This window comes from Caproicibacter fermentans (assembly GCF_014303955.1).
In the GTDB taxonomy this organism is placed as follows: Bacteria; Bacillota; Clostridia; order Oscillospirales; family Acutalibacteraceae; genus Caproicibacter; species Caproicibacter fermentans.
In genome coordinates, this window is record NZ_CP060286.1 from 2,177,720 (window position 1) to 2,635,440 (window position 457,721).

General features: G+C 54.2%; 455 protein-coding genes, 7 tRNA genes, 3 rRNA genes, 8 pseudogenes and 2 riboswitches (1 of these 475 cut by a window edge). Of the genes and pseudogenes, 254 read left to right on the forward strand and 219 right to left on the reverse strand.

The genetic code is table 11. From position 1 onward, the window contains the following. Nucleotides 1–136: the 5' portion of a LacI family DNA-binding transcriptional regulator gene (locus HCR03_RS10715; RefSeq protein ID WP_187034210.1), read on the reverse strand. Its footprint begins 860 nt before the window's first position; the window shows 136 of its 996 coding nt (coding positions 1–136); the start codon lies at nt 134–136; its stop codon lies off the left edge, out of view. 160 nt (nt 137–296) lie between these two features. After that, complete coding sequence (locus HCR03_RS10720; protein ID WP_175391683.1) at nt 297–1,409, reverse strand: uridine kinase family protein; 1,113 nt, start codon at nt 1,407–1,409, stop codon at nt 297–299. A gap of 132 nt (nt 1,410–1,541) precedes the next feature. Between HCR03_RS10720 and HCR03_RS10725 the strand changes: the two genes are divergently transcribed. Next, on the forward strand, nt 1,542–2,510 hold the full coding sequence (locus HCR03_RS10725) for an FkbM family methyltransferase (protein ID WP_228724946.1): 969 nt from the start codon (nt 1,542–1,544) through the stop codon (nt 2,508–2,510). Nucleotides 2,511–2,674: 164 nt separating this feature from the next. On the opposite strand, the gene HCR03_RS10730 is transcribed toward HCR03_RS10725, so the two are convergent. From HCR03_RS10730 to HCR03_RS10790, 14 genes are all read right to left on the reverse strand, one after another. After that, complete coding sequence (locus tag HCR03_RS10730) at nt 2,675–3,766, reverse strand: GH25 family lysozyme (RefSeq protein ID WP_187034211.1); 1,092 nt, start codon at nt 3,764–3,766, stop codon at nt 2,675–2,677. A gap of 168 nt (nt 3,767–3,934) precedes the next feature. After that, on the reverse strand, nt 3,935–4,375 hold the full coding sequence (locus HCR03_RS10735; protein ID WP_187034212.1) for a GNAT family N-acetyltransferase: 441 nt from the start codon (nt 4,373–4,375) through the stop codon (nt 3,935–3,937). A 22-nt stretch (nt 4,376–4,397) separates the two neighbouring features. Next, nucleotides 4,398–5,309, reverse strand: coding sequence for an MFS transporter (locus tag HCR03_RS10740; RefSeq protein ID WP_330600998.1), 912 nt, complete (start codon nt 5,307–5,309; stop codon nt 4,398–4,400). Next, complete coding sequence (locus HCR03_RS20315) at nt 5,287–5,691, reverse strand: MFS transporter (RefSeq protein ID WP_330600999.1); 405 nt, start codon at nt 5,689–5,691, stop codon at nt 5,287–5,289. The genes HCR03_RS10740 and HCR03_RS20315 overlap by 23 nt, the downstream gene beginning before the upstream one ends. Before the next feature lie 186 nt (nt 5,692–5,877). Next, a complete protein-coding gene (locus tag HCR03_RS10745; RefSeq protein WP_187034213.1) occupies nt 5,878–7,389 on the reverse strand; it encodes an AAA family ATPase in 1,512 nt (503 codons plus the stop codon). Further along, a complete protein-coding gene (locus tag HCR03_RS10750) occupies nt 7,379–8,746 on the reverse strand; it encodes a vWA domain-containing protein (protein WP_228724947.1) in 1,368 nt (455 codons plus the stop codon). Before HCR03_RS10750 ends, HCR03_RS10745 begins: the two co-directional genes overlap by 11 nt. 24 nt (nt 8,747–8,770) lie before the next feature. Further along, nucleotides 8,771–9,736 (reverse strand): leucine-rich repeat protein, encoded by a 966-nt coding sequence (locus HCR03_RS10755; protein ID WP_187034214.1) that lies wholly within the window; start codon nt 9,734–9,736, stop codon nt 8,771–8,773. 1 nt (nt 9,737) lies between these two features. Beyond that, entirely contained in the window at nt 9,738–10,757 is a 1,020-nt protein-coding gene (locus HCR03_RS10760) for a M42 family metallopeptidase (RefSeq protein ID WP_187034215.1), read from the reverse strand. 137 nt (nt 10,758–10,894) lie between these two features. After that, entirely contained in the window at nt 10,895–12,004 is a 1,110-nt protein-coding gene (locus HCR03_RS10765; RefSeq protein WP_083210022.1) for a GGDEF domain-containing protein, read from the reverse strand. A gap of 309 nt (nt 12,005–12,313) precedes the next feature. Further along, on the reverse strand, nt 12,314–13,195 hold the full coding sequence (lsrF, locus tag HCR03_RS10770) for a 3-hydroxy-5-phosphonooxypentane-2,4-dione thiolase (RefSeq protein WP_066644560.1): 882 nt from the start codon (nt 13,193–13,195) through the stop codon (nt 12,314–12,316). Nucleotides 13,196–13,280: 85 nt separating this feature from the next. Next, nucleotides 13,281–14,414 carry a substrate-binding domain-containing protein gene (locus HCR03_RS10775; RefSeq protein WP_066644543.1) on the reverse strand — a complete coding sequence of 378 codons (1,134 nt, stop codon included), beginning with the start codon at nt 14,412–14,414 and terminating at the stop codon, nt 13,281–13,283. 62 nt (nt 14,415–14,476) lie between these two features. Beyond that, entirely contained in the window at nt 14,477–15,517 is a 1,041-nt protein-coding gene (locus HCR03_RS10780) for an ABC transporter permease (RefSeq protein WP_066644541.1), read from the reverse strand. Continuing rightward, nucleotides 15,514–16,524: an ABC transporter permease gene (locus HCR03_RS10785; protein ID WP_187034216.1), complete on the reverse strand. Its 1,011-nt coding sequence runs from the start codon at nt 16,522–16,524 to the stop codon at nt 15,514–15,516. Before HCR03_RS10785 ends, HCR03_RS10780 begins: the two co-directional genes overlap by 4 nt. Then, nucleotides 16,521–18,059 carry a sugar ABC transporter ATP-binding protein gene (locus HCR03_RS10790; RefSeq protein ID WP_066644536.1) on the reverse strand — a complete coding sequence of 513 codons (1,539 nt, stop codon included), beginning with the start codon at nt 18,057–18,059 and terminating at the stop codon, nt 16,521–16,523. The genes HCR03_RS10785 and HCR03_RS10790 overlap by 4 nt, the downstream gene beginning before the upstream one ends. A 424-nt stretch (nt 18,060–18,483) precedes the next feature. Between HCR03_RS10790 and HCR03_RS10795 the strand changes: the two genes are divergently transcribed. The 6 genes from HCR03_RS10795 (at nt 18,484) to HCR03_RS10820 (ending at nt 23,442) form a co-directional block, all read left to right on the forward strand. Next, a complete protein-coding gene (locus HCR03_RS10795; protein WP_066644531.1) occupies nt 18,484–19,407 on the forward strand; it encodes a sugar-binding transcriptional regulator in 924 nt (307 codons plus the stop codon). A gap of 37 nt (nt 19,408–19,444) precedes the next feature. Continuing rightward, the gene (lsrK, locus tag HCR03_RS10800; RefSeq protein WP_187034217.1) at nt 19,445–21,010 is read left to right on the forward strand and encodes an autoinducer-2 kinase; all 1,566 of its coding nucleotides are present in this window, start codon (nt 19,445–19,447) and stop codon (nt 21,008–21,010) included. Nucleotides 21,011–21,029: 19 nt separating this feature from the next. Further along, a complete protein-coding gene (locus tag HCR03_RS10805) occupies nt 21,030–21,380 on the forward strand; it encodes a cupin domain-containing protein (protein ID WP_066644529.1) in 351 nt (116 codons plus the stop codon). A gap of 19 nt (nt 21,381–21,399) precedes the next feature. Then, nucleotides 21,400–21,894: an ureidoglycolate lyase gene (locus HCR03_RS10810; protein WP_156991307.1), complete on the forward strand. Its 495-nt coding sequence runs from the start codon at nt 21,400–21,402 to the stop codon at nt 21,892–21,894. Nucleotides 21,895–22,277: 383 nt separating this feature from the next. Next, nucleotides 22,278–22,742: a LytTR family DNA-binding domain-containing protein gene (locus HCR03_RS10815; RefSeq protein WP_066644526.1), complete on the forward strand. Its 465-nt coding sequence runs from the start codon at nt 22,278–22,280 to the stop codon at nt 22,740–22,742. Next, on the forward strand, nt 22,732–23,442 hold the full coding sequence (locus HCR03_RS10820) for a LiaF transmembrane domain-containing protein (protein WP_187034218.1): 711 nt from the start codon (nt 22,732–22,734) through the stop codon (nt 23,440–23,442). Before HCR03_RS10815 ends, HCR03_RS10820 begins: the two co-directional genes overlap by 11 nt. 67 nt (nt 23,443–23,509) lie before the next feature. Here the strand turns inward: HCR03_RS10820 and HCR03_RS20580 are convergent, their stop codons facing one another. The 3 genes and pseudogenes from HCR03_RS20580 to HCR03_RS10830 form a co-directional block, all read right to left on the reverse strand. Then, nucleotides 23,510–24,025, reverse strand: a complete 516-nt coding sequence (locus HCR03_RS20580; protein WP_407926869.1) for an ATP-binding cassette domain-containing protein — start codon at nt 24,023–24,025, stop codon at nt 23,510–23,512. Continuing rightward, a pseudogene (locus HCR03_RS10825) lies at nt 23,970–25,340 on the reverse strand (ABC transporter transmembrane domain-containing protein); the annotation flags it as partial. The pseudogene HCR03_RS10825 and the gene HCR03_RS20580, both read right to left, overlap by 56 nt. Beyond that, entirely contained in the window at nt 25,340–27,154 is a 1,815-nt protein-coding gene (locus HCR03_RS10830; RefSeq protein ID WP_187034219.1) for an ABC transporter ATP-binding protein, read from the reverse strand. The gene HCR03_RS10830 and the pseudogene HCR03_RS10825, both read right to left, overlap by 1 nt. A gap of 789 nt (nt 27,155–27,943) precedes the next feature. Here HCR03_RS10830 and HCR03_RS10835 point away from each other — a divergent pair. Together HCR03_RS10835 and HCR03_RS10840 are read left to right on the forward strand one after the other, a co-directional pair. Next, the gene (locus tag HCR03_RS10835) at nt 27,944–29,203 is read left to right on the forward strand and encodes an ArsB/NhaD family transporter (protein WP_066644631.1); all 1,260 of its coding nucleotides are present in this window, start codon (nt 27,944–27,946) and stop codon (nt 29,201–29,203) included. Nucleotides 29,204–29,225: 22 nt separating this feature from the next. Beyond that, a complete protein-coding gene (locus tag HCR03_RS10840; protein WP_066644504.1) occupies nt 29,226–29,675 on the forward strand; it encodes a hypothetical protein in 450 nt (149 codons plus the stop codon). 95 nt (nt 29,676–29,770) lie between these two features. Here HCR03_RS10840 and HCR03_RS10845 read toward each other — a convergent pair whose 3' ends face one another. From HCR03_RS10845 to HCR03_RS10865, 5 genes are all read right to left on the reverse strand, one after another. Further along, nucleotides 29,771–31,366, reverse strand: coding sequence for a DUF6056 family protein (locus HCR03_RS10845; RefSeq protein ID WP_187034220.1), 1,596 nt, complete (start codon nt 31,364–31,366; stop codon nt 29,771–29,773). A gap of 156 nt (nt 31,367–31,522) precedes the next feature. Continuing rightward, nucleotides 31,523–32,749, reverse strand: a complete 1,227-nt coding sequence (locus HCR03_RS10850) for an MFS transporter (RefSeq protein ID WP_187034221.1) — start codon at nt 32,747–32,749, stop codon at nt 31,523–31,525. A gap of 102 nt (nt 32,750–32,851) precedes the next feature. After that, nucleotides 32,852–34,069 carry a methyltransferase domain-containing protein gene (locus HCR03_RS10855; RefSeq protein ID WP_187034222.1) on the reverse strand — a complete coding sequence of 406 codons (1,218 nt, stop codon included), beginning with the start codon at nt 34,067–34,069 and terminating at the stop codon, nt 32,852–32,854. 295 nt (nt 34,070–34,364) lie between these two features. Beyond that, on the reverse strand, nt 34,365–34,814 hold the full coding sequence (locus tag HCR03_RS10860; RefSeq protein WP_066644497.1) for a DUF2798 domain-containing protein: 450 nt from the start codon (nt 34,812–34,814) through the stop codon (nt 34,365–34,367). 27 nt (nt 34,815–34,841) lie between these two features. Then, nucleotides 34,842–35,801, reverse strand: a complete 960-nt coding sequence (locus HCR03_RS10865; RefSeq protein ID WP_156991313.1) for an NmrA family NAD(P)-binding protein — start codon at nt 35,799–35,801, stop codon at nt 34,842–34,844. Nucleotides 35,802–35,930: 129 nt separating this feature from the next. On the opposite strand from HCR03_RS10865, the gene HCR03_RS10870 reads away from it, so the two are divergent. Then, the gene (locus HCR03_RS10870) at nt 35,931–36,827 is read left to right on the forward strand and encodes a LysR family transcriptional regulator (protein WP_066644493.1); all 897 of its coding nucleotides are present in this window, start codon (nt 35,931–35,933) and stop codon (nt 36,825–36,827) included. Nucleotides 36,828–36,921: 94 nt separating this feature from the next. Here the strand turns inward: HCR03_RS10870 and HCR03_RS10875 are convergent, their stop codons facing one another. Continuing rightward, the gene (locus tag HCR03_RS10875) at nt 36,922–37,947 is read right to left on the reverse strand and encodes a LacI family DNA-binding transcriptional regulator (protein ID WP_156991314.1); all 1,026 of its coding nucleotides are present in this window, start codon (nt 37,945–37,947) and stop codon (nt 36,922–36,924) included. 199 nt (nt 37,948–38,146) lie between these two features. On the opposite strand from HCR03_RS10875, the gene HCR03_RS10880 reads away from it, so the two are divergent. The 4 genes from HCR03_RS10880 (at nt 38,147) to HCR03_RS10895 (ending at nt 43,001) form a co-directional block, all read left to right on the forward strand. Then, nucleotides 38,147–39,415, forward strand: a complete 1,269-nt coding sequence (locus HCR03_RS10880; protein WP_066644488.1) for an extracellular solute-binding protein — start codon at nt 38,147–38,149, stop codon at nt 39,413–39,415. Nucleotides 39,416–39,503: 88 nt separating this feature from the next. Beyond that, nucleotides 39,504–40,391, forward strand: coding sequence for a carbohydrate ABC transporter permease (locus HCR03_RS10885; protein WP_066644486.1), 888 nt, complete (start codon nt 39,504–39,506; stop codon nt 40,389–40,391). After that, on the forward strand, nt 40,388–41,233 hold the full coding sequence (locus HCR03_RS10890; RefSeq protein WP_187034223.1) for a sugar ABC transporter permease: 846 nt from the start codon (nt 40,388–40,390) through the stop codon (nt 41,231–41,233). Before HCR03_RS10885 ends, HCR03_RS10890 begins: the two co-directional genes overlap by 4 nt. A 16-nt stretch (nt 41,234–41,249) precedes the next feature. Further along, on the forward strand, nt 41,250–43,001 hold the full coding sequence (locus HCR03_RS10895; RefSeq protein WP_187034224.1) for a glycoside hydrolase family 13 protein: 1,752 nt from the start codon (nt 41,250–41,252) through the stop codon (nt 42,999–43,001). Nucleotides 43,002–43,550: 549 nt separating this feature from the next. Here the strand turns inward: HCR03_RS10895 and HCR03_RS20585 are convergent. Beyond that, nucleotides 43,551–43,700, reverse strand: a complete 150-nt coding sequence (locus HCR03_RS20585) for an SEC-C metal-binding domain-containing protein (protein WP_228725200.1) — start codon at nt 43,698–43,700, stop codon at nt 43,551–43,553. 203 nt (nt 43,701–43,903) lie between these two features. Between HCR03_RS20585 and HCR03_RS10905 the strand changes: the two genes are divergently transcribed. The 3 genes and pseudogenes from HCR03_RS10905 (at nt 43,904) to HCR03_RS10915 (ending at nt 46,774) form a co-directional block, all read left to right on the forward strand. After that, nucleotides 43,904–44,788: a LysR family transcriptional regulator gene (locus HCR03_RS10905; protein ID WP_187034225.1), complete on the forward strand. Its 885-nt coding sequence runs from the start codon at nt 43,904–43,906 to the stop codon at nt 44,786–44,788. A gap of 309 nt (nt 44,789–45,097) precedes the next feature. After that, nucleotides 45,098–45,301, forward strand: a complete 204-nt coding sequence (locus HCR03_RS10910; RefSeq protein WP_156991316.1) for a hypothetical protein — start codon at nt 45,098–45,100, stop codon at nt 45,299–45,301. Nucleotides 45,302–45,466: 165 nt separating this feature from the next. Next, a pseudogene (locus HCR03_RS10915) lies at nt 45,467–46,774 on the forward strand (CynX/NimT family MFS transporter). Nucleotides 46,775–46,849: 75 nt separating this feature from the next. On the opposite strand, the gene HCR03_RS10920 reads toward HCR03_RS10915, so the two are convergent. The 16 genes from HCR03_RS10920 to HCR03_RS10995 form a co-directional block, all read right to left on the reverse strand. Then, a complete protein-coding gene (locus HCR03_RS10920; RefSeq protein ID WP_156991318.1) occupies nt 46,850–47,353 on the reverse strand; it encodes a DUF4417 domain-containing protein in 504 nt (167 codons plus the stop codon). A 126-nt stretch (nt 47,354–47,479) separates the two neighbouring features. Then, nucleotides 47,480–48,010, reverse strand: a complete 531-nt coding sequence (locus HCR03_RS10925) for a GNAT family N-acetyltransferase (RefSeq protein ID WP_187034226.1) — start codon at nt 48,008–48,010, stop codon at nt 47,480–47,482. Nucleotides 48,011–48,178: 168 nt separating this feature from the next. Continuing rightward, the gene (locus HCR03_RS10930) at nt 48,179–48,478 is read right to left on the reverse strand and encodes a barstar family protein (protein WP_187034227.1); all 300 of its coding nucleotides are present in this window, start codon (nt 48,476–48,478) and stop codon (nt 48,179–48,181) included. A gap of 192 nt (nt 48,479–48,670) precedes the next feature. Further along, nucleotides 48,671–49,060 (reverse strand): minor capsid protein, encoded by a 390-nt coding sequence (locus HCR03_RS10935; protein WP_228724949.1) that lies wholly within the window; start codon nt 49,058–49,060, stop codon nt 48,671–48,673. Between the two features lie 275 nt (nt 49,061–49,335). After that, nucleotides 49,336–49,641: a hypothetical protein gene (locus tag HCR03_RS10940; protein ID WP_187034228.1), complete on the reverse strand. Its 306-nt coding sequence runs from the start codon at nt 49,639–49,641 to the stop codon at nt 49,336–49,338. Between the two features lie 56 nt (nt 49,642–49,697). After that, nucleotides 49,698–50,663, reverse strand: a complete 966-nt coding sequence (locus HCR03_RS10945; RefSeq protein WP_187034229.1) for an alpha/beta fold hydrolase — start codon at nt 50,661–50,663, stop codon at nt 49,698–49,700. Nucleotides 50,664–50,915: 252 nt separating this feature from the next. Next, the gene (locus HCR03_RS10950; protein ID WP_066648536.1) at nt 50,916–51,368 is read right to left on the reverse strand and encodes a GNAT family N-acetyltransferase; all 453 of its coding nucleotides are present in this window, start codon (nt 51,366–51,368) and stop codon (nt 50,916–50,918) included. 122 nt (nt 51,369–51,490) lie between these two features. Beyond that, nucleotides 51,491–51,575 (reverse strand) — tRNA-Leu (locus HCR03_RS10955). A gap of 63 nt (nt 51,576–51,638) precedes the next feature. Continuing rightward, nucleotides 51,639–52,907, reverse strand: coding sequence for a methionine gamma-lyase family protein (locus tag HCR03_RS10960; RefSeq protein ID WP_187034230.1), 1,269 nt, complete (start codon nt 52,905–52,907; stop codon nt 51,639–51,641). Then, nucleotides 52,891–53,088, reverse strand: a complete 198-nt coding sequence (locus HCR03_RS10965) for a hypothetical protein (RefSeq protein WP_187034231.1) — start codon at nt 53,086–53,088, stop codon at nt 52,891–52,893. The genes HCR03_RS10960 and HCR03_RS10965 overlap by 17 nt, the downstream gene beginning before the upstream one ends. A 9-nt stretch (nt 53,089–53,097) precedes the next feature. After that, nucleotides 53,098–53,829, reverse strand: coding sequence for a GNAT family N-acetyltransferase (locus HCR03_RS10970; protein ID WP_187034232.1), 732 nt, complete (start codon nt 53,827–53,829; stop codon nt 53,098–53,100). Beyond that, complete coding sequence (locus HCR03_RS10975; RefSeq protein WP_187034233.1) at nt 53,826–54,857, reverse strand: M42 family metallopeptidase; 1,032 nt, start codon at nt 54,855–54,857, stop codon at nt 53,826–53,828. The genes HCR03_RS10970 and HCR03_RS10975 overlap by 4 nt, the downstream gene beginning before the upstream one ends. After that, nucleotides 54,857–55,873, reverse strand: coding sequence for a M20/M25/M40 family metallo-hydrolase (locus tag HCR03_RS10980; protein WP_156990461.1), 1,017 nt, complete (start codon nt 55,871–55,873; stop codon nt 54,857–54,859). Before HCR03_RS10980 ends, HCR03_RS10975 begins: the two co-directional genes overlap by 1 nt. A gap of 26 nt (nt 55,874–55,899) precedes the next feature. Then, nucleotides 55,900–57,288 (reverse strand): UDP-N-acetylmuramoyl-L-alanine--D-glutamate ligase, encoded by a 1,389-nt coding sequence (murD, locus tag HCR03_RS10985; RefSeq protein WP_187034234.1) that lies wholly within the window; start codon nt 57,286–57,288, stop codon nt 55,900–55,902. A gap of 35 nt (nt 57,289–57,323) precedes the next feature. Further along, the gene (locus HCR03_RS10990) at nt 57,324–57,476 is read right to left on the reverse strand and encodes a hypothetical protein (RefSeq protein WP_187034235.1); all 153 of its coding nucleotides are present in this window, start codon (nt 57,474–57,476) and stop codon (nt 57,324–57,326) included. Nucleotides 57,477–57,524: 48 nt separating this feature from the next. Further along, entirely contained in the window at nt 57,525–58,379 is an 855-nt protein-coding gene (locus tag HCR03_RS10995; protein WP_156990458.1) for an EAL domain-containing protein, read from the reverse strand. Between the two features lie 585 nt (nt 58,380–58,964). Here HCR03_RS10995 and HCR03_RS11000 point away from each other — a divergent pair. After that, a complete protein-coding gene (locus HCR03_RS11000) occupies nt 58,965–60,239 on the forward strand; it encodes a PepSY1/2 domain-containing protein (RefSeq protein ID WP_066645826.1) in 1,275 nt (424 codons plus the stop codon). 626 nt (nt 60,240–60,865) lie between these two features. Beyond that, nucleotides 60,866–61,414, forward strand: coding sequence for a hypothetical protein (locus tag HCR03_RS11005; protein WP_156990457.1), 549 nt, complete (start codon nt 60,866–60,868; stop codon nt 61,412–61,414). Between the two features lie 149 nt (nt 61,415–61,563). Here HCR03_RS11005 and argF read toward each other — a convergent pair whose 3' ends face one another. The 8 genes and pseudogenes from argF to HCR03_RS11045 form a co-directional block, all read right to left on the reverse strand. Then, nucleotides 61,564–62,466, reverse strand: coding sequence for an ornithine carbamoyltransferase (gene argF, locus HCR03_RS11010; protein WP_187034236.1), 903 nt, complete (start codon nt 62,464–62,466; stop codon nt 61,564–61,566). A 22-nt stretch (nt 62,467–62,488) separates the two neighbouring features. Further along, nucleotides 62,489–63,670 (reverse strand): aspartate aminotransferase family protein, encoded by a 1,182-nt coding sequence (locus HCR03_RS11015; protein WP_187034237.1) that lies wholly within the window; start codon nt 63,668–63,670, stop codon nt 62,489–62,491. Between the two features lie 17 nt (nt 63,671–63,687). Beyond that, nucleotides 63,688–64,545: an acetylglutamate kinase gene (gene argB, locus HCR03_RS11020; protein ID WP_187034238.1), complete on the reverse strand. Its 858-nt coding sequence runs from the start codon at nt 64,543–64,545 to the stop codon at nt 63,688–63,690. A gap of 201 nt (nt 64,546–64,746) precedes the next feature. Beyond that, the gene (gene argJ, locus HCR03_RS11025; protein ID WP_066645816.1) at nt 64,747–65,970 is read right to left on the reverse strand and encodes a bifunctional glutamate N-acetyltransferase/amino-acid acetyltransferase ArgJ; all 1,224 of its coding nucleotides are present in this window, start codon (nt 65,968–65,970) and stop codon (nt 64,747–64,749) included. An 87-nt stretch (nt 65,971–66,057) separates the two neighbouring features. Then, nucleotides 66,058–66,330, reverse strand: coding sequence for a hypothetical protein (locus HCR03_RS11030; RefSeq protein WP_139104080.1), 273 nt, complete (start codon nt 66,328–66,330; stop codon nt 66,058–66,060). A gap of 693 nt (nt 66,331–67,023) precedes the next feature. Continuing rightward, on the reverse strand, nt 67,024–68,058 hold the full coding sequence (argC, locus tag HCR03_RS11035; protein ID WP_066645811.1) for an N-acetyl-gamma-glutamyl-phosphate reductase: 1,035 nt from the start codon (nt 68,056–68,058) through the stop codon (nt 67,024–67,026). Further along, nucleotides 68,051–69,436: an argininosuccinate lyase gene (gene argH, locus HCR03_RS11040; RefSeq protein ID WP_187034239.1), complete on the reverse strand. Its 1,386-nt coding sequence runs from the start codon at nt 69,434–69,436 to the stop codon at nt 68,051–68,053. Before argH ends, argC begins: the two co-directional genes overlap by 8 nt. 120 nt (nt 69,437–69,556) lie before the next feature. Then, a pseudogene (locus tag HCR03_RS11045) lies at nt 69,557–70,778 on the reverse strand (argininosuccinate synthase). A 284-nt stretch (nt 70,779–71,062) separates the two neighbouring features. On the opposite strand from HCR03_RS11045, the pseudogene HCR03_RS11050 reads away from it, so the two are divergent. Continuing rightward, a pseudogene (locus HCR03_RS11050) lies at nt 71,063–71,567 on the forward strand (flavin reductase family protein). 29 nt (nt 71,568–71,596) lie between these two features. Next, the gene (locus tag HCR03_RS11055) at nt 71,597–72,988 is read left to right on the forward strand and encodes a hypothetical protein (protein ID WP_187034240.1); all 1,392 of its coding nucleotides are present in this window, start codon (nt 71,597–71,599) and stop codon (nt 72,986–72,988) included. Between the two features lie 61 nt (nt 72,989–73,049). On the opposite strand, the gene HCR03_RS11060 is transcribed toward HCR03_RS11055, so the two are convergent. Both HCR03_RS11060 and HCR03_RS11065 read right to left on the reverse strand, forming a co-directional pair. Next, complete coding sequence (locus tag HCR03_RS11060) at nt 73,050–74,171, reverse strand: leucine-rich repeat domain-containing protein (protein WP_187034241.1); 1,122 nt, start codon at nt 74,169–74,171, stop codon at nt 73,050–73,052. Then, complete coding sequence (locus HCR03_RS11065) at nt 74,134–74,322, reverse strand: hypothetical protein (RefSeq protein ID WP_187034242.1); 189 nt, start codon at nt 74,320–74,322, stop codon at nt 74,134–74,136. The genes HCR03_RS11060 and HCR03_RS11065 overlap by 38 nt, the downstream gene beginning before the upstream one ends. Nucleotides 74,323–74,642: 320 nt before the next feature. Here HCR03_RS11065 and HCR03_RS11070 point away from each other — a divergent pair, with 320 nt between their 5' ends. From HCR03_RS11070 to HCR03_RS11085, 4 genes are all read left to right on the forward strand, one after another. Continuing rightward, nucleotides 74,643–75,167, forward strand: coding sequence for a hypothetical protein (locus HCR03_RS11070; protein ID WP_187034243.1), 525 nt, complete (start codon nt 74,643–74,645; stop codon nt 75,165–75,167). A gap of 132 nt (nt 75,168–75,299) precedes the next feature. Then, entirely contained in the window at nt 75,300–75,716 is a 417-nt protein-coding gene (locus tag HCR03_RS11075) for a YjdF family protein (RefSeq protein ID WP_187034244.1), read from the forward strand. 91 nt (nt 75,717–75,807) lie between these two features. Continuing rightward, nucleotides 75,808–76,344: an RNA polymerase sigma factor gene (locus HCR03_RS11080; protein ID WP_187034245.1), complete on the forward strand. Its 537-nt coding sequence runs from the start codon at nt 75,808–75,810 to the stop codon at nt 76,342–76,344. Then, nucleotides 76,286–77,845 carry a DUF4179 domain-containing protein gene (locus tag HCR03_RS11085; protein ID WP_187034246.1) on the forward strand — a complete coding sequence of 520 codons (1,560 nt, stop codon included), beginning with the start codon at nt 76,286–76,288 and terminating at the stop codon, nt 77,843–77,845. The genes HCR03_RS11080 and HCR03_RS11085 overlap by 59 nt, the downstream gene beginning before the upstream one ends. A 79-nt stretch (nt 77,846–77,924) precedes the next feature. Here HCR03_RS11085 and HCR03_RS11090 read toward each other — a convergent pair whose 3' ends face one another. From HCR03_RS11090 to HCR03_RS11160, 15 genes are all read right to left on the reverse strand, one after another. Continuing rightward, complete coding sequence (locus HCR03_RS11090) at nt 77,925–80,012, reverse strand: methyl-accepting chemotaxis protein (protein ID WP_187034247.1); 2,088 nt, start codon at nt 80,010–80,012, stop codon at nt 77,925–77,927. A 461-nt stretch (nt 80,013–80,473) separates the two neighbouring features. Continuing rightward, nucleotides 80,474–81,718 carry a GTPase HflX gene (gene hflX / locus HCR03_RS11095; RefSeq protein ID WP_066645786.1) on the reverse strand — a complete coding sequence of 415 codons (1,245 nt, stop codon included), beginning with the start codon at nt 81,716–81,718 and terminating at the stop codon, nt 80,474–80,476. A gap of 148 nt (nt 81,719–81,866) precedes the next feature. Next, nucleotides 81,867–82,340 carry a hypothetical protein gene (locus tag HCR03_RS11100; protein WP_066645784.1) on the reverse strand — a complete coding sequence of 158 codons (474 nt, stop codon included), beginning with the start codon at nt 82,338–82,340 and terminating at the stop codon, nt 81,867–81,869. An 11-nt stretch (nt 82,341–82,351) separates the two neighbouring features. Beyond that, nucleotides 82,352–83,374, reverse strand: a complete 1,023-nt coding sequence (locus HCR03_RS11105; protein WP_156990445.1) for a baseplate J/gp47 family protein — start codon at nt 83,372–83,374, stop codon at nt 82,352–82,354. 29 nt (nt 83,375–83,403) lie between these two features. After that, nucleotides 83,404–83,742 carry a hypothetical protein gene (locus HCR03_RS11110; protein WP_066645782.1) on the reverse strand — a complete coding sequence of 113 codons (339 nt, stop codon included), beginning with the start codon at nt 83,740–83,742 and terminating at the stop codon, nt 83,404–83,406. Next, nucleotides 83,732–84,076, reverse strand: a complete 345-nt coding sequence (locus tag HCR03_RS11115; protein ID WP_066645780.1) for a hypothetical protein — start codon at nt 84,074–84,076, stop codon at nt 83,732–83,734. Before HCR03_RS11115 ends, HCR03_RS11110 begins: the two co-directional genes overlap by 11 nt. A gap of 3 nt (nt 84,077–84,079) precedes the next feature. After that, nucleotides 84,080–84,970, reverse strand: a complete 891-nt coding sequence (locus HCR03_RS11120; protein ID WP_187034248.1) for a hypothetical protein — start codon at nt 84,968–84,970, stop codon at nt 84,080–84,082. Further along, complete coding sequence (locus tag HCR03_RS11125) at nt 84,967–85,494, reverse strand: LysM peptidoglycan-binding domain-containing protein (RefSeq protein ID WP_187034249.1); 528 nt, start codon at nt 85,492–85,494, stop codon at nt 84,967–84,969. The genes HCR03_RS11120 and HCR03_RS11125 overlap by 4 nt, the downstream gene beginning before the upstream one ends. A gap of 87 nt (nt 85,495–85,581) precedes the next feature. Next, the gene (locus tag HCR03_RS11130; RefSeq protein WP_187034250.1) at nt 85,582–86,271 is read right to left on the reverse strand and encodes a hypothetical protein; all 690 of its coding nucleotides are present in this window, start codon (nt 86,269–86,271) and stop codon (nt 85,582–85,584) included. Beyond that, entirely contained in the window at nt 86,241–86,606 is a 366-nt protein-coding gene (locus tag HCR03_RS11135) for a hypothetical protein (protein WP_187034251.1), read from the reverse strand. Before HCR03_RS11135 ends, HCR03_RS11130 begins: the two co-directional genes overlap by 31 nt. Before the next feature lie 3 nt (nt 86,607–86,609). Continuing rightward, nucleotides 86,610–87,620 (reverse strand): phage major capsid protein, encoded by a 1,011-nt coding sequence (locus HCR03_RS11140; RefSeq protein WP_187034252.1) that lies wholly within the window; start codon nt 87,618–87,620, stop codon nt 86,610–86,612. 14 nt (nt 87,621–87,634) lie between these two features. Further along, nucleotides 87,635–87,979: a hypothetical protein gene (locus tag HCR03_RS11145; RefSeq protein ID WP_187034253.1), complete on the reverse strand. Its 345-nt coding sequence runs from the start codon at nt 87,977–87,979 to the stop codon at nt 87,635–87,637. 15 nt (nt 87,980–87,994) lie between these two features. Continuing rightward, entirely contained in the window at nt 87,995–88,849 is an 855-nt protein-coding gene (locus HCR03_RS11150; RefSeq protein ID WP_228724950.1) for a hypothetical protein, read from the reverse strand. Between the two features lie 289 nt (nt 88,850–89,138). Then, nucleotides 89,139–91,568 carry a PBSX family phage terminase large subunit gene (locus HCR03_RS20320; protein ID WP_207727246.1) on the reverse strand — a complete coding sequence of 810 codons (2,430 nt, stop codon included), beginning with the start codon at nt 91,566–91,568 and terminating at the stop codon, nt 89,139–89,141. Further along, entirely contained in the window at nt 91,558–91,875 is a 318-nt protein-coding gene (locus HCR03_RS11160; RefSeq protein WP_066645765.1) for an RNA-binding protein, read from the reverse strand. Before HCR03_RS11160 ends, HCR03_RS20320 begins: the two co-directional genes overlap by 11 nt. 146 nt (nt 91,876–92,021) lie before the next feature. On the opposite strand from HCR03_RS11160, the gene HCR03_RS11165 reads away from it, so the two are divergent. The 5 genes from HCR03_RS11165 (at nt 92,022) to HCR03_RS11185 (ending at nt 95,586) form a co-directional block, all read left to right on the forward strand. Further along, a complete protein-coding gene (locus HCR03_RS11165) occupies nt 92,022–92,399 on the forward strand; it encodes a GntR family transcriptional regulator (protein ID WP_066645763.1) in 378 nt (125 codons plus the stop codon). Nucleotides 92,400–92,411: 12 nt separating this feature from the next. Further along, nucleotides 92,412–93,272, forward strand: a complete 861-nt coding sequence (locus tag HCR03_RS11170) for an ABC transporter ATP-binding protein (RefSeq protein WP_066645757.1) — start codon at nt 92,412–92,414, stop codon at nt 93,270–93,272. Then, nucleotides 93,269–93,889: an ABC-2 transporter permease gene (locus HCR03_RS11175; RefSeq protein ID WP_187034254.1), complete on the forward strand. Its 621-nt coding sequence runs from the start codon at nt 93,269–93,271 to the stop codon at nt 93,887–93,889. The genes HCR03_RS11170 and HCR03_RS11175 overlap by 4 nt, the downstream gene beginning before the upstream one ends. A gap of 4 nt (nt 93,890–93,893) precedes the next feature. Continuing rightward, entirely contained in the window at nt 93,894–94,562 is a 669-nt protein-coding gene (locus HCR03_RS11180; RefSeq protein WP_187034255.1) for an ABC-2 transporter permease, read from the forward strand. A 151-nt stretch (nt 94,563–94,713) separates the two neighbouring features. Then, nucleotides 94,714–95,586, forward strand: a complete 873-nt coding sequence (locus HCR03_RS11185; protein ID WP_156990435.1) for a DegV family protein — start codon at nt 94,714–94,716, stop codon at nt 95,584–95,586. 76 nt (nt 95,587–95,662) lie between these two features. Here the strand turns inward: HCR03_RS11185 and HCR03_RS11190 are convergent, their stop codons facing one another. Further along, nucleotides 95,663–96,376 (reverse strand): peroxiredoxin, encoded by a 714-nt coding sequence (locus tag HCR03_RS11190; RefSeq protein WP_228725201.1) that lies wholly within the window; start codon nt 96,374–96,376, stop codon nt 95,663–95,665. Nucleotides 96,377–96,527: 151 nt separating this feature from the next. On the opposite strand from HCR03_RS11190, the gene HCR03_RS11195 reads away from it, so the two are divergent. Then, a complete protein-coding gene (locus HCR03_RS11195) occupies nt 96,528–96,830 on the forward strand; it encodes a DUF3892 domain-containing protein (RefSeq protein WP_187034256.1) in 303 nt (100 codons plus the stop codon). Between the two features lie 209 nt (nt 96,831–97,039). Then, nucleotides 97,040–97,645 (forward strand): TrkA C-terminal domain-containing protein, encoded by a 606-nt coding sequence (locus HCR03_RS11200; RefSeq protein ID WP_187034257.1) that lies wholly within the window; start codon nt 97,040–97,042, stop codon nt 97,643–97,645. 254 nt (nt 97,646–97,899) lie between these two features. On the opposite strand, the gene HCR03_RS11205 is transcribed toward HCR03_RS11200, so the two are convergent. After that, the gene (locus HCR03_RS11205; protein ID WP_187034258.1) at nt 97,900–99,132 is read right to left on the reverse strand and encodes an IS110 family RNA-guided transposase; all 1,233 of its coding nucleotides are present in this window, start codon (nt 99,130–99,132) and stop codon (nt 97,900–97,902) included. A gap of 354 nt (nt 99,133–99,486) precedes the next feature. On the opposite strand from HCR03_RS11205, the gene HCR03_RS11210 reads away from it, so the two are divergent. The 16 genes from HCR03_RS11210 (at nt 99,487) to HCR03_RS11285 (ending at nt 113,843) form a co-directional block, all read left to right on the forward strand. Next, nucleotides 99,487–100,038: an RNA polymerase sigma factor gene (locus HCR03_RS11210; RefSeq protein WP_187034259.1), complete on the forward strand. Its 552-nt coding sequence runs from the start codon at nt 99,487–99,489 to the stop codon at nt 100,036–100,038. Then, on the forward strand, nt 100,028–100,759 hold the full coding sequence (locus tag HCR03_RS11215; RefSeq protein ID WP_187034260.1) for a DUF4367 domain-containing protein: 732 nt from the start codon (nt 100,028–100,030) through the stop codon (nt 100,757–100,759). The genes HCR03_RS11210 and HCR03_RS11215 overlap by 11 nt, the downstream gene beginning before the upstream one ends. 125 nt (nt 100,760–100,884) lie before the next feature. After that, nucleotides 100,885–101,313 (forward strand): hypothetical protein, encoded by a 429-nt coding sequence (locus HCR03_RS11220; protein WP_187034261.1) that lies wholly within the window; start codon nt 100,885–100,887, stop codon nt 101,311–101,313. A gap of 360 nt (nt 101,314–101,673) precedes the next feature. Next, nucleotides 101,674–102,789 carry a cysteine peptidase family C39 domain-containing protein gene (locus HCR03_RS11225; protein ID WP_187034262.1) on the forward strand — a complete coding sequence of 372 codons (1,116 nt, stop codon included), beginning with the start codon at nt 101,674–101,676 and terminating at the stop codon, nt 102,787–102,789. Between the two features lie 198 nt (nt 102,790–102,987). After that, complete coding sequence (locus HCR03_RS11230; protein WP_187034263.1) at nt 102,988–103,590, forward strand: hypothetical protein; 603 nt, start codon at nt 102,988–102,990, stop codon at nt 103,588–103,590. 556 nt (nt 103,591–104,146) lie between these two features. Continuing rightward, nucleotides 104,147–104,695, forward strand: a complete 549-nt coding sequence (locus tag HCR03_RS11235; protein WP_187034264.1) for a C39 family peptidase — start codon at nt 104,147–104,149, stop codon at nt 104,693–104,695. A gap of 205 nt (nt 104,696–104,900) precedes the next feature. Beyond that, a complete protein-coding gene (locus tag HCR03_RS11240; protein ID WP_187034265.1) occupies nt 104,901–106,136 on the forward strand; it encodes a hypothetical protein in 1,236 nt (411 codons plus the stop codon). Between the two features lie 398 nt (nt 106,137–106,534). After that, a complete protein-coding gene (locus tag HCR03_RS11245; protein ID WP_187034266.1) occupies nt 106,535–106,756 on the forward strand; it encodes a hypothetical protein in 222 nt (73 codons plus the stop codon). 358 nt (nt 106,757–107,114) lie between these two features. Next, nucleotides 107,115–107,813 (forward strand): hypothetical protein, encoded by a 699-nt coding sequence (locus tag HCR03_RS11250; protein ID WP_187034267.1) that lies wholly within the window; start codon nt 107,115–107,117, stop codon nt 107,811–107,813. Nucleotides 107,814–107,870: 57 nt separating this feature from the next. Next, nucleotides 107,871–108,710 (forward strand): hypothetical protein, encoded by an 840-nt coding sequence (locus HCR03_RS11255; protein WP_139104074.1) that lies wholly within the window; start codon nt 107,871–107,873, stop codon nt 108,708–108,710. Between the two features lie 619 nt (nt 108,711–109,329). Beyond that, nucleotides 109,330–109,971 (forward strand): hypothetical protein, encoded by a 642-nt coding sequence (locus HCR03_RS11260; RefSeq protein WP_187034268.1) that lies wholly within the window; start codon nt 109,330–109,332, stop codon nt 109,969–109,971. Between the two features lie 332 nt (nt 109,972–110,303). Beyond that, on the forward strand, nt 110,304–110,711 hold the full coding sequence (locus HCR03_RS11265) for a hypothetical protein (protein WP_066645743.1): 408 nt from the start codon (nt 110,304–110,306) through the stop codon (nt 110,709–110,711). Between the two features lie 71 nt (nt 110,712–110,782). Then, nucleotides 110,783–111,907, forward strand: coding sequence for an ABC transporter permease (locus HCR03_RS11270; RefSeq protein ID WP_187034269.1), 1,125 nt, complete (start codon nt 110,783–110,785; stop codon nt 111,905–111,907). A gap of 2 nt (nt 111,908–111,909) precedes the next feature. Then, nucleotides 111,910–112,635, forward strand: coding sequence for a hypothetical protein (locus HCR03_RS11275; protein ID WP_187034270.1), 726 nt, complete (start codon nt 111,910–111,912; stop codon nt 112,633–112,635). Nucleotides 112,636–112,770: 135 nt separating this feature from the next. Beyond that, on the forward strand, nt 112,771–113,163 hold the full coding sequence (locus HCR03_RS11280) for a hypothetical protein (RefSeq protein WP_187034271.1): 393 nt from the start codon (nt 112,771–112,773) through the stop codon (nt 113,161–113,163). After that, complete coding sequence (locus HCR03_RS11285) at nt 113,160–113,843, forward strand: ABC transporter ATP-binding protein (protein ID WP_066645735.1); 684 nt, start codon at nt 113,160–113,162, stop codon at nt 113,841–113,843. Before HCR03_RS11280 ends, HCR03_RS11285 begins: the two co-directional genes overlap by 4 nt. Nucleotides 113,844–114,310: 467 nt before the next feature. Here HCR03_RS11285 and HCR03_RS20590 read toward each other — a convergent pair. The 6 genes and pseudogenes from HCR03_RS20590 to HCR03_RS11310 form a co-directional block, all read right to left on the reverse strand. Further along, nucleotides 114,311–114,604, reverse strand: a pseudogene (locus HCR03_RS20590) (transposase); the annotation flags it as partial. A 47-nt stretch (nt 114,605–114,651) separates the two neighbouring features. Next, complete coding sequence (locus tag HCR03_RS11295) at nt 114,652–115,023, reverse strand: DDE-type integrase/transposase/recombinase (RefSeq protein ID WP_187034272.1); 372 nt, start codon at nt 115,021–115,023, stop codon at nt 114,652–114,654. Further along, nucleotides 115,020–115,514, reverse strand: coding sequence for an IS3 family transposase (locus HCR03_RS11300; protein ID WP_228724953.1), 495 nt, complete (start codon nt 115,512–115,514; stop codon nt 115,020–115,022). The genes HCR03_RS11295 and HCR03_RS11300 overlap by 4 nt, the downstream gene beginning before the upstream one ends. Nucleotides 115,515–115,525: 11 nt before the next feature. Next, a complete protein-coding gene (locus tag HCR03_RS11305; RefSeq protein WP_187034273.1) occupies nt 115,526–115,813 on the reverse strand; it encodes a transposase in 288 nt (95 codons plus the stop codon). Continuing rightward, complete coding sequence (locus HCR03_RS20595; protein WP_407926804.1) at nt 115,800–115,958, reverse strand: hypothetical protein; 159 nt, start codon at nt 115,956–115,958, stop codon at nt 115,800–115,802. Before HCR03_RS20595 ends, HCR03_RS11305 begins: the two co-directional genes overlap by 14 nt. A gap of 81 nt (nt 115,959–116,039) precedes the next feature. Continuing rightward, nucleotides 116,040–116,834 carry an IS110 family transposase gene (locus HCR03_RS11310; RefSeq protein ID WP_228724954.1) on the reverse strand — a complete coding sequence of 265 codons (795 nt, stop codon included), beginning with the start codon at nt 116,832–116,834 and terminating at the stop codon, nt 116,040–116,042. A gap of 578 nt (nt 116,835–117,412) precedes the next feature. On the opposite strand from HCR03_RS11310, the gene HCR03_RS11315 reads away from it, so the two are divergent. From HCR03_RS11315 to HCR03_RS11385, 15 genes are all read left to right on the forward strand, one after another. Continuing rightward, nucleotides 117,413–117,874, forward strand: a complete 462-nt coding sequence (locus HCR03_RS11315) for a hypothetical protein (protein WP_187034274.1) — start codon at nt 117,413–117,415, stop codon at nt 117,872–117,874. Nucleotides 117,875–117,996: 122 nt separating this feature from the next. Continuing rightward, nucleotides 117,997–118,434, forward strand: a complete 438-nt coding sequence (locus HCR03_RS11320) for a hypothetical protein (RefSeq protein ID WP_187034275.1) — start codon at nt 117,997–117,999, stop codon at nt 118,432–118,434. A gap of 293 nt (nt 118,435–118,727) precedes the next feature. After that, nucleotides 118,728–119,735: an ABC transporter permease gene (locus tag HCR03_RS11325; protein ID WP_187034276.1), complete on the forward strand. Its 1,008-nt coding sequence runs from the start codon at nt 118,728–118,730 to the stop codon at nt 119,733–119,735. Nucleotides 119,736–119,737: 2 nt separating this feature from the next. After that, nucleotides 119,738–121,024, forward strand: a complete 1,287-nt coding sequence (locus HCR03_RS11330; RefSeq protein ID WP_187034277.1) for a hypothetical protein — start codon at nt 119,738–119,740, stop codon at nt 121,022–121,024. 20 nt (nt 121,025–121,044) lie between these two features. Next, nucleotides 121,045–121,704 carry an ABC transporter ATP-binding protein gene (locus HCR03_RS11335; protein WP_187034278.1) on the forward strand — a complete coding sequence of 220 codons (660 nt, stop codon included), beginning with the start codon at nt 121,045–121,047 and terminating at the stop codon, nt 121,702–121,704. Nucleotides 121,705–121,901: 197 nt separating this feature from the next. Then, nucleotides 121,902–122,992 (forward strand): IS3 family transposase gene (locus HCR03_RS11340; protein WP_407926805.1). Its coding sequence is split into 2 segments (ribosomal slippage): nt 121,902–122,160 and nt 122,160–122,992, totalling 1,092 coding nucleotides; the frame shifts between segments, so codons are not numbered across the junction. Between the two features lie 216 nt (nt 122,993–123,208). Beyond that, nucleotides 123,209–123,706 (forward strand): hypothetical protein, encoded by a 498-nt coding sequence (locus HCR03_RS11345; RefSeq protein WP_187034280.1) that lies wholly within the window; start codon nt 123,209–123,211, stop codon nt 123,704–123,706. An 82-nt stretch (nt 123,707–123,788) separates the two neighbouring features. After that, entirely contained in the window at nt 123,789–124,127 is a 339-nt protein-coding gene (locus tag HCR03_RS11350) for a hypothetical protein (RefSeq protein WP_187034281.1), read from the forward strand. A 210-nt stretch (nt 124,128–124,337) separates the two neighbouring features. Beyond that, nucleotides 124,338–124,646, forward strand: a complete 309-nt coding sequence (locus HCR03_RS11355; RefSeq protein WP_187034282.1) for a hypothetical protein — start codon at nt 124,338–124,340, stop codon at nt 124,644–124,646. Nucleotides 124,647–124,946: 300 nt separating this feature from the next. Beyond that, nucleotides 124,947–125,528, forward strand: coding sequence for a hypothetical protein (locus HCR03_RS11360; RefSeq protein WP_187034283.1), 582 nt, complete (start codon nt 124,947–124,949; stop codon nt 125,526–125,528). Between the two features lie 198 nt (nt 125,529–125,726). Further along, the gene (locus HCR03_RS11365; RefSeq protein ID WP_156990373.1) at nt 125,727–125,885 is read left to right on the forward strand and encodes a hypothetical protein; all 159 of its coding nucleotides are present in this window, start codon (nt 125,727–125,729) and stop codon (nt 125,883–125,885) included. 308 nt (nt 125,886–126,193) lie between these two features. Next, nucleotides 126,194–127,201, forward strand: coding sequence for a 4-hydroxy-tetrahydrodipicolinate reductase (dapB, locus tag HCR03_RS11370; RefSeq protein ID WP_187034284.1), 1,008 nt, complete (start codon nt 126,194–126,196; stop codon nt 127,199–127,201). A gap of 63 nt (nt 127,202–127,264) precedes the next feature. Continuing rightward, the gene (locus tag HCR03_RS20600; RefSeq protein WP_407926806.1) at nt 127,265–127,357 is read left to right on the forward strand and encodes a hypothetical protein; all 93 of its coding nucleotides are present in this window, start codon (nt 127,265–127,267) and stop codon (nt 127,355–127,357) included. A 148-nt stretch (nt 127,358–127,505) separates the two neighbouring features. Further along, nucleotides 127,506–128,855, forward strand: coding sequence for a hypothetical protein (locus HCR03_RS11380; RefSeq protein WP_187034285.1), 1,350 nt, complete (start codon nt 127,506–127,508; stop codon nt 128,853–128,855). Further along, nucleotides 128,852–129,574: a flavodoxin family protein gene (locus tag HCR03_RS11385; protein ID WP_187034286.1), complete on the forward strand. Its 723-nt coding sequence runs from the start codon at nt 128,852–128,854 to the stop codon at nt 129,572–129,574. The genes HCR03_RS11380 and HCR03_RS11385 overlap by 4 nt, the downstream gene beginning before the upstream one ends. Here HCR03_RS11385 and HCR03_RS11390 read toward each other — a convergent pair. The 3 genes from HCR03_RS11390 to HCR03_RS11400 all read right to left on the reverse strand — a co-directional run bounded on the left by HCR03_RS11390 (nt 129,571) and on the right by HCR03_RS11400 (nt 131,079). Then, nucleotides 129,571–129,858 carry a hypothetical protein gene (locus HCR03_RS11390; RefSeq protein ID WP_187034287.1) on the reverse strand — a complete coding sequence of 96 codons (288 nt, stop codon included), beginning with the start codon at nt 129,856–129,858 and terminating at the stop codon, nt 129,571–129,573. The genes HCR03_RS11385 and HCR03_RS11390 overlap by 4 nt on opposite strands. 170 nt (nt 129,859–130,028) lie before the next feature. After that, the gene (locus tag HCR03_RS11395) at nt 130,029–130,499 is read right to left on the reverse strand and encodes a hypothetical protein (RefSeq protein ID WP_187034288.1); all 471 of its coding nucleotides are present in this window, start codon (nt 130,497–130,499) and stop codon (nt 130,029–130,031) included. A gap of 25 nt (nt 130,500–130,524) precedes the next feature. Beyond that, on the reverse strand, nt 130,525–131,079 hold the full coding sequence (locus HCR03_RS11400) for a hypothetical protein (RefSeq protein ID WP_187034289.1): 555 nt from the start codon (nt 131,077–131,079) through the stop codon (nt 130,525–130,527). A gap of 217 nt (nt 131,080–131,296) precedes the next feature. Here HCR03_RS11400 and HCR03_RS11405 point away from each other — a divergent pair, with 217 nt between their 5' ends. The 6 genes from HCR03_RS11405 (at nt 131,297) to HCR03_RS11430 (ending at nt 135,471) form a co-directional block, all read left to right on the forward strand. Next, nucleotides 131,297–131,716 carry a GtrA family protein gene (locus HCR03_RS11405; RefSeq protein WP_066645715.1) on the forward strand — a complete coding sequence of 140 codons (420 nt, stop codon included), beginning with the start codon at nt 131,297–131,299 and terminating at the stop codon, nt 131,714–131,716. A gap of 45 nt (nt 131,717–131,761) precedes the next feature. Then, the gene (locus HCR03_RS11410) at nt 131,762–133,138 is read left to right on the forward strand and encodes a glycine--tRNA ligase (RefSeq protein WP_187034290.1); all 1,377 of its coding nucleotides are present in this window, start codon (nt 131,762–131,764) and stop codon (nt 133,136–133,138) included. A 105-nt stretch (nt 133,139–133,243) separates the two neighbouring features. After that, the gene (locus tag HCR03_RS11415) at nt 133,244–133,435 is read left to right on the forward strand and encodes a 4Fe-4S dicluster domain-containing protein (protein ID WP_267459246.1); all 192 of its coding nucleotides are present in this window, start codon (nt 133,244–133,246) and stop codon (nt 133,433–133,435) included. Between the two features lie 168 nt (nt 133,436–133,603). Next, nucleotides 133,604–134,386 (forward strand): hypothetical protein, encoded by a 783-nt coding sequence (locus tag HCR03_RS11420; protein WP_139104071.1) that lies wholly within the window; start codon nt 133,604–133,606, stop codon nt 134,384–134,386. A 10-nt stretch (nt 134,387–134,396) separates the two neighbouring features. After that, complete coding sequence (locus HCR03_RS11425) at nt 134,397–134,714, forward strand: hypothetical protein (protein WP_066645705.1); 318 nt, start codon at nt 134,397–134,399, stop codon at nt 134,712–134,714. 217 nt (nt 134,715–134,931) lie between these two features. Beyond that, nucleotides 134,932–135,471: a hypothetical protein gene (locus HCR03_RS11430; RefSeq protein ID WP_083210089.1), complete on the forward strand. Its 540-nt coding sequence runs from the start codon at nt 134,932–134,934 to the stop codon at nt 135,469–135,471. Nucleotides 135,472–135,570: 99 nt separating this feature from the next. On the opposite strand, the gene HCR03_RS11435 is transcribed toward HCR03_RS11430, so the two are convergent. The 3 genes from HCR03_RS11435 to HCR03_RS11445 all read right to left on the reverse strand — a co-directional run bounded on the left by HCR03_RS11435 (nt 135,571) and on the right by HCR03_RS11445 (nt 141,739). Next, the gene (locus HCR03_RS11435; RefSeq protein ID WP_066645872.1) at nt 135,571–135,957 is read right to left on the reverse strand and encodes an MmcQ/YjbR family DNA-binding protein; all 387 of its coding nucleotides are present in this window, start codon (nt 135,955–135,957) and stop codon (nt 135,571–135,573) included. Nucleotides 135,958–137,451: 1,494 nt separating this feature from the next. Then, nucleotides 137,452–139,323 (reverse strand): glycoside hydrolase family 13 protein, encoded by a 1,872-nt coding sequence (locus HCR03_RS11440; protein ID WP_187034291.1) that lies wholly within the window; start codon nt 139,321–139,323, stop codon nt 137,452–137,454. Then, nucleotides 139,316–141,739 (reverse strand): glycogen/starch/alpha-glucan phosphorylase, encoded by a 2,424-nt coding sequence (locus HCR03_RS11445; RefSeq protein WP_187034292.1) that lies wholly within the window; start codon nt 141,737–141,739, stop codon nt 139,316–139,318. Before HCR03_RS11445 ends, HCR03_RS11440 begins: the two co-directional genes overlap by 8 nt. A 370-nt stretch (nt 141,740–142,109) precedes the next feature. Here HCR03_RS11445 and zapA point away from each other — a divergent pair, with 370 nt between their 5' ends. From zapA to HCR03_RS11480, 7 genes are all read left to right on the forward strand, one after another. After that, entirely contained in the window at nt 142,110–142,628 is a 519-nt protein-coding gene (gene zapA, locus HCR03_RS11450) for a cell division protein ZapA (RefSeq protein ID WP_066645698.1), read from the forward strand. Then, the gene (locus tag HCR03_RS11455; protein ID WP_228724955.1) at nt 142,618–144,708 is read left to right on the forward strand and encodes a peptidase U32 family protein; all 2,091 of its coding nucleotides are present in this window, start codon (nt 142,618–142,620) and stop codon (nt 144,706–144,708) included. Before zapA ends, HCR03_RS11455 begins: the two co-directional genes overlap by 11 nt. Beyond that, nucleotides 144,705–145,148, forward strand: a complete 444-nt coding sequence (dut, locus tag HCR03_RS11460; protein WP_187034293.1) for a dUTP diphosphatase — start codon at nt 144,705–144,707, stop codon at nt 145,146–145,148. Before HCR03_RS11455 ends, dut begins: the two co-directional genes overlap by 4 nt. Nucleotides 145,149–145,175: 27 nt before the next feature. Next, nucleotides 145,176–145,433 carry a DUF4321 domain-containing protein gene (locus HCR03_RS11465; protein ID WP_187034294.1) on the forward strand — a complete coding sequence of 86 codons (258 nt, stop codon included), beginning with the start codon at nt 145,176–145,178 and terminating at the stop codon, nt 145,431–145,433. Nucleotides 145,434–145,469: 36 nt separating this feature from the next. Then, the gene (locus tag HCR03_RS11470; RefSeq protein ID WP_187034295.1) at nt 145,470–146,033 is read left to right on the forward strand and encodes a Maf family protein; all 564 of its coding nucleotides are present in this window, start codon (nt 145,470–145,472) and stop codon (nt 146,031–146,033) included. 124 nt (nt 146,034–146,157) lie between these two features. Then, nucleotides 146,158–147,174 (forward strand): rod shape-determining protein, encoded by a 1,017-nt coding sequence (locus HCR03_RS11475; RefSeq protein ID WP_066645693.1) that lies wholly within the window; start codon nt 146,158–146,160, stop codon nt 147,172–147,174. A 147-nt stretch (nt 147,175–147,321) separates the two neighbouring features. Then, the gene (locus HCR03_RS11480; RefSeq protein ID WP_187034296.1) at nt 147,322–147,897 is read left to right on the forward strand and encodes a hypothetical protein; all 576 of its coding nucleotides are present in this window, start codon (nt 147,322–147,324) and stop codon (nt 147,895–147,897) included. 296 nt (nt 147,898–148,193) lie between these two features. Here HCR03_RS11480 and HCR03_RS11485 read toward each other — a convergent pair whose 3' ends face one another. The 3 genes from HCR03_RS11485 to HCR03_RS11495 are packed head-to-tail and all read right to left on the reverse strand — an operon-like array spanning nt 148,194 to nt 150,101. Then, on the reverse strand, nt 148,194–148,961 hold the full coding sequence (locus tag HCR03_RS11485) for a class I SAM-dependent methyltransferase (RefSeq protein ID WP_187034297.1): 768 nt from the start codon (nt 148,959–148,961) through the stop codon (nt 148,194–148,196). A gap of 30 nt (nt 148,962–148,991) precedes the next feature. Beyond that, nucleotides 148,992–149,729, reverse strand: coding sequence for an AAA family ATPase (locus HCR03_RS11490; protein WP_187034298.1), 738 nt, complete (start codon nt 149,727–149,729; stop codon nt 148,992–148,994). A 24-nt stretch (nt 149,730–149,753) separates the two neighbouring features. Beyond that, on the reverse strand, nt 149,754–150,101 hold the full coding sequence (locus HCR03_RS11495) for a GIY-YIG nuclease family protein (protein ID WP_156990363.1): 348 nt from the start codon (nt 150,099–150,101) through the stop codon (nt 149,754–149,756). A gap of 233 nt (nt 150,102–150,334) precedes the next feature. Between HCR03_RS11495 and HCR03_RS11500 the strand changes: the two genes are divergently transcribed. Both HCR03_RS11500 and abc-f read left to right on the forward strand, forming a co-directional pair. Then, nucleotides 150,335–150,646, forward strand: a complete 312-nt coding sequence (locus tag HCR03_RS11500; RefSeq protein ID WP_156990362.1) for a hypothetical protein — start codon at nt 150,335–150,337, stop codon at nt 150,644–150,646. Nucleotides 150,647–150,961: 315 nt separating this feature from the next. Continuing rightward, nucleotides 150,962–152,440, forward strand: coding sequence for a ribosomal protection-like ABC-F family protein (abc-f, locus tag HCR03_RS11505; RefSeq protein WP_187034299.1), 1,479 nt, complete (start codon nt 150,962–150,964; stop codon nt 152,438–152,440). A 59-nt stretch (nt 152,441–152,499) separates the two neighbouring features. On the opposite strand, the gene HCR03_RS11510 is transcribed toward abc-f, so the two are convergent. Continuing rightward, nucleotides 152,500–153,252 (reverse strand): DUF2087 domain-containing protein, encoded by a 753-nt coding sequence (locus HCR03_RS11510; RefSeq protein ID WP_187034300.1) that lies wholly within the window; start codon nt 153,250–153,252, stop codon nt 152,500–152,502. A 132-nt stretch (nt 153,253–153,384) separates the two neighbouring features. Here HCR03_RS11510 and HCR03_RS20145 point away from each other — a divergent pair, with 132 nt between their 5' ends. Further along, nucleotides 153,385–153,945, forward strand: coding sequence for an MFS transporter (locus HCR03_RS20145; protein WP_187034301.1), 561 nt, complete (start codon nt 153,385–153,387; stop codon nt 153,943–153,945). Continuing rightward, complete coding sequence (locus HCR03_RS20150; RefSeq protein ID WP_187034302.1) at nt 153,882–154,628, forward strand: MFS transporter; 747 nt, start codon at nt 153,882–153,884, stop codon at nt 154,626–154,628. Before HCR03_RS20145 ends, HCR03_RS20150 begins: the two co-directional genes overlap by 64 nt. Here the strand turns inward: HCR03_RS20150 and HCR03_RS11525 are convergent. Continuing rightward, nucleotides 154,625–155,032 (reverse strand): carboxymuconolactone decarboxylase family protein, encoded by a 408-nt coding sequence (locus HCR03_RS11525; protein WP_066645675.1) that lies wholly within the window; start codon nt 155,030–155,032, stop codon nt 154,625–154,627. The two genes, HCR03_RS20150 and HCR03_RS11525, sit on opposite strands and share 4 nt — an antisense overlap. A gap of 85 nt (nt 155,033–155,117) precedes the next feature. On the opposite strand from HCR03_RS11525, the gene HCR03_RS11530 reads away from it, so the two are divergent. After that, complete coding sequence (locus HCR03_RS11530) at nt 155,118–155,486, forward strand: MerR family transcriptional regulator (protein WP_066645674.1); 369 nt, start codon at nt 155,118–155,120, stop codon at nt 155,484–155,486. A 22-nt stretch (nt 155,487–155,508) separates the two neighbouring features. Here the strand turns inward: HCR03_RS11530 and HCR03_RS11535 are convergent, their stop codons facing one another. Then, a complete protein-coding gene (locus tag HCR03_RS11535; protein WP_187034303.1) occupies nt 155,509–156,708 on the reverse strand; it encodes an MFS transporter in 1,200 nt (399 codons plus the stop codon). A gap of 240 nt (nt 156,709–156,948) precedes the next feature. Here HCR03_RS11535 and HCR03_RS11540 point away from each other — a divergent pair, with 240 nt between their 5' ends. Then, a complete protein-coding gene (locus tag HCR03_RS11540; RefSeq protein WP_187034304.1) occupies nt 156,949–157,884 on the forward strand; it encodes a DUF4349 domain-containing protein in 936 nt (311 codons plus the stop codon). Here HCR03_RS11540 and HCR03_RS11545 read toward each other — a convergent pair. The 30 genes and pseudogenes from HCR03_RS11545 to rlmB form a co-directional block, all read right to left on the reverse strand. Continuing rightward, nucleotides 157,871–158,038, reverse strand: a complete 168-nt coding sequence (locus tag HCR03_RS11545) for a hypothetical protein (protein ID WP_156990356.1) — start codon at nt 158,036–158,038, stop codon at nt 157,871–157,873. The two genes, HCR03_RS11540 and HCR03_RS11545, sit on opposite strands and share 14 nt — an antisense overlap. 149 nt (nt 158,039–158,187) lie before the next feature. Beyond that, on the reverse strand, nt 158,188–159,219 hold the full coding sequence (locus tag HCR03_RS11550) for an ABC transporter substrate-binding protein (protein ID WP_187034305.1): 1,032 nt from the start codon (nt 159,217–159,219) through the stop codon (nt 158,188–158,190). Nucleotides 159,220–159,244: 25 nt separating this feature from the next. Beyond that, a complete protein-coding gene (locus tag HCR03_RS11555; RefSeq protein WP_187034306.1) occupies nt 159,245–160,132 on the reverse strand; it encodes an ABC transporter permease in 888 nt (295 codons plus the stop codon). Nucleotides 160,133–160,149: 17 nt separating this feature from the next. Beyond that, complete coding sequence (locus tag HCR03_RS11560) at nt 160,150–160,938, reverse strand: ABC transporter ATP-binding protein (RefSeq protein WP_187034307.1); 789 nt, start codon at nt 160,936–160,938, stop codon at nt 160,150–160,152. An 85-nt stretch (nt 160,939–161,023) separates the two neighbouring features. Then, nucleotides 161,024–161,392: a Na-translocating system protein MpsC family protein gene (locus tag HCR03_RS11565; protein WP_187034308.1), complete on the reverse strand. Its 369-nt coding sequence runs from the start codon at nt 161,390–161,392 to the stop codon at nt 161,024–161,026. Nucleotides 161,393–161,587: 195 nt separating this feature from the next. Then, entirely contained in the window at nt 161,588–162,874 is a 1,287-nt protein-coding gene (locus HCR03_RS11570) for an FAD-dependent oxidoreductase (protein ID WP_187034309.1), read from the reverse strand. Between the two features lie 248 nt (nt 162,875–163,122). After that, nucleotides 163,123–164,850: a S1C family serine protease gene (locus HCR03_RS11575; RefSeq protein WP_156990353.1), complete on the reverse strand. Its 1,728-nt coding sequence runs from the start codon at nt 164,848–164,850 to the stop codon at nt 163,123–163,125. Between the two features lie 12 nt (nt 164,851–164,862). After that, nucleotides 164,863–166,377: a sensor histidine kinase gene (locus HCR03_RS11580; protein ID WP_066645660.1), complete on the reverse strand. Its 1,515-nt coding sequence runs from the start codon at nt 166,375–166,377 to the stop codon at nt 164,863–164,865. Between the two features lie 27 nt (nt 166,378–166,404). Then, the gene (locus tag HCR03_RS11585; RefSeq protein WP_066645658.1) at nt 166,405–167,094 is read right to left on the reverse strand and encodes a response regulator transcription factor; all 690 of its coding nucleotides are present in this window, start codon (nt 167,092–167,094) and stop codon (nt 166,405–166,407) included. A gap of 188 nt (nt 167,095–167,282) precedes the next feature. Continuing rightward, entirely contained in the window at nt 167,283–167,993 is a 711-nt protein-coding gene (locus HCR03_RS11590; RefSeq protein WP_187034310.1) for a hypothetical protein, read from the reverse strand. A 6-nt stretch (nt 167,994–167,999) separates the two neighbouring features. Further along, on the reverse strand, nt 168,000–169,508 hold the full coding sequence (gene lysS, locus HCR03_RS11595; RefSeq protein WP_407926807.1) for a lysine--tRNA ligase: 1,509 nt from the start codon (nt 169,506–169,508) through the stop codon (nt 168,000–168,002). 128 nt (nt 169,509–169,636) lie between these two features. Beyond that, nucleotides 169,637–170,122 (reverse strand): transcription elongation factor GreA, encoded by a 486-nt coding sequence (gene greA / locus HCR03_RS11600; protein WP_066645652.1) that lies wholly within the window; start codon nt 170,120–170,122, stop codon nt 169,637–169,639. Between the two features lie 113 nt (nt 170,123–170,235). Next, nucleotides 170,236–171,546 (reverse strand): S41 family peptidase, encoded by a 1,311-nt coding sequence (locus tag HCR03_RS11605; RefSeq protein WP_187034312.1) that lies wholly within the window; start codon nt 171,544–171,546, stop codon nt 170,236–170,238. A gap of 19 nt (nt 171,547–171,565) precedes the next feature. Then, a complete protein-coding gene (locus HCR03_RS19815; RefSeq protein ID WP_228724956.1) occupies nt 171,566–172,768 on the reverse strand; it encodes a murein hydrolase activator EnvC family protein in 1,203 nt (400 codons plus the stop codon). Continuing rightward, a complete protein-coding gene (gene ftsX / locus HCR03_RS11615) occupies nt 172,758–173,669 on the reverse strand; it encodes a permease-like cell division protein FtsX (protein WP_066645644.1) in 912 nt (303 codons plus the stop codon). Before ftsX ends, HCR03_RS19815 begins: the two co-directional genes overlap by 11 nt. Beyond that, nucleotides 173,662–174,345 (reverse strand): cell division ATP-binding protein FtsE, encoded by a 684-nt coding sequence (gene ftsE, locus HCR03_RS11620; RefSeq protein WP_066645639.1) that lies wholly within the window; start codon nt 174,343–174,345, stop codon nt 173,662–173,664. Before ftsE ends, ftsX begins: the two co-directional genes overlap by 8 nt. Nucleotides 174,346–174,509: 164 nt before the next feature. Then, on the reverse strand, nt 174,510–175,595 hold the full coding sequence (locus tag HCR03_RS11625) for a PucR family transcriptional regulator (protein ID WP_066645637.1): 1,086 nt from the start codon (nt 175,593–175,595) through the stop codon (nt 174,510–174,512). 229 nt (nt 175,596–175,824) lie between these two features. Beyond that, entirely contained in the window at nt 175,825–176,937 is a 1,113-nt protein-coding gene (locus HCR03_RS11630; RefSeq protein WP_066645635.1) for an ABC transporter ATP-binding protein, read from the reverse strand. Between the two features lie 232 nt (nt 176,938–177,169). Next, nucleotides 177,170–177,898, reverse strand: a complete 729-nt coding sequence (locus HCR03_RS11635; protein WP_187034313.1) for a pseudouridine synthase — start codon at nt 177,896–177,898, stop codon at nt 177,170–177,172. 1,615 nt (nt 177,899–179,513) lie between these two features. Then, nucleotides 179,514–180,143 (reverse strand): DUF4830 domain-containing protein, encoded by a 630-nt coding sequence (locus tag HCR03_RS11640; protein WP_066645630.1) that lies wholly within the window; start codon nt 180,141–180,143, stop codon nt 179,514–179,516. Nucleotides 180,144–180,241: 98 nt separating this feature from the next. Further along, on the reverse strand, nt 180,242–182,314 hold the full coding sequence (locus HCR03_RS11645; protein WP_187034315.1) for an elongation factor G: 2,073 nt from the start codon (nt 182,312–182,314) through the stop codon (nt 180,242–180,244). Nucleotides 182,315–182,524: 210 nt separating this feature from the next. Beyond that, nucleotides 182,525–182,662, reverse strand: coding sequence for a hypothetical protein (locus HCR03_RS20155; protein WP_267459177.1), 138 nt, complete (start codon nt 182,660–182,662; stop codon nt 182,525–182,527). Between the two features lie 3 nt (nt 182,663–182,665). After that, nucleotides 182,666–182,833 (reverse strand): annotated as a pseudogene (locus HCR03_RS20325) (S41 family peptidase); the annotation flags it as partial. Then, nucleotides 182,814–183,440, reverse strand: coding sequence for an NADPH-dependent FMN reductase family protein (locus tag HCR03_RS11655; RefSeq protein WP_187034317.1), 627 nt, complete (start codon nt 183,438–183,440; stop codon nt 182,814–182,816). The pseudogene HCR03_RS20325 and the gene HCR03_RS11655, both read right to left, overlap by 20 nt. Then, nucleotides 183,437–183,937 carry a flavodoxin family protein gene (locus tag HCR03_RS11660; RefSeq protein WP_066645622.1) on the reverse strand — a complete coding sequence of 167 codons (501 nt, stop codon included), beginning with the start codon at nt 183,935–183,937 and terminating at the stop codon, nt 183,437–183,439. Before HCR03_RS11660 ends, HCR03_RS11655 begins: the two co-directional genes overlap by 4 nt. Continuing rightward, nucleotides 183,934–184,446, reverse strand: coding sequence for a hypothetical protein (locus HCR03_RS11665; protein ID WP_187034320.1), 513 nt, complete (start codon nt 184,444–184,446; stop codon nt 183,934–183,936). Before HCR03_RS11665 ends, HCR03_RS11660 begins: the two co-directional genes overlap by 4 nt. Continuing rightward, nucleotides 184,430–184,606 (reverse strand): TetR family transcriptional regulator, encoded by a 177-nt coding sequence (locus HCR03_RS11670; RefSeq protein WP_187034322.1) that lies wholly within the window; start codon nt 184,604–184,606, stop codon nt 184,430–184,432. Before HCR03_RS11670 ends, HCR03_RS11665 begins: the two co-directional genes overlap by 17 nt. Before the next feature lie 740 nt (nt 184,607–185,346). Next, nucleotides 185,347–185,781 (reverse strand): hypothetical protein, encoded by a 435-nt coding sequence (locus HCR03_RS11675; protein ID WP_187034324.1) that lies wholly within the window; start codon nt 185,779–185,781, stop codon nt 185,347–185,349. Between the two features lie 515 nt (nt 185,782–186,296). Next, nucleotides 186,297–189,323, reverse strand: a complete 3,027-nt coding sequence (locus tag HCR03_RS11680; protein WP_187034326.1) for a hypothetical protein — start codon at nt 189,321–189,323, stop codon at nt 186,297–186,299. 18 nt (nt 189,324–189,341) lie between these two features. Next, nucleotides 189,342–190,112, reverse strand: coding sequence for a 23S rRNA (guanosine(2251)-2'-O)-methyltransferase RlmB (rlmB, locus tag HCR03_RS11685; protein WP_228724957.1), 771 nt, complete (start codon nt 190,110–190,112; stop codon nt 189,342–189,344). A 399-nt stretch (nt 190,113–190,511) separates the two neighbouring features. Between rlmB and HCR03_RS11690 the strand changes: the two genes are divergently transcribed. The 6 genes from HCR03_RS11690 (at nt 190,512) to HCR03_RS11715 (ending at nt 196,961) form a co-directional block, all read left to right on the forward strand. Further along, on the forward strand, nt 190,512–191,279 hold the full coding sequence (locus HCR03_RS11690) for a DNA-3-methyladenine glycosylase family protein (RefSeq protein WP_187034330.1): 768 nt from the start codon (nt 190,512–190,514) through the stop codon (nt 191,277–191,279). A gap of 105 nt (nt 191,280–191,384) precedes the next feature. Further along, a complete protein-coding gene (fba, locus tag HCR03_RS11695) occupies nt 191,385–192,323 on the forward strand; it encodes a class II fructose-1,6-bisphosphate aldolase (RefSeq protein ID WP_066645604.1) in 939 nt (312 codons plus the stop codon). A gap of 293 nt (nt 192,324–192,616) precedes the next feature. Further along, nucleotides 192,617–193,891: a nickel-dependent lactate racemase gene (gene larA, locus HCR03_RS11700; protein ID WP_187034332.1), complete on the forward strand. Its 1,275-nt coding sequence runs from the start codon at nt 192,617–192,619 to the stop codon at nt 193,889–193,891. 39 nt (nt 193,892–193,930) lie between these two features. Then, complete coding sequence (locus tag HCR03_RS11705) at nt 193,931–194,245, forward strand: UxaA family hydrolase (protein ID WP_066645602.1); 315 nt, start codon at nt 193,931–193,933, stop codon at nt 194,243–194,245. Next, nucleotides 194,242–195,405 carry a UxaA family hydrolase gene (locus tag HCR03_RS11710; RefSeq protein ID WP_187034334.1) on the forward strand — a complete coding sequence of 388 codons (1,164 nt, stop codon included), beginning with the start codon at nt 194,242–194,244 and terminating at the stop codon, nt 195,403–195,405. The genes HCR03_RS11705 and HCR03_RS11710 overlap by 4 nt, the downstream gene beginning before the upstream one ends. 152 nt (nt 195,406–195,557) lie before the next feature. Beyond that, entirely contained in the window at nt 195,558–196,961 is a 1,404-nt protein-coding gene (locus HCR03_RS11715; RefSeq protein WP_066645600.1) for a GntP family permease, read from the forward strand. Nucleotides 196,962–197,041: 80 nt separating this feature from the next. On the opposite strand, the gene HCR03_RS11720 is transcribed toward HCR03_RS11715, so the two are convergent. The 7 genes and pseudogenes from HCR03_RS11720 to HCR03_RS11750 form a co-directional block, all read right to left on the reverse strand. Then, nucleotides 197,042–197,746, reverse strand: coding sequence for a GntR family transcriptional regulator (locus tag HCR03_RS11720; RefSeq protein WP_187034336.1), 705 nt, complete (start codon nt 197,744–197,746; stop codon nt 197,042–197,044). Between the two features lie 365 nt (nt 197,747–198,111). Beyond that, complete coding sequence (locus HCR03_RS11725; protein ID WP_187034337.1) at nt 198,112–198,456, reverse strand: DUF4358 domain-containing protein; 345 nt, start codon at nt 198,454–198,456, stop codon at nt 198,112–198,114. Nucleotides 198,457–198,591: 135 nt separating this feature from the next. Continuing rightward, nucleotides 198,592–199,497: a GDSL-type esterase/lipase family protein gene (locus HCR03_RS11730; protein ID WP_066645596.1), complete on the reverse strand. Its 906-nt coding sequence runs from the start codon at nt 199,495–199,497 to the stop codon at nt 198,592–198,594. A gap of 146 nt (nt 199,498–199,643) precedes the next feature. Then, nucleotides 199,644–200,342 (reverse strand): GNAT family N-acetyltransferase, encoded by a 699-nt coding sequence (locus tag HCR03_RS11735; protein ID WP_187034339.1) that lies wholly within the window; start codon nt 200,340–200,342, stop codon nt 199,644–199,646. A gap of 119 nt (nt 200,343–200,461) precedes the next feature. Next, nucleotides 200,462–201,473, reverse strand: a pseudogene (locus HCR03_RS11740) (GGGtGRT protein). A 23-nt stretch (nt 201,474–201,496) separates the two neighbouring features. Beyond that, a complete protein-coding gene (locus HCR03_RS11745) occupies nt 201,497–202,189 on the reverse strand; it encodes an iron-sulfur cluster assembly scaffold protein (RefSeq protein WP_066645591.1) in 693 nt (230 codons plus the stop codon). 172 nt (nt 202,190–202,361) lie between these two features. Next, the gene (locus HCR03_RS11750) at nt 202,362–202,949 is read right to left on the reverse strand and encodes a hypothetical protein (protein WP_187034341.1); all 588 of its coding nucleotides are present in this window, start codon (nt 202,947–202,949) and stop codon (nt 202,362–202,364) included. A 236-nt stretch (nt 202,950–203,185) separates the two neighbouring features. Between HCR03_RS11750 and pta the strand changes: the two genes are divergently transcribed. Together pta and HCR03_RS11760 are read left to right on the forward strand one after the other, a co-directional pair. Next, nucleotides 203,186–204,178 (forward strand): phosphate acetyltransferase, encoded by a 993-nt coding sequence (pta, locus tag HCR03_RS11755; protein ID WP_267459178.1) that lies wholly within the window; start codon nt 203,186–203,188, stop codon nt 204,176–204,178. Nucleotides 204,179–204,269: 91 nt separating this feature from the next. Beyond that, complete coding sequence (locus HCR03_RS11760) at nt 204,270–204,671, forward strand: C-GCAxxG-C-C family (seleno)protein (protein ID WP_066645585.1); 402 nt, start codon at nt 204,270–204,272, stop codon at nt 204,669–204,671. Nucleotides 204,672–204,792: 121 nt separating this feature from the next. On the opposite strand, the gene HCR03_RS11765 is transcribed toward HCR03_RS11760, so the two are convergent. Beyond that, nucleotides 204,793–205,101, reverse strand: coding sequence for an MGMT family protein (locus tag HCR03_RS11765; RefSeq protein WP_066645583.1), 309 nt, complete (start codon nt 205,099–205,101; stop codon nt 204,793–204,795). Nucleotides 205,102–205,129: 28 nt separating this feature from the next. Further along, a complete protein-coding gene (locus HCR03_RS11770; RefSeq protein WP_066645861.1) occupies nt 205,130–206,059 on the reverse strand; it encodes a dipeptidase in 930 nt (309 codons plus the stop codon). A 146-nt stretch (nt 206,060–206,205) separates the two neighbouring features. On the opposite strand from HCR03_RS11770, the gene HCR03_RS11775 reads away from it, so the two are divergent. The 4 genes from HCR03_RS11775 (at nt 206,206) to HCR03_RS11790 (ending at nt 208,371) form a co-directional block, all read left to right on the forward strand. Continuing rightward, nucleotides 206,206–206,282: transfer RNA gene (locus tag HCR03_RS11775), tRNA-Arg, on the forward strand. 254 nt (nt 206,283–206,536) lie between these two features. Continuing rightward, nucleotides 206,537–207,163, forward strand: coding sequence for a potassium channel family protein (locus HCR03_RS11780; RefSeq protein ID WP_187034344.1), 627 nt, complete (start codon nt 206,537–206,539; stop codon nt 207,161–207,163). Between the two features lie 17 nt (nt 207,164–207,180). After that, on the forward strand, nt 207,181–207,843 hold the full coding sequence (locus tag HCR03_RS11785) for a potassium channel family protein (RefSeq protein ID WP_066645576.1): 663 nt from the start codon (nt 207,181–207,183) through the stop codon (nt 207,841–207,843). Between the two features lie 30 nt (nt 207,844–207,873). Then, nucleotides 207,874–208,371, forward strand: coding sequence for an HD domain-containing protein (locus HCR03_RS11790; protein ID WP_187034346.1), 498 nt, complete (start codon nt 207,874–207,876; stop codon nt 208,369–208,371). Nucleotides 208,372–208,427: 56 nt separating this feature from the next. On the opposite strand, the gene HCR03_RS11795 is transcribed toward HCR03_RS11790, so the two are convergent. From HCR03_RS11795 to HCR03_RS11830, 8 genes are all read right to left on the reverse strand, one after another. After that, nucleotides 208,428–209,003, reverse strand: a complete 576-nt coding sequence (locus HCR03_RS11795) for a class I SAM-dependent methyltransferase (RefSeq protein WP_187034348.1) — start codon at nt 209,001–209,003, stop codon at nt 208,428–208,430. A gap of 106 nt (nt 209,004–209,109) precedes the next feature. Continuing rightward, on the reverse strand, nt 209,110–209,778 hold the full coding sequence (locus tag HCR03_RS11800) for an HAD family hydrolase (RefSeq protein ID WP_187034350.1): 669 nt from the start codon (nt 209,776–209,778) through the stop codon (nt 209,110–209,112). 99 nt (nt 209,779–209,877) lie between these two features. Next, nucleotides 209,878–211,308 (reverse strand): alanine/glycine:cation symporter family protein, encoded by a 1,431-nt coding sequence (locus HCR03_RS11805; RefSeq protein WP_066645860.1) that lies wholly within the window; start codon nt 211,306–211,308, stop codon nt 209,878–209,880. A gap of 342 nt (nt 211,309–211,650) precedes the next feature. Continuing rightward, the gene (locus HCR03_RS11810; RefSeq protein ID WP_066645570.1) at nt 211,651–213,552 is read right to left on the reverse strand and encodes an NAD(+) synthase; all 1,902 of its coding nucleotides are present in this window, start codon (nt 213,550–213,552) and stop codon (nt 211,651–211,653) included. Then, nucleotides 213,545–214,672 carry a lysylphosphatidylglycerol synthase transmembrane domain-containing protein gene (locus HCR03_RS11815; RefSeq protein ID WP_066645568.1) on the reverse strand — a complete coding sequence of 376 codons (1,128 nt, stop codon included), beginning with the start codon at nt 214,670–214,672 and terminating at the stop codon, nt 213,545–213,547. The genes HCR03_RS11810 and HCR03_RS11815 overlap by 8 nt, the downstream gene beginning before the upstream one ends. Nucleotides 214,673–214,706: 34 nt before the next feature. Continuing rightward, a complete protein-coding gene (locus HCR03_RS11820) occupies nt 214,707–215,687 on the reverse strand; it encodes a glycosyltransferase (RefSeq protein ID WP_066645567.1) in 981 nt (326 codons plus the stop codon). Beyond that, entirely contained in the window at nt 215,680–215,868 is a 189-nt protein-coding gene (locus HCR03_RS11825) for a hypothetical protein (RefSeq protein ID WP_066645565.1), read from the reverse strand. Before HCR03_RS11825 ends, HCR03_RS11820 begins: the two co-directional genes overlap by 8 nt. Beyond that, the gene (locus tag HCR03_RS11830) at nt 215,865–217,502 is read right to left on the reverse strand and encodes a VanW family protein (protein WP_187034353.1); all 1,638 of its coding nucleotides are present in this window, start codon (nt 217,500–217,502) and stop codon (nt 215,865–215,867) included. Before HCR03_RS11830 ends, HCR03_RS11825 begins: the two co-directional genes overlap by 4 nt. A gap of 199 nt (nt 217,503–217,701) precedes the next feature. Between HCR03_RS11830 and HCR03_RS19820 the strand changes: the two genes are divergently transcribed. Both HCR03_RS19820 and HCR03_RS19825 read left to right on the forward strand, forming a co-directional pair. Continuing rightward, nucleotides 217,702–218,184, forward strand: coding sequence for an MGDG synthase family glycosyltransferase (locus tag HCR03_RS19820; protein ID WP_267459179.1), 483 nt, complete (start codon nt 217,702–217,704; stop codon nt 218,182–218,184). Next, nucleotides 218,144–218,824 carry a glycosyltransferase gene (locus HCR03_RS19825; RefSeq protein ID WP_267459180.1) on the forward strand — a complete coding sequence of 227 codons (681 nt, stop codon included), beginning with the start codon at nt 218,144–218,146 and terminating at the stop codon, nt 218,822–218,824. The genes HCR03_RS19820 and HCR03_RS19825 overlap by 41 nt, the downstream gene beginning before the upstream one ends. Before the next feature lie 75 nt (nt 218,825–218,899). Here HCR03_RS19825 and HCR03_RS11840 read toward each other — a convergent pair whose 3' ends face one another. Both HCR03_RS11840 and HCR03_RS11845 read right to left on the reverse strand, forming a co-directional pair. Next, a complete protein-coding gene (locus tag HCR03_RS11840; RefSeq protein ID WP_066645563.1) occupies nt 218,900–219,355 on the reverse strand; it encodes a hypothetical protein in 456 nt (151 codons plus the stop codon). 159 nt (nt 219,356–219,514) lie between these two features. After that, the gene (locus HCR03_RS11845; RefSeq protein WP_066645562.1) at nt 219,515–220,243 is read right to left on the reverse strand and encodes a DUF975 family protein; all 729 of its coding nucleotides are present in this window, start codon (nt 220,241–220,243) and stop codon (nt 219,515–219,517) included. Nucleotides 220,244–220,525: 282 nt separating this feature from the next. Between HCR03_RS11845 and HCR03_RS11850 the strand changes: the two genes are divergently transcribed. From HCR03_RS11850 to HCR03_RS11860, 3 genes are all read left to right on the forward strand, one after another. After that, complete coding sequence (locus HCR03_RS11850; protein ID WP_187034355.1) at nt 220,526–221,728, forward strand: quaternary amine ABC transporter ATP-binding protein; 1,203 nt, start codon at nt 220,526–220,528, stop codon at nt 221,726–221,728. Next, on the forward strand, nt 221,721–222,563 hold the full coding sequence (locus HCR03_RS11855; RefSeq protein ID WP_187034357.1) for an ABC transporter permease: 843 nt from the start codon (nt 221,721–221,723) through the stop codon (nt 222,561–222,563). The genes HCR03_RS11850 and HCR03_RS11855 overlap by 8 nt, the downstream gene beginning before the upstream one ends. Nucleotides 222,564–222,630: 67 nt before the next feature. Beyond that, nucleotides 222,631–223,539: a glycine betaine ABC transporter substrate-binding protein gene (locus tag HCR03_RS11860; RefSeq protein ID WP_066645559.1), complete on the forward strand. Its 909-nt coding sequence runs from the start codon at nt 222,631–222,633 to the stop codon at nt 223,537–223,539. A gap of 96 nt (nt 223,540–223,635) precedes the next feature. Here HCR03_RS11860 and HCR03_RS11865 read toward each other — a convergent pair whose 3' ends face one another. From HCR03_RS11865 to HCR03_RS11875, 3 genes are all read right to left on the reverse strand, one after another. Then, nucleotides 223,636–224,208, reverse strand: a complete 573-nt coding sequence (locus tag HCR03_RS11865) for an energy-coupled thiamine transporter ThiT (protein ID WP_066645558.1) — start codon at nt 224,206–224,208, stop codon at nt 223,636–223,638. Nucleotides 224,209–224,273: 65 nt separating this feature from the next. Beyond that, nucleotides 224,274–224,385: riboswitch (TPP riboswitch) on the reverse strand. A 24-nt stretch (nt 224,386–224,409) separates the two neighbouring features. Continuing rightward, nucleotides 224,410–225,069 carry an HAD hydrolase-like protein gene (locus HCR03_RS11870; protein WP_066645556.1) on the reverse strand — a complete coding sequence of 220 codons (660 nt, stop codon included), beginning with the start codon at nt 225,067–225,069 and terminating at the stop codon, nt 224,410–224,412. After that, the gene (locus HCR03_RS11875) at nt 225,066–225,458 is read right to left on the reverse strand and encodes a thioesterase family protein (RefSeq protein ID WP_083210080.1); all 393 of its coding nucleotides are present in this window, start codon (nt 225,456–225,458) and stop codon (nt 225,066–225,068) included. Before HCR03_RS11875 ends, HCR03_RS11870 begins: the two co-directional genes overlap by 4 nt. Before the next feature lie 174 nt (nt 225,459–225,632). Between HCR03_RS11875 and HCR03_RS11880 the strand changes: the two genes are divergently transcribed. Further along, nucleotides 225,633–226,415: a DUF1624 domain-containing protein gene (locus HCR03_RS11880; RefSeq protein WP_187034359.1), complete on the forward strand. Its 783-nt coding sequence runs from the start codon at nt 225,633–225,635 to the stop codon at nt 226,413–226,415. 9 nt (nt 226,416–226,424) lie between these two features. On the opposite strand, the gene HCR03_RS11885 is transcribed toward HCR03_RS11880, so the two are convergent. Further along, nucleotides 226,425–226,811 (reverse strand): VOC family protein, encoded by a 387-nt coding sequence (locus HCR03_RS11885; RefSeq protein WP_066645552.1) that lies wholly within the window; start codon nt 226,809–226,811, stop codon nt 226,425–226,427. A gap of 114 nt (nt 226,812–226,925) precedes the next feature. On the opposite strand from HCR03_RS11885, the gene HCR03_RS11890 reads away from it, so the two are divergent. The 3 genes from HCR03_RS11890 (at nt 226,926) to HCR03_RS11900 (ending at nt 231,404) form a co-directional block, all read left to right on the forward strand. After that, nucleotides 226,926–229,079 (forward strand): Tex family protein, encoded by a 2,154-nt coding sequence (locus HCR03_RS11890; protein WP_187034361.1) that lies wholly within the window; start codon nt 226,926–226,928, stop codon nt 229,077–229,079. Nucleotides 229,080–229,281: 202 nt separating this feature from the next. Further along, on the forward strand, nt 229,282–230,376 hold the full coding sequence (gene ychF / locus HCR03_RS11895) for a redox-regulated ATPase YchF (RefSeq protein ID WP_156990330.1): 1,095 nt from the start codon (nt 229,282–229,284) through the stop codon (nt 230,374–230,376). A gap of 179 nt (nt 230,377–230,555) precedes the next feature. Beyond that, nucleotides 230,556–231,404 carry a deoxyribonuclease IV gene (locus HCR03_RS11900; protein WP_187034363.1) on the forward strand — a complete coding sequence of 283 codons (849 nt, stop codon included), beginning with the start codon at nt 230,556–230,558 and terminating at the stop codon, nt 231,402–231,404. A gap of 86 nt (nt 231,405–231,490) precedes the next feature. Here the strand turns inward: HCR03_RS11900 and HCR03_RS11905 are convergent, their stop codons facing one another. Further along, complete coding sequence (locus HCR03_RS11905; RefSeq protein WP_187034365.1) at nt 231,491–232,159, reverse strand: hypothetical protein; 669 nt, start codon at nt 232,157–232,159, stop codon at nt 231,491–231,493. A 213-nt stretch (nt 232,160–232,372) separates the two neighbouring features. On the opposite strand from HCR03_RS11905, the gene HCR03_RS11910 reads away from it, so the two are divergent. The 8 genes from HCR03_RS11910 to HCR03_RS11945 all read left to right on the forward strand — a co-directional run bounded on the left by HCR03_RS11910 (nt 232,373) and on the right by HCR03_RS11945 (nt 238,677). Then, on the forward strand, nt 232,373–232,789 hold the full coding sequence (locus HCR03_RS11910) for a DUF2089 domain-containing protein (RefSeq protein WP_228724958.1): 417 nt from the start codon (nt 232,373–232,375) through the stop codon (nt 232,787–232,789). After that, the gene (locus HCR03_RS11915; protein ID WP_187034367.1) at nt 232,776–233,222 is read left to right on the forward strand and encodes an SHOCT-like domain-containing protein; all 447 of its coding nucleotides are present in this window, start codon (nt 232,776–232,778) and stop codon (nt 233,220–233,222) included. The genes HCR03_RS11910 and HCR03_RS11915 overlap by 14 nt, the downstream gene beginning before the upstream one ends. Continuing rightward, nucleotides 233,212–233,532, forward strand: a complete 321-nt coding sequence (locus HCR03_RS11920; protein ID WP_187034369.1) for a hypothetical protein — start codon at nt 233,212–233,214, stop codon at nt 233,530–233,532. The genes HCR03_RS11915 and HCR03_RS11920 overlap by 11 nt, the downstream gene beginning before the upstream one ends. Continuing rightward, the gene (locus HCR03_RS11925) at nt 233,517–233,951 is read left to right on the forward strand and encodes a phage holin family protein (protein WP_156990327.1); all 435 of its coding nucleotides are present in this window, start codon (nt 233,517–233,519) and stop codon (nt 233,949–233,951) included. Before HCR03_RS11920 ends, HCR03_RS11925 begins: the two co-directional genes overlap by 16 nt. 313 nt (nt 233,952–234,264) lie before the next feature. Next, nucleotides 234,265–235,551 carry an MFS transporter gene (locus HCR03_RS11930; protein ID WP_156990326.1) on the forward strand — a complete coding sequence of 429 codons (1,287 nt, stop codon included), beginning with the start codon at nt 234,265–234,267 and terminating at the stop codon, nt 235,549–235,551. An 82-nt stretch (nt 235,552–235,633) separates the two neighbouring features. Further along, nucleotides 235,634–236,359: a TVP38/TMEM64 family protein gene (locus HCR03_RS11935; RefSeq protein WP_187034371.1), complete on the forward strand. Its 726-nt coding sequence runs from the start codon at nt 235,634–235,636 to the stop codon at nt 236,357–236,359. Between the two features lie 90 nt (nt 236,360–236,449). Further along, nucleotides 236,450–237,022, forward strand: coding sequence for a TetR/AcrR family transcriptional regulator (locus HCR03_RS11940; RefSeq protein ID WP_066645535.1), 573 nt, complete (start codon nt 236,450–236,452; stop codon nt 237,020–237,022). A 314-nt stretch (nt 237,023–237,336) separates the two neighbouring features. After that, nucleotides 237,337–238,677 (forward strand): MATE family efflux transporter, encoded by a 1,341-nt coding sequence (locus tag HCR03_RS11945; RefSeq protein WP_187034373.1) that lies wholly within the window; start codon nt 237,337–237,339, stop codon nt 238,675–238,677. Here the strand turns inward: HCR03_RS11945 and HCR03_RS11950 are convergent. From HCR03_RS11950 to HCR03_RS11960, 3 genes are all read right to left on the reverse strand, one after another. Beyond that, nucleotides 238,674–239,066: a hypothetical protein gene (locus tag HCR03_RS11950; RefSeq protein ID WP_187034375.1), complete on the reverse strand. Its 393-nt coding sequence runs from the start codon at nt 239,064–239,066 to the stop codon at nt 238,674–238,676. The two genes, HCR03_RS11945 and HCR03_RS11950, sit on opposite strands and share 4 nt — an antisense overlap. Nucleotides 239,067–239,150: 84 nt before the next feature. Further along, complete coding sequence (locus HCR03_RS11955) at nt 239,151–239,459, reverse strand: hypothetical protein (protein ID WP_187034377.1); 309 nt, start codon at nt 239,457–239,459, stop codon at nt 239,151–239,153. A 36-nt stretch (nt 239,460–239,495) separates the two neighbouring features. Continuing rightward, nucleotides 239,496–239,816 carry a hypothetical protein gene (locus HCR03_RS11960; protein WP_187034379.1) on the reverse strand — a complete coding sequence of 107 codons (321 nt, stop codon included), beginning with the start codon at nt 239,814–239,816 and terminating at the stop codon, nt 239,496–239,498. Nucleotides 239,817–240,506: 690 nt separating this feature from the next. On the opposite strand from HCR03_RS11960, the gene ilvB reads away from it, so the two are divergent. The 6 genes from ilvB (at nt 240,507) to rbr (ending at nt 247,367) form a co-directional block, all read left to right on the forward strand. Further along, a complete protein-coding gene (gene ilvB / locus HCR03_RS11965) occupies nt 240,507–242,135 on the forward strand; it encodes a biosynthetic-type acetolactate synthase large subunit (protein WP_187034381.1) in 1,629 nt (542 codons plus the stop codon). A gap of 15 nt (nt 242,136–242,150) precedes the next feature. Then, a complete protein-coding gene (ilvN, locus tag HCR03_RS11970) occupies nt 242,151–242,654 on the forward strand; it encodes an acetolactate synthase small subunit (protein ID WP_187034383.1) in 504 nt (167 codons plus the stop codon). Between the two features lie 51 nt (nt 242,655–242,705). After that, on the forward strand, nt 242,706–243,707 hold the full coding sequence (gene ilvC, locus HCR03_RS11975; protein WP_066645510.1) for a ketol-acid reductoisomerase: 1,002 nt from the start codon (nt 242,706–242,708) through the stop codon (nt 243,705–243,707). 2,017 nt (nt 243,708–245,724) lie between these two features. Further along, nucleotides 245,725–246,504 carry an alpha/beta fold hydrolase gene (locus tag HCR03_RS11980; RefSeq protein WP_187034385.1) on the forward strand — a complete coding sequence of 260 codons (780 nt, stop codon included), beginning with the start codon at nt 245,725–245,727 and terminating at the stop codon, nt 246,502–246,504. Beyond that, nucleotides 246,501–246,734 carry a hypothetical protein gene (locus HCR03_RS11985; RefSeq protein ID WP_187034387.1) on the forward strand — a complete coding sequence of 78 codons (234 nt, stop codon included), beginning with the start codon at nt 246,501–246,503 and terminating at the stop codon, nt 246,732–246,734. Before HCR03_RS11980 ends, HCR03_RS11985 begins: the two co-directional genes overlap by 4 nt. A gap of 93 nt (nt 246,735–246,827) precedes the next feature. Then, nucleotides 246,828–247,367, forward strand: coding sequence for a rubrerythrin (gene rbr, locus HCR03_RS11990; protein ID WP_156990315.1), 540 nt, complete (start codon nt 246,828–246,830; stop codon nt 247,365–247,367). Between the two features lie 179 nt (nt 247,368–247,546). Here the strand turns inward: rbr and HCR03_RS11995 are convergent, their stop codons facing one another. After that, entirely contained in the window at nt 247,547–248,233 is a 687-nt protein-coding gene (locus tag HCR03_RS11995; RefSeq protein ID WP_187034389.1) for a DUF6179 domain-containing protein, read from the reverse strand. After that, nucleotides 248,223–248,705, reverse strand: a complete 483-nt coding sequence (locus tag HCR03_RS12000) for a DUF6323 family protein (protein ID WP_187034391.1) — start codon at nt 248,703–248,705, stop codon at nt 248,223–248,225. Before HCR03_RS12000 ends, HCR03_RS11995 begins: the two co-directional genes overlap by 11 nt. Before the next feature lie 343 nt (nt 248,706–249,048). On the opposite strand from HCR03_RS12000, the gene HCR03_RS12005 reads away from it, so the two are divergent. Together HCR03_RS12005 and HCR03_RS12010 are read left to right on the forward strand one after the other, a co-directional pair. After that, the gene (locus HCR03_RS12005; RefSeq protein ID WP_187034393.1) at nt 249,049–250,197 is read left to right on the forward strand and encodes a hypothetical protein; all 1,149 of its coding nucleotides are present in this window, start codon (nt 249,049–249,051) and stop codon (nt 250,195–250,197) included. Nucleotides 250,198–250,222: 25 nt separating this feature from the next. Next, nucleotides 250,223–251,101, forward strand: coding sequence for a hypothetical protein (locus HCR03_RS12010; RefSeq protein WP_187034395.1), 879 nt, complete (start codon nt 250,223–250,225; stop codon nt 251,099–251,101). Nucleotides 251,102–251,172: 71 nt separating this feature from the next. Here HCR03_RS12010 and HCR03_RS12015 read toward each other — a convergent pair whose 3' ends face one another. The 6 genes from HCR03_RS12015 to HCR03_RS12040 form a co-directional block, all read right to left on the reverse strand. Then, nucleotides 251,173–251,535 carry a VOC family protein gene (locus HCR03_RS12015; protein ID WP_187034397.1) on the reverse strand — a complete coding sequence of 121 codons (363 nt, stop codon included), beginning with the start codon at nt 251,533–251,535 and terminating at the stop codon, nt 251,173–251,175. Nucleotides 251,536–251,823: 288 nt separating this feature from the next. After that, nucleotides 251,824–253,302 carry a DUF4340 domain-containing protein gene (locus HCR03_RS12020; protein ID WP_187034399.1) on the reverse strand — a complete coding sequence of 493 codons (1,479 nt, stop codon included), beginning with the start codon at nt 253,300–253,302 and terminating at the stop codon, nt 251,824–251,826. Between the two features lie 2 nt (nt 253,303–253,304). Next, nucleotides 253,305–253,910: a hypothetical protein gene (locus HCR03_RS12025; RefSeq protein ID WP_187034401.1), complete on the reverse strand. Its 606-nt coding sequence runs from the start codon at nt 253,908–253,910 to the stop codon at nt 253,305–253,307. After that, nucleotides 253,828–255,024: a Gldg family protein gene (locus HCR03_RS12030; RefSeq protein WP_187034403.1), complete on the reverse strand. Its 1,197-nt coding sequence runs from the start codon at nt 255,022–255,024 to the stop codon at nt 253,828–253,830. The genes HCR03_RS12025 and HCR03_RS12030 overlap by 83 nt, the downstream gene beginning before the upstream one ends. A gap of 14 nt (nt 255,025–255,038) precedes the next feature. Beyond that, a complete protein-coding gene (locus HCR03_RS12035) occupies nt 255,039–255,746 on the reverse strand; it encodes an ABC transporter permease (protein WP_066645485.1) in 708 nt (235 codons plus the stop codon). Then, the gene (locus HCR03_RS12040; RefSeq protein ID WP_066645483.1) at nt 255,743–256,714 is read right to left on the reverse strand and encodes an ABC transporter ATP-binding protein; all 972 of its coding nucleotides are present in this window, start codon (nt 256,712–256,714) and stop codon (nt 255,743–255,745) included. The genes HCR03_RS12035 and HCR03_RS12040 overlap by 4 nt, the downstream gene beginning before the upstream one ends. Nucleotides 256,715–256,973: 259 nt before the next feature. On the opposite strand from HCR03_RS12040, the gene HCR03_RS12045 reads away from it, so the two are divergent. Next, entirely contained in the window at nt 256,974–258,248 is a 1,275-nt protein-coding gene (locus tag HCR03_RS12045) for a DUF1015 domain-containing protein (protein WP_187034405.1), read from the forward strand. 28 nt (nt 258,249–258,276) lie between these two features. Here the strand turns inward: HCR03_RS12045 and HCR03_RS12050 are convergent, their stop codons facing one another. The 13 genes from HCR03_RS12050 to dnaA all read right to left on the reverse strand — a co-directional run bounded on the left by HCR03_RS12050 (nt 258,277) and on the right by dnaA (nt 270,773). Then, nucleotides 258,277–258,606, reverse strand: a complete 330-nt coding sequence (locus HCR03_RS12050) for a hypothetical protein (protein WP_066645479.1) — start codon at nt 258,604–258,606, stop codon at nt 258,277–258,279. A 200-nt stretch (nt 258,607–258,806) separates the two neighbouring features. Further along, a complete protein-coding gene (locus tag HCR03_RS12055) occupies nt 258,807–259,352 on the reverse strand; it encodes an NUDIX hydrolase (protein WP_187034407.1) in 546 nt (181 codons plus the stop codon). 173 nt (nt 259,353–259,525) lie between these two features. Continuing rightward, nucleotides 259,526–260,170 carry a lysozyme inhibitor LprI family protein gene (locus HCR03_RS12060; protein ID WP_187034409.1) on the reverse strand — a complete coding sequence of 215 codons (645 nt, stop codon included), beginning with the start codon at nt 260,168–260,170 and terminating at the stop codon, nt 259,526–259,528. Between the two features lie 16 nt (nt 260,171–260,186). After that, nucleotides 260,187–262,712 carry a DNA gyrase subunit A gene (gyrA, locus tag HCR03_RS12065; RefSeq protein ID WP_066645475.1) on the reverse strand — a complete coding sequence of 842 codons (2,526 nt, stop codon included), beginning with the start codon at nt 262,710–262,712 and terminating at the stop codon, nt 260,187–260,189. A gap of 67 nt (nt 262,713–262,779) precedes the next feature. Then, complete coding sequence (locus HCR03_RS12070; protein WP_156990305.1) at nt 262,780–263,436, reverse strand: hypothetical protein; 657 nt, start codon at nt 263,434–263,436, stop codon at nt 262,780–262,782. Between the two features lie 133 nt (nt 263,437–263,569). Then, a complete protein-coding gene (gyrB, locus tag HCR03_RS12075; protein WP_156990304.1) occupies nt 263,570–265,510 on the reverse strand; it encodes a DNA topoisomerase (ATP-hydrolyzing) subunit B in 1,941 nt (646 codons plus the stop codon). 126 nt (nt 265,511–265,636) lie between these two features. After that, nucleotides 265,637–265,975: a hypothetical protein gene (locus HCR03_RS12080; protein ID WP_066645471.1), complete on the reverse strand. Its 339-nt coding sequence runs from the start codon at nt 265,973–265,975 to the stop codon at nt 265,637–265,639. 16 nt (nt 265,976–265,991) lie between these two features. Further along, on the reverse strand, nt 265,992–266,390 hold the full coding sequence (locus HCR03_RS12085; protein WP_066645469.1) for a TFIIB-type zinc ribbon-containing protein: 399 nt from the start codon (nt 266,388–266,390) through the stop codon (nt 265,992–265,994). 13 nt (nt 266,391–266,403) lie between these two features. Continuing rightward, a complete protein-coding gene (gene remB / locus HCR03_RS12090; RefSeq protein WP_066645467.1) occupies nt 266,404–266,673 on the reverse strand; it encodes an extracellular matrix regulator RemB in 270 nt (89 codons plus the stop codon). Nucleotides 266,674–266,740: 67 nt separating this feature from the next. Next, complete coding sequence (recF, locus tag HCR03_RS12095) at nt 266,741–267,811, reverse strand: DNA replication/repair protein RecF (protein WP_228725207.1); 1,071 nt, start codon at nt 267,809–267,811, stop codon at nt 266,741–266,743. Between the two features lie 2 nt (nt 267,812–267,813). Continuing rightward, a complete protein-coding gene (locus HCR03_RS12100) occupies nt 267,814–268,032 on the reverse strand; it encodes an RNA-binding S4 domain-containing protein (RefSeq protein WP_066645463.1) in 219 nt (72 codons plus the stop codon). Nucleotides 268,033–268,043: 11 nt separating this feature from the next. Continuing rightward, on the reverse strand, nt 268,044–269,153 hold the full coding sequence (gene dnaN, locus HCR03_RS12105) for a DNA polymerase III subunit beta (protein ID WP_066645461.1): 1,110 nt from the start codon (nt 269,151–269,153) through the stop codon (nt 268,044–268,046). A 306-nt stretch (nt 269,154–269,459) separates the two neighbouring features. Next, nucleotides 269,460–270,773 (reverse strand): chromosomal replication initiator protein DnaA, encoded by a 1,314-nt coding sequence (gene dnaA, locus HCR03_RS12110; protein WP_187038110.1) that lies wholly within the window; start codon nt 270,771–270,773, stop codon nt 269,460–269,462. A gap of 352 nt (nt 270,774–271,125) precedes the next feature. Between dnaA and rpmH the strand changes: the two are divergent. The 9 genes and pseudogenes from rpmH to HCR03_RS12155 all read left to right on the forward strand — a co-directional run bounded on the left by rpmH (nt 271,126) and on the right by HCR03_RS12155 (nt 279,697). Then, nucleotides 271,126–271,261, forward strand: a pseudogene (rpmH, locus tag HCR03_RS12115) (50S ribosomal protein L34). 131 nt (nt 271,262–271,392) lie between these two features. Continuing rightward, complete coding sequence (gene rnpA / locus HCR03_RS12120) at nt 271,393–271,728, forward strand: ribonuclease P protein component (RefSeq protein WP_066645457.1); 336 nt, start codon at nt 271,393–271,395, stop codon at nt 271,726–271,728. Continuing rightward, nucleotides 271,725–271,985: a membrane protein insertion efficiency factor YidD gene (gene yidD / locus HCR03_RS12125; RefSeq protein ID WP_066645453.1), complete on the forward strand. Its 261-nt coding sequence runs from the start codon at nt 271,725–271,727 to the stop codon at nt 271,983–271,985. The genes rnpA and yidD overlap by 4 nt, the downstream gene beginning before the upstream one ends. Before the next feature lie 138 nt (nt 271,986–272,123). Then, complete coding sequence (locus HCR03_RS12130) at nt 272,124–273,125, forward strand: YidC/Oxa1 family membrane protein insertase (RefSeq protein WP_066645451.1); 1,002 nt, start codon at nt 272,124–272,126, stop codon at nt 273,123–273,125. A gap of 40 nt (nt 273,126–273,165) precedes the next feature. Then, nucleotides 273,166–273,975 carry an RNA-binding cell elongation regulator Jag/EloR gene (gene jag, locus HCR03_RS12135; RefSeq protein WP_066645449.1) on the forward strand — a complete coding sequence of 270 codons (810 nt, stop codon included), beginning with the start codon at nt 273,166–273,168 and terminating at the stop codon, nt 273,973–273,975. Between the two features lie 56 nt (nt 273,976–274,031). Then, nucleotides 274,032–275,420: a tRNA uridine-5-carboxymethylaminomethyl(34) synthesis GTPase MnmE gene (gene mnmE / locus HCR03_RS12140; RefSeq protein ID WP_187034412.1), complete on the forward strand. Its 1,389-nt coding sequence runs from the start codon at nt 274,032–274,034 to the stop codon at nt 275,418–275,420. 399 nt (nt 275,421–275,819) lie between these two features. Next, nucleotides 275,820–277,700, forward strand: a complete 1,881-nt coding sequence (mnmG, locus tag HCR03_RS12145) for a tRNA uridine-5-carboxymethylaminomethyl(34) synthesis enzyme MnmG (RefSeq protein WP_187034413.1) — start codon at nt 275,820–275,822, stop codon at nt 277,698–277,700. After that, entirely contained in the window at nt 277,697–278,410 is a 714-nt protein-coding gene (rsmG, locus tag HCR03_RS12150) for a 16S rRNA (guanine(527)-N(7))-methyltransferase RsmG (protein ID WP_187034415.1), read from the forward strand. Before mnmG ends, rsmG begins: the two co-directional genes overlap by 4 nt. A 471-nt stretch (nt 278,411–278,881) precedes the next feature. Beyond that, on the forward strand, nt 278,882–279,697 hold the full coding sequence (locus HCR03_RS12155) for a ParB/RepB/Spo0J family partition protein (RefSeq protein WP_066645440.1): 816 nt from the start codon (nt 278,882–278,884) through the stop codon (nt 279,695–279,697). A gap of 281 nt (nt 279,698–279,978) precedes the next feature. On the opposite strand, the gene HCR03_RS20605 is transcribed toward HCR03_RS12155, so the two are convergent. Next, nucleotides 279,979–280,077 carry an inorganic diphosphatase gene (locus HCR03_RS20605; RefSeq protein ID WP_407926870.1) on the reverse strand — a complete coding sequence of 33 codons (99 nt, stop codon included), beginning with the start codon at nt 280,075–280,077 and terminating at the stop codon, nt 279,979–279,981. A gap of 259 nt (nt 280,078–280,336) precedes the next feature. Here HCR03_RS20605 and HCR03_RS12160 point away from each other — a divergent pair, with 259 nt between their 5' ends. The 8 genes from HCR03_RS12160 to HCR03_RS12195 all read left to right on the forward strand — a co-directional run bounded on the left by HCR03_RS12160 (nt 280,337) and on the right by HCR03_RS12195 (nt 285,413). Further along, the gene (locus HCR03_RS12160) at nt 280,337–281,101 is read left to right on the forward strand and encodes a ParA family protein (RefSeq protein WP_066645848.1); all 765 of its coding nucleotides are present in this window, start codon (nt 280,337–280,339) and stop codon (nt 281,099–281,101) included. Between the two features lie 64 nt (nt 281,102–281,165). Continuing rightward, nucleotides 281,166–282,014 (forward strand): ParB/RepB/Spo0J family partition protein, encoded by an 849-nt coding sequence (locus tag HCR03_RS12165; RefSeq protein ID WP_187034417.1) that lies wholly within the window; start codon nt 281,166–281,168, stop codon nt 282,012–282,014. Nucleotides 282,015–282,046: 32 nt separating this feature from the next. Beyond that, nucleotides 282,047–283,327 carry a serine--tRNA ligase gene (gene serS, locus HCR03_RS12170; protein ID WP_187034419.1) on the forward strand — a complete coding sequence of 427 codons (1,281 nt, stop codon included), beginning with the start codon at nt 282,047–282,049 and terminating at the stop codon, nt 283,325–283,327. Next, nucleotides 283,324–284,055 carry an acyl-[acyl-carrier-protein] thioesterase gene (locus HCR03_RS12175; RefSeq protein WP_156990296.1) on the forward strand — a complete coding sequence of 244 codons (732 nt, stop codon included), beginning with the start codon at nt 283,324–283,326 and terminating at the stop codon, nt 284,053–284,055. The genes serS and HCR03_RS12175 overlap by 4 nt, the downstream gene beginning before the upstream one ends. Before the next feature lie 116 nt (nt 284,056–284,171). After that, nucleotides 284,172–284,248 (forward strand) — tRNA-Met (locus tag HCR03_RS12180). 7 nt (nt 284,249–284,255) lie between these two features. Next, nucleotides 284,256–284,330 (forward strand) — tRNA-Glu (locus HCR03_RS12185). 7 nt (nt 284,331–284,337) lie between these two features. Continuing rightward, nucleotides 284,338–284,414 (forward strand) — tRNA-Val (locus HCR03_RS12190). Nucleotides 284,415–284,714: 300 nt separating this feature from the next. Beyond that, a complete protein-coding gene (locus HCR03_RS12195) occupies nt 284,715–285,413 on the forward strand; it encodes a class I SAM-dependent methyltransferase (RefSeq protein ID WP_187034421.1) in 699 nt (232 codons plus the stop codon). 504 nt (nt 285,414–285,917) lie between these two features. Here the strand turns inward: HCR03_RS12195 and HCR03_RS12200 are convergent. Continuing rightward, nucleotides 285,918–286,541 (reverse strand): GNAT family N-acetyltransferase, encoded by a 624-nt coding sequence (locus tag HCR03_RS12200; protein ID WP_066645429.1) that lies wholly within the window; start codon nt 286,539–286,541, stop codon nt 285,918–285,920. A gap of 348 nt (nt 286,542–286,889) precedes the next feature. On the opposite strand from HCR03_RS12200, the gene HCR03_RS12205 reads away from it, so the two are divergent. The 3 genes from HCR03_RS12205 (at nt 286,890) to HCR03_RS12215 (ending at nt 288,962) form a co-directional block, all read left to right on the forward strand. Beyond that, nucleotides 286,890–287,432: a CDP-alcohol phosphatidyltransferase family protein gene (locus HCR03_RS12205; RefSeq protein ID WP_187034423.1), complete on the forward strand. Its 543-nt coding sequence runs from the start codon at nt 286,890–286,892 to the stop codon at nt 287,430–287,432. Nucleotides 287,433–287,587: 155 nt separating this feature from the next. Further along, on the forward strand, nt 287,588–288,169 hold the full coding sequence (locus HCR03_RS12210) for a hypothetical protein (protein ID WP_187034425.1): 582 nt from the start codon (nt 287,588–287,590) through the stop codon (nt 288,167–288,169). A gap of 346 nt (nt 288,170–288,515) precedes the next feature. Next, nucleotides 288,516–288,962 carry a hypothetical protein gene (locus tag HCR03_RS12215; RefSeq protein WP_083210074.1) on the forward strand — a complete coding sequence of 149 codons (447 nt, stop codon included), beginning with the start codon at nt 288,516–288,518 and terminating at the stop codon, nt 288,960–288,962. Nucleotides 288,963–289,361: 399 nt separating this feature from the next. On the opposite strand, the gene HCR03_RS12220 is transcribed toward HCR03_RS12215, so the two are convergent. Beyond that, nucleotides 289,362–289,628, reverse strand: coding sequence for a hypothetical protein (locus tag HCR03_RS12220; RefSeq protein WP_187034427.1), 267 nt, complete (start codon nt 289,626–289,628; stop codon nt 289,362–289,364). Nucleotides 289,629–289,689: 61 nt separating this feature from the next. Then, nucleotides 289,690–291,978, reverse strand: coding sequence for a leucine-rich repeat domain-containing protein (locus tag HCR03_RS12225; RefSeq protein WP_187034429.1), 2,289 nt, complete (start codon nt 291,976–291,978; stop codon nt 289,690–289,692). Between the two features lie 731 nt (nt 291,979–292,709). Between HCR03_RS12225 and HCR03_RS12230 the strand changes: the two genes are divergently transcribed. Together HCR03_RS12230 and HCR03_RS12235 are read left to right on the forward strand one after the other, a co-directional pair. Continuing rightward, nucleotides 292,710–293,903: an EpsG family protein gene (locus HCR03_RS12230; protein ID WP_166525096.1), complete on the forward strand. Its 1,194-nt coding sequence runs from the start codon at nt 292,710–292,712 to the stop codon at nt 293,901–293,903. A gap of 82 nt (nt 293,904–293,985) precedes the next feature. Further along, on the forward strand, nt 293,986–295,089 hold the full coding sequence (locus HCR03_RS12235; protein WP_187034431.1) for a glycosyltransferase: 1,104 nt from the start codon (nt 293,986–293,988) through the stop codon (nt 295,087–295,089). 258 nt (nt 295,090–295,347) lie between these two features. On the opposite strand, the gene HCR03_RS12240 is transcribed toward HCR03_RS12235, so the two are convergent. The 5 genes from HCR03_RS12240 to HCR03_RS12260 all read right to left on the reverse strand — a co-directional run bounded on the left by HCR03_RS12240 (nt 295,348) and on the right by HCR03_RS12260 (nt 302,161). Beyond that, the gene (locus HCR03_RS12240) at nt 295,348–296,097 is read right to left on the reverse strand and encodes a nucleotidyltransferase domain-containing protein (RefSeq protein ID WP_187034433.1); all 750 of its coding nucleotides are present in this window, start codon (nt 296,095–296,097) and stop codon (nt 295,348–295,350) included. A gap of 102 nt (nt 296,098–296,199) precedes the next feature. Next, a complete protein-coding gene (locus tag HCR03_RS12245; protein WP_187034435.1) occupies nt 296,200–298,572 on the reverse strand; it encodes a glycoside hydrolase family 31 protein in 2,373 nt (790 codons plus the stop codon). A gap of 23 nt (nt 298,573–298,595) precedes the next feature. Continuing rightward, on the reverse strand, nt 298,596–299,477 hold the full coding sequence (locus HCR03_RS12250) for a carbohydrate ABC transporter permease (RefSeq protein ID WP_066646223.1): 882 nt from the start codon (nt 299,475–299,477) through the stop codon (nt 298,596–298,598). Nucleotides 299,478–299,494: 17 nt separating this feature from the next. After that, the gene (locus tag HCR03_RS12255) at nt 299,495–300,385 is read right to left on the reverse strand and encodes an ABC transporter permease (RefSeq protein WP_066646221.1); all 891 of its coding nucleotides are present in this window, start codon (nt 300,383–300,385) and stop codon (nt 299,495–299,497) included. Between the two features lie 66 nt (nt 300,386–300,451). Continuing rightward, entirely contained in the window at nt 300,452–302,161 is a 1,710-nt protein-coding gene (locus tag HCR03_RS12260) for a type 2 periplasmic-binding domain-containing protein (protein ID WP_187034437.1), read from the reverse strand. A gap of 269 nt (nt 302,162–302,430) precedes the next feature. On the opposite strand from HCR03_RS12260, the gene HCR03_RS12265 reads away from it, so the two are divergent. Then, nucleotides 302,431–303,450 (forward strand): LacI family DNA-binding transcriptional regulator, encoded by a 1,020-nt coding sequence (locus HCR03_RS12265; RefSeq protein ID WP_066646215.1) that lies wholly within the window; start codon nt 302,431–302,433, stop codon nt 303,448–303,450. A gap of 22 nt (nt 303,451–303,472) precedes the next feature. Next, the gene (locus HCR03_RS12270; protein ID WP_187034439.1) at nt 303,473–305,230 is read left to right on the forward strand and encodes a glycoside hydrolase family 13 protein; all 1,758 of its coding nucleotides are present in this window, start codon (nt 303,473–303,475) and stop codon (nt 305,228–305,230) included. 215 nt (nt 305,231–305,445) lie between these two features. On the opposite strand, the gene rbsD is transcribed toward HCR03_RS12270, so the two are convergent. Next, nucleotides 305,446–305,841, reverse strand: a complete 396-nt coding sequence (rbsD, locus tag HCR03_RS12275; protein ID WP_066646212.1) for a D-ribose pyranase — start codon at nt 305,839–305,841, stop codon at nt 305,446–305,448. Nucleotides 305,842–306,137: 296 nt separating this feature from the next. Between rbsD and HCR03_RS12280 the strand changes: the two genes are divergently transcribed. From HCR03_RS12280 to HCR03_RS12300, 6 genes are all read left to right on the forward strand, one after another. Further along, complete coding sequence (locus HCR03_RS12280; protein ID WP_187034441.1) at nt 306,138–307,175, forward strand: LacI family DNA-binding transcriptional regulator; 1,038 nt, start codon at nt 306,138–306,140, stop codon at nt 307,173–307,175. 27 nt (nt 307,176–307,202) lie between these two features. Further along, nucleotides 307,203–308,099: a ribokinase gene (locus HCR03_RS12285; RefSeq protein WP_187034443.1), complete on the forward strand. Its 897-nt coding sequence runs from the start codon at nt 307,203–307,205 to the stop codon at nt 308,097–308,099. A gap of 126 nt (nt 308,100–308,225) precedes the next feature. Next, a complete protein-coding gene (locus tag HCR03_RS12290) occupies nt 308,226–309,263 on the forward strand; it encodes a sugar ABC transporter ATP-binding protein (RefSeq protein ID WP_407926809.1) in 1,038 nt (345 codons plus the stop codon). Then, a complete protein-coding gene (locus HCR03_RS20610; protein ID WP_407926810.1) occupies nt 309,244–309,648 on the forward strand; it encodes an ATP-binding cassette domain-containing protein in 405 nt (134 codons plus the stop codon). Before HCR03_RS12290 ends, HCR03_RS20610 begins: the two co-directional genes overlap by 20 nt. Beyond that, nucleotides 309,645–310,595, forward strand: coding sequence for an ABC transporter permease (locus tag HCR03_RS12295; protein WP_066646206.1), 951 nt, complete (start codon nt 309,645–309,647; stop codon nt 310,593–310,595). The genes HCR03_RS20610 and HCR03_RS12295 overlap by 4 nt, the downstream gene beginning before the upstream one ends. 40 nt (nt 310,596–310,635) lie before the next feature. Beyond that, the gene (locus HCR03_RS12300; RefSeq protein WP_187034445.1) at nt 310,636–311,565 is read left to right on the forward strand and encodes a substrate-binding domain-containing protein; all 930 of its coding nucleotides are present in this window, start codon (nt 310,636–310,638) and stop codon (nt 311,563–311,565) included. A 721-nt stretch (nt 311,566–312,286) separates the two neighbouring features. On the opposite strand, the gene HCR03_RS12305 is transcribed toward HCR03_RS12300, so the two are convergent. Genes HCR03_RS12305 through HCR03_RS12315 form a run of 3 tightly spaced genes read right to left on the reverse strand, consistent with a single transcriptional unit; the run spans nt 312,287 to nt 314,524 of the window. Then, nucleotides 312,287–312,976, reverse strand: coding sequence for a radical SAM protein (locus HCR03_RS12305; RefSeq protein WP_187034448.1), 690 nt, complete (start codon nt 312,974–312,976; stop codon nt 312,287–312,289). Next, nucleotides 312,963–313,538, reverse strand: a complete 576-nt coding sequence (locus HCR03_RS12310) for an ECF transporter S component (protein WP_066646198.1) — start codon at nt 313,536–313,538, stop codon at nt 312,963–312,965. The genes HCR03_RS12305 and HCR03_RS12310 overlap by 14 nt, the downstream gene beginning before the upstream one ends. Further along, a complete protein-coding gene (locus HCR03_RS12315; protein WP_187034450.1) occupies nt 313,535–314,524 on the reverse strand; it encodes a nucleoside hydrolase in 990 nt (329 codons plus the stop codon). Before HCR03_RS12315 ends, HCR03_RS12310 begins: the two co-directional genes overlap by 4 nt. 146 nt (nt 314,525–314,670) lie before the next feature. Then, nucleotides 314,671–314,715: riboswitch (PreQ1 riboswitch) on the reverse strand. A 375-nt stretch (nt 314,716–315,090) separates the two neighbouring features. Between HCR03_RS12315 and HCR03_RS12320 the strand changes: the two genes are divergently transcribed. The 3 genes from HCR03_RS12320 (at nt 315,091) to HCR03_RS12330 (ending at nt 318,137) form a co-directional block, all read left to right on the forward strand. Beyond that, entirely contained in the window at nt 315,091–315,843 is a 753-nt protein-coding gene (locus HCR03_RS12320; protein WP_187034452.1) for a nucleoside phosphorylase, read from the forward strand. Nucleotides 315,844–315,975: 132 nt separating this feature from the next. Next, nucleotides 315,976–317,334 (forward strand): MATE family efflux transporter, encoded by a 1,359-nt coding sequence (locus HCR03_RS12325; RefSeq protein WP_187034454.1) that lies wholly within the window; start codon nt 315,976–315,978, stop codon nt 317,332–317,334. 209 nt (nt 317,335–317,543) lie between these two features. After that, nucleotides 317,544–318,137 (forward strand): GNAT family N-acetyltransferase, encoded by a 594-nt coding sequence (locus HCR03_RS12330; RefSeq protein WP_156990268.1) that lies wholly within the window; start codon nt 317,544–317,546, stop codon nt 318,135–318,137. 312 nt (nt 318,138–318,449) lie between these two features. Here the strand turns inward: HCR03_RS12330 and sleB are convergent, their stop codons facing one another. Next, complete coding sequence (gene sleB, locus HCR03_RS12335) at nt 318,450–319,082, reverse strand: spore cortex-lytic enzyme (protein WP_083210122.1); 633 nt, start codon at nt 319,080–319,082, stop codon at nt 318,450–318,452. Nucleotides 319,083–319,560: 478 nt separating this feature from the next. Between sleB and HCR03_RS12340 the strand changes: the two genes are divergently transcribed. The 26 genes from HCR03_RS12340 (at nt 319,561) to HCR03_RS12465 (ending at nt 342,232) form a co-directional block, all read left to right on the forward strand. Beyond that, a 16S ribosomal RNA gene (locus tag HCR03_RS12340) occupies nt 319,561–321,080 on the forward strand. Between the two features lie 316 nt (nt 321,081–321,396). Beyond that, nucleotides 321,397–321,472 (forward strand) — tRNA-Ala (locus HCR03_RS12345). A 144-nt stretch (nt 321,473–321,616) separates the two neighbouring features. Then, nucleotides 321,617–321,693: transfer RNA gene (locus tag HCR03_RS12350), tRNA-Ile, on the forward strand. Between the two features lie 15 nt (nt 321,694–321,708). Continuing rightward, on the forward strand, nt 321,709–321,945 hold the full coding sequence (locus HCR03_RS12355) for a hypothetical protein (RefSeq protein ID WP_066649249.1): 237 nt from the start codon (nt 321,709–321,711) through the stop codon (nt 321,943–321,945). Between the two features lie 191 nt (nt 321,946–322,136). Beyond that, a 23S ribosomal RNA gene (locus tag HCR03_RS12360) occupies nt 322,137–325,155 on the forward strand. Together the 16S and 23S rRNA genes with 2 tRNA genes alongside form the textbook arrangement of a ribosomal RNA operon. A gap of 409 nt (nt 325,156–325,564) precedes the next feature. After that, entirely contained in the window at nt 325,565–326,260 is a 696-nt protein-coding gene (locus tag HCR03_RS12365; RefSeq protein WP_066647071.1) for a non-canonical purine NTP pyrophosphatase, read from the forward strand. Between the two features lie 495 nt (nt 326,261–326,755). Beyond that, nucleotides 326,756–327,208: a zinc ribbon domain-containing protein gene (locus HCR03_RS12370; protein WP_156990999.1), complete on the forward strand. Its 453-nt coding sequence runs from the start codon at nt 326,756–326,758 to the stop codon at nt 327,206–327,208. A gap of 42 nt (nt 327,209–327,250) precedes the next feature. Beyond that, nucleotides 327,251–327,985 (forward strand): ABC transporter ATP-binding protein, encoded by a 735-nt coding sequence (locus HCR03_RS12375; protein ID WP_066647067.1) that lies wholly within the window; start codon nt 327,251–327,253, stop codon nt 327,983–327,985. After that, nucleotides 327,957–329,552, forward strand: a complete 1,596-nt coding sequence (locus tag HCR03_RS12380; RefSeq protein ID WP_187034456.1) for a putative ABC exporter domain-containing protein — start codon at nt 327,957–327,959, stop codon at nt 329,550–329,552. Before HCR03_RS12375 ends, HCR03_RS12380 begins: the two co-directional genes overlap by 29 nt. A gap of 154 nt (nt 329,553–329,706) precedes the next feature. Further along, nucleotides 329,707–329,822, forward strand: a 5S ribosomal RNA gene (gene rrf / locus HCR03_RS12385). A gap of 127 nt (nt 329,823–329,949) precedes the next feature. Next, nucleotides 329,950–330,816 (forward strand): AraC family transcriptional regulator, encoded by an 867-nt coding sequence (locus HCR03_RS12390; protein ID WP_187034458.1) that lies wholly within the window; start codon nt 329,950–329,952, stop codon nt 330,814–330,816. Between the two features lie 216 nt (nt 330,817–331,032). Further along, on the forward strand, nt 331,033–332,046 hold the full coding sequence (gene aroF, locus HCR03_RS12395) for a 3-deoxy-7-phosphoheptulonate synthase (RefSeq protein WP_187034460.1): 1,014 nt from the start codon (nt 331,033–331,035) through the stop codon (nt 332,044–332,046). 199 nt (nt 332,047–332,245) lie between these two features. Continuing rightward, nucleotides 332,246–332,797 (forward strand): biotin transporter BioY, encoded by a 552-nt coding sequence (locus tag HCR03_RS12400; RefSeq protein WP_066647056.1) that lies wholly within the window; start codon nt 332,246–332,248, stop codon nt 332,795–332,797. Then, nucleotides 332,794–333,201: a DUF1284 domain-containing protein gene (locus HCR03_RS12405; RefSeq protein WP_187034462.1), complete on the forward strand. Its 408-nt coding sequence runs from the start codon at nt 332,794–332,796 to the stop codon at nt 333,199–333,201. Before HCR03_RS12400 ends, HCR03_RS12405 begins: the two co-directional genes overlap by 4 nt. Nucleotides 333,202–333,556: 355 nt before the next feature. Next, nucleotides 333,557–333,985, forward strand: a complete 429-nt coding sequence (gene rplM / locus HCR03_RS12410; RefSeq protein WP_066647137.1) for a 50S ribosomal protein L13 — start codon at nt 333,557–333,559, stop codon at nt 333,983–333,985. Nucleotides 333,986–334,000: 15 nt separating this feature from the next. Next, complete coding sequence (gene rpsI / locus HCR03_RS12415) at nt 334,001–334,402, forward strand: 30S ribosomal protein S9 (protein WP_066647051.1); 402 nt, start codon at nt 334,001–334,003, stop codon at nt 334,400–334,402. A 135-nt stretch (nt 334,403–334,537) separates the two neighbouring features. Further along, nucleotides 334,538–335,011: a GNAT family N-acetyltransferase gene (locus HCR03_RS12420; RefSeq protein ID WP_187034464.1), complete on the forward strand. Its 474-nt coding sequence runs from the start codon at nt 334,538–334,540 to the stop codon at nt 335,009–335,011. 523 nt (nt 335,012–335,534) lie between these two features. Further along, the gene (locus HCR03_RS12425) at nt 335,535–336,992 is read left to right on the forward strand and encodes a 3D domain-containing protein (protein WP_187034466.1); all 1,458 of its coding nucleotides are present in this window, start codon (nt 335,535–335,537) and stop codon (nt 336,990–336,992) included. Nucleotides 336,993–337,124: 132 nt separating this feature from the next. Beyond that, nucleotides 337,125–337,394: a hypothetical protein gene (locus tag HCR03_RS12430; RefSeq protein WP_066647047.1), complete on the forward strand. Its 270-nt coding sequence runs from the start codon at nt 337,125–337,127 to the stop codon at nt 337,392–337,394. Nucleotides 337,395–337,594: 200 nt separating this feature from the next. Continuing rightward, complete coding sequence (gene rpe, locus HCR03_RS12435; protein ID WP_187034468.1) at nt 337,595–338,245, forward strand: ribulose-phosphate 3-epimerase; 651 nt, start codon at nt 337,595–337,597, stop codon at nt 338,243–338,245. A gap of 15 nt (nt 338,246–338,260) precedes the next feature. Next, nucleotides 338,261–339,283: a 4Fe-4S dicluster domain-containing protein gene (locus tag HCR03_RS12440; protein WP_066647042.1), complete on the forward strand. Its 1,023-nt coding sequence runs from the start codon at nt 338,261–338,263 to the stop codon at nt 339,281–339,283. Next, nucleotides 339,280–340,251 carry an RnfABCDGE type electron transport complex subunit D gene (locus HCR03_RS12445; protein ID WP_187034470.1) on the forward strand — a complete coding sequence of 324 codons (972 nt, stop codon included), beginning with the start codon at nt 339,280–339,282 and terminating at the stop codon, nt 340,249–340,251. The genes HCR03_RS12440 and HCR03_RS12445 overlap by 4 nt, the downstream gene beginning before the upstream one ends. Continuing rightward, nucleotides 340,248–340,889: an Rnf-Nqr domain containing protein gene (locus tag HCR03_RS12450; RefSeq protein ID WP_156991007.1), complete on the forward strand. Its 642-nt coding sequence runs from the start codon at nt 340,248–340,250 to the stop codon at nt 340,887–340,889. The genes HCR03_RS12445 and HCR03_RS12450 overlap by 4 nt, the downstream gene beginning before the upstream one ends. After that, nucleotides 340,889–341,479, forward strand: coding sequence for an Rnf-Nqr domain containing protein (locus HCR03_RS12455; protein ID WP_187034472.1), 591 nt, complete (start codon nt 340,889–340,891; stop codon nt 341,477–341,479). Before HCR03_RS12450 ends, HCR03_RS12455 begins: the two co-directional genes overlap by 1 nt. Nucleotides 341,480–341,481: 2 nt before the next feature. Beyond that, entirely contained in the window at nt 341,482–341,925 is a 444-nt protein-coding gene (locus HCR03_RS12460) for an NUDIX hydrolase (RefSeq protein ID WP_187034474.1), read from the forward strand. Nucleotides 341,926–341,941: 16 nt separating this feature from the next. Further along, complete coding sequence (locus HCR03_RS12465) at nt 341,942–342,232, forward strand: hypothetical protein (RefSeq protein WP_187034476.1); 291 nt, start codon at nt 341,942–341,944, stop codon at nt 342,230–342,232. 470 nt (nt 342,233–342,702) lie between these two features. Here the strand turns inward: HCR03_RS12465 and HCR03_RS12470 are convergent, their stop codons facing one another. Further along, a complete protein-coding gene (locus HCR03_RS12470; protein ID WP_156991010.1) occupies nt 342,703–343,146 on the reverse strand; it encodes a hypothetical protein in 444 nt (147 codons plus the stop codon). Between the two features lie 220 nt (nt 343,147–343,366). Here HCR03_RS12470 and HCR03_RS12475 point away from each other — a divergent pair, with 220 nt between their 5' ends. The 12 genes from HCR03_RS12475 (at nt 343,367) to HCR03_RS12530 (ending at nt 354,836) form a co-directional block, all read left to right on the forward strand. Beyond that, the gene (locus tag HCR03_RS12475; protein ID WP_066647018.1) at nt 343,367–343,903 is read left to right on the forward strand and encodes a stage V sporulation T C-terminal domain-containing protein; all 537 of its coding nucleotides are present in this window, start codon (nt 343,367–343,369) and stop codon (nt 343,901–343,903) included. Nucleotides 343,904–344,030: 127 nt separating this feature from the next. Further along, nucleotides 344,031–344,534 carry a ribosome maturation factor RimP gene (locus HCR03_RS12480; RefSeq protein ID WP_066647015.1) on the forward strand — a complete coding sequence of 168 codons (504 nt, stop codon included), beginning with the start codon at nt 344,031–344,033 and terminating at the stop codon, nt 344,532–344,534. Further along, nucleotides 344,531–345,616, forward strand: a complete 1,086-nt coding sequence (gene nusA, locus HCR03_RS12485; RefSeq protein WP_066647013.1) for a transcription termination factor NusA — start codon at nt 344,531–344,533, stop codon at nt 345,614–345,616. Before HCR03_RS12480 ends, nusA begins: the two co-directional genes overlap by 4 nt. A 29-nt stretch (nt 345,617–345,645) precedes the next feature. Further along, nucleotides 345,646–345,915: an RNase P modulator RnpM gene (gene rnpM / locus HCR03_RS12490; RefSeq protein WP_187034478.1), complete on the forward strand. Its 270-nt coding sequence runs from the start codon at nt 345,646–345,648 to the stop codon at nt 345,913–345,915. Continuing rightward, nucleotides 345,908–346,213 (forward strand): L7Ae/L30e/S12e/Gadd45 family ribosomal protein, encoded by a 306-nt coding sequence (locus tag HCR03_RS12495; RefSeq protein WP_066647009.1) that lies wholly within the window; start codon nt 345,908–345,910, stop codon nt 346,211–346,213. Before rnpM ends, HCR03_RS12495 begins: the two co-directional genes overlap by 8 nt. Before the next feature lie 15 nt (nt 346,214–346,228). Beyond that, nucleotides 346,229–348,811 carry a translation initiation factor IF-2 gene (infB, locus tag HCR03_RS12500; RefSeq protein WP_066647007.1) on the forward strand — a complete coding sequence of 861 codons (2,583 nt, stop codon included), beginning with the start codon at nt 346,229–346,231 and terminating at the stop codon, nt 348,809–348,811. Nucleotides 348,812–348,868: 57 nt separating this feature from the next. Next, complete coding sequence (rbfA, locus tag HCR03_RS12505) at nt 348,869–349,228, forward strand: 30S ribosome-binding factor RbfA (protein WP_187034480.1); 360 nt, start codon at nt 348,869–348,871, stop codon at nt 349,226–349,228. Then, a complete protein-coding gene (locus HCR03_RS12510; protein WP_187034482.1) occupies nt 349,215–350,171 on the forward strand; it encodes a DHH family phosphoesterase in 957 nt (318 codons plus the stop codon). Before rbfA ends, HCR03_RS12510 begins: the two co-directional genes overlap by 14 nt. Continuing rightward, entirely contained in the window at nt 350,168–351,067 is a 900-nt protein-coding gene (gene truB / locus HCR03_RS12515) for a tRNA pseudouridine(55) synthase TruB (RefSeq protein ID WP_066647000.1), read from the forward strand. Before HCR03_RS12510 ends, truB begins: the two co-directional genes overlap by 4 nt. Nucleotides 351,068–351,098: 31 nt before the next feature. Then, nucleotides 351,099–352,028 carry a riboflavin biosynthesis protein RibF gene (ribF, locus tag HCR03_RS12520; RefSeq protein WP_187034484.1) on the forward strand — a complete coding sequence of 310 codons (930 nt, stop codon included), beginning with the start codon at nt 351,099–351,101 and terminating at the stop codon, nt 352,026–352,028. Nucleotides 352,029–352,175: 147 nt separating this feature from the next. Then, nucleotides 352,176–352,439: a 30S ribosomal protein S15 gene (rpsO, locus tag HCR03_RS12525; RefSeq protein WP_066647119.1), complete on the forward strand. Its 264-nt coding sequence runs from the start codon at nt 352,176–352,178 to the stop codon at nt 352,437–352,439. 189 nt (nt 352,440–352,628) lie between these two features. Next, entirely contained in the window at nt 352,629–354,836 is a 2,208-nt protein-coding gene (locus HCR03_RS12530) for a polyribonucleotide nucleotidyltransferase (RefSeq protein WP_083210154.1), read from the forward strand. A 44-nt stretch (nt 354,837–354,880) separates the two neighbouring features. Here the strand turns inward: HCR03_RS12530 and HCR03_RS12535 are convergent, their stop codons facing one another. Further along, nucleotides 354,881–355,195: a helix-turn-helix domain-containing protein gene (locus HCR03_RS12535; protein WP_066646992.1), complete on the reverse strand. Its 315-nt coding sequence runs from the start codon at nt 355,193–355,195 to the stop codon at nt 354,881–354,883. A gap of 226 nt (nt 355,196–355,421) precedes the next feature. Between HCR03_RS12535 and proB the strand changes: the two genes are divergently transcribed. From proB to HCR03_RS12550, 3 genes are read left to right on the forward strand one after another with little or no spacing between them, the layout of a single operon-like run. Continuing rightward, on the forward strand, nt 355,422–356,222 hold the full coding sequence (gene proB / locus HCR03_RS12540) for a glutamate 5-kinase (protein WP_066646990.1): 801 nt from the start codon (nt 355,422–355,424) through the stop codon (nt 356,220–356,222). 47 nt (nt 356,223–356,269) lie between these two features. After that, nucleotides 356,270–357,514 carry a glutamate-5-semialdehyde dehydrogenase gene (locus HCR03_RS12545; protein ID WP_187034486.1) on the forward strand — a complete coding sequence of 415 codons (1,245 nt, stop codon included), beginning with the start codon at nt 356,270–356,272 and terminating at the stop codon, nt 357,512–357,514. Between the two features lie 17 nt (nt 357,515–357,531). Beyond that, nucleotides 357,532–358,485, forward strand: a complete 954-nt coding sequence (locus HCR03_RS12550) for a hypothetical protein (RefSeq protein ID WP_187034488.1) — start codon at nt 357,532–357,534, stop codon at nt 358,483–358,485. Nucleotides 358,486–358,557: 72 nt separating this feature from the next. Here HCR03_RS12550 and HCR03_RS12555 read toward each other — a convergent pair whose 3' ends face one another. Genes HCR03_RS12555 through HCR03_RS12565 form a run of 3 tightly spaced genes read right to left on the reverse strand, consistent with a single transcriptional unit; the run spans nt 358,558 to nt 359,483 of the window. Then, on the reverse strand, nt 358,558–358,935 hold the full coding sequence (locus HCR03_RS12555; protein WP_066646981.1) for a hypothetical protein: 378 nt from the start codon (nt 358,933–358,935) through the stop codon (nt 358,558–358,560). 8 nt (nt 358,936–358,943) lie between these two features. Continuing rightward, nucleotides 358,944–359,312, reverse strand: a complete 369-nt coding sequence (locus HCR03_RS12560; protein ID WP_066646977.1) for a hypothetical protein — start codon at nt 359,310–359,312, stop codon at nt 358,944–358,946. Next, on the reverse strand, nt 359,313–359,483 hold the full coding sequence (locus tag HCR03_RS12565; RefSeq protein WP_156991014.1) for a hypothetical protein: 171 nt from the start codon (nt 359,481–359,483) through the stop codon (nt 359,313–359,315). Nucleotides 359,484–359,562: 79 nt separating this feature from the next. Here HCR03_RS12565 and HCR03_RS12570 point away from each other — a divergent pair, with 79 nt between their 5' ends. The 4 genes from HCR03_RS12570 (at nt 359,563) to HCR03_RS12585 (ending at nt 362,827) form a co-directional block, all read left to right on the forward strand. Then, complete coding sequence (locus HCR03_RS12570) at nt 359,563–360,027, forward strand: metallophosphoesterase family protein (RefSeq protein ID WP_066646974.1); 465 nt, start codon at nt 359,563–359,565, stop codon at nt 360,025–360,027. Nucleotides 360,028–360,079: 52 nt separating this feature from the next. Then, nucleotides 360,080–361,762, forward strand: a complete 1,683-nt coding sequence (locus HCR03_RS12575) for a phospho-sugar mutase (RefSeq protein WP_187034490.1) — start codon at nt 360,080–360,082, stop codon at nt 361,760–361,762. A 224-nt stretch (nt 361,763–361,986) separates the two neighbouring features. Continuing rightward, nucleotides 361,987–362,208 (forward strand): DUF1648 domain-containing protein, encoded by a 222-nt coding sequence (locus HCR03_RS12580; protein ID WP_187034492.1) that lies wholly within the window; start codon nt 361,987–361,989, stop codon nt 362,206–362,208. Nucleotides 362,209–362,302: 94 nt separating this feature from the next. Beyond that, nucleotides 362,303–362,827, forward strand: a complete 525-nt coding sequence (locus tag HCR03_RS12585) for a hypothetical protein (RefSeq protein ID WP_156991015.1) — start codon at nt 362,303–362,305, stop codon at nt 362,825–362,827. A 61-nt stretch (nt 362,828–362,888) separates the two neighbouring features. On the opposite strand, the gene secA is transcribed toward HCR03_RS12585, so the two are convergent. From secA to HCR03_RS12620, 7 genes are all read right to left on the reverse strand, one after another. Next, entirely contained in the window at nt 362,889–365,639 is a 2,751-nt protein-coding gene (gene secA, locus HCR03_RS12590; protein ID WP_066646947.1) for a preprotein translocase subunit SecA, read from the reverse strand. 176 nt (nt 365,640–365,815) lie between these two features. Next, nucleotides 365,816–366,934, reverse strand: coding sequence for a GerAB/ArcD/ProY family transporter (locus tag HCR03_RS12595; RefSeq protein WP_187034494.1), 1,119 nt, complete (start codon nt 366,932–366,934; stop codon nt 365,816–365,818). Nucleotides 366,935–366,982: 48 nt separating this feature from the next. Further along, nucleotides 366,983–368,128 (reverse strand): GerAB/ArcD/ProY family transporter, encoded by a 1,146-nt coding sequence (locus tag HCR03_RS12600; RefSeq protein ID WP_187034496.1) that lies wholly within the window; start codon nt 368,126–368,128, stop codon nt 366,983–366,985. Between the two features lie 91 nt (nt 368,129–368,219). Then, nucleotides 368,220–368,357: a hypothetical protein gene (locus HCR03_RS12605; RefSeq protein ID WP_156991017.1), complete on the reverse strand. Its 138-nt coding sequence runs from the start codon at nt 368,355–368,357 to the stop codon at nt 368,220–368,222. A 10-nt stretch (nt 368,358–368,367) separates the two neighbouring features. After that, on the reverse strand, nt 368,368–368,580 hold the full coding sequence (locus HCR03_RS12610) for a hypothetical protein (protein WP_187034498.1): 213 nt from the start codon (nt 368,578–368,580) through the stop codon (nt 368,368–368,370). A gap of 1 nt (nt 368,581) precedes the next feature. Further along, entirely contained in the window at nt 368,582–369,736 is a 1,155-nt protein-coding gene (locus tag HCR03_RS12615; protein ID WP_187034500.1) for a Ger(x)C family spore germination protein, read from the reverse strand. Further along, nucleotides 369,733–371,241, reverse strand: coding sequence for a spore germination protein (locus HCR03_RS12620; RefSeq protein ID WP_187034502.1), 1,509 nt, complete (start codon nt 371,239–371,241; stop codon nt 369,733–369,735). Before HCR03_RS12620 ends, HCR03_RS12615 begins: the two co-directional genes overlap by 4 nt. Before the next feature lie 205 nt (nt 371,242–371,446). Between HCR03_RS12620 and HCR03_RS19835 the strand changes: the two genes are divergently transcribed. From HCR03_RS19835 to HCR03_RS12645, 6 genes are all read left to right on the forward strand, one after another. After that, complete coding sequence (locus HCR03_RS19835) at nt 371,447–371,773, forward strand: galactokinase family protein (protein WP_228724959.1); 327 nt, start codon at nt 371,447–371,449, stop codon at nt 371,771–371,773. Then, the gene (locus HCR03_RS12625) at nt 371,710–372,729 is read left to right on the forward strand and encodes a galactokinase (RefSeq protein ID WP_228724960.1); all 1,020 of its coding nucleotides are present in this window, start codon (nt 371,710–371,712) and stop codon (nt 372,727–372,729) included. Before HCR03_RS19835 ends, HCR03_RS12625 begins: the two co-directional genes overlap by 64 nt. 28 nt (nt 372,730–372,757) lie before the next feature. Beyond that, complete coding sequence (galT, locus tag HCR03_RS12630; RefSeq protein WP_330601001.1) at nt 372,758–373,714, forward strand: galactose-1-phosphate uridylyltransferase; 957 nt, start codon at nt 372,758–372,760, stop codon at nt 373,712–373,714. Between the two features lie 19 nt (nt 373,715–373,733). Then, nucleotides 373,734–374,732: a UDP-glucose 4-epimerase GalE gene (gene galE, locus HCR03_RS12635; RefSeq protein ID WP_187034504.1), complete on the forward strand. Its 999-nt coding sequence runs from the start codon at nt 373,734–373,736 to the stop codon at nt 374,730–374,732. Nucleotides 374,733–374,806: 74 nt separating this feature from the next. Further along, nucleotides 374,807–375,367, forward strand: a complete 561-nt coding sequence (locus HCR03_RS12640; RefSeq protein ID WP_228724961.1) for a GNAT family N-acetyltransferase — start codon at nt 374,807–374,809, stop codon at nt 375,365–375,367. 74 nt (nt 375,368–375,441) lie between these two features. Further along, entirely contained in the window at nt 375,442–376,077 is a 636-nt protein-coding gene (locus HCR03_RS12645; protein WP_187038112.1) for a sugar O-acetyltransferase, read from the forward strand. Here the strand turns inward: HCR03_RS12645 and HCR03_RS12650 are convergent. From HCR03_RS12650 to HCR03_RS12660, 3 genes are all read right to left on the reverse strand, one after another. Next, entirely contained in the window at nt 376,074–377,009 is a 936-nt protein-coding gene (locus tag HCR03_RS12650; protein ID WP_187034506.1) for a cation diffusion facilitator family transporter, read from the reverse strand. The genes HCR03_RS12645 and HCR03_RS12650 overlap by 4 nt on opposite strands. A gap of 98 nt (nt 377,010–377,107) precedes the next feature. Further along, nucleotides 377,108–378,184 (reverse strand): tRNA 2-thiouridine(34) synthase MnmA, encoded by a 1,077-nt coding sequence (gene mnmA, locus HCR03_RS12655; protein WP_187034508.1) that lies wholly within the window; start codon nt 378,182–378,184, stop codon nt 377,108–377,110. Beyond that, nucleotides 378,185–378,616, reverse strand: a complete 432-nt coding sequence (locus tag HCR03_RS12660) for a hypothetical protein (protein ID WP_156991023.1) — start codon at nt 378,614–378,616, stop codon at nt 378,185–378,187. A gap of 154 nt (nt 378,617–378,770) precedes the next feature. Here HCR03_RS12660 and HCR03_RS12665 point away from each other — a divergent pair, with 154 nt between their 5' ends. From HCR03_RS12665 to HCR03_RS12675, 3 genes are all read left to right on the forward strand, one after another. After that, nucleotides 378,771–379,424: a CpXC domain-containing protein gene (locus HCR03_RS12665; protein WP_187034510.1), complete on the forward strand. Its 654-nt coding sequence runs from the start codon at nt 378,771–378,773 to the stop codon at nt 379,422–379,424. Nucleotides 379,425–379,448: 24 nt separating this feature from the next. Then, nucleotides 379,449–381,314: an asparagine synthase (glutamine-hydrolyzing) gene (gene asnB, locus HCR03_RS12670; protein ID WP_066646911.1), complete on the forward strand. Its 1,866-nt coding sequence runs from the start codon at nt 379,449–379,451 to the stop codon at nt 381,312–381,314. 107 nt (nt 381,315–381,421) lie between these two features. Further along, a complete protein-coding gene (locus HCR03_RS12675; protein WP_066646907.1) occupies nt 381,422–382,195 on the forward strand; it encodes an SDR family NAD(P)-dependent oxidoreductase in 774 nt (257 codons plus the stop codon). 207 nt (nt 382,196–382,402) lie between these two features. Here HCR03_RS12675 and HCR03_RS12680 read toward each other — a convergent pair whose 3' ends face one another. Continuing rightward, nucleotides 382,403–383,194: an HAD-IIB family hydrolase gene (locus tag HCR03_RS12680; protein WP_187034512.1), complete on the reverse strand. Its 792-nt coding sequence runs from the start codon at nt 383,192–383,194 to the stop codon at nt 382,403–382,405. Between the two features lie 63 nt (nt 383,195–383,257). Here HCR03_RS12680 and spoVAE point away from each other — a divergent pair, with 63 nt between their 5' ends. Further along, nucleotides 383,258–383,614: a stage V sporulation protein AE gene (gene spoVAE, locus HCR03_RS12685; protein WP_066646893.1), complete on the forward strand. Its 357-nt coding sequence runs from the start codon at nt 383,258–383,260 to the stop codon at nt 383,612–383,614. A gap of 256 nt (nt 383,615–383,870) precedes the next feature. Here the strand turns inward: spoVAE and HCR03_RS12690 are convergent, their stop codons facing one another. Together HCR03_RS12690 and rpsT are read right to left on the reverse strand one after the other, a co-directional pair. Next, complete coding sequence (locus HCR03_RS12690; protein WP_156991025.1) at nt 383,871–384,023, reverse strand: hypothetical protein; 153 nt, start codon at nt 384,021–384,023, stop codon at nt 383,871–383,873. Between the two features lie 155 nt (nt 384,024–384,178). Beyond that, nucleotides 384,179–384,442 (reverse strand): 30S ribosomal protein S20, encoded by a 264-nt coding sequence (rpsT, locus tag HCR03_RS12695; RefSeq protein WP_066646890.1) that lies wholly within the window; start codon nt 384,440–384,442, stop codon nt 384,179–384,181. 92 nt (nt 384,443–384,534) lie between these two features. Here rpsT and gpr point away from each other — a divergent pair, with 92 nt between their 5' ends. The 5 genes from gpr (at nt 384,535) to HCR03_RS12720 (ending at nt 389,032) form a co-directional block, all read left to right on the forward strand. Next, nucleotides 384,535–385,347 carry a GPR endopeptidase gene (gene gpr / locus HCR03_RS12700; protein ID WP_187034514.1) on the forward strand — a complete coding sequence of 271 codons (813 nt, stop codon included), beginning with the start codon at nt 384,535–384,537 and terminating at the stop codon, nt 385,345–385,347. Between the two features lie 214 nt (nt 385,348–385,561). After that, on the forward strand, nt 385,562–386,632 hold the full coding sequence (gene spoIIP, locus HCR03_RS12705) for a stage II sporulation protein P (protein WP_228724962.1): 1,071 nt from the start codon (nt 385,562–385,564) through the stop codon (nt 386,630–386,632). A 664-nt stretch (nt 386,633–387,296) separates the two neighbouring features. After that, complete coding sequence (locus tag HCR03_RS12710) at nt 387,297–387,506, forward strand: hypothetical protein (protein ID WP_187034516.1); 210 nt, start codon at nt 387,297–387,299, stop codon at nt 387,504–387,506. A gap of 37 nt (nt 387,507–387,543) precedes the next feature. Then, nucleotides 387,544–388,170 carry a hypothetical protein gene (locus HCR03_RS12715; protein ID WP_066646884.1) on the forward strand — a complete coding sequence of 209 codons (627 nt, stop codon included), beginning with the start codon at nt 387,544–387,546 and terminating at the stop codon, nt 388,168–388,170. A gap of 91 nt (nt 388,171–388,261) precedes the next feature. After that, complete coding sequence (locus HCR03_RS12720) at nt 388,262–389,032, forward strand: methyltransferase domain-containing protein (protein ID WP_187034518.1); 771 nt, start codon at nt 388,262–388,264, stop codon at nt 389,030–389,032. Between the two features lie 55 nt (nt 389,033–389,087). On the opposite strand, the gene HCR03_RS12725 is transcribed toward HCR03_RS12720, so the two are convergent. Together HCR03_RS12725 and HCR03_RS12730 are read right to left on the reverse strand one after the other, a co-directional pair. Next, on the reverse strand, nt 389,088–390,308 hold the full coding sequence (locus tag HCR03_RS12725; protein WP_187034520.1) for an MFS transporter: 1,221 nt from the start codon (nt 390,306–390,308) through the stop codon (nt 389,088–389,090). Nucleotides 390,309–390,382: 74 nt separating this feature from the next. After that, on the reverse strand, nt 390,383–390,823 hold the full coding sequence (locus HCR03_RS12730; protein ID WP_066646876.1) for a MarR family winged helix-turn-helix transcriptional regulator: 441 nt from the start codon (nt 390,821–390,823) through the stop codon (nt 390,383–390,385). A gap of 698 nt (nt 390,824–391,521) precedes the next feature. Between HCR03_RS12730 and lepA the strand changes: the two genes are divergently transcribed. The 11 genes from lepA (at nt 391,522) to HCR03_RS12785 (ending at nt 404,508) form a co-directional block, all read left to right on the forward strand. Then, nucleotides 391,522–393,330 carry a translation elongation factor 4 gene (gene lepA, locus HCR03_RS12735; RefSeq protein WP_066646873.1) on the forward strand — a complete coding sequence of 603 codons (1,809 nt, stop codon included), beginning with the start codon at nt 391,522–391,524 and terminating at the stop codon, nt 393,328–393,330. 165 nt (nt 393,331–393,495) lie between these two features. Beyond that, a complete protein-coding gene (gene hemW / locus HCR03_RS12740; protein WP_187034522.1) occupies nt 393,496–394,602 on the forward strand; it encodes a radical SAM family heme chaperone HemW in 1,107 nt (368 codons plus the stop codon). A gap of 758 nt (nt 394,603–395,360) precedes the next feature. Beyond that, on the forward strand, nt 395,361–396,392 hold the full coding sequence (gene hrcA, locus HCR03_RS12745) for a heat-inducible transcriptional repressor HrcA (RefSeq protein ID WP_066646869.1): 1,032 nt from the start codon (nt 395,361–395,363) through the stop codon (nt 396,390–396,392). A gap of 17 nt (nt 396,393–396,409) precedes the next feature. Further along, nucleotides 396,410–397,000, forward strand: coding sequence for a nucleotide exchange factor GrpE (grpE, locus tag HCR03_RS12750; protein WP_066646867.1), 591 nt, complete (start codon nt 396,410–396,412; stop codon nt 396,998–397,000). Nucleotides 397,001–397,060: 60 nt separating this feature from the next. Then, a complete protein-coding gene (gene dnaK / locus HCR03_RS12755) occupies nt 397,061–398,920 on the forward strand; it encodes a molecular chaperone DnaK (RefSeq protein WP_066646865.1) in 1,860 nt (619 codons plus the stop codon). A gap of 126 nt (nt 398,921–399,046) precedes the next feature. Then, a complete protein-coding gene (dnaJ, locus tag HCR03_RS12760; RefSeq protein WP_187034524.1) occupies nt 399,047–400,207 on the forward strand; it encodes a molecular chaperone DnaJ in 1,161 nt (386 codons plus the stop codon). Nucleotides 400,208–400,461: 254 nt separating this feature from the next. Next, on the forward strand, nt 400,462–401,448 hold the full coding sequence (locus HCR03_RS12765) for a C39 family peptidase (protein WP_187034526.1): 987 nt from the start codon (nt 400,462–400,464) through the stop codon (nt 401,446–401,448). A 138-nt stretch (nt 401,449–401,586) separates the two neighbouring features. Further along, nucleotides 401,587–402,387, forward strand: coding sequence for a phosphopantothenoylcysteine decarboxylase domain-containing protein (locus tag HCR03_RS12770; RefSeq protein WP_187034528.1), 801 nt, complete (start codon nt 401,587–401,589; stop codon nt 402,385–402,387). Beyond that, nucleotides 402,384–402,938 carry a phosphopantothenoylcysteine decarboxylase gene (locus HCR03_RS12775; protein ID WP_187034530.1) on the forward strand — a complete coding sequence of 185 codons (555 nt, stop codon included), beginning with the start codon at nt 402,384–402,386 and terminating at the stop codon, nt 402,936–402,938. The genes HCR03_RS12770 and HCR03_RS12775 overlap by 4 nt, the downstream gene beginning before the upstream one ends. Further along, nucleotides 402,935–403,897 (forward strand): P1 family peptidase, encoded by a 963-nt coding sequence (locus tag HCR03_RS12780; protein ID WP_156991034.1) that lies wholly within the window; start codon nt 402,935–402,937, stop codon nt 403,895–403,897. Before HCR03_RS12775 ends, HCR03_RS12780 begins: the two co-directional genes overlap by 4 nt. A 56-nt stretch (nt 403,898–403,953) precedes the next feature. Beyond that, nucleotides 403,954–404,508, forward strand: coding sequence for a hypothetical protein (locus HCR03_RS12785; RefSeq protein ID WP_187034532.1), 555 nt, complete (start codon nt 403,954–403,956; stop codon nt 404,506–404,508). An 87-nt stretch (nt 404,509–404,595) separates the two neighbouring features. Here HCR03_RS12785 and HCR03_RS12790 read toward each other — a convergent pair whose 3' ends face one another. Beyond that, nucleotides 404,596–405,015 (reverse strand): GNAT family N-acetyltransferase, encoded by a 420-nt coding sequence (locus HCR03_RS12790; protein WP_187034534.1) that lies wholly within the window; start codon nt 405,013–405,015, stop codon nt 404,596–404,598. 186 nt (nt 405,016–405,201) lie between these two features. Here HCR03_RS12790 and HCR03_RS12795 point away from each other — a divergent pair, with 186 nt between their 5' ends. From HCR03_RS12795 to pstA, 4 genes are all read left to right on the forward strand, one after another. After that, complete coding sequence (locus tag HCR03_RS12795) at nt 405,202–406,152, forward strand: phosphate ABC transporter substrate-binding protein (protein WP_207727248.1); 951 nt, start codon at nt 405,202–405,204, stop codon at nt 406,150–406,152. Between the two features lie 99 nt (nt 406,153–406,251). Beyond that, complete coding sequence (locus tag HCR03_RS20330; RefSeq protein ID WP_330601004.1) at nt 406,252–406,503, forward strand: hypothetical protein; 252 nt, start codon at nt 406,252–406,254, stop codon at nt 406,501–406,503. Then, nucleotides 406,500–407,135: a phosphate ABC transporter permease subunit PstC gene (gene pstC, locus HCR03_RS12800; RefSeq protein WP_330601186.1), complete on the forward strand. Its 636-nt coding sequence runs from the start codon at nt 406,500–406,502 to the stop codon at nt 407,133–407,135. Before HCR03_RS20330 ends, pstC begins: the two co-directional genes overlap by 4 nt. Then, a complete protein-coding gene (gene pstA / locus HCR03_RS12805; RefSeq protein ID WP_187034538.1) occupies nt 407,132–408,019 on the forward strand; it encodes a phosphate ABC transporter permease PstA in 888 nt (295 codons plus the stop codon). Before pstC ends, pstA begins: the two co-directional genes overlap by 4 nt. A 2-nt stretch (nt 408,020–408,021) precedes the next feature. On the opposite strand, the gene HCR03_RS12810 is transcribed toward pstA, so the two are convergent. From HCR03_RS12810 to HCR03_RS20165, 5 genes are all read right to left on the reverse strand, one after another. Further along, complete coding sequence (locus HCR03_RS12810; protein ID WP_233452829.1) at nt 408,022–408,363, reverse strand: GNAT family N-acetyltransferase; 342 nt, start codon at nt 408,361–408,363, stop codon at nt 408,022–408,024. Nucleotides 408,364–408,656: 293 nt separating this feature from the next. Beyond that, nucleotides 408,657–409,448: an ABC transporter permease gene (locus HCR03_RS12815; RefSeq protein WP_066646827.1), complete on the reverse strand. Its 792-nt coding sequence runs from the start codon at nt 409,446–409,448 to the stop codon at nt 408,657–408,659. Continuing rightward, nucleotides 409,445–410,389 carry an ABC transporter permease gene (locus tag HCR03_RS12820; RefSeq protein WP_066646824.1) on the reverse strand — a complete coding sequence of 315 codons (945 nt, stop codon included), beginning with the start codon at nt 410,387–410,389 and terminating at the stop codon, nt 409,445–409,447. The genes HCR03_RS12815 and HCR03_RS12820 overlap by 4 nt, the downstream gene beginning before the upstream one ends. Nucleotides 410,390–410,494: 105 nt before the next feature. Then, entirely contained in the window at nt 410,495–411,502 is a 1,008-nt protein-coding gene (locus HCR03_RS12825) for an ABC transporter substrate-binding protein (protein WP_267459181.1), read from the reverse strand. Next, nucleotides 411,444–412,061: an ABC transporter substrate-binding protein gene (locus tag HCR03_RS20165; RefSeq protein ID WP_267459182.1), complete on the reverse strand. Its 618-nt coding sequence runs from the start codon at nt 412,059–412,061 to the stop codon at nt 411,444–411,446. The genes HCR03_RS12825 and HCR03_RS20165 overlap by 59 nt, the downstream gene beginning before the upstream one ends. Nucleotides 412,062–412,632: 571 nt before the next feature. On the opposite strand from HCR03_RS20165, the gene HCR03_RS12830 reads away from it, so the two are divergent. The 5 genes from HCR03_RS12830 to HCR03_RS12850 are packed head-to-tail and all read left to right on the forward strand — an operon-like array spanning nt 412,633 to nt 417,616. Then, nucleotides 412,633–413,772: a cysteine desulfurase family protein gene (locus HCR03_RS12830; RefSeq protein WP_187034540.1), complete on the forward strand. Its 1,140-nt coding sequence runs from the start codon at nt 412,633–412,635 to the stop codon at nt 413,770–413,772. Between the two features lie 13 nt (nt 413,773–413,785). After that, nucleotides 413,786–414,964 carry a tRNA uracil 4-sulfurtransferase ThiI gene (thiI, locus tag HCR03_RS12835; protein WP_066646816.1) on the forward strand — a complete coding sequence of 393 codons (1,179 nt, stop codon included), beginning with the start codon at nt 413,786–413,788 and terminating at the stop codon, nt 414,962–414,964. 16 nt (nt 414,965–414,980) lie between these two features. Beyond that, entirely contained in the window at nt 414,981–416,264 is a 1,284-nt protein-coding gene (locus HCR03_RS12840; RefSeq protein WP_066646814.1) for a competence/damage-inducible protein A, read from the forward strand. Nucleotides 416,265–416,287: 23 nt separating this feature from the next. Beyond that, the gene (locus HCR03_RS12845) at nt 416,288–416,803 is read left to right on the forward strand and encodes a hypothetical protein (RefSeq protein WP_187034542.1); all 516 of its coding nucleotides are present in this window, start codon (nt 416,288–416,290) and stop codon (nt 416,801–416,803) included. A 33-nt stretch (nt 416,804–416,836) separates the two neighbouring features. Continuing rightward, the gene (locus HCR03_RS12850; protein ID WP_187034545.1) at nt 416,837–417,616 is read left to right on the forward strand and encodes a GNAT family N-acetyltransferase; all 780 of its coding nucleotides are present in this window, start codon (nt 416,837–416,839) and stop codon (nt 417,614–417,616) included. A 108-nt stretch (nt 417,617–417,724) separates the two neighbouring features. Here the strand turns inward: HCR03_RS12850 and HCR03_RS12855 are convergent, their stop codons facing one another. Further along, nucleotides 417,725–419,128 (reverse strand): S1C family serine protease, encoded by a 1,404-nt coding sequence (locus HCR03_RS12855; RefSeq protein WP_156991046.1) that lies wholly within the window; start codon nt 419,126–419,128, stop codon nt 417,725–417,727. A gap of 192 nt (nt 419,129–419,320) precedes the next feature. Here HCR03_RS12855 and HCR03_RS12860 point away from each other — a divergent pair, with 192 nt between their 5' ends. The 3 genes from HCR03_RS12860 to HCR03_RS12870 all read left to right on the forward strand — a co-directional run bounded on the left by HCR03_RS12860 (nt 419,321) and on the right by HCR03_RS12870 (nt 421,102). Beyond that, nucleotides 419,321–419,626: a hypothetical protein gene (locus HCR03_RS12860; protein ID WP_066646807.1), complete on the forward strand. Its 306-nt coding sequence runs from the start codon at nt 419,321–419,323 to the stop codon at nt 419,624–419,626. A gap of 433 nt (nt 419,627–420,059) precedes the next feature. Then, on the forward strand, nt 420,060–420,569 hold the full coding sequence (locus HCR03_RS12865; RefSeq protein ID WP_187034547.1) for a hypothetical protein: 510 nt from the start codon (nt 420,060–420,062) through the stop codon (nt 420,567–420,569). A 104-nt stretch (nt 420,570–420,673) separates the two neighbouring features. Beyond that, entirely contained in the window at nt 420,674–421,102 is a 429-nt protein-coding gene (locus tag HCR03_RS12870) for a CBS domain-containing protein (protein ID WP_066647106.1), read from the forward strand. Between the two features lie 75 nt (nt 421,103–421,177). On the opposite strand, the gene nifJ is transcribed toward HCR03_RS12870, so the two are convergent. Further along, a complete protein-coding gene (nifJ, locus tag HCR03_RS12875) occupies nt 421,178–424,741 on the reverse strand; it encodes a pyruvate:ferredoxin (flavodoxin) oxidoreductase (RefSeq protein ID WP_156991048.1) in 3,564 nt (1,187 codons plus the stop codon). Nucleotides 424,742–425,080: 339 nt separating this feature from the next. Here nifJ and HCR03_RS12880 point away from each other — a divergent pair, with 339 nt between their 5' ends. From HCR03_RS12880 to HCR03_RS12890, 3 genes are all read left to right on the forward strand, one after another. Further along, nucleotides 425,081–426,487: a hemolysin family protein gene (locus HCR03_RS12880; protein ID WP_187034549.1), complete on the forward strand. Its 1,407-nt coding sequence runs from the start codon at nt 425,081–425,083 to the stop codon at nt 426,485–426,487. 150 nt (nt 426,488–426,637) lie between these two features. Continuing rightward, nucleotides 426,638–427,153 carry a QueT transporter family protein gene (locus HCR03_RS12885; RefSeq protein ID WP_187034551.1) on the forward strand — a complete coding sequence of 172 codons (516 nt, stop codon included), beginning with the start codon at nt 426,638–426,640 and terminating at the stop codon, nt 427,151–427,153. A gap of 27 nt (nt 427,154–427,180) precedes the next feature. Then, on the forward strand, nt 427,181–428,566 hold the full coding sequence (locus HCR03_RS12890) for a TrkH family potassium uptake protein (protein ID WP_066646796.1): 1,386 nt from the start codon (nt 427,181–427,183) through the stop codon (nt 428,564–428,566). A gap of 214 nt (nt 428,567–428,780) precedes the next feature. On the opposite strand, the gene HCR03_RS12895 is transcribed toward HCR03_RS12890, so the two are convergent. The 7 genes from HCR03_RS12895 to HCR03_RS12925 form a co-directional block, all read right to left on the reverse strand. After that, a complete protein-coding gene (locus HCR03_RS12895) occupies nt 428,781–429,746 on the reverse strand; it encodes a D-2-hydroxyacid dehydrogenase (RefSeq protein WP_187034553.1) in 966 nt (321 codons plus the stop codon). Nucleotides 429,747–429,804: 58 nt separating this feature from the next. Continuing rightward, nucleotides 429,805–430,584, reverse strand: coding sequence for an enoyl-CoA hydratase/isomerase family protein (locus HCR03_RS12900; RefSeq protein WP_187034555.1), 780 nt, complete (start codon nt 430,582–430,584; stop codon nt 429,805–429,807). Nucleotides 430,585–430,593: 9 nt separating this feature from the next. Continuing rightward, nucleotides 430,594–431,763, reverse strand: a complete 1,170-nt coding sequence (locus tag HCR03_RS12905) for a YkvI family membrane protein (protein ID WP_187034557.1) — start codon at nt 431,761–431,763, stop codon at nt 430,594–430,596. A 341-nt stretch (nt 431,764–432,104) separates the two neighbouring features. After that, complete coding sequence (locus HCR03_RS12910; RefSeq protein WP_187034559.1) at nt 432,105–433,013, reverse strand: hydroxymethylglutaryl-CoA lyase; 909 nt, start codon at nt 433,011–433,013, stop codon at nt 432,105–432,107. A gap of 12 nt (nt 433,014–433,025) precedes the next feature. Then, a complete protein-coding gene (locus tag HCR03_RS12915; RefSeq protein WP_187034561.1) occupies nt 433,026–434,219 on the reverse strand; it encodes a CaiB/BaiF CoA transferase family protein in 1,194 nt (397 codons plus the stop codon). A 241-nt stretch (nt 434,220–434,460) separates the two neighbouring features. Then, the gene (locus HCR03_RS12920) at nt 434,461–437,616 is read right to left on the reverse strand and encodes a sigma 54-interacting transcriptional regulator (RefSeq protein ID WP_187034563.1); all 3,156 of its coding nucleotides are present in this window, start codon (nt 437,614–437,616) and stop codon (nt 434,461–434,463) included. Nucleotides 437,617–437,884: 268 nt separating this feature from the next. Beyond that, a complete protein-coding gene (locus HCR03_RS12925) occupies nt 437,885–438,553 on the reverse strand; it encodes a Crp/Fnr family transcriptional regulator (RefSeq protein ID WP_187034565.1) in 669 nt (222 codons plus the stop codon). 168 nt (nt 438,554–438,721) lie between these two features. Between HCR03_RS12925 and HCR03_RS12930 the strand changes: the two genes are divergently transcribed. From HCR03_RS12930 to HCR03_RS12965, 8 genes are all read left to right on the forward strand, one after another. Then, a complete protein-coding gene (locus HCR03_RS12930; RefSeq protein ID WP_187034567.1) occupies nt 438,722–439,222 on the forward strand; it encodes a YbhB/YbcL family Raf kinase inhibitor-like protein in 501 nt (166 codons plus the stop codon). Nucleotides 439,223–439,293: 71 nt separating this feature from the next. Continuing rightward, nucleotides 439,294–440,505, forward strand: coding sequence for a CaiB/BaiF CoA transferase family protein (locus HCR03_RS12935; RefSeq protein WP_187034569.1), 1,212 nt, complete (start codon nt 439,294–439,296; stop codon nt 440,503–440,505). An 11-nt stretch (nt 440,506–440,516) separates the two neighbouring features. Beyond that, nucleotides 440,517–441,440: a hydroxymethylglutaryl-CoA lyase gene (locus HCR03_RS12940; protein ID WP_187034571.1), complete on the forward strand. Its 924-nt coding sequence runs from the start codon at nt 440,517–440,519 to the stop codon at nt 441,438–441,440. Nucleotides 441,441–441,460: 20 nt separating this feature from the next. Next, on the forward strand, nt 441,461–441,952 hold the full coding sequence (locus tag HCR03_RS12945; protein WP_187034573.1) for a transporter permease: 492 nt from the start codon (nt 441,461–441,463) through the stop codon (nt 441,950–441,952). Beyond that, nucleotides 441,894–442,739 (forward strand): SLC13 family permease, encoded by an 846-nt coding sequence (locus HCR03_RS12950; RefSeq protein WP_187034575.1) that lies wholly within the window; start codon nt 441,894–441,896, stop codon nt 442,737–442,739. Before HCR03_RS12945 ends, HCR03_RS12950 begins: the two co-directional genes overlap by 59 nt. 26 nt (nt 442,740–442,765) lie before the next feature. Next, nucleotides 442,766–444,022, forward strand: a complete 1,257-nt coding sequence (locus HCR03_RS12955; RefSeq protein WP_187034577.1) for a 3-isopropylmalate dehydratase large subunit — start codon at nt 442,766–442,768, stop codon at nt 444,020–444,022. Between the two features lie 28 nt (nt 444,023–444,050). After that, a complete protein-coding gene (locus tag HCR03_RS12960) occupies nt 444,051–444,533 on the forward strand; it encodes a LeuD/DmdB family oxidoreductase small subunit (protein WP_228724963.1) in 483 nt (160 codons plus the stop codon). 55 nt (nt 444,534–444,588) lie between these two features. Next, nucleotides 444,589–445,755: a 2-methylaconitate cis-trans isomerase PrpF family protein gene (locus HCR03_RS12965; RefSeq protein WP_187034581.1), complete on the forward strand. Its 1,167-nt coding sequence runs from the start codon at nt 444,589–444,591 to the stop codon at nt 445,753–445,755. Between the two features lie 601 nt (nt 445,756–446,356). On the opposite strand, the gene HCR03_RS12970 is transcribed toward HCR03_RS12965, so the two are convergent. Together HCR03_RS12970 and HCR03_RS12975 are read right to left on the reverse strand one after the other, a co-directional pair. Beyond that, nucleotides 446,357–446,863, reverse strand: coding sequence for a DUF1700 domain-containing protein (locus HCR03_RS12970; RefSeq protein WP_066646792.1), 507 nt, complete (start codon nt 446,861–446,863; stop codon nt 446,357–446,359). After that, complete coding sequence (locus HCR03_RS12975) at nt 446,860–447,147, reverse strand: PadR family transcriptional regulator (protein WP_156991051.1); 288 nt, start codon at nt 447,145–447,147, stop codon at nt 446,860–446,862. Before HCR03_RS12975 ends, HCR03_RS12970 begins: the two co-directional genes overlap by 4 nt. Nucleotides 447,148–447,392: 245 nt before the next feature. On the opposite strand from HCR03_RS12975, the gene spoVAC reads away from it, so the two are divergent. Then, on the forward strand, nt 447,393–447,806 hold the full coding sequence (gene spoVAC / locus HCR03_RS12980; protein WP_083210153.1) for a stage V sporulation protein AC: 414 nt from the start codon (nt 447,393–447,395) through the stop codon (nt 447,804–447,806). A gap of 15 nt (nt 447,807–447,821) precedes the next feature. Continuing rightward, complete coding sequence (spoVAD, locus tag HCR03_RS12985) at nt 447,822–448,844, forward strand: stage V sporulation protein AD (protein WP_066646785.1); 1,023 nt, start codon at nt 447,822–447,824, stop codon at nt 448,842–448,844. Between the two features lie 70 nt (nt 448,845–448,914). On the opposite strand, the gene HCR03_RS12990 is transcribed toward spoVAD, so the two are convergent. Then, nucleotides 448,915–450,435, reverse strand: coding sequence for a phosphohexomutase domain-containing protein (locus HCR03_RS12990; protein ID WP_066647100.1), 1,521 nt, complete (start codon nt 450,433–450,435; stop codon nt 448,915–448,917). Between the two features lie 98 nt (nt 450,436–450,533). Here HCR03_RS12990 and HCR03_RS12995 point away from each other — a divergent pair, with 98 nt between their 5' ends. Continuing rightward, a complete protein-coding gene (locus tag HCR03_RS12995; RefSeq protein ID WP_187034584.1) occupies nt 450,534–451,220 on the forward strand; it encodes an ABC transporter ATP-binding protein in 687 nt (228 codons plus the stop codon). 75 nt (nt 451,221–451,295) lie between these two features. Then, a complete protein-coding gene (locus HCR03_RS13000; protein WP_066646781.1) occupies nt 451,296–451,559 on the forward strand; it encodes a hypothetical protein in 264 nt (87 codons plus the stop codon). Nucleotides 451,560–451,941: 382 nt separating this feature from the next. Here the strand turns inward: HCR03_RS13000 and HCR03_RS13005 are convergent, their stop codons facing one another. Next, nucleotides 451,942–453,003: an InlB B-repeat-containing protein gene (locus HCR03_RS13005; protein WP_187034586.1), complete on the reverse strand. Its 1,062-nt coding sequence runs from the start codon at nt 453,001–453,003 to the stop codon at nt 451,942–451,944. 179 nt (nt 453,004–453,182) lie between these two features. On the opposite strand from HCR03_RS13005, the gene HCR03_RS13010 reads away from it, so the two are divergent. After that, nucleotides 453,183–454,025, forward strand: a complete 843-nt coding sequence (locus tag HCR03_RS13010) for a DegV family protein (protein WP_066646776.1) — start codon at nt 453,183–453,185, stop codon at nt 454,023–454,025. Between the two features lie 30 nt (nt 454,026–454,055). Then, nucleotides 454,056–455,087, forward strand: a complete 1,032-nt coding sequence (locus tag HCR03_RS13015; protein WP_187034588.1) for a GNAT family N-acetyltransferase — start codon at nt 454,056–454,058, stop codon at nt 455,085–455,087. Nucleotides 455,088–455,147: 60 nt separating this feature from the next. Here the strand turns inward: HCR03_RS13015 and dusB are convergent, their stop codons facing one another. Continuing rightward, complete coding sequence (gene dusB, locus HCR03_RS13020; RefSeq protein ID WP_187034590.1) at nt 455,148–456,131, reverse strand: tRNA dihydrouridine synthase DusB; 984 nt, start codon at nt 456,129–456,131, stop codon at nt 455,148–455,150. Between the two features lie 250 nt (nt 456,132–456,381). On the opposite strand from dusB, the gene HCR03_RS13025 reads away from it, so the two are divergent. Continuing rightward, complete coding sequence (locus HCR03_RS13025; RefSeq protein ID WP_187034592.1) at nt 456,382–457,026, forward strand: hypothetical protein; 645 nt, start codon at nt 456,382–456,384, stop codon at nt 457,024–457,026. Nucleotides 457,027–457,721 lie beyond the last annotated feature (695 nt).

The following is a 457,721-nucleotide window of genomic DNA, read 5'->3' on the forward strand; positions in this document are numbered from 1 at the left end:
CATACCCCATCTTCAGAGCGGTGTTCAGAATCAGCTGCCTGGTTTTGTCGCTGACGTCGCTGGCTCCGCTCAGCCCTTTCGAGACAGTGCTGACGGACAGGTTCAGCTCGTTCGCGATATCCTTGATAGTAGCCACTGCGTTTTCACATCCGATTTTTAATTTTACGAAATTTTCGAAACTAATCTTATTTTATCACAGGCCGGCGCCTCTGTCAATCTGCACCGAAAAAATCACCGTTTCTCAGAGGCGCGTCCTCCCGACACAGATTTGAAAACATGCGGTTCTTCTCCTCCCGTCAGGCAAAATCCTCAAATCCGGATGTATCCAAAGCCAGATCGCAGAAATCGCCGATTTTCATTTCTTCCAGATACCGTTCCTCGGCCGGAATCCACTTTTCGAGAAAATCATGCAGCCTTTTTCCGTCGCCCCGAAGAAAGATCCTTCTCTGCTGCACATTCGGCAGACAGGTCAGAAAGACGCGATAATCGAAAAAGTTCCTGAAGTCCGGGTGAAGGCAATAGCTCCCCTCAACAACCGCGAGGGGCTTCGGCTCCGCCTCCACCGGCGGCAGCATCGCCCCTTTTTGACAGGAATAGGGGCAATAGACGACTTTTCGCCCTTCGCGCAGCGGCTGCAGAACCTCTTTCAGAAGGCGCTCGCGGTCAATGTTTCCTCCGGGCTGTTTCATCCAGTCCGCATCGCGGCGCTCCTGCGGAACATAGAAGTCGTCGATATGAAACACATTGCAGCCGAACACCTCCCGGAGAAGGCCGGCCAGATAAGACTTTCCGCTTCCGCACCTTCCGTCCAGCGCAAGAAGAACGGGCCGCCGCGCATTAACATTGTGGGAAGCGGTCAGCTTCATGACGGCCCTGAAAACCGGCAGATAAGCATAATAGGCAGCCTTTGCGACCCGGTAATGCGGAGAGTAGTATTTCTGATATTCCGGGCTGTGACCGATCGGTTCGCACCCGGAGGAAACGTACCGCGAGAGAAAAGCGTCCATCTCCTCCCCGCCGACGGTGAGCTGCCCTTTCGCGGCCATATTCCTGAGCAGGCTCAGTTTTTTCTGAAACCGCATCCGGTTTCCTTCGTATGTTCTCGCCGTCGCGGATTGCATCCGGTTCAGCAGGGGGAGGAATTCCTCCGTTTGCTGGCCGGGCTCTAGGAAAACCCGGCAAAGTTCGTTTCCGATCGGTTCCATCCGAGGCCCTCGGCCTGTGTTCCCCTTTGGTGCCGGCAGGGAAAAAAATTCTTCCTTCAGCCGGTCCAGACTTTGTCCCGGATCCTTTAAAAAGTGGGAACACCCGAATTCATTCTGATACAGGAGCTTTACATAATCAGCGGGCTTCATATGAGGATACGCCCTGCTGTGCCACAGGATTACTTCGGTTAGCTCCTCTTCCATAATATCCCTCCAAGAGTCATTCTAATTTATTATAGCATAGGCGCGGGGGCATGTCGACCTGACCGTAAATACTTGTCACTAAAATAACAGCCGCCGCATAGAATGGCATACCTATTTTCGGGAGGAATCACAATGTCGAAAACAAATGGGAAAACGGATACCCAGGTTGACCGGGAGTTTAAAGCTCTGGCGGACTTTCTCAGCCCTTTCAACGAAAAAGAAGTACAGGACGCAGTGGAAAGGAACCTGGCGTTCTTTAAGCAGAATGACGAACGAAACTACCAGGCGGCCATCGCTTATTACAATAAGTATAAGCTCTGGGGACTTTACGCCCCGCAGTACGGTATCCGCGAGCTGGCGGAAAACCGGGCGCAGGCGCTGAACGGCCACATGGAGGACTTCGAGTGGCTTTATCAACGACTCGGCGATTACCGTTCCCGCGTGATCCTGACCAATATTCTGTATTACTGGCTGATGTCGAAATACCCTCGCATCGCGCAGATTCAGGACCATACGTTTCCGCAGTACTTCGACCTCGACCTGGTCCGCTGCGATAAAAACGAGGTGTTCGTGGACATCGGCGCCTACACCGGCGACACCGTTCTCAGTTATATCAGAACCTTCGGAGAGGATTGCTACAAACGAATTTACTGTTACGAAATTCTGCCCGCGGACATAGATCTGATCAAAAAAAACGTGGAGCAGAACAAGCTGAAAAACGTTGAGATCAGAAATAAAGGAGCCGCCGACAAGCCCGGTACGCTTTATTTGAACAGACCGTCGGATTCCGTTTCCTCCATCGCGCAGCTTGTGGAAACAGGCGACATAGAAGTTCCGACCGTTGCCATTGACGACGACATCAAAGAGCCGGTCACGTTCATCAAAATGGATATCGAGGGGGCGGAAGAACAGGCCCTCCTGGGCTGCCGCCGGCAGATTGCGGACCATCACCCGAAGCTGGCCCTCAGCGTCTATCACAATCACAAGGATCTATGGAAGCTGGCGAAAATGATCGAGGGATATGACCCCAGCTACCGTTTTTATCTGCGTTATTACGGGAACGCCCTGCTGCCGACCGAATATCTTCTTTACGCCGTCTGAGGAAAAAACTCTGGCAATAAAAAACGCGCCCGCCGTTTTCCGGCGATGGCGCGGTTTTTTGATTTCAAAGGCTCAAACGACCGTCACGACGCAGCGGCGCACGGGCTTTTCGCCTGAAACGGTTGAATACAGAGAAGTGGCGCCGGCGCCCGCCGCCGTAATCTTCACATACCAGCACCCCCGGCGTTTTTCCGGGATACGACCTTTACCGCCGCGGAATTGCCGCTGGAAAAGGCCGGAAGCCCGGAAATGCCGTTCGGCGTAAACTTGAAGGTATAGCTTTTTCCCTTTTGCAGGGTAATCGCGGACGGGCTGTCGGAAAGCAGCGAGATATCCCGGGCCTGCGGCGCGGGATTCGGATAATCACGGTAGGAATAATCCAAGTCCACCTGGGTGGAAACACCCGGCACGGTGCCGGTATGGGAGTACTGCCAGACGGTATAATTCCCGCTGTAGCGCGGCGCGCTCACGTCCACATGGGCGACCCATTTATCGTAAGGCGCAAGCACGGAGCCGGTCAGCTTGTTGCTGAGCATATCGGCATAGCTGTACACACCGGCCCGATACCCGGCGTCCGCGACCGTCTTGCAGAACGCCGCGGCGATGGCAGATACCTGCTCCGCAGGCAATGCGTACTGCGAGTCTTCCTCAATATCCAGGAACAGCGGATAATCAAGCGTTTTTCCGTTCAGAATACTCAGGCACACGTTTGCTTCCTTGACCGCGTCCGCCTCGTCGAGGGCATAGCTGCGGTAGTAAACGCCGACCTTAAGCCCGGCCGCCTTAGCCCCGTCGTAATTCGCTTCAAAGGCGGTATCCGCCTGCGAAAGCTCGTCGCCGTACCCGGCGCGCAGAATTGCAAAGCCGACACCGCTGTTTTTCACTGTGTTCCAGTCGACCGTCTCCTGTTTCTGGGAAACGTCGATTCCCTTCACGCCGACCCGAACCGTACAGCTTACGCTGCGGCCGTCTCCCGTTGTCGCCGTGACCAGAGCGGCTCCGGGTCCTGCCGCTTTTACCGTACCGTGCTCAACCGAAGCGACGGCGGGGTTATTCGTATTCCAAAGCATCCCGTAGGTAACATCCGCGCCCCGGAACGACACGGTCAGCTGAGCGCTGTCCCCCACGGCAAGGTTCATGCCCGACGCGCTGATTGCCGGAAGCATCACGTTCGCCGCCGACGCGGCGGAAGCCGGGATTGCGGCGGACAGTGCCAGCACCAGCGTTATAAGCAGGGAAATCCATTTTTTCTTCATGTTATCATCTCTGTTTCTGATTTTTCATTCGCACCCATTATACGCGCGGAGGAACTCACTGTCAATATCATCCAGCTTAGCAAAAGTCCTACTTGGAATTTGCTTTCCGCTTGTACCCGCTTCCCCATTTCAGCATTGCGTCCAGCACGGGCTTCAAACTGTAGCCCGTTATTCCTCCCGAATCATCTGGCAGTAAGGCAAATCCTCGAACCCAAGCCTGCGGTACAGGGAAATCGCCTTTTGGTTCGCGGGCTCCGCTTCCAGCCGCACCCGTTTCACATCCGGCGGCAAATGCTCTTTCAAATAAGCGAAAAATTCATGTCCCAGCCCGCAGCCGCGGAATTCCGGCTTGACATACAGCTCCTCAATCCAAACGACCATGCCGCCCGCCTCCTGCGAAAAGGTTTTGGCAAGCAGCGCGTAACCCGCCGTCTGGTTCCCGTACTCCAGAAAATAGGCCTCCGCGTACTCCCGCGAACGCATCAGCTCCTGAAACGCGGCTTCAAAATGCCGCCGGGGTATTTTGTGGCAGACCGCGTCGGAAGAGTAAAAATCCTCCGCCATTTCGAGATAGGCCTCCCGGTCGTCTTCCCTGATTTTTCTTACCATACCGGCGTTTTTCCCCCATTCATTATTTTTCCCGAAGGCTTCTCAGATTCCGGTTCCGATACCAGCATACGCTCAGTAAAAACCCGAGAACCCCGGTGCACAGAAACATGACCGCCATTCCGCTGCCGCCGCCGGAGCCCACAAGCCTTTGAAGCGCAGTGGCAAGCGGCGCGCGGCTTTTCAAAAAGGGCTCGAATCCGTAATCGGCCAACGCTCCCCCCAGCAGCGTTCCCAGCGGGATGGTACCGAACTGAACGGCATTTCTGACCGCGAAAACCCGCCCCTGAATTTCCTCCGGCACCGTGTGATATAAAATGACATTCTGGCCCGCCGCGACAAACGGAATAGGAACGCTCGCGGCAAGCGCCGCGACAATCCAAACCGGCACCGTCCGCCCCAGTCCCATCAGGACGTCGCCGAACAGGAAAGAAAACGCGGCGGAAAAATAGATCAGGCGGATTTTATTTTCGGGCAATTTTACAAAGGAGACAATCAGTCCCCCAAGGACACCGCCAAACCCAATCAATCCGCTGACAACGCCCAGTGTCATTTCGTTCTGCCCGCTTCTCGAAAGGATCATGGCAGGCAGGATGTTTTCATATGTAATGTTGGAAAAGAAATTCATGACCGCCATGCTGAAAATAAGCGAAAGCAGACCCCTGCGGCTAACCAGAAAACGAAACCCCTCCCGGCAGTCCGTTAAGAGGTGCCGCCGTTCGGTCTGCTCGCGATGTGCCCGGTGCTCCGGAATTCGGATCCGGAACAGAAGAACCGAAAAGGCAAAGAAAAAAGTCAGCAGGTCAAACGCAAGCACTCCCGCAAGGCCAAAGAACGAACTGGCGAACGCAGCCAGCGTGGGCGTCGCAACGGTAATCATGGATTTTGAAAACGAATTCATTCCGCTGACTTTTTCATACTGTTCCCGGGGAACCAAGCCTCCCAACCGCGACAGCCGTCGCCGGAAGCTGAAACGCGTTCATCGCCCCGGTAACCGCGTTGACCAGATAAATCTGCCAGATTTCAAATTTGCCCGTGAAAAATAAAGCCAGCACGGTCAGAGAACACAGCGACGCGATCGAATCCGTCCAGAGGAGAATTGGTTTCTTCCTGTGCCGGTCGGTGAATGCCCCCGCGAATAAACTGACGGCGACATACGGCAAATAGGAAAAGAAGGTTAACAGCGACACGGTCATCGCGGATTGCGTCCGTGCATAAGCCCACAAAATCAACGCGAATCCGGTCATGGAGCTGCCCAGCTCCGATATGGATTGACTGAGCCAGAACAGCAAAAATGTTCGATCCTGATTTTTTTTCACTCGGTTCCATCCTTTTCAGTAATCTTTATATACCAAAAAGTACAAAACCCGACGCGGACGATCCTGTAATTGCGCTCTGTACCGGCATCGCCCTTTGTCAGACCTTGTACAGAGTGAAAGCATTCATCATAAGAAACGGCGCACGCCGCATGGTTCTCACCCCCGATTTTTCGGCAATTCCCCCGTTCAGGTGGAAAGGCCGTCGATTTCCGTTAAGATTTCCCGTCTTTTGTCGCCGAGCAGCAGTTTGCGGTTCCAGCGGTCATACGGCTCGCTGCCGTTTTCCAGAATAAATTTAGAGCTGTAAAACCCGACCGTCAGCTCCGTGACAAACACGACCATCTCCTGGCTTTCGCCGAACGCCACCGCCATAAAATCAAACGCGCGGTGCAGCATGGCGGAGACCCGGTCGATTTCCATACTTCTGCGCCCCGTTTGCTCCGCAAACCTCTCTTTGACGAATGCGAACGCGGCTTCCGGCGTTTCAGGTTCTGCGGTGATCAGCTCCCGCGCGTATTGTTCCAGCAGGCGGACGCAGCCGTATTCCGCCGCTTCCTCATCCCGCCCGGTCTGCCCGTTTTCCCTTCGCCGGTTCAGCGAATCCTCCGCTTCCCGCGCAAGCTGCCGGAGCGCGGTCCCCGGCTCGGCGGCCTGATCCTCCAACTGCTTCTTCCATTCCTTCAACCGGCCGAAGACCGCTTCCGTCAGCCGGTCGGTCAGGAACGCCTCGCGGAATTTTTCATTCAGGCGGCTCAGCAGCAGCCCGATCACGCTCAGCTTTTCGTCAAACTGCGCCTTTTGCAGCATCGCGACCGCGCGCTCCGAAATGTTCCCGTTCAGTATTTCATCGACACGGTAATCTTCCCGGTATTTCTTGTAAAGCTCATAATAGTTGGCGAAGTCCTTGGCGGCCGCCGGGTTTTGGATATACTGCAAGACAAGGTCCTGTCCGACTTCAAGCCCGAGGCTTTCGCACATCTTCATCATTTCGGAAAGGTCTTCCCATCCGCGCGCCGTCGCGAACGCGACTCCGTCGGGCGTCGTTTCAATCCGGTAGAAATTTTCTTTGCGGATTTCCAGATAGGACAGGATGGCCCCGTGAACCGACTGGCGGTAAGCGTACTCCTTCCAGACGGAAAAGTCCGGTTCCACATCGATTTTCCGCACCCGGTCCAGCGTTACAATGTCAAATTCCCGCGCGGAGCGGTTGTATTCCGGCGGATTCCCCGCGGCGACGATGATCCAGCCCCGCGGCACCTTCTGGTTGCCGAACGTCTTCCCCTGCAAAAACTGCAGCATGGTGGGGGCCAGCGTTTCGGAAACGCAGTTGATCTCGTCGATGAACAGGATGCCCTCCTGGATGCCCGTCCGCTCCATTTTGTCATAGACGGAAGCGATGATTTCGCTCATGGTGTATTCCGTGACGGAGTACTCCCTGCCGCCATAGGATTTTTTCTGAATGAACGGCAGTCCGACGGCGCTCTGCCGCGTATGGTGCGTAATGGTGTAGGCGACCAGCGCCACCCCGCATTCCCGCGCGACCTGCTCGATGATCTGTGTTTTGCCGACGCCGGGAGGCCCCATTAACAGCACCGGACGCTGACGAACCGGCTCAATGCGGTAATTGCCGTTTTCATCCCGCTGCAGGTACGCCCTGACGGTATTCTGAATCTCTTCTTTCGCCTGTTTAATATTCATAGTGGGGCAAATCCTCCCAGTCCTCGTCTTGGTTTTCCTCCGCCGCGCCCGTTCCCTTCTCCAGATCGCCCGGCTCCAGAATCAGCTTCATCGCCCACGGCGGCACGTCGGCGTCGGTGAAGTCCTCCCGCAGAAAGACAAACGCGGCGTCATAAGGCGGCCGCTGCTTCGGGAAGACGCCCCGGCCGTCGGTAAAATAGATGAGGCCTTTCAAACAGCGGAACTCCTTTTGCCGCAGCAGCTCGTCCACATAGCGGAAAACCGGACGGAAATCGGTGCCGCCGCTGCCGATCAGCTCGAAATGCTCCATGTAGCCGCGCAGTTCCTCTTCATTTGTGATTTTACGGTCGGAGCGGACGGTTTCATCGCACTGGATGATATGGATATTGATCTTTCTGAAAAAGCTCTCCGTATCTTTTAAGATCGAATAGGTCTGTTCCAGAAACGAACGCACCAGCGCGCCGGAGCAGGACATCGAGGTGTCGACCGCAATGACGAACTCCTCGACTTTTCGGGTTTCGCGCGTTTCCTGCGGTTCTATCAGCGGCAGATTGCCGTAAAGGCGCATCCCGTAGGAATAGAAGCCCGGGTCGAAGGAATCCGGGTCCAGCCGCAGCTCTTCCCTCAGCACGGCGAATTTCTGAAGAAAGCGGCGGTAATCGTACCGTTCCCGGTTTTCCACCCGAACCTGCGAAAGCAGGGCTTTTGCGTGCTCGGCGGGGTCCTGCGCAAGCGTTTCCATGGCGGTCTGCATCTTCCTGCTGATGTCTTCCCATTTCTGCCGGGGATTCGGCGCGCCGGCGGGCGGGCGCTTTCCCGGGTCCGGCCAGAAGGAGTGGTCGTCGATTTGGAATTCCCGTTCCAACTGGACGCGCGCGTCGTCGGTCAGGCGCATTTTCAGCAGCATTTCATAGATTTTTTCCGCGGTTGGGACTTGGAACGTTTCCCGCATCGTACCGTAAAAATTCCTCCGGAACCAGGAGGGCGGCTGCCGCACGCAGCGCTGCGAAATGCCGTCCAGAACGGATTCCATCGCGATGTCGCAGGAAAGGTCCCACAGTCCGCGGTCCTGCCCCGGCTTTTTCCAAAGGTGGCGGAACACACAGTGCAGCACCTGATGCAGATACACACGGTTGACCAGAACCGGATTGCGGCGGTAACTGTAAAACAGACGGTCCGGGTCGTAAAACAGGCTCGTTCCGTCCGTTCCCATAAACCGCGCGCCGGGCGTCATTTGATAGGAAAGCGCGCTGAGCGCGACGTCAAAAAAGCGCATTTGAAGATACAGCTCCGTCCGCGACGCCGTCAGAATCTGTCCGCCGATTTTCTGCACCCGCTCCAATGTTTCGTTTTCCACCTGCGACCCTCCTTTCCAAAAGCCCTACAGGTCAAACGTCTTTTTCTTCGCGGCAAACCGCGCGTGCCGTTCCTGAAGCAAAACGCTGAGGCACCGCGCCCGTTCCAGCCGCGCGGCTTCCTCGGCCGCGCGGCCGATGCTTTCCGCTGTGAAAGCTCCGCGCTCCGCCAGGAAAGAAAGGCCCTCCGGGTCGTCGTCGCGGATAAGGAGACTTGCGGCGTCCTCCGCTTTTTCCTTCAGAAAGGCAAGGTACCGTCCCTTCGCGGCCGCCGTCAGGCGGACCGGACGGTGGAGCCTTTCCAAAGCGATTCTCAGCAGCGTTTCCGGGTCGGTCTCGCTCCGGGCAATCGGAAACTGGGCGTCGTAGCTTTCCGCGTCGAGTATGTCCTCCCGAAAGCACTGCCGGTAGCGAAAGCCCGCCCCGTGGATAAAATGCTCAAAGATGCGCGCGGGGCCGTTTTCGACGGACTCTTCGTAGTATTCCGGGAAAATCCAGACGGAATCGCCCTCTTTGGAGCGGAACACGGCGCGCACCTCCTGTTGGATATCTTCCAGAAGGCCGGGCAGACAGGTCGGTGCGGCCGAAGGAGCCGCAATCAGAATTTCTTTGAGGCCCCGGCAGTTCATAAAAGCCCCGTTGCCGACCAGCGCCGGCCCCGCGCAAAGGCCGACGCGCGAAAGACCGACGCAGTTATAAAACGCGTATTCCCCGATGGACCGGATTCCGGGCGGCAGCAAAAGTTCCCGCAGGGATTCCCCTCCCAGACACCGCTCGCGGCCGGGCGCCTCCGGTTCGCCGTCCGTGGCTTCCAGAAGCTTCGTCCCCGCGGGCAGGTGCGCCTGCGCGGCCTCATTGGAGGAAAACGCGTAAGGAGCGATCCCTGTCACCGGCAGTCCGCCGATTTTCTCCGGAATACGGACGTTGCTTCCGGTTCCGGTGCAGGAAAGGATGGAAGCGCCTCCCGGCACGGGGTAATACCGTATTTTCATGTCAGTCCTTTCCGAGGTAACGCTCCAGCAGCTTCAGCGTGTTCTTCACGCCGTCGGAATGGGACCGCTCGTACCCGTGGGAAGCATAGACCCCGGCCCCGATCAATCCGTGCTTCAGGTCGTAGCCCGCCGCAAGCGCGGCGTCCGCGTCGGAGCCGTAAAAGGGATAAATATCCACGGCATAGTCAAGTTTTTCCCGCTCCGCGCAACGAACCAGCTCCGTCGTAACCTCGTAATCGTACGGCCCGCGGGAATCCTTGGCGCAGATGCTGACCATGCGCTCGGTGCAGGCAAGACCCTTTCCCACGCAGCCCATGTCGACGCTGATGATTTCCTTCGCGTCGGCGGGCAGGGCGCCGCAGGCCCCGTGGCCCACTTCCTCATAAACCGTGATAAAGGCGTAAACCTTCCGGTTCAGGATAAGCTTTTTTTCGCTGATTCGCTTCGCAAGGCCCAGAAGGATCGCGACGGACAGCTTGTCGTCGAGAAAACGGCTTTTGATATATCCGCTTTTGGTCACCACCGTGCGCGGGTCGAAGCAGACGAAATCGCCGGTATGGATTCCGAGCGCCTCGGTGTCCTTTTTCTCCCTTACATCCTCGTCCACCACGACCTCCATATCCTCAAAGGTTCTGCTTTGCTCGGAAAATTTGCCGTTGACGTGAACGGACGGGTCGTTCATCTGGAGGGTTCCCTCATAGGTCTTTCCGCCGCGCGTGCGGATGCGGCAGGTTTCGGTTTCACAGTTGTTCGCGTTCAGGCCGCCGATGTTTGTGATGCGCAGTCTGCCGTTTTTCTTCACCTCCGCAACCATGCCGCCGAGCGTATCGATATGCGCCGAAAGAATCACCGGATTCCCCTCGCCGCCCAGGCCGCACACAACGCACCCCTTGTTGGTCAGGTACGGCTTGAAGCCAAGCTTTTCAAACTGCTCCATCGTGTACCGGGTCACGTCGTTGGTAAATCCGCTCGGGCTGTCGATCGCAGTCAGTTGTTTTAACTGGTCCAGAATATATTTCATCTCATCGCTCCCTGATTTTTATTCATTTTCCTACTGATTCTGTACGAGATTCTTTTGCTTATTTTTCCCCAGATTTGCAATCAGCCTGTTAACGGAGAACGGCTTTCCGTGCGCCGGAAAAATCCGCAGCGCACGGTTCAGTCTTCCTGCCGAACCTCCTGAAAAACCTCGACCCGGTTTTTGCCCTTGTCTTTCGCGGCGTACAGGGCTGTGTCCGCATGGTTGAAAAGCTCTTCCGAAGTCCATCCGATTTTCCACGCCGCCAGCCCGATGCTGACGGTAATGGGTTCCCGGGTAAACTCATAGGTCAGTTTTTCAAATTCGAGCCTGATTTTCTCCAGAAAGAGGCCGGCTTCGTCCGCCGCGTCGCCCGTAAAAATCACCGCGAATTCCTCGCCGCCGAACCTTGCCGTAAAGCGGTTCGAATCCACGTTTTGTTTCATCAGTTCCGCAATCGCATGAATCACGCTGTCGCCGTTTAAATGGCCGAACGTGTCGTTGACCTTTTTGAAATCGTCGATGTCCATCACCGCCAGAGCAATCTTATCCCCTGTTTCGGCAGAGGATCTTACCATGCAGTCCAGCGTATTCATAAAGATCGTGTTGCCGTAAAGGCCGGTTTTCTGGTCCCTGTTCAGCTGGTCCTGCATTTTCAGCTGGCTGAGGTAGCTCCGCGCGAGGATCCCGCTTTTCTCCTCCTGAAACTCTATGATGACGTTGCAGACTTTTTTGCACAGAAAAACTATGACAAAAGCGATGATGGCCTCCTCCGCAAAAAAATGATCCATGCCGAATTCGGGCGGAGAAAACCTTCTGAAAATCAGCGAAACCGTCAAAAACAAATAGCAGACTCGGCTGACGCGGTTGGTCAGCTTTTGATCGCTGTAAATCACCGTCGTAAAAATAGGGATGCCGAAAATGCCGAACGTGATGGAAAAAATATAATGAACGCTTGCCGCGACCATGCAGATAAACGCCAGCTGAACCGGCGGGATATAGTTCACCAGCCCGGAATCCGGCCTTCGCTTCAAAAGCAGATATCCCGATAGAATCGCACCCGTATTCGCGGCGGCCGGAATCAGAAGATAACGGAACAGATACCTTCTCATTGACGGCAGGGTCAGGCCGTTTTCCCGGATGATAAAGTACATGAAGAACTCCACCAGAATCATGATGCACGCGATCATGATATTGGCGCGAAACAGCAGCACTCTCCAGTTTCGATATGTTTTTTCAAAATGCTCCACGTTTTCAATACCTTTTTATGAAGTTCCCGACCGGATTTCCGCACGCGATCGATCTGGAAAAATCCTCGGCACAGAGTTTTCGAAACATCCGCAAATACCGCGCGGCGTTTCCACTATTATATTCCCATACTGGACCAATTACAACCAGATAAACTCAATTCGGACAAAGCCGCCTGAAATGCTGCCGAACGCCAAAGCTCACCCGGTCTCACCGGCGCCGCCGTCGCTTTCGGTACACGAACAGAGGCACGCCCAAAAGCAAAAACTTTTGAGCGTGCCTGCCGACGGTCTTTTTCGATTTTGATCCGGTTATCCGTGAATCGCGTCCTGATAGAATTCATAAGCCTCTTTGTCGTTGAAGCCCTCGTGGACAACCTTGCGGATGGCCTCGGCCATCTCAACGGGATGTTCGCTCTGGAAAATGTTGCGTCCCATATCAAGGCCGCGTGCGCCGCCGCTGATGGCTTTGTACGCCAGGGTCAGCGCCTCGTTTTCGGGCAGCTTTTTTCCGCCCGCCACAACAAGGGGAACCGGGCATCCGGCCACAACTTCTTCAAACTTTTCACAATAATAGGTCTTGATGATATTGGCGCCCATTTCCGCCAGAATGCGGGTAGCCAGCTTAAAAAACCGGTCCGTGCGCTCCATCTGCTTGCCGACGGCGACAACGCCCATCGTCGGAATGCTGTGGCGCAGGCCCGCGTTGATCATCTGCGAGAGATTGTCGATGCTGGAAAGCTGCCCGTCGGCGCCGATGAAGGTCTGCACCGCCATGCAGTCCGCGTTCATTCGGACCGCGTCCTCAAGATCGACCGCGTTCACTTCATGCGAAAGGTCGTCGTTCAGCATGGAGGAACCGGAGGTGACGCGCAGCGCGATCGCCTTGCCGCATTCGGGCGGCACGCAGGAACGCAGCGCGCCGCGGGTTCCCATTAAAACGTCTACGTGGGACATCAGCTTCGGAATCACCAGGTCCAAACGCTCCAGCCCCGCGGTTGATCCCATGAAATAGCCGTGGTCAAAGGCAAACATGACCGTGTTGCCCGTTTTGGGGTCGAAAATATTGGATAAGCGCTTTTTCATACCCCAGTCAAGATTGTTCGCACCCTTAACATGAAAACTGCCTTGATTTGCAAAAGGAACATCTACGGAATAATCCTTCGCAACCTTGAGTCCTTCCTTGTCAGCCATAATTTCAGATCTCCTTTTTTGTTTAGTTGTATTACTGATTCTCTGTAAACGATCTTCTTTTACAGCAAGGTCAGTTCACAGTCAATCAGAAGTTGTATTTGTCTACGTTGGAAGCATTGAAAACAACGCGCTCCGGAAGCAGGACGACGCCGTTGTTGGTATCGGTCGTTTTTGCTCCGGGAACCAGACTGTCGTTCGGCATAACCTCAACTTCGCCGATGCTCGGGATGTTGATCTTGTCGCCGACCTTCACCGTGTTGCCCGCCGCAAGGTACGCCGCCAGGTAGCAGCCCATCGCGCCCTGGATGCCGCAGTCCCACAGACCCCACTGCTCGATGACGTTCGCCTTGCAGTAGTCGCGGATGGAGTTCGGGGAAGCAAAGCCGGTAATTGTGATGTCTTTTTTGGTCAGGCCCGCGTTCTGAGCCGCTTTGCACTGGCCCGGCAATGCCGTTGAGTCGTTGCAGACGATCAGATCGATGTCCTTGTGGGCTTCCAGAATGGACGCGCCGACGGAAACAGCCTTTTCAGCGTCCTGCTCGGAATAGTAGTTGTCGGGAGCCACATTGACCCAGTTCGGATATTTTTCTTTGATATACTTTTCGCCCGCGGCCTGCCAGGAGTTCTGATCCGCCACGGTCGCCTGTGAGTAATGCCAGCAGTATTTGATTGCGTCTTTGGAAACGTCTTTGCCGCGCTTTGTCAGCGAATCGGCGCTCATGTCAACCAGCATTTTGCCGAGGATGTCCGGCGTTCCCTGGGAAACCATCAGCGCGCGGGCGTCCGTGGAGACGTCGGAATCCCATGTGACGACCGTCATGCCCGCGTCCTTCGCTTTTTTCAAAGCGGAGTCAAGGCCGGTCGCGTCGACGGAAGAGATGCAGATTGCGTCCGCGCCGCTGGCGATCGCATTGTTGACCACCTGTACCTCGTCCGCAACCGCGGCGTTCGGGCTGCCCTGGTAATCAACCGTGAAGCCCCACTGTTTGGAATATTCCTGTGCGCCGGCATTGGCGGATTCAAAGAACGCGTTGCCGGTCAGCTTCGGGATAAAAACGACTGTTTTTCCTTTCACGGATTTGTCTCCCGCGGCCGCGGACGCCCCCGAAGACGCCTTTGACTCCGCGGCGGAACCGGACGAGCCGCCGTTGCCGCCGCAGCCGGCAAGGGACGTTGCCATGATCGATGCTGCAAGTGCAAGTGCAAGAACCTTTTTCATTACAATAACCTCCTACAAAATTTTGTATTAATATGGCTTTTTACACCAAAAGCCGCTTGAAATTAATGCGCCGCGGTCTTCCCCCATCCGCGGGGCATCACGCCGTTCATGAAACGAACCACTTTCGAGTTGCCCGCCAGCGAACGGGCCGTAATCACGATCAGGAGCAGAAGCCCGACGGGGATGTCGAGGTACTGCGTGTTGATCTTAAAGCAAAGCGGAAGGCCGAAGCGGAGGATTCCGATGACCAGCGCCGCAAGCGCGGTGCCGATTACGTTGCCCTTGCCGCCCGTGCTGAGCGTGCCGCCCAGAACAACCGCCGTAATAATCTGAAGAGTAAAGGTTGCGCCGATATCGCTTTTCGCGGTGTCAAGATAAGAGGTAAGAACGATTCCCGCGATTGCCGCGCTGATTCCGGAAAGCACGTAGGTGCTCATGATCACAAGCCGGCTGTTGATGCCGGAATACTCCGCGGCCCGCGGATTGACTCCCACCAGAAAAACCTTTCTGCCGTACTTTGTTTTATGCAGCAGCAGGTAGGCAATCACCGTCAGAACCGCAAAGATGATGACCTGCTCCGGAATCACGCCGAACAGCTTGAACTGAGAAATCTGTCTGAATGAGTCCGGAAATCCGCTGATTCCTTTATAGCTTTCTGTCGCCGACAGTTTGGCAACGAGGAGAGCCAGCCCCGAATAAAGGAAGCCGCCGCCCAGCGTCACAACCATCGGCTGAACATTGCAGTAAGCCACGAAAAACCCGGAAAGCGCGCCGCACAGGGCGGCCGCGATGACGGCGATCAGGCAGGCGGCCCAGATGTTGAGGCCTCCGTCCTGCCAGACGACGCCGACAATAATGGAGGTAAACCCGACGATCGCGCCGGCCTGAATGTCGATTCCGCCCGTGATCATCACGAACGTAACGAACAGAGAGATAATGCAGATGGAAATAATGTCGTTGACACTGCCCAGCAATATATTAGGATTTAAAAATTTGCTGTTTTTAGCCCCGAAGATGACAAATTCCAGGAAAAGGATCATCAGCAGAGCGAATTCCCAGCTTTTCACGCCCCGTTTCAGGCTTTCCAAAGGTGAATTTTTCATTTCTGATCGTCTCCTTTCTTGGACTGCGCCCGGGCCGCCAGGCGCATATGACGGTTTTTGACCGCGGCGCGGTTTTGAGAGACCGCGTCCACCACCACGATCACGATCAGGAGAATTCCTGTAATGGTATTGTCGTAATCGGAAGAAAAGCCCAGGAACACCAGGATACGGCTGACGGAGGACATGATGACCGCGCCGATGGAAGCCCCGATCAGGCTGCCGAGGCCGCCGGTCAGGCTGATCCCGCCCAGCACACAGGCGGCGATTGCCTTCATTTCATATCCGTTGCCCGCGGTCGGTGTGATAAAACCGATGCGGGAGGAGTAGAGGATGCCCGCGACCGCCGAAAACACACCGCAGAGAACATAAGAGACAAATTTCGTGTTCACGGTCGGAATTCCGATCAGCGTCGCGCCCGCGGCGTTGTCGCCGACGGCGATGAAATACTTGCCCCGCCGTGTCTTTGTCAGAATGTAATGAGCCAGGATGACAAACGCCAGCACGACGGCATAGAATGCAGTCAGGTCGCCCACAAGCTTGGCTTTGGAAAGCATCGTGAAGGGCGCCGGCAGGTTTTCCACCCATGCGCCGCCGGTATAGACGTAAATCATTCCGCGGAACAGTCCCATGGTGCCGAGCGTAAAGATCAGCGACGGGATGTTCAGAACCGCCACGCCAAAGCCGTTGATGACGCCGGTCACGACGCCCACCATGACCCCGGCGAGGAATGCGGCGGCCCAGCTGCTTCCGTTGCGCAGAAGCGTGGAGGTCACCGCGGCGGAAAGGCCGAGGATCGCGCCGATGGAAACATCGATTTCCCCGGTCAGGATGACAAACGCGATGCCGACCGCGAGAAGCGTAAAGACGACGCTGTCGTTAAAACAGTTCAAAAGGCTGGTCGGGGACAGAAACGAGCTGTTTACCATTCCGACTCCCGCGAATAGCGCGATGAGAAACAGAAAACTGGTCATTTCCCGTATTTTCAGGATTTTTTTTACGGTGTTCATACTTCCGCCTTCCTTCCTCCGGTCACGCCAAAGGCGGCGGCCATCAAATTATCCTGGTTGATTTCCTTCTTGTTGAATTCCAGATTGATGTGCCCCTGATAGACCGCTACGGCACGGTCGGCCAATTCAATAATCTCTTCTATGTCGGATGAGATCAGCATAATTGCGACGCCCTGTTCCTTCAGCTGATGAATGATCGTATAGACGTCTCCGCGGGCCGCCGCGTCGATGCCGCGGGTGGGCTCATCCAGAATAATCAGCTTGGGCTGCGTGGAAAGCGCCCGGGCAATCACGATCTTCTGCTGGTTTCCGCCCGAAAGGCTGCCTGTCAGCTGATCCTGCCCCGTGATTTTGATTCTGAAATCGTCGACGTATTTCCGGGTCAGTTCATATTCCGCCTTCCCGTTCAGGAACATTTTTCCCATGGAAGAATCGGAAAGCATCGCCGAGGTCGTATTCGCGGCAATGTCGCTGATTTTAAACAGTCCCAAAAGGTGGCGGTCCTCCGGCACATAATTGATGCCGGCCTCCAGAACCTTTTTGGTCGGCAGTCCCGTGATGTCGCGCCCGTCCAGGATGGCGCTTCCGCCAAGGACCTTATCCATGCCGAAAATGGTGGTGGCCAGTTCGGTTCTTCCGGCTCCGACCACTCCCGCGACGCCCAGAATTTCACCCGGATAGATTTCCAGGTTAATATTGCTGAAACCATAGCCGGAAAAAGACTTCAGTTCGAAAACAGGCTTCAGCTTTTGGTAATCGAGTTCGGCGCGCTCAGCGGTCTGCCGTTTTTCGTTCTGCTCCGCCATGTTCGGCGGCAGCAGGCCCTTTACCAGCATTTCGCGCGTAAAGTCGCCGACCGGCCCGTTCAGGGTAATCACCCCGTCGCACATAATGGCGACATGGGTCGCGATGTCGAACACTTCCGTCAGGCGGTGCGTGATGTAAATAATTCCGATTCCCCTGGCCTTTAAGGTTGCGATGCACTTAAAAAGGCTTTCCACCTCGTCAAAGGTCAGCGCGCTGGTCGGCTCGTCAAAGATGAGCACGCGGGAATTGCGGAGCAGCCCGCGCAGAATTTCGACCAGAGTCTGTTCGGCGATGGACAGGCTGTTCGCCTTGCGGTTCAGGTCCAGGTCCCAGCCGATCTCCTTCATCTGGTTCACCAGCCTTACGTGAAGGTCGGCCGCTTTTTCACGAAAGCCCGCGATGATGTTTTCCTCAACGGTCATGTTCGGAAAAAGCATCGGCTCCTGCGGAATCATATAAATTCCCTTGCTAAGCGCGACGGACGGCTTTGTAAGGTTTACCTTTTCGCCATCGACGTAAATTTCCCCGCGGTCGGGCTGATGGATCCCCATGATAATTTTCATCAGGGTGCTTTTTCCGGCGCCGTTGCCGCCGATCAGCGCAACCACCTCGCCGGAATTGACATTCAGATCAATGCCCTTCAATACATTGTTAAGCCCAAATGCTTTGTGAATCCCGCGGACAGAAATAATTGCTTGATCAGAAAATTTTTTTTGGGATTCTGCCATTTTTCCCCCTCCATCCACAGAAAATGCAGATTACTATGTAAATCTGGCTTCCTGTAATAGTAGACAAATGTTTGAGCGATTGATTTTTATCTTGTCCTCATCATACGATATTTTAAAACAAATGTCAACACTTTTCATTTTTGTATTCCGTAAATTTTAGTATTGTTTTTGTTTTAACCGGCTGTTCGTCGCTGTATTCAACAACTTATTCCTGATAATATCACATATTTATTATGATTTACACCAAAATTGCGGAGCCTTTTCAGAAATTGAGATTGACACCAATTCGGAATAATGCTATACTGTTTATCGCAACAAAAGTTTAATTAAGATACATTTGTTAAACCTGGGTAACTTTGCTCTTGCTTTCAATGTTTTATTCTGTATCATATAAGGTAAAGTATTCTTTTGGAGATGAAAACATATGGACTATGAGGAAATCCTGGCGGTCAAGACCGCGTGGTATTACTATATGGAAAATATGACGCAGCAGCAGATCTCTGAAAAGCTGGGCGTTTCCCGCATCCGGGTCATGAAAATCCTGGAAAAGGCAAAAAAGGACGGCATAATTCAGTTCAAGATTCGTCAGGACGGCGAACAGCACATGCAGGTTGAGCGCCAGCTTGCCGACAAGTGGGGCCTGAAAGACACGTTCGTGGTGCCGACCCCGCACATGGGTGAAAATCTGAACGAAACGATTGCAAAGGCCGCCGCGATGTATATCAGCCACCGGATCTCTGAAAACTGCTTTATCAATATGGGGTACGGCGATACGCTCAGCAAGATTCTGAATCACCTTGCCACCATGAACGAATTCACGGTTTCCGTCGTTTCCCTGACGGGCGGCGTCAGCTACTATCTTCCCAATGCGCAGTCGCACACCTTCAATGCCAAGCTTTACCTGATTCCGACCCCGCTGCTCGTTTCCTCGAAAGAGATGGTGTCGGCCATGCGGGAAGAACCGTCCGTCAGGGAAATTTTCCGCATGGTCCGGCTGGCTTCCATGACGCTGGTCGGCATCGGAGGAATGGGGGACGACGCGACCGTTTTGGAAAACGGAATCCTCAGTAAAAACGATTTTCTGTATCTGTCCATGAAAGGCGCCGTCGGGGATGTTCTGAGCCATTTCATCGACAAGGACGGCGTCCCCGTCCAGACCCATGTGGAAGACCGGCTGATCAGCACTTCCCTGAAAACGCTCCGGGAGCTCGACAACGTGGTGGGGGTCGCCGCGGGAGCGTCCAAGGTGGACGCGATTCGCGCGGCGCTGCGCGGAAAATACATCGATATTCTCATCACGGACGAAGAAACCGCGTTGCGGCTGATTGAAGAAGATAATTCTGTATAAAATAATCATAATAAGTATCAAAGGGGAGAGAGGCAATATGTCGCAGAAATATTTGCTGGCTGTGGACGCGGGCACGGGAAGCGTCCGAGCCGTGCTTTTTGATCTGAAGGGAAACCAGCTGAACTGCGCGCAGCACGAATGGGAACACAGGGAAGATCCCCGGTACCCCGGCAGCATGGATTTCGACTGGGGCTACAACTGGACTTTGGCCAGGGACTGCATCAAAGAGGTCCTCGCTCAGTCGAAGATCGAACCGGCCGAAATCGCGGCGATTTCAACCACCTGCATGCGCGAGGGCATCATCCTTTACGACGCAGAAGGAAAGGAAATCTGGGCCTGTGCGAACGTGGACGCCCGCAGCACGGAAGAAGTGGAGGAGCTGATCCGCAAGGATCCTCAGCTTGAAAGGGAACTCTACGCGGAATCCGGCCAGTCGTTCGCTCTGGACGCCCTTCCGCGCCTGCTGTGGATTAAAAATAAAATGCCTGAAATTTATCAGAAGGCCGCCGTGCTGGGCATGTTTAACGACTGGCTGATTGATAAACTGACCGGCGTGCTCGCGATCGAGCCCAGCAACGGAAGCACGACAGGTATTTTCGACCTGAAGAAAAGGTCGTGGGATCCCTCCATCGCGGAAAGATGCGGTCTGCGCACCGATATTTTTCCGCCCGTTCAGGAATGCGGCAGCGTTGCCGGCAAAGTTTCTGAACAAGCCGCCGCCGAAACCGGTCTGACCGCCGGAACGCCCGTCGTGGTCGGCGGGGGCGACGCGCAGCTGGGCTGCGTGGGCGTCGGGGTCGTCGGCCCGAACCAGGCGGCGATTTTTGGCGGCAGCTTCTGGCAGTATGAGTTCAACACGGCAGAGGCAAAGACAGACCCCGACTGCCGGGTCAGGGTAAACTGCCACGCAGTGCCGGGCCTATGGCAGTACGAGGCGCTGGCGTTCAAGCCCGGCCTCGTCATGCGTTGGTTCCGCGACGGTTTCTGCCAGCTTGAAAAACAGCAGGCGGAAGAAACCGGGAAGGACCCTTATTTCCTGATGGATCAGGAAGCCAAAAAAATCCCGGCGGGATGCTACGGCATGCTCTGCGCCTTTTCCGACGTCATGAACTTTATCCGCTGGAAGCACGCCGCCCCCACATTTACCAATTTTGAGCTCGATCCCGACAAGTTCAACCGCTACACCTTTTACAAGGCGATTCTGGAAAACACCGCGATGGTGACGAAAGGGCACCTCGACCTGGTCCGGGAGTCCACCGGAAACATGCCGCGGGAGGTCGTTTTCGCCGGGGGCGCGTCCAAAAGCCCCGTCTGGTGTCAGATTCTCGCCGACGTGCTTGGCCTTCCGGTCCGGGTACCCGTTGTCAAGGAAGCGACCGCGCTCGGGGCGGCGATTCTTGCGGGCTTCGGCGTTGGAATTTACGGCAGCATCCAGGAGGCGGCCGGCGAGCTGGTTCAGTGGGACAAAATCTATCGGCCCGATCCGAAAAATCACGAAATCTACGAGCGAATCTATCCTGACTGGAGAAAAGTGTACGCCGCGCAGCTGGAGCTGAGCAATCAGAATCTGACCAAGAGCATGTGGAGCGCACCCGGTCTTTAAAATACTGGAGGAAATGATCATGTACATTGTTGACGAGAAAGACAAAGAATACCGTTTCGGCGACAGCGGCCCCAAATACCTGATGAAAGGTCCCCGAATGAACCTAGCAATCGTTCAGTTTCAGCCAAAGCAGGATTTTAAAGCCCACTTTCACCGCATTATGGAAGAAAATTTTTATATTCTGGAAGGCGAGGTCGACATTGTCGTCGACGGCGTCGTAAACCATATGAAACCCGGCCAGTTCATCCATATTGAGCCCAACGAGGTGCACTACTGCATCAACAGCTACGATCAACCGGTCAGGATGGTTTCCACCCTCGCGCCGTTCCAGGAAATCGACAAAGTGGAAATCGACAATTATACCTATTGACAGGCACGGAGGTCTTATCATGAAAACGATTCATGCAGAACCCATTACCGCGGAGAACTGGGCTCCGTACGGTTACCTTGCGGACATCGCGAACCCGGACGGAGCCTACGCTTTGGGCGGGGAGCCGGTCGCGTTTCACCGGGACATGGCGCTGGCGCCCATGGCGAGCGCCGCTCCCGCGGCATTCGGCTCGCTGAAGGTCGGCAAGCGGCCGATGGTGATTGAGGATGTGGAATACCATTCCTTTACGGTTGAAGTCATGATGCCGATGGACGACGACATGGTACTTTACGCCGGTCCCGCCAACGGCGGGACGCCGGAACCGGAAAAGCTGAAAGCTTTCGTTGTTCCGGCGGGTACGCTGGTCGTGTTCCGCGCCGGCGTCTGGCACGGCGCGCCGTACCCCGTCGGGCGCGACGCCACCGTGCTGATCTGCCTGCCGGAGCGCACTTACCTGAACGATACCAAAAAGATTCTTCTGGAACAGGCGGACAAAATCGCCGTGGAAATTTAAATGCCGTAACAAAAGCACCGAGCGCGGATGATGGTCCGCGCTCGGTGCTTTTGTTACCGCGCAATTTTCAGGCGGCAACGGTTTCTTTTGGAGAAACGAGATCCCTGTTGCGTCGCGGACGCCGTCCCCGAAAAAATCGCCGTGTTTTTCAGGGCGTTTCCGGAATAGAATCCTTTTGCGCAGAACAGACAGGCTCCTTTCCCGGCCGTTTAAGCGGCTTCGCCGACCCGCCTCCGCGCTGCGCATATCCGTGGTTCCGCTCGGCCAAGGAACCTCTTGCCGGCAAAAGCGCACCGGTTACCCTCAAAAACGCGACCGGACGGCCGATTTCTCTTTTCATCCCGCTTCAAAACCGTTATACTGGTTGCATAAGGGGTGGTACCATGAAGGTTCGGATCGAAGTGGCCGACAATCTGAAGGAAGACGAAGTACTGATCCGCTGCGGCCGCGTGGATGAGTCGATCCGGAAGATTCACCAGTTTATTCTGGAGCAGTCGCAGTCGGGGCCGAAAATCACCTTTTACAAGCAGAATCAGGAGTACTACTTTCCTCTGGAGGACGTCCTGTTTTTTGAAACGGAGGGCGACCGCGTTTACGCTCATACGGCAGACGACGCGTATTTCATCAAATACCGTCTGTACGAGCTGGAGCAGATGCTCCCCCGCAGCTTCGTGCGGGCCGCAAAATCAACCATTGTCAATATCCGGCGGATTTATTCCATCACGCGGAACCTCACCTCCTCCAGCCTGGTTCAGTTTTCAAACAGCCATAAACAAATCTACGCGTCGCGGTTTTATTACAGGGAACTGCGGCAGCGCCTGAACGAAAGGGGAAACTATGAAGCATAGAAATTGGTTCTGGGGCATTTTCTTTCTGGCGTCGGCGATTTTTGTCATCGCAAGCCAGATCGGCGCGTTTGTTCAAATCGGATTCTGGAGCCTTGCGGCGACCGTCATGCTCGCCGCGGTTCTCATCAGCAGTTTAACGGACCTGAACTGGTTCGGAATGTTCATTTCGCTTGCGCTGCTTTATCTGATCTATCAGCAGCCTCTTCATCTGGTTGCATTTTCTTTCTGGCAGCTTCTTCTGGCGGCTTTGTTCGCCTCCATCGGGTTCAGCATGATTTTCCATCCGCACCATCATTACTGGTGCCGGTATCATCACGGCTGGGACGGGGATTCTTGCACCCGTTCGGAGGAAAACATCGACGGCAACGAGATCCTTGTGAAAACAAGCTTCAGCGAATCCTGCAAATACCTGCATTCCGACAGTTTAAAAAGCGCGAATCTGTCCTCGTCGTTCGGCAAGCTGAGCGTGTACTTCGACCAGGTTCAGCTCAGCCCGGAGGGCGCTGAAATCCGTATTAACGAAAGCTTTGGCGAAATGGTTCTTTATCTTCACAGGAACTGGCGCATCATCGACCACGTCCACGCGGCGTTCGGCGCGGTAAACAGCGACAGGAACGACGTACCGGCCGAGCCGGGCGCGCCCGCCGTCACGCTGACCGGCAGCGTTTCGTTCGGAAACCTGAGCATCCGTTACGTGTAAAGGCTTTCCGCACAACGGCCCGGCTGTGAAATCACAGCCGGGCCGTTCGGATTGTACTGAGGTCCGTTTATTCCGCCTTCAGCAACCCCATCGCCGACTCTTCCGCGAACTGGCGGCTGTACAGCGTGTGGTAATACCCCTTCATCCGAAGGAGCTCCTCGTGCCGGCCCCTCTCGATGATTTTGCCGTCCTTCACGACCAGAATCAGGTCGGCGTGCCGGATCGTCGAAAGGCGGTGCGCGATGACAAAGGAGGTGCGCCCCTGCAGCAAATGAGAAATCGCCGCCTGAATCAGTTGCTCGGTTCTGGTGTCGATCGAAGAGGTCGCCTCGTCCAGAACAAATATCGCGGGGTCCGCGAGAACGGCCCGCGCAAACGAAATCAGCTGCTTTTCCCCGGTGGAAAGGCGGTCCCCCCCCCTCGCCGACGACGCTGTCAAACCCGTCTTCCAGCTTTTCCACCACCTTGTCGGCGCTGACGGCCTCGGCGGCGCGCAGCACTTCCTCGTCGGTGGCGTCCAGCCTGCCGTAGCGGATGTTTTCCCTGACCGTGCCTGAAAACAAATGGGGGCTCTGCAGCACATAGCCGATGTTGCTGTGCAGCCAAAGCTGGCTGCGCTCCCGGTAATCGCGCCCGTCGATCAGGATCTTTCCCGCGGTCGGTTCAAAAAAGCGGCATGCCAGATTCACCAGCGTGCTTTTGCCCGCGCCCGTTTCCCCGACGATCGCGACCGTGGTGCCCGCGGGAATCGTCAGGCTGAAATGGCTGAGCACATCCTCGTTCCCGTCCGGATACCGGAAGCTGACGTCCCTGAATTCGATATTTCCCTCGATGGGCTCCCAGTTTTCCGTGCGCGGATGAAACAAATCCCCGTATTTTTCGGTAACCTGAGGCGATTCGACGATTTCGGGCTTTTGGTCCAGCAGTCCGGTGACGCGCTCGATATTCGTCTGCACCGAAATCAGTTCCGAAAAATTGCCCGCAAGGTGCTGAATCGGCTCAAAGATTCCAACGGCATACGCGGTAAAGGCGGAGAGCGTGCCGAGCAGCATCGCGTTTTGCAGCACCAGATTCCCGCCGCGGTCCAGCACCAGGGCCGTCGCGACCGAGCTGAGCAGAAGCGCCAGCGAAATATACACCGCGCCGAGGCGCGCGGCGCGGATGGAGGAAACCTTCATCTCCCGGGTAATTCCCGTAAAATCCCGGTCGTTCTTTTCTTCAATCACCAGGGTCTTTGAGGTTTTCGCACCCATGATGCCTTCGTTGAACGCGCCGGTGATGCGGGAATTCGTCTTACGCACCAATCGGTTCCAGTACAGGATTCGGTTCTGAAAATACCAGGTCAGCAGCACGATGGCCGGGACGACCAGAATGACGATCAGCGCCAGCCTGACATTCAGCACCAGCATGGCGCCGAAAACGCCCAGAACGTAGACGGACGCCCACAGCATGTCGAAGACATTCCACGCCACCAGGTCGGAAATTCGGTTGGTGTCGCTCATGACGCGCGTCAGGATATAGCCGACCGGCGTAACGTTATAGTAGGAAAACGAAAGGGTCTGCAGATGGACGAAGCACGCCCGTTTCAGGTCGCGGCCAAGATGCATGTCGATCCGCATGGAGCCGCGGGTGAACAGAATCACGCTGACTGTCTGCAGCGTAATCGTGACCGCGTAGACAAGGGCGAACAGCGGCAGCCCGTTGATCGTGCGCGCTTCGATAAAATGGTCGATGGCATACCGCTGAAACAGCGGCAGCAGGATATCCACCAGGGCGCAGAAAAGGTTCAGCGCGCAGACCATGATGACGGTTTTGCGGTAGGGCTTTAAATAGGGAAGGATTTTTTTCCAGATTTTCAGGTCAAAGGCGTTGCTGTACTCCTGTTCGTCATAACCCATTATACGACCTCCTGTTCCAGCAGCGACCGGTCGCCGCTGCTCATCTGAATATCATGGATTTTTTTATAGATTCCGTTTTTGCGCAGCAGCTCCTCATGGGTGCCGATTTCCTCCACGGCGCCGTCCTCCAGCACCAGAATTTGATCCGCCTGCATCAGCGTCGTAATCCGATGGGAAATCAGGATGACCGTCGAATTCCCCAGATTCGCTTTCAGGGCCTCGCGGATTTGCTCGTCCGTTTCGGTATCCACGGCGGAAAGGGAATCGTCGAACACCATAATGGGCGCCTGCTGCATCAGCATGCGCGCAATCGCCACGCGCTGCTTCTGCCCGCCCGAAAGCGTGACTCCGCGTTCCCCCACAATGGTTTCGTACCCGCTGCCGAAGCCGTCGATCGCGCTGTCGACGCAGGCGATCCGCGCCGCGCCGCGCACCTCTTCCAGCGAGGCGCCGGGTCGGGTCGCCCGGATGTTTTCCTCAATGGTGCGGGAAAACAGAAACGGTTCCTGCAGCACGATACCGATATTCCTGCGCAGCCACGAGCGCTGAATTTTGGAAATGTCCGTTCCTCCCACCGTGATGCTGCCGCACTCCAGCGGAAGATCGTACAGCCGGTCGAGCAGATGCATCAGCGTCGACTTTCCGCTGCCCGTTCCGCCCAGAATGGCAAACGTGCTGCCTGCGGGAATCGTAAAATCGACATCCTTTAAAACGGGCTTCTGCCCTTCATAGCAGTAGTTGATATGGTGGAACGCGATGTCCCCGTTCATGGGCGGACGCAGAGCGTTTGCGTCTTCTTCCTCTTCCTCCGCGGCCAGGATGTCCGCCACGCGGTTAACGGAAACGCCCGCCTTGCTCATTTCGGACAGAATTCTGCCGAGCCCCCGGACGGGCCAGATCAGCGTGGTGTTGTAAGATACGAACGCCAGAAATTCACCCAGCGTAATCCGGCCGTTGACCGATTCCATAACACCGGCCACGATTACACAGAGGATTTGAAGGCCGGTGATCAGGTCGCCGAGCCCCCAGTAGGTGCTCAGCAGTCCGCCCAGCCGGATCCAGAGATTCGCGAAGCGGTCGTTGCGTTCGTCGAAGCGGTCGATTTCGTAGCGCTCCCGGCCGAACGCGCGCACCACGCGGACTCCCGTTAAATTCTCCTGTACCGTGGACGACAGCTCCCCCTCGGCTTCATCCGCTTTGCGGAACCGCTTAGCGATTTTCGAATAGAAAATGCAGGAGTACATCAGCACCAGCGGAATAAAGGCCAGGGCCACAAGCGAAATCGTCACGTTCATGGAAAACATGATCGAGATGGAAAGGATCACCAGAAACGCGGTGCGAAACACCTCAAGCATCTGATTGCTGACGAAATTGCGGATCACGTCCACGTCCGACGTGCAGCGCTGAATGATTTCCCCCGTCTGGTGCTGGTTGTGCCAGCTGTACGGCAGGCGCTGGATATGGAGAAAAAGCCGGTCCCTCAGGCGTTTGATAAAGGATTCCGATCCGTTTGCCACCCCGGTGCGGCTTAAGTAATTGCAGACGCCCGATAAAACCGCGACCGCAAGAATAACAGCCGCGAACAGCAGCAGGCTCCGCGCCGGGTTTTCACGGGCACGGGCGGAATTCAAAATACCCGTGAGTAATCCGGGAAGATCCTCGGTTTGTTCTCCCGTAACAAAATCGACCGCAACTCTCACAACCTGCGGAATCAGCGAATTCAGCGTTGTGTTCAGGATGCTGAAAACCAAAGCGACGGCAAAAAAGCCGACGCTTTTTCTTAAATAATGCCAGACAAGCGCTTTGCTCTTCATACTCTTCTCCTTCAATAAAATCCCTTATGGGCAAAATAAAAAAGCACCTCTGCTCGTCAGAGATGCTTTAACCGCCATATTTACGCCGTTCTTTACAGAAAAGCGCAAAAATCCCATCGTAAACGGGGGACAGGCAAAAACACTTCTGACAAAAGGCCGAAACGGACCTTACGCGCAAAATTAACTGCGGTTAACTCTCTCATTTTGCCTGCCTCCTTTCATCATCTAAAATTACAACGCACCTAGTATAACCCATATTTTTCTATCTGTCAATTCCTATTTGACTGCAGCCGCTTTTCTGATCTCAAGGCCCAAGACCCGGGGAACCAAGAGACGGCTTTTTTACATTTTGACGGTTCGTTAAACATTTATCAATTTTACCAAAAATAAAATTTATTCGGGCGTATAATAATGCGATAGTTACGAATGTTCTGAAAAGCCTTTACAAACCCATTTTGTATTGTTATGATGGTCACACTAAGGTCAGGTTAACAGAAAATCGCTCTGAACATGAAGATTTTTAGATGGCAGATGAAGGTGTGTTCTGAATCAATCGGGAACTTTTCGCTCTAAAAGTATTCACTGCGTACTTCATTCGGTTTGAGATAAAAACAGACGGCAGAGGCCGCGGCACTGTTCAGCCTGCGATTCAGCTCTATGCCATCGGAGTCTTCTCCTCTTTGGGAGAGCCCGATGTTTTTTTATGCCTTCCCCGCTGTTCCGGAGAGCTGTTGGAACGATTCCGGGTAAATTATCAAATCAATGGAATAAGGAGTCTTGTCTATGCAAATGATTGCCTCTCTCACGATTTTTGTAATTGTCATGGCACTGGTGATGAGTGAAAAGGTAAATCGAACGATCGCTGCTCTGGTTGGCGCAAGCCTCATTCTGGTTTTAAAAATTATGACGTTCAGCGAAGCTCTGAATTATATAGATTTTAATACTCTGGGCGTTCTGGTCGGCATGATGATCATTGTGGGAATCGTGAAGAACACGGGGATTTTTGAATATCTCGCCATTTTCGCCTCCAAAAAAGTGAAAGGCGATCCCTGGAAAATCATCCTCAGCCTGAGCGCGATTACGGCCGTTATTTCGGGGATTCTGGATAATGTGACGACCGTACTGCTGATTGTGCCGATGACGTTCGTCATTACGGACACCCTCGAGCTGGACCCGATTCCCTTTTTGATTCCGGAAATCATTTCGTCCAACCTGGGCGGCACGGCGACTTTGATCGGCGACCCGCCGAATATCATGATCGGCAGCGCCGCCGGGCTGGGCTTTGTAAACTTTATCGCAAATCTGGGACCCATCGTCGTCATTATTTTCGCCGTCACCTTCTTTATCCTGTATTTTCTGTTTCACAAGCAGCTTGTCATCAGCGAGGAAAAGAAGCAGGAAATCCTTCATTTTAACGAAAAGAAATCGATTAAAAACAGCTCGCTTCTGAAAAAGTCCTTGTTCGTCCTCGGGCTGGTGATTCTGGGATTTTTCTTTCACGAGCAGCTGGGCTACCCCTCCGCTCTGGTCGCGCTGAGCGGCGCGGCGCTTCTCTTGCTGCTGAGCGGAGAAAACGTCGACGAAGTGTTTTTGAACATTGAATGGCCGACGCTGTTCTTCTTCGGGGGACTGTTCGTGCTCGTCGGGTCTTTGGAAAAGGTCGGCGTCATCAACGAGCTGGCAACCGTCATTGTCCATGCGACCAAAAACAATCTGCTTCTGACCGGAATCATCATCGTCTGGTTTTCCGCACTGGCTTCTTCCATGCTGGACAACATCCCCTTCGTGGCGACGCTGATTCCTCTCATCAAGGCCATGGGGACCCACGGGATGCACATCATGCCGCTTTGGTGGGCGGTTTCCCTCGGCGCGTGCCTTGGCGGCAACGGAACCCTCATCGGCGCCTCCGCAAACGTGATCGTCGCGGGGCTTGCGGAAAAGCACGGATACAAGCTGACTTTTTCCCGGTACCTGAAATACGGGTTCCCCCTGATGATCGTATCCATTATTTTATCGACCATCTATCTTATTGTATTTTATCTGATATAATAGAGTCGGGGGGTGTTTATCCATGAATAATATGTCTGCAAATCAGGAAGAAATCGACATGATGTTGACGCAGATGGGGGCCGACGTGACGAGCCTGCATGGAATCATCAGTTTTATTCGTTTCAATTTGGATCAGACGGAACTGTTCTACGTGTACAACATCAACGCGAAAAACCAGTATTTTCTTCAAATGGTGAAACCCTATCCCGCGGCCGCGGGCGTTTTTTCGAAATCCAAGGCAGTGGTCCAGTACATTAAAAACGACATCAGACAGTTTAGAAACGCGAGCAACAGCAACGTGTTCCAGGAGTTTATCGCCGTAAACCAGAATCTTTACGACTCGATTCAATCGATTAAGGACGTTTTTATGACCTATAACGTGCCGAAAGACAAAATGCTGGAGATCAAGGAAAAGGCCGGTGAGATTTCCGCCGTGCTCGACGAGATCAAAAGCACAAGCTCCGTTCTTTGACGCGCTCCGCTGTCATTCTCCAAAGCCTTTCATAAAAAAGCAGATTTCCCCGCCTTTCGCGGCGGGGAAATCTGCTTTTTAGCGCCCGGGCCTCGTCACTTCAGTTCGTAAACCGCCGCCCCGCGCCCGGCCTCCGCTTTCGTATATTGGATTTTCACGGAGTCCGGAAGTCCATAGTATTTGCGGATCGCTGTTTCATAGCTGCGGGGCCTTTTGTCCGGCTTAAAAATATACGTCACGTTGCAGAACGTCCAGTCAAACCGATTGTAATCGATCAGCACGGTGCTCCGTTCGCCCTGCCGCGCTTCCAACATCTGCCGCTCAATGTCCGCCGCCGCCGTGCCGTTGATCACGGCGCCGCGCGCGATGCAGGCAAACGAAACGATTCCGATCAGAACCAAAGCGCCCTGCAAAAGGCTCGCCCGGCGAACGGCGCCGCCGTAATCCCACAGAACGCAGAAGATCATCAAAAGCGCGAGCGCGTACAAAGGCATCCTTGCCCGGCCGCTGCTGGCTGTCGCCACCGCCGGAATCGCCTGGGACGCCCACATCCCCACATACAGGACCGGCAGATAAGCGCGGCTTCCCCCTCCGCCGGGGTCTTTCTCCTGTGCGAACATCAGCAGCACCGCGAAAATCAGCAGAAGATACAGGATCCAGTAACAGATCAGCGCGGCCTCCGCCGTCTGCTGAAAACGGCTGCGCTGCGGTTCCTCCGCCGGCAGGGTCAGCATCGGAAAACGCATGCTCCAGCTCAGCGGCGTCAGCAGCGCGCCGAAACAAAGATAAAGCTGAAGGAACGCGCCGAGCTTCCCGTGGCCGGACCGGCGGGAAAGCAGAAAAACCGCTGTAAGGCCCATCGCAATCAGCCAGGGCCATTCCTCGTTCACGAGCGGGACGAAATAGCTCATGAAATTATGAAGAAAAGCCGCCTTTTCGCTTTGCTCTCCGTTTTCCTGCTCCATGCGGAAATAGGCTCCCGGCGCCGTCAGCATGAAAACCAGCGCCCCGGCGCACAGCGCCGTCAGGACTCCAAAATAGACCAGCTCTTTTTTCGTCCGGTCCTTTTTCAGATAACAAAGCGCCGCAACGCACATCCCCAGCAGCATCGTTGTGACCTGCTCGTGCAGCAGGGCGGCGGCAACAAAGCATACGGGCGATATCCAGTGAAAAGCTTTCGGCAGGCTCCGTCCGCGCAGACTGTTGTAAAAAGGGAGAAAGCCCACCAGCATCAGCAGAAACGGATAGATGTAATTGGCTGAGCCGTCCAGCCAGAGGAAAGCGTCGGAAAAGAGCCGGGACGACATGGGCAGAAGTCCGGGAAACACCGCGCACACGCAGGCAAGCAGCGCGCTTCGCCGGTCCGCGCTTCCCGGCCGGAGGGTCCCCCTGACGTAATAAAAAAAGGCGAGCGAAATTCCGGTCGCCGCCAGCGCGGTCGTCACCTGCCAGACGCGCATGCCCGCCATCAGGAACAAGCCGGCAAGCAGATTCCCCATTCTGGCCCCGCCGTAAGTATAGTAGTCCAGATACTCGTTCCAGATTCTGGGGAAACTTCCGCCGTTTACGCTGAACCGGTAGTCGTCTCCCTGTAAAAAAGTATAGGAGTAAATCACCAGCCAAAAGACAAGCGACATCAGAAAGGGCGCGTAAATCAGAAAACGCCCCGAGTTCTTTTGTCCTTCGTTCATCTTGAATCTCCTTCTCGGGTTTGGTAATTATTTACAGAATGATTCTGCCCCGCCTTTCCCGAGGATATTCCAAAATGAAAAATCCCCCGCTGCCTTTGCGGCAGCGGGGAACGGCGATTCTTGATGAATTTGCGCGATTCAGAGCAAAGGACCTTCTTATTTCCGATTCACCGCGGAATAGAGGACAAACAGCAGGATTCCTCCGCAGAAGGGCAGGAAATATGCCGGGAAAATTTCCATCATGACTCCCGACAAAATATAACCGGCCGGGGTAGCTATTTTAACCGCGCTGATGCTGAGGCTGAGGGAACGCCCTCTGAGTTCCTCCGGCACCCGGGTCTGAAAATGATTGATGAACGGAATATCGATCAGGGAGACGGCAAAGCCGGAGCAGGCCAGCACAAAGGCATAATAAGGAATCAGCAAAACCGGAGCGGCGTGGTCACTGAAAACCGGGAGGGCTCCGAGCAAAACCAGGCAAAGGGCACAGAAAGCTCCGGAAATCCTCATCAGTTTTCCGTACGACATCATACCGGTGATCTTTCTGACCAGCAGGGCGCCGACAATCATGCCGACAGGCGAAAAACACTGAACCAGTCCGAATGCTTTCGGGGACAGGTGAAAAACATTGTTTAGGATGTATGGAACGGGTACGGAATAGCACAACGCAAGAAAGAAATTGACTGTTACGAAATTTCGCAGGGAGCTTTTGATCCAATCCGATTTCTTTATGTAATCGAATCCCGCCGCGAGCTCCCGCTTGAAATCGAATCCGGAGTTTTGAGGCGTAAGGTGATTGTAAAGACGGAAATCGATCAGGCACTCGGTAACGGTTGAAAGGAAAAAGGCGATTCCGTTTAACAGGACAAAGTACCGTATCTCCATCGCGGCATAAAGAACGCCCCCCAAACCGGGGCTGACAATGCCTGCGGCAGAGTCGACAATTTTCCCGATTGAATTGACAGTTAAAACATGGGGTCCCGAAACAAGATTCGGGACGGCGGAGTCCATGCAGACATTATAGAGCGTCTGAGAGACGGCAAGCAGCAGGGTTGCGGTGTAAATGTCAAAAAGCGTAAGGCCGTTTCCGGCGGCAAAAAACAACCCGGCAAACAGAAGCCCTTGGAAAGCGTCGGTCAGGACCACAATAATTTTTTTATTGAACCGGTCCGCAAGGACTCCCGCAAACGGACCGATCAGGACAGCCGGCAGGATCTGCAGCGAAAGCGTAACCGCGAACGACAGACCGGACCCCGTCATTTTCAGGACATACAGTCCCATTGCGAACGTATAGACGGAAGACATCAGAACAGACGTGCTTCGCCCCAGAAAGAACATCACAAAATTAAACCGTTCGTGTTTTTGAATCCAAGCCGATCTCACAACAGCGCCCCCTCTTATGCGCTCATTGTAAGACGTGGTGCCGACTCGGCGTCAAGCACCCCGGGACGCCGATTGCTGCGGCAAAAATACAAAAAGGTCGGGTCAACCCAACCTTTTTCCAGCAAAACCGTATGTCAGAACCTTTTCCCCGTTTTGAAAGTAATTTTCATAAATTCCGCCTTTGGCAACGACGTCCGATAGATAATCCGACTGCTTCAAAAACCCCAGTTCCTCAATTTTCCTGCCGACCGGGCCAACTCGAAAGTTCTCCCGGCAGTCCACCGGGACCAGGCTGTCTGAGCTGAAATTCCGGAAGATGATATAGGAGCCGAACAGAGCGGCGTCTTTTTTAAAGTATCGTTCCATGGAATTTAAAAGGAATTCGCTGTGGTCAAAACCATAATTGCTGCTTCCCGCGAAGTCACAGATAAGATCCGCGGAGTGTTCCGCCAGAGGAAGCTCTAGAAAATCACAGCAAATGAAGAAAATTTCCTTTTTCTTCTCCGCATTTTCCAGAATCTTTTTGAGCGAAAGCAGGCCGCCCCTGTTGCAGTCAACGGCGATGTACACCGTGTTTTCCGGCAGGTCATCATAAATCCGTCTTAATAGAAAACCGCTTCCGCTGCCCAGTTCCAAAACAACTTTTTCCGAAAGGCCTTTAAAATCAATCTTCTGAACCGTCCACTCCAGGGTTTTATAAACATGATTCAGATATGCAGCGTCAGTATGCCGGATGTAGGACAAGGGCTCAGGAACCCGGTCTTCGCAGACGGCCTTATCGGGATTTACGAAAAGGATGCCGTCCTGAATCGAGTATTCAACTCCGCAGTTGCATTTAAGCGTTCCTGACAGGATCATATTGTCCTCTACGGCGGCTTCTTTCAACAGGAGGGGGCCGCCGCAGCGGTGGCAGCAAAGAAGGCGCAGCCAATTCAGGCTGATTCCCATTGGGAATGGCTTTGCTTCGCGTTTCCCGTCCAATTTATGAAGCTCGTCTTCCAAACAGGATTTTTCCCTGTTAAGAGCCTCTATTTGCATCTTTACCTTTTCATGCTTGTCTTTAAAAATGTTTTGATAGAATTCCTCCCGCTGAAAAGAGGTCATTTTTCCAAGATGCTTCACGATGAAAATATCTTTAATCTCCAGAAGAGTAAATCCAAGTGACTTGAAATACAGGATTTCTTCAAAATCCTTCTGGCATTGCAGGTCGAATTGGTATTGCTTCCCGATTTTTTGCGGGATCAGTAATTCAAGGTCTATATAATGCCGGATTGTGTCGATACTGACCCGGTTGTGTCTTGCAAACGCGCCAATTTTCACACCGCATCACTCCCTAACCGTTGTCCCATAAGCTAGATTCATTATAATGCCTCCGCGCGGGCTTTACAACTCAGATTACGCCAATAATATACCCGTCAAGTGAAGTCATCCGAATCCCCCCGACAATTCAAAACCAATCTTGCAGGAAGCGAAGGGCTTTTCAGCCAGCACGGGGCGCGACAGGCCTGAGGCGCGCCCCTGCTTCAAACAGCATGTAAAAAAGCCCCGAAAAGCCGGCGTTTCCACCGCTTTTCGGGCTTTTACTTCCGGACCTGTCCCGTCAAAAGTGCCCCGATTATTTTACTCCGGTCATGGCATTGCAAATCCTGACGGCTGCCGGCGTGAGTACGATCGAAGTCAGCAGGGAAGCAAGAAAGGCCAGCGGCACGCTGCCCAGCCAAGCCATCAGGAACGGCGGTTTGAAACCGACGTTGATCAGCGCAAACGTGAGAGACAGCACGACCGCCATCATCAGGCAGACCGGTATGTTTGAAATGACAATGTACTTGAATTTGCCGGGGCTGGAATGAAACGTTTTTTCCGCCAGCTTCGCTCCGAACGGCGCTGCGGGGATAATGAGTCCCGCGACGAATGCGACGGCCAGGGCTTCCAAAGACGAGATCAGAATTGCCGCCGGGGGGAATGCGCCCGTGTTTGCGTAAATCATAACGGTCGATACGACAATCCCGTTAAACAGCGACATCCAGAAATTCATAACAATCCCATAATGCTTTGGGGAGATCATAATTCGATTTCTCCTTTTTTCTATCAACTATCTTAACTGGCGTATATTCGTAAGCTTTTCTTTCCAAACATAGCTGTACGTATCAAGCAAATCCGGAATCTCCAGCGGCTTTCTTCCGGTCAGCTTTTCCACGTCGTGGGAAACCACTCCCATCTGTCCATTGGCGATTCCTTTTTCATTTGTGACCATATCCATTGTGCAGAAGGGAACCGGCGACCGGGAATAGTCTCCGTCCGTTGTGGCGGGGATATGAAGCGCTTCCAGGTAGTTCCGGAATTCTTCATCGTCCATGGGGACGAACTTAAAGTCGATCCCTGATTTTTCCGCAATCATTCTGCAGATGTCCCTCTGGCTCACGGGGGTCAGGCTCGTCAGATCATAATCCTGATTGCGGCCGCCTTTGCCCAGCAGCAGCGCGGCCGCACAGCGTGCGCTGTCGTCCTTTGCGATATACGTTGCCTTGCCGTCGCGCGCGTTCGTCCCCCAGACATTATTGCTCAGCATGGCAAGGATAACGGATACCGTAAGATAATTTTCCATATAAAGGTTGTTCCGCATGATGTTGTACTCGACGCCGCTCTCCTTTAAATAGGCCTCCGTCGGCCTGTGGTCCTCCAGCACATACTGATGGTATCCCTCGCGGTTGGCGCCGAAAAAAGAGGTGTAGGTAATATGCTGAACCCCGGCCTCTTTGCAGGCGTCGATTACATTTTTATGCTGCTGCACGCGTTTGGGCCCGTTGATGATGCTGGAGACAAAATAGATCCTGTCGCCGCCCCGGAACGCGTTTACCATGCCTTCCTTATCGTCGTAATTTGCCTGCCGGATGGTGATGCCCTGCTTTTCCCAAGCCTCTTTTTTCTCCGGGCGCAGACGGTTCAAATCCGGGCAGGTGAAGATCAGCTGTTCCCCCGGAACTTCCTTCATTACGTTTTGGGCAACTCTTCCCGCCAGTTGACCGTCACAGCCTGTTACAATGTATCGCATTTTAGTTCCTCCTTACGGAATCATGTTTAACGGCTCTATTCTGACAAAATTTTAACATTATCTTTTGAGAAAGTGAAATAGAAATATGCTATACTATATACAGAAATCGAATTACAGGGGGGAGCTTTTTTGGATATTAAGCAGTTGGAATGCTTTGTAAACCTCTCGGAAACCCTGAATTTCTCCGCTACCGCGCAGGCCATGTTCATCTCTCAGCCGACCGTAAGCAATCAGATCAAGCAGTTGGAAGAGGAGATTGGATTTGAGCTGTTCAAACGGACCAAAAGAGAAGTGGAGTTAACCAAAGCCGGCGCTTCTTTCTATGAGGACATCAGGGATGTGATCGCCCAGATCCACCAGAGCATCGTCAAAGCGAAAAACTATGCGGAAAAATATGACTCCACCTATGTGGTTGCGTATGAAAGCAACTTTCTCGCAATAAGCTTTCTTTCGCAGATCGTCGCGCGGTTTAATGCCAAACACCCCAATATTCTGCTGGACCTTAAGATGACGGATTTCACGAGGAAAAACATGCTGTTCCTTGAAAAAAGAGTCGATTTTCTCTTTACCGTCAGGGACAATGTGATCGATCTTCCCAATACACAGTATCATGAGCTGTATCGCGGAAAATATGTATGCGTTGTTTCCGAGGACTGCGCCCTTTCCCAAAAGAAGAAAATCGCATACCGCGACCTGGAAACTTATAATTTAATCCTGCTCAATCCGATCCAGAGCCCCGAGGAAATGATTCAAATGGAAAAAAGAATCATGGAGGAATGCCGGTCTTCGCCGGTCTTATACACGGACAATCAGCTGAGCGGCTGCACCATGGCAAAATGCGGACTTGGGGTTGCGATTATGCCGGACTTTATCTGCATTCCGGATCCCACTCTTTGCGTCATTCCATTAGAAACTGAAGACTTCGTCCCCTATGGGATCGTATGGCATAAAGACGACAAACGGAAAGAAACCGACGATTTGATTCAGGCGGCAATAGACGTCTATCGCAGTAGCAGGACAGAATAAGTTTGCTTTTTCAATAAATCGAACTGCCGCCGGCTTTTGAACCGGCGGCAGTTCGATTAGAAGGGCTGCTTTTGATGAGCCATGATCTACCGATCTATTGCTTCTTCGCCCCTTGTGTGGAGCTTCTTACGATCAAAACGGGCAAGGTGGTATAAGTCTGCATCTGAAGCTCAGGATTTTTGATTTTTCTCAGGAGAAGAGAAGCCGCCTGCATGCCCATATCGTGAACATTGACATCGACGACGGTTGGCATGGGATCCATGATTTCTGAAAACGGATAATTGTCAAAGCAAACCAGCGCGATATCGTCCGGAATTTTCAAACGGTGCCGGTGAATGGATTTGATCACGCCGAACGCGACCGCGTTGTCCTGACAAATGACGGCGTTCGGCCGGGCGGCGCAAGCGAAAAGTTCATTGGCAAGGGTAAAGCCGCTGTTGCTGGAAGAATCGCCGTATTTTACAAACTCAGGAGACACCTCCAGCCCTTTTTCGTTCATGACAGAAAGGAAGCCGTTGAAACGCTGTAAAAAGATTTTGTCTTCCCGCGCGCCTCCGACGAATGCGATTCTGCGACGGCCGCATTGGCAAAGATGTTCGGCCGCGATCTGTCCCGAAAGAAAATGATTCGTGTCAATCCAGCAGGCCTGGCTCTCAAAATCCGGCTTGCCGATAATGATATGCGGAAATCCTGATTTTACCAGAAGCGCGGTCATGCTTTTTGTTGTCGCGGAGCCATGAACGACTAAACCGTCCGCGATTTTCTGCGCGATCATGCGTTCGACCGTCTGCGTGGCCCGGTCCGCCTGCTGAATCCCGACCAGGCTTAAATTGTACTCTTTTTGCGCCAGCGTTTCCTGCACGCCGCACAGAATGTCGAACATATGCGGGTTGGTAAACGCAATCTGCGGCTCCAGCTTTGTCAGAAACGCAATGTTGCGCGTCGTCTTTTTTGCGAAATTGCGGGCCTGCAGGTTTGGGCAATAGTGCAGGCGCTCCATCACTTCCCGTACATGCCGGGCGGTTTTTTCAGGGATTGTGGGCGAATGATTTATTATTTTTGAAACGGTGGACGGGGAAACATTCGCCTCGCGCGCAACGTCTTTTATGGTAATCGACATTTCAATGCACCTCACAATAAGGAAAACGGTTTACTAATATATTAAACCGTTTTCCCAAAAAAATCAAGTGAATCGCACAAAAAGTATTGATAATTTTGATAAATATCATTATAATTGACTTGTCAGAGGGAAACAAGCCGTTATCGATCGTTAAACTTTAAGAAAACGGTTTCCTAATACTGAACATGGAGGGATTCTTATGAAAACGCGAACCAAATTTACGGCACTCCTGCTGGCGGCCTGTACAATGGGATCAGCGCTGACAGGCTGTCAGGGAAGCACGGGAGCGGCGTCTTCCAGCGCGCAGTCTGCAAACGCGGCCGTCTCTTCCGCCAATTCCCAAAAGCCTGTGTCAATTACGGTTTGGCACGAAGCAGAAGACGGAATCGTAAAGCCGCTGAAAACCGAGCTCGACAAACTGTCGCCTAATATCACCGTAACATTTCAACGGAAGCAGAATATGAGCGACGCGCTGAAACTGTCGGGCAACGACCCGTCAAGCGCGCCGGATCTGTATTTGATGGCGCATGACAAAACCGGCACTTTTGCCCAGATGGGGATTCTGGCGCCCGTCACAGACTTTATTTCGGAAAGCGAACTGAGCGATTTGATTCCCATGACGGTAAAAGCCGGAACCTATCAGGACAAAATTTATCAGCTCCCCGTTTATTTTGAGACGCAGATGCTGATCTATAATAAAGCTCTGATGAAAAAGGTTCCCACGACAACGGACGATTGGCTAAGCTATATGAAAGCGAACACGGATACGAAAAAAGGCACCTACGCGCTGGTTGAGCAGCACAGCACCGCTTATTACGCGGCGGCGTGGATGCATTCGTTCGGAGCGACCATCATTGACGGGGAGGGAAAACCGGAACTCAACAGTCAGGCAATGAAAGACGCCCTTACATACCATAAGCGGTTCGTTGCCTATGAGCCGACCGACGGCGAGTACAACACGGACACAACGCTGTTTCTCTCCGGCAAAGCGCAGGCGATCATTCAAGGGCCCTGGCTGATTCCGAGCATCAAGAGCGCCGGCATCGATTACGGCGTTGCTCCGCTGCCAACCGTAAATTCCACCGGCAAGCCGCTGATGCCCTATTCCGGAGTGGAGGGCATGTACGTTTTGAAAAATGCTGAGAGCGCCAAAAAAGACGCCGTCGCCGCCGTTCTGCGCCAGCTTTTAAAGCCGGAGGCCGGTATTGCCCTTGCCGAGGCCGCCGACGAGGCCCCGGCTAATTCCAAGTGCTACGACGATGCCGCGGTCAGCGAAAACGCGAGTCTGATGGATATGAAAAACACGGCTCAAACCGCTGTTCCGATGCAGAATGTCCCTCAGATGGACGTCATGTGGACCGTAACCGAAAACGCTCTTTCCGCAATCAACAAAAACAATCAAGAAATTGCCGCCCAGCTTGAAGACGCGCAGAAAAAAGCGATCGAGGGCATCGCGGCAATGCAATAAACGTATGATTCTGTGCTGAAAGAAGGCGGTGCCCGTTGGAATTTTAAAATGGGCGCCGCCCTTTATCCTAAAACAGTTGGTGAATGAAATGAACAAAAAGTCGCGGCCTTGGTTTTATTCCTTTCCGGCGCTTGCCGTAATCAGCCTGATCATCTTGTTTCCAATCCTGTATACCGGCTATTTGTCTTTTACCAATATGAATATCTACCATTGGTTTAACCCCGGAATAATCGGGTTTGAAAATTACAGAAAGGCATTATTTGTTTTTGACAGCGGCTTCTTACCCGCACTGCTGCGAACAATTCTCTGGACGGTCCTGAATATGGCGATCCAGGTTGCCGTCTCCTTCCTGATTTCCGTTCTTTTGAACAGCGAGGGCTTGGTCCTGAAAAACTTTTATAAAACTCTGCTGATGTTTCCGTGGGCGATGCCGGCATATGTCTCCATCCTTCTCTGGCGCCTTGGAATCTTCAATTCTCAGTTCGGATTGCTGAATCATTGGCTGAGTCTTTTGAAAATCGAGCCCGTAAATTGGCTGAACGGTAATCTCAGCGCTTTTCTCTGCTGCATGGTTGTCAATCTGTGGATGGCGTTCCCTTTTATGATCCTGACAATGGACGGCGCCATACAAAGCATCGATAAATCGTACTATGAAAGCGCGGTTTTGGAAGGGGCCGGCACATTTACCAAGATGACGAAAATCACATATCCGATGATACGCCCCATCATCATGCCGGCGGTGATCCTGACAACCTTTGTCACCTTCAAACAGTTTGACACGGTTTACCTGATGACGCAGCAGGTCGGTTCGAAAACCGGAGCGGACATTCACACGGTCATTACATACGCCTATGAGAAAGCGTTCATTACAAGCAACTACGGATACAGTGCGGCCATTTCCATTCTTATTTTCATTATTATCATCGCACTTACCGTGATCTCTAAAAAATACATTCGGGAGGGCGGCGCGCAATGATTCAGAATCCCCGAAAAAGGCTGATACGTTTAGCGTTTACCAACCTGTTCTTCATCTTCCTCTGCATTGCAGGGTTAATTCCGATTCTATACGCCCTCTCCGTTTCCTTCAACTCGTCCAACAGTGTGTTTGCCACCGGTTTCTCGCTCATTCCGTCCGATTTTACATTGGATCATTATAAGAATGTGATTTTCAGCCAGCCCTTTTTACTCTGGCTGAAGAACACGATGCTGCTTGCATTTTTCACGGTCATAATCTCGTTGGCGGTTGCCGTCCCGGCGGCTTACGCTTTTTCCCGGTTTCGCTTTCGAGGCCGAAAAACCACGATATACCTTTTGCTGCTGCTGAATGCCTTCCCCTCCATCCTGTCCATGCTTGCGCTGTACCGGCTGCTGCATTCGATGGGACTGATCAATACGTATACGGGTCTAATTATTGTTTACACCGGCGGCATGACGATTTTCAGCCTATGGAATATGAAGGGCTATTTTGACACAATCTCGATTGATATTGAACATGCGGCCCAAATTGACGGCGCCAATGATTTTCAAATCATCTGCAGAATCGTTTTGCCGCTCGCAAAACCCACGATTATTGTAACGGCGGTTCTTGTCCTCATCAATGTCTGGAATGATTATATTTTCGCGATTAACTTTCTTTCAGCAGCCGGCAAATACACCCTGGCAGCCGGGCTGTACACGCTGCAGGCAACGGAGCAAACCCGCAACTGGCCGTTATTTTCCGCGGCATCCCTTTTGGCTTCGCTTCCAATTTTAATTATTTTTTTCATCATTCAAAAGCAAATGAAATCAGGTCTTACTTCCGGCGGAGTGAAGGAATAGGAAAGGGGCACTGCTTTTGTTAAAAGAAGCAATTTTACATATACCGGATTCAAATTACGCTTTTACTGCGGATGGAAAGACCGTTGTCATCCGCCTGAGAACCAAAAAAGGCGATGTAGTGCGATGTACTCTTTGTTATGGGGACCGGGTCTGTCCGGAGGAGCCCGCTCCGGTAAAAGCAAAGCCGATGCGCCTCATAGGTTCGGATAGCCTGTTTGACTATTACGAGTGCAAATTGACCGCCTGCTGCACGAGGATATTCTATTACTTTACATTGGAAGACAAGGGGGAAACGACTTATTATTACTCAAATGAATTCCATGTAAGCCCCAAGTGCGGCCGAACCGAATACTATCAATTCGCTTATGTCCGCCGGGAAGACGCGGTCCATGTTCCCTCCTGGGTAAATTCAGCAATTATTTATCAAATATTTCCGGATAGTTTTGCTACCGAAAGACGGCATATCAGTGGAAAGGGGCTGCGGAAAACCGATAAAACCGGCTCCGTCTGCATCTCAAGGAACGGCGGAACTTTAAAAGGAATCATTGAAAACCTTGACTATCTTGTTACACTTGGCGCGAACTGCATTTATCTGAATCCCATTTTTTCAGCTTCTTCCTATCACAAATATGACACCACCGATTATTTTTCAATAGACCCCTGTTTTGGAACGGAGGAGGACCTGAAGCTCTTAGTGTCGGAATGCCATAAAAATAAGATACGGGTGATCCTGGACGGAGTATTCAATCACTGCGGTTCCCATTTCTTCGCGTTTCAGGATGTTTTGGCAAACGGCAGAGCATCCCGGTACGCCGACTGGTTTTACCGCCTGGAGTTCCCCGTTCGCTATGAAACTCCTCCGAATTATGAAGCATTCGCTTACGTTCGCGAAATGCCAAAGCTTAACACCGGCAATCCTGAAGTAGCAGAGTATCTCTGTCGTGTGGGGAAATACTGGATTCAAACAGCAGATATCGACGGATGGCGTCTGGATGTCGCAAACGAGATTAACCACGGTTTCTGGCGCCGGTTCCGGGAAACGATCAAGGCTGTAAAACCGGATGCGTTTTTAGTTGGGGAAATATGGGAAGACGCCTCCCAATGGCTCCAGGGAGATCAATTTGACTCGTCGATGAATTATGGCTTTTCTGTTCTCTGCAGAGATTTTTTCGCAAATCGGAGTATTACGACAGAAGAATTCGATCAAAAGCTCCACGCGATGTTATTTCGATATAAGACGCCGATCGCCTATGCTCAGATGAATTTATTGGACAGCCACGATGTACCCAGATTTTTATCCGTCTGCAACGGCAATGTAAAAAAGCTGCGGCTTGCGCTGTTTTTTATGATGACCTTCCTCGGAGTTCCCTCCATCCTCTATGGGGACGAAGCTGAAATCGACGGCGTCACGGAAGAGGATTATCGCAAACCGATGCCCTGGGAAAACCAGCCGGAAAAAGGCAAGCTGTTTCAATTTATTCAAAAGCTGATTATGATTCGGAAGCAACATGAAGCAATGACTTGCGGGGAATTTAGAACTGTTCCGGTAAACGAACCTGAAGTGTATGCTTTTTTCCGCAAGACCGGAAAGGAAAAACTGCTGATCGTTCTAAATAACAGCGACACGGAAAAGACGGTGAGGATTCCTTTTGAGGCGCCTGAAACGATCCGCCGGCTTTTCCCCGATCCGAAGACCAAAGATCAGTGGAAGGGGGGCGAATTTCTTAGCTTAGACGCGATGGAGGGGAAAATCCTTCAAATACAATAAGCGGAGAAAAGGCCACACGTCTGACATAACCCTTGTTGCCGCAAAAGCCAGAAGAGCCGACACTTTGTTTGGCTTTTCTGGCTTTTTGCGTTGGTCTGATCAAAAGATCTATACTGCTGCTGCGCTGAGGAGAAACCTCTACGCTGTTTGCTCGAATTTTTAATAAGACAATGTCCCGATAAAAACCATATATCTGATTTCACCCCCGCCAGTTTGTTTGGACGGGTGGTTCAATATCCGGATTTTCATGTACCGAATATATTTTATCACGATGGTCCCTGCATGTAAAACAGGTTTTCAAATCCAACATCGCCATCTTTTAACTGTCGACCGGCAATTCCATCGAAACCTACAGCACATCTATTCCTTTAAGGCGATCCCTCTATTTATTTTAGCTCAAAGAAAGCATAAACCCGAACGCTTCACCGATCAAAGTGAACGTTCGGGTTATGTGCGTTTGGTGCGGGTGTTTCGACGGATGAATGCCAAACTCTTCCGGCTAACTGCGGTTACTGCTTTCCCGGTTACCTTCAATTTGTTGTTTTGTCTTCAGTAATTTTCGGCGCGGCACTTCATACCTTTTAAACGGTAAGTCTCGGCTTGTTCATCAATAAGAGTATGACATTTTTTATATTTTCCACCGCTACCATACCAGCAGAGATCATTTCTTCCAAGTTTGTAGACATTTTTTCTCCTTATGTTTCAGATTCGAATAGAACAGTATTTTGTCAGTGTAGCCATTGATTTTCACCTGAATTCTGTCACCTTTTTAACGAGAAGAAATGAATAAATACTAGATGCACTTGATTGACTCTATTATACCTGCTATTATTAATAAATAAAAATATATAATTATATATATTTCAATAATAATAAATATATTAATAAGAGGGAGAATTTATATGGACTTGCTGCAAATTAAATACTTTCAGACTGTGGCCCGTATGCAGCATATGACAAGAGCCGCTGGTGTTCTGCAGATTGCGCAGCCTGCCCTTAGTGCAACGATAGCAAAGCTGGAGGAGGACCTCGGCGTCCCTTTATTTAACCGGACAGGCCGTAATATTGTTCTAAATAAATATGGGAAAGCGTTTTTGAAACGAGCAGACAGGGTTTTAAAAGAAGTTGAGGAAGGGCGCCGGGAAATCTCTGATTTGTCTGGGAGTGAAATGGGGTTCGTGTCTTTTGCGTCCACATCTATGAATCAAGAATTTAGTAACTTTATAGGAGACTTTGCACGACTTCATCCAAAAGTAAATTTTCATATCACGCAGTTAGGTGACGATAAAGTAAAGCTGCATCTTTTGGAAACTGACGAGATTGATTTTGCCTTTCTTAATACCATTACCGAGCATCCCAATATATCCACCGTTAATTTGGCAGAGGAAAACATCTTTTTGGCAGTGTCACCATCTCACCATCTTGCCAATCACCGGACGGTTTCTTTTCAGGAAATGAAGGGGGAAGCCTTTATCGGATTAAAAGCCAATTTCAGCCAGAGGGAGTTTTGTGATGAACTGTGCAAAAAGAATGGGTTTGTACCCAATATCATCTGTGAGTGCAGTGAATCAACGGCGGCGATCAATTTAGTCGCAGCTGGACTGGGAGTATCTTTTTTACCATGTTCTGATGACGAAAAAAAAGAACTGCCGGTCTCTCTGCTGGAGATAGAAGGGACAGATTTTAAAAACATTCTACGGCTCGCTTGGAAAGAACAGCGATATTTTTCGAAAGCTGCGGAGCGTTTTCGCGAGTGTGTAATTCAACGTTTTCAAAAAAACGTATAGATCTTTGAAAAAGGGTGTACCAGACAATAGGTGCGCCCCCTCTTTTTATAACACTATTGATACAATATTGCTTATGAGTATATATATAATAATATATTTTTAATTATTGAATCTAAGGCTTATACTGTAAGCAGCAAAGGAGTAGAAGAGTTTTTCAAACTTTGTTTGTATAAATCTGTTTTTCAGAGTTCAGAGCGTACAAACTTTTTTATTGCCCCTTGGTTAGCATGCGCTAACCAAGGGGGGGCGCAAATACACACTATTGCATGACACGAAGATGATTTGCTTCAAGAATTGAAGGGAGATAATATGAAAGATGAAAGAAATAAGCAGTGGAGAGAGTATGATGAAGAGGGATACGAAGCCTTAGCAAAATATCTTCTAGCATATCTCCGGTCCTGCTTACCTTATTGCTGTGGTTGGATGCCGTATTATTACGAATATGAACCAAGAAAACATATGGGTGAACCTCGTTTCAGCAAACATTCAGATAAAACAAAGGACAAGAAATAAAAATCAGATTGCCGTTTCAGTCTGAGCGGTTGATTTATTCAAGCGGGAATTCACGGACACGGTTAAATTTATTGACCCTGGTGACCAGGTCCCGGATATCGCGGCCGGTTGTGGCTATCAACAAGTGGCTGTGTCAATAAATACTGATTAGACAAGGAGAAATTCATGGACCAATTAAATAAATCTCAAGAGGAAAATGTCTCTTTACCGCCATCGAAATCTGCACCTTTCATGCTGATAATCGGAATTATATTTATTGCCGCAAATTTACGCTCCCCCCTGACGGCGGTTGGCCCAGTGGCTGATCAAATTCGTGGCAGCTTGCATATTTCAAATACATTAACAGGCATGATAACAACCTTTCCATTAATCGCTTTTGCGGCATTTTCACCTTTTGTGCCAAAATTAGCGCGACAGTTTGGAGCGAAGTTGGTGCTGCTTTGGTCACTTGGTTTTCTGACGTTTGGCATTGTATTGCGCTCATTGTTTGGAGAACGTGGTCTGTTTTTTGGAACAGCTATTATTGGCTTATCCATTTCTGTCGGCAATGTGCTGATGCCCAGCCTGATCAAACGTGATTTTCCAAAACAAATCGGTACAATGACGGGCATCTATAATGGTTCCATGACCCTTTTTGGAGCAATAGCATCCGGTGCTAGCATCCCAATTTCAACAAAAGCAGGATTGGGATGAGAGGGTTCGTTAAGTATTTGGGCTGTACTTGGTTTTCTATCTTTTATCCTCTGGATACCTCAAGTCATACAGAAAAAGCGAAAAACGACCGCTTATGAAGGAACAGTCAACAGTGCCAGTAAAACAAAATTCAAAGACTGCTATCAAGAAAAGAACGAAATGAAGAACGCTCAGGGATCGTCCAGTAACAAGGTCAACTTATGGAAATCCCCTTTGGCATGGCAGGTAACGCTATATATGGGACTTCAATCCGTGGAGCTCTATTGCATGTATGCATGGCTGCCGGACATTTTAGTCCATCAGGGTATGGATTCAGGCAAAGCAGGATGGATGCTCTCCCTTTTTCAGCTTGCGTCTCTCCCCGTTGCATTTTTTGGTTCAGTTCTTGCAGGACGTAAAGCTAATCAACGCCCGGTGGTTATCGTTGCCTCTCTATGTGTTTTGTCGGGACTATTGGGGATGTTTTTTGGAGCGACGGGGCTTACATTTCTCTGGATGATTCTTATGGGCAGCGGTTGCACGCTTACTTTTAGTTTATCTCTGATCTTTTTTAGTTTCCGTACAAAAAATGCAGATGAAGCGGCGAGACTTTCTGGCATGGCACAGTCGGTTGGTTACCTGCTCGCTTCTTTTGGACCCACACTCTTGGGGTTCCTGCATGATGCGACTAACAACTGGACATTGCCGCTTGCGGTTCTGATTGGAGCTGCCGGTATGTGCTTGTTGGCCGGGCTAGGCGCATCGCGTGATCTGCAGATCACTTCCACTGTCGGACATTGAAACATCTTCAGGAGAAGATTATGTAAAAGCCATCTATGATTTATTTGAATAATGTTATTATAATTCTTATCATTCTCATTTACAATATATCCGCTTTTGATAATGAGATTGCTTCCTACCGGAAGGAGTTCTTCTCCGCAGATGTATTTTGCGTATTTGGATGGTATGTATAGGTTCATTCATATGCTTCCACGAGCTTAGTTCATAGTCGACAAACGCAATGTCGCCCTGCATCTCCGGGAACGGTTCGTTATAACAGATCATTTTTTCCGGTTCAATGCGGTGCAGCATCTCATTGTAGCCCTTGGGGAAAAACTCCTTCTGGTTCTGACGGTTGTCGTGTTCAGATCCCATATAGGTTGACACCGCGACCGTGGAGCCCTTCTCGATTCCATCAAAGCAAAATTCAAATGTATTTTCGTTCCCCCAACTGACGGTTGGAACGACTCGGATTCCTTTCGACGCAAAATAGGCACCACACCAACGGTTTCGGAATGTATTGGTAAGCTGCAGAACCGGTGCCATTTCAATATACATACTAAAATCGGGAGAAAGCACCGCACGGTAGCACGTAGCCACTTAAGAACCCTTTCAACGCCTGTAAAAAAAGCAACATGCAGATTCGAAACCTTACATGTTGCTTCTTGGATGTTTCATTTGCCCATTTTAGATGCAGACTTATAATCACATATACACATTTTGTAATTATTGCAGCAATTTCTCATATAATTTAAAGTGATTTAATCCATAATTTCCAAGTCCCAAATCGACAGTGTCTATATACTCAAAACCACATTTTTCATACAACTTGATAGCTGGTACGTTATTTTCATAAACATCAAGCCGGATAGATTTAGCATGTTCAGCCATACAATATTGAGCTGAAAAATCCATCAAGCTCGTACCAATCCCGTTTTTTAGATAATCAGGGTGAACAACAAAAGTATATACCACAAAAATTCTGGAGTAATCGGAATCAATTTTCCATCTAGCCTTACTATACGCAGGTTCTGGTTCATGGCTTAGTATAATAGAACCCACTATTTTCCCTGCAATTTTCGCAACATAAAGATTGTCGTTTGTAACACCGTTTACTGCATTTTCACGAATTGGATACACACCTTTTATCCAGCCTGGATAATTAATACTGCCTGCCAGAAAGTCATTCAAATCGTCATAAAGTTGTGCAAGTTGGTCAATATCAAATTCTGTTCCCTTTTCAATAACAATATCCATTTAAAGTCCTTTATCCTATAAGTAATATAAATAGCTTGCATCAAGTATATCATAAAAATCACCATAATAGAAGGTAGGAAAATCCATGTGCAGGTTCGAAACCCTTTACACATGGATTGTAACTGTGTCATTTGCTCAATTTAGAGCAGATCTCAAAACCTTTAGCAGTCAGTTGATGATTTCAAAGTCAAAATTCCATCCATACTTTTTGTGATCATCTTTATTTCTCTGTAAAATTTCGTGCATTTTTTCAATATGCCAATTGAATTCTTTTGATAAGGTATGCTCTCCAAGAATTTTGATCTTGTCGGCATCACATTCGGTCTGAAGCAAATCCCAAAAAGCGTCCCAATTTTCACCGTACCAGTCCGGAAAATCAAACGCTTTCCTGATTCTCTGGTGTAGCTCTCCTAAAGATTTGCAGCCGGTTAGATCCAAAGTAGTAATCTTTTTTTCCTTCCATTTCAAGCCCTCCCTATATTACCTCAATAAACGTTTCATAATGGTCATACGTTACAAAGACAAACCGTCATTTGACCAAAGCAAACGGTGCCCATTGCGCTTTCCGCTGTAGTAATTGATATCTGCTTCCTGCCGGATACGACCGGAGGCCTGTGGTAAATGTCCATTATCATTGCAATAAATCCCCCTTGTAAACATTTAGCCTAGTGCGAATTTAGAAGGAGCCTTTCCCGGTCTCCAGCCCAAACTGGTTAAATCCTTTTCTGAAATATAATAATCCGGAAATTTTTTCATATTCTTAATCCACCAGTCGGCGCCGTTTTCGCTATCTTTCGTAGCCTCTCCTGCGAAAACCGCTTCCATGTTTTGAACTTCACAGCGACAGTTTGGATGGACGGGCGGTTCTATATCCGGTATTTCATTTACCGAATATATTTTACCATGATGATCCCTACATGTAAAACATGTTTTGGAATCCAGTTGTGCAATCCAATGTCTCATCTTGTACTCTGAATGGTTGGCGGTTGAAAAGTATATACATTTTTCTTCACGAGATAGAACAAATCCAGCCATTTTCTTTACATACACGCGAACGTCCTCCTTTAAGTGATAAGCATTACATTCTTTCACTTAACCGGAGAAAACAGGCAAAAGCTGCCCCTTAGAGGGCAACTTTTAAAGAATTTATTAAAAATCTGCCGCAGCGTTGGATGCGGCCGCATGAAAAACCTTTTCAAAATTGGTAAAAAACAAAAAAACAACATGCAGGTTCGATACCTTACATGTTGCTTTTTCATTGGTGCGGGTGATTCGACGGCTGAATGAATCATCAAAAGCTCTATTTCCTGGACAAACGCTTCGCATTATTTGAGAGAGTGATAGGCCTTCTTATAATCCTCATAAGAAAAATCACGAATCAAATTTTCAAGCTCAAACCCAAATTCATCGTTATAAAATTGTAAAAATGATTTTGCAGCCTGATAGCCCACATCAACATCGTCTACCTCTCTCCCCTTAGCGGTTTTGGCAAAACAGTCGCAAAAATCGTCGTAAGCGGCCGGGTCCGCAGATATTGAGTCTTTGAATAAAAATGGATTTAGGTCGCCTAGTAACGAGCCAACAGAATCAGAAGGATGGGCTGAATAATAAGCGTCGATCACATAGAACATGGATAAATAAGCATTTAATAATCTTCCTGTATAGTTTCCACGATAAGGTGAAACAATTATATCTTGTCAGATAAACTTACTTGATTTTGCAAAACATCAACGCGTAAAATATTGCACATTTTTTCAGGCTCTTCAAAGCAAGGGCTGTGTGCGGAATTTTCAAATGTGTAGAAACCTTTTATGGGAGCCTTTAGCGCCGTTGCAAAATCCTTTGCTACTACATAAGATGCTTGATAGTCGTGCCTGCCTTGGAAAATATATACGGGCACCTGCAAGCATGGTACCTGCTCTGTTAAATCCGTTTTAATCATACAATCACACAAATATTTTAGTGAAAAACTGCTACCTTTTGCGAATTTAATCTTTTCACTTAAAGTATACCCCTTATATCTAAGCACTATTGCAACAAAATCAAACATTGATGCCATGCTTCGCATAACACCGATACCAAGCTTATTCATACCTTCACTCCGCGCTCCGGCAAGATATTTTATACTGATGTCGCCACCAGCTTCAATTGGGAATTCTCTTAATCGTCGTATCATTTTTTTGTCGTTTGACTTCTCAAATTGCTCAAGCATATATGTATACGCCAAACGTTCTGAACGATCTTGTTGTACTACTTGTCCAATGCCTATATAAGCATGAAAAAACTCAGGTTGTTGCTTAACTGTGATAGCACCCAGCAAAGAACCCCATGAATGTCCCATGATATATATTTTTTCTTTTCCAAAGCGATTGCGTAAATAATTCGTCACCTCAATCGTGTCCGAAACCATCTGTTCAAGTGTCATTTCTTTCGGAGTGATTTTACGGTTATATGATATTCCGCTACCTCTTTGTTCCCACCAGCAAACAGTAAATAGCTTTTCTAAGCCAGTCGGGTATTTTTCAGCAAATGCAATTTCGGGTGCGCCAGGTCCTCCATGTATATATAGCAACACAGGGTTTTCAGTATTTTCGCTCTGCAAAAACATGCATTGCTTTGACCCATTGATTTCTATGAAGAACTTTTCATTCATTTTATTACCTCGCAAATTATAAATTATCCGCAGTTCAAAACTACCCGATAAATTTTTGCTTATTTATGCAAGTACCAGCAAAATTATAGCAGACAAAGATGCAAAAGGAAATACACGCAAACAAAAACAGACTGACATATCATCAGCCTGCTTTTGTCGTTATGACCACTCGAGGGTCATTTGTAGTGGAAAAATGTTGCAAATAAAATTTTTACAGTTAGTATAATCTCCAATTAAGTTACATACTGAAAATTACAGTATTTTCTCCATGCAGACGGAATCTGGCATATCTTTGTATTGCCCGAAATTTTTAATTTTAAAATAACCAATGGCCCTGTATAATTTCATTGCGGCAATCAATGGCTCGCCGGACTCCAGTACAAATTTTTTATAGCCTTGTTTCTTTGCGCTTTGCTCCAACAATTCCATCAACTTTTTTGAAATATCTTTTCCGCGATATTCTTCCCTAATGAATACGCGTTTTACCTCTGCCGTTTCAACATCATAATGCTTAAAACTTGCACAACCTATAGGTTTATCCCCGTCGTAAACTATAACAACATCGTGAATATCATCTAATTGATTATATGGAATATATTGCAAACGGTTTTCTTCTCCGCCAACCAATTTATTCAAAAATTCATCCAGTTCATGGCACAATAAAATAAAGTCTGGTTCAGACCCATTTGTATATTTATATCTCATATAGAAATTTCTCCTCAAGTTTCTGTTTGTCTAATGAAATAATAAACTCTGGATCCATAATACCATGCTTTTCCACATAACAAAAGACATACCTCCCCCTTGGCGAAAGATATGTCTTTTGTTGGTGCGGGTGACAGGACTTGAACCTGCACATCTTGCGACACAAGAACCTAAATCTTGCGTGTCTGCCAATTCCACCACACCCGCATACTGCCCGGCACATTTACCGGGCTATCGTATTATAGCAGAGATTCGGCGTTTTGGCAATCTCTATTCCTTTAAAACGCCCTGCTCCAGCATCGACTGGGCTGCCAGCATCGCCCCCAGGCGCCCGCTGTGGTAATTCAAACCGCCCTGCATCCACGCCGCATAGGGCTCGCGCAGCGGAGCGTCGGCGGAAAGCTCGATCGAAGCCCCCAGCGTAAACGCGCCGGCGGCCATAATTACCTTGCAGTCGTAACCGGGCATATCCCACGGCTCCGGCACAACAAACGAGTCGACCGGCGCGCCTTTCTGCACTCCCCGGCAAAACGCCACCAGCGCCGTTTCGTTTTCAAGCAGCAGCGTCTGGATAATATCCGCGCGCGGTTCATCATAATTCGGAGAAACTTTGTACCCCAACTGACGGAACAGCGCCGCGGTGAATACCGCCGTCTTGAGCGCTTCCCCTGTCACGTGCGGCGCGTGAAACGCACCCATAAACAACTCGCGGTTGTTGCCCAGCGTCGCGCCGATTTCACGCCCCGTGCCCGGCGTCGTCAGGCGATAGGCACACATTTCCACAAGCCCCTTTTTCCCGGCGATGTATCCGCCGGTCGGCGCGACGCCGCCGCCCGGATTCTTGATGAGCGAACCCGCCATCAGGTCCGCCCCGCGCGAAACCGGCTCCGTCCGCTGCACAAATTCGCCGTAGCAGTTGTCGACCATCACGATGCAGTCCGGCGCCTTCCGCTTGACCATCCTTGCGATTTTCTCGATCTCTTCCACAAAAAGCGACGGCCGCAGGCTGTACCCGCGCGAGCGCTGCAGATAGACCATCCGCAGCCCCGGCTGTACCCGGCGCTCGATTTCTTCGTAGTCCGGCTTTCCCGAAGGAGTCATATCAACCTGCTCATAGCGGATCCCGAACTCTTTAAGCGACCCGATTCCGTTACCCGTCAGGCCAATCACGGATCGGAGCGTGTCGTACGGAATTCCCGTCACGCTCAGCATGGTGTCGCCGGGGCGCAGAACCCCGAACAAAGCGACCGTCAGGGCATGGGTTCCGCTGACAAAGTTGTGCCGCACCAGCGCGTCCTCCGCCCCCATCGCGTCCGCAAACACGCGGTCAAGCGCGTCGCGGCCCCGGTCGCCGTAGCCGTATCCGGTGGAAGCCGCAAAATGGCTTTCGCTCACGCCGTTTTTGATAAACGCCGCCAGCATCCTCTGCTGATTATACTCTGTGTTTTTTTCAACTACTTCCATCTGCGGGCGAACCATGTCTTCCGCGCGCTCCGCCGCGTCCAGAATTTTCTGATCAATTTTAAAAAAAGGATACAAACGATCGACTCCTATTCCTGTTCAAACGGATTCTTATGTATTTTCGTCCGTCGGCGAACGCCCTCTCCGCCCGCGGACGACAGAACCGGCTTTCCCTCGCGGTCCGTTCCGTATCGACAAGTATTTTCACAACGTCCAGCGTTCCCTGAGAATAGACCGCTTCAAAGCGTTTCTCTTTCATTTTGTCCTCCTAAAACCGGATTTGAGCCCATCTGCCGTCCGGTACAAAGCCCATGGAACGGTAAAACTCTTCATTCTCGCCGTCCGCCCGCAGGAGATAGACCGCCTCGCGGTTCAGCAGCGCCGTCAGCGCGGCGACCGCACAGCGTCCCAGTCCTTTGCGGCGATCATCCGGCAGCACGGCCACGGCGGATAAGACCGCGGCACGCTCCGTCATGGAGGAGCACAGGGCGCACGCCGCCAGCCTTCCTTCGGTATGGATTCCGACGGATACCGCCGCCCCATGCCGCGTCCGGTAGGACATATCCATGTAAAACGATTCGAATTCCGGAGGAACAAACGTCTCGCTTTTCGCCTCGCACAGCAGAGCGTAGATTTCGCGCAGACCGGGGTTTTGCTCCGCGTCCGTGTGAAACGGACTTTCCGCCGCACCGCTCAGACGCATGATTTCGCCGCGGCCGGAGACGGGCAGCCCCAGATGCCCGGCGGCTTCTTCCGGGCAGGAGACGGTTTTTGCATCCAGCATGCGCAGAAACCCGGTCAGCTCCTCCCAGTCGGCTTCACGGCTTTCCAAAACAACCGCGTCGTCCAGCTTTGCCAGCGAAGAGCCGCCGTCCTGAACCCAGAACCGGGCGAACGGTTCCCCCGCGCCGTAAACCTGAGCCATCGAGCGGATTCTGACACCGAACGGGTTGTTCTCCGAAGCGATGATGTCATTTTTAGATTCTATGAGTTTTATCATACTGAGTCTGTTTCAGCGATCCTTTCAGCCAAAACGGCAAGCAGCTTTTTCGCCTCGGCATAGTCGTCCTGAGAGATGACCCCGACCGGGGAATGCAGGTACCGGCACGGCAGCGAGACCGCGGCCGTTCGGACGCCGGAACGCGAGGAAAAAATCGCGCCCGCGTTGTTGCCCCCGGCAACGGCGCGCTTGGGCTGGCACTTGATTTTCGCGCTTTTCGCCGCTTCAAAAGCCAGATTGTAATACTTCCGGTCGTACACGGTCCGCCGGTCCATAAACGAAAGCACCGGGCCTTCGCCCACGCAGCATACGTCTTTCTCGCGGTCGACTCCCGCCACATCGGCCGCCGTGGTGCATTCCACGGCAATGGCCGCCTGCGGGTTCACCGCGAACGCGGCTGTTTTCGCACCGTTCAGGCCCACTTCCTCCTGAACGGAAAACACAAACGTCGTGTCGTACGGGAGGCCGTCCTTCATCAGCTCGATCAGCAGCGCGCAGCCGGCACGGTCGTCCAGCGCCTTGCTTTTCACCATGCCGTGCGACAGGTCAAACACCGAGTCAAACACAACCGCATCGCCGGGGCGGACGCATTGTTGCGCTTCGGCGCGGCTGCCCGCGCCGATGTCGAGATACAAATCCTTCATCGGGACGCTTTTCCCTTTTTCGTCCTCTTCCAGAAGATGAATCGGCTTCGCGCCGACCACTCCCGGGATTTTTTCCTCAATCCAGACGGTCTTGCCCGGCAGGACGCGGCGGTCGATTCCGCCGACGGACGCAAATTTCAGCAGTCCGCCGTCCGTGATATCCGTGACGATCAGCCCGACCTCATCCATATGCGCGTCGAGCATCAGGCTGGTTTTCGGCCGTTTTAATCCTTTTTTCACCGCGATGATGTTCCCGAGCGGCGTCAGCTCCACCGAATCGGCAACGGGTTCGATTTCCCGTAAAATGATTTTCCTCACCGCGTCCTCGCGCCCGGAAATCCCGTGCGCCCCGCAAAGCTCGCGAAGCAGTTCAAACCGGCCCATCAGCCCACCTCCCGCAGATACGCGGCGATCAGCTGCGCCGTGTTTTCAATGTCTTTAAGGTCGATGACCTCCGCCGGGGTGTGCATGTACCGCAGCGGCACCGAAATGAGCGCGGTCGGCACGCCGGACCCCGTCGTCGCGATTTCGTCGGAGTTGGTGCCGGTTCCGCCGCCCATGATTTCACGCGTCCACGGCATCTTTTTCTCTTCCGCAAGCCCGATCAGCCTGTCCGTCATGCTTCTGCTGAGCACCGGCGCGATTCCGATCATCGGACCGCCGCCGAGCGAACCGAGGTTCACATCCGGAACCCCCGGCTGTTTGGCAAAGCTGACGTCGACCGCGATGGCCTGCGTCGGCCGCGCCGCGAACGCCCCCGTTTTCGCACCCGCCCCTCCGGTCTCCTCCTGCGCGCTGAACAGAACCGTTACTTTGCAGTTCAGCTTTTCCTGTTTCAAAATCTGCGCGCAGCGGCAGAAGACCGCAACGCCGGCGCGGTTGTCCAGCCCCGCCGCGGAGACGCGCGTCCCCAGCAGGCGCTTCGGATTCGTGCGAAACAGGACGCGGTCGCCGGGACGCACCAGCTTTTCCGCCTCGTCGTGCGAAAGACCGACGTCCACAGCCATTTTATCAACCGGCTCGACCTTGTCCTCTCCGCCCTCCTGTAAATGCGGGGGCGTGCAGCAGACGACGCCGCAGAGCGTTTCCGCGCCGTAAACCGTGACCGCCCCGCCGGGCAGCACGCGCGCGTCGGTCCCGCCGCAGCGTCCAATCTTCAAAAAACCGTTTTCGTCGATTCCGGTAACGATCAGTCCGATTTGATCCAGATGCGCGTCGAGAAGGACATGCTCCCGCGCATCCGGATTGCCAAACTCCGCCGTCAGATTTCCCATCCGGTCCGTTTGCACCTTAGCCAGACCGGAGAGCTCCGCCGCCGCGGCCTCGGCCGCGGGCGACTCCCCGCCCGGGGTGCCCGGGGCGGAACAAAGGCGGAAGATAAGCTGTTCCAATTCCTCCAAAAAAATTCCCTCCTGGTTTTTCATTTCTATTTCAGCGCGTTGACAATTTCGCGGAAGCGTTCGCCGCGCGTTTCATAATTCGGGAACATGCCGAAGCTGGCGCAGGCCGGGGAAAGGGAGACGACGTCACCGCTCACGGCTTCCCTGCGGCAGAGGTCCACCGCTTCCTCCAGCGACTGCGCGTGGAAAATCTTCAGATTTTCCGGTTTGTAGTTCGGCGAAGAGACAACCGACTGTTCGATCTTGTCCGCCGTCTGGCCGATGAGCACCAGCGTTTTGACCTTGTCCGCGATGACGGGCCCCAGCGGGTCGAACGGAATATTCTTGTCGTAGCCTCCGGCGATGAGCAGAATACGCCTGTCGAACAGCGAAAGCGCCCCGCTGATCGTGCGGCTCGGCGTCGTGCCGATGGAATCGTTAAAGTACTGCACTCCCTCGAATTCCCGCACCAGCTCATTGCGGTGCTCGACGCCGGCAAAGCTTTTCGCGACCCCGACGATCTCGTCGATTTTCGCGTATCCCCAGACGGCGCAGATTGCGGCCAGATAATTTTCAATGTTGTGTTTTCCCGGAATGCGGATGTCGGAAGCGTGCATGACGCGCGTTTTCTCCGGGCCGCTGACAAAATAAATCTGCCCGTTTTTGTCCATATAAGCGCCGTGCTCCACCGGATGCCTGCGGCTGAACAGCAGGCACTGCCCGCGCACGTCCCTCGCGAAAGAGGCGGTCACCTCATTGTCCGCGTTCAAAACCGCGCGCCCGAACGCATTCTGATGCAGAATGATGTTCCTTTTGGCGTCGATATACTCCTGCATATCCTTGTGCACGTCGAGATGGTTCGGCGTCACGTTCGTTACAACCGCCACATCCGGGCTGCGCCGCATCGAAATCAGCTGGAAGCTGGAAAGCTCCGCGACCGCGGCGTCCTCCGGGCCGACCTGCTCCACGCGGGGCAGCAGCGGTTCGCCGATATTTCCGCCGAGGTGAACTTTTTTTCCGGCGCTTTCCAGAATTTTTGAAATCACGGTCGTCGTGGTGGTCTTGCCGTCGCTGCCGGTCACGGCAAAAATCCTGCACGGACAGGTTTCAAAAAACATCTCCATTTCGGAGGTAACGGCAGCTCCCCGCGCGCGGGCCGCGTCCAGCTCCGGAAGAGTATAGCGCATCGCGGGCGTGCGGAAAATAATTTCCTCGTCAAGATTCCTGAGGTAGTCCTCGCCGCACCGCAGCTCCACCCCCGCGCTTTTCAGCTGCTCGGCGGCTTCCCCCAGCTTTTCCTCCGGCCGTTTGTCGCGCGCCGTGACGGCGGCGCCCTTTTTCGCGAACGAAACCGCCAGCGGAAGGTTGCTGCCCCCGATGCCGCAGAACGCGACGCTCTTCCCCTTTATCATCTGATAAAATTTCTGAATATCCATTTTTATGATTCCTCTTCTTCCGTGTATTGGGTCTTTTAATTGTCCTTATTATACTTGCCGATGTTGGAAATATCAAGGGAAAACGGGCGACGGCGGGGAAAAACCGCCGGTTTTTCCCCGCCGTCGCCCGCCGCGTTCCGCCCTCGGGAATCCGGCCGCCGAAGCGCCCCGCCCCGGAAGCAAATCATAAAGAAAGCCGTCCCCTTTGACAGGGACGGCCGGTTTTTCGTTGATTTTCAGTAAGACACGGCGCATCGGCCGAAATAATCCGCGGCGCGGCTGACCGGCATCGGCTTCGCGTAGCGGAAGCCCTGAATTTTGTCGCAGCCGCACTGGCGGGCAAACCGGTCGTGCTCCTCGGTCTCCACGCCCTCCGCGGTCACGATGAGATTGATGTTGCGGAACGTGCGGGTCAGTTCGCGAATCATGATATTGCAGCGGCGGTTTTTCATCGAATCCCAGATCAGGCTCTTGTCGATCTTGACCACGTCGAACGGCAGGTCGATCACGTTTGTAATATTGGAATACCCGGTGCCGAAATCGTCCAGCGCAAACTGGATGCCGGAGCGGTTCAGCTCGCGGATCTTCTCGGCAATCAGCGTGTAGTTGCTGATGAGGATGCTTTCCGTGATTTCAAACAGAATCCGGTTGGGCGAAATGCCGCTTCCGCGGATGATCTTTTTCAGGCGCGGCACCGCGTCCTCCCCCATCAGCTGCACGACGGACAGATTGACGGAAACGGTGTCGATATTGATCCTGCACGCCAGCAGGTACCGGATGTATTCGCACACGCGCTCCAGAACCATGCAGCCGATTTCTATGATCTGCCCGGTTTCCTCGGCAACCGGGATAAACCGGTCGGGGGGAATATAGACTCCGTCCGGCCCCTTCAGCCTTAAAAGCGCCTCCGCCTCCGTAAAATTTCCGTCGCAGATGCTGTACAGAGGCTGATAGTATATTTCGAACATGTTTTTTTCGATCGCAATGTTCAGCCATTCTTCCATCCGGCGCTGTTCTTCGCGGTCAAAGCCTGTCCAAAAAGAGGATCCGGACCGGCCGGCCGGCGACTGACTTTCTTCTGAATTCGGCATCAGAATCACTTCCCAATGATTTTTTCCGGGCCTTGTTCCAATGAAAATCGACGGAGCTTCCGACGCAAAACATCTGCGTGCCTAAAGCGCGGCACGGTTTCAGGCGCCTGTTCCGCGCCGCTGGATTTTTGAATTAAGATTGTCCAAATACCCCGTTTGCCCCCCCTGCGCTTTCAACGCCGCCGGAAGCGGTTCAACCGAAATGCCGCGGCTTTGGCTCATGATTCCGCTTTTTCGCTTCCTTTGTGCGGTGAAACCGCCGAAATCCGCCGAAAACGTGATTTTTCCGCGAATTCATCCATATCCTTCCGAAGAGCACGGTCATCCTGTATAAAACGCTACCTTAATCCCTGTGATTTTTATCATAATTAACAATGCTATTATAATCCAGCACTCTTGGAAAGTACAGTGCTAAAAACAAAAATTTTCATATTCAGAAACAATTACAAGGATTTTGAAATGAGTCCGACCGAAATTATCGGATTTGACGAAAGCACGTTCCGGGCCCGAAAGTTTTACCGTCCGGTTATAAAATACGTATATTTGAGGGCTTTCGGTCTGAAAATATGATTCAGGGGTGAAAATATGAAAAAAAGACGGATTGCTACGCTGGCCATTGTCCTGACGATCATTCTTTCCCTGGGCGGAGCCACGGTTTACGGATATACCCAGGCGGAGCGTTACAAAAGGGATCTGCAGTACGGATATACGCGTTCGCTGAGCGATCTGCGCGACTGTGTCGACAATATTCAGATTACCTTGAACAAAGCGGTGTATGCGAACACGGCCACGGAGCAGAACGGCCTCGCGGCAAAGCTGATGAGGGAATCCAGCATGGCGAAAGCGGCGATTTCCGTGCTTCCGCTGACGGAAAATTCCGTTGACAACGTGAGTAAATTTATCACCCAGGTCGGCGATTTTTCCATGAGCCTCTCCAGGAAAATATCGCAAGGGGATGCCATCAGCGATACCGAATACAAGTCCATGCAGAATCTGGAGTCCTACGCGAAAAAGCTCCAGAAAGATCTTCAGGACGTTGACCCGGATTTCAGTTCCACGGACTTCAACGATTCCCTGAAAAACACGGAACAGGATTTTTCGAATTTCCCGTCCATGATTTACGACGGCCCGTTTTCCGACCATATCGGCCAGATGAAGCCAAAGCTGACCGAGGGAAAGAAAACCATCCCGCAGGGCAACGCGCAGAATCTCGCCGCGGCTTTTATCGGTCTGAAGCAGTCGGAGCTGACCCATACGCAGGATACGGAAGGAAATATGCCGACCTATAACTTTACTGCGAAAGACGGAGCGATCCGCATCTCCGTAACCAAGGCGGGCGGTTATATCTCCGAAATGGCGAACACGCGCTCGGTCGGCGGGAAAAAGCTCGACTACAAGGCGGCCTCCGAAAAAGCCCGCGCCTTTCTGGACGGCAGGGGAATCCAGAACATGAAAGAGACTTATTACGTCATGAACGACGGCATCTGCATGATCAACTACGCCTATCTGCAGGACGGCATTCTGTGCTACCCGGACCTGATCAAGGTGGGCGTCGCGCTGGACAACGGAGAAATCGTCCGCTTTCAGTCCGCCGGGTATCTGATGAACCATAAGAGCCGGACGCTGAACGCTTCGCTTTCTTCCGCGGACGCGCAGAAAAAGGTCAGCTCGAGCCTGACGGTCAAGCTGAGCCGGCTCGCGCTGATTCCGACCCCCGGCCTGAACGAACTGCTTTGCTGGGAATTTCAGTGCACGGGCAACAACGGCGACCGCGTTCTGGTCTATATCAACGCCAAAACGGGCTACGAGGAGGATATTCTGATTCTGGAATCCTCCGACAACGGAGTCCTGGCCCGCTGACGGTTTCCTCCTTAGCTAAAGCCGTCGTCGTTTCCGCCGGCCAAGCCGGTGGTTAATTTCGGTTAGACAATGAGAAATTTCGGGAATGGGCACTGCCTTTCGGCTGAATTAGTGTGTGGTAACTAATTCTAACCGATGCACTCATTCCCGTCTCTTTTTTTCTTTATATGTCCAATAATTGTAGCCCTAGGAAATATTTGAAAATAATTTTGACAAATAATAATTATAATTTATAATAAAAGCAGAGGTAATTCCTACATCTCGCCATCATCGAAGAATGGCATTTGAAAAAAGCGGGTCAATTCCATTTGGAACAGACGCAGATCCCTCAGGGAAATTACCGGATTCCTCCTACCATAACGCAGAATCCAGTCAGCCCTAACTGGGTTGAAGGCATTTAACTCTATATAATCATGAGGGGTGAGAGAGTTGTCTCTTTCTCACCCCTGCGCCTGTTTCTTTTCAGGGATCCTATAAAATATTCTGTTCGACCGGATTCTATTTCACGTTCCTATTTTAGGATACATCATTCGGGACGCTCTCCGGAAGAAATTGCTGACCCACACAGGGGCTATTGACTCTGTGTGAATGAAATATAAGGAATAAAATGAGAATGGGGGATCGCAGTGAATGTTTTATCTGCCGTCGTCAGTGCTCTGAAAAAACACCGGCTATTATACTCGGTTGTTTTGACAGGGGTTGTTGCGCTGGTGGCCGGAATCGTGCTTGGCGTCTTTCTGGAGCGGAATGCGGGACTGTCGCTGTCCGATCGTCTCGAACGTCGAATCGGCACGGCGAACGCCAAGATTGTGTCATGCACAAAAACGGGATCGTCGCTTAAACTCACAGTAGACTTCAAAAATGTTTCACCGGGAGAAGAAGTGCCGTCCATGTCTTCATCCGATTCTATGCCGCAAATCTGGGATATCGCAAACTACGGGATAGCCGTTGCATCCGTGCAGGAGGAATTGATCTCCAATTCGCGGGAAAGCGACATTGACCGCGTGGCCATCGTCTGTCAGCATCAGGGGGAAGCACTGGTCACAATCACGGGTGACCGGGCGCCGAAAAGCGAGGCCCCATTCGGCAATTTTGAAGCACACAACTCCGATGGGTCAACGGTAACTCTTGGTTTCTTTTGGCAGAACGATTCCTCCGCATCATCCGTCCCGTAACGGTCAGGCTGGGGCGCGCGCAGGTCGTCTCGTTCCGGAAATCCGAGGCTCAAGCCCCCTTGCGCCGCCCCCCCAACACACAGCGTTTCTAAAACGGCACGCAGTTCAGGGTCACCCCAAACTGCGTGCCGACTTTCTGTTTCCGCGAATTACCCAAGAAGTTTGACCAGAACCGCCTTCTGCGCGTGCAGGCGGTTTTCCGCCTCGTCGAAAATTTCTTTCGAGTGGCTTTCGAACACTTCCTCCGTGATTTCCTCCCCACGGTGGGCGGGCAGGCAGTGCTGCACGATCGCATCCGGTTTTGCCGCTTTCATCACCGTGCCGTTAATCTGGTATCCCGCAAAATCTCTGCGGCGCTGCTCCGCTTCGTCCTCCTTGCCCATGGAGGCCCACACGTCCGTGATGACCACATCGGCGCCGCGGGCGGCTTCCGCCGGGTCCGCCGTCATGCTGAACGCCGGGTGCGTCACGGCAAAATCCAGTACGTCCTGCGCGGGCTTATACCCGGACGGACAGGCGACGGCGACTTCCATTTTCATTTTCAGAGCGCCGACGATCAGCGAGTTCATCATGTTGTTTCCGTCGCCGATGAAGCAGAGCTTGAGCCCTTCCAGCGCGCCCTTGTACTCGCGGATGGTCATCAGGTCCGCCAGAACCTGGCACGGATGGGCATAATCCGTCAGGCCGTTGATGACCGGAACGGTTCCGTTCGCTGCGAGCGCATCGACCTCCGACTGCCTGAACGTGCGGATCATGATTCCGTTTAGATACCGGGACAGCACGCGGGCGGTGTCCTGGACCGGTTCGCCGCGGCCGATCTGCAGGTCGTCGGAAGAAAGGAAGATCGGCAGGCCGCCGAGCTGATACATGCCGACCTCGAACGAGACGCGCGTGCGGGTGCTGGCCTTTTCAAAAATCATGCCGAGCGTCTTTCCCGCAAGATGCGGGTGCGCGATGCCGTGCTTCTGCTCATATTTCAGTTGGTCCGCCAGGTTGAGGATCTCCGCGATGTCTCCCGCGGTCAGGTCCATCATCTTTAATAAATGGTTCACGTCGGTTCCCTCCTGCCGTAAATTACGGTTCATATGTGTCCAGTACTTCCCGAAGAATCGCGAGTCCTTTGTCCGCTTCGTCCTTGGAGATGACAAGGGGCGGCAGCAGGCGGAGGACGTCCTTCGCGGTCAGAATCAAAAGCCCGCGTTCCGCGCATTTCACCGCGATTTCGCCGACGCTGCCGTGGGCCGGCTTCGCGCCAAGCATCAATCCCATGCCTCGCACGGAGGAAACCCCGTGCATTTCCGCGAGCTTTTCGGCAAAATAATTTCCTTTTTCCCGCACGTCTTTTAAAAATTCAGGTTCGGCCAGGCGCTTCATCACAACCAGCGCGCCCGCGCAGGCAATCGGGTTGCCGCCGAAAGTCGAGCCGTGCGTGCCGGGACCCAAAACATCCGCGAACGGTTCGGCGCACAGGCACGCGCCGAGCGGAAGGCCGGAAGCAAGCCCCTTGGCGCTTGTCACGACGTCCGGCACAACGCCGTAATTCCGGTAGCTGTAAAAGGTTCCCGTGCGGCCGACGCCGGTCTGCACCTCGTCGACAATCATCAGGATTTTCCGCTGTGTGCAGAACGCGCGCAGTTCTTCGACGAACGCTTTGTCCATCGGCACCACGCCGCCCTCGCCCTGAATCAGTTCGAGCATGACGGCGCAGGTCTTTTCCGTCACGGCGTCTTTCACGCTTCGCAGGTTCGGCTCCGCGTAGGAAAAGCCGGTTGTCAGCGGGGCAAAGTACTCGTGAAACTCGTTCTGCCCGGTCGCGGCGAGCGTCGTGACCGTCCTGCCGTGAAAGGAGTTTTTCAGCGTTACGATTTCTGTGCGGCCCGGGCCCAGCCGGTCTGTTCCGTACTTGCGCGCGAGCTTGACCGCGCACTCGTTCGCCTCCGCGCCGGAGTTTGCGAAAAACACCTTTGACATTCCGCTGAGCCTGCACAGGTTCTCCGCCGCCGCCGTCTGAACCGGGCTGTAATATAAATTGGAGATATGCTGCAAAGTCCCCGCCTGCTTTGCGACGGCGGCCGACCATTCCGGGTCGCAGAAGCCGAGCGAATTCACTCCGATTCCGCTGGTAAAATCAATATATTGTTTTCCGTTCACATCGGTTGCGGTCGCGCCTTTCCCGGAAACAAGCGCGACTTGAAAACGGGAATAAACGGGCATGATATTCTGCTGTTCCTGCTGTTTTACCGCTTCAAAGGTCATTGTGGAATCCCTCCGTCCTAGTACATCATGGTTCCGATCCCCTCATCGGAAAACAGTTCAATCAGGATCGAATGGGGAATTCGACCGTCGATGATATGGGCGCGCTCGACTCCTCGTCGCACGGCGTCCACGCAGCAATCGATTTTGGGAATCATTCCGCCGCTGATGATCCCCTGATTCCGCAGCTTCGGCACGTCGCTGACATTGACGACGGGAATCAGCGTGGTCTCGTCGTTTTTATCGCAGAGAAGGCCGCGAACGTCGGTCATCAGAATCAGCTTTTCCGCCCGCAGCTCCGCCGCGATCCGGGCCGCCGCGATATCCGCGTTGATGTTGTAAACCTCTCCGTTCCCGCCGCCCGCGACGGTCGAAATGACCGGGATATACCCGTTTTCCGTCGCGTGATGGATCACCGCCGGGTTAATTTTCGTAATCTCCCCAACATAGCCGAGGTCTTCGCCCCCGTCCAGCTTTTTCGCGGTCATCAGCCCGTCGTCCAGCCCGCAAAGCCCGATGGCGCGCCCGCCGTGCCGTTCCAGCAGCTGCACCAGGTCCTTGTTGACCTTGCCGGCCAGCACCATCTGGACGATATCAATGGTTTCACGGTCGGTGTAGCGCAGCCCGCCCACAAAGCGGCTCTCCTTGCCGATTTTCCCGAGCATCGCGCTGATTTCCCTGCCGCCGCCGTGCACCACGACCACGCGGATGCCGATCAGCTGCATCAGCACAATGTCGCTCATGACGGCGTCTTTCAGCTTTTCATCGACCATCGCGCTGCCGCCGTATTTCACCACAATGGTTCTGCCGGCGTGAGTCTGGATGTACGGCAGGGCCTGCACCAGCACCTGAGCCCGGTCCGTGTTTGAGATCTGCATATGCGTTGTCTCCTGTCTCGCGGCGGGTTGCCGCTCCCTTCTGCCCCTCAATTTCACAGGCAGAGTATTTTTCGTTCCGTTCGGCAAAACAGTAATCAGGCTCCTCTTTGGACCGTCCATGAGGACGAAACTCGACGGGCGCTTGAAGATTTTGAAAGCCTTGAACGCCGCAGGCGCGTCCCGACCGGATGGTCCGGCCGGTCAGGTGCGGTAGTCGCCGTTGATTTTTACATAGTCGTAAGTAAGGTCGCAGCCGAACGCCGTCGCCCGCGCGTCCCCGTCGCGGAGTTTTACGAGGATGGTAACCTCGTCCTCCGAAAGGACTTTTTTTGCCAATTCCTCGCTGAACGGAATCCCCGCGCCGTTTTCGCAAACCGAAAGCCCGCCGGCTTTTGAAGCGAAAGAAACGTCGACTCTGCCAACGTCCGTTTCGGCCCCGCAGTATCCGACGGCGCAGAGGACGCGGCCCCAGTTCGCGTCCGCGCCGAACATCGCGGCTTTCACAAGACTGGAACAGATTACTCCCTTTGCGGCTTTCTTTGCGTTTTCCTCGTCCTTCGCTCCGGTCACCGTACAGATAAGCAGACGGGAGGCTCCTTCCCCGTCCTTTGCAAGCATCCGCGCAAGCGCGGTGCACAGCTCCAGAAGCGCCCCGGCAAAGATTTCGTAATCCTCGCCTTCCGCTTTTGTGAGTTCCGGATTTCCCGCTAAACCGGAGGCCATCACGGCGCAGGTGTCGTTGGTGGAGGTATCCCCGTCGACGCTGACCATGTTGAAGCTTTTGTCCACGGCCGCGCGCAGCGCCGTATCCAGCACCGGGGCGGAGACCGCCGCGTCCGTCGTCACAAAGCAGAGCATGGTTCCCATATTCGGGTGAATCATGCCGGAGCCCTTCGCAATGCCGCCGATCCTCACGGTTTTCCCGCCGAGTGTGCATTTCACCGCGAGGTTTTTGACGACGGTGTCGGTCGTCATGATTGCTTTCGCCGCTTCGAGCGAGCCGTCCTTCGACAGCAGGGAGGCAAGCTGCGAAACGCTGTTTTCAATCGGTTCGATCGGCAGCGGCACGCCGATGACCCCGGTGGAAGCCACGATCACGTCGTCCTCCCTGATTCCGAGCGCCTTTGCCGCCGCGCGGCACATGCGCTCCGCCTTTTCCACCCCGTCCGCGTTGCAGGTGTTCGCGTTGCCGCTGTTGACGATCACCGCGCGGGCGGTACCGTCCTTTAAATGTTCTTTCGTCACCAGAATCGGCGCGCCTTTGACCAGATTCTGCGTGTAAACCGCCGCGGCGCTGCACGGCACCGCCGAACAGATCATCGCAAGGTCCGGTTTCGACGTGTTTCTCCGAATGCCGCAGTGCATTCCCCACGCGGTGAACCCCCGCGCGGCGGTCGCGCCGCCCTCCACAAACTGAATTGCCATTTTTTCAGCCTCCCGTGTTGATCCTGCCCGCGCGGGAGGATGTTTTCTCCGCCGTTTCAGGAATTAAATTCAGGAACTTTTTTTCAATCACTGTTCCTTTGGTGAATCGCTGATAAGATGCCGGGCGTACTCCTGATTCTCTTTGTTCACATAGAGATAGTACCTCTTCCGATAGGCGGGGTTTTCGCCCATGCGCGCCATCGAGTTGATCCTCCGCTCCGAGCCGAACGGGTCCATTTTGATGCGGTCCCTGATTCTGTAATCATACTCGATCCCATTCTGATCCAGGATTCGGCGCAGCCGGTTGAATTCCTCCATGGAATACCCCAGCCAGAGTTCGGTTCTCTGCCAAAACCACATGGTCAACACCCTTTCTCTGTTTTTTTCGATTCTGCCACAAAACAAGAGTGATTTTCCAATCAGAATAACGCACACAGCTGTTGTTCTTCTGGGGCAAGGTGCCCCTTAACCCTAATTTTTTCTAATTTTCTCTCTGTCCTCAGGCCGGACAGGGACGCAAAGCGTCTATCGCGCTACGCGGCCTTGAGCCTTAGAAACAGAAAGAAATAAATCTCTGTTCTCAACTTAGGAACCCTCAACTGGGGGCTATGAGAAAGTAATAGTTAGGGGACTTCAACTTCCCGTCGAGGAAGGTACCTAACCGTCCCCCCTACACCCCCGGCACCTGTCAAGGGACCCGCTCCAATTCTCAAGTGTTGTGCTTTTCATTGACGGTCCCATTCTTTCCCTGCGTGCTTAGTTAGAAAGCATACAGAGAATTGTCAGTTGCTAAAGTTAACTGTTGCAGCGCATAGAGAATCCACAGGCGTAATAGCAAGTTTTCTAAGATGAATGAGATTGGAATATCGACGGCTTGAGTCAAGGCAAGCTAATGACTTACAGTTGCCCTCTCATAAAGCAGTGGCTTTTCTCCGGAGCCCCGTCGCCAATGAGAAGCAGTGGGCTTTAGAACATCGCTTTTCCCTTTGACAGGTGCCGGGGGCGTGCCGCGCTGCACGCAGCGCGAAAGACGCTTTGCGTCCAAAAAGGCACTCAGAACGCGGGAGAAATCGCCGTCAGGCCGGTCTTTTCGTCAAGCCCGAACAGAAGATTCATATTCTGCACCGCCTGCCCCGCCGCGCCCTTGACCATGTTGTCGATCGCGGAGATCGCGATCAGCATGGAGTCGTGCGGGTCAAAATGAAGAGAAATGTCGCAGAAATTCGACAGGCGGACGTTCCTGATGTCCGCGGCTTTGCCCTCGGGCAGAAGCCGGATAAAATACTCGCCTGCATACTGCTTCTCATACGCCGCTCGCACCTCGTCCGGCGTCGCGCCGTCTTTCAGCCGCGCGTAGCAGGTCGCGAGGATTCCCCGGTTCACCGGCAGCAGATGCGGCACAAACGTGACGGTCACGTCTTTACCGGAGATCCGCCGCAGGGACTGCTCCATTTCCGGATTGTGCCGGTGGCTCGCCACCTTGTAAGCCGAACAGCTTTCGTTCAGCTCCGCAAAATGCGTGTTCTGCGTCAGGCCGCGCCCCGCGCCGGTCACGCCGGTCTTGCAGTCCGCGACGATCCCTTTGTACTCGATGAATCCGCCGGCCAGCGCCGGCGCCAGCGCAAGCGGCACCGCCGTGGTAAAGCAGCCCGGATTCGCAACGATTTTTTTTCCCCTGATTTCGTCGCGGAACAGCTCCGGCAGGCCGTAGGCCGCCTGCCCGTGCAGCTCCGGGTGGGCGAACGTGCCGTTGTACCACTTTTGATAGTCTTCCTCGTTTTTCAGGCGGAAGTCCGCGCCGAGGTCGATAAACGCTTTTCCCTGTTCAAAGCACTCCGCGGCCAGCTCCTGTGAAAGGCCGTGCGGCAGGGCGGCGAACACGACGTCGCTTTTTTCAACGGCCTCTTCCTGCGTGCCGCAGACGATATCGCAGAGCTGGTAGTACGCCGGGTAAATTTCGCTGAGGCGCTGCCCGGTAAAGCTGACGGAGCTCGCCGCCGCCAGTTCCGCCTGCGGATGCTGCGAAAGCAGCCTTGCCAGCTCCGCGCCCGCGTATCCGGTCGCTCCGACGATTCCGGCCTTAATCATCTTCTGTTCCCTCCAGCAGCTTTAAAACCCGGTTTGCCTGAAACTCCACGTTCTTCGGCGCCGGGCCGCCGAGAACCTTCCGGCCGTTAACGCAGCGCTCCAGCGAAATCGCGTCGTAAACGGATTTATCAAACAGTTCGCTCCGCTTTTTATACTCCTCAAGCGGAAGCGTTTCGAGCGTCAGGCCCCGCTCAATACATTCCGCGACCAGCTCGCCCGTAATTTTGTACGCGGTGCGAAACGGCATCCCCTTTCCGACCAGATAATCCGCGCAGTCCGTCGCGTTGATGAATCCCTTCGCCGCGGCGGCGCGCATGTTTTTCGGCAGAACCTTCATCGTGTCAATCATCGGGGTAAACGCCGTCAGGCAGAGTTTTAAGGTGTCGACCGCGTCGAAAATCGCTTCCTTGTCCTCCTGCAGATCTTTATTATAGGCAAGGGGAAGGCCCTTCATCATTGCAAACAGCGTCGTCATGTCGCCGATGGCCCGGCCGCTCTTGCCGCGCACCAGCTCCGCGATATCCGGGTTCTTTTTCTGCGGCATGATGCTCGACCCGGTCGAAAACGCGTCGTCCAGCTCGATGAATTTAAATTCCCAGGAGCACCAGAGGACGATTTCCTCCGAAAAACGGGAGAGATGCACCATTGCAATCGAGATGCAGGAAGCAAGCTCCAGGCAGAAATCCCGGTCGGAAACGCCGTCCAGACTGTTCTGCGTCGGGCCGGAGAAGCCGAGCAGGGAAGCGGTGCGCTCCCGGTCGATGGGATAGGTCGTCCCCGCCAGCGCGCAGGAACCGAGCGGGCAGAAATCCATCCGTTTCACCGCGTCCTCCAGGCGGGACGCGTCGCGCAGGAACATCTCGGCGTAAGCCATCAGGTGATGCCCGAACGTAATGGGCTGCGCTCGCTGCATATGGGTGTAGCCCGGCATCACGTCGCCGCTGTGCTCCAGCGCTTTTTTGCACAGCACCCGAATCAGCCCGTTCAGCTGGTTTTTCAGCCCCGCGCACTGCTTTTTCAGGTGGAGGCGCAAATCGACGGCAACCTGATCGTTCCGGCTGCGCGCGGTGTGCAGGCGCTTGCCCGCGTCGCCCAGGCGGGCGGTAAGCTCGCCCTCCACAAAGGTGTGGATATCCTCGGCCTGCGGGTCGATGGAAAGCGTCCCGCTCTTGAAATCCGCGAGGATTCCGGTTAGGCCCCCGCGGATTTTTTCCGCCTCGTCCTTTTGAATCACGCCGCACTCGCCCAGCATGGCCGCGTGCGCGATGCTGCCCTCAAGATCCTCCTCCGCCATCCGGCTGTCAAAAGAAATCGAGGAGTTGAAATCATTGACCTTGCTGTCCAGTTCCTTGTGGAACCGGCCCGCCCAAAGCTTCAAAAAAGCTTCCCCCTCACACAAATCAGAAATAAAAGGAAGGGTTCGGCCCCGCCGCGCGCGCCGCGCGCCGTGTTACGGGGCCGTTCCCCTTTCGGAATATCGTCCTTTTTGCTTCTCTTTTTATTTTTGGTCCTTCTGCTTCTTCATCGCCTGAACCGCGATGGGCAGGCCGAACAGGTTGATAAAGCCTTCCGCGTCCGCCTGATTGTAGACGTGGTCTTCGCTGAACGTCGCAATTTCTTCATTGTAGAGCGAATACGGCGAAACGGCGCCCGCGTCGATGATGTTGCCCTTGTAAAGCTTCAGCTTGACGTCTCCGGTTACGGTTTCCTGAGTGGAATCCACAAAAGCGGAGAGCGCCTCGCGCAGCGGGGGTGAACCATTTGCCGTCGTAAACCAGCTCGGAGAATCTCTGACCGACAATCTGTTTAAAGTGGAACGTGTCCTTGTCGAGGCAAAGCTCTTCCAGCTTGCGGTGCGCGTGGTACAGGATCGTGCCGCCCGGGGTTTCGTACACCCCGCGGGACTTCATGCCGACCAGCCGGTTTTCCAGCAGGTCGATGATGCCGATGCCGTTCTGGCCGCCGACCTTGTTCAGCTTCGCGATCAAGTCCACGCCGCAGAGCTTTTCGCCGTCCACCTTGACCGGAACGCCCTTTTCAAACGTGACGGTCACATAGGCGGGCTTGTCGGGAGCCTTTTCCGGCGAAACGCCGAGCTCCAGAATCTTGTCGTACTGCGGTTCGTTTGCCGGATCCTCCAGATCGAGGCCCTCGTGCGAGAGATGCCACAGGTTTTTATCCTTCGAATAGTTGGTTTCCCTTGTAATGTTCAGCGGAATGTCGTGCGCTTCCGCGTAGTCGATTTCCTCGTCGCGGGACTTGATGTCCCAGATTCTCCACGGAGCGATGATTTTCATCTCCGGGGCAAACGCCTTGATGGCCAGCTCAAACCGGACCTGGTCGTTGCCCTTGCCGGTGCAGCCGTGCGCGATGGCGTCCGCGCCCTCGGCCCTGGCAATCTCCACCAGCCGCTTTGCGATCAGCGGCCTCGCGAACGACGTGCCCAGCAGATACTTTTCCTCATATTCCGCGTCGGCTTTCAGCGTCGGCCAGATGTAATCCTCGACCAGCTGTTTTTTCAGGTCCGCGATATACAGCTTGGAGGCGCCGGTTTTCTTGGCTTTTTCCTCCAGGCCGGAAAGCTCCGCGCCCTGCCCGACGTCCGCCGCCACGGCGATAACCTCGCAGCCGTCAAAGTTTTCCTTCAGCCACGGAATAATAATCGAAGTATCCAGACCGCCCGAATACGCCAGCACTACCTTTTTGATTTTATGTTCCATTGCGCACAGCCACCTTTTCTCGAGTTCCGTTGTTCCGTTTTCTTTCTGAGTTTCATTATACGCCGTTTATACAGGAAATCAAGCCAATTTTGCATATTTATTCATTTTGTCGGATTGAATAAAAATACATGTAATATTCAGGATAATTTTTACATTCCCCGATTCTTGGAACTTCGGTTGCGATTCCTAAAAAAATGGGATAAAATAACAGCAGCGAATCAAAAATCCGCTCACCGAAAAAACGCCGCCCGGCCGAGCCGGGCATCTGAAAAGGAGGAACCATTATGTTTCAGGAAATTCCGATTTCGGAACTTCAGTTCAACCCGTTCACCATGATCGACAAGGAATGGATGCTGATTACCGCGGGCAGCGCGGAACAGTGCAACACCATGACCGCCAGTTGGGGGGGGCCTCGGCATTTTATGGAATAAAAACGTTTCAACCCTATACGTGCGCCCGACCCGCTACACGCTGGAGTTTTTGAACCGCGAATCCCATTATTCGCTCTGCGTGCTCGACGAATCCCGCCGCGCCGCGCTCAACTACTGCGGCAGCCACTCCGGCCGGGACGGCGACAAGATCAAGGCGGCGGGCCTGACCCCCGTCTTTACGGAAAACGCTCCCTACTTTGAAGAAGCGAAGCTCGTCCTCATCTGCCGCAAGCTTTACAGGCAGGAGCTAAAGCCGGACTGCTTTATCGACCCCGCGGTTCGGGAAAAGAACTACAAGGAAAACGATTTTCACAGCGTCTTCATCGGTGAAATCGAAAAGGTGCTGAAAAAGGCCTGACGCCGCCGATCTGACTAGGAGGGATTTTTTTGAAACGTCTCTGCGCGGCAGTTCTGTGCGCCTCGCTGATCGTTCTGTCCCCGGCGGCGGTTTCCGCCAACTCCGGGCCCTCCCATTGGGAGACCTCCCCGTCTTTTTCGGTCACGCCGCTCTCGGACTGCCCGATTACGGTGACGGAGGAGGACCTTTCCTTCGACTTTGCCGGGCAGGAACACTCCGGTTTCAGCCCCCTGGCAACGGTCACCGCACAGTACCGAATGAAAAATCCGACTGCGGAAGCGCGGAACGTGCAGATGGCGTTCCCGCTGATCGCAAGCCTTTCCGACCTGCCGCGGCTGGGGAAAATCCAGATTCAGGCGGACGGCAAAGACCTGCCGTTCCGGATTTCAGTCGGCGGGGAAAAGCCGAGGGGAGGAGTCTCCGACTACTACTTCACGGAGGAAGGGGCGCTTCAAAAGACGAACCTTCCCTCCTTTCAGGAGATTCTCCGCTCCGTGTCCGCACCTCCCGCCGCGCCGGAAGCGCTGAGCGGGCAGGGGACTCTGTACCGCTTCCGCTGCGCGGGGAATTTCCATTTGAAGGCCGACCTTCAGGCACTGGGAGAGAACGCCGCGCTGCTGACCACCGGAGTCGGCGGCTTTTCCCAAACCGGCTCCGGAATTCACCTGACCGGCTGGTCGGACGCGAAGAGCGGCGAGATGTCCGTGCTGGTATTCGGCGATGTGTCGAAGCCGGAGGTTGCGGCTTATCAAGACGGGGAGTGCAGGCAGAAAGCCGACGACGACGTGAACGTTACGGAAGAAAAACAGGACGCCGACTCTTTCCTGCGGGAAAAGCTGAAACGGACCGAGGTCTATCAGGCATACCCGACGGAGGATTTTCTCTCCGCGCTGACAAGCGCGGCGCTGCGGGCCGCCGGGAGCTCCCTGGTCGCGTTCGGCGACGGAGAGCTGTATGGCTTTCTCGATCAACAGCGCATTCTGGTTTTAACCTATGAAGTGCCGTTCCCCGCGAACGGCACGCGGCGGGTTTCCGTCCGGTACCCGATGAGCGGCGCGATGAATTCGGAGAAAACCGCCTCGCCGGTATATTCCTACGGCTACCTGCTCAGCCCGGCGAAAAGCTGGGCCGGGTTTCAAAATCTGAGCATCCGGGTCATTCCGCCGCAGAAAGCGCCGTACCTGGTAAAAAGCAGCATCCCGATGACCCGTTCACAGAATGGGTCCTACTCGGCGAAGCTCGGGTCTTTGCCGGACGGCGATCTGACGTTCTCGCTTTACCCGTCGGAAAAACTCACGCCGAAGCCGGCGTTCTCCCATATTGACTACGGATTGCTCCTGACCCTGGTCTTGGTCGGAATTCTGCTTTTGCTGTTTTTGCTGTTCCTGCATCTTTTTTCTTTCCGCAGAGCCGGCTCATAAAAAAGCTCCGGCCAGCGCTGTCTCTGTCCGGAGCTTTTCGATTCCGATCGGCAGGTCTTTTTCACTCGGTTTTCTGACTTCCGACCTGCTCTTTGAGCCATTTCGCGCCGTCCTCTTCCGCCCCTTTCGCCGTAAGGAACGCTTCCGGCAGCTTTGATTTCAATTCTTTCTCCGCCAGGCGGTTGCCGCGAAAATCCACCTGATAGGCGCCGTCCTGTTTTTCCGGGGACAGATTCGTCCAGCCCCAGCCTTTAAAATCCGGAAGCGAAGCAAGGCGGTTATCGGAAGCGTCCAAACAAAGAAGCCCTTTTCCGCTGGTTCCCTCGCCCGGGATATCCCGAAGAAAGTCTAAATCCGTCAGGGCGTTGTCCGACAAATAGAGCTGCGTGAGGAATTTCCCCGAAAGACTTTGGACGCTTGCGATCCGGTTGTGCGACAAATCGAGATAGATCACGTCGGTATGAAGCGCACCGACTTTTTCAATCCGATTGTACGAAAGGTCCAGAACCTCGAACATCGCGCCGCTCAGCGCGTCGATCCCGGCGATTTTATTATGGCTCAGATTCAGATATTTGATTCCGGTTATTTTCAGTAATCCGAGCGGCGACAAATCCGTTATTTCATTGTCCGACAGGTCCAGATGGTCGAACAGCAGACCCGCCGAGTTTAAAAGCAGCATCGGCGCGGTCAGGGAATACAGGCCGGTCACCCGGTTGCCGTTCAGATACACGCTGATTAAATCCGATTTGGCTGCGGCGCGCGCGCGTTTTACAAGCGGAGAAAGGTCGCTTACCTTGTTGTGCTCCAGGTGGATTTCAACGGCGCTCAGGTATTCCACCCCCTGAACGGACCGGATTCCCTTCCGTTCCCAGTGCGCGGCATAGGGCACGGCACGCGCCTCGCCCGCCTGCAGCTTCCCGTCCCCGTTTTCGTCCACGGGCGTCTTGCCGTCCTGCCGTTTTGTCTCCAAAACCGCCTTGTAAAACGCTTTGTCCGGAATTCCGGAGTCGTCGTTCGGAATGACCGTGTCGAGGGATTCCGACGAGGGCGCCGCCGAAGAAGCCGAAGAGGAAGCGCCCGGCGCGGAGCCGGACGCGGCGGAAGACGCCCGCGGCGGCGAAAACCGCGTCGGAATGGATATTTTGTCACAGCCCGTCGACAAAAAGATCAGAAAAGCCGCCAAAATAAGCGGAAGTCCCGCGCGATTTTCCCTCTTGATGGCAAACGCCTCCGTTCCAGATTAACAGGGGCAGCGCATCGCCGCATCCACGCTCATCCGCCCGGCCCAAAGCCGTGCCGCCCCTTTTGGCGGGCCGCCCGTGGAAGTTCTGCATCACGCTGTCCGCAGGGATTCCTCCCTGCTCCCGGCCGCCCGCATGGAAGCAGGCTTTTCCTGTACAAAAATGATGTGAGAGTGTATCATAGTCTTGCAGTTCAACACCGCACTTTTTCCGGTATATTATACCTCTGTTTCCAATCTCTTTCAAGAAGACAAAGTCTTTCGCGCTGTGCGCTGCCTTGGGGCAAGGCGTTCCTTTCGCGGCCGCAGCGCTGTGCTTCAAATTTTTATTTGGGCCGGGTGCCCCCTTTTGTGTATTGGGGGGCACTGTCCCCCAAGATCATAAAATCAAAAAGCGAGGTGATTAAAACGCATTTGAAAAAAGCAATTTTGCTGTTCTGCACGGCGGCCCTGCTCCTGTTCGGCGGCTGCTCGGCCGTTTCGGACGCCACCGGAATTTCCGCCGGCGATCTGGAAAGCTCCGCCGATCTGCTTCATTCTCAGTTTGAGAACCAGAAAATCGCGAAAATTGAGGTGCTCGCCGCCGACGACAGCCACCTGATCCGGACGATCGACGACCGGACGGTTTTGGCCGAATTTGTGAAAAAGACGGCGTCCGATCTCGCCAAGGCCGCCACGGAAACGGAAAGCAGCTCAAACTCCCCGGGGGCGGATTCCAGTCCGAATTCTGTTTTTGTCGTCTATAAAAACTCCGCCGTAAGCGGCGGCGACCCCGAAGAGATTTACCGTCTGACCACTTTCGCGGACAGCAGCGCCATTCAGGTGAAGATCTCTTCGAACGCTGTAAAAAGCCTGAAGCTTCCGGAACAGTTCTTAACCTTTTCTTTTCAGACGTCCGATTCCGTCCTCGAGTATTTAAATTCGCTTGCGGCGGATTAAATAGAAAATCATCGTTATGGGCAGGGATAAAAACACAGCCCCGGTTGGTAGTCCGGGCGCGGCGGACCGCCGTCAGTAACCCTCCTCCTAGGTTGTCCGTTCCCTGCTCCCACAGAAATTAGGAGGATTCCTATGGATAGATCCATCAAACTGACCGTTTTTTTCGACGACCCGTTCTGGGCGGCGGTTTACGAACGCACCGCGGACGGAAAACTGCAGGCTGCCCGGGTCGTGTTCGGCGCCGAGCCGAAGGACAGCGACGTGTACGATTTCTTTTTGAAAAACTGGAACCGCCTGCGCTTCAGTCCCCGCGTTACAGCCGGCAGACAGGAAAAAACGAAAGTCAATCCCAAACGGATGCAGCGGCAGATTCAGCGGCAGGTCGCGGATTCCGGCGCCGGCACAAAGGCACAGCAGGCTTTCAAGCTTTTGCAGGAACAGGGCAAACAGAAACGAAAAGAAAAAACCAGGGCAATAAAAGAGGCCGAAGAGCAGCGGAAGTTCGAGCTGCGGCAGCAAAAGCGAAAAGAAAAGCACAGGGGAAGATAACGCGGGCCGCCGGGAAAAAATCCGGCGGCCTGACTTTTTTGTCAAGATTACAAGGTTCGGGCGGTGTTACGGGTGAAAGGAGGTCGAGGGGATGGGGTTTACAATGGAACCGGAAGCGGCGCTGGAGCAGTATGGAACCATGGTGTACCGGCTCGCGCTTGCCAGAACAAGAAACCCTGCCGATGCCGAAGACGTCTTTCAGGAGGTCTTCCTGCGCCTGGTCCGCTTCGCGCCGCGCTGCCGGGACGAGGAACATCTGAAAGCGTGGCTGCTTCACGCAACCGTCAACTGCACCCGCAGCCTGTGGAAAAAGATCCTCCGGCGCCGGGAGGAGCCTTTTCCTCCGGACGGAGAGCTTCCGGACCGGGAGAAGGACGAATCCTCCGACGTTTATCGCTGCGTCATGCGGCTGCCGGTCCAATCCCGCACCGTGATTCATTTGTTTTATTACGAGGATCTGCCGATTGATGGGATCGCCCGCGCGTTAAAAATCAGCTATTCGGCAGCGGCGAAACGGCTGAGCCGGGCCCGGGAGCTTTTGAAGCGCGATCTTGAGAAAGGAGAAGAATATGAGGAGTTTTCGGAGCGAATACAAAAGGGAAGCCGATCTCCGGCCCATTCCAAATGACCTGTTCGACCGCACAAGAAAGGCGATGCGGAAAACGCCGCGCCGCGGAAAAACCCGCTGGGGCATTCTGATTCCGGTCTGCGCCCTGCTTGCGCTCGGTTCCGTCACCGTAGTCGGCTACGGCATTGGGCAGTTCGCGCCGTTTTCGGGGCCGATTTACCAGAAGACGCTCGATTCTTCCGTCCCCGCGCCGGTGAACGCCGCCGTGGGCAAAACGGTTCAAAAATCCGCGCAGGGAAGCGGGCTTTCGGTCACCGTAAACCGGACGGCGTGCGACAACCGGAGAATATATATCGACTTCACGGTAAAGAGCACGGATTCCGCGCCGCTTCAGGTATCCACCGCGTACCGCAGGTCGCAGCTCCCGCGCAGCGGCTTTGCGGAGGCGACTCTCGCCGTGGGCTCAAAAAGCGTTAATTGCCACGCTTTTCGCACGGACGACGCCTCCGTCGAGGATACCGCGCAGTTTGAAGCGATTGCACAGGGGGATTTTTCAGGGCAGAACGGCAAACAGGTGACGCTGTCGCTCAAGGATTTCACCGACGAGGTGGATTCCTGCGAGGACGCCGGGTTCCTCTGTCAAAACCTTGGGGAGCTGTACCGGAAGATGAACCCGGAGCGGCCGGAAAACTTTCTGAAAACGGGGCTGTTCGACGTTTATGCGGACAAATCATTGACCGCTCCCAGCTGGACCATTCCGGCGGGAAAGCAGCGCGTCCGGTTTTCCGACCAATACCCCGGCTCCTACGTTGACAACATCGGGTTCCACAAAACCGGGGAATACGGCTGTCAGCAGGACCTGCTCTATCTCAGCATCACGCCCGGCAGCGACTCGGAGGCGTCCGCGCTGAAGCAGCTTTGCTTCCAGAACACGGAAACGGGAAACCCGGTCGATTTCTTTGACGAGATCATCACCGGAAACGGCGTGGAACACGTGGGCTTCGACAGTGAAAAAGCATACAAAAAGGCGGTGAAAGAGGATACCGACCGAAAACTTGCCCTGAATAACGGAAGGATCGTTCTCGCGCTGGACCTGAGGATGGACGACAACCGCCTGGCCGATGACTGCACGGCGGACGATCTGGACCATTACCGGATTGCCCGGAATTTCAAATCGGAAACGCTGGTCCGTTTTCCCGGCGAATGGGACATTCCGTTCACGCTCTCGTTTGCCGACACGTCGCGGACCTTCCATCCGGCTAAAAGCTATACGACTCCGGACGGGCTGCATGTCACGTTTCAGAGCATCACGGTTTCCGACCTGTCGATCTCCTTTTCGGGAACCTGCGCGGAGGGCGGAAGAAAAGCGCTCTCTCCAAACACGGAAATCAAGCTCTTTCTGAAAGACGGTTCCGTCGTGACGGAGGACAAAAATAAAATCGGCGGAAGCGGGGGGCCCGGCGGGGATTTTGAGTTTTCCGGCAGCTTCGGAACCCTGGTCGACGCGGAACAGATCGAATCGATCGAACTGTTTGGAGTCCGCGTGCCGCTTGAATCATAACGTCATAACGCCGCCCGAAACGCGCGAAGCCGGCTCCCGGAAAAATTCCGAAAGCCGGCTTTTCTGCGCGCCGCCGATTTTACTCAATTTCGAATTTGTCCACCAGCGCTTTGAGCTGCTGCGCCTGGCCGCTCAGCTCCTCGCTGGAAGCCGCCGCCTCTTCCGCGGTGGCGGAAGTCGTCTGCACCGTTGCGGAAATCTGGTCCAGCCCCTGGCGGATCTGGAGGATGGAACCGGCCTGCCCGGCCGTGGTTTTCGCGATTCCCTCCATCAGCTGCGACGTGCGGTGGACGCTGTCCGCCGCTCTGGAGAACGATTCCTTCGTTTCCTCCGCGACGGAGGTTCCGTTTTCCACGCTTTGCAGGGAAGCTTCGATCAGCACCGCGGTATCCTTCGCGGCCTGCGAACTTTTCGCCGCCAGATTGCGGACCTCGTCCGCGACCACGGAGAAACCCTTTCCGGCCTCGCCCGCGCGCGCCGCCTCCACCGCGGCGTTCAGAGCGAGGATATTCGTCTGGAACGCGATATCGTCAATCGTTTTCAGAATTTGGCTGATCCGGCCGGAGGATTCGCGGATCTCCTCCATCGCCCCGGAAAGCCGCGCCATCCGTTCGTTTCCGGACCGCATCTGCTCCGCGGCGTCGGTGGAAAGTCCGTTCGCCTCTTTGGCGTGTTCGGCGTTGCTCTCGACATTCCGTGAAATTTCCATCACGGAAGCGGAAAGCTCTTCCACGGAAGCCGCCTGCTCCGTGGCGCCCTGCGAAAGCGCCTGAGAGCCGCTCGCCATCTGCGCCGAGCCCGCCGCGACCTCGTCGGCGGCGTGCGTGATGCCCGCGAAGGTATCCGACAGCGTGGCGCGGATATGGAGCAGCGAAGTCTTGATTCTGGCAAATTCGCCCTCGTAATCGCATTTCAGGTCATAGACGAGATTCCCCTCGGCGATCCGGTCCAGCACGGAGGAAATTTCATCGATATACCGGATATACTCCTTGAGCCTTCCCACAATATTGGAAACAGCGGCGCCGACCTGTCCGATTTCGTCGGACGAGCGGACGTCCACGGCCACTTCGAGGTCGCCGTCCGCGATTTTCTGCGCGGAACCCCTCAGCTTTTTCAGCGGCCTGACGATCGAAAGCGAGATGAGAACCAGCAGAATGCACAGCAGAATCAGTGAAATTCCGTAGACAAGCGCCATCGTTCCCTGCACGGAGGAGACCGAGCTGCTGTACTCGTCTTCCGGCAGCCCGGTCGTCACCGCCCATCCGGTTTTTCCCACCGCCGAAACGTACCCGTAATTCGTGTGCCCAAGGGCCCGGTACGTGATGATTTTCGCGGTCCTGTTTGAAATTGCGGAAACCAGATTGCCCGGAAGACCCGCATCCGACATGCTCTTATCGTTCCAGCTTTTGTCCGGCGAGCTGACGACGGTGCCGTCTTTGGAGGTAAGGATCAAAAAGCCGTTCGTTCCCAGCTTGTAGCCGTCCACGATCTTCCCGAGCGTGTCAAGGGTGACGTCTACCCCTACGGCGCCGATGATGGCGCTTCCGTCTTCCCCATAGACCGGGCATACGACGCTGACGATCTGCCGGTTCGTCGCCGCGTCCTGATAAGGTTCCGTCAGCACTTCTCCGTTTTTCCCGACCATTTCCTTGTACCAGGGCCGCTCCGTAATCGTAAAGCCGGAGGTCATCACCTGCCCGGTGGACTGTATCAGCTGGCTCGTGTCCACATCGGCCGCCCACACCGCCAGAACGTTATCCGGGTCCATCTTCTGAACGTTTTGCAGCGTCTGCAAGACGGACATGTACTCGCCGCTCTGCATGACGGAGGAGCCTTTTCCCGCATCCCGGAACAGCTTCTGAACCTGCGTGTTCGCCGCAAGGCTTTCCGCGGATTTCAGGTAACCGGTGAAATATTCGCTGATCTGGCCTGAAACCGATTCAGACTGCGCCTTGAGCTGAGTTCCGATGATCTGTGAAACGGACTGCCGCACATTGTTCAGTACGAGCGCGGCGGCAACGCAGAAAAAGCAGAGGACGGGGATTCCGATCCATAGAAGCAGTTTGGCCGTCAGGCTGCGGCCGACCAAATCAATTCCGATTCTATGCCCCGGTTTTTGCCTCGGCTTCAATTTTTTGCCCCGGTTATGGTTCAATTTCAGTTTCATTTCCGCGACCAAACTCCTTTGAAAATTGTAATTTTTGTCGGGACGGCAGCAAATACGTATTATTTCAATTTATCGGCCGGTACTCAAAAAAATTGACCGAGACCCTCTCCCAAATTCTCCGCCTCATGGGCTCAAAGCCGGAAAAAGCAACCTCGCCGGCCCGTTTTAATTTCCCATGCGAATTATACTTTGGGCACATGAAACGAAATCAAATCCACTTCATTCGCCGTTTGGTGTAGTATGACATATTTGGGAAGCATAAAAAAAACTCCGCGAATCATTCGCGGAGCCAGCCTGTTTAAAAACAAACAAGCCGTTAAAAATCGCACGGGACAAGACGGCAAACCTGCCAATAAGGGACTCTCTGCTCTGTCTGTACGTGACCGGACTTTGCGGGTGCAGCCGACGCCGCAGGTAAAATTGCATTGCGGTTTTATCGGCGCCCTGACGGAGATTTCCTCTTATTCAATAATATATTTGCTCAGCGCCCCGGAAAGGTCCGGGGGAATATTCGCCGTCAGCATAAAACCGTTTTCGGTATATTCCTCGCTTTCCACGCTTCCATTTTTGCGAATCTCCGCCTCAAGGCCGGATTCCGTAAACGGAAGAAGCAGCCGGACCCGCATGGACGGCGCCTCCAGATTGTCTTCAATCGTCTGCAAAAGCTGATTCAGCCCCTCCCCGGTTTTGGCGCTGATCCGCACGGCGTGGCCGATCATCGGGATCTCGCCGAGATCCGGGATCAGATCGCATTTGTTCAGGACGGGAATCACGGGCCTGTCCCCGCAGCCGAGCTCAGAAAGGAGGCTTTTCGCCACGTCCAGATGCGCCGGTGCCTCCGGGCTGGAAGCGTCGCACACGTTCAGAATGATGTCCGCCTCCGCGGCCTGCTCCAGCGTGGAGCGGAACGCCCGCACCAGGTGATGGGGCAGCCTGCGCACCAGCCCGACGGTATCGATCAGCAGCACCGTCTCACCGCCCGGCAGCCGCAGCGCGCGGGCCGTCGGGTCCAGCGTGCAGAACAGCATGTCCTCCGCCGGCACGCCCGCGCCGGTCAGCGCGTTCATCAAAGTCGATTTTCCCGCGTTCGTGTAGCCGACCATCGCCACGGTGACAAAGCCGTCTTTTTTTCTCCGCCGGCTGATCTGCCTGCGGTGCATCTCCACGTCGTGAATCTGTGCGGTGAGCGAATCGATCCGGCGCCGGATGTGCCGCCGGTCGGTTTCCAGCTTGCTTTCGCCCGGCCCCCGCGTGCCGATTCCGCCGCCGAGCCGGGAAAGCTCGCTTCCGCGCCCGCCCAGGCGGGGCAGCAGATATTTCAGCTGGGCAAGCTCCACCTGCAGCTTGCCCTCCCTGCTTTGCGCTCTTGAGGCGAAAATATCCAGAATCAGCATTGTTCTGTCGACGGCGCGAACCCCGCTTTCCCGTTCGATGTTCCGAATCTGGGTCGGGGTCAGCTCACAGTCAAAGATCAAAAGGTTCAATTCATATTTTTGAACAAACTCGGCAATCTGCCGCATCATTCCGCTTCCCACGCAGGTCGCGGCGTCCTGCGAAGGCCGTTTCTGCGTCATCGCGCCGAACGGCTGCGCGCCCGCGCTGCGGGTCAGCTCGTACAGCTCGGCCAAAGACGCCTGCGCGTCATAACCCCCCGTGTCCACTTCCACCAGCAGGGCGCGTTCCAGCTTCTCTTTATTTTCGTGCATTTTCGATTTCCCGCTCCTTTTCTGCGGTTTTCCGCGTCCGTTTCCCCCTGTTTTCTCTCCGTTGTTCTATCAAAATACATCAGATTCCGGGAAAATGCAATCATATTCTGTCGAAACGGGCGCATTCCCCTATGACACGGTTATTGTATCACGAAACGCCTGTGAAATCCGATTCCGCCGTCAAATGAGCGGGGCAAAATATTTCCAGTATCCTTTGGGCTTCCGTTTGCCCGCAGGGAGGCTGCGAAAGAAAATGCGCGATAATTTTCGAATTTGCCGCGTCCTCCTCCAGGCTGACCGAAAGCCCAAATGCGGAAAGAGCCGATTCCAGCCCCTCTTTGGTGCAGGCGCCCGGCCTCACCGCGCCCAGCTTCAGCAAAGCCGCCCGCCGGTCGGAAACCCCGCCGGAGGACGGCAGCCCGCAGGCCCGCTCCTTTTCCAGGAGCCCGTAGTCGGACGCCGTCGCAACGTAGCTTTCGGCCTGCAGGGCGGAAAGCCCGTTTCGCAGCGCGTTGAGCCCTTCGGCATAGGCGGCCAGCTCATAATCCACCGTCGTCGTGCCGTCCAGCCGGTACAGGCCGGTCGAGCTCAGCTGATTTTTCATCGATTCCAGGGTATCCACGCTCATCCCTCCTAAGCCACGGTAACGGTCACGGCGCCGCACACGGCAAGCTGGTTGGCTGCAACCGGCGACGACGCCGTGCTGAGGGAACAGTCGCCGATCATCCCGGTGCCGAACAGCGCGGCGACGAGTGCTGCGGGGACCACCTGCTCCGAAACGCCGAGGCCGTAAAAATAATTTTGAACCGCCGTTTTGCAGGCTGCGATCACATCGGCGGAAGCAAGTCCCGTCTTCGCGGTCACTTTTGCCGTCACGTTGTAAGCAACGGTCTGCGCCGGGGCGACGGTCACCTTGGTGCAGATTTCCCGTTCCGCGTTGAGTCCTTCCGATACCCGGCTGACCACGCCGTCGGAGGGGGCGCATCCCCTGCCGCCCAGATACAGCGCCACCGTACCGGCTCCGTTCGCCCTTGGAATCACGCTGGCCGAGTCGACCCCGTCGCAGGCGAGCGCGTAATCCCGGTAATACGCCGCGTTTCCTCCGTTCCCGGCGGCGGCGCTGCTTTGCAGCAGCCGGGAGCGCAGCGCGTCGTCCGTTTCCCTGTCCTCGCCGCCTGAAAAAGCGGCGGCGTTGGTTACGGCCTGAATGGCGGTGGGCGGCGTGACCAGAACGGAGACCGTTCCGGCCTCCGTGTTGCCCGCGCAGCCGCTTTCCTGCGCCGCAGCGGGAACGTCCACGCTGAGCGTTCCCGCTTTCAGCACGGCGGCCTGTGTCGTGACATACCGCACGGGATTGGCGCCCGCGGTGGAACAGACGATTCCGGAGTCAATCGGCAGGTCGAACCAGATGGTCGAATCACGGGAAAAGGTCAGCGTGCCGTGGGCGGCGACGGGCTCCTTCCGCACGATTCCCCGCTCCTGCGCCCGGTAATCCAGCTCCCGTCCGCTCGCGGTCTGCGCGAAGGTCTGCCGCCTGAGCCAGTCGGCCGCCGTTTCCACCGAATAAATTTCCCCCGCCAGCAGTTTCATGCGAATTCCGAGATCCGAAGCGTCGTCCGGCGAATACCCGGCGAGGTCGGTAAATTTCTTTTTCATTCTGGCCAGAATGTCTTCATAGCTTTCCGTCAGAGCTTCACCTCCACTTCACGGCTTTCGCCGCCGTAATTCAGCGTGACCGTTACAGTCGGCGGGTCGGCCTGTGAGACCGCCGCGCCGGTCACCGTCAGCTGCGGCATTCCCCGCAGCGCCTCCTGCGCCATGGAAAAGGCCTTTTCGTCCGGGAACGGCGTTCCCGATTTCAGCGTGTGCAGGCGGCTGCCGAGCGACGGGTCACAGGAAAAAGAGCCGAGCGGCACGGTCAGCCGGATCGTTGCCCGCTGAAACAGCTCCTCCTTGCCGGAAACCGATTCCGGCCTTCCGTTTTCGCCGGTGAGAAAATCCCCGCCGGATAGTTCAAGATCCATTTGCCGCCTCCCTTGAAAAGACCTTCCCGTTGATGACGATGTCTCCGTTGTTTTTCAGGTAAAGTTCCGCCCCGCCGGAGGAATACAGCAGCAGCTCCCCCGGTTTGAGCCCCCGGTCGGCGGCCAGCGTCCCGACGCAGGCGTCCCCCGCGCTGGTCGAGACAATCACGGCCTGCGCCGCGTTCGGCGGCTGATAGGCGATTCCCCACGGCCCCGCGAACGGCAGGTTCCGGTATTCGCCCGCGCCCTGCGCCGCGGCGCCGCCGGTCGTTTTCGCAAGCTCCGCGGCGGGCCTTTCCGCCTGGGACGCGATGATTTTCTGAGAAATCCACACGATTTATTTCCTCCTCAGCGTGATAACGGTATGTTCCCCCTGTGCTTCGAGCACATAGCGCGCGGACCGAACGCAGAGGGAGCCTCCGGTTTCAGTTCCGGCGATCCGCGCCGGAGACAGCAGCGGGGCCGCGATGTTTCCCGGGCAGTCCAGCACCGCCTCGAACGCGCTTTGCTCCGCCTTTTTGAGCACCGCGGAAGCGTCCGCCCCGCCGCTCAGGAAACGCCTGCGCCTGACTCCGAGCGTTTCCGCCCCGCTGTCGGCCGCCGCCAAAAAATAGGCTCCGCCGTCCGGGTCCAGCGCGTAAACTTCGGAATACAGCTCGCAGTTCCGGTTCCTCAGCAGCCCGGAGGTAAAGCGAACGCCGCCCTTCCCGAATACGATTTCCCGCCCGGGCGCCGCGCCCGACGCGTCGAACACGCCGTTCACGACGCGCGGCTCGGTCTTTAAAAAACGGGTGCAAAAGGACGCGGCGGCGGCCCATTCGCTCATTCCCTTGGAAACGGACAAGGTTCCGGAGAAAACTTTATCTTCTCCCAGGTACCGCGCAAATCCGTATGGGCGCACATGCCGGTCGAAAACGGTCCCGAGCGACGGGTTGACATAATTCTGCGGCATTGCTTCGTTGTCCAGCAGCAGCGCCGCGCGGCTGCGGGCGGAAAGGGTGAGCGTTCCTCCGCTCAGTCCCTGCTCCTGCTCGTCCACGATTCCGTCAAAAAGCGCCGAACCGTCCCCGTTTTGAATCGTGAGGCCGGTCAGCGGCCCGCAGCTTTTCGGCATCGGGAACACTCCCTCGAACCCGTCCGCCGGGGCGTCCGCGCCGCGGTCCAGCCGGATCCTCACCGGCGCCGGCAGCCTGAACCCGCCCTCCGGCCCGGTTCCGAAACAGATCACGGCACCGTCACCTCCGTTCCAACTCCGGGGTCGTCCGGCCACTGGATGTGGGGGTTCGCGTCCCTCAGAACGTCCACGCCGACCCCGTACGCCGCCGCCACGGAAAACAGCGTGTCGCCCGCCTTGCAGACATACACCTGCGGGTCGCTGACGACCGATTCGTCCTCCGGTGCGGAGCCGTCCTCCAGAAATTCGAATTCGTACCCGATGTAATCCGGACGGGGATCGCCCTTCCGGGTCAAAGAGGAAAACACCGCCGAAAACGGCGCCATGTCCGGCAGAATCAGCTGGCCCGCTCCCTCTTCGGAAAAAACGGCGGCGAGCTTTCCGAATTCCTCCGCGCACCCGGAGCCGGAAAACGCGCCGGCGCCCCGCACCGTGCGGCTCGCGCCGCCGAGGTCCTGCAAGGCGTTCCCGACGTATGGAACCGGGTAGCTGCCCACCTTTTTTTCTCGCGAAACCGTCACGGTTTCCGGATTGCGCTGCCAGATATAGTCTTTATAGCTCATCGGTTTCAGACGCATCCGATTCCCCCTCAAGGTTCAGATTTCGCGGGTACCTGCGGCAGTCGCGCTCGATCGCCCTCGAAATTTCTTCCGCCGTGTCTTCCGTCATGCCGACTCCTCCTCCGTTTTTCCCGCCGCCAGCACCAGCAGGGAACGCCGCGGCTCCAGCGACTTCCCTCCCGTTTTTGTTTCGTTTTGCACCCGGCACCCGGAGTACGCCGTTTTTCGTGTTTTTCCCCGGATTTCGACCGAAAATTCCCCCAGGCCGGAACAAATTTCCCCGGCTTCCGCCGTAACGCCGAACAGGCTCAGTTCATAACGGGTTTCCCCCTCGGCGATCTGTGCCGGAGTCCCTTCCCCCCAGGAGCGGACTTCGCACCCGTCGCGAAGGGTGCGCGTTTCGTAGCCCTTCGCGCGGGCCAGAACGGTTCCGTCGGCCGCAAGCAGCACGATTTCCGAATCCGCCGCGCCGGGAAGTTCCCGCAAAACGGCCCAGTCATATAAAGCCTCGGTCCCAAGCATTGCCGTGCCGGCCCGGCGGACGCTGTAACTTGCTCCGTCCGCTTCCAGCGCGTCCCCTTCGGAAAGGCCGCATCCCGCGGGCCCGGTGAACCGGTAAGAGAGGCCGGAATCCCTGCCGGTCAGGCCGCGGTCCGCCCCGGACTGAATTTCCAGAGGGCGGATCACCGCCCGGACCTGCGTTCCGTTCAGCGTCGCCGGGGACCCGTATTTTAGAAGCATGGCTTCCACGGCCGCGCGGCGGGTCACGGGCGGATTCTCCCGAACAGAAAGCATCCCCCGTCCGTAAGGAACGGAGCGGCGGCGGCCGCCGCCCCGTTCCACAGCGCCTTTGCGGACGACGGATTCCCGGCCTGCTCCGTAATTTTAACGTCCCCGGCGGCAAACGACCCCGCTCCGACTCCCGCGCGGGCCAGCGTGTACCGATAAAACGCCAGCGCCGCCGCCGCGGCGGTCAGCGCCGGCCGGCCGTCCTCTCCGCAGGAATCGCGCTGCACCCTTCCGATTTCCCCGGCCGCGTCGCCGCAGAGCGTCCGGTATGTTTCAACGTCCTCCCGCCCGGAAAGCGCCGCGAACCGCGAGAGCACGTCATCGGTCCTGATTTCAATCACCGGTTACGCCCCGTAGGTCAGGACCCTGACCGCGCCGTCGAACAGGCGCGCAAAGCCCGCCGTCACGCTGACTGCCGTGCGCTCCAGCTGGCGGTCGATCAGCCGGTCGGAATCGGTCGTGACGCCGCCCGCCTGCACCATCTCAAGCGCGCAGGTTTTGTCCAGCCCGATGATTTTTCCGGCTTCCATCTGCGGCGCGTGCAGCAGCTTCGCGCCCAGCGGGCTGATGAGCTTTCCGGTGCCCTGAAAATTCAGCCCGGCGGTCGCGTCCTTGAATTCCGCAATCGAAAGCAGGTCCTTCATCGCCGCCGTTGACGCAAGCATCGTGTTCAGCGTGTAAGGGGAAAGCCCGCTCCACAGGTTGATGAGGTCCCCGTAAACCGGAGTCGTCCCCGCGGCGGCCACCGTTTCGGCGGGCTCGTCCCCGCCGTCGCCGCTGAGCAGAACCGCGATCGCGTCGCTCAGCTGGCTGCGCGCGATGGCCGACCCGATCTGCCGGAGCGTCACGGTGAACAGGTCCAGCCTCTGGAACCGCAGCGCCTCATAGCTTGCCGCCAGCATCCTGCCGCGCTTGTTCAGCTTCACCAGCTTGTCCTTGACGGTCACGCCGGTCTGCGGCAGCTGCGCCCCTTCCGCCACCGGCTTCAACGACCGGTCGTCCTCGCCGGGGTCGGACGTAATCGTGCGGTAGTCCAACGACTCGATCTGCGTCGTCGCCGCCACAAGGTCGGGCAGCAGGTTCGCCTGCTCCATGCCCTGCCTCACCGCGCGGGAGACGTACTCCGGGAACAGCGCGGCGGAATCGCCGGTCTGAAAGAATTTTTCGATTTTATCGGAAGAGGGGCCGCCGACCCGGATGTCAAAACGCTTGAGCTGGCGCTGGTACGCGTCCAGCCCCTCCAGCGGGGTTCCCGCGTATCCGTCGGAGGGATCCAGTCCCTCCAGCACCTGGGCAAAGGATTTTCCGGGCACGCCGTACATGCCCTTTTCCAAACGGACGGATTCGTATTTCATGGATGCGTCCTCCTTTAAAGAATCACGCCGCAAAGCTTCGCGGCCTCGTCCACATCGGCGACCAGCAGGCTTCTGCCGCCTGTTTCCGCCGTCCTGATCTTTCCGTTTGCCGCCGCGCACAGGGTCTGGTACCCGACCGACGGCGCCGTCCCGTCATAGGGCAGGCGCACATAGCCGCCGAGCCGAACCGCCGCGAAGCCGCAGCGCTCGTTTTCCGCCAAGCCGCAGAATACCTCGCCGTCCGCGCAGGGCCCGACGGTTCCGTTTGCCGTCAGCTTGACCGGCGCGCCCGCCGCAACGCCCTGTTCCGCTTCAAATGTCACCATGGATTCCCGGAATCCGTTTAACGATACGTTCATAAAAATACTCCTCCTTTATATTTTAAAAGCCGAATCGTCCGCCAAAGTCTCTCTGCCCGCGCCGGAAAGCTGCGGCGTGAGCGGCACCAGGCGCTCCGCGTCCCTGCGGAATGCCGCCGCAAAGCATTTCAGGTCGTCCAGGTTCATTCCGTCCGACGCCCTGCGCAGCGCCTCCGCCGGAATGCCCGGCTTTGAAAGCGCCGCGCACCGCACGAATTCCTTCGTCAGCTCCGCGCGGTAGGCGCGCCCGCAGGCGGCTTCCCGCTCCAGCGCCGAAATTTTCTCTGAAAGCCGCGCGGCTTCCCGCTGTGTGAGCGTTACGGTTTCACCGGAACGCAGGGTCTTCAGAATGTTTTCCGTCCGCTCCGCTCCGGAGTAGCTTTTCACGACGCCCGCCTCCCGCTGGGCGGGCACGGCGACAAACGACCATTCGTAGGCGTCTGTCGGTTCGTCCAGCACCGCGCAGCAGACGGCGCCCCCGTAGGATTGCCCGCGCTCGTGGCCGCAGGCTCCGTTTTTCAGGTCAGTGCCGCAGACGCTGCAGGTCACGCTCCGCACGGCGCACCCGACGCTGACCTCCTTTTTAATGCCGCTTTCCAGTTCCGCCATCAGGCCGTCGTTTTTTTCCGTGCGCGGCAGGTACGCGCTCGCTTTCAGCCGCGTGTAGGCCTCGCCCGCCGTCGTGACGCGCTCCGGGTCTCTTTCGACGCGGCAGTCGAAAATCCGCGCCGCCTGATCCTGCGCCCTGCCGCTGTGGTTGAAGATTCCCGTTTTGCCGACAAACAGCTCCGCAAGCTTTTCGAGCGCCGGGACCGTGAACCGTTCGCCGTCCCGGTCAATTTCGTTGTCGCACAGCACGACCGGGAACACATAAAGCTCCTCCGCCGAAAAGGCCCTCCGCGTAAAGCGGTTGATCTTTTTAAGCGCCTCCGCATCCGGAATCGAGCCGATTTCCGGCGCGTTCGCCGCGCCGTCCTGCGCATACGATTTTGTAAGAATAGCAATTCCTCCTTTATTCCTGTTTCATCTGTCCCTGATTCATCCTGATCGTCGCTTGATTTGCAAAGCGCCGCGTCGCCCGTCAAAATGCCGTCCCGCTCATTTGCCTGTTCAAAAGAAGCTCCAAGGGACGAGCCTGCTTCTCTCATTTTCAATTCCCTTAAGTCGTGTCCGGCGCAGCCGCGGAAGAACCGGATGGTTCGGGCCGTCCCGACCGGACGGTCCGCTCGAGCTGTTCCGCCCTCGCGTTCTGATACCGCGCGGCGGCAAGCTCGGTGGCGTCCTGAAGCGTGATGTCGTCCCAGTCGACGGAAACGTCCTGCGTATCCCCGTTCAGCCGCAGCCACAATCCGCAGATTTTCAGGATGACGGGATTCAGCATTCTGCGGTACGCTTCCAGCTCGCTGGTCAGAATATCCGCCTGCTGGCTGGACATTCTTTCGGTCGAAGTCCACGTCAGGCCGAGCAGGAACGGCGGGATGCCAAGCTTTGCGACGATCTGCTCCAGAATCTGCCGGACCGGAACCTCGCTGTCGGGAATCCGAACGTCCGAACCGATCGCCCTGATGCTCACGTTGCCGACCGCGATAAAATCGCTCACGCTGTCCCCGCGCATCGCGCGGCCCCATTCCGAGGCGATCTGCTCCGCGCGTTCCCTTGAAAACGCGCGGTCCGCCGCGTCGGGATCCGGCTGATAGGTCACCGCGAAGCGCACCGCGCCGAGGCGCTGCCAGTTCACCCCGACGGTGTGAAAAATCTGAACCAGAATGCGGCTGACAAACGGCAGCCCGCGCAGGATCGAAACGCCCTGCGCGCTGCCCGGCGGCGGATTCAGCGCGGAGCAGAACACCAGTTCCGGGTACCGCACCGGCACGCTGCCGCCGCTTTCCCTCCGGCATACCTCAACGGAGAGCGGCGACTTCGCGCGCAGCTCCACATCGTCCAGCGAAGCGTTGTAAAGCGCGCGAAGTTGGCCCCCCTGAACCACCATTTCCCCGACCGCGTTGCCGTAGGTAAGCAGCTGATCCAGGTACGAAGACAAAAAGCTTTCGATTCCCCTCCGGTCCGCCCCCACCTGTACGGTCTGCAAAAAGCGGTTCAGCTCCCGTTCCGAATCCCGGTTCGGGCAGGAAACCGTAAAGCCGCCGACCAAACGCAGAATCTTGCAGATTGCCGCGTCGATCAGCGGCACGGCTTCCCGCATCGCGTCGTAAAGACGGCGCTCCCCGGCGCACAGCGGCACATAGGAGTCCAGCTCCGAAAAATTCGAGCTCCGCTCCGCCGTCTGGACCGCCCGCACCGCGGCGCCCGGCTGTTTCCGTTTAAAAAGCATGTTTTCCCCCTCTCCCCTCGGCGCCGCGACGGCGAAGCAGCCGCCGTCCGCGCCGGGCAATGATGTGACAAAATAGCGGATCTCGTCCATCGCGTGGTCGTTTTCCTTGAGCGGAACGTCGCCCCTCTTTTTTTCGTCCCATCGGTACAGCCCGAATTCCCGGACCGCGTCCCCGCAGCAGCGGCAGACCTTCACCTTTCCCTGCTTGAGCGCGGCCCCGGTCTTCCGGATTCCGTCCAGGACGGCGTTGTCCGCTTTCCTGGCGCGGTATCTGCCGTGCCGGCGGATCACCTCCAGAAAACTCGCGGCGGAGGGGTCGACCACAACGCGGTCGATGCTCCGCTCTCCGCAAAGGCGCTCCAACGCGGCGTAATGCTCCTCGTCCGTCCGCTGCTCCCCGGTTTTCCGGGAATCGTAATAGGACTCCCGGATGCGGTACCAGATTCCGTCGCGCAGACCCCACAGCCCCATCGAGCAGGGATTGACCGTTCCGTAATCGCACGAAACGGCATAGCGCGAAAATCCGCCCTCCGGCACGTCGCAGAACAGCTCCCCCGTCATAAACGGGTATACCAGGCCCTGCGCCGCGACCCATTTCCCCAGCACGAACCGTTCGTAGAAGGTGCCGGAGTAAAGCGAGCGGTACCGCGCCAGGATTTGCGGGGAAAGCGACGGGTTGTCCTCCATTGCAAAATGCAGGCGCAGCGCGTTTTTCTGCTCCGCCCGTTCAATCCACTCGCGGTAAAACCAGTGGCCGGGGCCCTCCGGATTGCAGGAAAACCAGAATTTGGAGCCCTCCACCGAGCAGCGCGCCAGCGCCTGCTCCACAAAGGAACGCGGCATCAGCGCGACTTCGTCGAAAAACACGCCCGCGAGCGTCATGCCCTGAATCAGCGCCGCGGAGCCCTCGTCTTTCCCGCCGAACAGGTAAAAGCAGTTCCGGCTTTTGCCGTAAGAAATCTCGATCCGGTTCTCCCCGGCGCGGTAAACGCACGAAAATCCGGATTCGGTCAGCGCCGGAAGCAGGGTCGTCACCAGATTCCGCCGCAGCGAACGGATCGTCTTGCCGCACAGCGCGAACGACCTTTTGTCAAACCGGGCGAGCGCCCACATGACAAACGAAAGCCCAAGGCACAGGGTTTTTCCGCTTCTCACCGCGCCGTCGCAGACAACCGCGTCCCGCGCCGCGTGCGGAGACCCCGGGCACCACCAGCTCAGCGCCTGCCTCTGCCTCCGGGAAAAGGCGCTAAGCTCCATTCCCTTTTTCCTCCCACGCCTCCTTCGCGCACTGCTGCAGCGCGCGGTAAAGCGGCGAATCGCCGGCGCCCTGCTCGTTCAGGCTGCGCAGGCAGTCCAGCGCGCGAAGGCGGTCGTAAAACTTGATTTCCAGCGCGCCGTCCTTCAGCCTTCGGATTTCCGCGATATTGCCGAAATCCATTTTTTCCAGCTCCGCGGGCTCCGGCTCATCCCCGAACAGCAGGCGCACCGCATCGTTTACGCTGCCGAACGCGAGCTTTTCATAACCGTTTTTCAGGCTCCGGCTTTTCTTCCCGTTCCGAGTCAATCTCAGGCCCCCTTTCAACTCACCGCGGAACAACCGCAGATTTTTCTCTGAACAGGGCAAAATAAAAAAATAATCTTGACAATTCTGTTGGTTGATGATACTGTGTATATATGATATATACAGTTTTGAAGGCGCGGTGATATGAACTGGACATTGTTATCAGTAATTCCGATCCACGGCCGATCTACGAACAGATTACCGCACAGATCAAAAGCCAGATTCTTTCGGGAGCGCTTCGCGCGGGGGATCTTCTTCCCTCCATGCGGCTGCTCGCGCGCCAGCTTCACATCAGCGTCATCACGACGCGCCGGGCCTATTCCGACCTGGAAGCGGAGGGATTTCTCGAAACCGTGGCGGGCAAAGGCTGCTTCGTCGCTCAAAAGGATATGAAGCTGGTCAGGGCGGAGCAGTCCCGCCGGGTGGAGGAACTGCTGGGCCGGGCGGTGGAGCTTGCCCGCCAGAGCGGGATTTCCCCCGGGGAGCTGCACGGAGTTTTGGACCGCCTGTACGGCGGAAACGATTAAAGGAGTTTATTTATGGAAACATTGCTGGAGCTTGAGGGCGTCTGCAAAAACTACCCCTCTTTTACGCTGCGGGACGTCGGCTTTACCGTGCCGGAGGGCAGCATCATGGGGCTGATCGGCGAAAACGGCGCGGGAAAGAGCACCACCATCCGTCTGATCTTAAACGAAATCCGGCGCGACGGCGGCAGCATCCGCATTTTCGGGAAGGACAACATCAAAGACGAGGTCTCCGTCAAAGAGCAGATCGGCGTCGTGTTCGACGAAAGCTGTTTTTCGGGCGAATTCCGTGCCAAAGACGTCGACCTGATTTTAAAAAGGGTGTTCAAAGCCTGGGACCGCGATTTATACCGGCGGTATCTCAGGGATTTTTCCCTTCCGCCCGAAAAAAAGATCAAGGAATATTCCAGGGGCATGCGGATGAAGCTCGGCATCGCCGCCGCGCTCGCGCACAGGCCTCGCCTGCTGATTCTGGACGAGGCGACCAGCGGTCTGGACCCCGTCATGCGCAGCGATATTCTCGACCTGCTGCTCGATTTCATTCAGGACGAACGCTGCGGGATTCTTTTCTCCTCGCACATCACGTCCGATCTGGAGCGCGTCGCCGATTACGTAACTTTTCTCCACGAGGGGCAAGTCGTGTTCAGCCGGGCGAAAGACGAGCTGGAAGAACATCTGGGGCTTTTGAAATGCGGCGCTTCTCAGCTTGACAAACTGGATTCCTCCGATTTTCTGCGCGTCCGGCGCGGTTCGTTTGAATGCGAGGCGCTGGTAGCCGACCGCGCCGCCGCCAAGCGGAAATATCCGGAGCTGGTCATAGACGCCGCGCCGCTCGACGAAATCATGCTGCTGTATGCAAAGGGGGAAAATTCATGACAGGCCTCATCCTGAAAGATTTGATGTATCTCAGGCGCACGGCAAAAGTTCTGCTGCTGCTGCTTGCATTTTATTTTGTTCTTTTCGCGGTGGCGGGCGACGATTCGGCCTCCGGAATCTTCTCCTCCGTAACCGTGCTGCTGACGATGCTTCTTTCCGTCAACGCGTTTGCTTACGATGAGGCCGCAAAATGGAGCGTCTATGAGCGAAGCCTTCCCGTGGCGAAAAGCGGCGTTGTTCTTGCCCGTTATTCGCTGGGGGTCGGGGTCGCCACCTGCCTGACCCTGATTTCTTTCCTGGCCGAGCTGGTCGTCCTCCGCGGCATATCGCCCGACAATCTGGCGGCGCTCTGGGCATCGTGGAGCATCGCGCTGCTGTTCTGCGCGATTCTGTTTCCTCTGATGTACAAATACGGCACGCAAAAGGCGCGGATGGCACTGATGATCGTCGTGCTGCTGCCGACTCTCGGCTTGATTCTGCTTCAAAAGGCAAACCTGCCCCTGCCGTCCGTGTCGACCGTTCTGCTTTTGATTCGTTTTCTCCCGCTGGCGGCGGTCGCGGTCGTTCTAATTTCTTTCCAGGTCTCCTGCCGGATTTTCAGAAACAAGGAGGATTAAGACCGTGGGGAATGCGGGCCGCCGGGCCCTTTCCAGGCAGGCCGGCGCGGTCGCCGGCCTGTTTTTCAGAGAATTGAAACTGCTTTGCAACAGATGCCTGTTCCTTCTTCTTTTGCTTTCTGTTTTCTCGGTCTTTTACGCCGTCGCGGGACTGCGGGAAGGTCTGGAGGGCCTGACGCTCTGGACGGTCGTCATTCTTCCCCTGTTTCTTCTGATGAGCTCGTTTGAGGCGGACCAAAAGTCGCGCTGGGACTCTTACCTGTTTTCTCTTCCGGTCTCCCGCCTTTCGCTGATCCTGCCCAAATTTCTGCTGGGGCTGCTGGGGTCCGCCGCCGGCGCCGCGTCGGCGCTTCTCGCCGTGCGGATTCGATTCGGTGAGGTGGAACCCGGTCTGCTCCGCTCCGTCGCGGCATCCTTCGAGGCGGCCGTCATCCTTTGCTGCGTGCTGATTCTGGTCGAAAGCCTGTTTGATTTTACCCAGGCGAAAATTCTTTTCATCGTCCTGTCCTTTTTTGCCTATTTTTTTGCCGCGCAGCTCAACAACGCGGAAACATGGAACGATGTCGGCACGGTTCTGTGGTTTCATATTCCCGCGCCTGCTTTTCTGCTTGCCGTCGCAGGCATTCTTTTTCTGTCTGTCCGCGCCGTTTCAAGGCGGGAAGTCGTCGTCTAAGCGTATGATCCGTTCTTTCACACGACATATTCTATTGTTTGACACCTTATGATTTCCAAAGTTCGGCGGCGCCGCGATTGCATAATTTGGAAAGCGGTGGTAAAATAAAAAGCAGGAACGTATAAATCAGTTTCATCAGAGGGAGAAAACGATGGCGGATTATGTGATTGTGACGGACTCTTCCTGCGATTTGCCGAGTGAGCTGGCAAAGGAGCTTGAGTTGGTGGTTCTGCCCCTTTCCTTTCATTTGAACGGAAAGGAGTACCACAATTATCTGGACGAACGCGAGATGCCGATCGGCGAGTTTTACCGCCGTATCCGTGCCGGCGAGCCCTGCACCACCTCCGCCGTGAACGTGGACGCTTATAAAAGCGCCATGGAGCCGCTGCTGCAGCAGGGCGTGGATATTCTGGACATCGCGTTTTCCTCCGGCCTTTCCGCAACCTACAGTTCCGCGAAAATCGCCTGCGAAGAACTCGCGGAGAAATATCCGGGACGAAAGGTCTTTGCCGTAGATACCCTCGCCGCTTCGCTCGGCCAGGGGCTTTTAATCTACCTCGCCGTACAGATGAAGCGCGCGGGCAAAAGCATCGAAGAAGTCCGCGGCTGGGTGGAAGAAAACAAGCTCCGTCTCTGCCACTGGTTCACCGTGGACGACCTGAACCATTTAAAACGCGGGGGACGCATCTCCGGCGCGACGGCGCTGTTCGGCACCATGCTGAATATCAAACCGGTTCTGCACGTTGACGACGAGGGCCATCTGATTCCGATGGGCAAGGTTCGCGGGCGCCGCGCTTCTTTGGACGCGCTGGCGGACCATATGGAACAGTCCGCCGACGATCCCGCGTCCCAGACGGTTTTCATCAGCCACGGCGACTGCCGGGAGGACGCGGAGTACCTCGCCGGGGAAATCAAACGACGCATGGGTGTCAAAAATTTTGTCATCGGAAACGTCGGCCCCGTCATCGGGACGCATTCCGGACCCGGAACCATGGCGCTCTTTTTCCTCGGCAGCAAGCGGTAGACCGCAGATTCCTCCAAATCGAATTGCACGAGAAAAGGCCCGAAAAAGCGCCGTCAGACGTTTTTTCGGGCTTTTCTTACTTGTTCCCCGCGTTTTCTTTTCCGTTCGGCAGCTGCTTGTAGCACCAGAACCAGTCCTTGCAGGTCAATCCCAGTTCCTCCGGGTCTTTTTCCCGTTCCAGCAAAGCGCTGTACGTCTGCGGCGGCGGGACCAGCGCAGGCTGACCAGGCTGCCAGTTTGCCGGCGTGACGACCTTGTCGGCGTCGGTCGTCTGCAGCGCGTCCACCAGACGCAGAATTTCCGGAATGCTGCGCCCGTTCGTCAGCGGATAAATCAGAATCGCGCGGATAATTTGATTCGGATCGATAAGAAAGACATTCCGAACCGTTTCCTGCTTGCTCACGTCCGGGGCGACCATTCCGTACAGGCAGGCAACCTCGCCCGTCCGGTCGGCCACCACCGGGAACGGAATCGAGATTCCCGTCGTCCGGGCGATGGAGCGCACCCATGCCAGGTGGGAGGGATTGCTGTCGATGCTCAGGCCCAGCAGCTGAACGTTTCGCTGCTGGAACTTCGGAAAAGCCTGTGCGAAGGCGACAAATTCCGTTGTGCAAACCGGCGTGAAATCGCCGGGATGAGAAAAGAACACCACCCATTTCCCCCGATAATCCGAAAAGCGGATCGGCCCGAAGGTTGTGTTCGCGGTAAAATCCGGCGCTTCCATCCCTATGCTTAAATGGCCGCAGCGGTCCATTTGATCCATTTTCATTTTCATGTTCATATTGTCCATATCCATCATAAAGAAAAAACCTCCTTTTGCTTCTGTTTTATAATACGCGCAGTGATAAAAACTGTGCGGCAGCCCGCCGCGCCCCATCGGCCGGCGCGGGGAATAAAACGGCTTTGTCCGCAAAAACTAAAAGCGGAAAGGAGTTATGTAAATGGGACAGGAAACACAGGGAGAAAACAACGGGCCTCTGCCAAAGGCCATCAACGAATTTACACCGGAGCCGGAAGCGGACGCGCTTTCCATCACGGGGCTTGTCAAAGCCTCCGGCAAAATAACCGGGTACCAGCTCTCGGACGGCAGAAAAGTCACCCGGGATGAGGGCGTTCATCTGGCAAGAGAGAACAAAATCCGGGGCGTGGCGGTCGCCGTGAAAAAAGGGACGGAATACCTTCGTTCCCTTCCGGACGACTCGGAGGACAACAATCTGGGCAGCCTGCCGACCGTTTCCCAGTAAAGCTGAATCAAATTCGGCCTCCGGCCGCCTGCTGCAGCAAAAAAGCACGGGCGGCCGGGCCATTTTTCACAAAGCGTGCAAAAATGGATTGCCCGCGGAACCGAAACATGCTATAATCGGTTTTGGCTGAATTGTTCGGCCCAGAGCGGGTAAACCGCGTTACCCATACGGAGGACTGATAAACATGGCGGGGTTGGGAAAGCTATACCATGCCAAGGTATTTGAAAATCGCAATGGATTTGGCCGCGAGAATCGCGTCGGGAGAAATTCCGGAGGGCTCCCGCCTGAAGGGGCGCTCCACCCTGGCCACGGAATATAACGTTTCCCCGGAAACCATACGCCGGTCCATGTCCATTCTTTCCGATAAAAACGTGCTCAAAATCATGTTAGGCAGCGGGATCGTCATTCTTTCCAAAGAAAACGCGATCCAATTTATCAAGAGCTTTAAAGACGACGAGCGGGTTGCCGACCTTCGCCTGAAGCTCGCCCAGCTGATGGAAAAGCGCAGCGGCATGGATGAAGAAATCCTTTCGCTGACCAAACAGATTATCGACATGTACCGCTACAAGCGGTCCGACCTGATCACGCCCGTGGAGATTCCTCTTCCGGGCAAATCGCCGATCATCGGCAAAAGCATCGGGGAACTGGAAATCTGGCACAATACCGGGGCGACCATCATCGGCGTGGTTCAGCAGAAGGACATCATTCTCTCCCCCGGCCCGTACTACGAATTCTGCGCGTCCGACCGTGTCCTCATCGTCGGCGACGAAAATGTCATCGAGCGTTTTAATGCCTTTGTCAACGGAATTTTATAAATCAGCGATTTCACGTCTCCGTCCCGTGCTTCTTTTTTTGGGAAGCACGGGATTTTTTTCTAAATTTGCAGTTTCTCCGGCCGAAATGATACAATAGAAAACAGAAATAAGTCTAATGGTATGAAGTCAAGAGGGTAAGTGCAAATGGAACGGATAAAAAAGCCACCATAAACGTACTGGCTGGATAAAAAAGGCAAACCTTTTCAAGCCCTGCCCTTGCAATTTAAAAAACAGGGTAACAATACCATCAGAGTTTAATACTCTTCCGGTGGAATGTACAGGCGGTTGTCTTTCAGCAGCCGAAAGACCAACCGAACCAGTTTTCTGGCAGTTAAAGCGAGTGCGCGTTTATGCTGGAACTTGTTGACCTCTTTGAACTTGAGGTCATAGTAGCGCCGGAACTCCGAGTCGCATCTTCTCATAGAGTTGGCAGCTTCCAGCAGATAGTACCGAAGGAATCGGTTTCCGGACTTGATTAGATGGGTATTCTCAGCCTCATAGTCTCCGGACTGGTGCTGAGACCAAACGAGGCCAGCAAACTTAGCCAGAGAGGCCTGAGACTGAAAGCGGTGAATGTCACCGATCTCAGCAATAATACCCGCTGAATACACCTTACCAATACCGGGGACAGAGGTCAGCGTATTGGGGATGATCTCGAACTGCTGCTCGATAGCCTTGTCCAGCGTCTTGATCTGGCTTTCCAATGCCCGCATGGCAGCGATCGAGACCGACATGGCCTGGTTGACAGAATCGTTCACGGTTTTGGGAAGCCGGTAGGAGCCTTTGGCGGCGGTTTGCACCGCCTTCGCGGTAGCTTCTGGATTGGCAAACCTCCCTCGTCCAGATTTCACGATGAAGTCGGTCAACTCTTTTATGTCGGCGTAAGCCAGTGCATCCACTGTCTCAAATCGTTCCATCAGGGCAATGGTGGTGGCGCTGGTATTTTGGGAAAGGACTTTTTCCTGAGCCAACCCAGAGCACTTGAGAAACAGGTAATTCGCAAAACGCTGCTTTTCCCGCGTTAGGTTCTGGACAGAGAAAAAGCGTGCTCTGGTTAGTGTTTGAAGGGCCTTGTAGCGATAATCGTCCATGTAAACCTCTGAGGCAATTCTGCCGAATCTGAGATGGTCGGCAATCACGAAGGCATCCACGAAATCGTTCTTGGGCAGATCGGAATAGGCTTCCTTGAACTTTCTGACCTGCTTGGGATTGAGAACATGGATCTTCCGTTGAAACCGTCCCAATCTGCCATCTTCCCGGAGCGCATAAACGAGGCAGTCCCCATAGATGGAGGTGGCCTCAAGGCCAATCATCACGTCGCTGAGCTGCATCGCGGTAAGTGCGGACACAATTCTCTCAGACATCAGTTTAGCACCACCACGGTTGTTCTGCACGGAAAAGCTGCTGTGTTTGGCTCCATCCGGCTTCATGAGGTAAGCGACGTTATTTTTGCTGCTCACATCAATGCCAACGTAAAGTGGATTCAAAAATATCACCTCCCCCACAGTGGGATTTTCAAGTCGGCAGGTTTTAAGATACCCATGATAACCGGAGCATCAGCAACCTCGCGTATTAGAATCATTCCGGAAAAGGCCAATGCGATATCCCTCACTGCTAAAAGGGCGGCCTTGCTTCCGGCAAACAGCTAATGAGTTTGCAGCTAACTTCCGGCTCAGGGGAACAGACTATCTGTGAAGCAGCCTTACGGCCCAACAGGAGGAATTAGAGCTTGTCCCTGCCGACTTGACAGCATTATATCACGGGCATCTCAAAGCCTGCCGGTATTCTATTTTTGGGGCGTTTTCGCCCTACAAAACTTATTATACGAGGGAGGGATTCTATTGCTGCCTTGCATCATGGCAATTGAAAACGAAGAAGAGCGCCAAACCATGGACCAGCTGTACCGGCAAAATTACAAACTGATGCTGTACATAGCAAAAGGGATTTTAAAGGACCAAAGCAAGGCCGAAGACGCGGTTTCTCAGACTTTTGTAAAAATAATTGAAAAATTTCAAAAATTTTCGTTTGAAGACTGTAACAAAACCAAGGGTTTGGTGGTTATATTAGTGAAACATATTTGTTACAACATGCTGCGGGAAGAATCACACCATTCGCAGGTGTCTCTGGATGAAGAGAATTTCCAGGCTGATTCCTTCGATTTGCCCTGTGACCATCTGCTGACGGAAGAAGCCTACCGGGCGTTGCAGGCAGAGCTGAACCGCCTGGATGAAAAGTTTCGCATCGTGCTGGAATTAAAATATGTATACGGCTGTTCTCATGAAGAAATCGCGCGTCTTTTGGACATTTCTCCGGGGAACGCCCGGGTGCGTCTTTGCCGCGCGAAAGCGGCTCTTGCAAAAGCAATGAACGAAAGGGGATTTCATGGTGAATAACGTAAAATTAAACCGCGAGCTTTTTGAGGCAATGCTGAAAGAGGCTGTTACCGAAAATTTTGAAAAGGAAATGCAAAGCCTTCCGAGCGAAGCCGCGCTCGCGGACTGCGAGCTTTCTTTAGGGACAAAGCGCAGAATCGAAAGCATGATCCGCGAAGCCCGCATGAAGTCGCTTCTCCGGCGCGTCAGGGCGGTTACGAAACGGGTCGCCGTCCTTCTCGCGATCATGATCCCCGTATCGCTCGGCAGCCTGCTCAGCGTGGAAGCGTCGCGCAACGCCATTTTCAACGCGATCATCGAATGGCGGAGCGGCAGCGCGAATATTACCTATCAGCAAAGCTCTTCCGGCTCCGCGGATGCGGATCACTCTGCAAATATGAACGTCGTTTACGTTCCGTCCTATCTTCCGGATGGCTTTACGATCCAAAAAGAAAAGAAAGTCGGTCGTTTGCTTGTGATAACTTATCGGGATAAAAGCGGCAAGAGTATTATCTTTCAGCAGTGTTCGCTGCCCGACGCGGGGACAAACGCGATTGATTCCGAACACAGCACCTATTCCCAAGTTGACATCAACGGAGATCAAGCATCCCTTTTCCAAGCCGACACAAAGGACGATTCCTCTTTTCTTGTCTGGAAAAATGATCATTCCAGCTTTCTGCTTATGTCAAAGGTCGATTCGAAAGAACTGATTAAGATGGCCGAAAGCATCAATGTCAAATAAGGGCGAGTGAAAAAATATTTTTAAAAAAATTTCTAAAAATCTGTAACATTCTGGAAATTCAGGTGTTCTGTATATAGAAATAATTTTTAGGCCGTTCATTCGGCCTCAGAAAGAGGGATGTAAAAATGAAAAAGCAAGTCGTTTCTCTGGCCCTGTCCGTTTGCATGCTGCTGTTCGGTTCCGGTCTTCCGGCGTTTGCGGCGACTTCTTCCGCAGGAAGCGCAAACTCCGGCATGCAAGTAATGCTGGTGAACACGGATTACATGATGACCAATCTGAGTTTTTCCGGTGACAAAGCGGAGTGCACTAACGTCATCTACGGAAAAGAGGGAACCAGCAAAATCAAAGTGGATGTTTACCTGATGCGGGTGGAGGGCAATACTTCCACAACAGTCAAGCATTGGAGCGCGACCTCCTACGGCGACGAGCTGGATTTTTACAAGGAATATTACGTCTCCAGCGGCTACACCTATAAACTTGAGGTCAATGCCGCCGTTACCCGCAACGGAACCACAGAGTACATCAGCGACAGCGACTTGGCCGACTGCGGCTGACTCCCGGTCCAAAGCTGATTACAAGGAACTCCCTTTCACATACACTTTGCCGGCGGCTCAACCGCCGCCGGCACCCATTTATTACTCATCCGCAAAGGCACTCTTTTTGAAAGTTTCTAAAAAGCCTTTAAAAATTTTTAAAAAGAGTGTAACAAAACGGCTTCTCAGGTGTTTTGTAGGGTAGAAGGTAAAAATTTATTAATTTCATTCCATTGTTTTCAATGCAGCGCGCGCTTTGAAATAAATTTTTGTTTCAAAAAGAGGATGACGCCGATGGACTATTCAGAAGGGAGATTTGCTCCCCTGCCCCGGCAACTCTTTCGTACGGTCCGTAGGCCGAAATAAAAAGGAGGAACAAAAATGTTAAAGACTTGGAAAAAAGCAGTCAGCCTGGTTCTGGTTTTCGCCCTGTCCATGATGGTGTGCGTCCCCGCGTTCGCGGATTCACCATTTACGGAAACCTTTTATACAACCGGATCTGATAAGGCGAAAAGCTCTGATACTGCACGGATAAAATCATTTGTGGACACGAAAATCAATGCGGCTAAAGCCAAAATTACAGTAAGCAATACAAAAATTTTACATGATTTTGCTGGAAATGAATATGAATTGGTTGAATGTACTCCTACGGGCTATTACATTATTCATCCACAATCTGGTATTATTATTGAATCATCTCCCAATTCCAAATCTCCATATAAAGGGTTAAATGCTAATTTGTATTACGGAGGACCCACATATTATTATATTAAATCCGGAGCTAGTTATAAACATACTATATTGGGAACAACTATTTCGGACGCAGACGCCGCTGCTCAAGATTGTCAAAAAATTCATGATGCGTTGCTTTCTCAGACAAACGAGGCAGTCTCGAATTACTTAACCGATAAGAGCTCAAGTTTACCGTCAAATCAGTTGCAATCCACTGGAACAGATCATTGGGTCAATTCTTATTCTTGGTTTCGTAATCTTAAATCTGGATTCGGATATGTTAGTGGTGGCTATTGTGGATATATTGCTGCAAACCTTATTTTAAAGTATTGGGATAATTGCCGCGGAAAGATTAAACTTTCTTCTTGGGATAGCCCAGTTAATAGCATCAGATTAACTAATGACCTAATTGATGTTGGTAAGGATGATGGTTACGGTGCATCAACATACGCTGTGGATATTGCAAAGGTAATCAACGATTTTTGCTCTTATTACAGTCTGCCACAATGTGCAAGCTGGCATGTGGGTACTAGTGGCATGATAAATGAAATGGATTCTTATAAACGCCCAGTAATTCTCTTTGGTAACTTGGAGGGCGCGGGAAATCATGCCGTTGTTGCATATGGCTATAATGAATATGAGAATCCGGGAGATTATACGTTCATATGTCATTTTGGTTGGAATGGTAGTTCAGAAGTTCATATCTGCTCTTTTCCAGATGGTACTAGTATTTTTGGGAGCAATGCACAATATAACATTTCGTAATTGTCTGCCTATTAAAGCCATTATGAAGGCAAAGCATTTATAGAAAATGCTTTGCCTTCTAATTAGGAAAAATATTGATATAATTTTATATGCGCTTATATTATCTATTAATGAAATTAGAAAGGAGGAGATCTTCTATTGCAAGGTCAGCAAAGAACTAATAAAACTGATGGGAACAATCAATTCAAATTTAAAAAAATGGTTCCAACAGCAATTGCGCTTTTGGCCATCACGGCTGTAGTGGGAATCTGTCTGATTCCTCTTGTAACCGGGAATTACGAAGGTCACGGACAGGACCCAAACTGGGATAAAACGCATACGATTATCACGTCCATTGACGAAGCTGTAAAGCTGTTTGGAGGGGACTTGCTGCTTGACAAGCTGGAGTTGCAACAGAACAGCCCTAAGCCGTATACGGAATTTATTCTGGAATATAGAGATAAAAAGGATAAGAATAAAAAAGACAGGGAGACGTGGAGGATGCTGTCCGCCCAAGTGCTTTACGGCGGGAAGCAGTTTGATGTAAAAGATGATTATGTTAATCTGACGATCTTTTTCAGGGACGACGATCCGTTCATCATTGGTTCCGACGAATATCCCGGATATGAAAGCCTGTTGGAAAAAAGCAACGCAACCAAAACGGTCCATGGAATTACGGTGAAATATCGTAATGGTCAGGACAAAGCTTTTCAATATTGCTTCTGCGCTGAATTCAAACACCAGGGATACGTCTATTTTTTGGAATCCTATTCCAAAGAAAATCCGAATTTGTCATGGGATACATTGAATCAGATGCTATAAAATTTTAAAAAGTGTAACAAAATGGTGTTATGTAGGCATAGAGTATCTTGAAAATCACCGGAAAAGGCCGGAGGAATAAATCGCATGCCCGGCGGCGGTTGAGCCGCCGGGCATGCTTTTTATCGTTCGCCCTCAGAAGCACTCTTTTTGAAAGTTTCTAAAAAGCCTTTAAAAATTTTCAAAAAAAGTGTAACAAAACGGCTTCTCAGGTGTTATGTAAGTAGAAAAAAAAATTTACAGGCTTTCATTCCATTGATTTCCATGCTGCGCAGCATCCGAAATATAATTTTTGTTTCAGAAAGAGGATGACACCGATGGACTATTCAGAGGGGAGATTTGTTCCCCTGCCCCGGCAACTCTTTCGTACGTCCATAGGCCAAAATAAAAAGGAGGAACAAAAATGTGAAAGACTTGGAAAAAAGCAGTCAGTCTGGTTCTGGTTTTCGCTCTGTCCATGATGGTGTGCGTACCCGCGTTCGCGGCGGATAACTCCAAGGATAATTATGATTATGCCCCCGTTATAGGGCAATTTAAATTTAACCCGAAAACAGCAGCAATGATTCAAAAAAAATCCAAACAAGCAGAGGAGTATTATGAAGCAAAGAAAAACGGTAATTATTCTCTGGCAAGGCAGATTTTAGCAGACAACCAGTCTACTAAAAACGACAAATTCCAATCCTTTAGTCTCAATGCAACATCAAATCGTTTATCCATTTACCAATGCCCTCAAGAAAAAAATATTTGGTGTGGATATGCTGCAATACAAAGTTTACTAAATTATGAAGGGTATAATCTGTCACAGAAAACAATTGCAAATGAAGTCTACAGCGCTGACTCATCTTGTCCGTGGTACTTATCCAACGGAAATTCGTACGATCAATTCCCTGTCCCAAATTATTTAAGTGAAAAAACCAACTTTACTTATGGTCCTTTTCCTTATGGGGCAGCGGGTTCAGTTTCAACAACTGTGAGTGAAATAAAATCTAAAGTTGTTTCAACTATTGATTATGGTCATGGAGTTTTGGCCTGTGGAACTTCAACACCGACCAATAAACTAAATCCAGCATATCCGGATGCTAAGATTACCCATTGGGGTTGCAATTGATGGATACTATAGTAATGGAGATAACATCTATATTGTTGACCCTGCAAAATCCAGCGCTGTCTCATGGTCGGATCATCTAGAGAAATACTATTCTGTAACAGCAACTAAATTGCGTGATTTTACCAGAACGCGGGGAATTGTCTGGTAACCGTTGTAAGAGGAGGGGAGGTGATTTCCTCCCCTTTCTTTAAAGGAGGGAAATTAAATGCTCAAAAAATCCATTGTAGTATTTCTATTGTGCGGATGCTTCCCACTTCTAAGCGGATGCACTCAGAAAATGAGTCCATCCGCTGCGACGACTTATTTACAACCTGCCGCTTCAGAAAACGCCGGAGCTTCTGTTTTAAATAATCACCGATATCTTAAGATGAATATTGTTACAAAGGATGAAAACATGCTGTATGGCAAACCGGTTGTTTCTTTTAGTAAGTCAAATTCAAATAAAAATCTAAAAAAATTTACAGTTGACAAAATCTCCGATGCCTGGGTTTGGAACCTCAGCAACAGGCGTTCCTTGCTTTTTTGTTTTTCCAGCGAAAACGGCCCTGTGATCGCTTCCTATTCATTGGAAGAAAATCAATATACCCCCTTGATTCGCTTAAAGAATGGGCATGCGGCAGAATTTAAAGCCATTAACGATCATTATTTATTGTGGGCGGAAAGTACGTCTACTGATTGGACGGATACAACGCTCCACATCTATGATTTTCAAACACAAAAAGACAAAATCTTTTATACTGATACAGTCGACCCTGAATCCGGCAGTATTTATTCTGTGAATTCAAATCCCTGCGTTATCAGGGATAATACAATTTATTTTGACGATATCGTTGGAATTGATTCGGACGGGAACTATAAAATAAATCTTTACGCTTATAAAATCTCTGACGAAACTATTTCTTTAGTAAAAGAACAGGCACAGAAACCCTTTATTTACCAAAGCTCAGTAGGCTGGTTTGAATTTGATAAGAATACGGGCAATCCGGTTATGGTTTTAAACAAGAGACAATGTCCTGCAAAAAAATACTTAATAGAGAATGGAACCTCCATGTTTCACTTCTGCCAAGATGCAATCTCTGTCACAGATTTATTAACGATGCCCGATACCGGGAAACTTTTTCATTCCAATAAGTCGTCATCATCCATATATTCAGATAAAGAGAAAAAGACGGTTGACGGCATGGGGTTTACATTATTGACTGAAACATCAGCTACACCTTTGCTTGTATTAAAAGGATTATCTTTGGGTCCTACCGCTGTCAATCAAAAAGCTGTTATATGGAGCAGAATAGAAAACGGCTTTCCAATGTTTTATAATATTAAATCGCAAAATTTTGTGATGATGGATAACCTTCCAAAGGGAACCTACTCTTGTGTTATGAATGATAACGACCTGCTTTTCATAAATACAAAGACAGCATATTTGTTAACCTTATCATAAATTTTTCTTGATCATCAAATTTTGATACTGCTAATATGTTAAAAAACGCGCTTAACGTTTCTCAGCCGCAAAATGGCAATACCTCCTGGTTTCGCATCTCTAGGGCAATGGGTAAAAGCCACTATGCCGCGAGGTAAAACACAGCTCTTTTGCTTACTTTCAGACCGGATTTTTTTATATGGCTCAATTTTTTCGCGAAGAATGGGGTGCTTATGATATTTGAAAAATACAACAAACAGCTGGTGCGTCTTTTCTTTCCCTTTTTGGAAAACTTTTATCTGATTGTATCCTTGGTGCTGCTTATTGCCGCATGGTCTGTTCCCGGACCTTTTTGGCAAATCAGAGTCGTTTTCTTTTGGCTCTGGTTTGTCAATAGCCAAATTTATCGGTCAGGAATCATGGAACGAAACTATCTCCTCGTACAAGGAGGCGGCTATTTCTATCACATTTACTGTTTTATTAATCAGACCTTCTTTCTTTTTCTGGCCGTTTTCCTGATTATCCTGCTGACCCCCAGCCCGCAGTGGCTGAAAAATGTATTCCTCGGGATATTGTTTCTTGACGTGATTCTTCAGGCAGCCGGGGATTGGAAATATCACCGGAAAAGGCCGGAGGAATAAATCGCATGCCCGGCGGCGGTTGAGCCGCCGGGCATGCTTTTTATCGTTCGCCCTCAGAAGCACTCTTTTTGAAAGTTTCTAAAAAGCCTTTAAAAATTTTCAAAAAAAGTGTAACAAAACGGCTTCTCAGGTGTTATGTAAGTAGAAAAAAAAAATTTACAGGCTTTCATTCCATTGATTTCCATGCTGCGCAGCATCCGAAATATAATTTTTGTTTCAGAAAGAGGATGACACAGATGGACTATTCAGAGGGGAGATTTGTTCCCCTGCCCCGGCAACTCTTTCGTACGTCCATAGGCCAAAATAAAAAGGAGGAACAAAAATGTGAAAGACTTGGAAAAAAGCAGTCAGCCTGGTTTTGGTTTTCGCCCTGTCCATGATGGTGTGCGTGCCCGCGTTCGCGGATACTATTGTTAATAGAAATGATAATATTGCTTACAGTGTTGGAATTAGTAAATCCAGCGGAAGAATTAATTTTACAGGAGGTGTTAAAAAAAGTAGTGCTACAGAAGCATTTGCTAGGATCCGTGGATTTTTAAATGGGTCTGAAATATTGGAACAAGGCCAAATTGCTACAAATGACGCATATGTGCATGATTATGTATCCGCTGAAGAAGGCTACTATGAATATGAATTCTATGGTTATGTAAATTATGGACCTAATGATGCTTATCAGGATTATTGTTTACTTAACGGCCATTTAAGCAATGTGTCAACTACCCTTACAAATGCCTTGAAAGCCACCAAAGTAAATTCTTATATAAACCGATTAGGAAATAGCATCATTAAAAGTTTTGGTTATGATGCAAACAAATTTTATCAAATCAACATTTCGGATACAAACATTCCATCACAATTAATTAATTATTATTACAAAGATTTAGTCATTGGATTAGGTTCAAGCAAGCCTGTTATTTTTACTGACGGTAAAGAGTATTTAATTGCTTTTCAAGATAAAAGCGGTGTAAATATTGTGAAAGATATCACAATTCCTACCGCAGGTGACATGAGAATTATGAATAAATCGAAAAAATCCGTGAAAGCGTCTTTTAAGTAAGAATTTTAACGTAAGGAGCAAGCTTTTTGAAGCTTGCTCCTCTAGATAGGGGTAGCAATGATGAAAAAAAAGTTTCTAGCGTTTATGGCAGGTCTATTGATCTTGTTCTTGGCGGCTTTTGTGGGATTCACCAAGTTCTCTGCATCTCCAACAGGGTGTTCTAATACAAACAGTTTTTCTCTCGGAACCGGCTCAGCATCCAAAACACAGCCTTTAGGAGTAACAGATCTGCCCGTTTCCAAATTGACCGGCAAGGCAGAGCAAATCTTAAAAACAAAAAATTTATCCTACGACGAGGGGTATCTGTTTACAGAAGATGGAGATTTATGCGAAGTAACCGGAGCTGCTCCCCTGACGGACTTAGACGAAATTCATCAATATTATCCGAAGTGGACGATCCCAAAAACGTTTAAAGGCTATCAATTTCATGATTTTATTGTTGGTATGAATACTCTTAACCCGATTTATCAATCCGTCGAAGACCCAAACGAAAATCCGGGAAAAGTCTTTCAAAGAGATATCTCCTTTTCTCATGCGGGATATGCGGCAATTCGATATGTAAAAGGGGAAAACCTGCTTACAATTACGATTACGGATTCTAATAAGACACCCGCTCCTTGTACCGATGAGCAGTTAAAACAAACCGGACGCTTCGCAGAGTATACCATTTTGAACGGACTTCCCGGCTTGGATCATTATTGCTATGGGTATCGTTTCAATACGGAAGACAACAAATATACGGTGGAAGTTTCTTCGGCACAAATTCATCAGGATGCTTCGGAAACTGAAATGAGTTCAGAAGAGTTGAAAAACTATAATACGGTTGAGGGTATGCGGGAATTAATGGATGAACTTAACTTAAAGGAAAATTTGCATACGTTCACAGAAGAAATATGAGGTTGAATTATCTTTGATAAGGAGTGACTCTATGAAAAAGTGGTTTCATTTTGGTACATTCAGCAATCGGTCCCTCGTTCAAAATCTGTTCTGGTGGTCGTTTGTTACCTGGCTGCTATTTTTGGCTAACTTTATATTAGACAGAATCCACTTATCGATGGTCCCTTGTCCGGCGGAGAATGTTTTTTGGATTCTCCGGTTTCAACAAGTCGAACGCTATCTCTATCTGTTCATAATTCCAGTTATGCTCCGTCTTGGATGTGAAATCATTTACAAAATTATCGAACACACAAGCCCACAAGACAAATAACCACACGGATAGAAAGGGATATGGTTTTTCCAGTTACTCCTTCGAGGTTTTCAGCGTCGGAAATCTTTTCTGGCGCTGAAGCCTTTTTATACATTTGTAAAAAACATTAAAAGCATTCGTCTGGTTCTGGTTTTCGCCCTGTCCATGATGGTGTGCGTCCCCGCGTTCGCGGCGGAAAGTGATACGGAGAATAACTCAACCAACTATCAGATTAATTTTATGAAATTGCTAAACGAGGATTGGCCCGCGATTGATCAAGGGTACAATGATTCTGGCACAATCGAATGGTAATGTGAAAGGGGAGTCCGCATGATCAAACGATCCAAATTGGCAATATTTTTATTGATTGGTTCAATTATTTGCATCCTTTTAAAACTCCTTATCTCCTACCTGTTTCCGTTTTCCAGGCTGCTTCTGTGGTTTTTACTGATCCCCGCAATGCTAATCTGTCTTGCTGCTTTTATGATTAAAAATGGCAAAGCCCTGATAAATCCGCAGATATGGCGATGTGCGCTCTTGTCAATTATCGCAGTTGTGTTTACTCTTCTGCCGATTGACAGAGAACTTGAGCTTGCGAGATTTCATGTTGCCAAAGGATTTTTTTACTCAGCGGCTCAAAATGTGGAAAAGCAGATTTCTTCCGCCGAGGGCACTGAGTATGGCAGATTTCCCCTGAAATTTCCACAAAACATGTTGAATCCCGGTTACGGGAGCGTTGATTATTACAAGCATGGCGAGTCTGTAGCGATTTTATTTCCCGTGTCGCAGTCTTTATCGACCGTTCGATATTTATGTTATTTATCCGATTCAAAAGCGAAAGATTTGCTTGAGAATCCAAGAAAATACGGGTTTAATCGCGACGGATTCCCTCGAATCGAGAAGCTGGATGATTCCCAATGGATGTATGTTTTCTACTGGGGAGATATACGGCAAAAAGACCCGAATCTATAAATTTTTTCACAATGAGGGGTACCGGCGGCTCAACCGCCGCCGGCACCCATTTATTACTCATCCGCAAAGGCACTCTTTTTGAAAGTTTCTAAAAAGCCTTTAAAAATTTTTAAAAAGAGTGTAACAAAACGGCTTCTCAGGTGTTTTGTAGGGTAGAAGGTAAAAATTTATTAATTTCATTCCATTGTTTTCAATGCAGCGCGCGCTTTGAAATAAATTTTTGTTTCAGAAAGAGGATGACGCCGATGGACTATTCAGAAGGGAGATTTGTTCCCCTGCCCCGGCAACTCTTTCGTACGGTCCGTAGGCCGAAATAAAAAGGAGGAACAAAAATGTTAAAGACCAAATTAAAAAAGTTATCAGCTCTTTGCGCAGCAGTTGCTTTGATTGCAACTTTTACAGTTTCAGGCTCTGCAAAAACCATACATGTTAATGCAGACTTTCATAATGATATTGACAATTATTATGATTGGTGCAACACGGTGTACAAGCCACAGCCGGCAAGAGCCGGAGTCCATGTTTATCTAAATCCAAATGATAGTGGGGCTGCATATGTGAGAGTAAGTTCCACAGGTGAAGAGGCGCATAAAAACTTTACTTTTAATAAGGCCACTTCATCTGGATGGGTTAATACATCTTGGGTTTCCATTTCTGCGGATTATGCTACTTCTTTAGACCTTTCCGGTACTCGGTACGGACCCAGCGGCTCTAAGGAATTCTATGACGTCTATTACGAATAATTAATTCAACAGCAGTTATGGAGGTTATACTCCATAACTGCCTCATTTTACATCCTATGGCGGAGGGAAAGATGAAGACAATCTATTTGGTCTTTTCAAGAATCAAGCAATATTTCAAGTCAAACAAACTGATTTTCTGCCTTTTTATCATCGGCGGTATTTCTTGTGCAATCACTTTTATTTATTTTTATGGGAATATGGTAACGGTAAAAAAGAATTCGGGAAAAAATGACGAGGCTTATCGAACTTATACGATCGATCTCTCTTCACCGCAACATGTAAAGTCAGACGAACTCAAATCCTACTTTCGCAACTACGGGGTTGAACGCATGGAAGCAAGCTGCGTCGTTCCCCAAAAGGAATTGGCATGCGTAAATATTGGCGCAACCTTTACAAAAAACACAAAAAACGGATTTTATGTTAAAACTCCGTTGTCCGGCGGGGATACCATGAAAAGCGTAAAGGGACGAACTCAATTTACGGAACAGGAACTGAAAGACGGGAAAAGGGTTGTCGTGATTCCCATGGAATTTCTGCGGGACAACAATATGCCCGAAAGTCTAAAAATACAGGGGATAAAATACAGAATCATTGGAATAAGCATCGATACGGTCGCCTTTTATATACCGCCGTCCGCATTCGATCGCGATGGATTTGCTGCCGACCGCATTTCGGTTCTTTTGCAGCAAAGATTAAGCGAAAAAAACAATCAAAGCTTTACGGAAAAGCTTAAGCGGATTTTTCCGCAAAGTGAGATCAGCGGGCCAGATTCGGCCATTCAAAGCGAAGAAAAAAAGGCGCCGAAAGAAATCCTAATGATATCAATAGTTTATTTGATTTCCCTTATATCCTTTATGTTTTTAATGAAATTCATGGTCGATGTAAACAGCAGCGAAAATATAATTTACTCACTGGTAGGTGCGGCAAAACATACCGTAATGAAAATCATCGCATTGGAGAATTTTGTTTTGAATCTTTTCATCGGGCTTTTTAGCATCGCAATTCACGTGCTGTTGCGGAATGCCGTGTTTGAGAAAGTAAATACAACCGCCGGAATCCAATATGAAACGAAGGATTATATGATTATTCTGCTTGTCATGCTGGCTGTCTCCGTCCTGGTCCAGCTGCCTTTTCTCTGGAACTACTACAGGAATACGATGATTACTCTGAAAAATAAATATGTCTTGGAGGATTAGCAATGAAATTTCTGAAAATGATCGGCAATTTTTACAGCCGCAATAAACTTTCCTCCGTCGTATTGCTAATTCTCTTTTGCGCTGCAATGCTGGTCGCAAATTTCGCGATTGGCCGATACCGATACTTTACTTACACGCAAAAGGTTTTTTGCAATTCCGGGTTGGATCACTTTGTTTATTTCATGCCTGCCGGATTTGGACCGGATGCGATTACGTTGCCGCCCGATGAGTACAGCAAAAAAGTAGAGGACTATCACCGGAAGATCAAATCATTCCATGCGGTCCGCTCCATTATTTCAGCCCCGTGGAACGGCAGTTTCACCTTTCAAAATGCAGCCGGAAGCGGTTATACCCTGTATCGTGACGAACTTCTCAAAGCGTTTCCCCTGAAGATCACCTCCGGCAGGAGTTTGGATGCCGACAGCAACAGCGACCCTAATTCCGGCGGCGGAATTGACGCGGTTCTATGCGGCTATCTCTATCACAACATCAAAATCGGCGATACTTTCACTGTTAGACTGCATCCCTATAAAAGTTCCCAATATACCGATGTTAAGATTCATGCGATTGGAAAAATGGATGATCCGGCCTATACCGTTAGCCTGGGATTCGGCGGTACAAAGGTTCAGGCGGACGAATTATTTGACCGGGGATCCGTAGTCATTCTCAGGGAAACACCAAAGCTTCTTGCGTTTTTACAGAAAAACAGCACCCCGCAAATATCTTAGAATTTCTTTATTGATTTGAACCCGGAATCCACACAAAAAGAGAGAAACGACTGTGTCCAATATTTAGATCGGCAAGGAAGGTTTGTTACCTATGACAAAATAAAAACGGATACGGAAAAGGCTGTGTCCAGAACATTGAAGCAAGAACTGCCGATGCCGTTTTTCTTTCTTTTTGTTTCTACCATCTCTCTGATCAGCATCTCCATTTTGTTTATTTATAAAAATCTTCGGCAGAACAGTATCTACTATTTATGCGGCTGCAGCCGCAAGAAATGTTTTGGTTATATGGCCGCCGGGATTGGCCTGATCAGTGTTGCAGCCGGAGGCGTCAATATCATTCTCATGAAGAATATAGGCTTCCTGGTATGGAACGGATTCCTTTCGGTTGACCCAATGATTGTTGACCAGAAGAGTATTTTATTGATCGTGCTTTATGAACTGCTTGTTTTGTTCTTGTCGATCGGGATTCCATATACGGTTTATCGAAGATTTACTCCCATAGAAACTTACAGGAGGGCGCAGCAATGATTCGAGTATCCCATTTATTCAAATCTTATGGAACCGGGGAAAATAAATTTCAAGCGCTTGCGGATGTGAATCTGGATATTCCGGACGGGAGCTTTGTCGCCGTCCAAGGAAAATCCGGCGCTGGAAAATCCACATTATTACATATCCTTGGATGTCTGGATGATTTCGAGAAAGGTGAATATTTTTTAGATGATGTAAATGTTAAAAATTTAAAAGACGGCAAACTTGCGAAGCTAAGGAATCAAAAATTAGGTTTTGTTCTACAGGATTTTTCTCTGATCAACCACAAATCGGTATTGTTTAACGCAATGCTCCCGATGTTTTTTAATACAACGCCGCTGAAAGAGATGAAGCAAAAGGCACGGAATGCTTTGAAAACCGTCGGGTTAGCAGAACAGGAAAATAAAACGGCCAGTCAGTTGTCCGGCGGCCAGCGGCAGCGGGTCGCGATTGCCCGTGCAATCGCAGGCAATCCCTCCATTCTTTTGGCGGACGAGCCCACCGGGGCGCTGGATACCGGAACCTCCAAACAGATTATGGAGTTGTTTAGCAAACTGAACCGTCAGGGGTTAACGGTTATAGTCGTCACACATGACGATACCGTAGCCGGCTGCTGCAACCGAAAAATTATAATTCAGGACGGGAAAATCATCCGGGATTCTCCGAATGGAGAAGGGTAAAGAGGGTTTGACCCGCGAAGAGGGGTGCCGGCGGCGGTTAGCCGCGGGCGCCCCCTCTTTGTTATCAGTTCGGAAAGGGCCTGTTTCATAGCTGCCGATCCTTTTTATAAAAAAATTTTAAAAAAAGTGTAACAAAACGGCTTCTCAGGTGTTATGTAAGTAGAAAAAAAAATTTACAGGCTTTCATTCCATTGATTTCCATGCTGCGCAGCATCCGAAATATAATTTTTGTTTCAGAAAGAGGATGACACCGATGGACTATTCAGAGGGGAGACTGATTCCCCTGCCCCGGTCTTTCGTACGTCCATAGGCCAAAATAAAAAGTCTAATGGTATGAAGTCAAGAGGGTAAGTGCAAATGGAACGGATAAAAAAGCCACCATAAACGTACTGGCTGGATAAAAAAGGCAAACCTTTTCAAGCCCTGCCCTTGCAATTTAAAAAACAGGGTAACAATACCATCAGAGTTTAATACTCTTCCGGTGGAATGTACAGGCGGTTGTCTTTCAGCAGCCGAAAGACCAACCGAACCAGTTTTCTGGCAGTTAAAGCGAGTGCGCGTTTATGCTGGAACTTGTTGACCTCTTTGAACTTGAGGTCATAGTAGCGCCGGAACTCCGAGTCGCATCTTCTCATAGAGTTGGCAGCTTCCAGCAGATAGTACCGAAGGAATCGGTTTCCGGACTTGATTAGATGGGTATTCTCAGCCTCATAGTCTCCGGACTGGTGCTGAGACCAAACGAGGCCAGCAAACTTAGCCAGTGGAGAAGTCAAGAACAGTGCAGAATATGAACACCCAAAATCTGCAGTTAAGCGGCCAGGCCTCTGGCGGCCTGACGATACATGGCCGGCGGGAGGCCGCCGGGGTTCGCAGTGTAGATTCGCTTTCGGTTATAGTAGGTCATGATGTACCGGAACACGATGCTCTTCACCTGTGTCATGGGAATCCGCTCCGTCCGGATTCGATAGAGCTTTTCCTTCTTCAGCGTCGCAAAAAAGCTCTCCATCCTGGCGTTGTCGTAGCAGCGGCCTGTACCACTCATGCTTTGAACCGCACCGTATTGCGCCAGTAGTTTCCGAAATGCGGAGCTGGTAAACTGGCTGCCTCGGTCGCTGTGCAGGATCATCCCATAAGCCTGGCAGGCAGACCGAAAAGCCCGGATACACAGCTCCTTCTTCATGTTGTCATCATGGCAAGACCCACGATCTCTCCGTTATAACAGTCCAGAACTGCTGCCATGTACAGCTTGCCGTCCAGGCACTGGATCTGCGTAATATCCGTCAGCCACTTCCGGTTGGGAGCGTCTGCTGAAAAGTCCCGGCAAATCAGGTTCTCCGCCTTCCGCGCAGCCAAGTCTGCTTTTGTCAGACTGCTGGGGTGACGGGGCGAGCGACGGAGCAGACCTCCGCGCTTCATGGCACGCCGCACGCTGCTGCGGCTTACCGCGATACCGCGCTGTGTAAGCGCCAGAAGGATTCGGCCGACGCCGTAGTTATCATTGTTCGGATTCTCTTTATAAATCTCTCGTATTTTGACCAGAAGCAGCTGCCACGGTTTTGGTTTGCCTGCCGACTGCAAAGAGCGGTAGTACCCGGACTCACTGACTTTCACAGCCCGGCACATGGCATGAACGCAGAACCGCTCACGGCGCAGCGTGATGTACTCATACAACCGCTCCGGCTTTACCGTTTCCGGTCTTTGGCGAAAAAACCCAACGCATCCTTGAGAATCTCATTGGCTTTCCGCAGCTCCATGTTTTCCTTTATCAGCCGACGCTCGTTCTCGGAAAGCGGCGCGTCGCGGTGAATACCGCTTCCGACGAAGGCGTGATCGCCGAAGGCCTTTCGCTTCTGCCGCCACTCGGCCAGAGAGTAGTACGCAATGCCCAGTTGTGCCGCCGCCTGCTTCACGCCGATTTCGTCAGACAGCTTGACCGCTTCTTCTTTAAACTCTTTATCATATTTGCGCATGGCAAACACCACCTTGTTCTTTCTTTGATTCTATCACATTTGGGGTGTTTACTCTCTGCACTTCTATGATATCCCTCCACAGAGAGGCCTGAGACTGAAAGCGGTGAATGTCACCGATCTCAGCAATAATACCCGCTGAATACACCTTACCAATACCGGGGACAGAGGTCAGCGTATTGGGGATGATCTCGAACTGCTGCTCGATAGCCTTGTCCAGCGTCTTGATCTAGCTTTCCAATGCCCGCATGGCAGCGATCGAGACCGACATGGCCTGGTTGACAGAATCGTTCACGGTTTTGGGAAGCCGGTAGGAGCCTTTGGCGGCGGTTTGCACCGCCTTCGCGGTAGCTTCTGGATTGGCAAACCTCCCTCGTCCAGATTTCACGATGAAGTCGGTCAACTCTTTTATGTCGGCGTAAGCCAGTGCATCCACTGTCTCAAATCGTTCCATCAGGGCAATGGTGGTGGCGCTGGTATTTTGGGAAAGGACTTTTTCCTGAGCCAACCCAGAGCACTTGAGAAACAGGTAATTCGCAAAACGCTGCTTTTCCCGCGTTAGGTTCTGGACAGAGAAAAAGCGTGCTCTGGTTAGTGTTTGAAGGGCCTTGTAGCGATAATCGTCCATGTAAACCTCTGAGGCAATTCTGCCGAATCTGAGATGGTCGGCAATCACGAAGGCATCCACGAAATCGTTCTTGGGCAGATCGGAATAGGCTTCCTTGAACTTTCTGACCTGCTTGGGATTGAGAACATGGATCTTCCGTTGAAACCGTCCCAATCTGCCATCTTCCCGGAGCGCATAAACGAGGCAGTCCCCATAGATGGAGGTGGCCTCAAGGCCAATCATCACGTCGCTGAGCTGCATCGCGGTAAGTGCGGACACAATTCTCTCAGACATCAGTTTAGCACCACCACGGTTGTTCTGCACGGAAAAGCTGCTGTGTTTGGCTCCATCCGGCTTCATGAGGTAAGCGACGTTATTTTTGCTGCTCACATCAATGCCAACGTAAAGTGGATTCAAAAATATCACCTCCCCCACAGTGGGATTTTCAAGTCGGCAGGTTTTAAGATACCCATGATAACCGGAGCATCAGCAACCTCGCGTATTAGAATCATTCCGGAAAAGGCCAATGCGATATCCCTCACTGCTAAAAGGGCGGCCTTGCTTCCGGCAAACAGCTAATGAGTTTGCAGCTAACTTCCGGCTCAGGGGAACAGACTATCTGTGAAGCAGCCTTACGGCCCAACAGGAGGAATTAGAGCTTGTCCCTGCCGACTTGACAGCATTATATCACGGGCATCTCAAAGCCTGCCGGTATTCTATTTTTGGGGCGTTTTCGCCCTACAAAACTTATTATACGAGGAGGAACAAAAATGTGAAAGACTTGGAAAAAAGCAGTCAGCCTGGTTCTGGTTTTCGCTCTGTCCATGATGGTGTGCATCCGCGTGTTCGCAGTGGAGACGACCACACCTCAGCAGAAAAATGAAATCGTTCTTCAACGGAAGACAGGTGCTAAAACCATTAAGTTGTCAGCCGGAATGTCCGAGGTGGAACTTTCCGAATTACTTAGAAATTTCAGTAAAGGAATGAGTTGAAGAATGTGTGCAATAAAAAAACACAAGCTTGCCGCCTTAATTCTTGTCATAGTAATGCTTGTAGGTATTTTAATACACTCCGCTGTGTTTTGGGTAATAAACAAGGCTTTTCCACCTCTTACTTATACAACTGCTGACTCCGCAGTTGTTGTCGAAATGCGTTTATTTCTGCGCCGGTTTGCAGAAACAACCATTGGAGTATGCTCAACCGTTTTTTTAGTGGGTAGCATCATGATGCTATACTCTTTTATTAAAACTAGTCCTGCTGTTGCATTTTACAAGCTGTTCTTACTCTTCTCGGTAACAGTTGTGGCAATGTTCGCCTGTACAGTTCCCTTTGCTATAGCCGACAAGGTTTTTAGGGGCGATTATCTTTTCCCTGTCTGGGGTATCTTGGCTATTATGGTATTGCTTTTTTCAATACTGCTAGGTGCAAATCTCATAAAATATCTCCGAAACAAATAAATCACAACAAAATTTATTTAGTAAAACGTAACTTGGTGCTATCAAATCAGTAAAGTCTAAAATTTTAGGAGGATTGAAGATTATTATGTTTAAGAAAAATAGGCTTTATAGAATTTTGGCGTTTGGTATTATCTTTTGCTATTAGCACAACCACCTTTAGCGAAACCGCCTTTGCGGCGTCTCCCGAGAAAAACACAATAACGACAGAGCATCAGCAATCACTGGCAGATGCGAAGGAGTACTTAACGAATTATAGTAAAGTAGAGGTCAACGAGTTTGGTAAGCAATTTACAACAGAGTACCAGTTTAAGACAAGTCAAGATTTAGACGCAGCTGCCAATTACATAGTTGAATATGGTCTCGATGCATTTAATGAAGCTGTTAAAACTGAGACAGAAAAAGTTGTGAGCCAAGAGAGTCAGTCTGAATTGATACGCCCCCAGTCAACAACCCCCACAACTGCAGTAAAGACGAAAAGCAAGCCGCAGGTCGGCGGCTCAACCGCCGCCGGCACCCATTTATTACTCATTCGCAAAGGCACTCGTTTTGAAAGTTTCTAAAAAGCCTTTAAAAATTTTCAAAAAGAGTGTAACAAAACGACTTCTCAAGTGTTCTGTAAGGTAGAAGGTAAAAATTTACTAATTTCATTTCATTGTTTTCAATGCAGCGCGCGCTTTGAAATAAATTTTTGTTTCAGAAAGAGGATGACACCGATGAGCCGTTCAGAGGGGAACTCTGTTCCCCTGGCAGCGAACCTTTTTGTACGTCCATAGGCCGAAATAAAAAGGAGGAACAAAAATGTGAAAGACTTGTAAGCTGCAATGACACAATATGTATAGGATAGGTAAATAATATGAAAAAATTTAAATTAGGATTTACCGTAATGATTCTATTGATGGAAACAATATTTATTGGATATTTAAATTATTCAAATTTTGTTAAAATACAGAAACTTGCCTCAAATTCATTGATGTCCGATAATTCTATTACAGTCCTTTTTGAAAAACAAGAAGTTCCCTCGTTGCACAATCTAATAAATAAATATCCAGATATAACCATCTTATCTACAGTTTATGATTATCCGGACATGAAAGTATTTGGGATTTGCGGGAATTGCAATATAGACAATGATGCATATGCATTGATTGAAGGCAATTTTTTTACTAAACATGATTTTTTCAACGGTGTTAATAAAGCTGTTGTTGGCAGAAATATTTTAAATTCTAATAATTGTGTAGAAGATCAACAAGGAAATAAGCATTTTGTATTTGAAAACACAAAATATAAAATAATAGGGGTTTTATCTTCAAACATAAGCAACATGTTAGATAACACCGTTTATATAAATTTAGAGTCTATCAATAATAATTTTAGAAAAATTATTATTGATGATACAAATTGTCAGAAAGCGGTCAAGGAAATACAAAAAAATTATGACATCAAAACAATAAAAGAAAATAACACTCATTTTATGGAAAGATATATTTTTAATGATCACGATAATTTTGTATTAAACGTTTTAGTCATCGTTTTTATTGGTCTACTAATGATCCTGATTTCGTTATTTGTTTTGCATAATTATAGTGAAGAACTTAGCGCTGAAAGGATCATTGGCATAGATTTCAAGAATATATTGTTTAATCTACTTAAAGACATTACTTATTTAATAACTTCAAATATTTTTTTGGCTTTCTTAATATACGCAGTTATATATTTAAAGTTTCTTCAAAATTTGCGTTTAAAATTCTATTTCTTTTATTTTTGCAAATTTTCAGTTTTAATATATGTCACTCTTTGTTTGATAATATATATATATATATGTATATCAAATCATGTTTTTTATAAGAATGGAGCGAAATAATTGTGAAATATCAAAAAATAAATTCAATATACATAGTCGTATGTTTTTGTGTACTTACCATAGCGTCAACAGTATTGATGTTTGCTAATAGAACTTACGAAAAAGCTGCGAATAAAATTGTTGACTTTAGCAATAAAAATGTAGATACAATCTATTTGCGGGTAAGCGATGTTTACGGAGAAGAAAATCAAGAGACATTATCAGACTTCTTTTCTGAAAAAAACGCTTTGAGTCGAATGAAGCAATTTCATCAGGCCCTTAACAAAAAATTTAATTATTTGGAATTTGATACCCAAATGTTATTATTACTGGATAACAATTTTGATTATAAAGATGAATTTCGTACAGATTATGGAACAGATAGTTTTGGATCAAACGATAAAATTGGTGTTTCTTTAAAATCCGCACAAATCAATAAAAAAGCATATGATTATTTTTTGTTAAAAAATCAAATATTTAGCGGACAAAGCTTTCATGAAAACGATTTTACTTTTAATGATAAAGCCGTTCCAGCAATACTGGGATACAATTATATTGATTCCGCTAAGATAGGTGACATTATAAACTTTAACTATTTATCTAAAAATATTTCTATAAGAGTTATTGGGTTTTTGAAAAGAGACACTTCAATAACAATAAATAATAATATTTATTTTTTGGATGATTATATTTTAATTCCTTCGTTAGAAGTAAAATCGGCCCCTATCAGGGGGGATGACAAAAGGTTTCAAAATATATTGTATTCATTAAAAAACTGGGGATATATCAAAATAAATAATGGCGAAGATTATTATAATTATAAGGCTAAAGTTGATGAAGTTAGCAATAAATTGGATTTAAAATATGTTTTAAACGAAGGCTATGTTTATCCTTATATTACAAATATTTCAAATAGTATGCAGTCGAGTAAAGGGATATTTCGACTTTTATCCGTTTTTTTATTTGCGATATTGTCAATAGTTTTTACATTTTTAACTATATGGCATTTTAATAGAAATAAAAAGATCTATGCAATTCACTTAACATGTGGATGCAGTATGAGTCAGTTGAAATCAAGAATATTCTCTGGAATTACAATTCAATTTATATTGTCATTTGGATTATCTATTATTATCAATATGGTTTTAATGGGACATGAAATTGTCTACTTCTCAGAGCGTATGTTGCTTAATCAATCAGTTGGTCAAATTGCAGTTTTGCTGATTATGGTTATTATCGTAATTTGTCTCGTTTTAAACATTTATATAAATAAAAGTAATATGTATACTTCTATCCAAAAAGAAGATTAGAGATAAAGGAGAAATTTTTTATGATTGAATTTAAAAATATAAGCAAATATTATAGATATAAAAAAATCGAAACAAACGCACTTGATCATATAAGCTTAAAAATAGACAAAAATGAAATGGTTGCGATTATGGGGCCAAGCGGTTCTGGAAAAACAACTCTCTTAAATATTGCTGGAGCTCTGTTAACACAAAGCAGCGGAGAATATTTATTTGATCATAAACCAATTGTTGGAAATGAATCAGAGATGGCAAGATTCAGAAACAATCACATTGGTTTTGTACTTCAGCATTTTGCATTAATAAAAAATAGAAATGTTTTCTATAATATAGCTTTACCCTTAAAATATCAAAAAATGAAGAAAGATCAAGTTGAAAAAATAGTTTCCACGGTTGCTGAATCTCTTGGTATTTCAAATAGATTGAAAATGTACCCTCATATGCTTTCAGGTGGAGAATGTCAACGTGTTGCAATCGCCCGAGCAGTTGTCACACATCCCAATATGATTTTAGCGGACGAACCGACTTCTTCTTTGGATGATGACAACAAATATGAAGTACTGAATATATTAAAAAGATTAAACAATTGTGGGGCTACAATCTTAATTGCTACTCACGATAATACTGTTGCGCAAATATGTGATAGAAAAATACAGCTTAACAATGGCCACATTGTTGAATGAAGCTGAGTAGATTAAGCCGTGTGACCTACTTGTTTCTTTGGTTTACAGGCTTTCATTCCATTGATTTCCATGCTGCGCTGCGTTCGAAATATATTTGTTTCAAGGAAGAGGATGACGCCGATGTGACCTGAGCCCCGAAAACTGAGCCAATAGAAAAGTTAGTCACAATATGATAAAATGCAGATGGAGTGATTAACATGAAGAAACGGTTCAGCGAGGAACAGATCATCAGGATTCTAAAAGAACATGAAGCAGGTAAAAAAGCGACGGATATTGTTCGAGAATATAATATTTCTGAACAGACATTTTACCGTTGGAAAAGCAAATACGGCGGGATGGATGTCAGCGAAGCAAAGCATTTAAAGCAACTGGAAGAAGAAAACCGCCAATTAAAAGAACTAGTGGCAAACCTTACTCTGGATAATCACATTCTAAAGAACATCCTCGCAAAAAACGGATAAAGCCTGCCGAGAAGCGTCACATTGCGGAAGAGATACAGCAAACGTACCAGCTAAGTGAGCGCAGAGCGTGCAGGCTGTTGGATTTTGGCCGAAGCAGCAAACGATATGTTCCGGTGGATAAAACAGAAGATAAAGAAATAACAGACCGGTTAACACAGTTGGCAAGTCGATGGAAACGCTTCGGCTACCGGCGTTTGCATGTTATGCTCCAACGGGAAAACGTCTATATCAACCATAAAAGAACATACCGACTGTACAAAGAAGCCGGATTGACCTTGAAAAAGCGGAGTAAAAAGAAGAAATACGAAAAGCGTGGAATGCCGGACAGAACATCCCTGTTAGCAAATTCCAGATGGTCAATGGATTTTGTTTCTGATCGTACCCGATCCGGAAACCACATTCGAGTCTTAACTGTAATTGATGAAGCCACACGGGAATGCCTAGCGTTGGAAGTGGACAGCTCCATCACAGGGAAAAGAGTTGCAGCCGTACTCAACCGCATTGCCCTGTTTCGCGGCCTTCCCAAAGAGATTCTAACGGACAATGGTTCTGAATTCACAGGGAACGCACTAAACGTATGGAGTTACGACCACCATGTAGAACATGTTTTTACTGATCCCGGTCACCCGACCCAAAACGGATATATCGAAAGTTTTAATGGAAAGCTTCGGGATGAATGTTTAAACCAAAACTTGTTTAAAAATCTCTATGAGGCCAAAGAAATCATTGAAGACTGGCGAAATGAATATAACCACCTTCGCCCACACAGTTCTCTGGATAATTTGACGCCGGCAGAATACGCCATGAAAATCTCAGGTGATTACTAACTTTCTATCTGGACGGCTTTTGGGGGCAGGTCAGATGGACTATTCAGAAGGGAGATTTGTTCCCCTGCCCCGGCAGCTCTTTCGTACGTCCGTAGGCCGAAATAAAAAGGAGGAATAAAAATGTGAAATACTTGGAAAAAAGCAGTCAGCCTGGTTCTGGTTTTCGCGTTGTCCATGATGGTGTGCGTCCCCGCGTTCGCGGCGGAGAAAACAAATGTGATTCAAAGTCAAGAGAAGCGCTTAACTGTTGACCTAAACCAGTCTTTAAGCCAATCGGAAAAACAATTTATGAAAAAATATTGTAAAATATTAAATGAGTTTAATTTGGATGAAAATAATGTCTTAGTGTTAAATTTATCAGATGAAGAACTAATTAAAAAATACTCTTTTACAAACTCTGACCTGATTCTTCTACATAAAATAATCAACTCTTCAAAAGAAATAAACAAAAACTATAATCATCCAAGTTCTCAAATACAGCCAAATATCTTTGTTGAAGGAACTGTTATCTATTTCACAGCATCCGATGTTGATACACTATTACTTGCCGCAGCCACTGCGGGACCAACAGCTATGATAGCGGCTTTGGATTTGGTCGCTACCATGACCGGGGGACCTGTGGCTACTGCTATAACAACCGTATTAGGGGATAATAGGATTTGCATCAATCGGCAATTTCTGTTACCTTTGTATTCAGGCGCACACCTATGGTGAAGGCGTATATATTGGCATTGAATTTGATGATGGATTTCCAAATGGCGTTCAGGGCAGGTGGTAATAGGAAAGAGGTAATAAATTGATCTCCCCAAAAAAAATGGTACGAATAACTTATTTTTTACTCCCGATTCCTTTCGTCGGAATTGCATTAGGAGGAAAATCCACTTATGATTTATGGCTCTGCTTTGCCGTTGTCGCTGGGATTCTTCTGCTTGTCAAATATGCAAAATATAGTCAGCGAAAGCAAAGGCCTTATATTGTATTGTGTGATGTAGGATTTGTTTTCCTGCAGGTTGTATTTTTGCGTATAATTCCTGAGAATTGGGGTGTTTTAAAAGCATTGATCCTTGCAATAGCCGGAGGCTTATACTTTGTATTTGCAACATTTAAACTATATAAGCTTCCGCAAGGTCAGTAGATTGCTTAAATAATGATCTGCTGTCTCACTTTGTCTTCAGAGTGATGGTCTAAGTATCCTTTCAGGTCTTCAGCGCCGGAAATTTCCACCGGTGCTGAAGCCTTGTTTTGCTTTTGGACCGTAGAAGGCCCCCAAATCATTTTTGGGAAAATTTACGGGCCTGGCCTAGTGATTAGTGAAATGAAGAAACAAAGAAAGAGGATGACACCGATGGACTATTCAGAAGGGAGATTTGTTCCCCTGCCCCGGCAACTCTTTCGTACGTCCATAGGCCAAAATAAAAAGGAGGAACAAAAATGTGAAAGACTTGGAAAAAAGCAGTTGAGCCTGGTTCTGGTTTTCGCGTTGTCCATGATGGTGTGCGTGCCCGCGTTCGCGGCGGAGAGTTCCAATAATGACACCGAAAAATTCAATGTCAACATATATTCCGAAGAATATCCTAACGCCTATATTGAACAGTCATTTTCTCCAGCTCTGCTGATTCACAGCCTAATAAAGGCCATGTATGGGGATTCTTAGAAGGTCCTGAATATTATGGTGATCGCAGTTATACAAAATCTATTGGTGCCGGTTTGACTATGTTTAAAAACAAACTAACTGGTGGAGGAAATACAACAAGTTTTGTTTGTAAATATATTCACACCTATCAAGAAGAAACAGGTAGTATTAACATATCGACAAGTGGAGTCGGTTTTTCGCTCTCAGGTACATCAAAGCAATGGAGTCTTATTACTAGGATATCATCAAGGCCATATTAAAATACGTTTGAACAGCGTAATCCTCATTGCGAGGATTACGCTGTGATATTGGAGATTCAATATGAAAATTCGATCTATTGGAAAAGTGCATTGCATAATTATAATAATTTTGGCAGCTCTAATCCTGTGCATGGCGGGTTGGGCGGTCCGGCAAGCCGATGTCACGCCGATGCAATGGGTGGAGCGGCACTTTAATAGAGAAAACTCTTCATCGGACTCAGAAATTGCTGAAGTGATGAAGGGAAATAAAGCGGTTATTTTTTATCATTCGTTTGAAGATCCAACAGTGATTCGATGCGCTGTTTTGCAAAAAGACCTGCTGGGGTATCAACTGCTTGGAAATATAGGTGACATTTCGGAGAGCAAAGAGGAAAGTATCCATCCCACAGGCGACATGCTGGGTGGCGCTTTGGGCCGTGGAAAAGCAGGGTTTCTTTATTGGGGCATTCTGTACGACGGCTCCATTTCCGGCGTAACCGTTGCAACCCATGCCGCCACTGTCGTCAGCACGGACGGGCTGCGGCTTTGGTATTACATTGGAACCCAATCCTGCGATTACACGAAAGACATCGTCTATACCTATCACACTCCCAGTGAACAATCACCAACTGCTGTCCCCCGCTCAAAAAGTTTGGCCGCGTAAAAATTTTCATAAAAAGTGTAACAAAACGGCTTCTCCGGTGTTATATAGGCAGAGGGTAACTTAAAAAGCCTGCGCCCGCGTCGCACCTCCTTATTTTCAGACTCCGACCTTGGTTTTACGAACGACGGCGACAGAGATACGGTCTTTTCCGCGGAAAAGATTCCGGATAAATGATGATCTTTGGGAGAGAACGCGAATATGGAACATAAAAACTGCATTACGGAATTTCTGAGAAAATACAGCTTTCTGACCCCGATCTGCCTGATCGCGGCGGTCGTCAGCCTGACGGTCGCGATTGTACTCGTATTAAGAGTCGTCGGCATGCCGTCTTTTGTTCTGGGTTTGTATTTCTGTTGATCTGCCTGTCCGGCTGTTCGCCTCATTTCAGGATTTTCCCTTTTTGACGGAGTGTTCACCGCGGACAAGCCGTTATCTTTCTTTTCTGTTACACAGGGAAAAAATTTAAATTGACAACGGCAAAGATTTTCTGTATAATAATAAGCAACAACTTATTACTTTTTAAAAAGTTGCCTGTAAATTCCTGTAAATCAGCCGCAGCGGTCTGTCCTCCTATCCTTTGAAGTGATGAAAACAGCCGATTGCGCTTTCACCACCAACCTGCAACTTATAAAAAATGTGTCTCATTTTGAAAGGAGCGTATCCGAATGATGAAGGTATGTATCTCCGGACTGGGGCGTGCCGGAAGCCAGATCGCAAAATATCTGCTAGCCTGTGACCGCGTGGATCTTGTGTCCGGCATTTGCAGCCCGACCAGCACGAAGGCCGGCCGGGACCTGGGCGAGATCATCGGCTGCCGCGCCGCCGGGGTTCCCGTTTATCCGTCCGACCGGATTGAGTCCTGTATTTTTAATACCAGGCCGGATCTGATTTTGGATTTCTCCAATGCGGCTGCCGCTCTGAAAAACGCGGAAACCTTTTTTTCGCTGAATGTGCGAGTCGTGATGGGCACCACGGGTTTTTCCAAGGCGGAGGAGGCGGAGCTGTACGCGCTCGCCGACCGGTTCGGCGCGGGGCTGATTTACGCGCCGAACATCACCCGCGGGGTCAGCACCATGATGCTGCTGACCGAACTCGCCTCCCGGATTTTAACCGGCTACGACGTCGAGATCATCGAGATGCACCACAAGCGCAAGGTGGATATTCCGTCGGGGACCGCTTCCAAACTTGCCGACCGGCTGCGGGAATCCCTGCCGGTCGGGGAACGGCACGATGTGCCCGTTTCCTCCGTGCGGGCCGGCGGCATCGTGGGCTGCCATAAGGTCATGCTGGTCGGTGAAAATGATATGATCGAAATTTCTCACCAGAGCTTTTCGCGGAACGCGTTCGCGGAAGGCGCTTTGTTCGCCGCGGAATTCATTCAGGACAAAACCGGCATCTTTGAAATGAAGGACGCCATGAATCTGGACGGAATCTTAATGGATTACCTGAACCAAAGCTCAGACAACCCCGCCGCGCCGCTTCGCCTTGGTGTAAACGCCCCTGGGAAAGGATCTTTCCGCCATGAACCCCGTCGAGCTGCGCCGCAAGATCGGCTACGTCATCCAGCAGATCGGGCTGTTCCCGAACGTGACGGTCATGGAAAACATCGAGGCCGTGCCAAGGCTTTTAAAGTGGCCGCGGGGAGAAAAGCCGCGGCCGCGCGCTGGAGCTGATGGAAATACCCGGAGCTAAGGGAGGTCCTGAACAAGCTCGGCGGGCAGATCGACGAACACACCTTGCAGGAGTTGAACAAGAAAGTGGATCAGGACGGCCGGGAAATCGAAACGGTTGCAACAGACTTTCTGAAAGAAAAAGGCCTGATTACATAATTCACTCCCAGCCAGCGCGCCCGTGCATCGGGCGCGCTGGTTTTAGATAGGCCCGCTCCACATTCCATCGGGCGCGGCTGAAACCGCGGCCTCTCTTCATTCATTGGCTGATTTTTAATGACACATCGGAGGAAAGGAGATGCAAGCCGTGAAAAACGACAAAAAAATCAAAGTAGGAATCGGATTTGCGACTGGACGGAAAAGCTTTCAGAAGGTTTTGAAAACCTATGTCTACAACTGGAAGGAGTACGGTCTGACGGAAAACGAGGACGTCAGCCTGAATCTTTTGGTGGCGTACGACCTGAAATATTCGAACGCGAAGCCGATTCATTTCACCGGCATCCATAAGGATCTTTTAAACCTGATCGACGAGGCCCATTTTATCGGCCGCGGCGCCCTGCGTAAGGAAATCGCCGCCCTTGTGGAGCAGAACGTCCTCAGTCAAAAGGAGGCGGACCTGTTTTTCGGCAGCGGCTATGCCGCAAAGAGAAACGCCATTCTTTATAAGGCGGTCAAATCCGGAATCGATTACCTCGTCTTTCTGGACGACGACGAATATCCCTTCGCCGTTACCAATACGCACAAGAGCGCCGTCTGGGGCGGTCAGGCGGTTTTAACCACGCACCTGGATTACATCCGCCGGGCCGACATCACCAACGGATACCACTGCGGATACATCTCCCCCATTCCGTACATCCGGTTCAACAAAACCCTGACGGAAAGCGACTTCCGAGTTTTCATCGAAGCGATCAGCAACGATGTTTTGAACTGGGATAGCCTCCGCGCCGTCATGAACAACGGCGGCGTCACCTATGCCGATCCGTCGGTTCTGGTAAACCGCACCGTGGAAGAGGTTCCGGAAATCAACCGCGCCAAATTTATCACTGGCGCCAACCTCTGTCTCAATCTGACAAGGCCGGAGCGCGTTTTCCCCTTTTACAATCCGCCCGGGGCCCGGGGCGAGGATACGTTTTTAAGCACCTGTCTGAGCGACCGGAAAGTCCTGCGAGTCCCGTGCTACGCGTTCCACGACGGATTCTCCACCTATCAGCACCTGATGGACGGGGTTCTGCCGAACAAATTGAAGCGCATTGAGGCCGATTCGGAACCGGTTGTCTCCAGATTTTACGCCGCCTGTCTGGGCTGGGTGCGTTACAAGCCGCTTTTCGTTTATATCACGCAAAGGGACCAATACGATCAGATCATGCGCGAAACGCAGGAAAAGCTTTCCCGCACGCTACCCAAAATCTGCGCCTATTTTCAAAACAACAGCTTTATGAAAATATCATCCGAGCTGAACAGCTACCGGAAAAACGTCGAAAAGCATTACGCGCAGTTCCTTGAAATGCAGCGGATCTGGGCAAAGCTGCGCGCCTACCTGAAGGAGCCGCCCGCCCGTCGCTGTTTTAAGGTGTCTCCTCTTGCGGCGGCATCGCCGGAATGCTATCCTGAGAAAAAATCCGTTCATCGGATTGAAAGAACGGGAGCGGTACGTTGAAAATTGCGGTGATTCACGGCAGTCCGCGCAGGGGGAACACCCTCCGGGCCGCCGAACTGTTTCTTGAGGCCCTCAAAAAGCGCGGGGAAGTCGAAGCGGATGAATTCTTTCTTCCGAGGGACCTTCCGGAGTTTTGCAAGGGCTGCGCCGCCTGCGTGACGCGCGGCGAGGAATTCTGCCCGCACCGGCAATATTCGGGCCCGATTCTCGACTCCATGCTGAAAGCGGACGCGCTCCTTCTGACGACGCCCGTCTATGTGATGTCGGCCTCCGGCGGCATGAAGAACTTTCTGGACCATTACCCGTTTCTTTTTATCAATCATCGGCCCAGGCCGGAGTTTTTCCGGAAAAAGGCGTTTGTTCTTTCGACCGCGGCGGGCGGCGGGATCAAATCCGCTATGAAGCCGATTGCAACCTGTATAAAATATTGGGGAATCAACCGAGTGTATCAAAAGGGCTTCCGCATTTTCGCACTGGACTGGGATTCCATGCCCCCGGAAAAACAGAAAAAATACGAGGCAGAAATCGACCGGTGCGCCGAAAAATTTTGGCGCGCCGTCTCAAAGCAAGACAGCGCGCCCACGTTGTTCGTCCGGTTTTATTTTGCTCTGTGCCGCTGGATGGTGAAAAAATTCAGGAATTCTACCCCTGACTACCGGTACTGGCAAACCCAAGGCTGGCTCGACGGCAAACCGCCGTTCGTTTTCAAACGGGACTAGGCACGCCCTTGCAGCCGCTTGTAGAACTGCGCGCAGGAGGCGATCATCAGCGCGCCGCCCGCGAAGCGAAAGGCTGCGGACATCGCGGCTTCCGCGAAAAAAAGGGATGGAATTCCTCCTTCCATTCTGAAAACACCGGAGACGGAAATCGGAAAAAAGACCGAAAGCACCGTATACGCCCCAACCGCAGCCCACAGGACGGCAAAGGGCTTCCCCCTCTCCTCCCGGTGCTTTCCGGAAAGAAGCAGCAGCATAAAGGCGCCGGGGTTCAGCGCCGTCTCCACCGCCAGCAGCCAGAAAACTCCATACAGGACAAGCCGCTGTTTCTCCGCCGCAGAACAAGCTTGCGAAAATCAGCAGGACTCCCGCCGCCATTCCCAGAACATAGGGAGCCCCCTCGGTTTCTCTTTGCCTGTATTCCATGCTCTTCCTCCTTTCGGAGAGGATGCGAGGGTCAATATCCGTGTTTTTTCAGTCTGGCAAGGTAGACCGCGCAGGCGGCGGTCATCAGCGCGCCGCCTGCAAAGCGCAGAAGCACGGCCGCCCGATAGGATCCATACACCGGAGCGGACCGGACCGGCAGAAAGAACCACGTCAGGCTCCCGTCGTGGATCAGTACGGAAAGCATAAAGAATCCGCCCGCAGCCGCCCAGAATTCCGCGACGGCTCTTCCCCGCTTTTCCCACCGCCTGCCCAAAAACAGAATCAGCATAAAAATGCCGGGGTTCAGCAAACATTCGGCTGCCAAACCCCGGTACCATGACGCGGCGTTTTCCGGGGAAACCGAAAGCATCCCCAAAAAGTACGAGGCGACAGGGACCACGCAAGCGGCGGACAGAAGGAAAAGAAGGCAGGACGCCATGCCGAGCGCAAACGGCGCGCCTTTGGTTTTGCGGTATTCCTGTTCCACGTTGTCCTTCCTCACTTTCCTCCACCGCAGGAAAAAGTTCTTATGTATTTGAGTCCGACGGAGGAGTTTCGCCGTTTTGCGGCTCGGACTCCGGTTCGTCGAAAACCGGCGGCTCGTGCAGGCGTCTCCAAAACACGACGCAAGAAGCGATGATCAGTCCGCAGCCAATCAGGGAAAGCGCGTTTTCAATCCAGTATCCGCCCGGCATCACCGCGTCGACCGCCGCGGTGATCTGCTGCTGCAGTTCGCCGCCTTTCAGCATTGAAAACAGACCGGATAAAATATAGAGCCCCGCAATGACAATCCACACAATGGCGAACGCGCTGCCGCGTTTTTCCTTGTTTTTGCCCAGGATCAGCAGCAACAGGAATATGCCCGGCACGATAAGAAACGAAATAATCGTACCGATGAGTCCGGCGCCCGAGATTCCGCTTGACGCCGCGGAAGACTTCAGCCCCAAGGAAGACAGGGTCACGTCTGTTATAATCGGGCTCAGATTAAAAGAAAGAATGGTCTCCAGCAGTAAAACAACCCCCGCCGCAATGCCAAGCGTGAACGGCAGGCCCTCGGTTTTCCGCAAATTCTTTTTTTCCATATGTTCTTCTCCTTACTCTCGATTTGAAATCATATTCTTTTATATTATACTTTTGAATTTTCATTCTGTCAATTTAGTCCAATTCTTTTTCCGAAAAAACCGGCCTGGGCATTTCCGGGCCGGTTTTTTGCGCGGAAATTGAAAATATTCCATTTTTGTTGAAAGAATCCCTCCGGAATGGTAAACTATATCTATTCGTTCGCGCAGGGAGGCCAGCATGAACCGGATTTTAAAATTATGGCGTTTTCTCACCAGCCCGGAAATGATTCTGTACCTGATTTTCGGCGTTCTCACCACCGTCATCAACATCGTCGTATTTGAGGTCTGTTACAATTCCCTCGGCTGGCAGTGGCAGGCCGCAAACGCGCTCGCCTGGATTCTGGCGGTCGCCTTCGCGTTTCTCACCAATAAGCTGTGGGTGTTCCGCAGCAAAAGCTTTCAGGCAAACGTCTTCTGGCGGGAGCTGCTCAGCTTTCTCGCCGCGCGCCTGCTTTCGCTCGGCGTGGACTACGCCTGCATGTGGCTGTTCATCGACATGCTCGCGTGGAACGGGCTTCTGTCCAAAACTGTCGACAACGTGATCGTCGTCGTCATTAATTACGTCTTAAGCAAACTTGTCATATTCCGCAAAAAATAACGGCGGGCGCAGCCAGCGTCCGTGCGAATCTGGAGGAAAAGCAGCATGCAAGCAACAGAAAAAACCATGGAGAAGATCGTCGCCCTGTGCAAAAACCGCGGTTTCGTGTTCGCCGGTTCCGAAATTTACGGCGGGCTTTCCAACGCGTGGGACTACGGGCCGCTCGGCGTGGAGTTCAAAAATAACGTCAAAGCCGCGTGGAGAAAAAAGTTCGTTCAGGAAAGCCCCTATAACGTCGGGCTTGACTCCGCGATTCTGATGAATCCGGAGGTGTGGGTCGCCTCGGGCCACGTGGGCGGATTCTCCGACCCGCTGATGGACTGCCGCGACTGCAAGACGCGCCACCGCGCCGACAAGCTGATTGAGGATTTCACCGGCGAGAGCGCGGACGGCTGGAGCAACGACAAGATGATGGAGTTCATCCGCGAGCACCACATCAAATGCCCGAACTGCGGCAGCGAAAATTTCACGGACATCCGCCAGTTCAACCTGATGTTCAAGACGTTTCAGGGCGTGACGGAGGGTACGAAAAACGAAATTTATCTTCGCCCCGAAACAGCGCAGGGCATCTTCGTCAACTTTGCGAACGTGCAGCGCACCACCAGAAGAAAAATCCCGTTCGGCATCGCGCAGATCGGCAAGAGCTTCCGCAATGAGATCACGCCCGGCAATTTCCTGTTCCGCCTGCGCGAATTCGAGCAGATGGAGCTTGAATTTTTCTGCAAGCCCGACACCGACCTCGACTGGTTCCATTTCTGGAAAGATTTCTGCGAAAAATGGCTGCACGACCTCGGCCTCACGAAAGAGAACCTCCGTCTGCGCGACCACGACAAGGAGGAGCTTTCGTTCTACTCCAAGGCGACGACGGACATCGAATACCTGTTCCCGTTCGGCTGGGGCGAGCTGTGGGGCATTGCCGACCGCACCAATTACGATCTTTCCCGCCATCAGGAGCATTCCGGCAAGAACCTCGAATTCTTCGACCCGGAAACCAAGGAGCACTACGTCCCCTATGTGATCGAGCCTTCCCTCGGTGCGGACCGCGTCGCGCTCGCGTTCCTCTGCGACGCCTATGACGAGGAAACTCTCGAGGGCGGCGACACCCGCGTCGTACTGCGCCTGCACCCGGCGCTTGCCCCTTACAAGGCCGCCGTGCTGCCCCTGAGCAAAAAGCTGAACGACCGCGCGCAGGAGGTTTACTCCGTGCTTGCCAAACGCTTTGCGGTGGATTACGACGATGCCGGCTCCATCGGCAAACGCTACCGCCGCCAGGATGAAATCGGCACGCCGTTCTGCATTACCATCGACTTCGACAGTGAAACGGACGGCTGCGTGACCGTGCGCGACCGCGACACCATGAAGCAGGAGCGCATCGCCATCGACAAGCTGACCGGCTACCTGGAAAGCAAAACCGACTTTTAGCCGACGGAATCGCATAACCGCCTGGAGCTTGCCGGCACGTTCTGCCGGGGCCGCGGCTGCCGCCAGCCCTGCCCGGCCGGAATCCCGATTGGGACGGCCGCCCGGATTTCCCTTTTGCCGACCCGTTCGCCGTCAAAGCAGTACATGACGAACGAGTTTAAAGCGCAGATGGAACGGATCAACAACTGCACCCACTGCAATCACTGCAAAAATCACTGCCCCTACGGTCTGGATACGCCGAACCTGCGCAAATACATGCTGGGTGAATACCATCAGTTTTACGCGGAGCACGCCTGACCGGCCTTCCGCCCAAAACCCGCGCCGAGAGAATTCTCTTCGGCGCGGGTTTTTTCGTCATAACTTCTTTCCGAATCCGAATATAAATAGAATAGGAAGGCCCGCGCGGCAAAAAAACCGAGGCCGCTCGGGGAAATCGGAATCCGTTGGGAAAGCCGGGGAAATGAAATGGACGCGAGATACAGACTGACCGTCAAATTCCTCGTTCTGTTCGCACTGCCGATTTTGTTCCAGTCCCTCGGGCAGTCCGGGCTGCTTCTGTCGCTCTGCAAGCAAATGGGGATTCCGGAGGAAACCGCATCGCTTGCTAAGGACGGCTTTTCTTTTTTCGGGATTGTTTTAACCTTTTTTCCGCTGGGCACCTCCTGCATCCGGCAAACCTTTGAGCTTGAAAGCAGGACCGAGCAGCAGAATTACCTGATCCGCCAGTCCAAGAATTATCTTTTGGAGGCGTTTAAAGGGATTTTGGGCGAAACGGGGCTGGAATTCAGTTTGAATGTAAGAATCTGCACACCAAAAAAAAATATTTGGAATAGAATAGGATTAGGACGTATAAAAATAAATCGACGGCGTCCTAAATGCTTCGCCATGAAAAACCTGCCCGGTTTGTCGGACGAAGCGGTCAGAGACGGACTTGTCTTTCAGGTGTCCCCCCATCCGCAGGGCGCGGTTGGAACCTGCTACGCGGAGCGGGACTGCGTGGTCTACGAGCCCAACCTGAAAAAATCGTCCTCCGAGAACCTGACGGAGTACCAGCGGGAGCAGACCCAGGACATCGCGTTCTGGATCTGCGTCCCCGTTCATAACAAGAAAGGCGACATCTGCGCCATCATGTCCTATGACAGCAACCGGGAAATCCATATTCCGCCTGAAAAGCTGAGTATCGTTTCAAGGCTTTTGAGAAGATTCAGCATTGATTTCATCAGAAACATGACAAATCTGAACGAGTGAGGTTACTGGTATGCACGAAAGCAAGAAAACAAACATCGACCGCGTGGATTCCTCAAAATCGGAAAACGATTTCAGAGACCGACGCTGCAGGCCGCGCAGGCGGGTTCTCATTCCTGTAAAAAGAACTTATGAGCAGTCCATGGGCCGGGCGCTGGCCGACCTGATGGTTGACCGCGAGCCGGTCAAGATTTTGAATATGCAGACGGGCCGCATTTCGTGTTATTCCTCCGCCGACATGCCCCTCTGCGCGGGGGAAGTCGGTTTAAAACCGGAAAGCGCGGAACCAGCGTCTTCCCTGCGGGACGCTCTGAAAACAGGCGCCAAGTAATCTCCCCCGAAAACAGGCCGCGCCAACAGGAAAACCGTTCGCGCGGCTTCTTTTGCGCCTGTTTCTATGTACATCGGCGGGGCAATGGGGTAAAATAAAGGAAAGCAGCTCCGAAAGGAGAACGGACATGCAGGACGAGCTGCGACCTTCGGTAACCGCTTTCGCATGGCGGGCAATCCCTATGAAACAACAAAATAGAAAATGAGGAAATCAAACGATGCAAAACACTGAGAACGACCGCTGTGATCAAAACGGATGCTCCGGCCCCGTCCCCGGGAACCCGCTGTGTGAATCCTGCCGACTGTATCTTACAAAAAAATCCGTCGAAAAAAGGAACCTTCCCTTTCCGCTGACCGACGAGGAAGCCGAACTGCTCGGCAAACTTTCCAGCGGCGGCGCGACGCCCGTATCCCGGTTCGTCATGGGCTCCAGCCGGGAGGACGACCTCGAATCCGTCGCGCTCGCGCCGGTCGTCGTCCGCGGGCCGGAGGACGATGTGGAAACCGTCAAAAAGCTGGGAGAAATCATCACCTCGCTTGAGGACCGCGGGCTGATCGCTCTGGACTACGAAAGCCCGGTCCCCGGTTTTGACGATCAGATGGTCCGGGAATCGGCGGCGTTTGCCACGTTCGAAGAAGCGGTCGAAGAAGGCGGGAAAAGGCCCGGATTCCTGTTCGACACCGCGAGGCTGGACTCGGGCAGCATCACCCTGACCGACGACGGCGCGCAGGCGATGCTGGACTATTACCGGGGATAGAGCTTTTCTTTCCCATCAAAATGAAAAATGCGCCATGACGCGGTTGCGATCCCGTTCCTGGCGCATTTTATACAGTCTTTTTCAGCCCGGACTCATCGGTTATCCCTGTTTTTCGAGAATCTCCCGCTGAGCCTTCTTCGTCAGTTTTTCAAACACCAGCCGGTAGGAACGCCCGCACAGATCCCGCAGGACGTCGTCCGGCACCGTCCCGTCCAGAAAAACGGAAATCCAGTTCTGTTTGTTCATGTAAAAGCCGGGCAGGATATCCGCGTATTCCTTCCTCATCAGCTCCGAAAGCATCGGCTCGCATTTCAGCGTTACAAGCTCGTGCCCGCCGTAAATTCCGTACTTTTGGCCCGGCTCGCAGGTCGCGGCAAACATCTTTCCGTCCACCAGATAGCGGTGCCACTCCCATTCCTCTTTGTAATCCTTTTCCGCCCCGGGATTGCGGAGCAGCGTCTCATCCAGCCAGTCGTAGCGATTCATTTCTTTTCTCCCCTTGTCCGTCCTTTTCTTTGGGTACGCGCCCGCGCGGGGAAACTTTTCCGCTTTCATCATTATAGCGTTTTGATTCGGGGTAAGTCAATCTTTCCTGGTCTCTTTTCCCCAGAGGCTTGGGGGCGCAAAGCGGCTTACGCAGCCGCAGAGAAGAAATATTTCTTAAACTGGGGCAAAGTGCCCCTTAACCATAATTTCTTCAATTTATTTAGTTTGTCCTCAGGCCGGACGGGCCCATACTTTCGGTCCCGTACGAAAGTATGCAAAGTACGGGTCGGGGGGGGCAGCGTGACGCTGCATCCAAAGTGTCGGTAACAAGAGCGGCGAGAGAAAGTAAAGCAAAACACGATTCTTCAGCCGTGGGCGCCGTAGGCGAGTAAGGGCCGGATGGCCTCCCCCCGACGCCCCCCGGCACCTGTCAAAGGGAAAAGCGATGTTCTTAGGTGTTCTGCTTCTCATTGACGACGGGGGCTCCGGAGAGAAAGCCACTGCTTTATTTTAGGGAAACTGTAATTCGTTAGCTCGCCTTGACTCAAGCTTACGTAATATATCACTCAGCTTTGAAAAAGATTGCTTTCAATCTATTGATTTCCTGTACGCTTCTAACTAAGCACGCAGGGAAAGAATTGGGAACGTCAATGAAAAGCACTGCGTTTCAAGAACATTCCCGTTCTTTATGATGGCAGTCGGGGTGTAGGGGGGCGTTTGGAGCTCTTTTTACGGGAATTTGAAGCCCCCCTACATAGTCTTTGCCTACTTTCTGCTATATCAGAAAGTAGGGGCCCGTCCGGCCTGAGGACAAGGTAAATCAATAGAAACAATTTGGGTTAAGGGGCTCTTTGCCCCAAAATAACATTAAAATCAACTTTTTCACATTTCTAAAGACAAGAGCAAAAAGAAGAAAAAAAGAATTTAAGTTGAAATTTATGGAAAGAAGCGGTATACTGTTTCTTGTAAGGCACATAAAAAAGTGCAAAGCAGGGACAAGGTGGTGAGACACCTCGCCCCCTGCATACGGAGAACCACCCTCCATACACAGCGGTAAAACCGCGCATTTGCAGGTAATATTATACCTCATTCCCCCTGTTTTGTACAGAGCGGGAAAAAGGGGCGAAAAAAAATTCCTGCTTTTCACGCGCGCCGGTGTATGGAATGAGAATTCCGTACCGGTGCTTTTTTGTGCCCTGTATCGGGCGAAACGCCCGCTCCCGCGTATTTTTTTGGCACGGAACCCGGAAATTTCGTGCCGCCATTCTCTCCGCGGGGGCGGGAACACGCCGCCCGGTACCGGCGGCTTTTCCGTTTTGAGAGGCGGGAAAGTGCAAAGCGCGTGAAAAGGAGTTCTTTGAATCAGGCAGAATTGGGCACGCTCTTATCAGGAGAGGTGCCGCAGGCAGCATGGCTCTCCGTCCTTTTGAAACGGCGGGGCCGCCGACAAAACGACCGCGCGGGCGCAGAAGCGTCCGCGCGGCCTTATTTTCTTTATCTTTGCCCCGTCCGGTCGAGAACGCGGCGGAGCGCCGCCGTCCCGAACGGCGGCAGAATCAGCGTGCCGCGCGTGTCCGGCAAGGTCCCGAACACCGCCTCCGCCCCGCTCCATTCGGGCGGAACCACCACGCGGCGTTCCTCCGTCGAACGGTTCGCCGCGCAGAGCAGGGCGTCCCCGCCGCCGGAACGCACATAGGAAAAAACGTCTCCGTCCGCCGCGACGGGCAGAAAATTTCCGCCGTTCAGGCAGGCGCACCGGGCGCGGAGCTTTCCCAGCGACCGGTACCACCGCGTCAGCTCCCCGTCCTCACGCCCCCATGGGAACGGCGCGCGGTTAAACGGGTCCGCATACCCCTCCGTTCCCGCTTCGTCGCCGTAGTACAGGCACGGAACGCCCGGCAGGGTGTACTGCAAAAAAGACGCGCATCGCATCAGCGCGAGCCCGCGCGTCCGCTGTTCCGGCGAAAGCCGCGTTTCGCTCTGCCACTGCCGCCCCCGGTTCCGGCGCGGCTCCCCCGCCAGCGCGGTCAGCGCGCGCTCGGTGTCGTGCGTGCCGATGTTGTTCATCAGAACCCGGACAACCTGCGGCGGGTAGTTTTCCAGAACGGACAGAATCGTTTCCATAGACGCCGCCGCGTCGCCGCCGGTCAGGAACCCAAGCACCGCGTTGCGGAACGGATAGTTCATCACGCTGTCGAGCTGTTCCCCCAGCAGGTACCGCCGCCGTTTGCCGTAAGCGATCTTGTTGGAGGCGTCCTCCCAGATTTCGCCCGCCAGCAGCGCTTCCGGATTTTCACGTTTGACCGCTTGCCGCAGAGCGTCCAGAAATTCATCCGGCAGTTCGTCCGCCACGTCCAGCCGCCACCCGGCGGCGCCCGCGCGCAGCCATCTGCGGATGATTCCGTTTTCCCCGCAGATATACTCCCGGTACTCCGGATTTTCCTTGTTCACGTTCGGCAGGGTCGGGAACCCCCACCAGCAGGCGTACTGCTCCGGCCAGCTTTTGAATTGGTACCACGGGTAATACGGCGATTCCTTCGACTGGTACGCGCCTGTTCCCGGGTACCGCCCCTGCCGGTTAAAATAGACGCTGTCGCTGCCCGTGTGATTGAACACACCGTCCAGCAGCACGCGGATTCCCATGCTAGCCGCTTCGGCGCAAAGGGCGCGGAAATCCTTTTCCGTGCCCAGCAGCGGGTCGATCTTCGTGTAATCCGCCGTATTGTACCGGTGGTTGGAGTGCGCCTCAAAAACCGGGTTCAGGTACAGGCACGTTACGCCGAGCGATTTCAGATACGGCAGCTTTTCGCGGATGCCTGCAAGGTCGCCGCCGAAGTAGTCGGAATTTGTGACGTTTCCCTGCCCGTCGGGCCGCCAGTCCGGGGATTCGTCCCAGCTTTCGTGCAGCCTGCGGTCCGCCGGAACTCCGGTTTTCGCCTGCCCGGAGGAATCAAAACGGTCCGGAAAAATCTGATAGATCACCCCGCCCGCAAGCCAGTCCGGCGTTTTGAATTCTTTTTCATACACCGTGAGCTGCCACAGGGCACCGCCGTCGAACACGGCCTCGCCGATCGGCCCGCGCATCAGGCGCCGGTGCCCGCAAGGCGTTTCCAGTTTAAAATCGTAGAAATAAACGCCCGGCTTTTCGGCTTCAAAATGGCATTCCCACCACTCCGCGCCGTCGCCGTTCATGCCGCACCAGAACAGGCCGCAGGGCTCCTCGCGCCCGTCGGCTCCGTTTCGCATGACCAGCTGCGCGCCGGAACAGCCCAGGCCGCGCGGCAGCGTGATTTTAAAGTGCACGCGGGTTCCCGCGGGCACCGCGCCCACAGGGTCCCGGTGCATCGGATTTCTGGAATTAAACATGCCGTTTCCCCTCCGGAACAGGCTTTACGTGCCAGATGTTTTCGGCGTATTCGCGAATCGCGCGGTCCGCGGAGAAAATCCCCGCCTTTGCCGTGTTCACAAGGCACATGCTCCTCCATTGATCCGCGTCCCGATACAGCCGCTCCGACTTGTGCCGCGCCTTGTCGTAGGAGTCGAAATCCGCCAGCACCATGTACGGGTCGGAAGAGAGCAGGGAATTGGAAATGTCGCGGAAATCGACGCCGCAGAAGCCCTTTTCCACCACGTTCAGCGCGGCTTGCAGCTCCGGATTTTTTTCCGCGAAAGCACGCGGCTGATATCCGGCCTTTTTCCGCTCCTCGGCCTCCTGCGCGTTCATGCCGAACAAAATCATGTTTTCTTCCCCGACCGCGTCGCGGATTTCGACATTCGCGCCGTCCAGCGTGCCGAGCGTCACCGCGCCGTTGATCATGAATTTCATGTTGCCGGTGCCGGAGGCTTCCGTTCCCGCAAGCGAGATCTGCTCGCTGAGGTCCGCCGCGGGCATCAACAGCTCCGCGAGCGTGACCCGGTAATCCTCAAGGTAAACGACCTTCATTTTTTTATTGACCCGCTCGTCGGCGTCGATCGTTTTGCCCAGATCGACGATAAAACGGATGATCTGCTTCGCAAAGTAATAACCGGGAGCCGCCTTTGCGCCGAACAGATAGGTGCGCGGCGTGAACTCCATCTCCGGATTTTCGCATAAGCGGAGATAGTCCGTCAGAATTTGCAGCGCGTTTAAGTGCTGCCGCTTGTATTCGTGCAGGCGCTTGACCTGCACGTCGAAAATCGAATCGGGGTCCAGGTCGACTCCGTTTTCCCGCTTGACGTACTTTGCCAGACGGATCTTGTTTTCCCGCTTGACCGCCGCCATCTTTTCCAGCACCGCCGGGTCGCTTTTGTATTTCATCAGCTTTTCCAGCTCGGCGGCATCGCGCACAAAGCCGTCGCCGGTCAGCTCGGTCAAAAGCGCCGCAAGGCCGGGGTTTGCCTGGCAGAGCCAGCGCCGGTGGGCGATCCCGTTGGTCACGTTGGTGAATTTTTCAGGCATTTCGGTGTAGAAGTCGTGGAACACGCGGTCTTTTAAAATTTCGGAATGCAGCTTTGAAACGCCGTTCACGCTGTGGCAGGAGGCCACCGCAAGGTTCGCCATTTTGACAAAGCCGTCGTTCCACGGCGCCATGCGGCCCACCTGATACCCGTCCACACCCTTGTTGTGCATCCCGGCGCAGAACCGGCGGTTGATCTCCTCCACGATCTGGTAAATGCGCGGCAGGCGCGACCGGAACAGGTTGATGCCCCAGCATTCGAGCGCCTCCGACATTACGGTATGGTTGGTGTAGGCGAATACATTCTGTACAATTTCCCATGCGGAATCCCATCCGTATCCGCATTCGTCCATCATGACGCGCATCATTTCCGGAATCGCCAGCACCGGGTGCGTGTCGTTCAGATGGATTGCGATGCAGTCGGGCAGATTGTCGAGCGTCCGGTTCCGGAACAGGTGGTGCCGGATAATGTCCTGCACGGCGGCCGAAACCAGAAAATACTGCTGCGAAAGGCGCAGGCTCTTGCCCTCCGGATGGTTGTCCTCCGGGTACAGCACCTTCGTGATGGTCTCCGCCATCGCCTTCTGCTCCACGGCGCGCAGGTAATCCCCGCCGTTGAACAGGCTCATGTCGAAGTCCTCGCTGGTCGCCGCCCACAGGCGCAGCCGGCTCACGCCGCGCCCGTCGATGCCGGGGACGTACAAATCGCTCGGCACCGCCATCACCTTTGTGAAATCCTTATGGTTCACCACATGGAACCCGTTGTTCCAGTAGTCGTCGATGCGGCCGTTGAACCGCACCTCCACGCTTTTCTCCGGCTCGCTCCTGAGCCAGATTTTGCCGCCCGGCAGCCAGAAATCCGGCAGCTCCGTCTGCCAGCCGTCCACCAGCTTCTGCCGGAAAATGCCGTATTCATAGCGCAGCGAATACCCCGTCGCCGGAATCCCCAGCGACGCCATCGCGTCGAGAAAACACGCCGCCAGCCTGCCGAGGCCGCCGTTGCCCAGCCCCGCGTCCGGTTCCTGCTCGTACAGCGCGTCCAGATTCAGATTGAGCCCGGCAAGCGCCTTGCGGTAATCCTCTTCCAGTCCCAGATTAAAAAGGCTGTTTTTCAGCGAACGGCCCAGCAGGAATTCCATGCAAAGGTAATAAATATGCTTGGTCTTCGTCTGCTCCGCAAGGTGAATAAATTCGCTTCGCCCCTTTTCCATCCGGTCGCGCACGCAGAGCGCAACCGCCTTGTAGCACTGCTCATCCGTGGCGTTTTTCAAGCTGACCCCGAACACCAGCTCCAGCATACTGTTAACAGACTCCTGGATCTTTCTGATCGGCTGCCGGTAAATCATCGGATTCTTCCTCCTAAAAAGCAGAAGTATTTCTGTATATGATACACCAATTTAATTCTTTTATCAAGGCCAGCGCCCCCAAAGGCAAACACGGTGCAAAACTGCCCGTTTTGCTTATTGCGTCGCGGTTTTTCTACAAAATTCTGCTTCCGGTTTTCAAAGATTTATTGGAAGAGATTTTTTCTCGATATTTATGCAACTTCAACAAATTTTACATTCCCGCCCGTCCGGTTTGGGCGGGTTCCGTTTTTTCCGGCGCGGCGCGCAAAAAGCGGAAAGAAAAAGTGACGAAAATCACTTTCATATTATAGTGAAATAGATTATAATAGGCTATATATCAAACGCGGCTTCATGAAAGGGAATGAATGGATTGAGCAAGAACAGGATCAAACTGAACATCTGCGGCTGTGAATGCGTCATCAGTTCTGAGGACAGCGAGGGTTACATGCGCTCCGTCGGCGACGAGGTTCAGAAGGCCATCGATGCGTTCATGGACCGGAACGAGCGTATTTCCGCCACGATGGCTGCAATCACCGCCGCGTTAAGCTACTGCGACGAGGCCCACAAGGCGGCCGACGCGGCTGAAAATCTGCGCACGCAGATTCGCGATTACCTGGAGGATTCTTCCCACGCGCGTCTGGAGGCGGAGGAATCCCGCAGGGAAATCGAGCGCCTGAAGCGCGAGATCCAGACCCTGCGCTCCCGCCTTTCCGCGGCGGGCGAAGAGGTTCCGGAGGGCGCTCCCGCCGAAAAGGCGCCGCCGATCGCGCCCGGCGCGGACGTGCCCCGCCCGCAGACGGGCAGCTTTTCCCGCGTAACCCCGCAGGAGGACGGCCCGGACCCGGAGGGCTTCATGAGCTTTTTTGAAAAGAAAACCGATGAACCGTAACATGGAGATTCTGGCTCCGGCCGGTTCGCCGGAAAGCCTGACGGCGGCCGTCCGCGCGGGGGCGGATGCCGTTTACCTCGGCGGGGGCCGTTTTTCCGCGCGCGCGGGCGCGAAAAACTTTTCCGACGCGGAGCTGCGGGAGGCCGTCGGGTACTGCCACGCGCGCGGGGTCAAGGTATTCCTTGCGGTCAACACGCTGCTGCTGGACGACGAACTCCCAGCGGCGCTCGATTTCGCGCGATTCGCCTGCTCCCTGCCGGTGGACGCGCTGCTCGTGCAGGATCTGGGGTTCGCGTCCCTTCTGTTCCGGCACGCGCCGGGCCTGAAACTGCACGCCTCCACACAGACAGGCGTCCACACGCCGTCCGGCACAAAAGCGCTGTACGGCCTCGGCTTTACGCGCGTTGTTCTGGCGCGGGAGCTTTCTCTCGCTGAAATCCGGGAGATTCATTCCGCATGCCCGATCGAGCTGGAAACCTTCGTTCACGGCGCTTTGTGCATGTCGGTCAGCGGGCAGTGCTATTTCAGCTCCGTCCTCGGCTCGCGCAGCGGCAACCGGGGCATGTGCGCCCAGCCCTGCCGCCTGCCGTTCGCGGCCCCGGGCGGCACGGGGCACGACCTGAGCCTGAAGGACCTGTCGATGATCCCCCGGCTTTCGGAGCTTTCCGAAGCGGGCGCGGTCTGCGCGAAAATCGAGGGCAGGCTCAAGCGGCCGGAGTACGTCGCCGCCGCCGCTGCCGCCTGCCGCCTTGCGGCGGACGGAAAGCAAATCCCGCCCGAGCTGCTGCAAAGCCTCGGCGCGGTTTTTTCGCGCTCCGGTTTTACCGCCGGCTACCCGGACGGCAAGCGCGGGCGGGAAATGTTCGGCGTCCGCTCGAAGGAAGACGCCGCCGCGGCGACCGGAGAAGTGCTCTCCGGCCTTCGAAATCTTTATTCCAAAGAATTTATGAAAATTCCCGTTGATTTTACTTTGAAAATAAAATATAATAAGCCGATGCAGTTGACGGCCGCCGACCGGGACGGCGGAGAGGCCACCGTTTCCGGAATGGTTCCGGAGCGCGCGGCGCACCGCGCGCTCGACGCCGGCCGCTGTTCCGGTCAGCTTCAAAAGACGGGCGGAACTCCGTTTTTCGCGGGCGAGACCCGGGTGGAGCTTGACGAAGGCCTGGCCGTTCCCGTTTCGGAATTGAACCGGATGCGGCGCGAGGCACTCGACGCCCTTTTGAGCCGCCGCGCCGAACGTCCCGCGATTCCGTGGGCGGACTGCGCCGATCCCGGCCCGGAGCCGCACCGAGCTGCTCCTTTCCGGCTGCGCGCCCGCTTTGTCGGCACGGAACTTCCGGAAAACGCCAAAGGGCTGGAGCTTTGCTATGTCCCTTATCGCACGGAGCCGCGCCGCCTTGCAAAACTGCTCGAGGACGGCTTTCCCGCGGCGGTCGAGCTGCCGCGCGGCATGTTCGGCATGGAAAACGCGGTTCGCCGCAGCCTGGAAAACGCAAAGGCGGCGGGAATCAGCCACGTGTGGGCCGGCACGCTCGATGCAGTCCGGCTCGCGCTGGACTGCGGCTTTACCGTCCACGGAGGTTTTTCACTGAACATAACCAATACCCCGGCGCTGGAATCCTACCGCGCCCTCGGCGTCGCCGACGCGGAGCTTTCGTTTGAGCTGACGCTGCGTCAGGCGGCGAAGATCGGCGGCAACACGCCGCGCGGGCTTTTCCTGTACGGCAGGCTTCCGCTGATGCTCTGCCGGAACTGCCCGGCGGCGAATTCGCCAAAGGGCTGCCTTTCCTGCAAAACGCCGCCGGAGCTGACCGACCGACGGGGCGTCAAATTCCCCGTGCAGTGTTACGGCGCGTGCAGCGAGGTGCTCAACTCCGTCCCGCTGTCCCTCGCCGGGCGCGGGAACGACGTGGAGCGAATCGATTTCGGCCTGCTTCGCTTTTCGACGGAATCCGAGGGCGAGGCGGAACGGATCATCAACGACACGGAAAACGGAACCGGAGGCGCCGCGGAGCCGAACTCCTTTACGCGGGGGCTGTACTACCGCGGTTTCGCTCCCCGGCGGGAGGATGCATGAAAAAAACGGTAAAAATTAAAAAACTCAGGGAAAACGCGGTGCTGCCGACGCGCGGCAGCGAGGGCGCCGCGGGGCTGGACCTTTACGCCTGCATCGACGAACCGGTTCTGATCGAGCCGCGCGGGCTTTACCGCATTCCGACCGGCGTGGCGGTCGCGCTGCCCGGGCCGGATACCGTCGGGCTCATCTTCGGGCGAAGCGGCCTTGGGGTGAAACACGGCATCACGCTGTCGAACGCCGTCGGCGTCATCGACAGCGACTACCGCGGCGAGCTGATCGTCGGGATCGTCAATTCGGGGGATGCTTCCTATCTTCTTTCCCCTGGGGAACGGTTCGCCCAGCTGGTCGTGGCGCCGGTTTTTCAGGCGGAGCTTCTGGAAACGGACGACCTGGGCGAAACGGACCGGGGCGCCGGCGGGTTCGGCTCCACCGGAAAATAGCAAATATTGTCGGGGATGTTTTTTTACATGAAAAAGGGTATTCTAAAAACGCTTCTGTTTATCGTCCTGCTTGTCCTGGCGGTCGTTTTGGGCAAAGCCGCTTCCGACGCGGCGGCCGGCGTGCGCTTTCTCTCCTTTTTAAGCGCCGGGGCCAGCTTCGGGGTTTCGCCCGTGAACGTGGACCTGTCCGTTCTCCGCTTCACGTTCGGCATGACCGTGGACCTGCACGTTGCGCAGGCGCTTCTGCTGCTTGCCGCGATTCTGGCGTACAACAGAATCCGCTGAAGAAAATTCATCAAAAGAGATAGGAGTTTCGTCACCATGTTATTGCTTGCATCTTCATCGCCGCGCCGCAGCGAACTGCTGAAAATGGCCGGTTATGAATTTACCGCCGCGCCGGCAAATGTCAGCGAGACCTTTCTGCACGGAACGCCGCCCATGCAGATTGTGGAGCAGCTTGCCGCGCGCAAAGCGCAGGCCGTCGCAAAACAGAACCCCGAGGCCGTGGTTCTTGCCGCCGACACCCTCGTTGTGCTCAAGGGCAGAATCCTCGGCAAGCCGAAGGACGCGGATGCGGCAAAGGCCATGCTGAAGCTTTTGTCCGGCAACGTACATCAGGTTTACACCGGCTATACCGTAATCAGCGGCAAAAAGCTCATCTGCGGCCACGAGTGCACGTCGGTCGAGTTTTACGCGCTTTCGCAACAGGAAATCGACGCCTATGTCGATTCGGGGGAGCCTCTCGACAAGGCCGGGGCCTACGGGATTCAGGGCCGGGGCGCGCTGTTTGTCAAGCGGATCAACGGCGATTACTACAATATTGTCGGCCTGCCGATTTCAAAAATACACCGGATTCTCACCGGCCTGCAGGAAAAAGACGAGTAGCCCGCCGCGGGCACGGAATTCTGGAATTAGATATTGAGAATCTCCGGCATTCGGGTTATAATAAGGAAAGATCGGAGCTTCCGGCACCGCTCCCGGCCCGGATGACTTGAAAGGGGAAAAACAGATGTTTTCAAAGGATATAGGAATTGATCTGGGTACCGCGAATACCCTGGTATTTATGAAGGGAAAAGGAATCGTCATGCGCGAGCCGTCCGTCGTCGCGGTGGACGTCCGTTCGGACACCGTTCTGGCGGTCGGAAAGCAGGCGAAGGAGATGATCGGCCGCACGCCGGGCTCCATTGTCGCCGTACGTCCGATGAAGGACGGCGTCATCGCCGACTTCGACATTACCGCGACGATGCTGAAGCACTTTATCCGCAAGGCGGTAAAGGCGAACGCTTTCTCCAAGCCGCATATCATTATCTGCATCCCCTCCGGCGTTACGGAGGTTGAGCGCCGAGCCGTGGAGGACGCCGCCCGTCAGGCCGGCGCCAATAACGTGGAGCTGATCGAAGAGCCGATGGCCGCCGCCATCGGCGCCGGGCTGCCCGTCTCCGAACCGACCGGCAGCATGGTCGTCGACATCGGCGGCGGCACCGCGGAGGTCGCTGTGATTTCGCTCGGCGACATCGTCACCTCCGTCTCCGTCCGCTGCGCGGGGGACAAGTTTGACGAATCCATCATTTCCTATGTAAAAAAGAAGTACAACCTCCTGATCGGCGAACGCACCTCGGAGGAAATTAAAATCAAGATCGGCTCGGCGTTCCCGACGGAAGACAACGAAGGCGCTTCCGTAGAGATCAAGGGCCGCAATCTGGTCGACGGCCTGCCGAAAAACGTCACCATCAGCGCCGGGGAAGTCCGCGAAGCGCTGAGCGACCCGCTGGCCCTGATCGTCGACGCGATCAAGAGCACGCTGGAAAAGACTCCGCCGGAGCTTTCGGCGGACATCATCGACCACGGCATTATGCTGACCGGCGGCGGCGCGCTGCTGCGCGGGCTGGACCGTCTGGTGGAGCAGGAAACCGGCATGCCGGTCCATGTCGCGGACGACCCGCTGGACTGCGTGGTCAACGGAACCGGCAAACAGCTGGAAATCACCATGCCGTCCTCTTACTACAAGGCGGATAAAAAACGCTGAGTCCGTCAGTCCGATCGCATGCAAGGAGCTGAGCGCATGAAAAAAATGATTCTGATTTTTTCATTTTTGCTTATTTCATTCAACTTTTGTTCTTGCGGAGCCTCCAACTCCTCTGTTTCAACGGCTGAAAACCCGGGCGGAAAAAATTTGTCTACGAAACAGACGGCGGCAAATCCGGCCGATTCGATCAACCAATATATCTCCTACCGCTTGCCGGACACCTTGTCCGACGGAGGTTACAACAAGGAATTAGGCTTTCTGGGCGGCAATCTGTTTTGCCTGAAATCCACTGGAAGCTGCGCTGCCAAAAAAGCATCCGACACCACGCCGCCCGGCTGGAATTCGTACGGCGGAGCCGAGATCTATGACAACCTGGATTGTAAATTCGAAAAGGGACAGCTGGTCGACGTCTCGCCGCCATGGAATCATGCCGAGTATTTGACGAAGATGGAGCCTTTGGAGCACTGCGAGGTGCCCGCCGCCATCGTTCAGGTAAGCTTCGACTTATATTCTGCGTCCGAAGCCTCTGAAAAGAATATTGTTGACAAAAACGCGCTGAATTCCACGATGTGGTATGTGTTTTTTTCGAAAGAAGACCGCGGCATAAATTATGCGATATTCCTGAACGCAGAACAGTTCAGCAGGGAAGATACGGTAACGCTGGCTCAGTCCGTAAAATTCTCGGATCAGGCGTTCAATCTGAAGATTCCGCAATCATCATAATCCGGTCATCCAATAATTACCCCCCGGCACAGCCGGGGGGTAATTCCTATGCGGGCAAAACCCTGTTACGCCGACTGCGCCTCAAGGGCGTCCGGGGGCTTCTTACCCTACACAGCCGGGGGGTTTTGAATTACAAAAAGGGACTGTTGCAAAATAGCCTCGACGAAAAATATTGCACAAAAAATGCGCCTTGATTGGGCTTCGGCAGCCGCTTCAAGACGCACTTTCTTGCTTTTGGAGCTATTCCTTTGTGCAATTTGCTATCGCAAATTCATTTTGCAACAGCCCCTTCTTTGTTACGGCTTTACCGCGCGGGTCGCGAGATAGGTCGGCGCAAAATCCCGCAGCCTTCCGTTTCCCGGCCGGTCGCGGTCTTCAAAAAGCTCGGTCAGGCGGAACCCGGCTTTCAGCTGGCCGCCGATCTGCTCCTCCATCGTATGGCTGAACTGCAGCCCGTCGTCGTTTTTCATCAGCTCTTCGTAAAGAACCGGATCTTTCAGCGGATTAAACGGCAGCGGATTTTCCACCACCAGGCGGTCGTAGTCGTTGAAAAGAAAATTCAGGCCGTTGTCCATCCCCGCGAGAAGAACGCCGCCGTGCTTCAGGACGCGGAAGCACTCGTTCCAAACGGGCTGAACCTCTTCAATGTAGCAGTTGGAAACCGGATGGAAAATCAGGTCGAAGCTTTCGTCGCGGAACGGGAACGGCTTTGTCATGTCTCCCCGGACGATTTCGATGCGGTATCCCTCGCGCTCCGCGACCATCCGCTCGCTTTCCAGCTGCCGGGCGGAATTGTCGAAAATCGTGCACTCGGCTCCCAGTGCCGTAAAAACAGGCATCTGCTGCCCGCCCCCGCTGGCGAGGCCCAGAATTTTCAGCCCCGAAAACGGCGGGAACCACTCCTTCGGGACCGGCCTCACCGGCGTCAGCAGCACGCTCCAGTCTCCCTTTCGGGCACGGATAAATTCCTCGTGAGAAACCGGGACGCTCCATTCGTTCCCGTCCTGCGCCCAGCGGTCCCAAGTTTCCGAATTAATCTTTGTATAATTTTCTCTTTGATCCATAAATTATCTCCTTATCGCATCGGTTGCTTTCTATTCCAGAAGCTCCCGCAGCATGCGGGGATACCGGTTTAAAAATTCCTTTGTCACACGGAAATTGTCCGTTTCCTCATATGCACGGCGGTGAATTCCGTCGGCGGAAAGCTCGTAAATGACACTGTCCGGGTACGAGGTCAAAATCGGCGAATGCGTCGCGATGATCAGCTGGGATTCTTCTTTCACCAGCTCGTCAATGCGGCAAAGCATCGCGAGCTGCCGCCGGGGCGAGAGCGCGGCCTCCGGCTCGTCGAAAATATAAAGCCCATGCCCGCCGAGGCGGTTCATCAGCAGCGCGAAAAAGCTTTCCCCGTGCGATTTTTCATGCAGCGAGCCGCCGTAGCTCCACTTGATCTGCGGACCCATTCCGCCCTCGTCCATTTTTTCAATGCTGGTCGCCACGTTGTAAAAGCTTTCGGCGCGCAGAAAATACCCGTCGCGCGGGTGCCGCACGCCTCTGTACAGCGAAAGGTAGTCGCACAGCTCCGAATGGGAGCGGTAGGTCTCAAAATTGAAATTCCGGCTGCCGCCCTCGGGGTTGAAACCGCAGCAGACGGCCAGCGCTTCCGTCAGCGTTGATTTTCCCGATCCGTTTTCCCCGACTAAAAACGTCACGTTCGGATGCAGCGGCAGCTCCGTCAATGCATGCACCGCCGGGACGGAAAACGGATACCGGTTAAAATCCGGCACCTGATCGCGCCGCAGCACCGCTTTGCTCACATACTGCTCCCGCATGGTAAATTTCCTCCCGCTTCCTAATCAGTACAGCGTTTCCGGGTCGAAGCCCTCCGTTTTCAGCTCCAAAAGCGCCTTTAAATCCTCCGAAAATTCCTTCGCGGTCTGGGTTTCCTTCTGTTCCAGCTCTTCCAGCACTTCAAACTCGAACGCTTGCGGCCCGAACGTGTCCCAGTCCTTTTGCAGCTTCAGGTTCACCGCGCCCCCGGTTGTTTTAGAAAACTCAAATCGGTTCTGAAAGCCCCGCAGATCCGGCGCCGCCGTCAGCAGCATTTTTCCGTTTTTTATATTCCGAACCGCGCAGATTCCGCCGATTTTTTTGCGTTCGCGGTATTCGCTGAGCCGCTCTTTTCGTTCCTGTTTTTCCATCATGGTTCTCCGTTTCCGCGGCGCTTTGCCGCCTCATTTTTTATCATAGGCTATCCGCGCCCGAAAATCAAGCGCGCCCGGCCTCGCAAAAGCTGACGCCTCCCTTTCCCGGCGATTTGTTTTTCTTCTGATGATTTCCCTTGAAGAAACAGGATCCTCGCGGTATGATGGAGAAAGGGATCCAATCTTTTTCTCGCGCCGTTTCTCGGCGCGCCAGGGGAACCGGGAGGTTATTCATGTCTTCTTTTTTGAAAACAGTTGGTCTTTTGACTCTGCCCGCCTCCGTCGTTTTGCTATTTTTCATGACGGGCAATTTGAATTTTTTCAGCGTGCTGTGTGTTTTTTTGCTGATCACGCTCGGGCTGGCGCTGGTTGAGCTTGGAGATCTGATGGAACGCGTCTCTGCCCTAGAATCTCGACTTGACCCGCCCCCCGAAAAGCCCGAAGAGGATGACATTCAAAAGGTCGTCTGTCCGAACTGTCATAAAAAATACGACCTGGATTCCCCCAAATGCCCGTATTGCGGAACCAAAAACGAGCTTTGGTAAATTTCGGCCCGGCCTTCCGCTTGACAAGCCGTGATGTTTTTAGTATCATTAAAGGCAGTAATTTAGGAAGGGAGCTGGGAGGATGCGTCATTTTTCCCGCTGATGATGAGTACGCCAATCGGTTTGACAGTCCGGTTTTGTTTGGGCTGTCTTTGTCACCGTGCGGCTGCGGGGAGAATGCGCGTCCGAACCGCTCCGTTTTTGACCGGGGATTTTTCCGTCCGCCGTTTGCGGGGGCGGGATGATTTCTTCCGTTTATTCTGGAGCCGCGGGGTGTAATTTCCCGCGGCTTTCGCGCGTTACCAGGAGGAAATTATGTCTCTGATCCGAATATCAAACCTGACCTTTGCTTATGACGGCAGTCCGGACTGCGTTTTTGAAAACGCGTCGTTCGAATTCGACACCAACTGGAAGCTCGGTCTGATCGGCCGCAACGGGAAGGGCAAAACAACCCTTCTGAATCTTCTGATGGGGAAATACGAGTACCGGGGAACCATTTCCGCGTCCGTCGGATTCGACTATTTCCCGTTCGAGGTGCCGGACGAATCCAAATCCGCCCTGGAGCTTTTTCACAGTCTTGTTCCGGACTGCGAGGACTGGCGGGCCGAGCGGGAGCTGTCCCTGCTGGACGTTTCGCCAAACGCCGCGGAGCGCCCGTTTTCCACGCTGAGCCGGGGCGAACAAACCAAAATACTGCTGGCGGCGCTCTTTTTAAAAGAAAACCGCTTTCTGCTCATCGACGAACCGACCAGCCACCTTGATCTGGAAGCCCGCGAGCGCACGGCGCGCTATCTGCGCTCCAAAAGCGGATTCCTTCTGGTTTCGCACGACCGCGCGTTTCTGGACGGGTGCGTCGACCACATCCTTTCCATCAACCGCAAAAGCATCGACCTGGAACAGGGGAATTGTTCGTCGTTTCTGGAAAACAAGCGCCTGCGCGATGAATTTGAGCTGGCCGAACACAAAAAGCTGGAGCGGACGGTCAAACGTCTTTCCGACGCCGCCGAGCGAACCTCCGGCTGGTCGGACCGCGTGGAACAGACCAAACACAGCACGCGAAATTCCGGACTGCGCCCCGACCGGGGATACATCGGCCACAAGTCCGCAAAGATGATGAAGCGGGCAAAATCGACGGAAGCCCGCCGCGAAAAGGCGGTGCGGGAACAGTCGGAGCTGCTGCAAAACCTGGACACGGCCGAAAGCCTGAAAATCCACCCGCTTTCCCCACCGAACGGGCTTCTGGCCGAGGCGCGGGAACTATGCCTGTATTACGGCAGCCGGAAGGTCTGCGGCCCGGTTTCGTTTCGCCTGTGCGCGGGCGACCGGCTGTCTCTGCGCGGACGCAACGGCAGCGGAAAATCGAGCCTGCTGAAACTCTTCACCGGGCAAAAAATTGATTATACCGGCGACTTTCGCTCCGCGCCGTGGCTCGTCGTTTCGCATGTGCCGCAGGAGACGGATTTTCTTCGCGGCACTCTGACGGAGTTTGCCGAGTCACGGGGAATCGACCGGACCCTGCTGTTTTCCATTCTGCGCAAGCTGGATTTTTCGCGCGCCCTGTTCGAACAGGACACGGCGGGCTACAGCGAGGGGCAGAAAAAGAAGGTTCTGCTCGCCGCGAGTCTGTGCGAACCGGCTCACCTTTATCTCTGGGACGAACCGCTCAATTACGTCGATCTGCTCTCCCGCGTGCAGCTGGAGGAATTGATCCGCGCGTTTTCGCCCACCATGCTTTTCGTCGAGCACGACCGCGCGTTTCAAAATTCCGTTTCCACGGGCTTTGTCGAGCTTTAGCGTTTTCTCCGTCTTTTGCCGCGTTACAGGGGCTTCCGTTTCAGGGGGCTCCTGTTTTGTTATTCCCGCACCCAGTAACAGGAGCCGTCGTTTTTGCGGTCGAGGAAGCCGTATTCGATCAGCGCGCGGCGAATCGTCACATAATCGTCGCAGACCCGCTCCAGCAGCCGGTTGACCTCTTTTTCCGTGTATTCCCGCTTCGGGGCGAACAGGGCGCCGAGCCGCCGCAGCACGACGAGCTTTTTCTTTTCCTTCGCCGGAAATTCCTTCAAGCGCCCCGCTTCGTCGAAATACGTGCGGAGAATTTTTTCGCTCTCCGCCTCGGTCACCGCGTACCGCAGGTCGACCATCGCGGCGCTTTTCGGCACGGGAAGCAGACGGCCCGCGCCCTCCTCCTCCGCGTTGCGCTCCACCAGCCGGTGAATCGCGAGGAAGACCTTCGCCTGGTTCGCTTTTTCGCGCAGCTTGAACCGATGGTTTCGAACGGTCGATTCGCTGCACCCCATCGCCCTTGCCGTCTCCCGGTCGGAACGCTTTTGATACGCGCTCCGGAGGTACTCCTTTTGTATTTCGCTCAGGCCGGTATCCCGTTTGTCCAAATTGATCAGGCAGTCGAACGCGGAGCCGTGTTCCGCCGCGATGTGCTTCCCGATATATTTTCTCGCTTCGTAAAAGGACTCTCCGTCGCGATAAACCGCGCCGTCCTCAAAGCGTTCCCCGCAGATCAGGCAGATATAAAAGCCGTCCCGGTACACAAATCCGGCGGCAAGCTCCTCGACCGACGCGCTCCAAAATAATTCCGTGAGTTCCATTTGAATCCCCTCCTGCCTTTTATCTTATCACGTTTTATCAAACTTGTAAACACAGTTTATTTTTGTTTGCGTATTGACAAACATATTTTTGAATCGTATGATAATTCAAGCTTTGCAACAGAAGGTGAAATCATGCGGAATCTGAAAAAGCACCAAAATTACCTGCTTCTCTGGCAGGGCCAGCTGATTTCTGCGGCGGGGGACGTGATGTATGAAATCGCGCTTGGCTTTTTCCTGCTGCAGGCCTACCGTTCCAGCGCGCTGATGGCGGCGGTCGTCGCCGCCACCGCCGTGCCCGGCCTGATCGCGGCCCCGTTCGCGGGCGTGGTGATCGACCGGTGCAATCAAAAACGGATCCTTGTCCTCGCGGATCTTTCCCGCGGCCTCGTCATGACCGCCGCGGCGCTTTGGACGTTTCTCGGGGGGATTCCGCTGTGGATGTTTTCCCTGACGGGTACCGTTGTCAGCGTGGGCGGGGCTTTCTTCACTCCGTGCGTCAGGTCGGTGATGCCGCGCGTAGTGGAGGAAGAAACTCTGATGCGCGCAAATTCCATGATCAGCCTCGCGGGCCGCTTGACGCAGACCGCCGGGAATTCGGCCGGCGGATTTCTTTACGGCTTTCTGGGAGCATGGCCGCTGTTTTTCCTCAACGGTATTTCGTTTCTGGTCTCCGGCGGGCTGTCGCTTTTTTAACCCTTCCCCCGAAAACAGAAAACGATGCGCCGGAGCCGCCCTCCTTTTTTGAGGAGTTAAAAAGCGGACTCCGGTACACCGTTCATTTCTCCGGTCTGCGGATGATGATTCTGATGGCCTGCTTCCTGAACTTTTTCGGCAGCGGAGCCTCCATCCTGCTTCAGCCGCTGTTTTTAAACACGCCGGGCTACGGAATCCAAAAATACGGGCTTGCAGCGGGCGCCGTCTGCGCCGGAAATCTGTTCGGAATGCTGCTTACCTCCGTTATACGGATTCCGCGCCGGAAGCGGATGGTTTTCTTTCTTTCTTCGGCCTTTGCCGACACCGCCCTCAACGCGCTGTTCCCGTTTTTCGGCGTACGAACCGGAATCCTCCTGCTGTGCGTCGCCGGGATCGGGAATTCCGTCGTCAACATGCTGATTCTCACCTCCGTACAGCAAAGCACCGCGGAGGAGATGCGCGGCAAGGTGTTTTCGCTCATCGCGGTCGGCGGGCAGGGAATCGCCCCGCTCGGCATCGCCGCCGCGGGAGCCGCCGCCGAATGGCTGTGTCCCAGAGATCTGATCTTCGGCTGTTATTTCATCAATCTGCTTCTTTTTCTCTTCTTCGCGTTTCAAAAGCCATTCCGGGAATTTATTCAGTTTGACCTCGAGTTATCCCGTCCCGGCGGTAATTCCGGCTAAATTTCCGGTGATTTTTGCGGCTTTACAGACAGATTACGACTGTCGAAAACTTTTTTCGCAGTAACAATCCCGTTGAGTACCCGGGGAAATCCGGTATACGGAACACATTGGAGAAACGCCTCCACAATTTTTTCCGGCGGCATGCCGACATTCAGCGCCCCGTTAATGTGCACCTCCAGCTGAGGCTCGCAGCCGCCCGCCGTCAGCAGGCTCACAATCGTGATCAGCTCGCGCTCCCACAGGCTCAGCCCCTCTCTGCGGTAAATATCCCCAAACGCGAATTCAATGATGTATTTTCCCAGGTCCGGCGCAATCTCCCGCAGGGAATCGATCACCCGTTTTCCTCCCTCCCCGTCGATTTCGGCCAGCCGTGCGGCGCCGCTTTCATAACGTTTTGTTTCCATTTGTTATTCATCTCCTTTTGCAGTATGATAGAAACATACCACCTGGAGTTTACTCCAGGTCAAGCGAAAAGCGGGAGGAATTTTGATGTCTTATTTGATCGGCGAATTTTCAAGGCTTTCCGGAATCAGCATCGACACCCTGCGTTATTACGAAAAGGAAAAGCTGATTGCCGTGAATCGAAACAGCTCCGGCAGACGAATTTTTACCGATGCCGATCTGCAATGGATTTCTTTTATCAAAAGGTTGAAAGAAACCGGAATGCCGATTCAACAGATCCGGCGCTATGCTTTTTTGCGCGGCCAGGGCGATTCCACCCTGCGGGAGCGGTTGACTCTGCTCAAAAATCACCGTGCGTTCGTTCTGGAGCAAAAAAGGATCTGGGAAGAGCACCTAAGTCACTTAGATCAAAAAATGGAATTCTATGAAAAAAAGATCGCCGCGTCTGAAAAATAGACGCGGCGGTTTTTTGGCTCTTTTAGGTCCGCTCCGAACACTCACCCGGTCCGCCGGTGAACCGGCCGTCCCCTGTCCCGACGTACCGCGCCCAGAAAAGGTACAAGCCAAGACCCGCGGCGCAAAACGCGGCGCTGCAAAGAAACGCCCGGCCCAGTCCGCCGTCCGCCGCCTTTCCAATCGCCGCGCTGACCCCCGCGGAAAAGCCGTCCGTCCCCATGGAATAAACGCTTAAAACGGCGGCGCGGGCAAAGCTTGCGCCGGGCTGGCGATTCTGAACCGTCATCACGGAAGGCCCCAGCAGCGCGGCAGCCGCGCTCAGGGCCGCGACGCAGGCAACCGAAAGCACCGCGCTGCGCGTAACCGCTAAAACGGCGCAGGAAACCGCGGCGGCCACAAACAGCGCGGAGGAAAACGCCGTTTCTCCCAACCGGGCGGAAAGGCGATGGGAAAACGCAGAAGAGAGCGCCGCCCCCTGCACCGCAAGATAGCACAGCCCCATGGTTTCGGTTGCGATTCCACAGCGCAGGTACTGCAGCTGGCTCAGAAACACCGAAACGGTCTGCGCCGTCTGGGTCAGCAGCGCGCACGCGGCCAGATACGGCAAAAACCGCAGGGTTTCCCCGCCGCGCAAACGAAGGAAGCGTACCGTTTGCCTCATTGGGGCATGCTCCGCGCGGGGAACTTCAACCTCCGGTAAGAAAAATGAAAGCAGGGCGGCGGCGCCGTAAACCACCGCGGTCAGCTCGGCGGAGAGATCGAGATTCCCGCCGATCCCAAACGTAAAAACCAGCGCTGCGGCAACAATTCCCAGCGTCGTAAGAGCATGGTAACGACTGAACGCCGCCGCGCTGTCGGTTTCTCCCGCGCAGGCGAAAAGGTAGGCCGAATCACAGCCGGAAAGACCCGCGCACACAACGGAAAGCATCATCCGTTCCACCAGAAACAGCGCAAAACCGTCCGCCCGCCAGAAAACCAGCTTGGAGAGAAAGAACAGAATGTTGCAGAAAAAGATGGTTTTCCGGTACCCGATCCGCTCCGCGAGAAACCCCATCGGAATTTCCAGCGCGATCATCACAATCAGGGATATGCTCTCAATCAGCGTGATGTCGAACACACTCAGGCCGCGCTCCACCCGGTACAGCCCCGCGGCGGGCGCGTAAAACACCATGCCCTGCAAAAGGACAATTACAAAATAAATATGAGATTGAAAAGACCGCAAAAAAAGATCCTCCTGTTTCGTTTTTTGGTAGCAAAAGAAAGCCCGTACTCTTTCAGACGAGCCAAATGCGCAAAAAACAAATCAGGTCGGATTTCTCATAAAAGTTCTCCTGTATCCAATGTACTTCTATTATAATTCCTTCGCATAAAAAGTCAAGAGACGCATTCGCTTGCTTTATTCCCAGTTTTTGTGTAAAATGGAATCACAAGGAAAATCATGGATTTGGAAAGGGGATTTCCAATGAAAAGGCTAACGGTATTCTTTTTGACGGCGGTCTTTTGCCTGGTCGCCGCGGGATGCTCCTCCGGCGCCTCCGCCCCACAGGGCCGGACGAACGCCGTTTCCCCGTCCTCCGCGGCGGAACATTCCGCGGACGCCGCGGGCCTGACGGACGGTACGCAGAAAGCCGCCGCGTCCGGTGCGGAAAGGCCGGCCTCCGACTCCCGCAAGGTGATACAAAGCGCGGAGCTTACGCTCCAAACCGTCCGCTACGACGAGCTGAACGACAAACTGCAATCGCTCGTCGCATCCTTCGGCGGATACATAGAGAATTCCTCCGTTCAAGGCGACGTCCCCGGCAGCAACGCGCTGCGGAACGCCTCGTACACCCTGCGCGTGCCGTCCGGCAAGCTGCAAAGCTTTCTGCAAAGCGCCGGAGACCTCGGCAATGTGGTCTCCAAAAGCATCAGCGGGCAGGATGTGACGCAAAATTACTTTGATGCCGAAACGCGGGTGAAATCCCTGCGCACAGAGCAGGACCGGCTTCTTTCGCTGATGCAGGCGGCAGAAAAGATGGACGATATTCTGAAAATCGAGCAGCGCCTGACGGATGTTGAAAACGAAATCGAACAGCTGACCGGGCAGCTCAAACAATGGGATTCCCTTGTCAGCCTGTCGACCGTAACCATTAAGATTCGCGAGGTCGCGGAGCTTACCGCGCCCCCGGCGAAAGACTTTGGCGGGCAGATCGGCTCCATCTTTCAATCCTCGCTCAGCGCTTTGGGGGTAACGCTTCGTTACCTGGTTCTCGGCGTCGCCGCGGCCCTTCCGTTCCTCGCCGTTCTGGCCGTGTTCGGCGCGGCGGTGCTCTTCCTGCGCAGGCGGCTTCAAAAGAGGAAGACGCGGAGCGTTCCGCCGTACGATTCCGGCAAATCGGATTCTTCTAATACCAAATAAGGAACAAAAACGCCAGCACGCCGCCGCACAGCGACAGCAAAAACAGCAAAAGGGCCGTCATTGCCGCCGACAGCGACTCCCGCTCCCCGCCGCGCACGGCGGTCAGCAGCCCGATAAACGACAGCAGGATCGTGACCCCTGCCAGAACATTCATATTCTTCTCTCCCTCCGTGCGCCCCCGAATACTTCATCTTACGGTGCAAGAGGAAAAACTATTCGCCCGCCGGGCAAAGAAACAGCGCGGCGCTCCGGAACAAACCGAGATATTTTCCGGGGCGCCGCGCTTCTTATGATCCGATTTTTCTATTTGTTCACAAACTGCATATCCACCAGCGTTTGAAAGGAATAAGAGCCGCTGTAAATGCCGGTCTTTAAAAGCATATCCATGTCTGTGGTCACTGCTTTTTCACTGATGACTCCATCCGGACTCCAGAGATGATCCGCGTAGGCGCGGTCGAGAGAAGCCTTGATTTCATCTTCCGATAAAGTTGGGAACTCCTGTTTCAGAACCTTTTTCGCCATTTCGTGGTCGTCCTGAACGGCTTTCAGGGCTTTTTTCATCGCGCTCACAAACTTTTGAACGGTTTCGGAGTCCTTGTCGATGGTCGATTTCTTCACGCTGATCACAGAATAGGAGAAATCGCCGAGATCGGTAAATTTATAGAACGGTTCGCCCCAGATTCCTTTCGAGATCCCCTCGCAGATCTGCGGCTCCGCGCCGTTTCCAACGTCCCCGTTGCCGTTTTGCAGCATGGCGACCACGGTGGACGCGTCCGCGTTTTCAACCAGGCGCACATCCTTTTCGGGGTCGAGGCCCAGGTTGATGAGCAGGTACCGCGTCAGCAGGTTCGGGCTTCCGCCGTGGCGTCCCGCGACGATGGTCTTTCCCTTCAAAAACTCTTTCAGGTCCGCTTCGCTGCCGCTTTTGGGAACCATCCCCGTCTTTGCAAACAGATACACATTCGCGCGGTTGACGCAGTTGCAAACCGCCGTGATGGGGTCCGAATTGTTCTTGTTGCCGAGCGCGATGGAATCGACTCCGCCGATTACGCCCCAGGCGTCCCCGCTGACGACCGCCGTCACATGGGTTCCGCCGGTTGCCTGAATCACTTTAACGTCCAGCCCCTGGTCTTTAAAATACCCCTCGTGCTGCGCGACGTACAGCGGCAGGTAGCCGCTTAAATGCACGGGTTCCGCAATCACCAGTTTTTTCAGCTCCGTTTTGCCTCCCTGAGTCTGCGTGGAGGCCGAACATCCCGTCAGCAGCGCGACCGTCAGGCCGACCGCCGCCGCCAAAATCTTCCTCCCTGTGGAACGCATCCACTTTTGTTTCATATTGTTTTCCCTCCGTAAAAAATATTTATGAGGAAATGATCGCCAGTCGTTTGGACAACCATTTTTCCAGAAGGATGACTCCCCAGTACATCAGCATGGAAAGGATGGATAGGACGAACACGCCCACCCAGACCAGGTTAATATCGAGAATCGTGCCCGCATAGATGATCATGCGGCCCACGCCCTGCTCGGAAGAGATGAACTCGCCCACGATGGAACCGGCCAGCGCCAGCGCGATGTTGATTCGCAGGCTGGAGATGATCCACGGCATCGACCACGGCACGACGACTTTCGTAAACACCTGCCGCCGTTTGGCGCCGAGGGATACCATCAGCGTTTCCAGCGCGGGGTCCACGCTTTTCACTCCGCCGTAGGCGGAAATCGCGCTGGTCACCACCGTCATCAGAAAAGCGAGGACGGCCTTGGAAAAAAAACCGATGCCAAACAAAATGACCAGCACCGGGCCCAGAGCCAGTTTGGGCAGGGCGTTCAGAATAATCAGAAACGGCTCGCTGATTCCCGCGTAGGTTTTCGACCACCAGAACGACAGGCCCAGCAGGGCGCCGGTCAGGGTTCCGGTCACAAAGCCGATAACCGTGGAGCCGGAGGTATAAACGATATCACGAAGGAGGGTGCCTTCCGTCAGCTGCACCCAGGCTGTTTTCAGAATTTCGCTCGGACTGCTCCAATAATAGGGGTCCATCCAGCCGATGCGCGTAAAAAACTCCCAGCCGGCAAACAGAAAGACGCCCACCAGAATTCTTCCGGCGAGCACCCGCCGCCTGCGCTTTTTGTCCTGTGTTTCTCCGTCATAGGTTTCAACGGAGCGCGCCGCGTCGTTTTCCTCCCTTTGGGGGGATTGCCGTCCCGCCGGCCGCACCGCGCAATAGTTCTCCTGATTGTATGCAGCCATTTTATTCACTCCCGTCCCTAAGAAATTTCCTCCGCCGGGTCCTGTTCTTCGGAAAGCAGTTCCAGCAGATGATGTTTCAGCTCCATAAACCGCCCGGTCGTCAGGTCCTCCGGTTTTCTCGGCCGTTCGATGGGCACCGCGATTTTCGCGCGGACGCGTCCCGGCCGTGCCGAAAAAACATAAATATCGTCGGAAAGATAGACGGCCTCGTCGATATCGTGCGTGACAAAAAGAACCGTTTTGCCGAAGTCCTTCCAGATCTCCAAAAGCCAGTTCTGCATGGAAAGCCTGGTCTGGGCGTCCAGCGCGCCGAACGGTTCATCCAGAAGCATGATATCGCGGTCGTAAAGCAGGGTGCGCAGCAGCGCGGCGCGCTGCCGCATTCCCCCCGAGAGTTCGTTCGGGTAATGGCTGTCAAAGCCTTTCAATCCGTATTTTTCCATTAACGGAAGGGCCCGTTCCACGGCCTTTGCGCGAGGTTCACCGCGGACTTCAAGCCCGAGTATAACATTGTCCAGAATCGTGCGCCAGGGAAGAAGTAAGTCCTTCTGCAGCATATAGCCGACCGTGCCGGCCCTGCAGACGATGCTCTGCCCGTCGACGGTAACGTCCCCGGTCGTCGGCGGCATCAGCCCGGCGATAATATTGAACAGGGTCGATTTTCCGCAGCCGGAAGGGCCGATGATGCTTGCAAAGCGCCCTTCCCGGACAGCGAGATTCGTCTCCGCGAGGGCGGCCACGTTTTTGCCGTCCCTGCGAAAGATTTTACTGACCCCGATCACCTCGATTTTGCAGGATTCGCCCATTCTAAAATTCTTCCTTTCTTGAACTGATTCACTCAACCAGCTCCGCCGATGATTTTGGGCGGGCTGCGGCACCGGCTCTTTTCGATTAAAGCTCCGGCAGTTCATTTAGACAGGCTTCTACATCGCGGTCAAGGCATAGGATGGTGCCGGAATACTCCGACGCCGCGTCGTAGTCCTTGAAAACGGCGATTACTTTCAGATGAAATTGCTGTTCAATGGCTGTTTTAATCTGTTTTTTAAACACCTGCGTCAGCAGATGGTCCATATACTCGGTCGTTCCGGAATAACTGTCGTCCAGAAGCTTTAAAGCGGGGATCCGGGTGTTCAGGGAAAGGATAATAATTTTGTTCCCGGTGAACTCGACATTCTGCTGCCTGACGCCGGTATTGAAAATCCTCCTGTTGACATTGTTGTAAACCTTCAGAATTTCCTGCTTAAACGTACCCGCGACCATGGCGCTCCCTCCCTTCCGAACCTCCGTCCGGAACCCCTTGATTCCTGTTAGATATTGTCCCTGAAAAAAAAGACGCTTTAAGGTGAACCTTAAAGCGTCTTTCCTCTTTGCGTTCCCACCGCAGTTTCCTGCTTCTTGCACATCTACTACCATAATAGACCGGTCCGGGAAAAATGACACCAAAACAAACGAATATTAAGTCCCCAACGGGCGCAGCGCGCCCGTCAGCCCAAGGCGTTCCACCCGGGCGCGGATCCGCTCCGGGTCGGCGCAGTCGAGACCAAGTTGTTCCAAACGTTCATACAGCACGGACCCCGAGAACGTGTATTTCATGGAAAGCCCGCGCGGCGTTTCCATCTGTTCCCGCACAAAGGCGATCGCCTCCCCGCAGGCAAGCTGGCGGGGAAGCGTCAGCGGCTCGTTTCCTCCCGCCAGCCGCGCGGCATTGTACCCCGCGAGCGTCCCGGTGACAATCGCCTCCGTGTGACCGACCAGCAGCCCCGCCTTTTCTCCCGCGCAGAAAAGATTTTTCGTGCCGCGCACCAAAAGGGAATCGCCGCGCGGGGCCATCGCCAGAAAGCGGACGGAATTTCCGCGCCCGCCCGCGTACGGGTCGGCGTACCGCGCGTTTTCAAAACCCGGAACCCGGCGCAGCTTCTGCAGATTGAAGTAAGGGGTCATCAGCTTGGCATGGCCCGTGTCGAGCAAAATCAGGTTTTTCCGGTACTCCGGCAGCGCGTACTGCTGGCAGGCCTTTTTCGCAAGGTGGTCCTCCACAAGCTCCTCCGGCAGCGGAACCACCGCCACGCCGGTCCTTTCAAGCCGTTCCACCAGGGAAGGCGCGAGCGATTCCTTCAGCAGCTTGCATGCTCCGCTCATCGCCCCGGTTCCTCCGGAAGCGTTTTTTCCCTGGATTTCGGAAACGCCCGCGAGGGCGGTGAGGCTGATTCTTCCGCCGAAGCTCGGGCACCGCAGGACGCACATCGCGCAGCCGTTGCCGTAGCTCCGGCAGTTGCCCTGCGGCCCGGCGGAACCGGTCGCGTCGACGAACACGTCGCCGTCAAAAACGCGGCCCGCCCCGTCCGTCACGCTCCGCACCGCCCCGTCCGAAACCTCCGCTTTTTCCACGCGCGACTGGTATTCGACCCGAATGCCGAGTTCCTCAAGATACCGGCTGACCGCGGCCGGCGTCAGCGCAATATCATACAGGGTCGCGTGCCGGTGCCCCGGAAAATCGACGTTGCGGTGCCGGGCGCACTCGTCGGTGATGCGAAACAGCTCGCCGCCGCCAAGCGCCGAACATTCCTCCTGCGCCGCGAAACGCCCGTTGTTGCGCATGATTCCGCCGACCAGACCCGTGCCGAGCAGCATATCCGTCCGTTCCAGCAGCACGGCCTCCAGCCCGCATTTTACCGCGGATACAGCCGCCGCGCAGCCGGCCCATCCGCCGCCCGCGATGACCGCCCGCTTTTTCCGTTCCATCCCGGCCTCCCCTTTCCGAACGCGCCTGCGCGCGTATCAACAGATTTATGATGCGCAGCCGGCGCGGAATTGATACGCTTTTGCCCCCAGGGAATTGCAGGCGCGGCGGGACCTTTTTTTGCAGGCTTCCGCGCGCGAATTCATCCGGATTCGCTTTTAAGTCCATGATAGGGCCCGCCCCGTCTTTTGTCAATCAAATATGCAAAAAGGCCGGTCCCGCCTCACGCGGAACCGGCCGAACCGTTCCTTTACTGTGTTTCTCCCTTATCCTCCATCAGCTTCACGCTGACTTCTCTGGTCGTTCCGGCCTTGCCGCCGCCGCCCGTTTCCGAAAGAGAAGTGGCAAAAAGCTTCAGCTTGATCACATCGCCGGGCTTATGCCGGTTCAGAATGGCGTAGAGGCCGTCCAGATCCGCGATTTTCGTGCCGTCCGCCTCGGTAATGATGTCGCCCTGAACCACGCCGGCGTCTTTCAGGGAGCTGTCGTCATCGACCGACTGTACCAGAACGCCCTGCGGGAAGCCGTAAATCTGCGTGTACATGTCCTGAACCGTCGAAGCCTTGATTCCGAGCCGGGTGCGGCCGGACACATAGCCGTGGGCGACCAGGTCGTCGATGATGGTTTTCGCGCGGCTGACCGGAATCGCGAAGCCCATGCCTTCGTAGCCCGTCGCGACGATTTTGTTGGAGTTGATGCCGATGACCTGGCCGTACAGATTCACCAGCGGTCCGCCGGAGTTGCCGGGATTGATCGCCGCGTCCGTCTGAATGTAGGTCATGCCGTTGTCGCTGTGCTCCTCGATCGAACGGTCGAGGGCGGAGATGTATCCGCCGGTCAGGGAACCCGCGAAGCTGAGCCCGCCGGGATTTCCGATCGCGATGACCCGGTCGCCGACCTGCATGCCGTCCACGGTGCCGAACGTCGCCGGAGAAAGACCGGACGCATTGATTTTGAGGACCGCAAGGTCGGAAGTCTTGTCGTATCCGACCACCTTCGCCTCATAGGCCTTATTGTTGTGCAGGACCACCTTGACGGGGTAGTCTTTGGAGTAATTGATCACGTGCGCGTTGGTCAGGATATATCCGTCGGAGGACGCGACGATGCCGGTCCCCTCGCTGGTGCCGCTCTGCTGAATCGTCGTCTGCACGCCGACCACGCTCTGAATTACCCGCTTGTAGACCTCCGTTGCGGAAAGTTCGCTCCCCGACGGATGCGGCTGCACCGTGATTCCGCCGGAAGCGGAGTTCGTCCCGTCGCCTTCCACGCCCCCGATGAGCTGTTCCGGCGCCGAGGAAGAGGCCGCGCCGCTGTTCTGCCCGCCCTGAACGGAGGACGATGCGGAGGAGGCCGAATTCTCTTCCGGCAGCTGATTCGACACGCGGTAGCCGTAAATCCCGGTTCCGACGATCAGTCCCACAACCACAACGCCCAAAACCCAGAAGAATGCCTTCAGGCCTTTGCTCATTTTTTTGGGCGGCTCCGGCGGGCGGCCCGGCTGCTGTCCGTACTGCCCGTTATAGGGATAATTCCAATAGGACTGGCCGTACGGGTTGTCATACTGCTGCCCGCCGTTCTGCTGCGCCCCGTATCCGCCGTAATTCTGCTGCCCGTAGGGATTGCCTCCCTGCTGCCCGTACGGCGAGCCATAGGGCGAACCGTAAGGCGAACCGCCGTAGGTGCCGTAACCGTTTCCCTGACCGTAGGGGCTGCCGTACTGCCCATAGGGCGCGTCCTGCTGCCGTCCGGGCTCCTGGGCGGGCGGCGGGGCTTCCTCCTGCGGTTCCGAGGACCGCTCCTCCTGCGGCTGCTCCGGGGCGGCCGGCTGGGTCCCCCCGCCCGGTTCCTCCCGGGATGCCTCACCGTTTTCCGTCTGTTCCCGGGAATCCTGTGTCTCCTGATCTTCGCCGTCCTGCCGGCGGTCTCCGTATTCCCATGGGTCTTTTTCACTGTTTGGGTCAAAACCGTTATCGTTCATAAAAAAGCCCTTTCATTTCTTTTTTGGGTTCGCTTTTGGCTCTTCGCCCCGGGTTTCCACCAGACGGCGTTCCTCGCGGATTTTTTCCTTGTGCCTGGGCAACCAGAACTCAAACCGGCAGTTCTTATGCCAGACGCTCCGGGCGGTAATTTCCCCGCCGTGCAGCCGGATGATCGTTTTGACGATATAGAGTCCAAGCCCCATGCCGTTTTTGTCCTGGCTGCGGGATTTGTCGGTCTTATAAAAACGCTCGAAGACCATCGGCAGTTCGTCCGGAGAGATCCCGTCGCCGCTGTTTTCCACGGAAACCGTGGTACGGTCCGGTTCCTCCCGGATTCCGATTTCGAGGTAGCCGCCTTCATTTGTAAATTTTACGGCGTTGTCGATCAGATTATACACGACCTGATGAATCATGTCGGGGTCTCCGTCGACAAACAGGCTTTCGGCGTTTTCCAGTCCGCGCACTTCGATCTTTTTGTCCTCAATCGCCTTTTCAAACGACAAAAGCGCGGAAAGCACGGTGCCGGTCAGGTCGAACCGGGCGGGGCGCAGCTTCAGCTCCCCGCTGTCGATGCGGGAAAGGTCCAGCATGGTGCGCACCAGGCGCGACAGCCTTTTGACCTCCTGCGAAACAATGCCCAGGTACTGCCCCTCTTTTTCAGCCGGGATGGTCCCGTCCAGAATTCCGTCGATGAATCCGGCGATCGTCGTCATCGGCGTCTTCAGCTCGTGCGAGACATTCGCGATAAAATCGCGCCGCACATGCTCCACCGAAGCGAGGGAATCCGCCATGTTGTTAAAAGCCACCGAAAGCTGCCCGATTTCATCCTGGCTGGTGACCGGCACGCGCACCGAGAAATTCCCTTCGCCGAAACACCGCGCCGCCGCCGCCATGTTGCGCAACGGCTGCACCAGCCGGAAAGAAAACAGCCAGATCACGCAGAACGAAACCGCAAACGCGGCGAGCGCGGCCAGAATGATCATTTTCATGATGTCAAGCCGGAACGCGTTGAAGGTTTTCACGCTGTACGCGGCGAATACCGCCCCGATCTGCACGGGGGTCCCGTTCACCGCAACCGCAATCGGTTCCCCGACGATATAATACCGCTGATCGTAAAAACCGTCCATGGTACCCTGCGCCGTGTACCCGCCGTTCAGCGCCTTCTGCATGATCGCCGCGCTGACCTTCCTGGTGCTGTCCACATTCCCGCCGCTGCCGTAGGCGGCCAGCAGGATCTGCCCGTTCTGCTTGGTCACGAAAATATCCGAGTCGATGTTGTCGGCGAACGCGAGGATAAAGGTCTGCATCCTCATCCCGTCCACCTGGTATTCGTTCCGGTTCACCGTGATGACGCTGTCCGCGGCGATTCTTGCGACGCTCTGCGCGTTTTTGCGCAGAAGGTCCTGTTTTTCAGACTGCCAGTAGCCTGATATCGCAATCAGCATGACGAAGCTGAGCAAAAAGAAGCTGACGATGATGACCAGGGAGGTAATCCGCAGGTATTTTTTAAACAGGGTTTTTTGCATTGCATCCCCCCGGAGGCGGTTCTCCGGTTATTCCTTTACCTCAAATTTATAGCCGACGCCCCAAACGGTTTTCAGTTCCCACTGGTCGGAAACTCCCTCCAGCTTTTCGCGCAGGCGTTTGACGTGAACGTCAACCGTACGGCTGTCGCCGTAATAATCGAATCCCCAAACCTCGTCAAGAAGCTGGTCGCGCGTGAAAACCCGGTTCGGGTTGCTCGCCAAGTGATAAATCAGTTCCATTTCCTTCGGCGGCGTGTCGACCTGAACGCCGTTAACCTTCAGCTCGTAATTGGTCAGGTTGATGGACAGCTTGTCGAATTTAACCTCTTTTACGCTTTCGCCGCCGTTTTTGCCCAGCCGGCGCAGCACGGCCTTGATGCGCGCCACAACCTCCTTTGCCTCAAACGGCTTGACGACGTAATCGTCCGCGCCGAGCTCCAGGCCCAGCACCTTGTCGAATACTTCCCCTTTCGCGGTCAGCATGATGATCGGGCACTGCGATTTTTTGCGGATTTCCCGGCAGACCTGCCAGCCGTCCAATTCCGGGAGCATGATGTCCAGCAGAATCAGGTCCGGGTTTTCCTTTTCAAATTCTTCCAGAGCCTTTTTTCCGCTGCCCGCCAGAACCACGTCGTATCCCTCTTTTTCCAGATACAGCCGCAGCAGCTCGCAGATGTTCTGGTCATCGTCCACCACAAGGATCTTTCCCGCCGCCATTTTTACGTCCTCCCTCGTCATTTACTTCGGCCGCCCGGCCGCGCTTTTTCATGAAATCAGTGCTTTCTTTAGGATGTACACTATTTTGATTATAATAGATTTCCAGAAAAAATGATGAATATATTTTAAAAGTTTTTCGCGAAAACTGCAAAAAACGCGGCAGCAATCGATTGCGCCGCGCTTTTGCATCAATTCGTCCGTCGGCCCGAGGCAAGCTTCTGAAACAGGCGCCGGGACGCTTCCCAGTAGCCGTCGTGCTTTCCGTCGACCGCGGAGCCCTGATAGATCCTCAGCGAAAGGCCAAGCCCGTCCATCGGGTTCACCCCGTCCGAGCCCTGATAAGAGAGACCGGAAAGCGCCTTGAGTTCGGAAACAGGAACCCGCATCCCCTCTGGACCGTTTTCTCCCTTTTCCGGCGTGCTGCCGTCCGTCTTCGCAAACATCTGAATTTTTTCCTGCTGCTGTGCAAAGGAATCCTCATCGGTGAAAAACAGCATGCTTTCGCCTGTGGAAAGGTCCGCCTCCAGCTTCACCTGGCCTGCAATCTGCGCCTGGGTCCCGCCGCCGTTCGGCTCGACCGTGTAGTTGTTGATCTGAACGATCACGCGCCCGTCGCCGTTTAAATCTTCCCCGTATTTTTCAATCTGTTTCTGCAGCAGATCGATGGCGTCCTGCGGACAGGTGTACGCCGTGATCATCCCGATCTCATAATCCGCTTTCGGCCGCATCATGTCGCGAATCAGGAAAGAGGCGACGACGACCGCCAGCAGAAGCACCAGTATGTGCCACTTATGATAATACCAGAAATTTTCCGCCTTCTTCTTCGGCGTTTCCGGGGCGGGCGCGGGCTGTTCCGGCCCGTTCCCGTCTTCCTGGAGCAGGAGACCTTCCCTTGCCATTTCAGATCAATCCTCCCGCGGTTTCATTGTGGGGAACAAAAGCACATCGCGAATCGAGGCGCTGTCCGTCAGCAGCATCACAAGGCGGTCGATGCCCATGCCCATGCCGCCGGTCGGCGGCATTCCGTATTCCATCGCCGTGAGGAAATCCTCGTCGATCACATCGGTTTCCTCCTCGCCCGAGGCGCGCAATTCCGCCTGATGCACAAAACGGCCGCGCTGGTCGATCGGGTCGTTCAGTTCCGAATAGGCGTTGGCGAATTCGCAGCGGTTGATAAACAGCTCGAAGCGTTCCACCAGCTCCGGCATGCCGCGCTTGCGCTTTGTCAGCGGAGAAACCTCCACCGGATAGTCGTAAATGAACGTCGGCTGGACGAGCTTATCCTCGACGGTCGCCTCGAAGGCCTTCGCCATGATGTCGCCCCATCTGTCGGCGGAACCCAGCTCCAGGTGAAGCTGACCCGCAACCTCGCGCGCCTTTTCGTCGTCGCCCTTAAACGAGAGGAAATCAATCCCCGCGTATTTCTGAATCGCGTCGTTCATCGAAAGGCGGGTAAACTGCCCGGAAAGGTCGATCTCCTCCCCCTGCCAGGTGACACGCTCGGTGCCGCAGGCCTTCCTGGCGCATTCCTGAACCAGCAGCTCGGTGCGGTCCATCATGCCGTGGTAGTCGGTATAGGCCTCGTACAGCTCCAGGCTGGTGTACTCCGGACTGTGCTTCACGTCCATGCCCTCGTTGCGGAAGCAGGGGCCGATTTCATACACCCGCTCCATGCCGCCGACGATCAGGCGCTTCAGGTGCAGCTCCGTCGCGATGCGCAGGTACAGGTCCATATCGAGGGTATTGTGGTGGGTAACAAACGGGCGGGCCGCCGCGCCGCCCGCAACGGTGTTCAGGACCGGCGTTTCGACTTCCACATAGCCCAGGCCGTCCAGCACGTCGCGGATGGCGCGGATGATGGCGCTGCGTTTTAAGAACGTCTCCCTGACTTCCGGGTTCATGATCAGGTCGAGGTACCGCTGGCGGTACCTCAGGTCCGTGTCCTTCAGCCCGTGAAATTTTTCGGGCAGCGGCAGCAGGGATTTGGAGAGCAGGCGGATTTCTTTCGCGTGAACGGAAATTTCGCCGCGGCGCGTTTTAAACACATAGCCCTTTACGCTGATGATGTCGCCGACGTCCCAGTAATTTTTCAGGTCGGTATAGCTTTCCTCGCCGACCTGGTCGATTTTCATATAGACCTGAATCCGTCCGCTGCGGTCGGAAAGGTCCATAAACCCGGCCTTGCCCATATCGCGCCAGCCCATAATCCGGCCCGCGATGCACACGTCCTGATTTTCCAGCTCCGCGAAACGGTCGCGGATTTCCTGCGCCGAGCGGTCGTGGGGGCAGGTGGTGATATAAAAGGGATCCTTGCCCGCCTGCTGCAGCGCGCTCAGCTTGTCCCTTCGGATTTCGGTTTCGCTTCTGTTTTCCGGATTTTCTGTCAGTCCCGTTGTACCGTCGCTCATGTTCATTCTCCTATATCAAGTAATAATTTCCATCCGGTCCGTTTGCGCCGAAAAGCCCCCCGATGCAGGGATCGGCGGGCGGCGCGGAAAAAAGGCAGGAGCGACCGTCACAACAGCCTCACCTGCCCGCAGTTTTATTTGGATATGGCTAAAATCTCATATTCCATTACGCCGGCGGGCACTTCCACCGTAACCTTGTCGCCGATTCCGTGATCCAGGATGGCTTTCCCGACCGCCGATTCGTCAGAGATGCAGCCGTTGACCGGGTCCGCCTCGTTGGAGCCGACCATCCGGTAATTGACCACCCTGCTGCTTCCGGTTTCGGGGTTGACAACGCGCAGCTCCACTTTGGAGCCGATATGCACATTCTCGCTGCTCAGCTCGCTTTCATCGAGGACCCGGACATTTTTCAGCAGGACCTCAATATCCGCGATGCGCGCTTCGATGATCGCCTGCTCGTTTTTCGCTTCGTCGTACTCGCTGTTTTCGGACAGGTCGCCGAACGAAAGGGCAACCTTGATTTTTTCGGCAACTTCTTTTCTTTTAACGCTTTTCAGTTCCTCAAGCTCGTTCTCCAGCTTTTCAAGGCCTTCCTTTGTCAGGACTACCTGTTTGACCATTTTACTACCACCCTTTACTCTTTCGCGAAATTCAGGCGCTCCGCCGGGGTAATTCTATTATAGTGAGCCGGGTCCGTTCTGTCAATAAACCCGCGGGCGAAAATCCGCCGGCGTCAATCCGCCGGACTTTGCGACGCGGGCGCGTCGGATGAGGAGGAAGTCCCCGGCACCTGCCGCACGGCGGCTCCCTGGCGAATCAGCGCGGTGACGCCCGCCTGAATCTGCGGGTCCTCCGCAAACGGCAGCCGGCTGCGGATCAGCTTGTTTTCCTGTTCCGCGGTCAGGCCTTTGTTCATATCCGCCCCGATTCCGGTCCCGTTAAAAGTCTTCCCGCCGAGGGTGAGATAATCCGCGACGGACAGAATCATGGCCGAACCGTCGGAAAGCGGAACCGCCTCGTCCTTTGTTCCGTAGCCGGCCGTCTTTTCCCCCACCAGCAGGCCCTTTTTAAAATCCCTGATATCCGCGGCAAAAATTTCGGCCGCTCCGTAAGTGCTGCCGTTGATCAGAACGCTGACCGGCAAATCGACTTCGCCGGATTTTGAGGCGTACTCCACCGTGACCTTTCCGCTTTTATCCCGGCTGCTGACCGTGTTTCCGGCGGGCAGCAAAACGTCCAGCACCTTCGCGGCCGCCTCTACGCTGCCGCCCGGATTGTTGCGCAGATCCACGACGAGGCCGCAGGCGCCTTCGCCGAGGAGCTTATTGAGCGACGAGCTGAACTTCGCGGGCGTGTCCTGCGTAAATTCCGAAATTTTCAGATACGCGGCGTTCCCGTTGATCATGGAATGGGTGACGGTTTGTTCCGTATACTCCGCGCGCGTGACGGTCAGCGTCATGCGCTCCGACGCGGCGGCCGCGGAGGAAGACGAGGAGACCGGCTGCGCTTTCGGGCGCAAAACGCCCAGCGCCACCTTGGTTCCCGCCGTGCCGTCCAGCTTGTTCAGCGCGTCGCCGTAGGTAATGCGCACAATTTCCTTTCCGTCCATCGTCACAATGACGTCGCCCTTTTTGATTCCCGCCTTCTCCGCCGGGGAATTCGGCAGCACCTCCGTTACCTCCATGTTTCCGTCCTCATCCTGAACGGTTTTAATGCCGACCCCGATGCTTTTGGAGGAATTTGCCGCCAGATACTCCTTGTACTTCCGGGCGGAGAGATACTGGGCGTGCGAATCCCCCAGCCCCGCGACGTACCCGGCGCAGATGCCGTCCGTCAGGGAGGCGTCGTCGATCGTGCCGATGTAGTCCTGCCGCGCCTTCTGGTCGATTTCGCTCAGCTTCTGGTACATGGCCTGCCGTTCGTTGATATCGGCCACTTTGGAATTAAAGCTGTTCATGGCGTAAACGTAGGTGAGCGAAACCGTGACGGCCGCCGTGACGGCCGAAATCGATATCGCCGCTCCCAGCGGGAATTTTTTGCCCATTGCCTTCAGTCCTTATCGATTACTTTGTAAACCAGTTCATCGGGTTTTTCGCGACGCCGTTCACGCGGATCTCAAAATGGCAGTGCGGTCCGCTGGACTGGCCGGTGGAACCGACGTAGCCGATGACCTGCCCCTTCGTCACCTGCTGCCCTTTGCTGACCGCCACGCGGCTCATGTGGCCGTACAGCGTGGAATACCCGCCGCCGTGGTCGATGGCGACCACGTTGCCGTACCCCCCGTAGCCGGTGCCGTACTGGCCGTAACCCGCCTGGATGACTTTGCCGGAGTCCGCCGCGACGATCGCCGCGCCGTAGATGCCGGACCGGGAAATATCGATCCCTTTGTGGAAGCCGCCCCAGCGTGATCCAAACGGGCTGGAAATACTCGTACAGCTCGGCACCGGCCAGGTAAAGTTGCCCTTGCTGATATAGCCGCCGCTGCCGGAGGTCCCGCCGCTGTTTTTCTTTAACGATTCATAGTACTCCCGGTACCATTGGTCGACTGCGGCCGAGGCCTCGTCCTCCTGCTTGGCAAGCGCTTTGCTCTGCGCCTGCGCCGCGGATTCATCGGAAGCAATGTCGGCAAGGGCGCTGTTCGCCTCATTGATATAGCCGGTCAGTTCGGACTGTTTCTTATCGTATTCCTTTTTGCTTTCCGCCACGGCGGCCCTTTGCTTTTCTATCTCCGACTTCTGGTCCGAAACGGACTTCATTTCGTCCTTAAGCTGGTTGATCAGGTCCGTGTCGTGCTGGGTAATCGCCTGCAGGACCTCGGCCTTGTCCGCCAGGTCCATCACGCTCTTCGCGTTCAGAATCACTTCCAGGGTGGAGGCGTCGCCGGTCAGATAAATGGCGTAGAGTCTGTCCTTCAGCTTTGCAAGGTCCGTGTCGATACTCTTCTGCTTCTGCGCGATCTGATCCTCTTTCTCTTTGATATTGCTGTTCAGATCTGCGATCTGGTCGTTCAGATTGTCAATTTGTTCCTCTACCGTACTAATTTGCGAAGTCAGCGCGTCTTTATACTGCTGTTTTTTTGCTTTGTCATTTTTCAGGCTTTTAATCTGCGCGTCCACCTGCTCCTTTTTCTGCTTGAGCGCGCTCTGCCTTTTCTGCAGCTGGCTCAGGGTGGAAGCCTGCGCCGGCTTTACCGCCGGCACGGAAAGGACCATCAGAAACGCCGCCAGCACCGCCGCGAGGATTTTCATTCCTTTGTTACCATTCAACGATCTCGCCTCCCTCTTTCTTCAAATATTTTCCGATGGAAATCGCTCCGCCGACCGCCCCGAACAAAGAACCGGCCAGCAGAAACATCAGCGTGATCTTCCACTGGATCGGCCCGACCGAAATCGGTGAAAAAACCGTGATGGAGGTCAGCGTGCCGGTAAGCTTGTCGTAAAGGAACCGCAGGATCAGGCTGCCGACCCCGCCCGAAATCAGGCCGATGATAACGCCCTCCACAACAAACGGCACGCGCACGAACCAGTTGGTCGCGCCCACGGATTTCATGATGCTGATTTCCAGTCTGCGTGAAAACATGGTCACGCGGATCGTATTTGAGATAATAAACAGGGAAACCAGACTGAGCAGCAGGATAATCCAGAACCCGACGGTCGTCACCAGCCGGTCCAGGCTGGTCAGCTTTGCCGCGATGTCGGAGTAGTCGTTAATCGAAGAAACCCCGTCGATTTTTTTGATCTGTTCCACCGTATCCTTGTATTTTGACAGATCCTTAAAGGAAACCTGAAACGCGTCCGGCAGGGGGTTGTCCTTTCCGGTCATATCCTTGATCAAAGAGGAGTCCTTGTCGCCGAGCATTCCCATAACCTTCTGGATCGCGTCGTCTTTCGAAACGAATTGGCAGCTTTTAATGTTGTCCAGCTTTTTAATCTCTTCGCCCGCCTTGAGGGAAGCCAGAACGGGCAGATCCTTGTCCATATAAATTTTAACGGAGTTGCTGCCTTCCACCGAGGCCATCGCGGCGCTGATATTCATGGAGAACAGCGTCGCGGCCCCGGTCAGAAGCAGGCAGGAAACCAGCACGCCGATCGACGCGAGCGACATGGTGCGGTTGCTCCAGATGTTCCTGACGCCTTCCCGCAGCAAATAGCGGATATTGTTAAGCATGGCGCACCTCCCAGTTGCAGCTGTCCGCAACAACGGTGCCGCCGTGTATTTCAATCACCCTGCGCCCGAAATGCTTGACGAGGGAATGTTCATGCGTCACCATCAGAATGGTGGTTCCGCGCTTGTTGATTTCACTGAACAGATCGACGATTTCAAAAGAGAGCGCCGGGTCGATGTTTCCGGTGGGCTCGTCCGCGATCAGCAGGCGCGGAGAATTAATCAGCGCCCTCGCAAGGCCCACGCGCTGCTGCTCCCCGCCCGAAAGCTCGCGCGGATGGCAGTCCGCCTTGTTCTGAAGATTGACAAGGCCCAGTATGTATGGCACGCGCCTGCGGATTTCACGGCTGGAAGCGCCGACGACATGCATGGCGAACGCCACGTTTTCATAAACCGTCATTTTCTGAATCAGGCGGAAATCCTGAAACACCATCCCCATTGTGCGCCTTAAATACGGCACGTCTCCCCGTTTGAGTTCATTCAGCTTCTGCTCCCCCACGACGATCTCGCCTTCGCTCGGCCGCTCCTCGCAGGTAATCAGCTTTAAAAAGGTGCTTTTGCCCGCGCCCGACGACCCCACGATGAATACAAATTCGCCGTCGTTAACGTGAAGGTTGACATTGCTCAGCGCTTTCGTGCCGTTGGAATAGATTTTACTCACGTCCTGAAATTCAATCAATTCCATCTCTCCATATCTTCAAATTCCCATTATTTTCCCTGTTTTTACCACTTTTGGGGCGCAAAAAAGAAAGCCCGTTGGTACGTTTACATAATACCAACGGGCTCTGATAATATAATTCTTTATTAGAAAACTTTGTAATATTTTTGTAATTTTTTATTCTGTTAAAATTTAACCGGGTTGGAGGAAAGATATTTCTTTACCATTAACGCAACCTTGAAAATAATGGCGTCTTCGAATTCCCGCAGATCCAGTCCGGTGATTTTCTTAATCTTCTCCAGACGGTATACCAGCGTGTTGCGGTGGACGAACAGCTTGCGCGAGGTTTCGGAAACATTCAGGTTGTTTTCAAAGAAGCGCTGAATGGTAAACAGGGTTTCGTGGTCCAGCGAATCGATGGAGCCGCGCTTGAAGACCTCCTTCAAAAACGCCTCGCACAGCGTTGTGGGCAGCTGGTAAATCAAGCGCGCAATGCCCAGGTTGTCGTAGCTGACGATCAGCCGCTCGGTGTCGAATACCTTTCCGACCTCCAGCGCGACCTGTGCTTCCTTAAATGAACGCGCAAGATCCTTGATGCCCGAAACGATGGTTCCGATGCCGACGACGCAGTGGGTGTAAAACTCGCTGCTGAGCGTGTCGACGATCGACCCCGCCAGCTTATCCAGGTCTTTCATTTCGATGCCGGGCTTGACTTCCTTCACGAGCGCAATGTCGGTTTCGTTGATGTTGATGATGAAATCCTTGTTCTTGTCCGGGAACAGGTTCTGGATGACGTCAAAAGCGGAAATATCCGATTTGTTCGTAATTTTGATGAGCATGCACACGCGGCTGACATCTGAATTGAAGCGAAGCTCCCGTGCCTTCAAATAAATGTCTCCGGGCAGGATATTGTCCAGGATAACGTTTTTAATAAAGTTGCTTCGGTCGTACTTTTCATCGTAGTACTGCTTGATGCTGCTGAGCGAAACGGCCAGAAGCGAAGCGTACCGGCCGGCCTCCGGGTCGCTGCCTGAAACAAACACCGCGTATTCCGGGCGCGGGCGGTTGCCGAAAGACCGGTAGGTATAACCGTTGACCACAAAGGTACCGGGCGCGGCCAGTGTTTCCGCCGTGATGCTGTCGTTCACTTCCCCGATCCGCCCTAGCTCGCTGCAGGCGATAATTACGGAGGTTTCGTCGATCACACCGATGGTGCGGTCGATCGCATCCTTCATTTGATGGATTACACCCTGAAACAGCCTGTTAGACATGGCATTCCCTCATTTCCAATCTATCTGAACTTAAACTAATACAAACAGCCATTCTGTATCCATTTTACATAAAGATGAATAAGATTTCAACCGTATCTTTCATATTATCGGAAAAAAAACAGCAAAATATTGCTTTATGCGGAAAAAAAGCATATGAAATTTTCTCCATCCAAGAAAAACGCCGCGCGGGCGCGTCTGCGCCCGCGCGGTGTTAGCCCGGCAGAACAACTCAGTTTAAAATGGTCTTTTCGGTTTCCTTGTCAAACAAATGCATCTTGTTCAGCTCAAACGCAACTTTGATGCGGTCGCCGGATTTTGCCTTCGACGCGGGGTCGACCCGCGCGGTGATGTTGACTCCCTCGCAGTTTAAGTACAGGTAGGTTTCCGCGCCCATCAGCTCGGTAACCTCAACGTCCGTTTCCACAATGCCCTCGGTCGCCTTTTCCAGGAACTCCGGCTCGTCGTGTACGTTTTCGGGGCGGATTCCGAGAACAACCGCCTTGCCGGCGTAATCCTTCAGCGCGTCGTCCTTGCTTTTGTCCGCGGGAACGGGAATGCTGTACCGGCCGAATTTAAACTCGTAACTGGAGCCGTTCTTTTCCAGGGTGCCGTCCAAAAAGTTCATCTGCGGCGAGCCCATGAATCCCGCGACAAACTGATTCACCGGGAAATCATACAGGTTCTGCGGCGTATCCACCTGCTGGATGAAACCGTCCTTCATCACGACGATGCGGTCACCCATGGTCATGGCCTCCGTCTGGTCGTGCGTGACGTAAATGAAAGTCGTGCCCAGTCTTTTGTGCAGCTTTGCGATTTCCGTCCTCATCTGGGCGCGCAGTTTCGCATCCAGGTTGGAAAGCGGTTCGTCCAGGAGGAAAACCTTCGGGTTGCGGACGATGGCGCGGCCCAGCGCGACACGCTGCCGCTGCCCGCCGGAAAGAGCCTTCGGCTTGCGGTCCAGAAGATGGGAAATATCCAGATTCCGCGCGGCTTCTTCCACGCGGCGCTTAATTTCGTCCTTGGGGATTTTGCGCAGCTTCAGGCCAAACGCCATGTTGTCGAAAACCGTCATGTGCGGGTACAGAGCGTAGTTCTGGAACACCATCGCGATATCGCGGTCTTTCGGCGCCACATCGTTTGAAAGCGAGTCGCCGATGTAGAGCTCGCCCTTGGTGATTTCCTCCAGCCCCGCGATCATCCTCAGCGTGGTGGACTTGCCGCAGCCGGAAGGCCCGACCAGAATGATGAATTCCTTATCCTTGATTTCCAGATTAAAGTCCGTTACCGCCGTGACGTTGCCGCTGTAAACTTTATAAACATTTTTTAAAGTTACGCTCGCCATAAAACAAAAACCTCCTGTTTTATCCGTTCTTAACAGAAAAGCAGTTTAAAATTAAAACTGTTTCTCTCAGTGGAATCATCATAACAGAACTGCCAATGGAAGAACAGATTCTTTTTACCCAAAGTTTCTTTTAAGGCTTTATGGAAATCCGATAAATCACAAAACGCGGATTTGATTTTCGTTAATTTTAGCACGCGGTCTCATGCAAAAACACGGCCGGTTTTCGTGCATTTTATCCATGTCCCTCCCCGAGCGCCAGCGAAACTTCCTCCGGGCTCAGCTCCCGCGCGGCGCCCTCCGGCAGCGCCGGATCGAGCGAAAGGCCGCCGATCCGCACCCGGCGCAGCGACAAAACAAGATTCTCCCTTGCCAGGAACATCCGCTTCACCTGGTGGAATTTGCCTTCCCGCACCTTGATGAGCACCAGCGGATGCTCCCCTTCCCGCAGGACCGAAAGCTCCGCGGGCAGGCAGGTCATCCCGTTCCCCAGCGTCACGCCCCGGCGGAACGCAAGGATGTCCCCCTGCGAAACCGGGGAATCCAGCTCCGCCTCATACCATTTCATCACATGGCTTTTCGGGGCGAGCATGCGGTGCGCGAAAGCGCCGTCGTCCGTCAGGATGAGCATCCCGCGAGTGTCCTTATCCAGCCTGCCGGCGGGAAAAATCCCGCGCCGCCGGAGCCGGGGCGGCAGCAGGTCCACCACCGTGCGGGCGCGCGGGTCGCGCGAAGCCGACAGAACGCCGACCGGCTTATTCATCATCAGATAGATAAATTTTTTAAACTCAAGGATTTCGCCGTCCACCGTGATCACGTCCGAGTCCGGGTCCGCTTTCTGTTCCGACCGCTTCACCGCAACTCCGTTTACATTCGTCCGCCCGGAACGAATGATCGCCCCGACCTCTTTCCGGCTGCCCAGATTCTGGGAAGCCAGAATTTTATCCAGCCGCTGCATCGCCATGCCTTTTGCCCCCTTCCGTCGGAATCAGTATATCCGTTCCGCCGGAAAAGATCAAGGCGGCGGTTTCTCCGGACAGAAAGCGACTTTCGCAGCCGCAGAGCAGAAATATTTTCTAAACTGGGGAAAAGTGCCCCTTAACCATAATTTCTTCAATTTATTTAGTTTGTCCTCAGGCCGCACGGGCCCCTACTTTCGTCCTCAAACGAAAGTAGGCAAAGGTTGAGTAGGGGGGGCAGCGTGACGCTGCATCCAAAGTGTCGGTAACAAGAGCGGCGAGAGAAAGTAAAGCAAAACACGATTCTTCAGCCGTGGGCGCCGTAGGCGAGTAAGGGCCGGATGGCCTCCCCCTACACCCCCGACTACCGTCATACAACACAGAAATGTTCTTGTAACGCAGTGCTTTTCCTTGACGGTTCCCATTCTTTCCCTAAGTGCTCAATATGGAAGCACACAGGAAATTGAGAGATCGAAAGTGAGCTTTTCCAAAGTTGAGCAAGGTTGGAATATCGACGGCTTGAGTCAAGGCAAGCTAACGAATTGCAGTTTCCCTAAAATAAAGCAGTGGCTTTTCTCCGGAGCCCCCGTCGTCAATGAGAAGCAGTAGGCTTTAGAACATTGCTTTTCCCGTTGACAGGTGCCGGGGGGCGTCGGGGGGGGACGGTTGGAGCCCTCCCTACGGGAGTTTGAAGTCCCCCCCCGACCCGTACTTTGCATACTTTCGTACGGGACCGAAAGTATGGGCCCGTGCGGCCTGAGCACAAACTGAAAATAAGAAATAATTTGGGTTAAGGGGCACTTGGCCCCAAGAAGAATTAAAAAGAATAAAATAGAAGGATTAAGGCCGCGTAGCGCGATAGACGCTTTGCGTCCCCGTCCGGCCTGAGGACAGAGAGAAAATTAGAAAAAATAAGGGTTAAGGGGCACTCAGCCCCAAATAAGAATTAGATTTCTTCGCTACGGCTACAGAAGTCGCCTTGCGTCCCCGTGCGGCCTGAGCACATTAAAATAAACTAAAAGAAATAATTATGAAAAGAAAACATAATAAAAAATTGCTAAAAGTAGCGGCGAACCGCCGCCGCTTTCATACGATAAAAATATTTAGTTGAATTTTGGAAAATAAAGGATTATAATGAGATTGCAAGGCAAATAAAAAGCGCAATGCAGAGACAGAGTGTTAGCGCACTCTGCCCCCTGCATACGGAGCACCAGCCTCCATATACCACGGAATTCACCGCGCATTGCAGAAACCATTATACTTCCTTTTTCCGTTTTTGTACAGAGGGAAGAAAGATGGTCCACAGCCTGATTGCGCGCGCGCCGGTGTATGGAATGACCCTTTTCCGTACCGGCGCTTTTTGTTTTCTTGCGGGTAACGGCTGTCGCGCCTCGCAAAGGGTGAACTCCTCGGCAGGCACGCGGCGGCATGTTCCCCGCCGGCAAAACTGATGTTTGTGAAAAGAACTGTGGAAAAAGTAATGCAAACCCTACCATACCCGGCGCGCGCGGAGCGTTTTTGCCGGCAAAAGGGAGCACGGCGCCCGTTCGGCGGGCGCTGTGCTCCTGATTTTTTTGCCGGTCCGTCCGGGTGGGGGCGCGCCCCGTGGTTTCAGCCTGCTCAGTCCGTCGGCCACGCGTTCGCGGGAATTTCCGACGAAGCCTTCGACTGCGCTTCCTCCACTTCCGATGAAACCGTCCGGGCCGGGGCCATGGTCAGCGCGTCGTCGGTCCCCCGCGCGAGAGTCGGTTCGTTGACGCCGTAGTCGTTGCTGTCGAGCTGCCCGTCAAAGCCGGTCATAAAGCCGTCCAGCGCCGGCGTGCAGAGGTCGCCGCCGACGACCTTGCCGTCGTAGACGAGCAAAGTTCCCCGCATGATCTCCTGTTCCGGGAAATTCGTGATTTCATACACCCACTGCTTGCAGGTTTTGCCCGCATAGGGGGTGAGGTCGAGCCCCTGCTCCTGCTGAATGTTGTTGTATTTGGTGTAGACGTCGTCAAATGTCTGCGGGATCGTGACTTCGCCGTCGGAAACCGACTGCGGCTTTACCTCCCAGCCGAACTGCTTAAAAAAGGCGATGCGCTCTTCGTTGGTCGAAGCGGCCAGGCTGTATTTTTTGCCGCTGTTGTCGGCTTCCGGCGCGGAGTTGTTCAGCTTCACCGCGACAATGGCGGCGGTGACCACCAAAAGTACGGCCGCAAGAACGGCGATTGTTTTCCTTTTTCCCGTTTTAACCGAAATTACAAACATAATTCCGCCCCCTCAGGCAAATACATATGCCGGGGGGGCGGAAAAAATTCTCAGTTTCGGCGGCATTGCCCCGCCGCTGAAATAAAAATTAAGCGGGATCAGGCGTCCGCGGTCTCCGCGGAGGTCGAGGATTCCATGACCTTCTGCGCGACCTGCGGCGGAGCCTCCTCATACCGCGCGAAGGTAAAGGTAAACGAGCCGCGGCCCTGCGTCACCTGACGGACGAAGGTGGTAAAGTCGTGCATTTCCGACTGGGGAACGTCGGCCTCGATGGTCTGCGTCCCCGCTCCGGCCGGCTCCATGCCGAGCACGCGGCCGCGCCGTTTGTTGATTTCGCCCATCAGGTCGCCCATGTTGTCGTCGGGCACGGTGCAGCGCAGCGTGCCGATCGGTTCCAGCAGAACGGGGGAAGCCTTCGGCATCCCGGTTTTGTACGCGAGCGCCGCCGCCATTTTGAACGACATTTCGGACGAATCCACCGGATGATAGGAGCCGTCGTAAAGCGTCGCCCGCAGCCCGACCACCGGGTACCCGGCGAGCGGCCCCCGCTCGATGCACTCGCGCAGACCCTTTTCCACCGCCGGGAAAAAGCTCTTCGGCACCGAGCCGCCGACCACGCGTTCCGCGAATTCCAATCCCTCGGCCTCGCACGGCTCAAATTCGATCCAGACGTCGCCGTACTGCCCGTGGCCGCCGGTCTGCTTTTTGTACTTGCCCTGCACCTGCACCTTTTTGCGGATGGTTTCGCGGTAAGCGACCCGGGGCGTTTCCAGCTGAATCGCCACGCCGAATTTCTTCTTCAGCTTGGAGGCAAGCACGTCCAGATGCTGTTCGCCCATGCCGGAAACAATCATCTGATGCGTCTCCGCGTTGGTTGCGAAACGCAGGGTGGGGTCCTCCTCCGTGAGCCGTATGATGCCCTGCGCCACCTTATCCTCTTCCCCCTTGGCCTTGGGCAGAACCGCCATGGAAAGGGAGGGAGCCGGGTACTCGACCGGGGCGAGCCTCACCCGGCGCTCGGGGGAACAGAGCGTGTCGCCGGTTTTCGCCGAAAGCTTCGGCACCGCGCCGATGTCCCCGGCCGCGAGGTACGGGACGTCCTCCTGCTTTTTGCCGCGCGGAACAATCGTCTTCCCGACGCGTTCCGGCTGGCCCGTCGTCAAGTTGACCAGCCCGCTGTCGGAAGAGATTCTTCCTGCGATGACTTTTAAGTAGGATAACTTCCCGATAAACGGGTCCGCGACGGTTTTAAAGACGACCGCCGCCGAGGGCGCCGTTTCGTCCACCGCAAGTTCAACCGGGTTGCCCTCCTCGTCCGTTCCGGTTTCTCCGCTCTTTTCCGCCGCGGAGGGCGCGAGCCACACAAGGCCGTTTAAAAGCTGGTCAATTCCGTTTAAGAGAAGCGCGTCGCCGCAGAACACGGGGGAGACCGCCCCGGTTTTCACGCCCTTGCTGATTCCGACGATGACTTCCTCCGGCGTAAAGCTCTCGCCGGAAAAATATTTGTCGAACATGTCGTCGCCCGTTTCCGCAACGGCTTCGTAAATCGCGGTGCGCAGGCCCTCCAGCCGCGTGCCCATATCCGGCATTTTCACCTCGACCGCTTTTCCGTCATGGTATTCGTACGCCTTGTATTCCAGCACGTTGACGTAGATATTCGCCTTTCCGTTCTGGATATACGGCACGACCACCGGGCACACCGACGGGCCGAAATAGGATTTCAGGTTTTCAAACACCTTGTAAAAATCCGCGCTTTCATCGCACAGGCCGTTGACGAAAAAGATTTTGGAAAGCCCGCGCGCGTCCGCCGCGGCTGCGGCCTTTTCGGTTCCGACCGCGACGCCGTCTTTCCCGGAGACCGCCACCAGCATGCAGTCGGCGGCTCGGACCGCCTCGCACAGGCCGCCCTCAAAATCGAACAGGCCGGGCGCGTCCAGCAGGTTGATCTTGTTGTTTTTCCATTCGAGCGGAGCCACCGAAGTCAATACGGACGTTTTCCGTTTGATTTCCTCCGGGTCGAAATCGCAGACGGTGTTTCCCTCACCGACCTTCCCCAGGCGGTCGGTGGCGCCGGAAAGATACAGCATCGCCTCGGCAATGCTGGTTTTTCCCGCGCCGCCGTGTCCCGCGAGCGCAATGTTTAAAATGTGCTTCGCCTCATATTGTTTCATAATAGCAGCTCCTTTCAGAGGTTGAAAAATTCATGAGATCAAACATCCAATTACTCAACCGAATTTATGATAATTATAGCTTGTTGCTATAAAAATTACAATGGATCCGGTTAATTTTGTTTGCTTTGCGCAGCACAATTCTTGCTCGGAATTTTTGGCACTGTTGGACAAAAAAAGCCCGCCGGCTGCCCGGCGGACTTCCTTTTCAATTCAGAGGGACGCTTCGGATCCGTCCCGTTTTTCAATCAAATCCAGGCAGGTTTGCAGCGCGTCTTTTCCCGGTTCGCAGGGAACATCCGGCGTTGTGCCGAACTCCTCGTTGCTGCCGCCGTCCGGGTTCAGCCCCAAGCTGGCGGAAAACCGCAGGCAAATTCCCGAGTTCGGCAGGACAAAAATCAGCGAGTCGATTCCGATTCCGTCACCGTTCGTTGGGTCCCCGACGATCGTAGCAAAGCCGGTCTGCTTGCAAAAATGGGCAAAGCCCTCCGCCGAAGAATTTCTACCGCTTTTGAAACAAATCTTTTGTCGCTAACCCGTTTGCCTTAGCCTGCTGCCGCCAGCCGATTTCCGCCGCCGTCTTGTACGCAATTCTGGGATAATTCGGGCTGGTAAACAAATCTTCCCCGCCCGACAAAGCATGGATGCTTTCCGCTAACTGCCGCAGCGCGGCGGAAAAATTCTTCTTCGGCCCTTTTCCCGGCGGCACGCTGGCAATGCCCGGCAGCATTCCCCCGCCGCCGAGGCCTGCCCCGCGCCCCCAGACAAGGCCCGATTTTTCGCACCAGTTCCGCATCATGCGCAGCGCGTGCCGGTTCTGCAGCCCCTCATAAAACCCGCAGTTGACAACGGCGTACACCGTCGGGGGATGCTCGCTTTTGCGGAAGGATTCCTCCAGACCTGCCATGCAGTTCAGAAGATGGGAGGGAATGCCGTCCACATAAAGCGGGAACGCGAACACCAGCGCGTCCTGATTCGCCAGCTCCTCCGTGTTTTCCGGCAGCGCGGGGGTGTGGAATCCGTACTCCGTGACGGCGTGCTCCGCGAGCAGGCCTTTCAATTCTTCCAGAATCACGCCGGAGGCGCTGTCCTTTAATTTCGGGCTTGCATTGATCAATGCGATTTTCATGACAGCACCCCCTTGAAATCTTCCGCGCGCTCCGCGAAATGAACCTCGCCGGCCGTACCGTTGAGGTTTACCGTGTTGGCCTGCACCAGTTCCCGCGCGGTCTGCCGCTCTGTTTCCGTCATATTTTCCCCGTAAAAACAAACCGACAGTTTAAAACGGTTGTCGTATCGGCCTTTGTGGTGCATTTCTCCGTTGCGGATGGTAAAGTCCGGAAGACTGTACGAAATGTTTCTGTCTACTACATTTTTGACGAATGGGCTGAATCCGCCGTAAAAGCACCTGCTGATCAGAATCAGCTCCTCGCACTGCGCCAGCAGCGCGCTCACGGTTTCGTATCCGTCGTGAATGACGCACTGCCCCGGGGTTTTGACCCAGCAGCCGAAGCAGCCGACACAGTGGCGAATCTTCCCATTGTCGGAAATCACGCGGATTCCGGATTGCTTCGGGAGGATTGTTTCCGCCTGCTCCGGCGTCAGATCATGAATGATCAGTTTCATTTGTTGTTCAACCTTTCTTCGCCGGAACGGTTTCCGGCGCGATTCTCGAGTTCCTTACGGTTCCCGCCGGCGCAAGGCTTTTCTCCGGACGACGGCCCCGCGGAATTCTCTTCTTTCCGGATTTGGTTCAAAAAGGAGAAGAACGCAAAATCCACCTGCGGGTGAATATCCTCAAACGGAAGATTTGCCGCTTCCGCCGCAAGCATGCAGGCGATCCCGTGCGTATAAATCATCATGCTCATATAAAGCCGCCGGGCGCCCGCTTCCGTAAGGCCGAGCGTCGATTTTATTTCCTGCGTAACGCCGTTCACCGCGCATTGGCGGTAAACCTCCTCAAAGGTGTTTGCCTTCATGTAGGGCGAGAGGAACAAAAACCGAAACAGGTTCTTTTCCTCCTTTGCAAAGGCCAAATGGCATTTGCCGGCGGATTGGAACCGCTGCTCCGGGTCCGACCGTTCTTCGATGAATCGGTATAAATACCGGCGGCAAACCTCAAACAGCTGCGTCATCAGTTCTTCCATCCCGCCGAAATAGCTGTAAATCGGCTGGACGGAGCACCCCCGCCTCTTCCGCGATTCTTCGCGCGTTCAGCTCGCCGGCCCCCTGCTCCCGCAGGACCCGGAACGCAGCCCGCAGAATTTCTTCTTTCGACGTCTTTTGCTTCGGCAATTCGAACCACCCTTATATTACGTTTGTTATATAACACTTGTAATATATAATATTCCGCGCAGTTTGTCAAGCTCAGATAAGTGAAATCCCAAAACGGCTTCAAAAAAGCCCGGGCGCACGAAGGAACCGGCGCCGGGGCTTTGCAAGAGCCGAAAAATACTGTTGAAATCTGGAAAAAACAGGTTTATAATGAAAATTGCAGGGCAGAAACAAAAAGTGCAAAGCAGGAACAGGGTGTCGGAAGCACCCTGCCCCCTGTATACGGAGAGCACTCTCCATACACAACGGTTTTCACCGCGCAATGCAGGACTTATTATACTTCCTTTTTTTGTATTTGTACAGAGGGGGGGAGGGGTTCGCAAGTCCGTTGAGATTGCACGCGCGCACCGGTGTATGGAATGAAAAAATTCCGTACCGGTGCTTTTTGTTGCCTTGCGGGGGCAGCGTACCGCGATTCATTTTCGCACGGGAAGTCCGGAAAAGCTTTGCGGGACCGTTTGTCCCCGCCGGCGGCGGGTGTGTGCCTGAAAGGGCGCGGTGAAAGGAAGTAAAAATAAAAGCGCCGTCCCGCGGTTTTGCGGAGCTTAGGCAAGCTTCGACAGAGCCGACGGGCCGGCGCGCCGGAATCGGGACCGACCCGGTCTGTGAACGTGAAAGCGCGATGGGGCCGGAAAAGACCGCCGACGGCGAAGAAAAAAGGAGCGGAGCGCCTTGTTTGGGCGTTCCGCTCCCGCTTTTTATCAGATTGCGCCGTCCCTGCGGTCCCTTCCCTTTTTCACGTTTCGTCTTGTCAGGGCGAGGGCGACGGCCACGGCGACGGAAAAGCAGAGGCAATCGATCAGCAGACAGACCGCAGCGGCAAATCCGCCGCCGGCCGAAAGGTTCCCGTACCCCGGATGAATTCTGTTCATCCAGTCGTAAAGAAAATTCGACTGCCGGTAACAGAAAAAAACCGCGATTGCCGCCGGAAGGGAAACGAGCCATTTGTAAAAGACATGCCGTCTGCTGTCCGCCGCCAGCAGAAGCCCCAGCGCGGCGTTGGTCAGCAGGGCGGAGCCAAACATTATCGTAAAGAAAAAATCACGAGTCAGAAACGTGAGCACCAGCGTCCAGTAAAAAGCGGAAACAAACAGAACACCGCAAAGCAGACTTTTGCCGATTTCTTTCAGATTCATTTTTTTCCTCCGTTCGAAAGGTCCATCCGGGCCGGACGCGCCTGCGGCGTTCCCGACTTTAGCCTTCCGGGAGTGGCTACCCTCTATCCCGCCCGGCTAAGCCGTAAACTTGCTCCGTTCCCCTCGGCGGGCCGTTGGTGGTCCATCCGGGCCGGACGCGCCTGCGGCGTTCCCGGCTTTAGCCTTCCGGGAGTGGCTACCCTCTATCCCGCCCGGCTAAGCCGTAAACTCTTGCTCCGTTCCCCGCGGCGGGCCGTTGGTGGTCCATCCGGGCCGGACGCGCCTGCGGCGTTCCCGGCTTTAGCCTTCTGGGAGTACCCAACCTCTATCCCGCCCGGCTAAGCCGTGAACTTGCTCCGTTCCCCTCGGCGGGCCGTTGATGGTCCATCCGGACCGGACGCGCCCGCGGCGTTCACGACTTCAGCTTTCGGGAATACCCGGCCTCCGTCCCGCCCGGCTAAGCCGTGAACCTGCTCCGTTCCCCACGGCGGGTCGTTGATGCAGCGGTACGCTGCTCAGGGTCGGCGGATGCGGGGGACGAGGAAAACAGCAAAAGCCCAGAACGCCTCGTAAATGGAAAGCGCGGTCAAACTGAGCTGCTCAAGCCCGGAGTAAAGCGACAAAAACGCCACGAGCGCGAACCCGAGGCCCACGGCGGCAGCCTGAAGCGCGACGGCGATGGAGATGTTCCCGCGCTGCCGGACGCATCCCGTCAGCAGGCGGAGCATGGAAAAGGCCCGCCCCTTCGTCGCGATCATCGCGTCCGCCCGGTCCGGTTCCGCGGAAACAAGATCGGTGTAAATCTGGCCGAGCTGTTCCGGCAGAACGGTAATTTCCTGCTCGTACAGCCCGAAGCACTCCGCCAGAAAACGCGGCGTGATATTCGGGTCGCTGGTTCGCACGATCAGGCCGATCCCGTTGCGCTCCATCCGGCGCAGCTCCTGCGAGCGCCGCAGGTCGGAGCGGTAATTGATGATGAACATGGCGACCAGGCACCCTTCGGTCGCGAGATAGACAAGCCGCTTCCCACTTTGAATATACTTCTTCTCATAATCGCGGGACGGCGGCTCGATGCCGTGCGCCCGCATCAGCTCGCGGGTTCCGATCAGAATCTGCCGACCGGAGACGGTCCCGGTCACGCCCCTGCCGTCCTCATAGACCGGCTCGCCGATTTTGGGCAGAATTTCCCGGCGGCTTTTGATGATCTGGTCGAACAGGTCCGAAAGCGGGCCGCCGACCGTGCCCATCAGCGCGGCGGCGTCCACAATCGCCTCGTCGATGCGCTGCCCGGCAAACGTGCGGATGCCGTTTAAAATCACCGTTCCGCGCGGGAAGAGGTCTTCCGCGTCCAGCATCACGGCGTTTGTCGCGCTGAAGCGGTCGATCGCCGCCCAGCCGGAAACCATCGACCCGCCGCGGCGGGCGATGCCGCTCAGCCGGGAAACCGGCAGGTTGACGCAGAGCATGTTTGTGAACGGAACGCAGATGCAGCAGGACGCCGTGAAGGCGGTCAGCGAGGAAACCGCGTTCCCGGTCAGGAACGCGCACCCGATGCAAAGCGCCAGGCTGAGCAGGAATCCGGCGGGGGCCAGCACCTGAGAAACATGGTCGGCCGGGTCCGGCGTATAGGAAATCCGCAGGAAATTGCGGAGAAACGCCGCCTTCGACTGGTAGGCGATGCGCGGCTCGCCGATCACGCAATCCTTGGCAAAGCGCAGGGAGGTATTGTAATCGCCGTAAATTCTGACGGCGTATTTCGGCTCTTTCGCGCAAAGGTACCGGAAGTTGGAATAGATGCGCCTGGCCATGCTGAATTTGCCGCAGGCGTTCAGGAACAGGGCCGCGGCGGCGAGCGGCGCGTACAAATGGATTCCCTGCGGAACGCCGAGAACGAGCAGCACCACCGTCTGGATCAGCACGGCCAGAACCGCGACGGCCGCCGCCGAATCGGAGTTTGCCTGAAAGGAGGTCAGCCCCCGGAGGCCGTTCCAGAAGGTTGGAAAGCTGAACGCCGCCGCGATGAACAGAAACACAAGCTGGAGGACCGGGTAGGCCCCGCCGTCCAGAACCGTATGTAGCTCCGGCGGAAGGACCGCCGGATGCTCGGCCAGAAAGCCGACCAAAAGCAAAATCAGGGTTGCGATGCCCGTCACGGCCAGCCGGAGGGACAGCCGGGTGACGTTTTGCAGGAGGTCGCGCCGGACGGAGGGCGCGTCCTCCTCATCCGTATAATCGTCCAGCTCCTCCTGTTCCCCGAACGGCTCGGCGGACGAATCCTCCGGCTCCTCGCTGCCGAACAGGCGGAACCGGCGTTTGGTTCCGCGCGCCGGAGGCTGATCTTCCTCCCCGGCCCGCGGTTCGGGCAGGGGGTTTTCACCGATCAGCGGGCCGGGCACGGGCCAGTTCCCCAAATGCTCCGGGTCGTCCGGCGCAAAGTCCGGCTCGGGGTTTGGCTCCTGCTTTTGACCCGGCTCTTCCTCCGGCTCCGGAATCGGGCCGCTCTCCTTTTTGGGGAACGGAATCGGCTCCGGCGGTTCGGGCAGCGGATAGGCCGCGGCCTCCGCCGTCAGAATCTCCCGGAATGACCTGGGCTTGATCACGTGGGTCGGCACGGCGCACGCGCGGTACTGCGGCTTTTGCCCGTCGTCCGGTTCCGTGCGCGGCGGCGGGGTGCGCCGGTCCTCTTTTGCCTGCGGCGGCTGCTTTACCGGCTCTTTCACCGGCACGGGCGGAGTTTCCTCCGCTTTCGCAGGGCCGTTGTCTTCCTTTTCGGCGGGATCCGCCGGCTGCTCGTCCGGTTCCTGCCGCCCGCCCGTTGTGATTTCGGGTTTTCCGGGCGGCTGCGGCACGGGATTCGTCACCGGAGGGCGCACCTCCGGCTGGCGCTGCGGCCCGGGCGTCACCGCCGGGTCGCGGGGGCGCTCCGGCTGCGGAACCTCCGGCTCCTGCGGCCCGGGCGCCGGAACCTCCGGCCCGCGCGAAGGCTCCTCCTGCGGCAGAATCTCGTCGGGGTCAAGGCCCGCCTGCCGCATGATTTTTTCAAGCCGCTCGTGGCGTTCCCTGTGGATCCGTTCAAAGGTCTCCGCCATATCCGGGACGTCTTCCTCCCCGCTTCCGTCAAAAAGATAGGGGAAACTGGAACCGGTTTCGTCCCGGTTCGCGCGCTCTCCCCCGGAGCGGACGGTTTTTTCATATTCCTTGCGGTACTCCTCCAGCGGCTTGAGCTGAAGGCCGTAATAAAGGTCGTCCTCCTCGCGGAATTCCTCATCCTTTTTTTTGCGCCCGAACAGGGAAAACCGGCGCTTTTTCCGTTTCGGCTCCGGCTCGTCCCCCCCGGGCTCCTCTTCGGCGGGCTCTTTCTCCGTTCCCGCTTCCATATTCAGCGCGCGGCGGGCCCCCTGCAGAATTTCCTCCCTGTCGGGCGGCTCGCTTCGCGCGGGGCCCGGGGCCGGGGATGTTTCGCGGTCCTTGATGATGCGTGCCTCCGCTAGGATTTCTTCGACCGAATAATCTTTCTGCGGAGTTTTTCCGTTGTCGTCCATTCGATCCGCACTCCCGTATTATTTTGTCTTAATTCCAAGCCGCTGCCGGGCGATTTCATAACTGATGATACCGCATGCGACGGAAGCATTAAGCGAGTTTATCTTTCCCCTGATCGGCAGGGATATTACAAAATCCGATTTTTCTTTGACCAGCCGCCCGACGCCGAACCCCTCCGATCCGATGACCACCGCCGTCGGGCCGGAATAATCCGCTTCGCACCACGGCTGGCCGTCCATGTCGGCGGCATAGATCCACACGCCGCGTTTTTTCAGGTCCTCCAGCGTGCTGGCCAGGTTGGTAACCCGCGCGACCGGAACGTATTCCACGGCGCCGGCGCTGGATTTTCCGACGGCCCACGTCAGCCCGACGCTGCGACGCGACGGCAGAATCACCCCGTGCGCGCCGGAACATTCCGCCACGCGCAGAACGGCGCCCAGGTTGTGGGGATCCTCCAGCCCGTCGGCAATAATCAAAAACGGCGGCTCTCCGCGTTCCTGTGCCAGTTGAAACATATCGTCGACCGTCGCGTATTCCTTCGCGGCCGCGATGGCGGCCACGCCCTGGTGAACCGCCCCGGCGCACATAAAGTCCAGCTTTTTGGGGTCGATTTCCTTGACGGGAATGCCGCGCTGCTTCGCCTTGGCGATTAAAGCGGCGACTGAGCCGGACCTTTCCCCCCGCGCAAGGCAGAGCTTGTCGATCGCCCTGCCGCTTCTCAGCGCCTCCGCGACGGCGTTCCTTCCGGCGATTACGCCGCTGTCCTGTTGTATTTCTCCGCCGTTTTTCAACTTGCACCTCTCCAAATCCGGATGACATCCTGTATTGATACTGGTTATTATACCATATTTTACAGAAAACAGCAGGAAATTTCCTCAAGTTTCATGGTTTCCCCGCAAGTATGCAGCGGGAAAACGCCCGTGCAAGGCCGATTATACCCATCGTATTTACATGAGTTGACATAAAATACGCGAACAAGCTGTGGAAAACTCTGTGGAAAATGTTAATAAGTCAGGCGGGCCGACTGTGGAAAATGTGAATTCATAAAACTGCATATTCAATTATGTAAACCTAAGACGGCGCTTTTCCACTTTCTGCCGATAACCGTCCGTATTCCCGGAGCGGTTGAAGCGCGGCCCGGTCCATGCTATAATAAACGCTGATTTCAGCAAAAAAGGAGGGACGGCGTCATGAATCTGGACACGCTCGGCCAGACCGTGGACTGCGGGCAGTGCTTCCGCTGGGAGCGCCTGCCGGACGGCTCCTGGAGCGGCGAGGCCGGAAGCCGGTGCGTTCACGTCACGGGGGAAAACCTCGGCGGCGTGCTGTCGGACGCGTTCTGGGCGGACTATTTCGACATGGGCCGCGACTACGAAGCGATCCGCGAGCGGTTCTGCGCGCTCGACCCGATTCTGGGGCAGGCCGCGCGCTACGCGCCGGACCTGAGGATTTTGAACCAGGACCCATGGGAAGCGCTTTGCTCTTTCCTTTTGTCCCAGTGCAACAACATTAAACGGATTAAAGGCCTGGTTTCCCGCCTGTGCAAAACCTATGGGGAATCAAACGGCGCGTGCGCTTCGTTTCCCCGGCCGGAAGCGCTCGCCGTGCTTTCGGAGCAGGACCTGCGCGCGCTTGGGTGCGGGTACCGGGCGGGGTATCTGGTCGGCACGGCCCGCCGGGTTGCGGAAGGCGCGCTGGATTTTGATCTCCTGCGCCGCCTTCCGCTGGAGGAAGCGAAGCGGGAGCTGACGGCGCTGCCCGGGGTCGGGCCGAAGGTCGCGGACTGCGCGCTGCTGTACGGACTTCACCGGCTGGAGGCATTCCCGATGGACGTCTGGATGAAGCGCGCGATGAAAGTGCTCTTCCCCGGGCGAAAGCCGGAGGATTTCGGGGAATACGCGGGCGTTGCGCAGCAATATATTTTCCATTACAGCCGAAACCATCCGGAGCTGTTCTGAACAAAAAGATCATTAAATTTTTAACAATCTCCATGCCTTTCCATATTTATCTTTTCCGGAGAATGAGGTATAATAAAAGAAATTAAACATTAGGAGTGAAAGCCGATGTCGTTGGTCAATACAAAAGAAATGTTTCAAAAGGCCTACAACGGCGGTTATGCCGTCGGGGCGTTCAACGTCAACAACATGGAAATTGTGCAGGGCATCACCGAAGCGTGCGCGGAGCTGAAAGCCCCGGTGATCCTGCAGGCTTCCGCGGGCGCGCGCAAATATGCCTCCCACACCTATCTGGTCAAGCTGGTCGAGGCGGCGGTCGTGGAAAACCCGGATCTTCCGATCGCGCTTCATCTGGATCACGGCGCTTCCTACGAAATCTGCAAGGACTGCATCGACGGGGGCTTTACCTCCGTCATGTTCGACGGCTCCTCCAAGCCGTACGAGGAAAATGTGGAAGAAGCGCGCAAGGTTGTGGATTACGCCCATCAATACAACGTGACCGTGGAAGCCGAGCTCGGCAGGCTCGCCGGGATCGAGGACGCGGTGGCGGTCGAGGACGACAAGGCGCAGTTCACCGACCCGGATCAGGTTCAGGATTTTGTCAAACGCACCGGCGTCGATTCCCTCGCCATCGCCATCGGGACAAGCCACGGCGCGTATAAATTCAAGCCGGGCCAGAAGCCCCAGCTCCGCTTCGACATTCTGGAGGAAGTCGCTTCGCGCCTGCCTGGTTTCCCGATCGTGCTGCACGGCGCTTCTAGCGTCATTCCGGAATTCGTGCAGATGATCAACCAGTACGGCGGAAAGATGCCGGACGCAATCGGCATCCCGGAGGACATGCTCCGCAAGGCCGCGACCATGGCGGTCTGCAAAATCAACATCGACTCCGACCTCCGTCTTGCCATGACGGCAAGCGTCCGCAAATACTTTGCGGAGCATCCGGACCATTTTGATCCCCGCCAGTACCTCAAACCCGCCCGCGACGCGATCAAAGGAATGGTCGAGCATAAAATCACCGCGGTTCTCGGCTGCGCCGGAAAGGCCTGATCTTCGGCATACGCTTCTTATCGAATTGCCAATTCCCCTGCCTCAGACTGAGGCAGGGGAATTTTTTATGATTTGAAAATTCCCGGCTGTGCCGGGGGGTCCAGATTGTCGAAGACGCCCGGCTTTTCCAGAGGTGATTATTATGCAAATGTAACAAATATTTGCTTCATCATAAAGTCTTTCTAACAAAATTACCCTTTAATTCCGATTTGTAATTTATAAATCGGAGCAGCGTGTAATATAAATTGTGTTATGTATACATTATACTTAAAACAAGAAAAGGAGGGCCTTTCTTGAGGACAATACCGATCCCTTATTACAGGTCGACTTTGGACCTGCATGTTGAGGAACAGAACCTAGCCGCGGTCATCACCGCCAAAATGCACGGGGGCCGGACGGACCAAAGCGAACAGGAGTTTGTCCGCGACGCCCTTGCGCATCCGATCGGCACCAAAAGCCTGCGCGAACTGGCGAAGGGAAAGCGGAAAGTCGTCGTCGTAACCAGCGACCACACGCGGGCGGTGCCAAGCAAAATCACGCTGCCGGTCCTGCTTTCCGAAATCCGGGCGGGCAACCCGACCGCCGAGATTACGATTCTGATCGCGACCGGCCTGCACCGGGCGACGACGGAGGATGAGCAGAGAAAGATGTTCGGCGACGAAATCGTGGATCACGAAAAAATCGTCGTCAACGACGCGTTCCGGCCCGAGGATTTCGTGTTCGTGCAAAAGCTTCCCTCCGGCGCGGATTTCCATGTGAACCGCCTTGCGACCGAGTGCGACCTGCTGGTGACGGAGGGCTTCATCGAGCCCCATTTCTTCGCGGGGTTCTCCGGCGGACGCAAAAGCATTCTTCCGGGAATCTGCTCTCAGGAAACCGTCAATGAAAATCACAGCTTTCAGGCGATCGCCAGTCCCTACGCGAAAGCGGGGGTGCTCTCCCGCAACCCGATCCACGAAGACATGGTCTGCGCGGCCCGCGCGGTCAACGTCCGGTTTATTCTGAACGTCGCGCTGGACGGAAATAAAAAAATCATCGCGGCGTTCGCGGGCGACCTGGAGCAGGCGCATGAAAAGGGCTGCGATTTTATCAGGAGCCTTTCCCAGTGCCCGGTCGTCACCGGAGATATCGTCGTTACAAGCAACGGCGGCTACCCTCTGGACCAGAACCTTTACCAGGCCCCGAAAGCGGTCGCGACCGCCGAAGCCTGCGCGGGGGAGGACGGAGTCATCATCATGTGCGCGTCCTGCGTCGACGGCATGGGCGGAACTCATTTTGAAAAGCTGATTCTCTCCGGCACCGTGGATGAAATCGAAAAGCGCCTTTCCGCCATTCCGCCGAAAGAGACCATTCCGGAGCAGTGGTGCGCTCAAATCTACTCCCGTATTCTGAAAAAGCATAAGATCATTCTTGTAACCACCTATCTGGACCATGACCTGGTGCGCAGGGCGAACATGATTCCGGCTTCCAGCCCGGACGAGGCGCTCGCCATGGCGTATGAAATCAAGGGAAAGGACGCGAAGGTGGTTGTCATCCCGGACGGCGTTTCGGTTCTGGCGGTCAGATAACCGGACATTCTGTGAAGTTTGTGAAGGAGGTATTTCAATATGAGCCTGCAGCTGGCCTTAAAAATCAATGACCGGGACAATGTGGCGACGATCTTCGCCGACGGCATTGTCTCCGGAAGCGAGGTGGAGGTGCGCGACAAACAGGGGAATTCCGAAATCATCAAAGTGCTGGGCGACATCCCCTTCGGCCACAAGATCGCGCTGAAAGACATTCACCCGGGCGAGGAAATCTTCAAGTACGGCGAAGAAATCGGGGCCGCCACCAAGGAAATCAAAAAGGGCGAGTATGTTCACGTGCACAACCTGGACAGCATGCGCGGCCGCGGCGACCTGAAAGGAGAGCGGAACAAATGAATTTTATGGGTTATGTCAGACCGGACGGGAAGGTCGGCGCAAGGAACCATGTGGCGGTCATCCCCAGCGTCATCTGCGCCAACGACGTCGCGCAGTCGATTGTCGGCCAGGTGCAGGGCACGGTCGGGTTTTTCCACCACCAGGGCTGCTGCCAGCTGCCGCCGGACCTCGAGCGCGTCACGGACACCCTCATCGGCTTGGGGTGCAGCCCGAATGTCGGCGCGGTGCTGATCGTAAGTCTTGGGTGCGAAGGCACCGACCATGAGCGGATGCTTGAAACCATCGCCAAAACGGGCAAACCGGTTCAGATCATTCGCATTCAGGAGCTGGGCGGCGCAAGCCGCGCGATTCAGGCGGGAATCGACGCCGCGCAGGAGCTGGTCAGGCAGATTTCCGGGCTGCAGCGCGAACCGGCCGACCTTTCGAACATCGTCATGGCGATCAAATGCGGCGCGTCGGACACGACGAGCGGGATGGCCTCCAACTGCGTTGTCGGCTACGTCGCCGATAAAATGGTGGACCTGGGCGCAACGGTGGTGTTCGGCGAGACAACCGAATTCATCGGCGCGGAGCATATTCTGGCGCGCAGGGCCGTGAACAGGGAAGTGGCCGACAAAATTTACGAAATCGTCAACCGGATGGAAACGAGGGCGAAATCCCTCGGCTGCGACATGAGGAAAGGGCAGCCCACCCCCGGAAATATCGCGGGCGGACTCTCCTCCATCGAGGAAAAATCCCTGGGCGCAATCGTAAAATCCGGTTCCAGGCCGATTCAGGGCGTTCTGGAGTACCCGGACATGGCGAACGGCCGGAAGGGCCTTTGGATTAAGGACACCCCCGGCCGCGAGCCGGAAATCCTGACCGGAATGGCCTGCACGGGCGCGCAGTTCATGATGTTTTCCACGGGGCGCGGCGCGCCGCAGGGCTTCCCGAGCATGCCCGTCGTAAAAATCTGCGGCAACCCGAACACCTTTGATCGCATGAGCCACGACATGGACCTGAACGCCGGTTTGATCATCAGGGGCGAAAAAACGATTGAACAGGTCGGCGAGGAGGCGTTCCAGAAAGCCTTATGCGTCTTAAACGGTGAAATGACGAAAAACGAAGCGATCAAGTATTTCAATTCCATCGACATCCACACCCTGGGGCCTGTCATTTAAGTCCGCGCTCTTTTCGCGATTCAGCGCAATTCAGCCGCAAGACCTTCAAATGACCGACGGTTCATCTGGTAATCTCATTTCTGCGATGTATGGGGAAAACGGCTTTTTCACTTGGGAAAGCACATTTTGTATTGTTAAGGGAGATTGTCATTATGATCAGTATTATTGCGCTTTTAATCGGCATCGCGCTGCTCATCTTTTTAGTCGTCAGGACAAAGATCCAGGCGTTTCCCGCGTTGATCCTTTCAGCAATCGTCATCGGGCTTCTGTCCGGTCTTCCGACCGACAAAACCATCAGCGCGGTCACCACGGGGTTCGGCAATACCCTGGGCAGCATCGGCATTGTCATCGGCCTTGGCTGCATCATGGGAAAATTCATGGAAAAAAGCGGAGCGGTCAAGCGAATGGCGCTGACCATTCTGAAAAGAATCGGCATCAAACGGGCGGATGTTGTTTTGGGCATCACCGGTCTGCTGGTTTCCATTCCCGTCTTCTGCGATTCCGGTTTCGTCATTCTTTCCTCGCTTGCGAAGGAATTTTCAAGACTGACGCGTAAATCCATGATCCTGATGGGCGGTTTGCTCGGCATGGGACTTTACATCACGCATTTCCTGGTTCCGCCGACCCCCGGCCCGCTGGCCGTCTGCGGCGCGTTCGGAATCGACATCGGGGAATTCATCCTTTACGGCATCCTGCTGGCAATCCCTCTGTTCCTTGTGGCCGTATTCTATTTCCGCTGGGTGGCTAAAAGGAATCCGGACATTGTTCCCGAACTGGGGGAAGAGGATTTCAGCCAGCTCTCCGCCGACCAGCGCGCCGCACTTCAAAAAATCGAAGCGAAACAAAAAGAGGGTCGGGACCTTACCAACGACGATTTTAACGAGCTGCTGAAGGACGAAGCCATGCCGGGAACCTTTATTTCCTTCGCGACCCTGCTGGTTCCGATTCTTCTGATTCTGACCAACACGGTTCTGGGCTTTATGAAGGTTACGGGCCCGGTCAAATCGTTTTTCACCCTGTTCGGCTCCCCGGTCTGCGCGCTCTTTATCTCGGTACTGATGGGCGTTTACCTGCTCTGCGGAAAAATGCCGAAAGGCGAAGCGCTTAAAACAATGGAATCCGCGCTGGCGGACGGCGGCCTGATCGTGTTCGTAACCGGCGCGGGCGGCGCGCTCGGCGGTGTTATTTCGGCAACCGGCGTCGGCACCCTGATGGCAAAAAGCATTGTGGCGGCGGGGCTTCCCGCGATTCTCGTTCCTTTGCTTGTGGGCACGCTGCTCCGTTTCCCGCAGGGCTCCGGAACCGCGGCAATGGTCACGGGCGCTTCCATCCTCGCGCCGATGCTCCCCACGCTGGGAATCAATCCGGTTCTGGCGGGCCTGGCCCTCTGCTCAACCGCAATGTGCCCGTCCTACATGAACGACTCCTACTTCTGGGTTGTGACCAGATTCAGCGGATTCGACGAGAAGACCTCCCTGAAGACATGGACCCCCGCAACCGTGCTGATTCCGCTTGTTTCTTCCGTAATCCTGATTCTTGTGAGCGTAATCTTCTAAAATCTTTGCAGTATATTTTTAGCCCGTCAAGTATACAACACACCGTATACTTGGCGGGCTAAATTTATTTTACAGATTCCTTACGAATCGGTCCGGATACATTTCGACAGGTATTCCTTGCTGGTGATATATTCGATCACCTTTCCCTTTGCCAGGGCTAAATGACTGCGGTTGATCTCCTCCGCCTTTTCAACGTCTCCGGCAAGAATATTGCTTACAATTCCTTCATGCTCCACAATGGATTCGTCAAACCTCTGGCGGCTGACCAGCGAATAAATGCGAAAGGGCTGAATGATGGAGTGTATCTTGTCATAGGTCGATTCGATCAGGCTGTTGCCGCCCAGACTGATAATCAGCGAGTGCAGCGCGGTATCCTGCTCGATATAATTTTTCAGATCGTTGCTTTGATAGGTTTTTTTCAGATTTTCGAGACACCCGGCAATGGCTTTCTTCCTCTCCGGCGTCAGAAACCGGGGCGATTTGCGGATGGCCTGCGACTCAAGCAGAACCCGGAATTCAAAGACTTCGTCGATGTCCTTCGCGGTGAACACCCGCACAAAGGTGCCCTTGTTGGGAATTGTGTCCACCAGGCCGTCGTTCGACAGCTTGCGCAGAGCGTCGCGAATCGGCGAACGGCTGACGTGCAGATGCTCCGCCAGTTCCTTTTCCTGCAGCCACTGGCCGGGCGAATAGGTTCCGTCGCATATCTCGCTTTTCAGGATCTGGTAAACCTGATCCTGCATGGTTGTCACTAAATTGTTGCGGTTTCCGAACAATGCTTTCATCCCCATAAACGACTAATTTAAATAAGACTCCGCGCGGCGAAACTAAAACTCTATTTTCATTCTCTGTTGCTTCGAGCCTTTACGGTACGAACCTTGGGGGCCGGTTTCCGTTTTTGCAAATAAAAAAGAAAGCCCCCAAAACAAGAGCCTTCCAGCATCTTTTCGAATAGCTTCAGCTATCGTTTTGCAGTCTTGGCCGCCTGATTTGCCAAAGAATCGGGTTCATCCCGAATCATGTATGAAGAATACATCCTTCTCCTATAAACTACCTCATTTTGTCTTTTTTGTCAATACCTAAAAAAGGCCGGACAAAGCCCGGAAAAAGCGGCCAAGGCCGCCTCTTCCGGGCTTTTGGTCCCCGACTGTCAGGACAGGAACCCGTCTATGGCTTTTTTCGCGGTTTCGTTGTCGTTTGAAACGCACAGCACCACGCAATTCCCTTTTTGCACAAGAACCGGGTCCTGCAGCTTTGCCATTTCGGCGGGCTGGTAATCCTGAAAACCCGCCCTTTGCGTAGTGATCCGCTCTTCCGCTTTTTCTTTCACCCGGCCGGCGGCCTGATCGTCCTTTGCCTCAAACGCGGCGACCTCTTCCGCGGTCGCGCCGGTGCTTTCGTACACGGCGGCCTTCACGACGTCGCCGGAGTCGATTCCGTAGATTTGAATCGCCGTATCCTGATTGATTTCGGACATCTGGTCCTGAAACTTCACGGTTTTGATCAGACCGTCCGCAATTTTCCGAACATCCGCCGTTTGAGCGGCCCCCCGCCGGAGCAGCCCGGCAGCAAAAGCAGCAGCACCGCCGCCGCGCAAAGAATCCCCTTTTTCATTCCCGCTCCCCCGTATTCACTCGTTTGCTTTCAGATAATCGCACCATTTGGCGCAGTATTCGGAATTCAGATGAACCCCGTCCGTCGAGGCATCCTCCGGCAAAACGCCGTTTTCCGAAACCGCCCGCGCCGTATCCAGATAGCTGACCTTCTGATCTTTTGCAATTTTTTGAATCGCCTGATTGTAGGAGACGATTTTGCTGTTTTTATAAATGGAGCTTTCAGCCGATTTTTGCGCGGAAACCGGAAAAATCGCCTGAAGATAAATTTCCGCCTTCGGATGGTCCTTTTTCAGGTCTTTCACCATTTTGGAATAATCGTCCACAAACGACTGCATGCTGGACCAGCCCAGCTCGTTCACGCCGAGCATCACATAGATTTTGCCGAACGGATGCTCCGCCTGAGCCTCCATCACGGTCTTTTTCGACCCGTTCTCCATAATTTCGCGCCGGGTGTATACCGTGTTGACCATCAGCCCCTTTAGGGCATAATAGGTCGCGCCGGATAAACCGCCGTAGTTTCTCAGCCCTTCCGTCCGGCTGTCCCCGATGAACAGCGCGTCGGAAAACCAGCCCCGCGCCGCCTGCCTGCCGGGCGGCCCGGACTCCGGAGAAGGCGCGTTCTCCGGAGACGACGAGTCGGCGGCGGGCGCCCGGGAAGAAACCGGGGCCCGCGAAGACGCGCCCGGTGCGAAAGATTCGGCAGCCGCGGTCTGCCGTGCCGCAGAAGCCGGCCGCGCGGAAGAATCACTCTGTGAAGAAAAAGCCGGCCGGGAGCCCGAAAGATCCGCCACCACCGCGGTCGTGCCCTTGGCCACCGCGACCAGCAGGGATAAAAGGCACAGACAAACGGCAGTCCTCCACAGAAAAAGCCCCCTGCGTCTTTTTTTTCGGCGCACCACTTTTTCACAGATAGGCTGCATACGCGAAACGGTTCCTTTCCTGGCTCAATGCGTTGACGGTCGCTTTCTTTTCTTATTATACTCCAACGAACCCGTTCGTAAAAGAGGAAAATCCGGGAATGACAAAACTGTTATTCCCATTACCTTTTTGTAAACATTCTGTCCCATTACCGCATCAGCCAGCAAATGGAATACTCTGAAAAACGGAACCCAAGCCCGCGGTGAAGCGCAGCGGACACCGCGTTTCCGGCTTTGATCTGCGCGTACGGAACCCGGCCTTCCCGCAGCAGCCGGTTGGCCTGGAACGTTTCCAGCTGCCTTGCGATTCCCTTTCGGCGGTATGCGGGCAGAACCTCCAGCATCCCCATCGCGCCGTCGTCGTGCCTTCCGATGAACCCGGCGGGCTCGCCCCGCACAAAAGCGCCGAACGTCTCGCCGGAGCGCAGCCGCTCCCGCAGATAGGCTTCGTCGTCAATGCTTTGGTAATGCTCTTTGACAAACGGCAGAAAGGTTTCGTCCAACACCCTGATTTGGGCCGGATTTTCGTCCGCGGGCAGCGGGCTTTCTCCAAAATAAACCGCGTTGCAGACCTGCAGCCGGGCACGCAGGCCGAATTTTTTTTCGGCGTATTCCACCCCGTACTTCCGGTGCGCCACGACCAGCTCCGCGCGCTCCGCCGCCGAAAGCAGGCGCCGGGCCGCTTCCTCGCTTTTTGCGCTGAGCAGGTACGCGCCGCTGCCCGTGTCGTACAGCAGCACGCCGTTTTCCTCCGCCTGCAGAACGCGGGCGCTGCCTCGGCGGACGCCTTCCAGCATGTCCGTGTGCAGAACCGGGTCCTGTTCCAAATATGCCAGTGCCTGTTCCATGAGACTCCCTCGTCTTTCCGATATGAAAAAGGAGCATGACGCCCCGTCATGCTCCCGCCGGGCCGTATGGCAGCGGCCCGGACCAAACCAGCCGAATTGCTTCGGCCGTATGCTTTTTCTCAGTCCGCCAGCGCCTTGTAGACGGCGACCGCGCAGGCGACCGTCGCGCCGACCATCGGGGTTGTTGCCCATGCCGATCAGGCCCATCATCTCCACGTGCGCCGGCACGGAGGAGGAGCCGGCGAACTGGGCGTCGCCGTGCATTCTGCCCATCGAATCGGTCAGGCCGTAGGAAGCGGGGCCCGCTCCCATGTTGTCCGGGTGCAGGGTGCGGCCGGTACCGCCGCCGGAAGCGACCGAAAAATATTTCTTGCCGTTTTCAATCGCCCATTTCTTGTAGGTGCCCGCGACAAGATGCTGGAAGCGGACCGGGTTGGTGGAGTTGCCGGTGATGGAAACGTCCACGCCCTCCGCCTGCATGATCGCGACGCCCTCGCGCACGTCGTTCGCGCCGTAGCACTTTACCTTCGCGCGCTCGCCGTCCGAGAACGGGCGGGTCTCGACAACCTTCAGCTCATCCGCGAAATAATCAAAGTCCGTTTTGACATAAGTAAAACCGTTGATGCGGGAAATGATGTACGCCGCGTCTTTGCCAAGGCCGTTCAGAATGACGCGGAGCGGCTCCTTGCGGGCGGAGTTCGCGGAGCGGGCGATTCCGATCGCGCCTTCCGCCGCCGCGAAGGATTCGTGGCCCGCGAGGAAGCAGAAGCATTTTGTCTCGTCGCGCAGAAGCATCGCGCCCAGATTTCCGTGGCCGAGGCCGACCTTACGCTGTTCCGCGACGGAGCCCGGCACGGTGAAGGATTCCAGGCCCGCGCCGATTTTCTCGGCGGCCTCCGCGGCGTTCGCGACGCCGGTCTTCAAACCGATGGCGCAGCCGACGGTGTAGGCCCAGACTGCGTTGTCAAACGCGATCGGCTGAACGCCCTTGACGATTTTTTCGACGTCCACCCCTTTGGAAAGGCAGAGATCGCGCGCTTCCTCCAGACTTCCCAGGCCATACTCGGCAAGACACTTTTCGATTTTGGCCATTCTTCTTTCTTTATTTTCGAATTTTACATCGTTAGCCATTTCGTTTGTCCTCCTCACTGGTCTCATTCTTCGCGCGGGTCGATATATTTCGCCGCGCCGTCGAAGCGTCCGTACTGGCCGATATTTTTCTTGTAGGCTTCGTCCGGGCTGACTCCGTGGCGGATGTCTTCCATCATTTTGCCAAGGCGGACAAACTGGTAGCCGATCACTTCGCTGTTTTCATCCAGCGCGAGCTTCGTCACATAGCCCTCCGTCATTTCGAGGTAGCGAACGCCCTTCGGCACGGTGCCGTACATGGTGCCGATCTGCGAGCGCAGGCCCTTGCCCAGGTCTTCGAGGCCGGCGCCGACAGGCAGGCCGTCCTCGGAAAACGCCGTCTGGCTGCGGCCGTAGGCCAGCTGCTTGAACAGCTCGCGCATCGCGACGTTGATCGCGTCGCAAACAAGGTCCGTGTTCAGGCATTCCAGCAAAGTCTTGCCCGGCAGGATTTCCGCGGCCATCGCCGCGGAATGCGTCATGCCGGAGCAGCCGAGGGTTTCGACCAGCGCCTCCTGCACAATGCCGTTCTTTACATTCAGCGTCAGCTTGCAGGCGCCCTGCTGCGGCGCGCACCAGCCCACGCCGTGCGTCAGGCCGGACAGGTCTTTAATCTCATAAGCCTTAACCCATTTTCCTTCCTCCGGAATGGGCGCGGGCCCGTGCTTCGGCCCCTTTGTTACCACACACATCTTTTCCACTTCTGCGGAATAATTCATATCGGTGCTCCTTTCGGTTTTGTTTCCCCCTGAAAACCTTCCCTTACACATGCTTTTTATTATAGTTGATTGTATATCTTTTATCAATATAAAATCCGAATCAATTTTTATTTCCATTCCCTGAAGTTTTAGGCGAAAAAGCCCCGCGGGCGGCCGCGGGGCACAATGGAAATTATTTATTCGAAAAGAGCGTCCGGTTCGCAAATTCCAGCAGGATATTATCAATGCTGTCGAATTCGATCATCGAAATGTCTTCAAGCGGTTTTCTTATGACTTCCAGAAAGCCGCCGCTGGAAACATCGACTGTTTTCAGCGAAAGCAGCCGGTCCGTCAATGCCAAGACATATCCGGTATCCAAATTCTCCTCTTCATAGTACCCCACGGTAATAATATGTTTTTCCTGGCATTGTCCCGTCAGTAAGTCGATCAGCGTGTTCCGTCCGGAATCAAACGACGGTTCCCGTTTTTGGGCCCCGCTTTGGAACAATCCCAGGTCTTCCCAATAGCCGAGATAACATTTTAATTTTTTCAGGTAATCCGTAGCCGTTTCAACATTCCGGATCGCCCCCAGTCTAAAAAAGCAATAGCCGCACCACCGGCCCTGGCCGTCCAGTTCCTTCAGGATGGTTCCTTCCTGATCCAGTGCTGCGACAATGCCGGCGCAAAAGGAATCCTCGCTGCGCGTGTACAATTCCACCAGGTCTTTCCTGTCCGCCGCAGCTTTCAGCTTTTCTTTGATTTCTTCTATTTTAGATTTCATAAATCACACATCCATCTCGGTCATTTCTTTGACGAGCTTCTGAACGATCTGTGTTATGTATGCTTGCTTGACAATTAAAAGGTGTCTGGAACAGTTCTTCTTCCTGTTAAAATGTTAACTTTTCTTTTTTTTTCCGGTTGGAAAGAGGTATAATAACCAAAGAATCCTGCCCGGCACAGGCGAAAACGTCAAACGTCCAATTACGATTCAGATACAAAGAGAGGATGTCTAAAGCAATGAATTTTATCGATCAGATGATTGAAAAGGCAATCGCCGACAAAAAGACGATCGTCCTTCCGGAGGGTACCGATCCGCGCGTCGTCACGGCTGCCGCCGAAGTAGTCAAACGCAAAATCGCGAACGTGATTCTGCTCGGCAAAGAAGAGGAGATCAGGAAGGCGGCGGACGGAGCCGACCTTTCCGGTATAAAAATCATCGACCCGGAAAACACCGATCTGCACGACGATTACTCCAACACCTTTTATGAAATGCGCAAGGCGAAGGGCATGACCCCGGAAAAAGCCTCCGAAACCATGAAGGACGCAACCTATTTCGGCGTCATGCTGGTGAAAAAGGGCGTCGCGGACGGCATGGTTTCCGGCGCGTGCCATTCCACCGCGAACACGCTCCGCCCGGCGCTGCAGATCATCCGCACCGCTCCGGACGCGAAAATGGTCTCCGCGTTCTTCCTCATCAACGTTCCGAACTGCGAATACGGCGAGAACGGCACGTTCATCTTCGCGGACAGCGGCCTGAACATCAACCCGAGCGCGGACGAGCTTTCCGAAATCGCCATCGCTTCCGCCAAAACCTTCCGGTCCCTGGTCGGCGCGGAGCCGAAGGTCGCCATGCTTTCCTTCTCCACCAAGGGCAGCGGCAAGGACGCGCTGGTCGACAAGGTCGTCGAGGCGACGAAGCTGGCGAAGGAAAAAGCGCCGGATCTTCTGCTGGACGGCGAGCTGCAGGCGGACGCCGCCCTGGTCCCGGCCGTCGCGGCCTCCAAGGCTCCGGGCAGCAAGGTCGCGGGCCATGCGAACGTGCTCATTTTCCCGGATCTGAACGTCGGCAACATCGGCTACAAGCTGGTGGAGCGCCTCGCGAAAGCGGAAGCCTACGGCCCGGTTCTGCAGGGCATCGCCAAGCCGGTCAACGATCTGTCCCGCGGCTGCAAGGCCGAGGACATCGTCGGCGTGGTCGCCATCACCGCCGTCCAGGCGCAGTGCAAGTAACCCTTTTCCGCAATGAAAACCGAATTCCACTGGATATGCCTGTCCGAAAATCTTCGGGCGGGCATTTCTTCAACAGAAAGAGGATGATTCCATGCTGAGAGACCGGGTAAGGGACTATTACCTTTTAAAAGACAACAACTGCGCGGAAACGGCGCTGCACGCGATCGACGACGAATACCGTTTGAACCTTTCGGAAGAATCGTTCAAGCTGATCGGCGGTTTCGGCGGCGGAATGGGCTGCGGAAAGGCATGCGGCGCGCTCTGCGCCTGCGTCGCCGCCCTCGGCGAAATGACGATTGAGGAGCGCGCCCACGCTACGCCGGAATTTAAAGAGCGCTGCGCCGCCCTGGTGGAAAAATTCACCGAAAAGCTGGGGGACACGGAGTGCTGCGAGCTGACGAAAAAGTACAAGAAAGAAGATACCCGCTGTCTTGACACCGTCCTGCTCGCGGCGGATGCGTTTGAAGAATTCCTGAAAGAGCAAAACGCTTAAAAGCGTTTCGGCGCCGGTTTCTTTGCGTCCGTGTCCAAATAGAAAATTTCCGCGCCGTCCAGTTTTGCAATCTTTCTGTAAAGCTTCCCCTGATTCATTTTTAATTCCTTTCTTTCCCGCTCTACCCCTGCAACCAGTGCTTTTTCATATCGACGCGTCCTCCGGGCAGAAAAGCGATTCCCTCGCGTTCCAGCAGGGCCCGCTGGGCCCCCGGCCCTCCGAACGCCTCCGCTGGCGCGAGCGCGCCGTTTTTCCCCACGACCCGATGGCAGGGCAGGCCCGGCGGCGCAAGGCGCATCGCACGCCCGACAAAACGCGCCGCGCGCGGCTTCCCCGCGTAAAAAGCGATCTGCCCATAGGTCATCACGCTGCCCGCCGGAATTTCCGATACAATCCGGTAAACGCGCTGATAAAACGTTCGGGAATCCATTTTTTCTCCTTTCACGTCTTTGCCGGAATCATTTGAGGTTCTGCGTAAAGAACCGGTACGCGTTGTTGAAAAAGATGTCGTCCGCAAGCTTTTCCCCGAAGCTCGCGCGCATCGCGTCGTAAAGCAGGCCCATGTCCCCGATGCCCCGGACTTCGGCCTCAAGACGGCACCCGTCCAGGTCCGCCCCTACGGCGACCGTCTTTTCACCGCCAAGATTCAGGAAATGCTCCGCGTGCCGCAGCAGGTCCTCGACCGTGCCGCTGCCGCCGGTGAACTTCGAAAACAGGTTCAGCCCGACCACGCCGCCGCGCCCCGCGATTTCGCGGAACTGGTCGTCCGTCAGGTTCCGGGGGTGGTCCGTGACGTGCTTTGAGTCGGAATGTGTCGCGACAAACGGGCCCTTGACAAGCCGCGCGACGTCCCAGAAACCTTTTTCCGACAGATGGGAAACGTCGACCGCCATGCCGAGCTCTGCCATTTCCCGCACGACCTCTTTTCCGAACCGGGAAAGCCCCTCCGCAGACGGGGTCATACAGCCGTCCCCCAGCTCGTTCGGCCCGTTCCAGGTGAGCGTGATCATCCGCACGCCCTCCTCCCGCGTTTTCGCAAGATTGGAAAGCTCCCCGCCAAGGGCGGCAGCCCCCTCGATGGAAAGCAGCGCCATGTTCCGCCCGCCGGACCGCGCCCGTTCCAGCTCCCGCCCGTCCCGGCAGAGCACGGGCGCTCCGTTTTCTTTTTCTTCGGCCAGCATTTCCTTCAGGTTTTTGACCACCGCCTGAAAATAGTGAAAGGCGGCTTCTCCCCGCAGCCCGTCGCGGATAAAGACCGCGAACACCTGCGCCCACAGGTCAAACCGCTTTGTCCTTTTCAAATCGATGTGCAGCCCGTTTTCCGACAGACCCAGCTTTTTCTCATAGCACTCCGTCGCGGTGTCGCAGTGCAGGTCAAAATACTTCATACGGCGCTTCCTTTCTGTTTTCATAACCGTTCTTCCATTATAATACGAATTCCGAATGGGAAAATGAGAAAAGTTGAATTCGCGGCGTCTTTTCTCTTTTTTGGCATTTGACTTTTGCCGCAACTGTGTTATAATACAGTAGTTATCCGCCCGTGGCGAAGCTGGATATCGCAGCAGATTCCGATTCTGAAGGCCGGGGGTTCGAATCCCTCCGGGCGGGCCAACAGTTTTTTCCCGATCCCGCGTGGGATAGAAGTGCCCGCGGCACTTCTTTCGCGAAGAGCGGCGCGGCGGCGGTCTTTCCGCCGGTGAATCCCTCCGGGCGGACTAATTGAAAAAGGCAGGCGGGTTTTTATAACCCGCCTGCGGTCATATTCCCGGTGATTTTTCCTTTCCCCGGACGGCTCAGCGTTTCACGCGATACTTTTGCGGCGGGGATTTTGATAAAGCATTCATAAATACAGGGGGAGAGCATCAGTGAACGTACTTGTCATCGGCTGTGGGCGCCTCGGTTCAAGGCTTGCCGGAATTCTGGACGAACAGGGGCACGACGTGACCGTTGTGGACGCCGACCCGGACTCTTTTCACAATCTGAAAAAAGATTTCAGCGGCATCACCATCGTCGGGATGCCGATGGACATCAAGGCTCTGCGCAACGCCGGCGTGGAAGGCTGCGACGCCATGGCGGTCGTTACGCCGGACGACAACCTGAATATCACGGTTTCACAGATGGCGCGGGAATTTTTCGGGATCGACAACGTGGTGGCCCGCATTTCGGACCCCCTGCGCGAAAATGTGTTCAAGAGCTTCGGCCTGAAAACGGTCTGCCCGACCAAGCTGGCGGGGGACGCCATCTCGACCGCGCTGACGCTTCCGTGGGAATCGAAAACCGTGACGCTCGGAACCTCCACCGCAACGTTCCACATTAAAGAGGTTGATTATGCGCACGACGGCATCAGGCTTTCCGAAGTCCCCAAAGACGACGGCGAAGTGATCTTCGGGGTCATTGCCTCCGACGGTCAGATGACCCTGCACCGGGGCGGCAATGAAAATTCGGTTCTGGAAGAGGGCGACCGCGTCGTCCTTGCGTCCGTGATCGACTGACCGAAGGAGGATTTCTGATGAAGATCATCATTGTCGGCGGCGGCAAACTGGGCAACCAGATTGCGCGCAACATGCTGGAACGGAAATACACCGTCAAACTGATTGAAAAGGACAAGGTGAAATGCACCCGCCTCGCCAACGACCTTGACGCCGAGGTAATTTTCGGCGACGGCACCGAGCTGGACGCGCTGGAAGAAGCCGGCGCGAAAAGCGCGGACTGCTTTATCGCCGTAACCGGAAGCGACCAGGACAACCTTGTCGCTTCTCAGCTTGCAAAAAAGGAATTTAAAATCAAAAAGGTGATCGCGAGGAACAACGACCCCCGCAACCTGGACGCGCTGCGCAAGCTCGGCCCGGATATCGCCGTGAGCAGCACGGAGATCATCACCAATATGATTGAGCAGGAAGTCGACAGCGCCCAGATGCACCTGCTGGCCACGCTGAACAAAGGGCGGGCGTCCATCAGCGCGCTCAAGCTGCCGGAAGACACGGCGCTCAAAGGCGTCACGCTGCGCGATCTGACCCTGCCGAACGGCTCGCTGATCATTTCCATCGTGCGCAACGAAACGCTGATTATCCCGAACGGCCTGACTTCCTTTCTTCCGAACGATGAAATCGTCGCGGTCTGCGACGGCAGCAGCGAAAGAACTCTGCTGAAGACCCTGGGCGCCAGAAAGTAAGCCGGCTTGGATTAAACGGGAGGTCATCTCATGGAATACTCCGTTTCGCGCTTGATTTCGGAAATGATCCGCTACAACGCGGGCGACCCCAGACGAATCCATCACGCGCTGAAGGTTTATGCGTTTTCCAAGGCCATCGGCGGGGAAGAACGCCTCTCTCCGGCGCAGCGCAAGATTTTGGAGGCCGCGGCGGTGCTTCACGACATCGGCATCCATGAGAGCGAGCGGAAATACGGCTCCTCCGCGGGCCGCTATCAGGAACTGGAAGGTCCTCCGGCGGCGCGGGAGCTTCTAAAACCGTTCGACCTGCCGACTGAATTTACGGACCGGGTCTGCTACCTGATCGGGCATCACCATACCTATGACGGAATCGACGGAATCGATTATCAGATTCTGGTGGAAGCGGACTTCCTCGTCAACCTGTATGAGGACGGCTGCACGCGGGAGGCGGCCCGGTCGGCTTTGGAACGGGTTTTTAAAACGGAGACCGGCAAAGGATATCTTAAGAGTATGTTTTTCACGGAATAAGCACCGGACCAACGGCGCGCGGAATCAACCGCGCGCCGTTTTTTCCGTTCCGGCCGTTACTTTTTACCTGCCGCGAGGTACACGTTCTTAATCGGGGATTCCCATTCGACGTTCCGGAACGCCGAACGCTCCAAAATAGCACGGATTTCTTTTGCGGACCACGTTCCGCCGGATTCCCCTCCGTAGCGCGCGACCACCCGCGCAAGGGTCAGTCCGGCCGGCGTCCTCCCGTATCCGAACAGGATCAGCGTTCCGTCCTTTCTCAGCACCCGGTAAAACTGGTTGACCGCCCGCGCGGGGGTTTGGCATCGGCGGATCGGGTTGCCGCAAATCAGCAGGTCGAACGACGCGTCCGGATACGGCAGGTTTTCCGCGTCGCCGACCGTTACCTGCGCGCGTCCGCCAAGCCGCTCCGCCGCCGCTTTGATCCGCCGCTCCGACAGATCGATCCCGCAGGCGCGGATTCCGGGATGTTCCGCAAGGAGCAGCTCCAAAAGCTCTCCGCGCCGGCACCCGACGTCGAGAACCGACCGGAATTCGAGCGGGCCGGTCCTCTGCAGCAGCAGCCCGGCGATCCGCACCCGCTCCGCCGACCGAGGGCCGGTCCGTGCCGCCGTTCTTTTTTCATCCATCCATGACACCGGCTTCCCTGTAAAAATGGGTTTCCCGCAGATCCTTCGTTGGATTGCGGGAATTAATTTCGTATTATAATCAATTTTATCGGCAAAGTAAATAGACTCAGAAGAACTTCCGATAAAATTTTTCTTCCACCAGCTCCATCAGGCTGCGGACATATCCGTCGCCGACGGAAAGCGCGTCCTTTTCGCAGAGATTGGAATTTTCATCGTACACGCCGACCGCGGCCATCCCCGCCGCCTTCGCCCCGATCAGGCCGGGCAGCACGTCCTCAAAAACCGCGCAGGAACCGGGCGTAACGCCGAGCCGTTCGGCGCACAGCAGGTAAACGTCCGGGAATCCCTTTCCCCGGGCGGTTTCCGTCACGGAGGCAAACGCGCCGAAGAGGGCGTGGATTCCATTATGCTTCAGCGCCGGACCGTACAGCTCTTCCGGCAGCGCGGTCGCCACGCCGAGCCTGACCCCGCGTTCCCCCAGAAAGCGCAGGCATTCCCGCGCGCCGGGCTTCAGCGCGATATGATGCGCGTATTCCCGCGCGACCATGCCGTTCCATTCGCGGATGAGCTCCTCCGGCGCTTCCGGCAGGGCGAACCTGCCGATGGTATAGCGCGCCGCCTCGGTAAAGCTCATCGCGGATACCGTTTCGGTATAATCCGGCGGTATCTCAAGGCCCCTGCACCGCAGAAAGTCCCGGTCCACCCGGCTCCACACGGTCAGCGAATCGAGCAGCGTTCCGTCCAGGTCAAAAACCGCCGCGGTATGTTTTTCCATTTCCGTTCTCCTTTTCCCACGCAAAAGCGCCGGGGGCTTTCCCTCCGGCGCCGATCTGTTCTCATTTTAACATGCCCCGAAGGAAGAGTCAATCCGCGGTCATTTCACCGGATGCTTTCTCATGTGGTCGAGGAATTTGTCCGTTTCGCGCGCGACCACGCCGCTCAGGCAAAACAGGGCGATCAGGTTGGGGAACGCCATCAGGCCGTTCAGGATATCCGCGATGTTCCACACGGCGCTGACCGTCAGGAACGGGCCGGCCAGAACGGCGAGGACCCACAGCCAGCCGTAAACCTTGACCGCGCCCATGTTTTTGTTGCAAAGATACTCAACGCAGCGGGAGCCGTAGTAATTCCAGCCGAGGATGGTCGTAAAGGCAAACAGGACCAGGCAGGCCATGATGATGAACTCGCCGACGCGCGGCGCGAAGAAGAACCCTTTCCGAAACGCGTCTGCGGTAATCTGGACGCCCTCCAGCCCCGGAACCTTCCACGCGTCCGAAGCGATGATGCAAAGGCCCGTGATGTTGCAGATAATGATGGTGTCGAAAAAGGTCCCGAGCATGGAAACCAGGCCCTGCTGAGCGGCCCAGTCCACCTGCCCGGCGGCCGCCGCAATCGGCGCGCTGCCGAGGCCCGCCTCGTTGGAGAAGATTCCGCGGGAAATCCCCTTCTGGATCGCAGCCGAAACCGCCGCGCCCGCAAAGCCGCCGACCGCCGCCGTGCCGCGGAACGCGCCGGAGAAAATCGCTCCGAACGCCTCGGGCAGACGGCCCGCGTTATAGATCAGCAGGTAAATCCCGCAGGCCACATAAACCACGAACATAAACGGCACGACGACCTGCGCCACGCTGGAGATGCGCCGGATCCCGCCCACGATGACCAGAGCGGTCAGCGCTGTGACGACCACGGCGGTAATCACGAGCGCGCAGGTGTATTTCATTCCGAAAATCGTAATGGTGTGCGCCTGCTGCGGATCGGCGAAATCCTGCACCGCGCTGGTGATGCCGTTGATCTGCGTCATGGTGCCGATGCCGAGCAGGCCGGCTGCCGCGCCGAAAAACGCGAACAGCTTCGCAAGCCAGCGAAAGCTGATGTGGAACCGCTCCCGCATGCCGCGCTCGATGTAGTAGAAGGTCCCGCCCAGAACATGCCCATCCTCATCCACATCGCGGTACTTGACGGCGAGCGTCGCCTCCGAATACTTTGTCGCCATGCCGAAGCACGCGGTCAGAATCATCCAGAACAGCGCGCCCGGCCCCCCGACGCTGATGGCCGTCGCAACGCCGACAATATTGCCGGTGCCCACGGTCGCGGAAAGGGCTGTGCAGAGCGCCGCAAAGCTGCTCACTTCCCCCGCGGCCCCGTCCCCGCTGCTGCGCATGAAGCGGAACGCGTTCGGCATCTCCCGGATCTGAACGGCGCGCAGCCGCACCGTCAGCAGAATCCCAAGGATCAGGATCATCGCGATCAGCGGCAGCCCCCAGACCCATCCGTCAATTTTTTCAATCCAGGCATTTACGTTTTCCATTTCATCAGACTCCTTTTCCGGCTGATTTGCGTCCGGAGCCGCCCCGGGCGCTCCGTCTTTCCCCGGCAAAACCGCGCCGGCCTCACCGCTTTCGTTCCCCCGGCGAACCATTTCCATTCCGCGCAGGAAAAGAAAAAGGAACCCGAATATTTCATCGGATTCCTCTGATTGTTCCTCCAAAAAGGCATTGCTCCAAAGAGTTGTCATTCCGCCTTTGGAACTAAACTTAATTAAGTATACCAAGCGGAATTTAGTTTGTCAAGTGATTTTCGGCGTTAAAAACCGAAGCGGCCGCGGAACAAAGGAAAGCACAGACGGTTTCGTCTCCCCGGAAAGAAAGGCTCAGAGCCTCTCGATTTCCTTGCTCCAAAGCGCCGCGGAGGCGTCGCTCGGCATGCGCCAGTCGCCGCGCTGAGACAGCGAAACAGAGCCGACCTTCGGCCCGTCCGGCAGGGCGGAACGCTTAAACTGGTTCGTGAAAAAGCGGCGGTAAAATTCGCCCAGCCACTTTTTCACCGTTGCTCCGTCATACCGCCCCTCAAACGCGGAAAGCGCCATGCGGTAAATTTTTCCCGGCGTGAAACCGAAGCGCATCATGTAGTACAGGAAGAAATCGTGCAGCTCGTACGGGCCGACGATGTGCTCCGTCTTCTGGGCGATTTCCCCGTTTTCCTCCGGCGGAAGCAGCTCCGGGCTGACGGGAGTATCGAGAACGTCCTCCAGCAAAGCGCGAAGCTCCTCCGGGCCGGTCACCGCCGCGTGGTGCACCAGGTGCCGCACCAGCGTCTTCGGAATCGAACAGTTCACCCCGTACATCGACATGATGTCCCCGTTGTAGGTTGCCCAGCCGAGCGCCAGCTCCGACAAATCGCCCGTGCCGATCACCAGCCCGCCGTGCTGGTTGGCAAGGTCCATCAGAACCTGCGTGCGCTCGCGCGCCTGCGCATTTTCATAGGTGACGTCCCGGTTTTCCGGGTCGTGCCCGATGTCCTGAAAGTGCCTTGAAACCGAGTCGCCGATCGGCACCTCCAGAAACCGCGCGTTTAAAAACTCCGCCAGCTTCTGCGCGTTGCCGCGGGTTCGGCCGGTGGTGCCGAAGCCCGGCATCGTCACGGCCAGAATTCCCTTATGGTCCATGCCCAGCAAATCGAACGCCCGCGCGACGACCAGCAGGGCAAGGGTGGAGTCCAGCCCGCCGGAAACGCCGATCACGGCGCACTTGGAGCCGGTGTGCCTGAGCCTGGTCTTCAGCCCGGCGGCCTGCAGGTTCAGGATCATTTCGCAGCGTTCCGCAAGGTCGCGAACGTCGTCCGGAACAAACGGCGTCGCGGGGAATTTCCGCTCCAGCTTAAATTCCGGCATTTCAATGGAAAATTCGATTTCATGGGCGGCTCCCTCGTTGCGCCAGGTCGTCATGCGCAGGCGTTCCTGAGAAAGGCGCTCCAAATCCACGTCCGCCGTGGTCAGGCCGGTCGTGAACTGTTCCGATTCCGCAAGCACCGTCCCGTTTTCGGCAATGACGCTGTGCCCGGCGTAGATCAGATCGGTCGAGGATTCGCCCTCGCCCGCGTCCGCGTAGCAGTAAGCGCAGACCAGGTGCCCGGACTGCATCCGCACCAGGTCGCGGCGGTAAGAGGCTTTGCCGATAATTTCATCGCTTGCGGAAAGATTGAAAATCACCGTCGCGCCGCTCTGCGCCAAATGCACCGACGGCGGGCAGGGGACCCACAGGTCCTCGCAGATTTCGGCGCCGACCGAAAAGCCGGGCACGCTGCCGCAGCGGAACACAAGATCCCGCCCGAGCGGAACCTCCCGCCCGCAGAGGGTTGCCTGCCGATAATCCGGGCCGGGCGTAAAATACCTCGCTTCGTAAAATTCGGTGTAGTTCGGCAGGTTCGTTTTCGGCACCAGCCCCAGAAGCTCGCCGCGGCAGAAGACCGCCGCGCAGTTGTAAAGATCCGCGCCGACCGCGGCCGGAAGTCCGACCAGCGTGAGCAGATTGAGCCTCTGCGACCGGGCCAGCAGCTCGGCAAGGGCCGATTCCGCGCCGGAAATCAGCGTCCGGTCGCGGAACAGGTCGCCGCAGGTGTAGCCCGTCAGGCAGAGCTCCGGAAACGCGGCCGCGGCGACGCCGCGCTTTTCGCATTCCTGCATCAGAGACCAGACCGACTCAAGATTATACCGGCAGTCGGCCACCCGGATTTCCGGAGTGGCCGCCGCAATTTTTAAAAAACCGTCATTCATGTTTGATTCCTCCGCTGTTTGCCGCCTGCCCGGCTTCGCGAACCGGCGGCTCCGCCGCGTTCGCCGCGCGCGCGGATTTCATGCCGGCCCGCCTGCGCTCCGGAACCGCGAAAAACGCCCCGACCACAATGCAGGAATAATAGGCAAGCAGGCGCCACAAGAGCATCGCCTGCTGAATGATCCCCGGCGCGAAAAACATCTGGAAAATCACGAGAAAGCTCCCCTCGGCCGCACCCGCCGCGCCGGGCAGCGGGGTGTAGCCGGAAATCATGGTGACGAAGCTCTGCGCCGAAATCATATCGACGACGGGAGCGCCGGGGTTGTGAAAGGCCTTATAAATAAAAAAAGGCACCAGAAAAAGCGCCGTCAGCTGAATGACCGTAAAGCCGTATATTTTAACGCCGAGCGAACGCTTTCCCTGAAGGGCACGGTTGTTTTCCAGAAAAAACTCCAGCTGGCCCTTCACCTTTTCTCCCGTTTCCCGCGGCTTTTTCACCAGGTGAACCCGGGTCAGGACCCACACGGCGCCGCGGATGAGTTTTGTGGTGAACCCCGGACTGTAGGAAAACAGAACCAGCGCGACGACCAGGGCGGCCTGATACAGAAATCCGACGAACGCCAGCGCCATAAAGCCCTGAATCCTGCTCTGAAAAAACTTGTATTTCACCAGAATGACCAGCAGGGAATACACGGTAAGGGAGGTCTGGTACGCCAGAAATTTTTTGACCAGCGTCGAAACGGCGACCCCGGTGGAAATTCCCTGCCCGGTCAGCGCGAGAAACTGCATGGGCTGGCCCGCCAGCGCGTAGGGCGTGATAGAGTTAAAGTACTGCCCCACCATCGTAACCCGAAACGCGCTGCCGAATCCGTACCGGCCGCCGCTGGTATGAAAAATCAGGGTGTGAATGATCAGGCTGTCCATCATCCAGTTCAGGAAAACGCTCGCAGCGGCGCAGAGCATCCAGAAAAGGCTGATGTTCGGCAGACTTTGAATCAAAACGGCAAGGTTGTTTCCGGAAACGCAGAAATAGACCAGCATCCCCAGCGTCAGCGCAAACAGCGCCGCCTGAAAGATCTTTCGCCGTTTTGTATTTTCTTCCACCAACCGTTCCGACGGCACCCGTCGCTCACCTCGTTTACGTTCCCGCCGCAGACTATCGAACCGAGTAGTTTTCCTCCAGCTTTTCCGGCGAGGCAACCACTTCCGAAAATTCGCACAGTGCCTTGGAACTGATCTTATCCGCGGAATAGACCCGCATCGCTTTGGAAATCTGCCGCATGTTCGTCATACACCCACGCATACATTTTTTCTCGCCATGCATTTTTAATACATATAAATAACAGCAGTTGCAGGTTTTTCTGGTCAGCGCAAGATAACTTTTTTTATATTTTTCAAACAGTCCGTTTTTTTCAAGGGAAATCCGGACCATTGCGATCGCGCGGATAAAGTCGTTGATCTTATTCGCGTTCATGGTCGCGAGCGTGCTCATGGAGTGCTGATTGTAGTAATAAAGGGGCCGGTCCAGAACGACGACCCGGTCCGCGTGGGCAAACACCTTGTTTGCGGTGGCCATGTCCTCGAAGCACATGGTGGGAAAGGTGATGCCGTAATCCGTAAACAGGCTGCGGCGGTACAGCTTGTTCCACACCAGGCTTTGAATCTGCACGTCGCGCAATAGCTTATTCATGGCCTGCGTGCGGTTAAAGACGCCCTTGCAGCGAAAGGGATATTCAAACAGAAAATCACTGTCGATAAAATGGTAATAATAATAACAGCAGGAAATATCCGCGCCGTAATTCACGCACGCGTCATGCAGTTCCTCCAGAAAAGTCGGCGCGACATAGTCGTCGCTGTCGACAAAGGTCAGGTATTCCCCCCGCGCGAGGGCCATTCCGGCGTTTCTTGCCTGGGACATTCCCTCGTTTTTCTGGTCAATGATCGTAATATTGTCATATTTTTCTTCAAAATGGCGCAGAATCTCGAGGGAGCCGTCCGTGGAGCCGTCGTTGACGGCGATAATTTCAAAATCCCCAAAGGTCTGCTCCTCCAGAGACAGAAGGCATTTTCCCACGTATTTTTCAACATTGTAAACAGGTATCACAACACTGATTACCGGCGTATGCGTCTCAGTCAAATCGGTTCTTCCTTTCCAAGACAGCGTTTTCCGCAGGCGCGGTTCCGCTTGTTGTGAAGTCTAAAAAACGGCACATCCGGCTCTTCAAAAAGTCAAGCCTGCCGTCATCACCATTTTTGCAGATTGCGGCATAAAAGTCAAGTTGTTTTTCGCGCGGCGCGGCGTCTCTCCGCCGTTTCACGCCGCGGGTTCCCCCTGCGCGGTAACATCGTCGTTCGCCGCCGCGCCCGCGGCGGAATCTTCGGAAACCGGCGAAGAGGCGGCCGGCGCGGAAGAAGCGGGCGGAGCGGAGGAAACCTTCGCCGCGGGCGGCGGGGAGGACGCGGGTTTGGAGGATTCCGCCGGCTGCGCGGAAGCGCCCCGCGCCGCGGATTCGCGGGTCAGGTCGGTCCCTTTGCCGTAGGCATAATAGGCCGGCTGCGGCCGGTAATAAGAGGACGGCAGGTCTTCGGTTTTTACCGACGTCCCGTTCCTGCGAAAAATTCTCTGCGCCTTCACCTTATATCCGGCGCGCGCCTTGGAGGTCATCTTGATTACGCCCTTATTCAGCGACGGGTCCAGAATATACTGCGCCTGCGTCGGGGCGGAAATGGTATCGGTCACCTGCGAAACGACGTCGACCGAGTCGTATCCGTCCGGATGATAGCCGTAGACGGCCGCCGTCAGCACGCGGTTTTTCACGGACGTGACCAGGTACACGGGGTAATCGGCCGGATTGGTAAATTTAAAATCCAGACCCGGGTAGCTGACGGTCGCGTCCTGCCCGATCGGGCAGTAGCTGGACGGGATGGAGTGATTGTACCGCTCGGTGATTTTCATTCCGGCGCGTACCGCGGCGCCGTAAACGGTGGTGGAGGCCTGGCAGATGCCGCCGCCGTATTCCTGAACCAGCTTTCCGTTTAAGATCGCGCCGGCCTGCTTGTAACCCTGCGCCTGGCCGCACTCTCCCGCGGTGCCGAAAAAGGAGAACGTCGCCCCCGGTTCCACACAGACTCCGTTTGCGGAAAGGAGCGCTCTCGTCATATTATAGGTTCCGTTCGCGTTGTTTTTACTGACCGTGCTGAAAGTTCCCAGCAATTTCATGTGGGCTTTCAAGTCGTCAAGCGTGCCTTTAAACGGGACTTCCCCGGTTGAAAGCGAAACCGTTCCCACCCCGCCGGATTCCAGCACGGATTTTGCCCCCGCGAGCAGTTTTTCCCGGTCGACCGAAACGCCGTTTTTCCCGTTTGCAAACGAAAACTGCTTTGTCTCCGTGTTGAAAGCGGTCACACGCGGGTTCTGCGCGGCGGTATCCACTTCGTCGGCGACGGCGTTCAACGCGGACTCGAGGGACGATTCCTCCACTTTGCCCGTCACCGTATAGGTTTTCGGCGAGGTCTTCAGGCTTTGCACCTGCCGGTAGCGCTCTTCCCGGTCCCCGCTGCGCGCCCAGGCGTAGGCCTCTTTCAGAACATCATTCGTATTATATTGAAACTTCAGATTCTTATTCGTAATCCGCCAGGTTTTGCCTGCGCCGGCAATCCGCAGCTCCACCGGGCTCTGCGCGCCGGACAGGGCCGCTTCCACGGCCGCTTGCGCCTCGCTCATGCTTTTCCCGCCCAGTTCGACGCCCTGAACGACAATTCCGGAATAGAACGCGTCGGTGTCGATCGCGGCGGATACCTCCCTGGAATGTTGATATCCTAAATAGAGACTGCGTCCCAGCACCGCGCCCGCGACAATCAGCAAAACCAGCGCGCCGGCAACGGCAGCTTTGGTTTTCCTTCCGGGTTTTCCCACGGCCTGAGGCTGCAGGGCCTTGTTTTCAGCAATCATGCACGTACCCCCTGTTCGGCCATGCGGCCGCGACTCCATTATATCCCCTGCTCCGCCCCGCGTAAAGTCACAGTCCTGTTACCATTTTGGCTTGCGCTTTCGCGCCGCCGGGGCATGGTATCTTTTCCAAATATATGATATAATAATTTTGGTATAACCGGCGAAAGCTCCGCAAATGATCAAATTCAGGGGTGTTTACGTGAAACTCTTAATTCTAACCGCGGCAACCGGCGGCGGGCATATCCGCGCCTCCCGCGCCATACAGGCCTATATTTCAAAGAACTCCGCCGGCAGCGAAGTGGTTGTGGTCGACGCGCTGAAAAGCATCAGCAGCGTTCTGAACAAAACTGTCTGCGACGGATATCATTTTCTTGCGACAAAAACGCCGAAGGTATTCGGCCAGCTTTACCGCAAAACAAACGAAGAGAGCCTTCTTTCCACTCTGGTCTCCCGGTTCAGCGGGGCGTTCAGCCTGAAGCTGGTGCCGCTTCTGGAGCGGGAAAGACCGGATGTGATTATTTCCACCCACCCGTTCGCGACCGAAATGATCTCTCACCTGAAATGGGCGGGCGCCGTCACGGCCCCGCTGATCTGCCTGATGACCGATTACGGCCCGCACCGCGCGTGGGGTTGCCGACCACGTGGACGCCTATGTGGTCGCGAACGGCGACATGATCTCTGAAATGGAAGCGATGGGCGTCCCGAAAGAAAAAATTTACCCGTTCGGGATTCCGGTTGAAAACGTCTTCTTCACGGCGGGCGACCGGCCCGCTTTTCTGAAAAAGATCGGGCTGGACCCGTACCTTCCCACCATCCTGATTATGGCGGGCAGCTTCGGCGTGACCAACATTTTGAAAATCTACCGGCAGATCGTGCGGCTGGAGCAGAACTTTCAGATGATCGTCATCACCGGGCGCAACGAGCGCCTTTACGAGGAAATCGCCAAGCTGATTCCGGACAGCCCCAAGCCGACCAAACTGGTGTTTTTCACAAACGAGGTTGAAAATTATATGCACGCCGCGGACCTTTTGATTACAAAGCCCGGCGGGCTGACCGTTTCGGAGGCGCTCGCCTGCGGAATTCCGCTGGCCGTTTTCGACGCCATCCCCGGCCAGGAAGAGGACAACGCCAACTTCCTTCTGACCCATAACATGGCCGTCAAGCTGGAAAACGGCCAGGACTGCGGAGAGACCATCCGCTCTCTGCTTGCGGACAACCGAAAGCTGAGCGAAATGCGCTCCTCCTGCAAGGGCTTCGACAAATCCCGTTCCGCCGAAAACATCCTCCGGCTGATCCAGGAGTTGTACGAAAAATCCCGATAAAAATTCCATGGCAGCAAAAAATCCCCCCGCGCGGTTTCCGAAAACTCCGCGCGGGGGGATTTTTTTGCGTTTTTTCTAAACCAGCTCGTCCAGAGTCCCGCCGGCCTGCGTGCTCAGGTCCGCCTTACTCTCTTCCGAAACCTCCTGTACCGCCGTCAGGCCGGAGACCGGAATCAGCATGCGGTAAGACGCTTTCAGCGCGGCCATGGAAAGCACCGTGCTGTCGCTTCGCTTCGCGCCGTCTTTTCCGTCTTTCTTTTTCAGCCCGGCCGGGCGTGAGGATTCCTGCCGTTTGATCCGGCGAATCTCCTGTTCGATTTTCGCAATCAGCTTTTCATATTTCCTGATTTTACTGGTGACTTCGGTCTGAGACATCCCGTTTTTATTCGCCTTGTCTTTGTAATCCGTTTTGAGCTTCTGGACATCCTGCTCGAGCCGGACCAGCTCCGAAATCCGGTCCTGTTCCGTGCTCTGCCCGGAATCCGCCGTCTGAGAGACTGCCGAAGCCGCCGCAATTCCTTCTACCGCCATAAAACACCCTGCTTTGCTTCTTGATAGAATATATATCGGCAGAAGAGCTGGAATATTTAGGAAGCCAGGGGCCGCTTTCTCATTTTTCTTTTCGTTTTTTAAATTCCGGCATGAATCCGGGTAAATCAGGGAATTCTACAAAAGCGGGCAAAGCCGGAATCAGGACTGCGGACCGGAGCGGCCCAGGCAAAGCTCTTCCGGCCGGACAAACCCCATTCGAAGCGCCCGGTCGCGCAGGAATAAATAAAGCTCCGCCTGCGCCGCGCTGTAATACGGCAGAACAAACAGCATGCCGACGCCAAAGCAGAGCGCCCCCAGCAGAAACCATCCCAGAAAAGACAGGTCAAAAACAAAGATCGCGCCCTTTTGGCCGTCCGTCATTTCGCGGCTGATTTGCCGCGCGCGCTCGCCGGGCAGGGACGGGTTGTCGGAAAGAAGAAACGGAACCATGCTGTACTCCAATCCCTTTACAATTCCCGGAATGATCAGAAGCAAAGTCCAGAGACAAATAATAAGCTCCGTGAGAAACATGGCGCTCACGCCGTTCATGTAATTCCATCGGAACCCGCTGAACGCGGTTTCCACCTCGGCGGACTCGAAATGATTGCGGACAAAGTAGCGGGAAACTCCGATAACGAGGGGCTGCACGACAAAAATCGCGTACAATATTCCAAGCCACCCGAAATGGAAGCTCCATATGAAGCTGCCCTTCGCGCGCGTTTCGGCGGAAAACCACGGAAAAATTCCGAACCCGCGCCAGAATCCCGGGTCCGCAAGCTGAAAGCCTCCGGTTAAAAGCAAAAAAAGAAAAGTAACCAGAAAAGCGGTCCAGTACCTTCCGCGCAGGGCGACTTTCGCGTTTGATTTTAGTATTGACCGGTCCCACATGCCGAATCCCTCCAAAAATCCCATTCCATCCGATAAAACCCATACTGCCTATTCAGTATATGCGAACAGCCTGCCGGTCATCCGCGCTTTTATTATTCTACCGCAAATCCGCGGGGGATGCAATTCATGAGACCGGAGAAAAATCCATTTCATTTTCCATATATTTACAATTTCAATTCCCTGAGGTTGACATCCTGCAACCTACAAGTTATAATAGAGTTGTCTGTTTTTAAAAATGAACCGATCAATTTTCGATTTTGATAGGATTAAGGGAGTGATGGAATGCCGAAAGTAGAAGTCAAAAATTTATATAAAATTTTCGGTTCCAATCCAAAAAAGATCATCCCGCTTCTGGAAAAAGGGAAAGGGAAAGCCGAAATCCTGAAGTCCACGGGACACGGAGTCGGCGTGAACAACGCGAATTTTCAGGTGGAGGAAGGAGAAATCTTCGTCGTGATGGGGCTTTCCGGCAGCGGAAAGTCCACGCTGATCCGCTGCCTGAACCTGCTCATCCGGCCGACTGCCGGCGAGGTGCGGATCGACGGCGAAAACATCGCCGCCAGCAATAAGGAAGCCCTTTTGAAAATCCGCCGCAAAAAGATCGCGATGGTTTTTCAGAATTTCGCCCTGCTGCCGCACCGCACGGTGGAAAGCAACGTGGAATTCGGGCTTGAAATTCAGGGCGTGAACCCGAACACCCGCCGCGAAAGAGCGCGCGAAGCGCTTCGCCTGGTGGGGCTGGAGGGACACGAGGACCGCATGCCCTCCCAGCTTTCCGGCGGCATGCAGCAGCGCGTCGGCCTGGCGCGCGCGCTGGCGAACGACCCGGATATTCTTCTGATGGACGAAGCGTTCAGCGCGCTTGACCCGCTGATCCGCAAGGAGATGCAGGACGAGCTGCTGGCGCTGCAGACCAAAATGCACAAGACCATCATTTTTATCACGCACGACCTGGACGAGGCGCTGAAGCTCGGCGACAAGATCGCGATCATGAAGGACGGCGTCATCGTGCAGACCGGCACGCCGGAGGACATCCTTACGAATCCGGCGGACGATTACGTTCGCGAATTCGTACAGGACGTCAACCGCGTCAAGGTTGTCACCGCTTCCACCATCATGAGGAGGCCGGACCCCATCGCCTACGCGAAAGACGGCGTGCGGGTTGCCGTCCGCAAAATGAGGGAAGCTTCCATTTCCAGCATTTTCGTCGTCGACAGGGACCGGCACCTGAAAGGGATTCTCTCCATCGACAAAGCGGTGGATCTGCTGAAGGCAGGCGCCCACGAGCCGGAGAGCGTCAAGGACGCCATCGACACAAATGTGGAGACCGTTTCGCCCGACACCTCCATTGAAACACTTCTTCCCCTCGTCATCAATTCCAAATACCCGATCGTCGTGGTCGACGAGGAGCAAAAAGTGGTGGGCATCATTATGAAAGTATCCGTTCTGTCGGGTATCCTCGGGGAGGATGATGAAAATGAATAGACTTCCGATCGGGGATGTGGTGGAAAAGGCCATCGACTGGATGACGGAAAACTGGGCCGGTTTTTTCGGCGGGATCAAAATGATCCTGCTCTGGGTCGTAACTTCCTTCGAGCACCTGTTCAACTTTATCCCGTTCTATGTCATGATCGTGATTCTGGCGCTGCTTGCCTGGCGTCTCGCCGGCCGCGGCACCGCGATTTTTACCGCGGTCGGGCTTCTGGTCGTCGTTTCCATCGGCCTTTGGACGGAGACGATGGAAACGCTGGCTCTGGTCATAACCAGCACGCTGATCGCCCTGCTCATCGGGATCCCGGTCGGCATCTGGATGTCGCGAAGCGAGTCGGCCAACCGCATCATCCGGCCGATTCTGGACTTCATGCAGACCATGCCCGCCTTTGTGTACCTGATTCCCGCGGTTTATTTCTTTGACCTCGGCGTGGTGCCGGGCGCCGTCGCGACCGTGATCTTCGCCATGCCGCCCGCCGTCCGCCTGACAAACCTCGGCATCCGGCAGGTTCCGGGCGACGTGATCGAAGCGGCGCGCTCCTTCGGCTGCACCGGCAACCAGATGCTGTTCAAGGTGCAGATTCCGCTCGCAATGCCGACCATCCTGGCCGGGCTGAACCAGACGATCATGCTTTCGCTTTCCATGGTGGTCATTTCCTCCATGATCGGCGCGGAGGGCCTCGGCATCACCGTGCTGCAGGGCATCACGCAGCTGGAGGTCGGCAAGGGATTCGAGGGCGGCCTCGCCGTCGTCATTCTCGCGATGATTCTGGACCGCATCACGCAGGGAATCGGCAAATCAAACCGAAATAAGATCAACGCTAAATAATCTTATCGGAAAATGCCACTTTGGCTTTTCAATAAATTCACACATTCTATTCTGAAAGGGGATTGAAATGAAGAAATCAATTACAGCGGCAATACTGGCAGGCGCAATCTGCCTGGGTATGCTTGCGGGATGCGCCCAGAACGGGGAAAGCAGCTCCGCGGCGAGCCAGACAGGCAGCGCGAAAAACGGGGGAACGAAACCCGAGATTCAAATCGGTTACGTCAACTGGTCGGAAGATATCGCCATGACGAACCTGATGAGCGCGATTTTAAAAGATAAGATGGGGTACGATACCAAGCAGGTTCAGACGGACGTCGCGCCGGTATTTGCTTCTCTGGCAAGCGGCGGCACCGACGTTTTCCTGGATTGCTGGCTTCCGGTTACCCATAAAAGTTATATGGATAAATACGGTTCCGAAGTGAAGGATTACGGGGTCAGCTTTGACAACGCGAAAATCGGCCTGGTCGTTCCGTCCTATGTCGATATCGACAGCATCGACCAGCTGAACGCCAACAAAGATAAATTCGACGGCACCATTGTCGGCATCGATTCCGGCGCGGGAATCATGACGACGACCGACAAGGCGCTTGAGGATTACGGCCTTGATTACAAGCTGATGCCGGGCAGCGGCCCGACCATGACGGCGGCGCTGAAAAAGGCCGTTGACAACGAGGAGCCGATTGTTGTGACCGGCTGGCAGCCGCACTGGATGTTCGCCAAATGGGACTTGAAATTCCTGAAAGACCCGAAGGGAACCTACGGCGAAGCGGAATCCATCCACAAGCTCGGCTCTAAAAAGCTGGATGAGAAAGCTCCGGACGTTGCGAAGTTCCTCACCAATTTCAAGATGACAAGCGATCAGCTCGGCGACCTGATGGGCGCCGTCGCGGACGCGGACGATCCGCTGGAAGCGGCCCGTTCCTGGATGAACAGCAACGAGGACCTGGTCAGCGGCTGGCTGCCCGCGAAATCTTAACCGACGGCATATTTTCTTCCAAACAGTATTTTTCAACAAGGAGCGGCGCCCCGGACGGGGCGCCGCTCCTTGTTGAAATCCAAATCCGCCTAAGAATCAAAGGAACCTCTTCAGAGGTTTATAAAGAAGGCCGCCGACGACCAGGCAGATGGCGAAATCCGGCAGAAGAAAAGCATTATACGCCATGGAATAAAGCCACGGATGACCGCTCCATTCCGCCGGCACCCACGAAAGGTAAGCCGTCGCGCCCGAAATGACGTGACATACAAAGCGCAGAAGCACTCCCGTGAACATCCCCGCCACAAATTTCGGGAAGCTCCTGCCGTAAACGGCGGCAAGGCCCAGGAACGCAAACGCCAGAAGATAGTCAAAAAGAAACGATACCGTAATTGCCACGGGAGTCAGCCCCCACGACATCACAGCCGCGAGGTCCAGCAAAAGCTGGATCACCCCGTAGGTAAAGCCCGTGAGCAGGCCCCATTTTACGCCGTACTTGTAGCCGATCAGCAAAATCGGCAGCATGCTGCAAAGCGTCACCGACCCGCCCAGCGGCATCTGGTAAAGCTTGATCAGGCTCAGCACCGTCGCAAGCCCAAGCATGACCGCGCTTTCCACCAACCGGAGCACCGTCGGATTCAGTCCCGTTGTTTTCGTGTTCTCATTTGTCATAATTGCCCCTCCATTTCGTCCGGAATTCTGCTAATGGAGAACAAAAAACGCCCCGCGGCCTGCGCGGAGCGTAACTTTCGTTTTCCTACGCTGGCATTATCCAGATCAGGTTATGGGTTTCAGGCGTCAATCCGCCTGCTCTCAGCCGGGAAATACCCAGCACCCCTTTTCTATTTTGGGATTATCATACAACAGCGCGTGTTATTTGTCAACCAGAAAATCACGCAACTCTTCGACCGAGCCGACGAAATTTTCCGCGCCCTCGCGCTCCATTTCCTCCTGCGAGCCGAACCCGTACAGAACGCCGACAAAATCGGTTCCGGCCCTGCGCGCGCCGCCCGCGTCGTACTTGGTGTCCCCGACCATGACCGCGCGGGACGCCGGCACGCCGGACTGCTCCAGAACCGGCAGAATCAGATGTTCTTTTCCCCTGCCGGATTCGGAATCGTCTTCGGTCGAAATATAATCCATGGGCTGCGCAAGACCGAAATGATCTAAAACCCGCTTGGCCGGGGTCGCCGGCTTGGAGGTTGCGACCGCAAGCAGGACGCCGCCCGCCTTCAGCTGCGCCAGAAGATCCATAATGCCGGGGTAAACCGAATTTTCATACGCGCCCCGGCTGTTATAATAATCGCGGTAGAACCGGATGAATTCGGAGACGGCTTCCTCATTCATTTCCGGATACGTCTCATTGAGCTTGTTCCGGACCGGGGGGCCGATAAATTTGCGCAGGGTTTCCCGCGGCGGAACCGGCCAGCCGATTTTTTGAAAAGCTTCCTTCAGCCCGCCGGTGATCCCCGGCGCGGAATCCGTCAGGGTGCCGTCCAGGTCAAACAGGACGAGGTCATGACGAAAGCTCATTCGGCCACCGCGCTTTTTCTTTGGTCGGCCTTTTGCAGAAAGCGGTCGCTTTTCACGCTGACGCGTTCATGCGTGCCGGTTGCAATCACCCCGGCGTTGTCCCGCGCTTCCAGGCGAAAGCGAAATATCCTTTTTTCATGCTCCAGCAGCTCGGCGGTCACCGTTACGGCGCAGCCCGGCGCGGTCGGCGCGAGGTGCTCCACGGTGATTTTCGACCCGACGGTCGTTTCGCCGTCCGCAAGGAATCCGGCGGCAAGCTCCATCGCCGCGTTTTCAAAAAAGGCCGAAACGGCGGGCGTTGCCAGCACGGGCAGCGCCCCGCTGCCCATGCGGGAGGCAAGCAGTTCCTGCGTGACGGCGTATTCTTTCGTCAATCGAGTATCCGGCATTGTAATTTCCTCCAGTTGCATGATATAATAATATGATTTCTTTTGTGCCCGGAAAGAACGGGCACGGTATTCTACTTTATTATATCATATCCAAAAAAGGATTTCATCCTTGACCGCCGGGAAATCCGCGAGGATTTCCTTGCGGCCGGTTATTACCCAAAGGGAGGCGCCTCCATGCCGGAAAGCATCACCGCGCCGAACGGACGCGGAAGAATTCACCTGATGGACGAGCTCCGCGGATTCGCCGTGTTCTGCATGGTGTTTTACCACGGATTTTATACGTTCGGCTATCTGTTCGGAAATAATATCGGCGTTTACTTTTTCAATTTTTTTATGCCCGCCGAACCTTTTTTCGCCGGGATGTTCCTGTTTATTTCGGGCATCGCCTCGTATTTGACGCACTCCAACCTCAGGCGGGGGACGAAGCTGCTGGCCGTCGCGCTCGGCGTGACGCTGGTCACCCGGATTTTCGTGCCGGAGGACGTCATCACGTTCGGCGTGCTGCACTTTCTTGCGGTCTGCATGATCCTGTTCGGCTTTTTGAAGCCGTATGCCGACCGGTTCCGTTTTTCGTGGATTGCCGTGATCGCATGCTTCGCGCTGTATTTTCTGACCCGCGGCGTGCCGCGCGGTTTTCTGGGCTGCGGACCGGGCTTCGGCATTCCTCTTCCGGGCGGGCTTTACACGTTCGCGTGGCTCGCGCCGCTCGGCTTTCCCGGCCCCGGCTTCGAAAGCTCCGATTACTTTCCCGTTCTGCCGTGGATTTTCGTTTTCGCGGCGGGCACCTTTGTGGGCAAGCTGGCAAAGGCCGGCCGTTTCCCGGAGATCGCCTACCGCCCGCAGGTGCCGATTCTTTCGTGGTTCGGGCGTCACGCGCTTGTGCTGTACCTGTTCCACCAGCCGGTCATCTACGGCCTGTGCCTGCTTCTAAAACCGCTGGCGCCCTATCTTTCCTGAAAACCGGAGTTATCCGGCGGTAATTTCGACCCGGTTGCCGTCCGGGTCAAGAACGCAGCTTTCATAGTAACCGTCCCCGGTCCTGCGGGGCCCGCTCACCACGGGCACGCCCTCCTCCTTCATGCGGGCCGTCAGATTATCCACCTCCCGCTCCGATTCCGTGGAAAACGCAAGGTGCGCATAGCCCGCCGTGAATTCGCGCCGGACGGTTTCGTTCAGGTTCCGGCTGTGCATCAGCTCCAGCCTTGCGCCGGACTCAAAGCTGATAAAACGGGAGGAAAAACCTTTCGACGGATTTTCATATTCCGGCCCGGCCTTGCCGCCGAACCACCTGCAGTAAAACTCTTCCAGCTTTTTCAGGTTCTGTGTGTAAATCGCTGCGTGGGTAATCGTCATATTCCGACTCCTCCGTTTTTCCCCGCCCCTGAGCGCGGGAGTATTGATTTTCTATATATTACCACATTTACTGTCCCAAAAGAACGATAATCTTACGATTTTTGGAGGGATTCCATGAATCCGACCCTGGAATTGACACGACAGTTCGGCCTGCAGGAATGGCAGGTGAAAAACATCGTCGAGCTGATCGACGCAGGAAACACGATTCCGTTCATCGCGCGCTACCGCAAGGAGGCGCACGGCTCGCTGGACGACCAGAAGCTGCGGGAAATCGCGGAGCGGCTGGAATATCTGCGCTCGCTGGAAAAACGCCGGGAGGAAGTCGGCGCGCTGATCGGGGAAACCGGCCTTATGACGCCGGAGACAGCGGCGGCGCTGCAAAAGGCGGAGACGCTGGCGGAAATCGAGGACATTTACCGCCCGTTCCGCCCCAAACGAAAGACGCGCGCGTCCGTCGCAAAGGAAAAAGGACTGGCCCCGCTCGCGGAGCTGATTGAAAAGCAGGGCCCCGGCGAACCGCTTTCTTTTGCAAAGCAGTACGCCGACCCGGAAAAAGGAGTCGATACGCCGGAGGACGCGCTCGCCGGCGCGCTCGACATCATCGCGGAAAACGTCTCCGACAACGCTCAGATCCGCCGCAGGCTCCGCGTCGTGACCCTCGCGCACGGGATTCTGGTTTCAAAAGCGGCGAAGCCGGACGAGGACAGCGTTTACGCTCCGTATTACGATTACCGCGAGCCGATGAACAAAATCGCGGGGCACCGCGTGCTTGCCGTCGACCGCGGGGAAAAAGAAGAATTTTTAAAGGTTTCCGTCGAGCTGGACCCTGCCCGCGGGCTGAACATCGTGTTTTCCGAATGCGTCCGCGGCGATACCGCCTGTGCCCGCGCGGTGCGCTCCGCCTGCGAGGATGCTTACACCCGGCTGATTTTTCCCTCCATCGAGCGGGAAATCCGCAACTCCCTGACGGAAGCGGCGGACGAATCGGCCGTTAAGGTATTCGCGGTCAATCTGCGGCAGCTGTTCATGCAGCCGCCGGTGCGCGGCAAAATCGCGATGGGCCTTGACCCGGGGTACCGCACGGGCTGCAAGGTCGCCGTGGTGGACGCGACCGGACGCGTACTGGACACCGGGGTCATTTACCCGACCCATTCGCAGGCGAAGGTGGAGCAGGCCAAAGAAACCATCCGCCGGATGATTTTGAAGCATCATGTGGAGGTCATCGCCATTGGAAACGGCACCGCGTCGCGCGAGACGGAGCAGTTCGCCGCCGAGGTCATCCGCGAGCTGGACGCGGGCGTTTCCTACATGGTGGTCAGCGAGGCGGGCGCGTCCGTCTATTCGGCGAGCAAGCTGGCCGCGCAGGAATTCCCGGAATTCGACGTAACCCTGCGCAGCGCGGTCTCGATCGCGCGCCGTTTGCAGGACCCGCTGGCGGAGCTGGTCAAAATCGACCCGAAGGCGGTCGGCGTGGGCCAGTACCAGCACGACATGCCGAAAAAGATGCTGGACTCGGCGCTTTCCGGCGTGGTGGAGGACTGCGTCAACTCAGTCGGCGCGGACCTGAACACGGCCTCGCCGTCGCTTCTGGAGCATATTGCCGGAATCACTGCGGCGGTATCGAAAAACATCGTAAAATACCGTGAGGAAAACGGTGCGTTCCGCGCCCGCAAAGAGCTTTTAAAGGTACCGAAGCTCGGCCCGAAGGCCTTCGAGCAGTGCGCGGGATTTCTGCGCGTTCCCGAAAGTGAGAATATTCTGGACCACACCGCCGTACACCCGGAATCCTATGACGCGGCGAAGGCGCTGTTAAAACTGTGCGATTACAGCCCCGCCGAAGTAAAACGGGGAAGCTTTCCGGGTCTTGCGGAAAAGGTGACGCAAATCGGAAAGGAAAAAGCCGCGGCGGTGGCCGGGGTCGGCGTGCCGACGCTGATGGACATCGTCGCCGAGCTGCAAAAGCCGGGCCGCGACCCGCGCGACGAGCTGCCGAAGCCGCTTCTTCGCACCGACGTGATGAAGCTGGAGGATTTGAAGCCGGGCATGGAGCTGACCGGCACGGTCCGCAACGTGATCGATTTCGGCGCGTTTGTCGACATCGGCGTGCATCAGGACGGGCTGGTTCACGTTTCCGAAGTTTGCGACCGGTTTATCAGGCACCCGTCGGAGGTCCTGAAGGTCGGGGATATTGTCAAGGTCCGCGTCCTGTCGGTCGACGTGAAGAAGCAGCGCATTTCCCTTTCGATGAAGCAACAGAAGAAAGTTTGATTCTGCCCTCATGGCCGCACGGGGACACAAAGCGGCTTGAGCAGCCGGGCGCGCGGCGCGAAAAGACTCTTCCTTGCGGTTTTTTCCACAAAGTTTTATAATATGGTTGAAAATATTTTCCCGTGAAAGCGGGATGCCCGAATATCCCGGTGCGAAAACGGCGCCGCCGAAAAAACACACTGAAAAGAGAGAGGATTCACCGATGAAACTGGGTATTGTAGGACTGCCGAACGTCGGCAAAAGCACGCTGTTCAACGCGATTACCAACGCGGGCGCACAGGCCGCGAACTATCCGTTCTGCACGATTGAGCCGAACGTCGGCGTGGTCGCCGTTCCGGACAAACGCCTGGATCAGCTGGCGGAGATGTACCACCCGAAAAAATACACGCCCGCAACGATCGAGTTTGTCGATATCGCCGGGCTGGTGCGCGGCGCTTCCAAGGGAGAGGGCCTCGGCAACAAATTCCTCGCCAACATCCGCGAATGCGACGCAATCGTGCATGTGGTGCGCTGCTTTCAGGACGACGACATCGTGCATGTGGACGGCAGCATCGACCCGAAACGTGACATCGAAACCATCAACACGGAGCTGATTCTCTCCGACCTTGAGGTGCTCGACCGGCGCATCGAGCGCACACAGAAAATGATCAAGGCCGATAAAAAATATCAGGCGGAGCTGGATTTCTTCAAGCACGTCAAGGATGTTCTGAACGAGGGAAAGGCCGCGCGCACGGTCGAATGCGAGGAGGATCAGGCGGAGCTGCTCGCTTCCGTCGCCTTGCTTTCGAATAAACCGATCATCTATGCCGCGAACATGAGCGAAGGCGATTTTTCGGCGGGCGTGGAAAAGAATCCGTATTTTGGGGTGGTAAAAGAATTCGCCGAAAGCGAGCACGCGGGCGTGCTGCCGATCTGCGCCGAAACAGAGGCGCAGATCAGCGGCTTGGAACCGGAGGAAAAGGTGCTGTTCCTTGCCGACATGGGACTCGATGAGTCCGGTCTGGACCGCCTGATCCGCGCCTGTTACTCGCTGCTGGGGCTTATCTCGTTCCTGACCGCCGGGGAACCGGAGGTCCGCGCGTGGACGATCCGGGAAGGGACCAAGGCCCCTCAGGCCGCAGGTAAAATCCATACGGATTTCGAACGCGGATTCATCCGCGCGGAGGTCGTCGCTTACGACGACCTGATCGCCTGCGGCTCCCTTGCCGCCGCGAAGGAAAAAGGGCTTGTCCGTAGCGAGGGCAAGGATTATGTGATGAGCGACGGCGACGTGGTGCTGTTCCGCTTTAACGTCTAAAATCCGGGACGCAAATCGTCTTTCGCGCTACGCGGCCTTGAGTATTAGAAACGAAAAGAAACAAATTTGGTTCTCAACTTTAGAACCTTCAACTGAAGGTTACGGGGCACTCAGCCCCGGGATTAGGCCAAGTGGGGCCAAAAGCCCCAATATTTGTATGAAAAACAAGGAGAAACCGGATGCTGAAAATCGGCTGCCATCTTTCCGCCGCGAAGGGATACGCCGCGATGGGCCGCGACGCGCTTTCCATCGGCGCAAACACGTTTCAGTTTTTTACGCGCAATCCGCGCGGCGGAAAAGCCCGCGCGCTCGACCCGGAGGACGAAAGCAAATTTCTTTCTCTGATGCGGGAAAACAGGATGGGCCCGTTTGTCGCTCACGCGCCCTATACCATGAATGTCTGCTCCGGCGACGAAAAGACGCGCGCGTTCGGGCGGTCGGTTCTGGCGGATGATCTGGAGCGGCTGGAACGCCTGCCCGGAAATTTCTATAATTTCCACCCGGGCAGTCACGTCGGGCAGGGCGCGGAAGAAGGCATCCGTATGATTGCGGACGCGCTCAACGAAGCGCTCACGCCGGAGATGAACACCACGGTTTTGCTCGAAACCATGGCGGGCAAAGGAAGCGAAGTCGGCCGCAGCTTTGAAGAGCTGCGCGCGATTCTGGACCGGGTGGAACTTTCGGAGAAAGTGGGCGTTTGCCTGGATACCTGCCACGTGTTCGACGCGGGGTACGATCTTGTCGGCGACCCGGACGGGGTGCTCGCGGAATTCGACCGCGTCATCGGTCTCGGGCGGTTGAAAGCCGTCCACCTGAACGACAGCAAAAATCCCCTCGGCAGCCGCAAAGACCGCCATGAGCTGATCGGCAAAGGGCAGATCGGGTTCGGGGCTCTGCTCCGTTTCGCGCGTCATCCCGCCGTGCGGGGCCTGCCGCTGATTCTGGAAACGCCGAACGACCTTTCCGGCCACGGGCGGGAAATCGCGGAAATCTCGCAGGAATGGGAAAAGCTCGACAAATCTTTGTAATATTTATACTTTTCTATACAATTTGTATCTTTTCAGCCCTGTTTCCAATCAGCACGTGAGCCTCCGGAGTTTTTCCGGGGGCTTTTTTACAGGCCGCGCAGCAGCCTTTCAACCTCGGCGCCGATTTCTTCGTCCGTGACCTCCAGGTTTTCCTTATCCCCTTTGCGGCATAAAGACTGAAAGACAGAGTATTTGTATTTCTCCGTTTTTTCAGTCAGAAGGATGCCGCGCTCCGTTGCCGCCCGGTGAAAAATCTCCGTAATGCGGCGCTCGACGGCCTTTTCCCTGCGGTTTGTCTCCCCGAGGTCCAGCGCCTGGGGAAACGCGCGCAAAAATGAGTCAACCAATCCGTCCCGCCTGCTGAGAAACAGAAGCTCGTACCCGTCCCATGGGACGAGTTCCATCACCGCCTGCGGAGTCTGAAGCTCTAAATCCTCCTGCCAGTACCCCGGGCTTTGCCACTCGGGCAGCTCGTAAGTCTGAAGCTCGCGCACCGGAATTTCCTTCGGATAAGCGGAAAGCACGGCATCGATAAACGTGACGCGCCGCCGCGGAACAAACAGTTCCGTCAGCTCCTCGCCGGTGAAAAATACGCCCGTCCAGGATAACCGCTGTTTTAACGGTTCCTCGCGCGTGAAAAAATCGTGGTCGGTCACAACCCAGTTGTAATTTTTCTGCTCGTTTCCAATGGCTTCGAACAGCGCGGCCAGGTCTCCGCCGCCCAGATATTTTCGTGCGATTTTTGCCCCTTTCACCGCCAACAGCTCCTCGTTCCCGCAATTTAATTCTATTCTGGCATCCAGCGGGCAAAATTGCAAGAAACCGGATGAATTTTTCACGGATTTTGAATAAAAGCAGCTATGAAATTAAAAATATTAAAAATAAACTTAAAAATATTGATTTTATAATTGACATTTTTAAGAATAGTGATTATGATAGTATCAGATCGAAGAACGGAGGAAGATCGCATGGTATATTCGGCGCCAACCAAATGTTCCGTCTGCGGGTCAGAGCTGCAGATCACGCGCCTGACCTGCCCGAACTGCTCGTCGGAGATTACGGGAACGTTCGCTCCCTGCCGATATTGCTCGCTGGACGAAAAGCAAAAGCTGTTTCTCGACACATTTTTGAAATGCCGCGGGAATATCAAAGAAGTGGAACGCACGCTGTCTGTTTCGTACCCTACGGTGAAAAACATGCTCGAAGACCTGCTTGCGGCGCTGTTCCCGCAGGACCCGCCCGCACCGGCGCTTCCGGATACGCAGGAGGTGCTGGACCTTTTGGAAAAAAAAAAATCACGGCACAGGAAGCCGCCAGACTTCTTTCCGGTAAATAATCCGTATCAAAACAATTTTCAAGGAGGAATTCCTCATGAACGGCAATGAAAAAACCCGCATTTTAAACCTGCTTCGCGACGGAGCGATTACAACCGAGGAAGCGGAGCAGCTTCTCGACGCGCTGGAAAAGCGCGAGCAGCCCGAAGAACCCGCCCCGGAGCCGGTCGTTTTAAAAGACAATCGCGGCCGCAAGCCGAAAAAGCTGAGAATTCTGGTCGACAGCGACGAGGCGAATAAAGGCAAATCGAAAGTGAACGTCAGCATCCCCATCTCGCTGATTCGCGCCCTTGGCCCGATTGCATCCTCCAGCATTCCGAAAAAGACCAGGCTCGAGCTGGAACAGCAGGGCATCGATGTCGCCGCGATCCTTGCGGAAGTCGAAGAGCTGATTGAAAGCGGCACGGATGAAGATTTCATCAATGTCGATTCCGGCGACGGCGAGGGGGAAGGAAACTCCAAGGTAAGGATCTATGTGGAATAGGCCTGCAATGGTGCTGTGGGTTTCGGTGCGGATCCAGAATCCGCCCGGAAAACGCAGATTCGCGTTCGGCGTGCCTGTGCCGACGCTTCTGCTGTGCCAGTGGGCCGACATGGCGGAAGACGTGCTGACGGCGGCAAAGTGGTTCCCCGGCGTTCGAAACCGGCTGGATTTCATTCCGGCCGCCGCCATCGCCGCCGCCATCCGTCAAACCGCGCGGGAGTTCTCCCGCTCCGGCCCGACGGACCTTGTCGATGTGGACGTGGAAAGCCCCGGGGGGCACCGGGTGCAGGTGAAATGCCTGCTTCGCTGAAAGACGGTTTTCCGCCGGCAAACCGCATTCACCCTGTGCGGTACCGGTATCTGATTGATTTGGAGGGCAAAACAACAATGAAACTCTTTGTAAAGTGGCTGGTCTGCGCTGTTTCCCTGTTCCTGACTTCGCAGATTTTCCCCGGCCGGTTCGTCCTGTGGGGCGGACTTCCGGCGCTGATCGCCTGCGCCACCGTTTTGTGGGTTCTCAATATTTTTCTCCGCCCGCTGCTTCAGCTTCTGGCGCTGCCGTTTTCTCTGGTGACCTTCGGGCTGTTCAGCCTTGTGGTCAACGGGGTGGTGGTCGCTCTGGCGGCCGCGCTGATTCCGGGCATCGCGATCCACGGGCTGTGGGTGTGCGTCTTTATTTCGCTGCTGATCTCACTGGGAAACATGATGTTCGCGCACAAGGCCCGCTGAATAAAACCGGCCGGGGCCCGCGGCGGGGCGGACACTCTGCCGCGGCACGGCGGCCCGGTTTCATAGAATAAAAAACTGAATCACACTGGAAGAAAGCAAACCAGCGCGCAAAGCGAATTTTGCGCGGGAGCATCAGGTTTTATCAAAACGATAAAGCTGTCGGTTCGTGCGCCCTTTTTCAGACCAACATTCAGCCATTTTTCGGAATTTCTGTAAGTTTCAGGGCTTGTGAAACGTGTGCTGACCGGTCGGCGCGCGGCCTGTAACTCAAATTAGCAATTCCCCAAAAATTGAAAGGGTGAAAATAACGCATATGCAAAACAGTAAAAAATTATGGAATAAAGACTTTCTAATCTTATGGCAGGGGCAGCTGGTTTCGACGGCGGGCGACGCGGTTTACAGCATCGCGCTGGGGTTCTGGGTGCTCGCCGTGACCGGCTCCACCGCGATGATGGGCACGCTGATGGCGGCCTCCACATTGCCGGGCGTTCTGATTTCTCCGTTCGCGGGCGTTTTAATCGACCGCGCGCATAAAAAAAGGCTGTTTATCGCAATGGATCTGCTTCGCTCTGTGTGCATCCTGCTGATTGCCGGCGCGGCGTGGAACGGCGCGCTCCAGGTCTGGATGGTGTTCGCCGCCGGGATTATCCTGAGCCTTTGCGGCGCGGTGTTCAGCCCCGGGGTTCTTTCCTCCGTGCCCGACCTGGTTCCGCAGGAAAAAATCGCGAACGCCAATTCCGCGTTTTCCATCGTATCGACCGGCTCCAACTTAATCGGCAGCGTCGCGGGCGGATTTCTCTATCAGGCGCTGGGCGCGCCCGCGCTGTTTCTGTTCGACGGCCTGTCCTTCCTGTTTTCGGGCGGCTCCATGGGCTTTGTCAACATTCCGGACAGCAAACAGGTGAAAAAGGTCAGCTTTCTTCAGGATATGAAGGACGGCTTCCGGTATATGTGGCGCTTTCCCGGCATGCGGCTGGTTCTGCTGGCAGCCGCGATGTGCAACTTTTGTGCCTATATCGGCATTACGCTGATTCTGCCGTTCTGCAATAATTCTCCGGTTCTCGGCGCTTCCGGCTACGGCATGATCATGGGCAGTTTTATGGGCGGCTCAATGCTTGGCTTTCTTCTGTTTTCCATTGTGACGCTGAAACCGAAAAGCATCGTCCCTGCCTACCTTGCGGCATGTCTTGTCAGCAACCTGAGCTTCATCGCGGGCATTTATCAAAGCGCCGTGCCGCTCATGATTATTCTGGTTGCACTGGGCGGATTCGCAAACGCGCTGATTAACGTGCTGTTCATGGCGGCGGTGCAAACTTCTACCGCGCAGGAGATGCGCGGAAAGGTCATGTCGTTCATGATGATGACGGTGCAGGGACTGACCCCCATCGCGATGGCGCTGGCCGGTGCGCTGGGTGAAGTGTTTCCTCTGCGTGCCGTAATTTCTTCCGCGTTTGCCGTTTCTATGTTTTTCTCGCTGCTGATTGTCGCGAGCCGCTCTTCCCGTGAGTTTATCGTTCCAAAAAGCACGGCGCCCCGGGATGAACCGCAGGCGCCCGGCGCGTGTACGACCGAAGCCGAATCGGAAATCGCAGAGGAATGATTTCCCATTCCCGTGAATTTCCTGTTCCGCCCGCCATATAATAATAGAACACGGAAATGAACGGGAGCGGGAGAGAATTCGCTTGAAAACCATCCTGATTCGAATGAAGTCGCGCGCAAACGGCGGGGCCGCGCCGGAACGGCGCGCCCGGCGGAGGGAAACCCTGCTGGGCGCGCTGGTTCTGGCGGCGGCGCTCGCCCTGTTTGTCCTTTTGACGGCGGCGCTGTGCCGTCCGCTGGCGGGCATGCTTTCCGACCCGGCACGCCTGCGCGCCGTCGTTCGGCGTCAGGGTGCTTTCGGCGTCCTGACGGTCTTCGGCCTCGAGGTGGTACAGGGGTTCCTGCCGCTCCCGCTGGAAGTGACGGCGGTCGCGGCCGGTTATCTTTTCGGGCCGTTCGGCGGCTTTTTGCTGACGCTCGTTTCCGTCGTATGCTCTACCGCGCTGATTTTTACCCTTGCCAAGCTGTTTGGGGAGCGGTTCTTCCTTCTCTTATTCCCGCACGGGGAAAGCCCGTGGATTCTGCGCGACGAAACGGCGCGCCGCCTTGCCACATGGACCGTGTTTTTGATTCCCGGCCTGCCGAAGCGGCTGTTCATTCTTTCCGCCGCTTTCGTGCCGCAGAGGTTTTCACGTTTCCTCGCCATTTCCACGCTGGCCCGCGTCCCGGCGCTGCTCTTCTGCTCGTTCGGCGGGCACGCGCTCGGCAGCGGAAACTACGCGCGGGCGATTCCGCTGCTCTGCGTTGTCGCGGTTCCCGCCCTCGCGGCGTTTTTCATCTACCGCTCCGCCACCGCGCGGAAAAAATAGCTTCCGTTAAAATTTTATTGAATGAACATTATTCATTGACAAAACATCGCCGTTGTGCTATTCTGGTTTTATCCCGAAGGAGATGACGCAATGACGCGGATTACGAAAGAGCCGGAAGAGCGCAAACAGGAAATTCTGGACGCCGCAATGAAGCTGTTCAGCGAAAAAGGGTACGATAAAACCTCCATCAGCGACATTGCGGAATCGCTAAAGATCGCGCAGGGCCTTTGCTACCGCTATTTTGCCTCGAAAGAAGCCCTGTTTGAGGCGGCGATCGACCACTACGCCGACATGCAGGTCAGCAAGATGCTTCCGATTCTGTGCGACGGGAGCAAAACCCCGCGCGAAAAGATTCTTTGCTCGCCTGCTTACCCGCAGATCGAAAGCGAGGGGAGCGATTATTACCGCGTTTTTCACGGCGAGGGAAGCCGCCCGTTCCACGACCGTCTTTCTCTGCGCCTGTGTGAAAAGTTAACGCCGTTACTGGCGAAACAGCTGCAAAATGCGCAGGAAGCCGGGGAAATCCATGTGGATGACGCGCGCACGGCGGCCAGTTTTTTCATTTACGGGCAGCTCGGCATTCTGTTGTCGCATGACCTTGCTCCGGAGGAAAAATCCCGCCGCATTCGTCAGTTTCAGCTCAAGATGCTGGAATTGTTTTAACGCGGACGGATCCGTTCGGATCTATTTCCGCGCCCCGCCGGCGTGCATGCAGTTCCGCCGAAATAGAAAATCCTTTCGTTTTTGAAAGGTTTTTTTGCCATTTTGTTGAATGATATTCATTCATATAAATTTTCTTCTCCTAGAAAACCTTATTTGTATTTCGGAGGAAAGACGATGGTTCGCTTTTTGATGAATGGCGTTCATTCATCATCAATGCCTTTAACGATAGAATCCAGTTTCTCATTGGGTCCTGCGTTTCGGATACCGCCGCAGGGGAAGGGAATCCCCCGGCAACTCAGAAAGGAAGAATTTTGATGAAATCAAGGATCAATTTCGCGGAGGAAAAGACGACCTCCGGTCTGATGAAAATGGCGCTGCCGCTGCTCATGGCGCTGGTGCTGAACATGGCGTATAACCTGGTGGACAGTCTGTGGATCGGCAACCTGCTGGGGGAAAGCGCGATGGCGGCGCTGACCAGCTCCACCCCCATCATTCTGATTCTGACCGCGCTCGGGATGGGCGCTTCCAACGGGCTTTCGATTCCGCTCTCGCAGGCAATCGGCGCAAAGGACGAAAAGCGGGTGACGGCGCTGATCTCCACTTCGTTCATGGGATTTCTAGTCATGAGCGTTCTCTTAACCGGCCTGTGCGAAGGGTTCGCGGACGGGATTCTGCGCGCGATGAACACGCCCGCGTCCGTCTTCCCTCTGGCAAAAAGCTATCTTGCGCTGTATCTGCTCGCGCTGCCCGCCGATTACTTTTATCTTTATTTCACCGCCGTGCTGCGCAGCTACGGCAACACCACGCTTCAGGCGGTCTCCATTTTATTCTGCACCATTTTGAATGCCTGCCTTGACCCGCTGTTCATCCATTTATGGGGGTTCGCCGGGGCGGCCGCCGCAACGCTGCTTTCACAGACGCTTTCCATGGTGATTCTCCTCCTGTACATCGCAGGAAAAAAATTGTTTCACTTTCAGCTTTCCGCTGTTGATTGGAACGAGGGAAAACAGATTCTGTTCAAAGCCCTGCCCTCCGCCGTACAGCAGAGCATTCCCGCCCTAAGCACCGGCGTGCTGACCGCCATCGTGGGCGGATTCGGCGTGACCGCTATCGCGGCCTACGGCGTGACCGGAAAACTGGAAGTTATCCTGTTTTATCCCGCCATGGCGCTGAACATGGCGCTGACGACCATCACCGGGCAGTGCTTCGGCGCGGGGCGCGCCGACCGCGCCGCCGATTACACGAAAAAATCGCTGCTGTTCGGCTGTGTGCTTTTGGTCTTGCTGACCGTGCCGGTCGTAGGATTCGCCGGTTCGCTTTCCGGTCTGTTTTTAAACAGCGCGGACGTTGCGAAAATCGTCGCGTGGTATTTCGGCGTCATCGGCGTGGGATATGTGCTGAATACGGTGACAAACTGCATTCTCGGCACGATGAACGGATTGGGAAAGCCGGGCATGGGAATGGCGCTCATGATTTTCTACTATATTGTCATCCGGATGCCGCTCGCGTTTGTTCTGTCGCGGGGAAGCCTCGGCCTCGGCGGGGTCTGGTGGGCGGTGCTCGTCAGCCACGCGGTGGCGGCGGTTTCGGCGGCAGCTCTGTTTCGTTTCCTGTATATCCGCAACGAAAGAATGCAAGAAGCGGCGCGGAATTAGTCTTCCAATCCGCTTTGTTTCATGCGGTATAAGTAAAAAAGTATCTGAAGCGACAAAACCTCCAGCCAAAGATAACCAATTGACAGGGAAGGCGTTCTCGGGTAAATCAGGAGCAGACCGGCGCACTCGCAGACGACAATCACAATAACTATTCGGATTTCCTTTTTATTCATCCGCTGAAACGGCTTTGCGGCACATACCAGAAGAAAATAGAGCAGGGACAAAACAATGAGTCCGATTACAAGAAAAATCAACGTGACATCCAAATCGGAGAAAAAGGAAACAACGGACGAAACCTTGCCGTAATAACAGACTAGCAGCGTAAAGAAAAAAAGGTTGTAAAGAATAGCAATAAGAAAGGACAGCGCCCAGAGCGGTTTCACTTTCATTTTATCCTCCTCATGCGGAATGAATTCGGCGGTTTTATTTGGGGATCAGCCCCAGAAAGCAGGAAACGAACTTTTTTCTCCGCGTCAATGTTTGGCTTCCGGAGATTTGTAATAGATAGAATAGGCATACGACGCCAAAATGAACAGCGTCAGTCCGATAAATTGGCTGAGAGAAAGAACGATTGCCAGATAAACATCGACGAGAAAAGACAGAAAATGCCCGCCGGCGTGAAGTTTTGGATAACGAAGAGGTTTCTTCCGCGCCTTATATTGATAGAACTGAAAAAGAAAGACCACCATCGCAAGCAGAACCGCAACTTTTATCAGAACTGTCCAAACATTCTGGTTATTTTGGAGCGCAAGGGCTCGGATATTTTGAAAAACAGTCTGCATCGGACATCCCCCTTTCAACAATTCCCGGTATCTTTTTCAGTTGCCGCGTCTGTTCCGGTAATGTTTCACGATGGGGTATAGTCCCGCCGCCGCGCCAAGAATCACAAGATACAGAAATTCAGGCATGCGGACAAAGAGGGCACACCCAACCAGCATCAAAAAGCACCAAATTTCATAAAATACGTCTGTCTTCGGGTGTGGAGAAGAAGATCTTAGGGATACAATGCTCCATATTGTAATTCCTGCCGGCAGAAACAGCAAAACAATTTTCCAGCCGATGCTTCCATGATTCGAATTGGCCCAGAAAACGGCTTGCCTTACGTCCTCCCAATGGGGAGAAAACAAAAGTATATTCAACAGGGAAACGCACCTCCTTTTTTCCCGTCCCCGCAGGGAACGGACGGATATGAAACCCGGACATAATTTTCCAATTTGAAGACTCGATCATTTGCGGAATTCATAAGATCACAGGTGGAAAAAATTGAATCCTTCCTAAATAAAACACCGCGGCCCTCTGTTTTGTTACAGATTTTTTGAAATTCGGCACTTTTTCTCCCTCCGCGCGGCAGGCGATTCAGCAAAAGGGTTCCCGCCCGCGCCGCTACCGGATGAAATAAAAAATTAAGATTACGCAGTAGAAAGCGGAAAAAAGCCAATAAAAGAGTTGAATCCTTTTTGCGGTGCGATGTTGCAGCTTTTGATCGAAATACGATTCAAAACTTTCGTGAACACCAAAACAAACAGCCAAAGAAAAAGCATGAAAATTACAAAATCTTTCAAGACGGAATCCTCCTTTTGAAAAGATTTTATTTTCTCTCTATTAACAATAACACCCCGGCCCCCAGTTTTGTTACAACTTTTTTCAATTTTTTCTGTTATATATGGTTTCCGTATGACAAAATGGGAAAAAATTATTCTTTCTTTTTGATTTTTGCAATTTCCTTTGATTCATTTCTCACTTTAACGAATAAAAGTGTTGACTTGCATCCGAATCCATTTTATAATGGAAGACAAAATATTTCAAACGAAAGCAAGGGAGTGGTACGTTTGATCACCGGAGCCGAAATCATGGTCAAATGCCTTGAAAGCGAGCAGGTCGAGCTGGTATTCGGTTATCCGGGCGCTGCCATCTGCCCTTTTTATGATTCTTTGTCCCTGTCGAACATCCGCCATGTGCTGGTGCGGCAGGAACAGAACGCCGCGCATATGGCGAGCGGCTATGCGCGCGCTTCCGGCAAACCGGGCGTGTGCGTGGCGACCTCCGGCCCCGGCGCGACGAACCTGATTACCGGCATTGCGACCGCGTATATGGATTCGATTCCCTTAATCGCGATTACCGGTCAGGTTAACCAGTGGCTTCTGGGCCGCGATGTGTTTCAGGAAGCGGACATCACCGGCGCGTGCGAATCGTTTACAAAGCACTCGTACCTGGTCAAGAATATCGAAGACTTGCCGCGCGTGTTTAAAGAGGCGTTCCACATCGCCTCCACCGGGCGGCCCGGCCCGGTGCTGATCGACATTCCCACGGATGTGCAGACGGCGAAAACGGGTTCTTTCGTTTATCCGCAGAAAGCCGAAATCGCCGGGTACAAGCCCCGCACGCAGGGACACGCCGTGCAGGTCAAACGCGCGGCGGAAGCCGTCCGCGCGGCAAAACGGCCGCTGATCGTCTGCGGCGGGGGCGTGGTGAGCGCCGCCGCGCGGGAAGAGCTGATCTCCTTTGCGGAGGGAACCCGGATACCGGTCGTTTCGACCATGATGGGACTCGGCGTGATGCCGATGGACAGCCCGCTCTACCTCGGCATGATCGGCATGCACGGGCATGAAAACGCGAACCGCGCGATTCACGAGTCGGACTGCATCCTGCTCTGCGGGGCAAGGGTCGGCGACCGCGCCGTCAACGACCCGGAAAAAATCACGGAAAAAGCGACGATCATTCATATTGACGTCGACCCGGCGGAAATCGGGAAAAACATGGCGGTCAACATTCCGATCGTCGGCGACGTCCGCTTAGTGCTGAAAAGCCTTTCCCAGCAGATGGTTCCGGCCGGGGAGGACAGCGCCTGGACCCGGCGGCTGAAACAGGAAAGGGCGGAATTCGTTCCCCACGGCACCCCGCAGAACGGAACGGGTTTTGTCGAGCCGCGCTCCTTCTTCCGCGCGTTTTCGTCCCTGCTGCGGGAGGACGCGATTCTGGTTTCCGACGTTGGTCAGCACCAGATCTGGGCGGCCTCCAGCTTTAATGTGAAGCAGGGGCGGTTCCTCACCTCCGGCGGGCTGGGCACCATGGGGTATTCGCTGCCGGCGTCCATTGGGGCAAAGCTGGCAAAGCCGAACCGGCAGGTGATCTGCATCTGCGGGGACGGCGCGTTCCAAATGTCGCTGTGCGAGCTGGCCACCCTGGTGGAAAGCGGCGCGGAGGTAAAAATCATCCTGATGCAGAACACCAGGCTCGGCATGGTGTGGGAAATTCAGAATAAACGGTACGAGGGGCGCTGCCCCGCAACGCAGCTGACGGGGGACCCCGATTTCGTCGCGCTGGCGAAAGCCTACGGAATCCGGTCCGTGCTGGCGGATTCCAACGACTCCGCCGAACACCTTGCGCGGGAAATGCTCGAGGCCTCCGGGCCGTTTCTGCTGGTGTGCCGGGTCGATCCCTGCGCGCCGACGCTGTAAGGGAGGGAAAGCCGCATGAAACATACTCTTTCCGTTCTGGTGGAAAACCAGCCGGGCGTTCTGTCCCGCGTGGCGGGCCTATTCTCTCGCCGGGGATTCAACATCGACAGCCTTGCCGTCGGAACCACGCAGAACCCGAAAATTTCCCGTATGACCATCGTGGTCGACGGAGACGACTATATCGTGGAGCAGGTCGAAAAACAGCTGAACAAGCTGATCCCGGTCATTAAGGTCAAGGTTCTGGAACCCGGGTCGTTCGTCAGCTGTGAGCTGACGCTGGTCAAGGTCGCCTGCAAATCCAGGCAGCACGCGGAGGTTCTCAACGTCGCGCGGCTGATGGGAGCGGAAATCATCGATGTGGCGCCCTCTTCCTTAACGCTGCGCTTTTCGGGCGACGAAGAGCAGAGCCGCACGCTGCTGGGGCTGCTGACTCCCTACGGTATCCGGGAGGTTGTCCGCGCCGGGTCCCTCGCCATTGAAAAGGGCTCAGGCATGCTGAAAAAAAACAATAAGGAATAACTCTATTCTTTATTCATAAAAAATTCGCCGAAAGGCCAGGAGGAATGCAAAATGCCAAAGATCTATTACGAAGCCGATTGTGACATGAATCTGCTGAAAGGAAAGACTGTCGCGATTATCGGCTACGGCAGCCAGGGCCACGCACACGCGCTGAATCTGCACGACAGCGGGGTCAACGTGATCGTAGGCCTTTACGAAGGCAGCAAGAGCCGCGCCAAGGCCGAGGCCGCGGGGCTGAAAGTCCTCACTGTGCCGGAAGCGACCAAGGCCGCCGACATCGTCATGGTTCTGATTCCGGACGAAAAGCAGGCGGACGTTTATAAAACGGATATCGCGCCGTACCTGACGGAAGGAAAAGCCCTCGCGTTCGCGCACGGGTTCAACATCCACTTTCAGCAGATCAAGCCGCCGAAGAACATCGACGTATTCATGATCGCGCCGAAAGGCCCGGGCCACACGGTCCGCAGCGAATACACGGCGGGCAAGGGCGTTCCGTGCCTGATCGCGGTGGAGCAGGACTACACCGGCAAGGCGCACGACATCGGGCTTGCCTACGGCGCGGGGCTCGGCGCGGCGAGAGCGGCCATCATGGAGACCACGTTTAAAATCGAAACCGAAACCGACCTGTTCGGCGAACAGTGCGTGCTGTGCGGCGGCGTGACCGCCCTGATGAAGGCCGGGTTCGAAACGCTGGTCGAGGCGGGCTACGCGCCGGAAAACGCGTATTTCGAGTGCATTCACGAAATGAAGCTGATCGTCGACCTGATTTACCGCGGCGGCTTCTCGCTGATGCGCTACTCCATCTCCGACACGGCGGAATTCGGCGATTATGAGACCGGCAAGCGGCTCATCACCGACGAGACCAAGAAGGAAATGAAAAAGGTTCTCTCCGAAATTCAGGACGGCACCTTCGCAACCAAGTGGATCGCGGAAAACAAGAACGGCCGCGCGCATTTCAACGCCTGCCGCCGCATCGAAGCGGAGCACGAGCTGGAATCCGTCGGCAAGGAGCTGCGCAAGATGTATTCCTGGAACGACCAGCCCATCGACTGAGCAGGGTCAACGTTCCCTGCGCCCGCCGGCTGAAACGGAAAACAGAAGTTCCCGGAAACTAAAGTCGTGAACGTCCCGTCCGGACGGACGAAACATAAAATAAAATGGCCGCGCGGACGCTTCTGCATCCGCGCGGTCTTTTTGTCGGCGGCCCCGCCGTTTCAAAAGGACGGAGAGCCATGCTGCCTGCGGCACCTCTCCTGATAAGAGCGTGCCCAATTCTGCCTGATTCAAAGAACTCCTTTTCACGCGCTTTGCACTTTCCCGTCCGTCAAAACGGAAAAGCCGCCGGTACCGGGCGGCGTGCTCCCGCCCCCGCGGAGAGAATGGCGGCACGAAATTTCCGGGTTCCGTGCCAAAAAAATACGCGGGAGCGGGCGTTTCGCCCGATACAGGGCACAAAAAAGCACCGGTACGGAATTCTCATTCCATACACCGGCGCGCGTGAAAAGCAGGAATTTTTTTCGCCCCTTTTTTCCCGCTCTGTACAAAACAGGGGGAATGAGGTATAATATTACCTGCAAATGCGCGGTTTTACCGCTGTGTATGGAGGGTATGGCTCCGTATGCAGGGGGCGGGGTGTTCCAGCACCCTGTCCCTGCTTTGCACTTTTTTATGTGCCTTACAAGAAACAGTATACCGCTTTTTTCCATAAATTTCAACTGAAATTATTTTTTTGTTATTATTTTCTTTTGCTCTGGGGCTTGTAAGAATGCGGCTTTTGCCGCCGAAGAGCTGTAATTCTAATATTTATTTTGAGCCAAGTGCGCCTTAACCATAATTATTTCTTTTATTTTACACTGTCCTCAGGCCGGACAGGGACGCAATGTGGCTTTCCGCGCCGCAGAGCGGCATTTTTAATTTCTTCTTGGGGCCAAGTGCGCCTTAACCATAATTATTTCTTTTATTTTACACTGTCCTCAGGCCGGACAGGCCCCTACTTTCGTCCTCAAACGAAAGTAGGCAAAGGTTGATTAGGGGGGGAGCAGCGTGACGCTGCATCCAAAGTGTCGGTATGAAGAGCGGCGAGAGAAATGAAAGCCAAACATGATTCTTCAGCCGTGGACGCCGTAGGCGAGTAAGGGCCGGACGGCCTCCCCCTACACCCCCGGCACCTGTCAAGGAGCCCGCTCCAATTCTCCAGTGTAGTGCTTTTCCTTGACGGTTCCCATTCTTTCCCCGCGTGCTCATTGGAAGCACTCAGATGTTGTTCTTCTTGGGGCAAAGTGCCCCTTAACCCAAATTATTTCTATTAATTTACACTGTCCTCAGGCCGGACGGGCCCCTACTTTCGTCCTCAAACGAAAGTAGGCAAAGGTTGAGTAGGGGGGACTTCAACTTCCCGTCGAGGAAGGTACCTAACCGTCCCCCCTACACCCCCGGCACCTGTCAAGGGGCCCGCTCCAATTCTCCAGTGTAGTGCTTTTCATTGACGGTCCCATTCTTTCCCCGCGTGCTTAGTTAGAAAGCGTACAGGGAATCGGCAGTTGCTAAAGTTAACTGCTCCAGCGCATAGAGAATCCACAGGCGTAATAGCAAGTTTTTCTAAGATGAATGAGATCGGAATATCGACAGCTTGAGTCAAGGTGAGCTAACGAATTGCAGTTTGCCAAAAAAGAAGCAGTGGCTTTCACTCCGGAGCCCCCGTCGTCAATGAGAAGCAGAGTGCTTTGAGAACATTGCTTTTCCCTTTGACAGGTGTCGGGGGGCGTCGGGGGGGACGGTTGGAGCCCTCCCTACGGGAGTTTGAAGTCCCCCCCGACCCGTACTTTGCATACTTTCGTACGGGACCGAAAGTATGGGCCCGTCCGGCCTGAGGACGAAGTAAAAACAAGAAGAAATTATGGTTAAGGGGCACTTGGCCCCAAAAGAATTAGATTTCTTCGCTGCGGCTGCGAAAGACGCTTTGCGTCCCCGCCCGGTCTGAGGACAAAGAGAAAATCAGAAAAAATTAGGGTTAAGGGGCCCAGCCCCAAGATTAAATAAAGTTTTAATATCCAGAAGGAGGGCCTTGCAGATGAAATTCAAGGAATTGGGACAACCGGAGCATCCGGTTGTCATCCTGCTCCACGGCGGCGGACTTTCGTGGTGGTCGGTCGAAGGCGCGGCCCGTCTGCTCACGGACGAATACCGCGTCGTCATGCCAATCATCGACGGGCACGGCGAAGACGGCGGTACGGATTTTCTCTCCATTAAGGATTCCGCCGAAAAACTGATCCGGTTTATCGACCGCGCGTGCGGCGGCCGTGTGTTCGCTTTGTGCGGGCTGTCGCTCGGCGGGCAGATCGCGGCGGAGGCGCTCGCGGAGCGGAGGGACATCGCCGATTTCGCCGTACTGGAAAGCGTGCTGGTCCAGCCCGGCCACGACCGGGGCCGAACCGTTCCGGAACCCCTGATCCGGCTCTCTTACGGGCTGATGCGCTTCCGTTTCTTCGCCAAACTTCAGGCAAAAGCGCTTTCCCTGCCCGACGAGCTGTTTGAACCGTACTTCCGCGACACGCAGAAACTGACCCTGAATACCCTGATTCACATCCTGAAAAGCAACGGGGATTTCCATATTCCCGCATCTCTGAAGGAAACCGGTTCAAGGGTGCTGATTCTTGCCGGCTCCGGGGAATCCGCGGAGATGAAGCTTTCGGCGGGCCTGTTGAAAAAAGCGATTCCCGGCAGCCGCCTGATCATTTCGAAAGGCATGCGCCACGGGGAACTCAGCATCGCGCACTGCGGGGAATACGTTCGCCTGCTGCGGCAGTGGTTTTCCGAGCTGCCGGATGAAGAAGGAGGTTCCTCCACATGAAGTCCAGGTGGCTGTTCCTCCTCCTCTTCGTGATCAGCTTCTGTTCCCTCCTGATTTCTCTGGCCCTATTTTGGAACCAGGGGATTTTTGCGGATGATTACAACCTCAGCCCGGAGCTTGTCTGCGGCGGGGGCTTCTGGAACGGCATGGATTGGCTTCGCCTGGTATTTCTGTTTCTCCTTTGCCTGCTCTCCGGAGATGGAACGGTCAGCAAGAGAAAAAATTATTGATAATAATTCCTATTATTATATTGACTTCCGCGATCCCTGTGCTATAATAACATCACAGAAAGAAATCAGATCCGGTTAAAGGAGGAAATTAACATGGAATTAAAGGGAAGCAAAACGGAACAAAATCTGATGGACGCATTCGCGGGTGAATCGAAGGCAAGAAACAAATACACCTACTACGCATCGCAGGCGAAAAAGGAAGGCTACGAGCAAATCGCCTCTATCTTTGAGGAAACGGCCAACAATGAAAAAGAGCACGCGAAGCTCTGGTTTAAATATCTTTCCGGCGGCGGAATCAAGACCACCGCGGAAAATCTTCTGGACGCGGCTGCCGGGGAACACTATGAGTGGACCGATATGTATGAAAACATGGCGAAAACCGCCGAAGAGGAAGGTTTTAAAGAGATTGCCGCAACCATGCGCCTGGTGGCCGGCATTGAAAAGACCCATGAGGAACGCTACGCGAAACTGACCGGCAACGTAAAAGACAACCTTGTGTTCCAGTGCGGGGAAGAAACCGTTTGGGTCTGCCGCAACTGCGGTTACGTCTATGTCGGGAAGACCGCGCCGAAGGTTTGCCCGGCCTGCAAACATCCGCAGTCGTTCTTTGAGCGCAGGGCAAATAACTACTAATTGTAAAATATATCTAATATATTACAAAACGGAAAGCGTTTTTACATGCTTTCCGTTTTTTCATAACATAATATTTGTTTTTCCGGTTTCCGTATTGAAATGCGGCACGGCCGATGCTAGACTTTTGCTAACCCGCATCGTTCCCACACGGATACCGGCGCAAAACTGTTTATCGTGGACTAAATCGCGTCCTCCGGCAGACGGTACGGCTTCGGCGCGCCTTCCCGCTCCAGGAGCAGCTCCGGGATATTGACAATCATTTCGCGGTAATCCAGCCGGTGCTTTTTGCCGTGCAGCAGTAGGACGGCGCGGATATAATTTTTGCCGTAGCGGGAGCAGAACCGGTTCTCCCGCAAAAGCTGCTCCAGATAACTTTCCATATACAAAATACCGCCGCGACTCTGATCGTCGTTCAGCAGGGGATAATCCGGGAATCCGGTCAGCGCTCCGTTTTCATGCGCGGCGTATTCCGGGTCGTAGGTTTTGAAAAAACCCGGAATCGCCCCGTCCAGCGTTTCGTTGTACGCGATCAGGTCGGTGGGAATTCTTGTGTTCAGCACCTGACGGTAGAGAAGCTTCAAATCCTCCGTCATGCTCTTGACCCGCTCGGCTCCCCGGCGAAACAATTCCGCCGCCGGAGTTTCGCGCAGCGCGGCGGCGGGGTCCGGCCTTGCGGAAAGCTCGACCGTAACGCAGTACAGCATGGATTCCAGAACCTTTTCGGCGGTTTCCGATAAAACGGAGCTGCTTTCCCCGGCGGTGTACCGCCCAAGCTGCTCCGAAAGCGCCCACAGCATTTCTTTTTGGAACCTCTTCGATTCCTCCGCGCTCAGCCCGGCGCGGGCCGGGACGGATTCATTCATCATCCGGTTCCTCCCCGTCTTCGTTTTCCTCGTCCTCCGCGCCGAACAGCAAAATCCCGCGCAGCTGCTCGATTTCACGTCCCCGGAACATTTCCAGCGAGCCGCGGTAACGGTATTCAAAGCAGTCAAACAAAAAGTCGATCAGGTCGTCGTCCGAAAATCGGTCCTCAGTCTCGTTTTTCAGCTGAAAAAACGCTTCGAGCAATTCGTGCAGCACCGGGGCATAATCATATTGGTACAAATAGCGGGACCGACTGAACGTCCGGATGATTTTTTCAATCACGGGGGTGCCGAATTCCACGCGCCCGCTCGCCTCCAGCGCGATCCGCCGCGTTTCGGCCAGCGCCAGCGCGTCCTCCTGCGTCAGTTCCAATCCATACTCCTGCGTTTCCTCGTTCAGCGCAAGCAGTTCACGCGCCGTATCGGCATCGGCCAGCGCGGACGGCTTCAGCAGGGACGAAAGCTGAAAATCCACAATTATTTCCCCTTTTTTTAAAAAAGTATTGACAATCCGTTTGATTTGTGTTATGGTATATATGTAGTAGTTTAATAAAATGCTGTTTTTATGTGTCCTTACAGTATAACATCAGCCGGCGTCCCTGTCAAGGGAGCCGGCTTTTTATTGTTGCAACCTGAAAACTCCCGGCTGTGCCGGGAGTCCAAAAAAACTTTCGCGATGAGCAGCCGGTAAAGCAGGGCTTTGCCGAGCACTAATTATGAACAATTTGTAAATATTTGAAAAGAATTATGAAAATTTGATGAAATTGTCCGATAAGAAAATATAGAAGATTTATTAAAATTTACAGGAGGACTAAAAAATGAAAAAGCTTGTTTGTATGACGGTTTCCTGTATGTTTATCCTGTTTTCCGCAACAGGGGCGTTCGCACAAACAATGTCAACTGTTCAAACAGAAGATTCTGGCCAACAGGTCTCCAATGTTCTGCACGTCCAGAAACATGAAAATTCCGACGGTATTTCAAAATTAACAGTGGATACTTCTAAATCAATCAAATTGACTGACACCAAGCGAAGTAATGGAGAAATGGCAACAAATTCAATATACACATTTACTGATCCTGTCTTCAACACAACCGGCACATTAACCTCATCAAATACATACGATTTGTATCTATTCAGCACAACACAGGATCGTTCGGCATTTCTAAAAATAAATTCTGATAATATAAATTATATTGCTATGGTTTGTACTGTCAGTAATGGAACCGCATATCCCACGAATTTTTACACCTCTGCCAATGCCGGTGCTTACTTCACAACGTCTTTACCTGCCGGTAGCTACGCTTTATATGTTTTTTCAAATGACGGGTCGATCGGAGACAGCTACACTCTTATGTGGAATGGTTCTAATCCTGCCAATTTTACCCGAATTATTAAGATGAACGATAATTTAACAAGTTGCTATCTTTACTATTCCAATTTAAAAACAATTTACCTGGATGGTGAGGATTTAGCCAGTACAGCTGGGTGGCAAAGGGTTTTCAGCCTGACAACAGACAGTGGATATATTTACGAGGAACAAAATATTACCGATCCGGTGATTACTGGCATGAGTTTAGGCAGCTATGAAACCGTCGTCCATCCTACCACAACTGATAATAGAACTCCAAAATACACCATTCCCAATGCTCTTTTCATCAGCATTGGCCCCGGCTCAAAGTGGCAGAAATATACATCTGTTTATCAGAATGGCGGCCCTTTGCAATCAGACCCTTATGATGTTCGAGGTTTACAGACTCCCAGGGATATTGACTCCACTGACGTCAGCCAATATTATTACGACTATCAGGATCATGATAAGCATTATCACTGTTTCTGTTTGGTATACGATCTCGATAAAAACAGTTTTCTGGATTTTTGCAGCACATTGAACGGTTTTTACAGCAGTCAGTCCACGGCAAACCATGAAGAAGTTAAAACAATGTCAATAACGGAAACTTTGTTTTAAAAAAAGCGATTGGAGTTTTAAACCCATGACTATTTCACACGACATCAGCAGTCTTTTTACCCCTTACCTGCAGCCCGGGCAAAGCTGGAGCACGATGACGGCCCAGCAAAAACAAGAGGTCATGGACCGAATACCAACCGCGAAAAACACGGTAAAGCCGACCGTTGCGAAAGTGGAGGTGCAGCACAGCGACGGGCTGTACGGAGCGGGAGGAAACGGATATATCAGTTATAACGATTACATTGCGCTTGACCTTTCAGACGCTTACCTGTGGCTTGGCTACAAAGAAAACGACGCGGAAACCCTAAAAAACGCCGTACTCGCCATGCAAAACCGGGAACAGCTTGCGCAGAATTATTCCTCTTCTACGTATCCGGAAGATCCATCGTATCTTCGTGAAGAAAATACGCAGTGTGCGGGTGTCATACGAAAATGGATTATAAACGAATGTTCGACCCGTTACCTTCCGGAAGCTCTGGACAGTCCAACGTACCTTCTTACGGAAAAAGCCGGCTACACGCAGCAAAAAGCAAACCAGTGGACTTATCAGGCGCTGACCAAAATTTATTCCGCCGTTACCCCGGAACAGCTCGGCCTGCAAGGGCTTTCGGACATGACCGGCAGCCAGATGATAGACGCGCTGAATCAATTTGAGAGCACCATCAGCGGCGTCATGGACCAAATTTCTTCAATGTTCACCGGGAAAAGCGGTGGAGAACAGCTGACCTGGACTGCCAAAGCAGATTACCAGCCGGAAACATTAGACAACGATATTATTTCCCGTTATGGAGAAGAATATGGACTTGAAAAAAAGTATCTCGGAATCGACAAAGTTACCACCGACCTTGTCGACCCGCCGGAGTGGATGCTGCATATGTTCGACTGTATGGATGTAACTGTGTAGCAGCCCTTCGGTGTGAAAACGCCCAAAGAATTTTTTCCCAGGCCGGAGTCCCTGTCAGGGGAGCCGGCTTTTTATTTTTGGGAACAGGTGAGCTCAACCTGATTTCCCTCGCTGTCCAGAAATTCCAGAACCTGATTGTTTCCGATCACCGTCAGGGGAAACACGATTTCAGAATTCAGCTCTTCCAGTCTTTCCAACGCCGAATCCATCCTGTTCACCGCCAGACTGGGCAAACAGCTGTTTCCCCACTGATGGGGTTCCATCCTCTTTTCATGGGCGAACAATCCGTAGCGAAAGCCGTCGATGTCAAACACACTGTAAACCGGATCTTTTTTCGTAACCTTTTGCCCCAGCAGGGTTTCATAAAAACGGATCGCCCGTTCCATATCCTTTACGCAGACATAAAGTGAAGACAGATGAAATGATAAACTCACGACAAACCCTCCAGAATTTGATTGAAAGAACCGCTTCCGCGGCGGGCCTCGCCCGAATCCGCCTGCCATTTGATTTTGTTCCACGGGAAACACCCGTTTGCCGCGGCAAACGCGCAGCCGATCACGATTGGCAGCAGACGGCCTTTTTTTGAAATTCCACATTCTTTTCCTTACGGATTCTGTTTCTGATTGTAGCACCGGACCGGCGGCTTTTCAAGCGCACACAGACAAAGGGGCGGCATGCCTGAAATGGCGCGCCGCCCCTTACTTTGTATTTGTTCTTGTCCGTCAGGACACCGCCTTGCCGCTTTCCAGCGCGGTAATTCCGGCGGTGACCGAATCCATGTCGTCCTGCGTGACAATACCGAACACCTGGCCGTTCACAACGGCGGTGTAACGGCGGTCGCCGCTTTTGTAAAACTCAAAGGTATCCGCCGCGCCGTCATAATACTGGAATTTGACGGTCAGGACAGGCTGCCCGGAGGGTTTCTCCTCCGCGTTTTCCAAAATATTGATATTCACGAGCTTTACAAAGAAATTTCGGAAGTTTGTATCATAATCGAGCGCTTTTCCGCCGTTGCCCGTCACCTTGTAATTGTAATAGGCCTTGTCTTCGGTGGACTGCTTTTCGTCCTTGGTTCTTGTAACGTTCAGCACATTTTCACCCGAGCCCGCGTCAACCGTGATGGATTTGACCGACTCGATATTTGCGCCCACAAGCTGTTTATCGCGCAGATCAAACAGGTTCCCCAGCGCCCACGACTGAATGCTGGTCGAAGCGACCTTATAGACCACGTTGACCCCGCCGAGCATCACATAGTAGTCGGCCCCGTCCTTTGCGCCGGCGGTAAGGGTATAATCGGCGCCGTTAACCGTGTACTTCACCACCGCCGTCGGGCTGTCGAACCCGTATTTTTTCAGCGCGTCCGCGTCCGGGTTGACCGCCTCCACCGAATCCGCCGTCAGAGTTGCAAGGTCGGTTTTCAGACTGTCAAGCTTGCTCGAATCCGCCGTGTAGTTGGCCGGGGAAGAGATTTTCAGGCCCGTTTGATATACCGAGAACGTGATCGGCTTTGGATAGTTTGATCCGCTCAGAGTGATTTTTGTAAAGTTGTTCTCACTCGCCCCCGACGCCGACGACGCGGCGGTATTATTGACGGCGAGAATATTGGTGCTGACAAAATAGGTCGGGCTTTCCAGCAGTCCCTGGTCGACCGAAACGATATAAACATGGTCGGAGTCCAGTCCGCACATATAATAGGAGGCGGAATCCGTCGCGGAGGCGCGGCCGATTTTGTAATCATAGCTGCTGCCGTCCCTGAACTGAACCTTGACGGTCGCCTGCGGATTTTTCAGGCCGTATTCCTCCAGATTGCTGACGGTGCCCAAATTCTTGCTGGCAACCAGACTGAATCCGTTTTTCACGACGGATTCCGTCGAGGAGGTATTGATCGGGCAGCCGCCGAGCTCCTTCACGGTATAGGTCGGTTCGGTGCCGCCTGACGCCGCCGAGGAGGACCCGGAGGAAGCCTTTGAAGAAGCCGCCGGGGTTTTCACCGGAACCAGCGTATAGCTGCCCTTTTGATTCACCACGTTCATGGAAACAACATCTTCGCTCTTTTTCGAAACCAGCTCGATGCTGGCCGTGGAAGAGACGGACGAGGAGGCCGCCTGATCGTTGCCGGTCAGTTTCAGAGTCAGCAGCGCTCCGCCGAGAACGGCGATGCACACCGCAACAATAATCAAGTTCCTGATGTTGCTCCTCATCCTTACAGATGCCTCCTCTTATTGTATACCCAGATTCCGAGAACCGCGACGATCAGCGGGATCAGGAGGACGAACACGCCGAGGCCGAGGAACGTGCTGACCTGGGACGTCATCGTGATATCCTGCGCGTTCAGCGGCTGTGTGGTAAGCTGTACCTCGCTGGAGGAATCGGCCGTTCCGGTCGCATATTTCGCAAGGTCCACCATATAGGTCCCGTTGCCGAACGCGCTGGAGTTGATGATCTGGCTGGTAAACAGCGAGGAGCCTCCGACCGCGATCACGTTCGCGTTGTAGTCCTTATCCCCGTTTTTCACCGTTTCCTGCGAAAGGGCGGCGGTGTTGCTGGCCTGTTTCGGCAGATTGTCCGTCGATTGGGTGCCGTTGTCCACCAGGTAACAGGAATCGGAGCTTTTCGCGAGCGAATAGGTGTGTTTGCCGCCCTTGGTTTCAAACAGAAGTTTGACCGGGCAGGACTGCGGCGTGACGAAATAGCCGTAATCCGGCGCGCTGCCGTCGCTGGTCTTTTTAATCTGCAGATCGCTCTGAATATCGGAGAGAATATCCGAAGGGGTTGTTTGAAATGAATTTCGACTGGTCCGATTCCACAACGACCGCCTGCGGCACCTGAATGCCCCACTCTTCCAGGAAGGTGGCAAGCTTCGGCAGGGACGCCTGACTCGGCGAAAACGTCACCATCAGAGAACGGTCGCCCGCAAGAGTCTTGCTGCCGAGAAAATCGGAAAGCTTTTTGATCTCGTCGTCCGTGTAGTCGCGGGTCGGCAGGCCGAGGACGATCATCTGTGTGTTGTCCGGAATCGCGTCCGTCAGAAGATTAAAGCTCTTGGTTTCAAAGCTGTTGTTGTTCAGCAGCTTTTGATAGCCGGTCATGTCCTGCTGTTCGGCGTGGCCGGTGTCGAACGCCACAATCGGCAGCTTTTCGGAGGTAACCGCGTTCAGCGCGGAAACCAGAGCGCCCTCCACGTTCGAATACACCTGAGAGGAGGAATAATCCTGCGAGTACTGGATGTTGAACAGGTCGGAATACGTCAGCACGCGGTGACGCTTGTCGGTCTTGACAATCAAGTCGCCGGCGGTCAGGCTGTCGCTCTGGTACTCCGACGCGAAGGTCGGGTTCTTGTCAAGATCGATGTACTGCACCTGAATCTTCGAATTGCGCTCCGCCATTTTCGCGAGGAGACTGCCGACCTGACTGTATTTCAGCCCCTGGTCCGCGTAAATCTGGTCGCCCTCCACCTGCTGCTTGGTCGCGCAGACAGTGATGGTTGTCGCAAGGCTCACCTTGTCGACCGCCTTCAGGCCTTCGGATGAAAGGGAGTTCGAACCGGTCTTCGTCAGATCCAGATTGACGGACGGAAAACGCTCGCCGACGATTCCGACCAGAATGTTCAACAGAACCACCACGACGATAAAGCCCGCGGTAAACGCGGTGGAAATCGAACCGTGGCGGAATTTGCTGCTTTTGAAAAACTCGGAATGGTCTTTTTTTGGCTTGCCGCCGCCCTTTTTCTCTTTATCGGTCTTTTGGGAATCCTCTTTTTTCTCTTCCGGCCCCGGATTTTGCCCGGCGTCCGGGGTCTCTGTTTCGGCGGGGGATTCCTGCTGATTTTCAGCCTCGGCCTGTTGCGTCCCGGCGGCCTTTTCCTCGGGGATTTCTTCCTCCGGGACGGCTGCGCCGGTGCGCGGGTCTTTTTCCTGATTCATTTCATTCATCCCCCTTAGCCCCATCTCTTGCTTTCCAGCTTGCGCGCGGTCAGGAAAACAAAAACCGCCACAACGCTGAGAAAGAACACGATACTGGAAAGATTGAAAATTCCCTTGGTAAACGGCTGGTACCTTGTGTCAAAAGAAATCCAGGAAAGCAGGTTGGAAAAGAATGTGTTCGTAACCAGGCCGCTCATCTGGTTGATGACCAGGAGCAGGATCGAAACGCCGAACGTCGCGATTGCCGCGACGATCTGGCTCTGTGTCAGGGAAGAAATAAAAACCCCGATGGAAACCATGGCCGCGCCGTACAGAAGCGAACCGAGCACGGTTCCGAACACGGTTCCCCACCCCAGGGAGGAGGAGAAGAACGAGATGATCACAACCGGAATCAGGCTCAGGCCCATCGTGATGGCAAAGACGAGAAACGCCGCCAGAAATTTGCCGAACACAATGGCGCCGACCCCGACCGGAGCGGTCAGAAGCCCCTGGTCCGTATGGTTTTTCATTTCGTCGCTGAAGCTGCGCATCGTAAGGATCGGCAGGAACATCATGCTCCAGATGAACATGGTGCCGTAAACCTCCGGCACATAGGAGGATGAGCCGATTCGGATCACCTGATAGAAATAATAACCGAACAGAAGCAGGACGACCCCTACGAAAACATAGCCGATGGGGGATAGAAAATAGGATTTCAGTTCCTTTTTTGCAATCGCGTTCACTGTGCGTCCCCGCCTTTCGTCAGATTATCCTGCAAATAGGCCGAACCGGTCAGACGGAGGAACACGTCTTCCAGCGACAGGTCCGAGCTTGTCATGGAAAGAACCGGCCAGTTCCGTTTCGACGCGAGCGAGAACAGCGGCCTGCGCAGATCTTCGCCTTCCGCAACCGAGATTTCGTATTCCCACACGCCCGGTTCCTTTTCGCCGAAGTTCTGCACGCCCTGCACAAATCTCATGCCGCGCAGCGCCTTTTCGACTTCCTCCGCGGCGCCTTCCATCCGCACCGAAAGATGGTGTTCCGCAGACATGCTGTGTTCCAGCTCGAACGGGGTTCCGTCCGCCACCAGACTGCCCCGGTTGACAACCAGAATGCGGTCCGCGACCGCCTGAATCTCCGGCAGGATATGAGAGCTTAAAATGACGGTATGATTTTTTCCGAGACCTTTAATCAGGTTTCTGACCTCGATGATCTGCTTGGGGTCGAGGCCGACGGTCGGCTCGTCCAGTATTAAGACAGGAGGGTTCCCAACGAGAGCCTGGGCAAGACCGACGCGCTGCCGGTAACCTTTCGACAGGTTGCCGATCAGCCGGCGGCTGACATCCAGTATTTTTACCAGAGCGCAGATTTCGCGGAGGTGCTTTTCGCGCGGCAGCGTCACTTTCTTCAGTTCATAGACAAAGTTCAGGTATTCCTTTACTGTCATGTCCATGTAAAGCGGAGGCAGCTCCGGCAGGTAGCCGATCATGCGCTTCGCCTCGTTCGGCTGGTCCAGCGTGTCGAATCCGCCGACCTTGACGGAACCGGAACTGGCGGAAAGATACCCGGTGATGATATTCATGGTTGTCGACTTTCCGGCGCCGTTCGGTCCCAGAAAGCCGATGATGGTATTCTCCCCGACGGTAAAACTGATGTTGTTCAGGGCAATGTTCTCCCCGTACCGTTTCGTGAGGTTTTTAACCTCAATCATTTTTGTCCCTCCTAGTATCATATCAAGCGTACTGTTTCATTCTAACAATATCAAATTAGAAAAATGTAAACATTTTTTAAATTATTCCGAATTATTTTATAAACATTCCGACTTTGACATCAAATCCGCGTTCCGGTATAATGAAACCATCCGTAAGGCCGGTTCGCGCCCGCTCCTCCCGGGGCCGGCCGACGCTCCCCGCGCCGGGGCGCTTCCCTGTTTTTAAACCGCACCAAAATAAAAGGAGAATCGAGAAATTATGGCTGAAATCAAACCCTTTCGCGCGCTTCGTTTCACGGACAAAGCGGGAGACATCCCGTCCCTGACCTGCCCCCCCTACGACATCATCAGCGAGGAGGAACGCCGGGCGCTGCTTCTGGAAAACCCCTGCAACGTCATCCGGCTCGAACTGCCGAGGGAAGGGGAAAATCCCTACGCCGAAGCGGGACAGACCCTGAAAAACTGGCTTGACGGCGGTATTCTTCGCAGGGACACCGACCCGGGGCTGTACCTTTACGAAGAGGAATTCACGGCATACGGGCAGACGAAAAAGGTAAAAGGATTGATCTGCCTTGTGAAGCTGGAGGAATTTTCGAAAGGAGTCATCCTTCCGCACGAGGAAACCCTCTCCAAGGCGAAAGAGGACCGTTTTCGCCTGATGAACGCGACCGGCTGCAATTTCAGCCAGATTTACTCGCTTTACAACGACGAGAGCCACATTACCCGCGGCCGGATCGACGCGCTTTCCTCCGGGGAGCCGCGCTATGAGTTCCGCGACGGCAGCGGTGTGACCCACCGGATGTGGCTGGTCAACGACCCCGTCGCCATCCGGGCAATCGGCGAGGATTTCGAAAGCCGCAGGCTCTATATTGCGGACGGGCACCACCGCTATGAAACCGCGCTGAACTACCGCAACAGCCTGCGCGAGCAGGGAAAAGCGACGGGCGGGGAAGACTACGTGATGATGATGCTGGTCGACATGGAAAACGACGGGCTGGTTGTGTTCCCGACTCACCGCATGGTCCGCGGCCTGCCGGAATTCAGCGGCGAAAAGCTGATGAAAGCCTGTGAATCCTATTTTGAAGTCACCGTACATTCGGCGGTCGGTGAAATCTCAGCGAATCTTGACGCGCTGTACCGGCAGGGGAGAAAGGCTTTTGCCTGCTACTGCGGCGGGGAAGAGTGGACTCTGCTGGTTCTGAAGGACGAAGCCGTCATGGCGCAGCTGCTGCCGGAGAAAAGCGAAGCGTACCGCGGACTGGACGTTTCCGTGCTTCATTCGCTGATTTTGGAGCGCCTGCTCGGCATCGACCGGGAAAACATGGCAAACCAGAAGAATCTGGTCTACACCCGCTCGATGGAGGAAGCGATCGCTTCCGTGCAAACCGGGGAAAGCCAGTGCGCGTTCCTTTTAAACCCGACCCGCGTGCAGGAAATCCGCGACGTTGCCGCGGCGGGGGAAAAGATGCCGCAGAAATCCACCTATTTTTACCCGAAGCTGATCACCGGCCTGGTCATGAATCAAATCGACTGAAAAAAGCGGCGGGTTCCCGTCCGTGCTTTCAAATCACACTGTTTACTATTTGAAAGCATACCAATACAATCAGGATCACGATCGTCGGAATTCTGACTTTTCGATTGACAAACGGAACCATTCTGTCGTGTTTTGTTTTCATATAAACCGCTATCACGGCATAAATGGCCGTAAATCCTAAAAAAGGAATCGCGACGTACAGCAGCATGGCCAGGGACCACGGCTCGCCTTTGAAAAACAGAAAGAGCCCGCTGATCACAGACGAACACAAACCGACAAACGGCTGAAAAGACGCATAGTACGTGATCGACCGAATCAGGTCATTGTCCTGCGTCTTTTTTTCTTTCAAAGGATCCATCTGTTTTCCTCCTTAAAAAGCGAACCCGACCGGCTGGCCCGTCAAAGCGTACGGCGGGAAATTTTCAACCGTTGCGGAAAAAAATGTTGAAAACTTTTTCAAACCGCATGAAAAGACGAGGAGAAACTATCCCCGTCTTTTTTTCTTATCGCCTATCCTAAAACTATTTGTAATAAATAGACTAATAGTAACAAATAGTATTACAATTTTTTTTCCCTGACGAGCCGGGCCGCTTTTAAAATAAGGACCTGTGTTTTCGCGTCCACGATTTCGCCGGTCATGACCATTTGTTCCGCCTGCTCCAGCGAAATCTTCTCGACCTCCAGAAACTCGCCCTCGTCCAGGTCAAGCTCCCCGCAGGATTCCACGCGGCAGGCGTAAAGAAAGATGATTTCGTTCGTATAACCGGGGGACGGGTAGAGCCTGCCCAGGTCGAGGTAATTCTTTCCGGTTGTTCCGGTCTCCTCGCGCTGTTCGCGCTTCGCGGCTTCAAACGGATCTTCTCCCTCTTCCAATTTGCCGGCCGGGGCCTCCAGCACAACTTCATGGTACGGGTACCGGTACTGGCGGACGAACAGCATTTCGTTCCGCTCCGTCAGGACCGCGACGCTGACGCCGCCCCGGTGGTCGACGCATTCCCGCTTGACGATCCGCCCGTCGATCAGCTCCGCCTGATCAACGTGTAAATCCAGAATTTTACCGCGGTAAAGATAGTTTTGTTCCAGTGTTTTTTCCGTCAGTTTCATGTTGTACCAGCTTTACAAATAGTATTTTTTTATAGTAATATAACTGAATATGACCAAAGGAATCGAATTTTCGCGCTGAGCCCATTTTTCTTTGGGGCGAATTTCCAGTCAATTCCAAAATAATGTTGATATTTTTAAAGAACATCACACAATACAATTTGTAATATTAAGAGTTATTTTGCCGAATAGGCATAGGAGTAATTTTTCTCGTAATCATACAGCTCGCGGTAAAGCTGCGCCGCGCGGCTGCGGTAAAAGTCCATTTCCTGAGAAGCCGCGTTGACCTCCGCCATGCTGCCGCCGCCGGAAAGAGCGTCGCTTACAATCTTTTTCAGCTTGGTGTCCTTCTCGTTTTGCCATTTTTCCTGCTCCGCCTTCAGCTCGGCGGGCTTTCCGCTTGAATCCGAGCTCATTTTCTGTGACAGCTCACTCCACGCGTGATCGATCTCTTTCTGCCACAGCCCGGCGTATTTTTGAGAAACGCTGACCATATCGACGGTGGACACGGCCTGATCGGACTCTTTGATATAGGCCTTGTCAACCGGATTTTCAGAGAACTTCTGATTAAATTTCTCGTTATCCGTCGTAATCGTCAGCACGCGGCCCGGTTCGGAGTCCGCGGGCGGTTCCCCCGGATCGGACGAGCCGCCGTCGGAGGACGGATCATCCTGAGAGGACGCCGGCTGCGACGACAGCGATTGGGAAGACGAGGATTCCGACGACGCGGCGGGCGATTGGTGTATCAGCGAACACCCCGGCAACAAAAGGGTCAGGGCCAACGCCGCCGCGAAAATGGTTGCGGGAAAGTTCTTTTTCATCTGGCGGTTCCTCCTTTTACACTTCCTGTTCCGGTTCGCCTTCCGTCCCGGCGTCCGCGCCGTCCGCCCCTTCGTCCGCGCTTCCGTCGTCGACGGCTTCTTCCGCTTCCTCCTCATCGTCGTGAGCGGTGCAGGCCACCGTGACAACGCGGCTGTCTTCGGTCAGGCGCATCAGCAGCACGCCCTTGCTCGGGCGGCGGCATTGACGGATGGAACTCGCCAGAATCCGGATGATGATTCCGCCGGAGGAAATCAAAATTACATCGTCGTCCAGCCCGACCGCCTGAATGGCGGCAACGCTGCCGTAGCGCTCCGTGTGGTAATTCATCAGCCCCTTGCCGCCGCGGAACTGCGAGCGGTAGTCGCTTTCCGGCGACAGACGGCCGAATCCGGTTTCGGAAACGGTCAGCACCAGCGTGCCCGGAACCAGAACCACCATACCGACAACACAGTCGCCCTCGGCAAGCGAAATCGCCTTCACGCCGCGGGTCGCGCGGCCCATGGCGCGGGCGTCCTGTTCGTTGAACCGGATCGCCATGCCCTGTCTGGTCGCGACCAGAAGGTCGTCCTTTCCGCTTGTCATGCGCACCCACGAAAGCTCGTCGCCCTCGTCCAGATCGATCGCGATGACACCGCCCTTGCGCGCGGTGTCGTAGGCGGAGAGTGCCGTGCGCTTGACGATACCGTTTTTCGTCACCATGACAAGATAGCTTTCCTCGTCGAATTCCGGCACGCGGATCATGGAGGTGACCTTTTCCTCCTGCGCGATCGGCAGCAGGTTCGCGATATTGATTCCCTTGGACGTGCGCGCCCCTTCCGGAATCTCGTAGCATTTCAGTCGGTAGACGCGGCCCAGGTTTGTAAAGAACATGACATAATCGTGCGAGCCAATGACAAACATGTCGGTCGCGACATCCTCCTCGCGCCGGGTCATGCCGCTTACGCCGCGGCCGCCGCGCCGCTGCGTGCGGTACGTATCCGTTTTCTGGCGTTTGACGTAACCGAAACTGGTCATGGTCAGCATGCATTCTTCCACCGGAATCAGGTCTTCAATATCGACCTCTCCGGTAACGGCGGCGATTTCCGTGCGGCGTTCGTCGCCGAATTTGTCGCGCACGGCGACGGCCTCCGCCCTGATGATGGCGAGCACGCGCTCCTCATGCGCCAAAATATCCTCGTAATCCGCGATTTTGACCATCAGCGCGGCAAGCTCGTCCTCCAGCTTCTGGCGTTCCAGACCGGTCAGGCGGCCGAGCGGCATCTGCACAATGGCCTGCGTCTGCACTTCGTCCAGACCAAAGCGTTCGCTCAGGCGGGAACGGGCCTCCGGAATGGATTTTGAGGAACGGATGATGCGGACCACCTCGTCGATATTGTCGACCGCGATTTTCAGCCCTTCCAGAATATGGGCGCGCTCCCGCGCCTTTTTCAGGTCGTACTCCGTGCGGCGGCGGACAACGTCCTCCTGAAATTTCAGGTATTCCAGCAGAATTTCGCGCAGCGTCAGTGTTTTCGGTTCGCCGTTGACGATGGCGAGCATGTTCACGCCGAACGTCGTCTGCATCTGCGTGTAGGTGTACAGCTGGTTTAATACGATCTGCGGGGAAGCGTCGCGCTTGACGTTGATGACGATGTGCATCCCCTCGCGGTCGGAGTGGTCCTCGATATTGGAAATGCCCTCGATCCGCTTTTCCTTGACCAGATCCGCGATCGATTCGATCAGCCGCGCCTTATTGACCTGATAGGGGAGTTCCGTCACGATGATGTTGAACCGCCCGTTCTTTTCTTCTTCAATTTCCGCGCGGGCGCGGACGATGACCCTGCCGCGCCCCGTGCCGTAGGCCGCGCGGATTCCGCTGCGGCCCATGATGATGCCGCCGGTCGGGAAATCCGGGCCCTGAATGCTCTGCATCAGGTCCTCCAGAGTGGCGTCGCGGTTGTCGATCAGGGTGCAGACGCCGTCGATGACCTCACGCATATTATGCGGCGGAATATTGGTCGCCATGCCGACGGCGATGCCCGTCGAGCCGTTGACCAGAAGGTTCGGAAAATGGCTTGGCAGAACGACCGGCTCTTTCAGACGGTCGTCGTAGTTCGGCTGGAAATCGACGGTTTCCTTGTCGATATCCTGCAGCATTTCAAGCGCGATCTTGCTCATGCGCGCTTCCGTGTAACGGTAGGCGGCCGGCGGGTCCCCGTCCACGGAACCGAAGTTTCCGTGACCGTCGACCAGCATGTACCGCATGGAAAAATTCTGAGCCAGACGCACCAGCGCGTCATAGACCGAAGCGTCGCCGTGCGGATGGTAGCTGCCCAGAACGGAGCCGACGGTGTCGGCGCATTTGCGGTAGGCCTTGTCCGGCATCAGGCCGTTTTGAAACATGGTGTAAAGAATTCTTCTGTGGACCGGCTTGAGTCCGTCGCGCACATCCGGCAGCGCGCGCGAAACAATGACGGACATGGAGTAATCGAGGAATGATTTTTTCATTTCCTTTTCAAGGTCCACGCTGATAATTCTGCTGTTTTCTTCTATTTCATCCATTTCAGGGGCACCCTCCTGCAGTTTTGTTGCGTCCGGCACGCGCGCGTTGCGGCGCGTTCACCGCCTGTTATGATTTCGGCATCTTTTTGGGTTTGGTTCCCGCGACGATCATCGCCTGAACGTCCGGCAGATTCCGGGGTTTGATGCAGCGCGTGGGGATAATCACCATCTTCTGGGCGATCTTGCGTTTCGGATCATCCTTTTCCGCCACATAAAGCACAAGCATGTTTTCAATCTGAGCAAATTCCGCAGTCCCGTCCATCGGGATCTCCCACCGTTTGATTCCGCGGCCAACCTGGATATGATCCGGATAAACCGCCATCCGGACGGTATGCCCGTCCGCGCTGCTGCGGGCCCTCGCCTTATTGTTCTGGTACGGAAACACGCCCAGAACAATGATCAAAGTCGCGCAGGACGCCGCGTAAAAATAGAACAGACTGCGGTATGTAGCGATGCCCACTGCCAGAAAGGCAACCGCCAGCACCGCGAGAGCGGCCAGCACGAGAACAGACGTTTTTCTGTTCATATGCAGATAGCTCGACCGCTTCAGGCATTCATAAATTTCCTCTTCCCTCAGGGAATAGGAAAGCTCAATGCCGGTCTGCTGCTCCTCGTATTCTTCGCCGTCGGGCGGGACCAGCTTCGATTCCTCGGGCCCCGTACCCGGACAGTCCGCCTCGTCCTGCTCCGGAGGTTTGGAATTCGCAGTTTTTGAATTGCTCATCTCGTTTTAACTCCTTTGATCGTTTCGTTTCGGCGTTTTCGCCTCTATCATACAGGATTTCCGTGAAATAACCAATCGAATTTTGCGGCATCCGCCGTTTTCGCGCTCCGCTTTTTTCTTTTTCACTGCGAACTTAAACGTCCAGATTCTGAACGTATTTCGCGTTCTGCTCAATAAATTCCCGGCGCGGCTCCACCTTGTCGCCCATCAGAACGGTGAACGCCTCGTCGGCCGCCGCCGCGTCCTCGACTTCCACGCGCAGCATCATCCGGGTTTCCGGATTCATGGTGGTTTCCCATAGCTGCTCGGGGTCCATCTCGCCAAGGCCCTTGTACCGCTGAATTTCATAACCGGAAACAAAGTCCTGCATCAGCCTGTCGCGTTCCTTGTCGGTGTAGGCGTAATAGTGTTTTTTGGACTTGGTCAGCCGGTAAAGGGGAGGCTGCGCGAGGTAAACATGCCCCTCTTCCACAAGCGGCTTCATAAAGCGGAAGAAAAAGGTCAAAAGCAGCGTGCGGATATGCGAGCCGTCGACGTCGGCATCCGCCATGATGATGATTTTGCCGTAGCGCAGCTTATTCAAATCGAATTCTTCGCCGATTCCGCAGCCGAGCGCGGTGACGACCGGCATCAGCTTTTCGTTGCCGTAAACCTTGTCGAGCCTTGCCTTTTCCACGTTCAGCATCTTGCCCCAGAGCGGCAGAATCGCCTGGTAGCGGCGGTCGCGCCCGCCTTTTGCGGAGCCGCCGGCCGAATCGCCCTCGACGATATAGATCTCGGTTTCCTCGGAGTTCCGGCTCTGGCAGTCCGCCAGCTTTCCGGGTAACGAGGCGTTTTCCAGCGCCGATTTTCTGCGGACCATGTCGCGCGCTTTCCGCGCCGCCTCCCTTGCGTGGGAAGCCGCCATCGCCTTGTCGAAAATTGCGCGGGAGACCGCCGGGTTTTCTTCCAGATAAACCGAAAGCTTTTCGGAAATCATGGAATTGACCAGGGTGCCGATTTCGGTATTGCCGAGCCTCGCCTTGGTCTGGCCCTCAAACTGGGCCTCCCGCAGCTTGACGCTGATGATGACGGTCAGGCCCTCGCGGAAATCGTCGCCGGAAAGGTTTTTGTCGCTTTCCTTCAGAATGTTGAATTTCCGCCCGTAATCGTTCATCACGCGGGTCAGCGCGCGGCGGAACCCGTCCTCATGCGTGCCGCCGTCGGTCGTGTGGATGTCGTTCGCGAACGACAGCATCAGCTCGTTGTAAGAGTCGTTGTACTGCATGGCGACCTCCGCCGTGGCGGAATCGTCCGGCGCGACCCCCGAAAAATAGATGACGTCCGGATGAATGACCTCAACGGCTTTCTTTTTGTTGATGTACTCAACAAAGCTTTTAATGCCGCCCTCAAAGCGGAAATCGTCCAGCCGGTGTGTTTCCGGGTCCCTTCCGTCCTCCAGAAGAATCCGGACGCCCGCGTTCAGAAACGCCTGCTCGCGCAGCCGCGTCTGCAGCGTTTCGTAATCGTAAGATGTGGTCTCCTTAAAAATTTCAGGGTCCGCCTGAAAGCGCACGCGCGTACCGGTGCGTTCGGTCTCTCCGCGCTGTTCCAGCCCGGTTACCGGCTTGCCGCGCTCAAAACGCTGAAAATAGACGACGCCGTCTTTGAAAACCTCGACCTCCAGCCACTGGGAAAGCGCGTTGACCACGCTTGCGCCCACGCCGTGCAGGCCGCCGGAAACCTTGTATCCGCCGCCGCCGAATTTTCCGCCCGCGTGCAGCATGGTGTAAACGACCGTGACTGTCGGGATTCCCACCTGGTGGTGGATTCCGACCGGAATTCCTCGCCCGTTGTCGGTGACGCGGATAATATCGCCCGGTTCGAGCGCGACCTCGATTTTATCGCAGCAGCCGGCAAGGGCCTCGTCGATCGCGTTGTCCACAATCTCATACACCAGGTGGTGCAGCCCGCGCGGACCGGTGGAACCGATGTACATGCCGGGGCGCTTCCGAACGGCTTCAAGTCCTTCCAGAACCTGTATTTCACTTTCGTCGTATTCGCTGTTCGTCTGTGTGACATTGCCAAACTCCAAGTTGAACCCTCCAGTATCGATACAAATCGTATCATCTTTGTTAAAGACCGCTTTGAGCGTATCATCTTTTGCCAATCAAAACCCGTGTAGGGGAACGGGGCGGGAAGCCCCGGAGCAGGAATAAATTTATGAATTTTTCCCGTTCCCGGCGGAATCGGAGCGCGCCGGTCTTTCCGGAAAAAAACGAACGGTGTAGGGAACCAGCAGCCTGACCGCCGCGACCCCGAGAACGGTCGCCGCCAGAAGATAGGTCAGGTTCATGGACGGAATTTTCAGAAGAGACAAATTCAACCCGACCAGCAGCAGGGTGGAAACGGCGTATAAAATCATCCGGCGGGCGCCGCCCCCGACGCAGAACGGCTTTTCGCAGTGCGGGCAGGTTCCCGTTTTTTTGTTCTGTGACCTTCTGACCTCGGAATAGAGAAATCTAGCCCCGCAGTAGGGGCAAAGGGGAAGCTTCGGCATTCCGTTTTCCTCTTTCTCAACGCCTGCGGGCCGCGGGACCCGTTCCCGGTCCGGGGCCGCGCCTGGTTCCGTTCTGCGGGCGGCCGCCGGGCGGCGCTCTTCTTTTCCTGACGGCGGGTTTTTTCAGCCTGACCAGAAAAACGGAAATCAGGTAGAAAAGCAGAAACGGCAGCAGAACGAGAAGAAGAAGCCAAATGTCAAGAGAAAGAAAACCAAGAAATCCCACTGCAAAAAATACGGCGCTGACCAGAATGGCTAAAAACGCGAACAGGTAAATCAGGCGGTCCATCACGATGTTGGAAATCCCGCCGCATTTGGGGCAGAGGTACTCCCCCTGAGTTTTCAGCGCCCAGGTATTCGCAAGGCCGATTTTATTCCCGCAGAAAGGGCAGCGCGGTTTTCTGAATTTTTTCATAAGCACTCCCCTGTCACAGTCTGTTGGTTTCATTCTTCAGGCCCGCGCGCTTAAGCAGGGTCGAGGATGAAATCTGCGTGATGTAAACCGTCGTTTTTTCTCCGCTTTTGCATAGGACGAAGGATTTCGGCATCTCCATCGAAACGTTCACGATGCAGCCGGATTTCTGCGCCGCGGCGAGGGTGTCGCGAGTCGTCTGGGAAATCGTCGACGTTTCCATGTCGAATATTCCGATAATGTCCTTCATGAGAACCACGGTGTCCTGGCCTAGGTGAAGATACATGGTTTCTTCCTTTTCTCCGCGCGCTTTTGAAGAAAAATCCGCCGTTTCCGCGCGGGGAAACGGCCGGTTACGCCGGCGGCACAGCGGAGAGCGCTCCGTCTTCCATCCGGAACAGGGCGCCGCTTTTCATCTGCCGGGCCGCGCCCGGTTCGCAGCAGGAGAGAAAAACCTGAAACTCCGTCAGATGGTTCAAAAGGTAATCCTGTCTTCGGGCGTCAAGCTCGCTCATCACGTCGTCGAGAAAAACAACGGGCTTTTCGCCGGTCATCCGGCTGAGCAGCTCCGCTTCCGCCAGTTTCAGGGCGAGTACGACGCTGCGCTTCTGTCCCTGGGAGGCGTAAGCCCGCGCGTTCAGTCCGCTGACGAAGATATCAACGTCGTCCCGGTGAGGTCCCGCGCCGGTATGCCCGCTTAAAACGTCTTCCCGCCTTTCCTCGGCGAGCGCGCGGCGAAGGTCTTCCGCGCTTTTTCGGTAAACGAAGGAAAGAGTTTCCCGGTTGGAGCTGATTCCGGCGTAGAAACCGGCCGCAGGCTCGCTGAGCGCTTTCAGGTACGCCGTCCTCTGACGGATCACCCGTTCGCCGAACTGGCTGAGCCGTTCATCCCAGATTTCAAGCGTATCCATCAGCTCCGCGTGGCGCGGAATATCCTTTAACAGCGCGTTGCGCTGGAAAAGCGTGCGGTTGTAGCCGGACAGGAGCGACGCGTAGCCGGGCTTCATCTGGCATAGGGCAGAGTCGACAAATTCTCTGCGCAGGGAAGGCCCCCCCCGGACCAGGGACAGATGCTCCGGCGAAAAAACCACCGCGCAGAATTTTCCGGTCAGGGCGGAACAGGCGCCTTTCGGAATCCCGTTGAGCTCCGCCGTCCGCCTTCCCTCCGCAACCGTGATTTTCGCGGTCTGGCCGCGGCCTTCGCTCCAGAAATCCATGCGGAGAGCGGCCGCCGTTTCCCCCTGAAGAACCAGCTCCGCGTCTTTTGCACCGCGGAACGACCGTTCCCCCGTGAAAAGCCACATCGCCTCCAGAAGATTGGTTTTTCCCTGGGCGTTCTGTCCGTAAATGACATTGACTCCGGCGCACGGTTCAAATTCACCGGCGCGCAGATTGCGGAAGTGATTCCAGGAAAGGCGCCGCACGTTCAACTGGAGCACACCTCGTAAACGGACCCGCCGGTCTGGGCGCGGTCGCCCGGTCTCATTTTTTTCCCGCGCATGGTGCAGATTTCGCCGTTGACCCGTACGTTGCCGTCCTGAATGGCGATTTTTGCCTGACCGCCGGTTTCAAACGCTCCGGCCAGCTTTAAAAGAGAGTCCAAGCGGATAAATTCCGTGTCGATCGATATCTTTTCTTCTTTCATCGGTTCATCCCTCATTCGCCGGAGCTTTTCAGCCGGACCGGCAGCACCAGAAACAAAAAGGCTTTTCCTTCGCACGGAAGCACGCGCATGGGACTGAGCGGCCCGTTCAGCTGAACGCGGACCTCGTCGCATTCCGTGTTGCGCAGCGCGTCGAGCAGAAAACGGTTGTTAAAGCCCATTTCCAGCGCGTTGCCGGTGATGCGGGCCTCCAGCTTATCGCTCGCGCGGCCGATTGCCGTCGAGCAGGAAACTTTGATTTCGCCGTCTCCGAAAACGCAGCGCACCGGGCTTTTTAACCGGTCGGTGATCAGAAGGGAAACGCGCTCGACGCTGCCGATAAAGCTTTGGGTCGAAACTTTGAGTTCGGTGGTGCAGTCGTTCGGAACCGCGGCGCGGTAGTCGAGAAATTCGCCCTCGAGCAGCCGGGAAATCACGGTGTAATTGTCGATGCTGAATAAAATGTGGCGCCTGCCGATCTGCAGTTCCACTTCGGTGTCGTCGTCGCCCAGCAGCTTTAAAACTTCGGCGAGGGTTTTTCCGGGTACGACGAAGCTGGTTTCCAGCTCGCAGCCGATCGGTTCTTCGCGGATGGCGAGGCGGTAGCCGTCGACGGAAACAAGGCGCAGGCAGTCCGGTTCCAGTTCGAATAAAGTTCCGGTGTGAATCGGCTTTGCGTCGGTGTCCGCGACGGCGAACAGCGTTTGCCGGATCATGCTGCGCAGGATTCCGCTCGGAATCTTCAGGGAGGATTCGCCGCCGACGGCGGGCAGCTCCGGGTATTCCTGCGCGGGGATTCCAACAATGGAATATTCGGCTTCGCCGCTCTGGATGGTTGTCATCTGTTTTTCGTCCGAGCTGACGGTGACGGTTGCCGCCGGCAGGCGGCGAACGATCTCTCCGAACAATTTTGCGCTGAGAACCACGCTTCCCTTTTCCTCGACTCTGCAGTCCAGGATGGTGGTGATGCCGAGTTCCAGGTCGTAACCGCAGAGCAGAACGGTTCCTTCGTCGGCGCGGATCAGAATTCCTTCGAGCGCTGGAACCGAGGATTTGGTGGAGACTGCGCGCTGGATATTCAACACGGCTTCGTTCAGCTTTTGCTTATCACAGGTTATTTTCATGACCTCACCGCTCATTTCCTAAATATGAATGGATAGAAATGGATTTTTTCAGTAACAGGAGTAGTATGTGCCGAAAAGTTGAAACTATAGAAAAATCTGCTTGTCCGCTGGGTTTTCGGTGTGTTTTTTTTCCGGATCGCGCTGTTGGAAAAATGTTAACATCCTGTATTTTTTTTTAGTATTTAACATGTTGTTGAAAACTCTGTGGGAAATGTTGAAAAGAAGTTTAAAATTTCGGGGAAAATCAAAACCGGGATTTAAAAAGATTCAACAGGGTTTGTGGAATGTTGAATCGGTTTTGCACCGTCAGCGGTCCCGGATGTTTTTGATGATGTCTTCCACGGTCGCTTTTGTTTTGGAATCCCGCGCGATGTTTTTTTCGACCTGCTGAATCGCGTAGACGACGGTCGAGTGGTCGCGGCCCCCGAATTCTTTTCCGATGGAGGTCATCGGCATCTGCGTGATTTCCCTGACGACGTACATCGCCATCTGCCTTGCGCCGGAAATATTCGCGCTGCGTTTGGCGGACCGGATATCGTCGACGGTTGTCCCAAAGGTGCGGGCGACTTCGTCGATAATCTTTTCTACGGTAAACGGAGTGGGCTGGTCGTTGTTGATGATGTCGCTGATCGCCGCCTGCGCGGTCTGGATGTTCATGGTTTCTCCGCTCAGCAGCGAGTAGGCCTTCATTTTCTTGACGGCGCCCTCCAGCTGGCGGATATTGTTTTTCAGACGGTTTGCGATGTATTCGACCACGTTGTCCGGCAGGTTGATTTTGAGCAGCTCCGCTTTCCTTTTTATAATAGCGATCCGCGTTTCAAAATCAGGCGGCTGAATGTCCGCGGTCAGGCCCCATTCGAACCGCGTCAGAAGACGTTCCTCCAGCGTCGCGATATCTTTCGGCGGCCGGTCGGAAGTCAGGACGATCTGTTTTTTCGCTTCGTAAAGCGTATTAAAGGTATGGAAAAATTCCTCCTGTGTGGAATCCTTGCCGGCGATGAACTGGATATCGTCGACCAGGAGCACGTCCGCTTTTCGGTACCTCTGGTGGAATTCTCCCGTGGTTCCCCGGCGGATCGCCTCGATCAGCTCGTTGGTGAATTCGTCGCCCTTGATGTACACGATTTTCATCGAAGGATCTGTGTTCCCGATCTCGTTGCGGATGGCGTAAAGCAGATGTGTTTTTCCAAGGCCGGAATTTCCGTAAATGAACAGGGGATTGTAAAGGCTGGCCGGCTTGCTTGCAACCGCCATGGAGGCCGCGTGCGCGAATTTATTTGACGACCCGACGATGTAGGTGTCGAAGGTGAATTCATAGTTGTCGCTGTTTTCCGCCGGTTCCTCTTTTTTCGCGTCTGTTTCCAGTTCTCCGGGGACGCAGACGCGGATCTGGATTTCCCGGCTGAAAATCTGCCGGAATGCCTCTTCCAGAATTGCGTTATAATAATGAAGGATCGTTTGGCGGTGCAGCTCGTTCGGCACCCGCAGAACCGCGACTCCGTCGGTGAAATCGAGTGTGACGGGTTCAATTCTGCTGATCCAGGTGGAAAATGCGATTTCCGTGATTTTACTTTTACAGTACTCGCAGACGAGGTTCCAGACCTCGGTGAACGGTTCCATCTTATTGCAGTACCCCATTTTCATTCTTTTCCCGTTGCGGCCGCAGGACTGTTGCCAACGGGTATCATTACCTATAGTAGCACAAATTTTTACTTTTTTCAAACTTTCCTTTCGTCGGTCTGAAGGCATTTTCGGTTAACGCGGAATAAATTTTTAATTTTCAGGATTTTTTTCTTTCCAACTCGAAGATATTGTGGTATATTTAACCCTATGGGACCATCTGTTTCCGGTTTCGGCGGGGATTCCGGCGCTTTTTTGCGCGTCAGCGCGGGGCGCATGGTTGACAGGCCGCCGGCAGATAAGATATAATGTTTCGCAAAGGTTCTTTTAAGAATCGAAGGGGGGTTTTCTCATGCTTAGAACGTATCAGCCGAAAAAAGCTGCACAGGCAAAAGGTGCACGGCTTCCGCAAGCGCATGTCCACATCGAACGGGCGCAAGGTTCTTTCCCGCCGCAGGGCAAAGGGAAGGACAAAGCTGAGCTACTGAAAGCTGTTAAGAATTGGACGGACAGGCCCGAAACACGGCATGAGCCGCGGTTTGCTTCCCGTCGGGACAGGGCCACTCCTCGTGGCCTTTCTTTATTAGCTGAAAAGGAATGGAATGTCTCGGGATATTATATGGAAGAATATGTGTCGATCAAACAGAACAGGGAGTTTCAAAGGATTTATTCCAAAGGGAAGTCCTTTGTCAGCCCGGCGCTTGTCACCTATGTGCTGAAAAACCGGAAAGACACGCTGCGCATGGGGATTACGACAAGTAAAAAAACCGGAAACGCGGTGCGCAGAAACCGCTCCCGCAGGGTGATCCGCGAAGCGTTCCGTTCCATGCCCCGGGAAATTTGCCCCGGGTTCGACCTGATCTTCGTCGCGAGGGCGAAGACGCCGATGATGAAAAGCACGGAGCTGAGCCGCGTGATGGCGCAGCATCTGAAAAGCGCGGGAGTCATCAAATGAAACGCATCCTGCTTTTTCTAATTCATTTTTACCAGAAAGCGATATCCCCCTACAAAAAACCATGCTGCAAATATTACCCGACCTGCTCCAATTACGCGGTAGAGGCGATCGAGCGGTTTGGCGCTTTCAAAGGTTTTTTTCTGGCGCTTTACCGGGTTCTTCGCTGCAATCCCTTTTCCCGCGGCGGGTACGACCCTGTGCCGGAACGCATGGCGTTTCGCGGCTTTACAGGAGAACTGAAAGAGAAAAAACGGTAACTTTCCCCGGAAAATCCGGGAGGGTTTCCTTCGGTAAAAGGCTTTCTCATCAGACAGCCCAGGCCCATTTTGTACGCCGGCGGTTTGGCTTCGGCGACACTTCGGCGGTTTTCTGCCGGGCAGAGGAGAATTTTCTGTATGAACGATTTCTTTAATATTTTTGGCAGCGCACTTGGCTACCTGCTCTGGTATTTTTACGAGCTGGTCAGAAACTACGGAGTGGCTATTATCCTGTTTACCGTTGTAACGAAGATTTTGCTGTTCCCTTTTTCGGTCAAACAGCAGATTTCCATGGCGGCGAACAGCAAAATCGCAAGCAAGCAGAAGGAACTGCAGAAAAAATACGCAAAAGACAGGGAACGGCTTCAGATTGAAACGCAGAAGCTGTATGAAAAGGAAGGCATCAATCCCGCGAGCGGCTGCCTGACGATGATTGTTCCGCTCGTCATCATGATGGGCCTGTACTACACGGTGCTTTACCCCCTGATCAACGCGCTTCATGTTTCCGGCACCGCCGCGACCGCCGCGACGGATATGCTCAAAGTGATCCCCGGCATCGGGCAGACCCTGGGAACGAGGTACGGTCAGATTGAAATCGTCAAGCATTTCGCGGAGTTGAAACCGTACCTGACCATGTTCAGCGCGGACGAGCTCGCGAGAATTCAGGATTTCAGCCACGGCTTCAGCTTTTTGGGGCTCAATCTGCTGGATACGCCGAGCGACCCGGCCAACATCTTCGGCACGCTGTTCCGGTCGAATCTTTGGGTCATCCCGATTTTTTGCTTTGTGTCTTCTCTTGTCACGCAGTATTTCACCATGAAGCTCCAGCCCGGCATGCAGCAGCAGCAAGGCTGCATGAAGGGTATGTTCTATATCATGCCGCTCTTTACGGCATGGATCGCCTGCACAATGCCGGCCGCAGTCGGTTTTTACTGGATTATCTCCACCATAACCGGTTTTCTGCAGACGGTCATTCTGAATATCTGGTACAGCCCGGCCGATCTTGGCGCGCGGGCGGAGGCTAGGCGCGTTGCGCTGCGCGAGCTGGAAGAAGCAAACATGAAGCCCGTCGCCATTGCGGCGGGGAGCCGGCAGAACGACGACGACCGGCAGAAAAAGACAGGAAAACCGCGGAAGTAAACGCTGAAACAGGGGTCTGATTTCTGGGAGGGATTACCGAATGAAAGAAGCGATTGGAACCGGCGAAACCGTGGAACTCGCAAGAGAAGCCGCCTGCAGGCAGCTGGGTGTGGAATCCTATGAGGCGGAGTTTGAGATCCTTGAAATGCCCATGAAAAAAACCTTCGGTCTGTTTGGCGGAAACCCGGCGAAGGTGCGGGTTTTTGTGGAGGACAACCCTGCGCAGATTGCGGCAGATTACTTGAAAAACGTACTGAAGAACATGGGATTGGAAGACGTCCGGATTGAAATCAAAAAAGAGGAAAGCGGAGCGATGCTCTGTCTGACCGGCGACGACATCGGGTATGTGATCGGCCACCGGGGCGAAACGTTAGACGCGCTTCAGTATCTGGCCGGGCTTGTCGCAAACCACGCGGGCGACAGCTATTACCGGATTAATCTTGATATTGGCAATTACCGGGACAAGCGGAAGCAGACGCTGGAAAACCTGGGCCGCAAAATGGCAGAAAAATCGCTGCGGACGGGGCGGAATAACTCGCTGGAACCGATGAATCCCTATGAGCGCAGAATCATCCACACGGCGGTGCAGACGGTGGAGGGAGCAAAATCCTGGTCGGAGGGCGAAGACGCCGCGCGCCATGTGGTGATCGGCCCGGTTGCCGGGGAGCGGCCGGTTTCGAGAAGAAACGGCTACAACAGCCGCCGGGGACCGCAGCAGCGGGGCAGGCAGCCGTATCCTCCCCGCGGAGCGTCGCCGGGAGGACATCCGCCGTACGAAAACCGTACTCCGTCGGCGCCGGCGCAGCATGGGACGGCTCCTCTGTACGGGAAGTACGAGACAAAAAAGTAAACAGCAGACACGGAGGGCGGTTCTTTGGAATTGTCCTCTTTTTTTGAGGGATTTTTATGAATCGGACAAATTACAGTGAAACAGGCACAACCATTGCCGCAATCTCCACGCCCCAGGCGCCGGGCGGCATCGGCGTCATTCGGATTTCCGGACCGGACGCGCGCAAAATCGCGGGGCGTGTTTTCTCCCCCTCCGGAAAGAAAAGCCTGGAGGAGCTTCCGGGGTACACGGCCCTGTACGGAAGAGTTTTTGACGAGTCGGGCGCGATCGACGAAGCGATTGCGCTGAATTTCCGCGCACCGAAGAGCTTTACCGGGGAGAATGTGGTGGAACTCTCCTGCCATGGGGGGCTAGTTATCCTGCGCCGCCTGCTCCGCGCGGTAATCCGGGCGGGCGCCGAGCCGGCCGGGCCGGGGGAATTCACGCGGCGTGCGTTTCTTAACGGGAAAATCGGCCTGACGGAAGCGGAGTCCGTGATGCAGCTTGTTTCCGCGCAGGGGGAGCAGGCCGCGAAGGCGGCGCTCGCCGGGCATGAAGGCGCGCTGGAACGCAGGATCGCAAGCATCCGCGGAAAGCTGCTCGGCGCGGCCGCCCACCTCTCCGCGTGGGCGGATTATCCGGAGGACGATATTCCGCAGGTGACGGGGGAAGAGCTGAAAACTTCTCTCGGCGAAGTGAAAGCGGAGCTGGACGCGCTGCTGCGGGGATTCGACGCGGGGCGCGTGCTCCGCGAGGGAGTAGACACAGTGATCGCCGGGCGGCCGAACACGGGAAAGTCGACGCTGATGAACCTGCTCGCGGGCTGCGAACGGTCGATCGTGACGAGTTATGCCGGGACGACGCGCGATATTGTGGAGGACACCGTGCTGCTCGGCGGAATCCCGCTTCGGCTGGCGGATACCGCCGGGCTGCGCGACACCGCCGACCCGGTGGAGAGCATCGGCGTCGGCCGCGCGAGGGAGCGAGTCCGCTCCGCGCGTTTGGTCCTTGCCGTGTTCGACTCGTCACAGGAACTGGACGAGTCGGACCGGGCGCTGATCCGTGAGGTTGGCGATACGCCCTGCGTTGCGGTCGTCAATAAAAGCGACTTGCCGATAAAAATTAACAAAGAGTATATTGAAAATAATATAAAACAAACTGTATATTTATCTGCCCTGACGGGTGCAGGTTTGTCAAGGCTGGAGGATGCCGTGGCGTCGGTGCTCGGAACCAAAGAGCTGGATCCGTCGGACGGAATGCTGTATACGGAGCGGCAGCGGGACGCGGCGGCGCGGTCTTTGCAAAGCGTCACGGAAGCGCTGGATGCGCTGGAAAGCGGAATGACGTTCGACGCGGTGACGGTTTCTGTGGAGGACGCGGTTTCCGCGCTGCTGGAGCTGACCGGAGAGCGAGCGACTGTCGCGGTCGTCGATTCCGTTTTTTCCCGGTTCTGCGTCGGCAAATGATGGCGGAATAGACGTGGGTCCGAACCTGTGCAACGGAAAAAGAAATCAGGCGGGGACAGAAGGGCAAATGAAAAGTTTTCAACGATTTTGAGGGAAATCGTTGAAAACTTTCTTCTCTTCAAATCTTATTTTTGTTCCCCGGATTGTACGCTGCCGCGTGGCAGCGCTGTGCTGATTTATCGCTGGGCAGAATGCCCCTTTTGGCAAGGTGCCCCTTAACCATTATTTTTTCTATTAATTTACTTTGTCCTCAGGGTCCTCAGGCCGGACGGGGACGCAAAGCGGCTATCGCTCTGCCAAAAAATGCAGTTGACGGAATACGGAAAACGTGCTATTCTCTGAATTTGAAATATCAACAAAAGGTTATAGATAAATGGGATTAATGCTGGAGGGAATACTTTGACATACGATGCGGGAACATATGACGTAGCGGTCATAGGCGCGGGGCACGCGGGAATCGAAGCGGGCCTTGCTTCGGCGCGCCTGGGGTGCAGCACGCTCGTCTTTACGATTAATCTGGACGCGGTTGGAAACTGTCCGTGCAACCCGTCGATCGGCGGCACGGCAAAGGGACATCTGGTTCGGGAAATCGACGCGCTCGGCGGGGAAATGGGGCGCACGACCGACGAATGTTTCCTGCAAAGCCGCATGCTCAACCGCGGCAAGGGGCCTGCGGTTCATTCGCTGCGCGCGCAGATCGACCGCCGCGAATACAGCGCCGTCATGAAGCATAAGCTGGAGCTTCAGCCAAACCTGTTTTTAAAACAGGCGGAAGTCACCGCGCTTTCCCGTAAGGACGACGGCGCATGGCTGGTTGAAACCAGGATGGGCGCGGTCTACACGGTAAAGGCGGTCGTCGTCGCGACCGGAACCTATCTGACCGGCAAAATCTATATCGGGGAGCAGTCCTGGGACGGCGGTCCGGACGGGATGTTCCCGGCGGCGTTTCTCGGCGCGTCCCTGCAAAAGCTGGGGGTCCGGCTTCGCCGTTTCAAAACCGGGACTCCGGCCCGCGTGCTGAAATCCAGCATCGATTACACAAATCTGGAAGTGCAGGAGGGTGACGAGCCGGTCGTGCCGTTTTCCTACGACACCGAAAAGCCGGGAAAAAACCGCGCGGTATGCTATATCTCCTGGACGAATGAAAAAACAAAGCGGATTATTCTGGACAACCTGGACCGTTCGCCGCTTTTCAGCGGAAAGATCGAGGGCGTCGGGCCGCGGTACTGCCCGAGCATCGAGTCCAAAATCGTGCGCTTTGCCGACCATGAACGCCATCAGCTGTTCATCGAACCCTGCGGGCTGGATACGGAGGAAATGTATCTGCAGGGGATGAGCTCCTCCTTGCCGGAGGAGGTTCAAATCGCGTTTTATAAAACGATTCCGGGGCTGGAGCACGTTCAGATCATGCGTACCGCCTACGCGATCGAATACGACTGCGCCGACCCGCTGCAAATGGGCGCGACGCTGGAATTCCGTGATTTTCCGGGACTGTACGGAGCGGGACAATTCAACGGCAGCTCCGGTTATGAAGAAGCCGCCGCGCAGGGATTGGTCGCCGGAATCAACGCGGCGCTGAAAATTCAGGGCAGAAAGCCGATGCTTCTGGACCGGGCAGGGTCCTATATCGGCACGCTGATCGACGATCTGATTACAAAAGGCACGTCGGAGCCTTACCGCATGATGACTTCCCGCAGCGAATACCGGCTGGTGCTCCGGCAGGACAACGCCGACGCGCGCCTGACGCCGCTGGGCCGGGAAATCGGCCTCATCGGCGACGAACGATGGGCGCGGTTTCAGACAAAGCAAAAGCAGATCGAAACGGAGCTGGAACGCGTGAAAAACACGATTCTGGCGCCGTCGGAAGCGCTCAACGACCTGCTTGTTTCACATGAAACATCGCCGGTCGCGACGGGCGTGCGGCTCTCCGACCTGATTCGCAGGCCGCAGCTGAACTATCAGGCGCTTTTGCCCGTCGACCCGAACCGGCCCGACCTGCCGGCGGCGGTTTTTGAAAATGTGGAGATTGAGCTGAAATACGAGGGATATATCCGCAGGCAAAAGTCACAGATTCATGAAATGCGCCGCCTGGAAGGCCGCGTCTTGCCGGACGGGACGGATTACGGCAAAATCACGGGGCTGAGGGCGGAAGCGCAGGAAAAGCTGCAGGCTGTTCAACCCGGAAGCGTGGGGCAGGCCTCGAGAATTTCCGGTGTGAGTCCGGCGGACATCAGCGTTTTGATGATCTGGCTGGCGCGTCATGGGGAGGGAACGCCATGAAAAGTATCCGGGAACAGCTGATTTCGGCTGCGGCGGACTATCAGATCACGGTTTCGCCGCTTCAGGCCGAACAGTTCCAGACCTATCTGGAATTGCTGACCGAATGGAATCAGAAGATCAACCTGACGGCGCTGAAAGAGCCGGAAGAAATTGCGGAAAAGCATTTTCTTGACAGCATTCTGATTCTGAAAAAATTGGAAATCCCGCGGGGGGCTCGTTTGATCGACATCGGCACGGGGGCGGGATTTCCGGGGGTGCCGCTCCTTTTGATGAGGCCGGATCTGAAGCTGACCCTGATGGACGGGCTGAACAAGCGGCTGGTTTTTTTGGAGGAACTGCTGCGCGTGCTTTCGCTGAACGCGGAGCTTGTCCACGCGCGCGCGGAGGAAGGGGCGCGAAAGCCGGAATTCCGCACGAAATTTGATTTTGCGGCGGCCCGCGCGGTCGCGCGTCTGCCGGTTCTGTGTGAATACTGCCTTCCTTTTTTGAAAGACGGCGGGATTTTCGCGGCGATGAAGGGCCCCGAGGTGGGGCGGGAGCTGGAAAGCGCGAAACGGGCGATCAAACTGCTTGGCTGCGAAACAATCTCCTCGCGCGAATACGCGCTGCCCGGCGGGGACGGCCGCAGTCTGGTGCTGATCCGCAGAAACGCGCCGCTGCCAAGGGAGTACCCGCGCCACGGAGCAAAGATTGCAAAATCGCCCCTGTAAAATTTTCCACACAACTCGAACAAACAGTTGAAAAGAATCCGGAACATATTCAGAAAAGAGAAAGGCTGCGGGAAGCTTTTCTCTTTTTTTAGTCTCCGCGGGGACTCGTTTAACAGCGCAAAATAAATACTGATTTTGGGTTTTCAACAGGCAAAGGAATGATTGGTGGAAAACTTAACGGGAGATAGATAGGCGTGTTTTTTGCGATTCCAATGCGGTTTTTTATTAATCAAGACAGACAGGCGCGAAGCAGGCGCCGAAAGTTTTCAACAAAATTGATTCCTGCTGTTGAAAAAAGAAAGATGGAAGCAGGGCCATTATGTGGGGAATTTTTTTGAAAATATTAATAGTACTGGAAACCTGGGGCAATCTAAAAGGGAAATTATTTTTTGCATTAGACAGAAGATGACAAAATACGGTTTTACGGTGTGCTATGCTTGTACCCGAGGACAAGCAAAGGAGGCGGCCGCAGTGCTTTTCAGGGACAAGAGTAAAGTGGTTGAAATCGACCTTGACCGGATACGGCCAAACCCGTCGCAGCCGCGCAGGACCTTCCATGAAGAAGAACTGCTCGGCTTGTCCCAAAGCATCCGGGAGAACGGACTGCTCCAGCCGCTTCTGGTCAGAAAAACCGGCGACGGTTTTGAGCTGATCGCGGGGGAGCGGCGGCTTCGGGCGTGCCGGATCGCGGGCCTGAAAACGGCGGCCTGCCTGATCAGCGACTGCTCGCCGGATCAGAGCGCGGTCATGGCGATGACGGAAAACATCCAGCGCAGCAATCTTGAGCTGTTCGAGGAAGCCGAGGGAATCCGCAGGCTGATCGAACGCTGGCATGTCACGCAGGAGGAGGCGGCGTCCCGGCTGGGAAAAAGCCAGTCGGCGGTCGCAAACAAACTGCGGCTGCTCCGCTTTTCAGAATCGGAGCGCGAAAGAATCGTGTCATCCGGACTGAGCGAACGCCACGCACGGGCGCTGCTCCGGTTGGAGGACCAGAGGCTGCGCGAAAAAGCGCTCAGCTTCGTGATTGAAAAAAAATTGAATGTCCGCCAGACCGAGGAGTATGTGGAAAAGCTGCTCTCCGGCGATAAAAATACAAACCAGAAGAAAACGCCCGTCATCAAGGACGTGCGGATTTTCCTCAATACGATTTCCCATGCGATTGCGACGATGAAACAGAGCGGAATCAGCGCGCAGACCCTCCAAAGCGAAACGGAGGAGTATATCGAATGCGTCGTCAGGATTCCGAAAACCCAGGCCTACGCGGGGGGCAGCCAAAAACCCGCCTGAATTTGATTATAAGTTTTTTACTCCTATTTCCCTATATCATTTCCCGCAGTACGGGCCGGACGAAAGTCCGGCCCGTACTGTTGTTGCAATTTGAAAACCCCCGGCTGTGCCGGGGGCTGACTATTCTACCGTAAGAATTTCAAAGTCAAAAAAGCGTTCCTGAAATTCGGTCTAGGCCTGAATCTGCTCGGCGCTGTACTGATTCGGCCGTTTGGCGACGACCAGCTTGTCTTCGCGGTCGTTTAGCCGGTGGATTACGGCGATAACAACTCCCGTGTACTCTAAAGCGGCTTGAACTCGCCTACGAGATAAGCGTCGATTTCTTCGCCATCTTCCGCAATGGTGCCGGGCAGGTAGCCGTAATTGAGCGGGTAGATCAGATTGGGGTGTTCCGGGTGCCGGGAGCCGAGAGGAGTTCACGGAAAAAGAAACGCCGAAACCGATGTTTCACATGAAACATCGCCTGAAAAGCGAATCCCGGCGCGGCTTTTGGAAGAAAGATCCTGTCGAAAAGCCGAAGAATTCCGGAAAATTTTCTTTATCTTCCCAAAGAGTCGTGCTATAATAATAGAAAACTTTCCCGCATCCGGCGGGAATGGCCCTGCGGCTGTGGACAGGCCGCAGGAAGGGGGAAATGCTTTGGGCAAAATCATTGCGATCGCCAACCAGAAGGGCGGGGTCGGCAAAACGACTACGGCGGTGAATCTGTCTGCCGCGCTCGGGCTGCGGGGGAAGAAAACGCTGCTGGTCGACGCGGACCCGCAGGGGAATTCCTCCAGCGGGGTTGGCATCGACCGCAGAAACCGGAAAGAAACGGTTTACGAAGTGCTGATCGGCGACAAAACTGCACAGGACATCATCCTGAAAACGGAATTCGAAAATCTCGACCTTCTGCCTTCCAGCATGAACCTTGCGGGGGCGGAAATCGAACTGGTCGACCTGGAACACCGGGAATCCCGCCTGAAAAGCGCGCTTGCCCCCGTCAGGGAGGCGTACGATTATATTTTGATCGACTGCCCGCCGTCCCTTGGAATGATCACGACGAACGCCCTGACCGCAGCGGACACGCTGCTGGTTCCGATCCAGTGCGAATATTACGCGCTGGAAGGGCTGACGCAGCTGATGAACACGGTTCGGCGCATTAAACGCCAGTATAACGGACATCTTGAAATCGAGGGCGTCCTTCTTACCATGTATGACGGAAGACTCAACCTCACCCAGCAGGTGGTGGAGGAGGTAAAAAAGTATTTTCCGCGGCGTGTGTTCGGCACGGTGATCCCGCGCGGGGTGCGCCTCTCGGAGGCGCCGAGCTACGGCAGGCCGATTCAGTATTTCGACCGTTCTTCCAAGGGCGCGCTGTGTTACAACGCCCTGGCGGAGGAATTAGAAGCCGGCGCGCGCTGAAAACCGAGAAAACCGGTTGTAACGAATGGGAAAAGTCCGTTGAAACAGGAAGGCAGGCGGTACGATGGCAGGAAAAAAAGGCGGTCTGGGGAAGGGTCTTGACGCGATTTTCTTGGAAAACGATCTTGAGGGCGGCCAGACATCCGTAAACTTAAGTCTGGATGAAATCGAACCGAACCGCGGGCAGCCGCGGCGGGAGTTCAATGAGGAGGCGCTGCAGGAGCTGGCCGAGTCCATCCGGCAGCACGGGGTTCTGCAGCCGCTGCTGGTGCGGCCGATTTTCAGCGGCGGATACCAGATCGTCGCGGGGGAGCGCCGGTGGCGGGCCGCCCGCATGGCGGAGCTGAAGGAAGTTCCCGCCGTCGTGCGCGAGATGAGCGACAGCGAGGTCATGCAGCTTGCCCTGATTGAAAATCTTCAGCGGGAGGATCTGAATCCGCTCGAAGAGGCGCAGGGATACCAGTCGTTGATCGAAACCTACGGCATGACGCAGGAGGAAGTGGCGAATACGGTCGGAAAATCCAGGCCGGCCGTGGCGAACGCCCTGCGGCTGCTGAATCTGCCGGAGGAAGTGCGGGGGATGGTGGAAAAGGGAGTCCTTTCCGCGGGACATGCCCGCACCCTGCTGAGCTTTCCCAGCCGCGCGCTGATGATGGAAGCCGCGAAAGCCGCGGCGGAGGGCGCCTCCGTGCGGGAAATCGAAAAGATGGCCCAGAGGGCCAACAGTACGCCGAAAGCGAAAAAATCCTCGTCGAAAATCAAGTTTTATGAGGAAACGGAGCTTGCCCTGCGCGAAAGTCTTGGCAGAAAGGTAAATGTTACCGGAAGCAGCAAGCGCGGCATGCTGCAGATTGAATTTTACGGGCAGGACGATCTGACCGAATTAATCCGGCGGATTCATGACAATACTTAAGATAGAATAAAAAACCAAAGGAGCAAGTCAACATGATTGACATCAAACTGATTCGCAGCAATCCCGATCTGATTAAGGCGGGGGCGAAAAAGAAAGAATTCGACGCGGATAAAATCATAGACGATATCCTGGAATATGACGTCCGCCGCCGTGAAATCACAGGCAGCGTTGAGGCAATGCGCGCCGAGCAGAACGCGGCTTCCAAGCAGATTCCGCAGATCAAAAAGCAGGGCGGGGACGCTTCTGAGCTGATGGCGAAGATGAAAGCCCTCGCGGGGAAGATCAAAGAGGGCGAAGCGGAGCTAGGCGAAGCGGAAGCAAAGCAGAACGAGCTGCTGCTCAGCCTGCCGAACATGCCGGACGAGGATGTGGTTGCCGGCGGCAAGGAAAACAATCAGCCGCTCCGCTATTTTAAAGAGAAGCCGGAGTTTGATTTTGAGCCGAAAAACCATGTGGATCTCTGCGAGAGCCTGCATTTGATTGACTACCAGCGCGGGGCAAAGCTGTCCGGCGCCGGTTCCTGGGTCTATACCGGCGTGGGCGCGCGGCTGGAATGGGCGCTGCTCAACTTTTTTATCGACGAGCATGTCCGCGACGGGTATCAGTTCATGCTGCTTCCGCACATGCTGAAATACGAATGCGGCTATGTGGCGGGGCAGTTCCCGAAATTCGTGGACGAGGACTACTGGATTCAGAATCCGACGACAAACGACCGCAAATTCCTGCTTCCCACCGCGGAAACAGCCCTTGTAAACCTGCACCGGGACGAGGTTTTGGAAGCGGACGAGCTGCCGAAGAAATATATCGGCTATACGCCCTGCTACCGCAGGGAAGCGGGCAGCTACCGCTCGGAGGAACGCGGCATGATCCGCGGCCACCAGTTCAACAAGGTCGAAATGGTTCAGTACACGAAGCCCGAGGACTCCGACGCCGCGTTTGAAGAATTGGTCCATAAAGCGGAAAACCTGGTGCAGGAGCTGGGTCTTCACTACCGCCTGAGCAAGCTGGCGGCGGGCGACTGCTCATTTTCGATGGCGCGCACCTATGACATCGAGGTATGGATTCCGTCAATGGGGATTTACAAGGAAGTCAGCTCCGCTTCCAACGCGCGGGAATATCAGGCGCGGCGCGGCAACGTGAAGTACCGCGGAGAGGACAAAAAGCTGCATTTTGTCCACACGCTGAATGCTTCCGGTCTTGCCACCAGCCGGTTGTTCCCGGCGATTGTGGAACAGTACCAGAACGCGGACGGCAGCGTTACGGTACCGGAAGTGCTGAGAAAATATCTGGGAATGGACTTCATTCGCCCATGAAAGAGGACCTGACCGCCGAATATGTGCGCCGCTTCACGGTGCCGGTCTACGACGTCGGGCCGGATAACCGGATGAAGCTCGGCGCGGTTCTGCGGCATGTTCATGAAACCAGCGAACAGCACGTGGACCTGCTGCATATCGGTTATGAAGAGCTGCGGGAGCAGGCCGGCATCGTTTTCTTTCTGGTCTGCAACCGCCTGAAAATCCGCCGCCTGCCGTGCCACCGGGAGAAAATCGAAGTGCGTACCCACCCGCGCGGGCGCGGCGGCGTGCGGTTTTACCGCGATTTTAAGTTTTACGACGAGAGCGGGACGCTGTTAATCGACGCGATGCAGGTTACGGTGCTCGCGGACGCGGAGACGCATCGGGTCCGCAAGCCTCAGGCGTTTGTCGACCTCGGCGTGTTCCGCGACGAGCCGGTCGACCCGGAGGAGAAGATGGTGCGCGTCGCGGTGCCGGAGGGGCTTCAACCGGTCGGCGAGCGCCCCGTGTACCGTTCGGACCTGGATTCCAACGGGCATATGAACAACGCCGTTTACGCGGATATCGTCGCGGATTTTCTGCCGGAGCAGAACGGGGAAGCGGTGCGCGGGCTGCAGATCGATTATCTGCGCGAAACCCCGCCGGGGGAAAACCTGAGGCTTACCGCGCGGCACGGGGAAGGCGAAACACTGATGCGCGGCGAAAATTCGGGCGGAGTCAGCTTTGAGGCGCGAGTCCTGTTCTGACTCCTCGCCTGGTCGGCGCGAAAAAACTTTTTTGTTTATTTTCAGTTACATATTGACAAATCATGTGGACATGTATTATAATGAATAACGCTCCGCTATGAAGAACGGAGTTTCGTGGCGGCATAGCTCAGTTGGCTAGAGCATTCGGTTCATACCCGAAGCGTCGTTGGTTCGAATCCAATTGCCGCTACCATTTATATGGCCCGTTGGTCAAGTGGTTAAGACACCGCCCTTTCACGGCGGTAACACGCGTTCAAATCGCGTACGGGTCACCAAAAGTGTGGACGCATAGCTCAGCTGGTTAGAGCGCTCGCCTCACACGCGAGAGGTCGCAGGTTCGAGTCCCGCTGTGTCCACCAAAAAGACATATCTTCCGCCAAGTGGGAGGTATGTCTTTTTTTTATTTGGAAAGTGTGGTAAAATGAATTTGAATTCCGTTGTTATAGAAAGCTAAACAGATTTGCTGTATGCTAATATCTGCATAAAAGAATTAGTTGTTGTGAAATGCAGTTAGCAATAAGACTCTTTTGAAATAGTAAATTTTTTTGCAACATTTTTCCTATAAAATAAAAGGATTTGAACCTTCTTGGTTTGAGTCCTTTTATTATTTTGTTTTCATGGTATACTCAGTTCGGATTATTAAAAATGCGGAGGATTCAATGATAGAAAGCGATATAGCGCCTTGGGAGTTATTGCAGAAAAAGATGACATGGGAGCAACTAAACTTTATCAAAAATAAAAAAGTATTGGATTTTGGAAGTGGGAATGGATTAACTGCCAGCCATTTTGCCGCAGATAACGAGGTAATCGCTATTGAGCCAGACGAGAAGATGTTACAGAATCGGTTTACGGAAAATAAATATACACAAGTAATAGGCGGTCTGAATGAGCTTAAAAATTACAGGGATGAATCGTTTGATGTGATTTTATGTCATAATGTTCTGGAATATGTAAAAAAGAGGGAGGAAATCATAAATGAATTTTCGCGGATACTAAAAAATAATGGTTTTGTTTCAATTTTAAAACATAACAGGGCCGGCAGAGTTATGCAGATGGTAGTATTGCTGAACAACTTTGAGCATGCAAGCGAATTACTGGCAGGTAAAAATGGAACTGCTCAACATTTTGGAACTATCGACTATTATGATGATGCGGATATATTAAAATGGTTCGGACGCTCTTTTGAAATTGTTAATGTTCTAGGTATGAGAACATTTTGGTGTTTGCAACAGAATCAGGATATTCAAAAGGAACAATCATGGCAGGAAAAAATGCTTGATATTGAGAGAAAAGTCAGCACTCTAGAAGATTATAAATCCGTCGCATTTTTTCATCATGTCATTTTACGTAAAATATAGGTTTTGCGCATAATTCAAAGCCTGCATCTAAATTGAGCAAATGACACAAAAGCAGAAGCACCCTTAGGGGTTCTTCTGCTTTTGGTTTATACGGTGGATTTAGTCGATCCCCGGCGCAATCCGGAGGACCGGGTTCAACGCTCGTTTTCTCTATTCCCCGTGCAGAGGTTTACGGAACGGGGGCATTTCCCTTACACTCCCATGATATCTGATGACCGAGCGAACGACCGCATAGATGCTGATTTTTACTGTATTCGTGGTAAAATAGGTGCGGGGAAAAGAATGAAAAGCAGGGTGAATTTGCACTTTGGGACGATGCAGATGCGAGTGGCAGATAAGGTTCAAAGACTTCGGCCAGCCGACCGGGGTGCCGATGTCCAGATAATCGTTGGGTAAAACGAGCGGAAAGCATTCCGTGGAATGGGATTGAACAGATTTTGTTTTTTCATGCAATACAGGGCAGAAGCGCGGAGCGGTTCCGTGACCGCTCCGCGCATGATAGGGTTACGCCAGCTGCCCCGGCAGCTTCAGCTTTTTTTTGGGCGGAAACTGCGCGTCGAAGGTTTCAGCTTCTTTTTCATCCACGAAGTAGCCCTCCGGATCCTTGTAGGTGCCGGAAACGCCTCCCAGAAAGCCGGGATTTAACTCGCAGATCAGAAAATAGGGAACCACGGCGTCGCGTGGCTCGGCAAAGTAGTGGATGCCCTTCGTGCTTGCCGTCACGAAACCGGACCGGCCGTAAAAGTCGATGTTTCCGGTGATGGCCAGCGCGCCCGCGCCCAGCTTTTTGGCCTCGTTCATGGAGTGGCGCAACAATATCGTGCCGTAGCCCTGTCGCTTCAATTCCGGCGCAATGCTGATGGGGCCGAAGGTCATGATGGGAATGCTTCTGCCGTCGTCGGCGTGAATCTCAGAGCGGGCATACATCACATGACCGATCAGTCTGCCGCGGAGCTCCATCACGAAATCCAGCTCCGGAACAAAATCCGGCCTGCCGCGAAAGGTGTGCAGAACATAATGCTCCAGACACCCGGGACGGTAGACATTCCAAAACGCCTCGCGCGTCAGATTTTCTGTTTCGCGGTAATCGCTTGTTGTTTCCAAACGGATGGTATATTCGTTTTGCATGGTTTTTCCTCCTAAAATTGATGGTTTTCAATTCAGGGAGGTTCGAGATGTGTTCAGCAAACCTCCCGGTTAGCCGACAATCTCCAAGGCGTTGTTTTTCAAACAGCAGTCTCCTAAATGTTCTATTTGATCGGGCTTTGAGCCGCGATCATGGCTCCATTATAGTGCTTTGCACTTGAGAACGCAAGAGGCGGTTTGGCAGTGTATCCAAAAAGTCAAGGCGCCGGGCCCGGTAGAGCCCATTATCCCAGCCTCCTTTTGTAACACGGACAAGATTGCTGAAAAAGGAAAACATCTGCTGCAAAGAGACTTTATTCCGGGACTAAAACATGGTATGATGATAAAAAAGTGCGAGGGGATATCGCCATCAAACATCTAGCCAACGCCGTCACTACCACGCGGTTTCTGTTTGCAGGCGGAATGGTACTGGCCGCTCCATTTTCCGCCGCTTTTTGGACTTGCTATCTGTGCGGTGGAATCAGCGATCTTCTGGATGGGGCGCTGGCCCGCAGGCTGAACACGCAAAGCGTCGCCGGAGCGATGCTGGACAGCGCGGCAGATCTGGTTTTCACCGCGGCAATCGCGGTTTTCACGGTGCGGTATCTCCCATTTCCCATATGGCTGTGGATCGGCGCCGCCTTCATCGCGGCCTTGCGTCTTACGTGCTATGCCATCGGATTTGTGAGATACAAAACTTTTTCCGCCCTGCATACTTACGCGAACAAGGCTACGGGCGCGCTGATTTTCACATTCCCGGTTATGGATGCGGCGCTGGGGCTGACTGCCGCGGGCGTCATCCTGTGTGCCGCGGCGCTGTTATCGTCTCTGGAGGAACTCGCGATTACCATCAGCGCCCCCACACTGAACCGCGACCGCCGGAGCATCTTCTGAAAACAAAATCATCTTTCGGGAATCCGCAAACAGGGACGGTCATGAAGAACTGCTTGCGTGCAGCCGCTGATTTTGAAGGGCCCCTTTGAAAAAAGCAGCGGAACAGCAAAAGAAGTCAACCGATCGTGCGGGAAATTCGGAAGGAGGGGTGCAATATGCTGCAACATTTTTCGTTGGAAACAAGGCGGTTTTTTCTCTGCAATCTGCTTCTGGTGGTCTGCTGCTCGTTTTATCTTCTGTGGTGGCTGCTGGCGTTTCGACCCGTGAACCCAATCAAGGGCATGAAAACCGGCTGGCTGCTGATCCCCGCGTTTGCCGCCGGGATCACGGCAGTGGTCTTTGCCGCCAGAGGTCTGGGCATGGCGGCGGACAAACCGGGTCTGATTCCATCCGGCTGGGTACTAAGGGGAGGTATCGCCGCATATGTGCTGTTGCTGATCGTCACAAGGTTTTCGCTGCACCGACCGGTAACGACAGAGCTTTTTCTGATCGTCGGCTGGGCCATGCTGGCGCTGAACGAGACAAGCGTCCTGTTCGGCTGCGGCGCGTTTGGCCGCGGAACCGCAATGGCTTTTTCGGCGTTGATTGCCGTCGGCGCGGCGGCCAGTCTGGTCTGCTATGTTTTGTACTACCAGCTCCCTGCTAAAGCGGGCTTTATCGACGGCATTGTACCGCTTGCGACGACGGCGCTCATCATGGGCGGCATGGATCTCGCTTTGCTGCCGGCGCTCGGATAAGCCCCGGGCATTACTGTATTGAAAACACGGGGAGAGAAACTTTGATATCGGGGCCGCAGGTGTGCGCGCCGCGTTGTTTCCGTATTTTTATTCCGGCAAGGAGGTTCCTACGGAATTACATTCTACTGACCCCGGAAAATCTGGAGCGGGAGCATATCTGCTGCGCTATCTTCCAGTACAAGGACCTGCAGGTTGCCGCCAAAAAGGCAGGCTCAAAACGCGCCCGTCGCCTGGACAAACTGCGCGCTTTTTATAACGGAAATTACGTCGCCAACGAAATATTGTCCGAAATGAATTTTTTGCGCCGGCGGCGGAAAATAAAGCAGAAAGAAAGGTACGCTTTGATATGGCAAATGAATGGGAGCGCTTTAACCAGACGTTTTTTAAGACGCTGGAATGCGGCATCGAAAAGCTGCCGCAGAGCGAACAAGAGAAGCTGTACCGCCCCTGTGCGGTAAGCTGTGTTCAGAACTATGTTTTAAATGAACAGCAGCGGCAGTTTAACGAGTGCGGCGGCGATCTTGATTTGCAGTACGAAAAATACGGGCGGTCGGAGTTCTTCTTCGCGCACATCATCGAGCGCGGCCGTGTCTACGAGATCGGCTATCCGCGCTGCCTCTGCCCGGCGGTGGAAGCGGGTCTCGCATCTGCGCCGGTACACTGCGAGTGCTCCCGGCAGAGCATTCTTTATGTGCTCAACACACTGCTGCCGGAAAAGAAAATCCGGGTGGAGCTGATGCACACGGTCCTCTCCGGCGCGCAGGAATGCCGATTCCGTGTGACCGTGGAATAAAACCCTGCGCGGCGCATTCCTTCCCACGATTCAAGAGAAAAATACATATTGAATACTCAAACGCAATCGTGGATGGCAAGCTTTACGCGCACTGGACAAAGCTGAAAGTTCCGGTGAACCCGGTTTAACAAATTTGGAGTTTTTTTACTGTCACCTGTAAAATAGGCACGATTTAATGGATCTCTGCAAAAAATATATTGCAAAGATCCATTGTTTATTGTTGAAATGTAAAGAAAATTTACTTTCCTGTTTGCCTGTAGGTTCTTATGGTAATCAATCCCCATCCTACCGCGCAAGAAAAGAATGTTAAAGATAGTTTCCAATTTGAATGAATAAAAAAAGCACCTGCAAATGAAAAAAATACGATGGCAACAATAAACAGCCCGAGTTTCCATTTAATCAATGTGATGCCCCCAACAGAAAGCACGACGTCTTTTCCGAAAGATCCTCTTTTGAGCTGACCGATTTGCCGGAAAGCGACTGGGAAACGGTGCTTTGCGCAGAGGATGTTTCCGAAGAACCCGACGACGGAGACTCGGAAGACAAGTTTTCTGCTGCGGAACCGGTCCCGGAGCTTACCGCTTTTCCCCCGTTGAGGGTGCCACAGCCCGCCATGGTTAAAATAAAGACGGATAAACAAAATGCTGAAAACTTCGTTGCTTTCATAGACTTTATTTCCTTCAAAAATTGACTAAGAATCGGTGACTATTGAATATTTTCTTTCAATTTAACCGAGCTTTTTAAATTTAATGCCGCTGTTATTCGCGTATTTTTCAGCCTCGGAACCGGTGATGCCCTTTATGGTAAGCTCTACGCCGGAATCACTTGGCCAAATGGCGGTCCCTGCTATTTTTGTAACGCTTTTGGGAATAGAAATGCTTTTAAGCAGGGTACAGTCTGAAAATGCGCTGTTGTCTATTTCGGTAACGCCCTCGGATATTATTACGTCGGTGAGCTTTTCGCAGCTGTCAAATGCATCGGTACCGATTTTGATAACGGTTGAGGGGACGGTAAAAGTCCCGCCTTTGCCGCATGGGAATAGAAGAAGCGTACTTTTATCCTTTGAGTAAAGCACACCGTCTTCACTGGCATATACGCTGCTGCCGCTGCCGACAGTGACTGATCGCATATCGGAGCAGTGGGAAAACACGTCGTATCCTATAACGGCGACACTTTCAGGTATCGCGATGCCGGTAAGCTTTTTGCAGAAGAAGAATGCGCGGTCGCCAATAATATTGATGCCGCCGCACAGCTTCACGGCAGTCAGCTTATCGCAGCCGTGAAACGCGCCACTGCCGATTTCGGTTACGACGCCGGGTACCGTAAACGTCCCTTCCCTGCCTCCGGGGCAGCAAAGAAGCCGCGATTTGTCTTTAGTATATAAAACGCCGCCGTCGCTGCAATACTGTTGATTTCCAGTGCTTACGTTTATCGCTTCAAGGCTGCTGCATCCGATGAAAGGATAACGTCCTAATTTTACTACACTGTCGGGCAGCCGTACGGATTTAAGTTTTGCGCATGAAGAAAAAGCGCCGTAATCTCCTATTTCCGTAACTCCGTCGGGAATGTCTATGCTCTCAAGCCCACAGCCGTAAAAGGCGCTTCCGCCAATACTTTTGACGCTTTTGGGGATATTGATATCCGTTAGGTTCTCACAGTAGTCGAAAGTACCGTCTTCTATTTTTGATAATTTGACCGGTAAATCTATCGATGACAAAGCGGTGCAGTCCGCGAATGCTTTTTCGCCTATTTGAGTAACACTTTGCGGTATACTCATGCTGTGGATGAGATTGCAGCCTGAAAAAGCCGCTTCGCCGATGGCGGTTACGCTGCCGGGGATATTGATGCTTTTCAGTTTTTCACAGTCCGCAAAAGCGCGGTTGCCTATCTTTGTAATGCCGTCGGGTAAAGACACGCTTGCAAGGCCGGTGTTCCCGCTGAACGCCCCGCCGCGTATTGAAGTCACGCTTTTGGGAACGGCTATATCTTTTTTACTGCCTTTGTATTTTAAAAGCATCCCGTTCACGGTTACGAAATCGTCCTTGTTGTTTCTGAGCCACATAGTGCCGTCAAAAGCACCGCCGCCTATATCAGAAACATTCTCCGGGATTTTTATATCGGAAATGAAGCAATCTGAAAACGCGCCGTTTCCGATGGAAGTAAGACTCTTAGGCAGCGTGACGCTGTCAAGCTGCAGGCATCCGGCGAACGCGTCGTCGCCTATGGACGTGACGCCCTCGGGAATTTTTACGCCAAGAAGGGTGTCGTCCTGATAAAAAGCACCGTTGCATATTTTTGTTATGCCGCTTGGTATTGTCACGTTGTGTATGTGGCCTTTGTACCTTACGAGCATCCCGTTTAGGGTGGCAAAATCGCCCTTGGTGTTTTTGAGCCACGCGGTCCCGTCAACGGCGCCGGTGCCGATTTCCTTTACTCCCTTTGGTATTGTGAGGTTCGCAAGGTTTTCACAGTCTAAAAAGGCATCCTCGTCTATTTCGGTTACGCTTTCAGGTATGTTGATACCGGTTAATTTTTTGCAGCCTTCGAAAGCATAGCCGCTGATTTTTTTGATGCCGTCCGGCAGGGAAACATGTTGCAGGACCGGACATTCTTCAAAGGCGCCTACATCTATTTGAGTAACGCTTTCCGGTATGGTTATTTTGGTTAAAGCGGTGCATCCGCTGAACGCCTCGTTATCTATCTTTGTAACGCTCTCAGGTATTTTAACATCCGATATTGAGGAATCTTCAAACGCTTTTGAGTCTATTTCAGTTATCCCGTCAGGTATGGTCACGGTGCCGCCTGAACCCTTGTACGAAACGAGAATGGAACCGTCGATGTCGAACTCAGCGTTTGAAACGGGCTTTCTGTGTTCCCTTGCCGGCGCGGAAGAAATTGCCGTCTGGCTTTCCGCGTTCTTTGCCGGGGGAGCCGAGACGGTGCAGGCGGAAAATAGAAAAGCCGCGGTTTCTGCTGCAAGTACTGTCGTGAGCAGTCGCTTTGAAAAATGTATCATGACACGTTCTCCTTCTAAATATAATGATCCCTTTGCTCCCGATTTTCCCCATCAGGATTTTCAGGCAGAAGATCCGGTAAGGGTTTCTTTGTCTTTGAAAAATCAGGGAAGTCTCAGAGGGATAATCCCTTAACCTGTCTGAAATATATTTCCGTAATCCAGGACAAGATTTTACTTTCCTGTTTGCCTGTGGGTTCTTACGGTAATCAATCCCCATCCTACCGCGCAAGAAAAGAATGTCAAAGATAGTTCAGCCGCTCCTTGCAGGTGCCCCGGCGCTGTCGAACGGTTTGCCGCAGTATTCTGTGCTGATGTGCCGGGTTAGAGGAAAATATGAATCGGCCTCCGCCGCAAAGGACAAAAGGCGCCGCATACGGATATGATTCCATATGCGACGCCGCTTGAGGCCCACCGCGCAATCCTAAGAAAACCCCCTGTACAAAAACAGACGCAGGAAGTATAATAGAATCCGCAATGTGCCGAAGTTTCGGTTGCGTATGGAGCGCGCTCTCCGTATTGCAGGAGGCGGGTGTTGGAGCACCCGGCCTCTGCATTGCACTTTTATTTGTGCCTTACAAGGAAAATTATACCGCTTTCCGGCAGGAAGTCAAGAAAATCCGTTTGATCCTGTCGATTCCCGTGAATTTTACGGATTGTTTCCAGCCTTTTTCTTGTATCCGCATGGGATTAATGCTATAATTTTTTTGAAAAAAATGGAAGGATCAAATTCTATGACGGTATATAACCTTCTGCTTCTGTTGATTCTGGTTCTGGGGCTTTTGCTCTGCGAATACAAAAAATCGAAGAGGAACACCATTGTTTTTCTGGTTCTGTCCTCGCTTGCCATGACCGCGGTCGCCTTTTTGCGCGCGGACACGGTCGGAATCGACTACAAGCAGTACGAAACCTATTTTTATCAGGTGCATGACGGGGGCTGGAAATTCCTGATCAGCTCCGCCAACGGCTACCGGATTGAACCGGGCTACAGCCTGCTGAATTATGTGGTTTCGCTGTTTACGCGCGACGTACATATCTTCATGCTGGTCGTCGCGGTGGTCGTCGTGACACTGACGGCGGTGCTGCTGTACCGGGTTTCGCCGATTCCGTGGATCGGCATGTTTGTGTTTGTCAGCTTTGGCTTTTACGGCAATTCGCTCAGCTTCCTCCGGCAGTGCATCGCGATTTCCATTTTCCTGTTTTCCATCGAATTTATTAAGAAGAGACAATTTGTTCCGTATCTGCTGATTGTGCTGCTCGCCGTGACGTTCCATAAGTCGATCATTGTTATGATTCCGTTTTATTTTATCGCGCGGCTTCCGGTCAACTGGAAGTTCCTGCTGAGCTACAGCGGAATCGCGGCGCTGATTACCGGGCTGTCCTGGCCGATTTTTAATCTGATCACGAAATATGTCTATAAAGTGTATGCAACCCAGCAGGGCCTGTATTATATGATGGGCCGCGACTGGCAGACGGCGGCGATTCCGGTCATCACAGCTGCCGTGATCCTGATTCTGACACGGTTTATCCTGCGCCGGGACGAGCGGAACAGCGTTTTAATCAATTTGTCCTTTTTTTCCGCTTTGCTCTACCTCATGACGCTCCAGCACTTTTTGTACCAGCGCTTCGGCATGATGTTCCTGACGACGGTCATTCTGACCATTCCGGAGCTGTTCGCCAGCATCGGCGTGCAGAGCGTGGAGGCGGAGGCCGTACCGCAGACCGTAAACCGGAAGGCAATCCGCAACAGGGCGGAGCGCAAAAGGGCGATCGCGGAACGCCGCCAATTCAAGATGCAGGTCAACACGCGCAAGTACATCTATTCCTACGCATTGGCAACGCTTGTATTTGTGGGATATTTATATCATGTATGGATCCTGCTTGCCAACCGGATCAACCTGGTTCCGTATCTGACGTTTTGGGAATAACGGAGGCAGGAAGCCGACCGGCGGGCATTTGGGAAATGGTTTGATTAGACGGAATGAAAAACATGAAAATCAGGGGGCTGCAATGACTCAAAAAATCTTATATTGTGCATCTACCCTTTCGCATATTCGGAATTTCCATTTGCCCTATCTGCGTGCTTTTCATGAAATGGGGTACGAGGTGTGGGTCGCCGCGGATCAAGCAGCTTCTGTGCCTTATGCCGATCGGGTCGTCGCGTTGCCGATGCAAAAGAAATTTTTGAGTCCCGGGAATTTGAGCGCCGTGCTGAAAGCACGAAAACTGATTCGCACGCAGCGGTTTGATCTTGTCAGCACGCATACGGAGCTGGCAAGCGCGATTGTCCGCGCGGGAATTCTTTTGTTGCGCAAAAGACCAAAAGTTGTCTGCACCGTACACGGGTACCTGTTCCAGGAAAATGACGGACTGAAAAAATGGAAATATCTGATCCCGGAAAAACTTTGCGCGCGCGTAACGGATGTGCTGATGGTGATGAATCATGAGGATGAAGAAATTGCCCGCAAATACAAGCTGTATCGGGATAAACTGTATTATATTGACGGCATGGGTATTGATCTTACCAAATTTAACCCTGTATCGCCGGAGGAACGGGCTGCTGAGAGAAAAAAATTAGGGCTGTCGAAACAGGACTTTGCTTATATCTATGCTGCCGAATTTTCAGAAAGAAAAAACCAGGGGTTCCTGATTCGTACTTTTTCCGAGCTTTGCCGAGAGAGCAGTGCAAACAGCTGGCTTTATCTGGCCGGAGACGGTGCACTGCTGGATGAAAGCAAAGAACTGGCGCGGCAGCTGCACGTCGACGGCCGGATTTGTTTTTTGGGGTATGTGGCAAACATAAGAGAGCTTTATGCAGGCTGCGATGCTTGTGTATCTGTCAGTAAAATAGAAGGATTGCCGTTTAATCTGATGGAAGCGATGGCGTGTGGTTTGCCGGTTGTTGCAAGCAATATCAAAGGACACAGGGAACTGGTGAAAAGCAAGGGCTGCGGACTGCTGTTTCCAACCGAAAATTCGGTTGCTCTGAAACATGCGCTGAAAGCGGTTCGGGATAGGCAGCGCGTCTCTGTGAACAGAAATTTCATCACTCGGTTCGATATTCAAACGGTCTTGCCGAAGATCATTCAAATTTATCGGGAAAACGGAGCTTAAAAAGAGGCCGTTTCCTTCATGTGCACGATCCTTTGAAACACACTTATTGTTTTACTTTAACAGACGTTTGAAAAAATCAAATTGAACGAGAATGAACTTGATTTTTCCTGTTTTCATGACGTCATTCTCTAATCACGCGCGCGAAAAAGCGACTCATCGCCTCCGCGAAGACGATCCCCCTTGCCGAAAGAAACGGAAAAATTGCCGCTGCAGAGTGCTACTTGCAAAACCGCCTCCGCGTCAAGGCATTTTCTGGTGCTATCTTACGAGTTCTTCAATTTTCACTTTCATGAATTGGTTAATTATGAAATGTTCATCTACAAACCGAAGAATCGATATTGCGGACTGGGGTGTTTTATCATAACCCTGAATAAAAGACGATAATAAATCCGTATTAATAATATTTCTGAATTCTATTCTTCGTGAAATATCAAATTTGTCCGGCTGGTTAGAAGAATTTTGCATCTGAAGCAAATTTAGAAGCTGGTCAACGGCATAATTTTGTACAAACTTATATGCCGAAAGCTTCTCCCCTCTTCGGAACCTGCATAAACCAACATACAAATTTGTTAGGATTTCACCAAGCATCCACTCCGGTCTTGTTTCTTGTGTCTTCGGTAAAGAAAAGCCGGATTGCAGATCAAATTTCTTAAAGTTCTTGTCTTTCCAGAGAATCGACCCATCCATAGCACCTAATTGATTCAGCTCACTTTCTTCAAAAACCGCGAACTCACAGTACACGCCGTCTTGAAATAGAAATTTGTATCCGTCGGCAGTGTTTCGGAAATAGAAAGCAGCGGGAGATATGGATTCCAGCCAGTTCAGATTGTCTAAATACCACATTTTGTATCCCTGTTTCACGATTACAAAAAAGTCCAGATCTGAATATTCATCCATTAAATCTTTTCCACAAGAACCTAGCGCCAGTAAAGCCAGTGCTTGATCGCTGTTTTTTAAAGAGGTTGCGATTTCTGAAAGTCGCTTCTTTAAAAGCTGTATTCTGGTCATTGCAATACTCCTGTCTATTTCTCATGTTCAAGTATTTCCGAGCTCAGCGGGCGATTGATGACGATCACAGAATTTTTTCAGGCGGCTGGCGCGTTTTGGAACTTATGCAGTCAGAATCTCACAAATCGCTCCAAACAAATCTTTCGGGATATCAAGCGCCTGAAGAATCCCCAAAATGCGTGAAATATCTTTTTCGTTACAGATAGTCAGATAAATTTTATCTTTTAGATTGTATTCTATCTGCGACCGGTCAATGATACGGTAACATAAATCCGTGATATCGTTATGGGCAAGTCCTGCACCTGCGAGACGTATTACCACGTTGGCGTCAGTCGGGCAATTTTTCAAAGAAATGCAAACCGTGTGGGAAGTTGGAGCATATGCTTTCTCATATTTCATCTTCATGCCGCCTTGGAAGACTTCAATTTTTTCCGGATCCTCCATACCACAGAAACGAATCGTGTAATCCCGTTTCTCCGGAATTACCTCCCTATCCCCCTTCGTCGCGCAAATCCGGAAATCGCATGTCCTTCCCCAATGAAAAATCAAGTCAGTAAAAGCTTCACGCCGCGATATGCCATCTTTGCCATTGTCCTCATACATGGTAAATCGATTGTCGGCACCCGCAAAGACGCGAATATCCATCGCCGCCGGATTTGACGTCTCGTTGATGTTCTTCGAAAGCTCCGCCATTGGAATCACTGCGCCCGCTTTTGCGAAAACCGGAAGTTGAAACAATGTACGGTAACTCTGCATGACCCGCCCGCCGCGATAAATGATCCCCGTAAACACGTCAATCCATATTCCTTCCGGAAGCCATACACGAGCCTGGGCAACGCCAAGTCTCGCATCCGCCGGCTTCGTAATGGGACATGCAATCAGCTCGCTGCCGAAATAGTATTCGTTTGGCGCATGATACGCATCATATTCATCCGGATGCTGATAGTACATGGGCTGAATCAACGGCAGATCGTCATGAGCAAAACGATAGTTCATCGTGTAGAGATATGGAATCAGGCGGTGCCTAAGCCGCAGGAAATCTTTTATAATGCCTTCCGCCGTTGGGTTATAATTCCAGGGTTCTTTCCCGTTAAATGGTCCGCTGGAGCTGTGCAGCCTGCTGATAGGCGAAAAAACGCCAAATTGAACCCATCGTATCGCGAGCTCATCATCTTTGACGCCGCACATGTGACCGCCAATGTCGTGGCTCCACCAGCCATAGCCCACATTGGAAGCATTCGCTGTAAAATACGGCTGAAAGTCGAGTGATTCCCAGCAAATTATGCTGTCGCCGGAAAAGCCTACCGGATAGCGGTGGCTTCCCGCTCCGGCATATCGGGAAAGAATCAGAGGCCTTTTATTTCTCCTGTTTTGATCAAGATAATGATAGTGATTCAGCATCCACAGTGGATCCATTCCATCCATGCTGCAATCCGCGCCCTGCTGCCAGTCGATCCACCAAAAATCGACGCCGATCTCTTCATTTGGATGATGTAAAAATTTAAAATAGGCCATTAGAAATTTCGAATCAGCAATGTCAAAATCAATTTTCCTTCCGTCCTTTATCCCGAGAGCTTCCGCCATTTTTCCATAAGCCTCTTCGTAAGGCATAACGCCGTTAGCCGGATGGAGATTGAGGCAAACCTTTAGCCCCTGCTCATGCAGCCATTTCAAAAAAGCCGCAGGGTCGGGGAAAAGCTTCCGGTTCCACGTATAGCCGGTCCAGCCGCTTCCATTTCCGGGCCCTACGTCTACCAAGTGCCAGTCCATGTCGAGCACGGCAACGGAAAACGGCGTATTTTCTTCGCGGAAGCGCAAAATCAGCTTCCGGTAAGATGATTCGGAATAGCGGTTGTACCGGCTCCACCAGTTCCCAAGCGCATAGCGCGGCAACATGGGCGTCTTGCCGCAGAGCCGGTAAAAATCTTTCAGGCAACGCAAAAAATTTCTGCCGTAACCAAAAAAATACAGATCGATTTCTTTCTTTTCTCTCGGTGCGACCCATCCGTTCTCCAAGAGCAACAGAGAACCGCTATCATCCAGAACTGAGAAGCCATAAACGGAAAGCAGACCATGCTCCAGCGGAATGGGCCCGGCCGTATTGTCCAGAGTACGGGCCGTGCCTCTCAAATCATTCAGTTCATCGGAATATTTCCAGATGTTCCTGTAATCGCTGCAGTTATCTAACACTTCAATGGAAAGGCCGTTCTTTGAAAACGGTCTTTTGTTATAACGCAAGTGTAAGTTTTTCGTTATAATCTCAAGCGCATTCTCCTTTTCGACCGTCTGAAAAGGAACTTTTTGAAAATCTCGGTTTAAAACTACCTGTGTCGCGTGGTCCTCAAATAGATTTTCGCGGCAGTATTCTAGTCGAATCAGCTGAGAAGTCAAAACAGTAAACCGGTAGTTATCCCCCTGAACCACATTGCCCGGACTGCACTGAGGGGAAACTTTCAGTTTGTAGTATTCTTCCAATGAATTTCCTCCCTAAAAGAGCGTTATTCCTTTACGGCGCCGATCACGATGCCGGAGACAAAATATTTTTGAAGAAACGGATAGATGATAAGAAGAGGAACGGTCGAAACGACAATTTTCGCCGAGTTCAACGTCCTTGTGGAAATTGCCAGATACTTTTTAAGCTTTTCAATATCTGTGATCTTGGAAAGGTCAAATTCGGCAGACAACTGCTGAATATAAGTCTGCAGAGGATAATTTGAAGTTTTTGTGATATACAGAATTGCCTGAAAGTAATCGTTCCAATGCCCAACAATACAAAAAAGCGTAAGAGTGGCAAGGCAGGGAAGCGAAAGCGGAACAAAGATGCTGAAAAGGATTTTCCATGGGGATGCCCCGTCTATTTTTGCAGCTTCTTCCAGTGATTTCGGCACGGCGCGGAAAAAGTTCATCAGCAAAATGACATTGCCGATAGGAACGGCTGTCGGCAGAATCAGTGACCAGATCGTATTTGTCAGTTTTAATCCGTTCACAACGAGGAATGTTGGAATCATTCCGCCGGAAAACAGCATGGCAAAGATCACGAACCACATATAAAAATTCTGCGTGTGAAATTCCCATTTGCTCTTCGAAAGTGGATAAGCGGTTAAAACAGTCAGCAGCATATTGATGCCCGTTCCCAAAACAACGCGGATGACTGAAATACCGAATGAACGCCAGAACTGAGAATCTTCCATAATTTTGCCGTAAGCGTTCGTTGTGAATTCGACTGGAATAATTCCAACCAGATTAGCCGTTGCCGCCGCACTGCTGCTGAAAGATGTGGCAGCCACGTTCAGCAGCGGGAGCAGGCACATAAGCGTCATAGCCAGAACGACCAGATAAATAAAAGAATCCAAGATCTGTCCCTTTTTCGATTGAATCATAATAACAGCCACACTCCCTAAAACATCTTCCTGTCTGTGAGTTTTATGGTCAGCTGGTTCGCAGCCACCATAAGAACCATGCCGACGACCGATTTGATCAGGCCGACTCCCGTTGCGAGGCTGTATTCCCTCTGTACCATGCCGATGCGGTACACGTAGGTATCGATGATATCCCCCGTCTGGTAAACAAGCGGATTATACAAATTGTAAATCTGGTCAAAATTGGCATTCAGAATGTTTGGCAGACTCATGGTTACCATCAGCACAATGGTAGGAACGATTCCGGGAAGCGTGACGTGCAGCAGCTGCTTCCAGCGGTTGGCGCCGTCGATTGCAGAGGCCTCATACAGTCCGGGGTCAATCGACGTCAATGCCGCAAGATAGATAATGGAGCCGTAACCGAACTCTTTCCATGTATCCGTAAAAATACAAATGGGCCGAAACCATGTGTTGCTTGCCATGAACAAAGTCGGCGCCCTGCCCATGGATACAGCAAAATTATTGATCGGCCCGTCATAGCCGAATACGTACTGGACGACCGCCGCCAGAACGACCCAAGACAGGAAGTGCGGAAGATATACGATGGTTTGAACAACTTTTTTGAAAAACTTCAGCCGGATTTCATTCAGCAGCAATGCGAAACAAACCGGTATAAGAATTCCCAGAATTATTTTAAAAAACGAGATGATAATTGTATTGACCAGCACCTGCGTTACATCCGGCAGTGCAAACATAAACTTAAAGTTGTCCAGTCCAACCCACCGTGAGCCAAAAATCCCTTTCGCCGGAACAAAATCCTGAAATGCGATCACAATCCCGACCATCGGCGCGTAACTAAAAATCAGCAGCGTGATGATGGCCGGAGCTAGCATGAGACGATAGCTTAATTGGTCCTTTTGATTTTTCATGATTTTCCTCGTCGTAAACTGCCCGCATTGCAGAGGGGCTCCGCAATGCGAACAGAGAAAGTGAACTTACTTCTTAATTGCCTGATTGACTTCATCCGTTATCTGCTTTCCGCCCGCGTTTTCCCACAGAAGGACGAAGCTGTCGAACGAATCAATGTCCTTTTCATTTGTCAGGATCTTCAGCAGCTCTTCATTTTCCATTTTTTCAAGGCTGGCCCATTTCAGCTTCATAGAAGGCGTCCGGTCAAAGTAAACCGGTTCCACGGTGTTGACCGGAGTGTCGTTCACCAGTTTGCTGGACACCATTCTGGCCTGGTAATTCAGCCAATCGGTCGAATCCGGAGTCTTGTTGTTTTTCTTATCGTCCAAATATTTTTTGCAGGATTGATACAGGGTGTTTTCATATATGATCATGTCCTGCGGTTTCCGCTTGCCGTCGATCGCTTCGCTGATATGTTTGTAGGCGCGGGCCGCGGCGTCGTAATAATCAAAGCCGCCCACCGGGTCGACGCCATACTGATGGTTGACGTAATCGAGGTACTCTTTGGCTTCTTTACTCGTATCGGTATAGGCGGACGTACCCTGGTTGTAGTCGAGTGAGATGTTCTTTTCTTTTACCAACAGTTCCGGATGCTCAAACCCCTTGCGGACCACAAAATAGTTCTGGTTCGGGTTTCCGGTGAACATCGTTACTTTTCCGTCGTTGCCTGTCGGGACGATAAAGCATCTCCAGTCAATCTCCGGGTTCATTTTATAGGAAGCTTCCAGATTGTAAGGCGCCCACCAGCCGCAGAAAAAAGAACCGCACTGGCCTTTTGTAAGCAGGCTCTTAATATCGTCGTCTTTCCGAACGCCGACCGCTTTGTCAATTAATCCCTTTTTGTACCAATCGGCCAGAAGCTGTAGGCCCTGCTTCATTTCGGGCAGAACAGAACCGTAAACGGCTTTGCCGTCTTTTCCCTTTACCCACTGCTTTGGATAAGCGCCGAAATTGGTGAAAATATTATTGGACTGATACCCGCCGGCGTAGGTCCCGCAGAAATATTTGTTGGAAAGTACAAGTCCGACGGTCTTGCCGGCGCCGTTACCGCCGGGGTCTTTCTGAACAAACTGTGTCAGGATATTTTCTATATCGCTTAGGGTCTTCGGAGCGGGAAGATTCAGTTTATCCATCCAGTCGCCGCGCAGCCAGAGCATTTCCGGCCCGGAAGAAATGGCCGTTGTCGGAATCGCGTAAAGTTTTCCGTCAAATGTCGCCATCTCCAGCGATTTGTCATGATTGGAGGAATAAATCTCCTTCATCAGACTGCCCGCACAATTCTTATAGCTTTCCGTAAGGTCCGCAATCAGATCATTTTCAACCAACTGCTTCAGTGTAGGATAATCCACACTCATAATGTCCGGAATGTTGCCGGAAGCGATTGCCATTGAAACCTTTTGATCGTAGTCGTCACCGTCGACTGCTTCGAATGCGTCTTTGTTCTGAATATTCAGTCTCGCTCGGAACAGACGCGTGTACGCGCTGTTTTCCGCCGTATCTTCCGAACCTTTCGGATATGCCGTATTCGATTGGACCTTTAAGCCCACCGTATAGGTTACCAGTTCCGGATACGGCTTTTCCGGTGATGTTTCCGCTTCTTTCCAGGCGGCGGAATCTTCCGAAGTATCTGTGACATTTCCTGTTGTCTGTGTCCGGCCGCATCCAGTTGCGGTGGAAACTACAAGACAGGATGACATCAGCAGTACAAGTGCTTTTTTCCAAAGAGTCTTCTTCATACAAAAACCCCCATTCAAATTCAGTTTAGCGCTAAACCTTAACTCATTGTATTTCTCATTTTGCGAATTGTCAAGAGAAAATAAGTGAATGTATCCAATTTGTTTTATACAATCTGGACTTTTTTGCATATTTGTGTAAACTCATAAAATAATAACTGAAATATTGTTCTTTCGCCAATATAAAATTGTTTGGAAATGTGATATTATAAATGCGCATTAGAATTTATATAATAAATTATATTTAACGATAAACCTGCAGGGGGGACTTTATGGCAACCTTGAAAGATATCGCCGCCGAAGCCGGCGTCAGTATTATGACCGTATCCAATGTAATCAACGGAAATTACGGCAGGGTTTCGGAAAAGAATATCCAGAAGATCAGGGAACTCGTCAAAAAATACGATTACGTGCCGAATCTTTCCGCAAGAAGCCTGTCGTCAAACACCTCCAGAATAATTGTAATTTTTCTGCCGAAGGATAACCCTCTCGTCAACTATTTTTCAAATCCCTACATGGGCGAACTGTTTGGCGAAATCGAAATGCTGATTCGCGAGCAGGACTACTTTGTTCTCATTCGCTCTTTAGAAGAAATCGGCAGCATCCCGACGATCCTGAAAAACTGGAACGCAGACGGCGCGATTATCCTAACTCACCAGACCCATTCTGACATGAAATCGATTACACACAGCAGCGAATGTCCCGTCGTATTTATCGACAGCTATCATACGGAGGATTTTTCTGCGCTTACGGTCGGGATCAACGAATACAAAGGCGGCTATACTGCTGCAAAGCATCTGATTTACAACGGCCATAAAAAAATCGCTTTTGCCGGCCCATTCAATGAGTCTAACGATATTGTCTATAACCGTTACCGCGGATACCGCGCCGCGCTGAAAGAAGCCGGAATCGAATACAGTAGCAGCCGCATAATAAAAACCAACACCACTTATGAAGACGGCATCCGAATCGGCAAAGCGATCGCGAACGGCTCCTATGATGTTTCCGCAGTTTTCGCAACAGCAGATATCCTTGCGATCGGCATTATGGAAGGCTCCCGCCTCAACGGCATGATTGTGCCGAACGACCTTTCCGTTGTTGGCTTCGACAACCTTCAAATCTGCTCATTTGTTACGCCGAAACTGACGACCATTTCGCAGGATGTCAAACAGAAAGCGGAGTCAGCCGTAAACCTTTTGATGCGGGCCATACGGGATGATTCCTTCCGCAAAAGCGCCATAAATCTTGATGTGGAGCTGGAGGAACGCCAGTCTGTCAGAAGGCTCGTATAAACCTGATTGAGGAGATAACTGAATGAATCAAGAAGCGATTTATCATCGGACCTACTCGGAATACTGCTTTGCACTCTCACGGAATCACGTTGTACTTCGACTTCGCTCCGGGAAAGGAGATCTTACCGACTGCCGCGTTTTTTACGGGGACCGAATGGACTCTCAAAATCCGATCCGGACGGCAGAAGCCATCATGCGGAAAAAGTACACCGACTCACTGTTCGATTATTTCGAAGCGGATATTGATCCGAAAGTCACTCGTCTATGCTATTATTTTTTGCTTTCTGACGGCAAACAGAGTTTCTGCTATTACAATAGCGGTTTTTTTGAAAAGCCAAGTGAAAACCGGCAACTTTATTTTCAATTGCATTACATACGCTGTGAAAACATCGCTCAAGTCCCAGAATGGGCGAAAAAGGCAGTCATCTATCAAATTTTTCCGGACAGCTTCGCTTCAGGCAAACGAAAAATTTCTCACGAAGGAAAGATGATCCGCGGAACGGATGGTTTTACCAGCCGATCCGAGTTTGGCGGGACACTTCATGGGATTGCCGAAAACATCAACTATCTGAAAAAGCTTGGAATCAGCTGCATCTACCTGAATCCGATCTTCAGGGCAAATTCATGGCACAAGTACGACACGATCGACTACCGCAGCATTGATCCGTGCTTTGGGACCAAGGAAGATTTCAAAAAGCTGATGGATACCTGCCACAGAAACGGCATCCGCGTCATGCTCGATGCGGTTTTCAATCACTGCGGCCCGGACTTTTTCGCTTTTCAAGATGTGCTGAAAAAAGGTAAGGATTCCCGCTACCGGGATTGGTTCTATATTTCAAAACTGCCGGTCGTACAAAAACCGGTGCCGAACTATGAGTGTTTTGCCTACGAGGGAACTATGCCAAAACTGAACACAGGGAACCCGGAAGTTAAGCGGTATTTAATTGATACGGCATGCTACTGGACTGAAAATTTTCACGTTGACGCGTGGCGACTGGATGTTGCAAATGAAATTGACTTTGGTTTCTGGCGTTCTTTTCGCCGCGCTCTCAAAGCCATTGACCCAGATGTTTTTATCGTCGGTGAAGTCTGGGACGATGCCCGCGCCTTTCTGCAGGGGGACCAGATGGACTCTGCAATGAATTATAATTTCTATTACGCCTGTCTTGATTTCTTTGCAAAAGGGGAATTGACGGCCAGGGAATTCAACGAACGGATTAATTATCTTCTGATTCGCTATCAGCGGAACGTCCAGCAGGCCCAGATGAACCTGCTGGACAGCCACGACGTCCCGCGTTTTCTCACAAGCGCCGGCGGAGATGTCCGGAAGCTGAAACTAGCCGCACTGTTTCTGCTGACACATGTCGGTGTACCTTCCATTTATTACGGCGACGAAAAGGGTCTAAACGGCTGGAAAGAGATTGATTATCGCCGACCGATGGATTGGAAACAGCCGGAAAGCGAACTCTTTGAATACTATCGGCGGTTGATTGCACTGCGGTCTGAAAATATGGACGCGATGCTTGGCGACTTTGAAACCATATGGGCTGATGAGAGTCTTTACATTTACAGAAGAAAGTCTGAAACGGCCTGTATAACCATTGCCGTAAACAATTCGGAAGCCCCCCGCGAAGTTTCTTTCGCAGTCTCCGCGGATGACGGCATCTACACCGACCCGGTGAATCAGCATCATATCTCGGTTCAGGGTGGCCTTGCTCGTCTGACGCTCTATGGCTTCGACGCGGCCGTGATGTCGAAAACGGCGCCGTCTCTTACGTAGTCGATCCCAGTCTGGTGAGGGTTGCGTACTTGAGCAGATAAGCTCAGATTTTCTGCCCATACGGGAATTCTCCGATTCAGAACTGTAAAATAATTTTTTGAATGAACTTGCCCATGCGACATTTGGTGGAAACGCGAAGGATAAGGGAGAGGCCGCAGCCCCTCCCTTATCGATTCCTTCCGGAACCCCCGGCTGTGCCGGGAGTTAACTATTGTTTAAAAGTTAACACCGCAGACTAAAATAATATTTGCGAACGAAGTCGTTTCTCCCGTGCGGACAATTGCCTTGGCATCCTTTAAAAGCTTTTTCAATTCTTCATGCGGGACATAGCGGCGAGGAAGTCCTTTCAGCGTGTCACAGGTTTGGTCATGCAACTGAGGGCTCACCGTCTTCATTTCATCCGCCAGCACATAGGACTCCACGACCAACTCGTTTGTTACCGCTTTTAATGTGTCAAGAAACGATGGAATTCCGCGAACTAAAGTAAGATCGATGACCTTTACATCATTCGGAAGCGGTAAGCCCGGATCGGCAATTACAAAATATTCAGTGTGCCCAATCTCCGCAATGGCGGAGCATAGGTCCGGATTCAGAATGCCGCTTTTCGTCATATGCAAATCTTCCTTCCAACTAAAACGTTTCAACAAAATTTATTTCTATTATATCGTATTTTAGTTCTCTAATATATGGAGAATATGACAATACTATGGCACTGCATTTGGTATTAATGCATAAAAATTGGTATTCGGAACAAAATAATTTGCGAATTCTATTGACAAGCGGAACAATCCACGTTATCCTGTGTTCAAACGTATTACTAAAATACTTTACCGACGGCTCAACTAATTGTTTAATAGTAATAAAATCTTCCAGTGCTTTTCAATTTTCCAGAGGAGATTCCTATAGAATGAGAGTAACAATTAAAGACATCGCGAAAAAAACAGGGCTTTCGGTATCAACGGTTTCTCTGGTCTTAAACCACAAAAGCGAAAGAATTTCCCAAAAAACGATCCATAAAGTTTTGAAGGCTGCCGAGGAGATGCATTATCATCCAAATCAGATTGCAGTCGGATTGATTACCAGAAAAACACAGACGTTGGGTCTGATTATTCCGGACATTGTAAATACTTTTTTTGCCGAGATTGCCAAAGGAGCCGAGGCGGAATGTCAAAAGTGCGGATATAGCCTGATTTTATGCAACACTAACGACAATCCGCAGAAGGATGTCGATTATGTGAATGTGTTAGTCGATAAGGGCGTGGATGGGATTCTGTTCACCATGGCCGTCAGCTCCCAGGTACATAAGGATACTCAGTGTTTTCAGATTATGAAACAGGTCGAAAAGCCGATGGTGCTTGTCGACCGGGCGGTGTGGGAAGAAGACGCCGGCTGTGCCGCGCCTAGCGTTACCGTAGACAACGAGCTTGGCGGCTACCTTGCAACAAATCACCTTCTGGAACTGGGGCACCGGAAAATCGGCTTTATATCCGGTCCTATGGGGGAGCAGTCCTCTCAGAAACGGCTTTTCGGATACATCCGGGCGCTGCAGGAATTCAGTGTAACGTTTGATCCGATATTAGTAAGGGTGGGGGATTACCACACGCCGACAGGCTACCGCCTTTCCGGGGAATTGATTGAACAGGGAGTGACCGCGATCTTTGCCTGTAACGATATGATGGCCTACGGCATCTATCAACAGGCGAAAGAGAGAGGGCTTTCCATTCCCGGTGACCTGTCTGTTGTAGGATTCGATGATTTGCAGTTTTCGCAATTCATGGAAGTCCCTTTAACCAGCATGAAACAGCCTGCTTACGAAATCGGCCGGTGCGCCGTGGATAAAATTATCGGTATGATCGAAAACCCCGATGAGAAGCAGAAAAACGTGCAGTTTAAGCCGAAATTGATGGTGAGGAAAAGCACGGAAGCCGTCGGCGAAAAAAAATGAAATTGAGGGAAAGGTAGATAAATCAATATGCCTAAGATTTTAAATTTTGGCTCCCTGAATATCGACAACGTTTTTAAGGTGGACCATTTTGTACAACCGGGAGAGACGATGGCGGCAGAGAGCCTGGAGCTGCTTCCCGGAGGAAAGGGCCTGAATCAGTCGGTCGCATTGTCAAGAGCCGGCGCAGAAATTTATCATGCGGGAAAAGTAGGTCACGACGGCAGGTGGCTTGTCGACCTGCTGGAAAAGGCAAATGTACATACGGAACTGATCGATCAAACCGGCTCCATGACAGGAGTTGCCATGATTCAAGTAAACAGCTCCGGCCAGAACTGCATCATCATCCATCACGGCGCCAATGCGGAAATTACCAATGATTACATCGACTCTGTGTTGAGCCATTTTCACAAAGGAGACATGCTGCTGCTGCAGAACGAAATAAACGCTATTTCACGCATCATTAGTAAAACGTTTGAACTGGGAATGCAGATCGCCTGGAATCCATCTCCGTTGGACCGTACCGTTTTTGACTGTCCTTTCGAGAAAATTACATATTTTATCTTGAATGAAATAGAAGGCTTCGACCTTACCGGAGAAAAAGAACCGGACAAAATTGCCGCAGCGCTGTTGAAGCGCTGCCCGAACGCGAAAGTGGTTCTTACACTGGGAAAAGGGGGAGTATGGTATCAGGACAGGGACCGGGTTTGCACGCACGGCATCTACAAGGTACCCGTTGTGGACACCACAGGCGCAGGAGACACTTTCACAGGCTTTTTTCTGGCTAAAATTCTGGAGAATTGCCCCGTGGAGGAAGCACTTCGCATTGCTTCCGTCGCATCATCTATCGAAGTTTCCAGAAAGGGAGCCTCAATTTCCATTCCTACGCTGGAAGAGGTGGTGAACTCCGATCTGAAAATGCAGTAACTTGTGATAACGATTTGAGGTGATATCTTGCAAATCAGCATGAAAGGAATCAATAAAAGTTTCTTTAGGAACCAGGTCCTTAAAAATGCGGAATTTAACCTTTTCAATGGAGAAATTCACGCATTAATGGGGGAAAACGGCGCAGGAAAATCAACAATGATGAAAATTCTGACCGGAGTCTACACGAAAGACAGCGGCGAGATTTTAGTTGACGGCAAACCTGTGAATTTTACTCATCCGAAGCAAGCGGAAGCCGCCGGGATCGTTTTCATTTATCAGGAAATCAATGTAATGCCCGATCTGACCGTGACGGAAAATATGTTTGTTGGAAAAGAGATTCACGGCAGATTTGGAATCCTTAATAAAAAGGCGATGAACAAAGAGGCACAGGAGGTATTAAAACGCCTTGGCGTGCAAATACCCGTCGAACGGGTGATGTCCGAACTTTCCATTGGACAGCAGCAGATGATCGAGGTTGCCAAAGCCCTGATGGTGGATGCCAAAGTTATTATCATGGACGAACCGACTGCAGCGATGACGCTGGAAGAAACACGGACGCTATTCCGCATCTTGGGAGAGTTGAAAAAGAAAGGCGTTTCTATTATCTATATTTCCCATCGTATGGAGGAAATCTTTGAAATCTGCGACCGGGTAACCGTGCTGCGCGACGGCCAGTATATCGGAACGAAACCGGTAGAGGAAACTGATATGAACAGTCTGATCAAAATGATGATCGGGCGTAAAATCGGGGAAAGGTTTCCGGCCAGAGACTGCAAAATCGGCGGGACTGTGTTCGAAGTAAAAAATTTCAGTCGGAAAGGTATCTTTTATGACGTGTCTTTTTCCGTTAAGGAGGGGGAAATCCTTGGTGTTTCCGGTCTGATGGGCGCGGGCCGGACCGAAATCATGCAGGCGGTTTTCGGATACTTTCCGCATGACAGCGGCACCGTCAGGGTATCCGGAAAAGAAGTTAATATCCATTCTCCGGAGCAGGCGAAAAAGCTTGGAATCGGATTTATCACGGAGGACCGGAAGACCGAGGGGGTTGATGCTGGAGGATTCCATTCAAAAGAATGTCGCGCTTACCAATCTGGATCAGATTTCGGAACACGGCGTTCTGAACAGCCAAAAGGACAATCAACTGGTGGAACGCGCCATCCATGATCTTTCCATTCGCTGTTCGGGTCCGGCGGAAACGTGTTCCAATCTATCCGGCGGCAATCAGCAAAAAGTCGTTTTTGCAAAGTGGATTTTCATCAATCCGAAAATCCTGATTTTGGACGAACCGACGCGCGGCGTGGATGTCGGCGCAAAAAAGGAAATTTACAATATCATTAACCGGCTTGCAGAAAAAGGCGTGGCAATCATAATGGTTTCTTCCGAACTGCCGGAGATTCTGGGAATGAGCGACCGGGTCATGGTCGTTCACGAAGGGCATATCACCGGAATCCTGAGAAATAGGAACTTGGAAGCAAAAGATGTCACCAATGATCAAGCGGCCGACCAGGAAAACATTATGATTTTGGCAACGGGGGGAACACTGAAATGAATGCAAAAACGGTAAACCGCTTGAATACCGAAAAATTTATCCAGAGTCTAGGTTCGGTGATTGCTTTGGTGGTGCTGGTGGTCGTATTCAGTGTCATCAATGCCGACTTCCGAAGCATCAACAATATTCTCTCTTTATTAAAGCAGGCTTCTGTCAACGGCCTAATCGCATTCGGCATGACAGGGGTTATTCTTACCGGTGGAATCGATCTTTCCGTAGGTTCAACTCTGGCTCTGACCTCCTTGCTGTGTGCTGGCATGATCCATGATGGAATTCCCCCGGTACTGGCCATGCTGTGTGTGCTGCTCCTCGGAATTCTGTTCGGTTCCGTCAGCGGTATGCTTATTACCAAGGGCAGGCTTCAGCCTTTTATTGCCACTCTGGTTACCATGACGATCTACCGCGGCCTGACCATGATCTTCTCCGGCGGGATGCCGATTTCCGACTTGGGATCCGACCCGTTCCTCAGTGGTATTGGAAAAGGCTCACTGCTGCTGATTCCGGTTCCTGTCTGGATTATGGTCGTTATGTTCTTCCTGTTCTTTTTCATGCTGAACAAAACGACATTCGGCCGCAGAGTATTTGCAACCGGCAGTAATGAAAAAGCCGCCAAACTGGCAGGCGTCAATGTTGATAAAACTAAAATTTTGGTTTATGTCATATCCGGATTTACGGCGGCGCTGGCAGGCCTGATCCTGCTCTCCCGTCTCGGTTCCGCCCAGCCGACCATCGGCACCGGATATGAAATGGATGCCATCGCGGCTGTTGTGCTCGGCGGGACCAGCATGTCGGGCGGGCGCGGTAAGATTTACGGAACTCTGGTCGGAGTTGTGATTATCGCGGTCCTGAACAACGGCCTCAATATCATGAATGTTCCCTCGTATTATCAGGATGTTGTAAAAGGTCTTGTGATTCTTCTGGCAGTTCTTTCAGACCGGAAACGTTAATTTGTCAGTCAATCCAAAATAATAATAAGGAAGGGTTTTTATGAAAAGGTTTTTCGCATCGATTTTTACAGCAGCAATGGTTCTATCGTTGACGGCGTGCAGCACCGGCGTCGATCAGACGGCATCCCCGGCGGCAAGCGGCGGGGCGGAATCTTTGCAGTCTGCTAAAGCCATTGGACTCTCCATATCGACTTTGAACAACCCGTTTTTTGTAACGCTTTCGCACGGTGCGAAGCAGGAGGCGCAGAAGCAGGGGCTGCAGCTTACCGTTGTCGACGCGGGAAACGATACCGCAAAACAGGCGAACGACATTGAGGACCTGGTTTCGAAGAACGTCGGTGTATTGATCGTCAATCCGGTTGATTCCGACGCGGTTGCCCCCGCAGTCAAAGACGCGGTTGCTAAGGGGATTAAGGTTATTTCCGTCGACCGTGTGGTAAACGGTGTTACGGTCGACTGTCAAATCGCTTCCGACAACGTAATGGGCGCCAAAATGGCGACGGAGTATCTTCTCAGTCTCATAGGGAAAAATGCGAAAGTCGCGCAGTTGGAAGGAACACCTGGCGCTTCCGCCACGGTTGACAGAGGCAAGGGTTTCCATCAGGCAGCCGATGAAAACGCGAATATCGTCGCCAGCCAGTCGGGCAATTTTGACCGGGCAAAAGGTTTGAACGTTACAGAAAATATTCTGCAGGCTCATGGTGACATCAAGGGTATCTTTGCGCAGAACGACGAAATGGCGCTTGGCGCAGTCGAAGCTGTTGCGGCCGCAAAGAAAGATATTGTTATTGTAGGATTTGATGCGACCGATGATGGTCAGAAAGCGGTAAAATCCGGCAAAATGGCTGCAACCGTAGCGCAGAACCCGGAACTAATGGGTTCCACCGCAATTGATAATGCTCTGAAACTGCTCAATGGAGAAAAGATTCCGGCAAGCATTCCGGTCGAAGTATCTTTGATTAAAAAATGAGATGGAGTGCTAACTCCCGGTTTTGCCGATATTACATAATATCAACTGAACAAACGCCGCTTTTTCCGGGGGAGGAAGTAAACAGCCAATCAGAAAGGAACTGCGAAAAGACGCAAAGAATGGACATGGCGACCACATCCCCTTTGCATGAATCGGTTGCCGCCCACCATGGAGCAGGCTCCGTTTCGGGTCCCTTCCATGCCCCTCCGCTGATTCCGGATGAGAGACCTCGACGGCTTTCTTGCTGCCGGGCGGGCGGCGGTGCGCCCAAAAATGCGTCTTAATCAGGCTTTAACCGCCGGATTAAGGCGCATTTTCTTATTTTCGGGGCTTTTGTCTGCCGGCGCCCGGCGCACTATTAAATGTAATATTTTTAAACCGCTTCCAAATGTCAAGAAGTCATTTACATTTAAAGGTCAGTTTTTTCTTCGTCTTCACCTGGGCCAGTTCATTGCTCAGGGCTGTTATAAGCTTATTCATAGGTTCCCTATTTTCTGATCCCGAGTTAAATCCCGGCTTTCCGGGAGAGCCAAACCTCGCCGCATACACGATTACAACGCGTTATATTTGTGCAGGTTTAAACACTTTCAACCGATTTGTCAACATCTTGCTGTTGACAAGCGAAAAAATACAACCAGGAGGATGATCTTATTCATTCAAGAATATATTTGTGCGGCGGGGGAGAGCCTCTGATAGAAACTTTTAAAAACCATCCGGTGGTTTAATACCCGACTCCGAAGTCCGTATTTTGATATAAAACTTCAATAGAGGAATCTTCATTGAGATAGGCGTACTTTTTCAGAAACCACTTAACGAGCTGAGCGTCCTGTTGGATTGCAGTGGAATTGTTAGTGAAAACGTTTATCGTTCCCATTCGAAAATATTTTTTTAAAATTCTAATATCGTTGTCGATCATTTCTTTCGTCTGCCCTTTTATACAGACCATTATGCAGGGGGAATCGAAATAAAATGCTACTTCCTCCGGTGTGCGGAAAGACGCGTGTTTGTTCAGCACATTTTCCCGAAATCCGTTATCGAATGTTTCCACTCCGATTTTAAAGATAATGGGAATGCCCATGAATTCTCGCATTTCCTGCAGTCGGTTGCGGTAAATCCAGTGACTTTCGAAAAATAGCTGTTGTATATTTTTTTCTTTTATGACTTGGCGAATACGATAAAGTGTACTCTTTGGCAGTTCAAAGCAGCTGCCTGAATTAATAACTTCCAGCGCACCGGCTCGGCCGCTGACACGAGAAAGAATTTGAAAATTCAGGTTTGCCATTTCTGCATCGTCTGTCGAGTTGTCGGAGATATAATCGCAAAAAGTACATTTTCCCCAGGCACAGGGGCGGCCCTTCAGCAACACAATTTCTCTGGGATTTTTCTTCGTTATCAGGTTATAGCGCTCCATTAGATTTTCTCCCATTCATTCCTGTCTTTAGCCAGCCGTCAAGGCGCGACAATAGACTGCTGACAATAACAACTGTGATCAACCGGTCCAGATAATCCATCAGGATTTGTACAATAAAGGCGCTGACTACCATGCTGAATCCAATTTGATGAAGAATCTGTACCAGAGCAGAAGAACCGGAAGAAGTAACGCCCGCAAATACGAATGCGGTAATGCAGGAGCTGACGATGGTTCCCGGCACCGTTAGAAAGAGAACGGCCAGAGGAAGTTTCCATTTTCGAAACCAGCTTGTGCGGAACAAAAACCCAGAAATCAGTCCGGTTATCATTCCTGCAGGTATAAAGTAGAGGGAGTAGACATCCGAGGTAACGCCGCTGAAAATCCCGCTTATGCAGGCAGTCAACCCCCCTAAAGCAGGACCGAACAGGGCAGAACTCAGTATGGTTCCGATGCTGTCCAGATAAATTGGGAGCCGCAATGTCAAGGCGATGTAGGCGCCGACAATATTGATGACTGCACAGAGCGCTGTGATCGTTATTTTTATGGTGGAGACCCGTTTCATGATATAGTTCCTCCCGTCATGATTTTTGATAGAATCGGTTGAATTTGACCGGGTTCTTTCTGAAATATTCGGGATAGAAACATAGTCATAAAAGCGAGCGGGTCGGTTTGGGTAAGCACGTGACTGTTCGGCTTCTTATGCCAAAAATTCATGGAATCTACTACGGACTGCCCAATACAGATGCCTTTGGTCTCAATGTCGGTATAGGCGTCAAAGCCGTGACAGAGATCAGGGTTGACTGCATAGGCCACAGCGAGGGGATCGTTTATCACGCAGCCGATAATTCCTTCCTGCTTCCAATGAAAATCAAAGTAGAACCGGGTGATTTTTTGGATAAATTCTGCCGTGTGTCGATCCAGAACATGCATATATTCCAGTAAGTTTGGCGTCAGAACAATCTTTCGGGTGACATCGAGGCCAACCATGTGAATCGGTCTTCCCAAATTCTCAAAAACCTCACTGGCGGCATCCGGGTCGCACCAGTAGTTATATTCCGCAACGGGGGAACAATTGCCGTAACTTCTGAAATTTCCTCCCATGGAAACTAATTGGCTCAGGTTTTGAAATGCCTTTTTGTCGCGCCGCAGAGCCAATGCAATATTGGTCAGTGGCCCGATGGCAACAATCGTAAGTGCTGTTGTTGTGCGTAGCGTATCCAAGATAAAATCAACGGCGGCAGAATGCCAGGGAACGTCTTGTACCAGCGGAATCCCAATTTCCCCCAACCCATCCGCTCCATGGGTATCCTGAGCGCTGACATAGTCGCGCACCAGAGGCTTTTCGGCTCCACAGTAAACCGGGATATCCAACCGGTTCATGAAATTAAGCGTACGAAGTGCATTGCATGCCCCCAGGTCGGACGGTACGTTACCACTGACAGTGGTAATCCCGCAAATGCTTAGTTCCGGGGATGATAGGGCCAACATAAGCGCGAGGGCATCGTCGATTCCAGGATCGCAGTCAAGAATGATTTTCTTTTTCTCCAAGGTTAAAATCTCCTTTTCTTTAAAGGCACCTTTTCAGACTTTCTGAAGGAATTGCAGTAGAATCTTTGGAAATTTGGGGCTTCATGTCATCACACAAAAAAAGTCATGTCCCGCTAAGGACATGACAAATAAAGCTTTGTTCATATCAATCCTTAGTTTTTTATACTGGGAGGTTCTCGAACCAGTGCGGGGAAAGATCCCCGCTTTCATGTATTGTTTATAAAATAATACCTGAAACAGACCGGTACTGCAAGTCTTAAATCGCATTTTTCTTATAGCGCGGGCGCTGTTCACGCCTGTGATAAAAAAATGAAAGAAGCCGGCATGTGCTTGAAAAAGTCGGATTTCACTTTCTTCGCCAAGAAGGTATTTTTCGTTATTATCGCTGTACCGCCGACAGCTTCTATAAATTAGCACAATCTGAAGTCTGCAACTAAAATTGAGCGAATGATTTAAGGAAAAGCTCCATGTGTCGTTTTGAACCTGCACAGGGAGCTTTCATTTTATTTTGGCAGCTTTTGTGCTACAATTAGTTCAGATTGTTTGTAGAACAGGATGGATGTAACTTGAGTATTATCGATACATTTGATAACCGTTCAGAAGAAATATTAAAGCCAAATTGTATTGCAACGCCAGTAGAAAAATTCCCTAAAACGGTCATTATAACGTTTAAGCCTAAAATTATTGACATTCTAAAGGCATTGTGTGAAGTTGAAGAAATAAGTTGCCTTCACGCGGGAATAACCATACCTATTTATAAATTCAGATACAAAGAGCACGACTTAGGCATTTATATGACAGTCTTAGGAGGTGCCCCAACAACTGCCCTAATGGAGGAAGTATTAGTAAAAGGCGCAGAAAAAATACTGATTTTCGGCTCTTGCGGTGTTCTCGGCAGACAACTTGCTGCCGGGCAATTTATTATTCCAGCATCAGCATATCGAGATGAAGGTACGAGTTACCACTATATGCCCCCAAGTGACTATGTGGACATTGTTACTTCCAAAAAGCTTGGAGAGATTTTTGACAGCTTAAACATTCCGTATATATTTGGTAGGACATGGACAACGGATGCTTTTTATAGAGAAACGAAAAACAATGTGGATGCTCGCAAAAAGGATGGGTGTATAACAGTTGAAATGGAATGTGCTTCTGTAATGGCAGCCAGTCAATTTAGAAAAAAATCTGCATTTCAATTTTTATATTCTGAGGATAGCCTTGACGGAGGAACTTGGGATGCTCGGACAATGGGAAAAGTGCCGCATTCTAATCTTGAAAAGTATTTAAAAATTGCTTTGGAAGTTGCAATTAAAATATAAGGATTATGAGCATACTCCGGGGCCGGCAACTTAGCTGAGCTATGGCCCAAGGAAAAGGCTCCCGCTTCGGGGTGCTTTATCCTTCAATTAATTTGCAGCTCGGAATATTCTGCTCGATGGAGAAAGCCATAGATGAAAATTGACAGCAATACGCAATTCAAACGAATGCTCGAAACAAACATCCCCAAATTAATTACTTCCCTTGCCGTTCCCACGGTGATCAGCCAGATGATTACAACCGCATACAATACTGCGGACACCTATTTTGTTGCACAGATCGGAACCAGCGCGGCTGCCGCAGTGGGAGTCGTTTTCTCTTTGATGTCCATTATTCAGGCCGCAGGGTTCGGCCTTGCCATGGGAGCCAACAGCTTAATCAGCCGCTATCTTGGTGCGAAAGAGGATGAAAAAGCAAGCAAATACGGCAACAGCGCGCTGCTCGCGGCAATCTTATTCGGGTTCATTTTAATGGGGGGCGGCCTATCCTCGCTCAAGGGGTTAATGCGTATTCTCGGCTCAACGGAGACCATCCTTCCGTATTCGTGTGAATATGGAAAATATATCTTAATCGGCGCGCCGCTGATGTGTTCCGAATTTGTCCTCAATAATATTCTTCGTTCGGAGGGAGAAGCGGTGCTGGCAATGTGGGGCCTGTCCGCCGGCGGCATTCTCAACATGCTTTTGGATCCGCTGTTTATTTCCGGGTTTCACATGGGAATCGGGGGTGCGGCTGTTGCTACTTTAGTCAGCCAAACCGTCAGCTTTTTTATTTTGATCAGCTTTTTCATCAGGAAAAAGAGCATTATTCCGATTCGGATACGGGATGTCAGCAGAGATCCCGCCGATTATTTTCTAATTGTGAAAATGGGATTTCCCACGATCTGCCGCCAGATGCTGGGCAGCTTGTCCTCTGTTTTGATGAATGTTCAGGCAGCCGCGTTTGGTGACGCGGCCGTCGCCGCCGTCACGATTTCGAATAAAATCTATATGTTTGTACGCAATATCGTCATTGGAATCGGTCAGGGCTTTCAGCCGGTTGCGGGCTATAACTACGGCGCAAAAAACAACAAGCGGGTTCGCGAAGCATTTCTTTTTACCTGCAAAGCGGGCACGGCTCTTTGTTCGCTTGCCGCGGTTTTTTTGGCTGTTTATGCTTCGTCCGTTATCACATGGTTTATCGGAACCGATGCGGAAGTCGTCCGCATCGGTTCCCGGGCGCTTCTCTTTGCCTGCGGGGTCATGCCCTTTATGGCGTATTCCACCTATGTAAATCAAATGTATCAATGCCTCGGATTCAGTAAACAGGCCACTTTTCTTGCAAGCTGCCGTCAGGGGATCTGCTTTGTGCCGCTGATTTTGATCCTGCCGGTCCTGTTTCATCTCAATGGAGTCATTATGTCTCAGCCTGCTTCCGACTTTTTCACTTTTGTCATCTCCGTGCCGTTTCAAATTACATTTTTTAAATTTCACTTGAAAATCCGTTCCGAGTGACTGCCGGAAAAATCCATAAACCTGCAGCTGCTGTCCGGTGTGATTCTGTCGGCGCTGATTCTCAACAAACGGCGCAGGCATCCGGATTGAAAGCTGTTGCGGCGCTCGCTGTTGTTCAGCCCGGGGATTTAACTCGTCAACAGCGCCGCAGCCGCGGGAGGCCGCAAAAGGACGGCCTTTAAAATATATGAATAGGGAGTTGGCCTGTCATGAGTCAAATCAGGTTTGCGACAGGATCGGATGCCGAAGCGATCCTTGAAATTTACAAGCCGTATATTTTGGAAACATCGATTACGTTTGAAGAAGCAGTTCCCACGCCGGAGGATTTCCGGGACAGGATTCTGTCCGTGTCGTCCGCGTATCCCTATCTGGTCTATGAGTCGGAAGGGAGAATCCGGGGGTACGCATACGCGCACCGGTATCAGGCGCGTGCAGCCTATCGCTGGAACGCGGAGCTTTCTGTTTATGTGGAACGCTCCGGTCTTCAAAAAGGAATCGGGAAAACGCTGTACGGCGCGCTCCTGAAACTATTGCAGCTTCAGGGAATTCAGAACGTGTACGGGATTGTTACGGCGCCGAATCGGAACAGCGAAAAGCTGCATGAATCTCTGGGCTTTCACAAGCTGGGGATTTATCACAATACGGGATATAAGCAGGGGAAATGGCGTGACGTTCAACTGTTTGAAAAAAGCATCGGCGGTCACGAGTTGAATCCGCCGCCGCTGCGCTCCATCCGCGAATTGGACCCGGCGGCTGTGACAGAGATTCTGGAACAGTACGGTCAAAAGCTTATCGAAGAATAAAAAACGGAGAAATCCAATAAAAATGGTATTATTTAACCTATATAGTACTTGGTGTATTACGAAAGTCTCCTCTCATACTCCGTAATTGCTGATTTTTATTTTCTTACAAGGTCAGTATGGCTCTCTCCGCCGGATTCCATGCAGAGGATGGTTCCGTATAAATCATGGAATCATATACTTTATGGATATGAAAAGACAGCTTCCGGCATGGCTCCGTTTTGAGCAGGTATAATGAAACCGGCACGGAGAGAAAACCTCTGCGCCGGTTTCAAACAGAAAAACATATTCTATCATAATAGGAAAGAACGGATCTTAGCTGCAAAACCGGTGCTCCCCGATAACGACAATGACGGGCCGCGATAAAATCCATTTGCTGGTTGCTTTTACGGGGTTGTAGTAATAGATCGCGCCGCCGCAGGGATCCCAGCCGTTGATGGCGTCGCGCGCAGCCTTATAGGCGGATGCGGCGACAGCCGCGTTGATGCCGCCGTCGTTCAGGCAGGAGAAAGCCCCCGGCTGATAAATGACTCCCGCCAGCGTATTCGGGAAGGAGGGATGCTGAATCCGGTTCAGGATAACCGCCCCGACCGCGACCTGGCCTTCATAAGGTTCGCCGCGCGATTCGGCGGAAATGACCCTCGCGAGCAGATTGACGTCGTTGCTGCTGTAACCGCCCGCACCGCCGGACCCGCCCGCACTTCCGGCGGGGAGTCCGATCGCGCTGAGCGTAGCGGGTCCCGCCACTCCGTCCGCGGTCAGTCCGTTTTTGCGCTGAAAATACAGCACCGCGTTTTTCGTCTGGGTTCCGTAAACGCCGTCAACCTTGCCGGTGTAATAGCCCCAGTTTTTCAGCCTGGTCTGAATCTGTTTGACCTCGCTTCCGGTGGACCCGACCTTGGAAAGGGTCTGGATCGAGCCGCCGACATGGGTCACCACCGCAATCATTAAAACATTCACCAAAACGATGATGAATACTTTCCAGACATATTTCAGTTTATCATTCAAGGAAACACCACCTCTTACCACAGATTTTTCCCACGATTCGAATGATTATCCCTGCCGGGGAAATCACCCTGCCGTTCGCCCGGAATTGACAGCAATGTCGAATCAAAGGGGAAAACCCAAAAAAAATGAAAAAAAGGGTTGACAATAGGGGTGGGTTTTGGTATTATAGTGAAGCGCCTTACGGAAAGGGCGCTGCGGAAGAGGGTCTGCAAGGGCCGGAAAACCGCATGGGACCTTGAAAATTAAACAACGAGACGATAAAGAAGGAACCCGTAAAGATTTCGAGAGTAAAAGTACTTTCGGACGAAAAGAGAGGGACACTCTTTCAAAAAAAACCAAAAGATACGTTAGTGTATCGACTGAAGAGCCGAAACGACTCTAAGATAGATATAAACGCCTTCGGGTGATTATATACCATATTTTAGAGAGTTTGATCCTGGCTCAGGACGAACGCTGGCGGCGTGCCTAACACATGCAAGTCGAACGGAAACAGATTGAAGCTTGCTTTGAACTGTTTTAGTGGCGGACGGGTGAGTAACGCGTGAGGAACCTGCCTTTCAGAGGGGGATAACGTCTGGAAACGGACGCTAATACCGCATGACATTTTGTTGCCGCATGGTGATAAAATCAAAGGAGCAATCCGCTGAGAGATGGACTCGCGTCCGATTAGCCGGTTGGCGGGGTAACGGCCCACCAAAGCAACGATCGGTAGCCGGGCTGAGAGGCTGAACGGCCACATTGGGACTGAGACACGGCCCAGACTCCTACGGGAGGCAGCAGTGGGGGATATTGCACAATGGAGGAAACTCTGATGCAGCAACGCCGCGTGAGGGAAGAAGGTTTTCGGATTGTAAACCTCTGTCCTCAGGGACGATAATGACGGTACCTGAGGAGGAAGCTCCGGCTAACTACGTGCCAGCAGCCGCGGTAATACGTAGGGAGCAAGCGTTGTCCGGATTTACTGGGTGTAAAGGGTGCGTAGGCGGCACTGCAAGTCAGGTGTGAAAACCATGGGCTTAACTTATGGATTGCACTTGAAACTGTGGTGCTTGAGTGAAGTAGAGGCAGGCGGAATTCCCGGTGTAGCGGTGAAATGCGTAGAGATCGGGAGGAACACCAGTGGCGAAGGCGGCCTGCTGGGCTTTAACTGACGCTGAGGCACGAAAGCATGGGTAGCAAACAGGATTAGATACCCTGGTAGTCCATGCCGTAAACGATGATTACTAGGTGTGGGGGGTCTGACCCCTTCCGTGCCGGAGTTAACACAATAAGTAATCCACCTGGGAAGTACGACCGCAAGGTTGAAACTCAAAGGAATTGACGGGGGCCCGCACAAGCAGTGGAGTATGTGGTTTAATTCGAAGCAACGCGAAGAACCTTACCAGGTCTTGACATCCAACTAACGAAGCAGAGATGCATCAGGTGCCCTTCGGGGAAAGTTGAGACAGGTGGTGCATGGTTGTCGTCAGCTCGTGTCGTGAGATGTTGGGTTAAGTCCCGCAACGAGCGCAACCCTTGTGATTAGTTGCTACGCTAAGAGCACTCTAATCAGACTGCCGTTGACAAAACGGAGGAAGGTGGGGACGACGTCAAATCATCATGCCCCTTATGACCTGGGCTACACACGTACTACAATGGCCGTTAACAACGGGAAGCGAAGCCGCGAGGCGGAGCAAAACCCCAAAAACGGTCTCAGTTCGGATCGCAGGCTGCAACCCGCCTGCGTGAAGCTGGAATTGCTAGTAATCGCGGATCATCATGCCGCGGTGAATACGTTCCCGGGCCTTGTACACACCGCCCGTCACACCATGGGAGCCGGTAATACCCGAAGTCGGTAGCCTAACCGCAAGGAAGGCGCCGCCGAAGGTAGGATTGGCGACTGGGGTGAAGTCGTAACAAGGTAGCCGTATCGGAAGGTGCGGCTGGATCACCTCCTTTCTATGGAGACCCGAGCAGATGAAACATTCTGTTCCAACATCCAAGGTCGGTTACGGATGACTTATTATCCAATCGTTGTTTAATTTTGAAGGCCTCGCAGGCTGAGCCTGCACGCACGACGCGCTGAAGCAGACTGGAAACAGAACGCCGAACGCCGCGGAAATGGGTGCGGAGGAAAGCCGGCGGCACAAAGGTCTTGTGTTCGCGGCAAAGCGGCCCGGGAGACCGGAAAGCCAAAGCGCGGCGAAAGACACTGTGTGTCGGTCTTCTCAGAGATAGCATAGGAAGAACCAATCAGTTGAATAGCTTCCAATACGGGGGTATAGCTCAGCTGGGAGAGCGCCTGCTTTGCAAGCAGGAGGTCAACGGTTCGATCCCGTTTATCTCCACCAGCGGACTGAAGTCCGCGGTCACGACGCGCCGGGGCGTTTCAGAAATGAAAAGGCTCGCGGTCGCGGAGAGAACCGCAGAGGAAGTCTGCAAAATACTGGCTATAGTGGCAGAAAGACCGGATAGCCTCAAAGCCGGAGAAATATGGGCTTATAGCTCAGCCGGTTAGAGCGCACGCCTGATAAGCGTGAGGTCGGTGGTTCGAGTCCACTTAAGCCCACCAGCAGGCTGAGCCTGCATGCACGACGCGCTGAAGCATTCTGGAGACAGGAAGCGGAATGTCGCGGAAATGGATGCGGCAAAAGTCTGGAAACGGCAAACAGGAAGCGAAAGCGGAATGGGAGCCAAAATTACATACGGGGTTTCAGTCCGCGACAGCAAGTTTGGGAAACCAGCGGGCAAAGGCGCGATGAAAGACACTGTGTGTCCATATGATGTTCTGGTCCATGCAAATGGAAAAGAGTATTGTGTGTAATCTGATGGCTGGGAAAGGCCGCGACAGGCAAGGTTCTTTGAACTGAAAGCTGACCCGCGACGTGCGTCAACCTCAGGTTGTACCTTGAAAACTGAATAAAGCGAGAAGCAGATAAAGCGAGAAAAAGTTGTTATTCTAACAAGATTAATCTGATAGAAAAACTACAATTTTGAAGAACCAAAGAATCACATGGTCAAGCTACAAAGAGCGCAAGGGGAATGCCTTGGCACTGGGAGCCGAAGAAGGACGCGGCTAACTGCGAAAAGCTATGGGGAGCCGTAAGCAGGCATTGATCCATAGGTGTCCGAATGGAGCAATCCGGCTGGAGTCATGTCCAGTCACCGTGGAGTGAATTCATAGCTGCACGGGGGGAACCGCCTGAACTGAAACATCTAAGTAGGGCGAGGAAAAGAAATCAACCGAGATTCCGCAAGTAGTGGCGAGCGAACGCGGAAGAGGCCAAACCGTGGGCAGCAATGCCCGCGGGGGTGTGGACAGCCAAAAAGTACGCAATCCTGAGCAGAACGGCATGGAAAGGCCGACGAAAGAGTGTGAAAGTCACGTATGCGAAGGGAAAGCGCAGTGGGCTGTATCCCGAGTACTGCCGGACACGTGAAACCCGGTGGGAACATGGGGGGACCACCCTCCAAGCCTAAATACTACCCAGTGACCGATAGTGAAGAGTACTGTGAAGGAAAGGTGAAAAGCACCCCGGAAGGGGAGTGAAATAGAACCTGAAACCTTGTGCTTACAAGCACCGAGAGCCCGTCAATGGGTGATCGGGTACCTTTTGTAGAATGGTCCGGCGAGTGAATGTAACTGGCAAGGTTAAGTCCTTCAGGGACGGAGCCGCAGGGAAACCAAGTCTGAATAGGGCGTATGAAGTCAGTTGTATTCGACCCGAAACCGGGTGACCTACCCATGTCCAGGTTGAAGTGGGGGTAAAACCCCATGGAGGACCGAACCGACTCCCGTTGAAATGGTAGCGGATGAGGTGTGGGTAGCGGAGAAATTCCAATCGAACCCGGAGATAGCTGGTTCTCTCCGAAATAGCTTTAGGGCTAGCCTCGTATTAGATTACCGGAGGTAAAGCACTGAATGGTCTAGGGGCCGAAAGGCTACCGAAGCCTATCAAACTCAGAATGCCGGATAATTGATGTACGGGAGTCAGACAGTGTGAGATAAGTTTCATTGTCGAAAGGGAAACAGCCCAGACCCACAGCTAAGGTCCCTAAACACGGTTAAGTGGCAAAGGATGTGGGGTTGCTTAGACAACCAGGATGTTGGCTCAGAAGCAGCCATTCATTAAAAGAGTGCGTAATAGCTCACTGGTCGAGTGACCCTGCGCCGAAAATTCAACGGGGCTAAAATCGTGTACCGAAGCTTGGGATGCTCAAATATTCTCCATGCTTTCAGGAAGTTGAGAAGCGGAATCCGGCGGCGCGGAAGCGCTGCGGAAAGCCTCTTTCCCGCACAGAAGCGGAAGAGGAAGGAAAAGGTTCCGGATCAGCGGGCGCAAAGCGCCGCGAAATTTCACAGTAAGGTTGAAATGGAGCGCCGATTGAAGGTTTGGAGAATGTTTGAGCATGGTAGGAGAGCGTTGAATGAGAGTTGAAGTCGGAGCGGAAGCGCCGGTGGATTTCATTCAAGTGAGAATGCCGGAATGAGTAGCGAGAAATATGTGAGAATCATATTGGCCGAAAGTCTAAGGTTTCTGGAGGAAGGTTCGTCCGCTCCAGGTAAGCCGGGAGCTAAGGTGAGGCCGAGAGGCGTAGCCGATGCACATACGGTTGACATTCCGTAGCCGCAGAAGGATTTAAGTAAGATGACACCTGCAAAGGGCATGACCCGGGCGTTGGTTGACCCGGGCGTAAGGGACCGAAATCAAGTAGGGAAGCATGCGTAGAGCAGGGCGAGAAAAGTCTTATGGGATATCCGATGCGCCCGTACCGCAAACCGACACAGGTAGACAGGAAGAAGATTCCAAGGCCAACGGGAGAAGGGTAGTTAAGGAACTCGGCAAATTGACCCCGTAACTTAGGGAGAAGGGGTGCCTCAGAAATGAGGCCGCAGAGAATAGGCCCAGGCGACTGTTTAGCAAAAACACAGGTCTCTGCCAAATCGAAAGATGACGTATAGGGGCTGACACCTGCCCGGTGCTGGAAGGTTAAGAGGAGATGTGCAAGCATTGAATTGAAGCCCCAGTAAACGGCGGCCGTAACTATAACGGTCCTAAGGTAGCGAAATTCCTTGTCGGGTAAGTTCCGACCCGCACGAAAGGTGTAACGATCTGGGCACTGTCTCAATTACCCGCCCGGCGAAATTGTAGTACCGGTGAAGATGCCGGTTACCCGCGACAAGACGGAAAGACCCCATGGAGCTTTACTGTAGTTTAATATTGGGTTTCGGTAATTTATGTACAGGATAGGTGGGAGACTGTGAAGCGGTGGCGCTAGCTGCCGTGGAGTCACCCTTGGGATACCACCCTTAAGTTGCTGAAATTCTAACCTGCGGCCGTGAATCCGGCCGGGGGACATTGTTAGACGGGCAGTTTGACTGGGGCGGTCGCCTCCAAAAGAGTAACGGAGGCGCTCAAAGGTCAGCTCAGCACGGACGGAAACCGTGCCAAAGAGTGTAAACGCGTAAGCTGGCCTGACTGCGAGGATGACGGTCCGAGCAGAAACGAAAGTTGGAGTTAGTGATCCGGCGGTATGAGAGTGGAATTGCCGTCGCTCAACGGATAAAAGCTACCCTGGGGATAACAGGCTGATCTCCCCCAAGAGTCCACATCGACGGGGAGGTTTGGCACCTCGATGTCGGCTCATCACATCCTGGGGCTGTATTCGGTCCCAAGGGTTCGGCTGTTCGCCGATTAAAGTGGTACGCGAGCTGGGTTCAGAACGTCGTGAGACAGTTCGGTCCCTATCTGTCGTGGGCGCAGGATATTTGAGGAGAGCTGTCCTTAGTACGAGAGGACCGGGATGGACGCACCTCTGGCGCACCAGTTGTCATGCCAATGGCACAGCTGGGCAACTATGTGCGGATCGGATAAACGCTGAAAGCATCTAAGCGTGAAGCCGACTCCAAGATTAGATATCCCACAGCATAAGCTGGTAAGGCCCCTTGAAGACTACAAGGTTGATAGGCTGCGTGTGTAAGCACGGTAACGTGTTCAGCTTGGCAGTACTAATAGGCCGAGGGCTTGACCATATTTTTGGTTCGACCCTTCATTTCCCTTTTTCTGCTTCCAGTTTTGTTCAGTTTTGAGGGTACCCTTTGTGCCCAGTGTCCGGAAATGGAAGACCTGCCGTTAAGGCAGGTCTTTTTCATTGTCATACGAAAATTTCAGGCATTGACCGGGAATCAAAAAACTTTGGCAGGGAGCAAAAAACGCAAGCTGATTATTCTGATAATTCGGTTTCAGAGCAGCATAGGCGGCTTCCATGAAACGCGATGGGGACCGATTTTAGACGCGTAAGAAAGCCCCGGGCCTTGAGGCGCAGCCCCCTCCCGCCTCGGGTTAACTTATGCGTTGAACTGTATTCAATCGCCTCTTTTTATGTGCGGTAGGCAGGGGCTTAGGTCAGGATCAAGGATTCCGGAACGGGAGGGATGCGGCATGGAATTGCTTTACGGGACGGGAAATCAGGCCAAACTTGCTCTCATGAGACGCGCATTGGCTGATTTGGACCTGAAAATTGTCGGACTCAAAGAGCTCGGTGTATTGGTTCCGGAAATTGTAGAAACGGGTGACTCGCCGCTGGAGAACGCCCGCATAAAAGCGACGGCGTATTATAAGCTTTTTCACAGGCCGGTCTTTTCCTGCGACTCCGGACTCTATTTTGAAGGCCTGCCCGATGATCTGCAGCCGGGGGTTCATGTCAGAAGGGTGAACGGCATGCAGCTCAGCGACGACGAAATGATTGCGTATTACAGTGGCTTGGCGCTTCGCTACGGCAGAATCAGGGCAACGTACCGGAACGCGGTTTGCTTTGTATTCAATGAGTCGCATCTCTATGAAAGCATGGCGAAGCAGTTATCCGGAAAATCTTTTCTGATGACCTCACAGCCGCATCCAAAGCGGGTCAAGGGATTTCCGCTCGACAGCCTTTCAATAGACCCGGAGACCGGAAAGTATTTTTATGACCTTCCGGCGGAGCGGACCGACGATTCTATGTTGCGGAAAGGCTTCCATCAGTTCTTTGAATCCACGGCTTGCCGCTTTTGCAAAACGGGGAAACAGACGGGAAGAGACCTTGAATCTATCGTCAGCACGAGAGCAGGGAAAAGCCCTGAGAAGCATATAAACAAATAGTAATAAATAATAATATAAATACGAATCGTAATGATATCCGGCGGCCGCCCCACTGAGACTTACTTTTTGGGTGCAGGAGCAGACAAAAAGAAAGCGGAGGCATCACGTCCCCGCTTTTTCATCTATTGAAAGGGATCCTGATTCAGGCGGAACCGGGAGATGCCTTTCTGCAAAATTGCCGCCCGACCGGACAACTCTGCGCTCGCTGAGGCCGAACTTTAATCAGGCGGGCGGCGTCATGCCGGTTCCCTCCTTACTAGGAATTTATGATCGATTCTAAGCTGATCTGAATTATTGCTCTTGTGGAATCGGAAATCATTGGGAGAAAACAGGAAAAAGCTATTCGGAAAAAATGCTAGATTTTGCATGTCTCATATTGGGTTTGAAAAAGATAAGAAAATACAGTATGATTAGGATAAGCAAACGGGAACGTTCTTGACAGCAGTCAAAAACCATTGTATTATTGTATTAATATAATATTTAGGAGGACTCTTTATGGTCGTTAGCTCCGGAATTAGTCTGATCGCAATGACAATGATGCTGTTTGTCAGCCTGCTCTTTGTGGCGGAGCACGTTTTATTCGGCCTTGCCGCTTATCACGACGCGCAGTCACAGGGGAATCCGGACGCGGTGATCTGGGGCCTTGCGGTCGGATTCCTCGGCATCATTCCGGGGATTATCTATCTCTGCGTGCGCGGCTCAGGCCGCAGGCTGGTCCGGTGCGCCAACTGCGGGTATCCGCACGACGCTTCCGATTTCTGCTGCCCGAAATGCGGAGAGAAAAATCCCGCGGCGGCTGAGGCGAACCCGTACGCTCAGGTGCTTGCGTCCCGGGCTAGAAAGGAAATGATCGGCGGAATCGCGGTGATTGCCGCGGGGATCCTGCTGATGATTCTGGTGATGCTGTTTTTCGGCGTCTTTATGATGCGGTACCGCGTGATTTTTTAAATAGAAGGAACAAGGGAAAACGAAGGAAATACAGGAGAAGCTATGCTTGAAATACAACATCTGACAAAAAAATACCGCAAGCTGCTTGCGAATGACGACTTGAGCTTTCGCGTGCAGGACGGAGAGGTCGCGGTTCTTGCCGGGCCGAACGGGGCGGGCAAATCGACCGCGATCAAGTGCATCGCCGGACTGCTGCGGTTTCAGGGCAGCGTAACGGTCTGCGGGCATCCCAATAAAAGCGTGGAGGCGAAACGGCTTTTCGGCTATATCCCGGAAATTCCGGCGCCGATGGAGTCCCTGACGGTGCGGGAGCATTTGGAGTTTATCGCGCGGGCCTACCGTGTGGAGGACTGGCAGAAAAAAGCCGACGTCCTCTTGGAGCGGTTGGAGCTGGAGGACAAGCAGAAAAAGCTGGGCGGCGAGCTTTCGAAAGGGATGCAGCAGAAGCTGAGTATCTGCTGCGCGCTGCTGCCGGAGCCGAAAGCCGTCCTGCTGGACGAGCCGCTGGTCGGGCTTGACCCGCACGCCATCAAGGAACTGCGGGAAATGATGGAAGAGCTGCGCGCACGCGGCTGTTCCGTGCTGGTCAGCACCCACATGCTCGACACCGTTCGGCAGGTTTGGGACCGGGCGCTGATTATGATGAACGGAAAAATCGCCGCGGAACGGACGCGCCGCGAAATGGAGACCGGCGGCGAAAGCCTGGAGCAGCTGTTCTTCTCGATTACGGAAGGGAAGGGGGAGGAACTTGGAAGCGATTCTGTACATAGCGCGTAAGCAGCTGAAAAATTCGGCTGTCAAGCTGGTGCGGCGGCCGGCGCGTCTGATCGCGGTTCTGGCCTCCGCGGCGCTGATTGTCTGGATGCTTCTGGACATGCCGTCGAATTCACAGGGGCGGCTTGACCCGGCAATTTTGCAAAGCGGCTTTCTCGTCTGGCTTCTCGCGCTGGGGACGATCACCGCGCTGGCCTCGCTGGAATCCGGCTCCTCGCTGTTCCGCCTGCCGGATGTGAACCTTCTTTTCGTGTCTCCGGTTTCGCCGAAAACGATTCTCGCTTACGGTCTTGTGCGGCAGACGGGCAAGACGTTCGCCGGTTTCGCCTTCCTGCTGTTTTACAGCGGGATGCTGATTGACAGCTTCGGGATCACCGCCGCGGACGTTGTCACGCTGATTCTGGGAACTGCGCTGTTTCTGGTCGTTGTGCAGGCGCTGTCGCTGCTGCTGTACTGCGTCGCGAACCGGGGGCCGTCCCAACGCGCGGCAATCAAGGCGGGAATTCTGGCGGTTCCGCTTCTGGCTGCGATGTATGTGCTGTTTCAGGCAAGGACGGGCCTGAGCCTGACGACGGTTATCAAGGCGGCGGCGTCTCCGGTTCTGGACAATCTCCCCGTTGTCGGCTGGGCGAGGGGCGCCGTGTTTGCCGTGATGGCCGGAAATTTGAGCGCTGCGGCGCTATATGCCGCGCTGACCGCGATTTTCCTCGCGCTGGTGATTTTTTTCCTTTTGAAAATCGACGCGGATTATTACGAGGACGTTTTGAGCAACGCCGAAAAAACCTTTGAGCTGCGCCGCGCCGCGAAAGAAAAGCGCGGAATCAACGTCGGCAGGGGCAAAAAGGTCGGAAGTACCGGAATCGGCAATGGCTGGGGCGCAAGCGCGTTTTTCTACAAGCATCTCTGCGAGGCGAGAAGAAGCAGCCGGTTTGCGCTGGTCGGCGGTTCCACTCTGCTTCTCCTGCTGGTCAATCTCGGTGTGGCGGGAATCATGGCGCTGATCGGCAGCGGCAAGGCGGACCCCGCGACGGCGGACGCGATGCTTCTTTCCGGCTGCGGCCTGAGCGTTTATATCCTGTTTTTCCAGAACGCATCGGGAGACTGGTCCCGCGAACTGGAAAAACCGTATCTGTATCTGGTGCCGGAAGACCCGTTCCGCAAGCTGTTCTGGGCCGGCCTTTCCACGGTGATGAAGCCCGCCGTGGACGGATTCATCGTTTTTGCGGTTCTCTGCGCCGTTCTCCGCGCGAATCCTTTCTCGGCGCTGGCCTGCGCCCTGGGTTACGCGGCGTTCGGATTCCTGTTTACCGCGGGGGGCGTTCTGGGCAGGCGGGCCCTGGGCAGCGTGCCGAACCGCGGCGTCACCATGGTTCTGTATATGATGCTTTTACTCCTGGTCATGTCGCCCGGCATTGCCGGAACGCTGATTGCGGTCTTTGCCATGAAGGCGGCCTCATTCGCGGGCGCCGCGCCGCTTTTTGCGGCCCTGCCGCTCGTCGCATGGAATATCGCCGCGTCCCTTTGTATTTTTTACGGATGCCGGAATCTTCTGTCATCCTGGGAAAATTGATTTTCCGCGAATCAAAACATCTGATTGGTCCATTTGACCGGCTGATCCCCGTTTTCGTGCCGGCGGCTTAAAAAAACGGAGTAATCTTCAATTTATGCTTGCATTTTGTCGCAGACCGTGGTATTATATCTAAGTCGCCAAAACACGAAAACAAGTTGGTACCGATTGCGATGAGGGTACACCCGTTCCCATTCCGAACACGGAAGTTAAGCTCATCTGCGCCGAAGATACTTGGCTGGTAACGGCCCGGGACAATAGGTGGCGCCAACATAAGAAGCAGTCACCCAATAGGGTGGCTGTTTTTTTGGTATCAGTGACCTTGTCTGACAAAAGCAGGGAAAGACAGGAAAATGAGGCTCCGGCATGGTATGATAAAAACACGGACGGAGGAATCAGGATGGACTGGATTCAAGGAATGCGCGGTGCAATCGACTATATGGAAGAGCATCTGACAGAACCGGCGGACTTCACGCGAATCGCCCGGGAGGCGGGCTCCTCGCCCTTTCACTTCATGAGGATGTTCGAAATCCTGACCGGAATGACGGTGGGCGAATACCTGCGCCGGCGCAGGCTGACGCTTGCGGGTCAGGAATTGTCGATGTCCGGCGCAAAGGTGATTGATGTGGCCCTTCGATACGGCTACTCCACGCCGGAGGCGTTTACCCGGGCGTTCCGGCGCTTTCACGGCATCTCCCCCTCGGCGGCGCGCGCGCCGGGGGCAAATCTCAGGTCCATCGGGAAGCTTTCGATCCAGATTACCTTGAAAGGGGACTGTGTTTTGAATTATAAGCTGATTGAGAAAGAAGCGTTCACCGTTGTCGGAAAAAAATTGAGGGTGTCCTGTAAAGACGGCGAAAATTACCGGGTGATCCCGCAGTTTTGCGCCAAATGCTCTCAGGACGGCACCTTTGACTATCTGCAGCCTTTGGCGGACAAAAGCATCGGCGCGCTCGGCATTTGCACAAATTTCAGCGAACAGACCGACGATTTCGACTATTACTGCGCCGCGGAGCACGACGGAAGCCAAATCCCCGACGGGATGGAAACGCTTGCGGTTCCGAAACGGACGTGGGCGGTGTTCGAATCCGTCGGCCCGATGCCGGGCGCGATTCAGGATGTGTGGAAGCGCATCTTTTCGGAATGGTTTCCCTCCAGCGGCTACGAGCACGCGGACGGGCCGGAGCTGGAGGTCTATGAAAAGGGCGACATGAGCGCGCCGGATTATCACAGCGCGGTTTGGATTCCCGTCGTAAAAAAGGCATAGCTTTCATACGGTATTTCACAGAAGAGGGCGCCCGGGTTTTCCGGGCGCTTTTTTTGGGGATCAGGAGTGTTTCAACGGGTAAAAATGCGCTATCTATATATATGGGATAGAAAGCGCGCGTTTCCGTACGAAATGGAGGCTGTTTTGCCACTTGTATTTTTACGCTTTAAAGTGTAAAATAGCATTGGAAGATACGGCGGGAAAGGGGCACCAAAATTGATTATCGTAATGAAGAAAAACTGCACGCGGGAGCATGTGGAAAACATTATTCAGCTGCTGAAGGAATACGGGCTGGGCGCGAATCTTTCCACAGGCAGCCAGACGACCATTATCGGCGTGCTGGGTGACAAGACAAAGCTGAGCGACGCGAATCTGGAATTGATGGACGGGGTCGAAAAATGCGTCCCGATCATGCACTCTTATAAACTCGCCAGCCGGGACATGGTCCCGGAGGGAAGAACCGTGCGGGTCGGCAATGTGACCTTCGGCGCAAAGAAAGTGGTGATGATCGCGGGCCCCTGCGCGGTGGAGAACCAGGAACAGATACTGAAAGCCGCCGAAGGCGTCAAGGCGGTCGGCGCAGCGCTCCTGCGCGGAGGCGCGTACAAGCCGAGAACATCCCCCTATTCGTTTCAGGGAACGGAGGAAGAGGGCCTGAAAATGCTTCGCCGGGCGGGGGATGAGACCGGCCTGCCGGTTGTCAGCGAAGTGACCGACCACGAGCAGCTGGCTTTCGCGGAACAGTACTGCGACATGTTCCAGATCGGCGCGCGCAATATGCAGAATTTCCGGCTTCTGCGGGAGGTGGGGCGCACCGGTGTCCCGGTGCTGCTCAAGCGCGGCATTGCCTCCACCGTCGAGGAATGGCTGGACGCCGCCGAGTACATTATGAGCGAGGGCAACTGCGGCGTCGTCCTGTGCGAGCGAGGCATCCGCACGTTCGAAACGGCGACCCGCAACACGCTTGATGTTTCCGCCGTTCCGGTCGTCAGGGAGCGCAGCAGCCTTCCTATTATAGTAGACCCCTCCCACGCGGCGGGGAAAGCCGCTTATGTGGAGCCGCTCGCGCTCGCGGGAGTCGCGGCGGGCGCCGACGGGTTAATTGTTGAGGTTCACCCGAACCCGAAGCAGGCGTTGAGCGACGCCGCCCAGCAGCTTACGGTGGACGCTTACGCGTCGCTGTTTCACAAAGCGGCGGAGGTGGCCCGCGCCGTGGGGCGCGAAATTTAATTGATTCGGGGATGCACGAAACCGCCGCGGAACTTTCCGCGGCGGATTTTTTATGGAATCATCCCACGGCGGCGACGGTGAGGTTCAGGCAAAATAAGCGGCAGTACGTTGATTCTTGCAATTATTGTTAACTAAAATAATTAATATGGTTGACAATTAAGGCGGAAATCCTTATACTATTAGAAAAGGAGAGATCTGAATGAAAAAGAAGACAACTTTCGAGCTGACTGCCTGCGCGATGTTCGCGGCGCTGACGGCCGTGCTCTCACAGTTTGCCGTGCCGGTCGGCCCCGTGCCGATCAATCTTGCGACGCTGTCCGTTTTTCTGGCGGGCGGCATCCTCGGCGCCGCCGGGGGACTGGTCAGCCAGACGGTTTACATTCTTCTTGGGGCTGCCGGGCTGCCGGTCTTTGCCGAATTCAGCGGGGGAATCGGAGTGATCGCCGGACCGACGGGCGGCTATATCATCGGGTACGCAGCGGCCGCGTGGGTGATCGGGACGATGGTGGGCAGGTTCGGGCGCGGGCCGGTTTCGCTCGCGGTTTCCATGGCGGCCGGGTCTGCGGTCTGCTACTTTCTTGGCACCGCGTGGTTCATGATCGTGACAAAACGCGCTCTCTGGGAATCCCTGACGCTTTGCGTGTTTCCGTTCCTGATTGGCGACGCGCTGAAAATCGCGGTTGCAGCCGCGGTTTCGGCCCAGCTCGGCAGGGTGTACGACCGGCTGAACCGCAGCGCCGGCGCGGCATGAGCGGGCCGCTTCCCCTCAGGCCTCACCATGCGCTCTGCCTGCGGTTTTTTGTCGGCAAAGGGTACGGCGACGATTTTGTTTCCGGGATGGCCGCGGTACAAAACAGGCTGCGGGAACATCCGGACGGCAGGGTTGTGCTGACCGGAGGAGCGGACCGCGTCTGCGCCCGCTGCCCGAACAACGCGGGCGGCGTCTGCGCATCCGCCGAAAAATCCTCGCGGTACGATGAAAAATGCCTTTCAGCCTTTGGATTGACGATTGGCCAGGTCCTTACCTGGAGTGAGTTGGAGCAAATCGCGCAGAGCGTCGTCCTCTCCCCGGCGGCCCGCGCCGCAGTTTGCTCCGACTGCCGATGGGACTCCGTTTGCCGGGAACAACAGGAAAAAATCCGCGCTTCGCGCTGAGAAAAACAGCTTTGCAGACGCCGCCGGTCCTTTCGGCGGCGTTTCTCTGTCTGGTTTGTCCGGAACGCGCCATATTGTAAACTAATAAGAAATATTTGGATAACAATAATATGCGGTCGGCAGAAATAACATTTTGAAATGAAACCTGAGAAAAAGAAAGATTTGGGGCATTATAAAGAGATAGGAGGAGTTTGGGCTTCCTATATTAAAATTTTGGACTTTTTTATCTTGACACGGAACCGGGCGTGTGGTAAGATCAAATATGCAAATTCCCGCGCGGATTCAGCGTGCGGTTTTGATTCCCGCAACAATCGGGAATAAGAGGATGCCGATCAAATTTCAGGAGGTAACAACCATGTCCACCTATATGCCGAAAGCCGGCAGTGTTGAGCACAAGTGGTATGTCATCGACGCCGCCGGAAAGCCGCTTGGGCGCGTTGCCGCACAGGCTGCCGCTCTGCTTCGCGGCAAGCATAAAACAATTTTCGCACCGCATGTCGACTGCGGCGACCATGTCATTATCATTAACTGCCGCGAGTCGGTTCTGACCGGCGGCAAGCTGCACAAGAAGATCTACTATCAGCCCACGCTGTATGTCGGCCACATGAAGAAGGTAAAAGCATCTACCCTGATGGAAGAGAAGCCCTGCAAGGCAATGGAACTTGCCGTCAAGGGTATGATCCCGGACAATGCACTTGGCCGCGCCGCAATGGCAAGGCTTCGCCTGTTTGAGGGCGACCAGCACAGCCACGCCGCCCAGAAGCCGCAGGCCTGGGAACTGTAAGGGGAGGATCAAACTATGTACGAAAAAGCACCTTATTTTTACGGAACCGGAAGAAGAAAGAGCAGTGTCGCGCGCGTCAGGGTTTACCAGGGCAGCGGTAAAATCACGATCAACGACCGTGATATTGACGAGTATTTCGGCCTGGAGACGCTCAAGCTGATCGTTCGCCAGCCGCTCGTTCTGACCAAGACCGACGAAAAGTTCGACGTTGTCTGCCGCGTTGCCGGCGGCGGCGTAACCGGCCAGGCCGGCGCAATCCGTCACGGCATTGCCAGAGCTTTGCTGCAGTATGACACCGAAAACCTGCGCTCCATTCTGAAAAAGGCCGGGTTCCTGACCCGCGACCCGAGAATGAAGGAACGTAAGAAGTACGGTCTGAAAGCAGCCCGCCGCGCACCCCAGTTCTCAAAGAGATAATTTGTATTTTCAGAAAAGCAGCAGGGCTCGGCGCGTCAGCGCCGGGCCCTGCTTTTTGCAAATAGCTGCTTTGTCTGTGTCCACGGCTTCGGCGCGGGAGGTTTTGTGAGTTATTAGAGGAAGGAGACAAACGCGATGGAACTCTTGATTAGAACGGCGGAAAAAAGCGACTATGGCGCGGTTCATGAGCTGCTTTGCTGCCTTCATCGGCTTCACGTGTCCGCGCGGCCGGATGTTTTCGCGGAGGCGGACCCGATGACGGAAGAGGAGTATGCCTCGTTGCTGGAGAATGCGGGGAAATTCACCATCGTCGCTCAGGAAAAGGAAGGCGGGGTCGCGGGCTTCTGCTCCGTCACGCTGCGGAGCCCGTCGGAAAGGCCGGAGTTGAAAAAACGCACGGTGGCGTTTGTCAACGATCTGTGCGTCATGGAAAGGCTCAGGAACCGCGGAATCGGGAAGCGCCTGCTGGAAGAGGCAAGGAATATCTCCCGGCGGAAAGGAGCGGAAAGCATGGAGCTGACGGTTTGGTCCTTCAACCGGGCAGCGTACCGGCTTTATCGGGAAATGGGAATGTCTGAACGAAGCATCATACTGGAACAGCGGCTTTAAACAGGCCGTGTTTTCAGAAAGCGCGGCACCCGGGTTAATCCCCTGCAAAAGAAATATTGCAGGGGATTTTTTTATTTCAATCAAGAAGAAACAGACACAAACGCATGACAAAAAGTTACAAAATATAATAAAAACTGCAGTAAATCGAAAATCCAGGTGCCGCGCGCTTTTCGGAGTATTTGTGTACAAAGTGTGAACGAGAAAAAGCAATTTTGGTGCCGATCCCGCATAAAAAACAGGGCTGTAACAGTTGTAACAGGTTTGTAACCGGTCATTTTCTTACATGTTGCACAGAAATCGAGGTCGCTTTCAACCATCCACCACCGGTAATAATGTCAGATCAGGAACTAAAAACGGTTAACGTATGTGAAACTTGCACAAATTAAAACGCCGTGATGATTTGACATATGGGCAATCGGTGAATATAATATCTCGCATCGATAGAAATCCTCAGCACTGACAGCCGGCAAGTGGGGAAACATACCTGAAAAACATTCGCCGACTGAAGGGAAAGGGTGAATTTATGCGTAAGAAACTCGAGCCTGTTTTCCGTTTTTTTCAAAGGCTTGCAAAGACGATGAAAAACGCCTGTCATTCCGGGCTGCTTCGGCGGGCCGGCGCTTCTGTGTCGGGAGCGAAGGCGCGGATCTGCCGCTTTTTTATGGGCCTGTGGAAAAATCTGAATTCGGCGCGGAGGGCCGGGCTGTTTCGTCAGCTGGCCGCGACAGTGCGCGGACGGAAAGAAGTCGCGCTTCTGTTCCTTCGCGAAAGGATTTTGGACAGGGACTCGGCACTGCGATCCGCGCTGTTAAAACAGGGCGCGGCGCTTTTCCTGATGGTTCTTGTAACGGTCGGTTCGGTTGAAACGGTAATGGCTTCCACCCATCTTGCGACCGTCACATGCGACGGGGCCGCAAGCCGTGTGGAAATGACCTCCCCGGAAACGGACCAGATTCTTTTGAAGGCAGGGGTTCAGACCGGCCCCGACGACCTGATTTCGCGCAGCGACGACCCGGATCATGCCGGCGACGTCCTCATCACGGTGAAAACCGCGCGGAAAGTTAACGTTGAAGCGGACGGAACGGACAAAACGGTCACCGCGCATTACGGCGACACGGTGGGCGACGTGCTGGATCAGGCCGGCGTCACCCTTGACTCCGACGACCTGGTGACTCCCGCCGAAAGCAAGCCGGTCGAAGACGGAACCGGCATTCAGGTAACGCGGATGGTGCGGGTCACGGTTGCCGTGGACGGCGCGAAGGTTTCCGCCACCGTCAAAGAGGGCAGCGTTTCCGACGCGGTCCGGCAGGCGGGCGTTTCGCTCGGTTCGGAAGACACGCTGAATGTTTCGCCGGACGAAACAGTCAATCAGGGAATGGAAATCGACGTTTCCCGCGTCACTTACAAAGAAGAGACCGAAACGCGTGAAGTTCCGTTCCAAAAGATCACGCAGAAGGATTCCTCTCTTGCCGCCGGGAAAACGAAGATTAAGACGGCGGGCAAAAACGGGAGCGCACAGGTGGTCCTGCGCCGGAAGCTGGTCGACGGCAAGGTCGCCGAAACGCAGACCGTGAGCACGTCCGTCGTGACAAAGCCGGTTGATCAGGTCACGCTGGTCGGCACAAAGAAGACCGCGGTGAGGGCGGTCGGGTCCAACGGGACTCTGACGGATAAAAGCGGAAAAACGATAAAATATAAAAAAGTTCTGACCGGAAAATGCTCCTGCTACACCGGGGGCGGCTGGACCTCCACGGGAGCCAAGGCCGCGTTCGGGCGCGTGGCGGTCAATCCGAACCTGATTCCCTACGGAACGAAGCTGTATATCGCCTCGCCGGACGGAAAGCTGGTTTACGGGTATGCCGTCGCCTCGGATACGGGCGGCGCCGCGATGCGCGGCATCATCATCGCCGATCTGTATTACGACAGCTACTCGCAGTGCATGAAGATCGGCACCAGAACCATGAATGTTTATGTCCTGTAAGCAAGGGATGGCGGAGCGGAGGCCGTTAAGGTCTCCGCTTTTTTGCGCCGCAGCGGGCCGGAATCCTGTTGACACCGGGGACGGGCCGGGTTATAGTGAGAGCGGAACAAAAATGAGGGAGGGAACCTTCTCATGGCTTATTTTTACGCCGCGCTGTGGGTGCTGGTCGGCGTGATCCTGATTTTCCGCATGGGAGGGGAAAACCGTGTGTTTTACCCCATCGGCGGATTTTTTCTGATCCTCGGCGCGTGGTGGGCGGCGGGCGCCTGCACCGGGCTGAATCTTTTTGCCGGCGCGTGGGGCTGGGCGCTGCGGGCAATCACCGCGGCGGCGCTCTGCCTTGCCTGTGTGGAATTCGCGCGCGAAATGAAAAAGACCCGCGAAAAGAACAAAAGGGAATAGAGCCGCGCAATTCCCGGTTTTTTACTGCCAAATTCACAGCCGCAGCATACAATAGAGTGCGGGGCCAATATATTGAAACCGCTTTATCATAGATTGTCTGCCGGAGCCCGGCTCCGGCAGACACCTGTGATAGCGCATCGGATTCAGTTGAAAAAAGCGGCGAAGTAAGGTACAATAGGAGCAAACAGGGGGCTGAGTTTATGCTGATTTCCTCTTCCATGCTGGCGTCGGACTTTTCAAAGCTGAGCGATGAAATTATCCGGATGGATATTTCCGGCGCCGACTGGATTCATCTTGACGTGATGGACGGGCATTTTGTCCCGAACCTGACCTTCGGGCCGCCGGTCATTGCCGCGATGCGGCCGTTTACGGACAAGCCGTTCGACGTGCATCTGATGATCGACGAGCCGCTGCGCTACGCGCCTGAATTTTTAAAGGCGGGCGCCGACCTCGTTACCTTTCACGCGGAGTCGTCCTCCGACCCGGACAAAACGATTGAATTGATCCTCTCCGGCGGGGCCAAACCCGCGATGGCGGTCAAGCCGGGCACGCCCGCGCGCGCGGTTTTTCCGTACCTCAACAGGCTTTTCATGGTGCTCGTCATGACGGTGGAGCCGGGGTTCGGCGGGCAGAAATTCATGCCCGACATGATGGAAAAGGTCAAAGAGCTGAAGCGGGCGAAGCCGGACCTGCTGGTGCAGGTGGACGGCGGAATCAATTCGGAAACGGTTGCCGAGGCCGCGCGGGCGGGCGTTGACGTCTGCGTCGCGGGGACCGGCATTTTCAAAGCGCCGGACGCCGCGCAGGCGATCCGGGAACTCAAGGCGGCGGCCGGAGCGGGCCGGGAATAACGGAGGTACGGTGCGATGCCGTGCGGTGTAAAACTGGAGCTTGAAAAGGAACCCTCGCTGAAGAACCGGATCATTACCATCCCGGCGCCGAAAAAGCTGTCGGCGCCGAAGATGTTCGCGCCTCTGCGCAAAAAGGCGGGTCCCGCGAAGATTCTGGGCGCGGCGCGTATGGCGGGAATTGTGGACGAGCTGGACGGCGAGCCGCTCGCGGAGAAGCTGGAGCGTTTTGCCGCGGCACAGACGGCGGAGCTGATTGCCGTCTGTTTTGACGAGGACCCGAAGACTTCCGCCGCCCAGGCGGTGCTGAGGGAAAATGCCGACCAGGTGCTGGCCGGGCTGGAGCTCGCGGCCCAGGCCTGCGGCGTCCGGAATCGGAAAATCGCGGCCGCGTCCCGCGAAGAGGTGAACCGCGTCCGCAAAGACTGCCCCGGCGCGGCGTTTCTGGTTGCGGGAGCCCGCTACCCCGCGGTCGCGCTGCTGCAAAGAAAACTGGCCGATCAGGGCGGGAAGGCGGGGCTGATCGGCGCGCAGGCCTGCGCCGCCCTCACGGCGGCGGCAGACCGCGGCCTGGCGCAAAGTGAAACGGTTGTCACGGTGGCGGGCGACGGCGCGTCGAACTGGGTCAACTGCCGCGTTCGCATCGGCACGCCGCTGCGGGATGTGCTTGCGGCGGGGAAGCCGGTTCCCGGTACGGCGGCGGTCGCGGTGGGGTCCTCGGTCAACGGCAGATGCGTCACCGACCTTTCGGAGCCGGTGACGGCGGTCACCCGCTGCGTCATCGCGATAAAACGCCTTCCGCGGCGTCCCGCGCTGCCCTGCGTGGGATGCGGGCGGTGCGAGCGCGCCTGCCCGCGCGGCATTATCCCGTGGCTGATTCTGCAGCAGCTGGAGACCGGGTCGCCGAACCCGTTCCGGCTGTTTAACGTCGAGCGCTGCATCCGGTGTCAGGCCTGCAGCATTGTCTGCCCGTCGCAGATTCCCCTTGCGGCGGCGGTGGAACGCGCGGAAAAAATCAAGGAAGGCAGGAGTGATCCATGACCCTGACAAACGCAGCCTCGCCCTATGTGAAAAGCGAATTTACCGTTTTTTCCATGATGAGCAGGATGCTGCTGGCCTTGCTGGCGCTGCTGATCATTCCCGTCGTCAATTACGGGCTCCGCCCGCTCATGGTCGCCGGGGCGTCCGTGCTGACCGCGCTGATCTGCCGGATCCTGTTTTGCCTGGTCCGCAGAAAGAGCATCTCCATTTCCGAGATTTCGGTTTTGGTAACGGGCCTGATGGTCCCGATGCTTTTGCCGCTGAATACGCCTCTCTGGCTGCCCTGCGCCGCCTCCGCTTTCGCCGTCCTGGTGGTCCGGGAACCGTTCGGCGGGTTTGGGCGCAACCCGTTCAACCCCGCCGCCGCCGGCGTCGCGTTTGCATCGCTTTGCTGGCCGAAGCAGGTGTTTTCTTACTTTGACCCCGCAGAGCAGGCGGCCTTTCCGCTGTTCGGCGCAGGATCGTTCAGCACGGCGCAGTCCCCCGCGGCGGTGCTGAAGCAGGGGTTCAAACCGGACATCCTGCCGCTGAACATGCTGTGGGGCAATTTTCCCGGCCCGCTCGGTTCCACGGCGGTTCTGGTCATTGGGGCCTGCGGTGTTCTTCTGTTCCTGTCAAGGTCGGCAAAACCGGAAACAACCGTCTGCTTTCTCGGCACGGCGGCGCTGATCGCGGCGATGTTTCCGCGCATTCTGTGCAGTCCGCTGACCTCCGTCAAATATGAGCTTTTGTCGGGGTCGCTGTTTTTTGTTTCCGTATTTATGGTGACCGATCCGGTCACCGCGCCGCGCACGTTTTCGGGGCGGTGCCTTTACGGGGCGTTTGCCGGCGCGGCGGCAATGGCGTTCCGCTGGTTCGGCGCGTATGAACAGGGCGCGTGCTTCGCGCTGCTGATTGCGAACGCGGCCGCGCCGCTGATGGATTCCGCCGTGTTCTGGTTCCGCGGGTGGGAGGGGAAGCCGTCATGAAGAATAACAGGCTGGTTCTGCGCGGAGCGGGCTCGATTTTTCTAAACGGCCTGCTGTTCCGCAACCCCGTGCTGATCGGGGCGCTCGGCATGTACCCGGTCGCCGCCGCGGCGTGGAGCCTGAAAAACGCGGCGGCGCTTTCCGTTCTGTTTTTCGCGGTGTCGCTTCCGACTTCGCTGGTGCTCTGCGCGCTGGGCATGCTGGTTCCGCGCTGGTTCCGCCCCGGGCTGGTCCTCCTGATATCCGCGGGGTTTTACATTCCGGCGGGGTACCTCGCCAACCTGCTGATGCCCGGCTCCGTTACGAGCCTCGGCATGGCCGCGGGCCTGATGATCTGCAACTCGGTTGTTTATTCCCGCGCGGAGGAATACGCGCCGGAGCATGTGGCCGTGGCGGCCGCTGCCGATTCGCTCGGCTGTTCCGCCGGGTTTTCCGCCGTCGCATTTCTTGTTTCGATGCTGCGTTCGGCCCTGCTCGGCACGTTCCGTCTGCCGGCGGGAATCGGGTTTGTCATAGGCCGCGCGGCGGACCTTCCGTTCGCGGGTTTTCTGGCAATCGGGTTTCTGGCGGCTTTGATCCAGTGGGTCAACCGGCTCAGGGCCGGCGGCGCCCGGCGGATCGGAAGGGGGAATCCGTGATGTTTTTCAGACTGGTGATGACCGCCCTTTTGGCGGTCGGCACGGAAAATCTCCTGTTTGCGGGCGGCAGCGGTTTCAGCCGCGCGCTGCGCTGTGCGCAAAGGCCGGATACCGTCGGGATTTACGCGCTGGCGGTTACCTGGTTTTCGCTTGCTTCCATGTTTGCCGGAGTCTGGCTCGCCCCCTTCCTTCCGGCCGCTTACGGGATAAGGGCGCCTCTGCGCTCCGCATGCCTTGCGGCGGCAGCGGCCGTCGCGTATCTTGCGACCTTTCTCCTGCTGCGGGCCCTGCTTCCGGCGCGGATTCTGAGCAGGATCGCGCCGGTTCTCGCGCCGGCGGCGGTCAACACGGTCGTTCTTGCCATGCCCTATGTGCAGTATCAGTTCGCGCTCGACCCGACTCAGGCGGCGGGGTACGCGCTCGGGACCGGCGCGGCGTTTTATCTGGCTTCGGAGGTTTTGATGCACGCGGAGGCGAAATGCCGCAACCCGGATATTCCGGAGGCGTTCAGCGGTCTTCCCGCGTCGATTTTATACGTCGGCATCCTGTCGATGGCGTTCGCCGGGTTTGCCGGGGGAAAGGTGTTTTGAAGATGAAAACCGATACAGTGGTACGGTTTTATAAAACCGTCGATCCATCCCTGCTCAAATATGCCGTGATCGTCGCCCGCAGCGGCGGCAAATGGGTTTTGTGCCGCCACCGCGACCGGCATACCTGGGAGGTGCCCGGCGGTCACAGGGAGCCGGGGGAAGAAATTACGCAGGCCGCGCGCAGGGAGCTTTACGAGGAAACCGGCGCGGCCCGCTTTGCGCTTTCGCCGGTATGCGTGTACGGCGTTTCGGGCAGCGTCAATCACGGAGCGGAAAATTTCGGAATGCTCTTCTTCGCGGAGATCGAGGATTTCGGCCCGCTGCCGCCGTTTGAGATTGCGGAAACCGCCCTGAGGGACGAATTCCCCGCTCCGGACTGCCTGACCTACCCCGACATCCAGCCGCAGCTGTTCCGCCGCGTGCTGCGGCAGATCAAAGAAGGATAAAAAAGCACCCCGTTTTTTGATCAGGCTCGTCCTGTGCCCGTGCATCGCGGGGAGCTGGGTCTATTACTTCAATACGCTTGACGAGATCGACAAGATCCGGCTGGACGGAACCGGAAAAACGAAGGTCTGCGGCACGGAGAGCTTTGGGGATTTGTGCGGCAGCACGGAGATCACCGCGTCGTACAAGGACGGGGCCATCCTGTACCGGACGCAGCAGATGCGCTGCGTCGGGGACACCGGCTCGTATCCGGCGTATTATTTCAGCCTGGACACGGAAACCGGAACCGTAACGGAAGTCAAAAATTAAAAAACGCGGAATCTTCCGCCGCCTTGAGGCGAAAGATTCCGCGTTTCATTTTCAGGCAAATTTTGCCGGTTTGCCCTTGACATCAAAGGCGAAAGTGGTATCATGATCTTGTAAGGCACAAAAAGTGCAATGCGGAGACAGGTGTTGGCGCACCGGCCTCCTGCATACGGAGAAACAGCCTCCATACACAACTGAATCATCAGCGCATTGCGGTTTCTATTATACCGCCTGTTCGTCCGTTTGTACAGGGGGTGTTTTCCGGATTCGCTTGTGTTTTTGTCAGCGTTGTATATGGATGAGAATCCGTGTACGGCGTTTTTTTGTGCCTTGCGGCAGCCGGAACCCGGCGGGGCGGGAGCTCGGGCGTGCCACCGCCCTCCATCCGCCCGGGGGCCCGGATGTTTTCGGTGTTTGTGAAAAGGAGACAGACAGCGCGCCGTTTCAGCGCGCTGTCTGTCTCTTTCATCCCTTTAATATTTGACCGTTTTGACGAAGCTGTCGACTTCGTCTTTCTTTGCGATCGTGCCCTTGCAGTCGAGCAGGGTATTGTCCATGCGGATGATGGTATAATAAATTTCTCCGTTCTCCGCGGTGTATTTATTGTACGCGTCCGCGTCGACCGTGCTTTCCCCGCCGGTCACCGTCAGGCTTTTTTTCAGCGAAGCGTATTTCTGCTGCGCCGAGGAAGAATCCGTAAACACGGTAAACGCAAACTGCGTGTCGGAACCGCTTTTGGACGCGAGGAGCGATTTCGCGTCGGAGCCGTAGGAAGTGTCCTGCGTTACCTGATAACCGGCGGCTTCGGCTTTCTTTTGAAAATCGTCGGCCGAAACCGGGGTGCGTGCGGAACAGGCCGAAAGAATCAGGGCGGCCGATAAAATCACGGCGGCAAGAAGTCCGGCAGTTTTTTTCACGGTGATACCTCCATCAAAGCCGTTCAGGCTGATTTTTTTAAATCAAAAAGATAAAGTTATTATAGACCGGTTTTCGGCGGTTTACAAGTCTGTTTTCCAAAACGGAGCCCCGCCGTTTCCTGCTATCAATTTCCAGAAACAACCTTGTTAAATCCTGCATAGTCAGCCCTTTCCTGCGGATAATAGGGATGTAAATCACCGCATAGGAGGTAAATAAAAATTGAAAGCCACAGGAATAGTCAGGAGAATCGACGACTTGGGTCGCGTTGTCATACCGAAGGAGATCCGCAGGACGCTGCGCATCCGCGAGGGAGACGCCCTTGAGATTTATACGGATTCGCAGGGAGGAGTCATTTTTAAAAAATATTCACCCGTCGGGGAGCTTTCCACGTTTGCCTTTCAGTATGCGGAAGTTCTGAACCGTACGGCGGGCCTGCCTATGTTGATTTGCGACCGGGACCATGTTGTGGCCGCCGCCGGGGTTTCCCGCAAGGAATACCTGGAGCGCAGGGTTACGCCGGAGCTGGAGGAGTGCATGCAGTCCCGCCGGACCTTTATCAACACCAGCGGCGAAAAGCTGCAGCCCATCGAGGGAATCGACCGCATGGCGAGCGTTGTCTGCCCGATTCTGGCTTCCAGCGACGTGACGGGCGCCGTGATTTTGCTGGAGGATGAAACGCAGGCCGCGCCGGATGAGACAAAGATGAAGCTGGTGCAGGTCGCGGCGGCTTTTCTCGGCAAGCAAATGGAGGAGTAGCGCAATCATTTTCGGAATTCTCTTGCAATTTTTTTCTTTGTGTGTTAAAATATCCAAGGAATATGAAAGATGGGATGAAAGAGTGGGGCGACCCGCTCTTTTGTTTGTATAGCGGGGGTGAAGCACGATGGCCGGAAAAGGGAAAGAGGGCGGCGTTTCCGCCGCGGTCCGAAAGCTGGCGCTGCCCTACGCGCAGCAGCTGGGGCTTTCGGTCTGGGATGTGCGGTATGAAAAGGAAGGCGGCGCCTGGTACCTGAGGATTTTCATCGACAAGCCGGGCGGAGTCGGCATCGACGACTGCGAGGCAATGAGCCGCGCGGTGAACGGCCCTCTGGATGAACTGGACCCGATCCGGGAATCCTACTGCCTGGAGGTTTCGTCCCCCGGCATGAACCGGGAACTGCGGCGCGACGAGCATTTCGCGGCGTACCTCGGGTCCCGCGTGGCGGTCAGGCTGATCCGCCCCCTGCAGGACGGGACGAGGAATTTAACGGGGCTGCTTGCCGGTTATGAAGGCGGCGAGCTGAAAATAACGGCCGATTCCGGGGAAACGGTCGGTCTGCCCCTTCGGGACGCCGCGTGGGTGCGGCTTCTGGAGGAGGACGAATTGGAGGAGTATGAGGAAACATGAACAGCGAGATTTTTGACGCCCTGAACCTGCTGGAAAAAGAGCGCGGTATTTCGGTCGACTTTATGGTGGACCGCATCAAGAAGGCGATCGTCACCGCCTGCAAGAACAGCTACGGCAATGAGGACTGCGTGGTAAACGTCGACCAGGCCAAAGGCAATTTTGAGGTTTACCTGCGCAAGACCGTCGTTGAGGACATAACGGATAAGGGAAAAGAAATTACGCTGGAAAAGGCGAGGGGAATCGACCCGACGGCGGGACTGGACGACAAGGTCGCCGTTCCGCTCGACACAAAGGATTTCGGGCGCATCGCCGCGCAGACGGCGCGGAATATCATCCGCCAGGGCATCCGGGACGGGGAGCGCGACCGCATGTTTCAGGAGTTTGAAAGCAAGCACCAGGAGCTGGTCAGCGCCGTGGTGGAGCAGGTCGACCCGCGCACCGGCGCCGCCACCCTGACCATCGGCAAGGCGGAGGCCGTGCTGCCGAAGTCGGAGCAGGTCGCGGGCGAGGTTCTGCGGGAAGGCGACCGCATCAAGGTGTACGTTGCCGACGTTAAGGAAACCGAGAAGGGCCCGCGCGCGATGATCAGCCGGATTCACCCGGACCTTGTCAAACGCCTGTTTGAAGCGGAGGTGCCGGAAATCTACGACGGCACGGTCGAGATCAAGGCCGTTTCGCGCGAGGCCGGGTCCCGCACGAAGATTGCCGTTTACAGCCACAACCCGGATGTCGACGCGGTCGGCTCCTGCATCGGCTCAAAGGGAATGCGCGTCAACCACATTGTGGCGGAGCTCGGCGGGGAAAAAATCGACATCGTCCAGTACAGCGACGACCCGAAGCAGTTCATCGCTTCCGCGCTGTCCCCGGCGAGCGTCGTGGACGTGGTCCCGGCGGCGGACGGCTCCCGCGCGTGCCGCGTCGCGGTTCCGGACGACCAGCTTTCGCTCGCCATCGGGAACAAGGGCCAGAACGCCCGCCTGGCGGCAAGGCTGACGGGCTGGAAAATCGACATTAAGCCGCAAAGCGGGTTCTATGAAGAACCGGCGGAAGAGCCCGCGGAAGAAGAACCCGCGGAAGAATAAAAGAACGATGCCGAAGGGGCGGATGGGCAATGCAGAAACGAAAAGTCCCGCTGCGCATGTGCGCGGGATGCGGGCAGATGAAACCGAAAAAGGAACTGGTCCGGGTGGTGAAATCCCCCGAGGGGGAGATTTCGATGGACCTGACCGGCCGCAAGCCCGGGCGCGGCGCCTATGTCTGCAAAAGCATTGACTGTCTGAAGGCGGCGCGAAAGGCAAGACGGCTGGAAAAAGCCTTTTCGTGCCGGATCCCCGACGAGGTTTACGACCGTCTGGAGGAGGAACTGAGAGGGGATGGATAACAGGCTGCTTTCTTTGCTGGGAATTGCAAGACGGGCCGGGAAGCTCTGCCTGGGCAGCGACGCCGTACAGGAGACGGCGCTCAAGGGCGGATGCCCGCTGATCCTGTTTGCGTCGGATCTGTCCCCACGCACGGCGCGAACGGTTTTAGCGGCCGCGGCAAAGGGAAATGTGGAAACGGCGACGCTGCGTGAGAACATGGACGAAATCGGCTGCGCCATTGGAAAACGAACGGGGGTCATCGCGGTAAATGATAAGGGATTTGCAAAAAAGCTGCTCGCGCTGAACGCGGAAGATTGAGGAGGAATTCATACTATGATGATTAAATACAGGGTACACGAGGTGGCAAAGGACCTGGACGTCCCGAATAAGGACGTGATAGACGCTTTGCAGGAATACACCGGTGAAACAAAAAAACATATGACGGCTTTGACCGAGGACGAACTGGATCTCGTGTTTGAGTCCTTTACCCAGAAAAACAACACGAAAAGCCTGGACTCCTATTTCGCGCAGGCCGGCCGCCACGAGCCGGTTGTGGAACCGGAACGGCCCGATGTGGCGGTTCGCACGCAGCCGGCGCAGAGCGCGCCGAAGCCGGCGTCCCCGTCGCCGTCGCCGTCGCCGGCGTCCGCGCCCCGTCCCGCCTCCTCCTCATCCGCTCCCCGCAGAAACGACGGAAAAAGGCCCGAAAACCGGGGGCCGTCTTCCGATCACCGCCAGCGCCAGGGTCAAAGGCCCGCGCAGCAGCAACAGCAGCGCCCCGGTCAGCAGCGTCCCGGCCAGCAGCAGCGTCCCGACCGGCAGCAGAACGCCGGGCAGAACCGCGGCGCCGCGCATCCGCAGCAGGGCCAGAGGCCGCAGCAGCAGCGCCGCCCCCAGCAAAACAGCATCCGGCTGGAAACCGGCGGAAATACCATTCAGCGCCCCACGGGCAGAATCGTGGATACGCATTCCACCCATGTGGAGCTGGATAAATACAACGAAAAGTACGACCGGCTCGCCTCCGAAAAGGTGAAGCCGAACGACAACGTGGTGAAAAAGCAGAAACTGACGCAGCGCAGCTCACAGTACCGCGGCAGGCCGCGCAACTCCCGCAAGGAGACCGAGTCGGAACGTCTGCGCCGCATCGCGATGGAGCGCAAGGCAAAGCCGATCACCGTGCAGATTCCGGAGCAGATCACGGTCGGCGAGCTTGCCACCCGCCTGAAAGCGACAGCGGCGGAAGTCATCAAGAAGCTGATGGGCATGGGCGTGTTCGCGGCGGTCAACGATGTGATCGACTTCGACACGGCGTCGCTTGCGGCGATCGAATTCCACGCCAAGGTGCAGAAGGAAGTCGTTGTCACCATTGAGGAGCGGATCATCGACGACAGCGAGGACAAAGACGACAATCTGGTGACGCGCGCCCCGGTGGTCGTGGTCATGGGCCACGTCGACCACGGCAAAACCTCCCTGCTTGACGCGATCCGCCACACCAGCGTGACGGAAACGGAGGCCGGCGGCATCACGCAGCACATCGGCGCCTATCAGGTCAAGGTCGGCGGGCGCGACGTCACGTTCCTCGACACCCCGGGCCACGAGGCGTTCACCACCATGCGCGCAAGGGGCGCCCAGGTGACGGACATCGCGGTTCTGGTCGTCGCGGCGGACGACGGCATCATGCCGCAGACGGTGGAGGCCATCAACCATGCGAAGGCCGCGAACGTTTCCATCATCGTCGCGATCAACAAAATGGATAAACCGGGCGCGAATCCTCAGGCGGTCATGGAAGGCCTGACGAAATACGAGCTGGTTCCGGAGGAATGGGGCGGCGATATTCCGTGCGTGCCGGTCTCCGCGGTGCAGAAAACCGGGATTAAAGAGCTTTTGGAAATGATCCTGCTGGTCGCGGATATGAAGGAACTGAAAGCCAACCCCGACCGCGCCGCAAGGGGAACCGTGGTGGAAGCCAGGCTCGACAAGGGCCGCGGCCCGGTGGCGACCATGCTGGTCCAGAACGGCACCCTGCGTCAGGGCGACATCCTTGTCGCGGGGACCACGGTGGGCCGCGTGCGCGCCATGACGGATGAAAACGGCCGGACGATCGAGTCCGCCGGACCAAGCGTCCCGGTGGAGATCACGGGCCTTGACGACGTGCCGACGGGCGGGGACATCTTCAACGCGGTTTCCGACGAACGGCTCGCAAGGGAGCTGGTCGAGCAGCGCCGCAGCGAACAGAAGGAAGAAAAATTCAACTCGCGCACCAAGGTGACGCTCGACAACCTGTTCGACCAGATGCAGCAGGGCGATATGAAGGAGCTTCATCTGATCGTCAAGGCGGACGTACAGGGTTCCGTCGAAGCGGTGTGCCAGTCGCTGGAAAAGCTGACCAACGAGGAAGTCCGCGTCAATGTGATCCACAGCGGCGTCGGCGCCATCAACGAGTCGGACGTCATGCTGGCGTCGGCCTCCAACGCGATCATCGTGGGCTTCAACGTCCGCCCCGATCCGGTGGCGGAAGAAAACGCGAAGCGCGACGGCGTGGATTTGAGGCTCTACCGCGTCATCTACGACTGCATCAACGAGATCGGCGACGCCATGAAGGGCATGCTCGCGCCGAAATTCCGCGAGGCCTCGCTCGGCAAGGCGGAGGTCCGCCAGGTCTACCGCATCAGCAGCGTCGGCACCATCGCCGGCTGCCACGTCACGACCGGCAAGATCCTCCGTACCGCGCAGATCCGGGTGGTTCGCGACGGGATTGTCCTGACCGAAGACAAGATCGCTTCTCTCAAGCGCTTCAAGGATGATGTGAAGGAAGTCGCCGAGGGCTACGACTGCGGCATCGGGCTGGAAAAATACAACGATATCAAGGAAGGCGACATTCTGGAAGCCTTCCAGATGGAAGAATACAAAGAATAGGCGAAACAGAGGCCCGCCGTGCAAGCGGCGGGTTTTTTACCAGGGAGGGACGTATTTATGGCCGGACACAAAATGGGACGTGTAACGGAGGATATCAAACGCGAGCTGACCGCGATTTTACGCGAGCTGAAGGATCCGCGGGTTCAGGGGCTGATCAGCATCGTCCGAGTCGATGTGACGAACGATCTGTCCTACTGCACGGTCTATATCAGCGCAATGGAGGGGATGGACCAGGCAAAAAAAGCGGTTGTGGGCCTGAAATCCGCCGCCGGGTTTATCCGGCATGAGCTTGGCAGCCGCCTTTCCCTGCGCAAGATTCCGGAAATACTCTTTAAGCCCACGGATTCCATCGAGTACAGCGCAAATATCTCAAGGATCCTGAACGACCTGAAGGAGGACGAGCATGATCGGGGTTGAGGAAGCGGCCGCCCGCCTGCAAAAGGCGGAGCGGGTTCTGATTTTAAGCCATCAGTTTCCGGACGGCGACACCCTCGGCTGCGCCAGCGCCCTGTGCCGCGGGCTGCGGCGGATGGGCAAGCGCGCGGCGATTCGCTGCTCCGACCAAATCGGCCCGAAATACGACTTTTTGTTCCGGGGTTTGCCCGACGACGAGTTTGAGCCGGACCTTGTCGCGGCGGTGGATATCGCCGACGAAAAGCTGCTGGGCGAACCGCTCGAATCCGAATGGGGCGGAAAAATCGACCTGTGCATCGACCATCACCCCTCCAACACGCTTTACGCCGCCGAGACCTGCCTGAATCCGAAGGCGGCGGCGACCTGCGAGATCATTTTCGACCTTCTCCGGGAATTGAAGGCGGAGATTACCCCGGATATCGCCGCGCCGCTTTACACCGGCATCACGACGGACACCGGCTGCTTTAAGTATATCAACGTGACGCCGCGCACCTACCGTATTGCGGCCGATCTGGTGGAAACGGGCATCGACGCGCCGACGATCAACCGCGAGATGTTCGACACCAAAAGCCGCGCAAGGCTCGACATGGAGCGCAGGGTACTCGATTCCATCGGGTACGACTGCGGCGGCAGGGTCGCGGTCATCGTCATTTCACGCCAGATGGTGCGCGAGTCCGGCGCGAGGGAGGACGACCTCGACGGCCTTGCGACCATCCCGCGCGGGATTGAGGGCGTAATCGTCGGCGTCACCCTCCGCGAGAAAGAGGACGGAGCCTGGAAGGTTTCGCTGCGCGCGCACGACCCCGCCAACGCCTCTGAAATCTGTGAAAAGTTCGGCGGCGGCGGGCATAAGGGAGCCGCCGGCTGCACGCTGAATCTGCCGCTTGCAGAAGCGAAGGAACAGATGCTCCGCGCGGTGCGGGAGTATCTGAAACCGCGGTTATGAACGGAATCCTGATTCTGGACAAGCCCGCCGGCTTTACCTCTTTCGACGCGGTCGCGGTGATGCGCGGGCTGACGCATGAAAAAAAGATCGGGCACACGGGCACGCTGGACCCGATGGCGACCGGCGTGCTGCCCCTGCTGCTCGGCTGCGCGACGCGCGCGAACGCTCTGCTGCCCGACACCGACAAGGAGTACGAGGCGGGTTTCCGGCTGGGAATTGCGACGGATACGCAGGACACGACCGGAAAAACGACCGCCGAAAGCGACCGGGGCGCGTCCCGCGAAGCGGTGGAGGCGGCGCTCGGGGCGTTCCGCGGCGAGATTCTGCAGGTGCCGCCGATGGTTTCGGCCATCAGCGTCGGCGGAAAACGCCTTTACGACCTTGCGAGGCAGGGAATCGAAGTGGAGCGCGAGCCGCGTCCGGTCACGATCCGTGAACTGGAGCTGCTGTCCTACGACGAGCCGTCGCGCAGCGGCACGCTGCGAATCGCCTGTTCCAAGGGAACCTATATCCGCACGCTCTGCGCGGATCTTGGGGAAGCGCTGCATACATACGGCGTGATGTCATCCCTCCGCCGGACGCGCGCGTCCGGTTTTACGCTGGCGGACAGCGTCACGCTGGACCGGGCAAAGGAACTGGCGGCCGGCGGACGGCTCGCCGAAAGGCTCTTGCCGGTGGAGTCGCTGTTTTCAGGGATGCCGGCGGTCTCCGTTTCACCGGCGCAGGCGGCCCGCTTTCAAAACGGCGGGGCGCTGGACCTCGAAAGAACGGCGCTGCGGCGCGCACTGCCGGCGGAGGACGCCGTTTTCCGCGTGCAGGGGCCGGACGGGGCCTTTCTCGGCCTGGGCCGGGCGTCGGCCGGCCAGCTGCGCGTGCTGCGCCTGTTTCGGCGCTGAATAAAGAGTTTCATTTTGGAGAAATATAAGCATGGATGTTTTTAGAACACTGATACCCTCCCGGGGGGAAAGCGCCGTGGCGCTGGGGAATTTCGACGGGCTGCACATCGGGCACCGGAAGGTGGTTTCCCTGGCCTGCGGCGGCGCGGCGGAAGGACTGCTGCCGACCGTGCTTACCTTCGCGGAAAATCCGCGGATGGATTTGGGCGGCGGCGCCGGGGGCCGGCTGCTTTCGCAGGAGGATAAAATCGCCCTGCTGAAGGAAATGGGCGTAAAGCAGCTGTATATTCTGGAATTCCACACGGTCAAGGATCTGACGGCGGAGGAATTCGTGGAGCAGGTTCTGGTCGGCCGCCTGAAGGCAAAAAAAGCCTGCTGCGGGTTTAACTTTACGTTTGGGCGCGGCGGCAGGGCCGACAGCGCGGCGCTTTCCTCCCTGTGCGGGGAGCGCGGCGTCGGCGTGTCGGTCGCGCAGGCCGTGCTGGTGGACGGAACGCCCGTCAGCTCCACGCGGATCCGCGGGCTGATCGAAAGCGGGCGCGTCGACGACGCAGCCCGGCTGCTGGGCCGCCCGTTCGGTTACCGGATGCCCGTGCGGCACGGAAGAAGGCTGGGGCATTCGCTCGGAACCCCGACCTTGAACCAGGAGCTGCCGGAGGGGTTTGTACGGCCGAAGTTCGGCGTTTACGCTTCTAGGGTTTCGGTCGGGGAGGAAAGCCATCTGGGCGTAACCAACGTGGGGGTCAGGCCGACGGTCGGCTCCGACCGGCCTCTTTCGGAAACCTGGATGCCGGAGTACCGGGGCGGCGAACTGTACGGAAGCTCCGTTCGCGTGGAGCTGCTCCGCTTTCTGCGCCCGGAACAGCGGTTTTCCACGCTGGAGGAGCTGCGGCGCGCCATAAAGCGCGACGGCGCACGGGCGGGGGAGTATTACCGCAGACCGCTGCATACGGCGGAGTGATTTTTTGATTTACAAATAAGTGACGCTGTGTTATAATAAAAAACCATGGAACCCCTTTCCCGGATCAGGGGGAAACGCCCCGTGTGCGGGGATTTCACCGGCCCTGTTCTGAGAATGCGGGAAATTTATAAAAAGGTGGAACAGGAAATGCTGAAAGAAGAAAAGACCGAAATTATCAAGCAGTATGCGCTGCACGAGGGAGACACCGGCTCGCCGGAGGTTCAGATTGCGATTCTCACCAACAGAATCAACGCGCTGACCGAGCATCTGAAGGCCCACAAAAAGGATCACCATTCCCGCCGCGGACTTTTGAAAATGGTCGGCCAGAGAAGAAATATGCTCAATTACCTGATGAAGAGCGATATTACCCGGTATCGTGTCATCATTGAAAAATTGGGAATCCGCAAATAATTTAGAAATCCAGGGCAGGCGGTTCTTGTTACCGCCTGCCTTTAGGCTATTTATGAGATTTCTCCGGAAAGTGGCAAACACGGGAATTTAGCAGTGAAACGGACGCCCGGCGAGGCCGGCGGGGCGCCGGTTTTATTGCTAAATCAGCCGTACCTGCCCTCCGGAGCAGAAACGGAGGAGAATTCATTCATGTTTGAAAAATTCAAAGTGTACAAAACGGATTTTGCCGGCAGGCCGCTTGTGGTGGAAACCGGCAAGATGGCACAGCTTGCGAACGGCGAGTGCCTGGTGCGCTACGGCGAAACGGTGGTTCATGTGGCGGCCACGGCTTCCGCAAAGCCCCGCGACGGCGTGGACTTTTTCCCGCTTTCCGTCGATTTTGAGGAGAAGCTCTATTCCGTCGGCAGGATTCCGGGCTCTTACATCAAGCGCGAAGGCCGCCCGACCGACAAGGCGATTCTGACTTCCCGCGTGATCGACCGCCCGATCCGCCCGCTGTTCCCGAAGGACATGCGCAACGACGTTTCGGTCGTCTGCACCGTGATGAGCGTCGACCATGACTGCCAGCCGGAAATCGCCGCGATGGTCGGCACATCCATCGCCCTCAGCATTTCGGACATCCCGTGGAACGGCCCGATTTCCGGCGTTTCCGTCGGGTATGTGGACGGGGAGTTCGTCATCAACCCGAACAGCGAGCAGAGAAAGAGTTCCAAGATGGCCGTGACGGTCGCTTCGACCGCCGACCGCATTGCCATGATCGAGGCGGGCGCCGAGGAGATTCCGGACGACGTGATGTACAACGGGATTATGGCCGGGCACAAGGCGAACCAGGCGATCATCGAGTTTATCAATTCCATCAAGGCGGAAATCGGCAAGCCGAAATTCTCCTACCCCAGCAACGAACCGGACGAGGACATGCTCGAGGCGGTCAAGGACTTTGCGATCGACGACGTCCGCGCCGCGCTCGACACCGACGACAAGAACGTCCGCGACCAGCGGCTGCAGCCGGTCTATGAAAAGGTTCATGAAAGATTCGACCCGATCTACCCCGACCAGCAGGCGAAGATCGACGAGTGCATGTATAAGACGCAGAAATATGTGGTGCGACGCTGGCTTTTGGACGAGCAAAAGCGCGTCGACGGCCGTAAAATGGACGACATCCGCCCGCTTTCCGCGGAAGTCGGCCTTCTGCCCCGCGTTCACGGCTCCGGCATGTTTACCCGCGGCCAGACGCAGGTGCTCACCGTCGCTACGCTCGGCCCCATGAGCGACGAGCAGACGTTCGACAGCATCGACGAACAGGAAACGAAGCGTTATATCCACCAGTATAACATGCCGTCCTATTCCGTCGGCGAAACCAAGCCCAGCCGCGGTCCGGGCCGGCGCGAGATCGGCCACGGCGCCCTTGCCGAGCGCGCGCTGCTGCCGGTGATTCCGTCCGTCGACGAATTCCCGTATACCATGCGCCTTGTTTCGGAGGTCCTTTCGTCCAACGGCTCCACCTCGCAGGCATCCATCTGCGGCTCCACGCTGGCGCTGATGGACGCGGGCGTCCCGATCAAATCGCCGGTCGCGGGCATTTCCTGCGGACTGATTACCGAGGGCGACCGCTGGATGACCATGGTGGACATTCAGGGCGTTGAGGATTTCTTCGGCGACATGGACTTCAAGGTCGCCGGAACGCACGCGGGCATCACGGCGATCCAGATGGATTTGAAAATCAACGGCCTGACGCCGGACATGGTGAGGGAAGCGCTGTATAAGACGCATAAAGCCAGGGATTATATCATCGACGACGTGATGCTCAAGGCGATTCCGGAACCCCGCAAAGAGCTTTCCAAATACGCGCCGAAGATGCTTTCCATTTCGATTCCGCTCGAAAAGATCCGCGAGGTCATCGGCTCCGGCGGAAAGGTGATCCAGAAGATCTGCGCGGAGTGCGACGTCAAGGTGGATGTGGAGGAGGACGGGCATGTGTATGTGTCCGGCATTGACCTCGACAACTGCAAGCGGGCAATCAGCATTATTGATACGATCGCGAACGACCCGGAGCCGGGCTCCATCTATAACGGCAAGGTAACCCGGCTGATGGATTTCGGCGCGTTTGTAGAAATCGCGCCCGGCAAGGAAGGTCTGGTGCATATCTCCCAGCTGGATGTCAAGCGGGTGGAAAAGGTGACGGACGTCGTCAATATCGGCGACGCGGTCATGGTCAAGGTGCTGAATATCGATGAAAAGGGAAGGCTGAATCTTTCCCGGCGCGACGCTTTGATCGAGGTGGAGGGTCTGGTTCCCGAAAATGATCCGGAGCCCCGCCCGTTCCGCAGGCCGGCCCCGCGGCGCGACGACCGCGGCCACTCCGGCTCGAAACCGAATTACGGAAAACCAAGGCAATAAAATTAAACGGATAAAAAGCGCAGTCAAAGGCTGCGCTTTTTATACTATTTCATGACAGTCATGCTTTTTTTATTCAGGTTCTTGAATTCCTTCAGCAGGATTTTGAGAATTTCCTCCTGGTTCATCGTCAGCCCGTCGATCTGTATCAGTTTTCGGTTTTCCAGCCCGAGAATGTAGTCGGCGGAAGCACCGTAAAGGATGGATAGTTTGACCAGAACTTCTAAGGATGGGGTTTTAATGTTATTTTCATAGCCACTGATCGTGGTTTTGGAAAGATTCAGGCGCTTTGCCACCTGAGTTTGGGTTAGATTTTTGCTTTCCCGCAGCTCGCGAAGACGATAGCCAAAATCAAAAATCATAATATCAGCTCCTTGACATGAGTTTACTCGATAATTGTACACTTTAAGAGAACAATTCAGTGTATCTATTAACCACAGAGTGAATTTTTGCTTAAATGTAATAAAAAATATTTTAGATTGATTGCGGGTTCCATATTGTGCAATGCCATTTTTGTAAAACCTGTTCAATCCAGTACAAAATTATGATATAATCGGAGCGAAAAGGAAGGGAGTGGAAAGCGGAGCCATGTCCTCTGTTACACAGGCAAAGCGGATCGTCGTTAAGGTTGGGACTTCCACGCTGACCTATGAAAACGGAAAGCTGAATCTGCGCAGGATTGAGCGCCTCTGCAAGGTTTTAAGCGACCTGCAGAACTCCGGAAGGGAAATGGTGCTGGTCACCAGCGGCGCGATCGGCGTCGGCGTCGGCAAACTCGGCCTGCGGGAACGCCCGCGGGAAACCGAAAAGCGGCAGGCGGTGGCGGCGGTCGGCCAGTGCGAGCTGATGTTCATCTATGATAAATTTTTCGGCGAGTATAACCGCACGGTCGCACAGGTCCTTTTGACCGGCGACGTGATAGCGAGCGAAAACACGCGCAAAAACACAGAAAATACATTTCAGGAACTGATCGGGATGGACATTATCCCGGTGGTCAATGAAAACGATACCGTGGTTGTGGATGAGCTGGTGGGAAACCAGATCGGCGACAACGACACGCTGTCGGCGATCGTGGCCCGGCTGATCGGAGCGGACCTTTTGATTCTTCTGACCGACATCGACGGGCTTTATGACGACAACCCGTCGGTAAATCCGAACGCAAGCCGAATTCCGGTTGTGCCGCAGGTGACGGACGAGATCCGCGCCTTGGCGGGCGGGGCGGGTTCCAGGCGCGGAACCGGCGGAATGCGCACCAAGGTGGACGCCGCCGATTTCGTCAATCAGGCGGGGATTCCCTGCTGCATTATGAGCGGCGCTTACCCCGAAAAGCTGTACGACCTGTTTGAGGGAGCGCAAATTGGGACAGTTTTCGGAAGAAAAAACGGTTAGAATAAAGGAAAGATCACAGAGCGCCGTCAGGCGCGAAGGAGAAGACAATGACTGCTTTGCAGGAAATGGGAAGAAGGGCGAAAGCCGCCGCCCGCGAGCTTGCCGCCGCCGGGGAGCTGAGGCAAAAGGCGCTTTTCGCCATGGCCGGGGCTGTGGAGGATTCCAAGCAGGAGATTCTTTCCGCCAACCGGCTGGATCTTGATCAGGCGGAGCGGGACGGGATGAGCGCGCCGCTGATGGACCGGCTGGCCCTGTCGCCGGACCGGGTCCGGAGCATGGCGGACGGCATTCGCTCGGTCGCGGCGCAGGCCGACCCGGTCGGGCAGGTGGTGTCAGGCTTTCTTCGCCCGAACGGGCTGAAAATCGAAAAGGTGCGCGTTCCGATCGGCGTGATCGGCATGATTTACGAAGCCCGCCCGAATGTGACGGCGGACGCGGCGGCGCTTTGCCTGAAGGCCGGCAACGCGGTCATCCTCCGCGGCGGAAAAGAAGCCCTGCGCTCCAATCAGGCGATCGCCGGCGCAATGCGCGGCGCGCTGGAGGACTGCGGCCTGGACCCCGACTGTGTTCAGCTGGTGGGCGACACCTCCCGCGACTCCGCGGCGGAAATGATGCGGCTCACCGGGTATCTCGACGTTCTGATTCCGCGCGGCGGGCAGGGGCTGATCCGGTCGGTCGTGGAAAACTCGCGCGTCCCCGTCATCCAGACGGGCGCCGGGAACTGCCATGTGTATGTGGACGATTCCGCGGACGTCGGCATGGCGGCGGAGATTATCTTCAACGCCAAGACCTCCCGGCCCTCCGTCTGCAACGCGATCGAAACCATTCTGGTTCACCGGGATATTGCGCAGCGGGCGCTTCCGGCCATTCAAAAGAGGCTGGACGAAAAGCATGTGGAGCTGCGCGGGTGCGAACGAACCAGGGCGATTCTGGGGGACGGCGTCGTTCCCGCGACGGAGGACGACTGGGCCGCCGAGTATCTGGATTACATCCTCGCCGTTCGGGTGGTCGACAGTATGGACGAGGCGATCCGCCATATCGCCCGCTATTCGACCGGACACAGCGAGGCCATTGTGACCGACAGCTACGAAAACGCCAGACGGTTTACCGCAGCCGTGGATGCGGCCGCGGTTTACGTCAACGCTTCCACGCGGTTTACCGACGGGGGCGAGTTCGGGCTTGGGGCGGAGATCGGAATCTCCACCCAGAAGCTGCACGCCCGCGGCCCCATGGGCGCTTTTGAGCTGACTTCCTATAAATTTATTGTGACCGGCAGCGGGCAGATTCGTTAGAAAGAGGGTGGAATCCCATGGAAAAAAATAAGAAAGAGCAAGGTCCGGAATCCTACTCCGCGGATTACCGCTCATCCTTTGCGGGCGGAGAAAAAAAGGCTCCGCCGCCAAAGAAAAGCCGCCGGCCTCCTTCCGCGCACGGCACCGTGCCGGAACCCTCCCCCGCGCGGCGCGCCAGACTGGAAAACGACACGGAAATCGATGATTTTCTGCCGGAGAACGACACCATCGACGACGAACGGCTGCTGACCAAATGGGACGACGGCATGGGCGCGCAGACACCGGAAAAACCGAGGCCGAAACGGAGCGGCCGCAACCGTTACGGAATCTTTGTCGGATCGCTGGTTCTGATTCTGGCGCTGGTCGGCGTCGGATTTCTTGCGACGGAGATCGGAACCAAAATCCATTCCGCTTTGACGGACGACAGCAAGCTGCGCGCGTACGACCAGTTCCTGACGGTAGCCGTCGCGCAGGACCCGCAGCCGTTTTCCTCGCCGGAGGAGGCGGACCCGGATTTCGTGCTGAACGCTTCCCTGTGGCAGTGCATGACCAGCGACAGCGCGTCGGGCTACACCGATTACGACGACGCGGGCAGAACGCTTGTCCCGCTCGGCGATGTGGCGGACGCCTGCCACCAGCTGTTCGGGCCAAACTGCCAGCTGCAGCCGAAGAATCCCACGGAAGAAACCTTCTATGAATATGATTCCCAGAACGCGCAGTTCCATGTGGCTCTGTATTCGCTTGACAGCACTTATACCCCATATACCGAAGAGGCGAGGAAAAAGGACGACATGGTGCTTCTTCGGGTCGGGTACGTCGCGCCCAGCGACGAAACCCGGGCGCAGTCGTCGGGCCCGGCCTCTTCCAATGTGACGCCGAAACCCGTAAAACACATGGAATACGACCTGAAGACGGACCCAACGACGCAGCAGCAGTATATTTACGCGGTCAAGGCGCTGCCGGAGACATGAAAAAACCGGGCGGGGCTTCCCGTTTAGGCCCGTCGGCCCGGGGATCCCTGCCCGGGGAGTGATGCGCAGCGGTTATGTTGCAAGATACATCAGAGCGAAAATCAGTGCCGTATCCGCCTTTTCTTCCAGCAGAATCAGAAGAAGAACCCAGATCAGCGTGCGCTCGTTGTCTTTCAGAAGCGAGTCCAGCAGACCGGAGGCCAGGTGATCCGCCGGCTCCTCGGGGCCGGGCGGCGGCTGGGAGGGCGGCGGAACCGGACGGTCCTGTTCGCCCGCGGAAGGCCGTTCCTCATAAGGACGCGGCTGCGGCTCGGAAGGGCGGTTCCCGGCCGGACCGGGGGCCTCGAAGGGCGAAAGGTGCGCCCTTGCCTGCATTTCCCTTGCGCGGCGGACGGCATCCTCCTGAAGGCTCTGAAAGCTATATGAATCTCCGTTTCGGTTTCCTGGCATGGTTCACCTCATAAAAGCCCGCTGCCCCGGATGAGAGGAAGCATTCGGACAATCTGCATCAGCCGAATCGCCTCATCCAGTTTCTTTCTTTTATCCTCGTTTAAAAAGGGCCGCAGCGACCGCAAAAGCCGCGTGCTGTCGTCTTCCTGCCGGAATTTGGAGATCATGGGCGCAAGCTTCATGATCATCCGCATGGAATCCTGGTCCAGGCCGTCGGGCGTCCGGTTGTCCTGCACGGCGGGAAGCGGTGCCCCGCCCGACGGGGAAGAGGGCGGAGGCCCCGTCCCCCCGCCCAGCATACCCGCCAGATTCTTGATTTTCTCCATGCTTTCCGGGTTCTTTAAAATGTCATTCAGCATGGAGGAGAGGTCTTCCATTTATTTTCCTCCCTTGAATTGGCGGATCAGGTCCTGCGCCTCCCGGGAACTCAGAATTTTTTCACAGGCTTCTTTATCCGACAGAAGAGATTTTACCCGTTCCTGGTCCTGCGGACCCAGCTTGCTCATCAGGGTTTCCAAAAGCTGATTGTTGCCCGAATTGTTTTGCATAACATCACCCCGCAATATCTTTATGCGATGCCCGATTAATATATGCCCGTCCCGGCAGGGCGGTTCAGGAGGTCTTTTCATGCGAATTCTGGTTGTATCCGACACCCACAGGGACTCCTTTTCCCTTCGGGCGGCGATTCTGAAGCAGCCAAGGGCGGAGGTTGTCATTCACCTTGGGGACGGAGAGGAGGAGGCCGCCGACGCAAAGGACAGCTTTCGCGACCGGATGTTTCTGATGGTGCGCGGAAACTGCGACTGGGGCAGCACGCTGCCCGACGAAGGGTTTACCGCGCTTGGCGGAAAAAATATTTTCTATACCCATGGTTATACTTACAATGTAAAGTACGGCATTTACAATGTTGTTTCCGCGGCGCGCGGCCGAAAGGCGGATATTCTTCTGTTCGGCCATACGCACACGGCGCTGACCGAGTACCGGGACGGACTGTATATCATGAACCCGGGCTCTCTCTGCGGCAGCGCGGGGACCTATGGAATTCTGGACATTACCCCCGCGGGGATCGTGACCAATATTCTGAAGGTCTGACGGCTGCTCTGTAACAGAATATGCCGAATCAGAACGGAAAGGAACAAGGGATATGAGTGAATATGAAAGATGGCTGAAAAACGCGCTGGATGATCCGGACCTGACGGAGGAGCTGAAATCGATCCGCGACAAGCCGGAAGAAATCAACGACCGGTTTTACCGCGACCTGGAATTCGGCACCGGAGGCCTGCGCGGGGTGATCGGCGCGGGAACCAACCGCATGAACATCTATACGGTGCGCAAGGCGACGCAGGGGCTTGCGAATTACCTGAAAAAGCACTCGGAGCATCCCAGCGCGGCGATTGCCTATGACAGCAGGATCAAATCCGACCTGTTCGCGCGGGAAGCCGCGGCCGTGCTTGCCGCGAACGGAGTGACCGCGCATCTCTATCCGCAGCTTTCCCCGACCCCGACTCTTTCGTGGGCGGTTCGCACTCTTCACTGTGACGCGGGCATCTGCGTGACGGCGAGCCACAATCCCGCAAAATACAACGGATATAAGGTTTACGGCGACGACGGCTGCCAGATTGCCCTCAAAATGGCGGACGACGTGCTTGCCGAAATCGAAAAGCTCGACGTGTTCGGCGACGTAAAGCGCATGGACTATGACAAGGCGCAGAGCGAGGGCATGATCCGCCCGATTCCGGACGAGGTGACCGACCGGTTCCTCGACGAAGTGATGAAGCAGCGCGTCTTTCAGGAGCCCTGCGGCGGCCTGAAGGTTGTCTACACGCCGCTCAACGGCACCGGGCGCGTCTGCGTCACGCGTATTTTGAAAATGATCGGCGTGGGAGAAGTGACGGTTGTTCCGGAACAGGAGTTCCCCGACGGAAACTTCACCACCTGCCCGTTTCCGAATCCCGAAATCCGGGAGGCTCTGCAAAAAGGGCTGGAGCTGAGCGGGAAAGTGCGGCCCGACCTACTGCTGGCAACCGACCCGGACTGCGACCGGTGCGGAATCGCGGTGAATCAGAACGGAAAATTCGTCCTGATGTCCGGCAACGAGGTCGGCGTCCTTCTGCTGGACTTCATCGCGCGCAGCCGGAAGGATCAGGGGACGATGCCGGAGCGTCCCGTCGCGGTGACGACCATCGTCAGCACGGATATGGCGGCGCCCGTTGCGAAAAAATACGGAATTGAGCTGCGGCGCGTTCTGACGGGCTTTAAGTACATCGGCGACCAGATTGCGCTTCTGGAACAGGACGGCGGCGCGGACCGCTACCTGTTCGGGTTTGAAGAAAGCTACGGCTACCTGTCCGGCGGCTATGTCCGCGACAAGGACGCGGTCGACGCGGGCATGCTGATCTGCCAAATGGCCCAGTATTACAAAAAGCGGGGCAAAACGCTGGTTGACGCGATGGAGGAGCTGTATCAAGCCTACGGCTACTTTGAAAACGCGCTGATGAATTTCGGCTTTGAGGGCGAGGACGGAATGATTCAAATGGGAAAGATCATGGACACCCTGCGAAAAAGAGCGCCCGCCGAAATCGCCGGCTGCAAAGTATCCGGCTGGAGCGACTACGAGGCGTCCGTGACGAGCGGCGGCGGGAAAATCGACCTGCCGAAGTCCAATGTCCTGGAATACCGGCTGGAAAACGGGGGCAAGGTCATCATCCGGCCCAGCGGGACCGAGCCGAAAATCAAGGCGTACCTTTCCGCGCGGGGAAAAACGAAAGAGGAATCCCTTGCGTTGATTGAAAAATTGCGCGGCGCGGTCCCGGCCCTGATGAAATAAAAAATCAGTCAGGAAATAATTGACAGAAACGGATTTATAGGGTAAACTAAAATTGCATATACAGAGCCCGAAAATGTTCGAAAACGGCGCGGTGCATTTGCAGTTCTCCAATACGGCAGGTCTGTATATCCAAAAAGGCTGTTGCAAAATGATCATTTTGCACAGCCTCTTGTTTCGTCATCAGCCGTCCGTTTTTTGGCCTGACCGGAAAGGATTCCTCTGCCATGCAAAGACCGAAACTGAAATTGCGTTACGGCCTTTTGGACAAATTGCTACAGTTCTTCTCCTTCCTTGCCGTAATCGGGCTGATTGCCCTGACGGTTTCCGCGTTGCCCGTTCTTCCCGCAACGATTCCGACCCATTTCGGCGCGAACAAAAATCCTGACGGCTGGGGCGGCAAAGGCTCGCTGAAGCTTTGGGGCGGAAGCGAATTTTTGACCGGTTGACAAACAGACGGAAAAAAGTGATAATAATAAGGACAGGCTTACCGGCGCTTTCGGCCCTGGCAGACCTTATTGTTATGAAAAGGCGGATTAAAATATGAAAAAAATATGGATTCTTGCGGCCGCGGCCGCTTTTATGATGACGGCAACGGCATGCGGAGCCGGCGATGTGGGCGGAGCTTCCTCAGGAGCTTCGTCGTCCCAGGCGTCCTCCTCCAGCAGCGGGCCCACCGTCGCGCAGTCGAGCGTTGAGGACAGCTTGAAGGGACTGGAGAAATATCTGACCGGGAACGGGGTTCTTTCCGGCGACGCGGCTGAAATGCGCGCGGACGTCATCGGGGCGAAAGCCGGGGGAAGATATCAGTTTTCCTATAACGGGAAAAATAATGTTACCGTTGAGCTTTATGAATTCGACCCCAGCGGCCTGAACGGAGCCGCAAAACAGGTGCTGGACAGCGTGAAGTCGAGCGGGCAGTTTACCCTGATGGGGCAAAAAATTACCGCCGTCCTTTCGGACAGCGGCAAATACCTGATGATCTACCAGGACACGGTCGCAAAGGATGAGAACAAGGCTTATGCAGACAAGGTGACAAAGCTGTTTAAGGAATTTAAAAATTCATAACGGCAAGCAGAAAAAAGGGAACCGCGGCGCCGCCGCGGTTCCCTTTTTCTTATTTTGAGGCTCAGTCTTCAAATCTGCCGCAGCACTTTTTGTATTTCTTACCGCTGCCGCAGGGGCACGGGTCGTTGCGCCCCGGCTTCTTGCCTTTATGCATGGGCGTGTGGGACTGCCCGGCGGTGTCCGCCCCGGCGGCGCCGGTCGGCTTCGCGACCTGTTCGCGCTTCGGTTCCTCCTGCGTGCGAATCTGTACCGTCAGCATCATGCGCGCGGTATCCTCGCGGATGGTGGCGATCATATTGTCGAACATGTCGAAGCCTTCGAGACGGTACTCGACGACGGGATCCTTCTGGCCGTACGCGCGCAGCCGGATTCCCTTCTGGAGCTCCTCCATCGCATCGATGTGGTCCATCCACTGGGTGTCGACGTTTTTCAGCAGCACCACGCGTTCCAGCTCGCGCATGATTTTGCCGCCGAACTGTTCCTCGCGCTTTTCATAGATTTCGTGCGCTTTCTCAATCAGATCGTGCGCCACGTCCTCCGGTTCCAGCCGGACCTTTTCCTCATCGGTGTAAACAAGGTCTTCCGGCCCGAGCAGCCAGCCCATGTAGCGGTCGCGCAAGCCGTTCAGATTGCGGTTTTCCGGCTCCGCGTCCTTCGGCATAAAGCGGGTGACCTGATCCTCGATCGCCTGGTCGATCATTTTCAGAACCTGCTCTTTCAGGTTTTCTCCGTTTAAGACCTGATCGCGCTGACTGTAAATAATTTCACGCTGACGGTTCATGACGTCGTCGAATTGAAGAACGTTCTTGCGGATTCCGAAGTTGCGTCCCTCAATTTTGCGCTGGGCGCTTTCGATGGTGTTCGTCAGCATCTTATTTTCAATCGGAGTGTCCTCGTCCACCTTGAGGCGTTCCATCATCGCGTTGATTCGGTCCCCGCCGAACAGGCGCATCAGGTCGTCCTCCAGCGAGATATAAAACCGGCTCATGCCCGGGTCGCCCTGACGGCCGGAGCGGCCGCGCAGCTGATTGTCGATGCGGCGCGATTCATGGCGTTCCGTGCCGATGATGTAAAGGCCGCCGGCATTCTTGACTTCTTCGGCCTCTTCTTTCGTCTGTTCCTTGTATTTTTCAGAAAGCTGACGGAACGTTTCGCGCGCGTTCAGGACTTCTTCGTCGTCGGTTTCGGAGTGCGCGTCCGCCTCGCTGATGAGCTCTTCCGAAATACCCTGTTTGCGCATCTCGGCTTTTGCCATGTACTCCGGGTTGCCGCCCAGAACGATATCCGTGCCTCGGCCGGCCATGTTGGTCGCGATGGTCACGACGCCCTTGCGCCCGGCCTGCGCGACGATCTCGGCTTCCTTTTCATGGAACTTGGCGTTCAGAACCTCGTGCTTGATGCCCGTCTTGTGCAGCAGATGGCTCAGCTCTTCCGACTTTTCAATCGAAATCGTGCCGACCAGAACCGGCTGCCCTGTTTTGTGGTGTTCCGCGATGTCTTCGATGACCGCGTTGAATTTCGCTTTCTCCGTCTTATAGACCACGTCCGGCAGGTCCTTTCGGACCATCGGCTTGTTGGTCGGGATCTCGACCACGTCCAGCTTATAGATTTCGCTGAACTCGTCCTGCTCGGTCATGGCGGTTCCGGTCATGCCGGAAAGCTTGTCGTACATGCGGAAATAATTCTGGAACGTGATGGTCGCGAGCGTCTTGCTTTCGTGCGCGACCTTGACGCCCTCCTTGGCCTCGATGGCCTGGTGCAGGCCTTCGTTGTAGCGGCGGCCGTACATCAGGCGGCCGGTGAACTCGTCGACGATGATGACCTCGCCGTCCTTGACGACGTAATCGATGTCCTTGCGCATGACGCCGCGCGCCTTGACGGCCTGGTTAACATAATGCTGGATGGAAATATTGTCGGCGTCGGTCAGGTTGTCGATTTTAAAGAAAGCCTCCGCTTTTTTCACGCCGGACTGGGTCAGCGTGGCGGTCTTGGCCTTTTCATCCACAATGTAGTCCGCGTCCTGATAAAGCTCGTCGTTGTCTTCCTTTTCGTTTAATTCGGCAACCCGGACGCAGCTCAGCGATCTGGCAAAATGATCCGCGACGGTATACATCTCGGTAGACTTGTCCCCCTGGCCGGAGATGATCAGCGGCGTTCTCGCCTCGTCGATCAGGATGGAGTCGACCTCGTCGACGATGGAGAAATTGTGCCCGCGCTGTACCTTTTCCTCTTTGTAAATCACCATGTTGTCGCGCAGGTAGTCGAACCCGAACTCATTGTTCGTGCCGTAGGTGATATCAGCGTTATATGCCTGCTTGCGGGCCTGATTGTCCAGATCGTGCACGATCAGCCCGACGGAAAGACCCAGATAGCGGTAAATCTTGCCCATCCACTCCGAGTCGCGGCGCGCCAGGTAATCGTTGACCGTGACAATGTGGACTCCCTTTCCGGAAAGCGCGTTCAGGTAAGCGGCCAGCGTCGCCACCAGCGTTTTTCCTTCGCCTGTTTTCATTTCCGCGATTCTGCCCTGGTGCAGCACGATGCCGCCCAGAACCTGCACGGGGAAATGCCGCATACCCAGAACACGGTCCGCCGCTTCCCGGCAGACCGCAAATGCGTCGGGCAGAATCTCGTCGAGGGTTTCGCCCGCCGCGAGACGTTCCTTTAACGCGGGGGTCTGCGCCTTGAGTTCTTCGTCCGAAAGCGCCCTGTATTTTTCTTCAAGATCAAGCACCTGGTTGCACAGGGGCTGAATCCTTTTCAGTTCCCTTTTGGAATAGTTGCCGAAAAATACGGTTAAAACATTCTTCATCCAATTCACCTCAAAAGTATTGGCCGCCGCAAAAGCCGAAACCGGCTGATTTTTGTTATTCCTGCTTATTATAGCATAGCGGCGGCGAAAAGGGAAGCGGATTTAAGCGGCAAATAGGCTTGAAAGAGAAAGAAGCGGGAAGGCGGGACGCGCGGCTCCCCCTGCCTTTCCGCATTTCAGGCCGACGGGCTTTTCCGGGCCGCCGGCGACGTCTTTCGCGGCTTTTGAAGCTTTTTGCGAACCGTACCGACGACCAGAATCAGAATCGGCAAAACAACCTGAAACGGGAGGGCCAGAATCACATAAATTTCTTTAAAACCAAAAACCTCCGACGTGTTTGAATCGAGCAGGGCCGAAAGGGTCAGGAGAAACAGGCTGAGCGGAGCGACAAACGGCTCGCTGTCCCTGTACCCGAACAGCCGGGTGACTCCTTCGCAGGAAGAGAAAACAAGAACCGCGAACTTGATAAACCCGGCCAGCAGCAGATTGATGCCGATCAGCACCTCGATCCTTGTGAAAAATTCGCCCAGCTGAATCACACTGACGCATTCGTAGGAAGGAAATGTGGCGACGGAGTTGTAATATCCGAGGACAAGGATGTTGCGGACGACCGCCGCGAACAGAAAGCCGAACCCCAGTAAAACCCCTTTTACCATGGTGGGGAAAACCTTTTCAATCCGCCCCGAGACCCCGAACATGGGCAGGCAGGCCACAAGCTCGCCGTAGGGAAGGGTAAAAGCGGACATGAGCCCTTTCAGGAAATCGGACGGCTTTGATTGAAGGATCGGCCTCAGATTGCTGAAATCCATATCTCTGAACGAAAGCAGAAGCGTCAGGATAATCGTAAAGTATAAAAAGGGCAGTACGAACTTGCCGAGCCGGGTCAGCACATAGAGACGGTTGCTCAGCGTATAAACGGTAACGGCGACAATGGCCGTCGAAATGCCGACCAGCGGCGTTTGCGTCATATTCACAAGATGCACGAATTCGGAAAAAGTCCTGAGAACCTGCCCGCCCAAAAGGAGAAGATAAAAAAGGTAAAGAGCGCAGATTGTCAGACCGACCGGTCTGCCCATCGCCCGCAGCACGTTGCGGTAAAAATTTTGCCCGGGGTAGAGCCGAAGAATTCCCGCATAGACCCACGCGAGCGGAATCATCAGAGCCACGGCGATCAAAATCACAATCCAGGTATCCTGCTTCGCGCTGGTATAGCCGCTCGAAATCACCGAGCTGCCCATCAGAAACAGCGCGATCGTGCTCTGCATTTGCTTTTCTGAGATATCCGTTTTGTTCATGGCACATTCCTCATCATGAAGTTTGTTTCCTGCGATGCTCAAAAGGCTTTAGTTTTCCTGCGGCCTGGGCGGAGGCGATTCTTCGTTTTTCACATCCGGACTTTTTCCATGCTTTTGCGGCTTTGAAAACTTTTTCCGCACGACCCCTACGATCAGGACGAGAACCGGAAGGAACACCTGAAACGGCAGGGTATAAACGGACATATATTCCATCCAGCGGAACATTTCCAGGGTATTGCCGACCAAAAGACCCGAGAGGGTCAGAAAAAGCAGCGCACACGGCGAGACCAGCGGCTCGTAGTCCTGAAGGCCCAGTGTTTCGCTCAATGCGTCGCAGGCGGAGAACAAAAGAACGCAGCATTTGAAAAAGCCCGCGAGCAGAAGATTGATGCCGATCAAAACTTCGACCCGTGTAAAGAAATCCCCAAGCTGCACCAGACTGACGGATTCGAAAGACGGAAACTGAAAGACGGAAACGGAATAGCCCAAAGTCAGAAAGTTGCGCAGGTTTGCCGAAATCAGAATCACAAATCCCAGAATGACTCCCTTGAGCATGGTGGGGAATATTTTTTCCTCCCGGCTCAGCGCCCCGAACATGGGGGCGCAGACCAGGATTTCACCGTACGGCACCGCCAGGGCGGAAAGGACTCCCTGAAAAAGGTCGGACGGCTTGGAATTCAGAATCGGCATGAGATTGCTCAGATCCATATTCTGATAAGAAAGAACGATCGTAATGACGACGGTGATAAACAGAAACGGAAGCATAAATTTGCTGATTCTTGTCAGGACATAAAGCCGGTTGCTGAGCACATAGACCAGAACGGCGACTATGACCGAGCTAATCACGATGGTGGGCGTTGTCGTCATGCCCGCAATATGGATAAATTCCGTGAAAACCCGCATTACCAAGGCGCCGAGGTGAAACGTGTAAATAGTAAAAATCAGGCAGACCACGGTTCCGGCGGGCCGGCCCATCGCGCGCAGGATGTTTTGGTAGTAATTTCTGCCGGGGTACAGATTCAGAATCCGCGTGTGCACCCACATCAGGGGGATCGACAGGATCACCGCGATAATGATACAGATCCAGGTGTCCTGTTTCGCGGGGGAAGAACCGCTTTTTACAAGAGAGCTTCCGATCAGAAACATCGCGACGGTCGCTTCCATCTGTTTTGCCGAAACATCTGTTCTTTGCATGGCTTTCCCTTCGATTCAATGGATTTGATTCATAGTCCCTTTCCGGGTACAGGCTCAGAATTGGCCGAATGGGCCCAAAGAAGCGGTATCGTTAAAACCCCAGCAGTCGGAATACAAATCCAGGCTTCCCGCCTCGCGCCGGTGCAGCCGCGGTGGACGGAGCGCTTCCGGCCAGAAACAGCGCGGCGGCGCCCGACGTCCGTTTTCCGGCGATATCCGTTTTGCTCACAGCGCAGTCCTCATTTTACAAAGTTGGATAGAAATTTCATTAAAACAGACGAGATGCTGGGGATTTGAACGCCTGACGCAATCAAAATATTCAGAATCAGCACAGCCGCAAAGATAGGAATCTGAAGGACGTAATAGCAGAATTCCTTTTGAAGATAGGTTCTGCGCAGGGTGAGAAAAGCCAGGACCAGGAATAGGGGCAGAAAGACCATCAGATACGTCATGTCAGTCACCCACTTTCGGCAGGCTCAGGCCCGTGTTTTCTATTTTAACCTCCGCGTTGACCTTGACTTTCATGGCCTTGAATATCCGATCCCAGCTTTTGCTGAGCTTATTCCAATCATTTGGACTGCTCTGGTGTATTTTGCTGCCAAAGCCGAATATGTCGCTGTCGAAGCGCTGCTGTACATTCTTAACATTGCTTTCAATTTCGAATTCCAAAGTTTTTTCCGCGTATTTTTCCACCTGCGCTAGGCCGATTTTCGAAAGAAAATCCGTTTCATTGTCCTGTTCGGCATAGGCGGCCCGCATTTTTACATTGATTTCCACACTTGCCGACTGCCCGGATACGGACGGCTTTACGGTTGTTTTGCTGTCGATGATTTCGAGGGTGACGTTCGTCGACCCCGGGGTCGGCCCGGTCACCAGAAGCCCGCCCTTGATCTTGTCACGAACATAGTTATAGTATCTGTCCTGGTTCGGACTCAGCCAGCCGATCTGCTTGTCTTTTTTAAAAACGGCTCCCCCCGAAAGCTGGACCGTATCCCCGTCCACCTCCGGCTTTTTTTCAATCGCCGGCAAGACCAGCTCCAGTCCGTCCGAATTCAGGATGTTTGTGACTTCATAAAGCTGAAGGCTGGTCGGACTGCCGTAAAAGCCGGTGCTTTCTTGCAGGGTGCTGGCAATCTGAAAAGAAAGAAGCTGGACGGATTGCGGCTTCACCCGCAGGATCTCCTCGGCGGTTTTTTCCTTGGAGACCAGAACGCTCAGGGTGAGCCTTGGCTCCGCGTCGCGTTGCATCCAGTCCAAGACGGACCGGAGACCGTCTTTGGCAATGTCGCTGCCGACAATGAGAACTTTGCAGTGGCTGAAATAAAGCTTTTTGTCCGATTCCCGCAGCGTGCTGCGGACCGCGTCGAAAATCGTGTTTCCGTCCTCATTCAGCAAAAGCGGTTCTATCTGCTGGCTTTTTCCCGAGCCGCTCATTTTTACGCACTCAAACGTCACATGGTATTTGTACCCGTTCTGCCCTTTGTCGATCGCCATTCCCGCAACAATGGAGTACGCTTCCAGTTCGTGGTAATCCCAGCAGCCTGAAAAAATAAAAAGGATGATCGCCGCTTCCAGAATCACGATCATGGTTTTCAGAACTTTTTTCATTTGGGTTTCTCTCCTCCGCCGGACTGTCTGACCCGGTTTCCGCTCAGGAAACGGGGCCGCCTGACCATCGTCCACCACGGCGCGCGGACGTAGATGTCCTTATAGCTCTGAAGACCGCGGGTGTAAATATCCGACATGATCGGAACGCCGAAGGAAGTCATGCCGAACAGTCCCGTCAACAAAACCATAAGACCCAGAAGCAATCCGTAAAGGCCCAGAGTGCAGGCGCACAGCAAAAGGAAATAGCGGTGGATGATGATATATCCCTTGAGCCGCACGACCATGAGCCCGCAGATGCCCGCCATGGCTACGACGATGATGATCGGCGCGCTGACGATTTTGGCGTCCACGGCCGCCTGCCCGATGACCAGCGCGCCGACAATGCTCAGCGTCTGCGCCATCACGCCCGGCATTCGGGTTCCGGCCTCGCGGAGGATTTCAAAGACGATCAGCATCATGACCGTTTCCAGCGCCGTGGGGAACGGAACGCCCTGACGGGCGGCGAAAATGCTCAAAAGCAGCGGCGTTGGCAGCATCTCCTGATGAAACGTGACCATGGCGACATAGACCGCGGGCAGACACAGCGAGAGCACAAACGCAAAAATCCGAAGAATTCTGTCGACGGAGGAAAAAATATAATGAATATAATAGTCCTCGTCCGCCTGAAAATGCTCGATAAAAAGATGAGGAACGGTCAGCACCATCGGCGTTCCGTCCAAAAACAGGGCGACCCGGCCCTCCAGCAGCTTCGCGGCCACCACATCGGGCCGTTCCGTGCTGCCGACGGTTTTGACCGCGGATAGGGGCGAGTCTTTAATGTTTTCCGAGATGTAGTTGGTGTCGAGCGTCCCGTCGATGTCGATTTTTTCCAGGCGGCGCTCCAGTTCTGTCAGCACGTTGCGGTTTACGACGCTGTCCAGGTAGCAGATGCAGGCCTTGGTTTTCGTCCGCTTTCCGAACGTCAGAAATTTGAATTTCAGGTCCTGCGACCTGATTTTGCGCCGCACCATGGAAAGATTGGTCAGAATGGATTCGTTGAAGCCCTCCCGCGGGCCGCGGATGACGCGCTCGCCCTCCGGCTCGGCGATGGAACGCAGCGTAAAGCCCTTTGTGTTCAGAATCAGGGCCTGCGGGCATCCCTGTGCCAGAAGGATCGTGTCGCCGTAGACAATCCCTTGAATCAGTTCCTCCACCGCATCCGTTTTTTTTACGTCGTTGGAAAACATGGCCTGCAGCTGAATGGTGTCGAGCAGCGTCGCGTCTTCGTCCGGCTTGAAAACGAATTCCAGAAGCGGACGGATGACGTCCTGATTCATCAGCCGGTTGTTCACCATGCCGTCCGTATAGACGAGACAAAAACGCAGGGTTTCCTTTCCCCTGCTGTTTTCCAGATCCCTGAAAATCAGCGTGTCGTCGTTGCTGAACAGATTTTTCAGGTAAAGGACGTTCTGCTCCAGCTTGTCAGACGGGAGCTTAGCCCCCGCAAAGCTGTCTGAAGAGCCCATTGCCACTTCCCCTTTCCCTGGGTATTTGTCAGGCAAAATTTGCCGATGCGCTTATCGTTCCCGATGAAAAGTAGAATATTCACAGGTTTCGCCGTCCCGTATCAGTCAACAATAATCTATAATCATGGTAAATTTGAATCTTGCCCGCGGGGAAAACGCGCTCTAAAATAAAGACAGAAAAAGAAGCTGCTGCAGGAGGATTTTTATGAAATCGAGCGATACCGGAAAAGTATTGGGGGAGAAGAAATTCCGTGAGACTTTGAAAGAGCGTTACGGCGTCGGGGAAGAGCGGGCCGAGACGTGCCGGCTCCGCCTGCTCCGCGCGGTGGAAAAATTTGAGGAGCTTTTTGGCGCGGACCGCGAAATCCGCGTTTACAGCGCGCCGGGCCGCACGGAGATCGGCGGCAACCACACGGACCATCAGGGGGGCGCGTTCTCGCGGCCGGCGTCGATCTGGACGCCGTCGGCGTGGCAAGCGCCGGCGGCAATGGGATCACGGTGCATTCGGAGGGCTTTTCGCCGGACCGGCTGAACCCCGCCGAGCTGATGCCGAGGGCGGGGGAGGAAGGCTCTTCCGCGGCGCTGATTCGCGGTATCTGCGCGGGCATGGCGGCGCGGGGCCGCAAAATCGGCGGGTTTCGGGCCTACACGCAGTCGGACGTGCTGCCCGGTTCCGGCCTGTCGTCCTCCGCGGCGTTCGAGGTCCTGATCGGAAGAATAGCGGACGATCTTTTCGGCAGCGGCGACGCGGACCCGGTTCGGATCGCGCAGATCGGGCAGGACGCGGAAAACCGTTATTTCGGCAAGCCCTGCGGATTGATGGACCAGACGGCCTGCGCCGTCGGCGGCTTTGCGATGATCGACTTTCAGGACGCGAAGCAGCCCGCCGTGGAGAAAATTCCGTTCGACTTTTCCGGCTGCGGATACCGCCTGTGCATCATCGACACCAAGGGAAGCCACGCGGGACTGACGGCGGATTACGCCGCGATTCCGGAGGAAATGCGGCGGGTGGCCGCCTGCTTTGGAAAAACGCTGCTGTCGCAGGTTTTGGAAGAAGAATTTTACGCGGATCTTGCGCGGGTCCGCAGTCAAACGGGCGACCGCGCCGTGCTGCGGGCGATCCACTTTTTCGGCGACAACCGCCGCGTGGCACAACAGGCCGCCGCGCTGCGCGAAAACCGGTTTGCGGATTTTCTGGCCCTGGTGCGCGAAAGCGGGCGCTCTTCCTTTATGTATCTGCAAAACGTCTACTCCCCCTCCCGCGTGGAAGAGCAGGGCGTCGCGCTCGGCCTCGCGCTGTGCGAGCGCCTGCTTTCGGGCTGCGGCGGCGCGTGGCGGCTGCACGGCGGCGGCTTTGCCGGAACGGTGCAGGCCTATGTGCCGAAAAAAGAATTCGACGGATTCCGCCGCGAAGCGGAGGCCGTATTCGGCCCCGGCTCGTGCGTGCCGCTCGCGGTGCGCACGGCGGGCGCGATTCGGATTTTATAATGCAGAGAGAATCAAAGGGGAATGTAACATGGCGGAATTGAGATGGGACCCGTTTATAAAAGACTGGACAATGGTGGCGGGAAACCGGCAGGGCAGGCCGCAGATGCCGAAGGACTGGTGCCCGTTCTGCCCGTCTTCGGGCAACGTGCCGGAGTACGAGGTCATGAAGTACGACAACGATTTTCCCGCGCTTTCGACGTCTCCGGGCGAGCCGGACCCCGTCGGCACGGAGTTTTTCAAAACCGCACCGAATTACGGCAAGTGCGAGGTGATCCTCTATTCGCCGGAACACCGCGCGCGGATGACCGATCTTTCCGACGGGCATATGGAAAAACTGGTGAACCTGTGGTGCGAGCGCTTTGAGGCGCTGCGCGCCGACCCGAAGATCAAATACGTCTTTATCTTTGAGAACCGCGGCGAGGCGGTCGGCGTGACGATGCCGCACCCGCACGGGCAGATTTACGGGTATCCGTTCCTGCCGAAGAAGCTCGCACTTGAAACCGGCTCCGCAAAGGAGTATTATGAACAAAACGGACGCTGCCTTTTCTGTGATTTTTTACAGAAGGAGACGGAATTTGAAAAGCGCGTGATTTTTCAAAACGAGAATTTCACCGTTCTGCTTCCGTTTTTCAGCGCATATCCCTACGGCGTCTATCTTCTTTCAAACGCCCACCGGCAGTACATCACCGACTTTACGCCGGAAGAGCGGCGCGCGCTCGGCGTGACGGTGCGCTCAACGGTCGGGATGCTCGACGGTCTGTTCGGCTTCCGGTTCCCGTACATGATGTGCATGCACTCCGCGCCGGTCAATCTGGGCGACTATTCGAAGGATTTCCACTTCCACATTGAATTCTATCCGCCGATGCGCAGCGCGGAAAAATCAAGTACAACGCTTCCAGCGAAACGGGGGCCTGGGCGGCCTGCAACCCGACCTGCCCGGAGGAAACGGCACAGGAGCTGCGGCAGGCCTATCGGAGGTATCTGACCGAAAAGGAGAGACAAAAATGAAGATTCTGATTACCGGCGGAGCCGGATACATCGGCTCGCACACCTGCATTGAGCTGCTGAAAAGCGGCTTTGACATCGTCGTGATGGACGATTACAGCAATTCCTCCCCCGAAGTGATCGGAAAGATCGAAACGCTCGCGGGCAAAAAATTTCCGGCCTACGAGTGCGACATGCTGGATTACGACGGGTTTGAGAAGATTTTTCAGGAAAACAAGATCGACGCGGTCATTCATTTCGCGGGCCTCAAGGCCGTCGGCGAGTCGGTGGAAAAACCGCTGGAATACTACCACAACAATCTGACCGGAACCCTGAACCTGTTCCGCCTGATGAAGCAGTACGGCGTGCACAAATTCGTGTTCAGTTCCTCCGCGACGGTCTACGGCATGAACAACCAAGCGCCGTTTACCGAGGAAATGCCGCTTTCCGCCACGAACCCCTACGGCTGGACGAAGTACATGATCGAGCAGATCACGCGAGACGCCTGCCGCGCGGACCCGGAAATGAAAGCCGCGCTGCTGCGCTACTTTAACCCGATCGGGGCGCATCCGAGCGGGCTCATCGGCGAAAACCCGAACGGCATCCCGAACAATCTGATGCCTTATATTATGAAGGTGGCCGTCGGCAAGCTGCCAATGCTTCATGTTTACGGCGACGATTACCCGACCCCGGACGGGACCGGCGTGCGCGACTACATCCATGTGTGCGACCTCGCGACCGGCCATGTGAAGGCGCTCGAAGCCCTCGGCTCGATTTCCGGCGCGCGGGCGTTCAACCTCGGCACCGGCACCGGCAGCTCCGTCCTCGACGTGGTTCACGCGTTCGAAAAAGCGAGCGGCGTGAAAATTCCGTACCAGATCGACCCGCGCCGCGCGGGCGACATCGCCACCTGCTACGCGGACGCTTCCCGCGCGAAAGCGGAGCTGCACTGGGAAGCGAAATATTCGCTTTCGGACATGTGCCGCGACAACTGGAATTTCATTCAGAAAAACTCATAACGGATCGCAGGAAAGCGGAGGCCGCGCAAACGCGCGGCCTCCGCTGAGTTTACATCTTATGAGAATCCTCAATTTTGAATCGAGATGACAATGAAATGAACCCCTGTCGCCTGGTTCCTCTTACCCCGAAACACCTTCCGGAGCTGTACCGCTGGGTGCTGGAGGAAAAACATCATGAGTTTTATTCCTGCCGGCCGGTACTCACGCCCGCTTCTTTTCAGGAATACCGGGAAAAGTGGCTTTCCCTTCTGGAAGATAAAAACGCGCGGCACTTCGTGTTTCTCTCCGGCGGCGAATTGATCGGGAAAATCGATCTGTTCGACTACAACCCGCGAAACCGAAGCGCCGAATTCGGGTATTACCTGCCGGAGCAGGACCGTTCCCGCGGTTTGGGAAGTATCCTGCTGCGCGCCTTTTTGACCGCCGTGTTCGAGGACAGGGACCTCAACCTGAACAAGGTGTACGCCACCACCGCTTCCAATAATTTTCCTTCCGTCAGTCTGCTGCAAAAATACGGCTTTCACCTGGACGGCAGAATGCGGGAGCATTACCGAATCGGGGAAGCGTGGTTCGACCAGCTGATCTTCTCCCTTTTCAAAGCGGAGTGGGATGAATTTTGTCGAACAGGGCATTGACAAATGCTTCCAGCCGGGTTATGATAATTCCCGTATGAAACAATTCGGAATGGATACAGGGAGGGATGACAGATTTGACGGAAAAGGAAAAGATGCTTTCCGGGCTTCCCTATATCGGGGACCAGGCCCTTGCCCGGGAACACCGCCGGGCTGCGGACCTGCTTTACGATTTTAACCACACCCGTCCGTCGGAAGCGGAGAAACGGATCGGGCTGCTGCGGGAGCTGTTCGGCTCCGTGGGGGAGAGCTTTTGGGTGGAGCCGCCGTTCCGCTGCGACTACGGAGGCAATATCTCCGTCGGGGACCATTTCTACGCGAACTACAACTGCGTGTTCCTCGACTGCGCGAAAATCACGATCGGAAGCCACGCCTTCTTCGCGCCGGGGGTCAGCCTTTACACGGCGGGCCACCCCGTTCACCGGGAACCGCGCAACAGACTGGTGGAGTACGCGTTGCCCATCACCATCGGCGACAGCGTCTGGCTGGGCGGCGGAGTCATCGTGTGCCCGGGCGTCACCGTCGGGGACGGGGCGGTCGTCGGCGCCGGCAGCGTCGTAACGCACGACATTCCGGCCAATGTGGTCGCAGCGGGGAATCCCTGCCGGGTTCTTCGCGCGATCACGGAGGAGGACCGCCGTTATTACTGCAAGCGCCGGCTTCTGCCGGACGGCGATCCCCGGTTTGCGGAGTTTTCCGCGGAGCCGGTTTAAATGTGATGATGGTTCGGCATCGCCGAAGGGTTTACGTGGATCATGCAGTGTTTGACCGCCGCGACGCTTCCCTCAATTTCATTGTGAATGCTTTCGGCGACCGCGTGGGAATGCTCAAATGTGGCGTTCCGGTCGATGGTGATTTCCAGATCGACGTAGATTTTAGACCCGTACTGCCGGGTTTTCAGCGCGTCGATCGCCAGCACATCCCGGTTGCTTTTTGCAATCCGTTCGATTTTCCCAACCGTTTCCGGCGGGCATGCGGCGTCGATCAGCTTCGCGCACGCGTCCGCGCAGATGTCCCAGGCCGCTTTGAAAATAAAGAGGGAAATCACCAGACAGGCGACCGAGTCGACGACCGGATACCCCAGACGGATTCCGGCGACGCCGATCAGGCTGCCGACGGAGGACATCGCGTCGGAGCGGTGGTGCCACGCGTCCGCCGCCATGGAGGAGGAACGGATTTTTTTCGCGCATTTGATGGTAAAGCGGTACATCCATTCCTTGGAACCGATTGAAACGGCGGCCGCGCCCATGGCGAACGCATTCATCAGCGAATTCTGCGGCAGCGCCGCCGCGGGGCGCAGCAGCTTTTGAACCCCGTCCCAGCCGATGCCGCCGCCGATGCCGAACAGCATCAGGCCCAGCAGGAATGCGATGAGACATTCGATTTTTTCATGGCCGTACGGGTGGCCGGAATCGGACGGTTTACTGGAGATGCGGATGCCGATCAAGACGATGAGCGTGCTGAAAATATCCGTCAGCGAATGCACCGCGTCGGAAAGCAGGCTCGCGGACGCGATTTTCAGACCGAACAGCCCTTTTAGGGCAAACAGAAACAGATTGACCAGCATGCTTTGAATCGAGATTCGATCCGCCATGCGGGATTCCTGCGGGGTCAAGTCGATCATCTCCCAAGTGCGAAAACGCATGATTTTTCATGCTGTTTCCATATTATGAAAGATGTTGTTTGGTTGACAGAAAAAGAAAGAGGGGCCTGAAATCTTTTTTCACAAAGATCAGGCCTCTCTTATGATTCCTTTTCCAAAATCGTTCCGCCGCCCAGCACCGTGTCCCCGTCGTAAAAGACGACGGCCTGTCCCGGCGCGACCGATTTCTGCGGCGACTCAAACTTCACGCGGACGCGCCCGTCCGGAAGCGGAGACAGCGCCGCGTTCGCGGGCGCCGCGGAATAGCGCACCTTGACCTGTGCCCGGGTTTCTTTCTCCAAGGCATCGAATGGAATCAGATTGATGTCCCCGGCCGTCAGGGTATGCGCGTAGCGCTCCTGTTCCCCGCCGAGCGTGACCGTGTTATGTCCCGCGTCGATCCCCGTTACGTACATCGGCTTTCCAAAGGACATCCCAAGACCCTTGCGCTGGCCGACCGTGTAGTGGGTCACGCCCCGGTGACGGCCGATGACGTTTCCCGTTTCATCGAGAAAGTCGCCCGGCTTTGCGGCGCGGCCGGTGTACCGTTCGAGGAAAGCGCCGTAATTGTTATCCTCCACAAAACAGATTTCCTGGCTGTCCCGCTTTTTCGCGACGGTCAGCCCGGCTTCCTCCGCCATTCTGCGGATTTCCGGCTTCGGATAGCTTCCGACGGGCAGCAGCGTATGGGCAAGCTGCCGCTGCGTCAGCATGTACAGCACGTAACTCTGATCCTTGGCGGCGGGCGATTTTTTCAGCAGCCACCGCCCCTGCGGCGTTTGTTCGATCAGCGCGTAGTGCCCGGTCGCAATGTAATCGAAGCCCAGCAGCTCGGCGCGGTCCAGCATCGCGCCGAATTTGATGTGCCGGTTGCACGCGACGCAGGGGTTCGGCGTTTTCCCGGCCTCGTACTGCGCCGCGAACGGAGCGATCACGTCCCGTTCGAACAGCTCCTTGAAATTCAGCACCATATGGTCGATTCCCAGCTTGTAGCAGACGCGGCGCGCGTCCTCAATATCCGCGAGCGAACAGCAGCCGCCCTCGCGCTCGGGCATCAGCCCGTCCGGGCTCAGGCGCAGCGTAACGCCGGTGACTTCGTACCCGGCTTTCTGCAAAAGCAGAGCGGCGACCGAACTGTCGACGCCGCCGCTCATTCCCAGCATGACTTTTGGCTTCATTTATAGGATCGGGTCGTCGGCTGCCGCTTCGTCCGTGCCGTCCGGTTCCCCGTCGGCGGCGCTGAAGGAACGGAAGAAATCATCCCCGTCGTCCGACGCGCATTCGGCGCAGGCACACTCGTCCCCGCAAACCTCCTCTTCGTCATTTACACCGGCCGGAACCATCATTTCATCCAGCTTCATGAAAGCTCGTTTCAGCCTGCGGTCGGAGTTGTCCACGGCGACGCAGAGAGGTTCGGTGCGTTCGTTTGAAGCGTCGCGCATATTTTCATAATAATATTTGCCCAGCTCGATGTAAGAGCGGGCCTCAATTTCCTTTTCATTGCGGATGACGATTTTCAGCCGGTTGATAATAGCGGCCCTGCGGTTTTTATCCACGACGAAATTGACCGCTTTCGTCACGGAATCGGTGATATTTTTAAACACTTCCATTCGGATACCTCCTGCCGCGAATGCGGTTTTTTACATGATTTAACCCTATTATACCTCAAAAGACGCTCCTGCAACAGTATTATTTCATGTATTCCATTTTTTATGTTAGTGTGATATAATAACAAAATACGCAAAGAATAAGGAGATAGCGGGAATGTCGACGCAAATAACCGAAGAGATCAGCTGCCCGCGGTGCGGCGCGGCTGTCAAAACGGAGCTGTGGCCGGGGGTCGATGCCGTCCGGAGCCCGGAACTGAAGGCGCGCGTACTGGACGAGACCATGTTTGACTGGAGCTGCCCCGAATGCGGCTACGCGGCCCGTTTTTTATATCCCTTCCTGTACCACGATCCGGAGCGGAAATTCATGGTGTACCTTTCGCCGACCGGAGACGGCTGCGAGGCGGTTCCGATGGAGTCGGAATTTCCCCAGCTGAAGGGCGTTGCCAAACGGCTGGTCACCACGCCGGAGTCGTTAAAGGAAAAGATCCTGATTTTTGAAGCGGGGCTGGACGACCGCGCGGTGGAACTGGTGAAATTCGCTCTTGCGGGCGTTCTGAATAAAAAGCACGGAAAAAAAACGGCGGCCGGTTATTTCTGTTACGCGGACGAAACGGAAAATGAAATCGGTTTTTCTTTTTTGTTTGAGGGGGAAACAGAGCCCGTTCGAAGGAACACCAGAATGGACGCGTACCGTAAATCTCTGGAAATTGTGGAGGGCGCCGGTCCTTTCGGCGACGGGGGCTTTTTCCCGGTTGACGGGATTACGGCGCAGAAAATTTTGGACGAGTACCGCGAAAGCGAAGACTGACGGATTGGGGCGTAAAGGGAAAACATGTGCGGATTATGCGGATTTACAGGCGAAGTAATCGACCGCGACGCGGTCATTAAAAACATGACGGATGTGATTACGCACCGGGGGCCCGATTCCAGCGGAATCTACTCCGACGCCGATATTTCGATGGGATTCCGTCGGCTGAGCATTATTGACCTGGACCAGGGCAGCCAGCCGATTTACAACGAAGACAAATCGATGGTGCTCATGTTCAACGGCGAAATTTACAACTATCAGCAGCTCCGCGAAATTCTGATTGCGAAAGGCCACCGGTTCTACACAAAAACCGACAGCGAGGTTTTGCTGCACGGGTTTGAGGAATGGCGCGAGGACCTGCTGAACAAGCTGCGCGGCATGTTTGCGTTTGCCATTTGGAATAAAAACGAGAAAAGCCTGTTTTTGGCGCGGGACTTCTTCGGAATAAAGCCGATGCACTACACGCAGGTCGGCGGCAGCTTCGTCTACGGCTCCGAAATCAAAAGCATTCTGGAATTTCCGGGATTTGAGAAAAAACTGAATTTGAATGCCCTGAACAATTACATCAGCTTTGAGTATCCGGTTCCGCCGGAGACGTTTTTTGAAAACGTCTCTTGCCTGATGCCGGCCCACTACCTTTGGTACCGCAACGGCGAAGTGGAAATCAAGCGCTATTGGGAACCGAAATTCGAACCGGACGAAACCATGACGGAGGAGCAGGCCGTCGACGAAATCGACAAGGTTTTCGAGGATTCCGTCGCGGCGCACCGCATCAGCGACGTGGAGGTCGGGTGTTTTCTTTCCAGCGGCGTGGATTCCAGCTATGTCGCGACGTATTTCACCGGCCAGAAAACGTTTACGGTCGGCTTCGGCGAGGACGAAAAATACAACGAAATCGGCTACGCGAAGGATCTTTCCTCCCAAATCGGAGTCGAGCATCATTTTAAAACGATTTCTCCGGACGAATACTGGGGAAACATCCGCAAGGTCATGTACCATATGGATCAGCCTTTGGCGGACGCTTCCTGCATCGCGCTTTATTTTGTGTCGAAAATCGCGAGCGAATACGTCAAAGTGGTTCTTTCGGGCGAAGGCTCGGACGAGCTGTTCGGCGGCTACAACATCTACCACGAGCCGGACGATCTGGCGGCTTACCGCCGTTTGCCGCTCGGGCTGAGGAAGGCGCTCGCCTCCTTTGTACAAAAGCTGCCGTTTTCTTTTAAGGGAAAGAATTTTCTGATCCGCGGCTCTAAAACCACAGAGGAAACCTTTATCGGCAACAACAGCCTGTTCACCATGGCGGAAAAGCGCCGGCTGCTGAAAGACGGAATTCCCGCGACCCGCCCGCAGAAGCTGACCCGCCCGTGGTACGACCGGGTGCAGGGCAAGGATGATGTGACGAAGATGCAGTATCTGGACATCAACGTCTGGATGGTCGGGGACATCCTGTTAAAGGCCGACCGCATGAGCATGGCGAACTCCCTTGAGCTGCGCGTGCCGTTTCTGGACCGCAAGGTCTTCGCCGTCGCCTCCCGCGTTCCGCGCAGGCTGAAGGTTAACCCGCAGAATACCAAATACGCTCTGCGCAAAGCAGCGCTGCGCCATCTGCCGGAAGCGACCGCCCAAAAGAAAAAGCTCGGCTTCCCGGTGCCGATCCGCGTTTGGCTGCGGGAGGAAAAGTACGGCGGGATCGTGCGGCAGGCATTTACCTCCGAAACGGCGGGGAAGTTTTTCAATACCGACTTTCTGACCGGCCTGCTTGACAGCCACATGCAGGGCAAGTGCGACAACAGCCGCAAAATCTGGACGGTTTTTATCTTTCTTGTCTGGTACGATATTTATTTTAACGGAGCGTCCCATGAGCCGGGCGAGCTGCCGGTCGTAAAATAGATCGATTTTGGACTCTTCGGAACTTCCGGAGAGTCTTGTTTTTTTCATCGGGGCGGGATATAATAAAACAAGAATTGTTATTATATATTAGAAAGAGAGGGATTTTCATGAATTTATTCGATCTGACCGGGAAGATCGCCGTCGTCACGGGGGCTTCCAGCGGGCTGGGGGCCGACGCGGCGAGAGCTTACGCCGCGCAGGGCGCCGATGTCGCGCTGCTGGCCCGGCGCAAGGAAAAGCTGGACGCCGTGGTGAAGGAAATCGAGGCAACGGGCCGGAAGGCGCTCGCGGTGCCGTGCGACGTTTCCAAAGAAGACAGCGTCAGGGCCGCCGTGGAGCAGGTGCTCGGCGCGTTCGGGAAAATCGATATTCTTTTGAACGACGCGGGAATCGCGCAGGGCGGGTCCGTCGAAACGCTGACCGAAGACCAGTGGGACCGCTCCATGGATGTCAATGTGAAGGGCATCTATCTGATGTGCAAATATGTGGTTCCCGGCATGAGGGAGCGCAAATACGGCAGAATCGTCAATATCGCCTCCGTCAACGCGATTCTCGCGGATAAGGCGGACGCGCTGGTCCGCCATGTTTACAACACCTCGAAAGCCGCGGTGCTCGGCCTGACCAAAGGAATGGCGGCAAGCTACGCCAGGGACGGAATCACGGTCAACGCGCTCGGGCCCGGGCTGTTCGAGTCCGAAATGACCGAAAACACGCTGTTTAAGCACGAGGCGTTCATGAACATGTACAATTCCCTCTGCCCGGCTTCCCGGCCGGGAGCAAGGGGCGAGCTGAACGGGCCGGTGCTGTTCTTTTCCTCCGATGCGTGCAGCTACACAACGGGCCAGTTTATCGTGGTGGACGGCGGATTTTCCATCACATAATGAATGCGCAAAAACAAAAACGACGGCTTCGAGAAGCCGTCGTTTTTGTTTGCCGGTTTTGCGGAAAGTCCGCGCTGTTTTTCTGGAAAGACCTTTTTACAAAGCGCTGCAAGACCTTCCTGATCCATTGGCACGCCGGTGGGATCGGCGCGCATGGCGAGGGAAGAGTCCGCGGAATCGCTTTGATAATGAGGGACCGGGGAAAGGCTAAATCAGCTCCAGATGTTTTAAACCCCGCTCGATTCCGTCCTCAAAAATCGGGGAGGTTACATAATCGGCCTTTTCCTTGACCTCGTCGACGGCGTTGCCCATCGCGACGGCACAGCCGACCGCGCCCATCATCGTGATGTCGTTGTAGCCGTCCCCGAACGCGACCGTATCCTCTTTCGGAATGCCGGTGTGGGAAAGAAACGCTTCGATCCCCTTCGCTTTGTCCCATTCCGGAAAGCTCATGTCGCTGGTCAGCCCGCCCGGGTGCCGGTTGACGATCATGCCGCCGGTGAACGCGCCGGCGCACCGTTCAAAGTCCTCGTCCGTTTCAAAGATGAAGTCCATCATACCCGATTCCACCTGCTCGGGTTCCCAGTCCGCAACCAAAAAATCGGGCAGGCCGTAAATCTCTTCCATCTGGCTGAAAAACCTGTCCGGCACATTGCGCGCCCAGCCGTGGTGCTTGCCGACGAAAACGTAGCTGCACCCGAACGAGTCAAAATGGGAGATCAGGCCGCGGATTCGCTCGGTCGGCAGCAGACGGTCCACTACGGTTTCGCCGTCAAAGACCACATGCGCTCCGTTTTGCGCGACATAGCTTTGAAACAGACCGGGGAAAAATTTGTGGATAAACGCCTCCTGCCGGCCGGAGCAAATCGCGATGCGGTGACCGTTTTTACGAAGCGCGTCCAGGGCGCGCAGGGCGCTTTCCGGAACCTGAAAACGCCGGCCGTTTCTGTCTCCGAGCAGAGTGCCGTCAATATCGAAAAACACGGTTTTTTTGTTCATTTTTTCCTCCTGATATGTATACAATCCGCGCCGCGGGCGAAACTAGACCCGAGGTGTTTTTCAATGGATTTTGTTTGGGCGTTTCTCATCGGCGGCGCGATTTGCGTCGTGGGGCAGATTCTGATTGATTTTACCAAAATGACGCCGGCGAGGATTCTGGTCACGTTCGTGACCGCGGGCGTCGTGCTGGGCGCGCTGGGCGTCTATGAGCCTCTGGTGGATTTCGCCGGCTGCGGGGCGAGTGTTCCACTGACAGGCTTTGGGTATCTGATGGCGAAAGGCACGCTGGAAGCCGTCAGGGAACACGGCCTGTTGGGCGCGTTCTCCGGCGGAGTGACGGCGGGGGCGGCCGGAATCGCGGCCGCGGTGTTCTTCGGCTATCTGGCCGCTTTGTTTTCAAAATCGGGGGATAAAAGCTAGCCCCGCGTTCCAGTACGCGAAGGCGGGGTACCGCTACGCGAGCCTTGCGTGGAGGATTTTCCGGGTCGTCAGCGGAAGCTTTTTGTTTACCGTTCTTTGGCAAACGGCAAAATATGTGTACCGCCTTGTCAAACGATATGCACAACGGAAAAGAAAAAGGCGGGCGCGGATGCAGCAGGCCGGCAGGCGGCCGTAAAACGCAAAACGGACAGGCCTCTAAAACCTGTCCGCATGAACGCAGTGCCGCACCGGATTCTTACTGGATGGAACAGTCAAGATAATGCTCAAGCTCTTCCTCGTCTTTCTTTTTCTTTTCGAAAAAAAGAACGACGGCAACCGCCACGGCGACCATTGCGGCGATCGAGGACAAAATGGTAAGCAGCAGATTCAGCTTTCCTGTATTCTTCAAAACGAGCACCTCCGTATGCACGATGGCTTTCAAATCCGTCCGTATTCATGATAATCAAAAACCGGGAAAATGTCAACTTGTCCGGCAGGGAAACGAACGGATAATAAAAAAGCAGGGCATGCCGCTCTGCTTTTGCTTTACGCGATGGGAAAGGCTTATGCCTTCGCCGCGTTCAGTTTGCCGGCAAGCGCCGATTTCTTCCTTGCCGCGCTGTTTTTGTGCAGAATTCCCTTGGCCACGGCCTTGTCGATCTTTTTCACAGCGACTTTCACCGCTTCCGCACTGTTTGCGTCGCCGTTTTCCACAGCGAGAACGGCCTTCTTTATATCCGTCTTCAGTTCCGCGGTCGCGGACTTGTTAATCAGAGTTTTTGTGGCGATGACTCTCACACGCTTTTTGGCTGATTTGATATTTGGCATCGTTCTACCTCCTTTGTGCATAGTTTTACAATTCATCTTATCATTGATACAAAGAAAAAGCAAGTAATTTTTTGAAAGAAGGGAAGATTGGAATGAACTTCCGCACAGACCTTGCTCTGGAATCCACAGAACCCGCAAAACAGGTAAGAACGGAACAGGACGGCTGCGTCCTGACCCGGATCGACGAAAACGGGGGCACTTATGTCACGATGGAGGTCCAGGCGATCTCCGACCACATCGATTCCAACGACTCGCTGCTGAAGCTGGTTGCCTCCGAGCTGGAGGCGCTTCTGCCAAAGGAGGGGATGATCCTTGCGGCGGGGCTCGGCAACCGCAGCGTGACGCCGGATGCGCTCGGTCCGCTCGTCGCGGAGGAGGTGCTCGCAACGCGCTATATTAAAGGCGAGCTGGCCCGCGTCACGGGGCTGGAAGGACTGCGGCCGGTCGCGGTCATCAGCCCGGGGGTGCTCGGCTGTACCGGCATGGAGGCGTTTGAGGTGCTGCGGGCCGTCGTCGGGGAAATCAAGCCTGCGGCGGTCGTCGCGGTTGACGCTCTTGCCGCGCGCAGCCCGTCGCGCCTGGGGTGCACGGTGCAGCTCAGCTCCGCCGGAATCTCGCCCGGCTCCGGGGTCGGAAACTCCCGCCCGCGCATCGACAGGAAGACGCTGGGCGTCCCGGTCGTCAGCATGGGCATTCCGACCGTGGTGGACGCCGCGACCCTCGCGGCGGACCTGCTGGGCCGGGAGGGCCCGCAGGACAAAATCGCCCCGCGCGGCGCGTCCATGATGGTGACCCCGCGCGAAGTCGACCTGATCATCAAGCGGGGCGCGCGGCTGATCGCCATGGGAATCAACCGCGCGGTGAATCCTTCGCTGAGCGTGGAGGAGTTTGAAGAGCTGACCTAGGCAGGCTGAGCCTGCATGCAAGCCCCGCCGTTTTGCCCGGCTTCGCGCCTTTGTTAGGCGGGAGAGAGGTTGGCAGCTCCCGAAGTCCGCACGCAAACCGGAGGAAAAAGCGTCTTGCCCGCAGCCGGCGCAAACGCTTTGCGTCCGTCCAGCGCGGAGGTCTGAATCCGGCGTTCGCCGCATAAAAATGATTGATAACATGCGGAGGACGAATATGAAAAAGGGTAAAGAAAAATTAATGGGAATGGCGTCGGTGCTGCTGGCCGCCCTGGCGGTCGCGTGCGTGGCCGTGCGCCTTCCCAGCGGATTCGGTCAAAACACGGCGGTTGCGGCGGCGGGTTTCATTCTGCCCTACGGCGCGGCGGATGGCTACCGGAGCGCGGACGAAACGGACGACACCGTCCCGTCCTCCGCCGAGCCTTCCTCGAAAGAATCAACCCCGCCGCCGTCGTCCGTCCCTTCGTCCTCGTACCCGGGCTCCTCTTCATCGGGAAAGGAAAGCGCCGCGCCGTCAGGAACGGATTCGGTCGAAAGCGGCGTTGAGGAGATGTGCATCAACACCGGAGGCAGCAAATATGAAAACTTTTATGTGAAGAATTCGAATCAGCATCATTCGATCGACATCGGCGAAGAACTGAAAAAACAGCCGGACGTTAAAATTAAGAAAAACGCCGGGCCGCAGGTGCTGATTTACCACACGCACACGACCGAAGCCTTTGACGGAGTGACGAGGTCGACGGATAAATCGCTGAGCGTCTGCGCCGTGGGAGACGCGATTGCGAAACAGCTGGAGGACGCGGGAATCGGCGTGATTCACGACACGACCTACCACGATTATCCGGCCTACAACGGTTCCTACGGCCGGTCGATCGTCACCATGGAGAACGACCTGAAAAAATACCCGAGCATTCAGGTGACGCTGGATATTCACCGCGACGCGATGACCCGTTCCGACGGGACGCGTTTAAAGCCGACGGCGATTGTGAACGGGAAAAAAGCCGCGCAGGTGATGATTATCTCCGGCTGCGACGACACCGGCGACCTTGGCTTCCCGGACTGGGAGTACAATATGAGGCTTGCCGTCAGGCTTCAGAAATCCATGGCGGATCTGTATCCGAATCTGGCGCGCCCGCTGAATTTCTGTGCGCGGCGGTACAACGAAAACGTGACCCACGGCTCCCTGCTGGTTGAAATCGGCACGGACGCGAACAAGCTGGATGAAGCGGTTTACGGCGGAGAACTGTTTGGCAAAGCACTTGCCGCGACTTTGTCCCAACTGACCTAGGCAGCGTACCGCTGCATCCTCGCCCCGCCGTTTCGCACGGAGTGAATCGGGCGCTGAGCTTGGCGGGAGAGAGGGAAGAATCTCCCGAAAACGTACCGCTGCATCCACGCCCCGCCGTCTAGCGCAGAGCGGATTGGGCGCTGGATTTGGCAGGAGAGAGGGAAGAATCTCCCGAAAACGTACCGCTGCATCCTCGCCCCGCCGTTTCGCACAGAGTGAATCGGGCGCTGAGCTTGGCGGGAGAGAGGAAAAAATCTCCCGAAAACGTACCGCTGCATCCACGCCCCGCCGTCTAGCGCAGAGCGGATTGGGCGCTGGATTTGGCGGGAGAGAGGAAAAAATCTCCCGAAAACGTACCGCTGCATCCACGCCCCGCCGTCTAGCGCAGAGCGGATTGGGCGCTGGATTTGGCGGGAGAGAGGAAAAAATCTCCCGAAAACGTACCGCTGCATCCTCGCCCCGCCGTTTCGCACAGAGTGAATCGGGCGCTGAGCTTGGCGGGAGAGAGGGAAGAATCTCCCGGTGGTTGCATGCCGCGGGCGCAAAAGCGCGGCTTTGTCAGACGGGAGAGAGAAAAGCGGCTCCCTGTGAAAGACTGGGCCGGTTCCCTTGGGTTTTGCCGGAAAGAGTAAGGAATGAAAAAGGACGAAAGGAAAAAGCAGGAATGAGGCATAACCGCAATCTCAGGATTTTCATGGCTTCCATGCTTGGCACGCTCTGCGTAATCGGGCTTTTGCTGGGCTTGGCGGAGGTGGACACGCAGTGCCGCAGAATCGGATTCGGCGACAATAAAACCCTGATTTATCAAATTACCGGCAAAAATCTGAACCTTACTTGCATTAACGGTCAGATATGCTATAATGTTTCCGTATAAAGCAAATTAATTGTGATGTATCAGTGGAGGACTTTTGATGAGCCGACAGGAGAAAGTACTGTCCATTTTTATCATATTGACGATGTTGACCCTTTGGAGCTCGCTGAGCGTGTTTGCCCAGTCGGGCCAGAGCGAGCCGTATTTCCCGGACCTGGATTCCTCGCAGGCGGAGTCCGTTCCGCCCTCCAGCGCGGCTCCTCCGTCCTCCAAACCCTCCGCGCCGGAGTCAAAAGCGCCCGGCTCTTCGATGGCTTCTTCTTCGAAACCCGTGAAACAAACCGGGAAGCGGGCGTCGTCCTCCGCGTCTTTCTCCTCCGGCGCGTCGTCCGGCCCTGCGTCGGGCGTGGATTCGGGAGACGCGCTGGGCGGAATTTCCAGTCTGCCGGTTTCCAGTGAAATTTCGCTGCCGAGCGTGGGCAGCGTTTCGGAAAACGATCCGCTGAATTCGGTCGTGACGAACACGGAATCTTCCCGCAGGCTGAACTGGATCGGCATCCTGTCCTGGGCCTGCATCGCGCTCGGCGTTCTTGTCGTCCTGATTGTTGTGTTCAGCAACCGGCGCCCGCCGCGCGGAATGGGACGCAAGCGTTACCGCAGACCGAAGCGCTCCCGCAAAAAAAGACTGTTAAACGACAAATATTACCGGCATATCAATCGATATTGAAAGCGGTTCAGGGAAGACGAAGGTCTTCCCTTTTTTTGTTATCAGCCGGACCGTTTGCTCCGGCTGACAGCCGACGAAAGGAGAATTCGAAATGACGGACTGGAATTCTTCACAGTATTTGAAATTCAGCGCGGAGCGGACGCAGCCGGCAATCGATCTGGCAAACCGGATCCGCGTGGAAACGCCGGGAAAAATCGCAGACATCGGCTGCGGGCCCGGAAACAGCACCGAAGTTCTGCTTCGGCGCTTTCCGGGCGCGGAGGTTCTGGGCGCGGACAGTTCGCAGGAAATGATCGAGGCGGCGAAACGGAACCTTCCGGGCCTTGAGTTCCGGCTGTGCGACGCGGGGAGGGAGCTTTCGTCGCTGGGCGGAGATTTCGGCATCGTGTTCTCCAACGCCTGTATTCAGTGGATCCCCAATCATCAAAAGCTGCTGCGCGGCATGATGAATCTGCTTCGGCCCGGAGGGGTTCTGGCGGTCCAGACGCCGATGAATCAGGAGGAGCCGATCCATCGGATTATCGGCGAGGTTGTAGGGAGCGAAAAATGGACGTCCCGTTTCCCGAATCCGCGAATCTTCCATAACCTGACGCAGGGGGAATACTTCGATCTGCTCAGCGAGTTGTCGTCCGATTTCACAATGTGGCAGACAACGTATTTCCACAGGCTGAAAAGCCTTCGGGATATTATGGAATGGTACCGCGGCACGGGACTGCGCCCCTATCTGGCGGCGCTGCCCGAAGCGGAACGGGCGGAATTTGAACGGGATGTTTTCGAACGCCTGGAGGCGAGCTATCCCGAACAGAAAAACGGAGAAATTATTTTCCGGTTTCCGCGCTTCTTCTTTTTGGCGGTAAAATAACCCCCGCGGCTTTCGCCGGCGGGGGTTATTTTACCGGCCGCCTTCCCCGGGATTCTTATGCTTGCTTTTCCGGAGCGCGGGGGCTGCTTTTGACACGGTAGATTACAAAGTGAAAGATCAGCGCGAGGGTCATCATTCCGCCGCCGACCAGACAGACGCCGTTCCAGCCCATCCATCCCCAGAAGAGAGAGGAAAGGGACGACCCGGCGGCTCCGCCTAAAAAGAAGGACACCATGAAAACCGTGTTGATCCGGCTTCTCATTTCATCGGAGAGCGCCTGAATCCTCGCCTGGTTGGAGACCTGACCGGACTGGTTGCCGAGGTCCAGCAGAATCACGCCGGCAATCAGCCCGGCCAGCGTTTTGCCGGCGAGAAGGAAAATCAGGTAGGAGGAGAAAGAGAGCAGAACGCCGATGCCGACGGAAAAACGCGCCCCTTTCCGGTCGGCAAGCCGGCCGACGGCGGGGGCGATCAGCGCGCCGCCGGCCCCGGCCAGACCAAACAGCCCGGCTTCGCGGCTGCCCATTCCGAAGACGGGCGTGCTGAGAAGAAACACCAGGCTGGTCCAGAACGCGCTGAACGCCCCGAACATCAGAAATCCGTTCACGGCGGCTTCCCGCAGCACGGGCTGGGTTTTGACCAGAGGCCAAAGGGAGGCCAGCAGCTTTCGGTAAGGCTCCCGCGTCCGGGCGGGCGAGACGGGCAGCAGGGCGCGGAGCAGAATCGCCAGCCCCAGCATGAGCGCCGCGGTCAGGCGGAATACAAACCGCCACCCGAACGCTTCCCCCAAAAACCCGCTGAGCGTGCGGGAGAGCAAAATCCCGATCAGCAGCCCGCTCATCACGGTGCCGATGTTCCCGCCGCGGTCCTGAGGCGCGGAAATGTGGGCGGTCAGCGGAACGATCAGCTGCGGCACGACGGTTGCAGCGCCGAGAGCGCAGCAGACAACGAGAAGCACCGGCAGGTTGGGGGAAAATCCGACCGCCAGCAGGAACAGGCCGGATAAAACGGTCATCTTTACAATCAGGCCCCGCTGTTCGGTCCGGTCGCCCAGCGGGACAAAAAAGAACAGCCCCAGCGCGTAGCCGAGCTGTGTGGCCGTCGCGGCAATGCCCGCTTTCGCGTCAGGGATGCCGAAGTCAGCCGCCACTTGAGAAAGCAGCGGCTGAATGTAATACAGGTTGGCGACGGTCGCGGCGCAGGCCGCGGCCAGCAGAAACAGCAGCGGCCTGGTCGCTTTCAGTTCCTTTTCGCCGGACCCCGGTTGATTCTCCATTTTGTGATGACTCCTTTTGTATAGATACTAAACATAAATACGGATCTATTCCGATCCGGCGATGAAAGCGCGGCTCAAAGAAGATTTTTTCGCAGCTGTTCCAGAAACCCCTGCAGAAAATCCAGCCGCGGTTCATCCTCGTTTTCCAGAATACCGGCGATCAGCTGCTCGTACCGCCGATGCTGCTCTTCATGATTCCCGCACGCGGTAAGGCCCTTCTCCGTCAGGGAGAGCAGCACGCAGCGGCAGCACTCCGGGTCCTGCCGTTTCCGGATAAACCCCTTGGCTTCCAGCCGCGCCAGCGTTTGAGAAACCGCCCCGCGCGTCAGGCTCAGCGACCGCGCGATTTCCGCCGGGTGAAAGTCGGGGTGGTCTTTGAGAAACGCGAGCAGGTGGATTTCCGAATGGTATAGCAGGGTATCCGTGCCGAACCGGCGCGACTGCGCGTCCCGCTCGTTAAACTCCGTCATCAGGTTCAAAAGCTGTTTTGCGATTGTCTCGCGTTCCGTCTTCATAGCATAATTGTATAGTATCTATACAATTCTGTCAACAATATTTTTTTGTAATTTTGCGTTTCTTTTCATATTAATTTCTAAGAAGAATGACCGATCTTAGAATTAGAAGATAAAGATAGAGGGCGTTGCCATTGCAGAATATTCTTTGGCGAATACTTGAAAATTCTGCGAAACAGGAAAGGATGCTAAAAGTATGAAGAGACTTTGGGGCATAGCGGCTTTTATTTGTCCTCCTGATAAAAATATCGCTGAAGCAAATCAAAGGATATCTACAAAATTAAAATTCTCTCCTGCCAGAAGCTAAAGTGGAATGGAGCTGTTGCAAAACAGCCTCACCGTAAAAGAATGCACAAAAAATGCGCTTTGACGGGGTTTCTAAAGCCGTTTCAAGACGCATTTTTTTGCTTTCAGGGCTGTCTGTTTGTACAGCTTGCTATCGCAAATTCATTTTGCAACAGCCCCATTCCTGATTTATAAATGGATGATAAGAAAGGTGAAAAAACGACAAGTATACGCTCGGCATTTCAGGGGCCGGGGTGCTTTCGGCAAAAACAGCGTACGGTGGGAAAACGCACCGGCGCTGTTGTTTTCTTTTCGGCTTTCCTATGATATAATACGATACAGATTCGTATCAGAAGGCAGAGCGGCCCCGGGTTCGGGAAAAAGATACGACAGAAAAGTCAGGAACGGTGATTGGATTGGCAATTCCACGCGACAGAATTCGAAATTTCTGCATTATCGCTCATATCGACCACGGCAAAAGCACCCTGGCCGACCGCATCCTCGAGCAGACACAATCCGTGGCGCTGCGCGAGATGGAGGACCAGATTCTTGACGATATGGATCTGGAACGCGAGCGCGGCATTACGATTAAGGCTCACGCCGTCACGCTTGTTTACAACGCGGAGGATGGGCAGGACTATGTTTTTAACCTGATCGACACGCCCGGCCACGTCGATTTCAACTATGAGGTTTCCCGTTCGCTTGCCGCGTGCGAGGGGGCCGTGCTGGTCGTCGACGCTTCGCAGGGCATCGAGGCGCAGACGCTGGCGAACACCTACCTTGCGGTGGACGCGGGGCTGGAAATCATCCCGGTTATCAACAAGATCGACCTGCCCTCCGCGCGACCGGAAGAAGTCCGGAAAGAAATTGAGGACGTGATCGGCATTCCCGCCGATGAAGCGCCGTGCATCTCCGCGAAGATGGGCACGAATATTCAGGCGGTCATGGAACAGATCGTCAAAAACGTGCCGCCGCCCGGCGGCGACGAGAACGCCCCGCTGCGCGCGCTGATCTTCGATTCCTACTACGACCCGTACAAGGGCGTGGTTGTGCATGTGCGGATCAAGGACGGGCAGGTGAAACCGGGCGACGTGATCCGGATGATGTCGGTCGGCAGCGAATTCACCGTTGTGGACTGCGGCTATATGCGCGCCACAAAATTCGAATCGAGCGACTGCCTGAAAGCCGGGGAGGTCGGGGTCATTTCCGCTTCGATTAAAGCGGTGCGCGAAGCGCGCGTCGGCGACACCGTCACGCTGGCCGACCGGCCCGCAAAGGAACCGCTGCCCGGTTATCATCCGGTGCAGCCGATGGTGTTCTGCGGCGTGTACCCCGCCGACGGCGCGAAGTATCCGGATCTGCGCGACGCGCTGGAAAAGCTGCGGCTGAACGACGCGGCGCTCTCGTTTGAGCCGGAAACCTCCGCCGCGCTGGGCTTCGGGTTCCGCTGCGGATTTCTGGGCCTTTTGCATATGGAAATCATTCAGGAGCGGCTCGAGCGCGAGTATGATCTGGATTTGATCACCACCGCGCCGAGCGTCGTTTACCATATTGTGAAAACCGGAGGCGAAATGATCTCGATCGACAATCCGACCAATTATCCGGACCCCGCGCTGATTGCGGAAGCGCAGGAGCCGATTACCAACGCGCATATCTACACGCCGAAGGAATACGTCGGGAATATCATGGATTTGTGCCAGGAGCGCCGCGGCGTCTTCATCGACATGAAGTATGTGGACGCGGACCGCGTGGATATCCACTACGAGCTGCCGCTCAACGAGATCATCTACGACTTTTTCGACGCGCTGAAGAGCCGCACCCGCGGGTACGCGTCGTTCGATTACGAGGTAAAGGGATATCGGAAGAGCAGGTTGGTCAAGCTGGATATCATGCTCAACGGCGAAACCGTCGACGCGCTTTCGTTTATTATTCACGAGGACAAGGCGTACACCCGCGCGCGCAAAATGGCGGAAAAGCTCAAGGATAAAATTCCGCGCCAAATGTTCGAGGTGCCGATCCAGGCGTGCATCGGCGGCAGGATCATCGCGCGCGAAACGGTCAAGGCGCTGCGCAAGGACGTTCTGGCCAAGTGCTACGGCGGCGACATCTCGCGGAAGAAGAAACTTCTGGAAAAACAGAAGGAAGGAAAGAAACGCATGCGCCAGCTCGGCACGGTCGAGGTGCCGCAGGAAGCGTTTATGAGCGTCCTCAAGCTGGACGAATAGGCAGCGTGCCGCTGCATCAACGCCCCGGCAGCGTGCCGCTGCACCATCGCCCCGCCGTATAGCGCGGAGCTAACCGTGAGCAGAGTTTGGCGGGAGTGTTTAGAGAATCTCCCGCGGCGTGCCGCGCCTGTGCACCAGCTGCCCGTTTCCTGAGAAAGGGTAAACATGCAAAAACCGATCGGATTATACGTTCACGTCCCGTTCTGCGACGGGAAATGCCCTTACTGCGATTTTTATTCGATCCGGGGAACCGGAGTACGAATGGATGAATATACAGATTGTATCATTGATAATATAAAATACGAATCGGAGCGAACTGGCCGAACAGCGGACACGCTGTATTTCGGCGGCGGAACGCCGAGCCTGCTCGGCGCGAAGCGGATCATCCGGATCGTGGAAGCCGCGCGTGCAGGGTTTGGGCTGGAGCGCGCGGAAATCACCGTGGAAGCGAATCCGGGAGAAGAGCTCTCCGGCTTTTTCAGGGAAATCCGTGCGGCGGGCGTGAACCGCCTGTCGCTGGGGCTCCAGTCGGCGGATGACGGGGAGCTTAGGCTGTTGGGGCGTCGGCACACGGCGGAGCAGGCAGCCCGCTGTACCGCGGATGCGCGGGAAGCCGGATTAGAGAACATCTCGCTTGACCTGATGCTCGCGGTACAGGGGCAGACGGAAGAAAGCCTGCGCCGGTCGGTGGAGTTCTGCGCCCGCGCGGGGGCGCGGCACGTTTCGGCGTATCTATTGAAAATCGAGCCGGGAACGGCTTACTATAAAGACAAAGAAAATTTGAAGCTTCCGGATGAAGATGCGACAGCCGAGCTCTATCTTTCAGCGTGTGAAATATTGGAACGGCACGGGTACCGCCAATATGAAATTTCAAATTTTGCGAAGAACGGAATGAAAAGCCGCCATAATCTGAAATACTGGCACTGCGAGGAATATCTGGGACTCGGCCCCGCCGCGCATTCGTTTCTGGACGGAAAAAGGTTCTCGGTTCCGAGGAGCATCGGCGCGTTTCTGCGGGGCGAACCGGCGGAGCCGCAGGGGGACGGCGGCGAGTTTGAGGAATTCGCCATGCTGGCCCTGCGCCTGACGGAGGGCCTGACCGACGAGCGGTGCATGGAGCGCTTCGGATTTTCGGTTCCGCACCGGATGAAGGACGCCGCCCGGCGATTTCAGCCCGGAGGACTGACCGTTTGCGGCGAGAGCGGATTTCATTTTACGCCGAGGGGGTTTCTGCTTTCCAATCCGCTGACGGTGGAAATTTTATCTGTTTAAACGAGAGAAGGCCGTCCGGGAATCATTCCCGGACGGCCTTCTCTCGGCTGGCCCATCTCTGTAACGGCTGGGCTGTCTTTGGTCGGTCTGGCTGCTACTTCTTTTCACGCTTGCTTTGCACTCAAACCCATTTGGAAAGAGAATGGGCGCCGTCGACGCTTGGCGGAGCCTTCGACCGTCAAACGGTCGTAAGGCATCCCCCCGGCACGTGCGGGCACAAAAAAGCGCCGGCCCGGAATGTTCCATTCCATACACCGGCGCGCGTGAAAAGCAGGAACCTTTCCCCCGCTCCCCTGTACAAGAAGAGACGGAAGGAGTATAATATTTCCAGCAATGCGCGGGTTTCCGCTGTGTATGGAGGGGGTGTTCTCCGTATGCAGGGGGCGGGGTGTTGGCGCGCCCTGTCCCTGCTTTGCACTTTTTATTGTGCCTACTCTTACAGTATAAGCCGGTTGCTTTCAAAATTCAACCATTTTTTACAGGCTGAACCTTTTTGAGCGGGTCGATGGCGACGCCCGCGCGGGAAGAAAAGCGGAATTTATTTTTAAAAAAGAACAAATTTTTTAAATGGAAAAAGAATATTGCAGGGAAGCGAACGCAAACTGATTAATGCCGCGCACGCCCGGAAAACGGCCTGATTTCATAATTAGTTTACAATTAACATATTGACAACGGGGTAAACTAATGGTACTCTATTACATAGAGTTAGCACTCTGACGCACCGAGTGCTAAACGCCTTGAGAAACGGGGGGAAAGGGATGGAACTGACACAGAGACAGCAGAAAATACTGGCGGCTGTGATTGAACTGTATATCGCGACCGGCGAACCCGTCGGTTCCAAATCGCTGTGCGAAACCCTTGACTTTAACGTTTCTTCCGCGACGGTTCGCAATGAGATGAGCAATTTAAGCGAAATGGGGCTTCTGGAACAGCCCCATACCTCCGCGGGACGCATTCCGACCGAAAAGGGCTACCGGGTGTATATCGACCGGCTGATGAAGCGGCCCGGAATCACGGGCGACGAAAAGAGATATATCGACAGCCTGATTCTGCCGAGCGCCTACGACCCGGAAAAGCTGCTGGACGGCGTCGCGAAAATCCTCGCGTCCATGACGAAATTCGCGGCGGTTTCCACAACGCCGAGCGGCGAATCCGCCGTCATCCGCGCGGTGCAGCTGGTGCAGACCAGCCGCCGCACGGCGATGGTGATCCTGATGACCTCCGCCGGGACGATGAAAAGCCGCGTGTTCCACTGCGACTTCGACATCACGCCGGAAATTCTGCGGGTCTTCTTCCGTATGCTGAACGAAAAGCTGATCGGCGTTCCGGTTTCCAGCGTGACGCCGGCATATATCCAGTCGCTGGCGGCTTCCATGGGCGACATGGCGATGATGATCAGCTCCGCTTTAATGGCGGTCGCGGACGCGGCGCAGGAATCCATGCAGTCGGAGGTTTGCCTGAACGGCGAAATCAATCTGCTGTTTTACCCGGAATTCGGCCAGGAGGAAATTCGGCGCATTATGGACTTCCTGTCCCGCCCGGCGGACCTGTGCCGGCTTCTTTCAAAGCAGAAGGACGACGTGAGGGTCATCATCGGGCAGGAGAGCCGCCGCCCGGAGCTGAGCGACTCGAGCGTGATCGTCTCCCGCTACAATGTGGGCGGCAGGGACGCGGGCGCCATTGCCATTATCGGGCCGATGCGGATGAATTACGGCAGAATTATCTCAAGTGTTGAATACCTTTCCGGTTCGGTCGGCAGGATGCTGACGGAACTGATGGATTTGGAATAAAGAAAGGGGCGCCAGTTTTGGAGAAAAAAGAAAGTCAGCGGCAGACAGCCGAAGCCGAGGAGAAGGATCCAAAGACCGCCGGGGAATCGTCCCCGCAGACACAGGAGCAGGGCGGCCAGGCCGAGAAAATCGAAAGTGAAACGCCGAAGCCCGGCGAGGAGCTGCAAAAAAAGCTGGAGGAAACAAGCCGGGAGCTGGAAAAGCAGAAGGATCTTCTGTTGAGAACCGCGGCGGAATACGATAATTTCCGCAAGCGCACGGCGCGGGAAAAGGCCTCCCTTTACAGCGAGGCCACGGCGGCGGCCGTACTGGAAATTCTGACGGTGGCTGACAGCCTGGAACGCGCGCTGGAGCAGCCCGACTGCACCGCGGAAGACATGCGCAAGGGCGTCGAGCTGGTGCAGAGGCAGATGAAGTCGGCTCTTGAAAAACTCGGCGTGGAAGAAATGGGAGCGCAGGGCGATCCTTTCGACCCGGAGCTGCACAACGCGATTTCCCATGTGGAAGACGGGGAAAGCGGAGACAATACCGTAGTCAAGGTGTTCCAAAAGGGGTATAAGATTGGCGACCGGGTGATCCGGCATGCGATGGTGCAGGTAGCCAACTAACCTTTTTCTTCATATAGAGTATAAATTAAAATTGATCAAACGTATTGGAGGTAAATCAATATGTCAAAAACCATAGGCATTGACCTTGGCACCACCAATTCCTGCGTCGCGGTGATCGAAGGCGGCAAACCCGTAGTAATCCCGAACGCGGAGGGCGAACGAACAACTCCGTCCGTGGTTGCGTTTAAAAAGACGGGCGAGCGCATTGTGGGCCAGCTGGCGAAGCGCCAGGCCATCACCAACCCGGACCGTACCATCAGCTCGATTAAAAGGGAAATGGGCAGCGATTATAAAGTTAAGATAGATGACAAGAACTACACCCCGCAGGAGATTTCGGCCATGATTCTGCAAAAGCTGAAGGGGGACGCGGAAGCGTACCTCGGCGAGGCGGTTCATTCGGCGGTTATAACCGTTCCGGCCTATTTCACCGACGCCCAGCGCCAGGCGACCAAGGACGCCGGCAAAATCGCGGGGCTCGACGTCAAGCGCATCATCAACGAGCCGACGGCGGCGGCGCTGTCCTATGGCATCGACAAGGATAAGGAACAGAAAATCATGGTTTATGACCTCGGCGGCGGCACATTCGACGTTTCCATCATCGAAATGGGCGACGGCGTGCAGGAGGTCCTCGCCACGGCGGGCAACAACCGTCTGGGCGGCGACGACTTCGACAAGCGCGTCATGGACTGGATGGTTTCCGAATTCAAAAAGGAGACGGGAATCGATCTTTCCGGCGACAAGGCAACCATGCAGCGCCTCAAGGACGCGGCGGAAAAGGCGAAGATCGAGCTTTCCGGCGTGACCTCCACCAATATCAACCTGCCGTTCATCACGGCGGACGCGAACGGCCCGAAGCACCTCGACATGACCCTGACCCGCGCGAAATACGACGAGCTGACCGCCGACCTGGTGGAAAAGACCGTCGGCCCGGTGAAACAGGCTCTGTCCGACGCGTCCCTTTCATGGAACGAGATTTCAAAGGTTCTGCTGGTCGGCGGTTCCACCCGCATGCTCTCCGTACAGGATAAGGTCAAACAGCTCTCCGGAAAGGATCCGTTCAAGGGTATCAACCCGGATGAATGCGTCGCGATCGGCGCTTCGCTGCAGGCCGGAGTTCTGGGCGGCGAGGTCGAAGGTCTTCTGCTGCTCGACGTCACCCCGCTTTCGCTCGGCGTTGAAACCATGGGCGGCGTGATGACAAAAATCATCGAGCGCAACACCACCATCCCGACCAAAAAGAGCCAGATCTTCTCCACGGCGGCGGACGGTCAGACCCAGGTGGAAGTCAACGTGCTGCAGGGCGAGCGCGAATTTGCCCGCGACAACAAGCAGCTCGGCCTGTTCCGTCTGGACGGCATCGCGCCGGCTCCGCGCGGAATTCCCCAGATCGAGGTTACGTTCGACATCGACGCCAACGGCATCGTGAACGTTTCCGCAAAGGATATGGGAACCGGGAAAGAACAGAAGATCACAATTACCTCCAGCTCCAACATGAGCAAGGACGATATCGACAAGGCAGTGAAGGACGCTGAAAAATTCGAAGCGGAGGATAAAAAGCGCCGCGAGGAAATCGACCGGAAGAACGAGGCCGAAAACCTTTGCTATTCCGTTGAAAAGCTGATTAAGGACGGCGGAGACAAGATCCCGCAGTCCGATCAAGACGATCTGAACGCAAAAGTGGCGGCGCTGCGCAGCGAAATTTCCGCGAACAACGCCGACGGCATCAAAGAAAAGAGCGAAGAGCTGCAAAAGGCCATGTACGCGGCAAGCGAGAAGCTTTACAAGAACGCCGCGCCCCAGCAGAGTGCCGGCGGCCCGGTCCCGCCCACGCAGGACGGCGGCGCCGCGCCGCAGGGCGGAGACGGCGGCAATGTTTACAACGCGGAATACAGGGATGTCGATGACAAGGATCAGAAATAATTTCAAATCCGACCGCAGGCCGCCGCAAGAAAGAGAAAACCGGCGGCGCGCGGCGTTGACATAAACTGCGGGTCAGGGCAGCCCTATTCGGCTGCCCTCAACGCGTATTCTCGGGAGTGATTCAGTTTGGCTGAAAAAAGGGATTATTATGAGGTGATGGGCGTCCCCAAAAACGCCACGGATGCCGAAATCAAACAGGCGTACCGCAAACTCGCGAAAAAGTACCACCCGGACCTGAACCCCGGCGACAAGGAAGCCGAGGCAAAGTTCAAGGAGGTCAACGAGGCTTACGAGGTGCTGTCCGACAAGGATAAAAAGGCCCGCTACGACCAGTTCGGCCAGGCGGGGGTGGACCCCAGCTTCGGCGGCGGGGCGGCGGGCGGCAGCCCGTTCACCGGCGGAATCAATATAGACGATATTTTCAACAGCGTGTTCGACGGCTTTGATTTCGGCGGTTTCGGGTTCGGCGGCGGGCGCAGGGCCAACCCGAATACTCCGCGCCGCGGCGGCGACAGCGAAGCCACGGTGAGCATCAGCTTTGAAGAGGCCGCGAAAGGCTGCAAAAAAACCGTCAATTATCAGAAAGTGGACGCCTGCCCGGACTGTCACGGAACAGGTGCTAAAAACGGCACCGAACCGAAGACCTGCCCGCAGTGCGGCGGCAGCGGCCAGGTGCGCGTCAGCCAGCGCACGCCGTTCGGCGTGGTGCAGACGGCGCGCACCTGCGACCGCTGCGGCGGGACCGGCAAGGTAATTGACGACCCTTGCCGCACCTGCAATGGCTCCGGCCGCGTGAAGCGGGAAAAAACGATTGAAATCAGCATCCCGGCGGGCATCGACAACGAGCAGGTCCTCAATGTGGGCGGCCGAGGCAACGCGGGGGTCAACGGCGGGCCGAGCGGGGACCTGCACGTTTATGTCAGCGTGCGGCCCCACCCGATCTTTGAACGCCGCGGAAACGACGTCTGGTGTGAAATGCCGATCACCTTTCCGCAGGCTGCTCTGGGCGCGGAGGTCGTTGTGCCGACGATCGACGGAAAAGTCGAATATCAGGTTCATGCCGGAACCCAGCCGGGAGACGTGTTTAAGCTGAAGGGGAAGGGAATCCCCAAGCTGGGCGGGCGCGGGCGCGGCGACCAGTATGTGCGCATGACGATCGAGGTGCCGAAGAACCTGTCGCAGAGACAGAAGGATCTTCTGACGGAGTTCGATTCCGGAGCGGATGACAAAAATTACCAAAAGCGCAAAACTTTCTTTGATAAAATCAAAGATATGTTTGGCGAGTAGCAGACTGAACCTGCATTTTTTCAAAAAGCAGAGAGCCCTGTTTACGGGGACTCTCTTTTTGTTTGCCGCAGGTATTGTTGACGGGATCGGAAAACTGCACTATAATAAATAATACAATTAATACGGACAGGGCAGGACTCCTTGAATAGAAGCGACGTGAAACAGAACGCCGATAGAATTGCAAAACTTCGTGCGTATAGAAAAGGGGACAACTTTCGTGAAATTTCCGCTGTTCCGCGAGGAGGATTAACATCGTGAAAACCTATCAATATGGCGATGCAAACGACAGCTACGGGTATGACGACGAATATGAATATGAATTCGATAACGGGTATGACGAGAAACCCCGCAGAAAAAGAAGGCGGAGGAAAAGGCGTCATCCGCTGCGGTGGCTGATTCTGATTGTGCTTGCGGCGGTGTGCGTCTGGAAGCTCCCCTTTTTCAAACAGGGGATTCGGAGCCTGACGGCTCCGGCGTCCGGAATCTACGAACAGCACGGCGACAGCGCGACCGCCGATGACGGGCTGAAAAGCGGTACGGTGTCCGCCGACACGGCGGAAGCTTTGGAGGCTATGGCAGAAGCGGACCCGAAGGCGCTGCCCATTGTGCAAAACCCGGGACAGTACCCGCAGCGCCTGCTGGAATCCCTGGGGAGAAATTCCGAATTGCTGGATTTTACGCTGGATTACCCGAAAAAGAAGGGAACCTATTCTAAGAACATCGATCTTTCAAAGCAATTTGAAAAGGGACAAGTCCCTCTGTTCATCCAGTGGGATGAACAATGGGGGTATGCGCCTTACGGCGACGGAATCATCGCGCTGGACGGCTGCGGCCCGACCTGCCTTTCCATGGTTGCCGTCAACCTGACGGGCGACACGTCGAAAAATCCGAAAGCAATCGCCGATTACAGCGCGAAAAACGGTTATCTGGACCGGAAAAGCAACAGCACGCTCTGGACTCTGATGTCGGACGGGGCGGAAAATCTGGGGCTGAGCTCCCGGGAAATTCCGCTGAGCGAAAGCAGGATCACGGAAGAACTGTCGCAGGGAAGGCCGATTATCTGCTGCATGGGACCGGGGGATTTCACCACGCAGGGGCATTTCATTGTGCTTTGTGGGGTTCAAAGCGGAAAATTTACCGTACACGACCCGAACAGCAGGAAGCGGAGCGAAGAAACCTGGAGTTATGACACGCTGAAACCTCAGATTCGCAATTTGTGGGCGTTTTCGGCTCCGCGCTGATTTTTCGCGAACGGTGCCGATCAAAACAGAATTATTTCACGCCGGAAGAGAGCTGCATCCGTCTTCCGGCCTTTTTCATTTGAAGCTTTGCATTCCGGCTTTCCCGTGCTAAAATAAGGAAAAAGGGATGGAAAGCGGATGAAAACCATGAAAATCATCATTACCGCCGGCGGGATATCCGAGAAAATCGACGGGGTCCGTAAAATCACAAATTCGGGCACCGGCAGACTCGGCAGCCTGACGGCGGAAGAACTGGTCCGCCGGGGCGGGGACCGCATTGAAAAAATCTATTATGTCTGCGCGCCGGGCTCCGCCGTTCCGAGGGCCGATGCGGAAGTGATCCCCGTGCAGGGCGCGGAGGAGGCGAATACCGTTTTGGAAAGGCTGCTGACGCGGGAAAACATCGGCGCCGTCATCCATTCCATGGCGGTCAGCGACTACGCGGTCGACCGCGTGACGACGGCGGAAAATTTGGCAGGGTTTCTCGCGGACAGGCTGTCTTCCGCTGACCGGCAGGAATTCCGGAGCACGCGGGCGCTGGCTGAATTTCTGCTCGAATGCATCAATCGGAACGACCGGCTGCTGGACCGGAGCCGGAAGGTAAGCTCCGAGCTGGATCATATGCTGCTGATGATGAGGCGGACGCCGAAGCTGATCGGGCTGGTCAAGGCCCTGCGTCCTTCGGCCGTTCTGGTCGGATTCAAGCTGCTGAAGGGCGTCGACCGACAGACGCTGCTCAACGCCGGACATGAGGTAATGAAAAAGAATTCCTGCGATCTGGTGCTCGCCAACGACCAGACCGAAATCAGCGGCGACCGGCACGTGGGATATCTGCTCTCCCCGGACGGAAGCTTTGAGCGCTATGAAACGAAAGCGGAGATTTCGGCGGGCATCGCGGGCAGGGTGCTGAGCTTGTTGGAGAAGAGGGAAAGACAGTGAAAAACATTCTTTTGGGCGTGACGGGAAGCATCGCCGCGTATAAGGGGGCCGATCTCGCGAGTATCCTGACCGGGCAGGGATACCGGGTCGACGTGATTATGACAAAGGGTGCGTCGGCGTTCATTACGCCGCTGACGCTTCAGGCCCTTTCGAAAAACAGGGTTTACACGGATGTGTTTCAGGAAGAGGACCCAAGTGAGATCAAGCATATTTCGCTTGCGAAAAAAGCCGACCTGCTGCTTGTGGCGCCGGCTTCCGCGGACGTGATCGGGAAAATGGCAAACGGGCTCGCGGACGACATGCTGACCGCCGCGGTGCTGGCGGTCCGGGGAATTCCGCGCTGCGTTGCGCCCGCAATGAACACCAGGATGTACGAAAACCCGATTGTTCAGGAAAACCTTGAAAAGCTTCGCCGGCACGGCTTTGAAATCATCCCGCCGAAAGAAGCCGTTCTCGCGTGCGGCGAGGTCGGCAGGGGGGCTTTGGCCGACGTCGGCACGATCGTGAAGAAAGTGAAGGAATTCCTTCGGGAGGATGGGGGGATTTCATGAAACAGGCGGAGTTCTGCGAAATCGAAGGAATGAAAGTCGGGCACGCGCAGGATTTTAAGGCCGCGACGGGGTGTACGGTGGTGCTCTGCGAGGAAGGGGCCGTCGCCGGGGTCGACGTGCGCGGCGGGTCCCCCGGAACAAGGGAAACGGACGCGCTGAATCCGGTGAACCTGAGGGCCGCGATTCACGCCGTTCTGCTTGCGGGCGGCAGCGCGTTCGGGCTGGACGCGGCCGCCGGCGTGATGCAATATCTGGAGGAACGCGGGGTCGGCCGGGATGTGAAGGTTGCGAAAATCCCCATCGTCTGCGGCGCGATTCTTTTTGATTTAAAATGCGGGGATTCCGGGGTAAGGCCGGACAAAAAAATGGGATACGAGGCTTGCCGAAACGCTTCCGCGGGGCCGGTTCCCGTCGGCAGCGTCGGCGCCGGCACGGGGGCGACGATCGGGAAGGTCCGGGGCCCCGGCCACGCGATGAAGGGGGGAATCGGCTCGTTCTGCCTTCAGGCGGGGGACCTGAAGGTCGGCGCCGTCATGGCGGTAAACTGCGTGGGCGACATTTTCGACGAGCGGGAGAACGGACTCATAGCGGGCGTACTGAACGACGACCGGACGGTCGGAGACAGCGAAGCGCTGATGCTCGAAAATTATCGGGACGACACCGACATTTTCAGCGGAAACACCGTGATCGGCGTCGTTGCCACCAACGCGGACTTCACGAAAGCCCAGGCAAACAAGCTTGCGTCCGTTTCACAGAACGGGATTGCCCGAACCGTCCGGCCCGCGCACACGACTTTCGACGGAGACACAATCTTCACGATGGCGACCGGCCGGGTAAAGGCCGACCCCAACGCGGCCGGCATTTTGGCGGTCCGCGCGGTTGAAAACGCCATCCTGCGCGCGGTAAAAAGCGCGGAATCGCTGGGCGGCTATCCCGCGTACCGCGATTTGATCAAGTGACCGGAGGTTCGGGCAGGGAATCGGCGACAAAATACTGAAAATGAGGGGGCATTCATTTGCAAAACACGGAGAAACTGCGGCGGCTTCGAATTCCGGCTATGCTGCTGGCAGCATTAGCCGTGGGGGCGGTTCTCGGAATTTGTTTCGAGCAGAATGTCGGCGTGAGCCTTTCCGACCGGCTGGCGCGCCGCATCGGGACGGCGAACGCGCAGGTCGTTTCGTGTGCGCGGTCGGGTTCTGCGCTGACGCTCACGCTGGACCTCGGCAATGCTCCGCAGGAACAGGAATCCGCCTCGGCGGCGTCCTTTCCTGCGTTTCAGCAGGGAATGGACTTGGCGAACTACCGCACGGTCATCGGGGCCGTTCAGGAAGAACTGACTTCCAATCCGCTGGAACGCGGCGTTGAACGCGTGACCGTCGTCTGCCGATACCAGGGGAAAACGGCGGTGACTCTATCAGGAGACCGCGCGCCAAAGAATGTCGGCGCAAGAGACGGGTCCGGAAAAACAGTTTCACCGGCGCCGTTTTCGAGCTTTGAAGCGCGTTACGCGGACGGGTCCACGGCGGGCATTTCCTTAATGGAGAGCGATTCCTCTGCGTCCGCGCCATAAATGGGCGCGGGCTGCCGGGGAATCATTTTCCGCCCGGTTCATAAAATCACACGTCAATTTTTCTGCTCCGCTTTCGGCGGAGCGTTTTTATTTTGTAATGGAATAGGACATCCCGGCGCCAAACTGGTCGGAGGGGTGTCGAACAAATCCCTGCTTTTCGTAGAAAGGCTCGCGGCCGACCGCGGCCATCAGGTTGACGCGAACCATTTCTCCCTCTTCCAGCATGGTGCGGACATGCTCCAGAATCATGGAGACCATCGTTTTGCCAACGCCGCTGCCCTGATACGCCGGGTCGACCATCACGTCTGCAATGTAAAATACGGTGCCGCCATCGCTGACCAGCCGCGCGGAGGCGAGCGTTTTGCCGTCCGCTTCGGCGGAAACCAGATAGTCGGAGCGGTCGATTGCGGCCTGCGCCTGGCGCGCGGAAACAGATTTCCACCCCACGGCCTTGCGAAGGCGGAGATAATCCGGGGCGGAAAGGGAATGCTTATATTGAAAGTCCATTGTGTTTCCTCCAAATATGATTTTTCCTATTGTAACACAATTGGAGAAAGGATGGAAAGACCATTTAACCTGTTCTTAACATAAAAATAACACGATAATAAAATTAGCCTAACTTTCCCTTAACGCGAAGCCTTTAAGATGGAAAGCAGAACAGAGAGAAAAGAAAAAATGATAAGGAGATCGTATATGAAAAAGTACCTGTCGATCCTGATGATTGCGGCCATGCTGATCGGAACAACCGCCTGCTCCTCCGGCACCAACGCATCCTCCCAGACTCCGTCCTCCCAGGCGGGATCCTCCGAAGCGGCCTCTTCCGAAGCAGTTTCCTCCGAAGCGGGCGTTACCGGCAGCTGCACAATTTCCGGTTCCTCGGCGCTGTATCCGCTGGTGAAGAACGCGCTTGACGCGTTTAAACAGAAAAATCCGGACGCTTCCGTAACGCTCAATGCCGGCGGTTCCGGAACAGGCCTGAAACAGTCCGCGGACGGCACGGTGGACATCGGGATGTCCGATGTGTTCGCCGATGAAAAGCTGACGGAAGATCAGGCGAAAACACTGGTCGACCACAAGGTTTGCGTCATTACCATGGCGCCGATCGTCAACGCGGACGTTGCCGAAAAGGTTACAAGCCTGACGACTCAGCAGTTAACCGATATTTTTACCGCAAAGACGAAAAACTGGAAAGAAGTCGGCGGACCGGACGAACCCATTACTCTGGTAACACGCCCCTCCACTTCCGGAACACGCGCCCTGTTTAAGAGCTATGCGCTCAACGGCGCGGATGAAGCCTCCAACAAATCACTGGAAACGGACGATTCCGGCACTCTGCTTCAGACGGTATCTCAGCATAAGGGAGCAATCGGCTATGTCGCTCTTTCCTACCTGATTCAGCCGAACGAAAACATCAAAACAATGGCGATTGACGGCGTGGAACCCACACTGGAGAACACCTATGCCGGCAAATACAAGGTCTGGGGTTACGAGCACATGTACACAAAGGGCGATGCGGCGGGCGTCGCAAAGGCGCTGATTGACTACATGCAGTCCGACGAATACGGCAAGATCATGGAAGGCCTCGGCTACAATGTCGCCTCCAAGATGACGGTTGAAAGACAGGATCCGGGCCCGAAAAAATAAGATACGGAAAATTTTCACGATAGAACCGACATAACGGCTGGACCGGCGGGCGAAACCCGTCCGGTCTTTTGCCGGTTTCAAGAAAGAAGGAGAAAGAATATGGCAAAAAAAGAAACCGTGTGGAGGGGCTTGATTGCGGCCTGCGGTTTGTTCCTGATTCTGCTGACCGTTTCCATCGGAGTCTTCCTGTGCTACAAAGGACTCGGAACCTTTACCCTTTACAAGCATTCGGTATGGGAGTTTTTGTTTTCCAGCAACTGGAACCCCGCGGATGACTTTCAGGGGGGGGGCAGGTCGGGGCGGCCATCTTTATCGTCGGCTCCGTCAGCATCTGCCTGCTCGCGCTGCTGATCGCGACGCCGTTCAGCCTCGCCGCCGCGATTTTCATGGCGGTCATTTCCCCGCGCGTCAGCAATCGGCTGCTCCAGCCCGCGGTTGAGATTTTTGTCGGGATTCCGTCCGTCGTGTACGGCTGGGTCGGACTGACGGTTCTGGTTCCGCTGATTCAGAAGATCTTCAACCTGCAGTACGGGTATTCCGTGCTGGCCGGCGGAATCGTGCTGGCGGTCATGATTTTTCCGACCATTACGAGCGTGTCCGCCGATTCCATCCGGAATATTCCGCTGCAGTACCAGGAGGCGGCCTACGGCCTTGGCTCCACCCGCTGGCAGGTGATCCGCCGCGTGCTGATCCCGGCGGCCCGGCCGGGAATTCTGACCGGCGTGATTCTGGGCCTTGCCCGGGCGTTTGGGGAAGCGCTCGCGGTAGCCATGGTAATCGGCAAGATGAAGGCGTTTCCCACCGGCATTCTGTCGCCCACCAACAACCTGACGGCGGCCATCGCGTCCGACATGGGAGGCGCGGCGGACGGCGGCGAGTATAACATTGCTCTGTGGACCATGGCGCTTCTGCTGCTGGTCATTTCCTTTGCCTTTATACTGATTGTCCGGAAAATATCCTCCAAGGGGGTACGCGAAAGATGAACCAGAGGCACCGCAACGCAATTCTGACGGACCGGGTGATGACGGTCGTCCTGTACGGGGTGGCGGGCTTTTTTCTGCTGCTGCTCGCGGCTTTTACCGTTTATATCCTGGGCAAGGGCGTCATGGAGTTCGACGGTTCGCTGCTTGCCTTTAACGCGGAGGGAATCGGGAACCAATTTTTCAACACCGTATATCTGGTCTTTCTCGCCCTGCTGATCAGCGTGCCGATTGGCGTCGCCGCGGGGATCTATATGGCGGAATACGCCAAAAACGGCAGGCTGACCGGTTTTATCCGCACCTGTATTGAAACCCTGTCCTCACTGCCGTCCATTGTGGTAGGCTTGTTCGGTTACCTTGTTTTCGTCGTGATGGTTCACGGCAAATGGAGCCTGATGGCGGGCGCGCTCTCGGTCTCGATTCTGAGCCTTCCGCTGATTACCACAACGACGGAGGACGCGCTGCGCGCGATTCCGAATTCCTGGAAAGAAGGCAGCTTCGGCCTGGGGGCGACGCACCGCCAGACGATTCTGCGCGTGATGCTTCCCGGCTGCGTGCCGCGCATCATCACCGGCGTGATTCTCGCGGCGGGGCGCGGATTCGGCGAGGCCGCCGCGCTGCTGTACACGGCGGGCATGAGTACGGATATCAACTGGTCCCGCTGGTGGAAGCTTTCTTCGCCCGTCTGCCCGTTTAACCCGTTCCGTCCGGGCGAGACGCTGGCGCTGCAAATCTGGGCGTCCCGCACGGAAGCGGTTGCCCCGAACGCGGCTCAGGTGGCGGACATGTCCGCGGCGGTGCTGATCATCATGGTCTTTGTTTTCAGCATCGGGGCGCGCGCGATCGGCAACCGCCTGGACCGCAAAATGACCGGCGGAAAAGACTGAATTTAAGGCTGAGCTTCGTTCAGACGTACCATATGGATATGATCCTCCCGGACGCCGTTGATTTTCAGGTAGCGCCTGGCAACTCCTTCTTCCCGGTAGCCCGCCTTTTCCAGAACCCGCAGCGAGGCTTTGTTGCGCGGCATCACATTTGCTTCGATCCGGTGCAGACCCAGTTCGCGGAACGCGTAGCCGGTCACGGCTTCAACCGCTTCCGTCATATAGCCGCGGCACTGGTTCTTTTCGTCCAGCCGGTAGCCGAGAAAGCACGACTGAAAACAGCCCCGAACAATACCGTTCAGCGCGGCGCTGCCGAGCACGGTCTCCGGCTGTTCGCGGGCAAACATGTTGTTTTTCTTCCCGGAGCCGGAGGGGTCTTTTGCGCCGTATTTTGAAAATAAAACGCTGTGAAAAAGGCGGACAGGCAGACGACGGCAGCGAGAACCGCGAAAACCGCGGAAAGAAAGCCGAGCTTTTGCCGGGCGGTGCAGCCGCGCCATCCCGTACGCAAAGAATCAAATATTCTTGTGTCCTCCTTATTTCTCAATTCTCAATTCATGATAGCATCCGCTTTTTAAAATGTCAAATCATAGAAAAAACAGCCGTCCGGAAAAACCGGACAACTGTTTATCAGGTGCGTTTATTTTTCCAGGCTTTCTCCCAGCGCATGGAACCCCAGCACCGTAAGGACCATCATCAGGCCGGCGGAAAGCGTTTCCCACGGTGCATGGAACAGATAGGTCTGCCCCTCGAACAGCATGCGGCCCCAGCTGGGGGTCGGCGGCTGAATGCCCAAACCGAGGTAGCTCATGCCGGATTCCGCCAGAATCGCGTTGGAAAGGCCGACGACCACCGCCGGGACCAGCGTCGGAAGCAGATTCGGCAGAAGGTGCCGGAACATGATCCTCGCGGTCGACGCGCCGGAAATATACGCCGCCTGAATGTAATCCAGATTTTTCAGCCGCATCGCGCCGCTGCGGGTCAGCCGGATAAAGCTGGGCAGGAACGCGATCGCCAGCGCGGGGATGATGGCGAATTTGCCGCCGCTGAATACGGTGACGGCCACCAGCGCCGTCAGTACGGCGGGAAAGGACGAGAGCGCGTCCGTCAGCCGCAGAATGATCTCATCCGCGATTCCGCCCGCAAAGCCGGAAAGCAGGCCGAGAACAACGCCGAAAAAGCAGCTGAGCGCCACCGTGACGGAGGCGACGAACAGGGAATACCGCGCGCCCGTCACGGCGCGTGAAAAATTGTCCCGGCCGAAATTGTCGGTCCCGAACCAGTGGTGGAGGGACGGCGGCAGAAAGCGCTGCGCCGCGTCGATGGCATAGGGATCGCAGGGCGTGTAAAAAAGGCTGATCAGGGCCGCGGAGCAGACAAGGAAGATCAGCACGGCCCCGACGCGGAGTGAAAACCGGCGATCGTTGTTCATGGCTTCACCCGGATGCGCGGGTCGGCGGCCTGCAGCAGAAGATCCGCCGCGAAATTCGCGAGGACGACCAGAAACGCAAGGTAGACGACGAGAGATTCCAGAAGCGGAAAATCGCGTGAAAGAATGGAGGAAATCAGCAGCCGCCCGACTCCCGGAATGCCGAAAACCTGCTCGATCAGGATGCTGCCGGAAAAGATTTCGGCGACCATCATTCCGGAAAGGGTCAGAAACGGGATCAGCGCGTTTTTCAGCATATGGCGGTACAGGACGATATGTTTGGAAAGGCCCTTGCTCACCGCCGTGCGGACGTAGTCGGCGCCGGATTCCTCCACAAGCGCGGAACGCAGGAATTTCGATGCGACCGCGATGTTCGGCAGCGCGACGGCAAGCGCCGGGAAGATCATGTAACGGAGAAAGCCGTCGGGGCTTTCCCGCCAGCCGACATAGCCTCCGGGCGAAAAAAAGTGCAGAACCAGGCCGAAAATCCAGATAAACAGAATCCCGAGGAAAAATCCCGGCATGGAGATGTTCAGCATGGTGACGGAATCCAGCAGCCGCCCGACCGGCGAGCCGCGCTTCTGCGCGGAAAAAACGCCGACGGGAACGGAGACCGTGAAAATCAGCAGAAGAGCCATCAGGGCAAGCGCAGCCGTAACCGGAAGCCGGCTGCCGATCAGCTCCGAAACCGGGCGGGAGTATTGAAGCGAAGTGCCCATGTCCCCGTGCAGCAGGCCCAAAAGCCACCCGGCGTAGCGCTCCGGCATGCTTTTGTCAAGCCCCAGCTTTTGGTGCAGCTCGGCAAGCGCCTCGGGCGTGGACTGCGTGCCAAGAATCAGCTGCGCCGGGTCGCCCGGGATCAGGTTGAAAGCCGCGAAAGCCATCACGGAGACCAGCAGCAGAGTCAAAAGCAGCGACAGCAGTTTTTTCAGGTAAAACTTCATAACCGTACCTGTCTTCCTGTGAAAAACATTGGAATCGTTTTACGCGTTTGTCCCGGGACGCATTCAGACGGACCCGCGGCGGACGCGCACGCAGGGCGGGGCCTGCTATTTGGCGCGATAGATGGTGGAAGCGTCGAAGACGTACAGCGGATAGGGCGTAAAACCGGAGAACTCGTCGCGGAGCACGTTCAGGTTGGCGATATCCTGAATATAGACGCTCGCGGCGTCTTTGGAGAGAATCTCCTGCGCCTGTTTGTAAAGCTCCACACGCTTGTCCTCATCCGGCTCGTTTTCCGCCTGCTTGTAGACGGAATCGAATTCCGGGCTCTTATAGTTCACAAAATTGTTCGATGCGTCCGACAGATAGCGGCCGAGGTAACTGCGGGGCGAAAGAGTGGTGCCGTCGACCGAAATGACGGTCGCTTCGTAATTGCGCTGAGTATAAACCCCGCTGAGCCATGTGGCAAAATCCACCTGCTTGATGGTTGCCGTGACGCCCGCCTTTTTCAGCTCGCTGACCATCACCTGCGCGGTGTCGACATGGACGGTGTAATTCGACGGAACCGTGATGGCCATGGAGAAGCCGTTCGGGTATCCGGCTTCGGAAAGAAGCTGTTTTGCCTTCTGCGTGTTCTGGTCGTAGGCGTGGGTCAGGCTGTCGTCAAAATACTTTTTCAGGCCGGGAATGACCGGAGTCCCCGCGCGGACCGCCTTGCCGAAATTGACCGTGCTGATGATCTCGTCGGGATTGAGGGCGCAGCTGACCGCCCGGCGGACTTTCACGTCGTCGAAGGGCTTCCGGCTGTTGTTGAGCCCGAGCATTTGGACCGAGTTGGAGTTTGCCTGAATCAGCTGGAACCCGCTGCCGATCTGCGAGGCGACGTTGTTCGCGATGCTGGCGCCGTCCACGCTGCCGCCCTGAAGATCCATTAAGAGGGCGTTGGAGTCGCTTTCCAGCTTGAACGTGACCTTGTCGAGCTTCGGCAGGTCTTTCTGCCAGTAATCCGGGTTCTTTTTCAGAACCAGCGACTGCTGGGGGGAGTAGGATTCGAATTCAAACGGGCCCGTGCCGATGGGGGTGCGTGTCCTGCTCCGTGTAGCCTTTCGGGACAATCGCGCTCGTAAGGTAGGGCAGAAACTCATAGTCCGCCTGTTTCAGATGCACGACGACGGTCGAGGCGTCCTTGATTTCCACCGATTTCATTTTGGCGAGGTCCGCGACCAGCACTTTGCCGCCGGAAAGGCCCGCGGCGGTGTCGAGCGAATATTTTACGTCGTCCGCGGTCACGGGGTTCCCGTTTTGGAACTGAATCCCCTTGCGGATGTGAAACGTGTAGCTGGTCGCGTCCTTGGACATTTCGTAGCTTTGGGCGACGGCGGGAATCAAATTGCCGTCTTTATCCGGCTTGACCAGACCCTCGAAAATATTGAACAGAATGCTGCGGGTATCCGCAGTAGCGGCAAGGAACGGGTCCAGGTGGTCGGGCTGGGTCTGCATGCCGAATACAAATTCTCCGCCGGAGGCCTGCGAGGACTGCGCCGAAGAAGAGGTCGGCGCGGCGGAAGAGGAGGACGAGGAAGCCTCGCCGCCCGGGCCGCAGGCCGCAAGCGGCAGCAGAACGGCCGCCGCGAGCACGGCGGATGCAATCTTCCGGATGAAATTCTTTTTCATATCTGTCTCCTTATAGAACGGAATTGGCCGTATTCAAATCTTGTACGAAAAACGGCGGAACATTCCTCCGCTTTGAAATTTGCGCGGACTTGCTTTTTCGTTCCGCAGTCTGCGGATTCCAAAACGCCGGACCCGGAACAGCCCCCGCCGCATAAAAAAAACCACACCCCGGGTGGCATATGCCCCGGCGAACACGGCGAAATCCGCTCGAAGCAACGCAAAAACCCGGACTGCGGTCATATTATGGCAAACTAAAAAAAGGATAGTAATCCTGAGGAGGGTCCCGGTGCCGTAACCATATCCGGAAGATCCCGCGGGACGGAGGAGCGCCATTTTGCACGCAATCCTGTTGCGTACCCTTTTTCTCCTTCTTCGATGCACCGCCGGATGGTTCCGTCATTTTGATACTATGATAAACGCCGGTTAAAACTTTGTCAATAAAAATCGGTCATTTTCTAAGAAAAATTAACGCAAAGAGCGGCTCTTTTCACTGCGCGGAATGAAACCGTTGCCCGAAAAGCGGACTGGGTGTATAATAAACCCAAACTGATTTTAATGGAGGCTTTTCGCTTTGAGCGAGCTATATTTCGACAATTCCTCCACGACCCGCGTGTGCCGCGAGGCCGCAGAAAAGGTCATGGAGACCATGACGGAAAACTACGGCAACCCGTCTTCCCTGCATTCGCTCGGCTTTCGGGCGGAGCGTGCGATGGACGAGGCGCGCGCTGCGGTGGCCGCGCGGCTCGGCGCGGAAAAAGAGGAAATCTATTTTACCTCCGGCGGGACGGAGAGCAACAACATCGCGCTGTTCGGCGCGGCGCATGCCCTTAAAAAACGCGGGAACCATATTGTAACGACGCAAATCGAACACCCCTCTGTTTTAAACGTGATGAAACGGCTGGAGCAGGAGGGCTTCCGGGTTACCTATTTAAAGCCCGATTCGTTCGGGCATATCACCGCCGAACAGATTACCGGCGCGGTGAACGGTGAGACGATTCTGGTCAGCCTGATGTGCGTGAACAACGAGGTGGGCAGCATCCTGCCCGTGGAGGCGGCCGCTCAGGCGGTGCGCGCGGCGGGGAGCCCCGCGCTTGTCCATGTGGACGCGGTGCAGGCGTTCGGCAAGCTGCCGCTTCGCCCCCGCCAGGCGGGAATTGACCTGATGAGCGTGAGCGCCCACAAGATCCACGGGCCGAAAGGGGTCGGCGCTTTGTATGTGCGCCGGGGCGTCCGCTTGGAGCCGCATGTTTTCGGCGGGGGTCAGGAAAAGAACCTCCGCCCCGGAACCGAGGGGATGCCGCTCATCGCCGGATTCGGCGCGGCGGTCGGCGCTTTGCCGGAGGCTCGCGCGGAGCTTCGCACGATGGAAGAGCTGAACGCGTACTGCCGGGGAAAGCTTGAAACGATTCCGGAAGTCACATTCAATTCCGCGCCGGACGCGCTGCCCTATATTTTGAATTTCTCCGCCGTGGGCGTGCGGGCGGAGACCATGCTCCATTTCCTTTCCGACCGGGGAATTTACCTTTCGTCGGGTTCCGCCTGTTCCCGCGGAAGGGAAAGCCATGTGCTTTCCGCCATGGGTCTTGCGAGGGAACGCATCGCTTCCGCTCTTCGGCTGAGCTTTTCGCGCTATAACACAAAGGAGGAAATCGACGTTTTTGCCGGCGCGCTCCGGGAGGGCCTTTCCGGCCTGACCCGCCGCCCGCTCTGACGCGAATCAACGTATGAAAGAAATTATTCTGCTCAAGCTCGGCGAGGTCGTGCTCAAGGGGCTGAACCGCCGCAGCTTTGAGGAAACGCTGCTGAAAAATATCCGGCGCAGGCTCGACGGACTCGGTTCCTTCGAGGTTCACGAGCGCCAGTCCACCATCTATGTGACGCCGAGGGACGAGGACGCGGATCTTTTCACCGCGCAGGAGCGGCTTTCCAAAGTGTTTGGAATCGCCTCGCTGACCCGCGCGTGCGAAGTCGGGAAAAAGATGGAAACGATTCTGGACGCCGCCGCGGAGTATCTGCGCGGGCCGCTTTCCGCGGTAAAAACCTTTAAGGTGGAAAGCAAACGCTCCGACAAGCAATTTCCGCTGAATTCGCCGCAGATCTGCAAGGAAGCCGGCGGATACCTTCTGTCGAAGTTCCCGAATCTGAGGGTGGACGTCAATCATCCGGACTACACCGTCCGGATTGAAGTGAGGGACGCCGCCGCGTATGTTCACGGCAACGCGGAGCGCGGCGCGGGGGGCATCCCGGTCGGCACGGGCGGAAAGGCCGCGATCCTGATCAGCGGAGGAATCGACAGCCCGGTCGCCGCGTGGATGATGGCGCGGCGCGGCGTCGAGCTGACCGCCGTCCACTTTGCCAGCCCGCCCTACACCAGCGAGCGCGCGGAGCAGAAGGTCCGCGATCTGCTCACGAAAGTCGGGGCCTACGCGGGCCGCATGACGATGTTTACCGTGCCGTTCGCGAAGGTGCAGGAGCAGATCATGGCGAACTGCCCGGAGGAGCTTTTCACTGTTATCATGCGCCGCCTGATGATGCGCTGCGCCGAGAAAATCGCCCGGAACGAGGGCTGCGGGGCGCTGATTACCGGCGAAAGCCTGGGGCAGGTCGCAAGCCAGACGCTGGAAGCGATCGTCTGCACCGACGCGGCGGCGAACATGCCGGTTTTTCGTCCTTTGATCGGGATGGACAAACGGGAAATCGTTGAAATCTCGTCCCGCATCGACACCTACGAGCTGTCCATTCAGCCTTATGAGGACTGCTGCACGGTGTTCACGCCGAAGCATCCCAGAACCAAGCCGGCGCTCAAATATGTGGAAAAGGCGGAGGAAGCGCTCGACTGCGCCGCGCTGGTTGACGAGTGCGTTGCGAACGTTAAAAAGACGCCGATTACGCCGCTGGGATAAAAGGAGAAGCAAAAGAATGAACGCTGAAATTATATCCGTCGGGACCGAGCTGCTGCTTGGTCATACCATTAACACGGACACGGCATTCGTCGCGCGGGAGCTGTCGGCGGCCGGCGTCAGCCTGCTGTATTCCTGCACGGTCGGCGATAACCCGGAGCGCCTGAAAGCCGCCGTCGAGCTTGCCCTTTCGCGCAGCGACGTCCTCATTACCACGGGAGGGCTCGGGCCGACGGGCGACGACCTGACCAAAGAGACGGTTGCGGCCGCCGCGCGCAAAAAGCTGGTCCTGCACGAAGAAAGCCTTCGCCGGATCGAGGAGTATTTCAAAGGCCGCGTTCTGGGGGAAACGCAGAAAAAGCAGGCGATGCTGCCCGAGGGCTGCACCGTTTTCCGGAACGACTGCGGAACCGCGCCGGGCTGCGGCTTTACGACGGATGCGGGGAAAAGGGTCGTCATGCTGCCCGGCCCGCCGTTCGAATTGATCCCGATGCTGAAAAACTACGCGATCCCCTACCTGACGCAGGCGGAGAATGCCGCGATCGTGTCGCGCATCGTCCGGGTATTCGGGCTGGGCGAGGGGTATGTGGCGGAGTTGATCGACGATCTGTGCGCCTGCCCGAACCCGACGGCGGCCACCTATGCCAAGGAAGGGGAAATGTTCGTGCGCGTGACCGCGCGCGCCGCGGATGAGGCGGCTGCCGAAGCGATGTGCGAACCGGTTGTCAGGGAGCTGCAAAAGCGCCTTGGCGGCTTTGTTTACGGCCTTGACGTCGAAAGCCTGGAGGAGACCGTCGTGAAAGAGCTTGCCGCGCGGGGAAAGACGGTCGCGACGGCAGAATCCTGCACGGGCGGGCTCCTCGCGAAACGGATTACGGATATTCCCGGCGCGTCCGACGTGTTTCACATGGGCTGCGTCACCTATGCGAATGAGATCAAGACCATGCTGCTGGGCGTGCCGGAAGAGACCCTGCGGCAATACGGCGCGGTCAGCCCGCAGACGGCGGAGGCGATGGCGCGCGGGATCAAAGAAAGGTCCGGCGCGGATTACGGAATCGGCATCACCGGCGTGGCCGGACCGGGCGGGGGGACGGAAGAAAAGCCGGTCGGGCTTGTCTATCTTGCCTTGTGTGACGGCGACGGCGTGAAGCTCCGCGAGATGCGCCCGGCGGGGCGTTACCGCGGGCGCGGGTACCTGCGCGGTCTGGCGGCTTCCAACGCGCTCGACATGATCCGCCGCAGCCTCCAGGGCCTGGGCGGCGTGGAGCAGGCCGCGTATTCTCAGATGAAAAAGGGCGGCTAGAAAACAGGCGGGAGGAATGGGAAATGGACGCGGGGCTTTTGTTTTACTGTTCCAGACGGACTTCCGTCTGTGAAAAGCTCATCCGGCGCTCGGCCGGATGGTTTCAGCTGCCGCTTGCTCAGGTGAGAGTCTGCACGCGGGAAGAACGGCTGAATCCGAATATGGCGGCGCTTTTGAAAGACGCGGCCGCGGTCTTTGTCGTCAGCGAGGCCGTCGCGGGCCGTCCGCTTTGTTCGGCAGCCCTGTTCCGCACGCTTCGCGTGCCGATCGGCGGGGACGGCGAGCCGGCCGGGGTGCTGAAACTGGCCGGAAGGGAAACAACCGGATATCTGGTGGAGAGCCAAGACCGCGCGATCCTGATTCTTCCGGACGACCCCAGCGAGATTTTGGAAATGCTGCCCGCGGCGTTTGAGCGGCTGAAAATGAAATTCGGGCTCAGCGGCGAAATTCCGAAACAAAAAGAAATACGCTTTGTGATTCCGACTGATGAAGAGGACGCTTCGCCAGAGCAGCCGGCAACGCTTCCGGAACCGGGATGACGGCGATGCGGACGCGGAAGGCGGCAAAGAAAGATGAAAATCTGCGAAAAAAACGGCTCAATACGAATTCTTGAGGAGGCGCTGCTCAATTCGATTCCGGCCCGCCAAACGATTCTGCTGGACGGGTGGGTTCTGCGGATGAACCGGGGCTACACCTACCGGGCCAACTGCGTCTGCCCGCTGGAAGGGGAAGGTTCCGCCGGGAAAATTGAAGCGTGCGAAAAGCTGTTTGAACGAAACAGGCTTCCCTCTGTCTTTAAAGTGACTCCGGTTTGTCAGCCGGAGCTGGCGGAACAGCTGGAACGGCGAGGCTACCGGAAAATCAAAACCGTAAACGTAATGTCTGCCGAGCTCGGGCAGTGTGCCGGGGAGTCCCGCGCGGAGATAAGGTGCGAGGCTGTGCCGGACCGAGAGTGGCTGGCCGCATCGGCGCGGCTGACCGGCGTCTCAAGTCCGGGTTTGGTGGAAACGCACTGCCGCGGGCTGGAAAATATCGCGGTTCCAGGCGTTTTCGTGAAAGCGGTGCGGCAGGGGAAAATCATCGGCTGCGGTTACGGCACGGCGGAGCGCGGATACGTCGGCATTTACGATCTGCATGTGGAACCGGAGTTCCGCCGCGGGGGAATCGGAACGGCGGTCTGCGGCGCGATTCTGCGGTTCGGGGCCGAAAACGGCGCGCGGGCCGCTTACCTGATTGTCCACAGCAGAAATCAAAACGCGATCCGTCTTTATTCAAGTATGGGCTTTCAGACGCAGTATGAATACGGATTTTATGAGAAAACCGGGAGCGCATACCAAGTTTTCGACGCTTGAAATGCGGGCCGACTCCTCAAAAACAGCTCTGAGCGAAATTTCGCTCAGAGCTGTTTTTGAGATTGGGCTAAATCGCGGACCTTAACGGCGCCTCTCGGTTTTGAAGATTTATTTACCGGTTGCCTGTAAAAGCTTGACGGTCGCCGTGAAGGTCTGGCCGGTCAAAGCGCGCTCAACGGTGAGCGTGACCGTTTCGCCTGGCTTTTTCTTAGCGATTTCCCCTGAAATTACGTTCAGGCTGGTGACGTCGGTTCCGTCGATCTTTGTGATGACGTCGCCTTTCTGGATGCCCGCGCTGGTGACCTCCGTACTGGTGACGGAAGAGACGTACATGCCGGACGGCAGGCCGTAGAGACGGGCAGTCATGCTGTCGATATATTGGCCGGAAATACCGAGCACCGCGCGGTCTTTCACATAGCCGTACTGCTTCAGGTCGCTGATAATCGGCTGAGCCTCGTTGATCGGGATGGAAAAGCCGAGTCCCTCATAGCCGGTGGCAACAATCTTGGAGGAGTTGATTCCAACGACCTGCCCCTTCATGTTGACCAGCGCGCCGCCGGAGTTGCCGGGGTTGATGGCAGCGTCGGTCTGGATGCACTTCATGGTGTAGCCGGTTTCGGAGTTCGTGATTTCACGGTTCAGAGCGGAAACATAACCGACGGTGACGGTAGAGTTGAATTCCAGGCCGCCCGGATTGCCGATTGCCATGACCTGATCCGCCACCTGCAGGTCGCTGCTGGAACCGAATTCCGCGGCCGTCAGGCCGGTTGCGTCTATTTTAATGACAGCGAGGTCCGTGACGCTGTCGCTGCCGATCAGCTTCGCCTGATAGGTCTTGCCGGTGGAAAGAATTACTTTCAGGGAAGACGCGCTGTCCACTACGTGGGCGTTTGTGATAATGTAGCCGTCGCTGGTTGCGATGATTCCGCTGCCTTCGCTCGTCGGCGAAACTTCGTTGTTATTATCGCTTGATCCAAAACCGCCGACGGTAAGGCTGTTTTTTTGGTTGACCTGATAATTCTGAATGCACACGACCGACGGAACCACTTTACTCGCGACCTGTTCCAAAGTCATGCTGCCGGAGGTTCCCGTATTCGTTGTGCTGACATTGCCGGAGGAGCTTCCGTCTTTCATGATGGTAAACGCCGGAGTCGTGCTGCCGGAATTCAGCTTGACCGTGCCGTTTTTAATCAGATAGGCAAACCCGGCGACGGAGCTTGCGGAAACGACAAGGCATGCCGTCAGTCCGGCAACAATATTCCGAACCGTATGCTTTTTCCGTTGATTCGGAACTGCCTCCGAGGGGTAAACCACGGGGGAGGACGGCTCGGCGTAATGATCCTGCGGGGTCGGTGTGCCTGGGGAACGATAGGAGTGATAGCAGTCGCCCTGCCATACGGTCTGATTAGGCTGTTCGGAAGAATCCCTCCAGTCACTGCGATAATCTGCGCCATAATTCTTGACAGAAATACCGGATTTGTCTTCGCGGTCCTTTCTGAATGGATTCCTCATGACGATCATCCTTTCTTGTTTGTTTGATTTCATTATCGCGGATGACTGTGAAAAAGATATGATAAGCAATTAATATTTTTATGAATAAAAAAATAAATTTATGTTAAGACGGACACCCTCGCTCGTTGACGGCCTGTCTTTTTGGAGTATAATAAAAATACGCCGCATCCGGGTGAAACGGAGGAATTTTAAATGGGATACAATCAGATTTTTGACTTGTTTCTGGGCCTTTCGGGGATTTACATGCTGTACTGCGGATTTACGGGGAGAGGGTCGCTTTACAGGACCGACCATGTGAAAAAGGGGATGGAGGAAAAGTATACGCGGGTGATCCGCTGGTTTTGCCTGCCGGGCGGCTTTTTCGCCATTGCGGCCGGGGTCCTGGATAATTGGCGGATTACGCCTTATGATAAAATCCTTATAATCGTATTCGCTGTTTTTGTGATCGCGTTCGCCGTGTTGATGATCAGGCTCACCGAACGGAACACGGGCCGATAAAACTGCCCGGCTGGGGGAACCCCACGCGCAACCGCAGGTTGACAAATTTTAAGCCGCATTTGGCGGAAACCGGCGGCTCTTTCCTTTATAATCACTGCGAGGTGATACGATGGAGTTCACAGATCGGCTGCAAAAGCTGAGAAAAAGCCGGGGATTGTCGCAGGAGATGGGTGTGTCGAGACCCGCGGTTGTTTCCAGCTTATGAGTGGAATTTTGTTTCTGGCTTTGGAGTAATATTTTGCTGCATTTATACGGTGAGTATTTAGCTTTGCTAAAGCCTTTTATGAAAATTAATTCATTTTAATGATGGATCCTTCCAGGACTCAGAAAGTGGAACGCGGGATTCGTTAAAAGACGTGGGCTATATGATCCGGCTTCCAATGCCATCAATAATTGGAAGTCCGGATCGCTTCATAGGATCGGAGAGTTTTTCATGCGGAAAAAAATCATTCTGCCGTTGGCCGGAGTACTGCTTCTGGCTTGCGTACTGCTCATATGGCATCCTTTTTCGCCAAAGCCGGATCAAAGAGTCCTCGATTTTCAGAATGACCTTCTGTTTCAGATGCCGGGCGAGCCGAAAGTCATGTTCAGCAAGAAGGATTACGGTTTCACGGACGGCGATCTGTTTTATCTGTTTCAGATGTCCTCCGATGAAATGAAGACGGCGCTCGGTGAAAACAATATGGCAGTTTGGTCACGGTTTCCGATGAGGCCGTATTTGATCGACGGGCTGTTGGATGAACTGGCCGGAAGCACCGACGAGGCAGCACGGGCTTATTATCATCAATATCTGTCCGGGGAAAGCGGTTATTATCGAATCCAGAATGACAAAAAGCTGCCGGTCGCACCGCCGTCCTTTTGGGATGAAGCATATGACCATATAGCGGGTGCGGTCATTGATACGAAAGAAAACCGGATTTGTTATTTCCGCTGGGATAATTAGAGGAAAAGGATGGTTTCGGCAGCATCCGGGCCGACCGGCTATTTTTCAGGGTTTTTGCATAATCACTCCGCTTCCGGTTAGGCTACGAATGAGGTGGAGCAATGATGAAGGTAAAAGATATTATGACCAAGGATGTTGCCTGCGTCGGTTCCGAAGATACCGTCGAGCAGGCGGCGAAGCTGATGAAACAGTACCATGTTGGGTCAATTCCGGTTTGTAGGCAAAAAGAAGTGATCGGCATCGTGACCGACAGGGACATTACCCTGCGGGCGACTGCTCAGGGACAGGACACCGCGGACCGCAAGGTAACGGATGTCATGAGCACTCACCCGGTGGTAGGAACCCCTGAGATGGATGTTCACGAGGCAGCCCGGCTCATGAGCGACCAGCAAATCCGCAGGCTGCCGATCGTCGACCACAACAGCCTTGTCGGAATTGTGGCGCTCGGGGACATCTCCATCGATCCCTCCTTCCAGAACAGCGCGGGAGAGGCTCTCAGCGGGATCTCACAGCCCGGAGACAGTCGAATGTAACCGAAAGTCTTTCATTTTCAGCGCAAAAAGCCCCCGTACGAAAACCGTACGGGGGCTGATTTTGTGAAACGGAGATTACATCTTCGAGAGCTTCTCGAGGTGCTCGTAATCCTCTTTTGCAACTTTCTCGGCTTTCTGGAACAACTTCTCGGCACGCTCCGGGAAGGCGCGGGTCAGGGAGTTGTAACGGACTTCGCCCATGATGAAGTCGCGGTAGGATTCCGTCGGGGCCTTGCTGTCGAGCTGGAACGGGTTCTTGCCCTGCTCGGCCAGACGGGGATCATAGCGGAAGTTCTTCCAGTAGCCGGAAGCGACGGCTTTCTTCTCTTCCAGCTGGGAGATGCCCATGCCGCCCTTGATGCCCTGGTTGATGCAGGGAGCGTAAGCGACAATCAGGGACGGGCCGTTGTAGTTTTCGGCTTCCGTGATCGCTTTGATGGTCTGGTTGTAGTCGGCGCCCATCGCAATGTGAGCGACATAGACATAGCCGTAGGTCATGGCCATGCCCGGCAGATCCTTTTTCTTCGTGGATTTACCGGTCGCGGCAAACTGCGCGACGGAACCGATCGGGGTGGATTTGGAAGCCTGCCCGCCGGTGTTGGAGTACACCTCGGTGTCGAATACCAGAACATTGACGTTCTCGCCGGAAGCGAGGACATGATCCAGTCCGCCGTATCCGATATCGTAGGCCCAGCCGTCGCCGCCGAAGATCCACATGGACTTCTTCGCGAGGTAATCCTTATCGGCAAGCGTCTTCTTGGCAAGAGATGCAAGCTCGCCGCTGCCGGAAGCGGCTTTTTCCAGTTCGGCAATCAGCTTGTCGGCCGGCTCGCGGTTTTCAAGGCTGCTGTCGAATGAATCAAAATAGGCCTTGCAGGCGTTTTTGAGGGATTCGGACGCTTCGCCGGATGCCTCGATGGCCTTAATATAATCGGATAGTCTTCCGCGAATGGCTTTGTTGGCAAGCGCCATGCCGTAGCCGAACTCCGCGTTGTCTTCAAACAGGGAGTTGTTCCACGCGGGGCCGAAGCCTTTTTCGTTCTTGGTGTACGGAGTCGCCGGTGCGGAGCCGCCCCAGATGGAGGAGCATCCGGTTGCGTTGGCGATGTACATCCTGTCGCCGAACAGCTGTGTGACCAGCTTCGCGTAAGGAGTTTCGCCGCAGCCCGCGCATGCTCCGGAATATTCAAGCAGCGGTTTCTTGAACTGGCTGCCCTTGACGGTAGTGGGCTTGAATTTGGCGGTGATTTCCGGCTTTTCGGAAAGGGTCAGCCCGAAATCGTAGTATTTCTGGCTGTCCAGCTGGGTGTCCATCGGCTTCATGACAAGAGCCTTGCTGCCCTTCATGCCGGGGCAGATTGTTGCGCAGGAGCCGCAGCCCGTGCAGTCCAGCGTGGAGATCGTAATGCCGAATTTGTAACCCGGCATCAGGGTCATGTCCTTCATCTTCATGTCTTCCGGAGCCTTGGCGGCTTCTTCGGCCGTCATGACGGCCGGGCGGATGACCGCGTGCGGGCACACATAGGAACACTGGTTGCACTGGATGCAGTTTTCCGGAATCCACTCCGGAACATCGATCGCGATGCCGCGCTTCTCATAAGCGGAGGAGCCGGACGGAACGGTGCCGTCCGCCATCTTCATGACGTCGGAAACCGGAATCTCGTTGCCCTTGTAACGGTTTGCCGGAATCAGAACCTTGTTTACGTACTCGACAAGATCCTTGTCGTCGCCGGTTGCCTTCGGCATGACGGAATCGTCGACCGCGTTCTTCCAGGAGGCGGGAACCTCTACTTTTGTGAAGTCGGAAGAGCCGCGCTCAATCGCCGCGTGGTTCATTGCGACAACCTTTTCGCCCTTTTTGCCGTAGCTCTTTGTGGCTGCGTCCTTCAGGTACTGAATGGCCTGGTCCTTCGGGATGATGTTGGCAATTGCGAAGAACGCGGACTGCAGAACCGTGTTGATGCGGGCGCCGAGGCCCAGCTCCTTGCCAAGCTTTACGCCGTTGATGGTATAGAAGTTGATGTTGTTGTCGGCAATATATTTCTTCATCTTGCCGGGCAGATGCTTGTCAAGCTCTTCGACGGTTTCCCATTCGCAGTTGAGCAGGAAGCTTCCGCCGGGCTTGATATCCTGAACCATGTCGAAAGACTCGACATAGGATGGCTTGTGGCACGCAACGAAGTCAGCCTTCGTAACATAGTAGGTGGATTTGATCGGCTTGCTGCCGAAACGCAGATGGGAAACCGTCAGGCCGCCGGATTTTTTGGAATCGTAGGCGAAGTAGCCCTGCGCATACATGTCGGTGTGATCGCCGATAATCTTAATGGAGTTCTTGTTTGCGCCGACGGTGCCGTCCGCGCCCAGACCCCAGAATTTGCAGGAATGAGTCCCCTTTGCGGTGGTGTCCGGGTTTTCCTTGACGTCAAGCGACAGGTTGGTCACATCGTCGTTGATGCCGATCGTGAAGCGCTTCTTCGGGGAAGCGGACTGCATGTTGCGGTAAACGGCGACGATCTGGCCCGGGTTTGTATCCTTGGAGCCGAGACCGTAACGGCCGGTGAAAACCGGGGTCGTTTCAAATTCGGAGCCCTTCAGGCCGGCCACGATGTCGAGGTACAGCGGTTCGCCGATGGAGCCGCGCTCTTTCGTGCGGTCGAGCACGCTGATCTTCTTGACGGTTTTCGGCAGGACGTCGAGCAGATATTTTGAAACAAACGGACGGTACAGGTGAACCTTGACAAGGCCGACCTTTTCGCCCGCGGCGTTTAGGTAATCGACGACTTCTTCCGCGCACTCGCAGACGGAGCCCATGGCGATGATGACTTCCGTCGCGTCCGGCGCGCCGTAGTAGTTGAACGGCTTGTAGTCGGTGCCGAGCTTCGCGTTGACCTGATTCATATAGTCCACGACGACTTCGGGGAACTCGTCATAATGGCTGTTGCTGGCTTCGTTGACCTGGAAGAAAAGGTCGTCGTTTTCGCTTGTGCCCTTTGTTACCGGATGTTCCGGGTTCATTGCGCTGCGGCGGAATCTTTCAACAGCATCCCAGTCGAGCATTCCCGCAAGGTCCTTGTCGTCCCAGATGTGAATCTTCTGGATTTCGTGAGAGGTGCGGAAACCGTCAAAGAAATGCATGATGGGCATGCTGCCCTTGATGGCGGAAAGATGGGCGACGGCGCCGAGGTCCATGCACTCCTGCGGGCTGTTGGAGCAGATCATGGCAAACCCGGTCTGGCGGCACGCGTAAATATCGGAATGGTCGCCGAAAATGCACAGAGCCTGCGTTGAAAGGGAACGCGCCGAAACATGCATCACGGCCGGAAGGAATTCGCCGGCGATCTTGTACATGTTCGGGATCATCAGCAGAAGGCCCTGGGAAGCGGTGTAGGTGGTGGTCAGCGCGCCCGCGGCCAGAGAGCCGTGAACCGCGCCGGATGCGCCGCCCTCCGACTGCATTTCTGTAATCTGGACCTGACGGCCGAACAGGTTTTTCTTTCCTGCGGCTGCGTACTTGTCCGTCTCATCCGCCATTACGGAAGAAGGCGTGATCGGGTAGATGGCGGCAACGTCGGTGAAGGCGTAAGACACATACGCGGCGGCGTTGTTGCCATCCATGGTTTTCATTTTTCTTGAATCCATAGTCCTTATTTTCCTCCTTACGGATAATTGATTCCGTTTGGCACAGCACAAAAGTCTGTACTTGTTTAGAGTTTAACATCTTTTACATTCCATGTAAAGGAAAATTATGAAAAAGCGCACGGAAACCAGTAAAAAAAATATAGTAAAAATAACACAATGCCCAAAATTTACTTTTGTAATTCAATTTATGCCGTTCAGGCGCCGCTCATGAAAAGAAAGTGTGAGCGTCGCCCTGTTTCACCCCGCAGCTCGGTCCCTCTGCCCCGGCTCCGCATTGACAGCGGAGGCCGGAAACGATACAATGACAATCAAATAGAATTGTTTGAAAGGGGTAAATTCATGTCACCGGACCCTGGCGATCCTACAATACCGATACGGTTGTCCTTTACGGGCGCGGCCGCCCCGGAGAATCTCGCGGCCACGGCGGCGGTTCTGCTGCTTCTGTTTCTTGCCGGCGCCTTTTTTGCGGCGGGAAAAACCGCCGTTTTGTCGCTGAATAAGGCGGAAATAAAAAAACTGGCGGAGGCAGGCGATGAAAAGGCCGAAAAGCTGCTGGCCCTATATGACGAAACCGCGCGCTTTCTTTCAGCCGCACGCGCCGGGGAGGCCGCTGCGGGCATGGCCGCGGCGGCGGTTGCCGCGGCGGGGTTTACGGCGGGCGCGGCCCGGCTTCTTGCCTTTCTGCCCATCCCGCCGCCGGCCGTGCGTGGAATTTCGCTTTTTCTGATCACGCTTCTTTTTCTGATTTTCTGGGCCGTGTTCGCAGATATGATGCCAAAAAAAATCGCCCTCAGCCGCAGCGGCGTTTTGCCGTTCCGTTTCGCCGTCATTCTTTCCGCGCTGATCCGCGTGTTCGGACCGGCCGCGGCTCTTTTGGCGCGGTGCGCCGCCGCTTTTGCCCGCCTTGCCGGCGGCGGGCCGCAGGCGCCCGGTCAGGCCGTCACGGAGGAGGAAATCCTTCTGATGATGGAGGCGGGCCGCCGGAGCGGCTTTCTGGATGAGAAGGAAAAGGATATGATCTCCAATATCTTCGAATTCAGCGACACGACCGCGGACGAGGCGATGACGCACCGGACCGACGTCGTCGCGGCGGAGGACACGGACACCGTGGAGGATGTTGTTGCTGCGTCCATGGAAAACGGATATTCGCGCATCCCGGTTTACCATGAGGATCTGGACCACGTCGTCGGTATTATATATGTAAAGGATCTGCTTCCTTACGTGGGCAGGTCCGTGTCGCCGGAGATGAGACTTGAACGCCTGATGCGCCCGGCCTATTTTGTTCCGAAAAGCAAACCGTGCGGCGAGCTTTTCGGGGAAATGAGGCTGCGGCGGGTCCAGATCGCCGTCGTTGTCGACGAATACGGCGGAACGGAGGGAATCATCACGATGGAGGACCTTCTGGAATCGATTGTCGGCAGCATTCAGGACGAATACGACAACGAAGAGGAGGAAATCCACCGGGACGGCGAAAACCGCTTCGATGTGGAGGGCACCGCGCCGGTGGACGAGGTTTCCGATATGCTGGGCGTGGACCTTCCGGAGGGGGACTACGACACCATCGCCGGACTGATGATGGAACACCTGGGGCGTCTGCCGCGCGAAAACGAGCATCCGCAGGTCAGGCTCTGCGGCATGACGCTCACCGTGGCCGCGATGGAGGAGCGCAGGATCGCGAAAATCCTGATCGAAAAGGACGCGCTTCCGGCACAGGGGCAGCTGCAGCCGGGAAAAAGCAAGGAATAAAGCGATTGGGAAATATTGCAAACATAGCGTAAATTGCGTAATAAGGATTGCAATTTTTAGAATTTTGTAGTATGTTATTAGAACCGCTGTGAAAAGGCGGGGTCAGTCGCAACATCCTGACCTTAAACAAAACTACGGGGGTATCAAAAAATGCAACGTCAAACAGGCCGCGCGCATTTGATCGCGCTCGCGGCAATGATCGCCGCGCTTTACACGGTGCTGACCCTTCTGGCGGCCCTTTGGGGGCTGGCCTACGGCCCGGTGCAGTTCCGGTTTTCAGAGGCGCTCACCATTCTTCCGGTCTTCACGTTTTCGGCGGTTCCGGGGCTTACGGTCGGGTGTTTTCTGTCGAACCTGTTCAGCGGTTACAGCACCGATCTGGTCGTCGGCACGCTCGCAACGCTGATTTCCGCCGTGGGCACGCGCCTGCTGCGCGGGGTGCGCTGGCACGGTCTGCCGGTTCTGGCGCCGCTGCCGCCGGTGATCGTCAACGCGGTTTTTGTCGGGGCCGAAATTGTCATCCTGTCGCCGGGGGGCTTTGCGTGGGCGGAATTTTTCGCGCAGGCGCTATCCATCGGGCTTGACGAGCTGGTCGTGTGTTATGGGCTGGGACTGCCGCTTGCCGCGTGGATCAATTCCAGCAGGGCGATGAAAAAGCTGTTTTAGATTTCTCATGGCATTGAGGTGAATGGAATGGGAGAAGAGATTCCTTCCCTGAAAAAGAAGCTGAAGGGCACGCCGCCTGTGCGGCTGATTGTGGTAAGCTTTCTTCTGGTAATTCTGACGGGCGCGGTTCTTCTGTCTCTGCCGGTCACGGCGCGGGCGGGCGCGCCGACTCCGGTTCTGGACGCGCTGTTCACGTCGACCTCGGCGGTCTGCGTCACGGGCCTGGTGCTGTTCGACACGTGGAGCCACTGGAACCTTTTCGGCCAGGTGGTCATTCTGCTTCTGATTCAGATCGGCGGACTTGGCCTTGTGACGTTCACGACCGGGTTTTCCATGCTGCTGCGGCGCAAGCTGGGTTTTCGCGGAATGCTGCTTGCCGCGGAGAACACCGCCGGAAGCGTGATTCACGTCAAACGCCTGATTAAGATCGTTCTGTTTTTCACCTTTTCCTGCGAGACCGTCGGCGCGTTCCTTCTGATGCTGCGGTTCGTGCCGCGGTACGGGCTTCACGGGATGTGGATTTCCCTTTTTACGGCGGTTTCAGCCTACTGCAACGCGGGATTCGATGTGATGGGGTTTACCGCGCCGGGCAGCAGCCTGACGGGATATGTGAACGATCCGCTCGTCACGCTGACCGTCGCCGCGCTGATCGTGACCGGCGGCCTGGGCTTCGTCGTTATCAACGATATTTTTTCCGCCAAAATCCGCACAAGGCTGGACAGACAGCGTCCGCGGGTACTGCAGTTCCATTCCCAGATCGTCCTGCGCACAACGCTGCTGCTCCTTGTTGCCGGTACGGGTCTGTTTTTAATCTGTGAAAATGACAATACGCTGAATCATATGGACCTTGGCGAGAAGCTGAACGCGGCTTTTTTCCAATCCGTCACGACGCGCACGGCTGGCTTTAATACGGTCGACACGGCCTCCGAGCGCGACCTGACCAAGCTGATCATGGTATTTTTCATGTTCATCGGCGCATCCCCCGCCTCGACCGGCGGCGGAATCAAAACGACGACCTTTGTCGTGCTGGTGACCGCGGTGACCAGCGTCATGCGCGGCAGCGACGACGCCGTCGTGCTCAAGCGCCGGCTGGACAAGTTTACGGTTTACCGCTCCCTTGCCATTCTGACCATCGGCGTGCTGGTCGTCATCATGACCGCCGGCATCATCATGACGACGAACTCGGCGACGAACGGCGTGGACGCCCTGTTTGAGGCGACCAGCGCGTTCGGCACGGTCGGTCTGACGGCAAACGTGACTCCGACGCTGACCACCGTCGCGAAAATGGCGGTCATCTGCGCCATGTACATCGGCCGGGTCGGCCCGGTTTCCCTCGGGCTTGCGTTCACCCTGCGCAAGGGGCGCTCCTCTTCCGGAACCATTCTGCCGGAGGGTAAGATAGTAGTGGGGTGAGTTTCGAGAATCAAGCGATAAAATCAATATCAGCCGGACTGCTCGGGATTTCCCGGGCGGTCCGGCTTTTGAATCCTACGCGTGATTCGGCCTTTTTCACAAGGACGGGACGGTCAAAGGTAAGCGTCAAATCTAATGGCACCTTGGCCGTGAATAGCCGAAAAAGCCCCGGCTTAAACATCACAGCCGGGGCGTAACTTCCTTCTCTTCTAAGCTATTTATTAACTACGTTTGTTGCTTTTCCATCAATAAACGCCTGTATATTTGCAACAGTAATATCCATAATCCTCTGCCTGGATGCCTGCGCTGCCCATGAAATATGAGGAGTAATTACACAATTCTTTGCTTTCAGCAATGGATTATTACCTTTGATTGGTTCCGTAGAGACTACATCTAAACCTGCTGCATATACTTTTCCAGAGTTTAATGCATCTGCCAGATCCTGCTCCACTACCAATTGTCCACGGCTGTTATTAATCACAATGACGCCGTCTTTCATTTTTCTAATATTTTCTTTATTGATAATGCCTTCTGTTTCTGGGAATAGCGGACAATGTAGGAAAATGACATCCGACTTCTGAAAAAGAGTATCTAAATTTACGTACTCAGCAAGTTCTTTTCCGCTTTCAGACTGATGTGCATCATAAGCAATCACATTCATATCCATGGATTTCAATATTTTTGCCGTTGCCTGTCCGATTCTTCCAAGACCAATGATTCCTGCGGTTTTTCCATATAATTCAATCATTGGGAAATCCCAATAACACCAATCCTGATTGTTCTCCCATTTCCCATTTTTTACAGTCTGATCATGGTGACCATAATGAGAACAGATTTCAAAAAGCAATCCAACTGCATATTGACCTACAATCTGTGTTCCATATGTCGGAACATTCACAACTGGAATACCTTTTACTTTTGCATAATTATAATCGGCAACGTTATACCCTGTTGCAAGAAATGCAATCAGTTTCAGATTTGGACATTTATCAATTGTTTCTTTTGTGATTGGCGTTTTATTTGTAATCGCAATATCCGCATTTCCAATTCGCTCTGCAATAATAGGATCATCTACATAGGATGTTCTGTCATAAATAGTAACTTCACCAATTTGTTCTAATGCTTCCCAGGATAAATCTCCTGGGTTTTCTGTGTATCCATCCAATACAACAATTTTCATTTTTATCTCCTGTTTTCTACCCAACTTTTTCAAGGTATCACAATAATTTATTTCGTTTTTAGTAACCTAAGTATTCCGCTGAACGTCCTTCCACTTCTGCATATGCTGTTTCTTTCGCATCATGAGTGTTTACCATTGTTGTAATAGCCACCCCTGCATACTGCATAGCATCATTAACATTCATTGTCTGTGTGGAATAATAACAATCACGCCCATACTGTAAGGACATTGGATTGTATCCAGCTAATTTTCGAGCTGTTTTTTCTGCTACACTCAAAACATCTTCATTTGCAACAACTTTATTTACAAGATTCCATTTTAACATTGTCTCTGCATCCACTGTTTTTCCTGTATATGCCATTTCTAATAATCTTTTCTTACAAATTGAATCTCTGAGTGCAACCAATGCTATCATCGGGAAATATCCTCTTTTTATTTCCGGGAGACCAAATTTGCTGTCTTTACCTACAATCGCTAAATCACATGCATCCATATACATAAAACCAGCTGCGAATGCATCTGTTTCAATTGCTGCGATAATCGGTTTATGCATTGCATGAATTGCTCTAGTCGTGTCAACAATTGCATCAGCATAGTTTCTTTGATCAACGATTTTTCCATCCGGGAAACCATCGATTTTCCCACCGCTGCAAAAATAGTTTCCTTTTCCAGCGAGAATAACTATTCTTACTTCTGGATCATTGTCCACTTCTTGAAGTGCAGCAATCATCTCCCTGCCTTCTTTACGGCCTACCCTGTTGTTCTTTTCAGGATTATTAAAATACACAAAACCTATTCCGTCCTTTTTCTCGACCAACATACTCTCGTATTTTTTCATGATTTGGCACTACCTTTCTGCTTCATTTTTTTCTTGTGTTGCCTGCTTAATTTTCCGATGACCAATAACCAACGTTGGAAGTACAACAAAGATTATTTCTACATAGCCAATAAATCTAAACCCTTTGCTGATAATCCAATCCAAACCTAATCTTGAAACAAGAATACCAACAATCAACAAAATAAACAATAGAATTAAATCTTTTCCGCGTTCGTTTTTTACCGGTATGAACTTGCGATAACGCGAAATAACGCCAAATCCATAACCTTCTAATGTAGATACTATTGCACAAAAAAGGATAACAATATAAAAATAAGTTAAAAATGGTTTTCCAATGATCCTTACTACTTCTAGATTTGGAATAAATGTCTTACTTGTACGCATTGGATCGAAATAGTCGCCCAGCACACTTGGATAAGCATATAATAAAATCGCAACAAGACAAATTAATCCTGCATTTAAAATAATTCCTAATACTGTTGCTTTTTTTGAGTCTTTTTTGCTCTTCAATGTGTCTGATACCGACAAACTCGTTCCCACCATTCCCACAGCCAAAAAACTAGCGTAAAGGATAGAAGACCATATCAACTCATACCATGGCTTTTCAGGTAAGGCCTTTTCTAATGTGATTGTATTTGTCCAATGTTCAATGAAATTACATTGCGAAGATGTCAATCCAAAAAAGACAATGCCTATTAACGCAGCTAAAATTAAAAAAGTTAATATAGTAGAGGACCTTCTTACTAATTCAGCGCCAAACATTGTAAGTACAATTGTCACAATGCAGAATAAAAAAATTCCAATCCAATAAAAAAGTCCAAATTGTGATTGAAGTGTTGTTGCTCCTGTATCAAGGGCAGCACTAAAATTCATTATAACCATCCATATGAATGCAAATTCAAACACGGTACTAAACAGCTTCTGGCATGGTGAAAAAAAACTATTTGTGAACTCTTTGAAACTGGTTGTCCCAATCAATCTAGAATATTCAATACAGTAGTATATGCAAAATCCTAGAAGTAACATTGCTATAATACCGCCTAACAAACCCATTTTTCCATATGCACCAAAGTAGCTTGCCGTTTGATTCCCTGATGCCGTACCAGGTCCCACATGTGTTCCAAACCATACCGCCGACACACCAATATATGCTGGAAGAACAAATTTTTTATTTTTCATTTTGCCTCCGATCAGGAAGTGATGGTATGTCACTTCCTTTAGCTTTATTCTACGATTCCAAACACTCCGATGAATGACAAGAATGCCATAACAAGCTATTTACAGTTTTCCGTTTTGAAAATTCGTCGTCATCTTCCTAAGAGCTGTAGATGCAGGACAAAAAACCAGCACAGGAAGAAATAATTTCAGTTGTGCTTCTGATATTTTTCAACACACCAATAAATCTGTAGCCGGTAAAGATTCGCCTGGATGTCCTGAACCAGCGTTGTGAATCATTGATACAATATCGCTTCGAACCGTTTTGCTCATCTGTTTCAATTCTTTTAGTTCTATAATGCCTCCTATTCCTGTGTAATTACACATGGATTTTCTGGAATATTAATATGATGTCCACTGAAGTTTCCATGAATGTTCTGTTTTGCATATTTTGCAGTTTCTAATAATTTGTCAAAGTTGATTCCTGTCTCATATCCACATTTATTCAACATATAGACTAAATCTTCTGACGATGTATTTCCTGTTGCTCCTGGTGCGAATGGACAGCCTCCTAATCCTCCAATTGCAGCCTGTACACTGTCTGCTCCATTCTGAATTGCGGTTAAACTGTTGAGAATTCCCATATTTCTTGTATCGTGAATATGTACATTAAACTCATCATCTTGAAATTCTTTTCTCACTGCCTGAAAAACCTGTTGAATCAATGTTGGATATGCTACACCAATTGTATCGCACAGGGTAAATGCATGAATACCGATGTTGTGTATTTCTCCAATCAGCTCAAGCAATGGATCTACTGATTTCATTTCTCCTTCAAATGGGCATCCAAACACTGTGGCGATGTCCTGTGTAATCTTGATATCTGGAAATTCCTGACGAATTTTACGCAGCTCTTCTAATGATTCTTTTTTAGTTCTTTTTACATTGTTTTTATTATGTGTTTCACTTAATGATATAACTGGTGTAATTTCTTTTAGTCCAACGGCTGCTGCTGATCTTGCTCCATAAAAATTTGGGACTAATGCGAAAAAGTCTATATTGCTATATTTGCCAAGAACCATTTCTGTTAATTGAGAGGCATCTTTCATCTGTGGAATTGCCTTTGGACTTACAAAAGATGTAATCTGAACTTTTTTGTATCCGGCTGCGATCACTCCATCAATAATCTTCAGTTTCACATCTGTTGGAATAAACTCTTTTACATTTTGAAAACCATCTCTTGGTCCAATCTCGACTACATTCACTTTGGACATTTTCATTTCCTCCTATAAAACACTTTCTTTTACTAGTTTTTCATAACCTTCATGGTCAATTCCTAATTTTTCCGCTAAGATTTCTTCTGTATGTTGTCCAAGAACTGGTGCGGGTCTGTCAATTTTCACTTTACGGTTTGTAAATTTCAACTGATTTCCAGTTACTTTCATTTTTCCAGCTACTGGATGTTCTAAATCTACAAACATTTCTCTTGCCACTGCGATATGAGGATCTTTTACCACACGATCAATTGTGTTGATTGGTGCTGATGGAACGCCAGCTGCTAAAAGTTCTTCCACAACGTCATCAATATTTCTTTCGCAAGTCCATTTTTCGATAATTTCTTTCAATAGCGCATGATTTTTTACTCGATCTACATTTGTTTCAAACATTGGATCTTCTAATTCTGGAATCTGCAATACGGTTTTTAATATGCTGTACAGTTTGTCATTTCCACAGGCAATGATGACCATACCATCTTTTGCGGTAAATGAATCATATGGATAAATTGCTTCGTAACGATTTCCAATTCTAGTTGGAACTCTTCCTGTACAAAGGTAAATCATATTAATAATTTCGAGAGAAGAGACCATTGAATCTACTAATGACACGTCAACTTTTTCGCCTTCTCCTGTTTTCAAACGATTGACATACGCTGCAAGAACTCCGACGCAGCAGCTAATTCCACCCATTACATCGGAGATTGCTGTTCCTGTTCTTGTTGGTGCGCTGTCTGGCCATCCGGTTGTGCTCATCAATCCGCTCATTGCCTGACCTAAGATATCGTATCCTGGTCGTTTTGAATATGGACCATAGTGACCAAATCCTGAAACAGCTCCATATATAATCGCTGAATTGATTTTTCTTAACTCTTCATAACCTAATCCTAATTTTTCCATTACTCCTGGCCTGTAGTTTTCCAATACGATGTCGCTCTGTTTTACCAGTTGTCTGAAAATTCTTTTTCCTTCTTCACTTTTCAGATTAAGAGTCATTCCTCTCTTGTTTCTGTTTAGGTTCATAAAATATGCACTTTCACCATTTACAATTGGTGCATTCCTACGAGCGTCATCTCCGCGTCCCGGCAATTCAATTTTGATTACTTCTGCTCCCATATCCGCAAGCATCATGCCACAGTAAGGACCAGCAAGTACTCTTGTCAAATCTAATACCTTTACACCATCCAATAAGCCCTTTGTTTCCATTTCTTATTCTCCTTTACTGCTTTTTATTTTGCCTTCACTATATATGTAGCAATTTCATAACGGTTTTTAGCTATTTCCTTTTCTTCATCCCGTAAGCACTGAAAATTAAAAGGAAATTTCACAAAAAAAGAGTAAAAACATCTTACTTTCACAAGATATTTCTACCCTTCATGTTTCATTTACGTTTCATTTGTGTTTCGCTTATGTTTCACGTTTCATAGTTATTGCATTTCTAACTCTTTTATTTTGATTTGAAATCATCTTTTGGAACGGGAATTTTATATTTCTTTATTTTTCTCCACAAAGTACTTCTGCTGATTTCTAATACTTGGGCCGACTTTGTCATTTCATAATTATATGTTTGCAGGATATCCTCTATAATTTCTTTCTCAGCTTTGTTTTCATGATCTGGTATTTCTTTATTTTCCCGAGCCTGTGAAGATATTTTGGCATCTTGTTTTAAATAGCTGCGAATATATTTTTCAATAAATACAGCATCTTCCCCTTGCGAAAACAGAACATAGATTCGTTCTACCAAATTATGCAATTCCCTAACATTTCCAGGCCATGAATAATCCGCCAGGCGCTGTAATATTTTCTCTACAATCTGTAAGCCCTCTTGTGAGTTATCCGCCATTTTCAGATATGTATTTTTTCCAATATCAACGACATCCTCCTTCCGTTCTCGAAGTGGCGGAATCTTGATATCCAAGACGCTTAATCGATAATATAAATCTTCTCGGAATTTTCCTTCTTGTATTTCTTCAGGCAGATTCCTATTCGTAGCTGTAATCACGCGGATATCGACAGGTGTCACATGATCACTGCCTAACCTGCGGATTTCTTTTTCCTGTAAGACGCGCAGGAGCTGCACTTGTGTTTCCATTGGCATCTCGCCTATCTCATCCAAGAAGATGGTTCCCCGATGCGCCATTTCAAACAATCCCATTTTTCCGCCTTTGCTAGCTCCGGTAAAAGCGCCGTCTTCATATCCAAACAATTCGGCTTCCAGAATATTCTTTGGAAGAGAACCACAGTTGACTGCAACAAAAGGACCTTCTTTTCGATTACTGCTATTATGAATACTTTGTGCAAACAATTCTTTTCCTGTTCCTGATTCTCCGTGAATGAGGATGGTTGCATTTGACTTTGAGAACTTTTCCGACATACGAATCGCGTCCTGGATTTTTTCTGAATTTCCAATAATGTCATGGAAATGATATTTTGCAACAAGTCCTTTTTGATAAAGCTTTACTCTGATTTTTTGTTCATTGTTCTGAATGGTCTTTACATCCTGAAATGTTGCAACCGCTCCTTTTACCACACCGTCTACTATAATTGGAATACGATTGGTTGAAACCAAAGTACCATTCATGTCCATTAACTGATTAATCTCTTTGTTTCCTGTTTGAAGCACCTCATCCATTTTTGTATCATCAATCACCTGACTAATTTGTTTTCCTATATACGGCTTTTTTCCAAATTGCATGAAATCTTGGGCTCTGCTATTTAGGACATTGATAATTCCGTTTTCATCTACTGCCACGATCGCATCATGCGTATAATTAAAAACTAATTCATAACGTTCTAATTTTATTTTCAGTTCTTCACGTTTTTTCTTTTCTTCTTTCTTCACTGCCAGCAACATTTCAGCCGCTTCAATTGCATTTAACAACGATTGTTCTGAATTCTCCACAATCAAATGCTCCAGACCATACTTTTGAGCTTCTATTGCCGTATCGGCTCCGCCGATTCCCAACACGACACCATCTTTTATTGCTTCTTTAACAATATCTTTACATTGTGATAAATGATAGAAACTATAAAAAAGCGCATCTATACCAAGCAAATAGCACATACTTCTTACATCTTCTGATATAATACCATAACTAAAAAAGGCAACTTTTCCATTCACTCTTTTTGCTTTCTCCATGTATGGAACATAATCTGATAATGAAAATCCTATTTCCACAATAGGGACCTGTTGTGCCTCAATCATTTTTTTGGTTCCTCTGCGACTGATAAAAATTTTTGCTCCTCGGGAAATTAATTGTTCAACAACGCTGCATGCCTCGGGCAAAGATGCACGAAACGCATCTACTTTTTTATCATATTTACTACATACACTGCTGTTTTGTCTCATCAGTTGTTTTGTAGGAGCAATTAAGCATATTTCCGTTACGCCGTCTTTTGGCTCCGCTTCTAACAATTTACTCTCCAACACAACATTTTCTGTTGCCGCCATTTCTATTTTATTCTCCTTTCGACGGTTGGCAGATTCAGTTTTTGCTTTTTTATTCAGAAACAAATCTTTCATCTGCATAATTCCTCTTGGAACCCGAATATACTTATTCTTCACAGCACGATTTATAGTTGATGGATGGACATTTAATAGTTCTGCCGTTTTTTTCTGTGTCCAACATTTTTGTTCTGCATTTCCCAACAAGTAATCCGTTTGTACATCTAACAATAACTGTATCATGCTTTTTATGGTATCCTCTCGCTGTTCAATAGATGCCATTACATCTTTTGCTCTTTTGATTTTTTTTGTGAAATATGAAACCAGTTCCGGGTCCTTTGCTTCCTTTGCCATTTGAATATATGTTTTGTTCAATTGTACAAAATTTCTTGCGGGTACTGTTATGTTTATTTTCCACTTCTGATCCTGATATTCTGCAATCACATCTGGAACAATATACTCTGTCGTTTGTGTGCCAAACATTTGCACGGGTTTCGGATTCAACCGTTTAATTCTACTTATATATTCCATTACTGTCTCTGTAGACAAATGCATCTTTCTGGAGATACTACATATTTTCCCCGTTGCAACATCATCCAAATACTTCAAAATTATTTCTTGAAGGATGGAATCTAATTCTGCTTTTCTTTTTAATTGAAGAATCAGACTTTCTTTCAAATTAAATGTTCCCACTCCTGATGGGTCAAATTGTTGAATCATTTCTATCGCTTCATCCAATTCATTCTCGGTGCACTCAAGCTGTTCTTTCATATTTTGGTAATTGTCCGTGAAATATCCGGTATCTGGATCAATACACTGAATCACTTTTACAAGGAAAAGCGACTGCTTTTGTGAGATTCGGGCTATCGGAATCTGGGAAACAAGAAATTCTGTTAATCCTTCTATCTCTTTTGCAGGTATTTCGAAATAATCCTCTTTTAAACCATCCACAGTTGCCCCACTTTCCCATGATTGTTCGGAATCTTTAAATATGGATGTCTCCGTCAACTCCAACATGGGATTCGTTAATTGCTCTTCATTTACAAACTCCATCAACTCTGTCATCCCCATGGAAAGGATCTCAAGACTTTCAACCTGTTTCTGAGATAGCATATTCTGTTGTTTGATTGACTGCTCCAACCTTGATTCATAAAACATTCATTAGTCCTCCGCCTTTTCCATATCAAAGAGTCTTATTATTGGAACAAACAATTACACCAATACCATGCGGAGTGTCCTTATAGGATCTGAGGATCTTATAAGGACACTCCGCTTTTTTATGCGCAAAAACAAATTATGCCGTTTGTGACGGAGCTGTTGCCAAGCGGCCAATTTATACTACAATGTTGCTCTGCTCAATGAAATATTTGCATAATAACGGTCAAAAATCGAGCCGGATTTAAAGAACCTGACTCGATTTTTGCATTTATATTCCATCTGGGTTGATCAGAATAAAGTGGTTGTTGCCAAAATCCAAAATGCCTTCTTCCCTCATTTTGGAAAGTTCGCGGGAAAGCGCACTGCGATCTACAGCGAGATAATCCGCGAGATATTGACGATTATATGGAATCAAAAAATCGTTGGTCCCTTGTATTCGGGCCTGTTCCGATAAAAATGCGGTTATCTTTCCTCTCGTGGTTCTCTTTGACAGAAAATCTGCTTTATGCATATAGCCCAGTTTTTTTTCTGACATGATACGCATCAAATTCGCAATCAACTGTTGGTGTGCATGGCAGGCATTGTGACAGGTAGTAATAATCCGATCTGTGTTAATAAATAGAATATCGCTTTTTTTTACAGCAACAATATCAAAAAACATCGGTTGTTTGGTCATGCTGTGAGCTTCGCCATAAAATTCAAGCTCACCGAATTCTTGAATCAGATTCCGATTACCCCAAAAATCCTCCGCTATCATATGGACTTTCCCAGAAATAACAAACCCAATACTGTTATAGGTGTCATTAATGTGATGGACGTATTCACCAATGCCGTAAGTTTTTTTCCACATATGAAGACAATGTATGAGCAAATCAACATCCTCAGAGGTCATGTTTGAAAAAAGCCTGGATGGTAGAAGTTTATTCGCTAACAGCAAAAGCTCACCTCGTTTACGTTGCAAATATCACCGATTTAATAAGGAAATTATAATACAATCAATAAAAATAAACAATGCTAAATAATTATTTTGACCATATTGTGGTAAATGCAATGGCGGCCGCTGTTGAATAGCTACAAATAAACTTTGAAAGAAAGGGTGGCTTATATGAAGGCAATTAGCAAAGGAATCATTGACGGAATTATTGAGGAGCGTTTTGGAAAACGTGGGCCTTGCAATGAATGGGGAATGCCGACCTACTCTATCCCTCTCACTTTTGAAGATGTGCCAGAGGGCACCAAAAGCTTTGCTGTTGTCATTGAGGACAAAGATGCGTTCCCGGTCAGTAGAGGATTTTCATGGATTCATTGGGCGGCTGCAAATATCCGCACGACCTTCCTTGAAGAAAATGCAAGTCAAACTACATCTGATTTTGTCCAGGGCGTAAACAGCTGGATCAGCATACAAGGCGGCTCGCATCCGGCTGAAGAGTGTTGCTGTTATGGTGGGATGGCTCCTCCCGATGCGCCGCATATTTACGACATTCAGATTTACGCATTGGACAAGGTGCTTGACCTCAAAAACGGATTCCATCTCAACCAACTGTTTCGCCAGATGTACGGGCATATGTTGGGGGACACCGTGTTGTTGGGGAAATACGCAAACTAATAGAATTCTACGGGGAAAGACGGGCAATGCGACACCCGTGAAAGATTAAAAGCATGAAAGGAACTTAGACTATGCAAACGCAAGGCAGATTATTAAGCGGAGTTCGTGTACTGGACCTGACCCGTGTGCTGGCGGGACCTTACTGTGGTATGTTGTTGGCGGATATGGGAGCGGATGTCATCAAGGTGGAAAACCCCTCCGGCGGCGACGACAGCCGAAGCATGGGCCCCTTTTTAGGCAAGGGTGATGACAGACAAAGCGCTTATTACATCAATTTCAACCGCAGCAAAACAGGCTGTACGCTTAATCTGAAAAAGCCGGAGGCGAAGGAAATATTCAAAAAGATGGTACGGAAATCCGACATCGTAATTGAAAATTACCGCCCAGGTACGATGGAAAAGTTCGGCCTTGGATACGACACCCTAAAAGAGATCAACCCGGGGATTATCTACGGGTGCGTTTCGGGATTTGGTCACACTGGCCCTTACAGCAGGCGCGCCGGTTATGACATTATCGGGCAGGCTATGGGCGGACTGATGAGCACCACTGGCTGGCCCGGCGGCGAGCCAACCCGAACAGGAACTCCGATGGGGGATGTGCTTGGGGGGTTGAACCTCACAATCGGGGTGCTGGCGGCGCTTCACCGCAAGCAGGTGACCGGCCTCGGGGAAAAGGTTGATGTTGCTTTGGTGGATTCGGTCGTCTCAGCGATGACCAACATCACGATGATTTATCTTGCGGAGGGACGAATTCCACAGCGAATTGGAAACCGCTACGAATCTACATACCCGTATGATTCCTTTTCGGCCAAAGACGGCAGCGTTATCATTGGTGCCGGCAACGATAAGCTGTATGCGCTTTTGTGCGATGTGATGAAAAAGCCGGAGATGAAAACAGATGCGCGGTTTACTTCGATTGAAGACCGCGTTGCACACCATTGCGAACTTAAGAAAATCATTGATAGTTGGACAGCAAACTATGAAATCGATAAGATCGTAAGTCTTTTGAATGCTGCCGGTGTTCCATCGAGCCCGGTCAACACATTGGATCGCGTTGTGGCAGAGCCTCAAATTGCAGAATATCGCAATATGTTTCCTGCCATCGAACAGACGGGCATTGGAGCAATGAAGGTAACAAACAATCCACAGCGTCTGACCGAAACGGTTTCCGGACCAAGCAAGGCGGCGCCTCTTTTGGGCGAAGACAACCTGCCTGTCTATAAAGAATTGCTGGGCTACAGTGAGTCCGAGATCACCAAACTTAAAAACAACGGTGTAATTTAAGGAGGCTTCCAATGGAGAAAAGATCAATTGACGTGATCGAGGTAGGGCCGCGCGATGGCCTTCAAAATCTGAAAGAGTTTTTACCAACGGAGCAAAAGGTGAGTTTGATTGAACGGATTCTGGAGTGCGGCGTCCGCCATATGCAGATTACCAGCTTTGTCAGTCCCAGGGCGATCCCGCAGATGAGCGATGCTGCCGAGGTCTGCAGGGCCGTTTTGTCCCGTCACAGCACGCAAGAGGCAGACTTGTGCGCGCTGGTGCCGAACCTGCGCGGCGCACGGGCGGCATGGAACGCCGGACTTCGTAAGGTAAACAATGTAATCAGTTTGTCCGCCACCCATAATAAGGCAAATATTAACCGCACGCATGACGAAAGTTTTGCCGAGCTGGCGTTGATTCGCGAGCAAATGCCCGAACTTGAAGTGATTTTGGATGCGGCAACCGCCTTTGGCTGCCCATTTGAAGGCAAATACCTTGACCCAAAGCCTTTGCTGGCCTATCTGCGCCGGGCCTACGATTTGGGAGTTCGCACCTTCAACCTGTGCGACACGGTGGGACTTGCAGACCCTATGCAGGTGCGCAGGATTGTAACCGCCGTACGAGAGACATTTGCCGATGTGCGGATCGAAATTCACATCCACGATACCCGCGGCATGGGATTGGTTAATACACTCGCGGCCATTGAGGCAGGGGCGGACGGGGTGCAGTCCACGCTGGGCGGCCTTGGCGGGTGCCCGTTTGCGCCCGGTGCGTCGGGTAACACCGCAACCGAAGATATGGTTTATATGCTAAACGAAATGGGATATGACACAAGCATTGATGTAACCGCACTGATCAGCGCAGCCAAATATGAATACAGCGTAATTCCGGACGGTATTTTCAGCGGACACCTGCTCCACATTGCTACAGATCAGGATTGTTGTATTACAAAATAAACGAAACGGAGGAAGATAGTATGAACGCAACGACGTTTTCCATGATCTCTTTGGCTGTGTTAATCGCGACCATCGCGTTCGGCTTTATGAAAAAGCTGAATATCGGTATTCTCTCCTTTGGTATTGCCATGGTTTTGGGGATGTCTATCGGTATGACGCAAAAGCAGATCATTGCCGGTTTCAATACCTCTTTGTTTGTTATTCTTCTTGGTTCCATGTTCCTGTTCAGCATAGCGCAGTTGAATGGCACGATTGATCTGCTTGCTAAAAAGACCGTTGCTTTGGCGGGCTCACGCGGCTGGGCGGTTCCGATCTTTATGTATCTTTTGGGCTTTGTTGTGGCAATATTAGGGCCGGGAACGATTCCTGGGTTCGGCATTGTGGCCTATGTTCGGCGTGCCGCTTGCGTTTGCAATGAACGCCGACCCGTTTTTGCTGTGCTGTATCGGACAGATGGGCGCGATCGGTGGCGGTATTGCTCCATGGGCACCGACCGGTGTTGTGGGCATTGAAAAGGCCGCCGAGGCTGGTTATACCGAAAATATTGCTACACCACTTTTGATTAACGTGGTCATCGCTTCGATCTTCGTTTCGATCGCGATCTACATCCTTTACCGAGGCTGGCGCTTAAAAGGCGGCACGGGCATGGATCGAAGGGAAATTCCAAAATTCAATAAAAGCCAAATACTTACCCTGATAGGCATCTTCGTCATGGTGTTCTGTGTGATCGTATTCAAGACAAATATAGGTCTCACCTCATTCCTCATTGCAGGAATGCTGATTATTTTAGGCGTTGCCGATATGAAGGAATGCGTCAAGGCAATTCCGTTTAACACAATGTTGTTGGTACTCGGCGTTGGCGTATTGATGAATGTTGTCATCACCGCAGGCGGTATCAATCTGCTGGCTAAAGGACTTTCCACCATTATGACGGTGTTCACAGCGCCCGCATTGATCGCGCTGGCGTCCGGTATTATGAGCTGGTTCAGTTCTACCTCCGGCGTGGTTATGCCTACAATGATTCCCGCCATTCCCACCATTTTGGGCAATCTGGGCACCAATGCAATTCCACCCGCACTGATGGTTTCTGCTGTGACAATGGGCTCTTCTGCTGCGGGCATCAGCCCGGCATCTACCGGCGGTGGCCTCATTATGTCCGCCATTGCAGGGGAAGAGACAGGGAAAAAACTGGATGCCAACAAGCTGTTCGTAAAGCTGTTTTTGACTTCCGTGTTCACCGTAGGCATGGCGGTGCTGTTTGCACTGATCGGCGGTTATAACTTTACGCCCTACAGCTAAATTTACCCGCAAAAGGAGAAACGATTATGGGAATGACGATTAGTGAAAAAATATTGGCTCATGCGGCCGGTGTGGCTCAGACAAAAGCGGGGGAAATTCTCTGGGTAAAAGTGGATGGCGCCATGATGGACGACATTCTTGGCCCCCGTGTAGAAATTTCTGAAAAGATGGCTGAATTGGCGGCAAAGGTATGGGACCCTTCCAAGGTGACGATTGTATCGGATCACTATACCCCGCCGGCAAATGCCAAGCAGGCGGAAATCGTAAAATTTACCCGCGAATGGGCGGAAAAACACAGCGTGGCAAACTATTTTGAGTTTGCGGGGCCTTGCCATCAGGTCATGGTGGAGGAGGGCCGTATCGGCCCGGGGCAAGTGTTTGTAGGCACCGATTCGCACACCTGCACCTATGGCGCGCTGAGTGCTTTTTCTACCGGTATCGGTTCGACAGAAATGCTTGGTGTGCTCAGCACAGGGGAAATATGGTTAAAGGTACCACAAAGCATCCGCATCTCCTTTTCCGGCAAGCTGCCAGATTTGGTGATGGCAAAGGATGTGGCGCTGCGGACAATCGGCGCTGTCGGGCATAACGGAGCCACCTACAAGGCAATGGAGTTTTGCGGCAGTACGATTCGGGATATGGAGATGGATGAACGGCTGTGTATCGCCAACATGGCGGTGGAGGCAGGCGCAAAAAACGGAATTATGCCCTATGATGCTGTTACAAAAGCGTATTTGGATCAGATTCACGCACCTGCCGGAACTGTTTTTGAAAGTGACGTGGATGCTGAATATATTCAGTCTCTGGAGTTTAATGCAGAAGAATTGGAACCGCTGTGTGCCTGTCCCCATGAAGTGGACAATGTCACCGAAATCCGCAAGGTCGGCAAGGTGGCGATTCATCAGGCGTATATCGGTTCCTGCACTGGCGGACGGTATCATGACCTCAAGCTGGCAGCCGAATTGCTGCACGGGAGAAAGATTGCAAAAGGAACTCGGCTGTTGATATCCCCGGCTTCCCGCAAAATTTGGGAACAGTGTGCGAAGGATGGCATTCTCACACAATTGTCCGAGTCCGGAGCGACCATTCTCGCATCCAGCTGCGGCGCGTGTCTGGGCATACATTCCGGGGCGATTGGTGCAGGTGAGGTGTGTGTCTCCGCCACCAACCGGAATTTTATCGGCAGAATGGGCAGCAAGGATGCTCAGGTATATCTGGCTTCCCCACTCTCCGTTGCCGCCAGTGCCGTTACGGGCTTTTTGACTGACCCACGCGAACTGTAAAGGAGGGAAAAAGATGGCGGAACATATATTGGGAAGAAGCCTGAAATACGGCAGTAACATCAATACTGACATTATTTCACCCCCCGCTTATATGGAGCTTTCCATGCAGGAGGCTGCAAAATATGCAATGAGCCCCGTCGATGCAAAGTTTGCAACCACTTGCCAGCCAGGGGATATTTTTGTCGCCGAAAACAATTTGGGCTCCGGCTCAAGCAGAGAAACCGCACCCTTGACGCTGCATATTTTAGGCATACGCACCATTGTGGCAAAATCCTACGCGCGTATTTTTTACCGCAACTGCATTAATCTCGGGATTCTGGCAATCGAGTGCGATGAGACGGAAAAAATATCTTATTTCGATGAATTGGACATTGATTATGAAAATGGAATTATCCTGAATAAAACGACTGGGGAGACATACTCCTGCAATCCCATTCCAGAGCATATCATGGCGCTTGTTCGACAGGGTGGCCTGGTAGGATTTTTAAGACATAAGCTTGCTGCAAAATAAGATTTTGATGTCCTGCTGTAAAATTTGAAACCCCAATTAGGAAAGGAGCTTACTTATGCACTCGGAAATGGAAATGATTCGCTGCGCAATCGTGCGCGGCGGTACCAGCAAGGGAATCTTTTTAATGTCAAACGAACTGCCTGCAGACCCGACTTTGCGGGATAAGGTTATCTTATCCATCTTTGGAAGCCCGGATGTGCGGCAAATTGATGGGCTTGCTGGAGCAGACGTGCTTACCAGCAAACTGGCAATTATTGCGCCCAGCTCTCGGGATGATGCCGATGTGGACTATACCTTTGGTCAGGTCAGCATGGAAAAAAGCTTTGTGGATTACGGAGGAAACTGCGGTAATATTTCTTCTGCCGTGGGCGGATTCGCAATTGATATGGGAATGGTAAAACCCGTGGAACCAATCACAACGGTAAGAATTCATCTGACCAATACAGACCGCATTCTGACGGCGGAGGTTCCTGTTAAAAATGGAAAAGCCGCAGTGGAGGGCGACTATGTCATTGACGGAGTCCCCGGCAGCGGTGCAAAGATCACATTGGACTGGTCAGAAGTGGTCGGTGGGGTTACTAGGAATCTGCTTCCTACCAAAAACGTCAAGGATGTAATCGAAGCAAACGGCAAAGAATATACCGTATCCGTGGTGGATGTGGGAAATGTGGTTGTTTTTGTTCGCGCGGATGAAATGGGTTTGACCGGAACCGAAACTCCGGCACAGATTGAGGCTGACCCGGATCTTATGCGCTTGATCGAAGAGATACGAGGAAAGGTGTGTCAAAAAATTGGGCTTGTGGAGAACTGGCAGGATGCGGCAACACACACACCCTATCAGCCGTTTTTCGCAATGGTCAGCGCGCCTGGTGACTACGACTGCTTCAATGGAGGCCACGTCAAAATGGAGGAGGTCGATATTGTGTCCCGGCTTTTGTTTATGCTGCATGTGCACAAGGCATATCCCATTACCGGTACGGTATGTACAGGCGCTGCGGCCCGAATTCCCGGCAGTGTTGTGCACGACCTGATCTCGGATGTTGCAAAAGAGACTGTCATCCTAAATATCGGGCATCCCTCTGGAGTAATCCCGGTGGAAGCGGCTGGCATGACACAGAACGGTGAGACTCAAATTACAAGGCTTGGCGTGTACCGTACTGCGCGTATGATCATGGATGGATGGGTGTATGTGCGCAAGTCGGTCTTGGATACAGGGCATTAAGTAGAATTAGGATGCGGATGCAACAGTTACAGATTTCCAGAAATCTGGGCAGTACACCTTATTACACACAGTAGGGATGCATTTCTATCGCGCGATGCCTGATTTGAGAATTCCACCTCAAATCGGGCATGGTGCTATTTTACGGGGGAATAGATCGGTTGAAAAGACTTATTGCATTTTTCCACGTGTAAAAAGTTTCCGATATAAGTACCATGCCCATAAGTGGAGTGATCCCATAAAAATGCGGAGCGGAAAAGTCAAGACTGGTAGAGGGATACCATAGAAGTGCACAGGTCTAACACCATCGTTGTTGCCGTCGCGGCCGCATTACGAGGATTTTAAAATTTGTGTCCCTTCCCGCCGAAAGCGGGGGAGGGACATAAGGAAATTGGGATTGTTGCAAAATAGCTTTTTCTAAAAATGTTGCACAAAAAACGCGCTTTGAATGGGCTGAAAAGTCCATTTCAAGGCGCGTTTTCTTGCATTTTGGGCGATTAATTTTTACAATTTGCTATTGCAAATTCGTTTTGCAACACCCCCTTTGTTATACTCTCAGATAGGCTGCCCGTTTTAAGTTTTCAGGCCCGCTGTTTTCGAGCGATTACCTGTTTTTGCGGAGCCGGGCGTACAAAATGAAACAGAGAATGCAGGCGGCAAGAAAAAAGCCGAACAAAAGCCAGAGCAGCGGATTTGGCTGGGAAGCGACAAAAATGGCCGTCGGACCGTCCGCGCCTCCGATGACCGTTTGTCCGCTTTCGGCGGCGTCCCGTCCGTTCAGCCACATCTGAATCCGGAACGCAAAATCGAAAATGACGGCCAGATACAGGCCGGCCGCCGCGGTTAGAACTGCGGAGAGGACGCCGCAGATCAAAAGCGCCTTTTCGGCGGGCGTCCGAACTTTTACGCCGCCGTTTTCCGCGATGAATTCGGCGGCCAGATTTTCCGGTGCGCCCATGGAACGGACAATTTCCCCGGCGGTTTCCCCGCGCTCCAGCCGGGCGCTGAAATCGGAGGCAAGGTCCGCCTCCAGCCGCTTTCTGATTTTTCCGGGCATTCCGGAGCGACGCAGAACCACGGACACCTCTGCTAAATATTGTTTTTCCGTCATTGAGATAAATCCTCCTCGAAAAGTAGTTCGTTTACACTTTCTGAAAACTGTTTCCACACCTCGCAAAGCTGCTCCAGCGTCTCTTCCCCGCGGGGCGTGATGGTGTAGATTTTTTTCGGGCTGCTTCTGTTTTCCCCCCGGCTCCATTTGGAGCGGATCAGGCCGTCGTCCTCCAGCCGGTAAAGAATCGGGTACAGGGTTCCTTCCCTCAGGGTAAAAAAGCGCCCGCTTTTCTGTTCCAGCTCCGTCAGCAGCTCGTAACCGTAAGAAGGACGCCGCTTCATCAGACGGAGAATGATGATTTCCAGCGCGCCTTTTTTCAGTTGGCGCTCATAGCGGTCGTTGATGCAAACCGCCTCCTCATTCCTAAGTGTTTAGTATAACTAAATATAATTATAGAGGATCGTGGCGCCGCTGTCAACGAAAAGATGGCCGCGCCGCATATTCACCCTTGATTCAGACAGAATAAAAGTAATTGAAACGAAAGGGGCAAAGAACATTGACGGTTTCGAAAAAAGAATATAAAACGATGGCGGACAAAGCTTCCCCGCCGACAAAATGGGGTAAAAACATGGTCATGGCCTTTCTGGTCGGCGGCGGCATCTGCGCGCTGGGTCAGGCGTTTCTTCACCTTTACCTGTACTTCGGGCTGGATAAGAAGGGAGCGAGCACCTTCGTTTCCATCACTCTGATTTTCCTCAGCGCGCTGCTGACCGCCCTGCGGATCTACGACAACATCGGCAAGCACGCCGGGGCCGGATCGCTGGTGCCGATCACCGGGTTCGCAAACTCGATCGTTTCGCCCGCGATGGAGTTCAAAAATGAAGGGTATGTGCTGGGCATCGGCGGCAAGATGTTCGTCATAGCCGGGCCGGTGCTGGTTTACGGGATCGCGGCGTCGATTCTGTACGGACTGATCCTGTGGTTCTTCCACTTATATTAACGGGGAGTTGAGCGTATGCCGCAGAAAAAAGGAAAATACACGTTCGAGCTGACGACGACCCCGGCGGTGCTGGGGTACGCGGCGGTCGTCGGAAAAAAAGAGGGCGAGGGCCCCTACGGAAAATACTACGACCAGTGCCACAACGACACGACCTTGGGGGAATCCAGCTGGGAAAAGGCGGAAAGCCGCATGCAGAACGAGGCGGTGAATATCGCGCTGAGAAAGTCAAACCTGAAAAACACGGACATCGACTGTATTTTTGCCGGCGACCTTTTAAATCAGTGCATCTCCTCCACATTCGGGCTGAAAAGCCTGGATATTCCGTTTCTGGGGCAGTTCGGGGCCTGCTCCACCATGGCGCAGACGCTCGGAATCGCCTCGCTGTTTGTCGAGTCCGGCGCGGCCGGACGCGCGGCGGCGGTGACCTCCTCCCACTTCTGCTCGGCGGAGCGCCAGTACCGCTTTCCGCTGGAATACGGCGGCCAGCGCACGCCGACCGCGCAGTGGACCGCGACGGCGGCCGGGTGCGTCCTGCTCGGCAAGCGGCAGGATAATCCCGGGGCCAAAATCGGGCTGAAGGCGGTTACGTTCGGCAGAATCGCCGATTTCGGCATCAAGGACGCGAACAACATGGGCGCGGCGATGGCCCCCGCCGCCGCGCAGACGCTGATGGACTTTTTCAAGGATTCGGAATCGTCGCCGCAGGAATTCGACCTGATTCTGACCGGAGACCTCGGTTTTATCGGCAGCGAGCTTCTCGAGGAGATCCTCGGGAAGGAGGGAATCGACATCAAGCCGGTGCATAACGACTGCGGAATGATGATTTACGACCGGGAAAAGCAGGACGTCCACGCGGGCGGCTCTGGCTGCGGATGCAGCGCGGCCATTCTGTGCTCCGCCATCCTGCAGCAGATGGAGCAGGGCCAGCTTCACAACGTGCTGTTTGTCGGTACCGGCGCGCTGATGTCGCCGACTTCCTCCCAGCAGGGGGAGAGCATCCCGAGCGTCGCGCATCTGGTCTATCTGACGGCGACGTGACGCGGACCCTGCGCAACAAAAGCGGCCGCCCGGCCTGGTTCCAGGCGGGCGGCCGCTTCAAAAGTGAGAGTTAAAGGCTCTTGTTCAAAGACGAGAGATCCAGGCCGTCGCAGCCGTTCAGATAAACGGAAAGCTGCTCCAGAATCCGCTTGACTCCGCCTTTTTGGTCGCTTTCAACATTCAGCGGCATGATCGGGTCGTGGACGCTCAGGCGCAGCAGGAACCATCCGTCCCCGTGTTCGCCGTCCAGCGAGACCCGGATGCCCTCGTAATTGTTCGGGGCCTCGGTCCAGCCGGGCTGCCCGAGGGTGTATTTCCGCAGCCCGGAGATCACGGCTTCGCCGCATTCGCGGAAGTTTTCCTTCCGGATTGGGAAGCGAAGCTCCAGCGCCTCCGCGGGCTCCCGCAGCGGTTCCAGAAGATCGCCGATGGTTTTGCCCTGCGCGCGCAGGCGGGCGGACAAAATGATGATCTTCGTCACCAGATACGCGCCGTCGTCGAGAAAATAATTCTCCCGCATGGCCGCGTGTCCGGAGGTTTCAATCGCGAGCGGGCAGTCGACCCCCTCCGCGTTCAGGCGGACGGCTTCGTTGATGACGTTGCGGTAGCCGCGCTTAAAACGGTGGTGTTTTCCGCCCAGCGTTTTTTCAATGTATTCCGTCAGGCCGCTGGAGGTGACGGAATCGGTGACGACCGTCCCGCCGGGGCAGTTTTCCAGCGCGATGTGGGAGGCGAGCGCCACAAGCCGGTTGCGGTTGATTTCTTCGCCCGCCGCGTCGACGGCCCCGCCGCGGTCCACGTCCGTGTCGAAAATGACGCCGAGGTCCGCCTTCGCGCGAATCACCGCGCCGCAGACGGAACGCATTGCCGTTTCGTTTTCGGGGTTCGGGATATGGTTGGGGAACATGCCGTCGGGTTCCAGAAACTGGCTGCCGGAAACGTCCGCGCCCAGCGGCTCCAGCACGTCGCGCGCGTAAAAGCCGCCCGCGCCGTTTCCGGCGTCGACGACGATGTGAAAGCCGGAAAGGGGCCTGTCGTAGTCGGCGGCGTTCACGCCTTTGCGAATCATGTCGCAAAGATCGGCGCAGTAGCGGCTCATATAATCCGCAGATTCCAGCGCGCCTTTTCCGGGGGCCGGTTTGTCCCCGTTTTGAGCGTGCAGAAGAATCTGTTCAATATCAGGGCCGTCCAGACCGCCGTCCGGCGTAAAAAATTTTAGCCCGTTGCGGTTCCAGGGGTGGTGGCTCGCGGTAATCTGCACGGAGCCGTCGCAGGACAGGCCGCGTGTCACATGGAACATGGACGGCGTGGAGGCAAGCCCGCAGTCCAGCACGTTTACGCCAAAGTCGGTCAGCGCGCCGGAGACGGCGGAGAAAATTCGCTCCGCCGATACGCGGCTGTCGTGTCCGACGGCGACGCGGAGCTCTTTGACCGGTTTGCCCGCGCGCGCGGACAGCCACAGCGCAAAGCCGCCGGCCAGCTTCCCAAGTGTTTCGTCGGTCAGGTTTACCGCCTCGCCGTCAACGCCCTCGCTAGCCACGCCTCGGATGTCCGTTCCGCTTTTCAGCTGTTTCCAGTAGGAATTTAACAAGGTTTTGGCCCCTTTCGTCGGGCCCTGCGCAGCAAGACCCGGGTTCATTTGCTCTCATTATAGAGCCTGCGCGGATATTTGTAAACGGGGGTGAAAGAATGGAACAATTAATCTCGGTGACGGATCTGACAAAAATTTATCGGATGGGCGACAGCGAGGTGTACGCGCTCGCCGGGGTCACGCTCCGCGTGAACCGGGGCGAATTTCTCGCGATCGTCGGACGGTCCGGCAGCGGAAAGTCGACCCTGATGAATATCATCGGATGCCTGGACACGCCCTCTTCCGGGGAATATTATCTCGAGGGCGAAAACGTCGCGGGGCTGAGCGAAAAAAAGCTGACGCGGATTCGCAACCGACGCATCGGGTTCATCTTTCAGAGTTTCAACCTGATCAGCGGGCAGGACGCTCTGGAAAACGTCGAGCTTCCTCTGGTTTACCGCGGAATTCCCAGAGCGGAACGGCGCGCGCTGGCGCAGGAGGCGCTGATCGAGGTCGGGCTGGGCGGCAGAATGCACCACCGCCCGGCGCAGATGAGCGGCGGGCAGCAGCAGCGGGTCGCCATCGCCCGCGCCATCGCGGCAAGGCCGCCGATCCTTCTCGCGGACGAGCCGACCGGCAACCTGGATTCGCGCTCCGGCGGGGAGGTGATGGAGATCCTGCATTCGCTGCACCGAATGGGGCGCACCGTCGTGCTGATCACGCACGACGACCGGATCGCCGAAACGGCCGACCGCGTAGTCCGCATTCAGGACGGGAAAATCGCTTCGGAGGAAAAACGGAATTGACAAACAGCGCCGTCGGGTATAATATGGAAATCAGAAAATTTATATCCGCTCTAGGCGGCGAAAGGAGGCTCGCTCATGTCTTCTCCGGTACAACTGCACGACGTCGATGTCAATTCTTTTTTAAAGGTCCTTGACGACTGCAAGGGCAAAGTGTTCCTGGTAACTGACGAAGGAGACCGGCTCAACCTGAAGAGCAAGCTCAGCCAGCTTGTCGGTCTGACAAGACTGATTGAAGGCGGCAAGATTGCCGAGGCCTTTGTCATGTGCGACGATCCCGAGGACGAGTCAAAGCTGTTTCGTTTCAACCTGTTTGGAAGCGAAGGAAAAGAACCGAAGTAATAAACAGTTACCCCCGGCGAAGCCGGGGGTTCTTCCTATGCGGGCAAAGCCCTGTTTTTGTACGAATGAACTCCCAAAAATGCAAGAAAAAGCGCCTTGAAATGAACTTTTCAGCTCATTCAAAGCGCATTTTCATGCAACATTTTCACCCCTTGCCCCCTCCCGCACACAAAGCGGAGCAGAAATCGAAAGCAATCCGATGCGGAAGGGGGTTGCCTGCTTTCGCTTCGAATTTAGGAATGGGAAGGGTTTGGGGTAGGTTCGACGCGCATTTTCTGCGCAATGCTGAAGCTCTTCTGAACACCCCGGCATAGCCGGGGTTTTTAAAGGGCACAACCAATCAAAACGGCCGGGGCGAACGCCCCGGCCGTTTTTTTCAGGATTAAATATCGTCGTTGAAAAATTTATCCCAGTCGAAATTCTTTTTTTCCCCGTCGACCGCGCGCGCTTGGGAACGGGATGCGTCGTAATCCTTCCGCCGGGCGGCCTCGGGGCGCGCCTGCGGAGGAATGGGCCTTGTGTCGTCCGAATCCGATCCGGCGCTCCGGGCCCGAGGCTCGGACTCCGGTTCTTCCGGGGCGGCATAGGGGCCGGTGCTGTTGGAGCTGATGTCGGTGAATTCCAGGTCGTCAAACTCCTCCGTACCGGCGCCGGACTTTGGGCCGCGCGGGCCCGGGCCGCTGAAAAACTGAAGATAGAGAAAGGCCCCGATGCCGCAGGCGGACAGAACGATCAGCGCGATTCCCACCGGGAACAGCCAGGAGCCGCCACCGCCCTGCGAGGCGGCCGATGATGCCTGGGAAGACGCGGTCCCCGCGGCGGACGCCGCCTGCGAGCCGGTCGAAAGGATGGAATTCCAGTCCTCGGAAGAGAGCACGCCGGGGTCGCTGACGGCCTCTTCCGCACGGGACGCCGCCTGCTCCACTTCCCGCTGATGCGTGTCCACGCTCGCGTAGCTGGAGGGCTTCCGGCTGGATTCGGCGCTCGCCTCCCATTTAGCGGTCAGCGAGATTTCCGAATAGATCTCGAAGGAAGAGGAAACCTTCGCGCCGTTCATGGTCCAGTAGTCGAACAGGTAGCCTTTGCGCGTTGGCACGGCCAGATTCTTTACCTGCGTTCCGGGCTTCACATTGACGACCCTGACCGCGCTGCCGTCGTTGTAATCCAGCTTGACCATAACGGTTTCTTCCTGCGGAGGGACGTCCACGTTCCCGGTCCCGTCCGCGTTAGACGTGACCTGCGATTCGCCGGAGGAAGACGGCGAAGAGGAGGATTCCTGAGACGAGGAAACAGACGACGATTTGTTCACAGCCGACGAAACCGGAGTGGAAGAGTCGTTTTCCGGCGTGATGCCGGCCTGGGCGAACGCGGTCACAGTGAAAAAAACCGCGCTGAAAAGAACGGTAAAAAGGACAATTATGTATTTTTTTGCTCTTTGATTCATATCATGCAAATCCTCTCAACAAAAACTCTTTTCATATTATCATATCCGGGTGTTAAAATACAACTGGAACCGTACAGAAAGAAACAACATTTTTTTCCGGCAGCTCTGAAAAGTTTGAAAAACAGGCCCCGCGGTGTTATAATGACATTTAATTACAAGCATTTGGAGGAGATTATTTCATGGCCGTTTTGATCAGCGCCGACAGCGCCTGCGATTTGTTTCCCGACTTGTACAAGCAGCGCGGGATTACGATTGTTCCACTTTCGATCAATATCGGCGAGGCGTCCTACAAGGATGTTTTTGAAATCGGGCCGGACGAACTTTTCAAGGACTATGAGCGAACCAAACGGCTGCCAAAAACCGCCGCGCCCCCGCCGGTCGATTTCTTTGAGGTGTTCCGAAAAGCCGCCGAAAACGGCGACAGCGTGGTCCACCTTGCCATGAACTCTAAATTTTCCTCGTCCTATCAGAACGCCTGCATTGCGGCCGCAGAATTCGACAACGTCTATGTCGTTAACACCTATACGTTAAGCTCCGCGCAGGGATTATTGGTTCTGCGCGCGGCGGATATGCGCGACGCGGGATGCTCCGCGAAAGAAATTTATGAGCAGATGGAAAAGGATAAACAGCGCGTGAGGACCTATGTTCTTCTGGACACGCTGGAATTTGCCTACCGGGGAGGGCGGGCGACCATGCTGCAGATGTTCGGCGCGAATCTTTTAAAGCTGCGCCCCTGCCTGCTCCTTGACAATCAGGGCGTTTTGTCCGTCTGTAAAAAATTCCGGGGCAATTTTCAGCAGGTGTGCCGGGAATACGCCCGGTTTGTTCTGTCGCAGCCGAATCCGGACGGCGAGCGCGCGTTTGTTTCCACCACCGGAATGGACCGCAAGCTGTTCGATGAAATCGTGGGGATCGTGAAGGACAGCGGCAAATTCCGGGAAGTCATGACTTCCCGGGCCGGTTGCTCCATGACGACCCACACCGGGCCGAATACGCTCGTGATTTTCTATCTGGAAAAATAAAGGCCGCGGCCGCAAGAGGGGATGAACCGCATGAAACCGATGCAGACCCGCAGGCTTTTGCTGCGGCCCTGGTGCATGGAAGACCTTGAGGATTTTTACGCGTATGCGAAGGACCCCGAGATCGGGCCGAACGCGGGCTGGAAACCCCATTCCTCGCTCGACGAAAGCCGAGAAATCCTGAAAAGCTTTGTAGGCAACGAGGAAGTCAACGCGGTCGTCCTGCGGGAAAACGGAAGGGCGGTCGGCTCGCTGGGGCTGCACCCCGACCGCCTTTCGCATGAGGGCATGGGCCCCCGCCGGGAGGTCGGCTATGTGCTGGCGCGGGAGTGCTGGGGCCGGGGGCTGATGACGGAGGCCGTGAAACGGGCACAGCGGTACGCGTTTGAGGAAATGGGGCTTGCGCTGCTTTCGGTGGCGCATTTTCCGTTCAATACCCGGTCGGAACGCGTGATTGCAAAAAGCGGATTCCGCTACGAAAAGACGCTTCAGGGCTCTTACATAGATTACCGCGGCGTGAAGATGGACGAAGTCTGCTACCTGATGACGCGGGAAGAGTATTTTACCCGCCGGGACCGGGCGAACGGCCTTTTCTGCCGCCCAGGCCTGACGGAGGAGGAGGCGAGGGCCGTCTGCTCCTGGCGTTACGCGGGCGAGTACGCCCGCTACGATATGCCGGAGTGGGACGCCGCCGTCGCCGGCGGATGGGCGATTACCAAACCGGAAGTCCGGGAATCCCAATACTGGGCGGTTCTGGATTCCGCCGGGGAGCTGTACGCCTTTTTCCGCTTCCGGGAAACCGAATCCGGCATGACGGTCGGCCTTGGCGTGAACCCGGAGTCCTGCGGAAACGGGAGCGGGCGGCAAGTCATGGAGCTGATTCTGGACAGCTTCCGGCAGAAGTACCCCGGCATGCCGCTGGAGCTGGACGTGCAGGACTGGAACCGGCGCGCCGTCTCCTGCTATGAAAGCGCCGGATTTGTCATTGCGGACCACCATTTCATGAAGACGCATCTGGGCGAGGCGATGTATTACCGCATGCGGTATACGCCGGGCGAGAGATAGATAGAAAGAAATAAGCCGGTCTTAAACGGGAAACATCCCGCCCGAAGACCGGCTCTCTTTTTATTCTTTTTCGTTTTCGGCGATGACGTCCTTCGTGAGCGCTTCCAGCTCCGTCATCGTGCAGAGCAGCGACCCGCGGCGGCGGAATTCTGCGGCGCCCCGCAGGCCCTTCAGGTACCAGCCGACGTGCTTCCTCGCCTCGTTCATCGCGCGGCGCTCGTCCTTGTAGCGGCACATCAGCTCCGCCTGCCGCAGCAGGACGAGCATTTTTTCAGAAACGCCGGGCGGGGGCAGAATGCGGCAGGATTCCGTCAGATACGCGTTGATTTCCCGGAAGACCCACGGGTTGCCGAGCGCGCCGCGCCCGACCATCACGCCGTCGCAGCCGGTCTGCTCCAGCATCAGGGCGGCGGATTGAGCCCCCGTCACGTCGCCGTTGCCGAGGACCGGGATGGAAACGGCCTCTTTGACCGCCTTGATGACGCCCCAGTCGGGGTTCGGGGCGTACATCTGGCTGCGGGTCCGCGCGTGAACCGTCACGGCGGCGGCCCCGGCCTGCTCGCAGATTTTTGCCACCTCGACGGCGTTTCTGCTTTTCTCGTCCCATCCCGCGCGCATTTTGACCGTGACCGGTACGGGGACGGCGGCTTTCACCGCCGCGACGATCTCGCCGCAGAGCGCGGGGTCTTTCATCAGCGCGCTGCCCGCGCCGGGGCCGGTGATCTTCGGGGCGGGGCAGCCCATGTTGAGGTCGATGGCGTCGGGGGCAAAGTCCATCGCACGCTTCGCGCCCTCCGCCATCACGTCCGGCTCGCTGCCGAACAGCTGAATCGCGCCCGGGCGGGCGTCGGAACCCAGCTCCATTAATTCCGGCGTTTTTTTATCGTTGAATTGAAGCGCTTTGGCACTGACCATTTCGCTTGTCGTCATCGCCGCGCCGAACGAGGCGCAGATTTCGCGGAACGCGCGGTCGCCCGCGCCCGCCATCGGCGCCAGCACCGCCCGGCCCGAAAGCTCGACCGTGCCGATCTTGATCGTATCCATAAAAACATCCTTTGATTCTGATAGCAGTCCCTGTTCAGGGCTACGGTTATTATATCGCTTGCCCTCACCTTTGTACAGCGGCGGAGCAAAGGGAACATTTTCAACAGCCCGAGGTGAAAAAGTTGAAAACTCTGTTTTCTCTTCATCGCGATGACTAAAAAATGATTACGAATAATTATGTTCGGTTGACATAATTTCTTTATTGTTCTAAGATAAATAAAGATAATGAAATATTTGGGAGGGATCTGTTTTGCATGGCCAAAACGCTTGCCGTTACACCACAAAGCGTACAAAAATCCGTGGGATTGCTTTTCTGGCAGCGCTTGTGATACCTTTTTTCGTTTCATCCTGCGGCCCTTTTCAAAGCCGTGCGGAGGATCCGAATTGGTACAAGACGCACACGACGATTACATCGGTCGACGAAGCGGCAAAGTTATTTGGCGGCGACCTGCTGCTTGACAAATTGGTGTTAAAACAGGAAAATCCCAAACCGTATACGGAGTTCATCCTCGAATACGCGGATGAGAACAGTAAAAGCATAAACGACCGTAAGACGTGGAGAATACTTTCCGCTCAGGTGCTTTATGGAGGAGAGCGGTTTGATGTTGAAGACGATTATATCAATCTGACTATCTTTTTCCAGGAGAATGATCCGAGTTTGGTCGGCTCTGCGCGATATCCGGACGACGGGTTTGAAGCTCAGCTAAGGGGTAGCAAGGCGGCCAAGACAATCGGAGGCATCGCCGTGAAGTATCGGGAATATAAAAGCAGAGATTTTAAGTATTCCTTCTGTTCGGAATTCAAATATCTGGGATATACCTATTTCCTGGAATCTTATTCCAAACAGAATCCGAATTTATCCTGGGACACCCTGAACCAGATGCTTTGTTCGTAAGGTGCGCCTTAACCCTAATTATTTCTTATTTTCAGTTTGTCCTCAGGCCGGACAGGCCCCTACTTTCGTCCTCAAACGAAAGTAGGCAAAGGTTGAGTAGGGGGGGACTTCAACTTCCCGTCGAGGAAGGTACCTAACCGTCCCCCCTACACCCCCGGCACCTGTCAAGGAGCCCGCTCCAATTCTCCAGTGTAGTGCTTTTCATTGACGGTCCCATTCTTTCCCTGCGTGCTTAGTTAGAAAGCGTACAGGGAATCGATAGTTTGAAAGCAATCTTTTTCAAAGCTGAGTGATATATTACGTAAGCTTGAGTCAAGGCAAGCTAACGAATTGCTGTTTCCCTAAAATGAAGCAGTGGCTTTCACTTCGGAGCCCCCGTCGTCAATGAGAAGCAGTGGGCTTTAAGAACATTGCTTTTGCCCTTTGACAGGTGCCGGGGGGCGTCGGGGGGGACGGTTGGAGCCCTCCCTACGGGAGTTTGAAGTCCCCACCGACCCGTACTTTGCATACTTTCGTACGGGACCGAAAGTATGGGCCCGCACGGCCTGAGTGCAAGGTAAATCAATAGAAATATTTTGGGTTAAGGGGCACTTGGCCCCAAGATAAAATAGCACAGTACAAAAACGTCCTAGCATTGCCTGAAATTGATTGCTCGATAATGAGCTTTTCCGAAGATGAGCGATTTGAAATACCTA

Coding starts and splice junctions, on each gene's coding strand:
- HCR03_RS12405 (WP_187034462.1), top strand. CDS start 332,794: ATGAGCGGGCCGCTTCCCCTCAGGCCTCACCATGCGCTCTGCCTGCGG.
- HCR03_RS12010 (WP_187034395.1), top strand. CDS start 250,223: ATGACTATTTCACACGACATCAGCAGTCTTTTTACCCCTTACCTGCAG.
- HCR03_RS12020 (WP_187034399.1), bottom strand. CDS start 253,302: ATGAGGAGCAACATCAGGAACTTGATTATTGTTGCGGTGTGCATCGCC.
- HCR03_RS12840 (WP_066646814.1), top strand. CDS start 414,981: ATGAACGCTGAAATTATATCCGTCGGGACCGAGCTGCTGCTTGGTCAT.
- HCR03_RS12895 (WP_187034553.1), bottom strand. CDS start 429,746: ATGAAAATTGTTGTATTGGATGGATACACAGAAAACCCAGGAGATTTA.
- HCR03_RS12255 (WP_066646221.1), bottom strand. CDS start 300,385: ATGAAAAATCAAAAGGACCAATTAAGCTATCGTCTCATGCTAGCTCCG.
- HCR03_RS11830 (WP_187034353.1), bottom strand. CDS start 217,502: ATGATTGCTGAAAACAAGGCCCTGCAGCCTCAGGCCGTGGGAAAACCC.
- HCR03_RS12770 (WP_187034528.1), top strand. CDS start 401,587: ATGAAAACCATGAAAATCATCATTACCGCCGGCGGGATATCCGAGAAA.
- HCR03_RS11185 (WP_156990435.1), top strand. CDS start 94,714: ATGGCGGATTATGTGATTGTGACGGACTCTTCCTGCGATTTGCCGAGT.
- HCR03_RS11410 (WP_187034290.1), top strand. CDS start 131,762: ATGCAAGCAACAGAAAAAACCATGGAGAAGATCGTCGCCCTGTGCAAA.
- HCR03_RS11655 (WP_187034317.1), bottom strand. CDS start 183,440: ATGAAAATCGCATTGATCAATGCAAGCCCGAAATTAAAGGACAGCGCC.
- argC (WP_066645811.1), bottom strand. CDS start 68,058: ATGATTAAGGCCGGAATCGTCGGAGCGACCGGATACGCGGGCGCGGAG.
- HCR03_RS10830 (WP_187034219.1), bottom strand. CDS start 27,154: ATGAAGAGCAAAGCGCTTGTCTGGCATTATTTAAGAAAAAGCGTCGGC.
- HCR03_RS12940 (WP_187034571.1), top strand. CDS start 440,517: ATGGAGAAAAGATCAATTGACGTGATCGAGGTAGGGCCGCGCGATGGC.
- mnmE (WP_187034412.1), top strand. CDS start 274,032: ATGAATCGGACAAATTACAGTGAAACAGGCACAACCATTGCCGCAATC.
- rbr (WP_156990315.1), top strand. CDS start 246,828: ATGGAATTAAAGGGAAGCAAAACGGAACAAAATCTGATGGACGCATTC.
- HCR03_RS12510 (WP_187034482.1), top strand. CDS start 349,215: ATGATCGGGGTTGAGGAAGCGGCCGCCCGCCTGCAAAAGGCGGAGCGG.
- HCR03_RS11680 (WP_187034326.1), bottom strand. CDS start 189,323: ATGGACGACAACGGAAAAACTCCGCAGAAAGATTATTCGGTCGAAGAA.
- HCR03_RS11910 (WP_228724958.1), top strand. CDS start 232,373: ATGGTATATTCGGCGCCAACCAAATGTTCCGTCTGCGGGTCAGAGCTG.
- HCR03_RS10845 (WP_187034220.1), bottom strand. CDS start 31,366: ATGAACGAAGGACAAAAGAACTCGGGGCGTTTTCTGATTTACGCGCCC.
- HCR03_RS11365 (WP_156990373.1), top strand. CDS start 125,727: ATGGAACATAAAAACTGCATTACGGAATTTCTGAGAAAATACAGCTTT.
- serS (WP_187034419.1), top strand. CDS start 282,047: ATGATTGACATCAAACTGATTCGCAGCAATCCCGATCTGATTAAGGCG.
- HCR03_RS12295 (WP_066646206.1), top strand. CDS start 309,645: ATGAATGCAAAAACGGTAAACCGCTTGAATACCGAAAAATTTATCCAG.
- HCR03_RS12595 (WP_187034494.1), bottom strand. CDS start 366,934: ATGAACAAAACGGATATCTCAGAAAAGCAAATGCAGAGCACGATCGCG.
- HCR03_RS12080 (WP_066645471.1), bottom strand. CDS start 265,975: ATGCCGAAGCTTCCCCTTTGCCCCTACTGCGGGGCTAGATTTCTCTAT.
- rnpA (WP_066645457.1), top strand. CDS start 271,393: ATGGAAGAATATGTGTCGATCAAACAGAACAGGGAGTTTCAAAGGATT.
- HCR03_RS11465 (WP_187034294.1), top strand. CDS start 145,176: ATGAAAAAGGGTATTCTAAAAACGCTTCTGTTTATCGTCCTGCTTGTC.
- HCR03_RS11360 (WP_187034283.1), top strand. CDS start 124,947: ATGAAAATTCGATCTATTGGAAAAGTGCATTGCATAATTATAATAATT.
- HCR03_RS11495 (WP_156990363.1), bottom strand. CDS start 150,101: ATGATGGAAAAACAGGAACGAAAAGAGCGGCTCAGCGAATACCGCGAA.
- HCR03_RS10735 (WP_187034212.1), bottom strand. CDS start 4,375: ATGGTAAGAAAAATCAGGGAAGACGACCGGGAGGCCTATCTCGAAATG.
- nifJ (WP_156991048.1), bottom strand. CDS start 424,741: ATGGATTCAAGAAAAATGAAAACCATGGATGGCAACAACGCCGCCGCG.
- HCR03_RS12935 (WP_187034569.1), top strand. CDS start 439,294: ATGCAAACGCAAGGCAGATTATTAAGCGGAGTTCGTGTACTGGACCTG.
- HCR03_RS11430 (WP_083210089.1), top strand. CDS start 134,932: ATGCAAAACACTGAGAACGACCGCTGTGATCAAAACGGATGCTCCGGC.
- HCR03_RS11305 (WP_187034273.1), bottom strand. CDS start 115,813: ATGCGCAAATATGATAAAGAGTTTAAAGAAGAAGCGGTCAAGCTGTCT.
- HCR03_RS19835 (WP_228724959.1), top strand. CDS start 371,447: ATGAAATCGAGCGATACCGGAAAAGTATTGGGGGAGAAGAAATTCCGT.
- rpsI (WP_066647051.1), top strand. CDS start 334,001: ATGTACGAAAAAGCACCTTATTTTTACGGAACCGGAAGAAGAAAGAGC.
- mnmA (WP_187034508.1), bottom strand. CDS start 378,184: ATGAAGCCAAAAGTCATGCTGGGAATGAGCGGCGGCGTCGACAGTTCG.
- HCR03_RS10885 (WP_066644486.1), top strand. CDS start 39,504: ATGAACAAAAAGTCGCGGCCTTGGTTTTATTCCTTTCCGGCGCTTGCC.
- HCR03_RS12580 (WP_187034492.1), top strand. CDS start 361,987: ATGCAAAGACCGAAACTGAAATTGCGTTACGGCCTTTTGGACAAATTG.
- HCR03_RS12535 (WP_066646992.1), bottom strand. CDS start 355,195: ATGATTTTTGATTTTGGCTATCGTCTTCGCGAGCTGCGGGAAAGCAAA.
- HCR03_RS11640 (WP_066645630.1), bottom strand. CDS start 180,143: ATGTTTGTAATTTCGGTTAAAACGGGAAAAAGGAAAACAATCGCCGTT.
- HCR03_RS11245 (WP_187034266.1), top strand. CDS start 106,535: ATGGAACGAAACTATCTCCTCGTACAAGGAGGCGGCTATTTCTATCAC.
- HCR03_RS11985 (WP_187034387.1), top strand. CDS start 246,501: ATGAAGTCCAGGTGGCTGTTCCTCCTCCTCTTCGTGATCAGCTTCTGT.
- ychF (WP_156990330.1), top strand. CDS start 229,282: ATGAAACTGGGTATTGTAGGACTGCCGAACGTCGGCAAAAGCACGCTG.
- HCR03_RS10865 (WP_156991313.1), bottom strand. CDS start 35,801: ATGCGATACATTGTAACAGGCTGTGACGGTCAACTGGCGGGAAGAGTT.
- HCR03_RS12665 (WP_187034510.1), top strand. CDS start 378,771: ATGTCGACGCAAATAACCGAAGAGATCAGCTGCCCGCGGTGCGGCGCG.
- fba (WP_066645604.1), top strand. CDS start 191,385: ATGTCGTTGGTCAATACAAAAGAAATGTTTCAAAAGGCCTACAACGGC.
- HCR03_RS20320 (WP_207727246.1), bottom strand. CDS start 91,568: ATGGAGCTTAGCGCCTTTTCCCGGAGGCAGAGGCAGGCGCTGAGCTGG.
- HCR03_RS11510 (WP_187034300.1), bottom strand. CDS start 153,252: ATGGAACTCACGGAATTATTTTGGAGCGCGTCGGTCGAGGAGCTTGCC.
- HCR03_RS11690 (WP_187034330.1), top strand. CDS start 190,512: ATGAATCTGGACACGCTCGGCCAGACCGTGGACTGCGGGCAGTGCTTC.
- HCR03_RS12955 (WP_187034577.1), top strand. CDS start 442,766: ATGGGAATGACGATTAGTGAAAAAATATTGGCTCATGCGGCCGGTGTG.
- HCR03_RS10755 (WP_187034214.1), bottom strand. CDS start 9,736: ATGAAAATACGGTATTACCCCGTGCCGGGAGGCGCTTCCATCCTTTCC.
- HCR03_RS12220 (WP_187034427.1), bottom strand. CDS start 289,628: ATGAAAGCAACGAAGTTTTCAGCATTTTGTTTATCCGTCTTTATTTTA.
- HCR03_RS12165 (WP_187034417.1), top strand. CDS start 281,166: ATGGCAGGAAAAAAAGGCGGTCTGGGGAAGGGTCTTGACGCGATTTTC.
- HCR03_RS11525 (WP_066645675.1), bottom strand. CDS start 155,032: ATGGAAACAAAACGTTATGAAAGCGGCGCCGCACGGCTGGCCGAAATC.
- HCR03_RS10840 (WP_066644504.1), top strand. CDS start 29,226: ATGAATAATATGTCTGCAAATCAGGAAGAAATCGACATGATGTTGACG.
- lsrK (WP_187034217.1), top strand. CDS start 19,445: ATGTCGCAGAAATATTTGCTGGCTGTGGACGCGGGCACGGGAAGCGTC.
- HCR03_RS10835 (WP_066644631.1), top strand. CDS start 27,944: ATGATTGCCTCTCTCACGATTTTTGTAATTGTCATGGCACTGGTGATG.
- lysS (WP_407926807.1), bottom strand. CDS start 169,508: ATGAACATGAGCGACGGTACAACGGGACTGACAGAAAATCCGGAAAAC.
- HCR03_RS11275 (WP_187034270.1), top strand. CDS start 111,910: ATGAAATTTCTGAAAATGATCGGCAATTTTTACAGCCGCAATAAACTT.
- HCR03_RS11570 (WP_187034309.1), bottom strand. CDS start 162,874: ATGGAACGGAAAAAGCGGGCGGTCATCGCGGGCGGCGGATGGGCCGGC.
- HCR03_RS12365 (WP_066647071.1), top strand. CDS start 325,565: ATGGAATTGCTTTACGGGACGGGAAATCAGGCCAAACTTGCTCTCATG.
- HCR03_RS10925 (WP_187034226.1), bottom strand. CDS start 48,010: ATGGATATTGTTATTGAAAAGGGAACAGAATTTGATATTGACCAACTT.
- HCR03_RS11850 (WP_187034355.1), top strand. CDS start 220,526: ATGCCGAAAGTAGAAGTCAAAAATTTATATAAAATTTTCGGTTCCAAT.
- HCR03_RS12815 (WP_066646827.1), bottom strand. CDS start 409,448: ATGAACAACGATCGCCGGTTTTCACTCCGCGTCGGGGCCGTGCTGATC.
- HCR03_RS12660 (WP_156991023.1), bottom strand. CDS start 378,616: ATGGAAGTGTTTAAAAATATCACCGATTCCGTGACGAAAGCGGTCAAT.
- ribF (WP_187034484.1), top strand. CDS start 351,099: ATGGATGTTTTTAGAACACTGATACCCTCCCGGGGGGAAAGCGCCGTG.
- HCR03_RS11800 (WP_187034350.1), bottom strand. CDS start 209,778: ATGGAAAAACATACCGCGGCGGTTTTTGACCTGGACGGAACGCTGCTC.
- HCR03_RS11840 (WP_066645563.1), bottom strand. CDS start 219,355: ATGGCGGTAGAAGGAATTGCGGCGGCTTCGGCAGTCTCTCAGACGGCG.
- HCR03_RS12950 (WP_187034575.1), top strand. CDS start 441,894: ATGGGCGCGATCGGTGGCGGTATTGCTCCATGGGCACCGACCGGTGTT.
- HCR03_RS11400 (WP_187034289.1), bottom strand. CDS start 131,079: ATGGAAAAAAAGAATTTGCGGAAAACCGAGGGCCTGCCGTTCACGCTT.
- lsrF (WP_066644560.1), bottom strand. CDS start 13,195: ATGGCTGACAAGGAAGGACTCAAGGTTGCGAAGGATTATTCCGTAGAT.
- HCR03_RS11865 (WP_066645558.1), bottom strand. CDS start 224,208: ATGACAAATGAGAACACGAAAACAACGGGACTGAATCCGACGGTGCTC.
- HCR03_RS11645 (WP_187034315.1), bottom strand. CDS start 182,314: ATGAAACAATATGAGGCGAAGCACATTTTAAACATTGCGCTCGCGGGA.
- HCR03_RS20330 (WP_330601004.1), top strand. CDS start 406,252: ATGGCAAAAAAAGAAACCGTGTGGAGGGGCTTGATTGCGGCCTGCGGT.
- HCR03_RS11090 (WP_187034247.1), bottom strand. CDS start 80,012: ATGAAACTGAAATTGAACCATAACCGGGGCAAAAAATTGAAGCCGAGG.
- HCR03_RS11220 (WP_187034261.1), top strand. CDS start 100,885: ATGAAAAAGCAAGTCGTTTCTCTGGCCCTGTCCGTTTGCATGCTGCTG.
- HCR03_RS11540 (WP_187034304.1), top strand. CDS start 156,949: ATGAAAAGGCTAACGGTATTCTTTTTGACGGCGGTCTTTTGCCTGGTC.
- HCR03_RS12870 (WP_066647106.1), top strand. CDS start 420,674: ATGAAGGTAAAAGATATTATGACCAAGGATGTTGCCTGCGTCGGTTCC.
- galE (WP_187034504.1), top strand. CDS start 373,734: ATGAAGATTCTGATTACCGGCGGAGCCGGATACATCGGCTCGCACACC.
- galT (WP_330601001.1), top strand. CDS start 372,758: ATGGCGGAATTGAGATGGGACCCGTTTATAAAAGACTGGACAATGGTG.
- greA (WP_066645652.1), bottom strand. CDS start 170,122: ATGGTCAAACAGGTAGTCCTGACAAAGGAAGGCCTTGAAAAGCTGGAG.
- HCR03_RS12375 (WP_066647067.1), top strand. CDS start 327,251: ATGCTTGAAATACAACATCTGACAAAAAAATACCGCAAGCTGCTTGCG.
- HCR03_RS10730 (WP_187034211.1), bottom strand. CDS start 3,766: ATGAAGAAAAAATGGATTTCCCTGCTTATAACGCTGGTGCTGGCACTG.
- HCR03_RS11845 (WP_066645562.1), bottom strand. CDS start 220,243: ATGTGGGACCGGTCAATACTAAAATCAAACGCGAAAGTCGCCCTGCGC.
- HCR03_RS12030 (WP_187034403.1), bottom strand. CDS start 255,024: ATGAATCAGGAAAAAGACCCGCGCACCGGCGCAGCCGTCCCGGAGGAA.
- HCR03_RS10945 (WP_187034229.1), bottom strand. CDS start 50,663: ATGAATGAAAAGTTCTTCATAGAAATCAATGGGTCAAAGCAATGCATG.
- HCR03_RS12585 (WP_156991015.1), top strand. CDS start 362,303: ATGAAAAAAATATGGATTCTTGCGGCCGCGGCCGCTTTTATGATGACG.
- HCR03_RS11590 (WP_187034310.1), bottom strand. CDS start 167,993: ATGGCAAGGGAAGGTCTCCTGCTCCAGGAAGACGGGAACGGGCCGGAA.
- HCR03_RS12040 (WP_066645483.1), bottom strand. CDS start 256,714: ATGATTGAGGTTAAAAACCTCACGAAACGGTACGGGGAGAACATTGCC.
- ftsX (WP_066645644.1), bottom strand. CDS start 173,669: ATGCTTAACAATATCCGCTATTTGCTGCGGGAAGGCGTCAGGAACATC.
- HCR03_RS12890 (WP_066646796.1), top strand. CDS start 427,181: ATGGGAGAAGAGATTCCTTCCCTGAAAAAGAAGCTGAAGGGCACGCCG.
- HCR03_RS12675 (WP_066646907.1), top strand. CDS start 381,422: ATGAATTTATTCGATCTGACCGGGAAGATCGCCGTCGTCACGGGGGCT.
- HCR03_RS10880 (WP_066644488.1), top strand. CDS start 38,147: ATGAAAACGCGAACCAAATTTACGGCACTCCTGCTGGCGGCCTGTACA.
- dut (WP_187034293.1), top strand. CDS start 144,705: ATGAAAAAAACGGTAAAAATTAAAAAACTCAGGGAAAACGCGGTGCTG.
- HCR03_RS10725 (WP_228724946.1), top strand. CDS start 1,542: ATGTCGAAAACAAATGGGAAAACGGATACCCAGGTTGACCGGGAGTTT.
- HCR03_RS13000 (WP_066646781.1), top strand. CDS start 451,296: ATGTCTTCTCCGGTACAACTGCACGACGTCGATGTCAATTCTTTTTTA.
- HCR03_RS11560 (WP_187034307.1), bottom strand. CDS start 160,938: ATGGGCGAATCCTGCAAAATCGAGGTGATCGGGGTCAGTAAAATCTTT.
- HCR03_RS10805 (WP_066644529.1), top strand. CDS start 21,030: ATGTACATTGTTGACGAGAAAGACAAAGAATACCGTTTCGGCGACAGC.
- HCR03_RS12005 (WP_187034393.1), top strand. CDS start 249,049: ATGAAAAAGCTTGTTTGTATGACGGTTTCCTGTATGTTTATCCTGTTT.
- HCR03_RS11195 (WP_187034256.1), top strand. CDS start 96,528: ATGGGACAGGAAACACAGGGAGAAAACAACGGGCCTCTGCCAAAGGCC.
- HCR03_RS11745 (WP_066645591.1), bottom strand. CDS start 202,189: ATGAATTATTCCGCAGAAGTGGAAAAGATGTGTGTGGTAACAAAGGGG.
- spoIIP (WP_228724962.1), top strand. CDS start 385,562: ATGAAAAAGGGTAAAGAAAAATTAATGGGAATGGCGTCGGTGCTGCTG.
- HCR03_RS12555 (WP_066646981.1), bottom strand. CDS start 358,935: ATGCCAGGAAACCGAAACGGAGATTCATATAGCTTTCAGAGCCTTCAG.
- HCR03_RS12855 (WP_156991046.1), bottom strand. CDS start 419,128: ATGAGGAATCCATTCAGAAAGGACCGCGAAGACAAATCCGGTATTTCT.
- dapB (WP_187034284.1), top strand. CDS start 126,194: ATGATGAAGGTATGTATCTCCGGACTGGGGCGTGCCGGAAGCCAGATC.
- HCR03_RS10940 (WP_187034228.1), bottom strand. CDS start 49,641: ATGTTCTATGTGATCGACGCTTATTATTCAGCCCATCCTTCTGATTCT.
- HCR03_RS11945 (WP_187034373.1), top strand. CDS start 237,337: ATGAAATCAAGGATCAATTTCGCGGAGGAAAAGACGACCTCCGGTCTG.
- HCR03_RS11720 (WP_187034336.1), bottom strand. CDS start 197,746: ATGAAAGCATTGTTCGGAAACCGCAACAATTTAGTGACAACCATGCAG.
- rpsO (WP_066647119.1), top strand. CDS start 352,176: ATGCTGAAAGAAGAAAAGACCGAAATTATCAAGCAGTATGCGCTGCAC.
- HCR03_RS12565 (WP_156991014.1), bottom strand. CDS start 359,483: ATGCAAAACAATTCGGGCAACAATCAGCTTTTGGAAACCCTGATGAGC.
- HCR03_RS10990 (WP_187034235.1), bottom strand. CDS start 57,476: ATGATTTGCTTCCGGGGCGGGGCGCTTCGGCGGCCGGATTCCCGAGGG.
- HCR03_RS13005 (WP_187034586.1), bottom strand. CDS start 453,003: ATGAATCAAAGAGCAAAAAAATACATAATTGTCCTTTTTACCGTTCTT.
- HCR03_RS11665 (WP_187034320.1), bottom strand. CDS start 184,446: ATGACGCAGCTGTTTGAGGTTTGCCGCCGGTATTTATACCGATTCATC.
- rplM (WP_066647137.1), top strand. CDS start 333,557: ATGTCCACCTATATGCCGAAAGCCGGCAGTGTTGAGCACAAGTGGTAT.
- rpsT (WP_066646890.1), bottom strand. CDS start 384,442: ATGCCAAATATCAAATCAGCCAAAAAGCGTGTGAGAGTCATCGCCACA.
- HCR03_RS12790 (WP_187034534.1), bottom strand. CDS start 405,015: ATGGACTTTCAATATAAGCATTCCCTTTCCGCCCCGGATTATCTCCGC.
- HCR03_RS20580 (WP_407926869.1), bottom strand. CDS start 24,025: ATGTGCTGCAGAGCCCCCATTTGTTTTCAGGCACGGTCAGGGAAAACA.
- HCR03_RS11955 (WP_187034377.1), bottom strand. CDS start 239,459: ATGCAGACTGTTTTTCAAAATATCCGAGCCCTTGCGCTCCAAAATAAC.
- HCR03_RS12355 (WP_066649249.1), top strand. CDS start 321,709: ATGCACGACGCGCTGAAGCATTCTGGAGACAGGAAGCGGAATGTCGCG.
- rbfA (WP_187034480.1), top strand. CDS start 348,869: ATGGCCGGACACAAAATGGGACGTGTAACGGAGGATATCAAACGCGAG.
- HCR03_RS12995 (WP_187034584.1), top strand. CDS start 450,534: ATGGAACAATTAATCTCGGTGACGGATCTGACAAAAATTTATCGGATG.
- HCR03_RS11580 (WP_066645660.1), bottom strand. CDS start 166,377: ATGCAAAAAACCCTGTTTAAAAAATACCTGCGGATTACCTCCCTGGTC.
- HCR03_RS11950 (WP_187034375.1), bottom strand. CDS start 239,066: ATGAAAGTGAAACCGCTCTGGGCGCTGTCCTTTCTTATTGCTATTCTT.
- HCR03_RS11110 (WP_066645782.1), bottom strand. CDS start 83,742: ATGGATCTTGAACTATCCGGCGGGGATTTTCTCACCGGCGAAAACGGA.
- HCR03_RS11445 (WP_187034292.1), bottom strand. CDS start 141,739: ATGATTTACCGGCAGCCGATCAGAAAGATCCAGGAGTCTGTTAACAGT.
- HCR03_RS12230 (WP_166525096.1), top strand. CDS start 292,710: ATGACGGTATATAACCTTCTGCTTCTGTTGATTCTGGTTCTGGGGCTT.
- dusB (WP_187034590.1), bottom strand. CDS start 456,131: ATGGATACGATCAAGATCGGCACGGTCGAGCTTTCGGGCCGGGCGGTG.
- HCR03_RS12265 (WP_066646215.1), top strand. CDS start 302,431: ATGGCAACCTTGAAAGATATCGCCGCCGAAGCCGGCGTCAGTATTATG.
- murD (WP_187034234.1), bottom strand. CDS start 57,288: ATGGATATTCAGAAATTTTATCAGATGATAAAGGGGAAGAGCGTCGCG.
- HCR03_RS12215 (WP_083210074.1), top strand. CDS start 288,516: ATGGCAAATGAATGGGAGCGCTTTAACCAGACGTTTTTTAAGACGCTG.
- HCR03_RS12910 (WP_187034559.1), bottom strand. CDS start 433,013: ATGTCCAAAGTGAATGTAGTCGAGATTGGACCAAGAGATGGTTTTCAA.
- HCR03_RS11545 (WP_156990356.1), bottom strand. CDS start 158,038: ATGAATGTTCTGGCAGGGGTCACGATCCTGCTGTCGTTTATCGGGCTG.
- HCR03_RS12720 (WP_187034518.1), top strand. CDS start 388,262: ATGACGGACTGGAATTCTTCACAGTATTTGAAATTCAGCGCGGAGCGG.
- HCR03_RS11675 (WP_187034324.1), bottom strand. CDS start 185,781: ATGAATCTGAAAGAAATCGGCAAAAGTCTGCTTTGCGGTGTTCTGTTT.
- HCR03_RS11885 (WP_066645552.1), bottom strand. CDS start 226,811: ATGACGATTACCCACGCAGCGATTTACACACAGAACCTGAAAAAGCTG.
- HCR03_RS11475 (WP_066645693.1), top strand. CDS start 146,158: ATGTTTTCAAAGGATATAGGAATTGATCTGGGTACCGCGAATACCCTG.
- HCR03_RS12820 (WP_066646824.1), bottom strand. CDS start 410,389: ATGAAGTTTTACCTGAAAAAACTGCTGTCGCTGCTTTTGACTCTGCTG.
- spoVAC (WP_083210153.1), top strand. CDS start 447,393: ATGGCGGACAAAGCTTCCCCGCCGACAAAATGGGGTAAAAACATGGTC.
- HCR03_RS11920 (WP_187034369.1), top strand. CDS start 233,212: ATGTGGAATAGGCCTGCAATGGTGCTGTGGGTTTCGGTGCGGATCCAG.
- spoVAD (WP_066646785.1), top strand. CDS start 447,822: ATGCCGCAGAAAAAAGGAAAATACACGTTCGAGCTGACGACGACCCCG.
- HCR03_RS11335 (WP_187034278.1), top strand. CDS start 121,045: ATGATTGAATTTAAAAATATAAGCAAATATTATAGATATAAAAAAATC.
- HCR03_RS11980 (WP_187034385.1), top strand. CDS start 245,725: ATGAAATTCAAGGAATTGGGACAACCGGAGCATCCGGTTGTCATCCTG.
- abc-f (WP_187034299.1), top strand. CDS start 150,962: ATGTCTCTGATCCGAATATCAAACCTGACCTTTGCTTATGACGGCAGT.
- hrcA (WP_066646869.1), top strand. CDS start 395,361: ATGGAACTGACACAGAGACAGCAGAAAATACTGGCGGCTGTGATTGAA.
- HCR03_RS11425 (WP_066645705.1), top strand. CDS start 134,397: ATGCACGAAAGCAAGAAAACAAACATCGACCGCGTGGATTCCTCAAAA.
- HCR03_RS12550 (WP_187034488.1), top strand. CDS start 357,532: ATGGAAAAAAATAAGAAAGAGCAAGGTCCGGAATCCTACTCCGCGGAT.
- HCR03_RS11170 (WP_066645757.1), top strand. CDS start 92,412: ATGGAAACATTGCTGGAGCTTGAGGGCGTCTGCAAAAACTACCCCTCT.
- HCR03_RS11995 (WP_187034389.1), bottom strand. CDS start 248,233: ATGATGAATGAATCCGTCCCGGCCCGCGCCGGGCTGAGCGCGGAGGAA.
- argJ (WP_066645816.1), bottom strand. CDS start 65,970: ATGGCAATTCAGTTTGTGGAGGGCGGCGCGACCGCCGCGCGGGGGTTC.
- ilvC (WP_066645510.1), top strand. CDS start 242,706: ATGCCAAAGATCTATTACGAAGCCGATTGTGACATGAATCTGCTGAAA.
- HCR03_RS12610 (WP_187034498.1), bottom strand. CDS start 368,580: ATGACGTATCTGATGGTCTTTCTGCCCCTATTCCTGGTCCTGGCTTTT.
- HCR03_RS11405 (WP_066645715.1), top strand. CDS start 131,297: ATGAACCGGATTTTAAAATTATGGCGTTTTCTCACCAGCCCGGAAATG.
- HCR03_RS12445 (WP_187034470.1), top strand. CDS start 339,280: ATGACCCTGACAAACGCAGCCTCGCCCTATGTGAAAAGCGAATTTACC.
- HCR03_RS12845 (WP_187034542.1), top strand. CDS start 416,288: ATGGACGCGGGGCTTTTGTTTTACTGTTCCAGACGGACTTCCGTCTGT.
- HCR03_RS12495 (WP_066647009.1), top strand. CDS start 345,908: ATGGATAACAGGCTGCTTTCTTTGCTGGGAATTGCAAGACGGGCCGGG.
- HCR03_RS12545 (WP_187034486.1), top strand. CDS start 356,270: ATGACTGCTTTGCAGGAAATGGGAAGAAGGGCGAAAGCCGCCGCCCGC.
- HCR03_RS10905 (WP_187034225.1), top strand. CDS start 43,904: ATGGACTTGCTGCAAATTAAATACTTTCAGACTGTGGCCCGTATGCAG.
- HCR03_RS11255 (WP_139104074.1), top strand. CDS start 107,871: ATGATGAAAAAAAAGTTTCTAGCGTTTATGGCAGGTCTATTGATCTTG.
- HCR03_RS12915 (WP_187034561.1), bottom strand. CDS start 434,219: ATGGAAACAAAGGGCTTATTGGATGGTGTAAAGGTATTAGATTTGACA.
- HCR03_RS11770 (WP_066645861.1), bottom strand. CDS start 206,059: ATGAAGTATTTTGACCTGCACTGCGACACCGCGACGGAGTGCTATGAG.
- HCR03_RS11870 (WP_066645556.1), bottom strand. CDS start 225,069: ATGAGCTTTCGTCATGACCTCGTCCTGTTTGACCTGGACGGCACCCTG.
- HCR03_RS12570 (WP_066646974.1), top strand. CDS start 359,563: ATGCGAATTCTGGTTGTATCCGACACCCACAGGGACTCCTTTTCCCTT.
- HCR03_RS11585 (WP_066645658.1), bottom strand. CDS start 167,094: ATGGCGGCGGGAAAGATCCTTGTGGTGGACGATGACCAGAACATCTGC.
- pta (WP_267459178.1), top strand. CDS start 203,186: ATGAATTTTATCGATCAGATGATTGAAAAGGCAATCGCCGACAAAAAG.
- HCR03_RS12450 (WP_156991007.1), top strand. CDS start 340,248: ATGAAGAATAACAGGCTGGTTCTGCGCGGAGCGGGCTCGATTTTTCTA.
- argB (WP_187034238.1), bottom strand. CDS start 64,545: ATGCAGATCTCAAACACGGACCGGGCTCAGGTGCTGGTGCAGGCCCTG.
- thiI (WP_066646816.1), top strand. CDS start 413,786: ATGAAAGAAATTATTCTGCTCAAGCTCGGCGAGGTCGTGCTCAAGGGG.
- HCR03_RS12235 (WP_187034431.1), top strand. CDS start 293,986: ATGACTCAAAAAATCTTATATTGTGCATCTACCCTTTCGCATATTCGG.
- HCR03_RS12225 (WP_187034429.1), bottom strand. CDS start 291,978: ATGATACATTTTTCAAAGCGACTGCTCACGACAGTACTTGCAGCAGAA.
- HCR03_RS11145 (WP_187034253.1), bottom strand. CDS start 87,979: ATGAACGTATCGTTAAACGGATTCCGGGAATCCATGGTGACATTTGAA.
- dnaN (WP_066645461.1), bottom strand. CDS start 269,153: ATGAAAATAACCTGTGATAAGCAAAAGCTGAACGAAGCCGTGTTGAAT.
- HCR03_RS12325 (WP_187034454.1), top strand. CDS start 315,976: ATGAAAATTGACAGCAATACGCAATTCAAACGAATGCTCGAAACAAAC.
- HCR03_RS11750 (WP_187034341.1), bottom strand. CDS start 202,949: ATGAAATCTAAAATAGAAGAAATCAAAGAAAAGCTGAAAGCTGCGGCG.
- HCR03_RS11130 (WP_187034250.1), bottom strand. CDS start 86,271: ATGCTTTCTGTTCGGGAGAATCCGCCCGTGACCCGCCGCGCGGCCGTG.
- HCR03_RS11355 (WP_187034282.1), top strand. CDS start 124,338: ATGGACTATTCAGAAGGGAGATTTGTTCCCCTGCCCCGGCAACTCTTT.
- HCR03_RS11270 (WP_187034269.1), top strand. CDS start 110,783: ATGAAGACAATCTATTTGGTCTTTTCAAGAATCAAGCAATATTTCAAG.
- HCR03_RS11705 (WP_066645602.1), top strand. CDS start 193,931: ATGAGCCTGCAGCTGGCCTTAAAAATCAATGACCGGGACAATGTGGCG.
- HCR03_RS12795 (WP_207727248.1), top strand. CDS start 405,202: ATGAAAAAGTACCTGTCGATCCTGATGATTGCGGCCATGCTGATCGGA.
- gpr (WP_187034514.1), top strand. CDS start 384,535: ATGAACTTCCGCACAGACCTTGCTCTGGAATCCACAGAACCCGCAAAA.
- HCR03_RS11435 (WP_066645872.1), bottom strand. CDS start 135,957: ATGAATCGCTACGACTGGCTGGATGAGACGCTGCTCCGCAATCCCGGG.
- HCR03_RS12260 (WP_187034437.1), bottom strand. CDS start 302,161: ATGAAGAAGACTCTTTGGAAAAAAGCACTTGTACTGCTGATGTCATCC.
- HCR03_RS11930 (WP_156990326.1), top strand. CDS start 234,265: ATGCAAAACAGTAAAAAATTATGGAATAAAGACTTTCTAATCTTATGG.
- HCR03_RS12560 (WP_066646977.1), bottom strand. CDS start 359,312: ATGGAAGACCTCTCCTCCATGCTGAATGACATTTTAAAGAACCCGGAA.
- HCR03_RS12300 (WP_187034445.1), top strand. CDS start 310,636: ATGAAAAGGTTTTTCGCATCGATTTTTACAGCAGCAATGGTTCTATCG.
- HCR03_RS11240 (WP_187034265.1), top strand. CDS start 104,901: ATGCTCAAAAAATCCATTGTAGTATTTCTATTGTGCGGATGCTTCCCA.
- HCR03_RS12975 (WP_156991051.1), bottom strand. CDS start 447,147: ATGAAGCGGCGTCCTTCTTACGGTTACGAGCTGCTGACGGAGCTGGAA.
- HCR03_RS12780 (WP_156991034.1), top strand. CDS start 402,935: ATGAAACAGGCGGAGTTCTGCGAAATCGAAGGAATGAAAGTCGGGCAC.
- HCR03_RS11565 (WP_187034308.1), bottom strand. CDS start 161,392: ATGGTCGCGGGTACGTTTAAGCAGGAAATTCTGAAGGTTTACAACAAT.
- HCR03_RS12200 (WP_066645429.1), bottom strand. CDS start 286,541: ATGCAAAACGAATATACCATCCGTTTGGAAACAACAAGCGATTACCGC.
- HCR03_RS10810 (WP_156991307.1), top strand. CDS start 21,400: ATGAAAACGATTCATGCAGAACCCATTACCGCGGAGAACTGGGCTCCG.
- HCR03_RS12210 (WP_187034425.1), top strand. CDS start 287,588: ATGCTGCAACATTTTTCGTTGGAAACAAGGCGGTTTTTTCTCTGCAAT.
- HCR03_RS10965 (WP_187034231.1), bottom strand. CDS start 53,088: ATGAAAGAGAAACGCTTTGAAGCGGTCTATTCTCAGGGAACGCTGGAC.
- HCR03_RS10995 (WP_156990458.1), bottom strand. CDS start 58,379: ATGCCGAATTCAGAAGAAAGTCAGTCGCCGGCCGGCCGGTCCGGATCC.
- HCR03_RS11420 (WP_139104071.1), top strand. CDS start 133,604: ATGGACGCGAGATACAGACTGACCGTCAAATTCCTCGTTCTGTTCGCA.
- HCR03_RS12730 (WP_066646876.1), bottom strand. CDS start 390,823: ATGAAGACGGAACGCGAGACAATCGCAAAACAGCTTTTGAACCTGATG.
- HCR03_RS11765 (WP_066645583.1), bottom strand. CDS start 205,101: ATGGATTCCCGAACGTTTTATCAGCGCGTTTACCGGATTGTATCGGAA.
- HCR03_RS11315 (WP_187034274.1), top strand. CDS start 117,413: ATGTGTGCAATAAAAAAACACAAGCTTGCCGCCTTAATTCTTGTCATA.
- HCR03_RS12175 (WP_156990296.1), top strand. CDS start 283,324: ATGAAAGAGGACCTGACCGCCGAATATGTGCGCCGCTTCACGGTGCCG.
- infB (WP_066647007.1), top strand. CDS start 346,229: ATGATGATTAAATACAGGGTACACGAGGTGGCAAAGGACCTGGACGTC.
- HCR03_RS11015 (WP_187034237.1), bottom strand. CDS start 63,670: ATGACCTTTGAAGCGGTAAAACAGCAGGAACAGCAGAATATCATGCCC.
- HCR03_RS10720 (WP_175391683.1), bottom strand. CDS start 1,409: ATGGAAGAGGAGCTAACCGAAGTAATCCTGTGGCACAGCAGGGCGTAT.
- hflX (WP_066645786.1), bottom strand. CDS start 81,718: ATGCACGAAAATAAAGAGAAGCTGGAACGCGCCCTGCTGGTGGAAGTG.
- HCR03_RS12930 (WP_187034567.1), top strand. CDS start 438,722: ATGAAGGCAATTAGCAAAGGAATCATTGACGGAATTATTGAGGAGCGT.
- HCR03_RS10745 (WP_187034213.1), bottom strand. CDS start 7,389: ATGAATATTAAACAGGCGAAAGAAGAGATTCAGAATACCGTCAGGGCG.
- spoVAE (WP_066646893.1), top strand. CDS start 383,258: ATGGATTTTGTTTGGGCGTTTCTCATCGGCGGCGCGATTTGCGTCGTG.
- HCR03_RS10875 (WP_156991314.1), bottom strand. CDS start 37,947: ATGTCGATTACCATAAAAGACGTTGCGCGCGAGGCGAATGTTTCCCCG.
- HCR03_RS12850 (WP_187034545.1), top strand. CDS start 416,837: ATGAAAATCTGCGAAAAAAACGGCTCAATACGAATTCTTGAGGAGGCG.
- HCR03_RS12280 (WP_187034441.1), top strand. CDS start 306,138: ATGAGAGTAACAATTAAAGACATCGCGAAAAAAACAGGGCTTTCGGTA.
- HCR03_RS11230 (WP_187034263.1), top strand. CDS start 102,988: ATGGTTCCAACAGCAATTGCGCTTTTGGCCATCACGGCTGTAGTGGGA.
- HCR03_RS11810 (WP_066645570.1), bottom strand. CDS start 213,552: ATGAATGACGGTTTTTTAAAAATTGCGGCGGCCACTCCGGAAATCCGG.
- HCR03_RS12480 (WP_066647015.1), top strand. CDS start 344,031: ATGGCCGGAAAAGGGAAAGAGGGCGGCGTTTCCGCCGCGGTCCGAAAG.
- HCR03_RS10860 (WP_066644497.1), bottom strand. CDS start 34,814: ATGATCTCCCCAAAGCATTATGGGATTGTTATGAATTTCTGGATGTCG.
- HCR03_RS12865 (WP_187034547.1), top strand. CDS start 420,060: ATGCGGAAAAAAATCATTCTGCCGTTGGCCGGAGTACTGCTTCTGGCT.
- secA (WP_066646947.1), bottom strand. CDS start 365,639: ATGAAGAATGTTTTAACCGTATTTTTCGGCAACTATTCCAAAAGGGAA.
- HCR03_RS11470 (WP_187034295.1), top strand. CDS start 145,470: ATGTTATTGCTTGCATCTTCATCGCCGCGCCGCAGCGAACTGCTGAAA.
- HCR03_RS10820 (WP_187034218.1), top strand. CDS start 22,732: ATGAAGCATAGAAATTGGTTCTGGGGCATTTTCTTTCTGGCGTCGGCG.
- HCR03_RS10775 (WP_066644543.1), bottom strand. CDS start 14,414: ATGAAAAAGGTTCTTGCACTTGCACTTGCAGCATCGATCATGGCAACG.
- truB (WP_066647000.1), top strand. CDS start 350,168: ATGAACGGAATCCTGATTCTGGACAAGCCCGCCGGCTTTACCTCTTTC.
- HCR03_RS11080 (WP_187034245.1), top strand. CDS start 75,808: ATGGGGTTTACAATGGAACCGGAAGCGGCGCTGGAGCAGTATGGAACC.
- HCR03_RS12945 (WP_187034573.1), top strand. CDS start 441,461: ATGAACGCAACGACGTTTTCCATGATCTCTTTGGCTGTGTTAATCGCG.
- HCR03_RS12600 (WP_187034496.1), bottom strand. CDS start 368,128: ATGCAAAGAACAGATGTTTCGGCAAAACAGATGGAAGCGACCGTCGCG.
- HCR03_RS11715 (WP_066645600.1), top strand. CDS start 195,558: ATGATCAGTATTATTGCGCTTTTAATCGGCATCGCGCTGCTCATCTTT.
- HCR03_RS11805 (WP_066645860.1), bottom strand. CDS start 211,308: ATGGAAAACGTAAATGCCTGGATTGAAAAAATTGACGGATGGGTCTGG.
- HCR03_RS11075 (WP_187034244.1), top strand. CDS start 75,300: ATGGATAGATCCATCAAACTGACCGTTTTTTTCGACGACCCGTTCTGG.
- HCR03_RS10970 (WP_187034232.1), bottom strand. CDS start 53,829: ATGATAAAACTCATAGAATCTAAAAATGACATCATCGCTTCGGAGAAC.
- HCR03_RS12425 (WP_187034466.1), top strand. CDS start 335,535: ATGCGTAAGAAACTCGAGCCTGTTTTCCGTTTTTTTCAAAGGCTTGCA.
- HCR03_RS11265 (WP_066645743.1), top strand. CDS start 110,304: ATGTTAAAGACCAAATTAAAAAAGTTATCAGCTCTTTGCGCAGCAGTT.
- HCR03_RS11790 (WP_187034346.1), top strand. CDS start 207,874: ATGGAATACTCCGTTTCGCGCTTGATTTCGGAAATGATCCGCTACAAC.
- proB (WP_066646990.1), top strand. CDS start 355,422: ATGTCCTCTGTTACACAGGCAAAGCGGATCGTCGTTAAGGTTGGGACT.
- HCR03_RS12195 (WP_187034421.1), top strand. CDS start 284,715: ATGATAGAAAGCGATATAGCGCCTTGGGAGTTATTGCAGAAAAAGATG.
- HCR03_RS11030 (WP_139104080.1), bottom strand. CDS start 66,330: ATGTGGTTTTGGCAGAGAACCGAACTCTGGCTGGGGTATTCCATGGAG.
- rnpM (WP_187034478.1), top strand. CDS start 345,646: ATGCAGAAACGAAAAGTCCCGCTGCGCATGTGCGCGGGATGCGGGCAG.
- HCR03_RS12240 (WP_187034433.1), bottom strand. CDS start 296,097: ATGACCAGAATACAGCTTTTAAAGAAGCGACTTTCAGAAATCGCAACC.
- HCR03_RS11605 (WP_187034312.1), bottom strand. CDS start 171,546: ATGGGCAAAAAATTCCCGCTGGGAGCGGCGATATCGATTTCGGCCGTC.
- HCR03_RS11260 (WP_187034268.1), top strand. CDS start 109,330: ATGATCAAACGATCCAAATTGGCAATATTTTTATTGATTGGTTCAATT.
- HCR03_RS11295 (WP_187034272.1), bottom strand. CDS start 115,023: ATGAAGAAGGAGCTGTGTATCCGGGCTTTTCGGTCTGCCTGCCAGGCT.
- HCR03_RS12970 (WP_066646792.1), bottom strand. CDS start 446,863: ATGACGGAAAAACAATATTTAGCAGAGGTGTCCGTGGTTCTGCGTCGC.
- HCR03_RS11555 (WP_187034306.1), bottom strand. CDS start 160,132: ATGGCTGCATACAATCAGGAGAACTATTGCGCGGTGCGGCCGGCGGGA.
- HCR03_RS11175 (WP_187034254.1), top strand. CDS start 93,269: ATGACAGGCCTCATCCTGAAAGATTTGATGTATCTCAGGCGCACGGCA.
- HCR03_RS11125 (WP_187034249.1), bottom strand. CDS start 85,494: ATGCGTCTGAAACCGATGAGCTATAAAGACTATATCTGGCAGCGCAAT.
- HCR03_RS10890 (WP_187034223.1), top strand. CDS start 40,388: ATGATTCAGAATCCCCGAAAAAGGCTGATACGTTTAGCGTTTACCAAC.
- HCR03_RS12060 (WP_187034409.1), bottom strand. CDS start 260,170: ATGAAAAAGAACTTTCCCGCAACCATTTTCGCGGCGGCGTTGGCCCTG.
- HCR03_RS11575 (WP_156990353.1), bottom strand. CDS start 164,850: ATGAACGATAACGGTTTTGACCCAAACAGTGAAAAAGACCCATGGGAA.
- remB (WP_066645467.1), bottom strand. CDS start 266,673: ATGTATCTTCACCTAGGCCAGGACACCGTGGTTCTCATGAAGGACATT.
- HCR03_RS11325 (WP_187034276.1), top strand. CDS start 118,728: ATGAAAAAATTTAAATTAGGATTTACCGTAATGATTCTATTGATGGAA.
- HCR03_RS11625 (WP_066645637.1), bottom strand. CDS start 175,595: ATGTCTAACAGGCTGTTTCAGGGTGTAATCCATCAAATGAAGGATGCG.
- pstA (WP_187034538.1), top strand. CDS start 407,132: ATGAACCAGAGGCACCGCAACGCAATTCTGACGGACCGGGTGATGACG.
- HCR03_RS12400 (WP_066647056.1), top strand. CDS start 332,246: ATGAAAAAGAAGACAACTTTCGAGCTGACTGCCTGCGCGATGTTCGCG.
- HCR03_RS12420 (WP_187034464.1), top strand. CDS start 334,538: ATGGAACTCTTGATTAGAACGGCGGAAAAAAGCGACTATGGCGCGGTT.
- HCR03_RS12900 (WP_187034555.1), bottom strand. CDS start 430,584: ATGAAAAAATACGAGAGTATGTTGGTCGAGAAAAAGGACGGAATAGGT.
- dnaK (WP_066646865.1), top strand. CDS start 397,061: ATGTCAAAAACCATAGGCATTGACCTTGGCACCACCAATTCCTGCGTC.
- HCR03_RS11940 (WP_066645535.1), top strand. CDS start 236,450: ATGACGCGGATTACGAAAGAGCCGGAAGAGCGCAAACAGGAAATTCTG.
- HCR03_RS11065 (WP_187034242.1), bottom strand. CDS start 74,322: ATGCAGAACTTCCACGGGCGGCCCGCCAAAAGGGGCGGCACGGCTTTG.
- HCR03_RS12860 (WP_066646807.1), top strand. CDS start 419,321: ATGGGATACAATCAGATTTTTGACTTGTTTCTGGGCCTTTCGGGGATT.
- HCR03_RS11140 (WP_187034252.1), bottom strand. CDS start 87,620: ATGAAATACGAATCCGTCCGTTTGGAAAAGGGCATGTACGGCGTGCCC.
- HCR03_RS11440 (WP_187034291.1), bottom strand. CDS start 139,323: ATGTTTAATTCCAGAAATCCGATGCACCGGGACCCTGTGGGCGCGGTG.
- HCR03_RS10760 (WP_187034215.1), bottom strand. CDS start 10,757: ATGAAATATATTCTGGACCAGTTAAAACAACTGACTGCGATCGACAGC.
- HCR03_RS20165 (WP_267459182.1), bottom strand. CDS start 412,061: ATGAAAAAGAATTTCATCCGGAAGATTGCATCCGCCGTGCTCGCGGCG.
- HCR03_RS13015 (WP_187034588.1), top strand. CDS start 454,056: ATGAAACCGATGCAGACCCGCAGGCTTTTGCTGCGGCCCTGGTGCATG.
- HCR03_RS10780 (WP_066644541.1), bottom strand. CDS start 15,517: ATGAAAAATTCACCTTTGGAAAGCCTGAAACGGGGCGTGAAAAGCTGG.
- HCR03_RS11190 (WP_228725201.1), bottom strand. CDS start 96,376: ATGGACAATATGAACATGAAAATGAAAATGGATCAAATGGACCGCTGC.
- HCR03_RS11710 (WP_187034334.1), top strand. CDS start 194,242: ATGAATTTTATGGGTTATGTCAGACCGGACGGGAAGGTCGGCGCAAGG.
- HCR03_RS11225 (WP_187034262.1), top strand. CDS start 101,674: ATGTTAAAGACTTGGAAAAAAGCAGTCAGCCTGGTTCTGGTTTTCGCC.
- nusA (WP_066647013.1), top strand. CDS start 344,531: ATGAACAGCGAGATTTTTGACGCCCTGAACCTGCTGGAAAAAGAGCGC.
- rpe (WP_187034468.1), top strand. CDS start 337,595: ATGCTGATTTCCTCTTCCATGCTGGCGTCGGACTTTTCAAAGCTGAGC.
- HCR03_RS12100 (WP_066645463.1), bottom strand. CDS start 268,032: ATGAAAGAAGAAAAGATATCGATCGACACGGAATTTATCCGCTTGGAC.
- HCR03_RS11795 (WP_187034348.1), bottom strand. CDS start 209,003: ATGGATGAAAAAAGAACGGCGGCACGGACCGGCCCTCGGTCGGCGGAG.
- gyrA (WP_066645475.1), bottom strand. CDS start 262,712: ATGGATGAAATAGAAGAAAACAGCAGAATTATCAGCGTGGACCTTGAA.
- HCR03_RS11900 (WP_187034363.1), top strand. CDS start 230,556: ATGCTGAAAATCGGCTGCCATCTTTCCGCCGCGAAGGGATACGCCGCG.
- HCR03_RS12615 (WP_187034500.1), bottom strand. CDS start 369,736: ATGAAAAAAGTTCTGAAAACCATGATCGTGATTCTGGAAGCGGCGATC.
- HCR03_RS11105 (WP_156990445.1), bottom strand. CDS start 83,374: ATGAAAAAGAAATTTACCGACCTCGCCGGGTATTCGCCGGACGACGCT.
- HCR03_RS11635 (WP_187034313.1), bottom strand. CDS start 177,898: ATGGCGATGCAGCGGCTGGATAAAATTCTGGCTTCCCAGAATCTGGGC.
- HCR03_RS11785 (WP_066645576.1), top strand. CDS start 207,181: ATGAAGATCATCATTGTCGGCGGCGGCAAACTGGGCAACCAGATTGCG.
- HCR03_RS13010 (WP_066646776.1), top strand. CDS start 453,183: ATGGCCGTTTTGATCAGCGCCGACAGCGCCTGCGATTTGTTTCCCGAC.
- HCR03_RS11860 (WP_066645559.1), top strand. CDS start 222,631: ATGAAGAAATCAATTACAGCGGCAATACTGGCAGGCGCAATCTGCCTG.
- HCR03_RS12085 (WP_066645469.1), bottom strand. CDS start 266,390: ATGAAAAAATTCAGAAAACCGCGCTGCCCTTTCTGCGGGAATAAAATC.
- HCR03_RS12440 (WP_066647042.1), top strand. CDS start 338,261: ATGCCGTGCGGTGTAAAACTGGAGCTTGAAAAGGAACCCTCGCTGAAG.
- HCR03_RS12390 (WP_187034458.1), top strand. CDS start 329,950: ATGGACTGGATTCAAGGAATGCGCGGTGCAATCGACTATATGGAAGAG.
- HCR03_RS11890 (WP_187034361.1), top strand. CDS start 226,926: ATGAATCCGACCCTGGAATTGACACGACAGTTCGGCCTGCAGGAATGG.
- rsmG (WP_187034415.1), top strand. CDS start 277,697: ATGAAAAGTATCCGGGAACAGCTGATTTCGGCTGCGGCGGACTATCAG.
- asnB (WP_066646911.1), top strand. CDS start 379,449: ATGTGCGGATTATGCGGATTTACAGGCGAAGTAATCGACCGCGACGCG.
- HCR03_RS10975 (WP_187034233.1), bottom strand. CDS start 54,857: ATGGGCCGGTTTGAACTGCTTCGCGAGCTTTGCGGGGCGCACGGGATT.
- HCR03_RS20145 (WP_187034301.1), top strand. CDS start 153,385: ATGCGGAATCTGAAAAAGCACCAAAATTACCTGCTTCTCTGGCAGGGC.
- HCR03_RS11485 (WP_187034297.1), bottom strand. CDS start 148,961: ATGGATCAAAGAGAAAATTATACAAAGATTAATTCGGAAACTTGGGAC.
- HCR03_RS11915 (WP_187034367.1), top strand. CDS start 232,776: ATGAACGGCAATGAAAAAACCCGCATTTTAAACCTGCTTCGCGACGGA.
- HCR03_RS10785 (WP_187034216.1), bottom strand. CDS start 16,524: ATGAACACCGTAAAAAAAATCCTGAAAATACGGGAAATGACCAGTTTT.
- HCR03_RS11760 (WP_066645585.1), top strand. CDS start 204,270: ATGCTGAGAGACCGGGTAAGGGACTATTACCTTTTAAAAGACAACAAC.
- HCR03_RS11855 (WP_187034357.1), top strand. CDS start 221,721: ATGAATAGACTTCCGATCGGGGATGTGGTGGAAAAGGCCATCGACTGG.
- HCR03_RS11925 (WP_156990327.1), top strand. CDS start 233,517: ATGCCTGCTTCGCTGAAAGACGGTTTTCCGCCGGCAAACCGCATTCAC.
- HCR03_RS12880 (WP_187034549.1), top strand. CDS start 425,081: ATGTCACCGGACCCTGGCGATCCTACAATACCGATACGGTTGTCCTTT.
- HCR03_RS11490 (WP_187034298.1), bottom strand. CDS start 149,729: ATGCGGGAGCAGTATGTGAGCAAAGCGGTGCTGCGGCGCGATCAGGTG.
- HCR03_RS12050 (WP_066645479.1), bottom strand. CDS start 258,606: ATGGATCCTTTGAAAGAAAAAAAGACGCAGGACAATGACCTGATTCGG.
- HCR03_RS12070 (WP_156990305.1), bottom strand. CDS start 263,436: ATGAGCAATTCAAAAACTGCGAATTCCAAACCTCCGGAGCAGGACGAG.
- HCR03_RS12575 (WP_187034490.1), top strand. CDS start 360,080: ATGAGTGAATATGAAAGATGGCTGAAAAACGCGCTGGATGATCCGGAC.
- HCR03_RS11875 (WP_083210080.1), bottom strand. CDS start 225,458: ATGCCGGATACTCGATTGACGAAAGAATACGCCGTCACGCAGGAACTG.
- HCR03_RS12270 (WP_187034439.1), top strand. CDS start 303,473: ATGAATCAAGAAGCGATTTATCATCGGACCTACTCGGAATACTGCTTT.
- HCR03_RS11660 (WP_066645622.1), bottom strand. CDS start 183,937: ATGAAACTGATCATTCATGATCTGACGCCGGAGCAGGCGGAAACAATC.
- HCR03_RS10790 (WP_066644536.1), bottom strand. CDS start 18,059: ATGGCAGAATCCCAAAAAAAATTTTCTGATCAAGCAATTATTTCTGTC.
- HCR03_RS11200 (WP_187034257.1), top strand. CDS start 97,040: ATGCCAAGGTATTTGAAAATCGCAATGGATTTGGCCGCGAGAATCGCG.
- HCR03_RS12920 (WP_187034563.1), bottom strand. CDS start 437,616: ATGTTTTATGAATCAAGGTTGGAGCAGTCAATCAAACAACAGAATATG.
- HCR03_RS12460 (WP_187034474.1), top strand. CDS start 341,482: ATGAAAACCGATACAGTGGTACGGTTTTATAAAACCGTCGATCCATCC.
- sleB (WP_083210122.1), bottom strand. CDS start 319,082: ATGATTGCGGTGGTGACCCATGTCGGCGGCTCGATCCAGACCCTTTCC.
- HCR03_RS11500 (WP_156990362.1), top strand. CDS start 150,335: ATGTCTTCTTTTTTGAAAACAGTTGGTCTTTTGACTCTGCCCGCCTCC.
- HCR03_RS12310 (WP_066646198.1), bottom strand. CDS start 313,538: ATGAAACGGGTCTCCACCATAAAAATAACGATCACAGCGCTCTGTGCA.
- HCR03_RS12530 (WP_083210154.1), top strand. CDS start 352,629: ATGTTTGAAAAATTCAAAGTGTACAAAACGGATTTTGCCGGCAGGCCG.
- HCR03_RS10910 (WP_156991316.1), top strand. CDS start 45,098: ATGAAAGATGAAAGAAATAAGCAGTGGAGAGAGTATGATGAAGAGGGA.
- HCR03_RS11235 (WP_187034264.1), top strand. CDS start 104,147: ATGATTCAAAAAAAATCCAAACAAGCAGAGGAGTATTATGAAGCAAAG.
- HCR03_RS12455 (WP_187034472.1), top strand. CDS start 340,889: ATGTTTTTCAGACTGGTGATGACCGCCCTTTTGGCGGTCGGCACGGAA.
- HCR03_RS12905 (WP_187034557.1), bottom strand. CDS start 431,763: ATGAAAAATAAAAAATTTGTTCTTCCAGCATATATTGGTGTGTCGGCG.
- HCR03_RS12330 (WP_156990268.1), top strand. CDS start 317,544: ATGAGTCAAATCAGGTTTGCGACAGGATCGGATGCCGAAGCGATCCTT.
- yidD (WP_066645453.1), top strand. CDS start 271,725: ATGAAACGCATCCTGCTTTTTCTAATTCATTTTTACCAGAAAGCGATA.
- HCR03_RS10815 (WP_066644526.1), top strand. CDS start 22,278: ATGAAGGTTCGGATCGAAGTGGCCGACAATCTGAAGGAAGACGAAGTA.
- HCR03_RS12370 (WP_156990999.1), top strand. CDS start 326,756: ATGGTCGTTAGCTCCGGAATTAGTCTGATCGCAATGACAATGATGCTG.
- HCR03_RS12130 (WP_066645451.1), top strand. CDS start 272,124: ATGAACGATTTCTTTAATATTTTTGGCAGCGCACTTGGCTACCTGCTC.
- HCR03_RS11550 (WP_187034305.1), bottom strand. CDS start 159,219: ATGAAACAAAAGTGGATGCGTTCCACAGGGAGGAAGATTTTGGCGGCG.
- HCR03_RS12305 (WP_187034448.1), bottom strand. CDS start 312,976: ATGGAGCGCTATAACCTGATAACGAAGAAAAATCCCAGAGAAATTGTG.
- HCR03_RS11215 (WP_187034260.1), top strand. CDS start 100,028: ATGGTGAATAACGTAAAATTAAACCGCGAGCTTTTTGAGGCAATGCTG.
- HCR03_RS12650 (WP_187034506.1), bottom strand. CDS start 377,009: ATGCGTTTTCGCACTTGGGAGATGATCGACTTGACCCCGCAGGAATCC.
- HCR03_RS12725 (WP_187034520.1), bottom strand. CDS start 390,308: ATGGAGAATCAACCGGGGTCCGGCGAAAAGGAACTGAAAGCGACCAGG.
- HCR03_RS11880 (WP_187034359.1), top strand. CDS start 225,633: ATGCCGGAAAGCATCACCGCGCCGAACGGACGCGGAAGAATTCACCTG.
- dnaA (WP_187038110.1), bottom strand. CDS start 270,773: ATGGAACCGTTCACCGAGGTCTGGAACCTCGTCTGCGAGTACTGTAAA.
- HCR03_RS11285 (WP_066645735.1), top strand. CDS start 113,160: ATGATTCGAGTATCCCATTTATTCAAATCTTATGGAACCGGGGAAAAT.
- HCR03_RS11085 (WP_187034246.1), top strand. CDS start 76,286: ATGAGGAGTTTTCGGAGCGAATACAAAAGGGAAGCCGATCTCCGGCCC.
- HCR03_RS20150 (WP_187034302.1), top strand. CDS start 153,882: ATGGCCGCTGTTTTTCCTCAACGGTATTTCGTTTCTGGTCTCCGGCGG.
- HCR03_RS11630 (WP_066645635.1), bottom strand. CDS start 176,937: ATGGCGAGCGTAACTTTAAAAAATGTTTATAAAGTTTACAGCGGCAAC.
- HCR03_RS10950 (WP_066648536.1), bottom strand. CDS start 51,368: ATGAGATATAAATATACAAATGGGTCTGAACCAGACTTTATTTTATTG.
- HCR03_RS12250 (WP_066646223.1), bottom strand. CDS start 299,477: ATGATTCAATCGAAAAAGGGACAGATCTTGGATTCTTTTATTTATCTG.
- rbsD (WP_066646212.1), bottom strand. CDS start 305,841: ATGACGAAAAGCGGCATTCTGAATCCGGACCTATGCTCCGCCATTGCG.
- ilvN (WP_187034383.1), top strand. CDS start 242,151: ATGAAACATACTCTTTCCGTTCTGGTGGAAAACCAGCCGGGCGTTCTG.
- HCR03_RS10795 (WP_066644531.1), top strand. CDS start 18,484: ATGGACTATGAGGAAATCCTGGCGGTCAAGACCGCGTGGTATTACTAT.
- HCR03_RS12430 (WP_066647047.1), top strand. CDS start 337,125: ATGGCTTATTTTTACGCCGCGCTGTGGGTGCTGGTCGGCGTGATCCTG.
- HCR03_RS12680 (WP_187034512.1), bottom strand. CDS start 383,194: ATGAACAAAAAAACCGTGTTTTTCGATATTGACGGCACTCTGCTCGGA.
- HCR03_RS12290 (WP_407926809.1), top strand. CDS start 308,226: ATGGGGGAAAACGGCGCAGGAAAATCAACAATGATGAAAATTCTGACC.
- HCR03_RS11730 (WP_066645596.1), bottom strand. CDS start 199,497: ATGCAGCCTATCTGTGAAAAAGTGGTGCGCCGAAAAAAAAGACGCAGG.
- HCR03_RS11530 (WP_066645674.1), top strand. CDS start 155,118: ATGTCTTATTTGATCGGCGAATTTTCAAGGCTTTCCGGAATCAGCATC.
- HCR03_RS12045 (WP_187034405.1), top strand. CDS start 256,974: ATGGCTGAAATCAAACCCTTTCGCGCGCTTCGTTTCACGGACAAAGCG.
- HCR03_RS12810 (WP_233452829.1), bottom strand. CDS start 408,363: ATGTTTGCCCGCGAACAGCCGGAGACCGTGCTCGGCAGCGCCGCGCTG.
- HCR03_RS12715 (WP_066646884.1), top strand. CDS start 387,544: ATGAGCCGACAGGAGAAAGTACTGTCCATTTTTATCATATTGACGATG.
- HCR03_RS11455 (WP_228724955.1), top strand. CDS start 142,618: ATGAACCGTAACATGGAGATTCTGGCTCCGGCCGGTTCGCCGGAAAGC.
- HCR03_RS12055 (WP_187034407.1), bottom strand. CDS start 259,352: ATGAAACTGACGGAAAAAACACTGGAACAAAACTATCTTTACCGCGGT.
- HCR03_RS11000 (WP_066645826.1), top strand. CDS start 58,965: ATGAAAAAAAGACGGATTGCTACGCTGGCCATTGTCCTGACGATCATT.
- jag (WP_066645449.1), top strand. CDS start 273,166: ATGAAAGAAGCGATTGGAACCGGCGAAACCGTGGAACTCGCAAGAGAA.
- HCR03_RS11735 (WP_187034339.1), bottom strand. CDS start 200,342: ATGGAACAGGCACTGGCATATTTGGAACAGGACCCGGTTCTGCACACG.
- HCR03_RS12710 (WP_187034516.1), top strand. CDS start 387,297: ATGAGGCATAACCGCAATCTCAGGATTTTCATGGCTTCCATGCTTGGC.
- hemW (WP_187034522.1), top strand. CDS start 393,496: ATGCAAAAACCGATCGGATTATACGTTCACGTCCCGTTCTGCGACGGG.
- HCR03_RS12620 (WP_187034502.1), bottom strand. CDS start 371,241: ATGGGCTCTTCAGACAGCTTTGCGGGGGCTAAGCTCCCGTCTGACAAG.
- HCR03_RS12965 (WP_187034581.1), top strand. CDS start 444,589: ATGCACTCGGAAATGGAAATGATTCGCTGCGCAATCGTGCGCGGCGGT.
- HCR03_RS12285 (WP_187034443.1), top strand. CDS start 307,203: ATGCCTAAGATTTTAAATTTTGGCTCCCTGAATATCGACAACGTTTTT.
- HCR03_RS12885 (WP_187034551.1), top strand. CDS start 426,638: ATGCAACGTCAAACAGGCCGCGCGCATTTGATCGCGCTCGCGGCAATG.